General features: G+C 65.9%; 380 protein-coding genes, 2 other RNA genes, 2 pseudogenes and 3 riboswitches (2 of these 387 running past the window's edge). Of the genes and pseudogenes, 235 read left to right on the plus strand and 149 right to left on the minus strand.

Annotated features, from left to right (window positions below; translation table 11 throughout):
• The 3 genes from ICJ04_RS02385 to ICJ04_RS02395 all read left to right on the plus strand — a co-directional run.
• On the plus strand, positions 1 to 580 hold the 3' portion of the coding sequence (locus ICJ04_RS02385; RefSeq protein WP_188325970.1) for a DUF4198 domain-containing protein. Its footprint begins 215 nt before the window's first position; 580 of the gene's 795 nt are visible here — the last part of the coding sequence; the start codon falls outside the window, past its left edge; the stop codon is at positions 578 to 580.
• Between the two features lie 26 nt (positions 581 to 606).
• Positions 607 to 1,434, plus strand: coding sequence for an EF-hand domain-containing protein (locus tag ICJ04_RS02390; protein ID WP_188325971.1), 828 nt, complete (start codon positions 607 to 609; stop codon positions 1,432 to 1,434).
• Positions 1,435 to 1,567: 133 nt separating this feature from the next.
• Positions 1,568 to 3,877, plus strand: coding sequence for a TonB-dependent hemoglobin/transferrin/lactoferrin family receptor (locus tag ICJ04_RS02395; RefSeq protein WP_188325972.1), 2,310 nt, complete (start codon positions 1,568 to 1,570; stop codon positions 3,875 to 3,877).
• A 151-nt stretch (positions 3,878 to 4,028) separates the two neighbouring features.
• On the opposite strand, the gene ICJ04_RS02400 is transcribed toward ICJ04_RS02395, so the two are convergent.
• Positions 4,029 to 5,456 carry a DEAD/DEAH box helicase gene (locus tag ICJ04_RS02400; RefSeq protein ID WP_188325973.1) on the minus strand — a complete coding sequence of 476 codons (1,428 nt, stop codon included), beginning with the start codon at positions 5,454 to 5,456 and terminating at the stop codon, positions 4,029 to 4,031.
• 601 nt (positions 5,457 to 6,057) lie between these two features.
• Between ICJ04_RS02400 and ICJ04_RS02405 the strand changes: the two genes are divergently transcribed.
• The gene (locus tag ICJ04_RS02405; protein ID WP_188325974.1) at positions 6,058 to 7,047 is read left to right on the plus strand and encodes a fumarylacetoacetate hydrolase family protein; all 990 of its coding nucleotides are present in this window, start codon (positions 6,058 to 6,060) and stop codon (positions 7,045 to 7,047) included.
• Positions 7,044 to 7,730: a maleylacetoacetate isomerase gene (gene maiA / locus ICJ04_RS02410; RefSeq protein WP_223202967.1), complete on the plus strand. Its 687-nt coding sequence runs from the start codon at positions 7,044 to 7,046 to the stop codon at positions 7,728 to 7,730. Before ICJ04_RS02405 ends, maiA begins: the two co-directional genes overlap by 4 nt.
• Positions 7,731 to 7,808: 78 nt before the next feature.
• Here maiA and ICJ04_RS02415 read toward each other — a convergent pair whose 3' ends face one another.
• On the minus strand, positions 7,809 to 8,936 hold the full coding sequence (locus ICJ04_RS02415) for a PilT/PilU family type 4a pilus ATPase (protein WP_188325975.1): 1,128 nt from the start codon (positions 8,934 to 8,936) through the stop codon (positions 7,809 to 7,811).
• A 126-nt stretch (positions 8,937 to 9,062) separates the two neighbouring features.
• Between ICJ04_RS02415 and ICJ04_RS02420 the strand changes: the two genes are divergently transcribed.
• From ICJ04_RS02420 to ICJ04_RS02495, 16 genes are all read left to right on the plus strand, one after another.
• Positions 9,063 to 9,431 (plus strand): DUF4398 domain-containing protein, encoded by a 369-nt coding sequence (locus ICJ04_RS02420; protein ID WP_188325976.1) that lies wholly within the window; start codon positions 9,063 to 9,065, stop codon positions 9,429 to 9,431.
• Positions 9,431 to 10,315, plus strand: coding sequence for an OmpA family protein (locus ICJ04_RS02425; RefSeq protein WP_188325977.1), 885 nt, complete (start codon positions 9,431 to 9,433; stop codon positions 10,313 to 10,315). Before ICJ04_RS02420 ends, ICJ04_RS02425 begins: the two co-directional genes overlap by 1 nt.
• 323 nt (positions 10,316 to 10,638) lie before the next feature.
• Positions 10,639 to 10,878, plus strand: coding sequence for a YdcH family protein (locus ICJ04_RS02430; protein ID WP_188325978.1), 240 nt, complete (start codon positions 10,639 to 10,641; stop codon positions 10,876 to 10,878).
• 201 nt (positions 10,879 to 11,079) lie between these two features.
• Positions 11,080 to 12,450 (plus strand): pyridoxal-phosphate dependent enzyme, encoded by a 1,371-nt coding sequence (locus ICJ04_RS02435; protein ID WP_188325979.1) that lies wholly within the window; start codon positions 11,080 to 11,082, stop codon positions 12,448 to 12,450.
• 126 nt (positions 12,451 to 12,576) lie between these two features.
• On the plus strand, positions 12,577 to 13,776 hold the full coding sequence (locus ICJ04_RS02440; RefSeq protein ID WP_188325980.1) for a cystathionine gamma-synthase: 1,200 nt from the start codon (positions 12,577 to 12,579) through the stop codon (positions 13,774 to 13,776).
• 1 nt (position 13,777) lies between these two features.
• Positions 13,778 to 15,181 (plus strand): glycosyltransferase family 4 protein, encoded by a 1,404-nt coding sequence (locus ICJ04_RS02445; RefSeq protein ID WP_188325981.1) that lies wholly within the window; start codon positions 13,778 to 13,780, stop codon positions 15,179 to 15,181.
• Positions 15,182 to 15,186: 5 nt separating this feature from the next.
• Entirely contained in the window at positions 15,187 to 15,975 is a 789-nt protein-coding gene (locus tag ICJ04_RS02450) for an ABC transporter permease (protein ID WP_188325982.1), read from the plus strand.
• A 2-nt stretch (positions 15,976 to 15,977) separates the two neighbouring features.
• The gene (locus ICJ04_RS02455) at positions 15,978 to 16,736 is read left to right on the plus strand and encodes an ABC transporter ATP-binding protein (RefSeq protein ID WP_188325983.1); all 759 of its coding nucleotides are present in this window, start codon (positions 15,978 to 15,980) and stop codon (positions 16,734 to 16,736) included.
• The gene (locus ICJ04_RS02460) at positions 16,717 to 19,266 is read left to right on the plus strand and encodes an FkbM family methyltransferase (protein ID WP_188325984.1); all 2,550 of its coding nucleotides are present in this window, start codon (positions 16,717 to 16,719) and stop codon (positions 19,264 to 19,266) included. Before ICJ04_RS02455 ends, ICJ04_RS02460 begins: the two co-directional genes overlap by 20 nt.
• Complete coding sequence (locus ICJ04_RS02465) at positions 19,263 to 19,895, plus strand: acetyltransferase (protein WP_188325985.1); 633 nt, start codon at positions 19,263 to 19,265, stop codon at positions 19,893 to 19,895. Before ICJ04_RS02460 ends, ICJ04_RS02465 begins: the two co-directional genes overlap by 4 nt.
• Before the next feature lie 4 nt (positions 19,896 to 19,899).
• The gene (locus tag ICJ04_RS02470) at positions 19,900 to 21,024 is read left to right on the plus strand and encodes a DegT/DnrJ/EryC1/StrS family aminotransferase (protein ID WP_188325986.1); all 1,125 of its coding nucleotides are present in this window, start codon (positions 19,900 to 19,902) and stop codon (positions 21,022 to 21,024) included.
• 2 nt (positions 21,025 to 21,026) lie between these two features.
• Complete coding sequence (locus ICJ04_RS02475; RefSeq protein ID WP_188325987.1) at positions 21,027 to 22,067, plus strand: glycosyltransferase family 4 protein; 1,041 nt, start codon at positions 21,027 to 21,029, stop codon at positions 22,065 to 22,067.
• Positions 22,064 to 23,101 carry a glycosyltransferase family 4 protein gene (locus ICJ04_RS02480; RefSeq protein WP_188325988.1) on the plus strand — a complete coding sequence of 346 codons (1,038 nt, stop codon included), beginning with the start codon at positions 22,064 to 22,066 and terminating at the stop codon, positions 23,099 to 23,101. The genes ICJ04_RS02475 and ICJ04_RS02480 overlap by 4 nt, the downstream gene beginning before the upstream one ends.
• Positions 23,098 to 24,393 (plus strand): glycosyltransferase, encoded by a 1,296-nt coding sequence (locus ICJ04_RS02485; RefSeq protein ID WP_188325989.1) that lies wholly within the window; start codon positions 23,098 to 23,100, stop codon positions 24,391 to 24,393. The genes ICJ04_RS02480 and ICJ04_RS02485 overlap by 4 nt, the downstream gene beginning before the upstream one ends.
• Before the next feature lie 50 nt (positions 24,394 to 24,443).
• Complete coding sequence (gene gmd / locus ICJ04_RS02490) at positions 24,444 to 25,478, plus strand: GDP-mannose 4,6-dehydratase (protein ID WP_188325990.1); 1,035 nt, start codon at positions 24,444 to 24,446, stop codon at positions 25,476 to 25,478.
• Positions 25,479 to 25,572: 94 nt separating this feature from the next.
• A complete protein-coding gene (locus ICJ04_RS02495) occupies positions 25,573 to 26,457 on the plus strand; it encodes a GDP-mannose 4,6-dehydratase (protein ID WP_188325991.1) in 885 nt (294 codons plus the stop codon).
• Between the two features lie 88 nt (positions 26,458 to 26,545).
• Here ICJ04_RS02495 and ICJ04_RS02500 read toward each other — a convergent pair whose 3' ends face one another.
• The 9 genes from ICJ04_RS02500 to ICJ04_RS02540 form a co-directional block, all read right to left on the minus strand.
• Complete coding sequence (locus tag ICJ04_RS02500) at positions 26,546 to 27,148, minus strand: hypothetical protein (RefSeq protein WP_188325992.1); 603 nt, start codon at positions 27,146 to 27,148, stop codon at positions 26,546 to 26,548.
• A 38-nt stretch (positions 27,149 to 27,186) separates the two neighbouring features.
• A complete protein-coding gene (locus ICJ04_RS02505) occupies positions 27,187 to 29,379 on the minus strand; it encodes a hypothetical protein (RefSeq protein WP_188325993.1) in 2,193 nt (730 codons plus the stop codon).
• Positions 29,380 to 29,427: 48 nt separating this feature from the next.
• Entirely contained in the window at positions 29,428 to 29,847 is a 420-nt protein-coding gene (locus ICJ04_RS02510; RefSeq protein ID WP_188325994.1) for a GtrA family protein, read from the minus strand.
• On the minus strand, positions 29,840 to 30,793 hold the full coding sequence (locus ICJ04_RS02515) for a glycosyltransferase family 2 protein (protein WP_188325995.1): 954 nt from the start codon (positions 30,791 to 30,793) through the stop codon (positions 29,840 to 29,842). The genes ICJ04_RS02510 and ICJ04_RS02515 overlap by 8 nt, the downstream gene beginning before the upstream one ends.
• The gene (locus ICJ04_RS02520; protein ID WP_223202968.1) at positions 30,786 to 31,484 is read right to left on the minus strand and encodes an NAD-dependent epimerase/dehydratase family protein; all 699 of its coding nucleotides are present in this window, start codon (positions 31,482 to 31,484) and stop codon (positions 30,786 to 30,788) included. Before ICJ04_RS02520 ends, ICJ04_RS02515 begins: the two co-directional genes overlap by 8 nt.
• A 51-nt stretch (positions 31,485 to 31,535) precedes the next feature.
• Positions 31,536 to 32,939 (minus strand): mannose-1-phosphate guanylyltransferase/mannose-6-phosphate isomerase, encoded by a 1,404-nt coding sequence (locus ICJ04_RS02525; protein ID WP_188325997.1) that lies wholly within the window; start codon positions 32,937 to 32,939, stop codon positions 31,536 to 31,538.
• Between the two features lie 16 nt (positions 32,940 to 32,955).
• The gene (locus ICJ04_RS02530) at positions 32,956 to 34,314 is read right to left on the minus strand and encodes a phosphomannomutase (RefSeq protein WP_188325998.1); all 1,359 of its coding nucleotides are present in this window, start codon (positions 34,312 to 34,314) and stop codon (positions 32,956 to 32,958) included.
• A 139-nt stretch (positions 34,315 to 34,453) separates the two neighbouring features.
• Positions 34,454 to 35,395, minus strand: coding sequence for an electron transfer flavoprotein subunit alpha/FixB family protein (locus ICJ04_RS02535; protein ID WP_188325999.1), 942 nt, complete (start codon positions 35,393 to 35,395; stop codon positions 34,454 to 34,456).
• Entirely contained in the window at positions 35,395 to 36,141 is a 747-nt protein-coding gene (locus ICJ04_RS02540; RefSeq protein WP_188326000.1) for an electron transfer flavoprotein subunit beta/FixA family protein, read from the minus strand. Before ICJ04_RS02540 ends, ICJ04_RS02535 begins: the two co-directional genes overlap by 1 nt.
• A gap of 436 nt (positions 36,142 to 36,577) precedes the next feature.
• On the opposite strand from ICJ04_RS02540, the gene rfbB reads away from it, so the two are divergent.
• From rfbB to rfbD, 4 genes are read left to right on the plus strand one after another with little or no spacing between them, the layout of a single operon-like run.
• Positions 36,578 to 37,633 carry a dTDP-glucose 4,6-dehydratase gene (gene rfbB, locus ICJ04_RS02545; protein WP_188326001.1) on the plus strand — a complete coding sequence of 352 codons (1,056 nt, stop codon included), beginning with the start codon at positions 36,578 to 36,580 and terminating at the stop codon, positions 37,631 to 37,633.
• 19 nt (positions 37,634 to 37,652) lie between these two features.
• Positions 37,653 to 38,540: a glucose-1-phosphate thymidylyltransferase RfbA gene (gene rfbA, locus ICJ04_RS02550; protein WP_188326002.1), complete on the plus strand. Its 888-nt coding sequence runs from the start codon at positions 37,653 to 37,655 to the stop codon at positions 38,538 to 38,540.
• Entirely contained in the window at positions 38,537 to 39,094 is a 558-nt protein-coding gene (gene rfbC / locus ICJ04_RS02555) for a dTDP-4-dehydrorhamnose 3,5-epimerase (protein WP_188326003.1), read from the plus strand. Before rfbA ends, rfbC begins: the two co-directional genes overlap by 4 nt.
• Entirely contained in the window at positions 39,091 to 39,987 is an 897-nt protein-coding gene (rfbD, locus tag ICJ04_RS02560) for a dTDP-4-dehydrorhamnose reductase (protein WP_188326004.1), read from the plus strand. The genes rfbC and rfbD overlap by 4 nt, the downstream gene beginning before the upstream one ends.
• Positions 39,988 to 40,032: 45 nt before the next feature.
• On the opposite strand, the gene ICJ04_RS02565 is transcribed toward rfbD, so the two are convergent.
• The 3 genes from ICJ04_RS02565 to ICJ04_RS18220 form a co-directional block, all read right to left on the minus strand.
• Entirely contained in the window at positions 40,033 to 41,379 is a 1,347-nt protein-coding gene (locus tag ICJ04_RS02565; protein WP_188326005.1) for a phosphomannomutase, read from the minus strand.
• A gap of 94 nt (positions 41,380 to 41,473) precedes the next feature.
• On the minus strand, positions 41,474 to 43,906 hold the full coding sequence (locus tag ICJ04_RS02570; RefSeq protein ID WP_223202969.1) for a DEAD/DEAH box helicase: 2,433 nt from the start codon (positions 43,904 to 43,906) through the stop codon (positions 41,474 to 41,476).
• Positions 43,788 to 44,267 (minus strand): SWIM zinc finger family protein, encoded by a 480-nt coding sequence (locus ICJ04_RS18220; RefSeq protein ID WP_223202970.1) that lies wholly within the window; start codon positions 44,265 to 44,267, stop codon positions 43,788 to 43,790. The genes ICJ04_RS02570 and ICJ04_RS18220 overlap by 119 nt, the downstream gene beginning before the upstream one ends.
• A 170-nt stretch (positions 44,268 to 44,437) precedes the next feature.
• Here ICJ04_RS18220 and ICJ04_RS02575 point away from each other — a divergent pair, with 170 nt between their 5' ends.
• Genes ICJ04_RS02575 through ICJ04_RS02585 form a run of 3 tightly spaced genes read left to right on the plus strand, consistent with a single transcriptional unit; the run spans position 44,438 to position 46,399 of the window.
• On the plus strand, positions 44,438 to 45,169 hold the full coding sequence (locus ICJ04_RS02575; protein ID WP_188326006.1) for a CoA transferase subunit A: 732 nt from the start codon (positions 44,438 to 44,440) through the stop codon (positions 45,167 to 45,169).
• A gap of 1 nt (position 45,170) precedes the next feature.
• Positions 45,171 to 45,803 (plus strand): CoA transferase subunit B, encoded by a 633-nt coding sequence (locus ICJ04_RS02580; RefSeq protein WP_188326007.1) that lies wholly within the window; start codon positions 45,171 to 45,173, stop codon positions 45,801 to 45,803.
• A 5-nt stretch (positions 45,804 to 45,808) separates the two neighbouring features.
• Positions 45,809 to 46,399 carry an alpha-ketoglutarate-dependent dioxygenase AlkB gene (locus ICJ04_RS02585; protein WP_188326008.1) on the plus strand — a complete coding sequence of 197 codons (591 nt, stop codon included), beginning with the start codon at positions 45,809 to 45,811 and terminating at the stop codon, positions 46,397 to 46,399.
• Positions 46,400 to 46,429: 30 nt separating this feature from the next.
• On the opposite strand, the gene ICJ04_RS02590 is transcribed toward ICJ04_RS02585, so the two are convergent.
• The 5 genes from ICJ04_RS02590 to ICJ04_RS02610 all read right to left on the minus strand — a co-directional run bounded on the left by ICJ04_RS02590 (position 46,430) and on the right by ICJ04_RS02610 (position 51,002).
• Entirely contained in the window at positions 46,430 to 47,383 is a 954-nt protein-coding gene (locus ICJ04_RS02590; protein ID WP_188326009.1) for a glycosyltransferase family 2 protein, read from the minus strand.
• An 81-nt stretch (positions 47,384 to 47,464) separates the two neighbouring features.
• Entirely contained in the window at positions 47,465 to 48,109 is a 645-nt protein-coding gene (locus tag ICJ04_RS02595; RefSeq protein ID WP_188327174.1) for an ABC-type transport auxiliary lipoprotein family protein, read from the minus strand.
• Positions 48,110 to 48,114: 5 nt separating this feature from the next.
• A complete protein-coding gene (locus ICJ04_RS02600; RefSeq protein ID WP_188326010.1) occupies positions 48,115 to 49,041 on the minus strand; it encodes an MlaD family protein in 927 nt (308 codons plus the stop codon).
• A 3-nt stretch (positions 49,042 to 49,044) separates the two neighbouring features.
• Complete coding sequence (locus tag ICJ04_RS02605) at positions 49,045 to 49,869, minus strand: ABC transporter ATP-binding protein (protein ID WP_188327175.1); 825 nt, start codon at positions 49,867 to 49,869, stop codon at positions 49,045 to 49,047.
• A gap of 11 nt (positions 49,870 to 49,880) precedes the next feature.
• On the minus strand, positions 49,881 to 51,002 hold the full coding sequence (locus tag ICJ04_RS02610; protein WP_188326011.1) for an MlaE family lipid ABC transporter permease subunit: 1,122 nt from the start codon (positions 51,000 to 51,002) through the stop codon (positions 49,881 to 49,883).
• Between the two features lie 94 nt (positions 51,003 to 51,096).
• Here ICJ04_RS02610 and ICJ04_RS02615 point away from each other — a divergent pair, with 94 nt between their 5' ends.
• Positions 51,097 to 52,356: a threonine/serine exporter family protein gene (locus ICJ04_RS02615; RefSeq protein WP_188326012.1), complete on the plus strand. Its 1,260-nt coding sequence runs from the start codon at positions 51,097 to 51,099 to the stop codon at positions 52,354 to 52,356.
• A 275-nt stretch (positions 52,357 to 52,631) separates the two neighbouring features.
• Here the strand turns inward: ICJ04_RS02615 and ICJ04_RS02620 are convergent.
• The 3 genes and pseudogenes from ICJ04_RS02620 to ICJ04_RS02630 form a co-directional block, all read right to left on the minus strand.
• Positions 52,632 to 52,994 (minus strand): annotated as a pseudogene (locus ICJ04_RS02620) (H-NS histone family protein); the annotation flags it as partial.
• Positions 52,995 to 53,142: 148 nt separating this feature from the next.
• Positions 53,143 to 54,834, minus strand: coding sequence for a proline--tRNA ligase (locus ICJ04_RS02625; RefSeq protein WP_188326014.1), 1,692 nt, complete (start codon positions 54,832 to 54,834; stop codon positions 53,143 to 53,145).
• Between the two features lie 71 nt (positions 54,835 to 54,905).
• Positions 54,906 to 55,283, minus strand: a complete 378-nt coding sequence (locus ICJ04_RS02630; protein WP_188326015.1) for a DUF4124 domain-containing protein — start codon at positions 55,281 to 55,283, stop codon at positions 54,906 to 54,908.
• 80 nt (positions 55,284 to 55,363) lie between these two features.
• On the opposite strand from ICJ04_RS02630, the gene pssA reads away from it, so the two are divergent.
• Genes pssA through rimI form a run of 3 tightly spaced genes read left to right on the plus strand, consistent with a single transcriptional unit; the run spans position 55,364 to position 57,164 of the window.
• Positions 55,364 to 56,140 (plus strand): CDP-diacylglycerol--serine O-phosphatidyltransferase, encoded by a 777-nt coding sequence (pssA, locus tag ICJ04_RS02635; protein ID WP_188326016.1) that lies wholly within the window; start codon positions 55,364 to 55,366, stop codon positions 56,138 to 56,140.
• A complete protein-coding gene (locus tag ICJ04_RS02640) occupies positions 56,137 to 56,670 on the plus strand; it encodes a hypothetical protein (RefSeq protein ID WP_223202971.1) in 534 nt (177 codons plus the stop codon). Before pssA ends, ICJ04_RS02640 begins: the two co-directional genes overlap by 4 nt.
• Entirely contained in the window at positions 56,667 to 57,164 is a 498-nt protein-coding gene (gene rimI, locus ICJ04_RS02645) for a ribosomal protein S18-alanine N-acetyltransferase (protein WP_188326017.1), read from the plus strand. The genes ICJ04_RS02640 and rimI overlap by 4 nt, the downstream gene beginning before the upstream one ends.
• Before the next feature lie 294 nt (positions 57,165 to 57,458).
• On the opposite strand, the gene ICJ04_RS02650 is transcribed toward rimI, so the two are convergent.
• From ICJ04_RS02650 to ICJ04_RS02665, 4 genes are all read right to left on the minus strand, one after another.
• Positions 57,459 to 58,283, minus strand: coding sequence for a DMT family transporter (locus ICJ04_RS02650; protein WP_188326018.1), 825 nt, complete (start codon positions 58,281 to 58,283; stop codon positions 57,459 to 57,461).
• 112 nt (positions 58,284 to 58,395) lie between these two features.
• Positions 58,396 to 61,221 carry a valine--tRNA ligase gene (locus tag ICJ04_RS02655; protein WP_188326019.1) on the minus strand — a complete coding sequence of 942 codons (2,826 nt, stop codon included), beginning with the start codon at positions 61,219 to 61,221 and terminating at the stop codon, positions 58,396 to 58,398.
• A gap of 81 nt (positions 61,222 to 61,302) precedes the next feature.
• Entirely contained in the window at positions 61,303 to 61,728 is a 426-nt protein-coding gene (locus tag ICJ04_RS02660) for a DNA polymerase III subunit chi (protein WP_188326020.1), read from the minus strand.
• An 87-nt stretch (positions 61,729 to 61,815) separates the two neighbouring features.
• Entirely contained in the window at positions 61,816 to 63,294 is a 1,479-nt protein-coding gene (locus tag ICJ04_RS02665; RefSeq protein ID WP_188326021.1) for a leucyl aminopeptidase, read from the minus strand.
• Positions 63,295 to 63,397: 103 nt separating this feature from the next.
• Here ICJ04_RS02665 and lptF point away from each other — a divergent pair, with 103 nt between their 5' ends.
• Together lptF and lptG are read left to right on the plus strand one after the other, a co-directional pair.
• Positions 63,398 to 64,480, plus strand: a complete 1,083-nt coding sequence (lptF, locus tag ICJ04_RS02670) for an LPS export ABC transporter permease LptF (RefSeq protein WP_188326022.1) — start codon at positions 63,398 to 63,400, stop codon at positions 64,478 to 64,480.
• Positions 64,477 to 65,583, plus strand: a complete 1,107-nt coding sequence (gene lptG, locus ICJ04_RS02675; protein ID WP_188326023.1) for an LPS export ABC transporter permease LptG — start codon at positions 64,477 to 64,479, stop codon at positions 65,581 to 65,583. The genes lptF and lptG overlap by 4 nt, the downstream gene beginning before the upstream one ends.
• A 575-nt stretch (positions 65,584 to 66,158) precedes the next feature.
• Here lptG and ICJ04_RS02680 read toward each other — a convergent pair.
• Positions 66,159 to 67,283, minus strand: a complete 1,125-nt coding sequence (locus tag ICJ04_RS02680) for an alpha/beta fold hydrolase (RefSeq protein WP_188326024.1) — start codon at positions 67,281 to 67,283, stop codon at positions 66,159 to 66,161.
• A gap of 124 nt (positions 67,284 to 67,407) precedes the next feature.
• Entirely contained in the window at positions 67,408 to 67,896 is a 489-nt protein-coding gene (locus ICJ04_RS02685) for an RDD family protein (protein WP_188326025.1), read from the minus strand.
• A gap of 57 nt (positions 67,897 to 67,953) precedes the next feature.
• On the opposite strand from ICJ04_RS02685, the gene xerD reads away from it, so the two are divergent.
• Complete coding sequence (gene xerD / locus ICJ04_RS02690) at positions 67,954 to 68,931, plus strand: site-specific tyrosine recombinase XerD (protein WP_188326026.1); 978 nt, start codon at positions 67,954 to 67,956, stop codon at positions 68,929 to 68,931.
• Here xerD and ICJ04_RS02695 read toward each other — a convergent pair.
• Positions 68,928 to 70,151 carry a hypothetical protein gene (locus ICJ04_RS02695; protein WP_188326027.1) on the minus strand — a complete coding sequence of 408 codons (1,224 nt, stop codon included), beginning with the start codon at positions 70,149 to 70,151 and terminating at the stop codon, positions 68,928 to 68,930. The genes xerD and ICJ04_RS02695 overlap by 4 nt on opposite strands.
• 176 nt (positions 70,152 to 70,327) lie before the next feature.
• Here ICJ04_RS02695 and ICJ04_RS02700 point away from each other — a divergent pair, with 176 nt between their 5' ends.
• Complete coding sequence (locus ICJ04_RS02700; RefSeq protein WP_188326028.1) at positions 70,328 to 71,101, plus strand: thioredoxin fold domain-containing protein; 774 nt, start codon at positions 70,328 to 70,330, stop codon at positions 71,099 to 71,101.
• Between the two features lie 244 nt (positions 71,102 to 71,345).
• On the opposite strand, the gene ICJ04_RS18225 is transcribed toward ICJ04_RS02700, so the two are convergent.
• The 4 genes from ICJ04_RS18225 to ICJ04_RS02725 all read right to left on the minus strand — a co-directional run bounded on the left by ICJ04_RS18225 (position 71,346) and on the right by ICJ04_RS02725 (position 76,769).
• Complete coding sequence (locus ICJ04_RS18225; protein ID WP_223202972.1) at positions 71,346 to 73,439, minus strand: glycosyl hydrolase family 18 protein; 2,094 nt, start codon at positions 73,437 to 73,439, stop codon at positions 71,346 to 71,348.
• 237 nt (positions 73,440 to 73,676) lie between these two features.
• Positions 73,677 to 74,852, minus strand: coding sequence for a hypothetical protein (locus ICJ04_RS02715; protein ID WP_223202973.1), 1,176 nt, complete (start codon positions 74,850 to 74,852; stop codon positions 73,677 to 73,679).
• A gap of 465 nt (positions 74,853 to 75,317) precedes the next feature.
• A complete protein-coding gene (locus ICJ04_RS02720) occupies positions 75,318 to 75,794 on the minus strand; it encodes a hypothetical protein (RefSeq protein WP_188326030.1) in 477 nt (158 codons plus the stop codon).
• A 228-nt stretch (positions 75,795 to 76,022) separates the two neighbouring features.
• Positions 76,023 to 76,769 (minus strand): hypothetical protein, encoded by a 747-nt coding sequence (locus ICJ04_RS02725; RefSeq protein WP_188326031.1) that lies wholly within the window; start codon positions 76,767 to 76,769, stop codon positions 76,023 to 76,025.
• A gap of 147 nt (positions 76,770 to 76,916) precedes the next feature.
• On the opposite strand from ICJ04_RS02725, the gene purL reads away from it, so the two are divergent.
• From purL to pncB, 17 genes are all read left to right on the plus strand, one after another.
• Complete coding sequence (gene purL, locus ICJ04_RS02730; RefSeq protein ID WP_188326032.1) at positions 76,917 to 80,801, plus strand: phosphoribosylformylglycinamidine synthase; 3,885 nt, start codon at positions 76,917 to 76,919, stop codon at positions 80,799 to 80,801.
• A 449-nt stretch (positions 80,802 to 81,250) separates the two neighbouring features.
• Positions 81,251 to 88,894, plus strand: coding sequence for an ESPR-type extended signal peptide-containing protein (locus ICJ04_RS02735; protein WP_188326033.1), 7,644 nt, complete (start codon positions 81,251 to 81,253; stop codon positions 88,892 to 88,894).
• A gap of 159 nt (positions 88,895 to 89,053) precedes the next feature.
• Entirely contained in the window at positions 89,054 to 90,952 is a 1,899-nt protein-coding gene (locus ICJ04_RS02740) for a S8 family serine peptidase (RefSeq protein ID WP_188326034.1), read from the plus strand.
• A gap of 138 nt (positions 90,953 to 91,090) precedes the next feature.
• A complete protein-coding gene (gene gspE / locus ICJ04_RS02745) occupies positions 91,091 to 92,815 on the plus strand; it encodes a type II secretion system ATPase GspE (protein WP_188327177.1) in 1,725 nt (574 codons plus the stop codon).
• A gap of 2 nt (positions 92,816 to 92,817) precedes the next feature.
• On the plus strand, positions 92,818 to 94,038 hold the full coding sequence (locus tag ICJ04_RS02750) for a type II secretion system F family protein (RefSeq protein ID WP_188326035.1): 1,221 nt from the start codon (positions 92,818 to 92,820) through the stop codon (positions 94,036 to 94,038).
• A 48-nt stretch (positions 94,039 to 94,086) separates the two neighbouring features.
• Positions 94,087 to 94,521, plus strand: a complete 435-nt coding sequence (gene gspG, locus ICJ04_RS02755) for a type II secretion system major pseudopilin GspG (protein WP_188326036.1) — start codon at positions 94,087 to 94,089, stop codon at positions 94,519 to 94,521.
• Between the two features lie 35 nt (positions 94,522 to 94,556).
• Positions 94,557 to 95,036 carry a GspH/FimT family pseudopilin gene (locus ICJ04_RS02760; protein WP_188326037.1) on the plus strand — a complete coding sequence of 160 codons (480 nt, stop codon included), beginning with the start codon at positions 94,557 to 94,559 and terminating at the stop codon, positions 95,034 to 95,036.
• A complete protein-coding gene (locus ICJ04_RS02765) occupies positions 95,033 to 95,476 on the plus strand; it encodes a prepilin-type N-terminal cleavage/methylation domain-containing protein (protein WP_188326038.1) in 444 nt (147 codons plus the stop codon). The genes ICJ04_RS02760 and ICJ04_RS02765 overlap by 4 nt, the downstream gene beginning before the upstream one ends.
• Complete coding sequence (locus tag ICJ04_RS02770) at positions 95,473 to 96,105, plus strand: prepilin-type N-terminal cleavage/methylation domain-containing protein (protein WP_188326039.1); 633 nt, start codon at positions 95,473 to 95,475, stop codon at positions 96,103 to 96,105. Before ICJ04_RS02765 ends, ICJ04_RS02770 begins: the two co-directional genes overlap by 4 nt.
• A complete protein-coding gene (locus tag ICJ04_RS02775) occupies positions 96,102 to 96,965 on the plus strand; it encodes a type II secretion system protein GspK (RefSeq protein ID WP_188326040.1) in 864 nt (287 codons plus the stop codon). The genes ICJ04_RS02770 and ICJ04_RS02775 overlap by 4 nt, the downstream gene beginning before the upstream one ends.
• Positions 96,962 to 98,113: a PilN domain-containing protein gene (locus tag ICJ04_RS02780; RefSeq protein ID WP_188326041.1), complete on the plus strand. Its 1,152-nt coding sequence runs from the start codon at positions 96,962 to 96,964 to the stop codon at positions 98,111 to 98,113. Before ICJ04_RS02775 ends, ICJ04_RS02780 begins: the two co-directional genes overlap by 4 nt.
• Positions 98,088 to 98,858 carry a type II secretion system protein GspM gene (gene gspM, locus ICJ04_RS02785; RefSeq protein WP_188326042.1) on the plus strand — a complete coding sequence of 257 codons (771 nt, stop codon included), beginning with the start codon at positions 98,088 to 98,090 and terminating at the stop codon, positions 98,856 to 98,858. Before ICJ04_RS02780 ends, gspM begins: the two co-directional genes overlap by 26 nt.
• Entirely contained in the window at positions 98,848 to 99,636 is a 789-nt protein-coding gene (locus tag ICJ04_RS02790) for a general secretion pathway protein GspN (protein ID WP_188326043.1), read from the plus strand. Before gspM ends, ICJ04_RS02790 begins: the two co-directional genes overlap by 11 nt.
• A 9-nt stretch (positions 99,637 to 99,645) precedes the next feature.
• Positions 99,646 to 101,844 (plus strand): type II secretion system secretin GspD, encoded by a 2,199-nt coding sequence (gene gspD / locus ICJ04_RS02795; protein WP_188326044.1) that lies wholly within the window; start codon positions 99,646 to 99,648, stop codon positions 101,842 to 101,844.
• A 102-nt stretch (positions 101,845 to 101,946) separates the two neighbouring features.
• Positions 101,947 to 102,804 carry a glycosyltransferase gene (locus ICJ04_RS02800; RefSeq protein ID WP_188326045.1) on the plus strand — a complete coding sequence of 286 codons (858 nt, stop codon included), beginning with the start codon at positions 101,947 to 101,949 and terminating at the stop codon, positions 102,802 to 102,804.
• Positions 102,801 to 103,637, plus strand: coding sequence for a glycosyltransferase family 2 protein (locus ICJ04_RS02805; protein WP_188326046.1), 837 nt, complete (start codon positions 102,801 to 102,803; stop codon positions 103,635 to 103,637). Before ICJ04_RS02800 ends, ICJ04_RS02805 begins: the two co-directional genes overlap by 4 nt.
• 519 nt (positions 103,638 to 104,156) lie before the next feature.
• Positions 104,157 to 105,335 (plus strand): nicotinate phosphoribosyltransferase, encoded by a 1,179-nt coding sequence (pncB, locus tag ICJ04_RS02810; RefSeq protein ID WP_188326047.1) that lies wholly within the window; start codon positions 104,157 to 104,159, stop codon positions 105,333 to 105,335.
• 145 nt (positions 105,336 to 105,480) lie between these two features.
• Here pncB and ICJ04_RS02815 read toward each other — a convergent pair whose 3' ends face one another.
• Both ICJ04_RS02815 and ettA read right to left on the minus strand, forming a co-directional pair.
• Positions 105,481 to 106,797: an NCS2 family permease gene (locus tag ICJ04_RS02815; RefSeq protein WP_188326048.1), complete on the minus strand. Its 1,317-nt coding sequence runs from the start codon at positions 106,795 to 106,797 to the stop codon at positions 105,481 to 105,483.
• 88 nt (positions 106,798 to 106,885) lie between these two features.
• The gene (ettA, locus tag ICJ04_RS02820) at positions 106,886 to 108,550 is read right to left on the minus strand and encodes an energy-dependent translational throttle protein EttA (protein ID WP_188326049.1); all 1,665 of its coding nucleotides are present in this window, start codon (positions 108,548 to 108,550) and stop codon (positions 106,886 to 106,888) included.
• 99 nt (positions 108,551 to 108,649) lie between these two features.
• On the opposite strand from ettA, the gene ICJ04_RS02825 reads away from it, so the two are divergent.
• The 5 genes from ICJ04_RS02825 (at position 108,650) to ribD (ending at position 113,472) form a co-directional block, all read left to right on the plus strand.
• Positions 108,650 to 109,522, plus strand: coding sequence for a hypothetical protein (locus ICJ04_RS02825; protein WP_188326050.1), 873 nt, complete (start codon positions 108,650 to 108,652; stop codon positions 109,520 to 109,522).
• Between the two features lie 124 nt (positions 109,523 to 109,646).
• Complete coding sequence (locus ICJ04_RS02830; RefSeq protein ID WP_188326051.1) at positions 109,647 to 110,180, plus strand: RcnB family protein; 534 nt, start codon at positions 109,647 to 109,649, stop codon at positions 110,178 to 110,180.
• A gap of 270 nt (positions 110,181 to 110,450) precedes the next feature.
• The gene (gene glyA, locus ICJ04_RS02835; protein ID WP_188326052.1) at positions 110,451 to 111,704 is read left to right on the plus strand and encodes a serine hydroxymethyltransferase; all 1,254 of its coding nucleotides are present in this window, start codon (positions 110,451 to 110,453) and stop codon (positions 111,702 to 111,704) included.
• Positions 111,705 to 111,845: 141 nt separating this feature from the next.
• Positions 111,846 to 112,367 carry a transcriptional regulator NrdR gene (nrdR, locus tag ICJ04_RS02840; RefSeq protein WP_188326053.1) on the plus strand — a complete coding sequence of 174 codons (522 nt, stop codon included), beginning with the start codon at positions 111,846 to 111,848 and terminating at the stop codon, positions 112,365 to 112,367.
• A gap of 16 nt (positions 112,368 to 112,383) precedes the next feature.
• The gene (gene ribD, locus ICJ04_RS02845) at positions 112,384 to 113,472 is read left to right on the plus strand and encodes a bifunctional diaminohydroxyphosphoribosylaminopyrimidine deaminase/5-amino-6-(5-phosphoribosylamino)uracil reductase RibD (RefSeq protein ID WP_188326054.1); all 1,089 of its coding nucleotides are present in this window, start codon (positions 112,384 to 112,386) and stop codon (positions 113,470 to 113,472) included.
• Positions 113,473 to 113,569: 97 nt separating this feature from the next.
• Here ribD and ICJ04_RS02850 read toward each other — a convergent pair whose 3' ends face one another.
• The gene (locus ICJ04_RS02850; protein WP_188326055.1) at positions 113,570 to 114,193 is read right to left on the minus strand and encodes a hypothetical protein; all 624 of its coding nucleotides are present in this window, start codon (positions 114,191 to 114,193) and stop codon (positions 113,570 to 113,572) included.
• Between the two features lie 158 nt (positions 114,194 to 114,351).
• A riboswitch (FMN riboswitch) is annotated at positions 114,352 to 114,503 on the plus strand.
• A gap of 74 nt (positions 114,504 to 114,577) precedes the next feature.
• Here ICJ04_RS02850 and ICJ04_RS02855 point away from each other — a divergent pair.
• The 5 genes from ICJ04_RS02855 to thiL all read left to right on the plus strand — a co-directional run bounded on the left by ICJ04_RS02855 (position 114,578) and on the right by thiL (position 118,355).
• On the plus strand, positions 114,578 to 115,180 hold the full coding sequence (locus tag ICJ04_RS02855; RefSeq protein ID WP_188326056.1) for a riboflavin synthase: 603 nt from the start codon (positions 114,578 to 114,580) through the stop codon (positions 115,178 to 115,180).
• Positions 115,177 to 116,277, plus strand: coding sequence for a 3,4-dihydroxy-2-butanone-4-phosphate synthase (gene ribB, locus ICJ04_RS02860; RefSeq protein ID WP_188326057.1), 1,101 nt, complete (start codon positions 115,177 to 115,179; stop codon positions 116,275 to 116,277). The genes ICJ04_RS02855 and ribB overlap by 4 nt, the downstream gene beginning before the upstream one ends.
• Before the next feature lie 80 nt (positions 116,278 to 116,357).
• Positions 116,358 to 116,825, plus strand: coding sequence for a 6,7-dimethyl-8-ribityllumazine synthase (gene ribH, locus ICJ04_RS02865; protein ID WP_188326058.1), 468 nt, complete (start codon positions 116,358 to 116,360; stop codon positions 116,823 to 116,825).
• The gene (nusB, locus tag ICJ04_RS02870; RefSeq protein ID WP_188326059.1) at positions 116,822 to 117,301 is read left to right on the plus strand and encodes a transcription antitermination factor NusB; all 480 of its coding nucleotides are present in this window, start codon (positions 116,822 to 116,824) and stop codon (positions 117,299 to 117,301) included. Before ribH ends, nusB begins: the two co-directional genes overlap by 4 nt.
• Before the next feature lie 91 nt (positions 117,302 to 117,392).
• Positions 117,393 to 118,355 carry a thiamine-phosphate kinase gene (gene thiL, locus ICJ04_RS02875; protein ID WP_188326060.1) on the plus strand — a complete coding sequence of 321 codons (963 nt, stop codon included), beginning with the start codon at positions 117,393 to 117,395 and terminating at the stop codon, positions 118,353 to 118,355.
• Positions 118,356 to 118,380: 25 nt separating this feature from the next.
• Here thiL and ICJ04_RS18230 read toward each other — a convergent pair whose 3' ends face one another.
• Genes ICJ04_RS18230 through ICJ04_RS02890 form a run of 3 tightly spaced genes read right to left on the minus strand, consistent with a single transcriptional unit; the run spans position 118,381 to position 120,778 of the window.
• The gene (locus ICJ04_RS18230) at positions 118,381 to 119,382 is read right to left on the minus strand and encodes a fimbrial protein (protein ID WP_223202974.1); all 1,002 of its coding nucleotides are present in this window, start codon (positions 119,380 to 119,382) and stop codon (positions 118,381 to 118,383) included.
• 43 nt (positions 119,383 to 119,425) lie between these two features.
• On the minus strand, positions 119,426 to 120,190 hold the full coding sequence (locus ICJ04_RS02885; RefSeq protein WP_188326061.1) for a fimbria/pilus periplasmic chaperone: 765 nt from the start codon (positions 120,188 to 120,190) through the stop codon (positions 119,426 to 119,428).
• 36 nt (positions 120,191 to 120,226) lie between these two features.
• Entirely contained in the window at positions 120,227 to 120,778 is a 552-nt protein-coding gene (locus tag ICJ04_RS02890; RefSeq protein WP_188326062.1) for a fimbrial protein, read from the minus strand.
• A 292-nt stretch (positions 120,779 to 121,070) separates the two neighbouring features.
• Between ICJ04_RS02890 and ICJ04_RS02895 the strand changes: the two genes are divergently transcribed.
• Positions 121,071 to 123,560, plus strand: a complete 2,490-nt coding sequence (locus ICJ04_RS02895) for a fimbria/pilus outer membrane usher protein (RefSeq protein WP_188326063.1) — start codon at positions 121,071 to 121,073, stop codon at positions 123,558 to 123,560.
• Positions 123,557 to 124,138, plus strand: a complete 582-nt coding sequence (locus tag ICJ04_RS02900) for a fimbrial protein (protein ID WP_188326064.1) — start codon at positions 123,557 to 123,559, stop codon at positions 124,136 to 124,138. Before ICJ04_RS02895 ends, ICJ04_RS02900 begins: the two co-directional genes overlap by 4 nt.
• A 23-nt stretch (positions 124,139 to 124,161) precedes the next feature.
• Here ICJ04_RS02900 and ICJ04_RS02905 read toward each other — a convergent pair whose 3' ends face one another.
• Genes ICJ04_RS02905 through ICJ04_RS02915 form a run of 3 tightly spaced genes read right to left on the minus strand, consistent with a single transcriptional unit; the run spans position 124,162 to position 127,663 of the window.
• A complete protein-coding gene (locus ICJ04_RS02905) occupies positions 124,162 to 125,550 on the minus strand; it encodes an FAD-linked oxidase C-terminal domain-containing protein (protein WP_188326065.1) in 1,389 nt (462 codons plus the stop codon).
• A gap of 33 nt (positions 125,551 to 125,583) precedes the next feature.
• Entirely contained in the window at positions 125,584 to 125,949 is a 366-nt protein-coding gene (locus ICJ04_RS02910) for a YraN family protein (RefSeq protein ID WP_188326066.1), read from the minus strand.
• A complete protein-coding gene (locus ICJ04_RS02915) occupies positions 125,939 to 127,663 on the minus strand; it encodes a penicillin-binding protein activator (protein ID WP_188326067.1) in 1,725 nt (574 codons plus the stop codon). Before ICJ04_RS02915 ends, ICJ04_RS02910 begins: the two co-directional genes overlap by 11 nt.
• A 150-nt stretch (positions 127,664 to 127,813) precedes the next feature.
• On the opposite strand from ICJ04_RS02915, the gene rnpB reads away from it, so the two are divergent.
• Positions 127,814 to 128,164, plus strand: an RNA gene (rnpB, locus tag ICJ04_RS02920) — RNase P RNA component class A.
• A gap of 6 nt (positions 128,165 to 128,170) precedes the next feature.
• Here rnpB and ICJ04_RS02925 read toward each other — a convergent pair.
• Positions 128,171 to 128,923: an NRDE family protein gene (locus ICJ04_RS02925; protein ID WP_188326068.1), complete on the minus strand. Its 753-nt coding sequence runs from the start codon at positions 128,921 to 128,923 to the stop codon at positions 128,171 to 128,173.
• Positions 128,924 to 129,247: 324 nt separating this feature from the next.
• Between ICJ04_RS02925 and mraZ the strand changes: the two genes are divergently transcribed.
• The 15 genes from mraZ (at position 129,248) to lpxC (ending at position 146,172) form a co-directional block, all read left to right on the plus strand.
• Positions 129,248 to 129,694, plus strand: a complete 447-nt coding sequence (gene mraZ, locus ICJ04_RS02930) for a division/cell wall cluster transcriptional repressor MraZ (protein WP_042613641.1) — start codon at positions 129,248 to 129,250, stop codon at positions 129,692 to 129,694.
• A gap of 14 nt (positions 129,695 to 129,708) precedes the next feature.
• Positions 129,709 to 130,677: a 16S rRNA (cytosine(1402)-N(4))-methyltransferase RsmH gene (gene rsmH / locus ICJ04_RS02935; RefSeq protein ID WP_188327179.1), complete on the plus strand. Its 969-nt coding sequence runs from the start codon at positions 129,709 to 129,711 to the stop codon at positions 130,675 to 130,677.
• Positions 130,674 to 130,937: a cell division protein FtsL gene (gene ftsL / locus ICJ04_RS02940; protein WP_188326069.1), complete on the plus strand. Its 264-nt coding sequence runs from the start codon at positions 130,674 to 130,676 to the stop codon at positions 130,935 to 130,937. The genes rsmH and ftsL overlap by 4 nt, the downstream gene beginning before the upstream one ends.
• Positions 130,934 to 132,787 (plus strand): penicillin-binding protein 2, encoded by a 1,854-nt coding sequence (locus ICJ04_RS02945; RefSeq protein ID WP_188326070.1) that lies wholly within the window; start codon positions 130,934 to 130,936, stop codon positions 132,785 to 132,787. The genes ftsL and ICJ04_RS02945 overlap by 4 nt, the downstream gene beginning before the upstream one ends.
• Positions 132,784 to 134,271 carry a UDP-N-acetylmuramoyl-L-alanyl-D-glutamate--2,6-diaminopimelate ligase gene (locus tag ICJ04_RS02950; protein WP_188326071.1) on the plus strand — a complete coding sequence of 496 codons (1,488 nt, stop codon included), beginning with the start codon at positions 132,784 to 132,786 and terminating at the stop codon, positions 134,269 to 134,271. The genes ICJ04_RS02945 and ICJ04_RS02950 overlap by 4 nt, the downstream gene beginning before the upstream one ends.
• Entirely contained in the window at positions 134,268 to 135,662 is a 1,395-nt protein-coding gene (murF, locus tag ICJ04_RS02955) for a UDP-N-acetylmuramoyl-tripeptide--D-alanyl-D-alanine ligase (protein ID WP_188326072.1), read from the plus strand. Before ICJ04_RS02950 ends, murF begins: the two co-directional genes overlap by 4 nt.
• Positions 135,652 to 136,737, plus strand: a complete 1,086-nt coding sequence (mraY, locus tag ICJ04_RS02960; RefSeq protein WP_188326073.1) for a phospho-N-acetylmuramoyl-pentapeptide-transferase — start codon at positions 135,652 to 135,654, stop codon at positions 136,735 to 136,737. The genes murF and mraY overlap by 11 nt, the downstream gene beginning before the upstream one ends.
• Entirely contained in the window at positions 136,737 to 138,098 is a 1,362-nt protein-coding gene (ftsW, locus tag ICJ04_RS02965; RefSeq protein ID WP_188326074.1) for a putative lipid II flippase FtsW, read from the plus strand. The genes mraY and ftsW overlap by 1 nt, the downstream gene beginning before the upstream one ends.
• Positions 138,095 to 139,186 (plus strand): undecaprenyldiphospho-muramoylpentapeptide beta-N-acetylglucosaminyltransferase, encoded by a 1,092-nt coding sequence (gene murG, locus ICJ04_RS02970; protein ID WP_188326075.1) that lies wholly within the window; start codon positions 138,095 to 138,097, stop codon positions 139,184 to 139,186. The genes ftsW and murG overlap by 4 nt, the downstream gene beginning before the upstream one ends.
• Positions 139,187 to 139,229: 43 nt before the next feature.
• A complete protein-coding gene (gene murC / locus ICJ04_RS02975) occupies positions 139,230 to 140,666 on the plus strand; it encodes a UDP-N-acetylmuramate--L-alanine ligase (protein ID WP_188326076.1) in 1,437 nt (478 codons plus the stop codon).
• Complete coding sequence (locus ICJ04_RS02980) at positions 140,663 to 141,640, plus strand: D-alanine--D-alanine ligase (RefSeq protein WP_188326077.1); 978 nt, start codon at positions 140,663 to 140,665, stop codon at positions 141,638 to 141,640. Before murC ends, ICJ04_RS02980 begins: the two co-directional genes overlap by 4 nt.
• A complete protein-coding gene (locus tag ICJ04_RS02985) occupies positions 141,637 to 142,368 on the plus strand; it encodes a cell division protein FtsQ/DivIB (protein ID WP_188326078.1) in 732 nt (243 codons plus the stop codon). The genes ICJ04_RS02980 and ICJ04_RS02985 overlap by 4 nt, the downstream gene beginning before the upstream one ends.
• Positions 142,365 to 143,600, plus strand: a complete 1,236-nt coding sequence (gene ftsA, locus ICJ04_RS02990) for a cell division protein FtsA (RefSeq protein WP_042613652.1) — start codon at positions 142,365 to 142,367, stop codon at positions 143,598 to 143,600. Before ICJ04_RS02985 ends, ftsA begins: the two co-directional genes overlap by 4 nt.
• Before the next feature lie 174 nt (positions 143,601 to 143,774).
• Positions 143,775 to 145,040, plus strand: a complete 1,266-nt coding sequence (gene ftsZ, locus ICJ04_RS02995; protein ID WP_188326079.1) for a cell division protein FtsZ — start codon at positions 143,775 to 143,777, stop codon at positions 145,038 to 145,040.
• Positions 145,041 to 145,260: 220 nt separating this feature from the next.
• A complete protein-coding gene (lpxC, locus tag ICJ04_RS03000; protein ID WP_188326080.1) occupies positions 145,261 to 146,172 on the plus strand; it encodes a UDP-3-O-acyl-N-acetylglucosamine deacetylase in 912 nt (303 codons plus the stop codon).
• Positions 146,173 to 146,445: 273 nt separating this feature from the next.
• On the opposite strand, the gene ICJ04_RS03005 is transcribed toward lpxC, so the two are convergent.
• Positions 146,446 to 146,886, minus strand: a complete 441-nt coding sequence (locus tag ICJ04_RS03005) for a DUF721 domain-containing protein (protein WP_188326081.1) — start codon at positions 146,884 to 146,886, stop codon at positions 146,446 to 146,448.
• A 12-nt stretch (positions 146,887 to 146,898) separates the two neighbouring features.
• Here ICJ04_RS03005 and ICJ04_RS03010 point away from each other — a divergent pair, with 12 nt between their 5' ends.
• The 4 genes from ICJ04_RS03010 (at position 146,899) to ICJ04_RS03025 (ending at position 156,204) form a co-directional block, all read left to right on the plus strand.
• Positions 146,899 to 147,852 carry a M23 family metallopeptidase gene (locus tag ICJ04_RS03010; RefSeq protein WP_188326082.1) on the plus strand — a complete coding sequence of 318 codons (954 nt, stop codon included), beginning with the start codon at positions 146,899 to 146,901 and terminating at the stop codon, positions 147,850 to 147,852.
• Between the two features lie 264 nt (positions 147,853 to 148,116).
• Positions 148,117 to 150,843 (plus strand): preprotein translocase subunit SecA, encoded by a 2,727-nt coding sequence (gene secA / locus ICJ04_RS03015; RefSeq protein WP_188326083.1) that lies wholly within the window; start codon positions 148,117 to 148,119, stop codon positions 150,841 to 150,843.
• A gap of 612 nt (positions 150,844 to 151,455) precedes the next feature.
• Positions 151,456 to 155,130, plus strand: a complete 3,675-nt coding sequence (locus ICJ04_RS03020) for an autotransporter domain-containing protein (RefSeq protein ID WP_188326084.1) — start codon at positions 151,456 to 151,458, stop codon at positions 155,128 to 155,130.
• A gap of 117 nt (positions 155,131 to 155,247) precedes the next feature.
• A complete protein-coding gene (locus tag ICJ04_RS03025; RefSeq protein WP_188326085.1) occupies positions 155,248 to 156,204 on the plus strand; it encodes a Nudix family hydrolase in 957 nt (318 codons plus the stop codon).
• Between the two features lie 246 nt (positions 156,205 to 156,450).
• Here the strand turns inward: ICJ04_RS03025 and ICJ04_RS03030 are convergent, their stop codons facing one another.
• Together ICJ04_RS03030 and metF are read right to left on the minus strand one after the other, a co-directional pair.
• On the minus strand, positions 156,451 to 157,026 hold the full coding sequence (locus ICJ04_RS03030) for a DUF4124 domain-containing protein (protein WP_188326086.1): 576 nt from the start codon (positions 157,024 to 157,026) through the stop codon (positions 156,451 to 156,453).
• A 46-nt stretch (positions 157,027 to 157,072) separates the two neighbouring features.
• A complete protein-coding gene (gene metF, locus ICJ04_RS03035; protein WP_188326087.1) occupies positions 157,073 to 157,900 on the minus strand; it encodes a methylenetetrahydrofolate reductase [NAD(P)H] in 828 nt (275 codons plus the stop codon).
• A 383-nt stretch (positions 157,901 to 158,283) separates the two neighbouring features.
• Between metF and ICJ04_RS03040 the strand changes: the two genes are divergently transcribed.
• The 3 genes from ICJ04_RS03040 to ybaK all read left to right on the plus strand — a co-directional run bounded on the left by ICJ04_RS03040 (position 158,284) and on the right by ybaK (position 160,332).
• Positions 158,284 to 158,706 (plus strand): hypothetical protein, encoded by a 423-nt coding sequence (locus ICJ04_RS03040; protein ID WP_188326088.1) that lies wholly within the window; start codon positions 158,284 to 158,286, stop codon positions 158,704 to 158,706.
• Between the two features lie 30 nt (positions 158,707 to 158,736).
• Positions 158,737 to 159,294, plus strand: coding sequence for a DUF3228 family protein (locus tag ICJ04_RS03045; RefSeq protein ID WP_188326089.1), 558 nt, complete (start codon positions 158,737 to 158,739; stop codon positions 159,292 to 159,294).
• Between the two features lie 570 nt (positions 159,295 to 159,864).
• Positions 159,865 to 160,332, plus strand: a complete 468-nt coding sequence (ybaK, locus tag ICJ04_RS03050; RefSeq protein ID WP_188326090.1) for a Cys-tRNA(Pro) deacylase — start codon at positions 159,865 to 159,867, stop codon at positions 160,330 to 160,332.
• A 138-nt stretch (positions 160,333 to 160,470) separates the two neighbouring features.
• Here ybaK and ahcY read toward each other — a convergent pair whose 3' ends face one another.
• Positions 160,471 to 161,916, minus strand: a complete 1,446-nt coding sequence (gene ahcY, locus ICJ04_RS03055; protein ID WP_188326091.1) for an adenosylhomocysteinase — start codon at positions 161,914 to 161,916, stop codon at positions 160,471 to 160,473.
• 35 nt (positions 161,917 to 161,951) lie between these two features.
• A riboswitch (S-adenosyl-L-homocysteine riboswitch) is annotated at positions 161,952 to 162,026 on the minus strand.
• Between the two features lie 107 nt (positions 162,027 to 162,133).
• On the opposite strand from ahcY, the gene ICJ04_RS03060 reads away from it, so the two are divergent.
• Positions 162,134 to 164,638, plus strand: coding sequence for a prolyl oligopeptidase family serine peptidase (locus ICJ04_RS03060; RefSeq protein WP_188326092.1), 2,505 nt, complete (start codon positions 162,134 to 162,136; stop codon positions 164,636 to 164,638).
• A gap of 159 nt (positions 164,639 to 164,797) precedes the next feature.
• A complete protein-coding gene (gene ppc / locus ICJ04_RS03065; protein WP_188326093.1) occupies positions 164,798 to 167,509 on the plus strand; it encodes a phosphoenolpyruvate carboxylase in 2,712 nt (903 codons plus the stop codon).
• Positions 167,510 to 167,799: 290 nt separating this feature from the next.
• Here ppc and ICJ04_RS03070 read toward each other — a convergent pair whose 3' ends face one another.
• Together ICJ04_RS03070 and metK are read right to left on the minus strand one after the other, a co-directional pair.
• Positions 167,800 to 168,306, minus strand: coding sequence for an acyl-CoA thioesterase (locus tag ICJ04_RS03070; protein WP_188326094.1), 507 nt, complete (start codon positions 168,304 to 168,306; stop codon positions 167,800 to 167,802).
• A 185-nt stretch (positions 168,307 to 168,491) separates the two neighbouring features.
• The gene (gene metK / locus ICJ04_RS03075; protein ID WP_188326095.1) at positions 168,492 to 169,703 is read right to left on the minus strand and encodes a methionine adenosyltransferase; all 1,212 of its coding nucleotides are present in this window, start codon (positions 169,701 to 169,703) and stop codon (positions 168,492 to 168,494) included.
• 223 nt (positions 169,704 to 169,926) lie between these two features.
• Here metK and ICJ04_RS03080 point away from each other — a divergent pair, with 223 nt between their 5' ends.
• Entirely contained in the window at positions 169,927 to 170,961 is a 1,035-nt protein-coding gene (locus ICJ04_RS03080) for a metal-dependent hydrolase (protein WP_188326096.1), read from the plus strand.
• A gap of 121 nt (positions 170,962 to 171,082) precedes the next feature.
• Here the strand turns inward: ICJ04_RS03080 and ICJ04_RS03085 are convergent, their stop codons facing one another.
• The 4 genes from ICJ04_RS03085 to ICJ04_RS03100 form a co-directional block, all read right to left on the minus strand.
• Positions 171,083 to 171,910: a methyltransferase domain-containing protein gene (locus ICJ04_RS03085; RefSeq protein ID WP_188326097.1), complete on the minus strand. Its 828-nt coding sequence runs from the start codon at positions 171,908 to 171,910 to the stop codon at positions 171,083 to 171,085.
• Positions 171,911 to 171,951: 41 nt separating this feature from the next.
• The gene (dusB, locus tag ICJ04_RS03090; RefSeq protein WP_188326098.1) at positions 171,952 to 172,947 is read right to left on the minus strand and encodes a tRNA dihydrouridine synthase DusB; all 996 of its coding nucleotides are present in this window, start codon (positions 172,945 to 172,947) and stop codon (positions 171,952 to 171,954) included.
• A 278-nt stretch (positions 172,948 to 173,225) separates the two neighbouring features.
• Positions 173,226 to 174,188, minus strand: a complete 963-nt coding sequence (locus ICJ04_RS03095; protein ID WP_188326099.1) for a ribokinase — start codon at positions 174,186 to 174,188, stop codon at positions 173,226 to 173,228.
• A 42-nt stretch (positions 174,189 to 174,230) separates the two neighbouring features.
• Complete coding sequence (locus ICJ04_RS03100; RefSeq protein ID WP_188327180.1) at positions 174,231 to 175,529, minus strand: nucleoside transporter C-terminal domain-containing protein; 1,299 nt, start codon at positions 175,527 to 175,529, stop codon at positions 174,231 to 174,233.
• Positions 175,530 to 175,719: 190 nt separating this feature from the next.
• Here ICJ04_RS03100 and ICJ04_RS03105 point away from each other — a divergent pair, with 190 nt between their 5' ends.
• The 3 genes from ICJ04_RS03105 (at position 175,720) to ICJ04_RS03115 (ending at position 177,889) form a co-directional block, all read left to right on the plus strand.
• The gene (locus ICJ04_RS03105; protein ID WP_188326100.1) at positions 175,720 to 176,694 is read left to right on the plus strand and encodes an aldo/keto reductase; all 975 of its coding nucleotides are present in this window, start codon (positions 175,720 to 175,722) and stop codon (positions 176,692 to 176,694) included.
• Between the two features lie 268 nt (positions 176,695 to 176,962).
• Complete coding sequence (locus ICJ04_RS03110) at positions 176,963 to 177,157, plus strand: hemin uptake protein HemP (protein WP_188326101.1); 195 nt, start codon at positions 176,963 to 176,965, stop codon at positions 177,155 to 177,157.
• 174 nt (positions 177,158 to 177,331) lie between these two features.
• Positions 177,332 to 177,889, plus strand: a complete 558-nt coding sequence (locus tag ICJ04_RS03115; protein WP_223202975.1) for a Hemin transport protein — start codon at positions 177,332 to 177,334, stop codon at positions 177,887 to 177,889.
• Positions 177,890 to 178,030: 141 nt separating this feature from the next.
• Here ICJ04_RS03115 and ICJ04_RS03120 read toward each other — a convergent pair whose 3' ends face one another.
• The 4 genes from ICJ04_RS03120 to ICJ04_RS03135 all read right to left on the minus strand — a co-directional run bounded on the left by ICJ04_RS03120 (position 178,031) and on the right by ICJ04_RS03135 (position 182,949).
• Positions 178,031 to 178,369: a DMT family protein gene (locus ICJ04_RS03120; protein ID WP_188326102.1), complete on the minus strand. Its 339-nt coding sequence runs from the start codon at positions 178,367 to 178,369 to the stop codon at positions 178,031 to 178,033.
• 64 nt (positions 178,370 to 178,433) lie between these two features.
• Positions 178,434 to 179,576, minus strand: a complete 1,143-nt coding sequence (locus ICJ04_RS03125; protein ID WP_188326103.1) for an alginate lyase family protein — start codon at positions 179,574 to 179,576, stop codon at positions 178,434 to 178,436.
• Between the two features lie 212 nt (positions 179,577 to 179,788).
• Positions 179,789 to 182,305 (minus strand): FtsX-like permease family protein, encoded by a 2,517-nt coding sequence (locus ICJ04_RS03130; RefSeq protein WP_188326104.1) that lies wholly within the window; start codon positions 182,303 to 182,305, stop codon positions 179,789 to 179,791.
• Positions 182,302 to 182,949 carry an ATP-binding cassette domain-containing protein gene (locus ICJ04_RS03135; RefSeq protein WP_188326105.1) on the minus strand — a complete coding sequence of 216 codons (648 nt, stop codon included), beginning with the start codon at positions 182,947 to 182,949 and terminating at the stop codon, positions 182,302 to 182,304. Before ICJ04_RS03135 ends, ICJ04_RS03130 begins: the two co-directional genes overlap by 4 nt.
• Before the next feature lie 75 nt (positions 182,950 to 183,024).
• Here ICJ04_RS03135 and ICJ04_RS03140 point away from each other — a divergent pair, with 75 nt between their 5' ends.
• From ICJ04_RS03140 to ICJ04_RS03150, 3 genes are all read left to right on the plus strand, one after another.
• The gene (locus tag ICJ04_RS03140) at positions 183,025 to 183,669 is read left to right on the plus strand and encodes an arylesterase (protein ID WP_188326106.1); all 645 of its coding nucleotides are present in this window, start codon (positions 183,025 to 183,027) and stop codon (positions 183,667 to 183,669) included.
• Positions 183,670 to 183,757: 88 nt separating this feature from the next.
• A complete protein-coding gene (locus ICJ04_RS03145) occupies positions 183,758 to 184,471 on the plus strand; it encodes a response regulator transcription factor (protein ID WP_042613699.1) in 714 nt (237 codons plus the stop codon).
• 104 nt (positions 184,472 to 184,575) lie between these two features.
• The gene (locus ICJ04_RS03150; protein WP_188326107.1) at positions 184,576 to 185,847 is read left to right on the plus strand and encodes a HAMP domain-containing sensor histidine kinase; all 1,272 of its coding nucleotides are present in this window, start codon (positions 184,576 to 184,578) and stop codon (positions 185,845 to 185,847) included.
• Positions 185,848 to 186,047: 200 nt separating this feature from the next.
• Here ICJ04_RS03150 and ICJ04_RS03155 read toward each other — a convergent pair whose 3' ends face one another.
• Complete coding sequence (locus ICJ04_RS03155; RefSeq protein WP_188326108.1) at positions 186,048 to 186,767, minus strand: SGNH/GDSL hydrolase family protein; 720 nt, start codon at positions 186,765 to 186,767, stop codon at positions 186,048 to 186,050.
• Between the two features lie 199 nt (positions 186,768 to 186,966).
• Between ICJ04_RS03155 and ICJ04_RS03160 the strand changes: the two genes are divergently transcribed.
• From ICJ04_RS03160 to ICJ04_RS03195, 8 genes are all read left to right on the plus strand, one after another.
• Positions 186,967 to 187,347, plus strand: a complete 381-nt coding sequence (locus tag ICJ04_RS03160; protein WP_188326109.1) for a diacylglycerol kinase — start codon at positions 186,967 to 186,969, stop codon at positions 187,345 to 187,347.
• Between the two features lie 30 nt (positions 187,348 to 187,377).
• Complete coding sequence (locus ICJ04_RS03165) at positions 187,378 to 188,127, plus strand: TerC family protein (protein WP_188326110.1); 750 nt, start codon at positions 187,378 to 187,380, stop codon at positions 188,125 to 188,127.
• Between the two features lie 491 nt (positions 188,128 to 188,618).
• Positions 188,619 to 189,242: a LemA family protein gene (locus ICJ04_RS03170; protein ID WP_188326111.1), complete on the plus strand. Its 624-nt coding sequence runs from the start codon at positions 188,619 to 188,621 to the stop codon at positions 189,240 to 189,242.
• Between the two features lie 3 nt (positions 189,243 to 189,245).
• Positions 189,246 to 190,136, plus strand: coding sequence for a TPM domain-containing protein (locus ICJ04_RS03175; protein ID WP_188326112.1), 891 nt, complete (start codon positions 189,246 to 189,248; stop codon positions 190,134 to 190,136).
• On the plus strand, positions 190,136 to 190,630 hold the full coding sequence (locus ICJ04_RS03180; protein ID WP_188326113.1) for a TPM domain-containing protein: 495 nt from the start codon (positions 190,136 to 190,138) through the stop codon (positions 190,628 to 190,630). Before ICJ04_RS03175 ends, ICJ04_RS03180 begins: the two co-directional genes overlap by 1 nt.
• Positions 190,631 to 190,672: 42 nt before the next feature.
• On the plus strand, positions 190,673 to 191,563 hold the full coding sequence (gene lgt / locus ICJ04_RS03185) for a prolipoprotein diacylglyceryl transferase (protein WP_188326114.1): 891 nt from the start codon (positions 190,673 to 190,675) through the stop codon (positions 191,561 to 191,563).
• On the plus strand, positions 191,560 to 192,354 hold the full coding sequence (locus ICJ04_RS03190; RefSeq protein ID WP_188326115.1) for a thymidylate synthase: 795 nt from the start codon (positions 191,560 to 191,562) through the stop codon (positions 192,352 to 192,354). Before lgt ends, ICJ04_RS03190 begins: the two co-directional genes overlap by 4 nt.
• Positions 192,351 to 192,851: a dihydrofolate reductase gene (locus ICJ04_RS03195; protein ID WP_188326116.1), complete on the plus strand. Its 501-nt coding sequence runs from the start codon at positions 192,351 to 192,353 to the stop codon at positions 192,849 to 192,851. The genes ICJ04_RS03190 and ICJ04_RS03195 overlap by 4 nt, the downstream gene beginning before the upstream one ends.
• Positions 192,852 to 192,906: 55 nt before the next feature.
• Here the strand turns inward: ICJ04_RS03195 and ICJ04_RS03200 are convergent, their stop codons facing one another.
• On the minus strand, positions 192,907 to 194,115 hold the full coding sequence (locus tag ICJ04_RS03200; RefSeq protein ID WP_188326117.1) for a pyridoxal phosphate-dependent aminotransferase: 1,209 nt from the start codon (positions 194,113 to 194,115) through the stop codon (positions 192,907 to 192,909).
• 114 nt (positions 194,116 to 194,229) lie between these two features.
• Between ICJ04_RS03200 and ICJ04_RS03205 the strand changes: the two genes are divergently transcribed.
• The 16 genes from ICJ04_RS03205 to ICJ04_RS03280 all read left to right on the plus strand — a co-directional run bounded on the left by ICJ04_RS03205 (position 194,230) and on the right by ICJ04_RS03280 (position 210,216).
• Positions 194,230 to 196,341 carry a S9 family peptidase gene (locus tag ICJ04_RS03205; RefSeq protein ID WP_188326118.1) on the plus strand — a complete coding sequence of 704 codons (2,112 nt, stop codon included), beginning with the start codon at positions 194,230 to 194,232 and terminating at the stop codon, positions 196,339 to 196,341.
• A gap of 82 nt (positions 196,342 to 196,423) precedes the next feature.
• Positions 196,424 to 196,849 carry a YbaN family protein gene (locus ICJ04_RS03210; protein ID WP_188326119.1) on the plus strand — a complete coding sequence of 142 codons (426 nt, stop codon included), beginning with the start codon at positions 196,424 to 196,426 and terminating at the stop codon, positions 196,847 to 196,849.
• Between the two features lie 65 nt (positions 196,850 to 196,914).
• Complete coding sequence (locus ICJ04_RS03215) at positions 196,915 to 197,178, plus strand: lipoprotein (RefSeq protein WP_188326120.1); 264 nt, start codon at positions 196,915 to 196,917, stop codon at positions 197,176 to 197,178.
• Entirely contained in the window at positions 197,171 to 198,022 is an 852-nt protein-coding gene (dapF, locus tag ICJ04_RS03220; protein ID WP_188326121.1) for a diaminopimelate epimerase, read from the plus strand. Before ICJ04_RS03215 ends, dapF begins: the two co-directional genes overlap by 8 nt.
• Positions 198,019 to 198,696, plus strand: a complete 678-nt coding sequence (locus tag ICJ04_RS03225; RefSeq protein WP_188326122.1) for a DUF484 family protein — start codon at positions 198,019 to 198,021, stop codon at positions 198,694 to 198,696. Before dapF ends, ICJ04_RS03225 begins: the two co-directional genes overlap by 4 nt.
• Before the next feature lie 8 nt (positions 198,697 to 198,704).
• On the plus strand, positions 198,705 to 199,598 hold the full coding sequence (gene xerC, locus ICJ04_RS03230; protein WP_188326123.1) for a tyrosine recombinase XerC: 894 nt from the start codon (positions 198,705 to 198,707) through the stop codon (positions 199,596 to 199,598).
• Positions 199,599 to 199,776: 178 nt separating this feature from the next.
• Positions 199,777 to 200,313: a fimbrial protein gene (locus ICJ04_RS03235; RefSeq protein ID WP_188326124.1), complete on the plus strand. Its 537-nt coding sequence runs from the start codon at positions 199,777 to 199,779 to the stop codon at positions 200,311 to 200,313.
• A 102-nt stretch (positions 200,314 to 200,415) separates the two neighbouring features.
• Complete coding sequence (gene hslV, locus ICJ04_RS03240; RefSeq protein WP_188326125.1) at positions 200,416 to 200,967, plus strand: ATP-dependent protease subunit HslV; 552 nt, start codon at positions 200,416 to 200,418, stop codon at positions 200,965 to 200,967.
• A gap of 108 nt (positions 200,968 to 201,075) precedes the next feature.
• Entirely contained in the window at positions 201,076 to 202,419 is a 1,344-nt protein-coding gene (hslU, locus tag ICJ04_RS03245) for an ATP-dependent protease ATPase subunit HslU (RefSeq protein WP_188327182.1), read from the plus strand.
• 135 nt (positions 202,420 to 202,554) lie between these two features.
• Positions 202,555 to 203,103: a fimbrial protein gene (locus ICJ04_RS03250; protein ID WP_188326126.1), complete on the plus strand. Its 549-nt coding sequence runs from the start codon at positions 202,555 to 202,557 to the stop codon at positions 203,101 to 203,103.
• Positions 203,104 to 203,495: 392 nt separating this feature from the next.
• Positions 203,496 to 204,035 carry a fimbrial protein gene (locus tag ICJ04_RS03255; RefSeq protein ID WP_188326127.1) on the plus strand — a complete coding sequence of 180 codons (540 nt, stop codon included), beginning with the start codon at positions 203,496 to 203,498 and terminating at the stop codon, positions 204,033 to 204,035.
• Positions 204,036 to 204,207: 172 nt separating this feature from the next.
• On the plus strand, positions 204,208 to 204,756 hold the full coding sequence (locus ICJ04_RS03260; protein WP_188326128.1) for a fimbrial protein: 549 nt from the start codon (positions 204,208 to 204,210) through the stop codon (positions 204,754 to 204,756).
• A gap of 94 nt (positions 204,757 to 204,850) precedes the next feature.
• On the plus strand, positions 204,851 to 205,591 hold the full coding sequence (locus ICJ04_RS03265) for a fimbria/pilus periplasmic chaperone (RefSeq protein WP_188326129.1): 741 nt from the start codon (positions 204,851 to 204,853) through the stop codon (positions 205,589 to 205,591).
• Positions 205,592 to 205,712: 121 nt separating this feature from the next.
• A complete protein-coding gene (locus tag ICJ04_RS03270) occupies positions 205,713 to 208,322 on the plus strand; it encodes a fimbria/pilus outer membrane usher protein (RefSeq protein WP_188326130.1) in 2,610 nt (869 codons plus the stop codon).
• A gap of 89 nt (positions 208,323 to 208,411) precedes the next feature.
• A complete protein-coding gene (locus tag ICJ04_RS03275; protein WP_188326131.1) occupies positions 208,412 to 209,455 on the plus strand; it encodes a fimbrial protein in 1,044 nt (347 codons plus the stop codon).
• A complete protein-coding gene (locus ICJ04_RS03280) occupies positions 209,455 to 210,216 on the plus strand; it encodes a molecular chaperone (protein ID WP_188326132.1) in 762 nt (253 codons plus the stop codon). Before ICJ04_RS03275 ends, ICJ04_RS03280 begins: the two co-directional genes overlap by 1 nt.
• 17 nt (positions 210,217 to 210,233) lie before the next feature.
• Here the strand turns inward: ICJ04_RS03280 and ICJ04_RS03285 are convergent, their stop codons facing one another.
• Positions 210,234 to 210,884: a TetR family transcriptional regulator gene (locus ICJ04_RS03285; RefSeq protein ID WP_188326133.1), complete on the minus strand. Its 651-nt coding sequence runs from the start codon at positions 210,882 to 210,884 to the stop codon at positions 210,234 to 210,236.
• A gap of 178 nt (positions 210,885 to 211,062) precedes the next feature.
• On the opposite strand from ICJ04_RS03285, the gene smeD reads away from it, so the two are divergent.
• The 3 genes from smeD to ICJ04_RS03300 are packed head-to-tail and all read left to right on the plus strand — an operon-like array spanning position 211,063 to position 216,857.
• Entirely contained in the window at positions 211,063 to 212,310 is a 1,248-nt protein-coding gene (smeD, locus tag ICJ04_RS03290) for a multidrug efflux RND transporter periplasmic adaptor subunit SmeD (RefSeq protein ID WP_188326134.1), read from the plus strand.
• 12 nt (positions 212,311 to 212,322) lie between these two features.
• Positions 212,323 to 215,469, plus strand: coding sequence for a multidrug efflux RND transporter permease subunit SmeE (gene smeE / locus ICJ04_RS03295; RefSeq protein WP_188326135.1), 3,147 nt, complete (start codon positions 212,323 to 212,325; stop codon positions 215,467 to 215,469).
• Positions 215,466 to 216,857: an efflux transporter outer membrane subunit gene (locus ICJ04_RS03300; RefSeq protein ID WP_188326136.1), complete on the plus strand. Its 1,392-nt coding sequence runs from the start codon at positions 215,466 to 215,468 to the stop codon at positions 216,855 to 216,857. Before smeE ends, ICJ04_RS03300 begins: the two co-directional genes overlap by 4 nt.
• A gap of 122 nt (positions 216,858 to 216,979) precedes the next feature.
• Here ICJ04_RS03300 and ICJ04_RS03305 read toward each other — a convergent pair whose 3' ends face one another.
• Entirely contained in the window at positions 216,980 to 217,381 is a 402-nt protein-coding gene (locus tag ICJ04_RS03305) for a hypothetical protein (protein WP_223202976.1), read from the minus strand.
• A gap of 69 nt (positions 217,382 to 217,450) precedes the next feature.
• Positions 217,451 to 217,903, minus strand: coding sequence for a nucleoside deaminase (locus tag ICJ04_RS03310; protein ID WP_188326137.1), 453 nt, complete (start codon positions 217,901 to 217,903; stop codon positions 217,451 to 217,453).
• Between the two features lie 77 nt (positions 217,904 to 217,980).
• Here ICJ04_RS03310 and ubiE point away from each other — a divergent pair, with 77 nt between their 5' ends.
• Positions 217,981 to 218,742, plus strand: a complete 762-nt coding sequence (gene ubiE / locus ICJ04_RS03315; protein ID WP_188326138.1) for a bifunctional demethylmenaquinone methyltransferase/2-methoxy-6-polyprenyl-1,4-benzoquinol methylase UbiE — start codon at positions 217,981 to 217,983, stop codon at positions 218,740 to 218,742.
• A gap of 115 nt (positions 218,743 to 218,857) precedes the next feature.
• Positions 218,858 to 220,786, plus strand: coding sequence for a M1 family metallopeptidase (locus ICJ04_RS03320; RefSeq protein ID WP_188326139.1), 1,929 nt, complete (start codon positions 218,858 to 218,860; stop codon positions 220,784 to 220,786).
• 236 nt (positions 220,787 to 221,022) lie between these two features.
• Here ICJ04_RS03320 and ICJ04_RS03325 read toward each other — a convergent pair whose 3' ends face one another.
• Positions 221,023 to 221,667, minus strand: a complete 645-nt coding sequence (locus ICJ04_RS03325; RefSeq protein WP_188326140.1) for a TetR/AcrR family transcriptional regulator — start codon at positions 221,665 to 221,667, stop codon at positions 221,023 to 221,025.
• Between the two features lie 129 nt (positions 221,668 to 221,796).
• Here ICJ04_RS03325 and ICJ04_RS03330 point away from each other — a divergent pair, with 129 nt between their 5' ends.
• From ICJ04_RS03330 to ICJ04_RS03340, 3 genes are all read left to right on the plus strand, one after another.
• The gene (locus tag ICJ04_RS03330) at positions 221,797 to 222,831 is read left to right on the plus strand and encodes an MBL fold metallo-hydrolase (RefSeq protein WP_188326141.1); all 1,035 of its coding nucleotides are present in this window, start codon (positions 221,797 to 221,799) and stop codon (positions 222,829 to 222,831) included.
• A 251-nt stretch (positions 222,832 to 223,082) separates the two neighbouring features.
• Positions 223,083 to 223,811 (plus strand): hypothetical protein, encoded by a 729-nt coding sequence (locus ICJ04_RS03335; protein ID WP_188326142.1) that lies wholly within the window; start codon positions 223,083 to 223,085, stop codon positions 223,809 to 223,811.
• Entirely contained in the window at positions 223,808 to 224,428 is a 621-nt protein-coding gene (locus ICJ04_RS03340; RefSeq protein ID WP_223202977.1) for an HAD family hydrolase, read from the plus strand. The genes ICJ04_RS03335 and ICJ04_RS03340 overlap by 4 nt, the downstream gene beginning before the upstream one ends.
• Before the next feature lie 194 nt (positions 224,429 to 224,622).
• Here ICJ04_RS03340 and ICJ04_RS03345 read toward each other — a convergent pair whose 3' ends face one another.
• Positions 224,623 to 225,561 carry a carbohydrate kinase family protein gene (locus tag ICJ04_RS03345; protein WP_188326143.1) on the minus strand — a complete coding sequence of 313 codons (939 nt, stop codon included), beginning with the start codon at positions 225,559 to 225,561 and terminating at the stop codon, positions 224,623 to 224,625.
• A gap of 348 nt (positions 225,562 to 225,909) precedes the next feature.
• Between ICJ04_RS03345 and ICJ04_RS03350 the strand changes: the two genes are divergently transcribed.
• From ICJ04_RS03350 to ICJ04_RS18475, 12 genes are all read left to right on the plus strand, one after another.
• Entirely contained in the window at positions 225,910 to 226,956 is a 1,047-nt protein-coding gene (locus ICJ04_RS03350; protein WP_188326144.1) for a rod shape-determining protein, read from the plus strand.
• Positions 226,957 to 227,077: 121 nt separating this feature from the next.
• Complete coding sequence (gene mreC / locus ICJ04_RS03355) at positions 227,078 to 228,097, plus strand: rod shape-determining protein MreC (protein ID WP_223202978.1); 1,020 nt, start codon at positions 227,078 to 227,080, stop codon at positions 228,095 to 228,097.
• Positions 228,094 to 228,579 carry a rod shape-determining protein MreD gene (gene mreD, locus ICJ04_RS03360; RefSeq protein ID WP_188326145.1) on the plus strand — a complete coding sequence of 162 codons (486 nt, stop codon included), beginning with the start codon at positions 228,094 to 228,096 and terminating at the stop codon, positions 228,577 to 228,579. The genes mreC and mreD overlap by 4 nt, the downstream gene beginning before the upstream one ends.
• Before the next feature lies 1 nt (position 228,580).
• Complete coding sequence (gene mrdA, locus ICJ04_RS03365) at positions 228,581 to 230,671, plus strand: penicillin-binding protein 2 (RefSeq protein ID WP_188326146.1); 2,091 nt, start codon at positions 228,581 to 228,583, stop codon at positions 230,669 to 230,671.
• Positions 230,668 to 231,780 carry a rod shape-determining protein RodA gene (rodA, locus tag ICJ04_RS03370; protein WP_188326147.1) on the plus strand — a complete coding sequence of 371 codons (1,113 nt, stop codon included), beginning with the start codon at positions 230,668 to 230,670 and terminating at the stop codon, positions 231,778 to 231,780. The genes mrdA and rodA overlap by 4 nt, the downstream gene beginning before the upstream one ends.
• A gap of 530 nt (positions 231,781 to 232,310) precedes the next feature.
• The gene (mltB, locus tag ICJ04_RS03375) at positions 232,311 to 233,459 is read left to right on the plus strand and encodes a lytic murein transglycosylase B (RefSeq protein WP_188326148.1); all 1,149 of its coding nucleotides are present in this window, start codon (positions 232,311 to 232,313) and stop codon (positions 233,457 to 233,459) included.
• A complete protein-coding gene (locus ICJ04_RS03380) occupies positions 233,456 to 234,811 on the plus strand; it encodes a septal ring lytic transglycosylase RlpA family protein (RefSeq protein WP_188326149.1) in 1,356 nt (451 codons plus the stop codon). The genes mltB and ICJ04_RS03380 overlap by 4 nt, the downstream gene beginning before the upstream one ends.
• A gap of 120 nt (positions 234,812 to 234,931) precedes the next feature.
• The gene (locus ICJ04_RS03385; protein ID WP_188326150.1) at positions 234,932 to 236,143 is read left to right on the plus strand and encodes a D-alanyl-D-alanine carboxypeptidase family protein; all 1,212 of its coding nucleotides are present in this window, start codon (positions 234,932 to 234,934) and stop codon (positions 236,141 to 236,143) included.
• A gap of 519 nt (positions 236,144 to 236,662) precedes the next feature.
• Positions 236,663 to 237,085, plus strand: coding sequence for a hypothetical protein (locus ICJ04_RS03390; RefSeq protein ID WP_188326151.1), 423 nt, complete (start codon positions 236,663 to 236,665; stop codon positions 237,083 to 237,085).
• Between the two features lie 240 nt (positions 237,086 to 237,325).
• The gene (locus ICJ04_RS03395) at positions 237,326 to 241,471 is read left to right on the plus strand and encodes an ESPR-type extended signal peptide-containing protein (RefSeq protein WP_188326152.1); all 4,146 of its coding nucleotides are present in this window, start codon (positions 237,326 to 237,328) and stop codon (positions 241,469 to 241,471) included.
• Positions 241,472 to 241,677: 206 nt separating this feature from the next.
• Complete coding sequence (locus tag ICJ04_RS03400) at positions 241,678 to 243,903, plus strand: YadA-like family protein (RefSeq protein WP_188326153.1); 2,226 nt, start codon at positions 241,678 to 241,680, stop codon at positions 243,901 to 243,903.
• 114 nt (positions 243,904 to 244,017) lie between these two features.
• The gene (locus tag ICJ04_RS18475) at positions 244,018 to 244,149 is read left to right on the plus strand and encodes a hypothetical protein (RefSeq protein WP_275138270.1); all 132 of its coding nucleotides are present in this window, start codon (positions 244,018 to 244,020) and stop codon (positions 244,147 to 244,149) included.
• 103 nt (positions 244,150 to 244,252) lie between these two features.
• Here the strand turns inward: ICJ04_RS18475 and ICJ04_RS03405 are convergent, their stop codons facing one another.
• Positions 244,253 to 245,314 (minus strand): lipid A deacylase LpxR family protein, encoded by a 1,062-nt coding sequence (locus ICJ04_RS03405; protein WP_188326154.1) that lies wholly within the window; start codon positions 245,312 to 245,314, stop codon positions 244,253 to 244,255.
• Between the two features lie 269 nt (positions 245,315 to 245,583).
• Between ICJ04_RS03405 and ICJ04_RS03410 the strand changes: the two genes are divergently transcribed.
• From ICJ04_RS03410 to gnd, 8 genes are all read left to right on the plus strand, one after another.
• Positions 245,584 to 246,576 (plus strand): CsgG/HfaB family protein, encoded by a 993-nt coding sequence (locus ICJ04_RS03410; protein WP_188326155.1) that lies wholly within the window; start codon positions 245,584 to 245,586, stop codon positions 246,574 to 246,576.
• A gap of 148 nt (positions 246,577 to 246,724) precedes the next feature.
• Positions 246,725 to 247,003, plus strand: a complete 279-nt coding sequence (locus ICJ04_RS03415) for a DUF493 family protein (protein ID WP_188326156.1) — start codon at positions 246,725 to 246,727, stop codon at positions 247,001 to 247,003.
• Between the two features lie 14 nt (positions 247,004 to 247,017).
• Positions 247,018 to 247,689: a lipoyl(octanoyl) transferase LipB gene (gene lipB / locus ICJ04_RS03420; protein ID WP_188327185.1), complete on the plus strand. Its 672-nt coding sequence runs from the start codon at positions 247,018 to 247,020 to the stop codon at positions 247,687 to 247,689.
• A gap of 42 nt (positions 247,690 to 247,731) precedes the next feature.
• Entirely contained in the window at positions 247,732 to 248,745 is a 1,014-nt protein-coding gene (gene lipA / locus ICJ04_RS03425; protein ID WP_188326157.1) for a lipoyl synthase, read from the plus strand.
• Positions 248,746 to 249,022: 277 nt separating this feature from the next.
• The gene (locus ICJ04_RS03430) at positions 249,023 to 251,200 is read left to right on the plus strand and encodes a carboxy terminal-processing peptidase (protein WP_188326158.1); all 2,178 of its coding nucleotides are present in this window, start codon (positions 249,023 to 249,025) and stop codon (positions 251,198 to 251,200) included.
• Positions 251,201 to 251,314: 114 nt separating this feature from the next.
• On the plus strand, positions 251,315 to 251,890 hold the full coding sequence (locus ICJ04_RS03435) for a DUF2242 domain-containing protein (RefSeq protein WP_188326159.1): 576 nt from the start codon (positions 251,315 to 251,317) through the stop codon (positions 251,888 to 251,890).
• Between the two features lie 2 nt (positions 251,891 to 251,892).
• The gene (locus ICJ04_RS03440) at positions 251,893 to 253,185 is read left to right on the plus strand and encodes a hypothetical protein (protein ID WP_188326160.1); all 1,293 of its coding nucleotides are present in this window, start codon (positions 251,893 to 251,895) and stop codon (positions 253,183 to 253,185) included.
• 5 nt (positions 253,186 to 253,190) lie between these two features.
• Positions 253,191 to 254,096, plus strand: a complete 906-nt coding sequence (gnd, locus tag ICJ04_RS03445) for a phosphogluconate dehydrogenase (NAD(+)-dependent, decarboxylating) (RefSeq protein WP_188326161.1) — start codon at positions 253,191 to 253,193, stop codon at positions 254,094 to 254,096.
• A gap of 74 nt (positions 254,097 to 254,170) precedes the next feature.
• On the opposite strand, the gene ICJ04_RS03450 is transcribed toward gnd, so the two are convergent.
• Complete coding sequence (locus ICJ04_RS03450; RefSeq protein ID WP_188326162.1) at positions 254,171 to 255,220, minus strand: oxidoreductase; 1,050 nt, start codon at positions 255,218 to 255,220, stop codon at positions 254,171 to 254,173.
• Positions 255,221 to 255,389: 169 nt separating this feature from the next.
• Here ICJ04_RS03450 and ICJ04_RS03455 point away from each other — a divergent pair, with 169 nt between their 5' ends.
• The 3 genes from ICJ04_RS03455 to ICJ04_RS03465 all read left to right on the plus strand — a co-directional run bounded on the left by ICJ04_RS03455 (position 255,390) and on the right by ICJ04_RS03465 (position 257,913).
• Positions 255,390 to 255,767 (plus strand): BON domain-containing protein, encoded by a 378-nt coding sequence (locus tag ICJ04_RS03455; protein ID WP_188326163.1) that lies wholly within the window; start codon positions 255,390 to 255,392, stop codon positions 255,765 to 255,767.
• A gap of 130 nt (positions 255,768 to 255,897) precedes the next feature.
• The gene (locus ICJ04_RS03460; RefSeq protein WP_188326164.1) at positions 255,898 to 256,257 is read left to right on the plus strand and encodes a hypothetical protein; all 360 of its coding nucleotides are present in this window, start codon (positions 255,898 to 255,900) and stop codon (positions 256,255 to 256,257) included.
• 138 nt (positions 256,258 to 256,395) lie between these two features.
• Entirely contained in the window at positions 256,396 to 257,913 is a 1,518-nt protein-coding gene (locus tag ICJ04_RS03465; RefSeq protein WP_188326165.1) for an ATP-binding protein, read from the plus strand.
• Positions 257,914 to 257,940: 27 nt separating this feature from the next.
• On the opposite strand, the gene ICJ04_RS03470 is transcribed toward ICJ04_RS03465, so the two are convergent.
• Positions 257,941 to 258,681 (minus strand): 20S proteasome subunit A/B, encoded by a 741-nt coding sequence (locus ICJ04_RS03470; RefSeq protein WP_188326166.1) that lies wholly within the window; start codon positions 258,679 to 258,681, stop codon positions 257,941 to 257,943.
• 86 nt (positions 258,682 to 258,767) lie between these two features.
• Here ICJ04_RS03470 and folK point away from each other — a divergent pair, with 86 nt between their 5' ends.
• The gene (folK, locus tag ICJ04_RS03475) at positions 258,768 to 259,268 is read left to right on the plus strand and encodes a 2-amino-4-hydroxy-6-hydroxymethyldihydropteridine diphosphokinase (RefSeq protein ID WP_188326167.1); all 501 of its coding nucleotides are present in this window, start codon (positions 258,768 to 258,770) and stop codon (positions 259,266 to 259,268) included.
• 373 nt (positions 259,269 to 259,641) lie between these two features.
• On the opposite strand, the gene ICJ04_RS03480 is transcribed toward folK, so the two are convergent.
• Positions 259,642 to 260,379 carry a pteridine reductase gene (locus ICJ04_RS03480; RefSeq protein WP_188326168.1) on the minus strand — a complete coding sequence of 246 codons (738 nt, stop codon included), beginning with the start codon at positions 260,377 to 260,379 and terminating at the stop codon, positions 259,642 to 259,644.
• Between the two features lie 57 nt (positions 260,380 to 260,436).
• Between ICJ04_RS03480 and ICJ04_RS03485 the strand changes: the two genes are divergently transcribed.
• Positions 260,437 to 261,621, plus strand: coding sequence for an SAM-dependent methyltransferase (locus tag ICJ04_RS03485; RefSeq protein ID WP_188326169.1), 1,185 nt, complete (start codon positions 260,437 to 260,439; stop codon positions 261,619 to 261,621).
• The gene (locus tag ICJ04_RS03490) at positions 261,618 to 262,004 is read left to right on the plus strand and encodes a VanZ family protein (RefSeq protein ID WP_188326170.1); all 387 of its coding nucleotides are present in this window, start codon (positions 261,618 to 261,620) and stop codon (positions 262,002 to 262,004) included. Before ICJ04_RS03485 ends, ICJ04_RS03490 begins: the two co-directional genes overlap by 4 nt.
• Positions 262,005 to 262,061: 57 nt before the next feature.
• Here the strand turns inward: ICJ04_RS03490 and ICJ04_RS03495 are convergent, their stop codons facing one another.
• The 4 genes from ICJ04_RS03495 to ICJ04_RS03510 form a co-directional block, all read right to left on the minus strand.
• Positions 262,062 to 262,334 (minus strand): hypothetical protein, encoded by a 273-nt coding sequence (locus ICJ04_RS03495; protein WP_188326171.1) that lies wholly within the window; start codon positions 262,332 to 262,334, stop codon positions 262,062 to 262,064.
• Between the two features lie 155 nt (positions 262,335 to 262,489).
• Entirely contained in the window at positions 262,490 to 264,832 is a 2,343-nt protein-coding gene (locus ICJ04_RS03500) for a family 20 glycosylhydrolase (protein WP_188326172.1), read from the minus strand.
• 108 nt (positions 264,833 to 264,940) lie between these two features.
• On the minus strand, positions 264,941 to 267,562 hold the full coding sequence (locus ICJ04_RS03505; RefSeq protein ID WP_188326173.1) for a TonB-dependent receptor: 2,622 nt from the start codon (positions 267,560 to 267,562) through the stop codon (positions 264,941 to 264,943).
• 165 nt (positions 267,563 to 267,727) lie between these two features.
• Positions 267,728 to 268,747 carry a glucokinase family protein gene (locus tag ICJ04_RS03510; RefSeq protein ID WP_188326174.1) on the minus strand — a complete coding sequence of 340 codons (1,020 nt, stop codon included), beginning with the start codon at positions 268,745 to 268,747 and terminating at the stop codon, positions 267,728 to 267,730.
• A 363-nt stretch (positions 268,748 to 269,110) separates the two neighbouring features.
• Between ICJ04_RS03510 and ICJ04_RS03515 the strand changes: the two genes are divergently transcribed.
• The 7 genes from ICJ04_RS03515 to ICJ04_RS03545 all read left to right on the plus strand — a co-directional run bounded on the left by ICJ04_RS03515 (position 269,111) and on the right by ICJ04_RS03545 (position 278,943).
• On the plus strand, positions 269,111 to 270,400 hold the full coding sequence (locus tag ICJ04_RS03515; protein WP_188326175.1) for a sugar MFS transporter: 1,290 nt from the start codon (positions 269,111 to 269,113) through the stop codon (positions 270,398 to 270,400).
• 42 nt (positions 270,401 to 270,442) lie between these two features.
• On the plus strand, positions 270,443 to 271,510 hold the full coding sequence (locus ICJ04_RS03520) for a LacI family DNA-binding transcriptional regulator (protein ID WP_188326176.1): 1,068 nt from the start codon (positions 270,443 to 270,445) through the stop codon (positions 271,508 to 271,510).
• A gap of 8 nt (positions 271,511 to 271,518) precedes the next feature.
• Positions 271,519 to 272,547 carry an SIS domain-containing protein gene (locus ICJ04_RS03525; RefSeq protein WP_188326177.1) on the plus strand — a complete coding sequence of 343 codons (1,029 nt, stop codon included), beginning with the start codon at positions 271,519 to 271,521 and terminating at the stop codon, positions 272,545 to 272,547.
• Positions 272,547 to 273,695 carry an N-acetylglucosamine-6-phosphate deacetylase gene (nagA, locus tag ICJ04_RS03530; protein WP_188326178.1) on the plus strand — a complete coding sequence of 383 codons (1,149 nt, stop codon included), beginning with the start codon at positions 272,547 to 272,549 and terminating at the stop codon, positions 273,693 to 273,695. The genes ICJ04_RS03525 and nagA overlap by 1 nt, the downstream gene beginning before the upstream one ends.
• Positions 273,692 to 274,759 carry a heparan-alpha-glucosaminide N-acetyltransferase domain-containing protein gene (locus ICJ04_RS03535; RefSeq protein WP_188326179.1) on the plus strand — a complete coding sequence of 356 codons (1,068 nt, stop codon included), beginning with the start codon at positions 273,692 to 273,694 and terminating at the stop codon, positions 274,757 to 274,759. The genes nagA and ICJ04_RS03535 overlap by 4 nt, the downstream gene beginning before the upstream one ends.
• Before the next feature lie 208 nt (positions 274,760 to 274,967).
• A complete protein-coding gene (locus tag ICJ04_RS03540) occupies positions 274,968 to 278,132 on the plus strand; it encodes an autotransporter outer membrane beta-barrel domain-containing protein (protein ID WP_188326180.1) in 3,165 nt (1,054 codons plus the stop codon).
• A 376-nt stretch (positions 278,133 to 278,508) separates the two neighbouring features.
• On the plus strand, positions 278,509 to 278,943 hold the full coding sequence (locus ICJ04_RS03545) for an SseB family protein (RefSeq protein ID WP_188326181.1): 435 nt from the start codon (positions 278,509 to 278,511) through the stop codon (positions 278,941 to 278,943).
• A gap of 1 nt (position 278,944) precedes the next feature.
• Here ICJ04_RS03545 and ICJ04_RS03550 read toward each other — a convergent pair whose 3' ends face one another.
• Positions 278,945 to 280,171: a multifunctional CCA addition/repair protein gene (locus tag ICJ04_RS03550; RefSeq protein ID WP_188326182.1), complete on the minus strand. Its 1,227-nt coding sequence runs from the start codon at positions 280,169 to 280,171 to the stop codon at positions 278,945 to 278,947.
• 130 nt (positions 280,172 to 280,301) lie between these two features.
• Positions 280,302 to 282,281, minus strand: coding sequence for a transglycosylase SLT domain-containing protein (locus ICJ04_RS03555; protein ID WP_188326183.1), 1,980 nt, complete (start codon positions 282,279 to 282,281; stop codon positions 280,302 to 280,304).
• A gap of 221 nt (positions 282,282 to 282,502) precedes the next feature.
• Here ICJ04_RS03555 and ICJ04_RS03560 point away from each other — a divergent pair, with 221 nt between their 5' ends.
• A complete protein-coding gene (locus tag ICJ04_RS03560) occupies positions 282,503 to 285,376 on the plus strand; it encodes a TonB-dependent receptor (protein WP_188326184.1) in 2,874 nt (957 codons plus the stop codon).
• 67 nt (positions 285,377 to 285,443) lie between these two features.
• Here ICJ04_RS03560 and fhuE read toward each other — a convergent pair whose 3' ends face one another.
• From fhuE to ICJ04_RS03585, 5 genes are all read right to left on the minus strand, one after another.
• Positions 285,444 to 287,609: a ferric-rhodotorulic acid/ferric-coprogen receptor FhuE gene (fhuE, locus tag ICJ04_RS03565; protein ID WP_188326185.1), complete on the minus strand. Its 2,166-nt coding sequence runs from the start codon at positions 287,607 to 287,609 to the stop codon at positions 285,444 to 285,446.
• A gap of 236 nt (positions 287,610 to 287,845) precedes the next feature.
• Positions 287,846 to 288,583 (minus strand): endonuclease/exonuclease/phosphatase family protein, encoded by a 738-nt coding sequence (locus tag ICJ04_RS03570; protein WP_188327186.1) that lies wholly within the window; start codon positions 288,581 to 288,583, stop codon positions 287,846 to 287,848.
• Positions 288,584 to 288,635: 52 nt separating this feature from the next.
• The gene (locus ICJ04_RS03575) at positions 288,636 to 289,448 is read right to left on the minus strand and encodes a thiol:disulfide interchange protein DsbA/DsbL (RefSeq protein ID WP_188326186.1); all 813 of its coding nucleotides are present in this window, start codon (positions 289,446 to 289,448) and stop codon (positions 288,636 to 288,638) included.
• Positions 289,449 to 289,548: 100 nt separating this feature from the next.
• Positions 289,549 to 290,205 (minus strand): thiol:disulfide interchange protein DsbA/DsbL, encoded by a 657-nt coding sequence (locus ICJ04_RS03580; RefSeq protein ID WP_188326187.1) that lies wholly within the window; start codon positions 290,203 to 290,205, stop codon positions 289,549 to 289,551.
• A 103-nt stretch (positions 290,206 to 290,308) separates the two neighbouring features.
• A complete protein-coding gene (locus ICJ04_RS03585; RefSeq protein ID WP_188326188.1) occupies positions 290,309 to 291,097 on the minus strand; it encodes a c-type cytochrome in 789 nt (262 codons plus the stop codon).
• Positions 291,098 to 291,220: 123 nt separating this feature from the next.
• On the opposite strand from ICJ04_RS03585, the gene yihA reads away from it, so the two are divergent.
• Positions 291,221 to 291,820: a ribosome biogenesis GTP-binding protein YihA/YsxC gene (yihA, locus tag ICJ04_RS03590; protein WP_188326189.1), complete on the plus strand. Its 600-nt coding sequence runs from the start codon at positions 291,221 to 291,223 to the stop codon at positions 291,818 to 291,820.
• A 129-nt stretch (positions 291,821 to 291,949) separates the two neighbouring features.
• Here yihA and ICJ04_RS03595 read toward each other — a convergent pair whose 3' ends face one another.
• Positions 291,950 to 292,915 (minus strand): MBL fold metallo-hydrolase, encoded by a 966-nt coding sequence (locus ICJ04_RS03595; RefSeq protein WP_188326190.1) that lies wholly within the window; start codon positions 292,913 to 292,915, stop codon positions 291,950 to 291,952.
• 101 nt (positions 292,916 to 293,016) lie between these two features.
• Positions 293,017 to 293,874, minus strand: a complete 858-nt coding sequence (locus ICJ04_RS03600; RefSeq protein WP_188326191.1) for an AraC family transcriptional regulator — start codon at positions 293,872 to 293,874, stop codon at positions 293,017 to 293,019.
• Between the two features lie 153 nt (positions 293,875 to 294,027).
• Between ICJ04_RS03600 and ICJ04_RS03605 the strand changes: the two genes are divergently transcribed.
• Positions 294,028 to 295,392, plus strand: a complete 1,365-nt coding sequence (locus tag ICJ04_RS03605) for a glutamate--cysteine ligase (RefSeq protein WP_188326192.1) — start codon at positions 294,028 to 294,030, stop codon at positions 295,390 to 295,392.
• Positions 295,393 to 295,901: 509 nt separating this feature from the next.
• On the opposite strand, the gene ICJ04_RS03610 is transcribed toward ICJ04_RS03605, so the two are convergent.
• Complete coding sequence (locus tag ICJ04_RS03610) at positions 295,902 to 296,954, minus strand: NAD(P)-dependent alcohol dehydrogenase (RefSeq protein WP_188326193.1); 1,053 nt, start codon at positions 296,952 to 296,954, stop codon at positions 295,902 to 295,904.
• Between the two features lie 104 nt (positions 296,955 to 297,058).
• Here ICJ04_RS03610 and ICJ04_RS03615 point away from each other — a divergent pair, with 104 nt between their 5' ends.
• Both ICJ04_RS03615 and ICJ04_RS03620 read left to right on the plus strand, forming a co-directional pair.
• Complete coding sequence (locus ICJ04_RS03615) at positions 297,059 to 297,943, plus strand: LysR family transcriptional regulator (RefSeq protein WP_188326194.1); 885 nt, start codon at positions 297,059 to 297,061, stop codon at positions 297,941 to 297,943.
• 128 nt (positions 297,944 to 298,071) lie between these two features.
• Positions 298,072 to 299,064: a hypothetical protein gene (locus ICJ04_RS03620; protein WP_188326195.1), complete on the plus strand. Its 993-nt coding sequence runs from the start codon at positions 298,072 to 298,074 to the stop codon at positions 299,062 to 299,064.
• A 30-nt stretch (positions 299,065 to 299,094) separates the two neighbouring features.
• On the opposite strand, the gene ICJ04_RS03625 is transcribed toward ICJ04_RS03620, so the two are convergent.
• The gene (locus ICJ04_RS03625) at positions 299,095 to 307,668 is read right to left on the minus strand and encodes a glucoamylase family protein (protein WP_188326196.1); all 8,574 of its coding nucleotides are present in this window, start codon (positions 307,666 to 307,668) and stop codon (positions 299,095 to 299,097) included.
• Positions 307,669 to 307,969: 301 nt separating this feature from the next.
• Between ICJ04_RS03625 and ICJ04_RS03630 the strand changes: the two genes are divergently transcribed.
• The 3 genes from ICJ04_RS03630 (at position 307,970) to fghA (ending at position 310,313) form a co-directional block, all read left to right on the plus strand.
• Positions 307,970 to 308,245, plus strand: coding sequence for a metal/formaldehyde-sensitive transcriptional repressor (locus ICJ04_RS03630; RefSeq protein ID WP_188326197.1), 276 nt, complete (start codon positions 307,970 to 307,972; stop codon positions 308,243 to 308,245).
• A gap of 88 nt (positions 308,246 to 308,333) precedes the next feature.
• Complete coding sequence (locus tag ICJ04_RS03635) at positions 308,334 to 309,443, plus strand: S-(hydroxymethyl)glutathione dehydrogenase/class III alcohol dehydrogenase (protein WP_188326198.1); 1,110 nt, start codon at positions 308,334 to 308,336, stop codon at positions 309,441 to 309,443.
• Positions 309,444 to 309,494: 51 nt separating this feature from the next.
• Positions 309,495 to 310,313: an S-formylglutathione hydrolase gene (fghA, locus tag ICJ04_RS03640; protein WP_188326199.1), complete on the plus strand. Its 819-nt coding sequence runs from the start codon at positions 309,495 to 309,497 to the stop codon at positions 310,311 to 310,313.
• An 85-nt stretch (positions 310,314 to 310,398) separates the two neighbouring features.
• Here the strand turns inward: fghA and ICJ04_RS03645 are convergent, their stop codons facing one another.
• The 6 genes from ICJ04_RS03645 to ICJ04_RS03670 all read right to left on the minus strand — a co-directional run bounded on the left by ICJ04_RS03645 (position 310,399) and on the right by ICJ04_RS03670 (position 316,190).
• The gene (locus tag ICJ04_RS03645) at positions 310,399 to 311,259 is read right to left on the minus strand and encodes a PA4780 family RIO1-like protein kinase (RefSeq protein WP_188326200.1); all 861 of its coding nucleotides are present in this window, start codon (positions 311,257 to 311,259) and stop codon (positions 310,399 to 310,401) included.
• A gap of 162 nt (positions 311,260 to 311,421) precedes the next feature.
• On the minus strand, positions 311,422 to 311,757 hold the full coding sequence (locus tag ICJ04_RS03650) for a hypothetical protein (protein ID WP_188326201.1): 336 nt from the start codon (positions 311,755 to 311,757) through the stop codon (positions 311,422 to 311,424).
• Positions 311,758 to 311,829: 72 nt separating this feature from the next.
• On the minus strand, positions 311,830 to 312,771 hold the full coding sequence (locus tag ICJ04_RS03655; protein WP_188326202.1) for a DegV family protein: 942 nt from the start codon (positions 312,769 to 312,771) through the stop codon (positions 311,830 to 311,832).
• An 83-nt stretch (positions 312,772 to 312,854) separates the two neighbouring features.
• Positions 312,855 to 313,484 (minus strand): DsbA family protein, encoded by a 630-nt coding sequence (locus ICJ04_RS03660; RefSeq protein ID WP_188326203.1) that lies wholly within the window; start codon positions 313,482 to 313,484, stop codon positions 312,855 to 312,857.
• Positions 313,485 to 313,503: 19 nt separating this feature from the next.
• The gene (locus ICJ04_RS03665) at positions 313,504 to 314,730 is read right to left on the minus strand and encodes an amidohydrolase family protein (protein ID WP_223203033.1); all 1,227 of its coding nucleotides are present in this window, start codon (positions 314,728 to 314,730) and stop codon (positions 313,504 to 313,506) included.
• Between the two features lie 56 nt (positions 314,731 to 314,786).
• Positions 314,787 to 316,190, minus strand: a complete 1,404-nt coding sequence (locus ICJ04_RS03670) for an amidohydrolase (RefSeq protein WP_188326205.1) — start codon at positions 316,188 to 316,190, stop codon at positions 314,787 to 314,789.
• A 186-nt stretch (positions 316,191 to 316,376) separates the two neighbouring features.
• On the opposite strand from ICJ04_RS03670, the gene ICJ04_RS03675 reads away from it, so the two are divergent.
• Positions 316,377 to 316,916, plus strand: coding sequence for a DUF924 family protein (locus ICJ04_RS03675; RefSeq protein ID WP_188327187.1), 540 nt, complete (start codon positions 316,377 to 316,379; stop codon positions 316,914 to 316,916).
• A gap of 99 nt (positions 316,917 to 317,015) precedes the next feature.
• On the opposite strand, the gene grxD is transcribed toward ICJ04_RS03675, so the two are convergent.
• Positions 317,016 to 317,942, minus strand: a complete 927-nt coding sequence (gene grxD / locus ICJ04_RS03680; RefSeq protein ID WP_188326206.1) for a Grx4 family monothiol glutaredoxin — start codon at positions 317,940 to 317,942, stop codon at positions 317,016 to 317,018.
• 59 nt (positions 317,943 to 318,001) lie between these two features.
• Here grxD and ICJ04_RS03685 point away from each other — a divergent pair, with 59 nt between their 5' ends.
• Positions 318,002 to 318,781 (plus strand): polysaccharide deacetylase family protein, encoded by a 780-nt coding sequence (locus tag ICJ04_RS03685; protein WP_188326207.1) that lies wholly within the window; start codon positions 318,002 to 318,004, stop codon positions 318,779 to 318,781.
• Between the two features lie 35 nt (positions 318,782 to 318,816).
• Here ICJ04_RS03685 and ICJ04_RS03690 read toward each other — a convergent pair whose 3' ends face one another.
• From ICJ04_RS03690 to ICJ04_RS03700, 3 genes are all read right to left on the minus strand, one after another.
• Positions 318,817 to 319,476 (minus strand): methyltransferase domain-containing protein, encoded by a 660-nt coding sequence (locus tag ICJ04_RS03690; protein WP_188326208.1) that lies wholly within the window; start codon positions 319,474 to 319,476, stop codon positions 318,817 to 318,819.
• 67 nt (positions 319,477 to 319,543) lie between these two features.
• Positions 319,544 to 320,155, minus strand: coding sequence for an SGNH/GDSL hydrolase family protein (locus tag ICJ04_RS03695; RefSeq protein WP_188326209.1), 612 nt, complete (start codon positions 320,153 to 320,155; stop codon positions 319,544 to 319,546).
• A 5-nt stretch (positions 320,156 to 320,160) separates the two neighbouring features.
• A complete protein-coding gene (locus ICJ04_RS03700) occupies positions 320,161 to 321,438 on the minus strand; it encodes a pyridoxal phosphate-dependent aminotransferase (protein ID WP_188326210.1) in 1,278 nt (425 codons plus the stop codon).
• Positions 321,439 to 321,559: 121 nt separating this feature from the next.
• Between ICJ04_RS03700 and rsgA the strand changes: the two genes are divergently transcribed.
• Positions 321,560 to 322,654, plus strand: coding sequence for a ribosome small subunit-dependent GTPase A (gene rsgA, locus ICJ04_RS03705; RefSeq protein ID WP_188326211.1), 1,095 nt, complete (start codon positions 321,560 to 321,562; stop codon positions 322,652 to 322,654).
• Positions 322,655 to 322,784: 130 nt separating this feature from the next.
• Positions 322,785 to 324,038, plus strand: coding sequence for a flavohemoglobin expression-modulating QEGLA motif protein (locus ICJ04_RS03710; RefSeq protein WP_188326212.1), 1,254 nt, complete (start codon positions 322,785 to 322,787; stop codon positions 324,036 to 324,038).
• A gap of 454 nt (positions 324,039 to 324,492) precedes the next feature.
• Here the strand turns inward: ICJ04_RS03710 and ICJ04_RS03715 are convergent, their stop codons facing one another.
• The 4 genes from ICJ04_RS03715 to ICJ04_RS03730 all read right to left on the minus strand — a co-directional run bounded on the left by ICJ04_RS03715 (position 324,493) and on the right by ICJ04_RS03730 (position 330,314).
• A complete protein-coding gene (locus ICJ04_RS03715; RefSeq protein WP_188326213.1) occupies positions 324,493 to 326,778 on the minus strand; it encodes a TonB-dependent receptor in 2,286 nt (761 codons plus the stop codon).
• 237 nt (positions 326,779 to 327,015) lie between these two features.
• The gene (gene phbB, locus ICJ04_RS03720) at positions 327,016 to 327,756 is read right to left on the minus strand and encodes an acetoacetyl-CoA reductase (protein WP_188326214.1); all 741 of its coding nucleotides are present in this window, start codon (positions 327,754 to 327,756) and stop codon (positions 327,016 to 327,018) included.
• A 32-nt stretch (positions 327,757 to 327,788) separates the two neighbouring features.
• Complete coding sequence (locus ICJ04_RS03725; protein ID WP_188327188.1) at positions 327,789 to 329,117, minus strand: CitMHS family transporter; 1,329 nt, start codon at positions 329,115 to 329,117, stop codon at positions 327,789 to 327,791.
• Between the two features lie 51 nt (positions 329,118 to 329,168).
• Positions 329,169 to 330,314, minus strand: coding sequence for a porin (locus ICJ04_RS03730; protein ID WP_188327189.1), 1,146 nt, complete (start codon positions 330,312 to 330,314; stop codon positions 329,169 to 329,171).
• Between the two features lie 458 nt (positions 330,315 to 330,772).
• On the opposite strand from ICJ04_RS03730, the gene ICJ04_RS03735 reads away from it, so the two are divergent.
• The 4 genes from ICJ04_RS03735 (at position 330,773) to ICJ04_RS03750 (ending at position 334,622) form a co-directional block, all read left to right on the plus strand.
• Complete coding sequence (locus ICJ04_RS03735; RefSeq protein ID WP_188326215.1) at positions 330,773 to 331,471, plus strand: response regulator transcription factor; 699 nt, start codon at positions 330,773 to 330,775, stop codon at positions 331,469 to 331,471.
• Positions 331,458 to 332,852 carry a sensor histidine kinase gene (locus tag ICJ04_RS03740; RefSeq protein ID WP_188326216.1) on the plus strand — a complete coding sequence of 465 codons (1,395 nt, stop codon included), beginning with the start codon at positions 331,458 to 331,460 and terminating at the stop codon, positions 332,850 to 332,852. Before ICJ04_RS03735 ends, ICJ04_RS03740 begins: the two co-directional genes overlap by 14 nt.
• Positions 332,849 to 333,901 carry an ABC transporter substrate-binding protein gene (locus ICJ04_RS03745; protein WP_188326217.1) on the plus strand — a complete coding sequence of 351 codons (1,053 nt, stop codon included), beginning with the start codon at positions 332,849 to 332,851 and terminating at the stop codon, positions 333,899 to 333,901. Before ICJ04_RS03740 ends, ICJ04_RS03745 begins: the two co-directional genes overlap by 4 nt.
• A gap of 73 nt (positions 333,902 to 333,974) precedes the next feature.
• Positions 333,975 to 334,622 (plus strand): response regulator transcription factor, encoded by a 648-nt coding sequence (locus tag ICJ04_RS03750; protein ID WP_188326218.1) that lies wholly within the window; start codon positions 333,975 to 333,977, stop codon positions 334,620 to 334,622.
• Between the two features lie 329 nt (positions 334,623 to 334,951).
• Here ICJ04_RS03750 and ICJ04_RS03755 read toward each other — a convergent pair whose 3' ends face one another.
• Positions 334,952 to 337,600 (minus strand): PAS-domain containing protein, encoded by a 2,649-nt coding sequence (locus ICJ04_RS03755; RefSeq protein WP_188326219.1) that lies wholly within the window; start codon positions 337,598 to 337,600, stop codon positions 334,952 to 334,954.
• A gap of 56 nt (positions 337,601 to 337,656) precedes the next feature.
• Positions 337,657 to 338,817, minus strand: a complete 1,161-nt coding sequence (locus ICJ04_RS03760) for a porin (protein WP_188326220.1) — start codon at positions 338,815 to 338,817, stop codon at positions 337,657 to 337,659.
• 231 nt (positions 338,818 to 339,048) lie between these two features.
• Between ICJ04_RS03760 and ICJ04_RS03765 the strand changes: the two genes are divergently transcribed.
• Together ICJ04_RS03765 and ICJ04_RS03770 are read left to right on the plus strand one after the other, a co-directional pair.
• Positions 339,049 to 340,392, plus strand: coding sequence for a dicarboxylate/amino acid:cation symporter (locus ICJ04_RS03765; protein ID WP_188326221.1), 1,344 nt, complete (start codon positions 339,049 to 339,051; stop codon positions 340,390 to 340,392).
• 215 nt (positions 340,393 to 340,607) lie between these two features.
• The gene (locus ICJ04_RS03770) at positions 340,608 to 342,899 is read left to right on the plus strand and encodes an NADP-dependent malic enzyme (protein ID WP_188326222.1); all 2,292 of its coding nucleotides are present in this window, start codon (positions 340,608 to 340,610) and stop codon (positions 342,897 to 342,899) included.
• Between the two features lie 281 nt (positions 342,900 to 343,180).
• Here ICJ04_RS03770 and ICJ04_RS03775 read toward each other — a convergent pair whose 3' ends face one another.
• Entirely contained in the window at positions 343,181 to 343,885 is a 705-nt protein-coding gene (locus tag ICJ04_RS03775; RefSeq protein WP_188326223.1) for a basic secretory protein-like protein, read from the minus strand.
• Entirely contained in the window at positions 343,882 to 347,229 is a 3,348-nt protein-coding gene (locus ICJ04_RS03780) for a GH92 family glycosyl hydrolase (protein WP_188326224.1), read from the minus strand. The genes ICJ04_RS03775 and ICJ04_RS03780 overlap by 4 nt, the downstream gene beginning before the upstream one ends.
• Before the next feature lie 236 nt (positions 347,230 to 347,465).
• Between ICJ04_RS03780 and ICJ04_RS03785 the strand changes: the two genes are divergently transcribed.
• Genes ICJ04_RS03785 through ICJ04_RS03795 form a run of 3 tightly spaced genes read left to right on the plus strand, consistent with a single transcriptional unit; the run spans position 347,466 to position 350,107 of the window.
• A complete protein-coding gene (locus ICJ04_RS03785) occupies positions 347,466 to 347,663 on the plus strand; it encodes a zinc-finger domain-containing protein (protein WP_042614687.1) in 198 nt (65 codons plus the stop codon).
• 16 nt (positions 347,664 to 347,679) lie between these two features.
• A complete protein-coding gene (locus ICJ04_RS03790; RefSeq protein ID WP_188326225.1) occupies positions 347,680 to 348,795 on the plus strand; it encodes a glycosyltransferase in 1,116 nt (371 codons plus the stop codon).
• Positions 348,776 to 350,107 carry an O-antigen ligase family protein gene (locus ICJ04_RS03795; RefSeq protein ID WP_188326226.1) on the plus strand — a complete coding sequence of 444 codons (1,332 nt, stop codon included), beginning with the start codon at positions 348,776 to 348,778 and terminating at the stop codon, positions 350,105 to 350,107. The genes ICJ04_RS03790 and ICJ04_RS03795 overlap by 20 nt, the downstream gene beginning before the upstream one ends.
• A 78-nt stretch (positions 350,108 to 350,185) precedes the next feature.
• Here the strand turns inward: ICJ04_RS03795 and ICJ04_RS03800 are convergent, their stop codons facing one another.
• On the minus strand, positions 350,186 to 351,106 hold the full coding sequence (locus tag ICJ04_RS03800; RefSeq protein WP_188326227.1) for an LpxL/LpxP family Kdo(2)-lipid IV(A) lauroyl/palmitoleoyl acyltransferase: 921 nt from the start codon (positions 351,104 to 351,106) through the stop codon (positions 350,186 to 350,188).
• 71 nt (positions 351,107 to 351,177) lie between these two features.
• Between ICJ04_RS03800 and waaA the strand changes: the two genes are divergently transcribed.
• Positions 351,178 to 352,479, plus strand: coding sequence for a lipid IV(A) 3-deoxy-D-manno-octulosonic acid transferase (waaA, locus tag ICJ04_RS03805; RefSeq protein ID WP_188326228.1), 1,302 nt, complete (start codon positions 351,178 to 351,180; stop codon positions 352,477 to 352,479).
• A 103-nt stretch (positions 352,480 to 352,582) separates the two neighbouring features.
• Positions 352,583 to 353,539: a hypothetical protein gene (locus ICJ04_RS03810; RefSeq protein WP_188326229.1), complete on the plus strand. Its 957-nt coding sequence runs from the start codon at positions 352,583 to 352,585 to the stop codon at positions 353,537 to 353,539.
• A 52-nt stretch (positions 353,540 to 353,591) separates the two neighbouring features.
• Here the strand turns inward: ICJ04_RS03810 and ICJ04_RS03815 are convergent, their stop codons facing one another.
• From ICJ04_RS03815 to ICJ04_RS18240, 4 genes are all read right to left on the minus strand, one after another.
• Positions 353,592 to 354,320 (minus strand): MgtC/SapB family protein, encoded by a 729-nt coding sequence (locus ICJ04_RS03815; protein ID WP_188326230.1) that lies wholly within the window; start codon positions 354,318 to 354,320, stop codon positions 353,592 to 353,594.
• On the minus strand, positions 354,320 to 355,705 hold the full coding sequence (gene mgtE, locus ICJ04_RS03820; RefSeq protein WP_188326231.1) for a magnesium transporter: 1,386 nt from the start codon (positions 355,703 to 355,705) through the stop codon (positions 354,320 to 354,322). Before mgtE ends, ICJ04_RS03815 begins: the two co-directional genes overlap by 1 nt.
• A gap of 66 nt (positions 355,706 to 355,771) precedes the next feature.
• Positions 355,772 to 356,440, minus strand: coding sequence for a hypothetical protein (locus tag ICJ04_RS03825; protein ID WP_188326232.1), 669 nt, complete (start codon positions 356,438 to 356,440; stop codon positions 355,772 to 355,774).
• 222 nt (positions 356,441 to 356,662) lie between these two features.
• Positions 356,663 to 356,959, minus strand: coding sequence for a hypothetical protein (locus ICJ04_RS18240; protein ID WP_223202980.1), 297 nt, complete (start codon positions 356,957 to 356,959; stop codon positions 356,663 to 356,665).
• Between ICJ04_RS18240 and ICJ04_RS03830 the strand changes: the two genes are divergently transcribed.
• Positions 356,958 to 357,926, plus strand: coding sequence for a hypothetical protein (locus ICJ04_RS03830; RefSeq protein WP_188326233.1), 969 nt, complete (start codon positions 356,958 to 356,960; stop codon positions 357,924 to 357,926). The genes ICJ04_RS18240 and ICJ04_RS03830 overlap by 2 nt on opposite strands.
• An 82-nt stretch (positions 357,927 to 358,008) precedes the next feature.
• Here ICJ04_RS03830 and ICJ04_RS03835 read toward each other — a convergent pair whose 3' ends face one another.
• From ICJ04_RS03835 to ICJ04_RS03845, 3 genes are all read right to left on the minus strand, one after another.
• A complete protein-coding gene (locus ICJ04_RS03835; protein ID WP_188326234.1) occupies positions 358,009 to 359,367 on the minus strand; it encodes a TolC family outer membrane protein in 1,359 nt (452 codons plus the stop codon).
• Positions 359,368 to 359,383: 16 nt separating this feature from the next.
• Positions 359,384 to 360,031 (minus strand): protein-L-isoaspartate O-methyltransferase, encoded by a 648-nt coding sequence (locus ICJ04_RS03840; RefSeq protein WP_188326235.1) that lies wholly within the window; start codon positions 360,029 to 360,031, stop codon positions 359,384 to 359,386.
• 139 nt (positions 360,032 to 360,170) lie between these two features.
• Positions 360,171 to 360,860 carry a TetR/AcrR family transcriptional regulator gene (locus ICJ04_RS03845; protein ID WP_188326236.1) on the minus strand — a complete coding sequence of 230 codons (690 nt, stop codon included), beginning with the start codon at positions 360,858 to 360,860 and terminating at the stop codon, positions 360,171 to 360,173.
• Between the two features lie 120 nt (positions 360,861 to 360,980).
• Between ICJ04_RS03845 and ICJ04_RS03850 the strand changes: the two genes are divergently transcribed.
• Both ICJ04_RS03850 and ICJ04_RS03855 read left to right on the plus strand, forming a co-directional pair.
• On the plus strand, positions 360,981 to 362,123 hold the full coding sequence (locus ICJ04_RS03850) for an efflux RND transporter periplasmic adaptor subunit (protein ID WP_188326237.1): 1,143 nt from the start codon (positions 360,981 to 360,983) through the stop codon (positions 362,121 to 362,123).
• Between the two features lie 4 nt (positions 362,124 to 362,127).
• Positions 362,128 to 365,292, plus strand: coding sequence for an efflux RND transporter permease subunit (locus ICJ04_RS03855; protein WP_188326238.1), 3,165 nt, complete (start codon positions 362,128 to 362,130; stop codon positions 365,290 to 365,292).
• Positions 365,293 to 365,831: 539 nt separating this feature from the next.
• On the opposite strand, the gene leuB is transcribed toward ICJ04_RS03855, so the two are convergent.
• From leuB to ilvC, 9 genes are all read right to left on the minus strand, one after another.
• On the minus strand, positions 365,832 to 366,896 hold the full coding sequence (gene leuB / locus ICJ04_RS03860) for a 3-isopropylmalate dehydrogenase (RefSeq protein WP_188326239.1): 1,065 nt from the start codon (positions 366,894 to 366,896) through the stop codon (positions 365,832 to 365,834).
• Positions 366,886 to 367,464, minus strand: a complete 579-nt coding sequence (gene leuD / locus ICJ04_RS03865) for a 3-isopropylmalate dehydratase small subunit (RefSeq protein ID WP_188326240.1) — start codon at positions 367,462 to 367,464, stop codon at positions 366,886 to 366,888. The genes leuB and leuD overlap by 11 nt, the downstream gene beginning before the upstream one ends.
• Positions 367,464 to 368,882, minus strand: coding sequence for a 3-isopropylmalate dehydratase large subunit (gene leuC / locus ICJ04_RS03870; protein WP_188326241.1), 1,419 nt, complete (start codon positions 368,880 to 368,882; stop codon positions 367,464 to 367,466). The genes leuD and leuC overlap by 1 nt, the downstream gene beginning before the upstream one ends.
• Positions 368,883 to 368,943: 61 nt before the next feature.
• The gene (locus ICJ04_RS03875) at positions 368,944 to 369,723 is read right to left on the minus strand and encodes a class I SAM-dependent methyltransferase (RefSeq protein WP_188326242.1); all 780 of its coding nucleotides are present in this window, start codon (positions 369,721 to 369,723) and stop codon (positions 368,944 to 368,946) included.
• Between the two features lie 10 nt (positions 369,724 to 369,733).
• Complete coding sequence (locus tag ICJ04_RS03880; protein WP_188326243.1) at positions 369,734 to 371,317, minus strand: 2-isopropylmalate synthase; 1,584 nt, start codon at positions 371,315 to 371,317, stop codon at positions 369,734 to 369,736.
• On the minus strand, positions 371,314 to 372,414 hold the full coding sequence (locus tag ICJ04_RS03885) for a threonine dehydratase (protein ID WP_188326244.1): 1,101 nt from the start codon (positions 372,412 to 372,414) through the stop codon (positions 371,314 to 371,316). The genes ICJ04_RS03880 and ICJ04_RS03885 overlap by 4 nt, the downstream gene beginning before the upstream one ends.
• Positions 372,415 to 372,501: 87 nt before the next feature.
• Positions 372,502 to 372,750, minus strand: coding sequence for an ACT domain-containing protein (locus ICJ04_RS03890; protein ID WP_188326245.1), 249 nt, complete (start codon positions 372,748 to 372,750; stop codon positions 372,502 to 372,504).
• The gene (gene ilvG / locus ICJ04_RS03895) at positions 372,734 to 374,470 is read right to left on the minus strand and encodes an acetolactate synthase 2 catalytic subunit (protein ID WP_188326246.1); all 1,737 of its coding nucleotides are present in this window, start codon (positions 374,468 to 374,470) and stop codon (positions 372,734 to 372,736) included. The genes ICJ04_RS03890 and ilvG overlap by 17 nt, the downstream gene beginning before the upstream one ends.
• Positions 374,471 to 374,509: 39 nt before the next feature.
• The gene (gene ilvC / locus ICJ04_RS03900; RefSeq protein ID WP_188326247.1) at positions 374,510 to 375,484 is read right to left on the minus strand and encodes a ketol-acid reductoisomerase; all 975 of its coding nucleotides are present in this window, start codon (positions 375,482 to 375,484) and stop codon (positions 374,510 to 374,512) included.
• Between the two features lie 508 nt (positions 375,485 to 375,992).
• On the opposite strand from ilvC, the gene ggt reads away from it, so the two are divergent.
• Positions 375,993 to 377,714, plus strand: a complete 1,722-nt coding sequence (gene ggt / locus ICJ04_RS03905) for a gamma-glutamyltransferase (protein ID WP_342589184.1) — start codon at positions 375,993 to 375,995, stop codon at positions 377,712 to 377,714.
• A gap of 644 nt (positions 377,715 to 378,358) precedes the next feature.
• Here the strand turns inward: ggt and ICJ04_RS03910 are convergent.
• Complete coding sequence (locus ICJ04_RS03910) at positions 378,359 to 379,936, minus strand: BCCT family transporter (protein ID WP_188327191.1); 1,578 nt, start codon at positions 379,934 to 379,936, stop codon at positions 378,359 to 378,361.
• Positions 379,937 to 380,134: 198 nt separating this feature from the next.
• A riboswitch (TPP riboswitch) is annotated at positions 380,135 to 380,236 on the plus strand.
• 84 nt (positions 380,237 to 380,320) lie between these two features.
• Between ICJ04_RS03910 and thiC the strand changes: the two are divergent.
• The 5 genes and pseudogenes from thiC to ICJ04_RS03935 all read left to right on the plus strand — a co-directional run.
• Positions 380,321 to 382,090 (plus strand): annotated as a pseudogene (gene thiC, locus ICJ04_RS03915) (phosphomethylpyrimidine synthase ThiC); the annotation flags it as partial.
• Positions 382,091 to 382,156: 66 nt separating this feature from the next.
• Positions 382,157 to 382,834: an ion channel gene (locus ICJ04_RS03920; RefSeq protein WP_188326249.1), complete on the plus strand. Its 678-nt coding sequence runs from the start codon at positions 382,157 to 382,159 to the stop codon at positions 382,832 to 382,834.
• Positions 382,835 to 383,082: 248 nt separating this feature from the next.
• Positions 383,083 to 385,419, plus strand: a complete 2,337-nt coding sequence (locus ICJ04_RS03925) for a winged helix-turn-helix domain-containing protein (protein ID WP_188326250.1) — start codon at positions 383,083 to 383,085, stop codon at positions 385,417 to 385,419.
• 126 nt (positions 385,420 to 385,545) lie between these two features.
• Complete coding sequence (locus tag ICJ04_RS03930; protein WP_188326251.1) at positions 385,546 to 386,445, plus strand: AraC family transcriptional regulator; 900 nt, start codon at positions 385,546 to 385,548, stop codon at positions 386,443 to 386,445.
• Positions 386,446 to 386,492: 47 nt separating this feature from the next.
• Positions 386,493 to 389,336, plus strand: a complete 2,844-nt coding sequence (locus ICJ04_RS03935) for a TonB-dependent receptor (RefSeq protein ID WP_188326252.1) — start codon at positions 386,493 to 386,495, stop codon at positions 389,334 to 389,336.
• Positions 389,337 to 389,825: 489 nt separating this feature from the next.
• On the opposite strand, the gene ICJ04_RS03940 is transcribed toward ICJ04_RS03935, so the two are convergent.
• On the minus strand, positions 389,826 to 390,947 hold the full coding sequence (locus ICJ04_RS03940; RefSeq protein ID WP_188326253.1) for an HDOD domain-containing protein: 1,122 nt from the start codon (positions 390,945 to 390,947) through the stop codon (positions 389,826 to 389,828).
• A 153-nt stretch (positions 390,948 to 391,100) separates the two neighbouring features.
• On the minus strand, positions 391,101 to 391,637 hold the full coding sequence (ppa, locus tag ICJ04_RS03945) for an inorganic diphosphatase (RefSeq protein ID WP_042614993.1): 537 nt from the start codon (positions 391,635 to 391,637) through the stop codon (positions 391,101 to 391,103).
• A 177-nt stretch (positions 391,638 to 391,814) separates the two neighbouring features.
• On the opposite strand from ppa, the gene ICJ04_RS03950 reads away from it, so the two are divergent.
• Both ICJ04_RS03950 and ICJ04_RS03955 read left to right on the plus strand, forming a co-directional pair.
• A complete protein-coding gene (locus ICJ04_RS03950) occupies positions 391,815 to 392,330 on the plus strand; it encodes a hypothetical protein (protein ID WP_188326254.1) in 516 nt (171 codons plus the stop codon).
• The gene (locus ICJ04_RS03955; protein WP_188326255.1) at positions 392,327 to 392,776 is read left to right on the plus strand and encodes a hypothetical protein; all 450 of its coding nucleotides are present in this window, start codon (positions 392,327 to 392,329) and stop codon (positions 392,774 to 392,776) included. The genes ICJ04_RS03950 and ICJ04_RS03955 overlap by 4 nt, the downstream gene beginning before the upstream one ends.
• Before the next feature lie 13 nt (positions 392,777 to 392,789).
• On the opposite strand, the gene ICJ04_RS03960 is transcribed toward ICJ04_RS03955, so the two are convergent.
• Entirely contained in the window at positions 392,790 to 393,047 is a 258-nt protein-coding gene (locus ICJ04_RS03960; RefSeq protein WP_188326256.1) for a DUF2789 domain-containing protein, read from the minus strand.
• Positions 393,048 to 393,171: 124 nt separating this feature from the next.
• Entirely contained in the window at positions 393,172 to 395,199 is a 2,028-nt protein-coding gene (locus ICJ04_RS03965) for a sodium-translocating pyrophosphatase (RefSeq protein WP_188326257.1), read from the minus strand.
• A gap of 239 nt (positions 395,200 to 395,438) precedes the next feature.
• Here ICJ04_RS03965 and ICJ04_RS03970 point away from each other — a divergent pair, with 239 nt between their 5' ends.
• Positions 395,439 to 395,942 carry a hypothetical protein gene (locus ICJ04_RS03970; RefSeq protein ID WP_188326258.1) on the plus strand — a complete coding sequence of 168 codons (504 nt, stop codon included), beginning with the start codon at positions 395,439 to 395,441 and terminating at the stop codon, positions 395,940 to 395,942.
• Between the two features lie 47 nt (positions 395,943 to 395,989).
• Here ICJ04_RS03970 and ICJ04_RS03975 read toward each other — a convergent pair whose 3' ends face one another.
• Positions 395,990 to 397,246, minus strand: a complete 1,257-nt coding sequence (locus ICJ04_RS03975; RefSeq protein ID WP_188326259.1) for a 6-phosphofructokinase — start codon at positions 397,244 to 397,246, stop codon at positions 395,990 to 395,992.
• Positions 397,247 to 397,381: 135 nt separating this feature from the next.
• Between ICJ04_RS03975 and ICJ04_RS03980 the strand changes: the two genes are divergently transcribed.
• From ICJ04_RS03980 to ICJ04_RS03990, 3 genes are all read left to right on the plus strand, one after another.
• A complete protein-coding gene (locus ICJ04_RS03980; protein WP_188326260.1) occupies positions 397,382 to 397,948 on the plus strand; it encodes an adenylate kinase in 567 nt (188 codons plus the stop codon).
• Positions 397,949 to 398,521: 573 nt separating this feature from the next.
• Positions 398,522 to 399,895 carry a UDP-N-acetylmuramate:L-alanyl-gamma-D-glutamyl-meso-diaminopimelate ligase gene (gene mpl, locus ICJ04_RS03985; protein ID WP_188326261.1) on the plus strand — a complete coding sequence of 458 codons (1,374 nt, stop codon included), beginning with the start codon at positions 398,522 to 398,524 and terminating at the stop codon, positions 399,893 to 399,895.
• The gene (locus ICJ04_RS03990; protein WP_188326262.1) at positions 399,892 to 400,470 is read left to right on the plus strand and encodes an LON peptidase substrate-binding domain-containing protein; all 579 of its coding nucleotides are present in this window, start codon (positions 399,892 to 399,894) and stop codon (positions 400,468 to 400,470) included. The genes mpl and ICJ04_RS03990 overlap by 4 nt, the downstream gene beginning before the upstream one ends.
• A gap of 104 nt (positions 400,471 to 400,574) precedes the next feature.
• On the opposite strand, the gene ICJ04_RS03995 is transcribed toward ICJ04_RS03990, so the two are convergent.
• Positions 400,575 to 402,566, minus strand: coding sequence for a bifunctional DedA family/phosphatase PAP2 family protein (locus ICJ04_RS03995; protein WP_188326263.1), 1,992 nt, complete (start codon positions 402,564 to 402,566; stop codon positions 400,575 to 400,577).
• An 86-nt stretch (positions 402,567 to 402,652) separates the two neighbouring features.
• Here ICJ04_RS03995 and ICJ04_RS04000 point away from each other — a divergent pair, with 86 nt between their 5' ends.
• A complete protein-coding gene (locus ICJ04_RS04000) occupies positions 402,653 to 403,315 on the plus strand; it encodes a serine/threonine-protein kinase (RefSeq protein ID WP_188326264.1) in 663 nt (220 codons plus the stop codon).
• Positions 403,316 to 403,362: 47 nt separating this feature from the next.
• Here the strand turns inward: ICJ04_RS04000 and ICJ04_RS04005 are convergent, their stop codons facing one another.
• A complete protein-coding gene (locus ICJ04_RS04005) occupies positions 403,363 to 404,043 on the minus strand; it encodes a hypothetical protein (protein ID WP_223202982.1) in 681 nt (226 codons plus the stop codon).
• Positions 404,044 to 404,155: 112 nt separating this feature from the next.
• Here ICJ04_RS04005 and ICJ04_RS04010 point away from each other — a divergent pair, with 112 nt between their 5' ends.
• From ICJ04_RS04010 to ICJ04_RS04020, 3 genes are all read left to right on the plus strand, one after another.
• The gene (locus ICJ04_RS04010) at positions 404,156 to 404,974 is read left to right on the plus strand and encodes an NAD(P)-dependent oxidoreductase (RefSeq protein WP_188326265.1); all 819 of its coding nucleotides are present in this window, start codon (positions 404,156 to 404,158) and stop codon (positions 404,972 to 404,974) included.
• Positions 404,975 to 405,045: 71 nt separating this feature from the next.
• Positions 405,046 to 406,026 carry a YiiG family protein gene (locus ICJ04_RS04015; RefSeq protein ID WP_188326266.1) on the plus strand — a complete coding sequence of 327 codons (981 nt, stop codon included), beginning with the start codon at positions 405,046 to 405,048 and terminating at the stop codon, positions 406,024 to 406,026.
• A gap of 43 nt (positions 406,027 to 406,069) precedes the next feature.
• Positions 406,070 to 407,017, plus strand: coding sequence for a YiiG family protein (locus tag ICJ04_RS04020; RefSeq protein WP_188326267.1), 948 nt, complete (start codon positions 406,070 to 406,072; stop codon positions 407,015 to 407,017).
• A 41-nt stretch (positions 407,018 to 407,058) separates the two neighbouring features.
• On the opposite strand, the gene ICJ04_RS04025 is transcribed toward ICJ04_RS04020, so the two are convergent.
• The gene (locus tag ICJ04_RS04025) at positions 407,059 to 407,931 is read right to left on the minus strand and encodes an ion transporter (RefSeq protein WP_188326268.1); all 873 of its coding nucleotides are present in this window, start codon (positions 407,929 to 407,931) and stop codon (positions 407,059 to 407,061) included.
• 64 nt (positions 407,932 to 407,995) lie between these two features.
• On the opposite strand from ICJ04_RS04025, the gene ICJ04_RS04030 reads away from it, so the two are divergent.
• Entirely contained in the window at positions 407,996 to 409,222 is a 1,227-nt protein-coding gene (locus tag ICJ04_RS04030; protein WP_188326269.1) for an acetylornithine transaminase, read from the plus strand.
• Positions 409,223 to 409,365: 143 nt separating this feature from the next.
• On the opposite strand, the gene ICJ04_RS04035 is transcribed toward ICJ04_RS04030, so the two are convergent.
• Positions 409,366 to 409,980 (minus strand): HAD-IA family hydrolase, encoded by a 615-nt coding sequence (locus tag ICJ04_RS04035; RefSeq protein ID WP_188326270.1) that lies wholly within the window; start codon positions 409,978 to 409,980, stop codon positions 409,366 to 409,368.
• A 104-nt stretch (positions 409,981 to 410,084) separates the two neighbouring features.
• Between ICJ04_RS04035 and azu the strand changes: the two genes are divergently transcribed.
• Positions 410,085 to 410,537, plus strand: a complete 453-nt coding sequence (gene azu / locus ICJ04_RS04040) for an azurin (RefSeq protein ID WP_223202983.1) — start codon at positions 410,085 to 410,087, stop codon at positions 410,535 to 410,537.
• 86 nt (positions 410,538 to 410,623) lie between these two features.
• Here azu and hemL read toward each other — a convergent pair whose 3' ends face one another.
• Positions 410,624 to 411,904 (minus strand): glutamate-1-semialdehyde 2,1-aminomutase, encoded by a 1,281-nt coding sequence (gene hemL / locus ICJ04_RS04045; RefSeq protein ID WP_188326271.1) that lies wholly within the window; start codon positions 411,902 to 411,904, stop codon positions 410,624 to 410,626.
• Positions 411,901 to 412,539 carry a thiamine phosphate synthase gene (gene thiE, locus ICJ04_RS04050; RefSeq protein ID WP_188326272.1) on the minus strand — a complete coding sequence of 213 codons (639 nt, stop codon included), beginning with the start codon at positions 412,537 to 412,539 and terminating at the stop codon, positions 411,901 to 411,903. Before thiE ends, hemL begins: the two co-directional genes overlap by 4 nt.
• Before the next feature lie 101 nt (positions 412,540 to 412,640).
• Here thiE and ICJ04_RS04055 point away from each other — a divergent pair, with 101 nt between their 5' ends.
• Positions 412,641 to 412,832, plus strand: coding sequence for a rubredoxin (locus ICJ04_RS04055; RefSeq protein ID WP_188326273.1), 192 nt, complete (start codon positions 412,641 to 412,643; stop codon positions 412,830 to 412,832).
• Positions 412,833 to 412,874: 42 nt separating this feature from the next.
• On the opposite strand, the gene ICJ04_RS04060 is transcribed toward ICJ04_RS04055, so the two are convergent.
• The 8 genes from ICJ04_RS04060 to ICJ04_RS04095 form a co-directional block, all read right to left on the minus strand.
• Positions 412,875 to 413,720 (minus strand): SirB1 family protein, encoded by an 846-nt coding sequence (locus ICJ04_RS04060; RefSeq protein ID WP_188326274.1) that lies wholly within the window; start codon positions 413,718 to 413,720, stop codon positions 412,875 to 412,877.
• Positions 413,721 to 413,793: 73 nt separating this feature from the next.
• Positions 413,794 to 414,234: a DUF192 domain-containing protein gene (locus ICJ04_RS04065; RefSeq protein WP_188326275.1), complete on the minus strand. Its 441-nt coding sequence runs from the start codon at positions 414,232 to 414,234 to the stop codon at positions 413,794 to 413,796.
• 32 nt (positions 414,235 to 414,266) lie between these two features.
• A complete protein-coding gene (rpiA, locus tag ICJ04_RS04070; RefSeq protein ID WP_188326276.1) occupies positions 414,267 to 414,914 on the minus strand; it encodes a ribose-5-phosphate isomerase RpiA in 648 nt (215 codons plus the stop codon).
• Positions 414,915 to 414,978: 64 nt separating this feature from the next.
• Positions 414,979 to 415,458: an EVE domain-containing protein gene (locus tag ICJ04_RS04075; RefSeq protein ID WP_188326277.1), complete on the minus strand. Its 480-nt coding sequence runs from the start codon at positions 415,456 to 415,458 to the stop codon at positions 414,979 to 414,981.
• A complete protein-coding gene (locus ICJ04_RS04080; protein ID WP_188326278.1) occupies positions 415,455 to 416,042 on the minus strand; it encodes a 5-formyltetrahydrofolate cyclo-ligase in 588 nt (195 codons plus the stop codon). The genes ICJ04_RS04075 and ICJ04_RS04080 overlap by 4 nt, the downstream gene beginning before the upstream one ends.
• Before the next feature lie 96 nt (positions 416,043 to 416,138).
• A non-coding RNA gene (gene ssrS / locus ICJ04_RS04085) (6S RNA) lies at positions 416,139 to 416,324 on the minus strand.
• Between the two features lie 148 nt (positions 416,325 to 416,472).
• Entirely contained in the window at positions 416,473 to 416,766 is a 294-nt protein-coding gene (locus ICJ04_RS04090; RefSeq protein WP_188326279.1) for a cell division protein ZapA, read from the minus strand.
• A complete protein-coding gene (locus tag ICJ04_RS04095; protein WP_188326280.1) occupies positions 416,763 to 416,984 on the minus strand; it encodes a TIGR02449 family protein in 222 nt (73 codons plus the stop codon). Before ICJ04_RS04095 ends, ICJ04_RS04090 begins: the two co-directional genes overlap by 4 nt.
• 143 nt (positions 416,985 to 417,127) lie before the next feature.
• Here ICJ04_RS04095 and ICJ04_RS04100 point away from each other — a divergent pair, with 143 nt between their 5' ends.
• Together ICJ04_RS04100 and ICJ04_RS04105 are read left to right on the plus strand one after the other, a co-directional pair.
• On the plus strand, positions 417,128 to 417,676 hold the full coding sequence (locus tag ICJ04_RS04100; protein ID WP_188326281.1) for a UPF0149 family protein: 549 nt from the start codon (positions 417,128 to 417,130) through the stop codon (positions 417,674 to 417,676).
• Entirely contained in the window at positions 417,676 to 419,019 is a 1,344-nt protein-coding gene (locus tag ICJ04_RS04105) for an aminopeptidase P N-terminal domain-containing protein (protein ID WP_188326282.1), read from the plus strand. The genes ICJ04_RS04100 and ICJ04_RS04105 overlap by 1 nt, the downstream gene beginning before the upstream one ends.
• A 572-nt stretch (positions 419,020 to 419,591) precedes the next feature.
• Here the strand turns inward: ICJ04_RS04105 and pepQ are convergent.
• The 7 genes from pepQ to rph all read right to left on the minus strand — a co-directional run bounded on the left by pepQ (position 419,592) and on the right by rph (position 426,937).
• Positions 419,592 to 420,926 carry a Xaa-Pro dipeptidase gene (gene pepQ / locus ICJ04_RS04110; protein ID WP_188326283.1) on the minus strand — a complete coding sequence of 445 codons (1,335 nt, stop codon included), beginning with the start codon at positions 420,924 to 420,926 and terminating at the stop codon, positions 419,592 to 419,594.
• Between the two features lie 124 nt (positions 420,927 to 421,050).
• On the minus strand, positions 421,051 to 421,407 hold the full coding sequence (locus ICJ04_RS04115) for a PilZ domain-containing protein (protein WP_188326284.1): 357 nt from the start codon (positions 421,405 to 421,407) through the stop codon (positions 421,051 to 421,053).
• Positions 421,404 to 423,887, minus strand: a complete 2,484-nt coding sequence (locus ICJ04_RS04120) for a DUF1631 family protein (RefSeq protein WP_188326285.1) — start codon at positions 423,885 to 423,887, stop codon at positions 421,404 to 421,406. Before ICJ04_RS04120 ends, ICJ04_RS04115 begins: the two co-directional genes overlap by 4 nt.
• 62 nt (positions 423,888 to 423,949) lie before the next feature.
• The gene (gene hemW / locus ICJ04_RS04125; protein ID WP_188327194.1) at positions 423,950 to 425,185 is read right to left on the minus strand and encodes a radical SAM family heme chaperone HemW; all 1,236 of its coding nucleotides are present in this window, start codon (positions 425,183 to 425,185) and stop codon (positions 423,950 to 423,952) included.
• A 26-nt stretch (positions 425,186 to 425,211) separates the two neighbouring features.
• Entirely contained in the window at positions 425,212 to 425,826 is a 615-nt protein-coding gene (gene rdgB, locus ICJ04_RS04130) for an RdgB/HAM1 family non-canonical purine NTP pyrophosphatase (protein WP_188326286.1), read from the minus strand.
• Positions 425,823 to 426,215 carry a VOC family protein gene (locus ICJ04_RS04135; RefSeq protein WP_188326287.1) on the minus strand — a complete coding sequence of 131 codons (393 nt, stop codon included), beginning with the start codon at positions 426,213 to 426,215 and terminating at the stop codon, positions 425,823 to 425,825. Before ICJ04_RS04135 ends, rdgB begins: the two co-directional genes overlap by 4 nt.
• On the minus strand, positions 426,212 to 426,937 hold the full coding sequence (gene rph, locus ICJ04_RS04140) for a ribonuclease PH (protein WP_188326288.1): 726 nt from the start codon (positions 426,935 to 426,937) through the stop codon (positions 426,212 to 426,214). The genes ICJ04_RS04135 and rph overlap by 4 nt, the downstream gene beginning before the upstream one ends.
• 121 nt (positions 426,938 to 427,058) lie before the next feature.
• On the opposite strand from rph, the gene ICJ04_RS04145 reads away from it, so the two are divergent.
• The 9 genes from ICJ04_RS04145 (at position 427,059) to ICJ04_RS04185 (ending at position 437,200) form a co-directional block, all read left to right on the plus strand.
• Positions 427,059 to 427,919, plus strand: a complete 861-nt coding sequence (locus ICJ04_RS04145; RefSeq protein ID WP_188326289.1) for a YicC/YloC family endoribonuclease — start codon at positions 427,059 to 427,061, stop codon at positions 427,917 to 427,919.
• Positions 427,916 to 428,584: a guanylate kinase gene (gmk, locus tag ICJ04_RS04150; RefSeq protein ID WP_188326290.1), complete on the plus strand. Its 669-nt coding sequence runs from the start codon at positions 427,916 to 427,918 to the stop codon at positions 428,582 to 428,584. The genes ICJ04_RS04145 and gmk overlap by 4 nt, the downstream gene beginning before the upstream one ends.
• A gap of 110 nt (positions 428,585 to 428,694) precedes the next feature.
• Complete coding sequence (rpoZ, locus tag ICJ04_RS04155) at positions 428,695 to 428,994, plus strand: DNA-directed RNA polymerase subunit omega (protein WP_188326291.1); 300 nt, start codon at positions 428,695 to 428,697, stop codon at positions 428,992 to 428,994.
• Positions 428,995 to 429,097: 103 nt separating this feature from the next.
• Entirely contained in the window at positions 429,098 to 431,254 is a 2,157-nt protein-coding gene (locus ICJ04_RS04160) for a bifunctional (p)ppGpp synthetase/guanosine-3',5'-bis(diphosphate) 3'-pyrophosphohydrolase (protein WP_188326292.1), read from the plus strand.
• A 128-nt stretch (positions 431,255 to 431,382) separates the two neighbouring features.
• Positions 431,383 to 431,769 carry a RidA family protein gene (locus tag ICJ04_RS04165; protein ID WP_042614411.1) on the plus strand — a complete coding sequence of 129 codons (387 nt, stop codon included), beginning with the start codon at positions 431,383 to 431,385 and terminating at the stop codon, positions 431,767 to 431,769.
• Between the two features lie 7 nt (positions 431,770 to 431,776).
• Entirely contained in the window at positions 431,777 to 433,888 is a 2,112-nt protein-coding gene (recG, locus tag ICJ04_RS04170; RefSeq protein ID WP_188326293.1) for an ATP-dependent DNA helicase RecG, read from the plus strand.
• Positions 433,889 to 434,340: 452 nt separating this feature from the next.
• A complete protein-coding gene (locus ICJ04_RS04175; protein ID WP_188326294.1) occupies positions 434,341 to 435,276 on the plus strand; it encodes a nucleoside hydrolase in 936 nt (311 codons plus the stop codon).
• Between the two features lie 106 nt (positions 435,277 to 435,382).
• Complete coding sequence (locus ICJ04_RS04180; RefSeq protein WP_188326295.1) at positions 435,383 to 435,625, plus strand: type B 50S ribosomal protein L31; 243 nt, start codon at positions 435,383 to 435,385, stop codon at positions 435,623 to 435,625.
• Between the two features lie 297 nt (positions 435,626 to 435,922).
• Positions 435,923 to 437,200: a citrate synthase gene (locus ICJ04_RS04185; protein ID WP_188326296.1), complete on the plus strand. Its 1,278-nt coding sequence runs from the start codon at positions 435,923 to 435,925 to the stop codon at positions 437,198 to 437,200.
• Positions 437,201 to 437,288: 88 nt separating this feature from the next.
• On the opposite strand, the gene ICJ04_RS04190 is transcribed toward ICJ04_RS04185, so the two are convergent.
• Positions 437,289 to 438,620 carry an ATP-binding protein gene (locus ICJ04_RS04190; protein WP_188326297.1) on the minus strand — a complete coding sequence of 444 codons (1,332 nt, stop codon included), beginning with the start codon at positions 438,618 to 438,620 and terminating at the stop codon, positions 437,289 to 437,291.
• Entirely contained in the window at positions 438,617 to 439,312 is a 696-nt protein-coding gene (locus ICJ04_RS04195; RefSeq protein ID WP_188326298.1) for a response regulator, read from the minus strand. Before ICJ04_RS04195 ends, ICJ04_RS04190 begins: the two co-directional genes overlap by 4 nt.
• A 238-nt stretch (positions 439,313 to 439,550) precedes the next feature.
• On the opposite strand from ICJ04_RS04195, the gene ICJ04_RS04200 reads away from it, so the two are divergent.
• The 6 genes from ICJ04_RS04200 to ICJ04_RS04225 all read left to right on the plus strand — a co-directional run bounded on the left by ICJ04_RS04200 (position 439,551) and on the right by ICJ04_RS04225 (position 447,583).
• Positions 439,551 to 440,201, plus strand: coding sequence for a porin family protein (locus ICJ04_RS04200; RefSeq protein WP_188326299.1), 651 nt, complete (start codon positions 439,551 to 439,553; stop codon positions 440,199 to 440,201).
• A 73-nt stretch (positions 440,202 to 440,274) separates the two neighbouring features.
• Positions 440,275 to 442,233, plus strand: a complete 1,959-nt coding sequence (locus tag ICJ04_RS04205; RefSeq protein WP_188326300.1) for an asparagine synthase-related protein — start codon at positions 440,275 to 440,277, stop codon at positions 442,231 to 442,233.
• Positions 442,234 to 442,424: 191 nt separating this feature from the next.
• Complete coding sequence (locus ICJ04_RS04210) at positions 442,425 to 442,973, plus strand: CS1 type fimbrial major subunit (RefSeq protein WP_188326301.1); 549 nt, start codon at positions 442,425 to 442,427, stop codon at positions 442,971 to 442,973.
• Between the two features lie 50 nt (positions 442,974 to 443,023).
• Positions 443,024 to 445,747 carry a CS1-pili formation C-terminal domain-containing protein gene (locus ICJ04_RS04215; protein ID WP_188326302.1) on the plus strand — a complete coding sequence of 908 codons (2,724 nt, stop codon included), beginning with the start codon at positions 443,024 to 443,026 and terminating at the stop codon, positions 445,745 to 445,747.
• Positions 445,748 to 445,881: 134 nt separating this feature from the next.
• Complete coding sequence (locus ICJ04_RS04220; RefSeq protein WP_223202984.1) at positions 445,882 to 446,868, plus strand: CfaE/CblD family pilus tip adhesin; 987 nt, start codon at positions 445,882 to 445,884, stop codon at positions 446,866 to 446,868.
• 19 nt (positions 446,869 to 446,887) lie between these two features.
• Entirely contained in the window at positions 446,888 to 447,583 is a 696-nt protein-coding gene (locus ICJ04_RS04225; protein ID WP_188326303.1) for a pilus assembly protein, read from the plus strand.
• 10 nt (positions 447,584 to 447,593) lie between these two features.
• Here ICJ04_RS04225 and ICJ04_RS04230 read toward each other — a convergent pair whose 3' ends face one another.
• The gene (locus ICJ04_RS04230; RefSeq protein WP_188326304.1) at positions 447,594 to 448,223 is read right to left on the minus strand and encodes a hypothetical protein; all 630 of its coding nucleotides are present in this window, start codon (positions 448,221 to 448,223) and stop codon (positions 447,594 to 447,596) included.
• A gap of 132 nt (positions 448,224 to 448,355) precedes the next feature.
• Complete coding sequence (locus ICJ04_RS04235) at positions 448,356 to 450,776, minus strand: penicillin-binding protein 1A (protein WP_188326305.1); 2,421 nt, start codon at positions 450,774 to 450,776, stop codon at positions 448,356 to 448,358.
• A 218-nt stretch (positions 450,777 to 450,994) separates the two neighbouring features.
• Here ICJ04_RS04235 and ICJ04_RS04240 point away from each other — a divergent pair, with 218 nt between their 5' ends.
• The 11 genes from ICJ04_RS04240 to ICJ04_RS04290 form a co-directional block, all read left to right on the plus strand.
• The gene (locus ICJ04_RS04240) at positions 450,995 to 452,053 is read left to right on the plus strand and encodes a pilus assembly protein PilM (RefSeq protein ID WP_342589185.1); all 1,059 of its coding nucleotides are present in this window, start codon (positions 450,995 to 450,997) and stop codon (positions 452,051 to 452,053) included.
• Entirely contained in the window at positions 452,053 to 452,877 is an 825-nt protein-coding gene (locus tag ICJ04_RS04245; RefSeq protein WP_188326307.1) for a PilN domain-containing protein, read from the plus strand. Before ICJ04_RS04240 ends, ICJ04_RS04245 begins: the two co-directional genes overlap by 1 nt.
• Entirely contained in the window at positions 452,874 to 453,560 is a 687-nt protein-coding gene (gene pilO / locus ICJ04_RS04250) for a type 4a pilus biogenesis protein PilO (protein ID WP_188326308.1), read from the plus strand. Before ICJ04_RS04245 ends, pilO begins: the two co-directional genes overlap by 4 nt.
• Entirely contained in the window at positions 453,557 to 454,090 is a 534-nt protein-coding gene (locus tag ICJ04_RS04255) for a pilus assembly protein PilP (protein WP_188326309.1), read from the plus strand. Before pilO ends, ICJ04_RS04255 begins: the two co-directional genes overlap by 4 nt.
• A 21-nt stretch (positions 454,091 to 454,111) precedes the next feature.
• A complete protein-coding gene (locus tag ICJ04_RS04260; RefSeq protein WP_188326310.1) occupies positions 454,112 to 456,085 on the plus strand; it encodes a type IV pilus secretin PilQ family protein in 1,974 nt (657 codons plus the stop codon).
• A gap of 242 nt (positions 456,086 to 456,327) precedes the next feature.
• On the plus strand, positions 456,328 to 456,612 hold the full coding sequence (locus ICJ04_RS04265; protein WP_188326311.1) for a YkgJ family cysteine cluster protein: 285 nt from the start codon (positions 456,328 to 456,330) through the stop codon (positions 456,610 to 456,612).
• Positions 456,613 to 456,703: 91 nt separating this feature from the next.
• Entirely contained in the window at positions 456,704 to 457,741 is a 1,038-nt protein-coding gene (locus ICJ04_RS04270) for a MoxR family ATPase (protein WP_188326312.1), read from the plus strand.
• 5 nt (positions 457,742 to 457,746) lie between these two features.
• A complete protein-coding gene (locus ICJ04_RS04275) occupies positions 457,747 to 458,667 on the plus strand; it encodes a DUF58 domain-containing protein (protein WP_188326313.1) in 921 nt (306 codons plus the stop codon).
• Positions 458,664 to 459,113 (plus strand): DUF4381 domain-containing protein, encoded by a 450-nt coding sequence (locus ICJ04_RS04280; protein ID WP_188326314.1) that lies wholly within the window; start codon positions 458,664 to 458,666, stop codon positions 459,111 to 459,113. The genes ICJ04_RS04275 and ICJ04_RS04280 overlap by 4 nt, the downstream gene beginning before the upstream one ends.
• Entirely contained in the window at positions 459,110 to 460,111 is a 1,002-nt protein-coding gene (locus tag ICJ04_RS04285; protein WP_188326315.1) for a VWA domain-containing protein, read from the plus strand. Before ICJ04_RS04280 ends, ICJ04_RS04285 begins: the two co-directional genes overlap by 4 nt.
• Positions 460,108 to 461,373: the 5' portion of a VWA domain-containing protein gene (locus ICJ04_RS04290; protein WP_223202985.1), read on the plus strand. It continues 549 nt past the right edge of the window; only the first 1,266 of its 1,815 coding nucleotides appear in the window; it begins with the start codon at positions 460,108 to 460,110; the stop codon falls past the right edge of the window. The genes ICJ04_RS04285 and ICJ04_RS04290 overlap by 4 nt, the downstream gene beginning before the upstream one ends.

The following is a 461,373-nucleotide window of genomic DNA, read 5'->3' on the forward strand; positions in this document are numbered from 1 at the left end:
CGATACCGTGCATCTGTTGAAGACCCGGGCCGTGGTCGAGCAGCGGCTGCCGGGCAAGAAGGGCACCTACCGCTTCAGCACCGGTAATCGCCTTGGCGCGGTGTTCCGTACGTTCGAGGTCAACGGCAAGACCGCAAGCAGCCGTGACCCGTCCACGCCGCTGCCAGCCGGGGCGAAGATCGTGTCGCACTACCAGAGTCTGTCGCGGTCGGAGGTCTATCTGACGGCCGGGGAGCCGACCACCGACGCCCTGAAGCCTTACGGCAAGGGCCTTGAGCTGGTCCCCGTCACCCATCCGAGTGATCTGTACGTCGGCGAGTCCTTCACTTTCGAAGTGCGCTACGACGGCAAGCCGCTGCCGGCGCAGAAGGTGGAGATCAACCGCGCGCTCGGCGATGGCCACAGCCAGCCGGCCGCACTGGAACTCACCACCGATGCCGCGGGCAAAGCCACCTTGCCGTTGCAGCAGGCAGGCAGCTACCTGGCGTTGATCCGCTATCGCGGCGCTGCCCCGGCAGGTGCTGCTGCACCGCAGTACGGCAACAACTACACGCTCAGCTTCCGCGTGCTGGAACCGTAAGCCACTCCCTTGAAGGATTTCCTCGTATGACCAAGATCATGATCGCGCTGGCGCTGCTTGCGGCTACATCGGCCCCCACGGCATCCGCGCAACAGGCCACGGCACCTGCCCTGTCTTCTGCCGCAGCAGATTTCCTGGAGCAGTTCGATCCGCAGGACACCGGCGCGGTCAGCTGGGCACAGTTCGAGACCTTCCGTCGCGCACGCTACGCCGCGACCGACCGCAATGGCGATGGCAGCGTGGACAAGCAGGAGTACATCGACGAGTACCTGCAGCGTTTCGATGAACGCCTGGCCAAGGCCCGCGAAGGGCACCTGCGGCAGACCGACACACGCTTCAAGGCGCTGGACCAGGACAAGGACGGGCGCATCAGCCGCGACGAATTCGACGCAGCGGGCGAGCGCACCTGGGACGGCTACGAGAAGAGCCAGGACGCGACGCAGGAAAGCGCGGCGGCGACCAACCGCGATCCGCTGAAGATGCCGACCTCGCATACCGCCAACGGCATGCTGGACCTGTACGACCGCAACGGTGACGGAGTGGTCGATCGCGCCGAGTTCGATGCTGCACGCGCCGCCACGTTCGCCGCGACCGACACCAATGCCGATGGTCAGTTGGACCTGGCCGAGTACACCGCCGAATTTGCCGGTCGCCTGGATGCGCAGCGCACGAAGGTGCGAGAGGCGGGCGGGCGTCAAGCGGCGGTGCGCTTCGGGGCACTGGACACCGACAAGGACGGTCGGATGACCTTCGCCGAGTACCAGGTGTCGGGCAAGCGCCTGTTTGATCGCGCTGATACCAACGGTGACCGCATCGTCGATGCGCGTGATCCGGAACCGACCGCTACGCCGTGACACATCGGGTGCCTGCATGCCGTCGGCGCCCCATCAACCGATCTCCCACGACCTCCCAGCCCGCACCGCCGCCACGCGCGTCGGCAGCCAGGAATGGCGTTAGCCCAGCCTTTCTCCCTGCGGAGCTTTCCCGATGAACCTGTCCCTCTCCCTGCTTTCACTGGCGGTGCTCGCCAGCCTGTCCGCGATACCCGCCGCGCATGCGGACGCACCGGCCGATGCCGGCACCCTCGATACCGTGCGGGTGGAAGCCGAGCGCGCCAAGAAGAGCACGTCGCGCAACCAGAACGTCACCGTGCTTACCGCTGCCGACCTGGACGCGGACATGGCCAACACCATGGAAGAGGCCATCCGCTACATCCCCGGTGTCAGCGTGGTGGACATGGGCCGCTTCGGTGACAACGGCTTCAACATCCGCGGCCTGGAAAGCGACCGCGTGGCGATCACTGTCGATGGACTCAGCCTCGGCGAGTCCGTGGAAACGGCGCGTTCGTATGAGTTCTTCCGCAGTGGCCGCGGCGACGTGGACATCGACACGCTGAAGAGCCTGCAGGTGATCAAGGGGGCGGATTCCATCACCGCTGGCAGTGGTGCGCTCGGTGGTGCGGTGGTGTTCACCACCAAGGACCCGGCCGACTACCTGAAGGCCGTCGGCAACGACACGCACGTGGGGGTCAAGTTCGGCTACAGCGGCGCCAACGACGAGACCATGGGTACGCTCACTTTCGCCAACCGCACCGGCATCGCCGAATCGATGCTGGTCTATACGCGCCGCGAAGGCCATGAATCAGAGAGCTGGTACGACACGACCGTGGACCGCATCGGCATCGGCCGGCGCACCCCCGATCCGGTGGACAGCACGCGTGACAATCTGTTGGGCAAGCTGGACCTGCAGCTGGATGAACGCAACACACTCGGTTTCATGATCGAGCGTGGCCGTGCGCGCAACGAAGTGGGCAACCTGTCGCGCGTGTACGCGCCCGGCTATCTGGAGCGGCGCGGTGATGACCGCAATGATCGGGATCGCTATGGCGTGCGCTGGCAGTACCGCCCGCAGAATGCGCTGTTCGACAGCGTGGAAGCGCAGCTGGATCGCCAGGTCACCGAGAGCCGGGGCCTGACCACCATCCTCGCCGGTAGCGGCTGCCCGGGGCGCACCGTGCCGTGCCTGCGCAGCGAGAACCGTGCGACCGAACAGACGCTGGATCGCGCGGCACTGGATTTCAGCAAGGTGCTGGAAACGTCCGGCGCACGCCATGACATCGCGTACGGACTGGCCTGGCAGCGCCGCGACGTGGACTTCACCGCCGTGGATACGCGATGGACGGCGGCGGGCACCGTCGCCAGCGTCGACCAGGATCCGCGCCAGGTCCCCAGGACCGACGCGCGCAACTGGAACCTGTATCTGCGCGACAGCGTGTCGTTGCTGGACGACCGACTGATCCTGAGCGGCGGTGCACGCTATGACCGTTATGACTATTCGCCCACGGTGGATGCCACCTTCGTCGACCCGACGGGCAGCGTGCGTGACCTGCAGTTTTCCGCGCCGAGCTGGCAGGCGGGTGCCGAGTTCCGCTTCCTGCCCGACCACGCGCTATGGGCGCAGTTGGGACGCGGGTTCCGTGCACCCAGCGTGGCCGATCTGTACTCGCCGACTGGATCCACTGTCGCCTTTGATGCGCTGACCGGCGCGCAGGTGCAGTTCGATACCTCATCATCGAATCCAGACCTGGATGCCGAAAAGAGCTTGAATGTAGAGCTGGGTTACCGCTGGACGACGGACCGTGGATTGCTGGGCGTCTCGCTGTTCCGCGACCGCTACAGCAACTTCATCGAGACGGTGACCACGGCGCAGGCTTACGCCAACGGCTACCGCACCACCGCGACGTCGCCCGTGTTGTACCGCTACAACGCAACGATGCCGATGAACGCCGGCAAGGTGATCGTCAAGGGTGCCGAGCTGGAAGGTCGCTGGCAGTTCAACGATGCGTGGTCGTCGCGCATCGCGGCCGCCTACAGCGAAGGCGAGAAGGCCAACGGTGATCCGCTCGAGAGCATCGTGCCGGCCAGCGTGGTGGTCGGGCTGCGCTATGCGCCATCGCCCGTGTGGAATGTCACGGCCAACTTGACCCACGCTTGGGGAAAGAACGCCGACGATGCTTACACCACGTTGGCCAACGGCACCCGCGAGACCCCGGATTGGGTCGGCAAGGTCGATGGCTACACGGTGCTGGACCTGGTGGGCAGCTGGAACATCAGCGACCAGTTGCGGTTGAGTGCCGGTGTGTACAACCTGACCAACCGCGAGTACTACCTGTGGCAGCGGGTGCGCGGCGTGTTCGAGGGCTCGACCACGTTGTATGGCTACGTCAACGAGGAGGGCATCGGTCGTTACAGCGAACCGGGCCGCAATGCACGGGTGACCGTGGCGTACACCTTCTGAGGGGCAGATCCGCCAGCGCCGAGCCATGATCGGCGAGCGCGAAGTGCGGCCGCCTCGTGCCATCAACAACGAAAAAGGGACGGAGCTCGCGCTCCGTCCCTTTGTTCTTGCTGCGTTCAAGCTACCGGCCAGAGCCCGGCGCTATCTCGCATCAGACCGCGCGGCTGGTGCCCGCGCTGCGGCCACGACCGGCACCGGCGCCGGCGGCACCACCGCCACCACGACGCTGGCCCTGGCCCTGCGCGGCACGCGCCTGGCCCGCACCGTTGCCGCCGCCTTCGCGACGACCGCCACCCGGCTTCTTCGGACCGGCATGCGCGTGACGCGGCGCATCGCCGTGCGGACGACGGGCATGCGAGGTCTTGCGCACGGCACGGTCACCCATATCGCTGTCAGCCTTGCCCGGTGCACTGTTGCCCCAGCGGATCGGCACCTGCAGCTCGAAGCCCGGTACGTCGCGGATATCCATGTCGCGGCCCAGCAGGCGCACGATCTGGCGCAGCAGCTTCACCTCATCCTGGGCGACCAGCGAAATCGCTTCACCGGTGGCGCCATTACGGCCGGTACGGCCGATGCGGTGCACGTAGTCTTCGGCCACCATCGGCAGATCGAAGTTGATCACCTTCGGCAGCTCGTTGATGTCGATACCGCGTGCCGCGATGTCGGTCGCGACCAGCACGGTGACACGGCCGGCCTTGAAGTCCGCCAGTGCGCGCAGGCGCTGGCCCTGGCTCTTGTTGCCGTGGATCGCGGCGGTCTTGATGCCGGACTTGTCCAGGAACGCGGCCAGCTTGTCGCTGCCGTGCTTGGTGCGGGCGAAGACCAGGGTCTGCTCGCGGCTGTCCTGCGCCAGCAGGTGCAGCAGCAGGTCGCGCTTGCGACTGCCGTCGACCGGGTGGACGCGGTGGGTGATCAGCTCGGCGACGGTGTTCTTCGGCGTGACCTGGATCTGCTCCGGGTTGCGCATGAACTCCATGGCCAGCTGCTTGATGCTCTCTTCGAAGGTCGCCGAGAACAGCAGGGTCTGGCGGTTCTGCTTGGGCAGCTTGGCCAGGATGCGCTTGATCGACGGCAGGAAGCCCATGTCGAGCATGCGGTCGGCTTCGTCCAGCACCAGCACTTCAATGCCGGACAGGTCGATGCTGCGACGCTCGATATGGTCGATCAGGCGGCCCGGGCAGGCCACCAGCAGGTCCACGCCACGGCGCAGGATGTCCAGCTGGTTGCCCATGCCGACGCCGCCGTAGATGCAGGCGCTCGGAATGCGCAGGTACTTGCTGTAGCCGCGCAGGCTGTCGTGCACCTGGGTGGCGAGTTCGCGGGTCGGGGTCAGGATCAGCGCGCGCGGCTTGCGCGGGCCGCCGTTGGACACTTCCTGCGAACTGGTGGCCAGGTGCTGCAGCAGCGGCAGGCCGAAGGCGGCGGTCTTGCCGGTGCCGGTCTGTGCGCCGGCCAGCAGGTCACGGCCGGCCAGGGCGAGCGGGATCGCCTGCTCCTGGATCGGGGTCGGGGTTTCATAGCCCTGCTCGGAAAGCGCACGCAGCAGGAAGGGCGCAAGGCCCAGGGATTCAAAGGACATTCGAGAAAGCTCCAAAAACAGAGAACGCCTGACCGAATGGCCAAGCGGGGGCAGATCGATGAGATCGGCTGACTCGGAGCGTTCCCGTGAACCGCGCTGCGAGAATTGGGGGCAACCGGCGCGAAGCACAGGCTGGAATGCGTGACGTACGGCGTCGGAGTTGGGGCGGGCGAGGGGTCTATGACCTGACTCGCCGGCGGTCCCGGAGGGAAACGGACGGCCGTTGCAGACCGGCGAAGTCTACCCGAAGTTTGAGACTTGGCGCAAAGGGGCGTGTTCAGGTTGGGCTGCACGCCACGCCGGATGCGGGTGGGGCCGGGCGGGGAGGCTGTGCGGGGGCCGGCAGAAGCCGCATCCTGCGGGCCTCGTTTCGCGCCATCCATGGCGCTCAACGCCCCCGCCCAGCCTCCCCGCCCGGCCCTCCGACAGTTTCCGTGCTTCCCGGACAAGGCCGCTAGCGCCGAGCCGTGCTCGGCGGCAGGGACGCCTCCGGTCATCCGCGGGACCGGCCTACACTCGGGGATGCGGCGGCGCAGCTTTCCGTGGTTGCGGGGCTTTGATTACACTTGAAACTTGTTGTCCACCTCTGCCGGATATCCCCATGAAGCTTGGTTCGTTGAAGGAAGGGGGCCGCGACGGCACCTTGATCGTGGTCTCGCGTGATCTTGCGCACGGGGTGCGTGCCACCGGTATCGCGGCGACGCTGCAGGTGGCGTTGGAAGACTGGGCGCGCGTGGCGCCGCGGCTGGATGCGCTCTATCAATCGCTCAATGCCGGCGATGCCGATGGTGTCTTCGACATGGACATGCAGGCGCTGGCAGCCCCGCTGCCGCGCGCTTACGAATTCCTGGACGGCAGCGCGTACCTGCCGCACGTGGCGCGGGTGCGCCGCGCGCGCGGTGCCGAGGTGCCGGAGAGCTTCTATACCGATCCGCTCATGTACCAGGCCACCAGCGCCGGTTTCCATGGTCCGCGCGATCCGGTGAAGGTGGTCAGCGAGGACTACGGCATCGACCTGGAGGCGGAGATCGTGGTGATCACCGACGATGTGCCGATGGCGGTCACCCCCGAGCAGGCAGCAGGCCATATCCAGTTGATCGGGTTGGTCAATGACGTGTCGCTGCGCAACCTGATCCCGGGCGAGCTGGCGAAGGGGTTCGGTTTCCTGCAGTCCAAGCCGCGTTCCGCGCTGTCGCCGGTGTTCGTCACCCCGGACGAACTGGGCGCTGCCTGGCAGGACAGCACGCTGCACCTGCCGCTGCTGACGCATATCAATGGCGCCTGGTTCGGCGCGCCGGAAGCCGGCGTCGACATGCAGTTCAATTTCGCCCAGCTGGTGGCCCATGCGGCCAAGACCCGCCCTCTGGGGGCGGCGACCATCGTCGGCTCGGGCACCATCGCCAACGAAGACACCAGCAAGGGCGCGTCCTGCTTCGCCGAGCAGCGCACCGTGGAAACCCTGCGCGACGGCAAGCCCAGCACGCCGTTCATGTCCTTCGGTGACGTGGTGCGTATTGAAATGCTGGATGCGGCCGGCAACAGCATCTTCGGCGCCATCGAGCAGCGCATTGAACAGGCCTCCGCGCCGTGAATGACGAGGCGGCGCAGGAGCCGGGCGGGCAGGGACGTATCGTCCTGCACACCTATTGGCGCTCCAGTGCAGCCTACCGCGTGCGTATCGGGTTGCACCTGAAAGGTCTGTCGTGGGAGCCGCAGCCGGTCCATCTGGTGCGCGATGGCGGCGAACAGCACCATGACGGCTACCGTGCGCTCAATCCACAGCAACTGGTGCCGACGCTGCTGCACCGCGGGCAGGTGCTGACGCAGTCCATGGCCATCCTGGAATACCTGGATGAGCTGTTCCCGGCCATGCCGCTGCTGCCGGCAGACCCGGTCGGGCGTGCGCGGGTGCGCGGCTTGGCCCAACTGGTGTCCTGCGATATCCACCCGCTGAACAACCTGCGGGTGATGCAGTATCTGGAGCGTCAGCTGCAGGTGCCGGTCGATGCGCGCACGCAGTGGACCCTGCACTGGATGGCCGAAGGCTTGGCTGCGATGGAGTCCCTGCTGGCGGCCAGCACCGCGACCGGCACGTTCTGCCACGGCGACCAGCCCGGCCTGGCCGACGCCTGCCTGATCCCTCAGCTCTACAACGCCCATCGCTTCGGCCTGGAGCTGACCCCTTATCCGACCTTGCGGCGGATCGAGGCGGCGTGCCTGGGCCTGGAGGCGTTCGACGCTGCGCGTCCAGAGAATCAGACCGACGCCGTGTGAACAAAAAAGGGGACGGAGGGGATTAAGTCGTTTTCGGCCTTGGGGCCGAAAACGACTTAATCCCCTCCGTCCCCTTTTTCAGAAGCCGTGGGTGATGCTGGGTTGGCCTTCGGAGAAGTCGGCGTAGGGGTCGTGTTCGCCGTCGCTGCCTTCGGACAGGCGGAACTTCAAGGCCAGGCCGTCGCGGGAGTCGGCGGCGCGCAGTGCTTCCTCGATCTCGATGGTGCCGTCCTTCGCCATGCGGAACAGGCACTGGTCGAAGCTTTCCATGCCTTCTTCCAGCGAGGCTTCCATCGCAGCCTTGATCTCGTGCACCTGGCCGCGGCGCAGCAGGTCTCGGATCATCGGCGTGTTGATCAGGACCTCGGTGGCGGGCAGGCGGCGTCCGTCCTTGCCCTTCACCAGGCGTTGGCTGATGACGCCGCGCAGGTTCAGCGACAGGTTCATCAGCACGTTGCGGTGGGCGCTTTCCGGGAAGAAGTTCAGGATGCGCTCAATCGTCTGGTCGGCATTGTTGGAGTGCAGGGTGGCCAGGCACAGGTGGCCGGTCTCGGCGAAGGCAATGGCCGCCTCCATCGTTTCCGAATCCAGGATTTCGCCGATCAGGATCACGTCGGGTGCTTCACGCATTGCGTTCTTCAAGGCGCTGTTGAAGGCATGCGTGTCCAGCCCAACCTCGCGCTGGTTGACGATCGACATCTTGTGCTTGTGCAGGTACTCGATCGGGTCCTCGATGGTGAGGATGTGCCCGGTGGTCGTGCTGTTGCGGTGGTCGATCATCGAGGCCAGCGAGGTGGACTTGCCCGACCCGGTGGACCCCACCACCAGGACCAGGCCGCGCGGGGTCATGATGACGTCCTTCAGCACCTGCGGCAGGTTCAGCTCTTCGATGCTGGGTATCCGGCTACGGATGGCGCGGATGACCATGCCGACTTCGCCACGCTGCTTGAACACGTTCACGCGGAAGCGCCCGGTGTCCGCCAGGGCAATCGCCATGTTGAGTTCCAGCTCGCGTTCGAACTGAGGCACCTGGCCTTCGTCCATCAGCGAGTAGGCGATTTTCTTGACCATGCCGGGCGGCAGGCCGGTGTTGCCGAGCGGGTACAGCTTGCCCTCGATCTTGATGTAGACCGGCGCACCGGTAGTCAAGAACATGTCCGAAGCATTCTTTTCGGTCATCAGCTTCAGGAAGTAGCCGATATCCATACGCGTTTTTCCCCAAAAACGAGTCGCCGACGGCCTAAGTTGCAAGCATGCCGTCGGCTTGACGACAATGGCCGTGCACAATCATCGGCACGGCCTCCCCAAATGAATCGACGTAGCTTCGCACAAATGCGCCACGCCCTGTATGTGACGGCGTTGGCATTCGCACTCTCTGCCCCGGCCATTGCACTGGCGCAGGACGGCGCGCTGGAACTGGCGCAGGCACGGCAAGCGGTGGAGAAGGCCACCCAGGCTGACGCCGACCAATACGCCCCCGATCTGATCAACCTGGCAAGACAGGGCCTGGAGCAGGCCCAACGTGCGGCAGGCGACCGTCGGGAGCGCAAGAACGCGCCCGCCATGGCCCTGCGTGTGGCCGCGGATGCCGACTTGGCCCGTGTCCGCAGCGAGGAAGCCACCGCCACCGCGCAGCTGCAGCTGCGCCGCAATGAAGTCACCCAGCTGCAACGCCAGCTGGAAAACGGGGATGACCGCTGATGCGCGCACGTTCGATGTACTTGGCTGCGGGGCTGTTGACCCTGCCCCTGTTGGCCGTTGCTGCCGACGATCCGGCGGTACTGCAGCTCAACCAGCGCCTGATGGCGATCTCGGCCAATCCGGATACGGCCAACCTGGGCGCGTTCGAGCGCATGCAGGCGCAACAGGCGATCAGTACCCTCGATAGCGCCAAGCGCCGCGACCAGGAGCTTGCCAGGTACTTGGCCGAGCGGCGGGTAGAGATCGCCGAGACTTCGGTGCGTGCGGCCTTGGCCCAGCGCGAAGTGGATCGGCTGGAACGCACCCGCAGCGACATGCTGATCGAAGCGAGCCGCCGGGAAGCGGCACGTGCGCGGCAGGAAGCCGAGCGTCTGCGTGTGCAGGCGCAGATCCAAGCGGAGGAGGCCGAACGGCTGCGACTCGCTGCGGAGAGTGAGGTGCTGGCCCGGCAGGATGCGGAGAACGCGCTGACCAGCGTGGCCGGCAAGCAGCAGCAGCGCCTCAGCGCGGCGCAGCAGAACGCGGCCAAGCTGGCACGCGAGGAAGCGGAGCTGGTGTCCGGCCAGAAGCTGCCGGGCAGCAAGTTCGACAGCCGGGGTGAGATCTTCACGTTGACCGGCGATGCGTTTGCCAGCGGCCAAGCCAGTCTGTCCAACGGGGCGAAGAACCAGGCCAAGGCACTCGCCGAGTACCTGAACATCGGCAAGAAGGGCCGCGTGCGCATCGAGGCCTACGACAGTGCCAACGGCGTTGGCCAGCGACGTGCCGACGCGGTGCGCGACGCACTGGTTGCTGCAGGCGTCGCCGGCAATCGCATCCAGTCCGTCGGCAAGAAGGCTGCCTCCACGCGAGCGCGTTCCGTCGAGGTGATTGTTTCACCTTAAAGTATTGTTTTCGTTAATAAATGCGAGCGGGTTCACTACATCCTGAACCGCTCGTCGCCCCGACCCGGCTATTTGTCGCGAGGGGCTTGAAGGCCCCCTTCGGCAAGCGTAGGGTCAATTGTCCGGGACGCATTCGGCGGACCGGACAGAAAGGAGGGCCGGGCCGATGCAATCGTGGCACGAACCAGCGCAGGCAGACATCCACGGGCCAGTGTGGAACGCCTTGCAGGACGTGGCCTTGCACGCGCCCGCCTTCCTTCCCTCAATCGACGCCCTGTGCCGAAAGGCCGGGGCGTTCGTGTTCCAGCTGAAGGAGGTACATCATGTTTGAAGATCAGTCCCAGAGCGAGATCGAAGCCCGCCGCGCGCGCGATCCGGAGTTCCGGACCCTGCATGACGAACACCGGAAGTTGAATCGCCAATGCATGGATGCCGAGCTCGGCGTTATGGCAGTCAGTGATATCACCCTGGGCCGGATGAAGCGGGAAAAGCTGCTGGCCAAGCAACGTCTGCAGCGCATGCTGGAGACCCCCGTGCAATCACAGACCTCCCCCGCGCATTGAGTTGACCCACAGCAAGCAGGCAGGCCAAAAGGGCCCGTCCTGTAAGAACATCGCCGTTCCCTGTCGCGGGCGGCCTGGGCCTCCTCGTCGGCTCATGTCGTCCGCGTCACTTGGGGCTTGGTGCATTCCCCCTGACATTCGCGGTCAACCAGCGGATAATCCAGTATCCGGCCCTGCGGGGCGCGAACTGAAGTCCCCCGAATGCCCATCCATGCTTCCGTCCTCGATCTCATCGGCCATACCCCCATCGTCAAGGCCCAGCGCCTGGATACCGGTGTCTGCGAGCTGTTCCTGAAGCTCGAGAGCGCCAACCCGGGCGGCTCGATCAAGGACCGCATCGGCCTGTCGATGATCGAGGCGGCTGAACAGCGCGGTGACCTGAAGCCGGGCGCGACGCTGGTGGAGGGCACGGCGGGCAATACCGGCCTGGGCCTGGCGCTGGTGGCGCAGCAGAAGGGCTACAAGCTGGTGCTGGTGGTGCCGGACAAGATGAGCCGGGAAAAGATCTTCAACCTGAAGGCCATGGGCGCTGAAGTGCGCCTGACCCGTTCGGACGTGGCCAAGGGCCATCCGGAGTACTACCAGGACCTGGCCAAGACCATCGCTGACCAGATTCCGGGCGCTTACTTCATCAATCAGTTCGGCAACCCCGACAACCCGGCGGCCCATGAGTTCGGTACCGGCCCGGAAATCCTCGAGCAGATGGACGGCGACCTGGACGCGATCGTGTTCGGCTGTGGCAGCTCGGGCACCATGACCGGTCTGTCGCGCGCGTTTTCCACGCTGTCGCCGAAGACCGAGCTGGTGCTCGCCGACCCGGTCGGCTCGATCCTGGCGGAATACATCAATGATGGCGTGCTCAACGACAAGTCCGGCAGCTGGCTGGTCGAAGGCATCGGTGAGGACTTCCTGCCGTCGATCGCTGATTTCAGCCGCGTCACCAAGGCCTATGCCATCACCGATGCGGAAAGCTTCCACACCGCACGGGAGCTGCTGGGCAAGGAGGGCATCCTGGGCGGCTCGTCCACCGGCACTCTGCTGGCGGCAGCGCTGAAGTACTGCCAGGAGCAGACCACGCCGAAGCGGGTTCTCGTGCTGGTCTGCGACACCGGCAACAAATATCTGTCGAAGATGTACAACGACTATTGGATGCTGGACAACGGCTTCCTGGAGCGCCCTCAGCATGGCGATCTGCGCGACCTGATCCTGCGCCCGTATGGCCAGCGCGATACCGTAGTGATCGGTCCGAACGATCTGTTGACCACCGCCTATCAGCGCATGAAGCTGTATGACGTCTCGCAGCTGCCGGTCGTCGACGGTGACACGCTGGTGGGCATCGTCGATGAAAGTGATGTCCTGCTGCATGTGTACGGTGACGAAGCGCGCTTCCGCGATACCGTCTCCACCGCGATGGTCAGCAAGCTCGACCGGCTGGATGTGAAGTCGCCGATCGAGGCCCTGCTGCCGGTATTCGACCGCGGCCAAGTTGCGATCATCATGGACGGTGACAGCTTCCTTGGCCTGATCACCCGCATCGACCTGTTGAATTACCTGCGCCGTCGCGTTCAGTAACGCGACGTTTGCTGGAATTGGCCTCTGAATCCGCGTTTATCCGTGTCAATGGGCGTTAAGCCCACGCTGATAGACTCCCGACCCCTTGATGGCGACCGTGTTGGGCGCCCTGCAGGAATCAACTTAATGTCCGATTCGTCCAAGCCCGCCCACGCGCGTGCGTTGTCACTGGCCACGCTGGCCATCCATGGCGGCCAGTCGCCGGACCCCAGCACGGGCGCGGTGATGCCGCCGATCTATGCGACGTCCACCTATGCGCAGAGCAGCCCCGGCGAGCACCAGGGTTTCGAGTACTCGCGCACCCACAACCCGACGCGCTTTGCGTACGAGCGGTGCGTGGCCTCGCTGGAAGGCGGCTCGCGTGGTTTCGCGTTTGCGTCGGGCATGGCGGCCACGTCCACGGTGATGGAACTGCTGGATGCCAACAGCCATGTCGTGGCGATGGATGACATCTATGGAGGCACGTTCCGGCTGTTCGAGCGCGTGCGTCGTCGCACCGCCGGGCTGGATTTCAGCTTCGTCGACCTGACCGACGTGGCGGCCTTCGAGGCAGCGATCACGCCGGCCACGAAGATGGTGTGGATCGAAACCCCCACCAACCCGATGCTGAAGATCGTCGACATCGCGGCGGTTGCCGCCGTGGCGAAAAAGCACGGGCTGATCGTGGTGGTCGACAATACCTTCGCCTCGCCGATGCTGCAGCGCCCGCTGGAACTCGGCGCGGACCTGGTGCTGCACTCGGCCACCAAGTACCTCAATGGCCATTCGGACATGGTGGGCGGCATGGTGGTGGTCGGTGACAACACCGAGCTGGCCGAGCAGATGGCCTTCCTGCAGAACTCCATTGGCGCGGTGCAGGGGCCGTTTGACAGCTTCCTGGCCCTGCGTGGCCTGAAGACACTGCCGCTGCGTATGAAGGCGCATTGCGCCAACGCGATGGCCCTCGCGCAGTGGCTGGAAACCCAGCCAACGGTGGAGAAAGTGATCTATCCGGGGCTGAAGAGTCATCCGCAGCACGAACTGGCTACTGCACAGATGAACGGTTACGGCGGCATCGTGTCGATCGTACTGAAGGGCGGGTTCGACGCGGCGAAGCGGTTCTGCGAGCGCACCGAGCTGTTTACGCTGGCCGAGTCGCTGGGGGGTGTTGAGAGTCTTGTGAACCATCCTGCGGTGATGACGCATGCTTCCATTCCGGTTGAACGGCGGGAGAAGCTGGGAATCAGTGCGGGGCTGGTGCGGTTGAGCGTGGGTGTGGAAGATCTGGGTGATCTGATGGTGGATCTGGAGCGGGCGCTGTCGAGAGCGGCAGAAGAAGGCGTTTAATATGTCGCCGAAAACCATCAATACTCCCTTTCGCCATCGCCTTGTCAGCTGGGTGATCAGCCAGCAGTGGCTGCGGGCCATATACCGATTCGTACCGGCATCCTTCAGGGGGCGCGTTGCCAGCCGCTTGATGGCGACTCCGGAGTTGGTCGATTTCCGGTTCGACCGAGAGGCAGAATGGGACGAAAAGCGTGCTGCGGTCGTGGACGCGCCCGTACGCATGTTCGCTGTTGATGTGCCGTCGTGGCCGGGCCAGGGAGTGAACGTGTTCGCCTACTTGCGCGGCCAGTTCGGTCTCGCCGAGTGCGCGCGGATGTATGCGCGCGCACTTTTAGGAGCGGGCTATCCGACTGCCCTCGTCGACGTCGACATCAACCTTCCACACGGCTGGAATGATCGTAGCCTTGACGCCTACATCGGCGAAGAGTCGCCGCACGATATCCACTTGATTTTCGTCAACCCGGACTTTCTACCCGCGGCCATCGAGCAGATCGGCAAGGCAAAGCTGGAGGGGGGCTATGTCATCGCGTGCTGGTTCTGGGAACTTGAGAATATCCCCGCCAGCTGGTTGCCGGCATTGGAACTTGTTGATGAGATTCTGGTGGCCTCCCGTTATGTTGGCGATGCCTTTTCGAAGGTTACCGACAAGCCGATTCTCTGCGTACCACTTCCCTTGAGCGAAGTGGGCGACAGCGGCTTGCAGCGGGAGGATTTTGGGATTCCTGAAGATGCCTTCGTCTTCCTGACCTCCTTTGATTTCAATTCCTTCGTCCATCGCAAAAATCCTTTCGCTACGATAAGGGCTTTTCAGCAGGCGTTTCCCAAGGATCGCGATGACGTGCAGCTGCTTGTCAAGACGAGCAACGGATTCCGGCGGCCAGATCGCCTTCAGCTGCTCGTTGATGCGGTTGACGATGATTCGCGAATCATCATACGTGACCATGTGCTGGATCGCGCCGATGTTCAGGCATTGCAGCGTTGCTGCGATGTCTATGTGTCGCTGCACCATGCTGAAGGCTTTGGCTTGGGGTTGGCCGAATGCATGGCGCAAGGCAAGCCTGTGATCGGTACAGCGTGGTCCGGCAACATGGAGTTCATGGATACAGAGAACAGCGCGCTGGTTGGTTATTCGCTGGTGCCGGTGGAAGAGGGCGAGTACGCCCACCATGAGGGTCAACGATGGGCCGCCGCCGATGAAGCGGACGCGGCTATCTGGATGCGGCGCCTTGCCGACGATCCGGGGCTGGCGATCACGTTGGGCGAACGGGCGCGGCAGTCGGTGACCCAAACACTTTCTCCCGAGCGTGCAGCCGAGATCCTTATCAAACGTCTTGATCAGATTCACCAGGAGCGTGCATTGGCCACTGGTCCCAATGCTTCATCGCTCCCCCTTGAGGAAAAATAAAACCGATGCACAGCTATTCGTCGACGTTTAAAGATCTGAGCGATGGGTTCAGGGGGGCGAAAGTCTCTCTATACATCGCAATGGGTGACATCCGCGCACGTTACAGGCGCAGCGTCCTCGGTCCCTTCTGGCAGTCGCTCGCCACGGCAATCGGCGTGGTTGGCCTAGGCCTGTTGTGGAGTCAGCTCCTCAACATGGACCGACAGAAGTTCATCCCGACGCTGACTGCTGGTCTCATCATCTGGCAGATGCTTTCGGGCGTGCTGATCGAAAGCTGCGGGCTGTTTGTCCGGCAGGCTCCGATCATCCGTAACGTCGTCATGCCATTATCCGTGCATCCGATGAGCGTCGTAACCCGTTACGTGGTCAACTTTGCCCACAGTCTGGTGGTGTTCGTAATCGTGGCGGTGTTCATGAAGATCGACATCAACTGGAACACGTTGCTGTTCATTCCGAACCTCCTTCTTGTGCTCGTCAACCTGCTTTGGGTGTCCTTCGTTTTTGGAGTGATCGGCGCGAGATATCGAGATCTGGAGTACGGAGTGGCGTCCATCATGCCCATGCTCTTTCTCGTGAGCCCGGTGATGTACCGACTGGAGTTTCTGCCATTCTCGTCGGTCATTCTGGAGTACAACCCGTTCACCTATCTCATTGAGGTTCTGCGCTCACCCATGCTGGGGCACGTCCCGACCCTGCATACCTATGTAGTGCTGGTAGTCATGGCAGTCGTTGGATGGCTGTTGGCGTTCTGGTTACTTCATAAAGCCAAGCTCCGGCTGCCTTTCTGGATCTGATAATGACTGCAAAGCTCACATTCGAGAACGTAACGCTTCGTTACCCCATCTACAATTCCCACAGCCTTTCGCTGCGACGCAATCTGGTTGGCATCGCGACGGGTGGGCGACTGTTGGCAGGTAGTGGCCAAGTCACTCAGGTCACCGCATTGGACAGCGTGTCTTTCAGCCTTAAACAAGGTGATGCGATCGGGATAGTGGGCCACAACGGGGCAGGCAAGAGTACGCTGCTGCGCACGATGGCAGGTATCTACACGCCGCTTCAGGGAAGGATCGAGCGCGTGGGCCGGGTCGCTACCATGCTGGAGGTCGGGGCCGGGATGGATCCCGAGCTCTCCGGTTACGACAACATTCGTCGCATGGGTATGATGCTTGGGCTGTCGCTTGCGGAAATCAATTCACGTATCCCGGAGATCGAGGAATTCACCGACCTGGGTGATTTCCTTCAACTGGCTGTTCGGACCTACTCCGCAGGCATGGCGATGCGTCTGATGTTCGCGGTGGCGACATGTACGACGCCGGATATCCTGCTGGTCGACGAGGTATTCGACGTCGGAGACGAGGCATTCAAGGAGCGCGCGTCTGAGCGCATGCACAAGTTCATCAAGTCGTCGCAGATTTTCTGCTTGGCCTCACATTCAATGGATACGATTGCCGAGTATTGCAATCGTGTTTTCGTGCTGAATCATGGCAAGCTGCGCGAAATCTCGATTTCAGAGCTAACCTCGGAAGGATATGCGATTGAAACTCAGGCTGGGTAACGCAGTTCGTCACGCGGCGGACAAGGCGGCGCAATCACGTTCCACGGATGGCTTGCTTGCCCCCGGGGAAGAGATCGAGATCAACAATACGTCCTTCGATAACATGGGGGCGCTCACGTTGCGTGGGTTTGCTGCACCGGAGGCGGACGGAATCTGGTCAAGCGGTGATGTGTCTCTCATCGAGGTACGCATGCGGGCCGTCAACGCCGATCGGCGCTATCGGCTGATAGTGAGTGCGATACCTTTCCAGGGTCCGGGACATCGGGCACTTGTCGAGATCAGCATCAACGGTGGGCCTGCGCACCAAGTGCTGAGCAAAGGCAGTGGATGGCTTCAGATCGAGGCGGACTGCCAATTGGGGATGGTCGGGCGGACGCCTGGTTTTTCGATCTCACTGCAGGTCGCCAACCCAATGTCGCCGAATGCTTTGAACATGGGCGAAGACTACCGTCTGCTCGGTTTCAAGATCCGGTCTTTGAAGTTCGTTGACATCGGTGCGGCGTCGATACCCTCGCAGGTGGTAGTTGACCAAGAGCAGGGCGCGCCTGCGGTGGCCGCTATCATGACCCCGCCGCCCGCATCCTCTTCAGACCAGGCTCCTGCTCACCCGGAAGACGTCTCGCTGTCGCCGGGTGAGGTAATCCACGCGTTGGCGAACCGTGGTCCGCTCTGGAGAAAGATTCTTCTCGACAAGAATCCCCTCGTGCGTGTCGCCCGCTGGATGCGCCGTGTTACGCGGTCACTTCAAACAGTCGAGCATCAACTGGATCTGATTCGGTTGGATTCGGCTCGACAGATGCGTGAACTGTCAGCGCGGGTGAGCGAGAATGAAGTGAAGGCGCGGGCCCCGGTTGTAGGGCAGGATCCGTCGCGGATGGGTATTGAGGCGATCATGACCCAACTGCAGGCGAACAACGAACGCCTGCTGTTGATAGAGCAGGCGTCGCAAGTCAGCCACGACCTGCACGCCCAGAACCGCAGGGCGCACGCAGATGATCTGGGAGCGATTGTCGGCCATACGTCTGAGCTCGCACGTAACTATGACCAGTTCGTGGAAACTCTACGCAGTAAGCAGCAGGCCCAGCAGGCATTGATTGACGCCTTCGAAGCAGTAGAGGCCCGAATGCGCACATTTGATGAACGCATTGGGCAACTGCGCGCGGACCATGAGCATCGGTTCGCCCTCGATGTCGATGAGATCGGTGCCAGACACGCTGGTTTTCTGGAGCTGATGACTGAAGTGGACCGTCGCTGGAGTGATGCCCATGCTGCACTCCAGCGCGGACTCGATGACGTTGTCAGGGGGGCAGAAGTGCGTCATCAGCCCATGGTGGATGATTCCCGACTTGTCGAAATCGAAAGCGCGCTGCGATCTCTGGGTGAGGGCCAGCAGTCAGTTGCCGAGGGCGTGCAATCTCAGATCGCGGCACTCTCTGCGGGAATGGAGCGATGGAAAAATGATCTCGCGTTGATATCCAACGAGGTTGCCGATAAGTCTTCCCCGCACGCCGTGGACAAGATTGATACGGTGCCTGCAGAAGCCACGCAGGACATCATCCGCTTGCTGGTGGCAGCCCATGAGAAGCTTGATGCCAGTGGTGCGGCGGCGCTCAATGCGGTCGAGATCCTTACCAGCGCACATGAGAAGCTGGACGCTCAAGGCGCTCGACTCGAATCCCTTCCCGGCACACTCGCGGGACTGGCCGATGCCCACAGCCCCATCGGTAGGAGAGTGCTGCGTAGTCAGCACGGCTGGCTGATAGCAACCGGCTTCGGATATTTTTCCTGTGACGAGCATGATGACCTGCTTGCCATGTGCCTGGCCGAATACGGGGACGTCGAACGCGGCTTGCGTCTATTCCTGGATGAGGCGCTCAACGAGGGAGATACCTTTGTCGACGTCGGTGCCAACATCGGACTGCATACTGTCGTTGGCGCCAAGCGTGTCGGTGAGGCCGGCAGGGTTCTCGCAATCGAGGCGATGCCACGGACCATCGACCATCTGCGCGCTTCCCTGCGCCTGAGCGGTGTCGAGGATCGGGTGGAGGTGTGGCCCGTTGCAGCTGGAGCAAGTGATGAGGACGACCACATCTTCCACGTCGCTGCCGTTGCCGGGCACAGCTCGCTTTATCCGCTTCACGAAGAGGTCGTGGAGCAGGTCAAGGTGAATATCCGCTCGCTGGATAATCTTCTCCCATCCGTGCAGGTCAAACTGGTGAAGATCGACGTGGAAGGAGCGGAGCTCGACGTCATTCAGGGGATGCATCGCGTGATTGCCGAGAATCCAAATGTCGGCATAGTTGCAGAGTACGCAAGCTCGCATCTTGAGCGGGTGGGGACCGACTCGGCCGATTGGGAGCGCATGCGCGAGCAGCACGGCTTCGCGCTCTACCTCGTCGATGACATGACCGGGCGACGTCGTCTGCTGAAGGGCTTTGACGAACTGCGCGAGCGTGTGAGTTCCAACGTCCTGTTGTGTCGCCCGGACAGTCCTCTGGTCGCGGCGCCGACTACGGGAGAGCACGAATGAGCCGCGTCGCCGTAGTCGGTGCGGGTGGACACGCAAAAGTCATCATCGATCTGCTTCGCGCTGGCGGCCACGAGGTGATTGCTTGTCTGGATGAAGGGCGTGAAGGGCAACAGGTGAACGGTGTGCCAGTCCTGGGTCGGGAAGACAAGGTGCTGCCGGAATTGATACGGAACGGAGTTGATGCTCTGTTCATCGCACTGGGCGATAACCGGTTGCGGCGCAAGGTCGCCGCAAATCTCGCTGGATTCGGCTTGCCAATGATCAATGCCATTGGCCGTTCAGCCGTGCTATCGCCCAGCGCCGTACTTGGGCAAGGCTGTGCAGTCATGGAAGGCGCAGTCATCAACGCTGACGCAGTCATTGGCGATTTCGCTATAATCAATACAAATGCGTCTGTCGACCACGATTGCGTCATCGGCGCGTATTCACATATCGCTCCCGGTAGCGCGCTGGCGGGAACCGTCGAAGTCGGCTCTGCAGCCTTTCTGGGCGTAGGGGCTCGCGTGACACCTGGCGTTACCATTGCGGCCGATGCCGTTGTTGGCGCTGGTGCGGTAGTGGTCAGAAATATTGACTCGCCCGGGACGTGGGTGGGTGTTCCGGCCCGACAAACTTCTAGAAAGGATTGATCTAATGTTGGCGTCAAAACGAATCCCTGTTGCAGTTCCGAGCCTGAACGGAAACGAAAAAAAGTACGTCAATGAATGTCTCGATTCGACTTGGATCTCGTCTGCAGGTGAGTTCATCGGCAAGTTCGAGAAGAGCTTTGCGGACTTCTGCGGAGTACGCCACGCGGTTGCGATCAACAACGGGACCACGGCGATCCATCTTGCGCTGGTTGCGCTGGGGGTCGGTGAGGGCGACGAAGTCCTGATCCCGACTCTGACCTACATCGCAACGGCAAATGCGGTTGCCTACTGCAATGCCAAGCCGGTACTCGTGGATTCCGAGCCGGGTACCATGAATATCGATCCCTCGAAGGTCGAGGCGTCCATCACGCCGCGAACCAAGGCGATCATTGTTGTACACCTTTACGGTCACCCCACTGACATGGGGCCGATCATGGATATCGCGCGGCGCCATGGCTTGAAGGTCATCGAAGATGCAGCTGAGGCGCACGGTGCCGAATACCTTGGGCAACGCGTCGGCGGTATCGGTGACTGTGCCACCTTCAGCTTCTTCGGAAACAAGATCGTCACCACCGGTGAAGGTGGCATGGTCACGACCAATGACCCTGAGCTCGATGCGAAGCTGCGTCTGTATCGCGGACAAGGTATGGATCCGAAGCGTCGGTACTGGTTCCCGGTAGTGGGTTTCAACTATCGAATGACCAACATCGCCGCAGCGATTGGGCTGGCTCAGATGGAACGGATCGACGAAGCACTCGAGACCCGCCAGCGCGTGGCGAAGTGGTATGACGAGGCACTTGCCGTCCATGCGGATCTGATCGAGCGTCCCGTCATCGCCCCCTATGCCAAGCATGTCTATTGGATGTACACCGTTCTGCTCAATGGTGTGACTGGAGAGCAACGGGATGAAGTAATGCGCCTGATGGATGCCGATGGAGTGGAGACTCGTCCGGTCTTCTATCCTATGCACGTGCTCCCGCCCTACCTGCAGGACGGAGCTGACTTCGGCGTTGCAAATGACCAGGCCGCACGCGGTGTGAATCTTCCCACGCATGCCCAACTGGAAGCGGGCGACATCGACAGGATCGTCGCCTCCCTGGTTGCCGCATTGCGCAGTGTAGGGCGCTGACCTTGCGTATCGCGATCTGTTCTTCCTTCGTGCCCTTCGTAAACGGAGGCGCGCGCTTCATTGTCGAATGGTTGACGACACGCCTGCGGGAGCATGGGCATACGGTCGAGCTGATCTATCTGCCTATGAATGAGACGCGCCCGGAGAGTCTGCTCAGGCAGATGGGCGCGTACCGCATGATGGATCTCAGCCATTCGGTGGATCGCATCATCACCACCCGGCCGCCCTCTCACCTGATCCAGCATCCGAAAAAAGTGGTCTGGTTCATCCATCACTTTCGTTTGTTCTACGATCTTTGGGACACGCCTCATCGCGGCTTCCCGGATGACCCTCGTCACCGTGCGTTGCGCGAGGCCATCGTCAGAGCCGACACAACAGGCCTGTCCGAAGCGCACCGTTTGTTCACCAATTCGCAGGTGGTCGCGGATCGAGTGAAGCGGTTCAATGGCCTGGCGCCGGAAGTACTTTATCCCCCGCTGTTGAAGGTTGACCATTTCCACGACGCAGGGCAGGGAGATGAGATCGTCTACATCTGCAGGACTGAAGGACACAAACGGCAGCACTTGCTGCTGGAGGCGTTCTCGCACGTGAAGACGCCCGTCAAGCTCAGGATCTGCGGTACCGGCTTCAACCCGGTTTACGGCGAGCAGATGCGTGAGTACATCGACAGACACGGCCTTCATGACAAAGTGACCTACATCGACAGGTGGATATCCGAAGAGGAAAAGGCGTCCTGGTTGTCCACTGCGCTCGCAGCGGCCTATCTGCCAGAGGACGAGGATTCCTACGGCTATCCCTCATTGGAGGCGGCACATTCACGCAAGCCGATTTTGACCACTACCGACTCCGGCGGCGTTCTCGAGTTCGTCGAACATGGCCGCAACGGCGCGATTGCTGATCCCGACCCGCGCGCGATCGCCGAGGCGGTAGATCAACTGTGGACGGACAAGGCGCGGACCGCAGCCATGGGCGTGCAGGCCCATGAGCGCGTAAAGGAACTCAAGATCGACTGGAGCCATGTCGTGGAGCGTTTGTTGTCATGAAGATTCTTGTTGTGAACAACATGGTCCCCGGTATGCGTGGTGGCGCGGAAGAGCTGGCCGATCAGCTGGTCGTCCATCTGCGCCGCGCGGGTCATGAGTCGGAGCTCCTGCGTATCCCTTTCACATGGGACCCAGCCGAACGCTTGATCGAAGAAATGTTGATGTGCCGCAGCATGCAGGTGCACAACGTGGATCGCGTGATCGCAATGAAGTTTCCTGCGTACATGCTGCCGTTCGACGACAAAGTGCTTTGGCTCGCACACCAGTATCGTCAAGCCTATGACCTGTGGGATGCGGGTCAAAGCAATATTCCCGACACCGTCGAAGGACGACAGATCCGTTCTGCCATCATTGAGGCGGACAATGCAGCATTCGAGACCGTCAAGGACATCTATGTGGTTGGTCGTACCGTGCAGGAGCGACTCCTCCACTACAACCGCCTACAGTCCAAGATACTTCGGGCGCCGCTGAACGATGAGGAGCTGTATACCGGAGCTCCCCATGGTGATTACATCTTCGCGGGCGGTCGCATCAATTCAAGCAAACGACAGCATCGCCTGGTGGAGGCTATGGCACTGCTGGATGGCAATGAGCGGCTGTTGATCGCTGGTCCTGCGGACTCGCCTGCTGATGAAGAGCGGCTTCGCGCTTTAGTGGAGCGGCACGGACTTTCGGACCGCGTGATGCTTGATGTCGGATTCCTGCCGCGGAAGAAGATTGCGGATTACGCCAACAATGCGCTTGCATGTGCGTATCTGCCTTTTGCTGAGGATTCCTACGGTTACGTCACGATGGAGGCCTGTCAGGCGCGCAAGGCCGTCATCACCGTTACTGATTCGGGCGACCTCACCGAGCTGATTCATGATGGCGTGCAGGGACGCGTGGTGGAGGACGAGACCAGCGAGATTGCATCAGCGATCTCGGGTATGTTCGCCAATCGTGCTCGGACAATTGAGATGGGGCAGGCCGCCCATGACCACTGGACAGGGATGAACATCAATTGGACGGCAACAGTGGAAGCACTCACCCGATGAAGCTGATCTGGGCAACACCGTATTCCGAAAATTCGGCCATCGCCCGCTACAGCCAGGCTGTCGTGACGGAACTGCGCCGCCGTGGGCACCACGTGGCTGTTTACCGCCTCGAGGTAGGCGCGGACGCCGAGCTTACGCCAAGGGAAGATCCCTGCGTGCTCGTGCACGGATCCGAAGCCGAACAGGTGTGGCTGCGCGATGCCGATCTGGTGTTCGCCATGGTGGGTGATCACTACGCATACCATGGCGGACTGTTCGAGCTCGCGCAGAAGCGACCGTATGTCGCCGTCCTCCACGATTGGTGCGTGCTGAATTTTTTCTGGGGCTGGCTGCTGGCGAACCACCGTTCACACGACGCGGCGAGGGTCATCTCAGGGATTTATGGCCCGCAAGCCGGCGAACTGTGCGCAACGGCTTCATGGGACAACCTGCTCGAGCGTGCAACGCAACATTTCCCACTGACGGAGTGGATAGCCAGCGACACGCTTGGCTGCATCATCCACTCTGAGTTCTACGGCGACCGCGTCCGCAGCGCGACGGCAGGGCTTGTACAGAAGCTCTCGCTTGCGTATCCGGTGGATGCGTTCGACCAGGATCTGCGCCGTCCTGTGACGGATACCCGCCAGCTTGCTGTCCGAACGTTCGGCATGGTCAATGCCAACAAACGCATTGATCGGGTCATCCGCGCGCTGGCCAGCGACCCTTCGCTGGCTTCGCGTGCGGACTACAGGATTCTAGGACCAGTAGATGATGGCGAGCGTACCCGTCTTGAGGATGTGTGCGCGGAAGTTGGCTTCACGGGGCTGACCTTCGAGGGACGCGTCAGCAACGAGCGTCTGCATGAAGGAATGGCGGAGGCCGACGTGATCTGCTGCCTGCGGGATCCTGCGCTCGAAGGCGCATCTGCGTCTGCTATCGAGGGCATGCAATCGGGCGCCCCCGTGATCGTCAGCGATGCGGGTTTCTACGCCGAACTCCCGGACCAGTACGTGCTCAAGGTGCGCACCGACGTTGCCGAGCAGGATCTCCTGCGTCACCTCCGTTATGTGGACGTCCATCGGGCGGAGGCGCGCGCCATGGGCGCAGCAGCAGCGGCGTGGGCGGTTCATGAATTCTCGGCCGTGAACTACGTGGATGGCCTGGAGAGGGTGATCCCGGAGTTCATTACGTCGGAGCCTTATCTGAAGCTGGCTCAGGAAACCGGGCGCGAGCTCGGTAAAATGGGCTTGTCCGGAGCCAGCAGCGCTGCCTCCAAAGTCACTCATACCCTGGAACGAATGTTCAACCTGTGACCCCATAGGATGACCGCGCTCCCCCTGTTTTTTTTCGAGGAACGAAAACCATGAAAACCGCAGTAATCACCGGTATCTCCGGCCAGGATGGCGCCTACTTGGCGCAGTTGCTGCTTGAGAAAGGTTACAAGGTCTATGGAACCTATCGCCGCACCAGTTCGGTGAATTTCTGGCGCATCGAGGAACTGGGCATCCAGAACCATCCCAATCTGCACTTGGTCGAGCACGACCTGCAGGATCTGGGGTCGTCCATCCGCCTGCTCCAGGAAAGCGGCGCCAGCGAAGTCTACAATCTGGCGGCGCAGAGCTTCGTTGGCGTGTCCTTCGACCAGCCCACGCTGACCGCGCAGATTACTGCGTTGGGCGCGCTCAATCTGCTGGAAGCGATCCGCGCGGTCAACACCAAGATCCGTTTTTACCAGGCATCGACTTCGGAAATGTTCGGTCTTGTCCAGCAGGTGCCGCAGACGGAGCAGACGCAGTTCTATCCTCGCAGCCCCTATGGTGTGGCGAAGCTGTACGCCCACTGGATGACGATCAACTACCGCGAATCGTATGACATGTTCGCGTCGAGCGGGATCCTCTTCAATCACGAATCGCCGCTGCGCGGTCGCGAGTTCGTGACCCGCAAGATCACCGACTCGGTGGCCAAGATCAAGCTCGGCAAGCTTGATGTCCTGGAGCTCGGCAACCTTGATGCAAAGCGGGACTGGGGCTTTGCAAAAGAATATGTGGAAGGAATGTGGCGGATGCTGCAGGCCGACAAGCCGGATACCTACGTGCTCGCCACCAACCGCACCGAAACGGTGCGCGACTTTGTGACAATGGCCTTCAAGGCGGTGGACGTGGAGCTCGTTTGGGCAGGTGAGGGTGTTGACGAGACCGGGACCTGCAGCAAGAGCGGCAAGACGCTCGTCAAGATCAATCCCAAGTTCCATCGCCCTGCCGAGGTCGACCTGTTGATCGGCAATCCGGAGAAGGCGAAGCGGGAGCTGGGCTGGGAGCCCAAGACCACGCTCGAAGAGCTTTGCGAGATGATGGTGAAGGCTGACCTGGTGCGCAACGAGAACAACGCGTCCTTCTGATCCACGACGAGGCAGGCAGCGTGACTTTACCGGCCACGCTGCCAGCCCAGTTGCATGCATGCCGGTCTGAGCGCACTGAAAGGGTGGCATTTTGATGAGACCAACCGCGTTGGTTACCGGAATCGAAGGGTTCACTGGCCCCTACATGGCAGCAGAACTTGCTCGACTCGGTTACGACGTCCACGGGCTGTCGCGCTCCGGGGCAAGCTGTAGCAACAGAAGCAGTGTGGATCTCCTTGACCGGGACGGATTGGGCGAGGTGATTCAACGTGTTTGCCCCGATGTCGTCGTCCACTTGGCCGGCATCTCCCACGTTGCTCACCGGGATGTGTCGGCGATCTATCAGGCCAACATCGTCGGCACGCGCAATCTTCTCGATGCATTGACCGACCTACCGAAATCCCCTTCCAAGGTCCTGGTTGCCAGCAGTGCCCATGTCTATGGGTCTTCCTCCGAAGTGCCTTTTGACGAAAGGTCACCGATGCATCCGTTCAACGACTACGCGGTCAGCAAGGTCGCCGCGGAGCACGTTGCCAATCTGTACACGGATCGCCTCCCCGTGGTGATAACGCGGCCGTTCAACTACACCGGCGTGGGGCAATCAAGTGCGTTCTTCGTGCCCAAGATCGTCGACCACGCGAAGCGTGGCGAGCGTCGCCTGAGATTGGGAAACCTCGATGTGGAGCGTGATTTCACCGACGTACGCGACCTCGCCCACGCCTACGGAAGCCTTCTGCGAAGCGACGTTGCCTCTGGGGTTTACAACGTATGTAGCGGGCGCAGCAGCAATCTGCGGAGCGTGATAGATACAATCGGCGAACTGGCAGGCGTCGAGTTCGAGATCGAGAGCGATGCGGAATTCATCCGCAGCAACGAGGTCAGCCGACTTGCGGGTAACAATGCACGCCTCCTCGCTGCCACGAGCGGAATGACATTTCGTCCCCTGCGTGAGACGCTCGAGTGGATGTTGGGCGCCTGACGGTAGCTTACCGATGGGCCGGCGCGCAGCAAAAAAAACCCCGGCAGGTCATGCCGGGGTTTTTAATTTGAATCAGGCGCAGTAGCGATTATTTCGCCGCAATTGCCTTGCCGTCTGCATCGCAGAGGGCCTTGCCGTCGGTGCAGCGAGCGAACGGCCCAATCACTGCAGTGGGTTGATCAAGGTCAAAACCAAACCAAACCACATTCTCCTGGAGAGGCTCCAGCTCCAACTTGCTGCCGACCGCCATTTCAGCGGGCACGATTGCGGTGACTTCCGCCGTAGCGCCTGGTGCGATGTCAGCGGCGAAAGATGCGCGCGAGTCTATTCCGCGAGTGTCCGGCAACCCGTTCCCCGACGCCTTCTTCTGAATGATTCCGAGTAGGACGGGGTTCTTGCCGGTAACTGGCAGAACTACCTTCCCGGTGTTCTGAACGCTGACCTTGACCGAGAGCTGATCTGTCGCCTCGTCATAGGTCGGCGCACCGAGTACCTTGACAACGACGCCAACCTGATCTGCCGTCAGATTGGGGTTCGTTTTCTCCGAAGGCGCATCTGCGGCCGGTGCGGCGCTCGCGTCGGTGGCTGCCGATTCGATAGGGGTCTCAGGATTGTCCGACGAGCAGGCAACCAAGCCGCCCGTGAGCAGCACCAGCGCGAAGCCGATTGAGATGGATTTGTAATTCTGCATGTCTATCCGTAAAAGTGGGTGGTGGTGATACAACGGGTTTACTGTTTCCGCTCCGGGTCGAGCGTGAGCCAGTCTAGTGCGAAGCCGAGTCCGTAATATTCCATATCGAGAGGAATGTCAAAGACAAGTTCATTCTTCCCAGCGACAAGCACCCCCGCTGCAACATATGCGTAGAACTCGTGGTCATTCAGCCAAACCAGTTTGCTGGTTTCGCCATTGATCTTCACATTGATTGCACTGCGATCGATGCCGGGTGCGATGGCGATGATACGCCCCTTCAAAACATACGGAGCAAGGACTGGATGGGTTTCGAAAAGGAGAGACGCCTGGGGTAGATTTGCCCAAGATGCTGAAGCATGCTTGATTCGCCCGACCATGGACCATTGAGCATCTTGCCAGCCAATCCCGTGGGCAGGAACCTCAAGGCTCCACCACCGACCGAAGTCCCACCGTACGGAGGCCTCGGCTGACTTTCGTCGGAATTGGTTAAATTTCAGCGGCCAGTTGTCGTCCGCGAGCACTGCCTCGTATCGACGCGACAGAGCATCGGTGCCGGCCGCAATGCGCTTGATCTGCTGGGCAGAAGCCTTACTACTCCCGTTCTCATCAATCCGCAGAACAGAAGTGCTTTGCTTTTCCGCCGTAGCCCGTATCTTTGCCTCGCGGCGTGGATAATCGGCACCGGTGACGGGAGGGCCGTCGGTAAACACCCAAGCGTCTGCCGTCTCAATACAGCGGCCCGGCCGGCCCAGCCGGTCCAACTGCTGCCAGTAGCCGCCCGGCATGGAGCAGATCCGTACGATGTTGATCGGCTCGTCATACAGATAAGTGAGAGCGTGCATCATGTTGTCACGAAGCATCCAGACGCTGCCAAATCTCTGCGAACCATCAAGTAGGACAATACTTCTACCTGATTCCACATCGGGTAGCGCCTTGACAACCGACTGCAGGCCGTGGCGCTGATCATCAGAGATGATTTGATAATGCTGGAACTGATACATCTGCGCAGCGAAGCCAAGTGAGATCAGCATCGTGAGGACGATTGCGCGGAGAGTTTGCTTCGGGGTCGCTCCAAGCAGTGCCAAGACCATGCCGACGCTGGTAAGCGCAGCGCCAAAGGTGGAGAACAGGAAGGTGCGCTGGGAGATCGCAATATGTGCTGCGGATGAAAGGAATGGCAGGTATCCGAACGCAGTCATCACCACGCCGAGAAGAACGATCCGGATGCCATGAGGCGGTCGTTTCTCGCCGGCGAGTGACCCGTGGACGAAATGACGGTCCTGCCGACCACTCAGTCCGAGCAACGTACCTATGCCCAGAGTCGCGCAAATCAGGTAGAGATAGTTTTGGTACTCATCGATAAGAATGGCTGCGGCGTCAATCCATCCGCCCATCAAGGAGCGCCCCAGGCCTGTCGTGATGAGCATCATTGCTCGCTCTCTTGCCAGGCTCAAATCGGTCGCTTGGTCTCCAACGACACTACTCTGGTAGGTAGGGCCGTGAGAAAGAACGCTGTAAATATAGGCAAGGCAGCCAAGGGTTGCGATGGACCAGGTCAGGACAACCGGCCATTGCCTGATCGTGGTCGTGATCGCAGAGCGGAGGCCATCACGGGCCCACAGCAACAGAAGCGGGAAGGGCACAAAAATCAGTGACACTTCGTAGATGAGAACTGCGACTGCCAGACTTGCCGAGGAGGCGATAGCCAGGAGCAGGCCCCCGCGGTAATTCGACTCGCGAAGTGTCAAGGACCTGAGGATGCCGGCGACGCCGACCAATCCGAGTGCAACAGCGCAGTTGATATGGAACGAGCGGAACGAGAGCTGCATGGTGTCGGCAGGAAATACGACCATCAGCAGCCCAAGTGCGACTGCGTATAACCGCGAACGAAACAGCCAGTAACCGATGTAAGCTGCTGCAAAACCCTTGGCAATCAGCGACAGCATCTGAAGCAGATGCATGCCTACGAAAGAATCAGGCGTGAGCAGATAAGCGACTGCGTTGGGAGCCGCAGTTAGTGGTCGCAGCCGGTGGGTTGCCAGTGGACTGTCCTCTCCGGCGAAGAAGAAAACCCCGTGCCTGGTAAACAAACTGAGGATGTCCCACTCCTCGATATGACCCACCATGCCGAAGCCAAAAGGGAGCCACAGGAGGCAAACAACAATCGTCGACGCGAAGGCGAACAACCCTGCTGTTCTCATGGTGTCGCGTCGGTCGTCGGGAGATATCATCAGGTAGATCCTTATTGTCCTGACGCCATGTTCAGGAGTTGGTTGACGTCAAAGCGAGGGCGGAGTCGTCTGGCTGTCAGGGCGTCGAGGAAACACCCAGCGATTCATCAAGACGAAAACGACGACGGGGACGACCACGGCGGAGAACACGATTCCCCAGCGGTAGTCCTTGTGAAACACATCTGTGATGAGTTTCATGCCCAATGTTGAAAGCAGCAGGTTGAAGGCGTGTAGTGCGACAAAGCGACGACCTTCCCGGCTTATATGTCCTCGAGATACGAAGGTGAAATTCCGGTGAGCCAGGAAGTTCGGGGGCACGAGCACGAGGTAACAGAGCACCGTGGCCCACGTAGGCTCCATGTGCAGTTCGCTAACAGCCAACCATGTCAGGAGGCTGAAGGCCAGCGTGCTCAGGCCGCCTACAACGCAGAAGCGGAGAAATTTGAGTGTCAGACTCCGGTCAAGCACTTTGCGCTTCCGTGGTCGAGGATTCGCCATTCAGGACCGTGCCCCTTACGTATTGTGGTTTGTTGCTGACGTTCAACAGCACCCTGCCGATGTACTCGCCCACCACACCCAATGCGAGCAGTTGTATCCCGCCCATGATCAGCACTGCGACGATCAGTGACGTCCAGCCGACTGCGGTCTGCGGCCATACGATCTTCTGTACCACCAGAGCTGCTGCAGCAACGAAACCGAAGCCGGATGCTGCAATCCCCATCAGCGACGCCATGCGGAGTGGCTTTATGGAAAAGCTTGTCGCCATCTGCATCCACAGCGAGATCGACTTGGACAAGCTGTAGCCTGACTTCCCGTCGTCCCGATCATGATGCTCGCCCTGGAGGGTCTGGATGTTGGAAGTGCTCTGGACGATCAGGCCGTCCAGATAAACGAAAGGCCCTTCATAGCGGAGCATCTCGTCACGGATCTCACGAATAAACCCCCGAAATGGGGACAAGTAGAGACCCTTTGGCTTGCGCAACAGCCACGATGCCACTTGGTCGTTGAAACGACTTCCCAAGCGCTTCCACAGCACATGGCGGCGACGCTTGAACTGCACGTAGCAGACATCTGCGCCGTCATCGAGAATCTTGACGATGCGCGCGATGTCATCCGGCGAGTGCTGTAGGTCGTCATCCATCGTCACGATGTAGCGTCCAGTCGCGATTCCTAGACCCGCCATGATTGCATTGTGTTGGCCGGCATTCTTCCGTAAGCGAACGCCCTTCAACCATGGACGGGTTGAGCACAATGAAGCAATGACCTTCCAAGAGTCATCTGGGCTGCAATCGTAGACCAGCACCACTTCGTAGGGGCGACCCAGTGCCTCCAGCGCTTGCTCCAGGCGTTCGGCGAGGCGTGGAAGGATAGGGGCGCTTCCGTAAACCGGAATCACCACCGATAGGTCAATCATTTCCAGCTCCGTAGTACTTTTGCAGCAAGCGACGAGTGTAGCCGGGCGAGACGTCGATGCCCGATAAGCGCGCGTAGGCGCTGAAGGTCCCTGAATCCGGACTTGCGCCGCCGCCGCGGTCTACCAGCGAGTAAGCCGCGCGCTGCCCGAGCGTCTCTTCAATCAGTGGCAGAAGTTGCTGAAGCGTCAGACTCTCGGGTGGGGCAAGGTCCAGCGTACGGTCGTGCTCGAGTCCGTTTTCGAGCAAGTGCATGGTTATGGAGGCAATGTGGTCGACGTCTATAAGGCACCTGACAGCATGTGACCAGATCTGAAGTTGTTGCCCCGTACGGATATGGGTAACCATGTGGTTGATCAACGTATGCGGATTATCGGTGACCCCCACGACCTGGGGCAGGCGCAGGATCAAATGGTTCCCGCGCGCTTGAATAAGCGCCTCCATCTTCAGTTTGTGCACAGCGTAGGGTGTCGCGGTCCGATCATTATCGGAAACGCTGCAGGTACTGAAATACACGAAGCGCCCTGTACATGCTTGCAAGGCTTCGGTCAGCAGCGCGGCTTCGCGCTTGAACTGCTCTGGATCAGTCTCCTGCGAATTCGACACACCGGACGCAAACACCGTCGCGCCGAGCCGACGTATCTGCTCAGCGTCGAAGGAGCGCGCCAGCAGGCCACGACCGATGATCGACACACGACCGCACTGATCGTCAGGGGGCGTGCATGTTTGCACAGGCGCCGTCATTCAGCTGCGCCCGTATTTGTCTTCGAACCGCACGATATCGTCCTCGCCCAGGTAGCTTCCGGACTGCACTTCGATCAGCTCCAGCGGCAGCTTGCCCGGATTCTTCAAGCGATGGGTCACGCCCAGCGGAATGTAGGTGCTCTGATTTTCACTCAGCAGAATGACCTCGTCGCCGCGCGTGACTTCAGCCGTGCCGCTGACCACGATCCAGTGCTCGGCACGGTGGTGATGCATCTGCAGGCTCAGCGTGGCGCCCGGCTTGACCGTAATGCGCTTGACCTGGAAACGCGCGCCGTTATCGATCGAATCATAGGCCCCCCAAGGACGATAGACCTTACGATGGGCTGCTGCTTCACTGCGCCCATCGCGCTTGATCTGGCCGACGATCTCCTTGACGTCCTGTACGCGATCCTTGTGCCCGACGAAGACCGCATCGTCGGTTTCGACGACCACGACGTCCTGCAGGCCGACCATCGTGATCAGACGCGTGCCATAGGCGTAACTGTTCTTGCAGTCCAAGGCGATGACATCGCCATGATGTGCGTTGCCGTCGGCATCCTTGTCGGATACATCCCACAGAGCCGACCACGACCCCACGTCGTTCCAGCCGGCATCCAGCGGCACCACAGCGGCATCACCTGTCTTTTCCATCACGGCGTAGTCGATGGAGTCGTTCGGGCTTGCTGCGAAGGCATCTGCATCGAGCCGGATGAAGTCCGCGTCACGGCCGGCCTTGTCCAGGGCTGTGCGGCATGCTGAGAGGATGGTGGGCTGCAGCGCCTCGAGTTCCTGCAGATAACGCGACGCCTTGAACAGGAACATGCCGCTGTTCCAGTAATACTCGCCGGAAGCAACATAATGCTGCGCCGTCTGAAGATCAGGCTTTTCGACGAAACGCTCTACGCCGCGCACACCGTCGCCGGCCACGGCCTTGATGTAGCCATAGCCCGTCTCAGGGGCAGTCGGCACGATGCCGAAGGTGACCAGCTTCCCGGCATCCGCAGCAACGGCAGCCTGCTTCACAGCAGCGTGGAAGGCCGGCTCATTGCGCACGACGTGATCGGACGGAAGCACCAGCAGCAGCGCATCGTCGCCGCTGGCCAAGGCCTGCAGCGCAGCGATCGCGATGGCGGGTGCGGTGTTGCGTCCGATCGGCTCGAGGATCAGCGCCTGCGGCGTGACATTGCACTCACGGAGCTGCTCGGCGGCCATGAAGCGGTGTTCATGGTTGGCAACGACGATCGGCGCCTTGCCAGCGATGGAGGCCACGCGCTTCCATGTGGCCTGCAGCATCGTGTCGTCGCCCACCAGGGGAAGGAACTGCTTGGGGTAGGCTTCGCGCGAGAGGGGCCAGAGGCGCGTGCCGGAGCCACCGGAAAGGATGACGGGGACAATGGGCAACATAAGGCTTCTTCCTGAATCAGTGATTGGCTGGGCTGCCGCCGATAAGGGCGGTCAGTTCATCGGTTCGTTCCTGCAACAGCGCAGCGTCGCCGCGCGTTTCGACATTCAGCCGCAGCAGCGGTTCGGTATTGGAGCTGCGCAGATTGAAACGCCAGTTGCTGAATTCGGCACTGACGCCGTCGGTACGGTCCATAGCGGGTCTTTGGTCTTCATAGTGGGCCATGACGCGCGCCACAGTCGCCTTCGCATCGTCCACGCGGAAGTTGATCTCACCGCTGCATGGGAAGGCCTGCATGCGGTCTGCCACGAGTTCGCCAAGGCTTTTGCCGGTGCTTGAAACCAGGTTCGCAATGAGCAGCCAGGGGATCATCCCGGAATCGCAATAGGCGAACTCACGGAAATAATGATGGGCACTCATTTCGCCCCCGTACACCGCGTCCTCCGCTCGCATGCGCTCCTTGATGAAGGCGTGGCCGGTCTTGCTCATGATGGGAACGCCGCCTGCTTGCTCGGCCATTTCCACGGTGTTCCAGGTCAAGCGCGGATCGTGAATGATCCTGCCGCCTGCGTCTCGGGCGAGTGCGGACGACGCCAGGAGACCAACCAGATAGTAACCTTCGATGAATCTGCCCTTCTCGTCGAAGAAGAAGCAGCGATCGAAGTCGCCGTCCCATGCGATGCCGAAATCGGCCCCGTGCGCGATCACCGCCTCCTGCGTCGCAGTGCGATTGTCCGGCAGCAGCGGGTTCGGAATGCCATTCGGGAAGCGCCCGTCAGGCTCATGCTGGATGCTGACGAACTCAAACGGAAGATGAGGGGCCAGCGCATCGACGATGAGCCCGGCGCCGCCGTTTCCTGCGTTCGTGACGATCTTCAAGGGCTTCAACCCGGCACGGTCCACGTAGCCGAGGAGATGGCTGATATAGGTTGCCTTGTCGGTGTCGCGGGAAACCTTACCTGCACCGTTGCCCAGCGGCTCGTCGGAGCCGGCGAAGTCCCGGATGTCAAACAGTCCGGTGTCGCCACTGATCGGCTTTGAATCCTCGCGGACGAGCTTCATTCCGTTGTAATCCATCGGATTATGGCTGGCGGTCACCATGATGCCGCCTGCTGCCTTCCGGTGGAATGTCTGGAAATATACCTCTTCGGTACCGCACAGGCCGATATCGATGACGTCGCGGCCCGCCGCGAGGAGGCCTTCGATGGCGGCCTGCATCAGCTCGGGGCTGCTGAGGCGGATATCGTGCCCGACCACTACCGGACCGTCATCCAGCAACGCTGCAGTGCCTGCGCCGATCCGACGCGCGAGGTGCGCATCCAGTTCGTCCGGCACCCGCCCACGGATGTCGTAGGCCTTGAAGCACGGGAGGGTCATCGTTGCAATCCTTACGGGTATGACCGGCAATTATAGCGACAGGTTCCGCAAAGACGCGTAATCCTGCCCGCATCCCTGCAGGCGAATGTGAAAACAGGTCGTGCCGGCAAACTGGGTTGCCGGCACCGACCTTCCGGCGTCAACCCAGCGCTGCTTCCAGCTCCGGCAACAGGGTAAACAGATCCCCGACCAGCCCGATATCGGCAATCTCGAAGATCGGTGAATCCGGATCCTTGTTGATGGCCACGATCGTCCCAGCGTCCTTGATCCCGGTCAGATGCTGGATCGCACCACTGATGCCAATTGCCACGTACAGCTCCGGCGCAATGATCTTGCCCGTCTGGCCAACCTGGAGTTCATTGGGCACATAGCCCGCATCCACGGCGGCGCGCGAGGCACCCACTGCAGCACCCAGCTTGTCAGCCAGCTGGTAGATCACCTTGAAGTTCTCTTCCGAACCGACGCCGCGGCCACCAGACACCACACGCTTGGCGCTCTGCAGGTCAGGGCGGTCGCTGCTGGCGGCGGCCAGGCCCACGAAACGGGTATGGGTCGGCAGGGTCGCCTCGAGAGCCAGCGCTTCCACGCTGGCGCTGCCGCCCTGGGCAGCTTCCGGCCACGATGCACTGCGCACGGTGGCGACCACGATCTGGTCAGCCGGGGCTTCAACGGTGATGATCGCGTTGCCGGCGTAGATCGGGCGCTTGAAAGTATGGCTGCCTTCCACCGACATCAGATCGGAGACCTGGGCAACGCCCAGCAGGGCGGCCACGCAGGGCATGAGGTCCTTGCCGAAGGTGGTGGACGGGCCGAAGACATGGCTGTAACCGTCTGCCGCCTTGGCGATCTGCGGTGCCAGCACCTGCGCGACCGGGTTGGCATTGGCAGGGTTGGCCACGGTCAGGACCTTGGACACGCCGCTGATCCTGGCCGCGTCCGCGGCAACGGCCGCTGGATCGGCAGCCAGCACCAGCACGTGAACCTCGGCACCACTCACGGCCGATGCCGCGCTGACGGTCTTTGCGGTGGCGGCGTTGAGTCGGCCGTCGTGATGCTCGGCGATGACGAGAATCCTGCTCATTACAGCAACCCCTTCTGCTTGAGTGCAGCCACCAGTTCGGCGGCATCCTTGACCATCACGCCCTTGCTGCGCTTACCCGGCGCGGCGTACGTGGTCGTCTTCAGCGTATCGACGGCTTCTACACCAAGCTCGGAGAGCTGAAGTGTTTCCAGCGGCTTGGCCTTCGCCTTCATGATGTCAGGCAGCTTGATGAAGCGCGGTTCATTCAGGCGCAGATCGGTGGTGACCACGGCAGGCAGGTCCACCTCCAAGGTCTCAAGGCCAGCATCGACTTCGCGGGTCACCGTGGCCTTGCCATCGGCGATCTCGAGCTTGCTGGCGAAGGTCGCCTGCGGACGGCCCCAGATCGTGGCCAGCATCTGACCGGTCTGGTTGGCATCGTCATCGATGGCCTGCTTGCCGAGGATGACCAGCTCCGGCTGCTCCTTCTCGATCAGCTTGAGCAGGGCGCGTGCGGCCGTCAGTGGCTGGATCGCTTGGTCGGTGACGATGTGGATGGCGCGATTGGCACCCATGGCCAGTCCATTGCGCAGATGCGGCTGGGCATCGGCCGGGGCAATGGTGGCAACGATGACTTCGCTGGCGATGCCCTTGTCGCGCAGGCGCAGGGCTTCTTCCAATGCGATTTCATCGAAGGGATTCGGGGACAGCTTGACGCCGTCGGTCACCACGCCGGAACCATCCGGCTTGACCTGAATGCGGACGTTGTAGTCCACCACGCGCTTGTATGCGACGAGGATTTTCATCTGGTACGGGGTCCTTGTAGGGCCGGTCATGGGCCGGCTTACGGCTGAGGGGCGTCCGGTCCTCTGGCGGCACCGGCTTGGGGAAAGAGCCCTGATTCTAACTGGCGATGGGCGACCATGCGAATGCGTATGGTGAACCCTCTCGTTGCTGCGCTGCAGCAGTGGAGGCGTTTCCGCGGAGGGGAGCAGAAGCTTTCGATGCGTGAAGATTCCGGATGTGCACGTACATCCGTCGACGTTAGGTCGCAACTCACATTCATGAACCGGCGGCGCCCGGGGCACTCTGCCGGAGTCACGTTTTCGAACGGAGTGAGTGAACGCCACCATCCAAGCGTACGGATCACCGCGAAGGACCCATGTATCCTGTTCTCGGTTTGGCATCATGAACGAAGCCAGGAACGTGCTGGCATTCTTGAATTGGACAGGAGAACAGGTAGTGCCCACATGGCTTGTCACCGGCGGTGCCGGATTCATTGGCGGTAATTTCGTCCTCGAAGCCGCCGCACGCGGCGTCAAGGTGGTCAATCTCGATGCCCTTACCTACGCGGGCAACCTGAAGACTCTGTCCACCCTCGATGGCGATCCCAACCACGTTTTCGTGGAAGGCGATATCGGCGACGGCGCCCTGGTCACCCGCCTGCTTGCAGAACACAAGCCCGATGCCGTACTGAACTTCGCGGCGGAAAGCCACGTGGATCGCTCGATTGATGGCCCGGGTGCTTTCATTCAGACGAACGTGGTCGGCACGCTGGGTCTGTTGGAAGCGGTGCGCGATTACTGGAAGGCGCTGCCGGCCGACAAGGGCGAGGCGTTCCGTTTCCTGCACGTGTCTACCGATGAGGTATACGGCACCCTCGGCGAGACCGGCAAGTTCAGCGAAACGACCCCCTACGCTCCCAACTCGCCGTATTCGGCCTCCAAGGCCGCGTCGGACCACTTGGTACGGGCATTCCACCACACCTACGGGCTGCCGGTGCTGACCACCAATTGTTCGAACAATTACGGCCCGTACCACTTCCCGGAGAAGTTGATCCCGCTGGTGATCGCCAAGGCGCTGGCCGGTGAGCCGCTGCCGGTGTATGGCGATGGCAAGCAGGTGCGTGATTGGTTGTTCGTGTCCGACCATTGCGAGGCGATTCGCACCGTGCTGGCGAAGGGGCGCGTCGGTGAGACCTACAACGTAGGCGGCAACTCCGAGAAACAGAATATTGAAGTGGTGCAGGCCATCTGCGCGCTGCTGGATGAACGCCGTCCGCGCGATGACGGCCAGCCTCGCAGCAGCCAGATCACCTACGTCACCGACCGCCCGGGCCACGACCGTCGCTATGCGATCGATGCCTCCAAGCTGAAGAACGAGCTCGGTTGGGAGCCGGCGTACACATTCGAGCAGGGCATCGGCTTCACCGTCGACTGGTATCTGGATAACCAGGAATGGGTGAACGGTGTACTGGATGGCAGTTATCGGCTGCAGCGCATCGGCACCACCGCCTGACACCTCCAGGACTTCCATCATGACTCAGCGTAAAGGCATCATTCTCGCCGGTGGCTCCGGCACCCGGCTGTATCCGATCACCAAGGGCGTCAGCAAGCAGCTGCTGCCGGTGTACGACAAGCCGATGATCTATTACCCGCTCAGCGTGCTCATGCTGGCGGGCATCCGCGAAGTATTGATCATCAACACCCCGCACGAGCAGGCGCTGTTCCAGAACATGCTTGGCGATGGTTCGCAGTGGGGCATGGATATCCAGTACGCCGTGCAGCCCAGCCCGGATGGCCTGGCGCAGGCCTACTTGATCGGCCGGGAATTCCTGGCCGGCAAGCCGAGCTGCCTTGTATTGGGTGACAACGTATTCCATGGTCATGGATTGACCGACGTACTGAAGCGGGCCGATGCACGCGACACGGGTGCGACGGTGTTCGGTTACTGGGTCAACGATCCGGAGCGATACGGTGTTGCGGAGTTCGACAAGAGCGGCAAGGTGATCGGGCTGGTGGAAAAACCGGCCAAGCCGCGCTCGAATTACGCAGTGACCGGCTTGTATTTTTACGACGGCAAGGCAAGCGATTATGCTGCCGAATTGACGCCTTCGCCTCGTGGCGAGTTGGAAATCACGGATCTCAATCAGCGCTATCTGGATGAGGGAACGCTGCAGCTGGAGCCGCTGGGTCGTGGCTTCGCTTGGCTTGACACCGGAACGCACCAGTCGTTGCTTGAGGCTTCCAACTTCATCGAAACCATCCAGACCCGTCAGGGCCTGCAGGTGTGCTGTCCGGAAGAGATTGCGTTCGGCAATGGCTGGATCGATGCCGAGAAGCTCGAAGCGCTTGCCGCTCCGCTGATCAAGAATGGCTATGGCCAGTATCTGCACGCATTGGCGGTGCGGGGCAGCGTGCCGTGAAGGTGATCGAAACACGCCTGCCGGGATGCGTTGTGCTGGAGCCGCGCGTGTTCGGCGATACGCGTGGATTCTTCTTCGAAGGGTGGAACAAGCAACGTTTCGAGGCCGTAGGGCTGGAGATGAACTTCGTCCAGAGCAATGTCTCCTCGTCATCGCGCGGCGTCCTGCGTGGGTTGCATTACCAATGGCCTCGCCCGCAGGGGAAGCTGGTCAGTGTGCTGGAGGGTGAGGTGTACGATGTGGCCGTGGATATCCGGCGCGGGTCGCCTACCTTTGGCCAGTGGGAGGCGGTGGTCCTGAGCGCCGAGAACCGGCGCCAGTTCTGGATACCCGAGGGCTTTGCGCACGGCTTCGCCGTATTGTCCGAGAGCGCGTTGTTCCACTATCTCTGCACTGACGTGTACGTTGCTGAGCACGATGCCGCAATTCGTTGGAACGATGCAGACGTGGCGGTGGACTGGCCGATCTCCACCCCGACGCTGTCGGCCAAGGATGAAGCCGCGCCGTTCCTCGCGGACATCGCCGAAGAGCGCCTGCCGGTTTTCCAGGCATGACGATCCTGATGTTCGGAGGCAACGGCCAGGTAGGCCAGGAGTTGCTGCGTTCGCTGGCACCGTTGGGCAACGTGGTGGCCACGACGCGTAGTGGCGTGTTGCCGGATGGCAGTGCGTGCGAGGTCGCAGATTTCAACCAGCCTGCTTCGCTGGTCGCGTTGCTTGATCGCCTGCAGCCATCCACCGTGGTCAATGCCGCTGCCTACACGGCCGTGGACGACGCGGAGCAAGATGTCGAGGCAGCGTTACGCATCAACGCGGAAGCCCCAGGGGTCATCGCGCGCTGGTGCGCGATGGCGGGGATACCTTTCGTGCATTACTCCACGGATTACGTCTTCGATGGCGAAGGTTCCGTGCCTTATGCGGAAGAGCACCCAACGGCCCCACTGGGTGTCTACGGCACCAGCAAGCGCGATGGTGAAGAGGCCGTGCGTGCTGCCGGTGGCCGACACCTGATTTTCCGGACTGCGTGGGTGTACGCCTCGCACGGCGCGAATTTCCTGCGCACGATGCTGCGTGTGGGAGCGGAGCGCGATGCGCTGCGTGTCGTGGCAGACCAGGTGGGTACGCCAACATCTGCCGCGTTGATTGCTGATGTCACTGCGCATGCGCTGCAGCATCCCGGCGCGCTGTCGGGGACATGGCACCTCACTGCATCCGGGCAGACCAGTTGGCACGGTTTTGCTGAAGCGATCTTCGCCGAAGCGCTCGCTGTTGGTCTATTGGCCAAAGCCCCTGCGGTCGAAGCGATTCCGAGCGCTGACTATCCGACACCGGCAAAGCGACCTGCCTGGTCCGTTCTGGATACCCGCAAGCTGCAGCATGATTTTGGCGTCGTCCTGCCGCCTTGGCAGGACGATCTCAGGCGCGTCATCACCGCGATGGCACACTGATGGCGGAGCGGGTCATGTGCCCGCCCCGTCTTCGTTCCCGGCTGCTTACTGCTGCAGCAGCGTAGCGATCTCATCGGTGCGGGCCTTGAGCAGCGCCGCATCGCCACGCGTCTCCACGTTCAGACGCAGCAGCGGCTCGGTATTGGAGCTGCGCAGGTTGAAGCGCCATTCGCCGAAATCGGCGCTGATGCCGTCGGTGTGGTCCAGCGCGGGCGCGTGCGAAGCGAAGTGCTCCATCACGCGGCCCACCGCCACCTTGGCGTCAGCGACCTTGAAGTTGATCTCGCCGCTGCAGGGGTAGGCGGCCATGCGGTCCTCGACCCACTCGGCCAGCGACTTGCCGCTTTCCGACACGAGTGCGGCAATCAGCAGCCACGGGATCATGCCGGAATCGGCATAGGCGAACTCGCGGAAATAATGGTGCGCACTCATTTCGCCGCCGTACACCGCATCTTCAGCGCGCATCTTTTCTTTGATGAAGGCATGGCCGCTTTTGCACAAAACCGGAATGCCGCCGGCCTGTTCGACCATCTCTACGGTATTCCAGGTCAGGCGCGGATCGTGCACGACCTTGCCGCCCGGATGGCGCTTCAATGCCGCCTGGGCCAGCAGGCCGACCAGGTAATAGCCTTCGATGAAACGGCCGGTATGGTCGAAGAAGAAGCAGCGGTCGAAATCGCCATCCCACGCGATGCCGAAGTCCGCGCCATGTTCACGCACCGCTTCTGCGGTGGCGGCGCGGTTCTCCGTCAGCAGTGGATTGGGAATGCCGTTGGGGAAGTTGCCATCCGGCTCATGGTTGATGCGGATGAACTCCAGCGGCAGGTGCGGGGCCAGCAGGTCGACGATGGCGCCTGCGCCGCCGTTGCCGGCGTTGACCACCAGCTTCAGTGGTTTCATCGCGGCGACATCCACATACGACAGCAGATGCTGGATGTAAGCGCTCTTGTCGTGCTGCTCGCTCTGCCCGCCGACCGGCGGCTGTGCGCCTGCGGTGTCGGCCGCCACGGCGTCGGAGATGGCAAACAGGCCGGTATCCGAGCTGATCGGACGGGCGTGTTCGCGCACCAGCTTCATGCCGTTGTAGTCCATCGGATTATGGCTGGCGGTGACCATGACGCCACCGGCGGCCTGCAGGTGATCGGTCTGGAAGTACACCTCTTCGGTGCCGCACAGCCCGATATCGATGACCTCGCGACCGGCACCGCGCAGGCCCACCACCAGCGCATCCTGCAGGGCCCCACTGGTCAGGCGCACGTCGTGGCCGACAACCACGGCGCCTGCTTCCAGCTGGTCCGCAAGCGCCACGCCTATGCGGCGGGCGAGGTCTTCGTTGAGTTCGTCCGGCACGCGGCCGCGGATGTCATAGGCTTTGAAAGCGGGAAGGGGCATGGAGTCAGTTCCTTTGGGGGCCAGCTCTGTAGTCTATACGCCGATGTGTAGGCGGACCGTTGTCATGGGCACCCGGCATCGGCTTGGAGGCGGGTCATTCATGAGCCGCCTTCCGCACCCCCTTGCCCTTTTTCGCCGGTGCCCCCGGTAAGGGCTCCAGCAACGCATTCAGGTCACTCTCGCTGAAGCCGGGCCCCGACGCGCTGCCGTTTTCGAGGATCGAATCCGCCAGCGACGCTTTACGCTGCTGCAGTTCGGTGATCCGTTCTTCGATGCTGCCAGCGGCGATCAGCCGGTAGATGAAGACCGGCTTGTCCTGGCCGATCCGATGGGCGCGGTCGCTGGCCTGGTTCTCAGCGGCCGGGTTCCACCAGGGATCGAAGTGGATGACCGTATCGGCCGCGGTCAGGTTCAGGCCGACACCGCCCGCCTTGAGGCTGATCAGGAAGATTGGCACCTCTCCCTGCATGAACCGGCGCACCGGGGTGGCGCGGTCACGGGTGTCGCCGGTCAAGGTCACAAACGCCAAGCCGCTTTTATCCAAGGCCTGCGCGATCAGCTCCAGCATGCGCGTGAACTGCGAGAACACCAGAATGCGTCGGCCTTCCTCCACCATCTCCGGCAGCAGCGTCATCAGCAGGTCGAGTTTGGCTGACCCCTGCGTCCGTGGCGCGGCGTCACCGGGCAACAGGCGTGGATCGCAGCAGACCTGACGCAGCTTCAGCAGTGCGTCGAGCACGACGATGTGGCTCTTCGCCAATCCCTTGCCGGAAACGGCCTCGCGCACCTTCTCCTGCATGGCGGAGCGCACGGTCTCGTACAGGTCACGCTGGCTGCCTTCCAGTGCCACGTGTCGGGTGATTACCGTTTTGGGTGGCAGTTCGGTCGCGACCTGGTCCTTGCGCCGGCGCAGGATGAACGGACGCACCCGCTGCGCCAGCAGCTGGGCGCGCTGGGCGTCAGCGCTGCGCTCGATCGGATGGCGCCAGTGCTGGTTGAACAGTTTCTCGCTACCGAGCAGGCCAGGCAGGACGAAGTCGATGTGGGTCCAGAGTTCGCCCAGGTGGTTTTCCAGGGGCGTACCGGTCAGACACAGCCGGTGCCGGCTCTGCAGCGTGCGCAGGGTGATCGCCGCGCGTGCCTTGGCATTCTTCACCTGCTGGGCTTCGTCGAGTATCAGCAGGTGGTAAGGATGCGCCTGCAGCGCGGCCTCATCCCGCCAGACAAGCGGGTAGGTGGTCAGCACCAGGTCGTGGGCGGGAATCTGTTCGAACAGCGCCTCACGCGCGGGGCCATGCAGGACCAGCACGCGCAGACCGGGTGCAAAGCGTGCGGCCTCTTCCTGCCAGTTGAACAGCAGCGAGGTCGGCATGACCACCAGAGCAGGCCGGTCCAGCCGCCCGCTCTCCTTCTCCAGCAGCACGTGCGCGAGGGTCTGCAGTGTCTTGCCCAAGCCCATGTCATCGGCCAGGATGCCGCCCAGTTCCTGCTGGCGCAGGTACTGCAGCCAGGCCAGGCCGTCCAGCTGATAGGGGCGCAACACGGCTGCCAGTCCGACCGGTGCCGCAACGGCTTTCGGCGTGGGTTCCCGCAGCAGCCGTTGCACCATCGCGCGGGTATCGACGGCACCGCGCAGCTGCAGGCTTCCGGACTGTTGCAGGGCCTGCAGGCGCCCCCTGTCGCGCGCGGAAATCCGCAGCGGTCCCGCCCCTTTGCCGAGCAGGTCGCCGAGCAGGGCAACGACGGGCTTCAACCGCTTGGCCTGGAAGGACAGCGCACCGGCGTCGGTGGACGCAATCAGGATGCGTTCGTCATCGTCGATCGCATCCAGTGGCCCACGCGTCCAGCGCGGATCGCTCTGCAGCAGCTGCGCCAGCATCGGGGCGAGTGCCACCGTCTGGCCATCCACCTCGATGTCCAGTGCGACCGTCATCCAACCCGCTGCCGTTCCGTCGAGCTCTACATCCCAGAGCACGCTGTCCACCACGGTGATCCGATGGCGGAAATCCTCCGGTACGGTGATCACCCACCCCAGCGCCTGCAGCTTGGGCAGCTCGTGCAGCATGAAGCTGCCCCAGTCGTAGGAGCGCAGGTAAAAATGGGGCCCGGCCCCGCTGAGCAGGGCCGGTGAATGGGGATGGCGATGCAGCCCGCTGCGGCGAAGGTCGCTCTCGCGCCTGGCTTCCTCGGCCGTGTCGCGTGGCAGCAGCTCAACGGTTCCGTCCTCACCGCGCACGAAGCGCGAGGGATCCTCCAGGTGCTTGAAGTGGTCGCCATAGGCGAAGGAGACGGTGGCGAACTCGAGGCGTTGCGCCTGCCCTCTGCGCGCACCCCACGCATGTTGCTGTTCTTCGGTATGCAGCATCAGGTGCGGAATCATGCCGTCGACCTGGGCGATGGGTAGCGCATCAGCCGTGGCCGGCGGGAGGGGCAGGGCAGCGTCCAGCTGCTGGAGCATCTGCGCAGTCAGCGAATGTTCGTCGGGCAGCAGGGGCAGCAGATCCCGTGCGCGCGGCGCGTTGGTCATGCCATTCCGACAGGCGGGTGAGCAGCTCGGCGCGCACCGGTTGCGCATCCTGTGGCAACCCCACCTCGCTTTCTTCCTCGGGCCCGTGCAGGGCCCGCATCATGACCGCGGCCACATGCTTGCAGTTATCGCCCACCGGACAGCTGCAGCGACCGTGCAGACGACTGAGTGGGTTACGCAGGCTGGTCCGCAGGTCGATGGCAACGCGATAGGGCCGAACGTCCGTCCCCTCTACTTCGGCGCGCAGCATCTCCCCATCCGTGCGCAGGTCATGCACCCGATCCAGGTAGGCCACCGCCTTGGTGATGGTGCGGTCGTCGAGCCAGCGGTACAGATCAACTTCATTGAACGGGGCGGGCATCAGCAGTGGTCCAGCAGGTCGGCACCTGGCAGCACATCAGAGTGCAGGCCGTGCCCGGGATCATCAGTTTACGAACTGTGCCCATCGCGGCAAATGCTGCGTCGCACCCCAGCCGTGCAGCGGGGTGCCGGTAGAATGCCGTCATCCTTACCGTGCGGAACAGTAATGCCATGGATATTCCCGGTACCGGCAGCAAGCATGACAAACGACATGCCAGCGCGGCGCTCGCGCTGCAGGGCGTGGTCGCAGACGGCCAGACCCTTGCCGTGGGCGGCTTCGGCCTGTGTGGCATCCCCGAGGCCCTGATCGCCGCATTGCGGGACAGTGGCGTCACCGGCCTGACCGTGATCTCCAACAACGCTGGCGTGGACGGATTCGGCCTTGGGCAACTGCTGGCCACCCGGCAGATCCGCAAGATGATTTCGTCCTACGTGGGCGAGAACAAAGAGTTCGAGCGGCAGTTCCTGGCCGGTGAGCTGGAGCTGGAGTTCAACCCGCAGGGCACGCTGGCCGAACGCCTGCGCGCCGGTGGCGCGGGCATCCCGGCGTTCTTCACCGCCACCGGCTACGGCACGGTAGTGGCCGAGGGCAAAGAAACCCGCGAGTTTGATGGCCGCCACTACGTGATGGAAACCGCACTGCGTGCGGACGTGGCGTTGATCAAGGCGTGGAAGGCGGACGAAGCCGGTAACCTGGTGTTCCGCCGCACGGCGCGCAATTTCAATCCGGCGTGCGCGATGGCCGGCAAGGTCTGCATCGCCGAGGTGGAAGAGGTGGTGCCGGTGGGCAGCATCGACCCGGACCAGGTGCACCTACCCGGCATCTACGTGCATCGCATCGTGCACAACGCGCATCCTGAAAAGCGCATCGAACAGCGCACCGTCCGTACGGAGAACACCTGACATGGCCTGGACCCGTGACGAAATGGCGGCCCGCGCCGCGCGCGAACTGACCGACGGTGCGTACGTGAACCTGGGAATCGGCCTGCCGACCCTGGTCGCCAATCATATTCCGGACGGCGTCGATGTCTGGCTGCAGTCCGAGAATGGCCTGCTCGGGATCGGCCCGTTCCCAACAGAAGCCGAGATCGATCCGGACCTGATCAATGCCGGCAAGCAGACAGTGACCGCGCGCGCCGGTGCCAGCTATTTCGGCAGTGACGACAGTTTCGCGATGATCCGCGGCGGGCATGTGAACCTGGCCATCCTGGGCGCCATGCAGGTGACCGATAGTGGCGACCTGGCCAACTGGATGGTGCCCGGCAAGATGGTCAAGGGCATGGGCGGTGCGATGGACCTGGTGGCTGGTGTGCAGCGCGTGGTGGTGCTGATGGAGCACACCGCGAAGAACGGCGAACACAAGATCCTGAAGGACTGCTCGCTGCCGTTGACCGGGGTGGGCGTGGTCGACCGCATCATCACCGACCTGGCAGTCTTCGATGTCACCGACGCCGGACTGGTGTTGGTGGAAACCGCGCCGGGTGTGGAAGAGGCCGAGTTGCTTGAAAAGACCGGCGCGCCGTTCAAGCGCGCCTGACGACCTTGCTGTTCCCACAGGACCTGCCCGATGCCGATGTCCGCCACCTTCCGGGGTGGCTGCCGTCGGCACAGGCGCATGCACTGCTGGTCGCACTGCTGCACGACATACCGTGGGAAGTCCATCGCATCCGCATGTTTGGTCGCTGGGTCGATTCGCCCCGGTTGAGCTGCTGGATGGGCGATCCGGAGGCCCGCTATCGCTATTCGGGCGCTGACTTTCAGCCCCATCCGTGGAGTGCACTGCTGCTGCCGGTGCGCGATCGGCTGCAGGATGCGCTGGGTGCGCGTTTCAACAGCGTGCTGCTGAACCGGTACCGCAACGGCGCAGACAGCATGGGCTGGCACAGCGATGATGAGCCGGAGTTGGGGCATGCACCGGTGATCGCCTCATTGAGCCTGGGGGCATCACGACGCTTCCTGCTGCGGCGACGCGAAGAGCATGCGCGAAAGGCCGAGTACCTGTTGGGCAACGGTGACCTGTTGATCATGTCGGGCGCTACGCAGCGGCACTATCAGCACGCGTTGCCAAAAGCCGCGGGTGAGCAGGCTGAGCGTATGAACCTAACGTTCCGCTGCATTTTGCCGACGAGCTAGATGCGTGCGGATGCGGATCGTTTCTACGCTTCAGCGGATCAGGTCGACTGCAGCTGACAGAACACCTCGACCGAAGCGCTGATAGTTGCCTGCAAACAATTCTTCAAGCACCACAGGGATACGGCGGAAACGGGACAGGGGAAGGTTGGCCCGGTTCGTTATGTGTTGCTGCTTCTGCTTGATCAGTGCCCGGATGGATGCAGGCAAGTGAAGCTGTTGCGCGCGAGTCAGCAGGTCGGCTGAAAGATCCTGTTGCAGATGCTGCTGGCGTCTCTCGGCAGGGCGCAGTGGATCGTTGCCACCCAAGCCAAGCTGATTACTGTCGTGGAGACGATAATCGACCAACGGAGAGTCCAGGGTGTCTACGTCGCCACGCATGGCGGCCAATGTCACGATCCATGCATCGTGCACCCATCCTGACTCAGGAAGCGGCAGCGCGTCGGCCAGCACGATGTGACGAAATGCCATGGTGGCGCCGGTGACCATGTCACGCTTGAAAAGCAGGGTCAGCCCGGCGCCCTGATGCATCTGGCGCACCTCGCGTGTACCCACTTTCAGCGACCGGAACAGGCTCCGTGGCAGCACCTTGCCGTCCCCATCAATCAGCCGCGCATTCGTGTGCAATGCAAGCAGTCCAGGCCGCATCTCGAACTCCGCACAGATGCGCGCCAGCTTGTCCGCATGCCAGACATCATCCTGATCGCACAGGAAGATGACCTCGCCCGTGCACGCGCGCAGCGCGCCATCGAAGTTGCATCGGTAGCCGACATTACGGGCATTGACCTGCAGGTCCACCGAGATCCCCAGCGCTTCTGCCACGGGCACAAATGCGCGCAGGATCTCAACCGTTCGATCGCCCGACACGTCATCGCGGATGACGATCTGGTCCGGCAGTCGCGTCTGTGACAACAGGCTGTCCAGCTGCTCCTGCAGGAAGCGCTCGCCGTTGTAGGTACAGACCGCAATAGACGTCGAAAGAGGCATCAAAAGGACCAGACAGGGCAGGCCCGGATTATGCCATCGCCGGTCCGTGGCTGCCGGCCAGCGGCCGGCACGACCGGATCCTCAACGCAGCAGACTGGCGTCCGTATCCTGCTGCCCCGTCGTCAACGCCCAGCCCACCACCTCCGCCGTCAGCGCGTTCATACCGCGCTCGAATGCGGCCGCGACGGCCGGCACGTCGGTGCTGCCCACCGGCTGTTCCTGGCGGAACGTACGGTCGGCCACCACGCGCTGGTCCACGACGTGAATCAGCTTGGTGTTGATCTCGATCAGCACCGTCGGTGTCGGCTGGCCCCGGTAGTCCGATTCAAACCGGCGGATATCGGTGGCGAGGCGGTAATCGGCACGAATGCCGGCGGCGGATCGGGCCACGCCGGCAATGCGGCCGGAATCCTCAAAGCCGCGCAGCAGCGCGTCTTCCATCATGTCGGTGGCCGGCTGTGCCCACGTGGCACCGCTGTAGATTTCCAGCTCGGCCGGCGTAGGCCGCACGTTGATGCGCGGGCTGTCGACCATGCGCGTCGCGCTTGGCTTGGACAGCACCAGCTGCCAGGCCACGGTCGGCCAGGAAGGATCGACCTTGACCTGCAGGGCAGGCGCATAGATGGTCACGGCGTTGCGATCGCCGCCCGCCAGGATCGAACAACCGGCCAGGCTGGCCAGCAGGGCTGCCGGCAGCAGCAGGCGCATCAGGGACAGGGATGGCATGCGGTTCATTCGGGTTCGAACTCCTTCGGTGCGTCGCGGCCAAGCAGGTAGCGCGCGGGGTTGTTCTCAAGACGGTCGCTGACCCGGCGCAGATCGCGGATCAGCCCGCGCAGTTCGGTCAGGGTCGGGCCCAGCTGGCCCAGGCCATCGCTGGCAAAGCTGTTGATCGCTGCGCGGTTCTCGCCAAGGATCGAATCGGCATTGCCAGCCGCCGAATCCATCTTGGTCATCGTGGCGTCCAGCTTGTCGATGATGCCCGGCAGCTGCTGCACCAGATTCTGATCCAGACGCTTCATGGTGCCGTTGGTGGTCTTCAGGGTTTCATCCAGGCTGCGTGCGGCATTGCGCGCGCTGAGCAGCAGGGCCTGGGTACCCTGGTCGCGGTCGGCGAGGCCGCCGCTGATGGTTTCGATGTTGGCCAGCGTGGCGTTGATCGCGGCCACGTTGCGGTCGCTCAGCACCTGGTCCATGCGCTCGACGATGCGGTTGGCCACGTCGGTGATGTTCTGCAGCGCCGACGGCGTGGTCGGGATGATCGGGTACGGATCCTTGTTCACCGAGGTCAACGCTGGCGACTGCGGGGTGCCGCCACTGAGCTGGATGATCGACGGGCCGGTCAGGCTGGTGATGGCCAGCTTGGCGCGGGTGTCGGTCTTTACCGGGGTGGTGGAGTTCAGGCGGATCTTGGCGACCACCTGGCGCGGGTCATCCGGCACCAGGCTGAGCTCGGTGATCGAGCCCACCGCGATGCCGTTGTACTGCACCGGGCTGCCGACGGTCAGGCCGGTCACCGCTTCACGGAAGACCACGCGGTACTCCTGCCAGGTCCGGTCGGACGAGTATTTGGCTGCCCACAGGCCAAAGGCCAGCAGGGCCAGGCCGGTGATCAGGGTGAACGCGCCGATCAGCACGTAGTTGGCTTTTGTTTCCATGACTCAGGCACTCTCGGTCTGTTCGCCGCGCGCGGCACGCGCACGAGGTCCGTGGAAATATTCCTGGATCCACGGATGGTCCAGTTTCTCGATCTCGGCCAGCGGTGCGTTGGCCACGACCTTGCGGTCCGCCAGCACCGCCACCCGGTCACAGATGGCATACAACGTGTCCAGATCGTGTGTGATCAGGAATACAGTCAGGCCCAGCGCTTCCTGCAGGGTCTTGATCAGGCGGTCGAACGCGGCCGCGCCGATCGGGTCGAGTCCGGCGGTGGGTTCGTCCAGGAACAGCAGCGGCGGGTCCAGTGCCAGCGCACGTGCCAGGCCGGCACGTTTGCGCATGCCACCGGACAACTGCGATGGCAGCTTGTTGATCGCATCCGCCGGCAGGCCGGCCAGTTTCACTTTCAGCAGGGCCAGCTCGTAATGCCAGCGCTCCGGCAACTCGCGATGGTGTTCTTTAAGCGGCACCTGCACGTTCTCGCCCACGGTCAGCGACGAGAACAACGCGCCATCCTGGAACAACACACCGGTGTTGCGCTGGATGTGCAGGCGGCTTTCGGCGTCACCGCCGCGTGCATCCCGCCCCAATACTTCGATCTGCCCTTCGTCCGGGGTACGCAGGCCCAGGATCGAGCGCATCAGCACCGATTTACCGGTGCCCGAGCCGCCGACCACGCCCAGGATCTCGCCGCGACGCACGTCGAGGTCCAGGTCTTCGTGCACAGTCTGCGTGCCGAAGCGATTCACCAGCCCGCGCACGCGGATCGCGAGGTTGCCCTCATCGCCGCTGCGTTCGTCGTCGGCGGGAGCGGGAGTAGCGTTCAATTCGTCCACGGTCACCAGCCCACCTGCATGAACCACAGCGCCGCGAAGGCGTCGAGGATGATCACCAGCGAAATGGCCTGGACCACGCTGGACGTCGTGCGCTCACCGACGGACTGCGCGGTGCCTTCGACTTTCAGGCCTTCCAGGCAGCCGATCAGGCCGATCACCAAGGCGAACACGGGGGCCTTGGACAGGCCGACCAGCATGTTGCGTACTTCCATCGTGTCGTACATGCGCGCGATGTACATCTGCGGCGGGATATCCAGGTCGAAGGCGCCGACGGTGATGCCGCCGGCCAGGCCAGCGATCATCGCGATGAAGGTCAGTAGCGGCAGCGTAATGAGCAGGGCCACGATGCGCGGCAGCACCAGCAGGTCCATCGGGTCCAGGCCGAGCGTGCGCATCGCATCGATTTCCTCGCGTGCCTTCATCGCGCCGATCTGCGCGGTGAACGCGCTGGCGGTGCGGCCGGCGAGGACGATGGCGGTCAGCAGTACCGCGAACTCACGCAGGAAGGCGATGCTGACCAGCTCCACCACGTAGATCTCCGCGCCGAAGTCGCGCAGGATCGTCGAGCCCAGGAAGGCGATCACCGCGCCGACCAGATAGGAGAGCAGGGCCACCAGCGGGACGGCGTCCAAGCCGACCTGTTCCATCTGGTGCACGGTGGCGGTCAGCCGGAATCGACGCGGTTCCTTGACCAGCCGGGCACCCTTGACCAGGCTTTCGCCGAGGAAGCTGGCCAGCGCGACGATGTTCTGTCCGGTAGCGTGCATGCTGCGGCCCAGACGTTCCAGCGCGGCCAGTACGCCGAGATCGCGTTTCTTCTTGGGCCGGTCGTCGGCCACCTCTTCGATGGTGCTGACCAGGGCTTGATGGTCCTCGCGGAACTGCACGGCATCGGGCTGCAGGTCAGCGCGGTGCGCGACCCGCAGCAGTTGCAGCACGCCGGCCGAGTCCAACTGATCGATGCCGGTGGCATCGATACGGGTCAGCGGTTGGGGCAGGTCGCGCAGGACCTCGGCCGACTGCAGCGCCGTATGCAGCGTCCAGCGTCCGGACAAGCGGATGCTGCCGGGCTGGTCGGCGTCGATTTCGATCTGGGGTGCGGTGTCGGTGGTCATGGTGGGCATCAAGGATGCAGCATAGCGTGTGCATGTCGCATGCAGCGTAGGTCCTGTCCGAATGTCCTTCTGCACGGGGCGGGGCTGGGTGATACTACCGCGCATGCCTGTCGACGCCTCTCCCATCACCTCGCCCCCGGCCACCTATGCGCAGCGGGTAGCCTTCGTCTGCGAAATCGCCGGACGCCTGCACAGCTATGGAACGACGGCGCAGCGCCTGGAGGCGGCCGTTGTGGCGTTGGCGCAGCAGCTGGGGCTGGATTGTGAGCCGTGGTCGAACCCGACCGGCATCATCCTCAGTTTCAGCGACCCGGCCAAGGCCATCGGCTCCAGTGACATCACCCGGGTGATCCGCCTGGCACCGGGCGAGAACGACCTGCACAAGCTCAGTGTGGCCGATCGGATCGCCGAGGATGTGGCCAACGGGCGCATGAGCCTGGCGCAAGGGCATACCGCGCTGCGCCAGCTCGATGCCGACCCCGGCATGCGCGGCAAGATCAAGGAAGTGCTGTCCTACAGCCTGGGCGCGGCCGGCGTGGCGGGCCTGTGGAAGCTGCCTTGGCTGGATATCGCGACCGCTGGCGTGATCGGCCTGCTGATCGGCCTGTTGGGGCGCTGGACCAGCCAGCGCGCAGCAACCAAGGAAGCCAGTGAAGCGTTGGCGGCGCTGCTGGCGGGCCTGGTGGCGACGCTTGTGGCGACTTACGTGGGTGCGTTGAACCTCAACACAGTGGTGATCGCGTCGTTGGTGATCCTGTTGCCGGGTATGTCGCTGACCAACGCAGTCAATGAACTGGCCAGCCAACATTGGGTGTCCGGCACGGCGCGGGTGGCCGGTGCGCTGACCACGATCATGAAGCTCACCGTCGGCGCGATGATCGCGGTGACGCTGGCTGACGTGATCGGCCTGGATCCGGTAGTGCGCGCGTCGCGTCCGCAGGGGGCGTGGGTGGAATGGAGTGCGCTGCTCATCGCTGCGATCGCCTTCGCCATGCTGTTCAAGGCCAGTCGTCGGGACTTCCCGTGGGTGCTGGCGGCCTGCGTGGCGGGTTATGCGATCTCCAAGTTCGCCGGCCATGCGTGGGGTGCGCCTGCGGGCATCTTCCTGTCGGCGATGCTGCTCACCGCGGCGGGCAATCTGTTTGGTCGCGTGGTGCAGCGGCCGGGAGCGATCATCCGCCTGCCGGGCATCATCATGATGGTGCCCGGCAGTACCAGTCTGCGCGGGGTGCTGACCTTGGTGCAGCAGCAGGATGTGGGGGCGGGGCAGGGGGTGTTCCTGACGGTGCTCAACGTGGTGATGGCGCTGGTGGCGGGGTTGTTGTTCGGCAATCTGCTGATACCGGCGCGCAAGACGTTGTAACGGGGGCGAACGGGCTGGGTCCCCTCGCGGCTGGCAGCTTGTTTGGTAGATGTCCGGGGCAGGGCCGGGCGGGGAGGCTATGCGGGGCACGCGCAAGTACGTCCATGTAGCTCTTCGCGGCTCCTGCCGCTCAAGGCCCCGCACAGCCTCCCCGCCCGGCCCTCGGACACGATCCGGTGACTGCCAGGCCGCGTATGAAAGAGAGATGGGGCATAAAAAAACGCCGGCTTCGCAGCCGGCGTTTTTCAGATCGATCGGCCTTTTCAGGCTTTCTTGATCAGGTATTCCTCGACCTTCTTGCCCTTGCTCGTCAGCTCGGCCAACCAGCGCGGCTGCTTGCCACGGCCGGTCCAGGTTTCCTTGGTGTTGGCCGGGTTGCGGTACTTCGGTGCCACCTTGCCCAGCTTGCGGCCGGCGGTTTTCGACGGGGCCTTGGTCGCGGCCTTGCGGGCACGCGGGGCGGGGGCGCCACCGAACAGTTCTTCGATGCTGTAGCCCTCAACCTTCGCCAGCTTTTCCAGCTGTGCGCGCACCTTGGTGATCGGGCGGCGCTTGGCGACGATGGTCTGCTGCTTCTTGGCGGTGCGGATCAGTGCGCCAAGTTCGCGTGCCGACAGACCGGTCAGATCAATACTCATGCAGTGCTCCAGATAATAGGGAAGGGTCTGCCAGTCCGTGGCTCGGGCCCAAGAGTAATGCGCATTTCCGGCAAGCACAAACAAAATCGTGAATCGGTGAGGGCGATGGGGAAAATGAAAAGGCCGGGATAATCCCGGCCTTTCATCATTAACCCAGCAGTTTGCGCATCAGGCTGTCGCGATCCAGGCTCTCCGCCTCGGTCGCCCGGCGCGCGCGGTATTCGTAAGTGCCGGCAGCCAGACCGCGTTCGGATACGACGATGCGATGCGGCACGCCGATCAGTTCCATGTCCGCGAACATCGCGCCGGGACGCAGGCCGCGGTCATCCAGCGCCGCGTCCAAGCCGGCCCCGCGCAGGCTTTCCAGCAGTTCGCCTGCCGCCGCCGCGACGGTCTCGTCGCCCTTCGGATTGATCACGCAGACCACTACCTGCCACGGCGCCATCGCGTCGGACCAGATGATGCCGGCGTCGTCGTGATTCTGCTCGATCGCCGCAGCGACGATCCGCGAGATACCAATGCCGTAGCAGCCCATCGTCATCGCCGCGGCCTTGCCATTCTCATCCAGCACCGTGGCATTCAATGCCTGGGCGTACTGGCGACCCAGCTGGAATACATGGCCCACTTCGATGCCGCGGGCGATTTTCAGCTCGCCGCCGTCGCGTGCGCGGTCACCGGCGCGCACATTGCGGATATCGGCGATCTCCGGCTCCGGCAGGTCACGTCCCCAGTTGACGCCGGCAAGGTGGAAGCCGGCCTCGTTGGCCCCGACGACGAAATCGGCCAGTGCAGCGACTTCCGGATCGGCGATGACGCGGATGCCTTTGCTCGGCGCCACCGGCCCCAGGAAACCGGGAATGCTGCCGAGGTAATCGGCGATCTCCGTTTCGCTGGCGAACCGCTGGTCAGCCAGGCCGGCGACCTTGGACAGTTTGATTTCATTGACCTCGTGGTCGCCACGGACCAAGGCCAGCACGAAGCCTTCGGCGGTCATCAACGCCACCGACTTCACCGTGCGCTGCAAAGGGAGACCCAGCAGCGCAGCCACGTCCTCGCAGGTTTTCTGCGTGGGCGTTTCCACTTTGCGCAGAGACTCGCTGGCCGCTGCGCGTGCAGCAGGTTCGGCCGCGATGGCGGCTTCCATGTTGGCGGCGTAGTCCGAGCCGGTAGAGAACACCAGCGCGTCCTCACCGGAATCGGCGATGACGTGGAACTCCTGCGACGCGTCGCCCCCGATGGCGCCGGAGTCGGCCTGCACCATGCGGAAATCCAGGCCGAGGCGGGTGAAGATGCGGGTGTAGGCCGCCTTCATGTTCTCGTATTCGCGCACCAGGTCGGCGTCATGCAGATGGAAGGAATAGGCATCCTTCATCAGAAACTCGCGCGCGCGCATCACGCCGAAACGCGGGCGGATCTCATCGCGGAACTTGGTCTGCACCTGGTAGAAATTGACCGGCAACTGCTTGTAGCTGGCCAGCTCCTGCCGCGCGAAATCGGTGATCGCTTCCTCGGCGGTGGGGCTGTAGCAGAACTCCTGCTCCTTGCGGTCCTTGATCTTCAGCAGCTGCGGGCCGAACTTTTCCCAGCGGCCGGTGGCCTCCCACAGCTCGCGCGGCTGGATGGTGGGGATCTGCAGTTCGACCGCACCGGCACGATCCATTTCCTCGCGCACGATGCGCTCGACCTTGCGCAGCACGCGCAGGCCCAGCGGCGACCAGGTGTACAGGCCGGAGGCGAGCTTGCGGATCATCCCCGCGCGCAGCATCAGCCGGTGGCTGGTCAGCTCGGCGTCGCTGGGGGTTTCCTTGGTGGTGTGCAGGTGGAACTGGGACAGGCGCATCGTCGGCATCATCTAACGGCGGAAGCCGTTATTCTGCCAGCCCGGCGCCTGCCGTGGGGATCGGCCCGTGCTCAGGCCTGCGGACAGTAGGCCTTTGCGGCGGCTTCGGCGAGGGCGCGTTGGTTCTGGCGCTGGGTATCGTCCAGCGGGCTGTCCGCCTTGCCATCGCCGTCGGTGTCCTGCATGACCGCGCCGCTGCCATCGAGCAGGGCCAGGTTCGCGCGCGCCGTGGCGCACTGCGGGGCAACCGGGGTTTCCGCCGGTGCAGCGCTGGCGGGCACACGGCTTCCGGGATCGCCGGTGATCTGACGGGTTTCAAACTTCTTGCCCGGCGGCGGATTCTCCGAATACTGGGTTACCCCGTTGGCATCCTTCCATTTATAGACCTGGCCAGCCAGGGCGGGGGACGTGGCCAGCAGCAGGAAACTCAAGCAGATCAGGGTACGCATGACGACTCCGGGCCGGGCTGGCGGGAAAGCGTGATTGCAGCACTGCCGCCGTCGGCTGGCAAGTCGATTAAACTCGGGGCATGGATCCCATTACCCCCCCGCCCCGCTCGCGCAGCATCTACCTGCTGCCCAATCTGTTCACCACGGCGGGCCTGTTTGCTGGCTTCTACGCCATCATCGCCGCCGCCAACGGTGATTTCGTCTACGCCAGCATCGCGGTGTTCGTCGCGGCGATCATGGATGGGCTGGATGGCCGGGTCGCCCGGCTCACCGGTACCAGCAGCGAGTTCGGCGTCCAATACGATTCGCTGGCCGACCTTGTCAGTTTCGGCATGGCACCGGCGCTGGTGATGTACCACTGGTCGCTGTCGTCGTTGAAGTTCGATGGGGAACTGCTGGGGCGGGTCGGCTGGGCGGTCGCGTTCCTGTACGCCGCGTGCGCCGCGCTGCGTCTGGCACGCTTCAATACCCAGGTGGCCGTGGTCGACAAGCGCTGGTTCGTCGGCCTCGCCAGCCCGGCTGCGGCGGGCCTGATGATGTCGTTTGTCTGGGCATTTGCCGATGGGCAGCTCGGCTGGAGTGGTGATCAACTGCGTTACGTCGCCTTGGGCGTGACGCTGGTCGCGGCCCTGCTGATGGTCAGCCGCATCCGCTTCTGGAGCTTCAAGGGCGGTGGGGCGAAGGGCCCCCGCGCTGACCGTGTGCCGTTCCTGGTGCTTGCGCTGTTGCCGATCGGCATCGCAATCGCGGTGATCGACCTGCCCCGCGTGTTGTTCGCGGTCGGCATCATTTATGCGTTGTCAGGTCCGGTGATGTGGGCCCTGCAGCGCCTGCGCAAGCGTTCGGACGCAGCGTGAGCGGGGGCGCGTCGGCCGTGTGGACGCCTGCCCAGCAAGCCTGGCTGCAGGCGATGGGCTACACCGTGCTGCACGACAGTGCACTGGCCGTGGCATTGGAGGCTGTTGCCGCTACCCATGCCGATGCCAGCGACGGTCCACGGCCGCCGCAGCTGTCCGACGATGCCGTCCGCATCAGCGTGGCGCCCATGGCCGTGCCGCCCCGGCGTGCACCGCCCGCGCCGGTGGACGAATCTGCCGATGGCAAGCCACGCCCACCGCCGCGGCCCCGCCCGGCTGCTCCGGTTGCCCAGGTAGCGCAAGAACCCATAGCGCCCGGGAGCGTGACCGGCACGCCCCGCCAGCCGGCCGTACGCCTGCCTGACCGCCTGCAGATGGCGCTGCTGCGTGCCTCTGGCTGCAATCCCAACGACCCGGCGACGCAGGCCTTGATGGAAAGCTGGCCGCTGGACACCCTGCGCGGCAATGCGGCGGCCAAGCGCGCGCTGTGGCCGCAGTTGCGCGCGCTGCGCCGGAAGCCGGGCGCATGAGTGCGTTGATCAGCCCGGGACGGGCCAGCCTGCGTGCGCTGCGCGAAAGTGATCTCAATGCCGTCATGGTGATCGAGGTGCGGGGTTATCCCTATCCGTGGACGCGCGGCATCTTCCTGGACTGCCTGCGCGCGGGCTATCCGGGGCTGGCGTTGGAGGAAGATGGGTTGCTGATGGGCTATGCGCTGTTGAGCATCGCCGCCGACGAGGCGCACCTGTTGAACATCTGTGTGGATCCATTGAGCCAGACCGGTGGACGGGGGCGACTGCTGCTGCGGGCCATCGTCGGCCTGGCCCGCGACCGCGGCGTGCGCCGCGTGTTTCTGGAAGTGCGCCCGTCCAACGCACCGGCGCTGGCGCTGTACCACAGCGAAGGCTTCAACGAGATCGGTCGTCGCCCTCGTTATTACCCCGCCGCAGAGGGGCGCGAAGACGCGCTGGTGATGGCCATCGAGATAGTGGCCGATGGCATCGACACGATGCCACCGCTGTAACAGGCAGGGTCGGAGGATAGCGCCGACCGGTAGAGCCGACTTCAGTCGGCTGACGTTGACTACCAGCCGACTGAAGTCGGCTCTACCACGGTCAATCGCCGCGCCGAACCCGCCGTCGTCCATCCGACACGGTACCCGCGCCGCACCCAGCCGTTACCCCCCACCCACGGCACGCGCGCGGTCGCCAGTAGCGCCGAGCCATGCTCGGCGAGCGCAGCGGTCCACCGAAGCCCGTGACGGCCAGCGGCGGTCACCCGCCGGATGATGTTCGTCACCCGCTGATCCCGGATTCCTTCAGGACGGGACCCGCAGCAGGATCACGCCGGCGACGATCACCCCACCTGCTATCCATCGTCCGCGCGGTACGCGTTCGCCCAGAAGAAACGCAGAGATCAGCAGCGCGAACAGGATCGAAGTTTCGCGCAACGCCGAGACCATCGCGACCGGCGCCTGGGTCATGGCCCATAGTGCGATGGCATATGACGTCGTCGTGCCGATGCCACCGATCAAGCCCAGCCGCCAATGCGCGCATACATGTGCACGCAACGCGTCACGCCGCTGCATGAGCGCGCGCATGGTCAGTGGCAGGCCTGACAACAGGAACAGCCACAGGGTATAGCTGAGCGCATTGCCGGACAGACGTGCACCGTGGGCGTCGACCAGCGTGTAGGTCGCGATCATGCAGGCAGTCAGCAGCGGCAGTCCCCAATGCGCCCTGTGGGTTCCCAGCGCCATGCCGAGGATGCCGATGCTGACCAGCACGATGCCACTCCACGCCGATAGCGGCAGTTGCTCGCCGTGAACAAGAGCCGCCATGGCCACGAGGATCGGCGCACAGCCGCGCATGAGCGGATAGGCCACACTCATGTCGACCTGCTGGTAGCAGCGGGCAACCAAGGCGTAGTAGGCGACCTGCAGGGCAACCGAAGCTGCGAGCCACGGCCAGCTGCGTGCATCTGGTAGTGGCAGGAAGGGCAACACGACCGCCGACAGCAGCGCGGCGCTGGCGGTGATCACTACGGTGCCGAGCTGTTTGTCGGGCCCGCGTTTGACGATGGCGTTCCAGCTGGCGTGGAGGGCGGCGGCGACCAGTACCAGCAGGAAAGTGGAGAGTGGCATCGTCGGGATGATGCCATGCCATGTCATATCGGTAGCGCCGAGCCATGCTCGGCGAGCGCAGCGGTCCGCCCGAAGAGCGTGACGGCCAGCGGCCGTCACCACCGCCAGCGCCTTACAGCTTGGCGCGCTGCTCCTGCAATCCGGCCAGCTGGGTGGTCCATTCGACCAGGCGCACACGCTCCTGCTCGACCACGGCAGCGGGCACCTTGTCGGTGAACTTCGACAGCTTCACTTCGCTCTTTTCCTTCTCGGCCTGCACGCGCACAAGCTCCTTGTCCAGGCGCGCGCGCTCCGCATCCAGGTCCACCAGACCTTCCAACGGCACCAGCAGCTTCAGCTCGCCGACGATGGCCGCCGCTGCAGGCGGGGCCGATTCATCGGCAGCCAGCCACTGGATGGTCTCCAGTTTCAGCAGGAAGGACAGCGACGCGGCGAAACGTTCGATGCGCACGCGGTCCTGTTCCAGCCCGGCCTGCAGCCGCAGCGGTACCAGCTTCGACGGTGCGACATTGAGCTCGCTGCGCACGCGGCGCACGGCGCTGATCACGGCCTTCAGCCATTCCACGTCGGCCTCGGCCTGGGCGAAATCACCCGCGAACTCATCCGCCGTGGGGTAGGGGCGCAGGGACAACGAATCCCCGGCGATGCCCAGGCGCGGCGCGACCTGCTGCCACAGCTGTTCGGTGATGAACGGCGTCAACGGGTGCAGCAGGCGCAGCAGCGCTTCCAGTACGTACAGCACGGTGTGGCGGGTGCTGTCTGCATCCGCTATGTCGGCACCATTCAATGCCGGCTTGCTCAGCTCCAGGAACCAATCGCAGAATTCATTCCACGCGAACTCGTACAGGCACTGCGCCAGCAGATCGAAACGATAGGCCGCGAAGTGCCCATGCGCTTCTGCGGTGGTGGCGGCCAACCGCGCGAGGATCCAGCGCTCGGCGTCGGTGCGCGGCTTGGGCGCACCGGAGAACGAGGCGCCTTCGGTGTTCATCAGGGCGAAGCGGCTGGCGTTCCACAGCTTGTTGCAGAAGTTCTTGTAGCCCTCGGCACGGTTCATGTCGAACTTGATGTCGCGGCCGTGGGTCGCCAACGCGGCGATGGTGAAGCGCAGTGCATCGGCGCCGTGAGCGGCGATGCCCTCCGGGAATTCCTTGCGCGTGGCCTTGCCGATCTTCTCGATCATCTTCGGCTGCATCAGGCCACCGGTGCGCTTGGCCACCAGGTCGTCGATGGAAATGCCGTCGATGATGTCCAGCGGGTCCAGCACGTTGCCCTTGGACTTGGACATCTTCTGGCCCTGGCCGTCGCGGATCAGGCCGGTGAAGTAGACGTCCTTGAACGGCACTTTGCCGGTCAGGTTGTCGGTGGCCATGATCATGCGGGCCACCCAGAAGAAGATGATGTCGAAGCCGGTGACCAGCACCGACGACGGCAGGTAGCGGTCAAAGCCGCGCTCGGCCATCGCCTGTTCGTTCGGCCAGCCCAGCGTGGAGAATGGCCAAAGCTGCGAGGAGAACCAGGTCTCCAGTACATCGCTTTCCTGGTGCAGCGCCACGTCGGCGCCCAGCCCGTTCGCCGCACGCACTTCGGCTTCATCGCGGCCCACGTAGCAGGCGCCGGCGTCGTCGAACCACGCCGGGATGCGGTGGCCCCACCAGAGCTGGCGGCTGATGCACCAGTCCTGGATGTTGGTCATCCAGTGGCGGTAGGTGTTGATCCAGTTCGGCGGCACGAAGCCGATGGCACCGCTCTCCACAAGCTCCAGACCACGCCGCGCCAGTTCGTCCATCTTCACGAACCACTGGTCGGTCAGGTACGGCTCGATCACCTGGTTGGTGCGGTCGCCACGCGGTACCTGCAGTTTGTGCGCCTTGGTCTCGACCAGGATCGCCAGGTCTTCCAGTTCGCCCAGCACGGCCTTGCGCGCGTCGTAGCGATCCAGACCGCGGAAGCGTTCCGGTGCGTTCTCGTTGATCGCGGCCACCGGGGTGAACAGATTGATCATCGGCAGGTTATGGCGCAGGCCGACCTGGTAATCGTTGAAATCGTGCGCCGGCGTGACCTTGACCACGCCGGTACCGAACGCGCGGTCCACGTAGTCATCGCCGATCACCGGCACGCTGCGGCCGGTCAGCGGCAGGGTGACGCTGCGACCGATCAGGTGCAGGTAGCGCGCATCTTCGGGGTGCACCATCACCGCGGTGTCGCCCAGCAGCGTTTCCGGGCGCGTGGTGGCGACCACCAGGTAATCACGGGTCTCGCGCAGGGTTTCGACGCCATCGGCATCGTGTTCGACGTGCTCGTAGGTCAGCCCGTCGTCGAGCTTGTAGGCGATCGACCAGAGGAAGCCGTCTTCCTCGGCGCTCTCCACTTCGAGATCGGAGATGGCGGTCTTCAGCACCGGATCCCAGTTGACCAGACGCTGTCCGCGGTAGATCAGTCCCTGTTCGTGCCAGCGCACGAAGGCTTCGATCACCGCCTGCGACGGCTGCGGGTCCATGGTGAAGGTGCTGCGCGACCAGTCGGCGGACGTGCCCAGGCGGCGCATCTGCCGTTCGATGGTGTCACCGGACTGCTGCTTCCATTCCCACACCTTGCCGATGAAGCCTTCGCGACCCAGCGAGTCACGTGTTTCCCCCTTGCCTTCCTGCGCCAGGTTGCGGCTGACCACCATTTCGGTGGCGATGCCCGCATGGTCGGTACCCACCTGCCACAGCGTGTCGTAGCCGCGCATGCGGTGGTAGCGCACCAGGGCATCCATCAGGGTCTGCTGGAAGGCGTGGCCCATGTGCAGCGTGCCGGTGACGTTCGGCGGCGGCAACAGGATGGTGTACGGCTCGCCCTTGCCCGACGGCTTGAAGTGGCCAGCCTTTTCCCAGGCATCGTAGGTGTCCTTCTCAAAGGACGTCGGGTCGTAGCTGGAGTCGAGTCGGGTCATGCGGGGCAACCAGAAGATGTTCGGGGGAGGATCAGGGCGAGCGGCCGGCGCATCAAGGGCAGCGCCGGGCCGGTGCCCGGTTTACATATCGTGCTTGGACAGCTCGTAACCGGCGTCCTTGTACTGCCGCCAGCGCTCGCGCAGGGGCTCACGCGCGTCCGGATCGGCCGGAACCACTTCCAGCACCCGGTCGCATTCGCCCATCCACGGCGTATCGCGCAGGTTGATCACCAGCGGGCGCACCGGCTCTTCGCCACCGGGCACGGCGATCAGCACCAGCGCTTCTTCTTCGTCCATGTCTTCGCCGGCGATCTGGTGCGGGATGTAGGCCTCCGCATCGAAGGACCACAGCAGCTCGTCCAGTTCTTCGGCCTGGGCCTGGTCACGCGCCAGTACCAGGGTGAACAGCCCGGCGTCGTTGGCCTTGCGCGCCAGCTCGCAGACCAGGCGCAGGGGCTCGGTCAGGAAGCGGGGCTTGGCGATCAGGTAGAAATCAGCGCGGGGCATGGCGGCATCCGGGTGGCAGGCGAAGGCCCGGCACGGGCCGGGCGATGTCATGGCCGGCACAGGGCCGGCCACAGAGACAACAGTGGATCAGGCGCGGGCCGCCTGGTCCAGCAGCCACTGGCTCAGCAGGCCGACCGGGCGGCCGGTAGCCATGCCGCGCTTGCCTTCATCGCTGGCGACGCCGGCGATGTCCAGGTGGGCCCAGCGCTGGCCTTCGGTAAAGCGTGCCAGGAAGCAACCAGCGGTGATCGCACCGGCCCAGCGACCGCCAATGTTGTAGACGTCGGCAAAGCTGGAATCCAGCATCGGCTGGTATTCATCCCACAACGGCAGGCGCCAGGCGCGGTCGAATACATGCTCACCGGCGGCCAGCAGCTCGTTGGCCAGGTCGTCGTGCTTGGTCATCAGGCCAGCGGTCTGATGGCCCAGGGCGACCAGGCAGGCACCGGTCAGGGTGGCCACATCGACCAGGGCCTGCGGCTCGAAGCGCTGCGCGTAGGTCAGCGCGTCGCACAGGATCAGGCGACCTTCGGCGTCAGTGTTGCCGACTTCGATGGTCTTGCCCGACATCGAGGTGATGACGTCGGACGGGCGGTAGGCGTTGCCGTCGATGGCGTTTTCGACCGCCGGCACCACCACCACCAGGTTCAGCGGCAGCTGCGCCTTCACCGTGGCCACGAAGGTGCCGATGACGTTGGCGCCACCGCACATGTCGAACTTCATTTCTTCGATGCCGCCCTGGGTCTTCAGGTTGACGCCACCGGTATCGAAGGTGATGCCCTTGCCGACCAACACGTAGGGCTTGGCATCGCCGCCGTTGTTCCACTTCAGCACTACCAGCCTGGGCCGGTTGGCCGAGCCGCGTGCCACGGCCAGCAGCGAGCCCATGCCGAGCGCTTCCATCTGCGTCTCGTCCAGGATCTCGGCCTCGGCACCGTCGTGCTCACCCGCGAACTTCACGGCCACGTCAGCCAGATGGGCCGGGTTGCAGAAGTTCGGCGGCAGGTTGCCCAGCTCACGGGCGAACTCCACGCCGCTGGCGATGGCACGGCCCTGCAGCAGGGCGGTTTCGTCGCTGCCGGCGATGGCCAACTGCTGCAGGCCGGCCTCTTCGGCCTTCTTCTTGCCGAAGGTGGCGGTATAGCGGTAGCTGGCGTGATCAGCCGCGATGATGGCCTGGCGGATCGCCCACGCGGCGTCGCGGTCTTTCACCGGCAGATCGACCAGGGTGAACAGCGCACTGCGGCTGGCGCCGGTCTTCAGCGCGCGCACCGCGTCGCCGATGGCCTTCAGGTACTGCGGCACGCCGAAGCGGGCCGCCTCGCCGAGGCCGACCACCAGCACGCGCGGCGCAGTGACGCCCGGCAGGTCGTGCAGCAGGGTGGTGGCGCCGGTCTTGCCGGACAGGTCACCGCGCTGGGCAAGGGCTGCCAGGCGACCGCCACTGGCAGCGTCCAGCGCCTGTGCGGCGGGCGACAGGGTATGGTCGGCATAGGCGCCGATGACCACGCAGTCCACCGCAGCGGAGGTGGGCGAGGAGTGGTTCAGGGTGAATTCGAGGGCCATTGATCAGATTCCGTAGGCAAATCCGTACAATCGCGGACCGTTTACGTCCAGCCGTTAGACTGGGCGGACCCGCGAACGAACCTGAGAGTTTAAACCACGGCCCATGTTGAAGCTCGACCGATACCTATTGGGCGATTTCGTCCAGAGTTTCCTGGCCACCCTGATCGTCCTGCTGGTTGTCAGCGTGGGCGGTGTACTGGTGGATATCCTCGGCAACATCGCCGATGGCCGCCTGCCGGCCCGCCTGCTGTTTTCCCAGCTGGGCCTGCAGTTCATCGTCTACATGCCGCTGATCCTGCCGCTTGCGCTGATGCTGGGCCTGCTGCTGGCGGTGGCCCGGCTGTACCGCGATTCGGAGATGGCTGTCATCACCGCCATCGGCGTCGGCCCGCCGCGGCTGCTGAAGCCCCTGCTGATGCTGGTGCTGCCGGTGGTGGGCATCATCGGCGCCTGTTCGTTGTGGCTGGGCCCCTGGGCCGACCGTACCGGCGAGCAGATGATCGATGACGCCAACCGCAGCGTGCTGATGGCCGGGCTGGAGGCGGGCCGCTTCACCAACCTGTCCAACGGCGGGGTGGTGTACCTGTCCTCGATCTCGCCCGACGGCACCACGCTGGGGCGGGTGTTCATCAACCGCGCCCGTGAGGGCCGGGTTGAAGTCGTGTCGGCCGCGAGTGGTCGGCTGTACTTCGAAGGCAAGGAGCGGCGCTACCTGCAGCTGAACGACGGTCATCAGATCGAGGGGCCCGCCGACGGAGGCAAGGGATACCGGCTGGCTACGTTCGCCCGCAACGACGTGGCCATGCCCGATGGCGCGCAGACCCGCCAGTCGAATGATCCCGAACTGTTGCCGACCAGCCAGCTGATCGGCGATGAGCGGCCGGCCGCCAAGGCCCAGCTGCACTCGCGCATTGCCCCGCCGCTGATCGCGCTGGCGTTCGCGCTGATGACCGTGCCGCTGGCCCGCAGCTCACCGCGGCAGCAGCGCTACGGCCGGATGATGCTGGCGTTCCTGGCCTACATGGTGGGCATGAACCTGATGTTCATCGGCACCGGCTGGATAGCCGATGGCAAGATTCCCAATGGGCTTGGCCTGTGGTGGCTGACCCTGCCGCTGCTGGCGCTGGCGATCTGGATGTACCTGCGTGACGGACGCCTGTCACGCCCGAAGAGAGTGTCCGCATGATCCCGCGCCCGATGCGTTTCGATTATTACCTGGGGCGTGCGGTGTTCGGCACCGTGCTGCTTACCTGGGCGGTGCTGATAGGGCTGGACGTGGTGATGGCGTTCTCCGGCGAGTTCAAGGACGTCGGCAAGAACGGCTACACCCTGGGCCATGCCGCCGCGTGGGTGCTGTATACCGTGCCGCGGCGCGCCTATACGTTCTTCCCGACCGCTGCGGTGATCGGCTCGCTGATGGGGCTGGGCCAGCTGGCCGCCACGTCCGAGTTGACCGCTCTACGGGCGCTCGGCCTGTCGCGTCGTCGTCTCAGCCTGTCGGTCGCGGTGGCCTTGTCGCTGCTCACCGGTGCGATGGTGCTCAGTGGCGAGACGCTGGCACCGTGGGCGCAGGAGCGTGCGGACAACATCCGCCTGAGTACCAAGCGTGGCGGTGACATGTCGGTTGCCCGCTACGCCGGCGTCTGGGCGCGGGAGGGCGACACGTTCCTCAACGCGCAGGGCGGCGAGGAGCAACTGGTCGAGGGCGGTGGCACGCGGTTGGTGCTGCACGACGTCCGTATGTACCGCATCGGTCCGCAAGGCGAGATCGTGTCGCTGACCCATGCGGCCACGGCCGAGCATGATGCCTCCGGTTGGGTACTGACCCAGGTACGCCGCGATGTCTTCGGTGATCGATCATTGCAGCGCGAAGAAGTGCCGCGGGAGAAGTGGGATTCGCAGTTGGATGCCGCCGCACTGGCGACCGGCATTTCGCGTCCGCGCAACCTGCGCGCGGCCGACCTGCGTACCAGCATCGAGTACCGGGAACGCAACGGGCTGGATGCGCGGGATTACGAGGATGTGTACTGGAGCCGCTGGTTCTATCCGGTGAACGTGCTGGCGCTGTGTCTGGCCGCTGTACCGTTTGCGTTCGGTTCGCTGCGCAGCGGTGGCATGGGCAAGCGGTTGTTCCTGGGGATCCTGTTCGCTTTGGGTTTCTGGCTGCTGCAGCTGTTCTTCGGCCGCATGGCCGGCGCGCTGAAGTTTGATTACCGGGTGGCCTACGCGTTGCCACCGATCCTGATGCTGGGTATTTCCGCGATGCTGTTCCGGCGCAAGTCGGGTTGAGGTTGGGTTTTACCGGGCTGCGCCCGGTACCTGCCGAAGCAACTGCAACTGCAACGGCAACAGCAACAGCTGCGCGGCTGCTTGTTGGCGGGGCGGGGTAGGTTGGCGGGGGACGGCAAGGGCTGCATCCATGCGGGCCTCGTTTCGCGCCATCCATGGCGCTCAACGCCCCCGCCAACCCACCCCGCCCCACCTTCGACAGGTCCATGGTGGTCATGGAGTCGTCGCGCATGCGGACATCGGTAGCGCCGACCCACGGTCGGCGAGCGCAGCGGGCCGTTGGCGGGAACATTCCGCCGAGCACGGCTCGGCGCTACAGATGGCGATAACCCGTCGGGTGGAGGGAGCCCCTGAGTCAGGGGCGGCCGCGAAGCGGCGGGGTGTGGGTGCTGGTGAGACGGGGCCCACGGTTTGCGAAGCAAAGTGTGGGAGCGACAGCGCGAATGCGATGGCGTGGACCCGTGCCATGGATGGCGCGAAACGAGGCACGCAGGAGCAGCTTTTGCCGTCCCCCGACCAGCCTCACCGCCCGGCCCCAAGCACGTAGCCTTGAAGCAGCCCACCGCGAGGGGGTCTCACCCGTTCGACCCACTACCGCCCTGCGCCAGCGCCATGAAATTCGCCTCCATCGGCAGACGCGGGGCGGGGCACAGTCCCGCCGGGCCGCCCGCATCGCGGGCCATCCAGTCGTTCACGACGCCACCCAGCAGGTCGATGCGCATCGGCAGGGTGATGTGGTCTTCGCCGCGCATCTCGATGTAATGCGCCCGTGGACTGGCCTGCGCCAAGCGACGGCCCTGGCTGACCGGGATGTGCTGGTCGTCGTCACCGTGCAGCAGCAATACACAGGCTTGGCTGCGGGCTACCGCGCGGCTGACATCCACGCGGTCCAGGTTCACGCCCAATCGGCGGTTGGCGGCAGCGATCACCTCGTCCATGTTCTGGTCGGCATAACGCCAGCGTGCGTAGGCGGCCACCGCCTGTGCCTGCCACCCCGTCGGCTGGCTCGCCAGCAGGTGCGGGATCATGCTGCGGATGGCATCCCCGGCGTTGGCGAAGGACTCCATGGCCACCACGCCCTGCACCTCGGAGCCGAGCTTTTCTGCGGTAAACAGCGCGGTCGCCGCGCCGTAGGACACGCCGAACAGGTACAGCGGGCCCTGCACCTCGCCGCTGGCGCGCAGGGCGTGGATCACATCGACCACTTCGTCTGATTCGACGGTCCCGTAGCCCGCCGGTCCATTGCCCGAGTGACCGTGGTTACGCAGGTCGATGGTCACCACCCGATAGCCGGACTGCGCCAGCTGCAACGACCACGGCAGCATGGCATCGCCGCTCATCATCCAGCCATGCAGCAGCACGACGGTGCCGCGCGGCGGCTGTGCTTGGAAGCGGCCCGTGGGCGCAAGGCGCAGGTCCATGTCCATTGGCTGGCCCCCTTCGTGGCGGGGGCGTGCATACCGGTAGTGCAGGCCGTAATCGCCCGCATCGAAGGCGCGCCAGAAGATCGGCACACCGGCGCGGCTGGTGACCTTGCCGCTGCGGTTGGGCAGGGTGGCGATGGTGGCGGCGATGTGGGCCTGGTCAAGCAGCGGCGAGGCGCCGCCCGGCGATACCAGGCGCTCGCTGAGCGAGGTGGAAGAGGAGGGGGAGCAGGCGGCCAGCCACAGGCACGCGCAGGCCAGCAGCAGCCGCATCATGGTCGGGTTCGTCAGGAAGTTGGCCGCGCAGGCTACCGGCGCAGGGCGCGCTCGATCTACCGTGGTTCGATGACGTGTTGATGACAGTGCGGCATCGGTTCAGACACGCGCCGTCGGAGAGGCGTCAGCGGCGATCGGGGCGGGGCAAGCGGGCAAGACGGGTGCCGCTGGCGCGGTCGTGCCACGCCAGACGGTCACGGTCGACCAGCGCCCACCAGAAGCCCAGGCCGGCGGCCAGCAGAGACAGCGTGCCCACGCTGTAGCGCAGCCAAGCGGCACGCCGGGTGGGGCGACTGCCGTCGGCCATCACCACCGTGAGCCGCCACGGACGCATCCCCAGCGTCTGCCCGCCCCTGCGCCAGCTGCCGCTGGCATACAGACCGGTCAGGACCCAGCAGCACGCCCACAACGCCCACTGCCAACTGCTGAACGGTGCGATGTTATCGCGCGCGGTGTGGCCCATCACGGTGTAGGCGATCACGAACACCGAACCCGCCAGCATCCACAGCGCCAATGCGGGAAACAGGTCGTACAGCAACGACAGCAGGCGCCAACCCAGCAGCGAGGCGGGTCGGGGCGATACGGCGGCGGGTGCATCATGCAGTCCAGGCATGCGCCGAAGCATACGCAATGCTGGTGGCGCATGCTGCGTGCCGCGTATGCTCGCCGCATGTCCGTTGCCACCACGCCCGCAGAACGCCGCCAACTGGTACAGGCACTGCCCGAACTCGATGCCGCCGATGCCGCGGCGATCACCCGCTTCCTGGATGCCGCATGGGCCGAACACGGCTTGGCCCGCGCCAGCGTCGACAGCTACCGGCGTGACCTTGAGGGGCTGGCGCGATGGCGGGTCGGTCGTGCAGGCAGCCTGGCGACCGCCGATCGCGCTGGGCTGTTCGACTATCTAGCTTGGCGTACGCGTCATGGCTGGTCACCGCGCAGCAACGCCCGCCTGCTTTCCGCACTGCGTGCCTTCTTCGCCGATGCGGTGCGCCGGGGGCTGCGCAGTGACGATCCCACCGCGCTGCTGGATCCGCCGAAGCTGCCGCGCCTGTTGCCCAAGGCGCTGGCGGAAAGCCAGATCGAGGCGCTGCTGGCTGCGCCGGACGTGGAGGACACGCGCGGTCTGCGTGACCGCGCCATGCTGGAACTGATGTATGCCGCCGGCCTGCGCGTGAGCGAACTGGTGGGCCTGCCGGCGGTGGCGGTGAACCTGCGACAAGGCGTGCTGCGTGTCACCGGCAAGGGCAGCAAAGAGCGTCTGGTGCCACTGGGCGAAGAGTCACAGCATTGGCTGGAACGTTATCTCAAAGAGGCGCGACCCCAGTTGGCCAACACGCGTGCGGTGCCGGCCGATGACAGCGGCCAGGTCCCGCTGTTCATCGAGCCCAGCCTGCGGCCGCTGAGCCGCCAGGCCTTCTGGCATCTGGTGAAGCGGTACGCGGCGGTGGCCGGTATCGATACGGCACGCATCAGCCCGCATGGCCTGCGCCACAGCTTCGCCACCCATCTGCTCAACCATGGCGCTGATCTGCGCGCTTTGCAGATGCTGCTTGGCCACAGTTCGCTGTCGACCACGCAGATCTACACGCTGGTGGCACGCGAGCACCTGCAGAAGCTGCACGCGAAACACCATCCACGCGGTTAAAGGGAGGCGGGGCGGTCATCGTCATCGCCATCGGACCACTGGTCTGAATCGCCGGTAGCCGGGTTCAACGGCTCTGTGCCCCGACGGAGATGATCGGGGGCCGGCGATCCATATCCGGAATCTTCGGAGCGTAGCAGCTGGGCCTGCGACCCGGCAGCCGCCAGAGCCGCAGGGGCGACGCCGCGCTCGACGAGCACGCTGTCTATCGCTTCGCTTTCCAGGCTGTCCGCGAAGGTGTCCAGCACAGAGGGCGTTGCCTGCCAACCGGAATGGGGTGATTTGTGGGGGTGGGCGCGGATGAACTCGACCAGCTCGAAGGTGCGCAGGCAGCGGGTCTGCGCAGGGGAGGGGTCCGCCGTGCCCGGATCGATCGCCTCGTCCCGCGCGCTGAGGAATGCGGCCCGGAACTCGCCGAAGTTCGGCCATGCTCGCTGCCAGAACGCGGTGGCGATCCACGTCCATGAGGCTGGGACGATGTGGTCACTGCCTTCCCGCTCCCCCATCGACCCATTGATGCTCGGTGTCGGTGTCGGTGTCGGGGCTCTCGCATCACCCGCGGGCGGGGGTCCGAAGCGGCTCAGGATGATGGACAACGCAGCGGTCTGTGCATCGGCCGACGCGGGCTGGCGTCCGGCAATGTACGCGAGGATGTCCTTCGTCGCCTCTCGCGCTTTCTGCTCGCGTATGTCTTGTTCGGCATTCACCTCGCTGGCCTCGTTCCGCGCCTGTGCGTTCACTTGCCTGCGTAGCGCCGTCTCATCGAGATGGCCTGCCCAGAAGGCATTCGCCAACTGTTGGCGCGCCTCTCTGCGCAGATTGGTTGGATCCAGCATGGCGGTCAGCTGTTGTTTGACTGCGGGGTCGACGAATGCATCGGCCTGCAGCGTGCACTGGGTGCGGATCAGTACGCCGCGGAAGGCCGTGACGGTCTCCACCGGTTGGGATGCGATCGACGTGCTGCGATGGTCAACGGGATGGGTTGCCTCATCGAGCATCACTTTGTAGGGAGCCAGCTGCCGGGCTTTGTTCTCGAACTGGTCAAGCGTCATGCGACCCGATCTGACGCGGTCGGCCAAGCGCGTCTCGCGATTATTGATACTGCGCAATGCTGCAGTGAGGCGGGCATCTGAATATTCCTTGCGGACAAGTCGTACTTTCGCACTGAGCTGGTTGAGGACACTTGCCCGGAACATCAGGCCGAGCTGGGAAACGATGTGCATGTCGGGCTCCCCCACGTTGCGCGTTCAACTGGACGTTGCGGTTACGGATGCATGATTGCTTCCATCAATCGCTCAAGGCCAGCAGACTGTCGTTTCCTGCCGCGGCGTTACGGTGATGCGCCTGCTCAGGGCGCCTGTGCGAGAATCGGGATCCTACTTATCCTGCGGGCCTTTCGATGTTCCGAGTCCTTACTGCCGTCCTGCTCGGCACGCTCAGCCTGTCTGCCTGTGCGCAGCCTGCCGCACCTGCCGCCAGCAAGCCCGTTGCGACATCAGCCGCCGCGCCGGCGCGGGGGGGCGCGGAGCAGAACGTGCGCGCTGCCTTGGTCCAGCTGGACCCCAACTTCAAGCCCGATTATGTCGGCGCTGCGCCGTTCCCCGGCTTCCGCGAAGTCGTCGTGTCCGGCCAGGTGATGTATGTGTCCGATGACGGCAAGTATCTGATGCAGTCGCAGCCGTACGACATCCAGGCCAAGGCGTTGGTCAACAGTGAAGGCTTGCTGGCCTATCGCCGTGGCTTGCTGGAGAAGGCCAACCACGGTGACCGGATCGTGTTTGCTGCGCCCAATGCCAAGCACACCATCACCGTGTTTACGGATATCGAGTGCGGTTACTGCCGCAAGCTGCACCAGGATATCGCCGAGCTCAACCGCAACGGCATCACCGTGGAATACCTTGCCTTCCCGCGGATGGGGCTGGGCAGCAAGGATTACACCGACATGATCTCGGTCTGGTGCGCGAGCGATCGCCGCAAGGCGTTGACCGACGCCAAACAGGGCAAGCCGGTGACGGCGAAGAACTGCACCAATCCGGTGGCGATGCAGTACGCGCTGGGTCAGCAACTGGGCGTCAACGGCACGCCGGCGATCTTTGCCGCCGACGGTTCGCAGTTGGGTGGCTACCTGCCCCCGGCACAGCTGAAGGCTGCGCTGGATCGCCGCGCGCGCTGACTTCGCGCGTACGCGGGCGCGCCGCCGGGAATCGATCATCAGTCCAGCCGACTGAAGTCGGCTCTACCGTCGGCTCTACCGGGGATGTGGGTGCAGTGGTAGCGCCGAGCCGTGCTCGGCGGAATGTCTGCGGCGCGCGGTACATAAGGCAGCCGACTGAAGTCGGCTCTACCCCCGAAGCAACCCGAAGCGACGCGACCGACGGGAACGCTCCCCGGCATTGGCCGGGGAGCGCTGATGCTCGTTACTTCAGGCCATCACTGATGCTGCGCGACAAGGTGCCCTGCGCATCGTCGCCGCTGAACTCCCAGAAGAATGCGCCGCCCAGTCCCTGGGCTTTGACATAGGTCATCTTGCGGGTCACGTTGGCCGGGGTGTCATAGCTCCACAACGTGCTGCCGTTGTATGCCCAGGTGGCGCCTGCTGCGGTGTCGGTGTAGGTCGGCCAGCCGAGGTTCTTGAGCACCTTCCAGTCTTCGATGCCGGCCTCGTAGGTGCCCGCCGCTGCCCCGGATGCGGTCTGGTACATGCCGTTGTTGCCGCCACCTACGCCGTTCCAGCCACGACCGTAGAAGCCGATGCCCAGATTGAGCTTGGAGGCGGGCACACCGCGGGCCAGGAACGCTTCGATGGCGTCATTGCTGTTGTACTGCAGCTGGTCGCCGGTGGACGGATCAGCAGCGGCATTGAACAGCGCGGAGTGATGGTTGGTCCGTGGGTCCCACGCGCCGTGGAAGTCGTAGGTCATCACGTTGATGTAGTCCAGGTACGGGTGGTACGCCGCCGGATTGGTGACGCGGATCTTGTCGATACCGGCGCCGACCGCCACCGTCAACAGCAGGCCAGGTCGCACCGCATCCAGCTGGCGGCGGAATTCGGCCAGCAGTGCGGTGAAGTTGGCGTTGTCCTCCGGCGTGCCGCAGGCGATGCCACAGGCCACCGGGTATTCCCAGTCGATGTCGATGCCATCGAACACCCCCAGCGCGGCGCCGGCACCGCCCGCCCCGTCGGTAACGGGAAGGTTGCCGCGGATGTAGGCATCGATGCACGAGGCCACGAAGGCTTGGCGGTTTTCCGGGCGCGCGGCGCTGGAGAAGCCGCGTGACCAGGTCCAGCCGCCGAGCGAGATCAGCGCTTTCAGGCCCGGATGCTTGGCTTTGAGCTGCTTGAGCTGGTTCCAGTTGCCGCGCAGCGGCTGGTCCCACGTGTCGGCGCTGCCACTGACACTCTCACCAGCCGCGAAGGCCTTGCTGTAATCGGCAAAGGCGTCACCCCCGGCGCCCGTGTTGGCATCGGACGGCTGGGTGACACCCACTTCGCAGCGGTTGTTGCGCACATTGCCGAACGCATAGTTGATGTGGGTCAGGCCCGCGGCCGATCCACTGGCGTCGATGTTCTTGACCCGGTAATTGCGGCCATAGATACCCCACTGGGTGAAGTAGCCGATGACCCGCTTGCCTGCACCGCCGCCGCTGCCGGCAAGGGTGGTGGCACTGACGGTACTGCCCTGGGCCGACGCATTGCCGGCGTTGTCACGCGCCCGCACGCGGTAGCTGTAGGCGGTGGAAGGCAGCAGTCCGCCGTCGACATAGGACGGGCTGGAGGGCGAGCCCACCAGGGCGCCATTGCGATACACGTCGTAGCCCGCCACGCCACTGCCGCCGCTGTTGTCGCTGGCGGCGGTCCAGCTCAGGGCCACGCTGTTGGCGGTGCGGGTGCCTACCGACAGCCCGCCGGGCACGCTGGGTGCGGTGGTGTCACCACTGGCGGCGTTGACGGTGATGGTGATCGTGGCGGTGCTGGCCGTGGCGTTGCCGCTGTCGGTGGCCACCGCGCGCAGGGTGTGGCTGCCGGCGCTGGCGTTGGTCCAACTGGCGCTGTAGGGCGCGCTGGTGTCGATGCCCAGCGAGGTACCGCCGCGGAAGAACTCGACCTTGCTGATGCTGCCGTCGGCATCGCTGGCATTGGCGGTGACCGACACCGTGCTGCCAGCGCTGAAGAGGGCGCCGTTGGACGGCGAGGTCAGGCTGACCACGGGGGGCTGGTTGCTGCCACTGCCGGTACAGGCGCCCAGGTTGGTGTAATACGGCGCCCCGGCCGGATGATCGGGCGGTGCGTTCCAGATGTCCTGTCTGGCCTGATACAGCACGCCGTTCTTCTGCAGGGTGTCACCGGTGCGGTAGATCTTCGCCTGGTCCCATTGGCCGACGCCGGTGCAGTTGGCGGCCTGTGCCAAGGCGGGCAGGCTGCCGCCGATGGCCAACGCCAGCAGCCAGGCAGGACGGTGGTGGAACGGGCGGGCGGGACGAGCGGCACTGCGTGCAATCGGGTCATGCATGATGGGTCTCCGATCGAATCAGGGTGTCGCGCGGGCCCCGATGGCGCCGCGCGTGACGCAGGTCCGGGCGCCACCGGACAGGCAGCGGAGGGGCGGACACACCGCGACGCAGTCAGTTGGCGTGCGGTGGAGACAACGTTGTCATCGATCGCGGCGATAAACTGTGAGCCAGTGCGCTATTTGCGTCAGCTATGTGACTAGTGCTGAACCGGTCACATAGCAGCGCCTGGTCGTGTCTCAGGCGCGGGGAATGGCGCTCCCTGCCTCGGGTGCGCGCTCGGATTTCACCGCCCGGGGAATGACGCTGTCGGTCCAGTACGCTTCGATCTCAGCGCGGATTGCCGCCAGATGCCCCTTACGCAGTTCCTGGGCGCGGACCGTTTCCACGATCGCAGTGTGGAACTCTTTCTCGACCGCAGAGCGTATCCGCGCTTGTGCGGCAGGCAGGCTTTCGCCTTTCTTTGGCGTTTCCAGTGCCTCGTCAATCTGTGCGATGTAGGTCGTAATGGTCGTTTCATGTAGTGCGTTGATGTTCTCTTGCCGCGCCTTCAGAGCGTTTGTGTTCGTCGCCTGATAGCCAGCGAACGCGGTGTCGAGCTCCTGCCGCACTTTTTCCGCCCGCGCAGACCCAGGCCACAGACCGTCCGGCCCAAGGCGCAGGTTGGATAGGATCTGGGCGCTGTGATGGTGATGCCGCTCCTCAAGGACAGCAGGCCGGTAGACGTCTTCGCTGACCAGCCGGTCCATGGCGTCGCGATAGGCATCCAGCGCGGAGGAAGTGCACGCCGCGGTGAATTCCGGGGAGGGATCAACCGGCAGCACGTTCGCAGACAGGGTGGACTCGGTCGACGCCGAGGATGCTTCACGGGGCGGTGGCGGGATGTCTGAGACCTGGGGATCGCGCGGTGGCCCTGTGTCTGGCAACCTGCCTTCCTGTGCACCTGCAACCTGCAGCAGCTCGGGCGTGTTCCATATGTGGTCGGCCAGGGCCAGGCGCATCCCATGGTTGGATCCGGCTACGTCGCTGGCCTTCAGCGCTCGTGATATGCAGCTGAAGAAGCAGTCGCCATCATCCGCCACCTGCTCGATGGCCTGTTCCTGGTCACGCCGGATCAGGCTGAAGTGACGTTCGTGCCGCAGCAGGATGATTTCGTCTTCGGCCGGCGCGGGCAACTCGGCGCCGCCGTTGCGGTGGCACAGCTCAGGCTCGCCCGGGCGGTACAGGTGGATGGCATCGTGGTCTGAATCCACGATGCGCAGCGCGCGCCCAGCGGGCCAGCTCCGCACATTGACGATCAACGGCAGCAGATCCCCAATGCCCTCGTTCCACACGCCCGATTGCTCAAGCAGGTGCAGCGTCAGGCCCGCTGCCAGGCAGGACTGGTCGCTCTCGCTGAGCACCTGCCCCTGCAACGTGCCGGTCCATGCTTCATCCCGCAATGCCCTCAATACATCGCTGGATGTGTCGGTCAGGCTGAGCTCGAACTGGTCCAGCAGATGCTGGAAGCGCGCTTGTCCGGACACCGGCACCGTCGACGGCAGCATCTGCGGTAGCGTCGGGAGGAGACCATGCGCGTGACGGTGCGGCACCGTGTTGCCGACGCCCTTGAGCGACAGGCTCTGCGGTCGGCCCGGCGGATCCACCCAGTTAACCCGCTTGCTGGCGGCTCGTGTGGCGTGCCCGATTTGGGAAAGAGAGGCGGCAGTGGCATGCATGAGAGTTCCAGCAGGGAAGGAGGGCGAGGGTGGGATGCGGGCGTGGGCGCTCAGCTGCGGCCGCGCAGACCGTCAAGGGCGCGCTTGATCGCGTACAGATGCAGTTCTGCCCTCTGCGGCCGGGTGGGATGGAAGCGGGCCGGGCAGGCGTCGATCGCCCGATCAGAGCGTGCGGCTGACCGCTCTGGAAGCGTAGGGAACGTCATGGAAACCGCTCTGCCACTGCTGGCGGATCAACGCGATGCGGGTCAGCGCGGCCTCCCCTTCGGGTAGCGTGGACAGTGAAGGTGATGGCAGCGGTGCCGTGGCCGGGGCGGGATCCTGCTTGGGCGGGTCGGGTGCGGCAACGGCCGCGGTAGCCGCAACCGCAACCGAAACCACGCTGCGACTGAAGTTGGCGGCCGGTGGCGGTGTGGCGGTCGTGCGCACGGTGCGCGAGAAGTTGCAGAACGATGCCCGTGCGGCGGCAGCGCTGAACTGCCCGTTGCGCAGCGCCAGTCCGGTGAAGGCACAGCGCGTTGCGCTCACGCTGGCGGGCGGGCGCATCCATGCACCTGCCAGCGCACGGGTCGCGGCATGGGATGCCACGGCAAAAGCGGGCTTCGGCAAGCGGTCTGCCGCGCGGGACAGGCGGTTCATCACGGCCTGCGTAAGCGGTTGGTAGCCCGATCTGCCGGTGGCGGCATTTCGTACCTGGGAGGGCGTCAGGTGGGTCGACCGCTGCACGGCTTGCGCAGCGAGTGAGACGGAGCGTGCGGTGAAGGACGGGGAGGGATGGATCAGCATCGAGGTGTCTCACGGGAAGGATGAGGGGGTGCAGCGTGCCTGCTGCGTCTGACGTCGGCCGCCATGAATGGCGCAGCCGTCCTATCCGCGCAGGCGATCCAGTGCGCGCTTGATACCGAACGGATGGAACTCACTGCGTTGCGGCAACGTCGGATACTTATGCGGGGGATGGGGAATCATCTCGGACGGCTTGGGGATGCGGCCGCGCAGAAGATCCTCCAGGCGTGCCGGATCGGGCGACCTGCTGCGGTGGAGCGCCATCGTCTGCAGCAATACCGCGGACGGTTGCGGCATCGACACCGTTGGCCGTTGCTGGCTGGACGGCGAGGCCGCCGTCAGTTGCTCCGCCTCGCGCCCGTGCCAGAGCTTGCGCACGGCGCGCACTCTGTCCGCCGCCTGCAGCGTCTCCAGCGCCTCGGTGCTGCCTTGACGCGCTGCACCGTTGTCCTTCGCGGCCAGCCCCCGCTGCGTGGGATGCTGGCCTGTGTCGCGCAGCAACCAGTCGGCACGTACCGCCTGGATGCGATCCCATACCTGCTGGCACGCAGCCGCGTTGTGCGGGGCCGTTTTCGAGGGAGCTGGCGCCTGCGCAGCGGCCATCTGCGCCAGGCCCATCCGCAGCGGGGGGAGCACGGTCAGCGCGCCCGTCAGGGTGCCGTGGGGAAAAACCAGCGCTTCGGCGGGGAAGGGACGAGCGCCGTTGACGACAAGGGCGGGCAGCAGCGGTGACGTGAGCTGGGGGACGAGGCGTTTCTGCTGGGCGGCAACGACGACGGAGACGAGGTTGGCCAGTGAGAGGGCAGGCGCACTGACGTGGTTGGGTGGCATGGAGACGGCCTGGGACAGGAGACAGGCCGCAGGGTCGCCGGGTCTGCGACGGGCGACCGCCAGTTTTCGCGCATACCTTGCGAGTCCGGGCCGGCGGCCTGCTTCCGGTACACTATCGGGCCCGTTTCCAACCACGGTTCCCCGGACATGATGGTCCTCGAGGGCGCGCCCGCCCTGTCGGCGTTCCGCCGCGAACGTCTCGAATCCCGCCTGCAGTCCATTGCCGCCGATCTGCGCATCAGCGGTGCCTGGCATGTGTATTTCGTGCAGCCCGAAGGCCAGCAGCACGCCGATGCCGCCATCCTGCGGCGGATCCTGGAGGCTGGCGAACACGCTGAGCCGTTGGCCGCCGGTGCGACGCAGCGCTTCGTGGTGCCGCGCCTGGGCACGCTGTCGCCGTGGTCGAGCAAGGCGACCGAACTGGTGCGCGGTGCGGGCCAGCCGGTCAGCCGGGTCGAACGTGGCCTGCGCCTGGACCTGCTGGGCTGGCCTGCCGACCCGCAGGTCCAGCAGGCGCTGGTGAAGGCGCTGCACGATCCGATGACCCAGTCGGTGCTTGAGACCGTGGAGCAGGGGCAGGCACTGTTCAACGCGCTGCCGCGTGGCGAGCTGGAGCGGATCGCGCTGGAGGATCTGGACGGTGCCAACCAGCGCCTCGGCCTGGCGATGGCGCAGGACGAAATCGACTACCTGCGGGAGCGCTTCGCCCAGCTGGGACGCAAGCCCTCGGACGTGGAACTGATGATGTTCGCGCAGGCGAACTCCGAGCATTGTCGGCACAAGATCTTCAATGCCAGCTGGACCATCGATGGGCAGGACCAGGACCGGTCGTTGTTCAAGATGATCAAGAACACCCACCAGCAGACCCCGCAGCACACGCTCAGCGCCTACAGCGACAATGCGGCGGTGATCGAAGGGCACCCGGCGGCACGCTATCGCCCGGACCCGTCCACGGGCGAGTACCGCAGCGAAGCGGTGCTGCCGAGTGCGTTCCAGATCAAGGTGGAAACCCACAACCATCCCACCGCCATCGCGCCGTTCCCCGGTGCGGCAACCGGTGCCGGCGGCGAGATCCGCGACGAGGGGGCAACCGGACGCGGTGGCAAGCCCAAGGCAGGCCTGACCGGTTTCTCGGTCTCGCACCTGCGCATCCCGACGCTGCCGCAGCCCTGGGAAGCGCCGCGCGCGCTGAATCCGCGCATGTCGCCGGCACTGGACATCATGCTGGACGGCCCACTGGGCGGTGCGGCCTTCAACAACGAGTTCGGCCGTCCGAACCTGCTGGGCTACTTCCGCAGCTTCGAGCTTCCCGAAGGTGGCGCGCTGACCCGCGCGTATGACAAGCCGATCATGCTGGCCGGTGGTCTCGGTGCCATCGACCGCGTACAGGTGGACAAGCTGCCGCTGCAGGCCGGTGACGTGGTGATCGTGCTCGGCGGCCCGGCGATGCTGATCGGCCTGGGCGGTGGTGCCGCTTCGTCGGTGGCATCGGGCGAAAGCGCGGAAGACCTGGATTTCGCCAGCGTGCAGCGCGAGAACCCGGAGATGGAGCGCCGTTGCCAGGAAGTGATCGACCGCTGCGTCGGCATGGGGCTGGACAACCCGATCAAGTTCTTCCACGACGTCGGTGCGGGCGGCCTGTCCAACGCGATTCCGGAACTGCTGCACGATTCCGGCGTGGGCGGGGTGATCGATCTCGGCAAGGTGCCGACCGACGACCCGTCGCTGTCGCCGATGCAGTTGTGGTGCAACGAGTCCCAGGAGCGTTACGTGCTGGGTGTCGCACCGGAGCGTCTGGATGCGTTCGCCGCGCTGTGCGCGCGTGAGCGCTGCCCGTTCGCCGCGGTGGGCATTGCGACGACGGAAGAGCACCTGGTGGTGGCGTACGGCGCCGTGCCGGGCCACATCCCCGCCGATGCCCCGATCGACCTGCCGATGGACGTGCTGTTCGGCAAGCCGCCGAAGATGCACCGTGACGCGAGCCACCCGCCTGCCCCGCGCTGGCCTGCGCTGAAGACCGGCGGGCTGGACCTGCACGAAGCCGGCCTTCGCGTACTGGCCCACCCGACCGTCGCCTCGAAGAACTTCCTGATCACCATCGGTGACCGCAGCGTCGGTGGCCTCACCGCGCGCGAGCAGATGATCGGCCCGTGGCAGGTGCCGGTTGCGGACGTGGCCATCACCCTGGGCGATTTCGACGGCGTGGTCGGCGAGGCGATGTCGCTGGGCGAGCGCACGCCGCTGGCCCTGCTTGATGCGGCCGCTTCGGCGCGCATGGCGGTCGGCGAGGCGATCACCAACCTGTGCGCCGCGCCGGTGGATGCGCTGGACGAAGTGAAGCTGTCGGCGAACTGGATGGCGGCTGCCGGCCACGCCGGTGAAGACGCCCTGCTGTACGACGCGGTCAAGGCCGTGGGCATGGAACTGTGCCCGCAGCTGGATATCAGCATCCCGGTGGGCAAGGATTCGCTGTCGATGCAGGCGCAGTGGCACGATGGCGGCCAGGCACACAAGAGCGTATCGCCGGTTTCGCTGGTGATCACCGCGTTTGCCCCGGTGGCAGACGTGCGCCAGCAGCTCACTCCGCTGCTGCAGCGCGACGTGGACAGCGAGCTGTGGTTGATCGGCCTGGGGGCCGGTAAGCAGCGCATGGGCGGTTCGATCCTGGCCCAGGTGCATGCCGACCACAGTGGCCTGCCTGCCTTCGGTGGCACCGCGCCGGATCTGGATGATCCGCAGCGCCTGCGCGCGTTCTTCGAACTGATCCGCGATGCACGCCAGGCCGGCGTGCTGCTGGCGTACCACGATCGCAGCGATGGCGGCGCATTTGCCGCACTGTGCGAGATGGCGTTCGCTTCGCGCCTGGGGCTGGACATCCTGCTCGATGCCTGGGGCGATGATCCGTTCCGCAGCCTGTTCAACGAAGAATTGGGCGCGGTGGTGCAGGTGGCACGCGAGGACCGCGCCGCCTTCGCTGACCTGGTCGAGCGCCATGCGCTGACCGAATGCGCGCAGCGCATCGCCCGCCCGACCACGGCACCGGTGGTGCGGGTGACCCTGCACGGTGAAAGCCTGGTCGAGTGGCGCTGGGAAGCGCTGTTCGATGCCTGGTGGTCGGTGACCCATGCCATGCAGAAGCTGCGTGACAACCCGGAAAATGCCGATCAGGAACACCAGGTGGCGCGGGCCTTCAGCGCCCCGGGCCTGAAGCCGAAACTGTCGTTCGACCTCAACGAGGATATCGGTGCCCCGTACGTGCAGACCGGTGCCCGGCCGACCGTGGCGATCCTGCGCGAGCAGGGCGTCAACGGCCAGATTGAAATGGCGAACGCGTTCGAACGGGCCGGTTTCCGCGCGTTCGATGTGCACATGAGCGACCTGATTGAGGGTCGGGTCGCGCTGCAGGACTTCCGTGGCCTGGTGGCATGCGGTGGTTTCAGTTACGGCGACGTGCTGGGTGCGGGCCGTGGCTGGGCGACCTCGATCCTGGAGCGTGATGCGCTGCGCGATGCGTTCGCCGCCTTCTTCGCGCGCGAGGACAGCTTCTCGCTGGGTGTGTGCAATGGCTGCCAGATGATCAGCCAGCTGAAGGCGATCATCCCCGGTGCCGAGCACTGGCCGCAGTTCCGCCGCAATGCCAGCGAGCAGTTCGAGGCACGGACGTCGCTGCTGGAGGTCGTGGAGTCGCCGTCCATCCTGCTGCGCGACATGGCCGGTTCACGCCTGCCGGTGGCGGTGGCGCATGGCGAAGGACGCGCAGTGTTCGACAATGCCGTGGATCAGGCGGCGGCGCGGGTGGCGCTGCGGTTCATCGACGGCGATGGCAAGGTGGCCAGCCAGTATCCGCTCAATCCCAACGGCTCGCCGGACGGCATGACCGGGCTGACGACCACCGACGGCCGGGTCACTATCATGATGCCGCACCCGGAGCGCACCGCGCGCGCACTCAACCTGAGCTGGGCCCCGCCCGAGTGGCAGGGGGACTCGCCGTGGATGCGGATGTTCCGCAACGCACGCGCATGGTGCGGATGAACGCAATTCAGTGATGCGTAGCGCCAATCCGCCGCCGTATTGAGAGCCCGCCGGGAAACCGGCGGGTTTTTTCTTGCCCACGTGAATCGCAGACGATACGCGCACATTTGCGGGTGAATACGCGTCGACCACGTGCGTTACATGGTCGTTACATCCTGACGCAATCGGCTCATGAATGGCCGTATTCGGGACCGGCATCACGTCATTTCCTTTTTGTGCGTCAAGCTATTGACGTCAGGAAACGTTCACGTTAAACCTCTATCTCGTTCTGGAAACATTCAGTCAACCCCCTCCGCCTGACCGCAGGCAGCGCACCACGTTTCACTGACAGCGGCCCGGCAACTGCAGTAAATCACGCGAATCAAGCGCCCCCAGGGGACGTTGGGTCATTGCACCCGGCGCTGGCGTTGCTTTGCCCGAAAACCAGTCCAACCAGGAGTCGTACTCAGATGAATCGGATTTATCGCAAGGTCTGGAACAAAGCACTCGGACAGCTGGTCGTGGCCTCTGAACTGGCCTCGTCCGATCAGCCCGGCAACGTCATCGACAAACGCCGCCGAGGCACCGGACCGGTCCTGGTTGGGGCATCACTGGCCATGGCGTTGGGATGGGGGGCGCTCACACCGCAAGCCCACGCCCAGTCGTTGGCCGTCGGCGGTACCGAAGAATGCCGGCTGGAGGACGGAACGCTGGCGCAATGCGTGGTGACCGGCAGCGCTGTTGTTTCCGGTCCGAATGCGGTGGCAGTGGGTGACAACAGCGCAGCCAAGGGCCTCTACGCGGTGGCCATCGGCGCCGACACCGTCGCCAGCAAATCACTTTCCTCCGCCTTCGGTGGCGGCGCGCAGGCCACATCCACCAGCAGCACCGCGCTCGGGGCGGGTAGCGTCGCATCGGCCAGTAACAGCGTGGCGCTGGGCGCGGATTCGATCGCGACCCGGGCAGACAGCGTGTCGGTCGGCAGTGTCGGCAGCGAGCGCCAGATCACCAACGTCAAGGCCGGCGAGACAGATACCGATGCGGTGAATGTCGCCCAGCTCGACGCGGTCGCTGACATCGCCGAAAACACCGCGAACTATTTCCAGGCCAGCGGTACCGGTACTGCTACCGCCTCGGGTGCCTCGGCTACGGCCGCGGGCGCCGGCAGCGTGGCCTCCGGCAACAACGCCGTGGCACTGGGTGATGCGGCTTTGGCCACCGCCGAAGGCACAGTCGCCGTCGGCGGTACCTTGGACGGTCAGTACGCGACCGAAGCAGCAGGCCGTTATTCCACTGCCGTCGGCAGTGGCTCGTTTTCGGTGGGTAGCGGAAGCACGGCGCTGGGCGCCGGTGCAGTGGCCGAAAGCGCGGGCAGCGTGGCGCTGGGCGCAGGTTCGTATGCCGACCGCGTGGACAGCGTGTCCGTTGGCTCGGCCGGGCTGGAACGCCAGGTCACCAACGTGGCGGCCGGTACCGAAGGCACCGATGCGGTAAACCTGGACCAACTGGACGAAGTGGCTGCGGTCGCCGACACCACGGCCAACTATTTCCAGGCCACCGGCAGCGCGGACAGCGACGCCGGTGCGTTTGCCGCAGGCGCCAATGCGACCGCCATCGGTGAGGCATCCAACGCGTTGGCCGATGGCAGCACGGCGCTCGGCAGTGGCGCTACAGCGGTAGCCAGCAATGCAACCGCTGTCGGCTTCAATGCACTGGCCAGTGGCCAGAACAGCGCGGCCTTCGGCAACAACGCGCAGGCCAGTGGCCCGGGCAGCGTGGCAGTAGGCGGTGTGGCCGTGGACGAAGACGGCAACCCGCTGATCACCAATGGCGGGGTGCCGGTGGATACCGGCGCAACCAGTGCCGGCGTAGGTGGCACGGCCGTCGGTGCCAGCGCCGAGGCCAGTGGATTCGCTGCCTCGTCATATGGCCTCGGCGCGTATGCCGGCGGCGCGCAGTCGTCCGCCTTCGGTGCGGTATCCAATGCCATCGGGGATTACTCCACGGCCATCGGTACCCAGTCGGTCGCCACCGGCACCAGCAGCACCGCCATCGGCGGACCGGCCGACCTGATTCCGGGCCTGGGAATCTTCGTGCAGACCCAGGCCAGCGGCGAATCGGCCACGGCCGTCGGTGCCGGCGCCATCGCCAGTGGTGATCTCAGCCTGGCCAGCGGCACGCTGACCGAAGCGTCCGGTGAACAGGCTACTGCAGTGGGTTACTTCGCCTATGCACCCGGGGACCGCGCCAGCGCGCTTGGCGCGCATAGCTGGGCCAGTGGTGAAGACAGCACCGCCGTCGGTTACTACAGCACCGCACGGGGCGCCAACAGCGTGGCCCTCGGCGCCAATTCCGAAGCCGTGCGGGCCAACTCGGTCGCCGTCGGCAGCGTCGGCAACGAGCGCCAGATCACCGATGTCGCGGCAGGTACCGAGGGCACCGATGCGGTGAACCTGGGCCAGCTGGACGCGGTTGCCAGCGTGGCTGACACCACGGCGAAGTACTTCCAGGCCACCGGCAGCGCGGACAGCGACGCCGGTGCACTTGCCGCCGGCGCCAATGCAACGGCCATCGGTGAGGCGTCCAACGCGCTGGCCGATGGCAGCACGGCCCTTGGCAGCGGCGCTACGGCGGTCGCCAGCAACGCCACTGCCGTTGGCTTCAATGCACTGGCCAGCGGCCAGAACAGCGCCGCTTTCGGCAACAACGCCCAGGCCAGTGGCCCGGGCAGCGTGGCAGTGGGCGGTGCGGCGGTGGACGAAGACGGCAACCCCTTGATCACCAACGGTGGGGTCCCGGTAGACACCGGCGCCACCAGCGCCAGCGTGGGCGGCACGGCCGTCGGTGCCAGCGCCGATGCAAGCGGTTTTGCGGCGTCCTCGTTCGGGCTGGGCGCGTATGCCAGCGGCGCGCAGGCGTCCGCCTTCGGCGCGGTGGCCAACGCCACCGGTGACTATTCGACGGCGGTGGGTACCAACAGTGCCTCCACCGGTGACAACTCGGTGGCGCTGGGCGCGGACTCGGTGGCCAGCGGTGGCTACAGCACGGCGACCGGCCAGGCGAGCATCGCCAGCGGCACCAACAGCGTCGCAGTAGGTGGCGCACTGTTCGGCATCCTGGCCACTGAAGCATCAGGCAACTATTCCACTGCCGTCGGCGGTGGTGCGTGGTCGCCCGGGGTGAACAGCACCGCGCTGGGCAATGCAGCAACCTCGCAGGGCGCCAACAGCGTGGCGCTGGGTGCGGATTCGATCGCCGACCGCGACGACAGCGTGTCGGTGGGCAGTGCCGATGCGCAGCGCCAGATCACCAACGTGGCGGCCGGCACCGAAGGCACCGATGCGGTGAACCTGGACCAGCTGAACACCGTCGCGGCGGGTGCGGAAAACACCAGCAAGTATTTCCAGGCGCAGCCGGAAACCGGCACCGACACCGGTGCGTGGGCCGAAGGCGAAGGCGCTGTTGCGGTTGGATCCGCCAGCAATGCGATCGGTGACGGCGCGGTAGCGCAGGGCGCAGGTGCGTCCGCAGTCGGCAACGACAGCGTTGCGCTGGGGCGCAATACCAGTGCCGGCGGTGAAGGGGCCGTGGCCATCGGTGGCCTCGGCCAGGCGTATGACCAGTACAACTCGCCGCTCACCAACCCGGACGGCACCGCCGTGCTGACCGGCACCAGTGCCAGCGCCGGATCGACGGCGGTAGGCAATGCAGCACAGGCCACCGGGCTGGTCAGCAATGCGTTCGGCTCGGGCGCGCAGGCGACCGGTGACAACAGCTTTGCGGGCGGCAACAAGGCGCGCGCGGTCGGCAGCTACAGCGTGGCACTGGGTGACAGCGCCTGGGCCAGCAGCGATGAAACCACGGCCGTAGGCGGCTACAGCTTCGCCACCGCGAACGGCGCCACCGCGTTCGGTTCCAGCGCATGGGCGACGGCCACCAATGCGTCGGCCTTCGGTCTGGCGTCGTGGGCCAGCGGCAGTGGCTCCACATCCATCGGCTACAACAGCTGGGCCGATGGCCTCAGCTCCACCGCAGTGGGTCGCGGGGCCTTCGGTTATGGCGATTACAGCATCGCGATGGGTTTCCAGGCCTTGGGCAACACCGTCAACAGCATTTCCATCGGCACCAATTCCGAGGCCTTGGGCGAAAGCGCCATCGCCCTGGGGGCGGGCAGCAGTGCGGCCGGTGACAACAGTGTCGCGCTGGGTGCCGGTTCGGTGGCAGCGCGTGATCGTAGCGTCGCCATCGGCAGCGCCGGCAACGAACGCCAGCTCACGAACGTAGCGGCAGGTACCGAAGGCACCGACGCGGTGAACCTGGACCAGTTGGACGCAGTCGCGGCCGCAGGCGAGGCCACCAGCAAGTACTTCCAGGCCACCGGCAGCGCAGACAGCGACGCCGGCGCACTGGCGTCCGGTGCCAACGCAACGGCCATCGGCGAGGCGTCCAACGCATTGGCAGACGGTGCGTCGGCACTCGGCAGCGGCGCAACCGCTGCAGGCCAGAACGCGACAGCGGTCGGCTTCAACGCGCTGGCAGCCGGGCAGAACAGTGCCGCCTTCGGCAACAACGCACAGGCCACCGGTCCGGGCAGCGTCGCGGTCGGCGGCGTGGCGGTCGATGAAGACGGCAATCCGTTGATCACCAACGGCGGAGTGCCGGTGGATACCGGCGCCACCAGCGCCGGGCTCGGTGGAACCGCCGTCGGTGCCAGCGCCGTCGCCAGCGGCTTCGGTGCGGCGTCCTACGGCCTGGGAGCGTATGCCTCCGGCGCACAGTCCGCGGCCTTCGGTGCGGTATCCAACGCCATCGGCGATTACTCCACCGCTATCGGCACGCAGACGGTCGCCACCGGCACCAGCAGCACCGCGATCGGTGGCCCGGTCGATCTGCTGCCCGGCCTGGGCTTGTTCATCTCCACCGAAGCCAGCGGCGAAGCCGCCACGGCGGTAGGCGCAGGTGCGCAGGCCAGTGGTGACAATTCCACTGCGGCGGGCACCCTGGCCTTTGCCACCGGTGACCAGAGCACGGCGATCGGCTACTTCTCCAGCGCATCGGCGATCAACTCGGTCGCGTTGGGTGCCGACTCGGTGGCCAGCCGTGACAACACCGTATCGGTGGGCAGTGCCGGCAACGAGCGACAGGTGACCAACGTGGCCGCCGGTACACAGGGCACCGATGCGGTGAACCTGGACCAGCTCAATGCGGTGGCCTCGGTGGGTGAAACCACCAGCAAGTACTTCCAGGCCAGCGGCAGCGACGACAGCGATGCCGGCGCACTGGTCAGCGGCGACAACGCACTTGCCGCTGGTGAGGCCAGCAACGCGATTGGCGATGGCGCCATCGCGTTGGGCAGCGGTGCAACCTCCAACGGGTCCAACGCGGCAGCCGTCGGCTTCAATGCTTTGGCAGAAGGTGAGAACGCGCTCGCCAGCGGCTTCAATGCACAGGCCCTCGCGGCCAACGCCAGCGCCAGCGGTGCCAACGCGGTCGCATCGGCCGAGTACGCCACTGCAAGCGGCGCAGAAAGCCTGGCCTCGGGTGAACAGAGCGCCGCCTACGGTGCCGCCAGCGTTGCCAGCGGCGACGGCAGCACCGCCGCTGGCGTGCTCTCTGAAGCCAGCGGCGAAGAAGCGGTTGCGGTGGGTTACTTCACCACGGCTGATGGTAGCGGTGCGACGGCGGTGGGCTCCGAAGCGGTGGCCATCGGCACCACGGCCGCCAGCTTCGGCTTCGCAGCAGAAGCCACGGCGGGTTACACCACGGCGGTGGGCGGCTACGCGCAGGCCACGGCGTTCAACGCCACGGCACTGGGCAGCTTCGCCAACGCTTCCGGTTCCAATTCGGTCGCCCTGGGTGGCGATTCGGTGGCCAGCGGTGCGTACAGCACGGCCGCCGGCCAGGCCAGCATCGCCAGCGGTACCAACAGCGTGGCCGTCGGTGGCGCATTGGGTGGACTGTTCGCTACCGAGGCATCCGGCAACTACTCCACCGCCGTCGGCGGTGGTGCCTGGTCGCCGGGGGTCAACAGCACGGCGCTGGGCAATGCAGCGGAATCGCGAGGCCTGAACAGCGTGGCGCTGGGTGCGGACTCCATCGCCGACCGCGACAACAGCGTGTCGGTCGGCTCCAGCGGCGCGACGCGGCAGATCACCAACGTGGCGGCAGGCAGTGAAGCCACCGACGCGGTGAATCTGGCGCAGCTGCAGGCCGTCGCCGACGCCAGCGGGACCGGCAGCAAATACTTCGCCGTCAGCGGCAGTGAAGACAGCGACGCCGGTGCCCTGGTGACAGGTGACAACGCGCTGGCGGCAGGTGAAGCCGCCAATGCATTGGGTGACGGTACCGTTGCCCTGGGCAGCGGCGCCACGGCGGCCGGCAACAATGCCACGGCGGTCGGCTTCAACGCACTGGCAAACGGCGAAAACGCAACGGCCAGCGGCTTCAATGCACAGGCGGTGGGCGCCAATGCCAGCGCCAGTGGCGGCAACGCGCTGGCGTCGGCGGAGTACGCGACGGCCAACGGCGCCGAGAGCGTGGCGTCCGGGGAAAACAGTGCCGCCTTCGGTGCGGCCAGCGTGGCCAGCGCCGACGGCAGCACGGCAACCGGCGCGTCCTCGGCCGCCTCCGGTGTGCAGTCGGTGGCCGTGGGTTACGTCAGTACGGCGGCAGGCGCTGCGGCGACCGCCGTGGGTTCGGCGAGCACGGCCAGTGGCAACGTTGCGACCGCACTGGGCTTCCGTGCCGATGCCAGCGGCGACTTCAGCACGGCCATCGGTGGTCTTTCGGAGGCGACGGCGTTCAACGCCACCGCGATCGGTAGCTCGGCAGTCGCTTCCGGGTCGGCTTCGCTGGCACTTGGCGGTGATGCAATCGCCAGCGGCGCGCGCAGTGTCGCCCTGGGTGCGGGGTCCAAGGCACTGGAAGCCAACGTGGTTTCGGTCGGTGGCGGCAGCGGAGCCAGTGCACCGGCCACCCGCCGCATCGTCAACGTGACCGAAGGTCGACTGACCGCCGACAGCAGCGATGCCGTCACCGGTTCGCAGCTCAACCGCACGAACCAGCGCGTCGGCGCGGTGGAGACCCAGGTCAACGATATCGATAGCCGCATCGGCAGTATCCAGACCACCCAGGCCAATTCGCTGGCCTACGACGATTCGCAGCGCGGCAAGATCACCTTCAACGGTGAGCGGGGCACGGTGGTGGACAACGTCGCCGCGGGCAACATCAGCGGTGACAGCCGCCAGGCCGTCAACGGGGGCCAGTTGTTCCAGTCGCTCAGCAACGCGGCCAGCATGCTTGGCGGCGGCGCCAGCGTGGGCCTGCAGGGTGTGTTCGTCGCGCCGAACTACGTCATCCAGGGCAACACCTACAACAACGTGGGTGACGCGTTGACTGCGCTGGATTCGCGCGTTTCTTCGATGGGCCAGGGCCTGGCATCGGGGGCTCCGCGCAGTGCATCGCCTGCACCGGCAGCCGGTGGAACCGGACCGGCAACGGCAGCGGGTGGCTCGCGTCTGGTAGCTGCACCGACCGCCGACGTCAGTGCGCAGGCCGTTGTCGGCCAGGGTGCCGTCGCCAGCGGCGCCGGGGCGACCGCGCTCGGCCTGGGTGCGACGGCATCGGCCGACAACTCGGTCGCGCTGGGCCAGGGCTCGGTCGCGGATCGTGCGAACTCGGTGTCCGTCGGCAGCGTCGGCGGTGAGCGCCAGGTCACCAACGTGGCGGCCGGCACGCAGGCGACCGACGCGGTCAACAAAGGCCAGCTGGACAGCGGTGTGGCGTCGGCCAACAGCTACACCGACACCCGCTTCAAAACGGTCGCCGACAGCGTCGATGTGTTCAAGGGCGAAGTGGACGGCAAGCTGCGCAACATGGACCGCCGCATCGACCAGCAGGGCGCGATGAGCGCCGCGATGTTGAACATGGCAACCAGTGCCGCCGGCGTGCGCACCCAGAACCGGGTCGGCGTCGGCGTCGGCTTCCAGGGCGGCGAATCGGCCCTGTCGCTGGGTTACCAGCGTGCGGTCAGTGATCGCGCCACGGTGACGTTCGGCGGCGCGTTCAGCAGTGATGACAGTTCCGTAGGCGTCGGTGCCGGCTTCGGCTGGTAAGGGCGCGGCAACAAAAACGGCGGCGGCCGCCGGTCGCCGCCCGCCAGTGAAGCCTGAGGGGGCGGGTCACGGCAACCCGGGCGTGGCCCGCCCGGGGTAGTCGCAAGGAAGTAAGGCCGCAGGTTTGGTACCACCAACGACCCAGAAGAGGATTTCGACGTGATCAAGAAGCACAACCTCCGCACCAACGTTCTCGCCGCTGCTGTGCTGTCCCTGACGGCGGGTGCGGGCATGGCACAGGCCGCCGACCTCAAGGTCAGCGCGCCCCTGCATTCCCCCGCCGCGCAGCAGCAGGCCGTGAACGGCATCATCGTGAAGTACAAGGCCGGCAGCGTCGCTGCGGGCAGCAGCGCAGCCAAGGTCGGCGTCGTCAACGGTGCGCTGTCGCGTGCCACGCTGTCCGGCAACAAGGCGACCGCTACCGCGCGCGCTGCTGCGTTCAGCCCGCAGGTCGTGCGCAGGCTCGGCGTCGGCGCGGACCTGATCCGCCTGAAGACCCGCCTTGGCACTGCTGACCTGGACAAGGTGCTGGCTGAACTGCGCGCCGACCCGGCCGTGCAGTACGCCGTGCCGGATGCACGCATGTACGCCATCGATGCCGGTACGCCGGCACGCGCCCGCGCCGTGGTGCAGGCAGATGCAACGCCGTCCCTGGTGCCGAACGATCCGCTGTACGCGCAGTACCAGTGGCACCTGAGCAGCGCCACCGGCGGTGTCAACGCACCGGCGGCGTGGGATATCGCCGCAGGCGAAGGCGTGGTGGTAGCGGTGCTCGACACCGGCATCCTGCCGCAGCATCCCGACTTCGTCAGCGGTGCGCTGCTGCCGGGCTACGACTTCATCAGCGATGCGGAGACCTCGCGGCGTCCGACCGATGAGCGCGTACCGGGTGCACTGGACATGGGTGACTGGGTCGAGAACGACAACGAGTGCTATGCCGGCTCGCTGGCCGAAGACAGCTCGTGGCACGGTACGCACGTAGCGGGCACCATCGCCGAAGCCACCAACAACGGCGTCGGCATGGCCGGCGTGGCCCACAAGGCCAGCGTGCTGCCCGTCCGTGTGCTCGGCAAGTGTGGTGGCTACCTGTCCGACATCGCCGATGCGATCACCTGGGCGTCCGGCGGCACGGTCACCGGCGTGCCGGCCAACACCACCCCGGCTGACATCATCAACATGAGCCTGGGCGGCAGTGCGGCCTGCGACGCGGTGTACCAGGACGCGATCAATGGGGCGGTGTCGCGCGGCACCATCGTGGTGGTCGCGGCGGGCAACTCGGCGTCCAACGCGGCCAACTTCCGCCCGGCCAGCTGCAACAACGTGATCGCCGTCGGCGCCAACCGGATCACCGGTGGCATTGCGTCGTACTCCAACTTCGGCACGCTCGTGGATGTGTCCGGACCGGGCGGCGGCGGCGGTGTCGATGGCAATCCGGGTGGCTATGTGTGGCAGGCCGGTTACAACGGTGCCACCACGCCCACCTCCGGCACGTTCACCTACATGGGCATGGCCGGCACCTCGATGGCCTCGCCGCATGTCGCCGGTGTGGCGGCGCTGGTGCAGGGCGCACTGGCCGATGCCGACCGTGACCCGTTGACCCCGGCAGAGATGGAAACGCTGCTCAAGCAGACCGCGCGTGCGTTCCCGGTGACCATCCCGGCCGGCACGCCGATCGGCACCGGCATCGTCGATGCCAAGGCCGCGCTGGATGAGGCGCTGAAGGAGCCATGCACCGAGAACTGCGCACCGCCTGCCACCCCGCTGACCAACAAGGTCGCCGTGGCCGGCATCAGCGGTGCCAGCGGCAGCGAGAAGCTGTACAGCTTCGTGGCGACAGCCGGCAAGCCGGTCAGCTTCGTCACCTACGGCGGCACTGGCAACATCTCGCTGCACGTGGGCGCGGACAACGGTACCTCCACCGTGGCATGGACCGCCAAGTCCTCGCGCACCGGCAATGCGGAAACCGTACGCATCACGGCGCCGGTCGCCGGCACGTACTACGTGAAGGTGGTGGGTGACGCAGCGTTCTCCGGCGTGACCCTGCTTGCCACGCAGTAAGTTGCGTCTCTGACGCACCTGGCCCGCCAGTGAACCTGGCGGGCCTTTTTATTGATGCAGTCGTGCTTTTTTCCGATCTGAACGGTAGCAGCCGACGGCATGCTGCTACAGTCTGGACGATTGCACGTGAGGCTTTCTGTGAACGCGGTTGTCGACCCTGCCAACGTGAATACTGCTGAAGCGCCGTTGATCGATGCGCTGATCGCGCGCGGTCGGTTGAAGGAAGCCGATCTCGCCCGCGCGCGCACCCTGCATGCCGAATCGGGCGGCAGCCTGCTGTCGCTGCTGGTCCGCCTGGGCCTGGTGTCCGAACGGGACCAGGCACAGACCACCGCCGACGTGCTCGGGATTGAACTGCTGGATGCACGGCAGATGCCGGATGCACCGCCGCCCTCGCTGGCCGATGCCCTGCCGGTGACGCTGCGCTTCCTGAAGCAGTTCCACGTCTGCCCGATTTCGCTGGACGAAAGCGGCCTGCTGCTGTGGCAGGCCGATGCCCACGATCCCTATCCGTGCCAGGCGATCTCGCTGGCGATGGGCGTGCCGGTGCATCCGCGTATCGGCCAACGTGCCGAGATCGACGACCAGATCGAGCGCTGGTATGGGCAGGGTCGCAGCGCCATGGGGGCGATCGTGGAAACCGCCGATGGCGAGGGCGCCGCGGTCGACGACATCGAGCACCTGCGTGACCTTGCCTCTGAAGCACCGGTGATCCGACTGGTGAACCTGGTGATCCAGCGTGCGGTTGAACTGCGTGCCTCGGACATCCACGTCGAGCCGTTCGAGACGCGGCTGAAGGTGCGCTATCGCGTGGATGGCGTGCTGATCGAAGGCGAGAGCCCTCCGTCCAACCTGACCGCTGCGGTGATCAGCCGCATCAAGATCATGGCGCGGCTCAACATCGCCGAACGTCGCCTGCCGCAGGATGGCCGCATCATGCTGCGTGTGCAGGGCAAGGAACTGGACCTGCGCGTCAGCACCGTGCCGACCGCGCATGGCGAAAGCGTGGTCATGCGTCTGCTGGATCGTGAAACCGTCGTGTTCGATTTCCAACGACTGGGCTTCACCGAGGAGTTCCTGCCGGCGTTCCGCAAGGTGCTGGAGCAACCGCACGGCATCCTGCTGGTGACCGGCCCCACCGGATCGGGCAAGACCACCACGCTGTACACCGCGCTGAGCCAGCTCAACACCGCCGACGTGAAAATCATCACCGTCGAAGACCCGGTGGAGTATCAGATCGAAGGCATCAACCAGATCCAGGCCAAGCCGCAGATCGGCCTGGACTTCGCCAATGCGCTGCGCAGCATCGTGCGCCAGGATCCGGACATCATCATGATCGGCGAGATGCGCGACCTGGAAACCGCGCGCATCGCGATCCAGTCCGCGCTGACCGGCCACCTGGTGCTGTCCACGCTGCATACCAACAATGCCGCAGGCGGCATCACCCGCCTGCTCGACATGGGCGTGGAGGATTATCTGCTGACCTCCACCATCAACGGGATCCTGGCCCAGCGCCTGGTGCGCCGCCTGGAGCCGACCCATGCCGAGCGGTATGAGGCATCGCCTGAAGAGATCGAGCGCTTCGACCTGCGCCGTCTGCAGCCGCACGGCACGATCCACCTGTTCCGCCCGCGACCCTCGGCGATCGCGCCCACCGGTTACCTCGGGCGCACCACCATCGTCGAGTTCCTGGTGATGAACGACGAGCTGCGCCGCGCGGTGATGCGTCGCGAAGGCATGGGTGAGATCGAGCGCATTGCACGCAATGGCGGCATGCGCACGATGTACGAAGACGGCCTGCTGAAGGCGCTGGCCGGGCAGACGACGCTGGAAGAAGTCCTGCGTACCACCGAGGAAAGCTGAGCATGCCGCTGTACCGCTACAAGGCGCTGGATGCACAGGGCGACATGGTGGATGGCCAGATGGAGGCGGTCAGCCAGGCCGAGCTGGTCGTGCGCCTGCAGGAGCAGGGCCACTTGCCGATGGAAACCCGGTTGGCCAGCGAAGGCGGCATGGACGGTGGCCAGTTGCGTTCCCTGTTCAAGAGCCGGCCGATGCAGGGCGCTGCGCTGCTGCAGTTCACCCAGCAATTGTCGACGCTGCTGGGCGCGGGCCAACCGCTCGATCGCGCGCTGACCATCCTGCTCAGCCTGCCCGAAGACGAGCGCTCGCGTCGGGTCATCAGCGAAATCCGCGACACCGTGCGGGGCGGGGCGTCGCTGTCCAGCGCGCTGGAACGCCAGCACGGGTTGTTCTCGCGGCTGTACATCAACATGGTGCGCGCCGGTGAGGCCGGTGGCAGCCTGCACGACACGCTGCAGCGGCTGGCCGACTACCTGGAACGCAGCCGCGCGCTGCAGGGCAGGGTCGTCAATGCGCTGATCTATCCCGCCATCCTGCTGGTGGTGGTGGGCGGTGCGCTGCTGTTCCTGCTGGGCTACGTGGTGCCGCAGTTCGCGCAGATGTATGAAAGCCTCGACGTGGAGCTGCCGTGGTTCACCCAATTGGTGCTGCAGGTGGGTCTGGTGGTGCGTGATGGCTGGATCTGGATCATCGTCATTCCCGCCGCGATCGCCTGGCTGCTGGAGCGCAAGGCACGGCAGCCGGCGTTCCGCCTGGCACTGGATGGCTGGCTGCTGCGACGCAAGGGTATCGGCGCACTGCTGGGCAAGCTGGAAACCGCGCGGCTGGCGCGCACGCTGGGCACCTTGCTGCGCAACGGGGTGCCGCTGCTGGCCGCACTGGGCATTGCGCGCAACGTGCTGGGCAACCGCGCGTTGGCTGCCGACATCGACATCGCCAGCGACGAAGTGAAAAGTGGCAACGGCCTGTCTGCGGCACTGGCACGCGGCAAGCGCTTTCCCCGGTTGGCCCTGCAGATGATCCAGGTCGGTGAGGAATCCGGCGCGCTGGATGCGATGCTGCTGAAGACGGCCGACACCTTCGAACAGGAAACCGCACGCAGCATCGACCGCCTGCTGTCGGCGATGGTGCCGGCGATCACCCTCGTACTGGCCTCGGTGGTGGGGCTTGTCATCATGGCCGTGCTGGTACCGATGTATGACCTCACCAACGCGATTGGCTGAATCCGTCCCACTGCAATGACGTGCACTCCCGCAACAAGGAACCTGCTGATGAAACGACGTGCCACTCCCCGCTTTTCCTCGCCGCGCAACCAGTCGGGCATGAGCCTGCTGGAGATCATCATCGTCATCGTGCTGATCGGCGCGGTGCTCACCCTGGTCGCCAGCCGTGTGCTCGGCGGTGCCGATCGTGGCAAGGCCAACATCGCCAAGGCGCAGGTGCAGACCGTCGCCAGCAAGATCGACAACTACCGCCTGGATACCAACCGCCTGCCGGCCAAACTGGACGAGCTGGTCACCCAGCCGGCCGGTGTGAATGGCTGGATGGGACCCTATGCGAAGGCATCGGATCTGGACGATCCGTGGGGCCGCCCGCTGGATTACCGCGCACCCGGTGAAAGCCAGGATTACGACCTGATCAGCCTGGGCAAGGATGGCAAGCCCGGCGGCAGCAGCTTCGATGCGGACATCCGCTACGAGCAGTGACATTGAAAACAGGGGCCGTCCGCTCCGGCGTGGCCATGCCGCGCCGTTCTTGCCGCAGTAGCACCGGTGCGCAGGCACAGGGCATGTCGCTGCTGGAGATGCTGCTGGTGATCGCCCTGATCGCGATGGTCGGGCTGGTCACTGCGGGCATGTTCTCGCGTGGCATGGCCGGCATGCAGCTGCGCAGTGCCGGCAAAGAAATCGCCAACCAACTGCGCGCCACGCGTGCCGAAGCGATTGCCCGTGGCAGCGTGCAGCGCTTCCTGATCGAGCCCCGTCAACGGCGCTGGGAAGCGGCGGCCGGTCGTCGTGGCACATGGCCAGAGCAGGTGCAGGTCGACTTCGAGGGCGCAGCACAGCTGCAACCTGCCGCAGGGCAGGGGGTCATCGAGTTCCATCCAGATGGGGGCGCCAGCGGCGGCCGTATCGTATTGCGTCGCGGGGACGCACGTTGGCGGATCAACGTGGGCTGGCTGACCGGTGAAGTCACCTCCGGCCCGGAGCGGGCTCAATGAGGTCACGCAGCGCCCTTGCCGGTAAACGCGCGGTACGCGGCTTCACCTTGCTGGAAGTGCTGGTGGCCTTCGCGTTGCTGGCCATGGCGCTGACCCTGCTGCTGGGCACGTTGTCCGGTGCCGCACGACAGGTCGGCCAGGCCGACGTGCGCTCGCGCGCGGTGCTGCACGCACAGTCGCTGCTGGCTGTCGCAGGCGTTGAAGCGCCGTTGCGGGAAGGCCAGCAGCAGGGCCAATGGGAACAGGGCCGTTACCGGTGGACCCTGCAGGTGCGCCCGTTCGTGGAACCGCGCGCATCCGGCAGCGCCGTCGCGACCGGACCTGCGGCGCCACGGCTGCTCGAACTGGACCTGCATGTGCGCTGGGACCAGCCGCGAGCAGGACAGTTGGCCTGGCGCAGCCTGCGCCTGGTGCCGCCCGCGCTGGAGGCGACGCCGTGAGCATCCGTGTGCGCGGATTCACCCTGATCGAAGTGCTGCTGGCCACCGCGCTGCTCGCTGCCGGGCTGGCGCTCGCCTTTGTGACCGTGCGTTCGGCGATGACCATCAGCCAGCGGGGTGAAGCCATCGCGGCCGACAACGAGCGCATGCGCGCGGTGCAGGGGCTGCTTCGGCGCCAGCTCACCCAAGCGCTGCGCAGCCCGATCGAGCCGCTCGACCCGGCACGCGAGCCGCAGTTCTTCATCGGCCAAGCCCAGCGGTTGCGCTTTGTCGCCGACGTGCCTGCGTATCTGGGACGGGGAGGATCCTACGTGCATGATCTGCAGGCAGTGCGCAGCGGCCAGGGCGTGCGCCTGCAGCTCGGCCTGGTGATGGTGCAGGGCGGCGTGCAGATCCCCGAGCGTCCGCCGCGTGCGCCGGAGGTGCTGGTGGATGAGCTGAAGCGGGTCACCCTTCGTTACCGCGGCATCGATGCGGCCAGTGGACAGATGGGTGACTGGATGACGGAATGGCCGGATACCCGTCGCCCGCCGCTGCTGGTGTCGATCCAGGTGCAGCCTCTGCGAGGACCGGCGTGGCCGGATCTGCAGGTGGTGCTGGAGAATGCGGCGCAGGCGGGTGCGCGATGAGGGCCCCACGCGGTGCTGCGCTGGTGCTGGTGCTGTGGCTGATCGCCCTGCTGACTGCGCTGGTCGGCGCGTTTGCCATGTCGGCCAGGATTGAACACCTGCAGCAGCGCGTGCAGGATGACAGCGGGCGCGCACAGGAAATCGGCCGTGCCGGTGTAGCCTACGCCATGTCGCGGCTGCGTGCGGACCCGCAGCGGCCTGCGTGGCAGCCGGATGGTCGCCTCTATCGCTGGCGCTTCGACGGTGCGCAGGTCGATATCCGCATTGAAGACGAGAGCGGCAAGATCAATCTCAACCTGGCCGACATCCCCTTGTTGCAGGGCTTCCTGCAAGCCCTGCAGGTCGAACCCGCCGCTGCCACGCGCCTGGCCGGCGCGATCGTGGATTGGCGCGACGCCGACGACCTGAGTCCTGTCGGGGGCGGCGCAGAGGGTCCCGACTATGTCGCCGCAGGCCTGCCTTACGGTCCGCGCAACGCACGTTTCGAGACGTTGGGTGAGCTGCAGCGGGTGCTGGGCATGACCCCGTCGCTGTACGCACGCATGCGCCCGATGCTGACCCTGCACAGCCGTCTGGCACGGCCGGATGCGCGCTTCGCGCAGGGCCCGGTGCTGACGGCGCTGGGCATGGATGCCGCGCTGGTGCAGGCACAGCGCGAGCAGGAGTGGGCAGGCAGCAACGACACGATGTCGGCGCCCGCTGTTGCCAGCGGCAGTGGCACCTATAGTATCGAGTGCAGCGTGGTGGATGAGCGCGGCCGTGCCGCCGTCAGCCGCGCGGTAGTGCGCAACACCCCGAGCACGGCGATGGGCCGGGCTTATACAGTGCTTGGATGGGAACAGGGAATGGCCTCGCAATGACCGCATGGCAGCATGGATTCAGGCAGGTGGGGGCGCAACTGATGCCGCGTGCCAGCGCGTTCCTGCGCTGGTGGCGGGATGCGCTGCTGGCCTGGCTGCCGGCACGCTGGCAATGGGCGCTGGGCTGGGCGCCGGCCCGCCTGCTGCTGCGCCAGTGCGGCGACACCCTGCGCATGGAGCGCGACATCGGAGGCGAAACCACGCTGGTCGGCACGCTGCCCTGGCCGTGCCAACCCACCGCCCTGGCTGCGGCGCTGGAGCCGCGGCTGCAACGCTTGCCCCGTTACTGGGTGCTCGATGCGGGTGAGGTCCTGCGGCGGACCCTGCGGGTTCCCGCCGCGGCGACCGGTCGGCTGCGCGATGTGATGGGGTACGAGATCGACCGGCAGACGCCGTTCGCTGTCGATCAGGTCACCTACGACGTGAGGGTGCTGGGCCCGCCGAGCGGGGACCACCTCCAGGCCGAGCTGGTGTTGCTGCCGCGGCAGCGCCTGGAGCAGTGGCAGCAGGCCGTCGGAAACTGGGCCGACGCGGTCAGTGGCATCGACGTGGTCGACGCCGCGGGCGCTCCGTTGCACGTGAACCTGCTGCCGCCCGGGCAGCGCCAGCGCATCCGCAACCCGCAGCTGCGGCTTGAGTTGCTGCTGGCCGGGGCCGCTGCGGTGATGCTGACGCTGGCGGGCAGCCAGCTGCTGCACAACCGCGAACGAGCCGTGGACGAGCTGCGCACCGACGTGGAGCGTAGCGCGCGCAATGCGCGTGGCGTGGCCAACGAGCGAGCCCGCCTGCAGACCCTGGTCGACGGCGCCGCGTTCCTGGACAGTGAGCACGTCAAGCGACCGACCATGCTGGCGCTGTGGAATGAATTGAGCAGCTTGCTGCCCGATGGCACCTACCTGGAAAAGATCGGCGTGGAAAACCAACAGGTGCAGCTGATCGGGCTGAGCCGCGAAGCCAACCAGCTGGTGCCCCTGCTGCAGGCATCCCCGTTGTGGCAGCGGGTGAACCTGACCGGCGTGCTGCAGGCCGATGGCACGGCAGGCGGGCGTGATCGTTTCACCCTCACTGCGGAACTGCGGCCGCTGGCGACGCCGCTGCCGGCAGCAAAAAAGGAGCCGGCCCATGCCGTCCGCACCGACACGCCGTGACCGCTGGCTGGCGCTTGGACTGCTGCTGGCGGTGCTGGCGCTGGTCTACCTGTTGCTCGTGCATCCCCTGTTTACGGTGCCTTGGCGTGCGATGGACCAGGAGATCGTGGCATTGCAGGAACGCCAACAGCGCGTGCAGGTCCAGCTGGACCAGCGTCCCCAGGTGGCCGAGCGGCTGCAGCAGGTGCAGGAGGCCCTGCGCCAGCGCCCCGGCTTCCTGACCGAGGCGACGGCTGAAGGGGCCGCGGCCGCGCTTTCGGCGCGCGTGCAGGAGGTCGTCGCATCCGCCAGCCCGGGAAACCGCGCCTGCGTGGTCAGCAACCGCACCCCGATGCCGGACAGCCGCGGCGACGCCACGTACACGCGCGTGGCCATGCAGGTCCGGCTGCGCTGCGGCGTGGACGAAATGGCCACCGTGCTGCAGTCGTTGGAAACCGGCACGCCGCGCCTGTTCGTGGAAAACCTCAACATGCTGGCCCAGCGTTTCCAGCAGTCGCCCGTGGAGTCGGGAACCGGACTGGATGTGTCGTTCGAACTGGTCGGCTACCTGCAGCCGGGGGGCCTGGACACCCTGCAGGCCACGCCGCCAACGGGTGTTGCGATGCCTGCCGACAGTGGCCTGTCAGCCAACGCGGCGCCCGCGTCCGATGTCGAGGCTGCGCCTGCAGATGCACATAGCCCCGATGCCGCCAGCCCGCCCGTTGACGACGTCGTGGATGTCGTGGAGGCGCCGGATGCGGATTGATCGTTTCAACCTGCGCACGTCGATCCTGCTCGGCATCGCAGTGCTGGCCGGCACCGCGTGGCTGGCCACACGCCTGGGCGTCGGCGGCGGCATCGACGCTGCAGACGCCACCAGCGTACCGGTACCGGTGTTGCCGAACCTGCCTGCGCAACGGGCCGAGCCTCTGGTTACATCTGCCAGCTTCACCGCCGTCGTCGAGCGGCCGGTCTTCGCTGAAGATCGCCGCCCGCACCCGTTCCGCCTCGGCGGCCCGGAAGCGGCTGCCAGCGGCGGTGCGCTGCGTTTGACCGGCGTGCTGCTCAGCGGAAATTTCGGCATGGCGACGCTGTCGGGAGAGCAGGGCCGCTCGCTGCGCCTGCGCCTGAACAGCGACGCGGTGGAAGGCTGGCAACTGCTCGCACTGGAGCCGCGGCGGGCCACCGTCCTCGGTCCCGACGGCGCGCAGGTACTGGAACTTGCGGTGTTCGACGGTCAGGGAGGCGAGCCCCCCACGGTGCTGCGCGACACCGCCGCGGCAGGCACGACGGGCACGGCGCGACAGGCCGTACCCCCAGCACCGCCGCCGCAGCCGTCACGCAGTTCGCCCGCCGCACCTGCGGCATCGCCCGCTGCATCGCCCGCGACGGCTCCGGCACCCGCAGACGCTGCCAATCAAGGGCCAAGTGAAGAACAGATGCGGGCGATCCGCGAGCGCATCCGCGCCCGACGTGAGCAACTGCAGCAACAGCAACAACAACGCCAGTCAACGTCGCCTACCGGCGGCGCTGCCAACCGATAGAGTGCAAGCATGAACCTGCGTTTCCTTTCCTGCTCTTTCGCCCTGGCCTTGCTGGTCGGCTGCACGACAGCGCCGATCCCGGACGTGCAGCGCAATGCCCGGTTCGACACCGGCGTGGCCGTACCTGCCACTGACGCCGATGGCGATGACGTGCAGGGTGCGCCGAAGGCCGTCATCCGGCGGGGCACCGGCACGATGATCAACCGCAGTGCCGCGTCGTCAGCGTCGCCGGCGTTGGGACAGGCCAGCAGCGGCGATGCCACCTTCAACTTCGAGGGCGAATCGCTTCACGCCGTGGTCAAGGCGATCCTCGGCGACCTGCTGGGGCAGAACTACGTCATCGCGCCCGGCGTGCAGGGCACGGTCACCCTGGCAACGCCCAGGCCGGTGTCCGGCGCGCAGGCACTGAACCTGCTGGAGATGGTGCTGGGGTGGAACAACGCGCGCATGGTGTACAGCGGCGGACGCTACAACATCGTTGCCGCCGACCAGGCGCTCGCCGGAACCGTGGCGCCGAGCACCGCGCCCGCCGCCAGCGCCCGTGGGTTCGAGGTGCGGGTGGTGCCCCTGCAGTTCATCTCGGCTGCGGAAATGAAGAAGGTGCTTGAGCCTTACGCGCGGCCGAATGCCATCGTGAATGTCGACAGTGGACGCAACGTCATCACGCTGGGCGGAACGCGCGCCGAGCTGGAGAACTACCTGCACACGGTGCAGATATTCGACGTCGACTGGTTGGCTGGCATGTCGGTGGGCGTGTTCCCGATCACGTCCGGCAAGGCCGAGCAGGTTGCTGCGGATCTGGAAAAGATATTCGGCGAGGACAGCAAGACGCCCAGCGCCGGCATGCTGCGTTTCCTGCCGCTGGAGAATGCCAACGCGGTGTTGGTGATCACCCCGCAGGTGCGCTACCTCGACCAGATCCAGGAGTGGCTGGACCGCATCGATACCGCGGGCGGCGCGCCCCGGCTGTTTTCCCATGAGTTGCGCTACATCAAGGCACGTGACCTGGCCGAGCGCCTGGCGGAAACCTTCGGCAGCAGCGGCAGCCGTGGCGGCGACAGCGGTGCATCGCTGGCACCGGGCGCCAGCAGTTCGCGCATCGACGGCGGCGGTGGCCGTGGCCAGGATGGCGGGACGGACACCCCCTCGCTCGGCAGCGACAGCAGCGGTACGGGCGCCAGCGGAGGCACCGGCAACAGCGGCATGAGCCTGCCGCAGCGACAGGCCGGCAACGCCAGCGTGACGCTGGAAATCGGCGCCGACCGTGTCGGCGTGTCGGCGGTGGAAGAAACCAATACCTTGCTGGTGCGCGCCACGCCGCAGGCATGGCGCTCCATCCGCGAAGTGATCGAAAAGCTGGACGTGATGCCCATGCAGGTCCACATCGAAGCGCAGGTGGCCGAGGTCAGCCTGACCGGCGATCTCAGCTACGGGGTCAACTGGTACTTCGAAAATGCCGTGCAGGGCGCCAGCTTCACCGGTGCCGTGGGCGGGGCGACGCTGCCCAATGCCGCAGGGCGCGACATATGGGGAAGCTATGCCGGTGCGATCACCGGCAGCAGCGGACTGGGCTGGACGTTCCTTGGCCGCAATGCCGCCGCAGTGGTCAGCGCGCTGGACAAGGTGACCGACCTGCGCCTGCTGCAGACGCCCTCCATCTTCGTGCGTAACAACGCCGAGGCCACGCTCAATGTCGGTGACCGTATCCCGATCGTGACTACCACGGTCAATACCGGGATCGGGGCCAGTACCGTCGGCCAGGTGCAGTACATCGACACCGGCGTGATCTTGAAGGTGCGCCCGCGGATCACCCGCGACGGCACCGTGTTCATGGACATCGTGCAGGAAGTCAGCAGCGCCGAACTGATTCCCAGCACCTGCAACCCGCAGGAAAGCAACTGCAATCCGCGCATTTCTACCCGCAAGATGGCCACCGAGGCGGCCATCCAGAGCGGTGACACCATCATGCTGGCCGGTCTGATCACAGATAGCGGGAACGACGGCCACAACGGCATTCCCGGCCTCAGCCGGATCCCGGTCGTGGGCGCCCTGTTCGGGCAGAAAACCCGCAGCAGCCGTCGCTCGGAAGTGATCGTGCTGCTCACCCCGACGATCGTCCGCAATGGTCAGGAAGCGCGCATTCTCACTGATGAGTACAGCCGTCGCTTCCGTGCGATGGAGCCGATCAGCGCGCCGCGCGGCAAGTAGCACTCTGCGTCATCGACAGTCGCCATGCGACCGTGTTGCTTGCTACGCTGGCAGCACACGGCCAGGGCAACCGCCCGCCGTGCATCCACCAGCGGAGGCGGGATGGGGGCGATCGTGTTGTTGCCGTTGGGCGTGGACGACGCGGCGCTGGACCATTGCCTGGCCGCGCTGGACGCGGGCACCGCTGCGGGCACTGCGATCTGGCTGGCCGACGACGCGCAGGCCGGACCGCGTGCGCAGGCAGTCATCGCGCATTGGTTGGCGCATACCCCATTGCAGGCCGAGTACACCCGGCGCGCACGGCCGCTGGGCGAAGTCGCCCACCTGGATGAAATGCTGCGCGCGTGCGCCGGTATGGATGTTGCGGTACTGGCACCGGACAGTGTCCCGGTGTCAGGGTGGCTGGACCAGTTGCAGGCCTGCTTCGCCCGTGATGCTTCGATCGCGACTGCAACGCCCTGGTGCAACGCGGGCGGCACGGTGGCCTGGCCACGGCTGGGCGAGATCAATCCGCTGCCGGCCTTCCCGCCGGCGTTGTCGGTGGCCTCCGCGGCGATGCCGCCGCAGCATCCGGAGCTGCCCTCGGCGGTGACCCACGCGGTGCTGGTGCGCGGCAGCGCACGCCAGCGTGCCGGCGGACTGGATACCGACAGCTACGGTGGCTGGAGTGCGGCGCTGATCGATCTGGGCCTGCGCATGGCCGGCCTGGGCTGGCGCAATGTGCTGTGCGAGACCGCGTTCGTCGCACGCGGCAGCGAGGGCAGCAACCACCCCGGTGATCTGGACGCGTTATCGAGCAGCTGGCCGGCGTGGACGCCACGGCTGGCGGACTTCCTGATGCACGATCCGCTGCGTGACGCACGTGATGACCTGCAGGCCCGCTACCAGCGCGCGATAATGCCCGAGGCGCAGGGCGATCTGTTCGGTGCCGCATCGTCCCCGCCGGAGTCAGCCGCTTGAACCAGGCCATTGTTGCCGTCGTCGTCACTTACCAGAGCAGCAGCACCATCGATGCCTGCGTGCAGCGCCTGCGCGACGCGCACGGCATCGCCGAGATCCGTGTGATCGACAACGCGTCGCAGGACGATACCGTCGAGATCCTGCAGCGCCACGCCAGCGTCGACGCCCGTGTGCGCTTCATCGCCAACCCGGACAACCCCGGCTTTGCCGCAGCCAACAACCAAGGGGTGGCCGATTCGTGTAGCCCGTGGCTGGCCTTCATCAACCCGGACGTGCTGGTCGAGCCGGATACGCTGGCCCGGCTGTGTGAGCGCGGCAGCGCGCTGGGTGACTGCCTGCTTGGCGTGGAGCAGGTGGACGAGCAGGGTCAACCGGATGAAGCCGTGCGTCGTCGCGACCCTGATTTCCTGATGATGCTGCGGTCCCCCGGGCGTGGCTCGAAGCTGGCCATCGCGCGCGACGCGTCGCTGGCGATGCAAGCGGTGCCGGCCCTGTCCGGTGCTGTGATGCTGATGCCACGCGCCTTGTTCGACCGGATCGGTGGCTGGGATGCCGGCTACCGCCTGCATGCCGAAGACCTGGACCTGTGCCGTCGCGTGCGCGATGCGGGCGGGGTCGTGGCCATCGCCAACGACCTGCAGGTCGTGCATGTGCGGGGCGTCTCCAGCCGCTCGCGTCCGTTCTTCGTGGAGTGGCACAAACATCGCGGGTTGTGGCGCTACTTCAAGCGCTTTGAAGCGCACCAGCGCAGCGTGCCGGTGCGGGTGGCCGTGTGGGGGGCGATATGGGCGCACGCGGTGCTGCAGGTGCCGAGGTTGCTGCGAGCGGCGTAGCCCCTCGTGGCTGGCTTTCACACTTGAGCTGCGCTTGGGCCGGGCGGTAGGGCTGGGCGGGGGACGGCAAGAGCCGCTCCTGCGGGCCTCGTTTCGTGCCATCCATGGCACTCAACGCCCCCGCCCAGCCCCACCGGCCGGCCCTCTGACAGGTTCCGTGGCCGCCAGCCGCGTATGAAAAAAGAGAAAAGCGGTAGCGCCGACCCATGGTCGGCGGAAAGCATCATCCCCCCTCGCGCCAACATCCGCCGATCACAGGTCGGCAAAGGTTCCATGGCCCCCATGGACCTGTCGAAGGTGGGGCGGGGTGGGTTGGCGGGGGCGTTGAGCGCCATGGATGGCGCGAAACGAGGCCCGCATGGACGCAGTTTTTGCCGTCCCCCGCCAACCCATCCCGCCCCACCAACGCATCAGCCCTGCAGCGCTTGCCCTTGCCGTTGCCGTTGCGCTTGACGTTGCCTCCGCAGGCGCCGGGCCGCGGGCCCGGCAACAAGCCCGCACGCGGCGCATAATGGCGGCATGATCATCCACTCCCTGCTCGACACCGACCTGTACAAATTCACCATGATGCAGGCGGTGCTGCACCAGCATCCCGGCGCCATCGTGCAGTACCGGTTCAAGTGCCGTACGCCGGGCATCGACCTGGCGCAGTTCCTCGATCAGATCAGCGAGGAGATCGACCACCTCTGCACGTTGCGCTTCACCAGCGCCGAGCTGGACTACATGCGCGGCCTGCGCTTCGTGAAGCCTGATTTCGCCGATTTCCTTGGCCTGTTCCACCTGGATCGCAAGTACATCACCCTGCGTGCCTCGGACAGCGTGCCGGGCGAGATCGAGCTGGACATCACCGGCCCCTGGCTGCACACCATCATGTTCGAGGTGCCGCTGCTGGCGATCATCAACGAGGTGTGGTTCCGCAACACCACGACCGCGGATTTCGTCGAAGGCGAGCGCCGCCTGCAGGCCAAGGCCGCGTTGCTGCGCGATACGCCGGGGTTCGAACAGTGCCGCATCGCCGATTACGGCAGCCGCCGCCGCTACTCACGTGACTGGCATGCACGGTTGTTGCCGTTGCTGCGCGATGCGCTGGGCCCGCAGCTCGTTGGCACCAGCAATGTGCACTTCGCCCGCGTGTATGGCATGACACCGCACGGCACGATGGCGCATGAGTACCTGCAGGCGTTCCAGGCCATCGGTCCGCGCCTGCGCGATTCGCAGGTGGCTGCGCTGGAATCGTGGGCACGCGAGTATCGCGGCGACCTGGGCATCGCGCTGTCCGACGTGGTCGGACTGGATGCCTTCCTGCGCGATTTCGACATGTATTTCTGCAAGCTGTTCGACGGGGTGCGCCACGATTCCGGCGACCCGTTCGACTGGGGCGACCGCATGCTGGCCCATTTCCAGCACCGTCGCGTGGATCCACGCAGCAAGGTCCTGGTGTTCAGCGATGGCCTGGATATCGAGAAGGTCATGCGTCTGTTCGACTACTTCCGTGGTCGTTGCCAGGTCGCCTTCGGTGTGGGAACGCACCTGACCAACGATCTCGGTCCCACACCACTGAACATCGTCATCAAGATGGTCCGCTGCAACGGGCAGCCGGTGGCGAAGTTGAGTGATTCGCCGGGCAAGAGCATGTGCGATGACCCGGGCTACCTGGCCTACCTGCGCCAGGTATTCGAACTGCCGCCGGGCGTCTGACCCGCGCCCCGGATCCCAGGGCTCCGGAAGCGCCGAGCCACGCTCGGCGAGCGAAGCGGCACTTGTCAGCAGCGCGCAGAACCAGAGCGGCCGCTGCGCTCGCCGAGCACGGCTCGGCGCTACCTGCTCCTGGCCGGGACGTGTTTCATTCCAGCGCGTAGCGCAGCACGAACAATCCGGCGACCAACCACACGGCGGCGTGCACTTCGCGCCAGCGTCCTGTGCCGGCCTTCAGCGCGGCGTAGGCAATGAAGCCAAAGGCCAGGCCATTGGCGATGGAGTAAGTGAACGGCATCGCCAGCGCACACAGCGCGGCCGGGACCGATTCGGTCAGGTCACTCCAGTCCACCTCCACCAGTTCGCGCAGCATCAAGCCGGCCACGAACAGCAGGGCCGGCGCGGTGGCATACCCGGGCACCATCGCCGCCAGCGGCGAGAACAGCAGTGCCGCCAGGAACAGCGCCGCCACCACCAGCGCGGTCAGCCCGGTGCGGCCGCCGGCCTGCACGCCGGATGCGCTCTCGGCAAAGGCGGTGGTGCTGCTGGTGCCCAGCAGTGACCCCGCCACGATCGCCGTGCTGTCGGCGAACAAGGCCCGCCCGAACCGCTTCTGCGCGCCCGGCAGTTTCAGCAGGCCCGCGCGCCCGACGACGCCGTACAGCGTGCCGGTGGCATCGAAGACTTCCACCAGCACGAACACCAGCACCACCTGCAGTAGCACCGCCAGCGGCGCGCCGCCGTCGTGGTGCAGCAGGCCGGGCAGGTCCAGTTGCAGGAAGGTCGGGGCCAGGCTCGGCGGCAGCGACATCAGGCCGTGGTACTGCACGTTGCCCAGCAGCCAACCCGCTGCCGTGACCGCAAGGATGCCGATCAGGATCGCGCCACGCACCCGGCGCGCTTCCAGGATGGCGATCAACAGGAACCCGGCCAGCGCCAGCAGCGGCGGTGCCGTGTTGAGCGGGCCCAGTGCGACCAGCGTGTCTTCGTTGCCGATGATCACGCCGGATTTCTGCAGTGCGATGATGGCCAGGAACAACCCGATGCCGGCCACGATGGCCGAACGCAGGGACGACGGAATGCCGGATACCAGCCACGCGCGCACGCCGGTAAGTGACAGCACCAGGAACACGAGCCCGGAAATGAACACCGCCGCGAGTGCCTGCTGCCAGGGCAGGCCAGAGGCACCGACCACGGTGAAGGCGAAGAAAGCGTTCAGGCCCATGCCCGGCGCCATGCCGACGGGGAAGTTCGCGGCCAGTGCCATCACCAGCGAGCCGAGTGCTGCGGCCAGGCAGGTCGCGACGAACACCGCGCCCGCATCCATGCCCGTGGTGGAGAGGATGTCCGGATTGACGAAGACGATGTAGGACATCGTCAGGAAGGTCGTCAGGCCAGCCAGCAGTTCGGTGCGCACGGTGGTGCCGTGCTGCTGCAGTTGGAACAGGCGCTCAAGCAGGCGCATGGTGGATCTCGCAGGATCGGGACGGAAACGACACGTCGACAGTACAAAAAAGAGGACGGCCGCACTGGGCGGCCGTCCTCGGGGCTTCTTACTTCAGCGCCTTGAAACGCAGGCGCTTGGGTGCGGCATCGTCGCCCATGCGGCGGCGCTTGTCGGCTTCGTACTCGCGGTAGTTGCCCTGGAAGAACTCCACGTGCGAATCACCTTCGAACGCCAGGATGTGGGTCGCGATGCGATCCAGGAACCAGCGGTCATGCGAAATGACGAAGGTGTTGCCCGGGAACTCCAGCAGCGCATCTTCCAGCGAACGCAGGGTTTCGATATCCAGATCGTTGGACGGTTCATCGAGCAGCAGCACATTGCCACCCTGCAGCAGGGTCTTGGCCATGTGCAGGCGGCCACGCTCACCACCGGACAGCGAACCGACCAGCTTCTGCTGATCCTGGCCCTTGAAGTTGAAGCGGCCGATGTAGGCGCGCGACTGGATCTCCACGCCATTGATGTTCAGGATGTCCAACCCGCCGGCGATTTCCTGGAAGACGTTGTGGTTGCCTTCCAGCGCATCGCGGCTCTGGTCCACGTAGGACAGCTGCACCGTCGGGCCGACTACGATCTCGCCAGTGTCGGGCTTTTCCTGGCCGGTGATCATCTTGAACAGGGTCGACTTGCCGGCGCCGTTGGGGCCGATGATGCCGACGATGGCGCCACCGGGCACCAGGAAGTTCAGGTTGTCGAACAGCAGGCGGTCGCCGAACTTCTTGGAGACGTTCTTGAACTCCATCACCGCATTGCCCAGGCGCTCACCCGGCGGGATGAACAGCTCGTTGGTCTCGTTGCGCTTCTGGTAATCAACCGACTGCAGCTCTTCCAGGCGGGCCAGACGGGCCTTGCCCTTGGTGCGGCCACCCTTGGCGTTCTGGCGCGACCACTCCAGCTCCTTCTGGATGGCTTTCTGGCGGGACTTTTCCTGGTTGTCTTCCTGCTTCAGGCGCTCATCCTTCTGGGTCAGCCAGTCGGTGTAGTTGCCCTTCCACGGAATACCGCGGCCACGATCCAGTTCCAGGATCCACTCGGCGGCGTTGTCGAGGAAGTAGCGGTCATGGGTGACCGCCACGACGGTGCCGGTGTAGCGCGCCAGGAACTGCTCCAGCCATTCCACCGACTCGGCGTCGAGATGGTTGGTCGGCTCATCGAGCAGCAGCATGTCCGGCTTCTGCAGCAGCAGGCGGCACAACGCAACGCGGCGCTTCTCACCACCGGAGAGCTTGCCCACGATGGCTTCCCACGGTGGCAGGCGCAGGGCATCGGCCGCCACGTCCAGCTGGTTTTCCAGGGTATGCGCGTCACCAGCGGCCAGGATCGCCTCCAGGCGCTCCTGTTCCTTGGCCAGTTTGTCGAAATCAGCGCCTTCCTCGGCATAAGCCAGGTAGACCGCATCGAGCTGGGCCTGGGCCTGCAGTACTTCGCCGACGCCTTCTTCAACCGCTTCACGCACGGTCTTGGTCGGATCCAGCTCGGGTTCCTGCGCCAGGTAGCCGACCTTGATGCCGGCCTGCGGACGCGCTTCGCCCTCGAAATCGGTGTCCACGCCGGCCATGATCTTCAGCACGGTGGACTTGCCGGACCCGTTCAGGCCCAGCAGGCCGATCTTCGCGCCCGGGAAGAACGACAGCGAGATGTCCTTGATGATCTGCCGCTTGGGCGGGACCACCTTGGACACGCGGTTCATGGTGTAGATGTATTGCGAGGACATGGAGTCTCCCAAAGGGTCGATCCACCGGGCCGAGAGGCAGGGCCGGCGGAAAACGGAATATTTGACTGGTCATTATCGCTGATCGCCGGTTTCACTGCCATGGCGGCCGTGCGGGGACCCAAGGTGGGACAGGTGCGGGTCACAGACGGGTTGCGGCACGTTTTCCCCACAGGTGCGCGGGGCGCGGGCGGATGGTCCGGGATGGGCGGGCGGACCACGATGGTCACGCACCACTCAATCGGAGACGCGTTGATGAACCGCTCATTGTTGCCTGCCCTGCTGTGCCTTCTGCTTGCTCCTGCCGTGCCCTCATCGGCCATGGCCGCCGATGTTGCGCCCTTGCTGCCGTCGCCGCTGTCGGTCAGCGATCTCACCGTACCCGCCGGAACGCAGCGTGTATTCAACGTCGCGGTGGCGTCCACCGATAAAGGGATCGGCTTTGGAATATCGTCCGCTGATGCGGGTATGAAGCTGTCCGGGAGCATCGAATTTGCATGGGTCGACGGCCTAGTGCTGCGCAGGTTCGAACTTGACGGTCTGGACACCGTTGGCGGCTACGTCGACCTGTCGGGCTCGGCCGGTGCGCGCGTGCTGCAGCTTCGGCTGCTGGGAGGAGCGCAGGACATGCGGATCAACCTGACCCTGCCCGGACCGGCAGCGGACCTGAAGCAGGGGCAGGCGACGGGTGTGTTTTCTCAGCTCGCCGGTGGCACGACGTACGAGGCGGCGCGCCGCGTGCGACTGGCCAAGCCATCGAATATGCAGGTGTTCACTTGGGGAGGCGATGCGGAAGTGGCGCTCAAAGTGTATGGGCCTGTAGGCACCGGGTTCCCGCCGTTGATCTGCGATGACCAGGGTGATGCGTGGCGGCAATGCAATCTGGACGGGCTTGCGCCCGGCCTGTACTCGATCACCGTCGCCGGGGAAGGCAATCCGGTGCAGTTGATGGGGCGCTGGAAAGCGTTGCCATAGTGACGTCTCTGGCCCATAGCTGAACAGGCATTGGTCGCGATAAAGGGGAACCGTTTCCAGCGGGAAACGGTTCATATGCGATGCGCATTATGGGAAACATCACCCAACAGCTAGGAGTCCACGCATGCGCATCAATCGACTTGTGGCCGGTGCCGTGGCCTCCCTGCTGGCCTTGGGGGCTGTCGCGCCCGCGTTCGCCGACAATGACCGCCACCGCAGCCATGATCGCGATCGCCGTGAATGGCGGGACGATCGTCGCGATGACCGCCGTGACCACCACAACGACCGCCGTGAAACGCGCCGGGACTGGCGCGATGATCGTCGCCATGATCGCCGTGAGTGGCGGGATGATCGACGTCACGCGGGTTACTACCGTCCGGCGCCCCCGCCGCGCGTGGTGTATCGCCCGGCATACCGCCCCGCTTACGGCCCTGCGTACCGCCCCGCTTATGGGCACGGTCCGGGTTACGGTTGGCAGGTCGGCCACCGGTATCGGGATTACTACCGTGGCCCGATCTACGTGGTGAATGACTACAACAGCTACCACGTACGTCGCCCGCCCCGTGGACACCACTGGGTGCGCGATGACCGCGGCAACCTGCTGCTGGTCGCCATCGCAACGGGGATCCTGGCGGACTTCGTGATCAACAACCGCTGAGCTGATGGCCTGACGGGCTGAGGGCTGCAGCCTGCAGAACGGCGCCTCTAGGGGGCGCCGTTCTGCGTACAGCGCCATGCGACGAGTGGGCGGGCACGAGCAGGCTCGCGCTGCGGCTCCAACGCCTCGCCACGCTTGAGACGCGCATTCCGCGATGTCCCTGGATCAGGAACGGCGTCGTGCGCATCCGTGGTCCGTTTTGAGACCCGCAGCGCACGGACTACAATTGCGGTCTTGCCGTTCCTTTCCTGCCTGCCCCCGGAGAAACCGATGTTCCCGCGCGACGCCCGAATCGAAAGCTACGATCCCGAGTTGGCCAAGGCCATCGCCGACGAGGCCCAGCGCCAGGAAGATCACGTCGAGCTGATCGCCAGCGAGAACTACGCCAGCCCCCTGGTGATGGAAGCCCAGGGCAGCCAGCTGACCAACAAGTACGCCGAAGGGTATCCGGGCAAGCGCTACTACGGTGGCTGCGAGTATGTGGACATCGCCGAACAGCTGGCCATCGACCGCCTGAAGCAGCTGTACGGCGCCGATTACGCCAACGTGCAGCCGCACAGTGGCTCGCAGGCCAACCAGGCGGTCTACTTCGCGCTGCTGCAGCCGGGCGACACCATCCTGGGCATGAGCCTGGCCCACGGCGGTCACCTGACCCACGGTGCCAAGGTGAATGCCTCCGGCAAGCTGTTCAATGCGGTGCAGTACGGTGTGAACGATCAGGGCCTGATCGATTACGACGAAGTCGAGCGACTGGCCGTCGAACACAAGCCGAAGATGGTGGTCGCCGGGTTCTCTGCCTATTCGCAGATCGTGGACTGGGCGCGTTTCCGCGCCATCGCCGACAAGGTGGGCGCCTACCTCTTCGTGGACATGGCCCATGTGGCCGGTCTGGTCGCGGCGGGCGTCTATCCCAGCCCGCTGGCGCACGCGCATGTGGTCACCTCCACCACCCACAAGACGCTGCGTGGGCCGCGTGGCGGCATCATCATCGCCAAGGGTGCCAGCGAGGAACTGGTCAAGAAGCTGCAGTCGATCGTCTTCCCGGGCATTCAGGGTGGCCCACTGATGCACGTGATCGCGGCCAAGGCCGTCGCGTTCAAGGAAGCGCTTGAGCCCTCGTTCACCACCTATCAGCAGCAGGTAGTGAAGAACGCCCAGGCGATGGCCGATACGCTGATCGCCCGTGGCTACAAGATCGTGTCCGGCGGTACCCAGAACCACCTGATGCTGGTGGACATGATCGGCAAAGAGGTGTCCGGCAAGGACGCCGAGGCGGCGCTGGGCAAGGCGCATATCACGGTGAACAAGAACTCGGTGCCGAACGATCCGCGTTCACCGTTCGTGACCTCGGGCCTGCGCCTGGGTACGCCGGCGGTGACCACCCGGGGGTACGTCGAACAGGATTGCGTCGACCTGGCCAACTGGATCGCCGACGTGCTCGACGCACCGGCCGACGATGCGGTGATCGCGCGGGTGCGCGATGCGGTGAGTGCGCAGTGCCGCAGGTACCCGGTCTACGGCTGAGCCCGTGCATCGGTGACAGCATGCCCTGCCGCGCCAATCCCGGCGTTGCAGGGCTCGCGGTTTGCCGCGCATGGCCATCTCCAGTACCGTGGCGACGCTGCCATGACCACGGCATGACGTTTCCACTACGCAAGGCGCTCCATGCATTGTCCGTTCTGCCAACATGCCGATACCCGGGTGATTGATTCGCGCGTCTCTGAAGACGGTGCGACGATCCGCCGCCGGCGTGAGTGCGAGGCCTGCAACGAGCGCTTCAGCACCCTGGAAACCATCGAGCTCAAGCTGCCGACCATCATCAAGGGTGACGGCAGCCGCGAGGCATTCGAGGCGCGCAAGGTCCGCGCCGGCTTTGACCGCGCGCTGCAGAAGCGACCGGTGCCGGAAGAAAAGATCGAATCAGCGGTACGTGCGGTGGTGCACCAGCTGCGGATCTGCGGCGAGCGTGAAGTGCCCTCCATCCGCGTCGGCGAGTTCGTGATGAACGAGCTGCGCAAGCTGGACCATGTCGGCTATGTCCGTTTCGCGTCGGTGTATCGCAGCTTCGGCGATGTGGCTGATTTCCGCGAGGAAATCGAAAAGCTGGAGCGTGAACTGCCCGCCAGCACCGAGCAGTTGCAGTTGCTGGGCGATGTGATCGCCCTGACCAAGAAAAAGAAGAGCTGAGCGGGACCGGCGCTGCATGTCCGGTTTTTCCGCCCTCGATCATCTGCACATGGCGACCGCCTTGCGGTTGGCGGAGCGCGCGGCCTATACCGCACGACCCAACCCGATGGTGGGCTGCGTGATCGCCCATGGCGAGCGGGTGGTCGGGCAGGGCTGGCACCAGCGCGCTGGCGGACCGCATGCCGAGGTATTCGCCCTGCGCGAAGCGGGCGAACAGGCACGCGGCGCCACGGCCTACGTCACCTTGGAACCCTGCGCCCACTATGGCCGCACGCCACCTTGTGCGCTCGCGCTGATCGAGTCCGGCGTTACGCGTGTCGTGGCGGCCATGCGTGACCCCTTCCCGCAGGTCGATGGCGGTGGATTCGACCTGCTGCGTGCGGCGGGCATCGAGGTCAGCGAGGGGCTGATGGCCGCGCAGTCACGTGAATTGAACCGTGGCTTCCTGTCGCGTGTGGAACGCGGCCGGCCGTGGGTGCGGGTCAAACTTGCGGCCAGCCTGGATGGTCGCACGGCGATGGCGGACGGCACGTCCAAATGGATAACCGGCGCTGCCGCACGTGAAGACGTGCAGCATTGGCGTGCACGGGCTGGCGCGATCCTGACCGGCGCCTCCACTGTGCTCGCCGACGACCCGCAGCTGACGGTGCGTCTGGCCGACACCGAGGTGCTGCCGCCGTTGCGCGTGGTGTTGGATGCGCAACTCCGCTCGCTGGAATGCGCGCGCGTGCGCGAAGGCCCGGCGCCGACGCTGTACCTGCATGACCCCGCCATCAGCGCACCCGATGCGGCCGATGCGCAGTTTGCCAGCGTGCCGTGCGTCGGCGGCCGCCTGGACCTGGCGGCGGTGCTGGCGCTGCTCGGCGCGCGTGGCATCAACGAACTGCATACGGAAGCCGGCGCGACCCTGTCAGGTGCCTTGATGGCAGGCGGCTGGGTGGACGAATTGCTGCTGTACCAGGCGCCGACCCTGCTTGGCGAGCATGGCCTGCCGTTGTTTGCAGGCCTTGGCGTGCACGCCATGCAACAGCAGCACCGCCTGCAGCTGATCGATCAATGCCAGGTGGGCACCGATCTGCGGCTGCGGTTGCGCCCCGCGGGCTGAGGCACCACAGCACACGCAACGCAGGTCCTGCGCGCGCGACAGAAACAAGAACGGCTTCCCGAAGGAAGCCGTCAGAAACGCCTGTTGATCGCGCGGATCAGAAGCTGGCGCGGATACCGGCCGAGTACTGGGTCACGTCTTCGATGACCTGCACTTCACCCACCACGCCCCACATCGGGGTGAGGTTGATCTGGCCGCCGACGTTGCCGACCCAGGTGCCGTCCATGTCGCTGCCATCCATGTAGCCACCCTTCAGCCACGCTTCGGTGCGTGCCGACGGCTTGCCGCGCACACCGAACATGCCGCGGGCTGCATTGGTGTGGTCCTTGTCGCTGACGGTGGCGAAGCCGGTCTGCTTCAGCGTCACCTTGGCGTTCTGGCGGACCCACGCGATGTCCGCGGTGAAGTCGACGCGGTCGCTCATGCCCATGTTGTAGCCGATGCCCAGTTCCGGCTGGTCCAGCTCCAGCTTGATGCTGCCGCCGGTGAAGCCATAGGACTTGGATACCTGTGACCAGGCACCGAACAGATAGACCTGCGGTGCAATGGCAAAGGAGCCGCGGAGGTAGCCACCGTCCACCTTGGGATCGTCCAGCAGGTCGTCGTTGACCTTGAACTGGGTCCAGCCGGCTTCGGCGTAGGTGTAGCTCAGGCCATCGGCGGCGAGGGCCGACAACGGCGACAGGGCGAGCAGGGAGGCGGCCAGCAGCATCTTGCGCATGCGTGTGAATCCTTGAGTCAGCGTTCCATTGCAGGCAGCCGGTACAGCTACCCGGGGCGACGTCGTTGTCGCGCTCGGCGGCATTTTAATGAATCTTTTACAAAAAGCGAGCCTTCAGGCAGGCCTGTTAGAATGCGTGCGCCGGTTCGCCGGTATACAAACGTCTTCAGGGCGGGGTGCGATTCCCCACCGGCGGTAGGTGCCTTCGGGCATGAGCCCGCGAGCGCTCCGGTCCACCTTGGGCGGGAGGTCAGCAGATCCGGTTCGATGCCGGAGCCGACGGTGATAGTCCGGATGAAAGAAGACGGTGCCACGGGGCGTGATGCTCCGTGCGTACCTGTTTGCCTTGCGGCGTTTTTCGCTCACTACCCGCGGAGAACGTTCTTGTTTACTGGAATCATTGAAGGCGTCGGCCGTCTGGCCGCGCGCGAAACCCTCGGCGGCGATGTCCGCTTCACCTTCCACGTCGGCAGCCTGCCCTTCGACAGCGTGCAGCTGGGCGAGAGCATCGCCATCAACGGGGTCTGCCTGACGGTCATCGCATTCGACGCGCAGACCTTCCAGGCCGATGCGTCGACTGAAACCCTTGGGCTGACGACGCTGGGCAGCCTGGTGGAAGGGGCGGTCATCAATCTGGAGCGCGCGATGCGTCCGACCGATCGCCTCGGCGGGCATCTGGTCAGCGGCCACGTTGACGGGCTGGGGCAGGTGCTGTCCATCCATGACGATGCGCGCGCCCAGCGCTGGCGCTTTGCCGCACCGAAGGCGCTGCGGCGGTATATCGCCAAGAAGGGATCGATCTGCGTCGACGGCGTGAGTCTGACGGTGAACGAGGTGGATGACGAGGGCTTCGAGGTCGCGTTGATCCCGCACACCGTTTCGCACACCGCCTTCGCCGCCAGCACCGTCGGCAGCGCGGTCAACCTGGAAATCGACCTGGTCGCGCGCTATGTCGAGCGTCTGCTGGGTGAAGGAGCACGCGCATGAACTTCGCCCCCATTCCCGAGATCCTGGAAGACATCCGTCTGGGCCGCATGGTGGTCATCGTGGATGACGAAGACCGCGAAAACGAAGGCGACCTGATCATGGCCGCTGAGCTGGTCAAGCCAAGCGACATCAATTTCATGGTCACCCATGGACGTGGCCTGGTGTGCTTGCCGCTCACCCGTGAGCGTGCCGCTGATCTGGGCCTGGCGCCGATGGTGCAGGCGAACACCGCCCAGTTCCAGACCAATTTCACGGTCAGCATCGAGGCGGCGGAGGGGGTTACCACCGGTATCTCCGCCTATGACCGTGCGCATACCATCCGCACGGCGGTGAAGCCCGATGCCAAAGCATCGGACCTGCATCAGCCGGGCCATATCTTCCCGTTGATTGCCCAGCCCGGCGGCGTGCTCACCCGCGCCGGTCATACCGAAGCGGGCGTGGACCTGGCGATGCTGGCAGGGCTGGAGCCGGCCGGCGTGCTGGTGGAAATCCTCAACCCCGATGGCAGCATGGCGCGTCGCCCTGAACTGGAAGTCTTCGCCCGCGAACATGGCTTGAAGATGGGCTCCATCGCCGACCTGATCGCCTATCGCCTGGCGACGGAGAAGACGGTAGAGCGCGTTGACGAGCGTGAGATCGAGACCGAGTTCGGCGGCTTCACGCTGGTGACGTACCGCGACCGGATCGCCCACGACCTGCATTTCGCACTCGTACGGGGCACCCCCGACGCGCAGACGCCGACGCTGGTGCGGGTGCAGGTGGAAAACCCACTGGCCGACCTGCTGCACTGGCGACGCGATGATTTCGGTGTCGCCGCCACCGACGCGCTGCGCGCGATCGCGGCTGCCGACAGCGGGGTGATGGTGGTGCTGTCGGCCCCGCGTGACAGCGAGACGCTGCTGTATCGCCTGCGCCAGCAGCCGCAGCCGGTCACGCCGGGAAAGGACAAGGATGTAAGCCAGTGGCGGCGTAACGGCGCTGGCGCGCAGATCCTGTCCGACCTCGGGTTGGGCAAGCTGCGGGTGCTGGGCACGCCGCGCCGGCAGATCGGTCTGGCGGGTTATGGGCTGGAGGTAGTGGAAACCGTCGGCTGTTGAGGTAACCCGCGGCTGCCGCCACGCACGGCGGCAGCCCGTACACGGTAAACTTACCCCCCACTCAGGTCCCCCAACTCCCCATGAGCCATTTCGAAGGCGATCTTCGCTCTCCCGGATCGGCGCGCTTCGCCATCGTGGCCAGCCGCTGGAATGCCCGCATCACCGATGCGCTGGTCACCGGTGCCCGTCAGGCATTGGCCGGCAACGGCGTCGCAGAAAGCGAAGTGGATGTGATCCGCGTTCCGGGCGCCTGGGAAATCCCCTTGGTCGCCGCACGTCTGGCCGCTGCACATCAGCACGCGGCCATCCTGACCCTGGGCTGTGTGATCCGCGGTGACACGCGTCATTACGAACACGTGGCCGACCGTTGTGCTGAAGGCTTGATGCGCGTGCAGCTGGATTTCGGCGTGCCGGTGCTCAATGGCGTGCTGGCGGTGGAGCGTGCCGAGGATGCCGAAGCGCGTGCCGGGGGCAGCCACGGCAACAAGGGCGAGGAAGCCGCCTTGGCGGCATTGGAAATGATCAATCTTCTGGAGCAACTGCCATGAACAAGACCACCCAGGGCAGGCCGTCCGGCAGACCCGTTCGCCGTGATGGCGTGGATCCGGTACTGCGCTCGCGCGCGCGCCGCCGTGCGGTACAGGCCATCTATGCGTGGCAGATTTCAGGCGGCAACGGCCAGTCGTTGGTCGCCCAGTTCGCCCACGAACAGGCGCGCGAGGTGGCCGATCTGGCCTACTTCGAGGCGCTGGTGCATGGCGTGCTGGACAACCGTCGGGATCTGGATGAGGCGTTGTCCCTGTTCCTGGATAGAAGTGTCGAGGAAGTGGATGCGATCGAACGCGCGGTACTGCGCCTGTCGGCGTACGAGCTGCGTTTTCGCGCCGACATTCCGTATCGCGTGGTGATCAACGAAGCCATCGAGTCGGCCAAGCGCTTCGGTTCCGAACACGGCCACACCTTCGTCAACGGTGTGCTGGATCGCGCCGCGATCGAGTGGCGCAAGACCGAAAGCGGTCACTGACCGATGTGGTAGCGCCGAGTCACGCTCGGCGGCAATCCTTCAGCGCGGCTCGCCAGCTCAGCCGGTCATGGGCCCGCACCCTCGGAGCCCCATGTCACTCGCCGAATTCGCCCTGATCGAACGTATCCGCGCCCGCAGCAAGGGGCGCGATGACATCGTGCTCGGCATCGGCGACGATGCGGCGCTGCTGCAGCCGCTGGCGGGTCACTGGCTGGCGGTAACCGCCGATACGCTCAACAGTGGCGTGCACTTTCCCGCCGAAACGCGGCCGGCCGATATCGGTTGGAAGACGCTGGCGGTCAATCTTTCCGATCTGGCCGCCATGGGCGCCACACCGGCATGGGGCACGCTGGCGTTGTCGCTGCCAAGCGCGGAAGCGGAGTGGATCGACGCGTTCGCCGACGGCTTCTTCGCGCTGGCGGACGCGCACGATTGGCGCCTGATCGGTGGGGATACCACGCGCGGCCCGCTGTCGCTCTCGGTCACCGCGTTCGGTCAGGTGCCGCACAGCCAAGCACTGCGCCGCGATGGTGCGCAGGTTGGCGATGATATCTGGGTCAGCGGCACACTGGGCGACGCGGCGGGTGCGTTGCAGCTATGGAAACGCGGCGAGCTCGATGTCACCCGTATCGCAACCGATCCGACCATCGAGTTCCTGCGCCAGCGTCTGTTGCGGCCGACGCCGCGGATAGCGCTGGGACTGGCGCTGCGGGGGTTAGCGAGCGCTGCCGTGGATGTTTCCGACGGTCTGCTGGCCGACCTCGGGCATATTGCGGTCAGCAGCGACGTAGCGGTGAGGGTGGATGCTGCACAAATCCCGGTGTCTGTGCCCTTGCGTGGTGCCTTGGGAGATGACGGCGCGCTGCGCTGCGCCTTGCACGGTGGCGACGACTATGAGCTCTGCTTTACGGCACCGCGCTCGCTACGAACCACCCTCGGCAGCCTTTCCCGGGTGGTGTCACCCACCCTGACCCTTATTGGCGCGGTATCCACCGGGACAGGTGTGCACTGCGAGGGTTACTCGGGTCCGCGTGGGTATGAACATTTCTCATAGGCGGGCCGTCCGGCGACGCACGCGATCACTGATAGTCGGCTCTCAGTATCGCCTTTCCCTCCAAGGTGCCCGCTGACAGGTCATCTCCGGTCCGCAGATAGCGAGCGGCGAAGGGTATGGCGTTGTCACCCGCACGAACATTCGAATGTTTCCACGTTTCGCCGAAAATCACCGGCTTGCCGTCACGAAGCAACTGCACGGCGACGCCCTTGGAAGTAGATCCTGCGCCTGGCGTCAGCTCGCTACCGGTATTGGTGGGGGCACCTGCATCGTTCAGGGTCAGCTGGACAGGAATGCGGTCCGACGGGCAGTCCATCTTTACCTGGAATTGTCGTGTCCCGGCGTCGCTGTGAACGACGGGGAGTTCGCTGGCACGCACGTCTGGCAGCGCGACCGTGACATTGTCCAGGCGACAGGTCAATCGAGGTATGGATATCGCGAGTGATAGTGTGTGTTCGATGTTCCCGTCATTGATATGTCCCTGCAGATAGGTATACGCCTTGAGTATGTTGGACTCGACCCCGTTCATTGGGCCGCCGCGCGAGAACAGTCTGTAGTGCATCCTGATCCTTACATATTCGCCGCCACCGACACTGGTCTCGCTGGTTCTAGCGGTGTAACGGTTGGTGTCATTGGCCGTAAGCGGCGTGGGTGTGTTCTCGGATGGGGCGGCGCTCTTGTGGGCTCGGAATATGATCAGTGGACTTGCAGAATTCCAGCCGTAGGCCGGGTATCGCTGACCATCCACCTCGATATGACGCACGAAAGACAGCTGTCTCATCTTCGTAACCGTAATCAATCCCAGGTCGGTGCGCGGGCAGGGGCTCGCCTCTGGTCCCGGTCCCACGAGGCCCCGCCACTCGGTCAGTGCAACATCGCGGGCAAGTTCATTCTGGACTGTGATGGAACTGTCGAAGGTGTCGTCGCCGTGAACGCTGCAGGCGAGCGCGCTCGTGGAGGCCAACATGCTGACGGACGCCAGGGCCAGAAAAAATCGGGGTTTCGACGCTGTTTCGAGGCGGGACATAGGCGTAATCATTTAGTGGTCGGGGCGGCGGAGGGGGCATTCGTTACCGTGAATGTTCAGCAGACACGCGCTGCACCTGCACCGGAGATTGTTGATCCCGCAGTGCGCCGTAGTCGTCCAGCCAGGAGAAGCTCACCCGGTCAGAGGCCGCCGATCCGGGGGGGAGCGCCGTGCGGTGCTGGCCGTGCGGTGGAATCATGCTGGCCTCTAGCTCAGTGGTGTCGTTCACGGAGATCTTTGTCACTGTCACGTGGAAAGGCCCCGGGTTGGTAGCGGTAAGCCAGCGGGTGCCTCCCTCGTTCTGAATCTGCCAGCGCAGGGAAGCCGCAGCGGCGGCAGCGGTGCCTGGCAGGCCTGGGGGCCGGTAGAACAGCTTGATGCGCGAGCGGACAGCGAACCGCAAGAGGTTCTGCTCAGCGGTGTCTTCCTGTTCGGGAGGAATATCCAGGAGATTGAAGTAAAGCACCGATTCGCGATCTGTCGGCAGTGCTTCGGAGGGGCGCGGTGCGTAAGTGATGCGAAACATGTGCGACGCGCTGGGCTGTATCACACGAGGCCCTGCGGGCGTGATGCGGAAAGGCACTTTCAATCGTTCAGGAACGGCGCTGCTGTCGCCGGTGTCGATCCAGGCCTGGGTCATTGCGGGCGCGCTGCCATCGTTGCTGATCCTTACCGTCGTATCGCGATGAAGACTGCCGTCAACGACGATGCGGGTGCCCTCGATGGTGACCGCGGCCGATGCGGGAGGCGCAGCAGTTGCCAGCATCAACAGGGGGGCTGCCAACGCGGAGCGGGAGAGGTAGTGCATGGAGAGATTCTCCAGAAACAGGGAAGGGGATGGGTTTCAGCGATAGATCAGCGTGAGCTCAGCGCGAGCGCGCACTGAGCCTGCGGTGGCGCCGTCCCCTAGGGGAACGAGCGCGGCGAAGAAATCCAGCCGCCGCTGACCGCCGGCGGGCACGTTCACCAGAGTGATCGGCTGCTCGTCCATGCGCAGCTTTTCACCCTGGCCGGTGAGGATGGCGACCCCAATCCGGGTCGCCGATGAAGGGCCATCCAGCGCGATGGCCCCCGTTACCGGGTCGGCAGGGCCCGTCAGCTGCAGACCGATCTGCTGCGCGCCTGTCGAACCCGGGCAACTGACCGTTATGGCGAACGCCGTGTCGTCGCGCCGGGTGAGGGAGTTGATTCTGGAGAGTGAGGTGCGCCCGAGATCGATGTGGATGGGGCCGTTGGAGTCGTTGACGAGGCAGGTGCTTGCGGTCACTTCGCCGGTGATCTCAAGAGGTGTTGCCGCGCACGGAAAGGCGAGCCCCGTGCATAGCAGGGCTGGCAGCGTGAGAGACGCTCGGATTTTCATCGGCTTCAGGGTGTCCTGCGGGGAAGGGGCGATCACGAAATGCCAGTTTCATTTATGCCCGTCTGTGCCGAGTATCAGGAGATATGTGTATTTACATAGGAAGACTTTATTGAACGCCACACGATGTTCGTGACAGTGGATTGAAAGTGTCCCAGTCGTAGTGCGGCAGGCGACTGCCTATGTAGATGTAATCAGTGATAGGTAATGCCGCTGATTTTGTGCAGATTTCCCCATGTATGACGGATTCGCAGCCACGCAACATGTCGCCTCGTCGAAGCGTTCATTGTCGCCATGGTGCGTACACCTTCGCCTTCCTCCTGCGGACGTCATGCGCGATATGGTTTCAATTTCCCATTTGCTGCCAAAGGGCAGACCTCACTGGCGTCACATCGTGGCTGCTGTTTATCTATCATCAAATGCAGTCTGCATGGCGGCGGCAACGGCCGCATCTCCGCGCTTCAGTCCCGGATTTCTCGTCGGCGATGCAGCGGATGCTCTGGGCCATTTCGAAAGCAGTGCCGTCAAACCCGGAATCTATGTGCTGGATGTGGTGGTCAATGGCCAGTTACTGCGCCAGGAAAGCGTCACCTTTGTTGCGGATTCTCCAGACAGCGCGGCCATGCCCTGCGTGAGCGCAGCGCTGGTCCGCGGGATGGGGGTGAAAGCCAAGTTCCTGCAGGATCTGCCCGAAGATGTGCAGTGCGTGGATCTTCCCCGGTGGATCGATGGCGCCTCCGTACAGTACGACGAAGCCGAACTGCGGCTGGTCATCAGCATTCCGCAGGCGGCCATGGCATCGTCGCCTGGCGGCCATGTTCCCCTGGCATCGCGGGAGCAGGGCATCACGGCGGGCTTCATCGATTACCAGCTACAGCACAGGGGGGTGCAAAGAGAGTCCGTGCTGTCCATAGGCACGCGAATGGGCTTCAACATAGGGGCGTGGCGCTTGCGCCACGATGGCTGGTTCACCCATGCGGCCGGCGGTTCACGCTGGCGGGACGGCCGGACGTCGCTGCAGCGCGACCTGCCAAACAGCGGCACTCGCCTCCAGGTCGGGCAGGAGTTCACGCCCGGGTACCTCTTCGACAGCGTTGCGTACACGGGTATCCGGGTCGCCAGTGACAGAAGGATGCTGGCAGATTCGCTGGAGGGCTATGCGCCCGTGGTCAAAGGCGTAGCGCAAGGCTCTGCCACGGTCAGCATCCGTCAGAACGGCAGGTTGATCCGTGAGTTGGTGGTGCCCCCTGGCCCTTTCATCATTGAGGATCTGGTTGCGGGAGGCGGTGCCGGTGATCTTGATGTCAGTGTCACCGAGGCGGGCGGGCAGACCCACAGCTTCCGGGTGCCATTTTCGGCGATTCCACAGGCACTGCGTCCTGGCGTACAGGAATTCAGCGTCGTTGCGGGACGGCTCGATCCCTATTCCAGCATCGGCACTCTGCCTACGGAATTCATCGAGGCCACCTTCGGCCGTGGCCTGGATAACCGGTTGACGATGTTGTCTGGAGTCCAGCTCTCATCCCGGCAGAAGACGTTTCTGGTTGGCACCGCGTTCAACACCGCACTGGGCGCTATCGGCCTGGACGCCCGGGATACACTCGTGCGGCGTCGTGGTGGCGTAGAACGGGGGCAAAGCTACCGGATCAACTACCAGCGCCTGTTTCCCGGTCCCGGGACGGGCGTGGGCGTGACCGCGTGGCATTCCAGTGGGGTGGCCTCGCGTGGCTTGATCGATCTCTGGCCGGGCCCGCTGTCGCCGTCCACCGCGCGGCCTGCACCGGAACGGCATGAGGCGGCATTGCAGCGGCTTCAGGTGAACCTGTCGCAACGCCTTGCAGATCACAGCTCGCTGTTTGTCAGCTATGGACGGGAGGCCGCCCTTACCGATCTGCAGGCAGGTTTCAGCGGGCGCATCGGAAGCGTGAACTACTCGCTCACCGCGCTGCGCTACCACCATGGCGAAGGTGAGGTGGACACGCGCTGTTCGTTTTTCATCAGCATGCCGCTGGGGACCCCGGCCAGCAGACATCACGTGTCCGGACATTTCAGTCCCGGCCCAAATGCGCGTTCGCAGATACGCCTGTCAGGCGCATCCGGGGCGCGTAACGAGCTGAACTACGACGCCTCGGCGGGCAGTATCGGATCGTCCCGGTTACTGGATACCCATGCGAGCTATCAGGGCGGCCGAGGTGCCCTGTCGGCGGGGTATGGTCGGGAAGGCCGCCGCGAGACGTGGCAGGTATCGGCTGCGGGCAGCATCGTGTTGCATGCCGATGGCCTGACGTTTGGCCAGAGTCTGGGCGATACCGTCGTCCTGGTTCAGGCAGTGGGTGCCACAGGTGCACACGTTCGCAGCGGTCATGAGCTGCGGATTGGGCGCAACGGTTATGCGGTGATGCCCTCAGCCAGCCCCTATCGGTGGAACCAGATAGAGCTGGATCCTGCCGGTCTGCCGCTGGATGTGCAGCTGCTGCAGACTTCGCAGCGTGTCGCCCCGACGGCCGGCAGCATCGTGCGTGTGCCGTTCCATGTCCGCAGGCAGCGAACCCTCTTCATCGATGCAGTTGATGCGCAAGGTCAGCCACTGCCATTCGCCGCATCGGTGCAGGACGAGAGCGGCCGCTCGATTGGGGTCGTCGGCCAAGGCAGTGTCATCCGACTACAGGGCGCTGCTGAAAGCGGTGCCCTGATAGTCGATGCGCAAGGGGCGCGGCGCTGCCGCCTTGAGTACCAGCTTCCCCAGGCTGCAGATGTCTATGGCCTGTCCTGGAGCCAAGGCACCTGTGTTCCGGAGCTGCCTGATACGGCGACGCGGTGAACGCCTTCCATCATCACCGCCTGTTCCATCCCGATCGTTCAACCCAACCCGAAGAGATACCTATGATTTACTCACGTACTTCCATCAAGTGGACTGCTTGTCTGTCCGTGCTGGCCGCGATAATCGCCAATCCCGTGCCTGCACGGGCTGATACAGCCACACTTACCGTCACGGGCAAGATCCTTCCGGGCACGTGCAAGCTCACCATCGCACCAGTGACCCTGAAACCCCTCAAGGCCGGGGACGTTAAAGGCGGCGACCTGGGCATGGCCGACGGCGCGTTGAAATTCGACGATTGCGTCGGCGTCACCAAGGCGAAGCTGATCTTCACCGGTGCCGCAGAGGATGCGGACTACTGGAAGAATGAGGCCCCCACGGGCGCGACCGGTATCTCACTGGTTCTGAAGGATGGTCAAAAGTTCGACACCCTTCTGAAGCCCAACGATGCGCGTACCTTGGACGTCGCCACTGCCACGGCAAGTCACCCGTTCAGAGTGGGCTATCACCACGTTGACAAGGCACCCTTCACCGCGGGCGATGTCAACGCGAACATCACCGTAACTGCCACCTACGAGTGATTCCCTGCTTGCCGTCGAACCATTCATTGGGGAGACGGCAACACCTTGCCGGGATTCAGTATGCCGTCCGGATCCAATGCGGCCTTGATCGCGTGCATCGCGGTCAAGGTTTCCGCAGTGAAGGCCTGCGTCATGAAGTCACGCTTCGCCAAGCCAATCCCGTGTTCGCCGGAGAGCGTGCCCTCCAATGCCAGCGTCAAGGCGAAGATACGCGGCAGGGCAGCGTGCGCACGGGCGTTTTCGTCGGCGTCGTCCGGGTGATACAGGATGTTGACGTGCAGGTTGCCATTGCCCGCATGGCCGAACGTCACGATGGTCAGGTCGAACTCGCGTGCCAAGGCCTGCACGCCGGCGACCAGGGCCGGGATGCGTGACACGGGCACCACCACGTCCTCGTTGATCTTGCCCGGTGCGATGCTGCGCAACGCAGGTGACAGCGCCTTGCGTGCAGCCCACAGCTTTTCGCGCGCGGCTCCTTCCATTGCAACGTCCAGCGACAGCATGCCATCGCCTTCTGCTGCGCTGGCCAGCGCCTGCAGCAGATAGGGCAGGGTGTCGTGGTCGCCGTCCGCCTCGATCAGCAGCATGGCACCGGCCTCGGACACGTCCGCGCCATTGCCCCGCAGCAATTGCAGGCTGCGCGCATCCATGAACTCCAGGCGCGTGGGCGTGACCGGTTGTGTCATCACCCGCGACACCGCCTGCGCTGCCGCGTCGGCATCGCGGTACAGCACACGCAACCCGGCCTGCGCTACCGGCAGTGGCGTGAGTTTCAGTGTGGCTTCGACGATCAAGGCCAGCGTGCCCTCGCTGCCGATCAGCAGATGGGTCAGGTCGTAGCCCGTGGCGTCCTTGGTGTAGGCACCGCCGCAGCGGATGAGATCGCCGGTGCCGGTCACCGCGACCACACCCAGCACGTTGTCGCGGCTGCTGCCGTACTTCACCGCGCGCGGTCCGCCCGCATTGCAGGCCAGGTTGCCGCCGATGCTGCAGATGTCCGCGCTGGACGGGTCCGGTGCCCAGAACAGTCCATGGGGTGCCAGTGCGTGCTGAAGATCGCCGTTGAGTACGCCCGGCTGCACGATGGCGCAGCGGTCGCCAGGGCGCACCGCCAGGATCTGCGCCATGCGCGCGAACGACAGCACGATGCTGCCCTGCAGCGGGACGGCGGCACCGGTTGTGCCGGTGCCCGCACCGCGCGCCACCACCGCCACCCGATGCGCGCGGCAGGCCCTGACGATGGCCTGCACCTGCTCTGGGGTGGACGGCAGCGCGACCGCCAAGGGCAACTGGCGACGCCAGGAATTGTCCTGCGCGTTCGCATCCAGCGCGGCCGTGTCGGTACGCCAGCCGTCGGCGCCGAGCAGCAGGGACATTTGGGCAACCAGGGTGGCGGGCAGTTCGGTGTTCATCGCGATTCCAGCAGAGGCAAAGGAATGATGTGCTCAGCCGTCCAGCCGGAACGCATCGCGCAGCCAGTGCAGTCGCGGTGGTTCGCCGCTTGCCTGCACGACATCGAAGCGGCACGGTCGCTCGCAGAGCGTCGGGTGGGACTGCAGGTAGAGCTGTGCGGCGAGGATCAAGCGCTGCTGCTTGCGGCCATCGACCGACCCCCCTGCGCCGCCGAAATCCGAGCGCGCGCGGTAGCGGACTTCGACGAACACCACCGTGCCGTCGTGGTCCATCACCCGATCCAGCTCGCCGCCGCGGTAGCCCACATTGCGGTCCAACACCTGCAAGCCCGCGTCACACAGCAGGCGCTCGGCGGCCGCCTCGACCGCGGCCCCGCGACGGGCTCTGTCAGTTGGCATTGGCGATCGGCATGGGCCGCCCGCCATTGAACGTGGACCAGGCAGGAACGCGCAGGATGTTGCCACCGCCGTCCAGGTACAGCGTGCCTGTTGCGCCGGCCAGGCCGCCCTGGGCTGCCAGCGATTCCATGTAGGCGCTGATCTTCCAGGCGTCAAAGCCGAAGGCGAACAGACGCCCGGCGGCACCGCGCGCGCTGGGCAACAGCTGACCGGCACTGCTGGCGCTGGGCAGTCCTGCCACGCCTCGCACGTTCCACGCCTCGTTGGGATAGATGATGCCGTCCAGGGCAACATCCTCTTCCGGCTTGCCACTGCCGACGGTCAGCTGCGAAGTGCCCACGCGCGTGCCGCCGCCCACACCGGCCAGTGCCAGTTGCGGAGCCAGCTGCCGCGCCTGCGGTGCACGCACCGCCAGCAGCACGCCATCGGCCGGTTCTGCCGTACGCAGGCGCGCGCTGATGTCGCCCACCGTATCGGCCACTGCGACCGTCGCCAGTACCTGTCCGCCGCGCTGGGTGAAGCGCTCGGCGAAGGCGGCGGCGGTGCGGCGACCGGTGTCGTCACTGCTGTGCACGACGATCACTTTGGAGCGCTCGCGACCGCGCAGGTACTCGGCGGCCATGACGCCGTCGTCTTCCGGTGCCAGCGAGAAACCCGCGCTGCCGGCCGGCGGTGCACCCTTGCCGCGATTCAACGCGAGCACCGGCACCGGCAGCTGCGCGCGGCCGTACACGGCGTCCACTTCGTCGCGCCCCAGCGGGCCGACGATGAAATCAGCGCCGCTACTGACCGCCTTGTCGTAGGCAGACAGCGCTCCGGCGGGCGTGCCTGCGGTGTCGATGAAATCTATTTCCGGCTTGCGTCGGCTCTCACCGTAGTAACCCGTCAGCAGGCCATCACGCACGGGTTGTGCGGCAGTGGCCAAGCGCCCGGTCAACGGCAGCAGCACCGCCAGTTTCACCGGCGGCCGGTAGCCATCGCTCATCGCTGGCGGCCGCTTGCTGGTATCGAACTGCACCGCGGCCGCATCCCGATCGAACGGGCGTGGCAACGGCAGGCCACGTGCCAGCAGGGCGCGACCGGCGAAGTTGTACAGCGGCTCATTGGCCGGCAGCGCGCCGGCACGTGAGCGCAGCGTAGCGTCGTCCAGGCTGCCCAGCAGCGCGGTAATGGCGGCCTGGTTGTCACTGCGGGGCTGCCCGGTCAAGCCTGCGTTCGCACGTGCACGTTCCTGTGCGGCACCAAAGCTGTCGCCGCTGGCCTGCAGTGCGGCGGCGCGTGCCAACTGCCAGCGCGCTGCCAGGGCAGGCAGTACCTCCGTGCCGGGCTCGGACAGCGCAGCGAGGGCGGCGGCCGGTTGCTTGTCGGCCAAGGCCAGTTCCGCGGTCACCAGCAGGTAGCGCTGGCGGCTGGGCGCGGCCAGCTGGCGCGGCTGCACCTGTGCCAGCAGGCTGCGTGCGCGCGTCGCATCGCCTGCTTCGTGCCAGGCGAACGCGGCGTCCGCCAGTGCATTGCTGCGCGCGGTGCCGCGCAGCGTGCCGGCCAGGCTTTCCAGCTGCAGGGCGGCATCACGCGGGCGACCTTGCTCGATCAGCAGCAGTGCCTGGCTCTGGGCGGGCGACTCCGGCGCACTGGTCAGGCTGGTGGTGGCGCAACCGGCCAGCAGCAGCAAAGACAGTGACAGGGCGGAGATCCGGACGACAGGCTTGTTCATGATCGAGTCCATGCAGGGAGGTCGGCGGCCGTGGCCAAGTACACCGGTGGATTCTACCCTTGAGCTCGCAGCGCCGCTGAACTGGTCGTTGACCTCTCGCCGGCCACGCCCGCGCTACCCATGTCGCATCTGTGGGACAATGCGCGCGGCGGAGTCGGCCAGACAGTCGCGTCATCCCTTGCGGATGCCGAGGAAAGTCCGGGCTCCATAGGGCAAGGTGCCAGGTAACCCCTGGGCGGCGCGAGCCGACGGAAAGTGCAACAGAAAGATACCGCCTACGTCTTCTTCGGAAGGCCGGTAAGGGTGAAATGGTGCGGTAAGAGCGCACCGCGAGTCTGGCAACAGACCGGTACGGCAAACCCCACCTGGAGCAAGACCAAATAGGGACCTCATGGCGCGGCCCGCGTCGGGTCCGGGTAGGTTGCTTGAGCGCCGTGGTGACGCGGCGCCTAGAGGAATGACTGTCCACGACAAAACCCGGCTTATCGGCCGGCTCCGCCACTTCCTTCAAAAGTCCATGCGGCCTTCGCCGGTGGCGATGCCTTGTGGCCCGAAGCGGCGTTCGTGGATATGCCCGTGCCCTTCCGCGTCGATCAGGATGATGGTGCTGGCACGTGTCCCGTAATCGTCGCCGCGGATGAAGGCGGGGCTGAGCCAGCGCTCGCGCTCCAGGCCGATGCCGGTATCGGGCAGGTCGGTGTCGTCCGCGCGCTGCGGGTCGGCCAATGCCAGCCAGAGCGGCTGCAGATCCTCGCTGTGTGTGGCGGTCCATGCCGCGACCGCCTGCATCAGTCGCCGCGTCTTCGGCCAGCCCGCATCCAAGGCGCCGTTGGACATGCCATGCACGCCAGGGGCGAGCCGCTGCCGACCGGCCGGATGGTTGCCGACGTATTCCACGCTGTCCGCATCGGCCAACAGCAGGTTGAACGGCGGGTAGGCGCTGGCACTTCTTTCCAATTCATCAGCGCGTGCGTGGGCCGGCACCGTGCCACGCAGGTAGTCGGCCACCAGCGCGCCGCGGGATTCCCCTGCCTGCGCAGCGTGCGGATCCCGCACATTGGTCACCGCCGCCATCCGTCCATCGGCGGCGACACCGGCCCAGGCGCCGCCGGAGCGCAGGTCGCGCCCGCCGATCACACGGGGTGCGTCGTTCCAGCGGGACAGCGGAGCCGTTGGGCGGGCGTGGAACTCGTCGCGATTGCCAGCCATGACCAGCCGCCAGCGCGGGTGGTGGAGCCAAGCCAGAGCAAGTAGGCACATGCGTCGCATTGTGCTGTTTTGCGCAACACCTCGCTACGGGATCGGCACAGTCAATGAATGCGCATCACATGTTTCACGCCCTCTACACACCCCTGAACTTCGCCCCAATCTCAAAATTTGAGACGAAACAGCAACTTGTGGATAAGCCTTGAACAAGTCTCTAAAGATTGCTGCAAGCCATTGATGGCACAGGTGATTTCCCCCTGCAAAAGTTGTTGACAACCCTTTGACCGCTGATAAGGTGGGCATCAGAGGGAAAACCGGGTCTTTTGTGGTTTTTCGTGGTTCAATGTTTTATCCATCTGAAGGAAAGGTGCACGCGTCGTGTTTCAGGGCGAGACGGCCATCACGGTTGACGATAAAGGGCGCATGGCGGTTCCAACCGTTCATCGCGACCTCGTTGCGCGTGTGAGCAACAACCGGCTGGTCCTGACCTACAACCCCTTTGAATCCGGCTGCCTCTGGCTGTACGCGGAATCGGAGTGGGAGCGCGTGCGGGACGACGTGATGGCCAAGCCGAACACCCAGCGGGTCGTTCGGCTGCTGCAGCAGAAGCTGGTCGGTTCGGCCGCACACCTGGAACTGGACGGCAACGGCCGCATCAGCATCCCCGCCAGCCACCGCGGCGCGGTGGGCATCGAAAAAAAGGCGGTATTGCTCGGCATGGGTGACAAATTCGAACTTTGGAGCGAGCAGGCGCACCGCGCATTGATCCAGCAGACATTGTCTGACGAGGATCTGGGCGATGGGCTTCTCGATCTGAAATTGTGAGCCGGGGTGCCCGGGTGCGCGGAACAGCGCAGGCCGGTCACCTCCCGGTGTCGCAGTCGCCGGCGGGTCATCTGCCGGTCCTGTACACCCAGGTCCTTGAAGGCCTGAGGGTGATCGAAAACGGTGTGTACCTCGACGGCACGTTCGGCCGTGGCGGGCATGCGCGTGGCGTACTGGCCCAGCTTGGTGGCGCAGGCCGCCTGCTGTTGATGGACAAGGATCCGGAAGCCATCGCGGCCGCCGAGCGCGACTTCGCGCCCGACCCGCGCGTGTCGATCTTCCGTGGCAGCTTTGCCCAGTTGCTGCAGTGGGAGCAGACGGCCGACGGCCTGGATGGCGTGCTGTTCGACCTCGGTGTTTCCTCGCCGCAGCTGGACGTGGCCGAGCGTGGCTTCAGCTTCGGCAAGGACGGCCCGCTGGACATGCGCATGGACCCGGACAGCGGCGAGAGTGCGGCGCAGTGGCTGGCACGCGCCAACGACACCGAGATCGCCGACGTGCTGTGGACCTACGGTGAGGAGCGCATGAGCCGCCGCATCGCGCGGGCCATCGTGGCGCAGCGGCAGAAGCAGGCGTTCACCCGCACGGCGGAACTGGCTGACCTGATCGCGTCGGCAATGCCGCGTGGCAAGGACAAGATTCACCCGGCCACCCGCAGCTTCCAGGCGATCCGCATCCACATCAATCGTGAACTGGCCGACCTCGAAGCCGGCCTGGTCGCCGCCGTGGAACGGCTGAAGCCGGGTGGCCGATTGGCCGTCATCAGCTTCCACTCGCTGGAAGACCGCATCGTCAAGCAGTACTTCAACCGGCTGGCCAAGGCGCCTCCGAGTAATCGCCGTCTGCCGGAGCAGCAGGCCTTCGTGCCAACGCTGGACCTGATCGGCGGTGCGATCAAGGCCAATGACGACGAGCTGGCCGTCAATCCGCGCGCCCGCAGCGCGGTATTGCGCGTGGCCCAGAAGCGTGAGGTGGCCGGGTGAGCCGGCTCATCCTGATCGTGCTGCTGGCCTGCACGATCGCCTCGGCGATCGGGGTGGTCTTCGTGCGCCACCGCCACCGCCAGACCTTCATCGAACTGGCGCGCGCCGAGCGCGTGCGCGATGAGCTGAACATTGAATTCGGCCGGCTGCAGCTGGAGCAGGCCACGTTGGCAGAAGCCAATCGCGTGGACCAGGTGGCCCGCGAGAAACTGGGCATGAAGTTTCCCGAAGCCGCCGACGTGGTGGTGATCCGCCCATGAGCCGGACCGGCCGCAACCGCCCCCGCAACGCCTTCAACCTGCGCCAACGGCTGCGCTGGGTCGCGCTGGCGCTTGGCCTGTGTTCGGTATCGCTGGTGGGCCGTGCCGCGTATGTGCAGCTGATCAACAGCGACTTCTATCAACGCCAGGGCGAAGCACGCTACCTGCGCGAACTGCCGATCAAGACCTCGCGCGGCATGATCACCGACCGCAATGGCGAGCCGGTGGCGGTGTCCACCCCGGTGGCCTCGATCTGGGTGAACCCGCAGGAGCTGTTGCGCTCGCCGGACCGCATTCCTGAGCTGGCCAGCGCGCTGGGGCTGGCGGTGGACGACCTGAGCAGCCGGCTGAGCCAGAAATCGGACAAGGAATTCATGTACCTGCGTCGCCGGATCAACCCGGACGACGCAGAGAAAGTGGTCGCCCTGAAGATTCCAGGCGTGGCTGCACAGCGCGAGTTCCGCCGCTTCTACCCGCAGGGTGAGGCGATGGCCCACGTGCTGGGTTTCACCAACATCGATGATCGCGGCCAGGAAGGGCTGGAGCTTGCCTTCGACGAGTGGCTGCGCGGTGAGCCCGGTGCCAAGCGGATCATCCGCAACCGCAAGGGCGAGACGGTGGAAAGTGACCTGCTGCGTGCCGCCACGCCGGGCAAAGACCTGACCCTGAGCATCGATCGGCGCATCCAGTACCTGGCGTACAAAGAGCTGCGCAACGCGCTGGTCGCCAACAAGGCCGCCGGCGGTTCGATGGTGATCATGGACGTAGCCACCGGTGAAGTGCTGGCGATGGTCAACCTGCCGACCTACAACCCGAACTCGCTTCAGGGCGCGATCCCGGACACCCGCCGCAACCGTGCGGTGACCGACCTGGTCGAGCCCGGTTCGACGATGAAGCCGATCACCATCGCGTCTGCACTGCAGGCCGGCGTGGTGACCAAGGACACCATCATCGACACCAACCCCGGTTACATGTCGCTGGGGCGCTACACCATCCGCGACGTGCCGCGGAACAACGGCGTACTCAACGTGACCGGCGTGATCACCCGCAGCTCGAACGTGGGCGCAGCCAAGATCGCGGCCAAACTGCCCGATCAGGTGTTCTACGATTCGATCCACAGTTTCGGCTATGGCTCGCGTCCGGGCAGCGGTTTCCCCGGCGAATCCGCCGGCGTGCTGCCGCGCCCCGCGCGCTGGAGTGGTCCCTCCAAGACCACCATGTCGTATGGCTACGGACTGTCGGTCACACCCCTGCAGATCGCCACGGCATACTCGGCGCTGGGCAACGGCGGCAAATTGATTCCGCCGACCTTCGTCAAAGGCCAGCACAACGAAGCGCGTCAGATCCTGGACCCGCAGATCGCCAAGGAAGTGGTGGCGATGATGGAAACCGTGGTGACCCAGGGCGGCGCCAAGCAGGCGGCCGTGCTGGGGTATCACGTGGCCGGCAAGACCGGTACGGCGCGCAAGGCAGGCCCGGGCGGTTACGAGCGCGGGCATTACAACGCGCTGTTCGCCGGCGTGGTGCCGGCCAGCAACCCGCGCTTTGCCACGGTGATCGTGATCAATGATCCGCAGGCCGGCAAGTACTACGGCGGCCTGGTGGCGGCACCGGTCTTCCACAATGTGATGGACGGTGCGCTGCGCCTGATGGACGTGCCGCCGGACGATATCCAGTCGTGGCTGGCCGCGCAGCAGTCCGGCAAGACCGGGCATTCCGCCTCGGTGTTGCCGACGCCCCCGGCCGACGCCGTGCTGCCTCCCGATGCCGCCGCCGAATTCGATGCCGCCCTGCCGACCGCGCAGGCACCTGCGACGCCGGTGTCCGCACCGACCGGGGGCACACGATGAGCCGCACGATGGCGCTTTCCCGTCTGCTGCCTGACGTGGCCCTGGCCGGTCGGGATGTGGATATCCGCGGCCTGGTGATGGACAGCCGCGCCGTGCAACCGGGTGATGCCTTCGTGGCGATCGCCGGGTTCGGCGCACATGGCCTGGGCTTCGTCGAGCAGGCGCGTGCCAATGGTGCAGTCGCCATCCTGTTTGAAGCGCCGGCCCCTGCGGAGCTGCCTGCACCGTCGGATGCCATTGCCGTGCCGGGCCTGCGCGCGCGCATGGGCGCGATGGCCGACCAGTTCCACGGCGCGCCGTCGCGCGCGATGACCATGGTGGGTGTCACCGGTACCAACGGCAAGACGTCCACCGTGCAACTGCTGGCCCAGGCCTGGCAACTGCTGGGCACCCGCAGCGGCAGCATCGGTACCTTGGGCGCCGGCCTGTTCGGCGACGTGCAGCCGACGGGGTTCACCACGCCGCTGGTGCTGCAGATGCATGCGCTGCTGGCCGACCTGCGCGACGCCGGTGCGCAGGCCATCGCGATGGAAGTCAGCTCGCATGCGCTGGACCAGGGCCGTGTGGACGCCGTGCATTACGACGTGGCCGTGTTCACCAACCTCACCCGTGACCATCTCGACTACCACGGCGACATGGAGACCTACGGTGCAGCCAAAGAGCGGCTGTTCCATCGCGCCGGCCTGCGTGCGTCGGTCGTCAATCTCGATGACGCATTCGGTGCCACGTTGCATGTGCGCGTGCCGGCCAGCCAGAAGGCGGTGGGCGTCAGCTCGCGCGGTGCGCCGCAGGCCAGCGTGCGGGCGAGCGGGATCGTGCTGGACGGCCTGGGTGTGGCGTTCACGCTGACACTCGACGGGCAGTCGCGCGGTGTGCGCTCGCCGCTGCTTGGCCGCTTCAATGTAGACAATCTGCTGACGGTGGCCGGTGTGCTGCATGCGCTGGGGCAGCCGCTGGATGTCATCGTCGAGGTGCTGGCGCAGCTGCAACCGATCCGCGGGCGGATGAACCGCCTCGGCGGCGAAGCGGGGCAGCCGACGGTCGTGATCGATTACGCGCATACGCCGGATGCCCTGGAACAGGCACTGGACAGCCTGCGTGGGCATGTCGACGGCCGCTTGGTCTGCGTGTTCGGCTGTGGCGGCGAACGGGATACCGGCAAGCGGCCCCAGATGGCGGCCATTGCCGAACGGCTGGCTGACCAGGTGATCGTCACCGACGACAATCCGCGCAGCGAAGACGGTGACCGCATCGTGGCCGATATCCTTGCCGGCTTCGACAGTGCCGGCAAGGTGGTGGTCCAGCGTGACCGCGCGCGTGCCATCGCCTTGGCGATCGGCGGGGCGGGACCGGGTGACATCGTGCTGATCGCCGGCAAGGGCCACGAGCCCTACCAGGAAGTCGCCGGAGTACGCCATGCCTTCGATGACACCGACGTCGCCGCTGCCGCGCTGGTCGGCGCGGTGCAGGAGGTGTCGCCATGAGGCGCACCCTGCTGTCGTTGATCGCCCATTGGGCCGGTGGAGAGATCCACGGTGACGATGCGGCCATCGACGCGATCAGCAACGATACCCGTCAGATGGCGGCCGGCAGCCTGTACGTGGCGCTGCGTGGCGAGCGCTTCGATGGACATGATTTCGGTGCCGATGCGCTTGCGCGCGGCGCCAGTGCACTGCTGGTCGAACGCCTGCTGCCCTTGCCCCTGCCGCAGGTGCTGGTGGCCGACAGCGAGCTGGCTCTGGCGCGCATCGCCGCCGGCATGCAGCGCGACCGCGCCACCGGTGTGTTCGCCATCACCGGCAGCAACGGCAAGACCAGCGTCAAGGCGCTGCTGCTGGGCATCCTGCAGCAGCACGCGCAGATCGCCGGCAAGTTGGTCTATGCCAATCCGGGCAACCGCAACAATGAGATCGGCCTGCCATTGGCCGTGATCGACGCGCCGGAAGACGCGGATTTCGCCGTGTACGAGATGGGTGCCGGCAAGCCGGGTGACATCGCGTACCTGACCGACATCGTCCGTCCGCGCTGGTCGCTGGTGAACAACATCGCGGCCGCCCATCTGGAGCGGATGGGCAGCCTGCAGGGTGTGGCCAACACCAAGGGCGCGATCTACGCGGCCCTGCCGGCGGACGGCGTGGCGGTGATCAATGCCGATGACGCCTTTGCGCCTTGGTTCGAGCAGCATTTCATCGGCACCCCGTTGCGCTGCGCAGTGTTGCGTTTCGGCCTGGAGCACAGTGCCGACGTGTTCGCCTCGGCGATCCGCTTCGATGCGGCGGGCAGTCATTTCGAGCTGCACACGCCGGTAGGACAGGCTGCGGTGTCGCTGCCGTTGCCGGGTCGCCACAACATCGGCAACGCGCTTGCGGCCACCGCACTCGCACTGGCCGCCGGCATCCCGTTGGCGCATGTCGTGGCGGCGCTGGCCGTCACCGAACCGGTGCCGGGACGCCAGATCGCCCATCGGTTGCACAGCGGGGCCGTTCTGGTGGACGACAGCTACAACGCCAATCCGGGTTCGCTGGTGGCCGCCATCGAGGCGCTGGCCGGCAGCGGTGACGACGGCTGGCTGGTACTGGGTGACATGCGCGAACTCGGTCCCGATGCAGCCGCGCTGCACGCGCAGGCAGGTCTGCGTGCACGTCAGGCCGGGCTCAAGCGGCTGTACACGCTGGGGCCGCTCAGCGCCTCGGCTTCTGCTGCCTTCGGTGAAGGCGGTCGTTCTTTTGAAACCCATGACGCGCTTGCGCAGGCCCTGCAGCAGGAACTGCATGCGGGCGTGCGCTGCCTGGTCAAGGGCTCCCGTGGCAGCGCCATGGACAAGATTGTGAAAGCGCTGCTCGCGCAAGGAGAGGAATCGCCTCATGTTGTATGAACTGGCCCGCTGGCTGCAGCAGTTCGAGAGCTCGTTTGCGCTCTTCAACTACCAGACGTTCCGCGCCATCCTGGCGGCACTGACGGCGCTGTTCCTGTCGCTGTGGATGGGCCCGGCCGTGATCCGCAGGCTCGCCCAGTTCAAGGGCGGGCAGCCGATCCGCAAGGATGGCCCGCAGACCCATTTCGCCAAGGCCGGCACGCCGACCATGGGCGGTTCGTTGATCCTGCTGACGGTCACCCTCGCGGTGCTGGCCTGGGCCGACCTGAGCAACCGCTACGTTTGGCTGGTGCTGGCGGTGATGATCTGCTTCGGTGCGATCGGCTGGTACGACGACTGGATCAAGATCGTCCGCCGAGACCCGAATGGCCTGAAGTCGCGCTGGAAGTACCTGCTGCAGTCGATCTTCGGCCTGGCCGCTGGCCTGTTCCTTTACTTCACCGCCGACGTGCCCTCCGCGTTGACGTTCTACATTCCGATGTTCAAGTCGGTGGCGCTGCCGCTGGCAGGCATCAGCTTCGTGGCCATCGCGTATTTCTGGATCGTGGGCTTTTCGAATGCGGTCAACCTGACCGACGGCCTGGACGGCCTGGCGATCATGCCGACCGTGCTGGTCGCCTGCGCGCTTGGCGTGTTCGCCTACGCGTCCGGCAACGTGGTGTTCTCCAACTACCTGCAGATTCCGCAGATCCCCGGAGCGGGTGAGCTGGTCATCATCTGCGCCGCCATCGCCGGCGCTGGTCTGGGCTTCCTGTGGTTCAACACCTACCCGGCCATGGTCTTCATGGGCGACATCGGTGCGCTGGCGCTGGGCGCCGTGCTGGGGACCATCGCGGTGATCGTACGCCAGGAGCTGGTGCTGGTGATCATGGGCGGCGTCTTCGTGGTTGAGACCTTGTCGGTGATGATCCAGGTCGCCTCGTTCAAGCTGACCGGCAAGCGCGTGTTCCGCATGGCGCCGATCCATCACCACTTCGAGCTGAAAGGCTGGCCGGAGCCGCGCGTGATCGTGCGCTTCTGGATCATTTCGGTGGTGCTGGTACTGGTTGGCCTGGCCACGTTGAAGGTGCGCTGATGAATGATCTCTCGCGCCAGGCAACACGCCTTGAAGCCATCGGAGGCCACTTCGACAAGTGGCTGCTCGGCGCGATCATCGCGCTGACCGGGCTGGGCGTGGTGATGGTCGCGTCGAGCTCGATCGCGCTGATGAGCAGCCCGTTCTATTACCTCAATCGCCATCTGATCTTCCTGGCGGTGGGCATCGTGCTGGCCGGGCTGGCCATGCGTACCGAACTGAAGACCATCGAGCAGTACAACCAGCTGCTGCTGCTGGGCTGCTTCGCCCTGCTGGTGGTGGTATTCGTGCCGGGCCTCGGCAGCAGCGTCAACGGGGCGCGGCGCTGGATCAATCTCGGCGTGTCCAAATTCCAGACGGTCGAAGCGGTCAAGGTGCTCTACATCGTGTGGCTGTCCAGCTACCTGGTGCGCTTCCGGGACGAGGTCAACGCGACGTGGCCGGCCATGCTGAAGCCGCTGGGCGTGGCCGGGGCGCTGGTGGTGCTGATGCTGCTGCAGCCCGACTTCGGCTCGTCGACGCTGCTGCTGGCGATCACCGCCGGCATGCTGGTGTTGGGCGGGGTCAACATGCCGCGCATGTCGATGCCGGTGATCATCGGCATGGTCGGCATGAGCGCGCTGGCGATCATCGAACCGTACCGCATGCGCCGCATCACCTCCTTCCTGGACCCGTGGGCCGACCAGCAGGGCGACGGCTACCAGCTGTCCAACGCGCTGATGGCCGTCGGCCGCGGCGAGTGGACCGGCGTGGGCCTGGGCAACTCGGTGCAGAAGCTCTATTACCTGCCCGAGGCACATACCGACTTCATCTTCTCGGTCACGGCCGAAGAGCTGGGTTTCCTCGGCACCTGCCTGGTGATCGCGCTGTACGCGCTGCTGGTGGGTCGCACGCTGTGGCTGGGCATGCGCTGCGTGGAGATGAAGCGCCACTTCTCCGGCTACGTGGCCTTCGGCATCGGGCTGTGGATCAGCATGCAGAGCTTCGTCTCGATCGGGGTCAACCTGGGCATCCTGCCGACCAAGGGGCTGACTCTGCCGTTGATCTCGTCGGGCGGTTCCAGCGTGCTGATGACCTGCGTGGCGATGGGATTGCTGCTGCGCGTGTCGTACGAGCTGGATCGCGCCGAGCGCCGCCATGCCGTTCGCATGGGCGGGGGCGATGAGGTGGCCGACGAGATCGTGACCGCTCCGCCAGCCGGGCCGGCCGCGACGCCAAAGCCGTCCCGCGTCGCCAATGCGGGCGCACCGGCCACTGCCAGTACGAGCGCGACGCCAACCACCTCGGCGCCGGGCAGCACCACGCGTGGCACCAGCCGCCTGCAGACGCGCGTCGAGCCGACCTTCGGGAGGCTGTCATGAGCGCCATGCGTGACGCGGCCACGCGCCCCGTGATGATTCTTGCCGGTGGTACCGGCGGGCACATCTTCCCCGGTCTGGCAGTCGCCAGGGTGCTGCGCGCGCGCGGGATCCCGGTCACGTGGCTGGGCGCCGTCGGACAGATGGAAACCCGCCTGGTGCCACAGCATGACGTGCCGATCGATACGCTGGATATCGCCGGGCTGCGCGGCAAGGGCAAGCTGGCCCTGCTCGGCGCGCCGTGGCGTCTGCTGCGTGCGATCCGCCAGGCAGGCTTCATCCTGCGCGACCGTCATCCGCGTGCGGTGATCGCGTTCGGCGGTTACGCCTCCGGACCGGGCGGGCTGGCTGCGCGTCTGCATGGGCTGCCCCTGCTGGTGCATGAGCAGAACCGCGCACCCGGCATGACCAACCGCTTCCTCTCCCGCTTTGCGCAGCGCGTGCTGACCGGTTTTCCCGGCAGCTTCGCCGCACGCGAAGAAGCCGTCGGCAACCCGGTACGCGCCGAGATCGCTGCGATTGCACCGCCCGAGCAGCGCTTCGCCGGTCGCAGTGGTCCATTGCGTGTGCTGGTGGTGGGCGGAAGCCAGGGCGCGCGCGCCTTGAACATGGGCGTGCCGCAGGCGATCGCCGCATTGGGTGCTTCCCATCCGGTGCAGGTGCGCCACCAGAGCGGCGAGAAAATGCACGCCGAGGCTGTGGAGGCTTATGCCAAGGCCGGTGTCACCGCCGAGATCACGCCGTTCATCGCCGACATGGCCGATGCCTTCGCGTGGGCTGACATCGTGGTGTGCCGGTCCGGCGCGTCCACTCTCGCCGAACTGTGTGCCGTGGGTGTCGGCAGTGTGCTGGTGCCGTTCCCGGCCGCGGTCGATGATCACCAGACGCGTAATGCGGAATACCTGGTCGAGCGCGATGCCGCCGTGCTGCTGAAGCAGGGCGATGCGCTGGTCACCGGCATCACGTCGCTGTTGCGTGAACTATCCGAAAATCCCGCTCGCCGCATGCAGATGGCGAAAGCCGCACGTGCGCTGGCCAAGGTCGATGCCGCAGAGCGCATCGCCGATATCATCCTCGAGGAAGCTGTATGAACACTGTGCCGCGCCAGCGCGCCGACACGACGCGGAGCTGCGCATGATCCGCCGCCTGCACGACACCAACGACCTGGTGCGCGCCTTCCCGCGCGTGCATTTCGTTGGCATCGGTGGCACCGGCATGAGCGGTATCGCGGAAGTGATGTTGACGCTGGGCTATGAAGTGTCCGGCTCGGACAACGCGGACAACACCGCGACGCGTCGCCTCGGCAGCCTGGGCGCACGCATCATGCGGGGACATTCCGCCGCCAACGTGCTCGGCACCGATTGCGTGGTCGTCTCCAGCGCGATCCGTGAAGACAATCCGGAACTGATGGAAGCGCGCAGCCAGCGCATACCGATCATGCCGCGCGCCGCGATGCTCGCCGAGCTGATGCGTTTCCGCCGCGGCATCGCGGTGGCCGGCACGCACGGCAAGACGACCACCACCAGCCTGACGGCGGCGGTACTGAGCGAGGGCGGACTGGATCCGACCTTCGTGATCGGGGGCCAACTGCTGGCTGCCGGTGCCAACGCCAAGCTGGGCGGCGGTCAGTGGCTGGTCGCCGAGGCCGATGAAAGCGATGGCAGCTTCCTGCGCCTGAATCCGTTGATGTCGATCATCACCAATATTGATGCCGATCATCTGGAAAATTACGGCAACGACTTCGCCCGCGTGCAGGCGGCCTTCGCCGAATTCCTGCAGCGCCTGCCTTTCTATGGCTTGGCCGTGCTGTGCATCGACGATCCCGAAGTCGCTGCGCTGGCGGCGAAGACCCCGCGCCATGTGATGAGCTACGGCCTGAGCGACAACGCCGACGTGCGCGCCGAAAACGTGGTGCAGGAAGGAGCGCGTATGCGCTTCACCCTGCGCCTGCCGCAGGGCACCAGCCAGGAAGTGGTCTTGGCACTGCCGGGCAAGCACAACGTCCTCAACGCGCTGGCCGCTGCGGCCGTGGGTTGGCAGCTGGGTGTTGCGCCGGATGCGATCGCACGTGCCCTGGAAAGCTTCGCCGGCGTCGGCCGTCGCTTCAATGACCTCGGCGAGGTCACCACCGCCAGCGGTGCGCGGGTGCAGGTGATCGATGATTACGGCCACCATCCCAGCGAGCTGGAGGCGGTATTCGCTGCTGCACGCGGTGGGTGGTCCGACAAGCGCCTGGTCGTCGCGTTCCAGCCGCACCGCTACAGCCGGACCCGCGACCAGTTCGACAAGTTTGCCGCCGTGCTGTCCAGCGTGGACGCGCTGGTGCTGAGCGAGGTCTACCCGGCCGGCGAAGAGCCGATCGCCGGCGCGGATTCGGAAGCGCTGGCACGCGCCATCCGTGCGCGCGGGCGCAGTGAGCCGGTGGTGGTCGGCAAGGCGGCCGAACTCGCGCACGTGCTGCCTGACGTGCTGCAGGACGGCGATCTTCTGTTGATGATGGGGGCCGGCGACATCGGCGCCGTGGCCCAGCAGATCGCAACCGAAGGCTTCAGCGTGGAGGCCCAGGCATGACCGCTTTCAACTTCCCCGCACCCCGCACGACCGACCCGGCCGTGTTCGGTCGTGTCGGTGTGTTGCTGGGTGGCACGTCCAGCGAACGCGAGGTGTCGCTGGATTCCGGTCGCAACGTGCTCGAAGCGCTGCAGGCGCGCGGCATCAACGCATTCGCCATCGATGGCATCCCGGCACTGGCCAACGCGCTGGCCGCGGGCGAAGTGGACCGCGTGTTCAACATCCTCCACGGCCACAATGGCGGCGGTGAGGACGGCATCGTGCAGGGCCTGATGGAAGCGTTCGGCGTGCCGTACACCGGCTCGGACGTGTTGGGCTCGGCGCTGAGCATGGACAAGATCCGGACCAAGCAGGTGTGGCTGTCGGTCGGCCTGCCCACGCCGCAGTACCGCAAGGTCACCGCGGAAAACGTGCACGCGCAGGCCGCCGAGCTCGGCTTGCCGGTGGTGGTGAAGCCGGCCAATGAAGGGTCCAGCGTAGGCATCAGCCGGGTCTTCGACGATGCCGGCCTGGACGAGGCGGTGGCCCTTGCCACGCGCTACGACGGCCAGCTGCTGATGGAGCAGATGGTGGTCGGCGACGAGCTGACCGTCGGCATCCTCGGCGATGTTGCGCTGCCGTCGATCCGTATCGTGCCCAAGGGCCAGTGGTACGACTACGACGCCAAGTACAAGGCCGATGACACCGAATATCTGTGCCCAGGCCTGCGCGATGCCGACGAAGAGGAGATCCGTCGCCTCGCCCTGGCTGCGTTCCGCGCTGCAGGCTGCCGTGGATGGGGCCGGGTGGATGTGATGCGCGACCGCACCAGCGGCCGCCTGTACCTGCTGGAAGTGAACACCGCGCCGGGCATGACCAGCCATTCGCTGGTGCCCAAAGCCGCAGGCCAGGCCGGGATCGGCTTTGAAGACCTGGTCTGGCGTGTGCTCGAACAGACCCTCGCCACTACAGTGCAGGAGAACGGTCACGCATGAACGCGGTGCTGCGCATCTTCGTCTGGCTGTTGGCCCTGTCGGTGGTGGCCCTGCCCGTCGTGGCCGTGCTCAACGGCTGGGTCGGCGCCGAGCGCTGGCCGTTGGCGAAGCTGCGCGTGCACGGTGAGTTCAAGCGCGTGCCGGCGGAGCAGTTGCAGAAGGTGCTGTTGCCTTACGCGCACGCCGGCTTCTTCGCGGTGAAGCTGCAGGATGCACAGGACAGCATCGAGCGCCTGCCGTGGGTGGAAAGCGCACGCGTGCGCAAGCAGTGGCCGGATGTGCTGGAAGTCACCCTGGTCGAGCACAAGCCGTTCGCGCGATGGGGCGGCGATCGCCTGCTTTCCGAGCAGGGCAAGCTGTTCCCCACGCCGAAAAAACTGGCCGACCTGCAGCTGCCGCAGCTGGACGGTCCGGACAGCCAGACCGAAGAAGTGGTGTCGCTGTACAACGATGCGCGGGCGTTGTTCGCGCCATCCGGGCTGGACGTCAGCCGCCTGACGATGGATGCACGCGGCAGCTGGTCGCTGCTGCTCAGCAACGGCACCGAAGTCGTGGTGGGCCGCGACGATGCGCGCTCACGCCTGCAGCGCTACGTACGCGTGCTGCCCCAGCTCGCCAGCCAGGCCGCGCCGATCGAGCGCGCCGACCTCCGATACACCAATGGCTTCACCCTCAGTTGGGGTGAAGCACCGGCGCCAGAGCCGAAAAAAACGCAGGACAGGACATGAATCGCAAGGGTGATAAATCGTTGATCGTCGGGCTCGACATCGGCACCTCCAAGGTGGTGGCGCTGGTGGGTGAGTACTCGCCGGGCAACCCCATCGAGGTGATCGGCATCGGTTCGCACGAATCGCGCGGGCTCAAGCGCGGCGTGGTGGTGGACATCGAGTCCACGGTGCAGTCGATTCAGCGTGCGGTGGAAGAGGCCGAGCTGATGGCTGGTTGCGAGATCCGCTCGGTGTACGCGTCGATCTCCGGCAACCACGTGCAGTGCAAGAACTCGCCCGGGATCGTCCCGATCCGCGACGGCGAAGTGACGTGGGGCGACCTGGACCGCGTGCTCGACGCAGCCAAGGCCGTGGCGATTCCGGCTGACCAGAAGATCCTGCATGCGATCCCGCGCGAGTATGTGCTGGACGATTCGCAGGAAGGCATCCGCAACCCCGTCGGCATGACCGGCGTACGCCTGGAAGTGCATGCCCACCTGGTGGTGTGCGCGCAGTCGGCTGCCGCCAACATCAGCAAGTGCGTGCAGCGCTGCGGCCTGCAGGTGGACGATCTGGTGCTGTCCTCGCTGGCCTCCAGCGTCGCCGTGCTGACCGCCGACGAGCGCGAGCTCGGCGTGGTGCTGGTCGACATGGGCGCCGGCACCACCGACATCGCCGTGTTCGTGCAGGGCGCGATCTGCCACACCGCGTCGTTGCCGATCGCCGGTGACCATGTCACCAATGACATTGCCCACATGCTGCGCACGCCGACCCCGGAAGCGGAGCAGATCAAAGTGCGTTACGCCTGCGCGCTGGCGCAGCTGGCGACGGCCGAAGAAAGCATCCAGGTGCCGAGCGTCGGCGATCGGCCGCCACGTCGCATGCCGCGCCACGCGCTGGCGCAGGCGGTGCAGGGACGTTACGAGGAAATCTTCGAGATGGTGCAGGCCGAACTGCGTCGCTCCGGTTTCGAAGAGCTGGTCCGCGCCGGCATGGTGCTGACCGGCGGTGCATCGAAGATGGAAGGTGTGGTCGAACTGGCCGAAGAGATGCTGCAGATGCCGGTACGTGTGGGCATCCCGCAGCATGTCACCGGCCTGGGCGAAGTGGTGGGCAACCCCGTGCATGCAACCGGCGTCGGCCTGTTGCTGATGGGAAGCCAGATCGAACACCCGCGTCGGCCGTCGCTGCCGGCAGGCCGTGCGGGCAGCATGTTCAAGAAACTGAAAACCTGGTTCCGCGGCGAATTCTGAAAGAGCGGTAGCGCCGAGCCATGCTCGGCGACATGAAAACGCAACACCGCAACACCGCAACACGCAACACACGGATACACAAACCACTACAGCCGCAACGGCGGCATGCAGCGGAAGGCAGGATGCCTCTCCCGCAACATGCCAAAGGAAGCGGATACAACCGAGGACACGGACATGGCGCATTTTGAATTGATCGAAAAGATGGCACCCAATGCGGTGATCAAGGTCGTTGGCGTGGGCGGTGGCGGCGGAAACGCTGTAGCGCACATGGTCAACTCAGCGGTGGATGGCGTGGAGTTCATCACCGCCAACACCGACTCGCAGGCCATCAAGAATTGCGGTGCGAAGCTGCAGCTGCAGCTGGGCACCAACGTCACCAAGGGCCTGGGCGCCGGTGCGAACCCGGAAGTGGGTCGCCAGGCTGCGCTGGAAGATCGCGAGCGCATCATCGACGCGCTGCAGGGCGCGGACATGGTCTTCATCACCGCCGGCATGGGCGGTGGCACCGGCACGGGCGCTGCACCGGTGGTGGCGCAGTTGGCCAAGGAGATGGGCATCCTGACCGTTGCCGTGGTCACCAAGCCGTTCCCGTTCGAAGGCCGTCGCCGCATGCAGGTTGCGCTGAAGGGCATCGAAGAACTGAGCCAGCACTGCGATTCGCTGATCACCATCCCCAACGAAAAGCTGATCACCGTCCTGGGCCGCAACGCCACCATGATCCAGGCGTTCCGTGCCGCCAACGACGTGCTGCAGGGCGCCGTGCAGGGCATCGCCGATCTGATCGTGCGTCCGGGCCTGATCAACGTCGACTTCGCCGACGTGCGCACCGTGATGTCCGAAATGGGCCTGGCGATGATGGGTACCGGTACCGCCCGCGGTGATGACCGTGCGCAGGCCGCTGCCGAGTCGGCCATCCAGAACCCGCTGCTGGACGATGTGAACCTGGCCGGTGCCAACGGCATCCTGGTCAACATCACCGCCGGTGCCGACTTCACCATGGCCGAATTCGACGAGATCGGCCGCACCATCGACGGCTTCGCTTCGGAAGACGCCACCGTGGTGGTCGGCACCGTGCTCGATCCGGACATGCAGGACGAAGTGCGCGTCACCGTGGTCGCGACCGGCCTCAACCGCGTGGCCGCCGGCAAGAGCCAGCGTCCGGGCGAGCGTGCGCCGATCAAGCTGGTCCGCAACGCCACCACCGGCCAGCCGGAGTTCTCCGACTTCGACAACGGCGGTGACGCGGTGTCCAAGGCGGTTGGCGGTGTCGGTCTGGGCCTGCGTCGCGCGAGCAGCGACAGCGTAGCGGCGTCCTCTTCGTCCAGCGCGTCGTCTTCGTCGTCCAGCAGCTCGAGCGCCAGCGCGGGCAGCACGCCGACCGCCGAACTGCCCAACGATTACCTGGACATCCCGGCGTTCCTGCGCCGCCAGGCCGACTGATCCATGCTGCCGGGGTTGTCCTCCCCGGCATCACGCACCATGTCCTGCATTGCAGGCGCCGGGCCAGGATGGGCCCGGCCGCCTTGTAATCGCACCCGCCGCACCTGCGTGGCGCCACCACCTGCCTGGCTTCAGCCGGAGTAGGGGCGACCGCGTGTTAATCTGTTGCACCCCCTGGGGCAGGCCATCGCGGCCCGCCGCACGCTTCTGGTCACCCCCCATGATTCCGCAACGCACCCTCAAGAACACGATCCGCGCCACCGGCGTTGGCCTGCACAGCGGCGACAAGGTCTACATGACCCTGCGCCCGGCACCGGTCAACCATGGCATCGTGTTCCGCCGCGTGGACCTGGACCCGGTCGTCGATGTTCCGGCCAAGGCCGAGCTGGTGACCGAAGTGACCCTGTGCACCGGGCTGACCTGCAACGACGCCAAGATCCAGACCGTCGAACACCTGATGTCAGCGTTGGCCGGCCTGGGTGTGGACAACATCATTGTCGAACTGTCCTCGGCCGAGCTGCCGATCATGGACGGTTCGTCCGGCCCGTTCGTGTTCCTGCTGCAGTCGGCGGGCATCATCGAACAGGACGCCGCCAAGCGCTTCATCCGCGTACTGAAGACCGTGGAAGTCACTGAAGGTGACAAGGTCGCGCGCTTTGATCCCTACGAGGGCTACAAGCTCGGTTTCACCATCCAGTTCGATCACCCGATGATCCCCGCCAAGCAGTCGCGGCAGGAAATCGAGTTCTCCACGATGGCCTATACCAAGGAAATCTCCCGCGCCCGGACCTTCGGTTTCATGCGTGACCTGGAGTACATGCGCGAGCGCAACCTGGGCCTGGGCGGTTCGATGGACAACGCCATCGTGCTGGACGAGTTCCGGGTGCTGAACGAAGACGGCCTGCGCTATGCCGACGAATTCGTGCGGCACAAGATCCTGGACGCCATCGGCGATCTGTACCTTGCCGGCGGCCAGGTGCTGGGGGCCTATGAAGGGTTCAAGTCCGGTCATGCGCTGAACAACAAGCTGGTGCGGGCCTTGATGGCCGATGCCAGCGCGTGGGAGTGGGTGAGCTACGAATCCCCCGCCGCTGCCGAGCCCGTTGCCTACGGTGCTCAGGCCTACGCCTGAAAAACACTGCGATATCAGCCAGTTGACGCCGCCCTCGGGCGGCGTTTCGCGTTCAGGGCCGCGGCCTTCACGGCCAGCATGCAGTGACCAGTACGGCGTCACAGTTTGTGAACCTGTTCCGTCAGAAGCCTGAACTTAACGTTTAAATAACAAAACTCTAACGACTCGACGACCCGACGCCGTTAGGATGCCCCACGGTCCTCGCAAAAGCTTCACGCCATTTCCACGGCATGTTGGCAGAGCGGGGAAGCGGAGCCGGATGCTTCGCGGTCATCAGGAGCTGGACGGTTTCGTGTCCTGGAGGCTGGCCAAGGCGTCGCGTAGTCCTTTGTGCGTGGCGGCTGAAACTGCGTGGGGTCCATTCCGGTTGTCGATCGCTGGGGAGCGTGGTGGAGCGGGGGACGCAGTCTTGATGGTCACTTTGGTGGCCTTCAGCCCGATGGACCGGGCCGCGTCGATCAACTGTGCTTCGGCAAGCCGCAATTTGGCATGCCAGACAGGGGATTCGACGAGAAAAACGAGGTGTTCGTCGTTCACGTTCGCCAGCCTGCAATGGTTGCGCAGGGTGAGCGGCAAGTGGGGGCGTAATTGTTGGTCCAACGCATCGAGCCATAAGGCACGACGCAGCGGGTTCCCGGTTTTGTCACCCATGACCGCATCCAGCGCCGGCTTCGGCGTAGACGCGGGACGACCACTGGATTTCGGCTCAGACATGAAAACTCACTGATGGCATTCAAAAAGATCGTAATCAAAACGCGTGATGGAAAGGCAAAAACGCCCCTTGCGCGTCTTCGCTTCTACTTCGAGGATCGTCCCCGCGCCCTGCTGGGCAGCGTGCTGGGCATGGGCTGCATTATCGGCTTCGCCGGTGGAATGGGGGCCAACCTGCTGGGCGATTCCCGCCTGCAGGCCAAGGTAGACCGCCAGGAGCGTGAACTCGCCCAGGTCCGCCTGCAGTCGCAGACCGAGGTGAACGCCCTTGCGGCGCGCCTTGGGGAGCTCCAGGCACAAGCCACCCGCCTCAATGCGCTGGGTGAGCGCCTGACCCAGATGGGCAAGCTGGAAGACGGCGAGTTCGACTTCCAGGAAACCCCCGGCCTGGGTGAAGGCGACGCCGGCGGTCCGACCGTGGATATCCCGGTCAAGGACATCAACGCCGACTTACAGGTGCTGGAGCAGCGATTCGCTGCTTCAGGCAGCCAGCTCTCGGTGATGGAATCGCTGATGTTCGACCATCAGCTGCAGCAGAACGCCGTGCCCTCGCGCATGCCGATCCGCAACAGCTATGTCACGTCCAGCTTCGGCACCCGTGCTGATCCGTTCGGTCGCGGTGCACGCAGTCACAAAGGCATTGATTTCCATGCCAAGGTCGGTGATCCGGTGATGTCCGTCGCCGAAGGCGTGGTCAGCTTCTCCGGTGTGAAGGGCGGCTACGGCAACGTCGTCGATGTGGATCACGGCAACGGTTACGTGACCCGCTACGCGCACAATTCGCGCCTGGTGGTGAAGGTGGGTGACCTGGTCCGTGCCGGTCAGGAAGTGGCCAAGGCCGGTTCCACCGGTCGTTCCACCGGTGCCCATGTGCACTTCGAAGTCTGGGAGAGCGGGCGTGTGGTCAATCCGCGCAAGTTCCTGGGTGACGGCGGCAACACCCCGGTCGGTCGCGTTTCGCGCGGCTGACGGGTTCCGGTACCGCCGAGCCATGCTCGGCGAGCGCAGCGGCAGCCCCACCCGGGGTGTGCCGAATGTGGCGGGCATGCCGCCGAGCATCGCTCGGCGCTATGGTCCGGCCAGCGAACCGCCAAAGCGCTTGAATCCTCCCACGTCCATCCCAAGTTACAATGGGTGATGCCATAGACGGGGCGCAGGGCGCCTCGTTTCGTTTGCGGCGGACGGATTCCCGATGGAGCCGTGCCGGCGTTCACCTGACAACCGGTTCCCTCAATGATCAACAGCCTGCTTACCCGCGTATTCGGCAGTCGTAATGAACGACAGCTGCGCCAGCTCAATCGCATCGTCGCCAAGGTCAATGCGCTGGAGCCGGAGATGGAAGCGCTCAGCGATGAGCAGCTCCAGGCCAAGACGCCGGAATTCAAGCAGCGCATCGCCGATGGCGAGGCGTTGGACAAGGTGCTGCCGGAAGCGTTCGCTGTCTGCCGCGAAGCCAGCCGCCGTGTTCTCGGCATGCGTCATTACGACGTGCAGCTTATCGGTGGCATGGTGCTGCACCTGGGCAAGATCGCCGAGATGCGCACCGGTGAAGGCAAGACCCTGGTCGCTACGCTGCCGGTCTATCTGAACTCGCTCGAAGGCAAGGGCGTGCACGTGGTCACCGTGAACGACTACCTGGCGCGCCGCGACTCCGCGCAGATGGGCAAGCTGTACAACTGGCTGGGCCTGAGCGTGGGCGTCGTGTATCCGGGCATGCCGCACGGTGACAAGCGCGAGGCCTATGGCAGCGACATCACGTACGGCACCAATAACGAATTCGGTTTCGATTACCTGCGCGACAACATGGCGCTGTCCAAGGCCGACCGCTACCAGCGCGGCCTGCACTACGCCATTGTCGATGAAGTCGACTCCATCCTGATCGACGAAGCGCGTACCCCGCTGATCATTTCCGGTCCGGCCGATGATTCCCCGGAGCTGTACATCCGCGTAAACCGCATCGTGCCGAACCTGGTGAAGCAGGAAAACGAAGAAGCCGAGGGCGACTTCTGGATCGACGAGAAGGGCAAGCAGGTGCACCTGTCCGAAGCGGGCATGGAGCACGCCGAGCGTCTGCTGGTCGAAGCCGGCATCCTCGACGCGGAGACCGAAGGCCTGTACGCGGCACAGAACCTGACCGTCGTGCATCACCTGAATGCCGCGCTGCGCGCGCACGCCATCTACCAGCGTGACGTGGACTACATCGTGCGCGATGGCGAAGTCGTCATCGTCGATGAGTTCACTGGCCGCACCTTGGCCGGTCGTCGCTGGTCGGACGGTCTGCACCAGGCGGTGGAAGCGAAGGAAGGCGTGCCGGTACAGCGCGAGAACCAGACGCTGGCCAGCATCACGTTCCAGAATCTCTTCCGCATGTACAAGAAGCTGTCCGGCATGACCGGTACGGCCGATACCGAAGCCTTCGAGTTCCAGAGCATCTACAACCTGGAAGTGGTCGTCATCCCGACCAACCGCCCGACCATCCGCAAGGACTCGCCGGACCAGGTGTTCCTCAACCGCCAAGGCAAGTTCAACGCGGTGCTGGCCGACATCCAGGAATGCAACAAGCGGGGCCAGCCGGTGCTGGTGGGTACGACCTCGATTGAAACCTCGGAGATGCTGTCCGAACACCTGGCCAAGGCCGGTGTGCAGCATGAAGTGCTGAACGCCAAGCAGCATGACCGCGAAGCGACCATCGTCGCCAACGCCGGTCGTCCGGGTGCGGTGACCATCGCTACCAACATGGCCGGTCGCGGTACCGATATCGTGCTGGGCGGCTCGCTGGAAACCGAACTGCATGAGATGGGCGAGGAGGCCAGCGATGCCCAGCGCGCCGCGGCCAAGGCCGAGTGGCAGGTCCGGCATGACGCCGTCAAGGCCGCCGGTGGCCTGCACATCGTCGGTACCGAGCGCCACGAATCGCGTCGTATCGACAACCAGTTGCGAGGTCGTTCCGGCCGTCAGGGTGATCCGGGTTCGTCCCGTTTCTACCTGTCGCTGGAAGACAACCTGATGCGCATCTTCGCCTCCGACTGGGTGCAGAAGGCCATGCGCATGATGGGCATGAAGGAAGACGACGTCATCGAAGACCGCCTGGTCAGCCGGCAGATCGAAAAGGCCCAGCGCAAGGTCGAAGCGCACAACTTCGATATCCGCAAGAACCTGCTGGATTTCGACGACGTCAACAACGACCAGCGCAAGGTGATCTACTCGCAGCGCGATGAACTGCTGGATGCCGATTCGGTCAAGGACAACGTCGATGGCATCCGCGACGACGTGGTGTTCGACATCGTCGCCCGCTTCGTGCCGCCGAACTCGATCGATGAACAGTGGGACCTGCCGGGCCTGGAAGCCACGCTGCAGTCCGAGTTCGGCCTCGACATGTCGGTCACCGACCTGGTCAAGAGCCACGAAGAGCTTGACGCCGAAGGCATCGCGCAGAAGGTGCAGGAGCGCGTCAACGCGCATTTCGATGCAAAGGAAAGTGGCGTCGGTGCAGACACCATGCGCGCGCTGGAGAAGCACGTGATGCTGACCGTGCTCGACCAGAGCTGGAAGGAGCATCTGGCTCGCATGGATTACCTGCGCCAGGGCATTTACCTGCGCGGCTATGCGCAGAAGCAGCCGAAGCAGGAGTACAAGAAGGAAGCGTTCGAGCTGTTCTCCAACATGTTGGAAGACGTGAAGCGCGAAGTGGTGACGATGTTGTCGCGCGTGCGCATCCGCAGCGACGAGGAAGTGGCGGCCCTGGAAGCCGCGGAGCGTCAGCAGGTACAGGCGCGCCTCAGCCAGTCGCAGTTCCAGCATCAGGATGCCGGCGGCTACAGCGCCGACGAAGAAGCCGCGCAGGTGGAAGCCGCGCAGGTCGCGCAGGGCCAGGGCGGCGAGCCGAAGATCGGCCGCAATGACCCCTGCCCTTGTGGCAGCGGCAAGAAGTACAAGCACTGCCACGGTCAGCTGAGCTGACTCTAGAAAAAACCCCGCGCAAGCGGGGTTTTTTTTATCTCGCGCAACCCGCCGGTAAACCCGCCGGTAAACCCGCCGGTAAACCCGACTTCAGTCGGCTGCTTTTTCCGCACACAGCCAGCCGACGGTAGAGCCGACTTCAGTCGGCTGCTTTTTCCGCACACAGCCAGCCGACGGTAGAGCCGACTTCAGTCGGCTGCCTTTTCCGCACACAGCCAGCCGACTGAAGTCGGCTCTACCAAGCCGCAGGACGATCGCACGAGTGGTCGCAGAACCAGCGCGAACGATGACGTTTCCTGCACTAAATCCAACGCATCGGTGTCATCTGCGTCTCCACAACGTGCACGCCGATCGCAAAACACGCGACTACAAATGCATCACGCTCGCTATGCATCGGGTGATGCGTGTCACCAATCAGCGTAGATCAGAAAACCCTTACGGACATATTGGTCAGATCCCCACACGGAAGTCGGATCAGGCCCTCGGTATTTTCTGACATCACACGTAGGGTCACAGGCCCCGCGCGTTCTTCAACTCGCAGGGTTCACTGCACATCCCCCGTGTGCGGGACGCGGTCCCCTCCGCGTCCAGACCGCTATCCCAAGGAGCTTCATGAACAGGATTTACCGCTTGGTCTTCAACCGGGCTACCGGCGTCATGCAGGTGGCCTCTGAACTGGCCTCCACACTTTCCGCACCGGCCCGCGCTGTCGTTGCGACGCGCCGTCGTTCGCCGCTGGGCGTGGCGGTGCTGGCGGCGCTTGGCCTCAGCGCCGCCTCCGTGCCGTCGGCCTTCGCCGTACCCTACGACTTTACGTCCGACGAAGTGGTGGGCGATTCCCGCGTCTACGCCGACGGTTTCTTCATCGGCAACACTGGCGCCGTGGCGATCGATCTGGTCGGCAGCGGCAACCTGACCGCCAACGGCCTGGTGTCGCTGGGCACGGTCGCCGGCGCCAACGGCACGCTGCGCGTGATCGGGCCCACGGCCTACCTGCAGATGACCGGCGCTGCATTGCGCGTGGGTGAAGCAGGAACCGGCAGCCTGCAGCTGCTGGATGGTGGCAAGGCCACCTCCAACAACACGGTGACGCTGGGCTACGGCGCGGGCAGCACGGGCAACGCCATCGTCCGCGGGGCCGACTCCAGCCTCACCGCGCGCCAGCTGTTGGTCGGTCGCCAGGGCACTGGCACGCTGGACATCGATGGCGGGCGTGTCGCCACCACGATGGCCTACAGCGTGGTCAACAACTTCGGCCTCAGCGTCGGCTCTGACACTGCAGGCAGCGGTGCGATCAACGTAAGCAACGGCGGCGAACTGCTTGTCACTGACAACAACCTGCTGGTGGGACAGGTCGGACAGGGCACCCTGACGATCAATGGCGGCCGGGTCACGGCGGATCGCGGCATCTATGTCGGCGCGGGCACACAGTCCGGTGCCACCCAGGGCGGCCGCGGTGAGATCACCGTCAGTGGCGGTGGCCAGCTGGTGTCACAGGATCTCGTGCTTGGCACGTCCAACAACGCCACCGGCACGCTGACCGTCAGCGGCGCCGGTTCGGTGGTTGATGCCACTACGGTGCGCGTCGGACAGAACGGCGACGGCACACTGCGCGTGGAGGACGGCGGGGTGGTCACCGCCGATGAGGTAAATGCCGAAAAGTACGACGCCCTGGGCAGTGGTGATTTCGGCCAGACCGGCAGCATCGTGGTCACCGGCGCAGGCTCGGCGATCCGCGCCGCACGCGTGGATGTCACCAACCACCTGCTGCTGGAAGCCGGTGGCGCCATCGAATCCGACCGTGCGGCGATCAAGGACAGCTTCGGCCCGGCTGCCGGCACGGCGCTCATCACCGGCGCGGATACGACGTGGACCAACACCGGGGTGATGGACATCAGCACCAACCTCGATGTGCTGGATGGGGCGGTCATCCGCAGTGATGCGGTGAACATCAGTGGCGGTCTCAACGACGCCAGCATGGCGCCCGTGGCGGTGGACGAACAGACCCGTGTCAGCGGTGCCGGCTCGGCCATCGAAGCGGCGAACGGGCTGACCGTGGGCGCGGTGCTGCTGAAAGGGCCGTACGGCATGCTGAGCGTGAGCAACGGCGGGCGGGTCGCCGGTGGCAGCGGCATCCTGCTGGGTCAGAGCGGTTATCTGGTGCTGGGCGGCGGCATGGCGACGTGGTCCGTTGCCGACGGCGGTCCGCAGTGGCTGGCCGCGGAAGAAGCCGGAACACTGGACGGCGCGGCGATCTCGATGAACGGCAGCGCGGGCGGGCTGGTGTTCAACCACACCGGCGACATCGCACTGGGCAACACCATCCAGACCGTCTCGTCGGGAACGTCCAACGCCCACCTGCACGGCGGCGCGCTCACCCAGGTGGCGGGCACCACCACGCTCAATGGCGACCTGAGTGCCTTCGGCGGCGATGTCACCGTCACCGGCGGCACGCTCGTCATCAACTCGGACATGTACGCCGGCGCGGGCTATGTGGGCCCCAGCCAGGCCCTGCAGCAGCAGATCAATGTGCAGGGCGGCACGCTGGTGCTGAACGGTGCATCCGGCTTCCAGCAGGACATCGACTTCGGTGCCGGCCTGGGCAGCGAAGTGCGCCGCAGTTCGCTGGCCGAAGTAAGCGGATCCGGCGTGCTGGCAGGCAATGCGACGCTGGGCAGCACCTACGTGTTCAATGGCGGCACGCTGTCGCCAGGCAACGCCGGTGTCGGCACGATGACCATCGATGGTGATCTGTTCTTCAACACCAGCGGAGCCTTCCCCGAACAGGTCGCCAACAAGGCGTTCTTTGACGTGGACGTGCTGGGCAACGGGCAGGCCGACCTGCTGACGGTGACCGGCAAGGCGAACATCGGCCGCGGCGCGAACATCCTCAACTCCGGCGACACCGGCGTGCGCGTCACCGCACTGGATCCTGCGACCAGCTACCAGGACGGACAGACCTACACCATCCTGACCGCAGCAGGCGGGGTCGTCGGCACCTTCGACGACGTGATCTCCCGCTCGGCCTTCCTGGATACATCGCTGAGCTATACCGCCAACGACGTGCGGCTGAACATCGCGGTGAAAGACACCGGCCCGGTGGATCCCCCTGTTGATCCGCCGGTGGACCCGCCCGTCGATCCGCCGGTGGACCCGATCACCCCGCCGGTGGATCCGGTTACCCCGCCGCCACCGCCGCGCGTGTTCGTCACCGTCGCCGCCACCGGCAACCAGCTCGCCACGGCCGCTGCGCTGGATACGCTGCAGCAGTCCGGTGACGCCCTGGCGCTGTACAACCGCCTGCTGATGCTGGATGCGGACAGCGCACGCCTGGCGTTCGATGACCTGTCCGGCGAAATTCACGCCAGCAGTCGTGCCTTGTTGCTGGAAGACCGTTTCCTGCGCGATGGCATCGGCCAGCGCCTGCGTAGCGGCATGCCGGCCAGTGAGGGTGGCCCATCCGCCTGGATCGGGGGCAGTGGCGCGTCCAGCCGCCGCGATGGCGATGGAACGGCAGCCCGCACCCGCGACCACCGTGAAGGCCTGATGGCCGGTGCGGACTGGAGCATCGGCGAGCGCTGGACGGTCGGTGTGGCCGGTGGCCCCGAGTCGCTGCGTCAGCAGGTCGATGCGCGCAACGCAACGACGGAAGTCGATGCCGTGCACGGCGGCCTGTATGGCGGATTCCGTGGGGATGCGCTGTACGTCAACGGGGGCGCCAGCTATGCGGACTACACGCTGGATACGCGTCGCACCGTGGGCGCGGGCACGGCATGGGGACAGTCGCTGTCCAGCCGCCGTGACGCGCACGCGATATCGGGCTTCGTGGAAGGCGGTTGGGATTTCCAGGTCGACGATGCGTTGACGCTGACCCCGTACGTGGCACTGGCTTACACGCGCCTGTCCACCGAGGGCGGCGTCGAATCCGGTGGCAATGCCGCCTTGGCGATCGCCTCCAGCAAAGACGAGGTGTGGACGACCACCGCCGGCGTGCGGGCCGCCTGGGACATCAGCGGCGGTCAGCAGGACGGCGCACGGCTGGAAGCTGGGCTGGCGTGGCAGAACGCCGCCGGCGAACTGCGCGCGGATTCCCGCCACCAGTTCGTGGCCGGCAGCAGCCCGTTCACCGTTGTTGGCCTGCCGCTGGCCCGCAACGTGGGCATCGCCGAGCTGGGCGTGTCGGTCAACACCTCCAGCCGCAGCCGCCTGTCGCTGGCCGCCCAGGGCCGTGCAGGTGAAGGTCAGCGGGAAGTGGGTGCGCAGCTGAACTGGAACGTCGCATTCTGAGTCACGGCTGAGCATGTGGACACGGCAACGGGCTCCTTCGGGGGCCCGTTGTCGTCTGGTCGCTTACGGCGTACAGGCATCTTGCGTCACCTCACTCGTTTTGGGCATGCTGCTTCCATGTCCTCCCCCAAACGATCGATACACGTGGTGGCCGGCGTCATCACCGACGCCCGCGGCCGCGTGCTGCTCAACCGGCGTACTGAACACAGCGATCTGGCCGGTCTGTGGGAGTTCCCCGGCGGCAAGCGCGAGCCAGGCGAAACCTCCGAACAGGCGCTTGCCCGCGAACTGCACGAAGAGCTGGGCATCGAAGCGGACATCGGTGAGTGGCTGATGGACGTACCCCAGTGCTACCCGGACAAAGACCTGGTGCTGGAAGTGCGCCATGTACGCAGCTGGAAGGGCACACCGCGCGGTCGTGAAGGCCAGGCCATCACCTGGGTCGCGCCGGACAAACTGGGCCGCTACTCCATGCCGCCGGCCGACCTGCCGGTAGTGGCTGCGCTGCGCGAGCCGGATCGCTATCTGATCACGCCTGCGCCCCTGGAGGATGACATCGACAACGAGCGCTGGCACGAACAACTGTGGCGCGCTGTCGACGCAGGTCATCAGCGCATCCAGTTGCGGTTTCCAGCCGATCATCCACAGCGTGCGCAGCTGTGCGAGTCCGCCGTGCGTCGTCACCGGGGCGTCAGCCAATGGCTGGTCAACCGGGACATTGAATTGGCCCGTCATCTTGGGACCGGGGTGCACCTTGGCGCAGAGCAGTTGACGGCATTACGCGAGCGCCCCCTGCCTGCCGAACAACCCGTCGCGGCATCCTGCCATGACCTGCAGCAGCTGCAGGCAGCGCAGTCCCTGGGGTGCGACTTCGTGGTGCTGGGGCCGGTGCAGCGTACCGCCAGCCACCCCGACGCGGCACCGATGGGCTGGGAGCGCTTCGCCGCGCTGCGCGCACAGGTCGCCCTGCCGATCTACGCGCTGGGTGGCCTGGGCGTGCAGGACATCACCACCGCGCGCCGACATGGCGCACAGGGCATCGCCGCGATCCGCGGCCTCTGGCCGACCGACTGAGCGTACCGTGGTAGCGCCGAAGGCAGCGGCAGGAGCCGCTGCCAACGTCGCTTGCGACGGCCCGTAGGGTGCCGGTCAGGACGACCGGCATAGCCACGCTCGGCGAGCGCAGCGGCGCATCCGGATCCTTCACAGCGTGATCCTCAGCCGCTGTTCTACCGACTGCCGATGCCGTGGTAGCGCCGAGCCACGCTCGGCGAGCGCAGCGGCGCATCCGGCCCCCGCCGAGCCCGGCGCCGCGTTACCTCACAGCGTGATCCAGAAACACCCGTACTGCCGCCGCAGGCCCAGTACGGTGCTCGAGGGCGTTGCCGTACCCGGCAATACCTGGTGCAAACGCAGGCCGATCGGGTTCGCGCGCGGCAGCGCTACATCGCCGGTCGACTCGGCCAGCGGCGTGCCCGGATCGGGTTCGTCCGTCGGATACACCGGCACGATATCGACCAGCGGGCGCCGCGCAATGGATTCCAGCTGGCCGAGGATGCGTTGTGCACCGACATCGGACACCGCGCTCCACAAGTACAGCGTCGAGAGTCGATTGACGTCGTTGGCAGCGACTGCACCGCGCAACGCACCAACCAGCTCGCTCAGCCGACGCGGACAGCTTGCGCCCAGCGTATTGCGCTCCTGCGTGTTCCCTGCTGCCGGCGCGGTGGCCTCGGGTAAGCGTGCACGGGCACCCACGGCCTCACACGGCCGGTCGGTGTAAACGCTCTGCCCGCCTGCGTCGGTGCAGCGGTTGAGGCGCTGCGGTTGCGCATGGGCCGACGGCACGGCGGAAAGCAACAGCAGCAGGGGCAGGCAGGCGGCGAAGATATTCATTGCCCGCAGAGTAGCGGGTCACAGCCTGCCGTGGTGGTGTGCCGCCTCAGCTGCGCAGCAGCTTCAACACCGACGTTGTGGGCTTGGCCAGGTTCAACGTGTAGAAATGCAGGCCCGGCGCGCCGCCGTCCAGCAGGCGCTGGCACAACTGGGCCACCACCTCCGACCCGAACGCCCGGATGGCCGTGCTGTCGTCACCGTAAGCCTGCATCTTGCGGCTGATCCAGCGCGGGATCTCCGCACCGCACTGCTCAGAGAAGCGGCGGAGCTGGCTGAAGTTGGAGATCGGCATGATGCCGGGCACGATCGGTACCGTGACGCCAAGACGGTGTACGGCATCGACGAAGTGGAAGTAGGCGTCGGCGTTGTAGAAGTACTGGGTGATGGCCGCATCGGCGCCCGCATCCACCTTCGCCTTGAAGTGCTTCAGGTCGGTCAGCGCGTCGGCTGCCTGTGGATGCGTTTCCGGATAGGCGCCCACTTCGATGCGGAAAGCGTCGCCGTGCTCGGCGCGGATGAAATCGATCAGCTCGGCCGCATAGCGCAGGTCGCCGGGATGGCCCATGCCGGAGGGGAGGTCGCCGCGCAGGGCGACGATGCGGGTGCAGCCGATGGCGCGGTACAGCTTGAGCAGCTCGCGTATTTCCTGGCGGCTGCCGCCCACGCAGGACAGATGCGGTGCAGACTCGAAACGGTGGTGCTGCTTGAGGTGGCGTACGGTCTCGGAGGTATAGCTCAAGGTGGACCCGCCTGCACCGAACGTACACGACACGTACTCGGGCGCGAAGCTGCGCAGTTTGGCCGCCGTACGGTCCAGCTGGCCGCGCTGTTCGTCGGTCTTGGGAGGATAGAACTCGAAGCTGAGAGAAGTCATGGCGATAGCGGCAGCGGGTTTGCGCTCATTATATCTCTCCATCGCGATGGATATGCAAGTCGTCAAGGTCGGGGCAGCGCGTGGCAGCCGTCTCGTGGCATTGCACGTTTCCTGATGGACTGGCTCGGGGCGTACTGGGCAGGATGTGCAGGTCGGTGACGTGGAAGCACCGGCCGGGATTGGAGTCCTGTTACCTTTCGAAATTGGCTCTGTTTTGCCCCCTGGGCACGGCGGAGAATGCATCACCGCGCCAGCTCTCTGGCGGGCGATGCGTGGGGATACTATCCGCCGGTTTTTTTCGTTAGGTCCGGTACTCCAACCCGCATCGTCCGCCGCCTCGCGCCCTGGCGCAGGCGGCCTCCACGTTAGCGAGGCTCAACCCCATGACGGATCCCGCTCTCCCTGTTGCGCGCCTGCGTTCGCTGATCGGTGATGACGTGCGCGAACTTGCCACCGAGGTGGCCCAGCACCTTGAACGCCTTCTGGAACGCAACGGCATGCGCGATCCCACGGGCCTGCGCGCCGCTGTAGAGCAGGAAAGGCCGCGCACCCCCTTGGACATCGCCAATCATCTGGATGCCTGCATCTTTGAAAGCGGCGGTGATCCCGGAACCTTGGCCGAGGCGTTGCGGGATGTGACCGATCCCGGCGACCTGCGCCGCATCGCACAGGCCTGTGGGCTCTCCTTCGATGTGCTGCAGCGGCAGCTGTCCGGCCGCCGCACGCTGACCTTCAGCACGGTGCTGGGCGCCCTGCGCGCGCTGGGTGTGGAGCTGCGCGTCAGCGTCGGCACGCCTGTACCCTAGGCCTACGTTTCCCGCCCCGCCGTGCCTGCCATGTCCATCGTCCTGACCGAGTTCGCCCGTCCCCGCCTGTTCCCGCGCAAGCCCCGCGCCAACACCATTCAGGACTGCACGGCCGAGCAGTTCGTGCAGCACCTCAACGGCCACGCACCCTTGACGGTGCTCGAGGGCTACGCGCCGTTCTGCAGACTCTTCGTGTATGAAAACTGGACAAGCACCCGCTGCCTGACCGTGCCCATCACCGAGCAGAACCAGCACCTGCTGCGCAGCGGATACGAAGCGCGCAATCGCGACGAGTTGCCGGTGCTGGTCCGCTGGTTCGAGGGCGTGGAGTCGCCGGTGGCGAACTATCTGGTGGTGATTCTGTACAGCGCCGAGCAGCTGGCAAAGGAAGGCTCACCGATCGATGCGGAGTGGGGCATCGTCGGCTGCATCTACACCGCCGAGCCGGAAGAAGTGCCGATGGCACCGATCACCATGATGCGCAACGCGCTGGGCGTGGAGGAGGGCGGATCCGGCGTGCCGCTGGACCGCGATGCCTACGCGCGAGCGGTCACGTTCTGGGACAGCAACGCCAACTGGCGCCCATGACCCGCCGTCCCCTTGATACCGGAACGCCCTGGTAGCGCCGAAGGCGGCGGCAGGAGCCGCCGCCAACGTCGCTTGCGACGGCCCGCAGGGTGCCGGTCAGGACGACCGGCATAGCCACGCTCGGCGAGCGCCCCGCGCGGCGCCCTGCGCCCTGCCGGCTGGACGTGTAGAAGCTGCCGCTGCGCTCGCCGAGCACGGCTCGGCGCTACCCACGATGCGCGCAGGCGGGATGCGTGCGTGCCGATCAGCGGCGCCACCAACGATGCGCGCAGGCGGGAAGCGTGTGGGCCGATCAGCGGCCCTGGTAGCGCCGAGCCACGCTCGGCGAGCGCCCCGCGCGGCGCTCTGCGCCCTGCCGGCGGGACGTGTAGAAGCCGCCGCTGCGCTCGCCGAGCACGGCTCGGCGCTACCCACGATGCGCAGGCGGGATGCGTGCGTGCCGATCAGCGGCTCTGGTAGCGCCGAGCCACGCTCGGCGAGCGCCCCGCGCGGCGCTCTGCGCCCGGCCGGCTGGACGTGTAGAGGCCGCCGCTGCGCTCGCCGAGCACGGCTCGGCGCTACCATGGCGCGATGACGCCCGCCATCAACCTGCTCAAGCGCGAAAAGATCGATCACACCGTGCGCAGCTACGTCCATGACACGCACGCGGATTCTTTCGGTCACGAGGCGGTGGAAAAGCTGGGACTGATGCCGGAACAGGTGTTCAAGACGTTGGTGGTCAGTACCGAGGGCCACGAACTGCTGGTCGCCCTCGTGCCCGTGTCCGGGCAGCTTGATCTGAAAGCATTGGCGCACAGCGCAGGTTGCCGTAAGTGCGAGCTCGCCCATGTCGACGCCGCGCAGCGCGCGACAGGGTATCTGGTCGGTGGCATCAGTCCGCTGGCGCAGAAGAAGCGGCTGCGTACGTTCATCGATATCAGCGCCGATTCGCTGGCAACACTGAATGTCAGTGCGGGACGGCGCGGCCTGGAAGTGGAGCTGGCGCCGGGTGATCTGGCGCGGCTCACCCGTGCGGTGTTCTGCGCGATCGGACGGTAATGCCGAGCGGCGCACGGTGGCAGCGGCTCCCGCCGATGCCTTCGGCGCTCGCGTGTTCGACAGGCACAACGGCAGTCCTCAAACAGAAACGGGCGCCCGAAGGCGCCCGTCCGTGGATCATCGCGGTGAACCGCTGGATCAGTAGCGGTAGTGATCCGGCTTGAACGGACCTTCCACCGGCACGCCGATGTAATCGGCCTGTTCCTTGCTCAGCGTGGTCAGCTTCACGCCGATCTTTTCCAGATGCAGACGCGCCACTTCCTCGTCCAGCTTCTTCGGCAGCAGGTACACCTTCTTCTCGTAGCTGTCCTTGTTCGCCCACAGGTCGATCTGCGCGAGCGTCTGGTTGGCGAACGAGTTGGACATCACGAAGCTCGGGTGGCCGGTGGCGCAGCCCAGGTTCACCAGGCGGCCGTCGGCCAGCAGGAAGATCGCGTTGCCGTTGTCGAACACGTACTTGTCGACCTGCGGCTTGATGTTGATCTTCTGCACGCCGGCAAGGGCGTTCAGGGCATCGACCTGGATCTCGTTGTCGAAGTGGCCGATGTTGCAGACGATGGCCTGGTCCTTCATCTTGCTCAGGTGCTCGATGCGGATGATGTCCTTGTTGCCGGTGGTGGTGACATAGATGTCGCCACGGCCCAAGGTGGACTCAAGGGTGTTGACCTCGAAGCCTTCCATCGCCGCCTGCAGGGCGCAGATCGGGTCGATCTCGGTGACCACCACGCGCGCACCGTAGGCACGCAGCGAGGCGGCGCAGCCCTTGCCCACGTCACCGTAGCCGCAGACCACGGCGACCTTGCCGGCCAGCATCACGTCCATCGCGCGCTTCAGGCCGTCGGCCAGCGACTCGCGGCAGCCGTACAGGTTGTCGAACTTGCTCTTGGTGACCGAGTCGTTGACGTTGATGGCCGGGATCAGCAGCGTGCCGGCCTGGGCCAGCTGGTACAGGCGGTGCACGCCGGTGGTGGTCTCTTCAGAGACACCCTTCCAATCCTGGACGACGCGCCCCCAGTAACCCGGGCGCTCGGTGGCCACGCGCTTGAGCAGGTTCTTGATGACCTGTTCTTCGTGCGATGCCGCCGGCTCGTTCACCCACGTGCTGCCGTTTTCCAGCTCGTAACCCTTGTGGATCAGCAGGGTCACGTCGCCGCCGTCATCGACCACCAGTTCCGGACCGGTCAGCGTGCCATCGGCCAGGGTGAAGGTCAGCGCGTCCAGGGTGCAGTCCCAATACTCTTCCAGCGTCTCGCCCTTCCAGGCGAACACCGGGGTGCCGGTCGCGGCGATCGCAGCGGCCGCATGGTCCTGGGTGGAGAAGATATTGCACGACGCCCAACGCACGTCCGCGCCGATGTCCTTCAGCGTTTCGATCAGCACGGCGGTCTGGATGGTCATATGCAGCGAGCCGGTCACGCGCACGCCCTTCAGCGGCAGGTCGGCCTGGTGCTTGCGGCGGATCGACATCAGGCCCGGCATCTCGTGCTCGGCGATGTCCAGTTCCTTGCGGCCCCAGTCGGCCAGCGAGATATCGGCAATCTTGTAATCACCTTCGGTGGAGAAGGTCTTGGCAACAGCGTTCATTCATTGCTCCGGTTGTGGACGAGCGGTTGCTCGTATCTAGCCGGGCGCCGTTTTACATTGCCATCCTCCGAGCCTGGCCGGGTTGTCCGGTCGCAGCGCCCCTCGGCAGGGGAAGATGCCCATTATATCGCGGCCCGGGGGGCCCCAACCATCGGCAGGGTGTGAACGGCGCGGCGGCTGTTAAGGTCGGGGTTCAACAAGCAACGAAGGGGTAGTCATGAGCAAGCGTGTGCGGCGTACGGGCCGATGGAAGGGGGCGGTGCTGTCGATGGCGTTGCTGGCGGTCATGCCGACCACGTGGGCCGCGACCCCGCAGGTGACAACGGCCAGTGCCGAGGTCGCCGGCTACCAGCTTCCCTCCGCCGCGTTGCAGGCGGTCGTCGACCAGCCGCGCGCACCCGGCTTGTTCCTGTCGCCGCAGCGCGACCTGGCCGCCATGCTGCAGATGCCGCCGCTGCCGTCCATTGGCGTGGTGGCGCAGCCCGAGCTGAAGCTCGCCGGCCGCCGCATCAACCCGCGCACGTTCTCCGACAGCCGCTTCAGTTACGGTGCGAAGCTGTGGCTGATGGGCATCGGGGACGGCAAGGACCGGCAGATCAGCGGGCTGCCGCCCGTGCTGTCTGTTGCCAGCTTGGCGTGGTCACCGGATCAGAAGTGGCTGGCCTTCAACCAGGTCGATCCGGCGAGTGGCGCCAATGAGCTGTGGCTGGTGGACGTGGCCAACGCCAGCGCACGGCGCCTGCGCGGTGACCTGAATACCGTGCTCGGCGATGGCTACCAATGGCTGCCGGACAGTCGCGGCCTGCTGGTGATGAGCCGCCTTGCCAACGCAGGGGCGCCACCGTCCAGCGATGTCGCCCCCACCGGCCCGGCCGTGCAGCAGACCAGTGCGGGCGCCGGTGTGGTGTCCATCCGCACCTATCAAGACCTGCTGAAGAACGAAGCCGACGCCCGGTTGTTCGATTACTACGCCACCAGCCAACCGACCGAGATCGGTCTGGACGGACAGGCCAAGGCGGTGGGCATGGCCGGTGTCTACCTCGGCCTGAGCCTGTCGCCTGATGGCGGCTACCTGCTCAGCCAACGTGCGCAGCGGCCCTATTCCTACGTGGTGCCGGTGAGCAGCTTCCCACGCCGCATCGAGGTGCTCGACCGCGGCGGCAAACTGGTCCACACCGTCGCCGTGCGGCCGCTGGTGGAAGGCCTGCCGACCGGCAACGACGCCGAGGTGACCGGCGTGCGGGACATCAGCTGGCGCGCAGATGTGCCGGCAACCCTGGTATGGGCCGAGGCGCAGGACGGCGGCGACCCGAACCGCGAGGCGGCGATCCGCGATGCGGTGCTGATGCAGGCCGCACCGTTCGACAAACCGCCGGTGACGCTGGCGCAACTGGGTAGCCGCTATGCCGGCATCACCTGGGCGCGCGGTGACCTGGCCCTGCTCAATGAAGCGTGGTGGAAGACGCGCCGCAGCAAGACCTGGCTGATCGCCCCGGATGAGGCAGCGACCGATCCGAAGTTGCTGTTCGACCGCGATGCACAGGACCGATACAGCGATCCGGGCAAGCCGGGCACACTGCGCGATGACAACGGCCGCGCGCTGCTGCAGACCAGCGCCGATGGCAACAGTATTTACTTCTATGGAGCCGGTGCATCGCCGGAAGGCGACCGGCCGTTCCTTGACCGCTATGAGCTGGCCAGCGGCAAGACCACGCGGCTCTTCCATTCGCAGGCGCCGACGTACTCGGTACCCATCGCCCTGCTGGGTGCTGATGCATCGTCGCTGTTGTTCACCCGCGAGAGCCCGGAGCAGCCCGCGAATTTCTACGTGCAGCCGCTGGGTGACGCTGCCGTTGGCGTGGCACCGCGCGCGCTGACCACCTTCGCCCATCCCTTGCCGGCACTGCGGGCTGTCAGCAAGGAACAGATCCGCTACAAGCGGAAGGATGGCGTTGACCTCACTGCAACGCTGCTGCTGCCACCGGGGTATGACCCCAAGCGCGATAGCCCGCGGCCGCTGCTGATGTGGGCCTACCCGGGCGAGTACAAGAGTGCGGCAGCCGCAAGTCAGGTCACCGGCTCGCCCTATCTGTTCAACGCCATCAGCTACTGGGGTCCGCAGGCGTTCCTTGCGAAGGGCTATGTGGTGCTGGCCAGCCCGACCATGCCGATCATCGGCGAGGGCGACAAGGAGCCCAACGATACGTATCTGGAGCAGCTGGTTTCCAACGCACAGGCCGCGGTGGATGAAGTGGTACGGCGCGGCGTAACCGACCGCGACCACATCGCCATCGGCGGGCACTCCTATGGTGCCTTCATGACGGCCAACCTGTTGGCCCACAGCCGCCTGTTCAAAGCCGGCATCGCCCGTAGCGGTGCCTACAACCGTACGTTGACACCTTTCGGTTTCCAGGCCGAGGAGCGCAATTACTGGCAGGCGCAGGACACCTATCTGAAGATGTCGCCCTTCAACTACGCGGGCAACATCAAGGACCCGATCCTCTTCATCCACGGCGTGGACGACAACAACTCCGGCACCTTCCCGATGCAGAGCGAGCGCATGTTCGCGGCAGTGAAGGGGCTGGGAGGGACCTCGCGGCTGGTGATGCTGCCCAACGAATCGCACGCGTACCGCGCACGCGAGTCGATCATGACCATGCTGGCCGAGAGTGAGCGCTGGCTGGAACAGACCATCGGCAAGGGCGAGCGCATCGGCCGGTGACCGGAGCGTGATGCATCTGACGGCCAGCGGCCGTCACTACCGACGCGGCGGCCGTCTGTATCGAGGCCGCGGCCGTCACCGTTGAAACCAACCGTCGGCACGCAATTGAACTGCGCTACGCTTGGTACAGGCTCCTGGCTTGAGGTTCGTGCGTCGCCGATGAACGAGTTCCGCAGCAGCATCATGTTCGCTACCCCTGATATCCCGCTTCGCGACGATGTGCGCCGGCTTGGCGCCCTTGTGGGCGACCTGCTGGTGGAGCAGGTATCAGAGGCATTCTTCGACGACGTGGAAAGTGTGCGCACGCGGGCCATTGCCCGCCGCGAGAACGCGTCACCGCTGTCCGACCTGGCCGACGGCCTGGCGGGCCGCTCGCCGCAGCAGGCCGAGGCGATGGTCCGGGCCTTCAGCACGTACTTCCAGGTGGTCAACATCGCCGAGCGTGTGCATCGCATCCGCCGACGCCGTGATTACCAGCGCGCTGGCACGCAGACCCCGCAGCCCGATGGCCTGCAGGATGCGCTGCAGCACCTGAAATCGCAGGGCGTGACGTTGGACGAGCTGGAACGCTGGCTGCCGCGCATCGACATCGAACCGGTGTTTACCGCGCATCCCACTGAGGCGGTGCGACGCGCGTTGCTGGAGAAAGAGCAGCTGATGGTCGCCAGCCTGGTGGACAACCTGGACGGCCAGCGAACGCCCGGTGAAGCGGCTGCCGACGATGCACGCTTCCGCATGGCGTTGACGGCGTCCTGGCAGACGACCGATTCCTCACCGGTGCGGCCGACCGTGGATGATGAGCGCGAACATGTCGGCTTCTATCTGGTGCAGGTGCTGTACCGCGTGATTCCCGTGCTGTACGAGTCGCTGCAGCAGGCCCTGCGCGACACCTACGGCGAGAATCTGCCGCTGCCACGCCTGCTGCGCTTCGGCACGTGGGTGGGCGGCGACATGGATGGCAACCCCAACGTGGATGCCGGCACCATCCGCAGCACACTGGATGCGCAGCGCCGCGCGGTGCTGGGCCAGTACCAGAAGGAACTACTGCAGCTGGCCAGCCTGCTCAGCCAGTCCACCGAGCGGGTGGCGGTGAGTCCTGCATTGAAGGCAAGGCTGGACGACTATCTGCAGCGCCTGCCCGACGTGCAGTCGCGCCCGCGCCATGCCGACATGCCGTACCGCCTGTTGAACGACCGCATGCGCGCTCGCCTGCAGGCGACGCTGGATGATGGCGACGGCGCCTATGCGGGTCCGGGTGAGCTGATCGAGGACCTGCAGCTGATCCTGGACAGCCTGGTCGCCAATCGCGGCGAACACGCCGGCGGCTTTGCAGTACAGCGGCTGCTGTGGCGGGTAAAGACGTTCGGCTTCCATCTGGCACGGCTGGATGTACGCCAGGAATCCAGCGTGCATGCACGTGCGCTGGCGTTGGCGCTGGACGGCGAAGACGCCTGGCAGGCCCGCGACGCCGCCGCGCGTGCCGCGCTGCTGGGGCCGTATGCCAGTGGTGACGAGGCGCTGCCGGTCACCGATGAAGAGGGTAACCAACGCCTGGATGCGGTGTTCGCCGCACTCGCTGACGCACGCCAACGCCACGGTGCCGATGCGCTGGGCAGCTACATCATTTCGATGGCGCATGATCGCGGTGACGTGCTGGCAGTACTGGCGCTGGCCCGCCGCGGCGGCTTGGTCGATGAGGAGGGCGCTGTACCCTTGGACATCGCCCCACTGTTCGAAACGGTGGACGATCTGCGTCATGGCACCGCGACCCTGCGCGACCTGTTGGCCGATCCGGTCTATCGCGCTCATCTGGCATCGCGTAATGACGTGCAGATGGTGATGCTGGGTTACTCCGACAGCAGCAAGGATGGCGGCATCGCGGCATCGCGCTGGGGCCTGCAGCGCGCCCAGGTGGAACTGCTGGATGTGGCCGCTGAGAACGGCATCGCCCTGACCTTCTTCCATGGCCGCGGTGGTTCGATCAGCCGTGGCGGTGGCAAGGCCACCCACGCGGTGGACGCATCGCCGCGTGGCAGCATCGACGGTCGTCTGCGGGTCACCGAGCAGGGCGAAGTAATCCACCGCAAGTACGGCATCCGCGCGCTGGCGGTGCGCTCGCTGGAGCAGGCCACCGGCGCGGTGCTGCGTTCCAGCCTGCGTCCTCGCGCGCCTGAGCCGCGCGAGGAGGCATGGCGGCCGGTGATGGACGTGGTGGCCGATGCGAGCAGCACCGCCTACCGTGCGTTCGTCGGCCAACCGCGCTTCATGGATTACTTCCGCACCGCGACGCCGATCGATGTGATCGAGCGGATGACACTGGGTTCGCGTCCCTCGCGCCGGTTGGGCCAGGACGCAGCGCTGACCAACCTGCGCGCCATTCCCTGGGTGTTCGCCTGGAGCCAGGCGCGTGCGGTGATCCCGGGCTGGTACGGTGTGGGCACGGGCCTGCAGGCCGCGGTGGATGCCGGCCACGAAGACACGCTGCGGCAGATGGCGCAGGACTGGCCGTTCTTCCGCACCTTCCTGGATGACATCGCCATGGTGCTCTCGAAGGGCGACATCACCATCGCCGAACAGTTCTCACGGCTGTCCGGCGAACTGCACGGCAGCTTCTTCCCGAAGGTGCAGGACGAGTGGGCCCTGACCGAGCGCTGGTTGTTGGCGCTGACCGGCCAACCGTCACTGCTGGAGCACGACCAGCGGCTGGCGCTGTCGATCCGCCTGCGCAACCCCTACGTGGATCCCATCAGCGTGCTGCAGGTAGATCTGCTGCAGCGCTGGCGGGCCAGCGGCGGCGAAGACGACGACCTGCTGCGCGCGCTGGTGGCGTGCGTCAATGGCGTGTCGCAGGGCGTGCAGAATACCGGCTGACGCTTGGGTGCGCCGAGCCAGCTGAGGTCTGAAACACACCGCGCTGCGCGCTCGCCGAGCACGGCTCGGCGCTACCAGGTGGGCCGCTTCCGTGCGCCCGTAGCGCCGAGCCACGCTCGGCGGAATCTGTCCGGCACGGTGGTGGCACACGCCGCGCTGCGCGCTCGCCGAGCATGGCTCGGCGCTACCGGGTGGGCCGCGTTCGTGGGTCTGTAGCGCCGAGCCACGCTCGGCGGAATCTGTCCGGCACGGCGGTGTGTGGCACACGCCGCGCACGGGTCGGCGTAACCTCATCCTTCCGGCGCAGGCGGGTTCGATGCAAGCAGTTCCAGATGCCGCTGTTCCATCTCCTGCCGCAACTGGCGGCGCAGCAGTGCGGCAGCGTGGCGGCGCTTTTCGTCGGAGGAGGTCGGCTGCAACGCAGGCACGGCCGTGGGGCGGCCTTCCTCATCCACTGCCACCATGGTGAAGAAGCAGCTGTTGGCGTGGCGCACGCTCCGCTTGAGGATGTCCTCGGCCACGACCTTGACGCCGATCTCCATCGAAGAGGTGCCGGTGTAGTTCACCGACGCCAGGAACGTGACCAGCTCGCCCACGGCGATAGGCTGGCGGAACATCACCTGATCCACCGACAGAGTGACCACGTAATGACCGGCGAAGCGGCTCGCGCAGGCATAGGCCACCTGGTCGAGCAGGCGCAGCACGGCACCGCCGTGGACCTTGCCGGAGAAATTGGCCATGTCCGGTGTCATCAACACCGTCATGGTGAGCTGGTGGGATTTGAGTTCGGTCGACATGTGGCCATCTTCGCATGGGGCGGCAAGCCAGTGCCCTGGTAGAGCCGACTTCAGTCGGCTGCGGGGCCTTGATGGAAAATGCCAGCCGACTCAAGTCGGCTCTACCCGCAACCCACGCGGGCGTTCGATTGGCGAAAAAAAGGGCCGCTTGCGCGGCCCTTCGGATGGTGCGTGGTGCTTACCGCTTACTTCAGCTTCGCATCCGCGCGCAGGGCGGCGGCGCGGTCGGTCTTCTCCCAGGAGAAGGCCGTGGCATTGACGGTGTCGCCGGTGCCATTGATGTAGCTGAACTCCTTCGGCTTGCGGCCGAAGTGGCCGTAGGCCGCGGTCTGCTGGTACATCGGGTGGATCAGGTCGAGCATCTTGATGATGCCGTACGGGCGCAGGTCGAAATGCTTGCGGATCAGCTTTTCGATCTGCTCGTCCGGAATCTTGCCGGTGCCGAAGGTGGTGACCGAGATCGAAGTCGGCTCGGCCACGCCGATGGCGTAGGAGACCTGCACTTCGCAACGGTCGGCCAGACCGGCCGCTACGACGTTCTTGGCGACGTAGCGGGCAGCATAAGCAGCCGAACGGTCGACCTTGGACGGATCCTTGCCCGAGAACGCGCCACCGCCGTGACGGGCCCAGCCGCCGTAGGTGTCGACGATGATCTTGCGGCCGGTCAGGCCGCAGTCGCCCACCGGGCCGCCGATCTCGAACTTGCCGGTCGGGTTGATGTGGAACTTGGTGCCCTTGTGCAGCCACTTGGCCGGCAGCACCGGCTTGATGATCTCTTCGCGGACGGCCTCGATCAGGTCCTTCTGCTTGATGCCCGGGGCATGCTGGGTGGACAGCACGATGGCATCGATGGCCGAAACCTGGCCGTCTTCGTAGCGCAGGGTGACCTGGCTCTTGGCGTCCGGACGCAGCCACGACAGCGGCGAATTCTTCTTCTTGCGGATCTTCGCCTGCTGCTCGACCAGACGGTGCGACAGGTGGATCGCCGCCGGCATGTAGCTGTCGGTTTCGTTGGTCGCGTAGCCGAACATCAGGCCCTGATCGCCCGCACCCATCTCTTCGGGCTTCTTGCGGTCAACGCCCTGCGCGATGTGCGGGGACTGCTTGCCGATCAGGTTCAGCACGCCACAGGTGGCGCCGTCGAAGCCGACGTCGGAGCTGTTGTAGCCGATATCCAGGATGACCTGGCGGGTCAGGGCTTCGAGGTCGATCCACGCGCTGGTGGTGATCTCGCCGGCCACGATGGCCACGCCGGTCTTGACCATGGTCTCGCAGGCCACGCGGGCGCGCTGGTCTTTGGCCAGGATCGCATCCAGAACCGCATCGGAGATCTGGTCGGCGATCTTGTCCGGATGGCCTTCGGAGACCGATTCGGATGTGAACAGGTAGCTGGACATCAGGCGTTATATCCCTTGATTCGGATGGAAAGATGGGCGCGAATGATACACGGCGCGCGTCGCACGTGCATTGTGGACTGCAACGGGTTGCCCGTGGTTAAGGTGTTGTGCCCGGATGTGAGGGTAGCGGGGAACGATGACTCGCGCGTGGTAGCGCCGAGCCACGCTCGGCGAGCGCAGCGACAACAGTCCACACGCAGCGCGCGGCTGCTAGCATCGGCCGATGGACTCCCTTACCCAGATCGTACTTGGCGGCGCCGTAGCCGCTGTCATCGCCCCGGCCGGCCACCGTCGCGCTGCGTTGCTGGCCGGCGCCGCGCTGGGCACGCTGCCGGATCTCGACGCCTTGTGGCTGGGCTTCATGGCGGCCGACCCGGTGGCGGTGATGACCGAGCACCGCAGCTTCAGCCACTCGCTGCTGGTGCTGCCGTGGGTCGCCGCCGCGCTGTGGTGGTTGTTCAAACGGTTCGGCAACGGACGCGTGGCGCAGGCGCCGGTGCGCTGGTTCTGGGCGATGCAGCTGGCGCTGGTCACCCATCCGCTGCTGGACGCGATGACGGTCTATGGCACGCAGCTGTGGTGGCCGCTGCAGCCCTCGCCGGCCATGGGCTCGAACATCTTCATCATCGATCCGCTGTACACGGTGTGGTTGCTGCTGGGTTGTGTGCTGGCGTGGTTCGGCCGAAGCCGCCCGTGGGCGGGCAGGGCACTGGCGGTCGCGCTGGTGGTCAGCAGCGGCTATCTGGGCTGGAGCCTGTTGGCCAAGGCACAGGTCGACCGCGCTGCGCAGCAGAGCTTGGCGGCGATGGGGCTGGGGGACGCCCCGCGGTTCTCGGTGCCGATGCCGTTCAACACGCTGCTGTGGCGGGTGGTGGCGATGACGCCGAGCGGGTATGTGGTGGCGGACCGTTCGCTGGTGGCCGACAAGGGGCCGATGCACTTTGAAGGTTTCGCCTCCAACGTCCAGGCGCTGCGGCAAGCCGGTGATATCCCGTCGGTGAAGCGCCTGACCTGGTTCAATCGTGGCTTCATGCGTGCGCAGGTGGTCGACGGGCGTCTGGTGTTGAGTGACCTGCGGATGGGCCTGGAGCCGGATTACACGTTCAACTTCGCAGTGGCCGAACAGCGCGACGGGCAATGGCGCGGCATCGTGCCGGAGCAGCTGCGCAGTGATTACAGCAGCCCCGAAGCGCGCGCCGACGTCAGTCGCCGGTTGGGCGAGATGTGGGACCGCATCTGGCAGGAACCCAAACGGTAGCGCCGAGCCATGCTCGGCGGGATCTGTCCGGCGTGATGGTGTCTGACGCAGGCCGCGCTGCGCGCTCGCCGAGCACGGCTCGGCGCTACCAGGGCAGATCGCGTGCGTATCGGGGCGATGGTCAATAGACCGTGGCGCGGGCCTGTACGAACGAGAAGAAGAACACGGCATTCGGATCGTTCTGCACCTGGCGGAACTCGCGGCGCATGCCGTCCACGGTCTCTTCGTCCACGGTGCCGGCCTGCAGCAGCTGCTCTGCCGCCGACAGCAGCACCTGTTCCCAGAACGCGATCATCGTCTTGCGGCGGGCGGGTTCGCGGTTGTCCAGATGGATCGTCTTGATCTCGGTGTGTACATCGCGATAGCCCCCGGCCAGCAGCAGGTTGCCCAGTTTCGCCCCGACAAACGGGTCACCGCCGTTGTCATGCTGGAAATCGTTGAACGCCATCCAGTAACGCCAGATGTGCGGCGAGTACGGATCGAGCAGGAAAGAGGCGTTCATCACTTCGGTGATGTACACCGGCGAGCCCGGAGACAGCACCCTGCGCACTTCGCTGAGCACCCGCGCCGGCGACGGCACATGTTCCAGCACCCAGCACAGGAACGCGCCGTCGAACGAGCGCGCACCGAACGGCAGTTCGCCGGCATCGGCGTGATGCAGCACGTAGCGGTCGCTGCACCACGGCGTCTTCTCCAGGTTGCCCCGTGCGGTCGCCAGCTGGGCTTCGCTCAGGTCGACGCCGGTGACATGCAGTTCCGGGAAACGGCGCAGCAGGATCTCGGTCTGTGCGCCCACGCCGCTGCCGACTTCAAGCAACCGGCTGACGCCGGTGTAGTCGATCTGCCCGAAGATGGTGGGTTCGAGCAGGCGCGCCTGGGTCATCAGGCGCTCCTGTTCAGTGCTGGAAAAGCCATGCAGGTAGGTGGGCGAAGAAATCGGCGGCGTCATGGGGGTATCCGGGTAGCGCCGAGTGGTGCTCGGCGAAAGGGTCAATCGACGAGCGCTGTCTCGCGCGCATCGGCGATCAACCGATCAAAGTACTCAGTGGTCAAGGCGATCTGGCTGTTCGGGTCTTCAGCGCGGTTGACCACTGCGCGGAACGCGGCATTCTCGGGCCGATCCTTGGCGTACCAGCCCAGATGCTTGCGCGCGATGCGCACGCCCTGAGGCTCGCCGTAAAACGCGTGCAGTGCGGACAGGTGGCCGAGCAGGATGTCGCGGACCTCCGCCAGCGAGGGCGGCGGCAGGGTCTGACCGGTCGCCAGATAGTGGGCGACTTCGCGGAAGATCCAGGGTCGGCCCTGCGCGGCGCGGCCGATCATCACCGCATCCACGCCGGTCTTTGCCAGCACCTGCGCGGCCTTGAGCGGCGAGTCGATATCGCCGTTGGCGATCACCGGGATGCGCAGTGCGGCCTTGATCGCGCCGATCGTCTCGTACTCGGCGTGGCCAGTGTAGTGCTGGTCGCGGGTGCGGCCGTGCACCGCCAGTGCGGCGATGCCGCTGTCTTCGGCGATGTGGGCAATGCGCGGCCCATTGCGGTGGTCGCAGTCCCAACCGGTGCGGATCTTCAAGGTGACCGGCACGTCGACCGCACCGACCACGGCGCTGAGGATGCGCGCGACCAGGTCCTCATCCCGCATCAGGGCCGATCCGGCCCAGGCGTTGCACACCTTCTTGGCCGGACAGCCCATGTTGATGTCGATGATCTGCGCGCCATGGTCGACGTTGTAGCGCGCGGCCTCGGCCAGCTGCTGTGGCTCGGTGCCGGCGATCTGTACGCTGATCGGATCCGGCTCGCCCGCGTGGTCCATGCGATGCAGCGACTTGCGCGTGGTCCAGAAGCGCGGGTCGCTGATGGTCATTTCCGAGGCAGCCAGCCCTGCGCCCAGCCGCTTGCACAGCAGGCGGAACGGTTTGTCGGTGACCCCGGCCATGGGCGCGAGCACGACGTTGGGGGCAATGGAATAAGGGCCGATCTGCATGGCGGCCATTGTAGTGCCGGTGTGCGGGCCGAAGGCGCCCGGCTGCGGCCCGGTTCAGGCCGATCTGGAAGGGGCTCATGCCGCACCGGCATCAGCAGATGCTTGACGGTTGCTTCCGCTGGTCGCAGCGCGGGCCCATGGTGGGCGGCTGGGTCTGTCGAACGAACCCCGCCGAGCAGGGCTCGGCGCTACCAGGGCAACCACGCGGTAGCGCCGAGCCACGCTCGGCGAGCGCAGCGGCGGCACCGTGACGGCCAGCGGCCGTCACCATGCGTTGATCAGGCGTGCTGGTCGTCCGGGGTGAAGTGCGGCATGGCGGCGGCCGCGCCTTCCTTTTCCGTGGAACGCCCGGCGAACTGGTTGGCGAAACGCACGTGGCGCGCGAACGGAGCATCCGGCGCGTGCGCGATGGACGCCACCAACGCACCGTTGAAGGCATCGCCGGCCCCGGTGGTGTCGATCGCGTGGACCTGCTCGGCACCCACGCGGTAGTAAGGCTGGCTGTCACCGCGCAGGGTATCTTCGTCGTGCGACACGAACACGCCCACGGCGCCCAGCGTCACCACGACCGTGCCACTGCCCACCAGCTTGCGGCACAGCGCATGCAGGCTGGCACCGTCCAAGGCGGCGACATCGTTCGGGTCGATCCGCTCGCCTACGTGGCGGCTGAGCAGTGCGGCGAACTCGGTTTCGTTCGGGGTGATCACATCGGCCAGCTTGAGCAGGCCGATGCTGGACGGCGCGTCGGCCGGTGCCGCATTGAGCACGGTGGTGACACCGGCCTCGCGGGCCAGCGCCAGCGCCGCTTCGATGGTCTCCACGGGCGATTCCAGCTGCACCAGCACGACCTTGGCAGCCGCCAGCAGCGCTTGCTGCTGCTGGACGAAGCCAATGCTCAGGGCGGCGTTGGCGCCGGGGCCGATGACGATCGTGTTGCGGCCACGGGCATCGACGTAGATGCCGCCCGTGCCGGTCGGCTCGCTGCTCGCCTCGGCGGTCAGGGTGAAGCCGTCCTGTGCCGCCAGGCCACGGGCCATGGCGCCACCCGCGTCGTCGCCCAGGGCGCAGACAAAGGTGGTGTCTGCACCGGCGCGGCGTGCCGCGACGGCCTGGTTGAAGCCCTTTCCGCCCGGGCCGGTGCTGTAGCGCCCGGCGATGGTCGCCCCGGGTGCCGGCAGCGCTTCGCAGCGCCACACATGATCGACATTGAAGGAACCGACGACAACGACGTTGCTGCTCATAGGAAAACTGTTCTCAGTGAAGCGCGGTTGATCCGAAGCGTATCAACCAAAGTGGGTCAGGACGCCGGCGATCGTGGCGGTCATGAAGGTGGCAATGGTACCGCCCAACACCGCGCGAAGGCCGAAACGGGCCAGATCGTGGCGGCGTTCCGGCGCAAGCCCGCCGATGCCGCCGATCTGGATCGCGATGGAGCTGAAGTTGGCGAAGCCGCACAGTGCGTAGGTGGCGATCAGGCGGCCTTCGTCGGACAAGGTAACCCCTGCGACCTGGCCGTTGATGATGCGCGACAGCTCGGAATACGCGACGAATTCGTTGATCACCACCTTCTGGCCGATCAGCGAACCGACCGTGCTGGCATCGGCCCACGGGGTGCCGATGACCCACGCGATCGGCGCGAGCAGATAGCCGAAGATGGTCGACAGGTTGGTCGGGCGGCCAATGGCTGCCGCCAGGCCGGTCACATCACCGATCCAGGTCAGCGGTGCGTTGATCAGCGCGATGAGGGCGATGAAGGCCAGCAGCATGGCGCCGATGTTCAGGGCCAGCTTGAGGCCATCGGCGGCGCCACCGGCGGCCGCATCGATGATGTTGCTGGACGTCTTCTCCACTTCCATCTTTACGGTGCCGCGTGTCAGCGGCGTGCCGGTTTCCGGAATCAGCAGCTTGGCGACGACCAGCGTGGCCGGCGCGGCCATGATGCTGGCGGCCAGCAGGTGCTTGGCGTAGAACGCCTGCGCCTCCGGATCGCCACCGCCCAGCATGCCCACATACGCCGCCAGGACACCGCCGGCAATGTGCGCCATGCCGCCGATCATCATCGTCAGCAGCTCGGACTCGGTCATCTTGGAGATGTACGGACGCACCGTCAGCGGGGCTTCGGTCTGACCAATGAACACGCTGGCGCAGACGCTGGTGGTTTCCGCGCCGGATACCCGCATGACCTTGGTGATCGCCAGCGCCATCACGCGCACGATCGCCTGCATCACGTTCAGGTGATACAGCACGCCCATCAGCGCAGAGAAGAAGATGATGGTCGGCAGCACCTGGAAGGCGAAGATGAAGCCGTAGCTGTCCACGTTCATCAGCGAGCCGAAGATGAAGCCGGAGCCCTCGTTGACGAAGCTCAGCACGCGCACGAAACCGTGGCCGAGCGCATCGAACACATCGCGACCACCCGGCACCAGCAGCACCACCGCGGCGAAGGCGATCTGCAGGACGAGGCCGGTGATGACCAGTTTCCAGTCCACCGCACGCTTGTTGTTGGAGAACAGCCAAGTGATGCCGATGAGCACCGCCAGACCAAACAGGCCGAAGCCGATCCTGCCCAAACCTTCGACCATGATGAATCCCCTGAGGGCACCGCGAAAAACGGGAAGCCTAGTGCAGGGCAGGGGCGGGGGCAAGGAAAAGCGGCGAGCAAGATGCGATCAGCGGCGAAACGGCCTGCGGGTGGCAGGCAGGGCAAGGCATCCCTGCAGGTAGAATATGGACCTTGAAGCCCGGTCTGCGGGCCTGCAGCAGGAGATTCGCATGCTCTACCGCCGTCTCGGGTCCTCCGGGCTGAAGCTTTCCGCGCTGTCCTTCGGCGCCTGGGTCACCTTTGGCGAGCAGATCGCCCGGGACCAAGCGCGCAATCTGGTAGCTGCGGCGTGGGATAACGGCATCAACTTCTTCGACAATGCCGAGGCCTATGCCAACGGTCGCGCCGAACAGGTGATGGGGGATGTGATCGCCGACCTGCGCCTGCCGCGCGATGGTTTCTGCGTGTCCAGCAAAGTCTTCTTCGGCAGTGCAGCCGACCCAGGGCCGACCCAGCGCGGGCTGTCGCGCAAGCACGTCACCGATGCCTGCCATGCGGCGTTGAAGCGCCTGCGGGTGGACTATCTGGATCTTTATTACTGCCACCGGCCAGACCCGGATACGCCCATCGGGGAGACCGTGCGCGCGATGGATACGTTGGTGCGGCAGGGCAAAGTGCTGTACTGGGGCACCTCTGAATGGTCGGCACTGCAGGTCCAGGAGGCGGTGGATTTCGCGCAGCACCACAACCTGCACGGTCCGACCATGGAGCAGCCGCAGTACAACCTGCTGCATCGCGACCGGGTGGAACGCGAGTACGCCGCGCTGTATGCGGATCCGGGCCTGGGCATCACCACCTTCTCGCCGCTGGCGTCCGGGTTGCTGACCGGCAAGTACAACGATGGATTCCCCGCCGGCTCCCGACTGGGGCGGGACGGGATGGAATGGCTGCAGGACCTGGTGTTGGGGGCGGACGGTCCGGCGCGGATGACACAGTTGCGTCGCTACGCACGACTGGCAGCCGATCTGGGACAGTCGCCGGCCACGCTGGCCATTGCCTGGTGCCTGCGCAATCCGAACGTGTCCAGCGTGATCCTCGGTGCCAGCCGGGTGGAGCAGTTGCTGCAGAACCTGCAGGCACTGGAGCTGCTGACCGCAATGGATGACGACGTATGGGCCCAGGTCGAAGCCGTGTTCGCCGACTGAGTTCCGGGGGCGGACGTGTCCGCATCCTGCCTGTAGCGCCGAGCCGTGCTCGGCGGGCACCTGAAGCGCCGTGCTGCGCGCTGCGCGCTGCGCGCTCGCCGAGCTTGGCTCGGCGCTACCGATCTCCCGAAATACGTTAATTTGATAGATAGGGGCTATCGATATTGATTGAGTGATCATCAATCCCATCGATCAAATTGAGAATGGGTGTTGATTGCGAACTGAGAATCGTTATCATTTGACTCGCCCCTCGCAACGAGTCCAGACGATGAATGCTCAAGCTGTGCTGCTGCGCCCCGAAGTTCTGACCCTCCGTGATCGCCCGGTTCGTGCCGTGCCTGCCGAGGAAGTGATCGACAGCGAAGCCCTGCTGAAAGGGCGCCGCGAGATCCTCATCCAGCACGGTGACCGGTTCTACCGGTTGCGCCATACCAGCAACGACAAGCTGATCCTGACCAAGTAACCGGGTCGGCCGCCTCCCTCCCTCCCGGTGTCAGCGCACCCGGTGCGCTGGCACTGTCACAGGCGGTCGCCCCACCTGTCTCTCTCCCCCTCGTCTTCCGCCCATTGCCCTCGTGGCAATGGCGGCGGCCGGGGGCTCCTCTTCCGCTCCTTGCGATCTCCATGAGGTGATTCCATGAGCAGAGCCTTGCCTGCAGTGCGCGCGTCCTTGCCGCGCAGCCTGCCGCTGCAGCCCATCCACCGCCCGAGCGCCTCCGAGCTCGCGGCGCTCGGCACCGTACTGTGCCTCTATCGCGCCGACAGCAATGAACTGGCCGGCTGGCAACAGGCAGTGGCCGCCCACGCCTGCCAAGGCCTGGACAGCGAAGGCGTGCGCGAAAGCCTGTGCTTCACCGATGCGCGAGGCCGCTGTTGCTGGCGCCTGTACCTGCTGCCTGATAGTGACTTCCTGGCATGGGACCGGCTTGTCAGCGGTCTCGCTGTACGCCCGGTAGGCAGCGAGGATGCCAGCGTGGGCGAGCGACTATGGCGCCGTCTCGCCGGCAGCCTCGGTGGTCAGCGGTGGCGCATGTGTGTTGTGCAGTTGCACGCGGTGGAGCAGGGCAGTGGCCTCGCGGCAAGCCTGGCGCCGTTGTCGTCGCTGGGAAGCGCGGCAGCTCGACGCATCGCGCGGCTGGAAAGTGCCGACGGCGCCGTTGACGCGCCGCCCCGGCCGGCGCTGCATCTGCTGTAGCACGCACAGCGAAGCATTGCCCGGTGACAGGCGCACGGCCTGTCCGGTGCCAGTCGGAAAAGCTGACGGCCAGCGGCCGTCACTACCGAAGGCGAGGCCGTCACTACCGCGTCCGGCGGCCGTCGCTACCGGGGCGCTCACTCACTCCTTGAACATGAGCAACGCGGCGACCACGATCAGCGCGAACGCGGCGTAGTGGTTCCATTTCAGCGGCTGGTCGAGGTAGAACGCAGAGAACACCGCGAACACCACCAGGGTGATGACTTCCTGCATGCCCTTGAGCTGCGGTGCCGAATACACCGCACTGCCCAGTCGGTTGCCCGGTACCTGCAGGCAGTACTCGAAGAACGCGATTCCCCAGCTGATCAGGATCACCGTCATCAGCGGCGCGGTCTTGAACTTCAGGTGCCCATACCAGGCGAAGGTCATGAAGATGTTGCTGCCCAGGAGCAGCAGCACGGGATAAAGGTACTGGGCCATGTCGATCACGCCGGTGGAGTGGGCGGATTATGCGCCTGCGGCGTGGGCGACAGGTCAACGGCCTTCAGTCCTTGAGTGCGGAGCCGTGCGTCAGGGTCTCCCACAGGAAATGGAAGTCACCCTGGCTGGGACGGTGCGCGGCCAACCATCCGGCGGTGTGCGGAAGTGCCTGTCCCAGGCGGCCGGCGAAATGGGAATAGCCGATCTCCAGCGTGCCGCGCACATCCGATACCAGTTTCCCCTTGCACAACCATGTCGGGATGTCCGGGCGGCCCAGCATGTCGGTGTGGAACTCCATCGCTGCCACGAGCCGTTCGCCCTGCGCCTGGTACAGGCTGCCCCCCTGCAGGCGATTGGTCTCCGCTGCATTGAGGTAGGCGGCCAGGCCGTAGGCCGTGTGCTCCAGGTCGCGGCAGGTCTCCTCTGCCAGTCCGGCCGCCATGACCGTCTGGCCGAACCACAAGGTTTCGATGGGCGTCGCGCAGCCAGGACGCGGTAGCGGGGTGGCGCCATCCACCGGCATGTACACATAGGTAGGCAAGCGGGTGTTCCAATCATTCACCGCGCTGTCGTAGAGATCGCGTCGATCGGTGTAGATGCCCATGTTCATGCGTGCCTCGATACCGCTGGCATGCCAGTTTCCTCCCGGACAGGGCCCCATCCGGTTGATGTCGGGCAGGTACTGCGCGATCAGCCAATCACCGAAGCGCCGCGCATCCGCTGCCGGCCACACCGTGCTGGTATGGCGGATGATCTCCGCCGAACGCGTCCACAGCTGCGCCGTCCACGATGCCTGCAGCGGCGCGTTGCTGTTTTCGTGGCCGCCGGAAAGCGTGGTCGCCCAGGCGTCCATGATCTCCGCGGCCTTGCGTGCATGCGCCTCATCGCCCAGGTACGCCCACAGCAACGCGTGGGTGTACGCGGCCTTGGCATCATCACGTTCGGGTTTGCAGCCGATGCTGGGCTTGTCGAACGACCCGCATTCCACCTTCGCGAACGGGGTGGCGACATGCTCCAGCGACGCCAAGGGGCTCTTGCGCAGGGTGGCCATGGCGGCGGTCTTGAGCGGATCGCCGGCGCGCAGCGCTTCGCGTGTTGCCTGCAGCGCCGGCGCATCGAGCAGGATGCCGGGATGGATGAAGGCCTGCGCGTGGGCGATGGCGGGGGACAGCAGGGTGAACGAGAGCAGCAACGCAGGTGTGCGCATTGGAGCGACCTCCTTGAAGGAGCCTCCACGCTAATCGCGTCGGATTCTGGAGGTCATCGGCCAAGCACTGACGTGCGCGTCGGTACACGCCTGCGATGCGCGGCGGCGCCTTGCCGATGGGGTCGGACACGTTCCGCCGAGCATGGCTCGGCGCTACCGTTTTTCAGCTTCCGGAGCCGGTCAGAGGGTCAGGCGGGTGGCGACCCGTTCCCCTATACCTCGCGCAGCGCCAAGGCTGGCGGGGTATGCAGGATGCGCCGCGTGCCCCACCAGCCGGCGACCACGCTGAGCGCCACACCGCCTGCGCCACCCAGCAACAGCCCGGTCCACGGCGGCGACAAGGCCAGTTCGAACACCTGCCGCGACACCACCACGCCGATGATCGCGGCCGCACCCACGGCGAGGATCGCCGCAAGCAGGCCCAGCGCACCGAACTCCACCAGCACCGCGCCACGCAGTTGCCGGCGCGTGGCGCCCAGCGTGCGCAGCACCGCACTGTCATAGCGACGCTCACCGGCGGTGGATTGCAATGCAGCCAGCAGCACCAGCACGCCGGCCAACAGGCTGAACCCCATGACCACCTGGATCGCCTGCGCAACGCGGTCCATCACCTGCCGTACTTCGCTGATCAGCCCATCGATATCCAGCAGCGACAGGTTGGGCTGCTCGCGCACCAGCTTGCCCAGGCCGGCCGCCTTCGCGCGCGGCAGGTGGAAGGCCGAGATCAGGTTGTAGGGCGCATCGCCCACCGCATTGGCATTCACCAGCAGGAAGAAGTTCACCCGGAAGCTGTTCCATTCGGCCTTGCGGATGCTGGTGACGGTGTAGTCGCGCTGCTGCTCGCCCACTTGAAGGGTGATGCGGTCTCCCAGCTTGGCGCCGTAGCGCGTGGCCCAGCCTTCTTCCACGGAGGCCTCCGCCGCGGTGCTGTCGGCTGCCCAGAACCGACCCTGCAGCAGCTGGTTCGCAGGCGGGAAGGTCGTGCGCCAGCTGAAGTTCAGTGGCCGGTCGCGATCGTTGTCGGCCCCGGCAGGCTGCTGCGGGCCATTATCCTGCTCGGCTTGCTGATCATCACCACGTCGGCGCGGGGCTTCACCATTCAACGCCAGCAGGCGACCGGTCGCGAACGGTTCCACGCTCGCATCCACGGCACCCTGCGCCTGCAATGCGTCCAGCACACGTTGGCGCTGGTCCGGCTGGATGTTCATCAGGAAATAGTTCGGGGTGTCGGCCGGCAGGCGGTCACGCCACTGCTGCAGCAGGCCGGGACCCACGACGGCCAGCATCAGCAGCGAGCACAGCGACAGCGATAGACCCACCAGTTGCATCACCGCCAGGCCTCGGCGGCGGGTCAGCGCGGCCAGGCCCAGTCGCCAGTTGCCATGCAGCCGGTGCTGCACCCCGCGCACCAGCGTCAGCAGCGCGAAGCCACCGATCCCGGCCAGCAGTGCCAGCGCGGCCAGCCCGCCCAGTACCCAGAGGGCAAGTTTCAGGTCGCCGGTGACCTGCACGGTCAGCGCCAGGCTGGCCAGCAACGCGCCGGCGTACACCAGCACCGAGGTGGGCGGCAGGGTGGCGAAGCTGCGGTTGAGCACGCGCATCGGCGCGACGTTGCGCAGGCGCAGCAGGGGCGGCAGGCCGAAGCCCATCAGCAGCAGCAAGCCGATACCTGCGCCCGTCAGGGCCGGCATCGCCTGCGGTAACGGCAATCGCTGCGGGACCAGTCCGCCGAGAATCTGCACCAGCCCTTCCTGCGCGGCCATGCCGATCAGCACCCCGACCAGGCAGGCAGGGATGGCCATCAGCAGCAACTGCAGGGCCAGGCCGGCCAGGATGTCGCGCTGGCGGGCGCCCAGACAGCGCAGCACGGCGACCTGATCGATGCGCTGCAGTGCGAACCGGTTCGCCGCCAGCGCGGTGGCCACGCCGGACAGCAGTACGGCCAGCAGCGCGCTCAGGCCGAGGAAGCGTCCGGCCAGCTGGAACGACTCGCGCACGCCGCGCTGGGTATCGCCGAGCCCGACCAGCCGCAGCCCTTGCACGCGCGGTTGCAGCCACGCGCGGAAGCTGGCGATGGCCTCCGGTTCGCCGGCGAACATGGTGCGATAACTGATGCGGCTGCCTGGATCGAGCAGGCCGGTGCCTTCCACGTCTGCACGATTGACCAGCAACGTCGGTGACAGGGTCAGCAGTTCGCTTGAGGTGTCCGGCTCGGCTTCGATGCTGCCTGCAATGCGCAGGGTGCCCGCGCCGAACTCCAGGTCATCGCCGATGCGCAGGTCCAGGGCCTGCAGCAGGCGCGGGTCGGCCCAGGCCTGGCCCGGTGCAGGCGCGGCGGCGGCATCGTCCAGCCGCGCATCGCTGCCCGTGCGTACGCGCAACTGGCCGCGTAGCGGATAGCCTGCTTCCACGGCCTTGATGGTGGCCATCTGGCTGGCCTCGCCATGGAACAACACGCTGCCGAACGCGGCGATGCGGGTACTGCGCAGACCGCGCTGCGTGGCCTCGGCGGCGAATTCCGCAGGCGGCTCGGCGCGTCCACTGACGCCCAGGTCGCCACCGATCATTTCAGCCGTGCTGTTGGCAAGTGCCAGGTTGACCCGGTCCACCAACGTGCCCACCGCGGTCATCACCGCCACGCCGAGCACCAGCGCGGCAAACACCGTCAGCAGGTCGCCGGCCAGCGCTTCCCGTCGCAGCGAACGCAGGGCGTGGCGCAGCAGGTTCATGCGACGGCCTCGTGGTGCACCTGCTGCAGGCGTCCATTGTCGATGCGGTGGATGTACTGGCAGCGTTGTGCCAGCCGCAGGTCATGGGTGACCAGCACCAGCGTGGTGGCAGTGTCGGCATTCAGCGCGAACAGCAGGTCGCTGATCTGCTGGCCGGTGGACTGGTCCAGCGAGCCGGTGGGCTCGTCGGCGAACAGGATGCGCGGGCGGGCCACGAAGGCACGCGCCAGCGCGACGCGCTGCTGTTCCCCGCCGGACAGCTGGCGCGGATAATGTCGTGCACGGTGCGAAAGGCCCACTGCCGCCAGCACCTCGTCCACCCGCTTGCGGTCTTCGCGGCCAGCAAGCTCCAGCGGCAGCGCGATGTTCTCCGCAGCGGTGAGGGCAGGCAGCAGGTGGAAGCTCTGGAACACGAAGCCGACTTCACGCGCGCGCAGTTGCGCCCGCGCTTCCTCGTCCAGCGTGCCGAGCTCGCTGCCGGCCAGCGTGATGCGGCCGCGGCTGGGCAGGTCCAGCCCGGCCAGCAGCCCGAGCAGGGTGGTCTTGCCGGAACCGGACGCGCCGACGATGGCAACCGAGGTCCCTTCATGTACGGTCATGCTGATGTTGTCCAGTATGTGGACTTCACCCTCCGGGCCATGCACGGATTTGCCGACCTGGTCGACGGCGATGGCGACGGGCGCGCTGCGGGGGGACAGGCTGTCGATAAGGAGACTCCAATGCGCATTACAGGACAGAACCGGCCGTGGGGCCGGATGGGGATGCTGCTGGCATGGTTGCTGCTGTTGCCGGTGCTGGCGTGTGCCAAAGGTCAAGCCGGGCCGGTGCTGGTGCTCGGCGACAGCCTCAGTGCTGCCCACAATATCCCGGCCGGCAGCGGCTGGGTGGACCTGCTGGGCAAGCGGCTCAGCACCCGTTCGGGTCCGACATCCCGCGTGGTCAATGCCAGCATGAGCGGTGAGACCACCGCCGGCGCGGCAACCCGGCTGCCGGGATTGCTGGCGCGCGAGAAACCCGGGGTGGTGGTGCTTGCCCTGGGCGGCAACGATGCCCTGCGCGGCCTGACCCCGGCCCAGATCCGCGGCAACCTGGAGAAGATGATCCAGGCCAGCCAGAAAAGCGGGGCCAAGGTGCTGATACTGGGCATCGACGTGCCGCCCAACTATGGGCCGGCCTACCGCCAGCGCTTGGCCGCGGTGTATCGCGCGCTGGCCGACCAGTACAAGGTGCCGCTGCTCCCGTTCCTGCTGGAAGGCGTGGCCCTGCAGCCCGGAATGATGCAATCTGACGGCCTGCATCCCACCGCGCAGGCGCAACCCAAGGTGCTGGCCAACGTCTGGCCGCTGTTGCAGCCGCTGCTCTGAAACAGGTCGCCTGCACCGTGCAGGCACTTCACATCCCGTGCACCCTCGATCCGGCATGTTTCACAAAGCTGAAGTTAGAGGGAAGACCATGCGTCAGACGAAGGAAACCTCCGGCCTTGTTCTGGTCGTGGAGGACAACCGTAATATTTCCGAGATGATCGGTGAGTATCTGGAAGGCCGCGGTTTCGAGGTCGACTATGCCCAGGACGGCTTGGACGGTTATCGTCTGGCGGCTGAGAACAGTTACGACGTCGTCGTGCTGGACCTGATGCTGCCGCGCCTGGATGGCATCGAAGTCTGCCGCCGCCTGCGCAACGACGCCCGCAAGTCCACGCCGGTGTTGATGCTGACCGCGCGCGACACGCTGGACGACAAGCTCACTGGCCTGGGTTTCGGTGCGGATGACTACCTGACCAAGCCGTTCGCCATCCAGGAGCTGGAGGCGCGTCTGCGTGCCCTGATCCGTCGCGAGCGTCGTCAGGTGGGTTCGGAAGTGCTGAAGGTCGCGGATCTGGTGCTGGATCCGGTGAGCATGCGTGCGACGCGTGCCGGCACCGAGCTGCAGCTTTCGCCGATCGGCCTGCGTCTGCTGACCATCCTGATGCGCGAATCGCCGCGCGTGGTGACACGTCAGGAAATCGAGCGCGAGATCTGGGGCAATGGGTTGCCGGATTCGGACACCCTGCGCAGTCATCTGTACAACCTGCGCAAGATCATCGACAAGCCCTTCGATCGCCCGCTGCTGCACACCGTGCAGAGCGCCGGTTACCGCATCGCGGACATCGCCCAGCCGATGGGCTGAAGCCGCAGTCATGCCCCCTGTGCAGGCCTTCCACGCCTGCACAGGGGGCTGACGTACCCGCTGCCTATACTCGGCGCGGCCATCTTCTGTAGTGATCCCGTCCGATGCCGCACGGCCTGCCGCGCAAGATACGTATCGCCTTCATCCTGCAGGCCGTGCTGGCCAGCCTTGGCATCCTGCTCGGTGCCTGGCTGGTCTCGCTGGTGATCAAGCACAGTCTGGTCAGTGCGGCGTTGCGCGAGGAGGCCGCCTATTACTGGACGCTGCACGACGCATCCCCGTCGCAGCCACCTCCCAATACCCAGAACATCCGTGGCTATCTGGTGGAAACCGGGCGTTCCAGCCTGAACCTGCCAGCGAACCTGCGTGACCTGCCGGCCGGCTTCCATGAGCTGCGCCGGGATGATCAGCTGGTCTGGGTGGATGTGCAGCCGCAGGGGCGGCTGTATCTGGTGTTCCTGCGCTCCCGCGCGGAGTTGTTGGCATTCTGGTTCGGCATCGTGCCGGTTCTGTTGACCCTGCTCGCCGTGTACGGCGCCAGCTGGGTGACCTACCGGGCCTCCAAGCGTCTGGTGTCGCCGGTGAACTGGTTGGCCCGTCGCGTATCGCGTTGGGATCCGGGCAAGCCCCAGGCCAGCGATCTGGATCCGCAGAAACTGCCCGCCGATATGCAGGGCGAGACCCGCCAGCTGGCGGCTGCACTGCATTCGTTGGCCAGCAGGGTGACCGAAAACGTGGCGCGCGAGCGTAACTTCACCCGCGATGCCAGCCACGAACTGCGGACGCCGCTGACCGTCATCCGGGTCGCCAGCGACATGGCGCTCGCCGATGAAACCGCCTCGCCGCGCCAACTGCGCAGCCTGCAGCGGATCCAGCGCGCTGGACGCGAAATGGAGGCGGTGATCGATGCCTTCCTCATCCTGGCGCGCGAAGCCGACGTCGATCCGCAGTTGGAGATGTTCGACGTCAGCGAGGTGGTGCGCCATGAAGTAGATACGGCCACCGAGCTGATGGTTGATCGGCCGGTGCATGTGGAGTTGCATACGCCCGGCGTGGTCGAGCTGCATGGTCCACCGCGCGTGCTGCAGGTGGTCATCAGCAACCTGGTGCGCAACGCCTGCAACTACACCGACGAAGGCCGCGTGGACGTGTTTGTCGAACAGGACCGCGTGCGGGTACGCGACACGGGCATCGGCATGTCACCCGAAGCGCTGGCGAAGGCCTTCGAGCCTTTCTATCGCGCCGAGCCTGATCGCCCGCAAGGTACCGGCCTGGGCCTGTCGATCGTGCGCCGCCTGTGCGACCGCTTCGGCTGGAAAGTGATACTGACCAGCGAGCCCGGCAAGGGCACCGAAGGCACCATTATTTTCCGCTGAGTCGGCCGCGGGCGTTGGGTGTGCCGCGGCCTGCTGGATTCCGCCGAGCACGGCTCGGCGCTACCAGACTCCGTGGGCCTCTCGAACTGTCAGCGCACGATCACGGTAGCGCCGAGCCACGCTCGGCGAGCGCGCAGCGCGGCGGTTTTGGTGTGCTGCGGCCTGCTGGATTCCGCCGAGCACGGCTCGGCGCTACCGGATCAACCGGACACGCCATCGCACTGTACCTTCGGTGCGATCGCCTTCGTCCAGATCGCGTAGCCAGCCGGCGTCATGTGCAACATGTCCTCACGGAACAGCGCCGGATCCGGCTTTCCATCAGCGCCCAGCATGGGCGTGTAGATGTCCGTGTAGCCCGTGTTGGGCAGTGCAGACAGTGCCTCGCGGATCAGTGTGTTGGCCTGGTTGATGCCCGGCAGCAGGTGCGCGCGTGACGGACTGGGCTTGATCGACAGGTACTCCACCGTGGTCTTCGGCAGGACCTCGTGCACACGCTGCACAAAGGCCACCACGTCATCGCGCACCTGCACGGGGGGGCGGCCACTGTTCAGATCATTGTCGCCGGCATACAGGAACACTTTGCACGGCGCATACGGAATGACAATGCGATCGGCGTACCAGGTGCTGTCCCGCACTTCGGACCCGCCGAAGCCGCGATTGAACACCGGTTTACCGGGAAAGTCCGCGGCCAGCGATTCCCACATGCGGATCGACGAGCTGCCGATGAACTCGATGCCGCCGCGCGGTGGCGGCGACGTGGCGTCGTTCTTGCTGAACTCGGTCATGTCGGTGGCCCAGGCCACGTTGGACACCTGCTCGGGCACCTGCGGCGGTGCAGGGGGAGACAAGGCATGGGCCAGGCCGGTGGTGGACAGGCCGAGGGCCAGGGCAAGCAGCAGTGGGCGGCGACGGGTTTTCATCAGGGGCTCCAACGGGTTGCAGCCTTGCATGATAACGGGACCGCCGTCGCGCACGCTCCGCCGCGCCCGTGCCCCACGCGGCCTTATGGCAAAATAGTGCCCTGCTGCCTACCTTGGTTTTCCATGATCGTCCGCTTCCTGCCCCTGCGGTTGCCGCGTTGCGACCTGATTGCCTGTGCATCTGCACGGGGTGCGTTGCATGGCTGACCAGTTCGGACACATGCCGCGCGGGCCGCGGCGCATGCTGCAGGCGGCACGCTGGTCGTGGCAGGGGCTACGCGCCGCCTGGCTGCACGAGTCCTCGTTCCGGCTGGAGGCTTGCCTGCTGTTGGTGCTGGCCCCCCTGGCCCTGTGGCTGGGCGACAGCCCGGTGGAACGCGTGCTGATGATTGGCTCGCTGCTGCTGGTGCTGGCCATGGAGCTGCTGAACTCCGCCATTGAAGCGGTGATCGAACGCTATGGTCCCGAAATCCACGAACTGGCCGGTCGTGCCAAGGACATGGGCTCGGCGGCGGTGTTCGTGCTGCTGGTGAATGTACTGCTGTGCTGGGGGATGATCCTGGTCCCCCGGCTGTTCTGACCCTTTCCTGCCTTCTCGAAGACTCCCCCCATGTATCTTGAACTGCTCTCCGATCCGAACGTCTGGTTGACCCTGCTCACCTTGAGTGCGCTGGAAATCGTGCTGGGTATCGACAACCTGGTGTTCATCTCGATTGCCGTCAGCAAGCTGCCGGAAGAGCGCCGTCCCTTCGCGCGCAAGCTCGGCATCGCGGTGGCCTGCATCACCCGCATCCTGCTCCTGGTGTCCCTGGCGTATCTGGCGCACATGGAAGCCAACCTGTTCACGGTGGCCGGCATGGGCATCTCCATCCGCGATCTCGTGCTGATCCTGGGTGGCCTGTTCCTGATCATCAAGGGCGGCATGGAGATCCGCGAGCTGATCACCGGCGGGGAAGACGAAGATCCCACCACGACCAAGGCCTCGGCCGTGTTCGGCATGGTGATCCTGCAGATCGCGATCATCGATATCGTGTTCTCGCTGGATTCGGTCATCACCGCCGTCGGCATTGCCGACCATGTACCGGTGATGGTGGCGGCGATCCTGCTGTCGGTGGCCGTCATGTTGCTGGCCGCCAACCCGCTGGGTCGTTTCATCGATGCCAACCCGACGGTGAAGATGCTGGCGTTGGCCTTCATCCTGCTGATCGGTGCGGTGTTGATCCTGGATGGCATGGATGTGCACGTACCCAAGCCCTACATCTACGCGGCGATGGGGTTCTCGGTGCTGGTGGAGTGGCTGAACCTGCTGATGCGCCGCCGTGCGGTGGAACACAACGTGCCGGGTGCCGGCAACTGGTAAAGGGATTGCCGGGGCTGGGTCCCGGCACCTGCTTTTGAAGCAGGGTCAACGCAACAGGTGCGGGTCGGCGGGGCGGGGGACGGCAAAGGCCGACCCTGACTGAGGGGCTCCCTCCACCCGGCGGATCATCGCCATCTGTAGCGCCGACCCATGGTCGGCGGAATGTTGCCGCCAACGGCCCGCTGCGCTCGCCGACCATGGGTCGGCGCTACCGCTTTTCCTTTTTCTTTATTACGCGGCTGGCGGCCACGGAACCTGTCAGGGGCCGGGCGGTGGGGCTGGGCGGGGGCGTTGAGCGCCATGGATGGCGCGAAACGAGGCACGCAGGACGCAGTCTTTGCCGTCCCCCGCGCCGTCCCACCGCCCGGCCCAGCCGCAGCCTGCTGTCAGCGCCAGCCGCGAGGGGGTCTCCCCCGTTCGACCATCGCAGCACGGCATTAACTTCCGTCGTGGCATGCTCCCGCTTCCCGCAACCTCCGTGGAGCCCGGCCATGCGCCTGTTGACCCGCCTCATCCCGCTGCTCCTGCTGACCGCCCTGTTGTCCGGCTGTGGCTACAACGCCATCCAGCAGAAGGATGAGTCGGTGAAGGCCAGCTGGTCCGAAGTGCTCAACCAGTACAAGCGTCGCGCCGACCTGGTGCCCAATCTGGTCAACACGGTCCAAGGCTTCGCCGACCAGGAACGCACGGTGCTCACCGAGGTCACCAATGCCCGCGCGCGGGTGGGCCAGGTCAACGTGAACGCAGATGACGAGGCCTCGTTGCGCCAGTTCCAGCAGGCGCAGGGCGAGCTCGGCAGCGCGTTGTCCCGACTGCTGGTGGTGACGGAAAACTATCCCGTGCTGAAGTCCGATGCGAACTTCCGCGACCTGCAGGCGCAGCTGGAAGGCACCGAGAACCGGATCACCGTCGCGCGCGGCCGCTACATCCAGCAGGTACAGGATTACAACACCTATATCCGTTCGTTCCCGCAGGTGATCACGGCGAAGATCTTCGGCTACAAGACCAAGCCCAACTTCACCGTGGAGAATGAAGCGCAGATTTCCAACGCGCCGGAAGTGAAGTTCGGTAATCGCCAGCCGGCCGCACAGCCTGCTCCGCAGCCGGGCAGCTGATCGATGCGCCTGACCACGCTGCTGCTGGTGCTGCTGTGTTGGCTGCCGCTGGGCAGCGTGCACGCTCAGGCGCTGGCGCCGATTCCCGCGCTGGACTCGCCGGTGGTCGATACCACCGGCACACTCGACGCGGCCCGCACCCAGCAACTGGTGCAGCAGGCCACGGCGCTGCAGCAGCGCAAGGGCAGCCAGTTGCAGGTGCTGATCGTGCCGACCACGCAGCCGGAAGACATCGCCCAGTACACCACCCGGGTCTTCGACCAGTGGCAGGTGGGTCGCAAGGGCGTGGACGATGGGGTGCTGCTGGTCGTGGCAAAGGATGACAAGCGCGTGCGTATCGAGCCAGGTTACGGGCTCGAGGGCGCGATTCCCGATGCCGTCGCCAACCGGGTGATCCAGGAATATCTGGTGCCTGCGTTCCGCACGGGGGATTACGCAGGTGGCATCACCGAGGCTTCCGGAGTGCTGGCGCGGCTCATTGAAGGAGAACCGCTTCCGGCACCCGTCAGTGGCCATCGTGCGCAGCAGAGTGGGAACGGGGGCGATGGCTGGATCGTCGCGGTGGTGATTGGTTTCTTCGTCGGCTCGTTCCTGCGCGCCGTGCTGGGTCGGCTGCCGCGTCCCGTGCGCGGGCTGATTGCCGGAGGCGGCGCGGCGTTGGCCGCGTTCCTGTTCACCTCATTGCTGCTGGCCAGTGGCATCGCCGGTCTGGTCGGCCTGCTGATGGCCGTCACTTCCGGCCACCCCGGGCGCTTCGCTGGCGGGGGCGGTTGGGGCGGCGGCAGTTGGGGCGGCGGCGGTGGATTTGGTGGCGGCGGTGGGTTCGGCGGTGGTGGTGGCTGGGGTGGCGGTGGTGGCCGCTCTGGCGGCGGCGGCGCTTCGGGAGGATGGTGATGATCGCGCGTGTCTTGCGCCATGTGGCGTCTCCCTCGGTGCGACGCACCTTTCCTGCCGCGACGTTGCAGGCGATCACTGACGCGATCGCAGCAGGCGAGCGGCGCCATGGCGGTCAGGTGATGTTCGCCGTGGAGGCGGATCTGCCCCTCGCCGCGCTGTGGCGCCAGGTGACGCCACGGCAGGCGGCCGAGTGTGCGTTCTCGCACCTGCGCACCTGGGATACCGCCGCCAACAACGGCGTGCTGATCTATCTGCTGCTCGCCGACCACGCCATCGAGATCGTCGCCGACCGTGGCCTGCAGGGGCGCGTGGCCGAGACGCAGTGGCAAGCGATCTGCGCTCACCTGCGTGCGGGGCTGCAGGGCGGTGATCCGGAAGCCGCACTGGTGCTGGCGATCAACGAGGTATCGGACCTGCTGGCCGGGCACTTTCCGCCGTCCACGCGGTCACACGAAGATGCGCTGCCCGACACGCCGCAGATTCTTGGCTGAGCACAGGCGCTAAAATACCCCGATCTCTGCAAGGCGCTGCCCATGATCTATTTCCACGACATCGACCCCATCGCCATCTCGCTGGGGCCGATCCAGGTGCACTGGTACGGCATCATGTACCTGCTTGGCTTCGCGTCGGCCTGGTGGCTGGGCAAACGCCGCATCGCCGCCGGCCGCCTGCCGGGGGTCAACACCGATGGGTTCTCCGACCTGCTGTTCTACGGGATGCTCGGCGTAGTGGTGGGCGGGCGCGTGGGCTACATGCTGTTCTATGCGCTGAGTGACTTCCTGGCCAATCCCCTGCTGCTGCTCAAGGTATGGGATGGCGGCATGAGCTTCCACGGGGGCCTGCTGGGCGTGCTGGGCGCCAGCTGGTGGTGGTCGCGCCGGCACCGCCTGCACTTCTTCGACACCATGGATTTCGTCGCGCCGCTTGTCCCGCTGGGTCTCGGATTCGGTCGCATCGGCAACTTCATCGGCGATGAGCTGTGGGGCAAGTTCACCGATGGCAGCTGGGGCGTGGTCTTCCCGACCGGCCTGCCCGCACCGCTGGCACAGCTGGACACGGCCGCGCTGAAGGCAGAGTTCGCCGCCGGTGCGTTGAACCAGTACGCACGCCATCCCTCGCAGCTGTACGAAGCCTTCCTGGAAGGACTGGTGATGTTCGTCGTGCTGTGGATGGTGTCGGCCAAGCCGCGCCACCGCTATCTGATTTCCGGACTGTTCGCGCTGATGTACGGCCTGTTCCGCTTCGCCGTGGAGTTCGTCCGCATGCCTGACAACGGCGTCTACGTGGCCTTTGACTGGCTTACCCGCGGGCAGATCCTCAGCCTGCCCCTGGTAGCGCTGGGCCTGGTGCTGCTGTGGTTGTCGCGGCGTGCGCCGGTGCTGCAGCCGGTGCTGCCTGCTGTCTCTGCCGGGGCCAAGGCATGAAAGCCTACCTGGAGCTGTTGTCGCATGTGCTGGAGCACGGCACGGAAAAGAGTGACCGCACCGGTACCGGTACGCGCAGCGTGTTCGGCTGGCAGATGCGCTTTGATCTGAACCAGGGGTTCCCGCTGGTCACCACCAAGAAACTGCACCTGCGTTCGATCATCCATGAGCTGCTGTGGTTCCTGCAGGGCGACACCAATATCGGCTACCTGAAAGACAACCAGGTACGGATCTGGGACGAGTGGGCCGACGAGAACGGCGACCTCGGGCCGATCTACGGCAAGCAGTGGCGCAGTTGGGCGACGGCCGATGGCAGCAGCATCGACCAGATGCAGTGGCTGGTGGACGAGATCAAGCGCAACCCGGATTCACGGCGGTTGGTGGTGAGCGCATGGAATGTGGGCGAGCTCTCGCAGATGGCGCTGATGCCGTGCCACAACCTGTTCCAGTTCTACGTGGTGGACGGGAAGCTCAGCTGCCAGCTGTACCAGCGCAGCGGTGACATCTTCCTTGGCGTGCCCTTCAATATCGCCAGCTATGCGCTGCTGACCCACATGGTGGCGCAGGCCACCGGCCTGGGGGTGGGCGACTTCGTGCACACGCTGGGCGATGCGCATCTGTACTCCAATCACTACGATCAGGCCCGCGAGCAGCTTGCCCGCGCGCCCCGTCCGCTGCCCACGTTGTGGCTCAATCCCGAGGTGACCGACCTGTTCGGCTTCCGCTTCGATGACATCCGCATCGACGGGTACAATCCGCACCCGGCGATCAAGGCGCCGGTCGCGGTATGACGACGGTACGGCTTTCGCTGATTGCTGCACTGGACCGCAATCGCGGTATCGGGCAGGGCAATGCGCTGCCGTGGCACCTGCCGGACGACCTGAAGCACTTCAAGGCGCTGACCGTGGGCAAGCCGGTGCTGATGGGGCGCAAGACCGCCGAATCGCTCGGCCGTGCACTGCCCGGCCGGACCAATCTGGTGCTCACGCGTCGTGGCGAGGTCCCGTTCGAGGGCATGCGCGCGGTCGCATCGTTGGATGAGGCGTTGGCCGTGGCCGGTGACGAAGCGGCTGCCGAACTGTGTGTGATCGGCGGCGGTGAGATTTACCGGCTGCTGATCGGTCAGGCCGACACGCTGTACCTGACCTGGGTAGAAGCCGGGGTGCCTGCGGATACGCATTTTCCGGAGGTTGATCCGGCGGTGTGGCAGGAAGCAGGAAGTGAATTGCACGCAGCGGATGCGCGCCACCCGTATGCGTTTCGTTTCGTGCGCTACACGCGACGGTAGCGCCGAGCCGTGCTCGGCGGATTCTGTCGGAGCTCCCGCGGGCATCGGGCATGTGTCAGCCCGTGAACGTCTTCAGCCCGCGTGCGATCCGTTCCACTGCTTCCTGCAGCCGGGGAATTTCCTGGGTATAGGCCAGGCGTACGTGCTGCGTGGCGCGATGCGAGCCGAAATCCAAGCCGGGAGTGAACGCCAGGTGCTCGGTCTCCAGGAAGTGCGCGCAGAACGCCTGCGCGTCGTCGGTGAACGCGCTGACGTCGGCGTAGAGATAAAACGCCCCCTGTGGCTCAACGTCGATGCGGAAACCCAGCGAGCGCAAGGCCGGCAGCAGGAAGTCGCGGCGCTCCCGGAATGCCTCGCGGCGTTGTTCGAAGATCGCCGTCGCTTCATCGGTGAAGCAGGCGAGGGCAGCGTGCTGGGCGATGCTGGATGCGCTGATGTAGAGATTCTGGGCCAGCTTCTCCAGTTCCGGCACGGCGGCCGGCGGGGCGACCAGCCAGCCCAGTCGCCACCCGGTCATGCCGTAGTACTTGGAAAAACTGTTCAGCACGAAGGCCGAGTCATCAACCTGCAACACGCTGGGCGCATCGAGTCCGTACGTCAGGCCGTGGTAGATCTCGTCAACCACCAGGTGGCCACCGCGTGTGTGCAGCGAGTGCGACAACGCCGCCAGTTCTTCGGCTGACAGCACGGTGCCCGTCGGATTCGCGGGCGAGGCGACCAGGGCGCCGACGCTGTCGGTCGTCCAGTGCTGCGCCACCAGGTCCGGTGTGAGCTGGTACGCCGTGCCCGATCCGACCGGCACCAGATGCGCGGCCCCTTCCACCAGGCGCAGGAAATGGCGGTTGCAGGGATAGCCCGGATCGGCCAGCAGCCAGTGCCGGCCCGGATCCACCAGCAGGCTGCTGGCCAGCAGCAGCGCGCCGGATCCACCCGGTGTTATCAGGATCCGTTCCGGATCGATGTCCAGCGCGTACCGGCTGCGGTAATGCCCTGCGATGGCGTGGCGCAGTGCCGGCAGGCCGCGTGCTGCGGTGTAGCGGGTGTGGCCGGCGGCCAGCGCGGCCTGGCCTGCCTGCACCACCGGCGCGGCCGTGGTGAAGTCCGGCTCGCCGATTTCCAGGTGGATCACATCGTGGCCCGCCTGTTCCAGCGCCTGTGCACGGGCCAGCAGGGACATCACGTGGAAGGGCGCGATTTCATGACTGCGCCGGCTGTAAGCCGGACCCGCAGCGGGGGAAGAGGGCAGGGTGCTCATGCCCCGCATGGTACGCCGGTGACCAACGGCAGGCTTGTCCTGCGCGCCGATCTGCGGTCATATCGCTGCAACGGGGGGAGACGGATCTGGCCCCCTTGCATCTTCCGTACGGAGCCACACCTCTTGAAGACTACTCTCTGCCTGTTGCTTGCGAGCCTGATGACCACGACCGCCACCGCTGCCACCCCGCCTGTCCCGCCGGATGCCGAAAAGCGACCGCACGTGGTCAAGGCCCCGTTCGGTGCGACCCGCAACGACGACTATTACTGGATGCGCGACGACAAGCGCGAAGACAAGGCGATGCTGGCCTATCTGCAGGCTGAGAATACCTACACCGATCAGGTCGTGGCACCGCTCAAGCCGCTGCAGGACACGCTGTACAAGGAAATCGTCGCCCGCATCAAACAGGATGATTCCAGCGTACCGGCACGCGAGCGCGGCTATTGGTACTACAGCCGCTTCGAGACCGGCCAGGACTATCCGATCCATGCGCGGCGCAAGGGCGACATGCAGGCCGCCGAGGAAGTCCTGCTGGACGTGAACCAGATGGCGGCCGGCAAGGGCTATTTCAGCGTCGGCACGATGGAAGTCAGTCAGGACAACCAGCTGCTGGCCTGGGCCGACGATGACGTGGGCCGTCGGCAGTACGTCATCCGCTTCAAGGATCTGCGCACCGGCAAGGTGCTCGACGACGTCATCACCGGTTCGTCGGGCAACGTGGTGTGGGCCGATGACAACCGCACGGTGCTGTACGTGGAGAACGATCCGGAAACGCTGCTCACCGTGCGGGTGAGAAAGCACGTGCTGGGTACGCCGGCCAGCGCCGACGTGGTGTTGTACGAAGAGAAGGACGACAGCTTCTACATGGGCATCGGTCGCACCCGCGACGACCGCTTCATCACCATCGGGCTGCACAGCACGGTGACCTCCGAAGAGCGCTACGCGCCGGCCAGCGATCCGACCACGTTCACCGTGCTCGCGCCGCGCCATCGCGAGGTGGAATACGACGCGGACCACTTCGACGGCCGCTGGGTGATCCGCACCAATGACGGGGCGAAAAACTTCAAGCTGGTCACCGCGCCCACCGACGCGACCTCGCGCGCGCAGTGGAAGGACTGGATCGCGCATGATCCGGCGGTCTACATCGAAGGCTTCGAGCTGTTCGATGGCTTCAGCGCCATCGCCGAGCGTTCCGAGGGCCTGGAGCGCATCCGCCTGCTGTTCAAGGATGGCCGCACGGATTACGTAAAGGCCGATGAGCCGGCGTACTCCATGGGGTTGGATGACAACACCGAGGCCGACACGCCGTGGCTGCGCTATGCGTATACCTCGATGACCACGCCGACCACGGTGTTCGAGATCAACACGCAGACCGGCGAGCGTCGCCAGCTCAAGCAGCAGCCGGTGATCGGCTACGACGCGTCGAAGTATGAGACCGAGCGCGTGTGGATCACTGCCCGCGACGGGGTGAAGGTGCCGGTGTCGCTGGTGTACCGCAAGGGCTTCAAGAAAGACGGCACGGCGGCGTTGTTCCAGTACGCCTACGGCAGCTATGGCATGTCGATGGACCCGTACTTCAACCAGACCGCTGTCAGCTTGCTCGACCGTGGCGTGGTGTATGCCATCGCGCACATCCGTGGCGGCCAGGAAATGGGCCGTGACTGGTATGAGGACGGCAAGCTGCTTAAGAAGCAGAACACCTTCAACGACTTCATCGATGTCACCCGTGGGCTGGTGCAGCAGGGCTGGGCCGCCAAGGATCGCGTCGCGGCGTCCGGCGGCAGTGCCGGTGGCCTGCTGATGGGCGCGGTGGCCAACCAGGCGCCGCAGGACTATCGGGTGATGGTGGCGCAGGTGCCGTTCGTCGATGTGGTGACGACCATGCTCGACCCGACCATTCCGCTCACCACCAACGAGTACGACGAGTGGGGCAACCCGGAGAAGAAGCCGTTCTACGACTACATGCTGAAGTACTCGCCGTACGACAACGTGGTGAAGCAGGCGTACCCGGCATTGTTCGTGGGCACGGGACTGTGGGATTCGCAGGTGCAGTACTGGGAGCCGGCCAAGTGGGTGGCCAAGCTGCGCGACGACAACACCGGTTCTTACCCGATCGTGTTCCGCACCAACATGGAAGCCGGCCACGGCGGCAAGTCCGGTCGATTCCAGCGCTACAAGGAGCTGGCTGAATCGTATGCGTTCGTGCTGGACCAGCTGGATGTGTCCAGTCCCTGACCGGGCCGCCGGTCGTGACGGCCGCTGGCCGTCAGCAGGTCAGTGACGGCCGCCGGCCGTCACTACCGGTATCCTTGTCGGCATGAACCCGCCTGATCGTCCTGCCGTCGTCGCAGACCCGGTACCTGTACGCCGGGTGCGCTTCAAGTGGGCGTGGTGGCTGCTGGCCTACGCCAGCCTGGGCACCGGCATCGTCGGCATCTTCGTGCCGGGCCTGCCGACCACCGTGTTCATCCTGATCTCGGCGTGGGCCGCCTCGCGCGGTTCGGACCGGCTGCACCGCTGGCTTCTGCAGCACCCCCGTTTCGGTCCGGCCATCGGTAACTGGCAGGCACACGGGGCGGTCAGCCGGTACGGCAAATGGATGGCGACGATCACCATGGCTGTGTGTGCCGGGATCATGCTCTGGTGCGTGCCGATCGCCTGGGTCAAGTGGTTTTCCATCGGCAGCATGACCGTGGTGTGCCTCTGGCTGTGGAGCCGCCCGCTGCCCCCTGCCGGACCATGAATCCGCCACGCGCCGCATGAGCCGGATGGGCGACGCCGGGCATGGCTCGGCGCTACACTCGGCGCATGAAGAATTCCCGCCGACACCTCATCGTGATTCCGCTGGCAGCGTGCGCGCTGCTGTTCCTCAGCGCCTGCGGCAACAAGGGCCCATTGGTGCTGCCGCAGAAGCCGGTACCGGTGGAAGAAGTGGTCGAGCCGGTCGATGCCCCGGCCACCGACGACGCCACGCCGCCGGCCACCCAGCCCACCGATGCGGGCAACCCCAGCACCGTGCCCGACCCGATCGCATCGCCCATCGATGACACCACCGGCGGCAGCAATGACTGAGGCAGCAGGCAACCGCCTGCGTTTCAGCAAGATGCACGGCGCAGGCAACGACTTCGTGATGCTGGACCTGCGCAATGGCGCGTCGCCGCCGTCACCGCAGCTGGCCGCGCAGATGGCTGACCGGCACACCGGCGTGGGCTGCGACCAGATCATCACGATCGAGGCGCCGCGCGCGGCGGGCTCGGTGGCGTCGTACCGTATCTGGAACGCCGATGGATCCACCTCGCAGCAATGTGGCAACGGCGCACGCTGCGTGGCGGCGTGGCTGGTCCGCAACGGTGACACCGGCGAGGACGCGTTCACCATCGACAGTCCCCTGGCGACGCACCCGGTGCGCAGGCTGGCCGATGGCGATTATTCAGTGGAGATGGGCGTGCCGGTGTTCGAGCCGGCGCAGATTCCGCTGATCGGTTTTGCACATCCGCGCGGCGAGTACCTGCTGCCCCTGCAGGGAGAGACCGTCCGCTTCGGTGCGGTGTCGATGGGCAACCCGCACGCGGTCATCGAAGTCGGCCTGGTCGATGCGGCCCCGGTGGAGCGGCTGGGCCACTCGCTGCAACACCATGCGTCGTTCCCGGAATCGGTCAACGTCAGCTTCGCCCAGGTGCTTGAGCCGGACCACGCGCGCTTGCGCGTGTACGAGCGCGGTGTGGGCGAGACCCTGGCGTGTGGCAGTGGCGCCTGCGCGGCGGCGGTTTCACTGATGCAACGCGGACGGCTCACGTCCAGTGCCCGCATCAGCCTGCCCGGCGGCGACCTGCGCATCCAGTGGGCCGGCGAGGGCCAGCCGGTCTTCATGTCCGGTCCGGCCGCATTCGTTTTCGAAGGGGAGTGGCGTGCATGACCGGAACCACCGAAAAGATCGCTGCGCATGAGGTCGCCTCCTGGCTGCGGCGCCATCCGGGTTTCCTCAAGCAGTTCCCGGACCTGGCGCTGACCCTGGTGGTGCCGCGTGACGACGGTCCCACTGCTTCACTGGCCAGCTACCAGCTGGACGTGCTGCGCGACAAGAACCGCGAACTGTCGCGCCGCCTGGCCGATCTCGGCCACACCGCACAGGTCAACGAACGGCTTGCCGTGCGTACCCAGCAGTTGACGCTCGCGCTGATGAAACAATCCACGGTGGCCGATACGCTGCGGGCGATGGCGGCATCGCTGGAAGAGGATTTCGACGGCGATCTGGTGCGTCTGGTGATGCATACGCCCGTGGCAGGACTGGAGCAGGCGCCGTGGCTGCAGATCATTCCCGCCGACAGTCCGCTGCTCGGCCCGTTCCGCGACTGCCTGAAGGACGGCGAGCCGCTATGTGGGCGCCTGCAGCCGGAAAAGAACGCGGTGCTGTACGGCGCACGCGCTGAAGAAATACAGACCACCGCCTTGCTGCCCTTGCCGGGCGTTGGACTCATCGCCGTGGGCAGCCATGATGGCAATCGCTTCTATCCGGGCATGGGCACCTTGTTCCTGCGCATGATGGGCGAGGCGTTGGTCGTGGCACTGCAGCGGTTCAAACCGGCCTGACCGCCGCAATGGACGCCGTCCAGCCGTTCCTGCAGTACATGACGGTGGAGCGCCGCATGTCGGCCCACACGCTGGACGCCTATCGGCGTGACCTGGCCGCGCTGCAGCAGTGGGCGCACGCACGTGATGTGTCCGTGGATGCACTGGATGGCGAGCAGATGCGCGGCTTCATCGCCGATGAACATCGACGTGGATTGTCCGCCACCAGCCTGCAGCGCCGTCTGTCAGCCTGCCGTGGCTATTATGCGTGGCAGATGAAGCATGGCCGCCTGACGGTGGATCCGACCATCGGGTTGAAGGCACCGCGCGCGCCGCGCCGCCTGCCGCAGGTACTCGATGCCGACGAGGCGGTGCAACTGGTGGAGCTGCCGACCGACGGCGAGCTCGGCCGTCGTGATCGCGCGCTGCTCGAACTGTTCTATTCCTCCGGGTTGCGGTTGAGCGAACTGTGCGGACTCACCTGGCGCGATCTTGATTTCGCCAGTGGGCTGGTCACCGTGCTGGGCAAGGGCAACCGCCAACGCCGGGTGCCCTTTGGTCGCCCCGCGCGCGACGCACTGCAGGCGTGGCGGATGGAAACGCCCGATGCCCCTGCCGCGCCGGTGTTTCCCGGACGCAACGGGCCGATCAGCCAGCGTGCCGTACAGGTGCGGATCAAGCAGCTGGCGCAGCGCCAAGGGCTGTTCAAGCATGTGCACCCGCACATGCTGCGCCACAGTTTCGCCAGCCATATCCTGGAATCGTCCGGTGACCTGCGCGGCGTGCAGGAACTGCTCGGCCACGCTGACATTGCCACCACGCAGATCTATACGCACCTGGATTTCCAGCATCTTGCCAAGGTGTACGACGCAGCGCATCCGCGGGCGAAACGCCAGAAGAAAGAGCCGCCCGCCGAGGCCTGAGCGGCGTCGTATCCGGATACCTCGCCAGGCCACGCCAGCGGCCTGCGTCGCCGTGAACGAACTGGAACCGACCCACGCCGACGCGGCGCGCTGCGATTGCGCCGCTGTCGCGCCTTTCTTTCGATGCAGCTGCCACCGTGTATGCATTCACGGACGGCCGTACAAAGAGAGCCCGCAGATGAGCAGAACGTACATCGCGATCATGCCGATCCTGCTGGTCGGGCTCAGCCAGCAGGCGCATGCCCAGAACGGCACGCTGACCTTCCAGGGCCAGATCGAGGCGGTGACCTGCGTGGTCGAGCCGCGGGGCGGGCTGGTCGACGGGGCCGACATGGTGGTTGCGCTGCCGTCCATCGCGCAGACGCACCTGGATGCGGCCGGCCAGCGCGGCACGCCCATTCCATTCCACTTGATCGTTGGTTCCGGTGCGCAGCCATGCGAGCAGGCCAGCGTGCGTGCGCTGTTCAGCAACGCCGGGGATACCAATGCGGCGGGGCGGCTGAGCAATCGGGGCAGTGCGCGCAATGTGGATATCGTCATCACCAATCCGCAGGCGCAGGACATCGACCTGGGCAGCAACGAAAACTCGCAGGTGGTGCCGATCGACGATAAAGGGATCGGCGTGATGTCCTGGTTCGCCACCTATTACGCGACCGCGCGGGCGGAGCCTGGCAGTGTCACAGCGCAGGTGCAGTACACACTGACCTACCCCTGATGGGGCGAGACCACGGCTGAGGGATGAACGGCGACCCACTATCGGCGCTTGATGGCGGCCCCAGCTGTCCCCATGTTGCTCGGACAGCATTCCGGAGGCCGCATGGACCCCAGCCAGAACCCCACCGTTTTCCACGCCACTACCATCGTCTGCGTCCGTCGCGGCGAGCATGTGGCCATCGCTGGCGATGGCCAGGTCACCCTCGGCCATACCGTGATGAAGGGCAATGCACGCAAAGTGCGCCGGCTCGGCCGCGATGGCCAGGTACTGGCTGGCTTCGCCGGCGCCGCCGCCGATGCCTTCACTTTGTTCGAGCTGTTCGAGGCCAAGCTGGAAAAGCATGGCCAGCTGACCCGCGCTGCCGTGGAGCTGGCCAAGGATTGGCGGACCGAACGGCGCTTGGGCAAGCTCGAAGCGCTGCTTGCCGTCGCCGACCGGGAGACGTCGTTGATCATCAGCGGCACCGGCGATGTGATCGAGCCGGAAGACGGCATCATCGCGATCGGCTCCGGCGGCTCGTATGCCTTGTCCGCCGCACGCGCCCTGATGGCGCACACCGAACTGGATGCACGCACCATCGCCAGCGAATCCATCGGCATCGCCGGGGACATCTGCATCTACACCAACCGCAACGTGGTGGTGGAAGAGCTCTGACGCCTGGCGTCAACGGCGTTCCCCATCCGCCGGGCCGAATCCGGCGCCACTGATCCCCCCTTCGTGAGCACTCCCATGTCGCAGAAGTTCGAGAACATTTCGGCCACCATGACGCCGCGCGAGATCGTGCAGGAACTGGACCGTCACATCGTTGGCCAGCATGACGCCAAGCGCGCGGTGGCCATCGCCCTGCGCAACCGCTGGCGCCGCATGCAGCTGCCGGCGGAGCTGCGCGACGAAGTCATGCCCAAGAACATCCTGATGATCGGGCCGACCGGCGTGGGCAAGACCGAGATCGCGCGTCGCCTGGCCACCCTGGCCAACGCACCGTTCGTCAAAGTGGAGGCGACGCGCTTCACCGAGGTCGGCTACGTCGGCAAGGACGTCGAGCAGATCATCCGCGACCTCGCCGATACAGCGGTGAAGCTGTATCGGGAACAGGCCAAGACGCGCGTGCGCAACCAGGCCGAAGAGCGTGCCGAAGACCGCATCCTGGATGCCTTGCTGCCCAAGCGCAGCGGCGGCATCGGCTTTGATCCGGAGGCCGCGCGCAACGAGCCATCCGCGCAGGACAATGAAACCCGCATCAAGTTCCGCCGCATGCTGCGCAACGGTGAACTGGATGATCGCGAGATCGAGCTGGATATCGCTGCCAACGTCAGCATGGACATCATGACCCCACCGGGCATGGAGGAAATGGGACAGCAGCTGAAGTCGATGTTCGCCAACCTGGGTGGCAGCAAATCGAACAAGCGTACGGTCACCATCAAGGCGGCGCGCCCGCTGCTGCAGGAAGAGGAAGCCGGCAAGCTGGTGAACGAAGAAGATGTCCGCAGCGCCGCCATCGAAGCCTGCGAGCAGAACGGCATCGTCTTCATCGATGAGATCGACAAGGTTGCCAAGCGGGGCGACGCCGGCTCGTCCGGTGGCGATGTATCGCGTGAGGGCGTACAGCGCGATCTGCTGCCGCTGGTGGAGGGCTCCAATGTGTCGACCAAATACGGCACGGTGAAGACCGACCACATCCTGTTCGTCGCTTCCGGTGCGTTCCACCTGGCCAAGCCCAGCGACCTGATCCCCGAGCTGCAGGGTCGTTTCCCGATCCGCGTGGAACTGAGTGCGCTGAGCAAGCAGGATTTCATCCGCATCCTCACCGAGCCCAAGGCGGCGTTGACCAAGCAGTACGAAGCACTGCTGTTGACCGAAGGGGTGACCATCACGTTCACCGAAGACGCCGTTGACCGCTTGGCCGAGATTGCTTTTCAGGTCAATGAGCGGCAGGAAAACATCGGTGCGCGTCGCCTGCATACGGTGCTGGAGCGGCTGCTGGATACGCTCAGCTACGAGGCGCCGGACCGCGGTGGCGAAGCGATTGAAATCGACAGTGCCTACGTGGACAAGTACCTGGGCGAGCTGGTCAAGGATCCAGACCTGAGCCGCTACATCCTTTAACGCCGCATAGGGGTGAACCACGGTGATTGGGCGGCGTCCTATGTGCGTGGGCGCCGCACAGACCTAGGCTGGGGGTATCCTCTCACCTGCCGTGCCAAGCTTGTTGCCGGTACGGTGCCACTGGACCCCATGACCATGAATCTACGCTTGGCCGCGCTGGTTTCCGCGCTGTTGCTGCCTCTTGCAGCCCACGCACAGGATGGCACCATCACCTTCAGCGGACGGCTGGTCAACACCACGTGCGTGGTGACCGCACAAGGCAACGGCGGCAACAGCGGCACCGACACCACGGTGGTCCTGCCGACGGTACCGGATACCGCGCTCGCGACCGCAGGCACGCGCACGGGGCTGCGGATCTGGTACATCCAGGTGGGGAATGCCGCCGAACACTGTCTGGAACCCAACATCCGCGCCGAGTTCCAGAACGGTGGCAATGTCACGCCGGCAGGACGCCTGGCCAATACTGGCGGGGCGGGCAATGTGGAGATCGTGGTGTCCAACCGTGAGCCGATGAGCGGTAATCCGGACATCAACCTGGCCACCAATGTGAACTCACCGCTCAAGCAGATCGATCCGGCCACCGGCTGGGCGCGACTCAGCTTCGGTGCCGAGTACTACGCCACGGGTCGGGCGACCGGTGGCAGCGTTACCACGTCCGTGCAGTACATCATGACCTACCCCTGAGTCACGCCAGTCATGCACCGCACGAAGCAGAACGCGCCCCATGGGCGCGTTTTTCATTTGCCTGACCGGTGGAGCCGACCGGTAAAGCCGACCGGTAGAGCCGACTTCAGTCGGCTGGCCAACCGCCAACCGTATCGTCATCGCCCTCCCGCCCCGATATAGCCCCATAACCCAGGCACAGCAGCTCGCGTCATCGCGGGGGAGTGCCGACGTCAGCCGACCGAATGCGCACTGCAACGCGGGTCAGGAATGTGACCGGATCCAGCAGAGCGCGCATCGCTTCGCAAGCTCAGCCTCGTCCGATGGGGGCGCCAAAAGGGGAGGGGGAAGGTAGTGCGGTCGCCGGTGGTGTACCTGACCGGCGGCAACCCTGCACTCACTGGAGGAATGCATTGGCTATCCATCAACCCGCGTGGTCCGTTCTGCTGATGGCCGCTATCGCCGCACCTGCCTGCGCGCAGAGTGGTGATATCACCTTCAACGGCGAAGTGACCGCCACCACCTGCGATGTATCGTTCAACGGAAAGGTCGGTGAAAACCCGGTCATCGTCCTGCCCACGGTCGCCGACAGCAGCCTGCGGATGGGCAACAGTGCCGGGCGTACACCGGTCCACGTGCATATCGGCGGTACGGCCCCTGGCTGTGCCAGCGGAGGCGTGGCGATGCGGTTCGATCCGCGACGCCAGGCCAGTCTGCGCGACGGACGGCTGGTCAACATGGCAGCGACCGACGCCGCGGCGAACGTGTTGATCAGTCTGCGGGATGACCGTGACCAGCTGATCGATCTGGGCTCAGGCTGGATATCGCCGGTGGTCGGTCTGATCCCGGGCGGCACGGACATCCTGTTCCACGCCGAGTACTACGCCGATGGAGGCGATGCCCAGCCCGGCGTGGTGCAGGCGCCCTTGCAGTACACGTTGAACTATCAGTAGCACCTCCCCCGCCGCCCTGTGGCGGTTTAAGCCCGGTCCGATACGTTGGCCGAGCCCGGCTGGATACAGTTGATGTCGAGGGAAGCCAGTCGTCCTTCGCCGCAACGCTCCTCTTGCCGAGCCGGTCCGCGTTGGCCTGGCGCGAAACTTTCATCCTCAATCCGGAATACCCATGAACAAGCTCGTCCTTTCGATTTCTTCTGTTCTTGCCCTCGGCGCTGCGACCTCGGCCCAGGCGCAGACCGGCCTCATCACCTTCAACGGTGAAGTGACTGCCGTCACCTGCGAAGTCACCTTCCCGAGTGCCACCGGCACCCCGGGCAACCCGACCATCACCCTGCCCAAGGTCGCTACGACCAGCCTGGCCACTGCAGGCCAGACCGCAGGCAAGACCCCCATCACTCTGCAGGTCGGCACCATCGGGACCCCGTGCACGGTCGCCTCGGTCGCACTGGAGCTGAACAACAACCGCAGTGCGCAGGTGAACGCGGCGGGTCGCTTGGAGAACACCCTCACCGTCGACGATGCGAAATTCGTTTCCATCGGCCTGCGTGATGGCGACGACAAGGCGATCAACCTGCGTACGCCCTGGAGCTCGGCCCGTTTCACCCCGGTCGGCGGCGTCGTGTCGATCCCGTTCGCCGCCGAGTACAACGCCGAAGGCATTGCGGGGGCCGGGAAGGTGAGCTCGAACGTGCAGTACACGATCGATTACAACTGATAGAACCCGACGGTTCGTCCAGCCCGGAGCGTGCTGCTCCGGGCTGTCTACAGGATTCAGAACTATCGAGGGAAAGAACGTGCAGACGAACACGATGATCCGAACCGCTTTCGCGTGCCTTCTCAGTGCGTGTGCGCTGCTGGCGACGGCGCCAGCCCAGTCGCAGGTCATCGTCCATGGCACGCGTCAGATATTCCCGGGTGACCAGCGCGAGATCACCGTCCGCGTTGAAAACGTGGGCCAGCGCGCGTCATTGATCCAGGCATGGACCGATGACGGCGACAAGCAAGTGAGTCCTGAAGAGGCCAGCACCCCGTTCGTGCTGCGGCCGCCCGTGTTCCGTCTCGACCCCGGCAAGAGCCAGGCCATGCGGGTGATGTTCACCGGCGCAGACCTGCCGCAGGATCGCGAGAGCATCTACTGGCTGAACGTGCTGGATATTCCGCCGACGCCAGAAGCCGATGCGAGCTCCACCGGCAATTTTCTGGAGTTCAGCCTGCGCACGCGGATCAAGCTGATCTACCGGCCCAAGGGCCTGAAAGATGTCGCGCAGGCAGCACGCGCCCTGACATGGTCGCTGCAGCACGACGCGCAGGGATGGTTCCTGCAGGCCACCAATCCCACACCGTACTACGTCCATATGTCCACTCTCGCGCTGCGCGTGCAGGGCAAGGACTTTCCTTCCGCAGAACCGCCGATGATCGCGCCGCTGTCAAGCCAGCGCTATCCCATCAGCGGGCTGACAGCGGCACCCACAGGCGGCAACGTTCAGTTCAGCAGCATCAATGACGCCGGCGGCGTGACGGCTCAATCGGTCAGCCTCCCCGTGCGCTGACCTGTCCGGCTGCGGTGCAGCCCGTCGGGTCTGCGCTTTCTCTCTCTCTCTCTCTGTTTCAACGTGCTGTGCGGCTGCCTACCAGATGGCGGGCGCCGGCTGCCTGCTGGAGGCTCTCGTCATGACCTGTGCTCGACGCCCGTCGCGATTCCCGCGCGCTTGTCGGCTGGCGTCGGCCATCGTCGCCGGTACGCTGCCGATGTCGGCGCTGGCCGCACCCAATGTGGAGTTCAATCCGCAGTTTCTGCAGGGCGGTGCGGGATCGAGCCTCGATCTGTCCCGCTTCGAGCGCGGTGACGATCTGCCAGGTACCTACAGTGCCGACATCAAGATCAACGGCGCGCTCGTGGCACGGCGCGATGTCGAACTGCGGGCCCTCGACAACGGCAGCGTGCAGTTGTGTCTGACACCGGACATCGTGTCCACGTTCGGCGTGGATCCGGCGCGGCTTCCGCGGCCCGGCGAGAAGGCCGATGACGGTGCGACCGATGGGCCGATCATCAAGGCACTGCCGGAAGGGCCGTTCTGTGAGGACATCGGGGAATTCATCCCGCAGGCGAGTGCACGTTTCGATGCGGGCGAGCAGGTGCTGGATGTCAGCATCCCGCAGGCGTACCTCGCCACAGATCCGCGCGGCTGGGTCAGCCGCGAGCTCTGGGATGAGGGCATCAATGCGGCCCGCATCGGCTACAACGTCAGCCACCAGCGGCTGCAGGGCAATGGATTCAGCACCCGCAGCACCAGTGCAACGGTAAACGTGGGGGGCAACCTCGGCGCGTGGCGTTTCCGCCATGACGGGTACATGTCCCAGCGCGCCGGTGAGCCGGTGCGCTACAGCGCCTCACGCAGCTACGCACAACGCGATATCGGTGCCTGGGGCATGCAGCTGACGCTCGGCGAAGCGGCGACCCGCGGTGATCTGTTCGACAGCGTCAACTTCCGCGGCGTCGACATCAGCACCGACCCCCGCATGCTGCCCGATTCACAGCGCGACTATGCCCCGGTCATCCGCGGCGTGGCCCAGACCAATGCGCGCGTCGTGGTGCGCCAGCACGGCCAGGTGGTTTACCAGGCCAGCGTTGCCCCGGGCCCGTTCGAAATCAGCGACCTCTATGGCACCTCATACGGTGGCGACCTGGAAGTGGAAGTGACCGAAGGCGATGGACGCGTGCAGCGCTTCGTCGTGCCGTTCGCTGCGGTGCCGCAGCTGCTGCGCGCCGGCCAGCAGCGGGTCAGTGCGACCTTGGGTACGCTCAACGATGCCTGGCTGGCGCAGCAACCGCGCTTCGCCGAAGCGACATGGCGTCGCGGCTTGAGCACCCGATTCACCGGTTATGCCGGCGGCACCGCCGCGCAGGGTTACCAGGCGGTGCTGGTCGGCAGTGCGGTCAACACGCGGGTGGGGGCGTTCTCTGGCGATATCACCTTTGCACGCACGAAGCTGCCGGCGGCTGTGGCGGGGTTCGGTGGCAGCATGCAGGGTCAGTCGATGCGGCTGACCTACAGCAAGGACATCAACCGTACCGGAACCACCGTGTCCGTTGCGGCCTACCGCTATTCCACCGATGGCTATCTTCCGCTGGGCGACGCCGTGCGCCTGCGGCAGGATCTGTCGCGCGGGTTGGACGGACAGGGTGTGGCGCGTCAGCGCAGTCGCCTTGACCTCACCATCAACCAGCGCCTGGCCGAGCGGTGGGGCACGCTGTACGCCAGTGGCAGCAGCACCGAATACTGGAACCTGCAGCAGCGGCGCACCAGTTTCGGCGTCGGCTACAGCAACAGCATCGGCGTCGCCGCCTATTCATTCTCGGCGCAGCGCAGCCTGGAAAGCGATCTGTTCGGAGGGACGGCACGCCAGACCAACAGTGTGAACGCTACGCTGACCCTGCCACTCGGCCGCGCGCCGACTGCTCCTCGCTTCAACGGCGCCCTCACCCACGACAGCACCGGCCGCCAGGATCTGCGCGTGGGTGCCACCGGGGTGTTCGGTGAGCACAGCGAAGGCTCATACAGCGGCTCGGCCACGCGCTCGGCAGGTGAGCGCAGTGCCTACGATGCCAATGTCGGCTATCAGGCCTCCCTGGCCTCGCTCAGCGCGGGCGTGGGCCATTCTGCGAGCGGCAACAATCTTTCGCTCGGTGCAAGTGGCGGCATTGTCCTGCATCGCGGTGGCGTGGCATTCTCCCAGCAACTGGGCGACACCATCGGTCTGGTGCATGTGCCCGGTGCGAAGGGTGCCTTCATCGACAGCAGCACTGGTTTGAAAACCGATGCCCGCGGCTATGCGGTCGTTCCGTTTCTGACCCCGTATCGACGCAACGAGATCAGCGTCGATCCCAAGGGCCTGCCGATGGACATTGAGCTGAAATCGTCGTCGGCGACGACGGTGCCGACGGCGGGGGCGGTGGTGAAAATGGTGATCGAAACCAGCAGCGGCCGCAGCGCGTTGATCGATGCGCGGCGCGAGGATGGCAGTCCACTGCCCTTCGGCCTGGACGTACGCAACGAAGCGGGCGACATTGTTGGCGTGGTCGGCCAGGCCAGTCGGCTGTGGGTACGCGGTCTGGCCGAGCGTGGTCAGTTGCGGGTGTGGCTGGACGGAGCAGGCAGGCAGCAGTGTGTGATTGATTACGACCTGGCCAACGCAGATGCGAATCAGATGTTGAAGAGCACCTGTCGTTCCACCATCGAGTCGGCTGAAGCCAGCGACGACGGAGCAGCGCAGAAATGAGCAGGCACACGAAAAAGTTGATCCCTGTCCGTCGGTGGCTGGCAGCGTCCATAGGATCGGGCGCGCGCCGCGCCTGGCACTGGCAACGGATGTCCCTCCTTGTGCCCGCGCTGCTTGCCAGTGCGGCCGCATCGGCTGCCATTACCTGCACCGGTGGAGGCGGCACGACCACGTTGGGCCTGCCCACATTGGTAGTGATTCCGCGCGACACCACCATGCCTGTGGGGACGTTGCTGACGCCGTGGGTCGCCGGGCCGGAACGTCCCTACACGTTCACGTGCAACGCGCCTGGCGGCTCGGGTTACGTGCGGGGTGTTTCCCGGAATGCGTCCGGCCTCGTCAGCGCGGGAATCCTCGTACCGGCACCGCCAGGCTATGCGCTGGATGTCACCGTCGCGCAGAGCGGTGTGCCGGGTGTGGGTATCGCGGTCTATTACCGGCCCTACCTGCGGGGCTGGCAGACCGGGTTTCGGTCGGGGCTGCCCGATTGGGGACGGACGAGCATCGATTACACCGGCACTGGTGCCGGCAACCAGCTGGGTGGGCAGATCTTTACCGCGCTGGTCAAGACAGCGGGGGTGGTCAGTGCTGGCAACATAGTGCCAATGGAAGTCGCCACGATTCTAGCTACCTCATCGGGCACGGCCGTGGGGGGCGGGGCAACACCTGATCGGTACCGTATTCCGGCAATCCGCATACAAGCAGGGGCGTGCGTGATCCCGTCCGATACCCGGGTAGCACTGGGCGACCAGAAGCGTACGGCGTTCACGGCGCATGGCGCCACGGGCCCATGGGTGGATTTCCGCATTCCGGTGACCGGATGCCCAGCGGCGTTGACGTCCATCGAATACGGGCTGCGATCGGTCAATGGGTTTCCTCCCGATCCGGCGGATTCAGCGAAAGGCGTGATCGCGATCGCACCCGGCGGTGCGAAGGGAATCGGTATCCAGTTGTGGGACAACGCCACGGGCGCGGCCGTGCCGCCGTATCCAACCCGTATGGGGCTGCGCGGTTTTGTGCCGGGCACGGCCGCCTACACCTTGGACCTGCGCGCACGCATGTACCAGACACTTCCTGCCACCGAGCCCGGACCGGTGGATGCGCAGGTCGAAATCACGATGATGTACCGCTGATGCGCCGGGCCCGAACGCGCGGTGTGGTGGCAAGGCTGGGGCGTTCCGCAGCAGCCCTCGCGCTGCTGTGCGGCCCTGTTGCAGGTGCGTGGGCGGCGACGGCGCTGCAGGCGACACGGTTGGTCGTTGCCGCTGAGCACGGTGAAGCGAGCATTGTGGTGCGCAACGATGACCCGCGTCCGGCATTGATGCAGGTGTGGATCGACGACGGACGCGCAGCGGCGGCCCTGGAGGAACTGGATGTGCCGCTACAGGTGCTGCAGCCGCTGCTGCGGATCGAGCCGCACACCGACCAGGCCATCCGTGTGCGTGCGCTGCGCGATGACAGGCTGCCCATTGATCGTGAGCGCCTGTACTGGTTGAACGTGATGGAAATCCCGCGACGTGCGCCCGCACAGGACACTGCCGCCACAGCGCAGGCCGATGCCATCGAAGTTGCCGTACGCAGCCGCATCAAGCTCATCTACCGCCCTGCCGGACTGAGGGGCACGCTGCAGGAAGCCGGCGCCGGACTGCGGTGGCAGGTACTGGCCGGCGATGCGGGCGTGCGCGTCCGCAACGATTCACCGCGGGTGGTGAATCTGGCCAGTGCGCGTAGTGGCGATGGTCGAATCGCGGCGCTGGAGGATGGCAGCGTGCCGCCGTTCGGCGAACGCACGTTCCAGTGGGAAGGAGCTGCTGCAGCGGTGGGGAAGGCTGGCATCACCTATGAATGGATCGATGACCTGGGGCAGGTGCATTCGCAGCAGACGCCGCCGTAACGGCGGCCGCTGACCGGCTACAGGCGGTCAGGATCGCTGCCCGGCACGAACACGCCGTCCTTCACATAGGCGGCCAAGGTCATGTCCAGTGCCAGCATGCCGTCGCGGCGGATGTCCATGAGCTCGGGCTCGACCATCGCCCCATGCAGCACGCCCAGCACCGTAGCGTGCAGCATCCGCGCCACGACCTCTGCGTTGGCGCCGGGCTTGAGCTGTCCGAGCTGATCGGCACGCCGTAGGGCGCGCGCCATGCGTTCCAGACCGTCGCGGAAGCCGGCCTGCTGCAGGTCGGCCAGCACCTTGCTGTCGGCCGAGGTATCGCTGCGCAGCATGATTTCCATGGTGTTGCGCAGGCGCTCGTCCTGCGACAGATCGATCAACGAAGTCAGGATCACCGAGCGCAGGTCCAGCACCGGCGTGTCGCGGGACTCGGTGGCGGCACGATCCAGTTCCTGCATGAAGGGCAGGCGGACCCGTTCGATCACGGCTGCCAGCACGTCGATCTTGTTCTTGAAGTGCCAGTAGACCGCGCCGCGGGTATAGCCGGCGCGGGCGCCGATCATCTCCAGCGTGGTGCGTGCCACCCCGTGCTCATGAAAACAGGCTTCGGCGGCGTCGAGGATGCCTTCGCGGGTTGCCTGGGTTTCCTCTTTGGTCTTTCGGGCCATTGCTCAGAGTGGATGCAGAACGTCAAGCAAGTGTAGCCGTTTGCAAACAAACAGTCATGTATGTATATTTCCTGCCCATGATCGCCGTCGCTTTTGGCTCGCTTTTGAGGGGGCCGGAGGGACGGCCGCCGAGCGTGGCTCGGCGCTACAGAACCCATGACATCGAGACCCCTCCCCCATGTTCTTGAACCGTGCCCGTCCTTTCGTTCTTTCGCTGGCCATCGCCGCGGCCGTAGCCGCCTGCGGTGGCGGTGATGACCAACCGCCGCAGCAAGGACCCGGCCAAGTGACCGTGGTCACCCTGAAAGCCGAATCGGTATCGCTGACCCGGGAGTTGCCGGGACGCACCAATGCGTTCCTGGTTGCTGAAGTGCGGCCGCAGGTCAATGGCCTGGTCGGCAAGCGATTGTTCACCGAAGGCAGCATGGTGACCGAAGGCCAGCCGCTGTATCAGATCGACGATGCCAGCTACCGCGCGCAGGCCAACAATGCCCGCGCCCAGCTGGCACGTGCGGAGGCGACCGCCAACGCCTCGCGCTTGAGCGCCGCTCGCATCAGTGAGCTGGCCAAGGTGGATGCGGTCAGCAAGCAGGATCTGGAGAACGCGGTCGCCGCGCAGAAGCAGGCCGAGGCCGATGTCGGCGCGGCAAAAGCATCGCTGGATGCGGCCAACGTGACACTGGGCTATGCGCGGATCACCGCGCCGATCAGCGGCCGCATCGGCAAGTCCAGTGTCACCCAGGGTGCATTGGTGAGTGCCGCTCAGCCCGAGGCACTGGCGACGGTGCAGCAGCTGGATCCCATCTATGTCGATCTGACCCAGTCTGCCGCCGAGCTGCTGCAGTTGCGGCGCGAGCTGGCGGCCGGGCGCCTGCAGGACAACCAGAGCCTGCCCGTCAGCATCCTGCTCGATGATGGCACGCCGTTCGAGCACAAGGGCACGCTGGAATTCTCCGAAGTCAGCGTAGACCCGACCACCGGCAGCTACGGCCTGCGGGTAAAGGTGGAAAACCCGGATGGCGTACTGATGCCGGGCATGTACGTGCGCGCGGTGATCGGCGGCGGCGTGCGTAATGGCGCACTGCTGGTCCCGATGCAGGGTATCGCCCGCGACGCCAAGGGCGATACCAGTGCCATGGTGGTCAACAAGGACAACAAGGTGGAAGTGCGTCCGGTGAAGGTCAGCCGCGCGCTGGGTGACAAGTGGCTGGTCGAGGATGGCCTGCAGGCAGGCGACAAGGTCATCGTGGAGGGCTTGCAGAAGATCGGCCCGGACATGCCGGTGCAGGCCACCGAAAAGGGCAGCGGGCCGGTGAAGCCGGCAGATGGCAAGCCCGCGGCTGCACCGGCCGCCGCAGATCCGGCCGCCGCGTCCACCGACGCCGCTGCACCCGCCCAGGCTCCGGCCGGCACCGACGCGCAGTAAGCGGAGAACTCCATGGCACGTTTCTTCATTGATCGACCCATCTTCGCGTGGGTGATCGCGATCATCATCATGCTTGCCGGTGCGCTGGCGGTAACCACTTTGCCGGTGTCCATGTATCCGGAAGTGGCCCCGCCCGCCGTCGAGATCTCCGCCACGTATCCCGGTGCGTCGGCGAAGGTGGTGGAAGACTCGGTGACGCAGATCATCGAGCAGAACATGAAAGGCCTCGACGGGCTGATCTATTTCTCGTCCAACAGCTCGGCCAACGGCCAGGCCACCATCACCCTCACCTTCGAATCCGGGACCAATCCGGACATCGCCCAGGTGCAGGTGCAGAACAAGCTGCAGTTGGCGATGCCCTTGCTGCCGCAGGAAGTGCAGCGGCAGGGCATCAACGTGGCCAAGTCCAGCAGCGGCTTCCTGCAGGTGCTGGGCTTTGTGTCCAATGACAACAGCATGGACGCCAACGACATCTCCGATTTCGTGGGCTCCAACGTGGTTGACCCGCTCAGCCGCGTGCCGGGCGTGGGCAACATCCAGGTGTTCGGCGGCAAGTACGCCATGCGCATCTGGCTGGATCCCAACAAGCTGCACACCTACAAGCTGTCGGTGGATGAAGTCACCGCAGCGATCACCGCTCAGAACGCCCAGGTGGCGATCGGCCAGCTCGGCGGTGCGCCGTCGGTGAAGGGCCAGCAGCTCAACGCCACCATCAACGCGCAGGATCGCCTGCAGACGCCGGAGCAGTTCCGCAACATCCTGGTGCGTGGCGGCACCGATGGCAGCGAGCTGCGCCTGGGCGACGTGGCCCGTGTCGAACTGGGCGCGGAAAGCTACGATTTCGTCACCCGGTACAACGGCAAGCCGTCCACCGGCATCGCCATCACCCTGGCCACCGGCGCCAACGCGCTGGATACCGCCAATGGCGTGCGCGCGGCACTGGAGGACATGAAGGCGACCTTCCCGGCCGGCCTGGAATCGGTGGTGCCGTATGACACCACCCCGTTCGTGCAGGTGTCGATCAAGGGCGTGATCAAGACGCTGATCGAAGCGATCGTGCTGGTGTTCGTGGTGATGTACCTGTTCCTGCAGAACTTCCGCGCCACGCTGATCCCGACCATCGCCGTACCGGTCGTGCTGCTCGGCACGTTCGGCGTGCTGTCGGTGTTGGGGTTCTCGGTCAACATGCTGACGATGTTCGCGATGGTGCTGGCGATCGGCCTGCTGGTCGATGATGCCATCGTGGTGGTGGAGAACGTCGAGCGCATCATGGCCGAAGAGGGCTTGTCGCCGCTGGAGGCCACGCGCAAATCAATGACCCAGATCACCGGCGCGCTGGTGGGTATCGGCCTGGTGCTGTCGGCGGTGTTCGTGCCGATGGCCTTCATGGGCGGTGCCACCGGTGTGATCTACCGGCAGTTCTCGGCCACGATTGTTTCGTCGATGGCGCTGTCGGTGCTGGTCGCGATCGTGCTCACGCCGGCGCTGTGCGCCACCATGCTCAAGCCGCTGAAAAAGGGCGAGCATCACGTCGCCCACAAGGGCTGGTCGGGTCGCTTCTTCGGTGGCTTCAACCGCGGTTTCGACAAATCCAGCGAAAAGTACCAGCGTGGCGTCAAGGGCATCATTTCCCGACCGTGGCGTTTCATGGGCGTGTTCGCGGCGCTGTCGCTGGTGATGGTGCTGTTGTTCATGCGCCTGCCCAGCTCGTTCCTGCCCAACGAAGACCAGGGCATCATGATGGCGCTGGTGCAGACGCCGGTGGGTTCCACCCAGGAGCGCACGCTGGAGGCGATGGCCAAGCTGGAAAACCACTTCCTGGAGAACGAAGGCGAAGCGATCGAATCGATCTTCGCCATCCAGGGCTTCAGCTTCGCCGGCATGGGCCAGAACGCGGGCATGGCCTTCGTCAAGCTGAAGGACTGGAAGGATCGCGATTCGGAGCAGAGCGTGGAAGCCGTTACCGGCCGCGCGATGGGCGCACTGAGCGGTATCAAGGACGCTTTCATCTTCGCGTTCCCGCCGCCGGCGATGCCGGAACTGGGTATCGGCTCGGGTTACACCTTCTTCCTGAAGGACAACAGTGGCCAGGGACATGAGGCCCTGCTCAACGCGCGCAACCAGCTGCTGGGTGCCGCCGGGCAGAGCAAGCTGCTGGCCAACGTGCGACCGAACGGCCAGGAAGACACCCCGCAGCTGCGCATCGACGTGGACGTGGAAAAGGCCAATGCGCTGGGCCTGAACATGACGTCCATCAACAACACGTTGGCCACCGCGTGGGGCAGCAGCTACATCGATGACTTCATCGATCGTGGCCGGGTCAAGCGCGTGTACGTGCAGTCCGATGCGGACTTCCGCATGAATCCGGACGACTTCAACGTGTGGTCGGTGAAGAATGCGGCCGGCGAGATGGTGCCGTTCAGTGCCTTCGCCTCCAAGCGCTGGGACTTCGGTTCGCCGCGTCTGGAGCGCTACAACGGCGTGTCGGCCATGGAAATCCAGGGTGAACCGGCCACGGGCGTGGCATCGGGCGATGCCATGAACGAGATCGAGCGCATCGCCAAGGATCTGCCGCCGGGCTACGAGATCGAGTGGACCGCGCTGTCCTATCAGGAGCGTCAGGCCGGCTCGCAGACCCCGCTGCTGTACTCGCTGTCGCTGCTGATCGTGTTCCTGTGCCTCGCCGCGTTGTACGAAAGCTGGAGCGTGCCGACCTCGGTGCTGATGGTCGCGCCGCTGGGCATCCTCGGTGCCGTGCTGGCCAACACGCTGCTCGGGCTGGAGCGTGACATCTACTTCCAGGTGGCGATGCTGACCACGGTGGGCCTGACATCGAAGAACGCCATCCTGATCGTGGAGTTCGCCAAGGACAACCTGGAGAAGGGCGCCGGACTGATCGAGGCCACCATGCACGCCGTGCGCGATCGCTTGCGCCCGATCATCATGACCTCGCTGGCATTCGGCCTGGGCGTGCTGCCGCTGGCCATCGCCTCCGGCGCCGGCTCGGGTGCGCAGCGCGCGATCGGCACCGGTGTGCTGGGCGGCATGCTCGCCGGCACATTGCTGGGCGTGTTCTTCATCCCGCTGTTCTTCGTCGTCGTGCAGCGCGTGTTCAACCGCAAGCTGCGCACCGCGCCGCAATCGAGTGAGACCCCATGAAGCAGATCCCCTTGCTGCTGGCCCTGGTGGCCAGCCTCGGCCTGACCAGCTGTGCCACGTTGGTGCCTGAGCGCACCGACGTGGCGCCCGCCATACCTGCGCAGTGGCCGATTGAAGCGGGCCAGGGCCGGGCCACCGACGTCGCCGCGCTGGGCTGGCGTGACTTCTTTACCGATGCGCGTCTGCAGGACGTCATCACCCAGGCGCTGGACAACAACCGCGATCTGCGTGTGGCCGTGCTGAATGTCGAACGTGCCCGCGGCCAGTACCGCATCCAGCGCGCCGACCGCGTCCCCGGGCTCGCGGTGCAGGGGCAGATGGAGCGCATCGGCGGTGACATGCCGGTCAGTGAGCAGTTCACGGCCGGGCTGGGCATCACCGAGTTCGAGCTCGATCTGTTCGGACGTGTGCGCAACCTCAGCGAGGCGGCACTGCAGCAGTACTTTGCGGTGGCCGCCAACCGGCGCAATGCGCAGTTGAGCCTGGTCGCGGAAACCGCCACGGCCTGGCTGACCTTCGGTGCCGACAGCGAACAGCTGCGCATCTCCGAAGCCACGCTGGCCAGCCACGAAGATTCGCTGCGGCTGGCGCAGGCGCGTTTCGAGCGCGGCGGCAGCTCGGCGCTGGAGCTGGCCCAGACCCGTACGCTGGTGGAAACCGCCCGCACCGATGCCGCGCGCCTGCGCGGTCAGGTCGAGCAGGACCGCAATGCCTTGTCACTGCTGATCGGCGGGCCGGTGGACGCCGCGTTGCTGCCGTCCGGCAACAACGAACTGCAGCTCCTGGCCCTGGCGCCGCCGCCGGCGGACCTGCCCAGTGATGTGCTGCTGCGCCGGCCGGACATCATGGCGGCCGAGCACACCTTGCTGGCGGGTAACGCCAACATCGGTGCGGCACGTGCGGCGTTCTTTCCCAGCATCCGCCTGACCGGCACGCTGGGGAGCCGGTCCGACGAACTGTCGGGGTTGTTCGACAGCGGCACGCGGATGTGGAGCTTCCTGCCGACGATCAGCCTGCCGATCTTCCAGGGCGGCCGGCTGCGTGCCGGGCTGGCCGTGGCCGAAGCGGATCGTGACATCGCCTTGGCCGAGTATGAGAAGGCGATCCAGGTCGGCTTCCGCGAAACCGCCGATGCCTTGGCGCTGAGCACCAGCCTGGATGCCCAGGCCGATTCGCAGCGTGGACTGGTGGAGGCCGCGACGCAGGCCGAACGCCTGTCGCAGGCGCGCTACGACGCCGGGCTGGACAGCTTCGTCACGCTGCTGGACGCGCGGCGTACCGCCTACAGCGCACAGCAGAGCCAGCTGCAGACCGCGTTGGCACAGCAGGCAAACCGGATCACGTTGTACAAAGTGCTGGGTGGCGGCTGGCGCGAATCAGGAAGGTAGAGCCGACTTCAGTCGGCTGCCCCCTTAACCCGGCTACGCGCTGATCCCTCGTCCGGATGAACGGCCATCGCCCCCTCGGTGGCCGTTTCAGATGACCGCCGGCCGCCGCGTGAGCCCGCTGATCAGGCGATCAGGCGCGGACGATCGTCCGTGCGGACCATGCTGGCCACATAGACGTGGTCCCATACCTGTTCAATGAAGGCGCGGGCCTGGGCTTCGGTCAGCCGCGGCATGATCTGCAGGGCGTACTGGGTCTGGAACGCATCCTCGCGCTGCTCGTTGGTGGCGCGGGGGTGGGTGATCAGCGAGTCACAGGCAAACTTTATCCACGGGACAAAATGGCCGAAAGAGCCCGGGCCCATGGCGCCTTCGGCGTGTCGCTGGCGCCAGTGGTTCAGCTCTGCCTCCACGTCGATGACCGGAGGGACATTGGGTACATCTGCGCGCATGGCTGTTACTTCTTCTGATGATGTGGGGGTGGGGGAGACCCGATCATCGCTATCGGCCAGTGCACGCAGCGTCATTGCTGCGTGCAATCGGCGTTCCAAGGTCGTTGTTGCCATACCAAGGCTGAAATATTCAGCGAGTCCCGCTCACTCGCCGATGTCTTCGTCCCAGATTTCCGGATGACGTTCAATGAATGCGCCCAGCAGATCGACACACTCCTGGCTGTCCAGGTCGATCACGTTGACGCCGCTCTCGCGCAGCCAGTCGATGCCGCCCTGGAAAGTGCGCGACTCGCCCACTACGACGGTGCCGATGTTGAACTGGCGGACCAGCCCGCTGCAGTACCAGCAGGGGGCCAGGGTGGTGACCATGATCGTGTTCTTGTAGCCGCGCTGGCGGCCGGCCTTGCGGAACGCATCGGTCTCGCCGTGCACGGAGGGGTCGCCTTCCTGCACCCGGCGGTTGTGGCCACAGCCCAGCAGCCGACCGTCGTTGTGATAAAGCGCCGCGCCGATCGGCACGCCACCTTCGGCCATGCCCTGGCGGGCTTCGGCGAGGGCGGTCTGCAGCAGGGCGTGGTAGTCGGGCGTGGTGATCATGGGGGTCTCCGTGAATTCAGAGGGTCATGATACGGGCAGGGGGTGCCGCCGGCTCCGCGCGGTGCGATAATCCATCCATGAGCGAATCCCCCTACAAGTCCGGAACCACCCATTTCGGCTTCCGCGATGTCGATGCAAAAGACAAGCAGAAGCTGGTCGGCCAGGTCTTCACCTCGGTCGCGCGCAACTACGACCTGATGAACGACCTGATGAGCCTGGGTGTGCATCGGGTCTGGAAGCGCTACTACGTGGCCACCGCGCAGGTGAAGCCGGGTGACCGCGTGCTGGATCTGGCCGGCGGTACCGGTGACATTGCCGCGCTGCTGAAGGAGCGGGTCGGCACCGACGGTGCGGTCGTGGTGGGCGACATCAATGCCGGCATGCTGTCGGTGGGCCGTGATCGCTTGACCAACCGCGGCCTGGTGGCCGGGTTGGACTACGTGCAGTGCAATGCAGAAGCGCTGCCGTTCCCGGATGCCAGCTTCGACCTGGTGACCATCGCGTTCGGGCTGCGCAACGTGACCGATAAAGATGCGGCGCTGCGCGAGATGCATCGCGTGCTGAAAGTGGGCGGGCAGGCACGCGTGCTGGAATTTTCCGAGGTCACACTGGACTGGTTCAAGCCGATCTACGACTTCCACTCGTTCAAGGTGCTGCCGAAGCTGGGCCGTCTGTTCGCGCGCGATTCGGACAGCTATCAGTACCTGGCCGAAAGTATCCGCAAGCACCCGCCGCAGGATGCGCTGAAGGCGATGATGAGTGAAGCCGGATTCGAGCGCTGCCACTACAAGAACCTGTCGGCGGGCATCGTCTCGATCCATTCCGGTTACAAGCTGTAACCCGGTAGTGACGGCCGCTGGCCGTCAAACGGTGGACACTGACGGCCAGCGGCCGTCACTACCGCGGGTCCAACAGGGGTAAAATCAGCCTTTACCCCTGAAACGGTCTCGATGCATGCGTACCCCGTTCCTGCTCCTTCCGCTGGCCGTGGCCCTCGCCGCCGGCTGCTCCCAGGAGACCGCCGCGCCGGTCGCCACTCCCCCCGCGCAGAGCGCGCCGGCTGCCCCCGTGAACGCTGAAAACCGCAGCCACGACGAAAGCTCCTATGCCGAGCCGGACAAGGTCGTCATCAAGGACATCGCCCTCGACCTGAAGCTGGATTTCGACAGCAAGCAGATCGGTGGCACCGCGACCTACACGCTGGAGTGGAAGAACAAGGACGCCAAGCAGCTGGTGCTGGACACGCGTGAGCTGGCCGTCGCCAAGGTCGAGGCCATCGCGGCCGATGGCGCGCGCAGCCCGCTGCCGTTCGTGTTGGCGCCCGTGGACAAGGTGTTCGGCAGCAAGCTGACCATCGAAACCCCCACGCAGCCGACCAAGGTCGAAATCAGCTACCACACCGCACCGACTGCTTCGGGCCTGCAGTGGCTGGCGCCGTCGATGACCGAAGGCAAGAAGCTGCCTTTCATGTTCAGCCAGTCGCAGGCGATCCACGCGCGTTCGTGGGTGCCGCTGCAGGACACGCCGAGCGTTCGCTTCACCTACAGCGCGCACGTGGTCTCGCGCCCGGACGTGATGGTGCTGATGAGCGCCGACAACGACCCCAAGGCCGCGCGTGACGGTGATTACACCTTCAAGATGCCGCAGCCGATTCCGTCCTACCTGCTGGCGATCGCTGCGGGTGACCTGGTGTTCGAGCCGATTTCCGGCCGCTCCGGCGTGTGGGCCGAACCGACCATGGTCGGCAAGGCAGCGAAGGAGTTCGAGGACACCGAGAAAATGATCGGCGCCGCCGAAAAGCTGTACGGCGAGTACCGCTGGGGCCGCTACGACATGCTGGTGCTGCCGCCGTCGTTCCCGTTCGGCGGCATGGAAAACCCGCGCCTGACCTTCGCTACCCCGACCGTGATCGTGGGCGACAAGTCGCTGGTCTCGCTGGTCGCCCACGAACTGGCACACAGCTGGTCGGGCAACCTGGTGACCAACGCCAGCTGGAAGGACATCTGGCTCAACGAAGGCTTTACCACCTACGTGCAGGGTCGCATCACCGAAGCGCTGTATGGCAAGGAAATGGCCGAGATGGAGCGGCAGATCGACCAGACCGACCTGTTGGCCGAGGTGAAGGACATGAGCCCGGCCGACCAGGCGCTGGCCCTGCCGCCGCTGAACGAACGTGACCCGGACGAGGCGCTGAGCCAGGTTGCCTATGTAAAGGGGTCCTGGTTCCTGGAGTTCCTGGAACAGCGCTTCGGCCGTGAGGTGTTCGATCCCTTCCTGCGTGGCTGGTTCAACGACCATGCCTTCCAGAGCGCGAACACCGATCAGTTCGTCGACTATCTGAAGAAGAACCTGCTCGACAAGAAGCCCGGCGCCGTGACGGATGCCGAACTGAAGGCATGGCTCGACGAGCCGGGCATCCCGGCATTCGCGGCCAAGGCGCAGTCGCGCAACTTCAGCAATGTCGATACCGCGCGCATTGCGTGGGAAGGTACCGGCAAGCTGCCCACCAACCAGCTGACCGCTGAATGGAGCACGCAGGAGTGGGTGCGTTTCATCGACGGGCTGGGCGCGAAGCAGCCGCTGGACAAGCTCACCGCGCTGGACCGTGCCTTCAAGTTCACCGGTACGCCGAACGGTGAAATCGCCATGCGCTGGTACCCGCTGGCGATCCGCAGTGGCTACGCCGAGGCGACCCCGGCCGCCGCCGAGTTCATCGAGCGGGTGGGCCGTCGCAAGCTGATCATGCCGATCTACGCCGAACTGGTGAAGACGCCGGAAGGTCTGGAGATTGCCAAGGCTGCCTTTGAAAAGGCCAAGCCGGGCTACCACCCGATCACCACCGGCTCGGTGCAGGACATGCTGTCCAAGGCCGAGGCCCAGTAACACCGAAAGCGGGTGCCGACGTCGGTCGGCACCCGCTCTTGCTGGGGCGGGCGCGGTTGATGTTGCCATCGCGGCTGCCGCTGCCTTCGCCTTCTTGATTGCCGTTGCGGTCGCTGCTGCCGTTGCTGTCGCTGTCGCTGTTGCTGCTTGGTAGAGCCGACTTCAGTCGGCTTCCCGCCGCCAGCCGACTGAAGTCGGCTCTACCAATGCCAACCAACCTCCTGCGCCGCTCGGGGCTAGACCGGCGTATGTTCCCGTGCGTTCAGCGCCAGGAACATGTCCACGCACTCTTCCATCAATCGCTGCTGCGCTTCCGGTGCCAGCGGCGCCTGCCCCATTGCCACCTGCGGCCAGAACGCAAACGCCTTCAGCATGCCTTGCAGCTGATGCGCGGCTTCAGCCGGCGAGGGCAGTGTGCGCAGCCGACCATCTGCTTGTGCCGCCCGCATCCAGGCGGTCAGCCCTTCTTCCTTCTCCGCCAGCCGCTCCATCATCGCCCGCGCGCGCTCCGGCGCATGCACCAGTTCGGCGATCGCCACCCGCGACAGGTCGATGAAACTCTCATCGGCCATCAGCCGCATCTTCCTTGCGGCGAATCCCAGCAGTTGCGGACGAAGCGGCTGGGCCGGCGCGTAGTCCGGCGCATCCAGATCTTGGCTGGCCTCCCACAGCTGCAACAGGATGGCCGTGAACAGCTCGTCCTTGCTGGCGAAGTGGTTGTAGACCGTTCGCTTGGACACCTCTGCCGTGGCAGCGATCCGGTCCATGCTGGTGGCCGCGAACCCGAAGCTGCGGAACTCTGTCACCGCTGCCGCGAGGATGGCGGCGCGCTTGCGGTCGGTCAGGCGGGTAGGGCGGGTAGGGCGGGTATCGGCACTCATACCGATATTTTACACCGTTCAGTTTACTTCCAACGAAATAGAAGTAGACTCTTCGGTGTACTTTTCAGGGCAAGCCCGAATGACCCGCGCCTGCCGCGCTTCCTCCTCCTTTCTACGGTACTGATCGCCATGACACTTGGCCTGCTGACCTGCGGCGCGCGTCCTGCCGCTTCCTACGAAGAATCTCCCCAGTACCAGGATGGACGCTTCCACAATCCTGCGGGCAAGTCGTCGCTGGGATTTGTCGGCACCTTGGGGGTGCTCTGGCGCTTCATGGTGGACAAGCCCAAGGATGCCACCCCGCCCGCGCCGATTCCGGTGCATGCGTTGACCCGCCAGGACCTGCTGGACGCGCCGGACGACAGTCTGTGGAGGCTGGGACACTCCACCGTGCTGATGAAGCTGGATGGTCATTTCTGGCTGACCGACCCGGTTTTTTCAGAGCGCGCCTCGCCGATGTCGTTCATGGGGCCCAAGCGCTTCCATGCGCCACCGCTTGATATTGAAGCGCTGCCGCCGCTGACCGGCGTGATCATTTCCCATGACCACTACGACCACCTGGACCACGATGCCATCCGTGCGCTGGCGCCGAAGGTCGACCACTTCATCACCGCGCTGGGTGTGGGGGATCGATTGCGGGCGTGGGGCGTGCCCGCCGACAAGATCCAGCAGCTGGACTGGTGGCAGGAGACGCAGGTGCACGGTCTGAAGATCGCTGCCACGCCGGCACAGCATTTCTCCGGTCGTGGCGTGTCCGATGGCAACCGCACGTTGTGGGCGTCGTGGGTGATCGACAGTGGACGCAAGCGCATTTTCTTCAGTGGTGACAGCGGCTACTTCGACGGCTTCGCCCAGATCGGCGAGCGGTACGGTCCGTTCGACCTGACGCTCGTCGAGACCGGCGCTTACGACGCCGACTGGGCCGACGTGCACATGCAGCCCGAACAGAGCCTGCAGGCGCATCTGGATGTCCGCGGCAAGGTGATGATGCCGATCCACAACGGCACCTTCGACCTGGCGCTGCATCCGTGGACGGAACCCTTCGAGCGCATCACCGCGTTGGCGCAGGAACAGGGCGTGGTGCTGACGGCACCGCAGATGGGCGAGCGGTTGGATATCGGTGCACCGGCGCCATCCACCCAGTGGTGGCGACAAGTGCGGTAACGCGGCAGGGAACGGGTAGGTGGCCAGGGGGATCGTTGGACCGGTGGATCGCTCGACGGGTGGATCGGCGGATCGCTCGACGGGTGGATCGGCGGATCGTTCGACGGTGGATCGGTGGATCGTTCGACCGGTAGAGCCGACTTCAGTCGGCTTGCCTGCAGCCGACTGAAGTCGGCTCTACCACGGCAGGAGATGCAGCCGACTGAAGTCGGCTCTACAGTAGGGGTTCAACGACCACACGCGGAGCCTGCATGAAACACCTGATTCTCGTTGCCACCTGCGCGCTGGCGCTGGTCGCCTGTAGCGACCCGGAGGCCGAGCGCCAGGCGCAGCAGGCGGCGGCCGCCGCCGCCCAGGCGCAGAAGGAAACCAAGGCCGACGAGGTCGCCAAGCAGTACGACACCGCCGTGGCAGCGCAGGAATGGGAGCGGGCACGCATCCACGGCGGGTCATTGCTGGATGTCTACAAAGGAACGGCCGCGGCTGCTCGCATCGAAGCGGGATTCGCTGACGTGAAGGCCAAGGCCGACGAAGCGCGCGACCTGCGCCGGATGCAGGCGCTGTGGCAGTACAACCAGATTCCCGTTGGCACCAAGGGAACGCAGCGGTCCGCATCGATCTACGGCAAGGAGCGCGTCGACGTCGACGGAAGTGGCCCCAAGCCGGTGCAGTTGGTCTTCCGCGATCATCCGGAGTGGAAGCGGCACGCGTACCTGGTGCTGCAGGCCGGTGATTTCCGTTGCCCCGGCGGCTGCAAGGTGCAGGTCAGCGTGGACGGTGGAACCCCGCGCGCGATGGCCGCATGGCGTCCGGACACCGATGAGGCAATCGCCATGTTCATCACCGACAACGCCGCGCTGTGGAAGCTGGCGCGTCAGGCCAAGGCAATCAGCATCGAGTTCCCGGTGAAGGCCGGTGGTACGCGCACGGCCGTCTTTGAAACCGGCGGCCTGGATGCGAGCCAGATGCCGTGGAAATGATGCAGCCGATGCCGCCGGCCAGCTATGCCGTTCTTTCGGGCGTGCGTCATTGGATATTCGACCTGGACGGCACGCTGACCGTGGCCGTGCACGATTTCGCCGCCATCAAGCGCGCGCTGGACATAGCCGCGCATGAAGACATCATCGAGCATCTGGTTGCACTGCCCGACGAGGATGAGCGGGCCAAGCGCGCCTGGCTTTTCGATCATGAGCGTGAGCTGGCGCTGGGCGCGCAGGCGGCCATCGGCGCGGTGGCGTTACTGCGCGCGCTGCATGGGCGTGGCTGCGAGCTTGGCATCCTGACCCGGAATGATCATGCGGTGGCCAAGCTGACATTGGAAGCGATCGGGGTGGCCGATCTGTTCGCCGATGATCACATCATCGGTCGCGATGAGGCCGACCCCAAGCCGTCGCCGGCCGGCATCGTGTATCACCTGCAGCGCTGGGGTGTCGAAGCGGCACAGGTGGCGATGGTGGGGGATCACCGCATGGACCTGGCGGCGGGACGTGCTGCGGGCACGCAGACGGTGCTGGTCAATACACCGGGTGACCCATGGCCTGGGATGGCAGACTGGCGTTTCGCGGACTGCGCGGCGCTGCAGTCGGCGTGGCGGTGAGGTAGAGCCGACTTCAGTCGGCTGCGGTTCGCGATTGCTGTCAGCCGACTGAAGTCGGCTCTACCTTGGGGGTTCGTGATTGCTGGTAGCCGACTGAAGTCGGCTCTACCTGGGGAACGGTGGTGGGGCTGCCGCTGCGCTCGCCGAGCATGGCTCGGCGCTACCCGGCGAATGCGGCGCAGCGCCCCTCGGCGTCAGACGTTCAGTGCGTAACCGAACTGCTGCTTGAACTGCTCGTTGAACTCGTCGAAGGTGAAACGCTGGTTCTGCGTGCCCGGGTGCTCCACCTTCAGCGCGCCCATCAGGTTGCCCATGCGGCCGATGGTCAGCCAGTCGAAACCCTTCTGGATGCCGTAGATCAGGCCGGCACGGAAGGCGTCGCCGCAACCGGTCGGGTCCACTACGCGGCGCTCGTGCGCAGGCGGGATGTCGTAGCTCTTTTCAGGGGTGTGGATGACCGCACCCTTGGGGCCGCGCGTGGTGATGTAGGCCTGTACGCGGCTGACGATTTCCTTCTCGTCCCAGCCGGTGCGTTCCTGCAGCAGGTTCGACTCGTAATCGTTGACCACCACGTAATCCGCCTGCTCGATGAACGTGCGCAGCTCCGGACCGTTGAACAGCGGCATGGCCTGGCCGGGATCGAAGATGAAGGGCACGCCGTCTTCGTGGAACTCCAGCGCGTTCTGGATCATGCCTTCGCGGCCATCCGGGCCGACCAGGCCCAGGCTGACGCCCGGCACGTCGCGCACATGGTTTTCATACGAACGCATCATCGCGCCGGGATGGAAGGCGGTGATCTGGTTGTTGTCGTGGTCGGTGGTGATGAAAGCCTGCGGGGTGAACAGCTCGTCGATCACGCGTACCCGGGACAGGTCGATGCCCAGTGCATCGAAATGTTCACGATAGGGGCCGAAATCGGTGCCCACCGTGCCCATCGGGATCGGCTCGCCGCCCAGCAGGTGCAGGTTGTAGGCGATGTTGCCGGCGCAGCCGCCGAACTCGCGGCGCATGCGCGGCACCAGGAACGACACATTCAGGATGTGCACCTTGTCCGGCAGGATGTGATTCTTGAACTGGTCCGGGAACACCATGATGGTGTCGAAGGCAAGAGAACCACAGATCAAAGCGGACATCGATGTAAGCCTATGCGGGAATGGGTGGAGTGCGTGCCGCAGGGCGGGCAGGCAAACGGCGCCCGTGGGCGCCCGACGGCGCAAAGGTTACCGGCTGGAGCGGCGTAAGGGTAGCGCCGGACGGTGCGGGGCGCGCTGTCGTCCGCTGTGGCACCACGCGGCGGCGGCGAGGAGTACGATGGTTGCCAAACCTGTACCAATCCAGCCGAAAGCCTCTGAATACGCGGGTTCAGCTGGATATGTCCTTGCTCGCAGGGGGGCGGGTTGCTAGGCTTGCACGTCTCGATTTCTGCCCATATTCCGCCACTCCAGGCAGAGGCAGCGCACCTCCTCAGGATCACTTCCTCGATGTTCAAGAAACTCCGCGGCATGTTCTCCAATGACCTGTCCATCGATCTGGGCACGGCCAATACCCTCATCTACGTGCGCGGGCAGGGAATCGTGCTGAACGAGCCGTCCGTGGTCGCCGTGCGCCAGGACCGTGCCATCGGAGGCACCCGATCGGTGGCCGCAGTGGGCACCGAGGCCAAGCAGATGCTGGGCCGTACGCCGGGCCACATCACCACCATCCGCCCGATGAAGGACGGCGTCATCGCCGATTTCACCTACACCGAGGCGATGCTCAAACACTTCATCAAGAAGGTGCACAAGTCGCGCTTCCTGCGCCCGAGCCCGCGCGTGCTGGTGTGCGTGCCGGCCGGCTCCACCCAGGTGGAGCGTCGCGCCATCAAGGAATCGGCCGAAGAGGCCGGTGCGCGTGATGTGTTCCTGATCGAAGAGCCGATGGCGGCCGCGATCGGCGCCGGCATGCCGGTGACCGAAGCGCGGGGTTCGATGGTCATCGACATCGGCGGCGGCACCACCGAAGTCGCCGTGATCTCGCTGAACGGCATCGTCTACTCGGCCTCGGTCCGTATCGGCGGCGACCGCTTCGATGAGTCCATCACCAATTACGTGCGCCGTAACCACGGCATGCTGATCGGTGAAGCCACCGCCGAGCGCATCAAGGTGGAGCTGGGCTGCGCCTACCCGCAGGCGGAAGTGATCGAGATGGAAATCTCCGGCCGCAACCTCGCCGAGGGCGTGCCGAAGATGATCAAGATCACCTCCAACGAGGTGCTTGAAGCGCTGCACGAGCCGCTGTCGGGCATCGTCAGCGCGGTCAAGCTGGCGCTGGAGCAGACGCCGCCGGAGCTGTGCGCCGACGTCGCCGAGCGCGGCATCGTGCTCACCGGTGGTGGCGCGTTGCTGCGCGACATGGATCGCCTGATCTCCGAAGAAACCGGCCTGCACGTGCAGGTGGCCGATGATCCGCTGACCTGCGTGGCCCGCGGTGGCGGCCGCGCGCTGGAGCTGGTGGACATGCACGGCAACGAGTTCTTTGCGCCGGAGTAAGCCCGGCCGGCTTGTCGTGAGCGCCGCGCCCTTCCGGCGTGCGGCCTGCCTGCATGGCAGACCGGCACCGGCGGGGCGCCGTCGTGTTTCCTTCCCGATTCTTTTCTGCTGAAGCTGCATCGTGCCGCCCTACGCCGGACCCCCCATTGCTTCCCGCTCCGGCGATGCCGCGAGCCCGCTGCGGCTGCTCACCTACCTCGTGCTGGCGATCACCCTGATCGTGCTGGACGACCAGGCGGGCTGGCTGGCGCGCCTGCGCGAGCAGGCCAATGTGCTGGTGCAGCCGGCGTGGAACCTGGCGGGCCTGCCCGGGCGGCTGGGCAACCAGGTGCGCGACAATGCGGCCAGCCATGGTCAGCTGGTGGCGGAGAACCGGCAGCTGCGCAACAGCCTGCTGGTGGCGAATGCGCGGCTCACCCGGCTGCAGACCGCTGCCCTGGACAACGCGCAGTTGCGCGAACTGTTGAACGTCGCCGAGCGCAGCGGGCTGGATGTGCAGCTGGCGCCGATCCTGGATATCGACCTGGACCCGGTGAAACAGCGCCTGGTACTGGCGGCTGGCACCCGTGAGGGCGTGCACGTAGGTCAGGCGGTGATCGATGCCGGCGGCCTGATGGGGCAGGTGATCAGCGTGACCGGCAGCACCTCCACCGTGCTGCTGCTGACCGACCCGGACCACGCGGTGCCGGTGACGGTGGCGCGCAACGGCGTGCGGCTGATCGTCTATGGCCGTGGCGACACGCTGGAGCTGCGTGACATTCCGCTGAGTGCCGGGGTGGAAGTGGGCGATGAGATCGTCACTTCTGGACTGGGCGGACGGTTCCCGGTGGGATTCCCGGTCGGCACCATCGCGGCGCTGCGCCCGGACGACACCCACGCCTTCCTGGTGGGTGAACTGAAGCCGGCCGCCGCGCTGGATCGCGGCCGCGACGTGCTGCTGCTGCGGCCCGGTTCGCCGATCCGCATCCCGCCAACGCCGACGCCGACGCCCCCGGTCAACGCGGACGCGGCTTCGGTAGCGCCGAGCCATGCTCGGCGGGCACCCCCCGACGCAGCCACGACGGCTGACGGCCAGCGGCCGTCACTACCAGGCAACGCATCGCCACCGCCGACCGCCCCCACGACGGAGACACGCCCGTGAGCCGCCTGCGCGACAACCGCTGGGTGCTGCCGGTCAGCGTGATCGCCGCCCTGATGCTGGGGTTGCTGCCGTTGCCACCGTTCCTGCAGCCATTGCGCCCTTATTGGCTGGCCCTGGTGCTGGCTTACTGGGTCATTGAAGCCCCTGAACGGGTCGGGCTGGGCGTAGCCTTCGCCAGCGGCGTCGTCGCCGATTTCCTCTATGGCGGCGTGCTGGGCGAGCAGGCGCTGCGCCTGGTGATCCTGGCTTTCATCCTGCAACGCTTCCGTGCGCGCATCCGGTTCTTCCCGATGTCGCAGCAGATCCTCGCCATCGGCGGCCTGCTGTTCAACGACCGCATCGTCAGCGCCGTGGTGCACATCGTGGTCGGCGAGCCGACCCTGCCGTGGGCCTATTGGTGGGCCCCGTTGCTGGGCATGGCGTTGTGGCCGCTGGTGTTCGTGCTGCTGGACGCCGTGCGATTCGGACGGCGCGGGCGCTGACATGAGCACCCGCCGCCCGGTCAAGAATCTGCACGCCGAGGCCGAGCAGTTCCGCCGTCGCGCGGTGCTCGGTTTCCTGGCCGTGGTGCTGTGCCTGGGCGGGCTGGGCGCGTGGTATTTCAAGCTGCAGGTGCTGGACCACGAGATCTACACCACGCGCTCGGATGCCAATCGCATCAAGCCCCGTCCGGTGGTGCCCGGTCGCGGCATGATCTACGACCGCAACGGCCGCCTGCTGGCCGAGAACGTGCCGGCCTTCCGTCTGGACGTCACCCCGGACAAGGTCAAGGACATGGACGCCACCCTGGCCGGGCTGGCGAAAATCTTCCCGCTGAGCGAGGAGGAAATCGAGGCCTTCAACCGTTCGCGCAGGGCGCGTCGCAGCTTCCTGCCGGTGACCCTGAAGCTGCGCGTCAGCGAAGAAGAAATGGCGCGCTTCGCGGTGGACCGCTGGCGCTTCCCCGGGGTCGAGCTGGAGCCCTACCTGACCCGCCGCTATCCCTTTGGCGACCTGTTCGCGCATGTGATCGGCTATGTGGGGCGGGTGGATGACAAAGACCTGGAAATGCTCGGCGAGGGCAATGCCGCGCTGACCCATATCGGCAAGTCCGGGCTGGAGCGTTATTACGAACAGCAGCTGCGCGGCAAGGTCGGCTACGAACAGGTGGAAACCAATGTGCAGGGGCGGGCGATCCGTACGGTCGGCCGCGTGGCCGCCCAGTCGGGCACCGACCTGCGGCTGTCCATCGATGCCGACCTGCAGCGGGCCATGGTGGCTGCCTTCGGCGTGCAGGAAGGCGCGGCGGTGGCGATGGACCCGCGTACCGGCGAAGTGCTGGCGATGGTCAGCCTGCCTTCGTATGACGCCAATCTGTTCGTCAACGGGATATCGCACGCCGACTTCCGCGCGCTCAACGACAACCCCTCACGCCCGCAGTTCAACCGGCTGGTGCTGGGCGGTGTGGCACCGGGCTCCACGCTGAAGCCGTTGATCGCACTGGCCGGGCTGGATGCCGGCGTGCGCCGGCCGGAAGACAAAGTGCTGTCGACCGGCATGTTCTACCTGCCCGGCACCAGTCGCGGCTGGGGCGACGCCAACCGCGGTGGCCATGGCTGGACCGATCTGCGCAAGTCCATCGCACAGTCGGTCAACACGTACTACTACCGCTTGGCGCTGGACCTCGGTATCGAGCGCTTCGACCACTACATGGGCTATTACGGCTTCGGGGCACCGACCGGCATCGACCTGACCGGCGAGATCGGGGGCATCCTGCCGTCGCCGGCGTACAAGATGAAATCGCGCAAAGAGCGCTGGTACCCCGGCGACACGGTGAACGTCAGCATCGGCCAGGGCGACTGGAAGGTGACGCCGCTGCAACTGGCGCACGGGGTAAGCGGCATCGCCAGCGGCCAGCTGCGCACGCCGCACCTGGTGATGCAGCAGCGCGATGGATTCGATAGTGACTGGACCATCACGCCGCCCAGCGAAACCAAACCGATCAGCCCGAATCCGAACAACGTGCAGGCCGTGCGCGAAGGCATGATGGCCACCATGCAGCCGGGTGGCAGTGGCGCGCGCATGGCGGCCGGCGCGTCGTATGTGATGGCGGGCAAGACCGGCACCGCGCAGGTGATCAGCCGCAAGGGCACCGCCGCCGTGGATCCGCGCAGCCTGCCACTGCACCTGCGCCACCGCTCCTTGTTCGTCGGCTTCGCGCCGGCCGACAATCCGGTGATCGCCATCGCCGTGGCGGTGGAGGGCGGCGGCTACGGCGGCTCGGCGGCGGCCCCGATCGCGCGCAAGGTCTTTGATGCGTGGCTGCTGGGCAAGATGCCGGAGGGCGTGCTGCCGCTGGATGTAGAGCGTGGCAGCGTGGCATTCGGCGGCACCGTGTTCGATAACGAAGACAACGCCGCGCGCGCGAACGGAGAAGCCGCAGCGCTGGCGGCCGGTGATTTGCCGGTGCAGGTCGGTCTGCCGTCCCCGCAGGCAGTGCCCGCCGAGCATGGCGCGGCGCTACCGACTGAACCCGCCACCCCGGTAGCGCCGAGCCATGCTCGGCGGATCCCCCCCTCGGAGCCCGCCCGATGAAGGATTTCCTGCGCTGGGCCGGCGACATGCTGGTGCGCTTCTTCAGCACGCTGGACTGGATGCTGTGTGCCGCCTTGGGCGCCCTGATGCTGATCGGTCTCGCCACGCTGAAAAGCGCGGGTGGCGACGGGCTGGTCTTCGCCCAGGGCGCACGCTTCGCCGTTGGCCTGGCGGCCATGTGGGGCATATCACGCGTGCCGATACTGCGCATCCGCTCGGTGACGCCGATGATCTACGCCATTTCGATGATCCCGCTGCTGGCGGTGTTCGCGATCGGTACCGGCAAGTACGGCCGGCAATGGCTGGACCTCAAGCTCTTCTACCTTCAGCCGGCCGAACTGCTGAAGGTCAGCCTGCCGATGATGGTGGCCTGGTACCTGCACCGCATGCCGTTGCCGCCCCGTTTCACGACGGTGCTGGTCAGCCTGCTGATCATCGGCGCCCCGACGGCGGCGGTGATGCTGCAGCCGGACTTCGGCACCGCCGTGCTGATCGCCGCCAGCGGCGTGTTCGTGCTGCTGCTGGCCGGCCTGCCGTGGTGGTGGGTCGGGCTGGGCGTGGGCGGCATCGCCGCGGTCGCACCGGTCGCCTGGTTCTGGCTGCTGATGCCGTACCAGAAGGACCGCATCATGATGTTCCTCGACCCTGAGATGGATGCGCTGGGCGCGGGCTGGAACATCATCCAGTCGAAGATCGCCATTGGATCGGGCGGCCTGGAGGGCAAGGGCTGGGGCCAGGGCTCGCAGTCGCACCTGAACTTCATCCCGGAGCAGACGACGGACTTCGCATTTTCGGTGCTGAGCGAAGAGTTCGGCTGGATGGGCGTCGCGCTGGTGCTGGCGCTGTATCTGGTGGTGATCGGGCGTTGCCTGTGGATCGCCGGGCAGTCGCGGGATTCGTACTCGCGCCTGCTGGCCGGCGCCACCGGCCTGGCCTTCTTCGTCTACGTGCTGGTCAACGGCGGCATGATTTCCGGCCTGTTGCCCGTGGTGGGCGTCCCGATGCCCCTGATCAGCTACGGCGGCACCTCGGCGGTATCCCTGCTGGCAGGCTTCGGTCTGGTGATGGCCGTACGCAGCCACAACCCGGTCCACGGCGGCTACCGGTAGAGCCGACTTCAGTCGGCTTGCCTCACCACGCGCGTGAAGCGCAGCCGACTGAAGTCGGCTCTACCAGGCCGGGCGCGTGAAGTGCAGCCGACTGAAGTCGGCTCTACCAGGCCGAGCGCCTTAAGCGCAGCCGACTGAAGTCGGCTCTACCCCAGAAAGACGTCGTGAAGATTTCACACATCAAATGTGCTCTAGATCACACTTCTTAACGATTTTTTGATTTTGATCAATGGTTTTGTCGCAAACCCGCTGCACAATGGCGGCCTGTCATGCAGGGCGCGTTCATCTACCGCCGACCTGCGGACAGGAGCAGCAAGACCGCACGTTAGCCACCTGCTCTGGGGAGATGCAGGCGGCCCAATCGCATGGTCCGGCAGGCCGGTTGCGCCCGTAGGGGGATGGGGGCGCAACCGGTTTGTTGTCACTGCTTTTTTCACGCAGGATTTACAAAGGTTGACTCACTTAATCAATCCTTTGCTATTCATGGTCTTAGGGGTTTTATTTCATCCATGACCTGCTAACCTGCGGCGATGATCCGACGTACTCTGGCCTGCATGCTCACCCTCGGCCTGGTCGCTTGCGCGACTCAGCCGTCGAGTCCTCCATCGCCTTCGCAGGCCACCGTTGCGCCGCATAAACCGGCCAGCGGACACACCAAGGGACCGGCAGAAGCCGCGCCCGAGGCCGCTGCGGCTACCGCACCGCCGGTTGACCTGACGCCCGTCCCGTTCGACGTCGCGCGCGCCAATTTCATCCGCGATACCGCTGCCGCGCACAAACTTGATCCTGCCTATATCGCCAGCGTGCTCGACCAGGCGCAGGTGCGTCCGCCGATCATCGCGGCGATGTCGCGTCCGGCAGAACGGGTCAAGCCGTGGAACGAGTACCGGCCGATCTTCATCAGCCAGGCACGCATCGACGGCGGAAAAAAATTCCTGGCCGAACATCGGGATGAGCTGATGCGCGTGCAGCAGCGCACGGGCGTGCCGGCCGAGGTGATCGTGGCCATCATCGGCGTGGAAACCAGCTATGGCGGCAACGCCGGCAACCACCGGGTTCTGGATGCGCTCTACACACTGGCTTTCTATTACCCGCGCAGCGGCGATCCCGCCAAGCTCGAACGCGAGGTGCGGCGCGAACTGTTCTTCCGCGACGAATTGGCCAAGGCGTTCGTTCTCGCACGTGATGAAAAGCTCGACATCACCACGCTGAAAGGCAGTTATGCCGGTGCCATGGGCATGGGCCAGTTCATGCCGTCCAGCTATCTGGATTACGCAGTGGACGGCAACGGCGATGGTCGCCGTGACCTGTTCAACAGCTACGACGACGTGTTCTCGTCCATCGCCAATTACTTCGTCAAGAAGGGCGGCTGGGTGCGCGGCGGGCAGGTAGCGGTGCCGGCTACGCTGGCCACCGGCCGCGAAGAGTTCAATCCGACCGAGTGGAAGCCCACCTGGTCGCTGCAGGATCTGGCCGCGCGCGGTTATCAGCCGGTCGGCGCGGTGCAGCCGGGCGCGACCGCCACGCCGATCACGCTTGAAGGCAGCACCGGCAAGCAGTACTGGCTGGGCTTCCAGAACTATTACGCCATCACCCGTTACAACATCTCCAAAATGTACGCGATGGCGGTATTCCAGCTGTCGCAGGCCATCGCAGGAAAGGAGTTGCCGCCGGCATGAACATCAGATGGTGGGTCCCCGGAGCGTTGATCCTTGCGCTGGCCGCATGCAGCAGCGCGCCCAAGAAACCCGGCGGAACCGCCATTGGTCCGGGCAAGCCACCCGGCACCGTCGTGCAGGGCAAGGGCAGCACCCGACCGGCCCACTGCCCTGATGGCTCGCCATATGCAGCGGCAGCGGAAGACCTGGCCACGCGCGGAAACTACACCGCCGGCGGTCTGTACAAGCCGGGGGTGAAAGACACCACCCCGACGTACATTCCCAACGTAGCCTGCATCCCTGAGCCGGAAGTGCAGGATCTGGCGCGCTCGCCGATCGGCAACAAGACGCCGTATGAAGTGCTGGGCAAGCAGTACAAGGTGATGGACAGCACCAAGGGCTATGCGGAAAAAGGCACGGCTTCTTACTACGGTGCCAAGTTCCATGGCCGCCTGACCTCCAACCGGGAGGTCTACGACATGTACCAGTTCACCGCTGCCCACAAGACGTTGCCGCTGCCCAGCTTCGCGCGCGTGACGAACCTGGACAACGGCGAGTCGGTGATCGTGCGGGTGAACGACCGCGGCCCGTTCCACGACGGCCGGGTCATCGACCTGAGCTATGCCGCAGCCGTGCGATTGGGCATCACCCAGCGCGGCACGGGCAATGTGGAGGTCAGTGCGCTGCAGCCGGGTGAGGGCAACCTGTTGGCCAGCGCCAAGCCCACCCGTGCCGAGCGTCGCGCCACCACGATGGTTGCTGCCGCTGATGCAGCACCGTCGGCCATCGACAGCCTGGTCAACCGTCTGCCACCGGCGTCGGCCCCTGTTGCCGCCGCCATCGCGGCGCCCGCACCGCGCACCGCGGCCGTCGCCGGCAAGCCGCCGACCGGCCCGGAGGCCTACCGCTACCGCGTTGCCGACAGTGCGAAACCCGGATCGGCCGACAATTTCGACCGCTGGATGCGCGACAACAACGTGCGCGTCGCTACCGGCAAACCGACTACCCCGGTCGCGACGGTCGCCAGCCGTCAACCCGACAGAGCCCCCTCAGCGGCAGTCACGGCCGCCGCCCGTCAACCTGACCCATCCGCCGGAACCAAGCCGACCAGCGCAACCGCCACGCTGTCCCAGCAGGTGCTGGGCAACGTTCTGCTGCAGGTCGCCAGTTTCGCCAGCCGTGACAACGCCACCCGCGCCCAGGGCCAGCTCACCGCCGCCGGCATCGTCGGCGCGACCATCAGCGACATTGCCGCCGGGGGCCGCACGCTCTGGCGCCTGCGCGTACCCGCCAACGATCACGCCAATGCCACGGAACTCGCTGGCCGCATCGCCGGTCTGGGTTTCGGCGCACCGCAGATCGTCAAGGAATGATCGGCAGCGGCAGGCGACCGCCGCCTGCCGCGCCCATGCCGTGACCGCCTACAATGGCGTTCGCGTTCACCATCTCGCCTATCCAGCCGTATTCCGGCCGCTCCAGGAGTCTGCAGTCCCATGAAATTCCGTTTCGCTGCCACCGCGCTGGCCGCCACCCTGGTGGTCGGTCTGGCCCATGCCCAGACCGCGCTGCCGACGCCGGCTGCTCCGGCAGCGGCCACTGCGCCGACTACCGTCGCCACGCCGCCCGCACCGGTGCCCAGCGTGTCCAAGGCCTGGATCCTGATGGATTACGCCTCCGGCCAGATCCTCGCCGGTGAGAACGTCGACGCGCAGTTGGCGCCGGCCAGCATCACCAAGGTGATGACCAGCTATGTCGTCGCGGCCGAAGTGAAGAACGGCAAGGTCAAGCCGGACGATCAGGTGATGATGAGCGAGCGCGCCTGGCGCGAGGGCGGCGCGGGCACCGATGGCAGCTACAGCGGTTTCCCGGTCAACCAGACGGCGCGTCTGGAAGACATGGAAAAGGGCATGGCCATCCAGTCCGGCAACGATGCCGCGATCGCCCTGGCCGAACACGTGGCCGGCAGCGAAGAAGCCTTCGCCTCGCTGATGAACAGCTATGCCGCCAAGATCGGCATGAAGAACTCGCACTTCGTCAATGCGCACGGTCTGACCGCCGAAGGTCATCACAGCACCGCTCACGATCTGGCCCTGCTGGGCCGCGCTTTCGTGCGCGACTACCCGGAAACGTATGCCTACAACAAGGTGAAGGAATTCACCGTGGGCAACATCAAGCAGCCCAACCGCAACCTGCTGCTGTGGCGCGACGGCACGGTGGATGGCATCAAGACCGGCCACACCTCGGCGGCCGGTTACTGCTTGATGAGTTCAGCGCAGCGCGGTGACCAGCGCCTGATCGCGGTGGTGCTGGGCGGCGCGTCGGAAAAGCAGCGTGCCGATGACAGCCTGGCCCTGCTCAACTGGGGCTTCCGCTTCTTCGAGACCCACCGCCTGTATGAACCCGGCAAGGTCGTGGCCGAGCACAAGGTGTGGAAGGGCAAGGTCGACAACGTGCAGCTGGGTGTTGCGCAGCCGATGCTGGTGAGCCTGCCGCGTGGTCGCTACAACGACCTGAAGCCGAGCATCGACGTGCCCAAGAGCCTGACGGCGCCGTTCACTGCCGGCCAGCAGATCGGCACGCTGAAGGTGACCCTGGATGGCAAGGTCGTCGCGCAGGCGCCGCTGGTGGCGATCGCTGCTGTTGAAGAAGCTGGCTTCTTCAAGCGCCTGTGGGACAGCTTCTGGATGTGGTGGGAATCCGAATAATTCGGTAGTGACGGCCGCTGGCCGTCAAGCCGCGGCGTCGACCATGGCGCTAACCCGGGGTAGAGCCGACTTCAGTCGGCTGCTTCCCCCCAGCCGACTGAAGTCGGCTCTACCAAGCCACGGCGCCCGGTAACCGGTAGCGCCGACCCATGGTCGGCGAGCGCAGCGGGCCGTTGGCGGATGAATTCCGCCGAGCACGCCTCGGCGCTACCGCACTCTTTACAGGTTGCCTGATAGACGCTTTCGTCCAAGCGCCCGCACGCTGTGCAGGCTGGTTGCAACCGCACCAGCCGGGATTGGCATCCCGATAGAGTCGTTTGATGTAAAGGGCCCAGTGCATGCAAAGCATTGGGGAAAATGCACTGACTTCCGCGTCTGCGGCGGGCGGTGCGTGGGGGATCCCGGGATCCCGCCGGTCTGTTCTTGCCTTTACATCAACGCTCACCGGTATGCCAACCCGCACCGTCCGCCACCTTGCACTCCGGCAGGTGGCCCGCACGCACTGCGAGGTATCCCTGCATGCTCGAGCGCCAGTCCGCCAATGCACGCCTGCACGCCCTGATCGGCGACGCCGCCAACACGTTATCGCCGGCCCACATCCAGCGCATCGCCGACAAGCTTGCCGAGGCCGCAGCACCAGCCGCCCAGCCGGCGCTGCTGGCCCATCTGCGGGAAATGAAGCCGGACCGCTGCGCCAATGGATCACCCTGGGGGGAGCGTCGGTTGAACGCGGGCCGTTGCGACGATCTGGCCAGCGTCAGCCGCTGCCTGTACGGCTTGACCAGCGTGCTGCGCCTGCTGCACGCCGCCCAGCTGACCGCCAGCGAAGCCGAGCGTGATCAGCAGCTGGGTGCGTGTGAGATCGATGGTCTGCTGCACGCTGCGCGCTGTTTGGCGGATTCGGCTGCCAGCGCGCTACACGCCCCCGCTATTGGCGTATGAGTCCCAGCGCCCGCTGCTGCTGGCTGACAGGACGGCTGGACACGCCCTGATCATCTGTCTTAACGAAACCCATACGAATCCGTAGGGAACGGGAGCGTGGCGGCGTTTTAGGACCGGACCGATGGGGTCAAAACCCCCGAAAGACAACGATAGCGTCATTCCGGAAACCCGGAACTGATGTAACGCCATCGAAGTCACCAGCACGACGGTCCCCGTCGCGCACCCATCGGGAAAACCCTCATGAATGCTGTTTACAAATTGATCTTCAATGTTTCTACCGGGACGTGGGCCGTGGCCTCCGAGCTGACCGCATCGCGCGGCAAGAAGAGCCGCACCCGCCTTGCCGCCGCCATGGCCGTCGCCCTGGTGATGCCGGCCGGCGCCGCGCTGGCTGCTGACTCGCCGACTGCGCTGCAGTGCGCGGTGAACGAAGCGGTCTCGGCCGACGGCCTGCGTTGCGAAGCAGCGTCTTCGATGACAACGATGTCAGGCGCTATCGGCGTCAAGGCGGCGCTTACCGATGACTTTGTCAAGGTGAATGGGGCCGCTGCTGGCGCTAATCCCGCAACTGCGGCTGGTGGTGGAGCCGTCGCTATTGGCGATAGTGCGAAAGGCAACACCAGCTCGTCGGTCGCGATCGGCTACGGTGCGGTCACCGGTGTGGCTGGGGATCCAACCAACACCTCCCAAATCGCGATCGGCGCCACTGCTTCGGCACTGGGCCTGTCCTCGGTCGCTATCGGCAGCGGTGCCGCGACGAATGCGCAATACGCCACCGCCTTCGGCCGCTTGTCCAACGCAACTGGCGTCGGTGCAGTCGCTTTGGGTAACACATCAAAGGCGCTGGCAGTGAACGCTGCGGCGCTCGGCAACGGCGCGAGAGTTGACGCCACGGGCACCCATTCCACGGCGCTGGGTGCAAACTCGTCGGCCACGGCCGTTTCCTCTGTGGCGCTGGGCGCAAGCTCGGTTGCTGACCAGGAAAACACCATCTCTGTCGGCAGGACCGGGGTAGGCCTCCAGCGCCGGGTCGTCAACATGGCTGCCGGCACCGCCGCCACCGATGCCGTCAACGTCAGCCAGCTGACCCCGGTCATCGCCGGTCTCGGCGGTGGTGCGAAGATCGACGCCGCCGGCGTTGTCACCGGCCCGACCTACAACTTCGGCACGAACGGCAGCTACAACGACGTCGGCAGTGCGCTGGGCAATCTGGATGGGCGCGTCGCAGGCAACACGACCAACCTGGGTGATCTGACCACCCGCGTGGACGGCATCGCCGCCGGCGCAGGCTTGGTTACCCGTGATACCCCCACCGGCGATATCCACGTGGGCAATGGTGTCCTCGGTGGCGCCGTCAGCCTGCGTGATAGCAACGGCGATTCGCGCTTCCTGACCGGTGTCAAGGCTGGCATCGGCAACAACGATGCAGTCAACGTGGGCCAACTGAAGCCTGTCGTGGAAAGCCTGGGCGGCGGCGCGAAGATCGACCCGGCCTCGGGCATTGTCACCGGCCCGACCTACACCGTTGGCGGCAACACGGTGCACACCGTCGGCGACGCCCTCACCGACATTGATGGCCGCACCACGACCAATACGACCAATATTGCCGGCAACACGACCGCCATCGAAAACCTCACCAACGGCACAACCGGTCTGGTGCAGCAGGCTTCGAGCACTGCCGATCTGACCGTCGGCAAGGACACCGGCGGCACGGCGGTGGACTTCGCCGGCACAAACGGTGATCGCACCCTGAGCGGCGTCAAGGCCGGCACGGTGAATGCCGCCAGCAACGAAGCCATCAACGGTTCGCAGCTGCACGGCACCGCCAAGAGCGTCGCTGACAGCCTGGGTGGCAATTCTGTCGTCAACCCCGACGGCACCATCACCAGCCCGGTCTACAACATCGGTGGCACTGACTACACCGGCGTGGGTGACGGGTTCAAGGCCGTGGATGCGCGCATGGACGGCCTGATCGGCGGCACCGAAGGTCTGGTGACCTACAACGATTCCACCGGCACGGTGAGCGTCGCTGCAGGCAAGGCCGGCGACACGGTCGACTTCAGCAACAATGCGACCGATGCCCGCACGCTGACCGGCGTTGCCGCCGGCACGGTGAATGCCGCCAGCAAGGAAGCGATCAATGGGTCGCAGCTGTACGGCACCGCCACGAGCGTGGCCAATGGCCTGGGCGGCGGTTCGGCCGTCAATCCGGACGGCACCATCCAGGCGCCGACCTACAAGATTGGCGCTGGGGCCACTGAGTACAACAACGTCGGCGATGCCCTTACCGACATCGACGGGCGCGTCATCACCAACACCGATGACATTTCCGGCCTGAAGGATGGCCTGGCAGCTGGCACGGTGGGTCTGGTGCAGCAGGCGGGTCCTGGTGCGAATCTGACCGTGGGCAAGGACACCGACGGCGATGCCGTTGACTTCACCAACAAAGCTAGGGCCAGCCGCAAGCTGATCGGCGTTGCCGCCGGCGAAGTGAGCGCAACCAGCAACGAAGCGATCAATGGTTCGCAGCTGTACGGCACCGCCAAGAGCGTCGCTGACAGCCTGGGTGGCAATTCTGTCGTCAACCCCGACGGCACCATCACCAGCCCGGTCTACAACATCGGTGGCACTGACTACACCGGCGTGGGTGACGGGTTCAAGGCCGTGGATGCGCGCATGGACGGCCTGATCGGCGGCACCGAAGGTCTGGTGACCTACAACGATTCCACCGGCACGGTGAGCGTCGCTGCAGGCAAGGCCGGCGACACGGTCAACGTCGCTGGCATGGCTGGCGATCGCAAGCTGAGCGGCGTGGACCGCGGCATGGCCGAGAACGATGCGGCCAACATCGCCCAGCTGAAGGATGTGACCGCTGGCCTGGGTGGCGGTGCAACCGTCAACCCGGACGGCACCATCACCGGCCCGACCTACAAGATTGGCGCTGCTGGCACTGAGTACAACAACGTCGGTGACGCCCTCACCAACATCGATGGCCGCACCACGACCAACGAAGGCAACATCACCCACATCAACACCCGTCTGGACGGGCTGGCCGATGGCACCGTGGGTCTGGTGCAGCAGGCCGGTGCGGATGCAGACCTGACCGTGGGCAAGGCCACCGGTGGTGCTGCCGTCAACTTCGCCGGCAGCAGCGGTGACCGCAAGCTGACCGGCGTGGCCGCTGGCGACCTGACCGACACCAGCACCGATGCGGTGAACGGTTCGCAGCTGAAGGCGACCAATGACCGTGTGGCCATCAACGAGAACGACATCACCAATCTGGATGGTCGCGTTACCCTCAACGAAGGCGACATCACCAACCTCAACACCGTCGTGCAGGACCTGTCCAACGGCACCGCGGGCCTGGTGAAGCAGGATTCGCTCACCGGCGATGTCAGCATCGCAGCGGCCACCGGCGGCACGGTGGTCAACGTGGGTGGCAGTGCAGGTGCTCGCCGTCTGGCCGGTGTGGCCAACGGTGTGGCCGATGATGAAGCGGCCACCATTGCGCAGCTGAAGGCCTCCGGCCTGGTCGATCCGAACGATGGCCGCGCCCTGGGTGCGGTGGTCTACGACGACATCAGCCTGGGTCGTGCCACCTTGGGCGGCACCGGCGGTACGGTGCTGGGCAATGTCGGCAATGGTCTGATCGGCGCCGGCAGCATGGAAGCCATCAACGGTGGCCAGCTGTTCCAGATGAATGCCGATTGGGAATCGAAGTGGTCGGCACTGGATGGCCGCGTGGGCAGCATCGAACGTGGCGTAGGCGACGGTTCGATCGGTGGTCCGGGCCAGGGTGCGGGCCCGGATCCGGTCCCGGGTGAGGGCATGATCGGTGCCGGTGACGGTGCAGGTTCGATCGTGATCGGCGACGGTACCGCGGGTGGTGCAGGTGCAGCGGGCGGCGACGGCGCAGTCGCCATCGGCGGCGGTTCCTCGGCGGCTGGCAAGGACTCGGTGGCCATCGGCAGCGGCTCCATCGCTGACCGTGACCGCGAAGTGTCTGTCGGTGCCCCGGGTGCTGAGCGCGTCATCGGTAACGTGGCCGCTGGTACGCGTCCGACCGATGCGGTCAACCTGAAGCAGATGGATGACCGCTTCGCTGCCGAGCGTGACTGGAGCAACAGCCGCTTCCAGGCCGTTGACAAGCGTATCGACCGCATGGGCGCCATCAGCGCTGCATACGCCGGTATGGCCATCAACACCGCAGGCCTGAACGGTGACAACCGCGTCGGTGCCGGTATCGGCTCGCAGAATGGCCGCAGTGCACTGGCCGTGGGTTACCAGCGCATCCTGGGCGAGAAGAAGAACGTCTCGGTCTCGCTGGGTGGTGCCTTCAGTGGCAGCGACCAGAGCGTGTCGGCCGGTGCCGGTTTCAGCTGGTAAGCAAGTGCGATGACCGCACGGCAGGCTTGATGCTGCCGTGACGTGATGGCCCGCGATCCTTGGATCGCGGGCCATTTTTTTTTTCTAGAACAGTGTGGGACCCGTCCGATGGGGTCCGGAAAATCACCACCCGATACTCATTCCTCCCCATTTTTTCCTCAGCGCGCCGTCCATGGTCGGTGCGCTGGCGCCCAGAGGCTGCCCCCTTGATCGAACATTCCCCCTCCCGCGGCGCCCGTGTTGCATCGCGCGCACACCGACAGCTGTCCCGTGTCCAGCGTCGGCTGGCCATCAGTGTGGTGTTGGCGCTGTCGCCATTGGCGGCTCTTGTTCCCGGTGCTGCATCGGCGCAGGTGGTCCCCACGGGTGGCACGCTGTCGATATGTCCCAACGGCGCCCTGGGTGGCAGCGGCCGGCTATGGACGCATGCCGGCACCAACAGCGCCTCGGCCTGTGGTGGCTACTTTTCCTTCGCCCTGGCCAACGGCTCTGGTGCCATCGGGTCCAACGGCTCCTTCCAGTCCAGTTCTCTCGTACAGGGATTTACTGACGGGCGGTTGCTGCTGCGCGGCAACGCGGGCGTTGCTATCGAAGGGCCGGCCACGTTCAATTCAGCGGCCAATTTCACCAACCACCGGATCAGCGGACTGGCGGACGGCGCTGCCGCCACCGATGCGGTGAACCTGCGGCAGCTCAACGCCGCAGTGAGCACCGCAACCGGTTCTGAATACATTGCCTTCGGTGCGCCGATCAACGGCGTGGCGCCGGTGGGCGCACACACGGCGTTCGCCGCCGGCGGCGTGGCGATCGGCGACGGCGCCAACGCCGGTACCGCGTTCAACGCCAGAGGCGCGGTGGCCATCGGCGCCAACAGCCTGGTGACCTATGCCGGTGGCATCGCGATCGGCGAGGGCGCACGGGCCGGCTTCGGCAGGATTACCCCCAATGGCGCGGTCGCTATCGGTCGCGACAGCTATGTCACGGCGGATGGATCGCTCGCACTGGGCACCGGCGCCACGGTGTCTATCCAGTTGGCCACCAACAGTGTGGCACTGGGCGCATCCAGCCTGGCCGATCAGGCCAACACCGTATCGGTGGGCAACGCCGGGACCGGTCTTCAGCGCCGCATCGTCAACATGGCTGCCGGTGCGCTGTCATCGGGCAGCACCGATGCAGTGAATGGTTCGCAGCTGTTCGCCACCAACGAGCGGGTGGGCAAACTGGAGAACGGTGATTTCGGTCTGGTGTCCTTCGACGCCGCGCGCGGCAGCGTGGATGTGGCCACGGCCAAGGGCGGTGACCGGGTCAACATTGCCGGCACGGCAGGCAGGCGCCGGCTTGGCGGGCTGGCCAATGGACTGCAGGACGATGAGGCGGTCACCATCGCCCAGTTGAAGGCAGCCGGTGCGCTGGATCCCACCAGCGGCACCCTGCTGACTGTGCTCACCTACGATGACACCAGCCTGGCTACCGCCAAGCTGGCTGGCGTGCACGGCACGGTGATCAGCAATCTCGCCGATGGCCAGGTGGCGTCCGGCAGCATGCAGGCGATCAACGGTGGGCAGTTGTTCCAGGCACTGACCAATACCGCCAGCCTGCTCGGCGGGGGTGCCAGCGTGGGCCTGCAGGGTGCGTTCGTCGCACCGACCTATTCGATCCAGAACAGCGCCTATCACAACGTGGGTGACGCACTCGGTGCGCTGGACCGCAAGGTCAGCGAGATCGATCAGCGCGTGGCGGGTGCCGGATCGGCGCGTGTCGGTACGCTGGATGCGGGGTCGTCAGCGGGATCATCAGCAGCACGCACACCCTCCGCGTCGGCAGCGGAAGTGGCAGCGTCTGCTTCTGCCTCTGCCACGCCGACGCCCTCTGCAGTGATCGGCACCGGGGCAGTGGCCAGTGGTGCGGGCGCGGTCGCGCTGGGCGATGGCGCCGCTGCCAGCGCGGACAACTCCGTGGCGCTGGGCAATGGCTCGGTGGCCGACCGGGCCAACTCCGTGTCGGTAGGCAGTGTTGGAAACGAACGTCAGATCACCAACGTGGCCGATGCGACGGCCGACACCGATGCGGTCAACAAGCGTCAGCTGGACCAGGGCGTGGCGTCGGCCAACAGCTACACCGATGGGAAAATGGGGGCGCTCAACGACAGCTTTGAAGGGCTGCGAGGTGAGGTGGATGGCCGTCTGCGCAACATGGACCGTCGCATTGACCGTCAGGGTGCGATGAGTGCGGCCATGCTCAACATGGCCACCAGCGCCGCCGGCGTGCGCACCGACAATCGGGTCGGCGTGGGTGTGGGCTTCCAGGGCGGCGAATCGGCGCTGTCCGTGGGTTACCAGCGTGCGCTGAGTGATCGTGCGACGGTGACGCTGGGCGGTGCATTGAGCGGAGACGATGCGTCGGTCGGCTTCGGTGCGGGTTTTGGCTGGTAAGACCGCAGCATGCCGGCTCACCTGCGATCAAGAGATTGCAGGTGAGTGCGGCGCCGCCAAGCAAATACGACCGGTCTGATGGGCGCTTGCTAGGCTGATTGCGACGATCAGGGCATGAACAGGATCACACCCCTCCTTCAGTTCGTCTGCCGCTTCACCTTGGTGTTTGCTGAGGAGTTCACGGCACGACATCGTCGTCGCTCGCTGCGGCGCAAGCTGTTGCGTCGGCTGTCACGCCGCGACTGAGTGCAACCGCGCTGCTGCGTTCGCCGAGCATGGCTCGGCGCTACCCATGCGGCGGCACGTAGCGCCGAGCCGTGGTCGGCGGATCGGCGTGGATCGGCGCAGGTTACAGACTGCGGCTGATGGTGAAGCTGCCGAAGATCGGCGACTGCCGCTGGCCGTCGAATTCCTTGGTGCTGTGGTAACGCGCCACGGCGAATTTCCAGCGGCCCCGCATCACGGCCACGCCGTAGCCGCCCTGTGCGACCACGTGCTTCTTGTCCACGCTGTGGCTGTTGCGGAAGGTGTTGCCGTCCAAGGTGATATCGCGGATCACCCACGCCGCGTCGGTGGTGGCGAACAGATGCCATGACCAGCCACTCGGCCGGCCGCCACGCGACGGTGAGGTGTTTTCACCGGCCGGGCGTAGCGGGGTGCTGCCGAAGTCATCGGGCAGCTTCCAGCCGAAGCGCACTTCGCCGCCCGCGTTCAGGTGGGTGGCCAGGTTGCCGACGGCGCCGCCGTAATGGCTGATCGCGTCCCAGCCCCAGCCGCTGGCATTGTCCGTGGCATCGCGCGGCCAGCGGTTCATCCGCTCGTGGGTGAGCATCAGCACGGGTTCGTTGTGCAGCTGGTTGTCCCAGCCCTGGAACTTGTCGTCGTCCAGCAGGTCATGCACGGCATCCTGTACTTCCTTGCCCTGCGCCCAGGGACCGACCACGCCGAAGGTCAACTGGGTGGTCTGCAGGTAGTTCCCGCTGCGGGCGTTGTAGCCGAAGCTGCCGACCAACACGCCGGCATACGGGCGGTCATCTTCGATCACGTCGCGGCGGGTGAAGTCGGTCGGGGTGAAAATGCCCTGGGCGACGCTGAAGATCATGTTCTGCTGTTCGAACTCGCCCGGGTGCAGGGCCTCCAGATGGCGGTTCACCCAGCGCGCCATGCGCGGCAGGCACGGGTCGTTGGTGAAGTCGACCAGGTTCGGCGAGACAAAGGTGATCTGCGCCCCGTTGGTATATCCCTGATCCTGGTCGGCGCCGCCGAGCAGGTCGTTGTCCACGCGGAAGTTGATCTGCGGGGGATGGTCAGCCAACGCGCTCTGGCTGCACTGTTCGGCGGCGTGGAGGGGGAGGGCCACGGCCAGCAGGCCGGTCAGTCCGATAGCTGCTGCAATGCGCGTTGGGTGCATGGGATTCCAAGATGGATTTTTGTCGTTTCTCGCGCATTCACGGTATCGCCTATGTGAAGGCAGGTCGATGACGTCACATGCATTGCTCTGTTCCGTGCCCTGAGCCCCTCGCGCCGGCGTTCAGCTGAGGTTGCCGTTGGGCAGGCGGTGGCTTATCCTCTGCGCCGGCGCCCCGGCGCTTTCAAGGATCCTGGCCTGCCGCCACCGGCCTCTCTCAACCCAATGGATTGCGCTTTGCCCGCAACGGGCCAGAGCGCTGGACAACAGAAATGACCCAACAGAATTCGTTCGCCACCCTCGTGGTCACCGCCGTGCTGGGCGTCGGCCTGATGGCTGTCAGTGCCCCGGCGTCTGCCGGTCTGCGGGACAGCTTCGCGTCCAGCCGCACCTCCGCCCAGGAACAGGGCAAGCAGGGACAGGCGCAGATTCCGGTCTGCAGCAAGCCGCTCGGCTCGATCTCGGTGATTGAACCGGAGGACACGGTGAACTGGTGGACAGGCCAGCAGCTGCCGGCGCCGTCCAAGCTGATCAAAGTATTCGTCAACAAGTCCAAGTGCTTCACCCTGGTGGACCGCGGCGTGGGCATGGCCGCCGCACAGGCCGAACGCGCGCTGGCGTCGGAAGGCGAGCTGCGTGGCCGCTCGAACATCGGCAAGGGCCAGATCCGCGCTGCCGATTATGTGCTGGTGCCGGACCTGATCTCGCAGAACAACAATGCCAGCGGCAACGCCATCGGCGGCCTGCTGGGTGGGCTGATCGGCGGCAAGGCGGGCGCCGTGGTGGGTGGGCTGAACTTCCGCAGCAAGACGGCCGACGTCACCCTGACCCTGACCGATGTGCGTTCTTCCGAGCAGGTCGCCATCGTCGAGGGCAATTCCAAGAAGACCGACCTCGGCTGGGGCGCCAGTGGCGGCCTGTTCGGCGGCGGCGGTATCGGCGCGATGGGCGTAGGCGGTTATGCCAACACGGAGCTCGGCCAGGTGATCACCTTGGCCTACCTGCAGGCGTACACCAACATGGTGGCCGAGCTGGGTGGCCTGCCGGAGAACGCGTCCGCCGCCAACAGCAGCCAGGCGGTGACCATGCTGAAAGCCGGTCGCCTGCTGGCCAATGCGAAGGGCACCGGCGCGTCGGTACGCGACCTGGAGCCGGGCATGCTGCTGTACCCGACCGGCGTCAAGGAAGGCACCATGTGGGAAGTGGAAGATGAAATGGGCAACAAGGGCTGGGTCAATTCGACCTTGATGCAGTTGGCCAAGTAAGGGCAGTCACCTGCCGAACGCCCGCTGCGCTCGCCGACCATGGGTCGGCGCTACCCAGGATATCGGTAGCGCCGAGCCTCGCGCGGCGAGCGCAGCGGGGTTCATCGCCCCCCTTGGGTTTGATCTTCACCAGCCCGATAATGGGCGGATGGAAATCAAATCCGACAATCCCGAACACGGCTTCCAGTTTCCCGGCACGTTCGAGCTCAGCGCCATGGGCCCGGCCAACTCCGGTCTGGAAGTGGAACTCCCCAGGCTGTTGCTTGCGGCCGGCATCGAGGTGCTGACCGAACAGATCAGCTGGAAACACTCGTCCAACGGCAAGTACGTGTCCGTGCGCATGGCGTTCGCCGCCCGTGACCGCTCCCAGTACGACCTGGCCCACGAGGTGCTGCGCGAGCACCCGGAAGTAAAGTGGACGATCTAGCGCCAACGGCGGTAGTGACGGCCGCTGGCCGTCAGCCGCAGCCTGCCATCGTCCGTGATCTCGGCCGCCAAGCGTACGAGCCGGTCTGGCGCGCAATGCAGCGTTTCACCGACGAACGAAGCGACGACACCCTGGATGAATTGTGGGTGGTCGAGCACGATCCGGTGTTCACCCTCGGCCAGGCCGGAAAACCCGAACATGTGCTGGCCCCCGGTGACATCCCGGTAGTGCAGGTGGACCGCGGCGGGCAGGTGACCTATCACGGCCCCGGCCAGATCGTGGTCTACCCGCTGTTGCGACTGCCGCGGCTGGGCATCGGCGTGCGCGACTATGTGTGCCGGATCGAACAGGCCATCATCGATACGCTGGGCGAGTGGAACATCGGCGCCGAACGCCGGGATGGCGCCCCCGGTGTGTACGTTGGCGGGGCGAAGGTCGCTGCGCTGGGTATCCGCGTGCGGCGTGGCTGCACGTTCCATGGCCTGGCCTTCAATGTCGCCATGGATCTGGAGCCGTTCCACCGCATCAACCCCTGTGGCTACGAAGGGCTGCGGGTGACCACGATGGTAGACTTGGGCGGTCCGTCCGGCCTCGCCGCCGTCACGCCGGTGCTGCTGGACCAGCTGGCTCGCCAGTTCGGCCTGCTGCTGCAGCCGACGCCGGACCTGCCCGATTTGTCCGCTTGACTTGAACTGACACCATGCGGCCGCGTTGCCGCCGGGAACATCATGACCGAACAGACTGCCCGCTCCATTCCCCTGCAGATGCTGCAGGGCGAACCCGCTCCCGCCGCCGCGCCCCTGCAGGCAGGCGTCAAACAGCTGGGCGGCGACAAGATCAACCGATCGCCCGTGCAGTTCGCCGATGCCCCGGTGCTGCGCAAGCCATCGTGGATCCGTGTGCGCATTCCTTCGGGCAATGCCGTGCAGAACCTGAAGGCCAAGCTGCGTGAGAACCGTCTGGTGACGGTCTGCGAAGAAGCCAGCTGCCCGAACATCCACGAGTGCTTCAGCCATGGCACGGCCACGTTCATGATCCTGGGCGAGGTCTGCACCCGACGCTGCTCGTTCTGCGACGTGGCGCATGGCCGGCCGAAGCCGCCCGATGCCAGTGAACCGGCGACCCTGGGCCAGACCGTGGCCGACATGGGGTTGAAGTATGTGGTGGTTACCAGCGTCGATCGCGATGACCTGCGCGACGGTGGTGCCCAGCACTTTGTGGATTGCATCACCGCCATCCGTGCGAAATCGCCGGGCACCCGTATCGAAGTGCTGACCCCGGACTTCCGCGGCAAGGGCCGCATGGAGCGCGCGCTGGAGATCCTGGCGCAGAACCCGCCGGATGTGTTCAACCACAACATCGAGACGGTGCCGGACCTGTACCGCAACGTGCGGCCGGGTGCGGACTACCAGTGGTCGCTGACCCTGCTGAAGAACTTCAAGGCGCAGCATCCGGGCGTGCCGACCAAGAGCGGCATCATGCTGGGGCTGGGCGAAGAGTTCGAGCAGATCAAGGCCACAATGCGCGACCTGCGTGCGCATGACGTGGACATGATCACCATCGGCCAGTACCTGCAGCCGACCGCCCACCACCATCCGGTGCTGAAGTACTGGACGCCGGAAGACTACAAGGCGTTGGAAGACTACGGCTACGCGCTGGGGTTCAGCCACGTGGCGTCCGGCCCGATGGTGCGCTCGTCGTACCACGCCGACGTGCAGGCCAAAGGCGCCGGCGTCGCCTGACGCTCTTCGCCGCTGCGCTCGCCGACCATGGGTCGGCGCTACCAGGGATTGCTCGCCGACCATGGGTCGGCGTTACCGTAGCTCAGCGGCCCCTGGTCGGCGTGCGCAGCGGGCCGTTCGCGGAAAAGCCGCTCGTTCACAATTTGCTACAGGCGCCGGTCTACGCTGGAAATCCGCGTTGCATGAACGCGGGTGACAAAGCGCGCAACTTTCGGCACTGTCGTGGTGTCTGAAATGCACGCAGTCTTCCTTTCGGCAAGGTGCCCTGAGCAACTCCATGAAATTCAAAGCCCCCGTATTCCTGATTGCCCTGGCACTGACTGCCCCGTTGTCGCTGGCCGCGCAGGCGGATGCCCCCGCGCTCCCGGCGGCGGCCACGGCCGATCAGGCGACCACCTCCAAGCTTGTCTATGGGCTGCTCTCCGACAGCCGGTACGCCTATCGGCCGCGTGCGCTCGACGAAGCCACGTCCAAGGACGTATTCAAGCGCTACCTGGAGTCGCTGGATGGCGGCAAGCAGTTCTTCACCCAGGCGGACGTGGCGAAATTCGCCCCGTTCGAGGCGGGCATCGCCACGGCCATCCGGGGCGGCGAGCTGGAGCCGGCCTTCCAGGTGTTCGCGGTGTACAAGCAGCGCGTTGCGCAGCGCGTGGGCTATGCCCGCAGCCTGCTCAAGCGCGAGCCTGATTTCAGCACCGACGAACGGTTCGAGTACGACCGCAAGGACGTGCCGTGGGCGGCCAGTGACGCCGAGCTGGACCAGCTGTGGCGCAAGTCGGTCAAGAATGACTGGCTGCGACTGAAGCTGGCCGGCAAGAAGCCGGATGAGATCCGCACCACGCTGGACAAGCGTTACGCCACGCTGGAAAAGTCGGTGGGCGAGCTGAAGGGCGAGGACGTGTTCCAGTTCTTCCTCAACGCCTACACCAGTGCCGTCGACCCGCATACCGATTACTTCACCCCGCGCACGGCCGAGAACTTCAACCAGGCGATGTCGCTGTCGCTGGAAGGCATCGGCGCGCAGCTGCAGCGCCAGGACGACATGGTGGTGATCCGCGAGATCATTGCCGGCGGCCCGGCTGCGGTGAATGGCAAGCTCAAGCCCGGTGACCGCATCGTCGGCGTCGGCCAGGGCACCTCGGGTCCGATCGAAGATGTGATCGGCTGGCGTATCGACGACGTGGTCGCCAAGATCCGCGGCAGCAAGGACACCCAGGTGCGGTTGGAGTTCATCCCGGCCGAAGAGGGCGTGGACGGCAAGCACCACACGCTGGTGCTGACGCGCCAGAAGGTGCGCCTGGCCGAACAGGCTGCCAAGGGCGAAACCCTGACGATCCCGGGCAAGGACGGCGAGCCCGCGCGCAAGGTCGGCGTCATCAAGCTGCCCACGTTCTATCAGGACTTCGAAGGACGCCGTCGCAACGCGACCGACTACGCCTCCGCCACCCGCGACGTCGCCAAGCTGCTGGCCGGCTTCAAGACCGACAAGCTGGACGGTGTGGTGCTGGACCTGCGCAACAACGGCGGTGGTTCGCTGGACGAAGCGATCGAGCTCACCGGTCTGTTCATTGAACAGGGCCCGGTAGTGCAGGTGCGTGAGTCGGGTGGCCGCGTCACCGTCAACAGCGACCGCAGTGAAGTGGTGGCGTGGGACGGCCCGCTGGCGGTGCTGATCAACCGCGGCTCGGCCTCGGCGTCGGAGATCTTCGCCGGCGCCATCCAGGATTACGGCCGCGGGCTGGTGATCGGTGAAACAACCTTCGGCAAGGGCACGGTGCAGAACATCGTCGACCTGGATCGTTGGCCGAGTGGCGACAGCCAGCGCTTCGGCCAGGTGAAACTGACCATCGCCCAGTTCTTCCGCGTCAGCGGCAGCAGCACGCAGCACAAGGGTGTGGTGCCGGACCTGGCCTTCCCGGCCAGCGTGGATGCCAGCGAGTACGGCGAAAGCACCTACGACAACGCGTTGCCGTGGACCCGCATCGCCGCCGTGCCGCATACCCAATATGGCAATTTTGGTCCGTTGCTGCCGAAGCTGGAAACCCGCCATGACACGCGCATCGCGGCCGACAAGGAGTTCCAGTGGTGGAACGAAGATGTCGAGCAGTTCCGCGCGGAGAAGGCGAAGAAGTACATCTCGCTGAACGAAGCGGAGCGTCGCACCGAGCGTGAACGCCAGGACAAGCAGCGCACGGACCGCCAGGCGGTACGCAAGGAGCTCGGGCTGGATCTGGATCCGCTGGCCGATGACAGCAACGATGACGGCCTGACCGGCAACGAGCGCGACATCGTCAAGGATGCCGCACGCGAAAAGGCCGCCGAGAAGCGCCCGGACCCGCTGCTGCGCGAGTCTGCTTCGATCCTGGCCGATGCCGTGAATCTGCTGGAAGTGGACCGCCCGCTGTCGGCCCAGGTGCTGCCGCAGTCCACCGGTGCTGGCCGCTGGGCAGACTGAGTAGTGAGCCAAGGCCCTTTCGCCACCGCGAAAGGGCCTTTCCCCCGGCATCCCTGACCCCACGCCTACAGGCACCCGGCTAACCTCATGCCGATGGATCTGCCCGGAGTTCCCATGCGCCCCTGCCTTCCGTTCCTCGCCGCCCTCACTACGCTGACGCTCAGCGCCTGCGGTGGCGGTCGTGCGGCTGACAGCATGCTGCTGCGCGAGTCGTTCGATTCCGGCGACATGTATTCCCGTACCGTCGATGGATCCCCCGGTGAAGCCTGCGAAGCGGCGCGCCGCACGTTGCTCAGCCAGGGGTATGCGATCGCGCGTGCCGACAACACTGCCGTGGAAGGCAGCAAGAACTTCCAGCCGCGCGATGATGACCACGAGCAACTGGTGCTGCGGATATCCTGCGCGCCGCGTGCCGACCAGGCACTGGTCTTCGTCAGCGCGGTGCAGGATCGCTATGCACTCAAGAAAAGCCCGACCTCGGCCAGTGTGGGCGTGGGTGCCCTGGGCTCGGTGTCGCTGCCGTTCGGCAGCAATGATGATTCGCTGGTCAAAGTAGCCAGCAGCACGGTGCAGGATGGCGATTTCTACGGTCGCTTCTTCCAGCGCCTGCAGCAGTACCTGCCGGTGAGCGCACCTGCGGCCGCCACGCCGTCGCCGCCGGCCGACACGGTGGACGACGGACTGCGCTGAGCATGCGCGCAGTAGCGAGCCTGCTGGGCGTGCTGCTGGCCATGCCGGCGATCGCTGCGCCCGTGCCTGCGGACTGCATGCAGGGGCTGCTGGAGCGGCTGGGATGGCGCTTCACGGATGCGTCGATCAGCACCCCTGTGGTGCAGGGCGGGCCGGTCTGCACACGTGCTGACCTGCAGGACGCACGCGCCCACGGTGACCTCCAGGTGGTCCTGCCCCTGCAGTTGGACCCGCCCTCGCGGATGGCCCTCATGCAACAGCTTCTGGAAGATCCCGCCACGCTGTGCGCCTATGCGATGCGCGTGGGTGACGCCGCGCGGCAGGCGGCCCACGCGCTTGAAGGCAATGAAGGCTACCGGTTCTCTGGCCTGCAACTGGGCTGGATCGGCTTCGGTCTGCGGGGGGCGGCTGACCAGGGGTGGGAGCGCACGCGCAGCTTCGGCCGTGGCTACCAGCCTGTTGCCCGCAACAGCGCGGCAATGGACGCCTTCTACCACGGTGCGGTACGCAGCGAATGCGGGGTTGGCCGCCAGGTGGCCCAGCTGGCGACGCAGCGCGAACTGCATGGTGATGCAGGCTTCGATCAGGCGTTCACTGCGGGCGAGGTGAGCATCGGCACCTTCGTTGGCCTGCACGACACCGACAGCATCCTGCTCGGCCGCCAGGCCACTGAACCGTTCGCGGATGGCAAAGCGGTGCGGACCTCGGCTATGGGGCGACAGGCGTTCATGGGCGCGCCCGGCTACATCACCCATGCCTTCGGCCGCGACACGCTGGATGACCTCAACAACCAGGCCGAGAACTTCATCGTGGTGGACGTGGGTGCCGAGGCCGCCGAGGCGCTGCGTGTGCACGGCGGACTGGGCTGGTATGACGAGCGCAACCAGGCGCTGTGGGCGCTGTCCCGGCAGATACCCCGACGCGGCGTGCGCTTCTTCGAGCGCCTGCTGGCGGAGCGCGATCCGTCGCTGCGCGCGTCGCTGACCGTGGACGAAGCCGCGCTGGTAGCGCGCATGGACGCCCTGCTGGACGATCCGTTCTACCGGCAGTTCCTGATCTTCGTTCACCCGCGCGGTATAAAGCCCATCGGCTTCCATATCGCGCGCCTGCTGGACCGTAATCCGCGGACGCCGTTCACCGTGGAGCTGACGATGCACACACTGCACACCTCGCTGTATCGGCGCTGGCAGCAGGCGCAGTTGCGCCACTGCGCGGTGACCGGCATGCCAGGCAGCCTGACTTCTGATTCCGGATCGCAGGGCGCACCCCGCCCCGGTCCCCCAACGCAAAGGTGAAACAGATGGATATTGCAATGATCGGCCTGGGCCGGATGGGGGCGAACATGGCCCAGCGTCTGCAGCAGGGTGGCCACCGCGTCGTCGGCCACGATCCGATGGAAGCGGCACGTGCGCGCGCAGCGGAAACGGGCATGGCGGTGTTCGATTCGCTGGCCGCGGCCGTGGCGGCGTTGCCGGTACCCCGCGTGGTGTGGCTGATGGTGCCGGCCGGCGATACCGTGGACCAGACGTTGGCGCAGTTGGTGCCGCACCTTGCCGAGGGCGACGTGGTGATCGACGGGGGCAATTCCAACTATCAGGATTCCATCCGCCGTGCCCGTTCGTTGGCCGACGACGACATCTTCTATCTGGACTGCGGCACCAGCGGCGGCGTGTGGGGATTGCAGGAAGGCTACAGCCTGATGATCGGCGGCGATGCCGCAACAGCAGAAACGTTGGCGCCGATCTTCCAGACGTTGGCGCCCGCCGCCGACAAGGGCTGGGCACGCGTGGGGCCCAGCGGGGCGGGGCATTACACCAAGATGATCCACAACGGCATCGAGTACGGAATGATGCAGGCCTATGCGGAGGGCTTCGCCTTGATGGAGCGCAAGGAAGCGTTGGAGCTGGACCTGGCCCAGGTGGCCGAGGTGTGGCGCCATGGCAGCGTGGTGCGCTCGTGGCTGCTGGATCTGAGCGCGAAAGCCCTGCAGGCAAATCCGTCGTTGGACGGTATCGCTCCCTATGTCGAAGACTCCGGCGAAGGACGCTGGACGGTCGCCGAGGCCATCGCGCTGGACGTGCCCGCGCCGGTCATCACCCTGGCCCTGCTTGAGCGCCTGCGTTCGCGGCAGTCGAACAGTTTCAGTGACCGTCTGTTGTCGGCGATGCGCAACGAGTTCGGCGGGCACGCCATCAAGAAAAGCTGATCCGCGAGGTAGCGCCGCGCCCTGCGCGGCGGATCCTCGGCGCACCCCGAAACGCCGCCGAGCGTGGCTCGGCGCTACCCTGCAGGTTCCAGCCCGATGGTGCGGCCCTCGGCGGCGCTGCGCCTGCCCGCATCCAATAGTTGCATCAGTTGCAGCGCCTGCCGTGGGGTGACGTCGGCCGTTGCTTCGCCGCGGATCGCTGCCGCAAAGGCGGCGTAGATCCGGCGGTAGTCACCGGGCAGGTTGTCCACGGTGCGGTGCTGCAGCTTGCCTTCGCCATCCACCCAGCTGTGCTCGCCATGATGGGGGTCCAGCCCCCAGCCCGGCGCCCCGGGCGCCTTTCCCTCAGCCAATTGCGCTTCCTGCACGTCCAGTCCGTGCTTGATCCAGCTACCCGCGCTGCCATGCACGGTGAAGCGCGGCGCGGGGACGCTGACCAGCGAACCGGCATGCACGATGGCGCGCATGCGTGGGTAGTGCAGCACGGCATGCAGGTAGTCGATGCTGCCAGCCGCGCGCTGGCAGTCCAGGTCCGCGGTAATGGCCTGTGGCCAGCCGAAAAGCTGCACTATCTGATCCAACAGGTGTGGACCCAGGTCATACCATAGGCCGCCGCCAGGGAGATCGCGCTCGCGCCAGCGGTCACGTACCTGCGGCCGGAAGCGATCGAAATGCGAATGACATTCGGCGATGTCGCCCAGCAGGCCACGGTCCAGCACCGCCTTAAGCGTCAGGAAGTCCGCGTCGAAGCGACGGTTCTGGAACACCGTGACACAGCGCTCCGCCTCCTCTGCGGCGCGCAATACGGCCTCGGCCTGCGCCACATCCAGCGCGAAGGGCTTGTCCACCAGAACGTGCTTGCCCGCGCGCAGGGCGGCGATGGCCAGCGGGGCATGCTGGTCATTGGGCGTGGCGATCACCACCGCATCCACGGCGGGGTCGTCGAACACATCGGACGGTTGCGCACGCACGTGGACGTCGGTGAAATGTCGCCGCAGCTCATCGCGTCGCGAGCTGACCACGCTGTGCAGCGCCAACCCCGGTGTGTGCTGGATCAACGGGGCATGGAAAACCCGTCCGGCGAGGCCGTAGCCGATCAGAGCAAGCTGGAGGTCGATCGCCATGGCGGTTCCTTCATGGGGGGGATGCCCAGCGTAACGGCCCCCGCGCCGAGGATGAAACATGAACGGTTGTCGCTGGCAGCGCGGTGGTTCACCCCGGCATGACGGCGCCCGCACACGGGCTGGACGCGCACTACGGGACACTTCACCCACCAACGAGGAGGACCGCACCATGAAGACGAACTCGAAACTGCTCACCGCGACCATCGGCCTGGGCATGCTGCTGGCAGCGCCGCTGGCGATGGCCAATGATCAGGACAAGAAGGACATGCATGCCGGCCACGACAAGACCCATGCAGATCGCCATGACTCCAACGAGCCGGTAACCGATACCTGGATCACCACCAAGGTGAAGGGTGACCTGGCGGTCAGCAGCAACGTCCCGGCTACCGATATCAGCGTCACCACCGTCAATGGTGTGGTGAGCCTGAGCGGCAACGTGGCCAACAAGGCCGAGCACGACAAGGCCGTGGCCACCGCCAAGAACATCAAGGGCGTGACCCGCGTGGATGCGGCGCAGCTGAAAGTTGCTGCAACCCCGATGAAGTAAGCCGTCTCCCGAGTGGCTGAACATGCTTCATGACAAAGGCGCCTTCAAGGCGCCTTTGTCGTTGTTGACGCTGGCCGGGCCAGCAGACGCTTGGTCAAATGATCGGCTGTTTCGCTGATTGGACGTCGTGATGAAGCTTTTCGTTTCCACAGGGTCGGCAGTTGGCTCGGCGGACATTGCGCCGCCGTCGGTGCCGCGCATTCAACCGACAGAGCATCGGCTGCTGCTGGTGGATGCCGGCAACGCGCCGCTGGCGATGCTCGGCCCCCCGGCCTCGGTGAACGGACCCAGCCGCGTCAACTGGCGACGGGCACTCGTCGCGGTGACCACGCTGGCCGCACTGGGTTCGATGGCCTATTGGACCTTCGGCCGGCCCATTTTCAACATGTCCGGACCGCAGGCTGCAGGCAGCCCACAAGCCGCGCCCGCATCGCGCGCCGCACTGAGCTGGCAGCAAGCTGATCTGACCCTGCGCAAGTCGCACGGTTGACCCCGGCAGGTCTTGCACGGATGCCGTCACCCTGGACTATAGTGGCTTCACGCGAACCGCCTTATGGGGCGGCGGGCACGCGAGGGGCGGCGACGTGGAGTGGGACAGGGGATCGGCCTAGGGAGGCCAGGTGACACCATGGCAGTAAAAGCGGCTGAAACAGGCGATCTGCGCATCCTGCTGGTCGAAGACATGCCTGAGGATGCGGAGCGCGTCATTGCACAGATCCTCGCCGCCGGCATGCGGGCCAGCTTCCAGCGGGTGGAGGAAGAAGCGCAGTTGCTGGGCGCGCTGCAGGACTTCCAGCCCGATGTCGTGCTCGCGGAGCTGACCATGGCCGGTTTTTCAGGCTTCCGTGCCTTGGACGTGGTGCGACAGGTCCAGCCCGCCTTGCCGTTCCTGTTCCTGACCAGCACCACCGGCGAAGAGGCGGCGGTGGCTGCACTGCAACGGGGTGCCAACGACTACATTCTCAAGCACCAGCCTGCGCGCTTGCCGGCGGCAGTGTCGCGCGCCGTGCGCGATGCGCGTACCGAAAGTGACCGGGTGCGGGTGGAAGGCGAGTTGATGCGCGCGCAGCGCCTGGAGAGTCTTTCGCTGCTGGCGGCAGGGCTCAGCCACGACCTGCGCAACATCCTGCAGCCCCTGCTGATCATGCCGGAGCTGCTGAAGGCCCGCACCGACGACCCGCAACTGCGACACATGGCCGATGTCATCGCCGAGTGCGGGCGCCGTGGCCACGAAATGGCCGAATCGATGCTGTCGTTCGTGCGGGGGTCACGCAAGCCCAGCGAGCGGATACCGGTGGGTCACTTGTTCGAGGCGGTGCAACTGCTGCTGCGAGGCAGCCTGCCTGCGGCCGTATCCCTGGAGGTGCGGCAGGACGACCTCGACCTGACCGTGGAGGGCAATTTCACCGAACTGCAGCAGGTGCTGCTCAACCTCACGTTGAATGCGCTGCAGGCCATGCCGCACGGGGGACGGCTGGGGCTTCGCGCCGAGCGCACGGGGCGCCATGAGGGCCGCTTCTGGTTGTGCATTACGGTCACCGACGAAGGCATCGGCATGGATGCCGGGACGCTCGCCCAGTTGTTCAGTCCTTTCTTCACCACCAAGCCGGACGGTACCGGCCTCGGGCTAACGTCGTGCAAGCGGATCATCGAAAGCTGCGGAGGGCGTATCGAGGTCACCAGCGTGGCGGGGCAGGGCACTCGCTTTGACCTGCATTTGCCGGTCAGTGATTCTTCCGAAGCGGATCAGGTGCTACCTGCGCCCCCTGCGGGCGGGAGTGGCCCGGCCGTCCTGGTGGTGGATGGCGAAGCGACGCGCTTGTCCTTGTTGGGGAATGCGTTGTCCAGCCAAGGCTATCTGTTGCACCTCGCTTCCGATGGCGCCGCTGCGCTGCGGATGCTGCAGGCCAATGCGATGCCCGCGCTGGCCATCCTGGATGGGGGCGCTGCGTTGCTGCCTGCCCATGCACTGCTGGCCGAACTCGCCGCGCAGGGATTCCAGGGCACAGCGCTGCTGATGCTTGATGAAAGCGATGACGCCGCATTGCCCGTTGCCGAGGGCGTCGACGTGCACGTGCTGCGCAAGCCGCTGGACATGCAGCAGGTCTTCCACTCCGTGGCGAGGGCATTGACGAAGCAGCGCTGAGTACGTTCAGCGCGCACCGCTGCGTCGCTACATCTGCTGTTCCCAGGGGAACCGCGGCAAGGCGGCGACCGCCTGCTCCAGTCGATGCGCCCAGTTGTGATGGATGTCCGCATACAGGGGCGAGTCCCCGCTCAGCCGCAGCTGCCCGCCGATGTGAAGTTCATCGCGGCGGATCAGTGCCAGGTCCAGGGGCAGGCCGACCGACAGATTGGAACGGATGGTCGAATCCAGGGAAACCACGGCTGTCCGCGCTGCGTCATCCAAGCGGGTATGAGGCCGGATGATGCGGTCCAGGATCGGTTTACCGTACTTGGATTCGCCGATCTGCAGGTAGGGCGTTTCAGGCGAGGCCGATATCGCATTTCCCAGGGGATACACCATGTACAGGCCTGGCCCCTCGCCGGCGATCTGCCCGCCAAGGATCAGCGTCGCCTGGGTATTGACCCCATCGTGCCCATGTTCGACGTCGCGACACTTCACCTGGCTGTCCACCAGCAGGGAACCGACGTACTCGGCGACTTCGAACAGGTGGCGCAGGCTGCGCAGGTTGGGCTCGCGCTGTTCCTCCACATCCCGTTGCAGGCGCGACACCAGCAACTGCGTGGTGGCGAGGTTGCCGGCAGCCATCAGTACGAAAACCGCTTGGCCCGGATAGTCGAAGGCATGCAGCTTGCGATGTATGCGGACATCGTCAACCGATGCGTTGGTACGCGTGTCGGCGGCGAAGACCAGGCCTTCGTCCACCTCGATTCCGACGCAATAAGTCATTGGCATCGCCCCATCAAGTGCGGTCCAATGGTAAGGGTACTGCCGTTACGAAGGCATTATCTCCTCCCCTCCCTCTGATGGATCGCATGACCACCGTGCTACTGAGCCTGGGCAGCAACATCCAGCCCCGCCGCCACCTGCATGCCGCTGTCGCGGCCCTGGCCGCACGTTTCGGCAAGATTACCGTGTCGCCCGCCTACCGGATGGCGGCCGTGGGCTTTGATGGGCCTGCTTTCATCAACAATGCGGTGGCGATCAATACCGACCTGGACCTGGATGCGCTGGATGCATGGGCCCATGCGCTGGAAGACGAACACGGGCGTGATCGCAGCGGACCGCGGTTTTCCGACCGGACGCTGGACATCGACGTGGTGTTCTACGGCGACCTGATCGTCGAGGGCCCGGGCCATCTGCGCATTCCGCGGCCCGAGCTCAAGCATGCCTTCGTGATGAAGCCGCTGGCCGATATCGCGCCGACCTTCGTTGACCCGGTCAGTGGCCTGACCCTGGCCGCCCTGTGGCGTGCCCACCGGCAATACGACGAAGCGTTTGATGTCGTGGAACTGGGTTCCGACGACGGAGCGTAATGCTGCGCTCGGCGGACTCCGTCCGTCACCGCGGGGGCGGACCCAGACCGCGCTGCGCGTGTGCTGTAGCGCCGAGCCACGCTCGGCGGATGCCGTCCGTCACCGCGATGCCTGACGCAGGCCGCGCTGCGCGCTCGCCGAGCACGGCTCGGCGCTACCGGGAACTGGGGGCTCGGCGGATGCCGTCCGCCAGCGCGATGCCTGGCCCAGGCCGCGCTGCGCGCTCGCCGAGCATGGCTCGGCGCTACCGACAGCGGTGCGTGTGCTGTAGCGCCGAGCCACGCTCGGCGGATGCCGTCCGCCAGCGCGATGCCTGACCCAGGCCGCGCTGTGCGCTCGCCGAGCACGGCTCGGCGCTACCGACAGCGGTGCCTCAGGACAGCGTGCGCCCACCATCCAGCCGCAGCGTGTGCCCGGTAACGAAGCCCGCATCGGCGATCAGCCAGCGAACGGCCTCGGCGATTTCTTCAACGGTGCCGATCCGGGCCAGGGGCGTGCGCGCCAGCAGGGCTTCACGGGCAAAATCATCCTTGCCGCTCTCCGGCCACAGGATCGCGCCAGGCGCCACGGCATTGACCCGCACCTTCGGCGCCAGCTCCAGCGCCAGCGAGCGCGTGGCCATCTCCAGCGCGGCCTTGGCCATGCTGTAGGCCGGATGGTCGCGCATCGGATCGGTGGCGTGCAGGTCGGTCAAATTGACGATGCAGCCCAGGCTGCGGCGCAGGTGTGGCGCAGCCGCCTGGCCGAGCAGCAGCGGTGCCCGTGCGTTCACTGCGTACAGTTCGTCGATGGCCTCCGCTGTGATCTGCCCCAGCGGGGTCGGGAAGAACGTGGAGGCATTGTTGACCAGCGCGTCGAGCCGTCCGAAATGGGCCACGGCCTGCTCCACCAGATCCGGCAACGCCTCGGCATCGCGCAGGTCGGCCTGCAGCGCCAGCACGCTGCCCGGACGCGCCAGTTCGAACGCGAACGCCAGCTGCTGCAGTTCGTCACTGGAACGATGCGCATGCAGGACCACCCGATAACCCGACTGGTGCAGGTGACTGGCAATGGCCGCACCAATGCGGCGTGCGCTGCCGGTGATCAGGGCAACGGGGGCGGTGTCGGTCATCGGGTACTCCACGGCTCGGCTATCCTGTGCACCATTGTCACCGCAATTGAAGACGCCATGCAGTCCACGATCCCCCTGCCCGAAGCCGATGCCCTGGCCCACAGCGAACAACTGGCCGCCGCGCTGCGCGAAGAGATCCGCGCGCAGGGCGGGGCGATGCCCTTCTCGCGTTTCATGGAGCTGTGCCTGTATGCACCGGGCTGGGGGTACTACAGCGCCGGTGCCAGCAAATTCGGCGCCAGTGGCGACTTCACCACGGCCGCCGAAATGGGCGGGCTGTTCGCCGCCACGGTCGCCAATGCGCTGGCCCCGGTGTTGGGTCAACTGGGCCCACAGGCACGCCTGCTCGAACTCGGCGGCGGCAGCGGCGTGTTTGCCGAAGCGGTGCTGCTGCGACTGGCGGAGCTGCAGGCATTACCGGCGCGCTACGCGATCCTGGAACCCAGTGCAGACCTGCGTCAGCGTCAGCGTGAGCGCCTGCAACAGAATCTCCCAGCGGACATCGGTAGCCGGGTGGAATGGCTGGACCGCCCCTTCGATGACGACTGGGAAGGCGTGGTGTTCGCCAACGAAGTCATCGATGCGCTGCCCACACCGCGCTTCCTGATCCGCGATGGCGAGGTGCATGAGGAAACGGTGCAGCTGGATGCGGACGGGCAGTTCATACGCGGCGCACAACCGGCCGACATGCTGCTCAGCGGTGCCGTGCGGCACCTGGAACGCTACTTGGATGCCCCTTTCGCCGAGGGCTACCGGTCCGAACTGTTGCCGCAGCTGCCCTACTGGTTGCAGGCGGTGGCCGGCGGTTTGCAACGCGGCGCGATGTTGTTCGTGGATTATGGTTACACCCGGCGCGAGTATTACCTGCCCGAGCGGGACGATGGAACGGTGCGCGCCTTCTACCGCCACCATGTGCACAACGATGTCTACCTGTGGCCCGGGCTGCAGGACATCACCGCGTCGGTGGACTTCACCGCCATGGCCGAGGCGGGCCTGCATGCGGGTTTCGATCTCGCCGGTTACTGCAGCCAGGCCAGTTTTCTGCTCGGCAATGGGTTGGATCAGGTGCTGACCCTGGCCGACGAGCGTACCGACGAAGTGGGGCGTGTGCAGCTGCGCGAGGAAGTGAAAAAACTCACCTTGCCGAGCGGGATGGGCGAACGTTTCCAGGTCATCGGCCTGCAACGGGACATCGACTTCGAACCCGCCTTTGAACTGGGTGACCTGAGCTGGCGGCTGTGAGCAAGACGTGGCTCAAGCCGCTGCGCCATCCTCGTTTCTGGCTGGCTGCCTGGTCGGTCGCCGTGCTGACGGTGATCGTGGTCTGCCTGATTCCGCCGCCCCCGCTGGCGCTGCCGCAGGGCAGTGACAAGGTGGAGCACTTCCTGGCGTACTTCCTGTTGGCAGCCAGTGCCGTGCAGCTGTTCAAGCGGGGACGTGCATTGACGTGGGTAGGCGCGGCCCTGGTGCTGATGGGCGTGGCGATCGAGATTGCCCAAGGCGCGCTGACCCAGACCCGTATGGCCGATCCGGCCGATGCGCTGGCCAACACGATCGGCGTACTGGCCGGCATGACCACGGTGTTGACGCCGTGGCGCGACCTGCTGCTGCGCCTGCGCGGCTGAGGCGGACGCTGGCAGCGCGATCCTGCCTGGCAGCGTGCGCCCCCTCCAGTTGCTGGCTCAGATCACGCAGCCTTGGGAAATGGTGATGGTGACATTCTCGCCATCGCGGACGGCGTCTTCGATCGTGAAGAAGTCGGTCGTTGTGCCGGACAAGGAATCGCATTCTGCCCAGGCCTGCAGCTTGGCCTGGTTGACGACGTCGTAGTAATGGAGATACGGACCGTAGGCGGTTCCGTACAGCATTCTGGTTTCTGCTGCCTCAGCGCTGCCCACCGCACTGAACGTGGATACACAGGCAAGCAGCAGCGTGCCGAGGATGGTCTTGTTCATTGTTTTTTCCAGCGTGTTGGAGCGGCGGAAATACCGCTCCAACAGCCTGGATGAAGGGGGCTGCCACATCTGTCAGCGCTTGCCGCGAATGCGCGGGCCGAAAGTGCCTTTCTGGCGTAGCGATCAAACTACGCCGCAGCGCTACTGGCTTGCCGTCATTCGGCCAGAGTTACTTCGTCCAGCACCCACATCGCCGGACGGGTGTCGCCGGTGAAGTTGATGCACAGATCGCCCTTGCCGGTGAGCCGCTTGGGCAACGTGGCGTCCAGGGTGACGAATCCATCGGCGCCCAGGCTGGCGGGCAACGGGACTTCGGCAAGCGCCGGCCCGCTGCAATCGCCGCGACGGATTTTCATCTCGCCGTGTGGGCGCGTGGCCGCCTCGAACTTTCGCTGTGGTTCGTCATGGGCCAGTTGGAAGTAGTACGGGATGCGGCCGGCGCGGACCTTCAGCGTGCGGATGCCGGTGAGGTCTGCATCGGCCCAGCGCCAGCATGGAGTGAAGATGTTGACGTTGAACACGGCGCGCGGGCCATCGGCCGGACCATCATCTTCCAGCCGCAGCAGCAGCTGTCCGGGGCCGGGGCAGGTCAGCAGTTCATCATCGCGGCGGGTCAGCAGCGATCGGGCGGTGTAGGCCGTTTGGGTCGGTGCAGCCGCGAGCGGCTGGCCGTTGAAGAAGGCAGCCGCCTGCACGGTGACCGGTACGGTGGCCTGCAGCGGCGATGTGTACAGCGTCGCGTCGGCATTGACCGGCTGGCCATCGGTGCGATAACGCACCTCGTAGCCCAGTGGATTTGCCAAGTGGACCTGCACGCTGCCGCTACGGCGGTCGTCCTGATGGTCCACCGTCACCTCGAAGGGCGTCTGCGCATAGGCCAGCCCCCACGCGCGGTAGCGTTCCAGCTGTGCGGGCAGACGGGCCAGGAAATCGCGGAAATCACGTTGCTGCACTGGGCTCCAGCCGGTTTCGGCAACGGCGGCCAGGCGCGGGAACAGGTTGTGCTGCAGGCGCGCAGGGGTGCGCGTGTGCTCGGTGAACATGTTGGCCTGCAGTCCCAGGATATGGTGCTGCTTGTCCGCCGCCAGCGTGGCCGGGACCGGTTCGAAAGCGTAAGTGCGTGCCAGCGTGGTCAGCAGGGGCCGACCCGGTGGTTCGTTGGGCGATGCCGTCTGCAGGTAGTCCATGTACATGTCGGTGACCGGCGACATCACCACATCGTGGCCTTCGCTGGCCGCCTTCAATCCCCCTTCGGTGCCACGCCAGGACATCACCGTGGCCTGCGGCGGCAGCCCGCCTTCGAGAATCTCATCCCAGCCGATCAATCGGCGGTCGTGCTGTTCCAGGAAGGTCTCCAGGCGCTTGATCAGATGGCTCTGCATCTGCATTTCATCGGTCGCCCCCAGTTCCTTCATGCGCTGCTGGACACGTGCCGAAGCGATCCATTGGTCCTTTACGGCCTCATCGCCGCCGACGTGCACATAGGCCGCCGGGAAGAGGTCGATCACTTCCTCCAGCACGTTTTCCAGGAAGATGAAGGTGCTCTCCTCGGTGTTGAACAGATTCGGGAACACGCCCCATTCGCTCAACGGCTGCAGCGGGGTGTCCAGTACGCCCAGTCCCGGATACGCGGCGATGGCGGCTGTCGCATGCCCCGGCACGTCGATCTCCGGGATCACCTGGATGTGCAGCGCCGCGGCGTAGGCGATGACCTCGCGGATCTGCTGCTGGGTATAGAAGCCGCAGTATGGACGGGGGGCGCCGGTGACCGCATCGTGTCCGCCGTCGCCGGCCGGGATCCGGCAGCTGCCGACTTCGGTCAGCTTCGGGTAGCGCTTGATCTCCATGCGCCAGCCCTGGTCATCGGTGAGATGCCAGTGGAAGGTGTTGAGCTTGTGCGCGGCCATTGCATCAAGCACCTGCTTGATCTCGTCCAGGCTCTGGAAATGGCGTGCCGAATCGAGCATCAGTCCACGCCAGGTGAAACGGGGGGCATCCTCGATACGCACCGCGGGCACCAACCCGTTGCTGCCACCGGTGGCGAGCTGCGCGAGCGTAGTGGCGCCATAGAACAGGCCGGCTTCGCTGGTCGCCCGCACGGTGATGCCGCGGGCTGTGGATTCCAGTACATAGCGCTCATCCGGTGTCGCCGGCAGACGCGTGGCCGGGGCGCTGCGGTCCAGCACAAAGCGCACGCCGCCTTGGGCGGTGACCTTGCCCGGCACCAGCGTGGGGCCACCACTGCGTGCAAGCAGATCAGCGAACTGCGCGGCCACGCGCCGTGCGGCGGTTCCCTCGGCCTGCAGGGACGTCGCGGCGGTGATCGTAAAGCCCTCGCCGGTGGTGCGATGCACCTGCGCCGGGGCGGGGATGACCATCACGCTGCCGCTGCGCAGTTGCGGGCCGGGTGCGTTGTCGATCGCGGGTGGGTCGTTGGCCAGTGCCATCGGCGCGAACGCCATGCTCAGCAGCAGCGGTGCCAGGGATACCAGACGCATCAGAACAGACTCCTGTGAAGGGCGACCTGCGGGGCGTCGCCGTTTTTCCAAACCCCCTCATGCAACGGGCCCGGATGACCGGGCCCGTTGCGAGGGAACAACGTCAGCTTAGAACTTGAAGTGCACGGTCGCCATGTAGCGGCGGCCGCTCTTGTACTTGCCCGCCAGGTGCTCCTTGTCGCCGAGATACTGGAAGTAGGTCTCGTCCAGCAGGTTCTGCGCGTCCACGTTGAGCGACCAGTTGTCGTTGAACGTATAGCCGATGCTGGCGCCCAGTTCGGCGTAGTCGTCCACGCTTGCCGGTGCCGCACCCGCGACGTAGCCACCGGCCAGGTAGCTGTCACGCCAGTTGTAGGTCAGGCGTGCGTTGAGCGGGCCCTTCTCGAAGTACGGGCTGAAGGCAATCGAGTTGCGCGACTGGTAGGGCAGCGGATCGCCGCTGTTGTTCTCGCCGTTGGCATAGGTGTAGTTGGCGGTCAGGCCGAAGCCGCTGTCGCCGAACGGCTGCTGCAGGCTGAGGTTGAAGCCCTTGACGTGGCCGCTGCCGGCATTGCGCGGACGCTGGATGCTGTAATCGCAGTAGCCATCCACGGCGCAGCCGTTGGTGCCGACCACACTGGCCCAGGTGGTGGGCGAGGTATCGCGGATCGAGTTGTACTGACGCTCGATGGTGGCGGAGGTGTCGATGTAGTTGTCGATCTTCTTGTAGAACACCGACCACGCAGCGACCGCCTGCGGCGCGTAGTAATACTCCGCCGATACGTTGAAGTTCCAGGATTCATACGGCGACAGTGCAGCGTTGCCGCCGGAGCCGGTCAGCTGGGTGTCGTTGAGGAAGGTGTTGTTGACCATCTGGTTGTACGGCGCCCAGGCGATCACCTTCGCGGCGGAGAAGCGGAACACCCAATCGCTGTCGGTATCCCAGGCCACGCTCAGCGAGGGCAGGACGAAGTCTTCCTTCTTCGTCTGCGTCTGCCACTTGCTGTCCAGGTCGGTCAGGGTAGGGGTGCCGCCGTAGACGAAGCCGCTGCCCTGGGTCTTGGAGTCGACGTAGCGCACGCCGACGTTGCCGCGCATCGGACCGTTGGAGAAGTTCAGCTGTGCGTAGGCCGCGTTGTTGGTCTGCTCCAGCGCCCAGCTGTTGTTGAGGTAGCTGGACGGATCGGGGTTGGCGAAGTCCAGCGGGCTGCCCTTGACCCAGGCGAGCACGTTGTCACGGCCGACCTGGATGTGGCGAGCCTGGTCATCACCGAAGCCCTGGATGTCGGTCAGGCCGATCGTGCCGACATCGACCAGGTTGCCGGTACGCACACCGCCGTACACGTTGAGCTCGAAGTTCTCTTCATGCTTGCCGTGGCGCACGCCGAACTGCAGCTGGTTGAAGATGCTGTCGAACTGCACATTGAAGTCCAGCTGCGCGTAGGTGTCCTTGCTTTCGGTGGCGAACACACCGTTGTTGCCGAGCCAGCCGCCCGGTGCGCCCCAGTTGGCCGGGTCGCGTGCAGCGGCCGGATCATCAAAGCTCAGCCCCTTGTCCAGGCTCCAGCCGTAGGCCCCGTTGTAGACGGGCTCGATGAAGTACTGCGCCAGGTTCTTGTTCTCGGACTTGCTCTGGCCCGCTTGACCGCTGACGCCCCAGGTCTCGCCTTTCCAGGCACCGCGCAGGTCCAGGCCCTTGGTGGTGACTTCGGATTCGCGCACGTTGTTGTCATAGATGACCGTGCCGCTGGTGAGATCGCTGTTGGCCCCGGAATGGCCCGTGGTGGCGACCCCGTTGCGCACGCCGCCCAGCGTATCGACCGCGTTGCGCGTGCCATCGTTCCAGGTCAGGAAGGAGTACATCGACTGGTTGTAGTTGTCGAAGTTCTCCTTGATGTACAGGCCGCTGAGGTTGAACTCCAGGTCTTCGTTCGGCTTGAACTGCAGGTTCACCACGGCACTGTCGCGCTTGCGTTCCTGCTGGAACCACGCCGCGTTGATGGAGTTGGGCACGTCCACGTCCGGCGCCACACCGGTGGCGTTGGGGAAGCTGCTGGCCTTGGCGTAGCCGAACACTTCGGTGCCCTGGCGGTCGACGGATTCTTCATAGTGCTGCGCGGATACCGCGATGCCGAAGGTCTCGTCATCGGTCTTCCAGCTGTAGAGTGCTGCCGCGTTCGGCTTGCCCTCGCTGGCCTGCTGGCTGTAGCTGTAGCCCACCGAGGCGGCGACTTCATTCTTCTTCAGGTCCAGCGGCTGGCGCGTGTGCATCAACACGGTGCCGCCCAGGCTGCCTTCGGTCAGGCGTGCTTCGGAGGATTTGATGATCTCCGCACGGCCGAGGATCTGCGGCGACAACAGGGTGTAATCGAAGCCGCGATTGGGCTGCTCGCCGTACAGCCAGATTGCCTGCGCGACGGGGTGGCCATCCAGGAAGGACAGGTTGAGGCTGGGATCGGTGCCATCGATGCTGACCCGCTCGCCCTGGCCGAAGCGGCGGTCCAGGGTCACGCCCGGGATCTGCGACAGCGCTTCAGCGACGTTCGTGCTGGGGAACTTGCCGATGTCCTCGGCGGTGATCGCTTCGGAGATGCCTACGTTGTTGCGCTTGGTGTCGAGCGATTTCTCCAGGCTGGCACGGATGCCGACCACGGTGATCGTGTCGAGGTCCTGCGGGGTCTGCTGGGCATGGGCGGCGAAGGCCAGGCAACTGACGACGGCGGCCGAAAGTACGGACTTGCGGGTATTCATGATGTCTCTCCTCATCACTCGATGTTCGCCTCGTCGGCGCGTGGTTGCTGCTGTCGTGCGATCGCGCCGCGGCCGGCGTGATCGGGTAGTCCGGGTGGTGCGTACGGCGTGTTCCGGTGCTGCATGTTCGGTGCTGCCTGCACGCGCCTGCGCGCGCTGCAGCGGTCAGCGGGATTGCTGGCCCAGGTACCAGCTCGCGGCGCCGATCACGCCCAGCTGGCCGTGCTCGACCACCTTCACCGGGATCCGTTGCAGCGCTTCGCTCATCGGACCCTTGTTGAGATAGCGCGCGACGAAGGTGCTGGCGCGCAGGAAATCGCGGATCTGCGGCAGGATGCCGCCGGCGAGGTACACCCCGCCGTGGGCGCCATACAGCAGGGCCATGTCACCGATGGTGCTGCCGAGCAGTCCACAGAAGACTTCGAGCGCCCTGCGTGCCTGCGCATCGGTGCCCGCCACCGCAGCGGCCGTGACGGCGTCGGGCGTGCGCAGTGTGGCGGGCTGGCCTTCCACGGCGCACACCGCGGTATAGAGGTTGATCAGTCCGGGACCTGACAGGGCGTGTTCCACCGACACATGCGACCGTGCGCGCAGCATGTGGCGCAGGATCGCCATTTCCAGTTCATCGCTGGTGGCAAGGCTGGCCTGTCCGGCCTCAGTGGCCAGGACCACCGGACCATGGGCCGTGGGGATCCAGAGCGCCGCACCCAGCCCGGTGCCGGGCCCGACCACCAGGGTCGGTCCGCGCGGCGCGCTTTCGGGTCCACACAGGTGAAGCACGCCACTGGCATCCACCTGAGCGGCGGCATGGGCGACGGCTTCGAAATCGTTGACGATATGTACGTGCTGCACGCCGGTATCGGTCTCGAGCTGGCGCGCCGACAGCGGCCACGGCACATTGGCGGTGATCACCGTGCCGTCTTCGCGGGCGTAACCCGCAGTGGCCACAACGCAATGAGCGGGGCGGGTACTGTCGCCGAGGAAATCCGAAAGAATGGCAGCCAGTCCCGGATGGTCGACGTTGCGGTACTTGCGGTAATCCAGCAGACGGACCGGATGGGCGTCGTCGCCGCTGGCCTGCACGCGGGCCACCCGTACATGGGTTCCGCCGACATCTGCGGCCAGGAAGCTCGGCGCAGCGCTGGACAGCACGTGGGCGGGGGCGGGATGGCTGGCAGCGGTCACGCGGGCTCCTGCAGGGTGCGGATCGAGAATGACCCGCGGTTGAAGCGGAATATGGCGCTCTGTTGACAACGATGTCAACGAGCCTGTGAATATTTCGTTGCTGCGCTGCAAGAGATTGTTTTGACCGGAAACGATTACATTGCTGGCAGGCAGCGGCGGGGGAAGCGCCTTCCACATCAGTGGCACAGGGCCTTCTACGTATTCAGATCGAAATCATGTGTCGCATGTGGCGCTGCAGCATCCGGGGGGCAGCAGCGCGAGCAAGTTGACAAATCCCCCGCGCTCGTCGAAAGAATGTGACAACGTTGTTCCCAGCCATTCGTCGACGACGCTGACCGCGGCGTCGCAGCAGGAGCCTTGCCGATGTCCGCCGTCCCCGCTGCACCTGCACGTACCAGCGTCACGACCTCCATCGCCATCGTCGGCGTCCTGTTCTTCCTGATCGGTTTCTTCACCTGGCTCAACGGACCGCTGATCACCTTCGTCAAGCTGGCCTTCGAGCTGGACGAAGTCGGCGCGTTCCTGGTGCTGATGGTGTTCTATCTGTCGTACTTCTTCCTCGCCCTGCCGTCGTCGTGGATCCTGCGCCGCACCGGCATGAAGAAGGGACTGAGCCTGAGCCTGCTGGTGATGGCGGCCGGCGCCGCCTTGTTCGGCGAGTTCGCCACGCAGCGCTGGTATCCCGGTGCGCTGGGCGGCCTGTTCGTGATCGGCAGTGGGCTGGCGCTGCTGCAGACTGCGATCAATCCGTACATCAGCATCCTCGGGCCGATCGAGACGGCCGCCCGACGCATCGCGATGATGGGCATCTGCAACAAGATCGCGGGCATGCTGGCCCCGCTGCTGATCGGCACTTTGGTGCTGCATGGGATAGGGGATCTGTCCACTGCGGTGGAACAGGCGGACGCGGCGACCCGCGCGACCTTGCTGAACGAGTTCGCTGCGAAGATCCATGCGCCTTACCTCGGCATGGCGGCGCTGCTGGTGGTGCTGGCGGTGGCCGTGCTGTTCTCGCCGCTGCCCGAGCTGAAGACCGCTGAAGCCAATGCCAGTCCCGCCGGCAAGGGCGGCGTGGAGCGCAGCAGCATTTTCCAGTTCCCGCACCTGTGGCTGGGCGTGCTGTGCCTGTTCGTCTACGTGGGCGTGGAGGTGATGGCCGGCGATGCCATCGGCACCTACGGCCATAGCTTCGACCTGCCGCTGGACCAGACCAAGATGTTCACCTCGCTCACCCTGGGCGCGATGCTGGTGGGCTATGTGGTTGGCCTGCTGCTGATTCCCAAGGTGGTCTCGCAGTCGCGTTACCTGAGCATCTCCGCCTGCCTGGGCGTGCTGTTCTGCCTGGGGGCCTACTTCACCCACGGCTATGCCTCGGTGGCCTTCGTGGCCCTGCTCGGGTTCGCCAACGCCATGATGTGGCCGGCCATCTTCCCGCTCGCCATCCGTGGGCTGGGACGCTTCACGGAAACCGGATCGGCGCTGCTGGTGATGGGTATCGCCGGCGGCGCGATCATCCCGCAGGCCTTCGCGGTGCTGAAGCAGCATGCGGACTTCCAGCTGGTGTTCCTGCTGCTGATGGTGCCGTGCTACCTGTACATCCTGTTCTACTCGGTGATCGGCCATCGCGCCGGCCTGCCGCGCGATGCGGCCTGATCGGCGATCATGGACGCACCAGACCAACCGCGGGGAACGGCAATGCGCAGAGCGACCATCAAGGACGTCGCCGAAAAGGCGAAGGTTTCGCTGAAGACCGTATCGCGTGTCATCAACAACGAACCATCGGTGATGCAGGCCACCCGTGCGCGCGTGCTGCGCGCCGTGGCGGAACTGGACTACGAGCCCGATCCGTCGGCGCGCAACCTGCGCAGCGGCACGACCTTCGTGGTCGGGCTGGTCTACGACAACCCCAATCCGTACCACATCATCGGCGTACAGAACGGCGTGCTGGCGGCGTGCCGGGAAACCGGCTTTGGCCTGCAGATCCATCCCTGCGACTCCAGCTCGCCGATGCTTGCCGAGGAGCTGGCGGACTGGGTGGCGCGTTCGCGGCTGGCCGGACTGGTGCTGACTGCCCCGATGTCCGAGCGCCGCGACCTGGTGCAGGCACTGACCGCGCGTGGCATCAAGCTGGTGCGCATCATCGCGGCCACCGAAGACCCGGCCGATGGCGCATGCGTGTTCGTCGACGACCGCGAAGCGGCCTATGAGGTGACCGAGCACCTCATCCAGCTGGGCCACCAGCGCATCGGTTTCCTTTGGGGTGGCAGTTCGCACCGGTCCTCGGTGGAGCGGCACGCCGGCTACGAAGCCGCACTGAAGGACTACGGCATGACCGTGGACAAGCATCTGGTGGTGCAGGGCGATTACACCTTCGACGACGGATTCCGCGGTGCTCGGCGGCTGCTGGCGCTGCGTGAACCGCCGACGGCGATCTTCGGCTCCAACGACGAAATCGCGGCCGGCGTGCTTGCCGCTGCAAAGTCGGCTGGCATGAACGTGCCTTACGATCTGTCGATCGCCGGATTCGAAGACAGTCCGTTCTCGCGGCAGTCGTGGCCGCCGCTGACCACGGCCAAACAGGCCACCGAGGACATCGCCCGCCACGCCGCGCGCCTGTTGATCGCGCAGCTGCGCAGCGACGCCTACGACGACACGCCGTCACCGCTGCACAACCAGGGCTTCGTGCCGCAGCTGGTGGTACGCGGATCCACTGCGCCGATGCGTCCGTCGGCAACACGCACCCTTCCTTCCGATCCTCCCTGAGTACCGTCATGACGCTGCCCGCACCTGCCGACACCCTGATGTTCCGTGAAGCCGCTGAAGCGGCGGAAGTCATCGCCGCCCAGTTCGCGCGCAACCATGGCGTGATGGAGTCGCTGGCTGCCAGCCTGCGCCAGTCGCCGCCGCCATTCGTGGTGACCTGCGCGCGCGGAAGCTCGGATCATGCGGCTACCTACGGCAAGTACCTGCTGGAAACCCAGCTGGGGGTGGTGGTGGCCTCTGCCTCGCCGTCGGTCGGGTCGGTGTACGCTGCGCCGTTGCAGCTGCGTGGCGCACTGTTCATCGTGATCTCGCAGTCCGGCAAGAGTCCGGACCTGCTGCGCAACGCGGAAGCGGCCAAGGCCGCAGGCGCGCGGGTGGTGGCGCTGGTCAACGTGGAGGATTCACCGCTGGCGCAGCTGGCCGATACGGTGATCCCGCTGCATGCCGGCGCCGAGCGCAGTGTTGCGGCCACCAAGAGCTATCTGGCCTCGCTGGCCGCGCTGCTGCAGCTGGCGGCGTACTGGAAGCAGGACAGCGCGCTGCGGGCAGCACTGCAGGCATTGCCGGATGCACTGCGCAGCGCCTGGCAGGCGGACTGGAGTGCGGTGACCGATGGCCTGGTGGAAGCCAGCAATCTGTTCGTGCTGGGGCGCGGCCTGGGCCTGGGCGCGGCGCAGGAAGCGGCGTTGAAGTTCAAGGAGACGTGCGGGCTGCATGCAGAAGCCTACAGCTCGGCCGAGGTCAAGCATGGCCCGATGGCGTTGGTCGGCCCTGGCTTCCCGGTGTTGGCCTTTGCCCAGCCTGACGAGACCGGCGCCGGTACGCGTGCGGTGGCCGATGAATTCGCCGCGCGTGGCGCGCAGGTCTGGTTGGCCGGTGCCGGCGGCGAGTTGCCGGTCGCGGCAGCACCGCATCCCCTGTGCGCCCCGCTGCTCACGGTGCAGAGTTTCTACCGCGCGATCAACGCACTGGCGCTGCGCCGCGGGCACAACCCGGACCTGCCGCCGCATCTGAACAAGGTCACGGAGACCGTCTGATGAAACAGGTGCTGCGCAATGCCCGCATGCTGGTGGGCGATGAGTTCCGCGATGACCTTGCCGTGGTGCTGGAAGCGGGCCGCATCACCGCCGTGTTGCCCGACGCGGCACCGTCGCTTGGCCATGCCGGCGAGCAGGTGGACCTGCAAGGGGGCTGGCTGCTGCCCGGTTTCATCGACGTGCAGGTCAACGGCGGCGGCGGCGCGTTGTTCAACAACACGCCGGACGTGGCGACACTGCGCACCATCGCTTCAGCTCACCGGCGTTTCGGCACCACTGCGTTACTGCCCACGCTGATCAGTGATGATCTGGAGGTGATGCGTGCAGCGATCGCGGCTACGCATGACGCCATTGCGCAGGCAGTGCCAGGCGTACTCGGCATCCACCTGGAAGGGCCGTACATCGCACCAGCACGCAAGGGCACCCATGACGCCAGCAAATTCCGCGTGCCCGATGCCGATGAAATCGCCTTGGCCGCCTCGCTGGACAATGGCGTCACCCTGCTGACGCTGGCCCCGGAGAGGGTGCCGCTGGAGACCATCCGCGCGCTGGTGGAGCGTGGGGTGATCGTCGCGGCCGGGCATACCGCCGCCAGCTACGAAGAAGTGCGTGCCGGGCTGGATGCCGGCATCCGCGGCTTCACCCATCTGTACAACGCGATGTCACCGCTGCAGGGGCGCGAACCCGGTGCGGTCGGGGCGGCACTGGAAGACCGCGACAGTTGGGTCGGCATCATCGTCGACGGGGTGCACGTGCACCCGGGCAGCCTGCGTGTGGCGCTGGCTGCGAAGCCGCGTGGGCGCCTGCTGCTGGTCACCGATGCCATGCCGCCGGTGGGTGCGGCCGAGCCCAGCTACGTCCTGTACGGCGAAACCATCACCGCCATCGAGGGGGTCGTCCGCAATGCAGCGGGCTCGCTTGCGGGGTCTGCGCTGGACATGGCGACGGCCGTTCGCAATACGGTGCAGCTGCTGGGCCAGCCATTGGCCGAAGCGGCCCGCATGGCATCCACCTATCCGGCGCAGTTCCTCAACGTGGATGATCGGATGGGGCATATCGCGGAAGGATTCCAGGCCGACCTGGTGGTGCTGGATGATGCGCTGCAGGTGCGTGGGACCTGGATCGCCGGGCAGTACGAGGCCGCATGAGCACTGGCGCGGGCCCGCGCCTTGCGTCGATCGACGCGCTGCGGGGCCTCACCGTGGCGGCGATGCTGGTGGTCAACAATCCCGGCAGCTGGGACCACGTCTATGCGCCGCTGCTGCATGCGCAGTGGGACGGGTGCACGCCCACCGATCTGATCTTCCCGTTCTTCCTTTTCCTCGTCGGCGTGTCGATGGCCTTCAGCGTGGTGCCCCGTGCGGCGCTGCCGGCGGCGCGTCCCGCGTTGGTGCGCGGCGTGCTGCAACGTGCAGCGCGCATCCTGCTTGCCGGTGCCTTGCTGCATGCGCTGGCGTGGTGGCTGCTGGACCTGCCGCATTACCGCCTGTGGGGCGTGCTGCAGCGGATCGCCCTGTGCTCCGCGCTGGTGGGGGTGCTGGTGGTGTTCGCGCGGCCGGCCGTGCAGTGGATCGCGCTGGTGCTGCTGCTGGCGGTGTATGCGGCGCTGCTGCTTGCCGCGGATACGCTGCAGCCCCTGCTGGATCCGGCCAGCCGACTCGATACTGCGCTGTTCGCCCCGTGGGTGTACCAGTGGCATCCCGACAGCGGGCGGGGCCACGATCCGGAGGGGCTGCTGAGCAGCATGGGTGCGTTGGCGACTACCTTGCTGGGCGTGATCGCCGGTGGTCTGTTGCGATCGGGTCGCCGCAGTGCCTTGCTGGCAGTGGGGTTGGCCAGCGCGGTGCTGGGCGTCGCCGGAGCGGGCGCACTGCCCTTCAACAAAGCGTTGTGGACGCCGACCTACGTTCTGTGGAGCGGTGGGCTCGCAACGCTGCTGTTGCTGGTCGCCCACATACTGGTGGACCGGCGGGGATGGCCGGCCGTGGGACGGCGGTTCGGCGTGAACGCGATCACGGTGTATCTGGGGGCATCCGTGCTGTCGGTCGTATTGGGCGCGACGGGTGCGTGGGCACGTGCATGGCAACTGATGCGTGATGCGTTGCCCACGCAGCCCGCGTTGGCCTCGCTGCTCGTCGCGTGTGGTTTCGTGGGGGCGTGGTGGGTCGTGGCGTGGTGGCTGGATCGTCGACGCATCTACGTCAAGATATGAAGTGATTCACGCGTGTGCGCGGCGCGTGAGCGTTGATGGTTTTCACAGTGTCCATGCATAACAGGTCCCAGTTTAAGGTCCGTAAAGGTACTGAGCGGTCATCGACGGCCGCAGGGCCCTGACACGTAGGGTCCACGCATGTGAACTCAGGTTCATCGGCACTGCCACGTTCCTCGTAGCTCGTTCATTCCCCCGTTGGAGACGTCCTATGCAACGTTCCGCGCGATCGCCCCTCTTCCTGTGCATTGCTTCTCTGCTGACACGGCGCGCGTTCGCCGGTACGGCGTTGCTGGTGGCGGCGCTTCCTGCAGGTGCCAACTGTGTGACGACGGGTACCACCACGGTCTGCGATGCCACTGTGCCGAATCCGTGGACCTCGACGGTGGGCAGCGGCGATGGTGGGCCCGACGACAGCCGCACGGTGGAGGTGCAATCGGGTGCAGGCGTTGTGGTCGGCAATGCCAACGCGGTCAGCTTCGCCGGGGTGGGTAATGTGCTGAGCAACAGCGGCTCCCTCGCCGCCACCAACGCGGTGGCGATCGGGTTCAACAACAGCACCGGGCGCAACCGTGTAGTCAACACCGGCACCGGCGTCATCCAGGCCGACGGCACCGCCATAGCGGCCGCCGGCGGGGGCGCGCTGGACTTCATCAATGCAGGTCTGGTGACCGGCAATGTCGTGCTCGGTGCCGGCGATGACCTGCTGGATCTGTCCGGGCGCATCGACGGCAGCGTGGACCAGGGCGCAGGCAACGATACGGCGATTCTGCGTGCCGGCGGGACCCTCACCGGGGCCCTTGCACAGGGCGCCGGCAACGATCGGCTGGAGGTGCAAGGTGGCGTGGTCAATGGTGCCACTACGCAGGGCGCGGGCGACGACACCGCCGTGCTGAGCGCAGGCACGCTGGCCTCGCTGGACCAGGGCGACGGTGTGGACAGCCTGCAGATCAGCGGTGGCAGCGTCACCGGGACGGTGCAGCAGGGCAACGGCACCGACAACTTCCTGATGACCGACGGCACCCTCGGCGCCTTGCTGCAGGGTGACAACTACGACTCCTTCCGCATGACCGGTGGCCGCATCATCGGTGCGTTCGAGGACGGCGACTACGCCGAGATGACCGGTGGGCGCATCGGCCGGGTCAACATGAAGCTCGACAACAACGTCTTCGACATGTCCGGCGGCACCATCGACGGCAACCTGGTGGCCGGCTTTGGACGCGACACGATCATCCTGTCCGACGGTTATATCGGCGGCAACATCAGCGTCAGTGGCGGCGATGACAGCGTGACCCTCACCGGTGGCACCGTGCGCGGCGAGATCCGCATGAGCGTGGGCAACGATACGCTGGACTGGAGCGGTGGCGGGGTGGTGCATGACCTGATCGACATGGGGGTTGGCGACGACACGGCAACCCTCACGAACCTCAACGAATCCCATCTCGGTGCGGTCCCGCGTCTTGACGGCGGCGTCGGCGTGGATGCGCTGGTGATGGACAACGTCAAGAGCACCGCCGTGGCGCGCTACGCCGGTTGGGAGAGCTTCGCGCTGCGCAACGACAGCCAGCTGACCTTCGATGGCACGCTGGTGCTGGGGGACATCGGAACGACAACCGGTACGCTGGATATCGATCCGACCAGTGCGTTGTTCAGTAGCGGTGCGAACGGCATTTCCGCCTTTACGGCGGGAGCACTGGCGACGCTGATAAACGCCGGTCGCATCGACATGAGCAGCAATGACGTCGCCGGTGATGTGTTCACCGTCAACGGTAATTACACCGGCAACGGCGGCGGCCTGTATCTCAATACGGTGCTGGGCGATGACAGTTCGGCCAGCGATCGCCTGGTGGTGTCTGGTGGCACCGCCAGCGGCACGACCGGCATCGGTGTATTCAATGCCGGTGGTGGCGGCGCGGCGACTGTGGCCGATGGCATCCTGCTGGTGCAGGCAAGCAATGGTGCAACGACCACGGCCGATGCCTTCGCCCTGTTCAACCCGTTGTCTGTCGGCGCGTACGAGTACTTCCTGTTCAAGGGCGGGGTGAATGCCGGGACAGGTGAGAACTGGTATCTGCGGTCCACCATCGTGGCGAGTGCAGATCCCGCACCTGCGCCGCCGCCGGTGACGCCGCCGCTGCCCGAGCCGCCGCCGCCGGAACCGATCGGTGCGCCGCCACCGGTGTTGCCGCCCGCACCGCCACCGCCGCCGGATGTCCCGGTGGATCCGGGCACGCCGGATCCGGATCCGGTCGCGCCGGAACCTGCGCCGCCACCGCCGCCTGCTGAGCCGGCGCCGGTAGCGCCTCCGGTCCTGGAGACGCCGCCCGCGGTGCCGGATGAGGTGGCCGTGGTACCCGGCCCGCTCGCTTTGCCGCCTACGCCCGGCGCGCGCCCTTCGCAGGCTGCCGTCACGCCCATCTACCGGCTTGAGACACCGGCCTACGCGGTGGTGCCGTCGTTGCTGCGTACCGTCTCGCAGGCCTCGCTGGGCACCTTCCACGAGCGGCAGGGTGAGCAGCGGTTGCTGGTGGGTCAGGGTGCGGCGCGTGGCGCGTGGGGCCGGTTGATCGGCAGCAGCGAGCAGCAGCACTGGAACGGTGACGCGCTGACCGGCTTTGACGGTGACCTGCAGGGCCTGCAGGCGGGTATCGATCTGTATGCCAGTGGCGACGAAACCTTCCGCAGCCAGTGGGGCGTGTTCGTCGGGCGCACCCGCGCCACGGGCCGCATCACCGGACTCGCACTCGGGTGGGAGAACGTCCAGGTTGGCCAGACGCGGTTGGACGACAAGCACGTTGGGCTGAGCTGGACCGGTGTGGGATCTGCCGGCGGCTATCTGGACGCGGTGGTGATGCAGAGCCGCTACCGCGGTGAGGCGTGGTCCACGCGCGGGCTGGGTATCGACGTACGCGGCGACGGCACCAGTGCCTCGCTTGAGGCAGGCAAGCCGCTGCTGCGGTTCGGTCAATCAGCCTGGTGGCTGGAGCCGCAACTGCAGGTGATCTGGCAGCGGCAATCGCTGGACGACGCAGCGGATGCGGTGGCGGCGATCGGTTTCGGTGCGGACACCGCATGGACCGGGCGCATCGGCCTGCGTATTGCCGGCGATTACGGACTGGCGGACAACGGCTGGCAGCCGTACTTCAAGCTCAATTACTGGAAGACCCTGGACGGCGCTGACCGCGTGGACTTCGGCAGCAACCGCATCGTGGCCGGGCAGGAGACCAGCGCATGGGAAGTCGGTGTGGGCGTGGTCGGGCGCTTCAACCGCAACGTGAGCGCGTATGCGGTCGCGGACTACACCCGCGACCTGGAAGACCGCAATCGCGAAAGGAAGAGCGTAGAGGGCAACATCGGCCTGCGGTTTGACTGGTAGGGCGGGTTCCTGCCCACGCAATCTCCGGTAGAGCGCCTATCCGGTAGAGCCGACTTCAGTCGGCTGGGGCCTGCGCGCATTGCAACAGCAGCCGACTGAAGTCGGCTCTGCCAGGTCCCCACGGCCAGATCCCCGCGACCGGATCCCCGCGACCGGATCCCCGCGACCAGACCCCCACGGCCAGATCGCCACGACCAGATCGCCACGACCAGATCGCCACGACCAGATCCCCGCGACCAGATCGCCGCGACCAGATACCCACGACCAGGTCCCCGCGCCTGGGGCGGTGGCTGCGTCGTTCCACAGGATGACAACGTCACGGCCTGCTAAAGTTGCGGCAACGATCACGCGTGACCGCACGCAAGCAGGAGTAACCGTGGAAGCCGAAGCCCCCTTTGAACCACTGAACGAGCTGGAAGTGCGACTGCTGCAGGCCCAGGACGGGACGCTGCAGGCCCCGGAATTCCTGGACAGCCTGCTGGCGGACCAGGTCTTCGTGCTGCTGGACAAGCCGGTCGGCCCGGACGCCGACTGGGATGAGTCGATCAACCCGCTGGTGCTGACCAGTGAAGGCGATGAGCCGATGTTCGCGATCTTCTCCGCCGTCGAACGTGCCAGCGCCTGGAGTGAGCAGTTGCCGCAGTTCGAGAATGCGCTGCAGGTGGAAATGCGCTGGTTGCTGAGCGCTATCTCCGACGGTGTGGGCATCGTGCTGAACCCGGGCTACGACATCGGCATGGAGATGATCCCCGATGCGGTCACCCAGTTGAAGCAGCGCGCCGACGCGTTCACCCGCGGCGAAGCGCGCTGAGTCAGCCTCGGCGCGCGCCCGCGATCGCGGCGATGCGTGCCCTGGAAAGGGCCTGGCCGATGGCGGGGCCCTGCAGGTCGGTGGTGTCGAGGTCACGCGCCTGCACCGACAGCGCCGCCCGGTGAAGCCGGTTCAGCGTCTCCCCTTGGGGATAATCGCTGTCCTCGAAGCCCAGTCGCCCGCGTTTGTCCGCTTCGCAGCACAACGCGATGCGGGCGATGCGTTCGGGCCGCCGCAGCGTATCGCAGCGACCCAGCAGCTCCAGCACCGTGGCATCGCGCAGCTCGTCGATGCGGTGCACGTTGAGGTGCTCGCGGCACACCGCTTCGGCCAGTTGCTGGTGCTCGGCGGGGATCTTCAGGCGTGCACACAGGGCCTTCAGCGGCTTGACGCCGCGCTGTTCGTGCATGATGTGGCGCGGCCATTCTTCCGGCGGCGTCAGGCCTTTTCCCAGGTCATGGGTCAGGGCCGCGAAACCGACCAGATCATCGCCGGGTGCCAGCCGGGCGGCCATGTCGCTGACCATTTCCTGATGCACGCCGGTGTCTACTTCAGGATGGTATTCCGCGCGCTGCGGGACACCGTACAGGGCCTCCAGCTCGGGCAGGATCGGGCCCAGCGCATGCGCATCGTGCAGGGTGCGCAGGAACGCGGAAGGGCGTTCGCACGCCAGCGCACGACGTAGTTCCTGCCATACGCGTTCCGGCACGAGGGCATCCAGTTCCCCACTGGCCGCGACCTCGCGCATCAGCGCCATCGTCTCTTCCGCCACGCTGAAGCCCAGGGGGGCGAAGCGCGCCATGAAGCGCGCGGCACGCAGCACGCGCAGCGGATCTTCGACGAAGGCCGGGCCAACGTGGCGGAGCACGCGCTGCTCGATGTCACGCACACCGCCATAGGGGTCGACCAGCGTGCCGCTGTCTTCATCGCAGGCAATTGCGTTGATGGTGAAATCGCGGCGTAGCAGGTCTTCTTCCAGCGTCACCGATGGATCGGCGTCGACCACGAAGCCGCGATAGCCGCGTCCGGATTTGCGCTCGGTCCGGGCGAGCGCGTACTCCTCCGCACTGTCAGGGTGCAGGAATACGGGGAAGTCGCGGCCCACGGCACGGAAGCCCTGGGCCTGCATGTCGGCCGGCGTGGCACCGACGACCACCCAGTCCCGGTCACCGGCGGGACGCTGCAGCAGGCGGTCGCGCACCGCGCCGCCGACGAGATAGATCTTCATGACCCCATGATACGGTGGGTTCGGCGCAGGTAGTAACCGCTGCTGGCCGCCACGCTTCCGTTGTGGGTGCTTCCCGCTGCGCTCGCCGAGCATGGCTCGGCGCTACCGGTCATCGCGGCGTGCGGCGCGATCAATCCGCCTTGGCACCCGCTGCAGCGGTGCAGGTGAACTTCTTGCGGGTGTCCACCAGCTTGCCCATCAATCGATCACTGAGCGGCAGCGCATCGCCATTGAGACGCCAGTCGTAGATCACGCTGAAGGCCAGCACGCGGGCGACGTACTCGCGGGTTTCCTTGTAGCTGATGGTCTCGATCCACAGGTCAGGATCGAAGCCGGGCCGCTGGCCCTGCCAACGCGCGGTGGGCGTGGGGCCTGCGTTGTAGGCGGCGATCGTGACGTAGGGCAGGCCGTCGTACTTGTTCATCAGCTGGCGCAGGTACGCAGTGCCGATGGCGATGTTGGTGTCCGGGTCGTACAGGCTCGACGCGCCGCCGTAATTGGTCAGGCCGATGCTCTTGGCGACCGCTGCGCCGGTGGCGGGCAGCACCTGCATCAGGCCCATCGCATTGGCGGGAGAGCGTGCGTTCGGGCTGAAGATGCTCTCGGCGCGGATCTCGGCAGCCACCCAGGCGGGATCGATGGCGTTGCGCGATGCCTCGCGGCGGATGCTGCCATCGTGGTGCAGCGGGAAGCGCAGGTGATACAGGCGCTGCTCGTCGGGCTGCTTGCCCAGCGAGAACACGGCCCGGTCGAACCACCCGTTTTCCTGTGCCACTTCCACCGCCAGTCGGCGCTGGGTGTCATCGAACTTGGCCAGCGCACTGTTCCATTCGGCCGTTGCCCAACTGGCGCGGTCGATGCGGTACAGCTCCATGGCCCGCACGATGGCCGGGTCGCGCGACACGGCGGCACGTGCCGAGGCACTGTCGTTGGGCTTCCAGGGGCACAGCATGTAGGGCTGCTGCAGCTTGTCGGCGGCCAGGAAGCCATGGAAGGTCGGCGAGCTGGCGGCACGCGCGAACACGGCCTTGGCCTGCGCGGCCTGTCCCGTTTTCTCCAGCATGCGTGCTTCGAAATAGGTCCAGCGCGAATCCGCACGCTGGGTCGGGCCCATCTTGCGGATGGCCGCCAACGTCGCCGGCCAGTCACCGCGCGACATCGCTTCACGTACGCGCCATTCGTGCAGGCGTTCGTCATAGGCCGAATCGGGCACCGCATTGAGGCGACGCGCCGAATCGGGCAGGTACGACGCCACCGTCCACAGGGCGATCTGGTACCGCACCTGCGCCTGCTGCTCCGCACTCAGCCCCAGCGCCTGCGCATACTGCGGCAACTGTTGCTCGGTGGCGTCCGGGTTGGCTTTCGCCAGCTTTTCCAGGCCATCGGTGGCGATGCGTTTGCTGCGCTCGTTGCGTGGCCAGTTCAGTGCCTTTGCATTGGGCGAATCGACGAACGCGGCGTAGTCGGTCGCCAGCGCCAGATCGGCCGCGGGCAGACCGCGGGCCGCACTGCGCATCACCGCCGGCTGCTGGGCATCGGCCGCCGCATCGATCCGTTCCCAGCGCAGTGCATCGCTCAGCCCGCCCTGTGCCTGCAGCGCGGTGAACACGGCATCGCAGCCATCGGGCAGCGCCTTGCCGTTCTTGCGCCACAGTTCCTGCGCTTCACTGGTCCACTGTGCGTCGATCTTGCCGGTGGCCTGGCGGGCGCTCAGCTGCGCGCAGCGCAGCCCGGTGTTCTCGGTGGGCGCCCAGTTGGCGAGCAGGGTCGCCCAGTCCTGGCGGCGCGCTACAGCGGGCAGCCATACGCTGCGGAAGGTCGTGGCCACGGCTTGGCCGTCATAGCGTTTGAGGAACGACTGCGCCTGGTCGTTGCTGACCGTTTCGATGTTGCGCCGCAGGTTCGCGTACTCCAGCCACCCATACGCCGGGTTGCGGCTGAGCGTGCCGGCCTGGGCCGCGTTGAACTGGCCGCGCTCGGCATCGGTGATGGCCGCCTTCAGTTGGGCGCGCTGGGCGTCGCTGGATTGGGCGGAAGCGCTCGGTACAACGGCACACAGCAAGGTGGCCACGGCGAGCAGGGACAGGGCAGGGGAAGGATGTCGAGTCATGGTCCCAGCATAGCGGTGGAAGGCTGAATTCAGTTTCGCACACGCTGCATGCAGGCACTTCAACGGGCGTTTGCAGCGACCGTTCATGCGCATTCGGCTTTGTGCAATCCAAGTGAAAGCGAGGCGTGGATCACTTCAGCCGCTTTACAACTTGTTTACAACTAGGACGCTGTGTGATCCCAGCAGTTGATTTGCCCGCCCATCTGGAGAGAGAGAAGCGAATGAACAATCTGCATTGCCGCCCCTTGGCGGTCGCTGTATCGCTGTGCGTAGGATTGATGTCATCGGCCATGGTCATGGCACAGGAGACGCCGCGGGTCGCCACCGACCTGGACCGTGTCGAGGTCACCGGCTCGCGTATCAAGCGGGCCGAGGTGGAGGGCCACCTGCCCATCCAGACCCTCACGCGCACTGAAATTGAACGCACCGGCCTGACCTCCATCGGCGAGGTGCTGCAGCAGTTGACCGGTTCCGGGTCGGCGCTCAACGCGAAGTTCAATTCGTCCGGCAACTTCGGTTTCCCGCCGGATGGCAGCGGGGTGGGGGCGGGCTCGGCGCAGGTGGATCTGCGTCATCTGGGCGCCAAGCGCGTGCTGGTGCTGGTCGATGGCATCCGCTGGGTCAACGAATCGTCGGCCTCCGGCGTGGGGTCTGCGACCGACCTCAACACCATTCCACTGGCCATCGTGGAACGCATCGAGGTGCTGGAAGACGGTGCCTCGTCGTTGTACGGATCCGACGCCATTGCCGGCGTGGTCAACATCATCACCCGCCGCAATTTCGATGGCGCGCAGGTGACGATGAACTACGGTGAGTACAGCAAAGGCGATGGCGCGCAGAAGGGCGTGGACCTGGCCTGGGGTACGCAGGGAGATCGCTACAGCCTGTTCCTGGGGGCGAGTTATACGAAGCAGGATCCGGTGTATGCCAATACGCGGGAGCAGTCGCGCTTGCCCATCCCGGGTACAGGCCTGACCTTCGGCAGTGGTGGCATTCCACAGGGTCGCTTCCGCTTCATCGATCCGAACACCGGTGCCGTGCAGGACCTGGTGCCGAACACCGGCGCCAGCACCCCCAGCTATGACGGCAGCGCCGGGTGCAGCCGCGCCGATGACTATCACTGCTTCACCACCGCAGACCGTTTCAACTTCGCCGAGTACAACCTGCTGTTGACCCCATCAGAGCGTAAGGGTGTGTTCGGTCAATTCCGGTTCGACATCAGCGACAACGTGCAGTGGTACGTCAAGGCACTGGGCAATCGCCGCGAGTCCACCAACCAGGCTGGGCCTGAGCCTCTGTTCTTCGGGCCCGATGGCGCTACCGGCAACCCGCTGGCGGACAACATCACGATCTCGGCGTTGAACCCGTTCAACCCGTTCGGCTTCGATCTTGTTTCCTCGGGCAACATGCAGTTCATCGGCCGGCGCCCCGTTGAGGGCGGTCCGCGTGTGTTCGAACAGGAGGTCAACACGACGTATGTGGCAACCGGCCTCGTGGGCGATTTCCAGGCAGCCGATCGCAGCTGGTTCTGGGACGTCAACGGCATGTACAGCAAAAACAAGGCCGAGCAGACAAACTACGGCAGCTACAACATCTTCAACATTGCCACCGCGCTGGGGGATCCTGCGGCATGTGCGGCAACGCCGGGCTGTGTGCCGCTCAACATCTTCGGCGGCGAAGGAAGCATCACCCCGCAGATGCTGCAGTGGATTCAGCCGGTTGTCCGTGACCGCAGCCAGAATGAGCTGAGCCTGTTCACCGCCAACCTGTCCAGCGAGCTCTTCACCTTGCCCGCCGGTCCGGTGGCCTTCGCGACAGGCTACGAGTACCGCAAGTACGAGGGCTCCTACCAGCCTGATCCGCTGACCGTGATCGGCCATTACAACGGTGTTCCGTCTCTGCCGACATCCGGTTCCTACGACGTCAATGAAGCCTACCTGGAGCTGAGCATCCCGATCTTCGCCAAGAGCGCGCTGGGCGAGAAGCTGGATCTGAGCCTGGCCGGACGTTACTCGGACTACTCCACCTTCGGCGGCGAGTTCACGCCTAAATACGGCCTGCGCTGGCAGGTGACCGATGACTTCGTGCTGCGCACCAGTTATGCCGAAGGCTTCCGTGCACCGTCCATCGGCGAGCTTTACGGTTCGGCCGCGCGCGCCGACCTGCAGATCTTCGATCCATGCTCCATCGGGCTGGGCGGCGATGCACCGCGCGGCAGTGCTGCCAACTGCGCGGCGTTGGGCGTGCCGACCGGCTTCCAGTCGGCGAACTCGCAGATTTCGGTCACCACCGGCGGCAACATCGAGCTGGACCCGGAGCATTCGCGCAGCTTCAGCGCCGGCTTCGTGTGGAGCCCCTGGTTCGCCAACAACACCGAGTGGTCGGAGCGTTTTGACGTGGAGGTGACGTTCTATCGCCACACGATCGAAGGCGCGATTCAAGCCATCAACGCGCAGACCCAGCTGGACCTGTGCGTGGATTCGCTGGACCCGCTGTACTGCAGTGGCATCACGCGTGCCAATACCGGTGCGATCAGCAGCTTCAACAACCGGCTGACCAACCTCGGTTCGATCAAGACCGATGGCTGGGATGTGGACCTGTTCTACACCCTGCCGCAGACTGACATGGGGCAGTTCAAGCTGGGCTGGCAGAACACCTTCGTCGGACGCTACGAGGCACTGGGTGCAGCCGGGCAGCGGCAGCCGCAGGAACCGGGCGTGGAAGTCGCCGATAGTTCGATTCCGGAATGGACCAGCAACGCCAGCGTGTCGTGGGCGCTGGACAACTGGAACGCCTCATGGACGGTGCGCCATATCAGCAAGCTGACCGAACAGTGTGGCGATGCCGTGGCGTTCCCCATCTGCGGCAACCAGGCCGAGGGCACGAATGAGCTGTCGGCGACCACCTTCCATGACATGCAGGTGGGCTACAAGGTCGACTGGATGAAGGGCCTGCAGCTGAGCCTGGGATTGAACAACGTGTTCGACAAGGATCCACCGATCTGCCTGTCGTGCTCGTTGAACGGGTACGACGCGTCTACGTATGACATTCCGCGTGGCCGCTTCTGGTATGCGAGGGCGGATCTGCGGTTCTGATGCAGAAAGGGGTCAGAGTCCGTTCGCTTTGCGAAAGCACTCTGACCCCGATTTCAGTCAACGAAACTCAGAAGTTGTAGGTAAACGTCAGCGAGCCATTGCGACCGTCACCGAACGCACCGTAGCCGTTGATCTGCGACAGGTACTTCTTGTCCAGCAGGTTGTTGAGGTTGGCCTGCACGCTGAACTCCGGCGAGATGCGGTAGCGCACGAACGCGCTGACCAGTGCATAGCCTTCCTGCTCGATACGCCCGTAGGCCGGCACCGGGTAGTAGATGCGGTTCTGCCAGTTGGCACCGCCGCCGACAGTCAGTGCGGTCAGCGACTGCGGGGTGTAGCTGGTGAACAGCTTGATCGTGGTCTGCGGCAGGTTGGTGTTGATGTCGGCGTCGTTGATGTCCTTGGCCACGTAGCGCGACGCACCGAAGGTGGCATTCCAGCCGGGGGCCAGTTCACCGTTGAGCTCGAACTCGAAACCGCGGCTCACCGTGCCGCGCGCGGCGATGTAGGCGAACTCATTGGGGCTGCCCTGGACAGGCTCGGTGGTGGCCTGGCCGACGTTGTCCTGCTCCATGCGGAACACTGCCAGCGACGCGTTCAGGCGGTTGTCGAACCACGCGCCCTTGACGCCCACCTCGTAGCTCTTGCCGTCCACCGGATCCAGGTAGCTGCCTGCGCGGTTCTTCAGCGTCTGGGGCTGGAAGATCTCCGTGTAGCTGGCGTACGTGGAGTAGGTATCGTTGAGGTCGAACACCAGACCCGCGTACGGGGTGGTGACCTTGTGCGAGCGGTCGGCCCCTTCGCCCGTGCTCTCCCAGTCGGTGTAGCGCGCGCCGAGGATCAGCTTCAGCGGATCAGCAAGCGACAGGCGGGTAGCCGCGTAGCCGGCCTTCTGCGTAATGGTGCCTTCGCTCTGCAACGGCAGGGTGGCAGCCCAGTTCGGTTCCGGGAAATTGCCCACGCCGGCCAGGTAGTTGTCCAGTGGCGCCCAGCCGACCTGGTAGTCGCCGTAGTTGGCGAACTCGCGCTTGTTGTAGCTCAGGCCGGCCATGAACTGGTGCTCGCGACCGAACAGCTGGAACGGACCTTCCACGAAGCCGTCCACCGCGTTGACCTTGCGCTCGGTGTTGTAGAAACCGGCCGAGGGCGTGACGCCGGCACCGGTAGTCTTGTCCAGCAGCGAGGCGCCCGTGGTCCAGTCGTTGTAGGCGGGGTAGAACAGCTTGTCGTCGGCCTTGGTGGTGTCATGCGTAGCGCCGAGCTTGACCTTCCAGTCGTTGGCGAACGCATGTTCCAGGGTCGCGAACAGCCGCTTGCTGGTGGTGTCCCAGTAGGTCCAGCCCGGGTTGGCGCTGAACGATTCGTCGAACGGCGTCGGGCTGCCGTCGGAGAACAGCATCGGGAAGCCACCCCAGGTCGCGCCGTTGGCACGCTTCTGCTGGTAGTCGTAGCCCACGCTGAGCAGGGTGTCCGGGGTCAGGTCGGCATCGATGACGGCGTAGCCCAGCGTCTTGTGCTGGTTGTAGCGGTCCATCTGCGATTCGGTATCCAGGTAGCTGCCGATCACACGACCGCGCACCGTGCCGCTGGCATTCAACGCACTGCCCACGTCCACCGTGGTGCGGGTGCGGCCCCAGCTGCCGACGTTGACCGACACGCTGCCGGCCAGCTCGGCGCTGTCGGCATGCTTGCGGATCAGGTTCACCGAGGCCGACGGATTGCCGGCGCCGGTCAGCAGGCCGGTCGCGCCGCGCACCACTTCCACACGGTCGTACAGGGCCAGATCCAGGCCGGAATCGCCATAGCTCCAGTTCTGCACCATCTGCGTGGGCAGGCCGTCGAACTGGTAGCTGTCGATGTAGAAGCCGCGCGCGTAGAACTCGGTGCGCTCGGTATCGGACTGGGTGCTGCTGACGCCGGTGGTGTTGGCCAGCACGTCGAGGATGTCATCCAGGTTGTGATCTTCGATGCGCTGGTGGCTGATGATGCTGATCGACTGCGGAATCTCGCGCGGCGCCAGCGAGAAGCGGGTGCCGGCCGACGTGCGGCGCACCGAGTAACCTTCGGCCCGCTCGCCCTTGACCACCACGCCGTCGAGGGTGGTCGCCGAGGGGCTGGCGCCGTCGGGTGCGACACCCTGCTGGGCAAACGCAGGTGCGGCAGCGAGGGTGCACAGGGCGACCAGCAGCGCCTGCGGCAGGCGATGCAGGGTGAGGGGGGCAGAACGGGTCATCGGCTTCAACCAGGCAGGTCGCTACAAGCGCCTGGCCGGGAATCCCTGGTGGCCGGGCGGAGCGGAGAGTGGGGGGCGAGCTGTCGCAGTCCCGCACGGTCCTGCGCGGTCACGATGCGCCATGATAATGGGAGTGATTCGCATCATCAATAGATAAAAAAGGGGACGGAGGGGATTAAGTCGTTTTTGGCCTGCCTGCATGCCAAAAACGACTTAATCCCCTCCGTCCCCTTTTTTCAGCGGAGAGCGCTGGCGGGGACTTCGATCTCCATGGCCAGGGCCAGGTGATCGGAGAACGCGGCGGGTACCGCTTCGATACTGCGCTGTTGCAGGTTGCTGCTGACCAGGATGTGGTCGATGGCGCGGTCGGGGCGCCAGCTGGGGAAGGTCGGCACCACGCAGCCGGGGGGCTGCAGGGTGGTCTTCTGGTACAGCACCTGCATTTCCGGCCGCTCGGCCAGGCAATTGAAGTCGCCCATCAGCACGGCGTTGGGGTGGTCGGACAGCATGTCGGCGATGAACGAGAGTTGCGCCAGACGCGAGCCGGCACCCAGCGACAGGTGTGCCACTGCCACGGCCAGCCCCTCGGCTCCGTCACCGAACTTCGCCAACAGCACGCCGCGCCCGCCTATCCGGCCGGGCAGGGCGTGGTCCTGCACTTCTACCGGCTCCAGCCTGCTGAGGAGCCCGTTGGCCGACGACGCCACCCCGCCCATGCGCCGGTTCGGCTGGTGGCTCCAGTAATTGAAGCCGGCCTGCTGGGCGAGGTAATGCGTCTGGTTGGTGAAGCCCGAGCGCAGGCTGCCCGGGTCCGCTTCCTGCAGGCCGACGATGTCGTGCCCACGCGCCAGCGTGGCGATGGCATCCAGGCTGCTCCGCTTGCGCCCGGCCGGCAGCGCATGCGACCAGCTGCGGGTCACATAGTCACTGTAGCGGCGGGTGCTGGAGCCGGCCTGGATGTTGGCCGTCAACAGACGCAGGGTACGTGCGTGGGGGGAGTTCACGTCGGGATGCGCTGTGCCGGGATCAGTTGCCAGCCTTGGCCGCACGCTCGCGCGCGATCAGGTGGTCGGCGATGCGCAGGTAATCCTGGAAGGAGTTGCCCTTCACCAGATACTTGCCGTTGATGATGAGCGACGGGGTGCCGGAGATCTTGCTGCGCTGGGCAAACTGCTTGGCGGCATTGGTCTTGGCATTGACCGCGAAGCTGCTCATGGCGGCGGTGAACTGCTTGGCATCAACACCGTGCTTGGCGTAGAAACCGGCAATGTCCTCGACCGAATCGCGGCCGCGCTCACCCTTCAGGGTCTGCCCGGCGTGGATGGCGGAATACAGGGCGTCATGGGTCTTCTCTTCCACGCCCAGCGTCTGCGCTGCATAGAACGCACGCGCGTAGTCGTCCCAGGTGCCACCGAACATCGCCGGCACGTAGAGGAAGTTCACATCACCCGGCAGACCGGCTTTCCACGGTCCGACCAGCGGCTGGAACGCAGCGCACGCGGGGCAGACGAAGCCGAAGATCTCTACCACTTCGACCTTCCCTGCGACCGGCTGGAAGGGCTGGCCATTCTCGATCACGATGTAATCAGTGCCTGCGACCGGCTCCGGGCCGGTCAGGCGCATGGGCGCATCGGCCGCCACAGGGGCTGCCTCGCTGCCAGCGGCCTGTTCGGTGCCTGCAGCCTGTTCGCTGTTGGCTGCTGCGGCGGTATCGGCAGCCGGTGTGGCGGTGGCGGCGGTCTCGGTCGGCGCGGTCACGTTGGCCGAGCCATCGTCCGCCTTGCAGGCGGCAAGGAGGGGCAGCAGGGCCAGCAGGGTCAGGGCGAAACGGGTCTTCATCAAAGCTTCTCCAGCCATGGTTGAAGCCGACGGCGTGCGTCGGCCAGGAACGAATGATGACACGCAGGGGCATTGCCTCCGCGTGTGGGTGGCGTGTGGTTCAGCGGGCCTTGCCGTTGCGTGCCCGGGCGATCAGTGCCGAGGCGATGCGCAGCTGGTCGGCGGCGCTGGTGCCCTTGACCAGATACTGGCCGTTGATGATCAGCGTCGGCGTACCGGGGGTCTTGGTGCGCAGGGCGAACTCGCGCGCTGCCTTTACCTTCGCCTGCACCGCATCGCTTTTCAGCGCCGCCACGTAGGCGGCTTCTTTCACGCCGTACTGCGCGTAGAAGGTGGCCAGCTCTTCCGGCGATACGTTCTGCATCGGCAGGCTGCGGTCTTCGTGCAGCGCCTTGAACACGGCACTGTGGCTTCGCTTGGCGACGCCCAGCTGGTCAGCGGCGTAGTAGGCAGCCGCCCAGGTGTCCCACGGGCCACCGAACGCAGCCGGGACCGGGGTGAATCGGACGTCCTTGGGCAGTTTGGCGACCCAGGCGACCAGTTGCGGTTCGAAATGCGCGCAATGCGAACAGGTATAGCCGAACACTTCGGCCACTTCGATCTTGCCGGCCAGCGGCTGGAAGGGGCCGGGCTGGGCGATGAGCTCGTAATCGCGACCTTCCTGCAGGTCGGTCGCAGCGGTGGCGGCGGGCGCGGCGGACAGGGCCAGCGGCGCCAGCGCCAGCAGGGACAGCAACAGACGGGGAATCAACCTCATCGACACACATCTCCAAAGGAACGATCGCCAGCGGTGTGCCAGCGCGGAGATGAACATACCTCAGGCGGCCGCCGCGGGGGATACCGCAGCGGCCAGGCGGTCATCAGGGAGCGGCGAGCGGTGCACCCTGCGCGGCCACATCGTCGGCCCGGTCATGCAGGCCCTGCAGGTAGCTGCCCAAGGCCTGGATCTCCTGCTCGGTCAGCTTGGCAGCGATGGTTGCCATGATCTGGAAGTGGGCCTTGTCGGTCTCGCCGGTGCGCCCGGCCTGGTATTCCTGCAGGCGACGCGCGACATAGCTGGCGTGCTGGCCGCCGATATGCGGATAGGCCGGGCCGGGATTGCCCGCGCCGGTCGGGCCGTGGCAGGCCATGCACGCCGGCAGTCCGCGCGCGACATCGCCGCCGCGATACAGCTGCTGGCCGATCTCATAGAACTTCAGCCCCTTGTAGGGGCCCTCGGCGACCGCGCCGTCGTCGGCGATGCCGGCACCCGCCTTCTGCGTAGCGAAGTAGGCGCCGATATCGCGCATGTCCTGCGCGGTCAGGTCCTTGACGAAGGGCACCATCGCCACCGAGGCACCGGAGGTGCGCTGGCCGGTGGCGATCAGGGCCATCTGCTGGGCGCTGTAGCGCTCGCTCTGGCCCGCGATGCTGGGATACATCTCGATGCTGGCGTTGCCGTCAACGCCATGGCAGGCCGCGCAGGCAGCCGCTTTTCCCTGTCCCGCTTTGGCGTCGCCCCACGTGGTCTTGCTGAAGTCGATTTCCAGCGATGCGGTCTGAATCGGCCCGTTGTCGGGCAGCGGTGTGATGCTGGTCTGCGCCCAAGCGGCGGCGGCCAGAACGGAGACAGCAAGTACGGAAACGGCAAGAACGCGAGCGTGGCGCATGCTAAAGCTCCGTTTTGGTCCGGCCAGGCCCTCCGCCCGGATACACCTGATTATCAGCGCCGCTTCACGCTACGGTCAATCGCTCCCCGGGCGCGCGGCGTCGCAACATGCGATCCTATAGGCATGTCTCTTCTCATCGAACGCGCGCATTACTTCGTTTCGGCCCACAACATGCGGCAATTGCCGCCTGACGAGGGGGCCGAAGTGGCCTTTGCCGGCCGCTCAAACGCCGGTAAATCCAGCGCCCTGAACGCCCTTACCCGCCAGAACGCGCTGGCCCGGGTGTCCAAAACCCCTGGGCGGACCCAGCAGCTGGTGTTCTTCCAGGTCACCCCTGCCGCCCATCTGGTCGATCTTCCCGGTTATGGCTATGCCAAGGTGCCGCTGGACCTTCAGGCGCACTGGCAGGCCTTCATCGACCAGTACTTCCGCACCCGCCAAGCGCTGCGTGGGCTGGTGGTGGTGATGGACATCCGTCACCCGCTGAAGGAATACGACCGGCAGATGCTGACCTATGCCGTACAGCGTGGCCTGCCGGCGCACGCGCTGCTGACCAAGGCGGACAAGCTCAGCCGCAGCCAGCAGATGATCTCGCTGAACAAGGTCAAGAAAGAGCTGCACGAGGCCTTCGGCGATACCGTCGGCGTGCAGGTGTTCTCCGGCGAAAGCCGGCTGGGCGTGGATGAAGCGCGCGGCATCATCGGCGGCTGGCTGGGCCTGTAAGCCGACGGCAATGACGGGGTAGAGCCGACTTCAGTCGGCTGTGGAAACCCGGTGCCGACTGAAGTCGGCACTACCGCGCGATTCCCACCTACCGCGCGGTTCCCACCGGGCCAGCGGCCCTCACCCCGGTCAGAGCGGCGAGAACTCCGCGGGCACCCACGCGTATGCCCCGCGCTCGCTGCGAACGTGACCCACTCCCGGGAAGGGCAGGTGGGCGCCCGCGACCCACCATTTTCCGTCCGCCGCCTGTTGCAACATGGTGCGTCTGCTGTCGATGGCTGCCTGGCGGTCGCTGTCTGCTTCGAAAGACGCCTGCGGATAGGCGAACTGCACGGCGTGGTAGTGCAGCACATCGCCCCACACCAGCAGGGACTCGCCCTCGCTGTCGAACCGGTAGGACACGTGGCCCGGCGTATGGCCGTGCGTATCCAGCGCGACGGCGTGCCCCGGCAGTGGCTGTCCCGGCACGAAGGTGCGCAGGTGCTTGCTGGCCTGGTAGGGTGCCGCTGCCTTGCGTGCCAGCGCGAAGGCGAAGCGCACGCCTTGGGGTGCGGTGGCTTCGCTGGCGGGGTCCAACCAGTAATCCGCATCAGCCTGTGACAGCCACACCGTCGCGTTCGGATAGGCGACCTTGCCCTGTGCATCGAGAATCCCGCACAGGTGGTCAGGGTGGGCGTGGGTGAGCAGTACGTCGTCCACATCGGACGGATCCACACCGGCCGCGCGGAGGTTGCCGAGCACCTGTCCCAGGCCGGCCCCGAAGCAGTCGGCAGTACCCGCGTCCACCAGCGTCAGGCGGCCACCGTCGCGGATCAGGAACGCGTTGACCGCGGTCTGCAGGCCCTTCTTGCTTTCAGGTACGAAGCGCCCCTCCAGTGCCCGGGTCACCGTGGCGGGATCAATGCCGGTGAGTTCCTGGCGGCCCAGGGCCACCACACCGTCGAACAGGGCCGTGACCTGCAACTGGCCGATGCGTTGGTGGTAGACGCCGGCGACCTGTTCGGTCGGGGCAGGGGAGTGGGGGGCGGCCAGCCCGCTGAACGGCAGCGAGGCCAGCGCGAGCAGGACGGCACGGGGCAAGGGGAAGACGGGCATGGGGCGTTCTCGATGGCGCGGCGAAGGCCGCATGGCGTCATCGTGGCGTGCGTCGTGTGCGCGATGCGCTCAAGCTGGTGCGTGCAACGCTCGCGGCAACGTCAAGCGCGGCCGATGTCTGCCGGCTGCAGGCCATAGCGCTCGACGAAGCGTTTGCTGAAGCTGGGCAGCGAGCGGTAGCCGACGCGCGCTGCCACCGACTTCAGCGGCAAGCGGGTCGTGTACAGCAGCCCCATGGCGTGGGCCAGGCGGGCCTCGATCAGCAGCTGGCGCAGGCTGGTGCCATCGGCCGCCAACCGTCGGCGCAGGGTGGCGCCGCTCAGGCCGAGGGCTGCTTCCACCTCATGCGATGGCCAGTCACGCGCGGGCTCGGCGGCGATGCGGTCGCGCACCTGTTCGGCCAGCGACGGTTGCGGGGGCAGCAGCAGACTGCCGTGGCCCTGCCGCGTGAGCGCCATCGCGAACGTCGCCAAGGCCAGCCGCGCATCGCTGTAGTGGCCATCCTGCAGCGACTGACGCCAGCGTCGCAGCAGCGTGCGGTGTTCCCGCAACGGCAAGCGGACCAGTACCTCGCCTGCGGCAGGCAGCGGCTCATTCCACAGCGTGCGTGCAGCCGTCAGGGCCTCATCGCAGAACGGCACGATCGCACTGACATAGCGGCCGCTGCGCGCATCGGGCACGTTGACCACATCGATCCGGCAACGACGGGTGATCAGGAAGATGTCGCCCGGCACGAAGCGCAGTGACTGGCTGGCGGTGCGGACGCGCTTTTCGCCCTCCAGCAGGATCGCGAACTGCGGCGCGGGGATCTCCACCGACCGTGCACCGTGTTCGCGCAGGGCGGTGACGCAGGCGTAGCCCTCGGCGCGGGCGCAGTCGGCCAGGCTGGCCATGTCGGCCAGCACGTCGCTGCTGTCGCAATCGGCAAGGTCGGCAAGGTCGGCAAGCGCGGGTGTCATTGGCCCAGTGTACGAGGGTCAAGCCCCCGCGGGTGGGATGCTGAAGTCCGTCACGGAGGCGTGACGCGGGCAGGCCGCACGCTATAGTGCGCCCTTGTGATGAAGGGGCGGCAGCCCCATTCCATCGGCCACCCCACCAGCGAGTCCTGTCCCTTGTCGAGCCCCAGCCACGTCGCGCAGACGCCCATTACCGATCGTTCGCAGCTGGTGGAAGTGATTGCCTCGGGAGAAAAGCCGCGCAGCGCCTGGCGCATCGGCACCGAGCATGAAAAGTTCGGCTTCCGCCTGGACGACCTGCGTGCACCGACCTTCGATGGCGAGCGCGGCATCGAAGCGCTGCTGCAGGGCCTGCAGCGATTCGGCTGGGAAGCCGTGCAGGAACAGGGCCGCACCATCGCCCTGCTGCGCGATGGCGCATCGGTGACGCTGGAGCCCGCTGGCCAGCTGGAACTGTCCGGCGCTGCGGTGGAAACCATCCACCACACCTGCGTGGAAACCGGTACCCATCTGAACGAGGTGGCCCAGGTCGCCGGTGAACTGCAGCTGGGTTTCCTCGGCATGGGATTCCAGCCGAAGTGGGCACGCGACGAAATGCCGTGGATGCCCAAAGGCCGCTACCAGATCATGAAGAACTACATGCCCAAGGTCGGTTCGCTCGGCCTGGACATGATGACGCGCACCTGCACGGTGCAGGTCAACCTGGATTACGCCACTGAAGCGGACATGGTGAAAAAGTTCCGTGTGTCGCTGGCCCTGCAGCCGATCGCCACCGCGCTGTTTGCCGATTCGCCGTTCACCGAGGGCAAGCCCAACGGCTTCCTCAGCTACCGCTCGCAGATCTGGACCGATACCGATGCGGACCGCACCGGCATGCTGGATTTCGTGTTCGACGACGGGTTCGGTTACGAGCGCTACGTCGATTACCTGCTTGATGTGCCGATGTACTTCTCTTACCGCGATGGCGTGTACCACGATGCCAGCGGACAGAGCTTCCGCGACTTCATGGCCGGCAAGCTGCCGGTGCTGCCGGGCCAGCTGCCGACGCTGACCGACTGGGCGGACCACATGACCACCGCGTTCCCGGAAGTGCGGTTGAAGAAGTATCTGGAGATGCGCGGCGCGGACGGTGGTCCTTGGAGCCGCCTGTGTGCGCTGCCTGCGTTCTGGGTAGGCCTGCTGTATGACGATGAAGCGCTGGATGCCGCGTGGGATCTGGTGCGTGACTTCACGCTGGTGGAGCGCCATGCACTGCGCGACGGCGTGCCGCGGCATGCGATGAACCTGCCGTTCCGCAACGGCACCGTGCGCGACCTGTCGCGCGAAGCGGTCAAGATCGCGGTGGGTGGCCTGAAGCGTCGTGCGGCGTTGAACGCCGACGGCATGGACGAAAGCCATTACCTGGATGTGCTGCAGGAAATCGTCGAGTCCGGCTTGACGCCGGCCGAGCGCAAGCTGGCGCTGTTCCACGGCCGCTGGAACGGGGATGTGGACCACGTGTTCCGCGAGTTCGCGTACTGATTGCTGCGAACGGTGAAGCCCCTCGTGGTGGGTCGCTGGAAGCGGATTGCTGGGATCGGGCCGGGCGGGAGGGCTTGGTGGGGGACGGCAAAAACCGCATCCATGCGGGCCTCGTTTCGCGCCATCCATGGCGCTCAACGCCCCCACCAATCCCTCCCGCCCGGCCCTGACAGACTGTCTGCGTCCCGCCACGTAAGAAGAAGAAGGAAAAGCGGTAGCGCCGACCCATGGTCGGCGAGCGCGGCGGGCCGTTGGCTGAAACATTCCGCCGACCATGGGTCGGCGCTACCGATCTGCTTTTTCTTTTTCTTTTCCGTGGTGGGCCGCCGCAGAATTCCGGCAGGGCCGGGCGGTGGGGCTGGGCGGGGGCGTTGAGCGCCAAGGATGGCGCGAAACGAGCGCTACATGGATGTACTTGTGCGCGTCCCCCGACCAGTCCCACCGTCCGGCCCGAATCGTAGAAGGCTCTACGAGGCCACCACGAGGGGCTCAGCCGTTCGCTGCGACGATCAGCCCTTGATCGAGGCCATGTCGATCACGAAGCGGTAGCGCACATCGTTCTTCGCCATCCGCTCCCATGCTTCGTTGACGTCCTGGATGTTGATCACTTCGACATCGCTGACGATGCCGTGCTCGGCGCAGAAATCCATCATCTCCTGCGTTTCGGCCATGCCGCCGATCGCCGAACCGGTCAGGTGCTTGCGGCCGAAGATCACGCTCACGCCGGTCAGCGGCGGGTCCAGTTCGGTCAGTACGCCAACCAGGCACATGGTGGCATCGCGCTTGAGCAGGCCCATGTACGGGTTGGTGTCATGGCCGACCGGAATGGTGTTGAGCAGGAAATCGAAGCTGCCGGCATGCGCCTTCATCTGCTCCGGATCACGCGACACCAGTACCTCATCAGCGCCCAGGCGCGTGGCATCAGCGCCCTTTTCCGGGGTGGTGGTGATCATCACCACGCGTGCGCCCAGTGCCTTGGCGAACTTCACGCCCATGTGGCCGAGGCCACCCAGACCGATCACGCCGACCTTCTGGCCCGGGCCCACCTTGAAATGGCGCAGCGGCGAATAGGTGGTGATACCGGCGCACAGCAGGGGGGCAGCGGCCTTCAGGTCCAGCTTCTCCGATACCTTCACCACGAAGCGCTGTTCGACCACGATGTGGTCGGAGTAGCCGCCCTGGGTGGCTTCGCCGGTCTTACGGTCGGTACCGTTGTAGGTGAAGGTCGCTCCCTCGGCGCAGTACTGCTCCAGATCGTGGTTGCAGGCGTCGCAGTGGCGGCAGGAATCGACCATGCAGCCGACGCCGGCGAAGTCGCCGACCTTCAGCGTGGTGACGTCGGCACCGACTTCCACCACCTTGCCGATGATTTCGTGGCCGGGGACCATCGGGTACTTGGCACCGCCCCAGTCGTCGCGGGCCTGGTGGAGGTCGGAATGGCAGATGCCGCTGTACAGGATCTCGATGCGCACATCACCGGCGGCGACGGCGCGGCGCTCGAAGGAGAACGGCACCAGCGGCGCGGTGTTGGAATGCACGGCGTAGGATTTGGCGAGGGACATGGGGGATCCTTGGCAGGGTTTATGGAAAGGCGCTTTACAATACGCCGGCTCGGGCGGGCGACATAGGCCGTTGATCGGGATGATTCATCAAGGCGCACTGCACAATGGCAACCGATAACCTGACCCACCTCGCGGCCTTCGCCGCCGTGGCCCGGCACTGCAACTTCCGCCGTGCCGGCGCCGAACTGGCGCTGTCCACGTCGGCAGTCAGCTATGCCATCCGCGCGCTGGAGGAGCGGCTGGGCGTAGGCCTGTTCCACCGCACCACCCGCAGCGTATCGCTCACCGAAGCCGGGCAGCGGTTGATGGAGCGCCTGCAACCCGCCTTGGGGCAGGTGAGTGACGCGCTGGAGGAAATGAACCAGTTCCGCGCCACCCCGGCCGGCCTGCTGCGCATCAATGCCGCACGGGCCGCCGTGCCGACACAGCTCAGTCCACGCCTCAGCCGTTTCCTGCAGGCGCATCCGGACGTGCGCATCGAGGTGACCGAAAACGACGGTCTGGTGGATATCGTGGCGCAGGGCTTCGACGCGGGCGTCCGCCTGCACGAGTTCGTGCCGGAAGACATGGTGGCCGTGCCCCTGGGGCCGCCGCTGCGCGGCATGATCGTCGCGTCGCCCGCCTATCTGGCCGTGCACGGCGCGCCCCTGCACCCGCGCGATCTGCTGCAGCACCAGTGCGTGCGATTCCGCTTCGCCAGTGGGCATCTCTACAAGTGGCAGTTCGAACAGGGCGAAGAGACCTTCGAGATCGACGTGCAGGGCCGACTGACCTTGAGTGAGCAGACCACCATCGTGCGCGCGGTGCTGGATGGGCTGGGGATCGCCTACGTGCTGGAAGACGCTGCGCGGCCATGGCTGGACTCGGGCCAGCTGGTGAGCATGCTCGAAGACTGGAGTCCGCCCTTTCCGGGGTTCGTGCTGTATTACCCGCGGCAGCGGCAAATGACCTCGGCGCTGCGCGCGTTCGTGGATATCGTGCGCGGCTAGCGGAGTAGGGAGGGTGTGCCGGCGATGCCACATTCCTGGCAGGCAGGCTGCGTGGGCGCCGCTAAGGTGCGGCGTAGTTGCGGCGCACGCCGCGGCGGCACCCTGTCATTTGCCTCAGGAGCACGCGCATGTACGCATCAAACAACGGTTCTGCGACTGCGGGTAACGCCCGCAGATTACCCCTGCGCGATGAGCCGGTACCCGGTATTCGCAGTATCTCTGATGATATTCGTACCCAGCCGGAGCGACGCTACGGCCTGTTGAAATCGACGAACGGCAACGTCAAGATTGCCAACCGCGCGGTCGTCGACAGCGTGGTCTCGACCAATGGGAATGTCCACATCAACGGCGATGCCGAAGTGGGATCTGTCCACAGCACCAACGGCAACGTGGTGGTCGGCAATGGAGTACGGTTACGGAGTGTGAATACGGCGTGCGGTGATATCACGCTTGGCTTCAACGTGAACGTTGAAGCACAGGTGGAGTCCACCACAGGCGACATCCGTGCAGAACATGGATGCCGGATCAAGGGGCGTGTGGCGTCGGTCGGCGGCAACATCGTTCTGAATGGCACCGATGTCAAAAGCGGACTCGCTTTCGTGGGCGGCAATGTGACTGTGACAGGGGGATCCCATGTCCATGGTGGCCTCCACCTGCAGCCGCCAGTCAATGAAATGCAGCACCTGCCGTGTGTAGTCATCGGGGCCAATTCGCGCGTCGACGGGCAACTGGTGTTCGAGGCACCGGTGACCCTGTATGTGCACTCGACTGCGCGGACGGGGGGGATCGTAGGGGCTTCCCGCATCGTCTACAGCACGCTGCACCCACCGCACCCACTGCGTCCACCGCACCCGCTGCAGGCGAGGCTGCAACCTGGCCCACAGCCACCTCCAGCATCCCCGCTGGAGACGATCATGCAGGCCCTTGCGCAGCGTGTGCAGGTACGCGTCAGCAACACGTCCAGAAACACCGTCGTGATGGGTAACACGTCCGGTGAAAGGACCGTGATCACAAGCACATCCGCCAATGGCAGCACCACCATTACCGGCAGCGTCACGGGCAACGTCACCCACTACAGTGCCGGTCCCTGTCAGATCATCACGATGGGCCAGCCGTGGTGATATGCAATCCGCTCCGCTGCAGTTGCGGGCTCACCCAACATCCGAAGCGGGGCGCCACCAATGCAGCGTGGCGTCATGCACAGCGCCATCATCAAGCAGCCCGATGCGCAGGTCGGACTGCATGATGCCGTCAAGCACGAGCTGCGTGGTCGCATCTTCGCTTTGTTCAATCTGAATCACATACAGGCTGCCGCCAAAGCGATAGCGCAGGGTGTAGTGCGTCCATGCCGCAGGCAGGCAGGGCGCCAGTAGCAACTGATTTCCTTCGCGCTGCAGTCCCAGCAAGGACTCGGTCAGCAGCCGGTACATCCAGCCGGCCGAGCCGGTGTACCAGGTCCAGCCGCCGCGGCCCGTATGCGGGGCAACCGCGTAGACATCGGCCGCCAGGACGTAGGGCTCCACTTTGTAGATCGCCAGCGCCTCGGCATCCGCGGCATGGTGGATGGGATTGATCATGTCGGCCAACGACCAGGCCATCCGTGCGTTGCCCTGCTGCGCGAAGGCCATGGCCGCCCACACTGCGGCATGGGTGTACTGGCCGCCATTCTCGCGCACGCCGGGCACGTAGCCGCGGATGTAGCCCGGATCGGTGGATGTCCTGTCGAAGGGGGGATCCAGCAGCTTCACCAGGGCGGCATCGCGATCCACCAGATGTTCCGCCAAGGAGGCCATCGCGGTGTCGGCACGCTGCGGATCCGCTGCACCGGACAGCACCGACCAGCTCTGCGAAATGGAATCGATCCGACATTCATCGCTCTGTGTGGAGCCCAGTGGCGTGCCATCGTCAAACCACGCGCGTCGGTACCACTGGCCATCCCATGCATGGGCCTGCAGGGCATCGTGCAGGCGCTGTGCCTGCGTGCTGCAGTAGTCCGCGAAGGCTTGATCACCGCGGGCATGGGCGAGGCCGACGAAGCGCTGCAGGGTGTCGAACAGGAAGAAGCCCAGCCACACGCTTTCGCCGCGCCCTGAATCGCCTACGCGGTTCATGCCATCGTTCCAGTCACCCGTTCCCATCAGCGGCAGTCCGCGTTCGCCAACGAGCTCGCAACCGCGGCGCAGGGCGAGCACGCAGTGCTGGTAGAACGGCTGCCGAAGCGGCGAAATCAGCGGCGTATCGTAATAAGACTCTTCGTCTGCATTGACCGGACGGCCTTCGATGAAGCCGACGACCTCATCAAGCACGCTCTGATCGCCGGTGACCTGCACGTAGCGGCAGGCGGCAAACGGCAGCCACAGGTAGTCATCGGAGCAGCGCGTGCGCACACCACGGTTCTGCGGTGGATGCCACCAGTGCAGCACGTCCCCCTGCGGGAACTGCTGGGCAGCGCACAGCAGCAGATGGGCGCGGCTCAATGCAGGATCGGCATGCACGGTGGCCATGGTGTCCTGCAGCTGGTCACGGAAGCCGAATGCACCACCGGACTGGTAGTAGCCGCTGCGTGCTACATAGCGGCAGCCCAGCGTCTGGTACATCAGCCAGCCATTCACCAGCACGTCCACGCTGGGGTCGGGCGTTTCGACCTGCACCGCACCCAGCAATTCCTCCCAGTGGGTGTGCAGCGCTTCCAGTGCATCGTGGGCGCTGCGGCTGCCCTGCACCGCGCGTGCAAGCTGCAGCGCTTCCTCGCGGTCCTTGCCCATGCCCAGGCGGAAGATGACTTCCTGTTCCTGGCCATCGTCCAGCACCACCGGTGCCTGCAGCGCCGCGCACGGATCCAGTCCAACGCCCAGGCGATCGGACAGGCGCTCGCGCCGCAACGCGGCAGGGTAGGCCACGCTGCCATTGCGGCCGAGGAACTCGGTGCGGCTGGCCGTGTGGCTGCCGTCGCGGGCATCGGTGTCGAAGAACGCGACACGACCGCTGAAGTCGGTGTTGTAGGGATTGCGTGCAGTCAGTGCGCCGGTCTCGGCGTCCTGCTCGCACACGATGTGCATCTGTGATTTCCCGCGGAGGTCTGCCAGCACCCACTCCACGTACCCCGTTGCGGACAGACGGCGTGCACGACCGGATACGTTGCGCAGCTTCAGCACCGAATACTTGACCGCGTCGCTCACGGCGACATAGATCCACAGGGCCGAGGCGATACCGTCTTCGGTGTGCTCGTACACGCTGTAGCCGAACCCGTGGCGCACACGGTAGTCACCGCGACCACGGCAGGGCAGCGGCATGGGCGACCAGACGTGTCCGGTCTCTTCGTCGCGCAGATAGAACGCCTCACCGCCGCTGTCCGACACGGGATCGTTGTGCCATGGCGTCAGGCGGAACTCGTGCGCGTTCTCGTACCAGGTGTACCCCGGCGCGCTTTCGCTGACCACGGTGCCCAGCTTCTCGTTGGCCAGGACATTGGACCAGGGGGCCGGCGTCGGCGCTCCTTCGCGAAGGGTGATGATGTATTCGCGGCCGTCGGCCGAGAAGGCACCGATGCCGTTGTCCTGCAGCCGCCCCTCAGCGACGTCGCGGAAGGGGCTCGGCGCCGTGCCGATGACCGTCTCAGGATAGGAGGCGGTGTTGCCCGGATCCACCCATCCGGTCACCTCGTCGGCCGTCTTTGCCGGCGCGTCGATGACGAGATCAGGCGGCAGTCGGTCAGCGGGCTCGTGACGGCCGACCTGGGTGGCCAGCGTGCCACGCTGATCACTGATGATTACCCGCGCCACCGATTGCAGCAGCACGCGATCCTCCGCCGACATCTGGTGACCCGGCCGCACGAAGATGCCGCCGGGACGATCCAGCACATTGGCTTCTGGATCCGCCGAAATCATGCCCAGGATCTGGTCCTGCAGCAGCTGGCGATAGCCCGGCTGGCTCTCGTTCCAGATCACCAGATCCGCACGCAGTCCTTTCAGGCGCCAATACGCATGCGCCTGCACCATCTGCCGCACCAGTTCGATGTTGTCGGCGTCCGCGATCTGCAGCAGGGCGATCGGCAGGTCGCCGGATATCCCGTGCCCCCACAGCCCCGACTGACCACGCTGGTTCTGTAGCAGGACGGCGGGGTCGGCACGCAGCAACGGGTTGGCATGCACGATCAGCCCCGCCAGCCGCTCGTACAACTGGGCATCCGTCTGCGAGGCATTGATCTGGCGGCGGACCACTTGGCTGTGGGTCCAGGCGAGATCGAAGACGCGGTCAGCCAAGCGCCGATCCCGGTACTTGTCGACCAGCGCGATGCACGCATCACGATCTGAACCAACGCCCTGCACCATGTCGACCATCACCGTCTGCCCAGGGGCCAGCTCGATCCGGCAGCGGATCGCCACGATGGGATCCAGCACCGAGCCTTCGCTGTCCGACAGCGCGTCAACGGCCAGCAGCGCGTGCGGAGCACGCGGCGTGTTGCCCCGTCCCAGGAAGCGCGCACGGTCGGTCTCGTACGAGATCGCGCCGATGTCGGCATCGTGCACTGCCACGAGGTGGAACATCCACGGTGGGATTTCATCATGCGAGCGCGGTCGCCGCGTGCACAGCAGCGCCTGCTTGTCGCGCACGATCTCGGTCTGCACGAACAGATTGCTGAAGGCAGGATGCTGCTCGTCCGCCGCTGCCGGTGCCAGCACGACTTCGGCATAGGTGGTGATCTCGATGGTGCGGGTGTTCCGGCTGCGGTTGCTCAGGCGCAGTCGGCGCAGCTCGATGTCGTCCTCTGCCGAAATGGCGATCTCGAGATGGCTTTCGTAGCGCTGCCGGCGTCCACGGAACTCCACCTTCGCGTCGGAGAAGATGGCTTCGTACTGGTCTACCGGCGCGCAGGTGGGTTGCAGCGAGGTCGACCAGAAATCGCCGGTCTGTACATCGCGCAGATAGCAGAAGGTGCCCCAATGATCGCGGGTGCCATCTTCGCGCCAGCGCGTGATGGACAGGTCGCGCTGCCGGCTGTAGCCGCCACCGGCACTGGTTACCAGGCTGTGGAAACGGCCATTGGACAGCAATTGCACGGCCGGCCTGGACGTGCCGGGGTTGTGGAAGATGCGCAGGTGCGTTTCGGTTTCCGCGTTCATGGCTGGCTCGCCGACACCCTCCGCCTGGTGTGGGTGGAAGATGCCGCTGCGTGGTACGCGCTCCTGCAGCAGCAGCAGCGAGGCCTGGAACTCCGCGTCGGCAACGAAGCGCTGCTGCATGGGTTGCTGTCTCAGCAGATACACCAGCGACAGCAGCCCCATGCCCTGGTGGTGTGCCATGAACGCACGGATCACGGCATGGTCCTGCCCGTGCGGTACGCGTGCCGGGGTGTAATCAATGGCCTCGTAGAAACCGAAATCGCTGCTGAAGCCCAGCGCGGCCATCTGCTGCAGGTTGAGGCAGGCAGCCTCCGGAGCGACCATCAGGGCCATCATGCTTGCGTACGGGGCAATCACCAGGTCCTTGCCAAGCCCACGCTTCAGTCCCAGGCCGGGTACGCCGAAGGCCCGGTACTGGTAGTTCATCCGTGTATCGACGGTGTTGTAGCCGGACTCGGAAATACCCCAGGGCACGTTGTGCTGTGCGCCGTAGGCGATCTGCGCCTGGACGGCATGCAGTGCCGTCTGGTCCAGCAGCGTATCCGGGTAGCTCGGCATGACCAGCTGCGGCATCAGGTACTCGAACATCGAGCCGCTCCACGACAGCAGCGTGGCGTTGCCATTGACCTCGGTCAACAGGCGGCCGAGCGCGAACCAGTTTTCCTGGGGGACCTGCCCCTGCGAGATGGCCACGAAACTGCACAGGCGTGCTTCAGAGGCGAGCAGGTCGTAGCAGCCACTGTCCAGGCGGCGTTCGTCGACGTTGTAGCCGATCGACAGCAGGTGCCGTGACCGGTCGTACAGGAAGGCCTGTTCCATCAGGGAGAACTGGCCCGCGACATGCGCCAGTCGTTCCATCTCGCGGATGGTCTCGCGCGCACGTGTGGCGGCGGCCGGGTCGAGCACCTGCGCGGCAAGGTCGCGCAGGCTGGGCAGTGCCGCGTCTGCGGGCATCGCCGTGCCGACAAAGTACTGGAGTTCCGCCAGCGCGTCGGTGCAGGCGTTGGCCAGCGCCGTGGGCCAATGCGGAACCGGGACGTCGGCGGGAGCCGCAGCAGGCCACGCCTGCGCAATCGCCTCGGCGTGCCGCGCCAACGACGCCAGGCTGTCGGCTGCCGTGCCCAGTGTGCCGGGAGGCTGCTGCTGGACCTGCGTGAGCAGCGCACGGAACGTGCCGACCGCGGTGGACAGGGCGGCATTGTCCGCGTGGCCGGAAAGCCGGTCTTCCTCCAGCACGCCGAGCGTATCGGCCAGACCCGCGAAGGTCGCAGGGGCGAGCACCGGCGCATCCGCCAGCGCCAGCAGGCCCTGGCGCAGGGTCAGCAGGTGGCCGGCAAGGTTGCCGCTGTCGACGGTGGAGATGTACGCGGGAGGAAGCGGCTGCAGGGTGTCGGTGGTGTACCAGTTGTAGAAATGCCCGCGATGGCGTGGCAACGCGTCCAGCGTGGAGAACACCCGCTGGGTCCGCTCCAGCACCGTCCTGGCCTGCACATAGCCGAAGTCGTGCGCCGACAGGTTGGCCAGCAACGAGAGGCCGATGTTGGTCGGTGACGTACGTCGGGCCACCACGTGGGTGGGGTGCTCACGCACATTGTCAGGCGGCAACCAGTTGTCTTCTGCACGGACGTAGGTTTCGAAGAACGCCCACGTACGCCGTGCGAGCCTGCCCAGGAACGCGACCTGCAGCGTGGACAGGTTCGCGTCGCGGTGCAACGCCGGTCGACCGAGCCGCGCCATGATCAGCGGCGCACCGGCCCACAGGATCAGGAAGGGCAGGGCGACCCACAGCGCGGCAGGCTGCCGTGCGGCGATCACTGCGGCCAGGCCCAGCGATGCCAAGGCAACCGGTCCCATGCTGCGCAGCTCGGCCTGCATGCCATTGCCCAGGCTTCGCTCCACCTCGCTTGAGGGATTCCACTGCAGCAGATGGCGATGGCTGACCAGGCTTCGCCACAGCGTGCGGCCGATGGCCGTCAGGCTGAAAAGCGCTTCGTAAGGCAGGCAGGCCAGGTTGACCGCCGCGCGCAGCAGTTGCTGCGACGTGGCCTGGCCGAGGCGGACCAGATGGGCCTCCATGGGCATGTCCACGGGCATCAGGAACAGGTCACGCAGTGCAGGAATCAGCACCGGCAGCAGCCACAGGCTGATCAGCCATGCCGTCCATGCCAGCGGCGCCGGTGCGATGAACCAGCCCAGTACCAGCAGGACCGTCATGGCGATCGGCACAAGGCTGCGGCGCAGGTTGTCCAGCAGCTTTCCCCGTGACAACCACGACAGCGGATTGCGTTCGTAGCTGCCGTCCTTGCGCGGTACCCACGGCAGCAACCACGGCAACAGCTGCCAATCACCGCGGATCCAGCGGTGCCGACGCTTGACGTCGGCGGCGTAACGGGTCGGGTAGTCCTCGTACAAGCGCACGTCGCTGATCAACCCTGCCCGTGCGTAGCAGCCTTCCAGCAGATCGTGGCTGAGGATGCGGTTGTCCGGGAACCGGTCTGCCAGAGCGAGCTCGAACGCATCGACATCGTAGATGCCCTTGCCGACGAACGAGCCCTCGCCGAAGAGATCCTGGTAGACGTCCGACACGGTGCGCGTGTACGGATCAATGCCGCCCTCGCTGCCGAACATGCGGGCATAGCGCGAGCTGCGCCGACCGCCCAGGCTGGTGCCCACGCTCGGTTGCAGGATGCCGTAGCCCCGCACCACGCGGCGCCGGGTCGGGTCGAACTGGGCCTGGTTGAGCGGATGCGCCAGGGTGGCGATCAGTTCCCGCGCGGCATCGCGTGGCAGGCGGGTGTCGGTATCCAGCGTGATCACATAGCGCACGTCGGCCAGCACCGCGATCCTGCCGGTGACCTGCAGGAAGTCCTCCGTGGCGCCCTCGCGAAGCAGCCGGTTCAGTGCGGCCAGTTTGCCGCGCTTGCGCTCGTAGCCCATCCAGCGCTGTTCGCCGGCATTCCACTGGCGGGGGCGGTGCAGCAGGAAAAACAGGTCGTCTTCATCGCCATGGGCGTGTGTTGCCACGTAGCGCTGGTTGAGTTGGTGTATCAGGTGCGCGGCGCGTTCAAGCAGCGCCGCGTCCGACGGCAGGCTGGCCTGATCGGCGTCGAGGAAGTCGGTCAACAGTGCGAAATGCAGGTAGCGATCACGATTGGCGAGGAAGCGGACTTCCAGTGCTTCGACGAGGCTGTCCACCTCCTGGAGGCTCCCCAGCATGCTCGGCACCACGACGAGCGTGCGCGCCTGCGGCGATATTCCCGTCGAGTAGTCCATGCGGGGCAGCCGCTGTGGAGACGCCAGTACGGTGGCGGCCCAGTTGACCAGCACGATACCGAGCTCACTGAAGGCGAGCACGGCGAGCGTGGCCACCAACGCCAGCAACGCGCCGTGCAACGGCAGCGCGGTGGCCAGCAGGCCCCAGGTCAGCAGGCCGACGATGGTGGCGATCGGCAGCAGGTAGACGGCCAGCGGGATCCGCTGCGGTCGCAGGCGAAGGCGCTTGGACCCGGACAGGGTCTGCGAGAGGCGCGCTTTGAGTTGCGGCATTCCATCGTCAACAAGATAGAAGCCGACGTGGGAGCGGAAGTCACCTGGCGTCGTCTGCGCCGCGGCACGGGCCAGTTCCACCGCGCAGTCGGCGACGATGCGCTCGTCGATGCGCCCCAGCCGCGCGATCCGTTCGACGACGTGGCGATAGCTGTCGCGCGTGCTGAAGTCCATCAGCGGGTAAGTGCCTGCGGGATCCTGGCGCAGGCCGTGTTCGACCACGCTCATGCTTTCCACGAAGTCGCGCCAGTCCATCGTGGCCAGGAAGCGAAGGCTGCCGATGCTGTTGCTGATGGACACCTGGTCCGCCGCCTGCTGCTGGCTCTCCAAGTGGACCAGCTCTTCAGTACGATGGCCCTCGGCGGCGGCCCACTGCTCCAGCCAGGTGATGGGCATGGCGAAGACGCCGCCGCGGCCCTGCAGCCCCCGTGAAAGCTCGGACACGAACGCGCCAGAGAGCGGCGGACGCGAGCGCGCCAGATCGGCGATCACCAGCACCACGTCCTTCGGGCTGGTCGCGGCGACCTGGTTCAGCCGTGCGGCCCAGGAATTGGCCAGCCTGCGGTCCGTACCGTCGTGCACCACGCGCACGGCCATCCGTCGCAGGTTGTCGATCAGTGCCAGGCGCAGCATGATCGGAATCGCCCACAGCTCGCCCAGCTTCAACGGCGCGATCGTCTGGTACGCCGCGATGAAGCGGCTGAGGGTTTCACCATCGATGCGCCCATCACCGTGCGCGATGGCTTCCAGGGACAGCGCGTATACGCGCGGCAATCCTGCCGACGGGCCTTGGGTGAGCGACGGCAGCTGGCGGCTGTAGCCGGTGGGAAGGTGTCGGCGCGCCGTGTGGATCTGCTCTTCGACCAAGTAGTAGTTGTCCAGCAACCACTCGCCCGCAGGCGTGATGCGCATCTCCTCCTGCACCATGGCCGTGAGCAGGTTGAAGGCATCGGACAGCAGGCTCTCGTTCTCTGCAAGCCGGCCCAGCAGGCGTTCCTGGCTGGGGCGCGAGTGCACATCGTGCGAGCGGGCCAGTGCATGGCCGTGGCGTTCCATCTGCTCAACGTTGAACAACGACGCGCGGAGGGGCTCTTCTACTTGAATCGGCGTTCTGACGGTGGCTTGGCGCAAGCGGCGCCAGAGACGTCGGCGCTGGCGTGACCAGCGAGCGAGAACGCGCAGGACCTGAAGCATGGAAGATCCTGATAGCGGCGACGATAACCGCGGAATGTATTCATTTGTTGCATGCGCAGGGGGATAGGGGTGTGACGAAGCGGCGCGCCGGGAGTGCCTTTGCGCTGAATCCGCGTCGCTGTGTATACTATCCCCCAGTATAGTTCATCAGTCTGGATCCGCGATGCCGCATTCTGTCGAAGAGAAGAAAAAAGTGCTGGCTCGCGTGCGCCGGATCCGCGGCCAGTGCGATGCCCTGGATCGCGCACTGGAGGCCGGCGCCGAGTGCGCGCCCGTGCTGCAGCAGATCGCCGCCATCCGTGGCGCGGTCAACGGGCTGATGTCGGAAGTGATGGAAGCGCATCTGCGCGAAGAGTTCGGTCAGCCGGCAGCGTCCGATGCACAGCGCGCCGAGCGCGTGCGCGACATGAGCGCGCTGATCCGTTCCTATCTGAAATGAACCTGGCCCGCCGCGCGGGCCCTCGTAAACAAGCGCGAAACGCGCACCTGCCTACCCTTGTCCTTGCCTGTCCTCTGGAGAATCCACCATGAAGTCCCGCGCCGCTGTTGCATTTGGTCCCGGCCAGCCGCTGAAGATCGTCGAGATCGACGTTGCCCCGCCGAAGAAGGGCGAGGTGCTGGTCAAGATCACCCATACCGGTGTCTGCCATACCGATGCCTTCACGCTGTCCGGGGATGATCCGGAAGGCCTGTTCCCCGCCGTGCTGGGCCACGAAGGCGCCGGCATCGTGGTGGAAGTCGGCGAGGGCGTGACCAGCGTGCAGCCGGGCGATCACGTGATTCCGCTGTACACCGCCGAGTGCGGCGAGTGCCTGTTCTGCAAAAGCGGCAAGACCAATCTCTGCGTCGCCGTGCGTGCCACCCAGGGCAAGGGCGTGATGCCCGATGGCACCACCCGCTTCAGCTACAACGGTGAACCGATCTACCACTACATGGGCTGCTCGACCTTCAGCGAGTACACCGTGGTGGCCGAGGTATCGCTGGCCAAGATCAACCCGGACGCCAACCCGGAGCAGGTCTGCCTGCTGGGCTGCGGCGTCACCACCGGCATCGGTGCCGTCCACAACACCGCGAAGGTGCAGGAAGGCGACAGCGTGGCGGTGTTCGGCCTGGGCGGCATCGGGCTGGCCGTGATCCAGGGCGCGCGCCAGGCCAAGGCCGGCCGGATCATCGCCATCGACACCAACCCGTCCAAGTTCGAGTTGGCACGCGAGTTCGGTGCCACCGATTGTGTGAACCCGAATGATCATGAAGCGCCGATCCAGCAGGTAGTGGTGGAAATGACCGGTTGGGGCGTTGATCACAGCTTCGAGTGCATCGGCAACGTCAACGTGATGCGCGCGGCCCTGGAATGCGCACACCGCGGCTGGGGACAGTCGGTGGTGATCGGTGTCGCCGGTGCCGGCAAGGAGATCTCCACGCGTCCGTTCCAGCTGGTGACGGGCCGCAGCTGGAAGGGCAGTGCCTTCGGTGGCGTCAAGGGCCGCAGCCAGCTGCCGGGCATGGTCGAAGATGCGATGAAGGGCGACATCGAGCTGGCACCGTTCGTTACCCACACCATGGATCTTGAGCAGATCAACGACGCCTTCGAGCTGATGCATGAAGGCAAATCGATCCGCTCGGTCGTGCATTTCTGAAGCGCGCGCCGGCCTGGCGCCGGCGCCTCCTGGACAATTGGAGACACCCTGATGGAACGCATTGAACACCGCGCCTGCGCGGGCGGTTGGCAGGACGTATACCAGCATCGATCCGAGGTGCTGGGCTGCGACATGAAGTTCGCGGTGTACCTGCCCCCGCAGGCGGCGACGCGCAAGCTGCCGGTGCTGTATTGGCTGAGCGGACTGACCTGCAACGAGCAGAACTTCATCACCAAGGCCGGCGCGCAGCGCTACGCGGCCGAGCACGGCATCATCCTGGTCGCGCCGGACACCAGTCCACGCGGCGATGACGTGGCCGATGCGGAAAGCTACGACCTTGGCAAGGGCGCGGGTTTCTACCTCAATGCCACCGAGGATCCGTGGGCGGCGCACTACCGGATGCACGATTACATCGTGGAGGAACTGCCGGCGCTGATCGAAGCCCATTTCCCCGCAACCGACCAACGGGGCATCAGCGGCCATTCGATGGGCGGACATGGCGCGCTGGTGCTGGCACTGCGCAACCCGGGCCGCTACCGCAGCGTGTCTGCGTTTTCTCCCATCGTCGCGCCCAGCCAGGTGCCGTGGGGCGAGAAGGCGTTCACTGCCTACCTCGGCGAAGACCGCAGCAGCTGGGCACAGTGGGATGCCAGTGAACTGGTCGCGACCGCCAGCGAGCGGCTGCCGTTGCTGATCGACCAAGGCGACGCAGACGAGTTCCTGGGTGCACAACTGCAACCGCAGCGCCTGCAGGCCGCCTGCGAAGCCGCGGGCCACCCGCTGCAGCTGCGCATGCAGCCCGGCTACGACCACAGCTACTACTTCATCGCCACCTTCATCGGCGAGCACATCGCCCACCACGCCCGCTGAAAAAAAGGGGACGGAGGGGATTAAGTCGTTTCCGGCCTGACGGCCAGAAACGACTTAATCCCCTCCGTCCCCTTTTTTGCATTCTTCAGTCGTCGTCTTCTTCGGCGGCTTCGCGGCCCTGCTGGCGGATCAGGGCTTCTTCGCGGGCATCGTTGATGGCGTGGCGCACGCTGTCGAGGTCGATGGTGGATTCGTCATGGACGAAGATGCCGGTCAGCGGGCTGTCCGGCAGCAGATCGCCGGCCTCGAACAGGGCCCACATCTCTTCGCCATACCAGCTGTCCAGCAGCTCCGGGGCGAAGCGGCCAAGGTAGGCGGTGAGGTTGTTCACATCGCGCAGCAGCATCGTCCGGGCTGCATTGTTGCCGCCAGCGCTGACCACCTGCGGGAAGTCGATCACCACCGGTCCATCGGGGCCGACCAGTACGTTGTAGGGCGACAGATCGCCGTGGATCAGGCCGCAGCAGAGCATGCGCACGACCTGGCGGACCAGTACCTGATGGAACTCACGGGCCTGGTCCGGTTCCAGCTCGACTTCGCCCAACCGGGGCGCCGAGAAGCCGTCCGCATCGGTTACCAGCTCCATCACCAGCACGCCATGGAAGTAACCGTGGGGTTCGGGCACACGTACGCCGGCGTCGCGCAACTGGTACAGCGCGTCCACTTCGGTGTTCTTCCACGCGGTTTCCTGCTGCTTGCGGCCGTATTTGCTGGCCTTGCCCACCGCGCGGGATTCGCGGCTGCCACGGACCTTGCGGCCTTCCTGATACTGCACGCGCTGCTGGAAACTGCGCTGGGCCATGTCCTTGTAGACCTTGGCGCAGCGCACATCGTCGCCGCTGCGTACCACGTACACAGCCGCTTCCTTGCCACTTTTCAGCGGACGCAGCACTTCATCGATAACGCCGTCGTCGATCAGCGACTGCAAGCCTGGGGGGGTCTTCACGGAACCTCGGTGGGGCGGCCGACGCCAATGGCTGGCCAGAAAGAGGGGGATTTTCGCACCTTCCCGCCGCTGCGGCCACCCGCCGCGAAAAGGGGACGGAGGGGATCAAGGCGCAGGCGGCATGGCCGAAAACGACTTAATCCCCTCCGTCCCCTTTTTTCTTCAGCGGACTTCGCGCAGTTCCCAGTGGTGGCCGGCGAGCAGGCCCATGCGCTGGCGGAATACGTCGCCGTTGATGCTGGTGGTCACCTGCAGGTTGATCCGCAGGTCATCCTGGGTGCCGCTCACGGTGGCGCCCGGATCGGTCACGCCCCACTGTGCGGGGACGGCATCGGGGTCGTTCTGCTTTGCCTTCCATTTGTCGAACAGTGCCGTGGAAGTCAATGCGGCCTGCAGTTCTTCAGCAAATCCCTGCGCGCCCTGCGAATGGAAGGACAGGGCGGTGTCATTGCCGCGGGCTTTGGCCGGGTCAGGCAGGCTGATGTAGTACGTGGTCATCGGGATCTCCGTTCAATGTGCCAAGCGTTGCAGGGGCGAAGTGCAAACCGTGTGCAGAGTGCTCTGGCCTCATCATTCGAAACGATGCGGACCATCCGCGAAGCCGACGGTCAGCGCCCCCTTGCCGACGTTGACCATGCCGGTCAGGCTCATCACCGTTTCATACACTTCTACGCCATGGTCCCCACAGACCTGGCGCAGCGACGCGTAGCCAGGCAGGGCACGCAGTTCGTCCAGTTCGCCGCCATAGCTCAGGCACACGGTCGGGGTCATCAGCCCGGCACGTACGCGCTGGCCGACCACATCGAACAGCTTGGTCACGGCGTTGTCGAAGCCCTTGATCTTGGCCACCGGGCCGGTTTCGCCCCGATACCCGTGCAGTACCGGCTTGATGTCCAGCGCGCTACCCAGCGCCGCACTGAGCAATCCGACGCTGCGATCGCCCTTGTGCCGGGCCCGCGCGCGCATGTAATACAGGTCGCGGGTGATCATGTAGCCATGCACGTTGCCGGCCAGTTCTTCCAGCCGCTCGCGGATCTGCTGCACGCTGGCGCCGCTTTCACGCAGGCGCACGGCCTCGATCGCGGTCACCGCCTGGGCGGCGAACAGGTTCTGCGTGTCGATCACCCGCAGGGCGAAGGGCGAGTTGAAGCCCGCCGCCTGCCGGACGGGTTTGTAATCGTTGAGGATGGCGAAGCTGGCCTGCATCGCGTTGTCGTGGATCGGACTGCGCGTCTTGGTGATGGTCATGCAGAACACGTGGTCGTAATCGATGACCAGGCGCTGCAGGAACAGGTCGCGGATCTGCTGCACGCTGAAGGGGATGGTCTCCGCTTCGGCGCCATGCTCGGCAACGTGGGCATGCAGGAAACTCAGGGTGGCCTGCTCGTCACGGTGGTCGGCCAGGATGGCTTCACCGATCCGCACGGTGATGGGCAGCAGGACGATCCTGTGCTGGGTGATGAAGTCCTGCGGCAGGTCGCAGGCCGAGTCGACGACGATTCCTATACGCATTCGCAGGCCCCCTCCAGGCGCGTTTGCTGGCTTGAAAGCGTGAACGCTATCGCAAAATGGAGGGCCGCGCGCGTGCCGGACGTTCAGCGATTCCGGTGCACGGCGGTGGGCAGGTCCAGCACGGCCTGCCAGTCCGGCTGCATCAGCAGGCCCGGATCGTCCAGCACGGCTGCCATCAACCGATGCGCATCGTTGCCCCAGAACAGTTCGCCATCGACCGACAGCGTCGGCACGCCGAACACCCCGGCCGCGATCGCGGCATCGGTATTCCGGCGCAAGGCCTCCTTCACCTCCACCGCGGCGATGGCGCTGGCGACATCCTCCACGTCCAGCACCTCCGCCAGCTGGGCAAGCGCAGCCGCCTCATCGGCAGCGCGGCCCTGAGCCCAGATCCAGTCGAACAGCGCATCAACGGCTGCCGTGGTGCAGCCGGCAGCGATGCACAGGCGCAGGGCGGGCAGCGGATTGAACGGATGGGCCGGTGGAAAGCGCAGGGCCACCCCTTCCTGCTGCGCCGTCCACAGCAGTTGCCGATAGGCGAAGCGCCGCTTTGCCGGGATCTCTGCCGGCCCCAGGTTGCCCAGGTGATGCAGTACGGCCCCGAGGGCGATAGGGACCGGCTGGATGCGCGGGAACTGCGGCAGGGTCTTCAGTTTCTGCCAGTGCAGATAGGCGTACGGGGAGACGAAATCGAAGTACCAGCGCAGCGCCATTGCATCGTCTCCGTCGGGGTCAGGGCTGTGCGGTGCGCTGCAGGTAGCGGTCGCGCAGCTCGGTCTGGCGCGAACGCATGGGCATCGCCCGCCCGCCCAGCCACACCTGTTCGGCATAGTGGGCCACGTCCAGCGGATCGCCTTCCCACAACACCAGGTCCGCCAGCTTGCCCACTTCGATGCTGCCGATGCGATCGCCGACACCGAGTGCCTGGGCCGGTACGCGGGTCAGACCGGCCAGGCCGTCCGCCCACGGCAGTCCATGCGCTACGGCGTTGCCGGCCAACTGGCGGATCTTGCGCGCGTTGTGCGAGGCATCGCCACTCTGCGCGAAGCTGACCTCCACGCCGGCCTTGCGCAGGCGGGCGGCATTTTCCAGCGTGGCGCCGATCTGGTCGAAGGTCGTGGGCAGGTTGCCCAGGCCGTCGACGAACACGGGCACGCGTGCCTGCGCGAGTTCTGCAGCCAATTGCCAGGCTTCGGCGCCTCCCACGATCGCGATCTTGACCTTCTCGCGTGCGGACCAGCGCAGCAACTGGCGGATGTCCGATGCGCGGTCCACCTCGATGACGATGCGGCCCTTGCCCGCCAGGTAATCGGCCAGCGTGCGGCGTCCCGCGGCGGTGAGCAGGGCATGCGGTGAATCGGTGCCGACCCGGCCACGCGCTTCGTCGATCATCTGCTGCAGCAGCATCCACTGCGCGGCGCGCGACTTGCCGGTCAGCTCGGCGGCAGCCGACCCCAGGCGCAGGTACAGCGCACGCGGGCCGATCGGATCGGCGCTGCCGTCCAGTCGCACCACGCCGCCCTGGCCGGCGACGAAGCCGCCACCGGTATGGGCACCCAGTGCAGTGAAACCGATGCCCTCCACGCGGGCGACCGGCACCAGGATCGAAGCGGGGTTGTAGGCCAGGGTGACGTCGAACTCAGGCCGCAGCGGCTGCGAATCGAGGGTCAGCGTGCTGTCCACGGTGCTCTCTTCGCCCGACACCTCTTCGATGCCGATCTCGGTGATGCCACCAAACAGGGCCGGCGTCAGGGGGCGGCCGTTGGCTTCCACCACCGGTACCCCGGCCGGTGCGGCCAGGCCCGTGCCAATGGACTGGATCAGCCCTGCACGGACCAGCACATCGGCGTTGTCCAGGCTGCCGCGCGCACCCACCGTATGCACGGTTGCATTGCGGATCAGCAGATCCTGCGCTGTGACCGTCATCGGCAGCACGCAGGCCACGGCGAGGAACGCCATCGCCGGGGCAAGCCACGCCCGCTGGCGCTTGATCTTCATGGTCGAACGACTACCCATCACCGCACCTCCTGGCCAAGACGGAAATCAGACACCGGCTTGCTGCCCGGATCGGCGCGGTCGAAGTAGCGGTGGCCGTCGATGAACACCTCGTCGGCCAATGCATACGAACTGAAAGGATTGCCGTTCCATACCACCACGTCGGCGTTCTTGCCGGCCTCCAGCGTGCCGGTGTGCTGCTCGATACCCAGCGCCTTGGCCGCGTTGTAGGTCATCCAGGTGATGGCCCGTTCCGGCGCGATGACCGGCATGTTGGCCCGGCGGGCCGACGCGATCACCTTCGCCGCTTCCTGGTTCAGGCGCTGGATGCCTTCGGGCGAATCCGAGTGCACGATGGCGCAGCTGTTGGCGGGCCGATCCACCAGCGCGATGTTCTCCTGGATGCCGTCGAAGGCCTCCATCTTGAAGCCCCACCAGTCTGCCCACAGCGCGCCGCAGACGCCCTCTGCGGCGAGCCGGTCTGCCAGCTTGTAGGCTTCCACGCCATGATGGAAGGCAGCGATCTTGAAGCCGAACTCGTCGGCCAGATCAAGCATCGTCGCCATTTCATCGGCGCGATAGCAGTGGATGTGCACGCGGATGTCGCCCTGGATGGCGCCCGCCAGCGTATCCAGCTTGAGGTCGCGCTTGCCGCCGCTGTCGCCGCTGCTGTCTTCCTTGTCACCACCGAACCAGCGCTTGGGCTTGGCCGGCTTGCTGGTGTTCTTGGCGATGTAGTCGCTGGCATCGATGAACGCGGCGCGGTAACCGGCGACATTGCCCATGCGCGTACCGGGCGCGGTGCCCTTGCCGCCGTAGACGCGCTTGGGGTTTTCGCCGCAGGCCATCTTCAGTCCCCAGGGGGCGCCGGGGAATTTCATGGCCTGGTAGGTGGTGGTCGGTACGTTCTTCAGCACCACGCCACGCCCGCCCACCAGATTGGCCGAACCGGGCAGGACCTGCATGCTGGTCACGCCGCCGGCGAGTGCCTCGGCAAAACCGGGGTCCTGCGGCCACACGGAATGTTCGGCCCACACATTGGCGGTGACGGGGGCGGTCATCTCGTTGCCATCGCTGTGCGCGCTGACGCCGGGGCTGGGGTAGACGCCCAGGTGCGAATGCACGTCGATCAGGCCCGGCGTCACCCAGCGGCCGCGCGCGTCGATGCGGCGGACGTCGGTGCCGGCCTGCAGGCCGCGGCCGACCTCCGCCACTTTTCCATCACGCAGCAGCACGTCCGCATCGTCCAGGCGCTGCCCGGTACCGGTAAGGACGGTGGCGTTGTGGATCAGTACGGCTTCGCTGCTGCGCGGCTGGTACGTGCTCGGATACGGATCCTGGATGAAGCGCGAAGCGCCGATGGCCGGCGCAGCGGCCAGCGACAGCAGCGCCAGGCCGATGCCGGCGCGCAGCAGGTTGTGCATGATGTCCCCGTAAGCGTGGTGGTGCAGGTCGCTGAAGCTAGCGGAGTGGACCGCTGCTTGCCAAGTGACCTTCGGCCTGGCGCCACCAGCGCGGTGCTGCGGGCCGGGTCACGCACAGCCCGTTGTGTCTCGTAGAATCGCCCCATGAAGAGCACGCAGTTCCCCCTCCAACCGGTGGAGCAGGACATGGACATGGCAGCACAGGTCGTGGCGTTCTGGACCGAAGCCGGTCCGGCGAAGTGGTTCGCGCGCGATGATGCGTTCGATGCCCATTTCCGGCGTCTTTTCCTTGAGGAGCATCATGCCGCCGCATCACGGGCACGCGAGTACTGGCTGTCCACGGCGGAGGGCGCGCTGGCGCTGATGCTCCTGCTGGACCAGTTCCCGCGCAACTGCTTCCGCGGCACCGCCCACTCGTATGCCACCGATGGACTGGCAAGGCATTACGCCATGCGGGCCGTGGAGGAAGGACTGGACCTGCAGCTGGTGCCGAAACTGCGCGCTTTCATCTATTTGCCGTTCGAGCACTCCGAAGACCCGCAGGACCAGGAACGGTCGGTGTCGATGTTCGACGTGCTGGGTGACAAGGAGTACCTGCAGTTCGCCGAACTGCATCGTGAGCTGATCCAGCGCTTCGGGCGCTTCCCGCACCGCAATGCAGTGCTCGGACGGATGCCGACGCTGGACGAGCTGGACTATCTGGCAGAGGGCGGTTTCAGCGGGTAGTGCAGGTGCGTGACCCGCCACGCTGTTGCCCGGTTCGCCGAGCATGGCTCGGCGCTACCTTGAAAAGGCGGGCACAGCGGCCCGCCATCCGGGGAGGGCTCAGTACTTCGGCACGCCGTTGTCGACGTCATCGGACCACGCATCGATGCCGCCGGTCACGTTGTGCACTTTGCTGAAACCCAATGCGCGGAACTGTTCGGCGGCCTGCGCGCTGCGTCCACCGTGGTGGCACAGGAAGGCCAGCGCGGTGTCCTTCGGCAACGCTTCCAGCTCGGCACGACCGTTGCCATCGAACACCTTGAACGGCACGCCGACGGCAGCGATCGCACGCTCTTCGGCCGGGCGCACGTCGACCAGCACGACCGTACCGGCACGCACCAGGTCATCGGCATCGCGCACCGACAGCTCGGTGATCGCCTTGGGGGCGTTCGGGTTGTCGATCGCAAGGCCCTTGCCGCGGATGTCGTCCACCCAGTCGATGGTGACGCCGTCGGCGCGGCGCGCGCTGGCCAGGTCGAACTGCACGCGCAGGCCGTTGGATTCGGCAGCGATGGCATTGGCATCGAACGGGGCCAGCTGGAAGTTCGGTTGGAAACGGGCATCGATGCCCAGCTGCAGCGACGCGCCGGGCGAATCGGCCAGTGCGCCCTTCAGCATCTCCACGGCGGCCGGGGTGACGGTGATCGACGGCGGGGTGCGATCCGGCGCGGCCAGGCCGAGCACGCTGCTCAACTCGCCGCTGGAGGCCATCTGCAGGATGATGTCGCTGCCGCCGACCAGTTCGCCATCGATGTACAGCTGCGGGATGGTCGGCCAGTCGCCGTACTGCTTGATGCCTTCGCGGATGTCCTGGTCGGCGAGCACGTTGACGTGGCCGAACTCCACGCCCAGATCCTGCAGCGCGCCCACGGCCTTGGCCGAGAACCCGCACTGCGGCATGGCCGGCTGTCCCTTCATGAACAGCACGACGCGGTCGTTGGCGAGAATGGTGTCGATGCGCGAGCGCAGGGCGGGATCGAGGGACATGGCGGTTGAAATCCGGTGATATCGAACCGCTGATTCTACCCCCCGTGGCATCATGGGGCATGACCGCTGTGGAAACGCTGCATTGCCCCCCGCGCTGGCCATGGCATGCCCTGGCCGCGTTCGCCGTGTCCCAGGTGCTGGCGCTGGGAGTGTGGCTGTGGGCTGGCTGGGCCTGGGGCCTGTGCCTGCTGCTGGCCAGCCATGCGCTGTTCCTGCTGCCGGTATTCCTGCCGAACAGCCGCTTCTACGCCCCGGTCGTCAGCCGGCTGCCGGCCGCGGTCGACGCGGTCTGGCTGACCATCGACGATGGCCCGGGGCCGGATACGCGCCGCGTGCTGGATCTGCTGGACCGGCACCAGGCACGGGCGACCTTCTTCCTGGTCGGTGAGCGCGCACTGGCCCAGCCGGAGCTGGTGCGCGAGATCGTGGCGCGCGGGCACGACCTGGGCAACCACAGCCATACGCACCCGGAGCGGCGCTTCTGGCGTCTGGGGGCGACGGCCATGGCAGCCGAACTGGGTCGGTGCCAGTACGCCCTGCAGGCGCTGACGGGGCAGCCGCCGCGCTGGTACCGCTCGGTGGTCGGCATGACCAATCCGTTCGTCGCCCCGTTGCTGCGACAGCACGGCCTGACCCGCGTCGGCTGGAGTGCGCGCGGTTTCGACGGCGTGTCCTGCACGCCGGCGCAGGTGCTGGCGCGGCTGGCGCCTGATCTGCGGGCAGGGGCGATCGTGCTGCTGCACGAGGGCAGTGCGCATGGGCACAACCTGACGATCATCGAAGGCGTGCTGCAGGCGCTGGACGCGCGTGGACTGAAGGCCCGTCTGCCTGCGGAATGATGGGCCCGCCCGCCGGCCACAGCGCCTTCCGGCCATCAGCCGGGGGCGAGGTGGGCCACCAGCAGCCAGCTGTTGAACGGTGTTCGCCCATGCAGGGCGCGCGGACGCTCGACCTCAAGACCCGCCTCGACCAGTATCTCGGTCAACGCCTCCGGTCGGGGATAGTGGCGCGGCCGGGTGCGCATCCAGCCTGACAGCCATCCGAGCCGGTCGGTGAGCCGGGTGGTGCGGTCACGGCCATCGCCTGTGTCCAGCGGCGTGCGCAGCAGCAGGCGTCCGCCTGCGGCCACCCGCGCGGCGGCCGCACGCAGCAGGAGGGTCTGCGACGGCGCGTCCAGGTAGTGCAGCACATCCAGCACGGCGACGTGCCCGCAGTGCGCTGGCAAGGGGCGTCGCAGGTCCAGCGGATCGACACGGGCGTCGACCAGCCCGGCACGCTGCAGCGCATGGTGGGCGTGGTGGATCTTGCCCGCATCGAGATCCACGCCGACATACCCCTGCGCACGACCCTGCAGGCGCATCACGTGGCCCAGCAGGCCCAGTCCGCAGCCCAGGTCGAGTACGGGCAACGCATCGGTCGGCAAGGCCTGCAGTACGCCGTGATACAGCGGGTCGCTGCGCAGCTTGGCCTGCACGTAGTAGTAGCGGCTGCGGTTGCCCCAGGGGCTGTCGGGCAGAAAGGCGGTGGCGATCATGCGTGCCTGCGACGGCGGCAGCGGCGAGGGCAAGTGCGCTGCGGAGGACGGCGCGCCGGTCACCCGATCAGGCGTCGCGGGCGAGCAGGCGCTCGGCCAGCGGCAGGGCGCGCTGCGCCCACAGCGCATACAGCGCGGCGGAAGGATGCAGCCCATCGTCGACCAGCATGGCCGGTTCGGCCCCGTGCTGGCGGGACAGGTCGGTGATATCCACGAAAACCACGCCGTGCGCGTTGCAGATATCCTCGGCCGCACGATTGTAGTCATCCAGCGCCCGTGCGATCGCCGCGCGGTCGCGACCCTCGGCAAACGGGGTGACGCCCCAGTCCGGGATCGACAGCACCAGCACCCGTCCGGCGTTGCCGCCGGCGAAGGCAAGCGCGCGCTGCAGCAGCGCGGTGAACTCCACCGCGTACGCATCCACGGCGCGCGCGCGGTACTGGTTGTTGACGCCGATCAGCAGGCTGACGAAGTCGAAGGGACCACGGGGCGCAGCGTCATCGATGCCGGCATCCAGTTCGTCGGTCGTCCAGCCGGTGGTGGCGATGGTATGCGGATCGGTCAGCGCAATCCCGCGGGCACGCAGCAGCGCCGCCAGTTGCTGCGGCCACCGACCGGCCACCGGTACGCCTTCACCGATGGTGTAGGAATCACCCAGGGCCAGCCAGCGCATCGTCATGCCGGTCAGGCGACCGCCGAACGGCGTGGCTTCAGCGGCACGACCTTGCGGTTGGCCTCTGCACGGCGCGCCAAGGCGCGATCAATGCGCGCGAATACATCGCGCATCACGGCCGCTTCCGGCAGCAGGGTGACCCGGAAATGATGGCGGTACGGCACGTTGAAGCTGGAGCCCGGTACCACCAGCACCCCTTCGTTGTTCATCAGGTCGAGCGCGAACTCATGGTCATCCACGCCCTTCGCGGCATCACCGACGATGGCGGGGAAGGCATACAGCGCGCCGGCGGGAGCGACCAGCGAAAGATGCTCGCTGGCGGCACAGGCGTCGATCACTGCGCGACGGGTTTCGTACAGGCGGCCGCCCGGCGTACACAGCGGGCTGATCGTATCGGGCCCGTTCACGGCCGCGTCGATCGCGTACTGGCCCGGCACGTTCGCGCACAGGCGCAACGCGCTCAGCAGGTCCATCGCCGCACGGAAGTCGCCCAGCCGTTCCGCCTCGCCGGACAGCATCGCCCAGCCCACCCGCCAGCCGCAGGCGCGATGCACCTTGCTCAGGCCGCTGAAGGTGAGGCAGGGCAGGTCGCCGGCGAGCGGGGCCACCGGCTGGAAGACCGCGTCGTCGTACAGGATCTGGTCGTAGATTTCATCAACCATCAGCAGCAGGTTGTGCTTGCGCGCGATGGCGACGATGCGCTCCAGCAGCTCACGCGGATAGCTCGCGCCGCTGGGGTTGTTCGGGTTGATCAGCACGATGGCGCGGGTGCGCGAAGACACCAGGGCTTCGATCTCGTCCGGATCGGGCTGGAAGCCGTTTTCCGGCGCGCAGCGGTAATACACCGGGCGACCGTCGTTGAGGATGGTGGCGGCCGACCACAGCGGATAGTCCGGCGAGGGCACCAGCACTTCATCGCCCGGGTTGAGCAGGGCGCGCAGGGACAGGTCGATCAGTTCGCTGACGCCGTTGCCGACGAATACGCGGTCCGGATGGGCATCGGGTGCACCACGGCGGGCGTAGGCCGCGGCGATCGCCTCGCGGGCCACAGGCAGCCCCTGCTGGTGGGTATACGGGTCGGTACGGCCCATGTCATCGGCAATCGCGCGCTGCAGGTGCTGCGGTGCACGGAAACCGAAATTGCCCGGGTTGCCGATGTTCAACTTGATCAGCGTGCGGCCCTGCGCTTCCAGTTCCCGCGCTCGTCGCGCCAGCTCTCCTCGGATCTCGTAGCGCACTTCGGAAAGGCGTTCACGGATGGCCAGGGGCTTGGGCGTGGGGGTGGACATGGCAGACGGGCCGTCAATGGGCATGGAAAGCCCATACTAGCTGAATTGCTGCAGCGCATGGCAAGGGGGCGTGGGGCCTGACGCCGCGCCCGCATGCCCCGCTGCCGGTAGAATGCGCAGGATGACCGAGACCCCTGATTACAACGCCCTGCAGACGATTGGCTGGCCCTGGCCGGGAGCACCCACGGCGGACGACCAGGCCGACTGGTACACCGCGATGGAGGCGCATCCGCAGGCGCGGCCGGCGCGGGTGATCGAGCAGCACCGGACGCACTATGTGGTGGCAGACGGTCCCGATGCGTCAATCAAGGCCGAATCGCTTCCCGAATGGCAGCGCCCGCGCTTTCCCAGCCATGAGCGGCCCGCCGTCGGCGACTGGGTCCTGCTGGAGGGGGTGCGCATCGTCGCGCTGCTTCCGCGTCGTACCGCGATCAAGCGCGGCGCGGCGGGCGAGCATTATCACCAGCAGGTCATCGCCGCCAACGTCGATACGGTGTTCATCGTCTGCGGACTGGATTCGGATTTCAATCCACGCCGTATCGAACGGTATCTGCTGCTGGTCGGTGGCGGCGGGGCCGTGCCGGTGGTGGTGCTGACCAAGGCCGACCAGACCGAGTACAGCGAAGATGCGCTGGCGGTACTGGATGAACTGAAAGCGCAGGGCATCGCCCTGCGTGCGGTGAACGGACTGGATGCGGACAGTGTCGCCACGCTGCATCCGTGGTTAGGCCCGGGCCACACGGTGGTGCTGGTCGGGTCCTCCGGGGCCGGCAAGTCGACGTTGACCAACACGCTGCTGGGCGAGCAGCGGATGAAGACGAACAGCGTGCGTTCCAATGACTCGCGCGGCCGCCATACCACCACGCACCGTGCGTTGATGCCGCTGCCGATGGGCGCCTGCCTGATCGATACGCCTGGCATGCGCGAGCTCAAGCCGACCGGCGAAGAGACGCTGGCCGAAGGGGGCTTTGCCGATATCGAGGCGCTGGCCGAGCAGTGCCGGTTCCGCAACTGCCTGCACCAGCAGGAGCCCGGGTGCGCGGTACGCGCGGCGATCGAGGACGGCACGATCGAAGAGACCCGCGTGTTGAACTACTTCAAGCTGAAGGACGAAGTGGCTGCCGCCGCCGCCAAGCTGGCGGTACGCCAAGCGGAGACGGCGCAGGAGCGACGTACGGCCGCACGCCGCGGCGCCGGCAAACCACGCCGGCGCTGACGCCGGTTGGGGCGGGTAGTGACGGCCGCTGGCCTTCAGCCGTTGATGTTGATGGCCAGCGGCCATCACTACCGGGCCGTCAGCCCTTCCTGTTGATGGCCAGCGGCCATCACTGCCGTATAGTCTGCTCATGGACCAGAGCACGACGCTGGATCGCGAAGTGGCCCACCACGCTGCGCTTGATGCGCGGCTGGTCGAGGCCGTCGGTGGCATCCGGCTGCTGAGCCTCACCAGCTGGCCCGCCGCCCTGCAGTCCCCGTTCCTGGCGAGCATGGCCAGTGGCCAGCCGCGGTTGCCGCACGTGGAGTATCCCCAGCTGGATTTCAGCGATGCGCGACGTACGCTGGCCGCGCTGACCGCCGAGTGCGATGCCGATCATCCGCTGGGTCGCTATGTCGCCGAGTCGGCGCAGAGCTGGGATGTTGCCGCGCAGCTGCTGGAAGGGTTGGGCACGGCCGCGGTCGATGCCTGCTCGGTGCAGCTGTTCGGATCGCCCGAGCAGCCGCTGCCGGGAAACGGACCGAGCACCCGCGACGCGGCCCGGCATTTCATCCAGATTGCCACTGAACTGGATCACGAACTGCTGGCGCCGGAAGAGCAGGTGCCGGTCTCGGCGACGGCGCTGCAGTTGCAGCTGCAGGGCGATCTGGATGCCTTCTTCGAGTCGCGCATCATCCAGGTGCAACTGGATCCGCAGCTGGTTTCCAAGGCCGCTGCCGGTGCTACCCGCCTCCGCCTGCGGACCAGTGCGCGCTTCAGTGCCTATGACCGCGCGCAGTTGTTCCACCATGAAGCGCTGGTGCATTCACTGACCGCGCTCAACGGGCGTGAGCAATCTGTGCTGCCCAGCCTGGCGCTGTCCTCGCCGCGCGTCACCGCCACCCAGGAAGGCCTGGCGACCTTTGCCGAGCAGATCACCGGCAGCATCGACATCCAGCGCCTGAAGCGCATCAGCCTGCGGACAGAGGCCATTGCGATGGCACGGGAGGGCGCGGACTTCATCGAGGTCTACCGTTACTTCTGCGCGGCGGGGCAGAACGCGGAAGAGAGCTTTGCCTCTGCGCAGCGGGTGTTCCGCGGTGTACCGCCCAGCGGTGGCATGGCCTTCACCAAGGACACGGTGTACCTGCGCGGGCTGGTGTCGGTGCACACGTTTTTCCGCCACATGCTGGCCGAGGATCGCCTGCAGGTCTGCCGGTGGTTGTTCGCTGGCAAGATGACGCTGACCGATGCGATCACCTTCGCCCCGTTGTTCGAGGCGGGCATCCTGCAGCCACCGCGCTGGTTGCCACAGTGGGTGAGCCGCGCCAATGGGCTGGCCGGGATGCTGGCGTTTTCCCTGTTCGCCAATCGGATACGGATGGATCAGCTGTTGCCGGAGTGAGTGCGGCGAACGGGTGAGACCCCCTCGCGGGTGGCTGGTTCAGAGCTGCAGCCGTGGGGCAGGGCGGGGAGGCTATGCGGGGCACGCGCAAGTACGTCCATGTAGCTCTTCGCGGCTCCTGCCGCTCAAGGCCCCGCACAGCCTCCCCGCCCGGCCCTCTGACAGGTTCCGGTGGCCGCCACCCACGTAATAAAAGAAAGAAAAGCGGTAGCGCCGAGCCATGCTCGGCGGCTTTTGCTTTTGCTTTTGCTTTTGCTTTTGCTTTTGCTCTTGCTCTTCTCTCTCCCCCAACCCGGCGGGGGCGGCCCACTGTCCGGAGGCGGGGCGAGGGAGCCATGCAGGACCCTTGAGCCCCCGGACGGGGCGAAAGGAGCCTACATGGACGTACTTGCGGCGTGTCCTGCATGGTTCCCTCGCCCCGCCTCAACCCATGAAACCAAACGCCCGCCGAAGGTTAAAAATCCACACCCACTGTCATGAACACCTGGCGCGGTGCGCTGGCGTGGATCGCGTAGCGGGTGCCGGTCGGATCGGTCGGGGCGAACGAGCTCAACTGCCCGGCATAGCGCTTGTTGGTCAGGTTGGTCGCGTTGAGCGATACCTTGATGTCGCGCAGGCCCATGCCCGGTCCGAAGGAATAGCCCAGTCCGGCATCGAAGGTGGTCACGCCCGGCACTGACTGGTCGTTGGTGTAGGTGTAGTAGCGCTTACCGGTGTACTTGGCACGCACGCTGGCGAAGAAGCCGTCGCGGTTCCAGCTCAGTTCGCTGGAGGCCATGCGCTGCGGGGTGTCGACGGTGATCTTGCCGGCCACCGGCACGACAGCGCCGCCGGACGTGTAGTCGTCTTCGTAGGTGGTCTTGTTCCAGGACAGCGCGTTGTACCACTGCAGGCCGTCGATCGGCTTGAAGATAAAGGTCAACTCGGCGCCCTGGCTCTTGACCGAGCCGACGTTGATGAAGCGCGTGATGCATTCCGGCCGCGTGCCGACTTCGATGCTGGTGCACGGGTTGAGCGACAGCAGGCGGTTGTCGAACATCACGTGGTAAGCCGCCAGGGACGCTTGGTACTTCTCGCCGAAGCGACGGAACCCTGCCTCGAACGTGCGTGACTTCTCCGGCTCCAGGTCATCCACGCTGGCAGCGAAGGACTCCGGGGATACCTGCAGGGGGCCGCCACTGCCGCCGCCGACGAAGGCCGCGATGTTCTCTGCATACGAGGCGAACACTTCCTGCTGGGGACTCAGCTTGAAGCTGATGCCGGCCTGCGGCAGCACCGATTCCTTTGCGGTCAACGTGCCGGATGCATAGAGCGATTCGTTGCCCGGCTTGGCGCGTGCGGTCATCCGGGTGTTCGGACTCTTGATGCCGACATCGACGGTCATGCGATCGTCCATGAAGCGCATGCGGTCCTGTACGTAGAACTGCCGCGTGCGGATGTCGAAGTCCTGGTCGAACAGGCGGCGATCCGGATGGTTGAGGTACGTGTCGTCCAGGAACGGGCCATCGATGTAGTAGAAATTGCGTTCGACGTTGTGGTCGTTCTTCTCGTACCACAGGCCGGCCTCCAGCTCATGCAGACCCACGCGCCATGTCAGCGCCGCCGTGAGACCCTGGCGGTTGATGGTGTAATTGGTACTGCGGATCGAGATCGGCAGCGCGCGATCTGTGCCGGGGTGGGAGGGCTGGCCCGGTGCCCACCAATGGCCTTGGCCGCGGTTCTCGTGGTGGTAGGCCAGCAGCTTCAGTCCGGCTGCGTCGCCCAGTTTGACGTCGGCATCCAGCGCGTACAGGTTGTCGTCGCGCAGCGCACGGCTCTGGTAGTACGCATCATCGATGCTGTTGACGCCGCCGCTGAAGGCGCAGCGTGCCGGATCGCGTGTGGCCGGTGCGCAGTACGCGGCGGCAACGGCGCGGTCCCAGTCCGGTGCGTAGATGTTCCAGTCATAGCCCAAGCCGCGTTCCAGCATGCTCTTGGACAGGTACGCATAGTTCGCCTGGCTGGCGCGCGAGGTCGCCGCGAAGGCGCCGAAACGGTTGTCACCGACCTGCCATACGGCTTTCGCATTGAACTGGCGCGTGGTCTGGTTCTGATACGGCGCGGCCCACATGTCGGCGTCCTGGTGCACACCGGACACATAGGCGGAAAAACCGTTGAGGTCGCCGGTGTCCACGCGCAGATAGCCGCGACGCTGGTTGTCATCGCCGGCAGTGATGCTGGCACGACCACCGAACTCGGTGGAGGGGTCCATCGAGAAGTATTGGATGGCGCCGCCCAGGTTGCTGGTGGACGCGACCCCCAGCGAGCCGATGCCCTGCGAGAGCTCGGCGCCGGCGAGATTCTCGGCGATCAGTGCGCGGGCGATGCTCAGGCCGTTGTAGTTGCCGTAGCTGTTGTCGCCCAGCGGGATGCCGTCCAGCGTGTAACCGAGGCGGCTCTTGTCGAACCCGCGCAGGCTGATGGTCTGTGATTCCTCATTGGCCCCGAACGCATCGTTGGATTGCACCGACACGCCGGGCAGGCGATCCAGGATCTTCTGTCCGCTTGTGCCGGGCGGCAGTACCTGCTTGTCCACGGCCGTGATGCGCTGCACCTGGCGGGTTTCGCCTTGACCGATCACCGAAACGGCGTCCAGGGTCTGCGCCGTGACGGCGGTATCGGCGAGGGTTTCGCCGGCGGCGTGGGCATTGGCGGCGCAAAGCGCGATCGCCACGGCAATCGTCAGGTGTCGGGTCTGCATGTCGGTCCGTTGCATGGGGGAAGGCCTGCGTGCTGCAGGTCACCAACCACTATGCAAAGCGGAAATGACGGCTTTTTGACGGTAAAGCGAACGTTCGTTGTAACTGCGACGCTGTTCGCTTTATGCAACGGGAACGCACGCTGGCACCCAGGGTAGCGCCGCGCCATGCCCGGCGAGCGCAGCGGAAAGGGGGTGACGACCACCCGTCGTCACCCCCCCGCGTGCCACCGCATCGCATCACCCCATGTACAGACCGCCGTTGACCGGATAGTCCGCCCCGGTCACGTACGCGGCGTCGTCCGAGGCCAGCCAGCCGCACAACGCGGCCACTTCCTCCGGTTTGCCCAGGCGGCGGATCGGCACCGAGGCCGCCAGCCGGTCCAGCACATCGGGCGGGAAACTGCTGATCGCCTGGCTGGCGATATAACCGGGCGAGATGGTGTTGACCGTGACCCCGCGCGCTGCGGTCTCTGCAGCGAGTGCACGGCTGAAACCGTGCATGGCGGCCTTGGCGGTGGCGAAGTTGACCTGGCCGATCTGCCCCTTGTGCGCGCTGACTGAGCCGATGTTGATGATGCGCCCCCAGCCACGCGTGGTCATGCCGTCGACGACCTGCTTGGTGATGTTGAACAGTGAGTTGAGGTTGGACGCGATGACCGCGTTCCAGTCATCGGCACTCATCTGCCGGAACAGCACATCGCGGCTGCCGCCCGAGTTGTTGACCAGCACGTCCACCGCCCCAACATCGGCTCGCACCTTGTCAAACGCCGTAGCGGTGGAGGCCCAGTCGGTCGCATTGCCTTCCGATGCGATGAAATCGAAGCCGAGGTCGCGCTGTTCACGCAACCAACCGGCCTTGCGCGGCGAGTTCGGCGCGCAGCCTGCGACCACCGTGTGGCCCGAGCGTGCCAAGGTCTGGCAGATCGCGGTGCCGACACTGCCCATGCCGCTGGTGACGTATGCGATGCGAAGCGTCATTGGTTTCTCCAGGTTGCGGAATACGGGCCGCCTCAGGCGGACAGCGGATACAGCGAGAACAACAGGCCACCCGCCATCAGCAGCAGGGAAATCAACACCGCCCACTTCAGGGTGAACTTCTGATGGTCGGCGAACTCCACCTTGGCCAGGCCCACCAGCAGGTAGGTCGAGGGCACGAGCGGGCTGAGCAGATGTACGGGTTGGCCGGCCAGCGAAGCGCGGGCCATTTCGACCGGCGTGATGCCGTAGTTGCCGGCGGCCTCGGACAGGATCGGCAGCACGCCGAAGTAGAAGGCATCGTTGGACATGAAGAACGTGAACGGCATCGAGGCCAGCGCGGTGATCACCGCCAGGTACGGCCCCCAGCTCTCCGGAATGATCGCCAGGAAGCTGTGTGACATCGCTTCCACCATGCCGGTGTTGTTGAGGATGCCGGTAAAGATGCCGGCCGCGAAGATCAGCGACACCACCGACAGCACGTTGCCTGCGTGGTTGACCACCCGGCGGCGCTGCTCGGCCAGGTTCGGGTAGTTGATCACCAGGGCGATGGCGAAGCCCACCATGAACAGGATCGGCATCGGCAGCAGGCCCATGATCAGGGCGGCCATCAGCGCGGCGGTCAGACCGAAGTTCACCCACAACAGCTTCGGCCGCTTGATGTCTTCGGCGTCTTCAACCGTGGGCAGCGCATCGCCATCATCGGACACGCTGGAATCCATCCATGAGCCGCCCTGCGGCAGCGACACCACGCCCAGGCGGCGGCGCTCCTTCATGCCCAGGTACCAGGCCAGCACCAGGATGCCGGCGCAGGCGATGACCATCGAAGGAATCAGCGGGACGAACACATCGGCCGGGTCGACATGCAGCGCAGTGGCGGCGCGCGCGGTCGGGCCGCCCCACGGGGTGAGGTTCATGACGCCGCCCGCCAGGATCGTCACGCAGGTCATGTTCAATGCGTTCATGCCCAACCGCCGATACAGCGGCAGCATCGCCGAGACGGTGATCATGTAGGTGGTCGAGCCATCACCATCGAGCGAGATCAGCATCGCCAGAACGGCCGTGCCCATGACGATCTTCAGCGGATCACCCTTCACCACGTTGAGGATGATGCGGACCAGCGGATCGAACAGGCCGGCGTCGATCATCACCCCGAAGTACAGGATGGCGAACATCAGCATGACGCCGGTGGGCGCGATTTTCTTGATACCGTCGAGCATCATTTCATCGATGCCGGCACCGAAGCCACCGAGCAACGCGAAGATGATCGGGACGGTGATCAGGGCGACCAGCGGCGACAGTCGTTTGCTCATGATCAAATACATGAACGTAATGACCATGCCAAAGCCGAGGATGCTGAGCATCATCTGCGGACTCCTTGCGGAAAAGGGCGGGAGGGGAAGGGGAGGGGGGGGTCAGAAGTCGAACTGCAGGCGCCCGGTGACCGCGCGCGTACGGTCGACGGTGACGTCGGCCAGGCGATCGCGGTTGCGGCTCTCGATCAGGTTGAGCATGAAGCGCAGGTTGTCGCGCAGGTACCAGTTGCCGCCCAGCGTCCATGCCTCGGTGCTGCCATCGCGCAGGTCGGGCAAGCCGATGAGATGCTGGTCACCCCGCATCTGGTCATAGCGCAGTGCCAGCTCGAACGCGCCGGCCTTGTGCCGGATATCCTGGATGCGCGCGAAGCGCCCGGTCTTGCGGTCGTAGCCGCGCGACTCACCGGTGACGAACCAGCTCACCATCCCGTAGCCGGCCAGCACCTTGCCGTGCTGCAGGCCGTCGTCGAACGTGGCCCCGCTGAACTCGCCCTGCCACGACCACGGACCGCGTACCTGCGCATACTCCAGCGACCACTTGTCCACATCGGTATCGCGCCCGGCGGAGAAGTCGACCAGGGTCAACCGGCTTTCATCGGACAGGTGGCCTGCCGGACGTGGGCGGATGCGCAGCGCCGGGGCGCCGCTGGCACCGGGGTTGTCGTACAGCTCGCGCGCCAGCGAAATACCCAGGTGCAGCACGTCGCCGGCTGCGGGACTCGGCGCCCACGTGGCACGGCCGCCGGCGGCGCGACCCTTGACCTGCCACGCGTCGATGCTCTCCAGGCTGTACAGGCTGGCCGCCCAGGTGAAGTCACCCGGATTGGCCTGCCAGGACGCGCCCAGGCGATACAACGGCGCCAGCGAGGTGCCCGCGTTGCCGCGCTCCAGAAAGCTGCCGTAGTTGGAGCCGGTGCGGTCATCGAGCGAGAAGTACTGCTTGAACTGACCGACGGTGAGCCGGCCGGCATCGCCGAAGCCGCGGCTCAGGTAGACATCCTTGGCTTCGACACGGTCGCCGGAGAAGTCGGCTTCCATCTTGTAATCGACGACGAAGAACTTGCCGGACACGTCAATCCACGCGCGCCGCACTTCGGTGTCGTCCTTGTTCGGCGTGCCGCGCCCATCGTTGTCGAACGTGGCGAAATCCAGGTGCAGACGGCCACCGATTGCAGCGGTGACTGGGCGCTGATCATCCGCAGCAAACACCGGTGCAGCAGCAGACAACCACACCGCCCCGACCAGCGCACGACGACCGAAGCCCGCCCAACGAACAGAAAACTCTTCCACAAACCCTCCCAGGTGCGCGCCCGGCGCGCGGCCAACGTGGGCACCCGAAACAGGTGCGAGGCCGCAGTCTCTTCCCCGCAAGCTGTCATGCGCCTGTCAGCGGTTTGTGCAGTGCAGCGAACTCCCCACATTCCGCCCGCCGAGCACGGCTCGGCGCTACCGCTTTTCATCTCCCTTCATACGCGGCAGGCAGCAACCGGGAAACCGTCAGGGCGACGGGCGGGGTGGGTATGCGGGGCCTTGAGCGGCAGGAGCCGCGAAGAGCTACATGGACGTACTTGCGCGTGCCCCGCATACCCACCCCGCCCGTCGCCAACCGGTAGTCCAGCTTCAGGGCAGCCGCGAGGGGGTCTCACCCGTTCGACCCACTCCCCGTGCGTTAGCATCTCAACTCCCCCGCACCCGACAACCGCATGCGCCTGCTGCTGGTCGAAGACAACCCGGACCTCGCCGATGCCATCATCCGCCGCATGCGCCGCAACGGGCACGCCGTGGATTGGCAGGCTGACGGCCTGGCCGCGGCCAGCGTCCTGCGCTACCAGGCCTTCGACCTGGTGGTGCTGGATATCGGCCTGCCCAAGCTGGACGGACTGCGCGTGCTGGCGGGCATGCGTGAACGCGGCGACAGCACGCCCGTGCTCATGTTGACCGCACGCGATGGCATCGAAGACCGCGTGCAGGCACTGGATGTGGGTGCCGATGACTACCTCGGCAAACCGTTCGATTTCCGCGAGTTCGAGGCCCGCTGCCGCGTCCTGCTGCGACGGGGCCGCGGCCAGGCCAGCGAACTGGTGCAGATCGGCGGCTTCCAGTTCGACAACGCCGCGCACCGGGTGAGTCTGGACGGCGAGCTCATCGAACTGCCGAATCGTGAGTTCCGCCTGCTGGAGATCCTGGTCGGGCGCAGGGGACAAGTGGTGGGCAAGGACGAAATCGGCAACGGCTTGTTCGGTTTCGACGACGAAGCCGGACCCAACGCCATCGAACTGTACATCGGACGACTGCGCCGCAAACTGGCGGCCGCGCCGCTGCGGATCGTCACCGTGCGCGGCGTGGGCTACATGCTCGAGGCGGCCCAGTCCGCCACCGGAGACATCGATGCAGCGCCGTGAGCGGACGGCGCCGCCTTCGCTGCGCCGCACGCTGACGCTGTACCTGGGCGTGTTGCTGGGGGTGTTCGCCGTGGCCCTGTTGTTCGCTGCACGTGACTACGGCCAACGCGCCGCAAATCGATCCTACGATCACCTGCTGGTGTCCTCGGCGCTGTCCATTGCCGATTCGGTGGCGCTGGTGGACGGCCAGTGGCAGGTCGACCTGCCCTATGCCGCGCTGGACCTGCTGGCCATGGCACCGGAAGACCGGGTGTTCTATCGGGTGGCCGACAGCCGCGGCAGCCTGATCACCGGCTACGGCGACCTGCCACCGGCGCCACGCGCTGCCACGGGCGAAGGTCCTGCGCCGCAGCTGTTCGATGCCCCCTACAGTGGCGAGACCGTGCGCTTCGCCGTGGTGGCACGCACCCTGTCTTCGCCGTCCGCGCAGGGAGAAGTGCGCGTGCAGGTAGGGCAGACGCGGCGTGCGCGCGAAGCGCTGGCACAGGAAATGGTCAACCGCGCCCTGCTGGCCATCAGTGTGCTGTCGCTGCTGTCCCTGGCCCTGGTCGGCGTAGGCGTACACCGTGCATTCCGTCCGCTGGTGCGCGTGGAGCGCGAACTGTCGCGCCGGGAGCCCTCCGACCTGAGACCGTTGGATGCGCACGTGCCGCGCGAGATGGACCAGATGGTCGCGGCGCTGAATCGCTTCATGGAACGCCTGTCCAGCAGCAACGAAACGCTGCGGTCGTTCATGGCCGAGGCCGCCCACCAGATGCGCACCCCGCTGGCCGCCTTGCGCGCGCAGGCGCAGTTGGCGCTGGACGATGACGACCCGGAAGACATGCGTCGGAGTCTGCAGGCCATCGAGCGCAACGCCAGCCACATGAGCCGCCTGCTCAACCAGCTGCTGAGTGACGCCAGCGTCATCCACCGGTCGAACCTGCAGCGTTACGCGCCGGTTGATCTCGCCGAGACCGTGCACCAGGCCTTGCATGAGGCAGTGCCACAGGTGGATCCGATTCCGCGGGTGCAGTTGCTGGTCACCGCGGGACCGGTGTGGGTGCAGGGCGATGCGCTGCTGCTGCGCGAGGCGATCAAGAACCTGATCGACAACGCCATCAAGTACAGTGCGGCCGCGCCATTGCAGGTGGCGCTGACGACCGAGGGCGACAGTGCTGTGCTGACGATCGCCGACCATGGCCCCGGCATCGCCGCTGCCGATGCAGAGCGGGTGTTCGAGCGCTTCGCCCGCGGGGAGGGCGCCGCCGCGGGGGGTGCCGGGCTGGGGCTGGCCATCGTCAAGCGGGTAGTCGATGCCCATGGCGGCCACATCGACCTGGCCAACCGCCGCGAAGGCGGGCTGGTCGCCACCATCACCCTGCCCCGGAGTCATGCATGAGCCGTCTGTTGGCCGCCCTGTTGCTGCTGCTCAGCGCCCTTGCCGCGCACGCCGAGCCGGGGGACGTGCAGCGCTTCCCGGCGACCGGGCCTGCCACGGCGGCCCTGCGCATCCATGGCAGCACGGACATCGAGGTGTTCGCCGTGGTGATCGCGGATTACCAGCGCCTGCATCCGGGCACGGAGGTGATCTACGAAGACATCATCACCCAGGACCTGCACGCGCGTTACCTGGGTGAGCGCACGCGCGTGCCGTCCGCCGATCTGCTGATCTCCAGTGGCATGGACCTGCAGGCCAAGCTGGTGAACGACGGCCACGCGCTGGTGCATCGTTCGGCGCAGGCCGACACCCTTCCCGCGTGGTCGAAATGGCGCAACGAAGCCTTCGGCATCAGCTACGAGCCGGTGGCGATCGTCTACAACACCCGCACGCTGCCTGCTTCGCGCGTGCCGCGCACGCGGCGGCAGTTGCTGGACCTGCTGCGCGCGCCGGATGCGCCACTGCGCGGGCGGGTAGGCACCTATGACATCAACCGCAGCAGCGTGGGCTATCTGCTGGCCACGCAGGATGCCCAGCGCGGCAGCATCGCCGGTGCGCTGCTGGGTGCGCTGGGTGACAACCGCGTCGTGCTGGAAGAACGCACCGGTGTGTTGCTGGACAAGGTGAGCAGCGGCGAACTGTCGCTGGTCTACAACGTGCTGGGGTCCTACGCGCAAGCGCGCATCGACGATGGCCAGCCGCTGGGCATCGTCGAGCCGGAGGACTACACCCTGGTGATGTTGCGCACCGCGCTGATCCCGCGCACCGCACGCAACAGCGCCGAGGCCGGCCGCTTCCTGGACTATCTGCTGTCGCCGCGCGGCCAGCAGGTGCTTTCCCGCGAGGCGCGGCTGATGCCCATCGTGCGCGGCGGCGGCATCGGCAATGGCAGCCCGGAGCGCAGCCTGCGGCCAATCCAGCTCGGCCCCGGGCTGTTGGTGTACCTGGATGCGCTCAAGCGTCGGCAGTTCCTTGATGCATGGAACAGCAGCGTGCGTCCGGCGCGGTAGACGATGCGCTGGGGGCAGTCATTGACTGCAGCCTGTGGAGGCAGCCGACTGAAGTCGGCTCTACAATGGCGGCATGAGCGAACTGAACCTGCTGGTGGCCGATGACCACCCCCTGCTGCGTGCCGCTGTGGTGCATTCGCTGCGGCAGGGGATGCCGCACGTCAACGTGCGCGAGGTGGCCAGTGCCGAGGCGCTGGAACAGGCGCTGGATCAGCAGCCGGACGTTGACCTGGTGCTGCTGGACCTGACCATGCCGGGGGCGCACGGTTTCTCGGCGCTGCTGCATGTGCGCGGTTCGCACCCCGACATCCCGGTGGTCATCCTGTCGTCCAACGACCATCCGCGGGTGATCCGGCGGGCGCAGCAGTTCGGTGCCGCCGGCTTCATTCCCAAGTCGGCGCCGCCGGAAACGATCAGCGAAGCGGTGGTGGCCGTCCTGGATGGCGGCTTGTGGTTTCCGGCAATGGCCGCTGAGCGCTCCGATGCCGATGCGTTGCTGGCCAGCCGGTTGGCCCAGCTGACGCCGCAGCAGTTCAGGGTGCTGCTGTGCTTGGCCGATGGCCTGTTGAACAAGCAGATCGCCTACACCCTGGGGCTGGCCGAGAACACCGTGAAGGTACACGTCACCGCGATCCTGAGAAAGCTGGAGTGCCACAGCCGCACGCAGGCTGCCGTGCTGGTGAAGGCGCTGGAGCCGGAAGGCGACGCCAGCCTGGTGTAGAGGCGTGCTGGGTGCAGGTACACGCCGCGCTGCGCGCTCGCCGAGCGTGGCTCGGCGCTACCGTGGAGCTGATGCCTGATGCCGCGCTGTGCGCTCGCCGAGCGTGGCTCGGCGCTACCGGGGAAGCTGATGCCTGATGCCGCGCTGCGCGCTCGCCGAGCGTGGCTCGGCGCTACCGGGAAGCTGATGCCTGATGCCGCGCTGCGCGCTCGCCGAGCGTGGCTCGACGCTACCGTGGAGCTGATGCCTGATGCCCTGGTAGCGCCGAGCCATGCTCGGCGGAAACCGTCCGTTCCCGAGGCAGACATCCGCCGACCATGGTGCGGCGTTTACCGTTGGTGACGCAGCAGCAGTTGGGTCATCAGGGCGCGCAGCGCAGGGGGGCGCACCGGCTTGGACAGGAACCCCCAGCCATTCGCCGACGCCAGCGCCTTCAGCGCATCATCGCGCTCGGCGGTGACCAGTACCACGGGGGGGCGGCTGCCCCACTGCCCACACAGCGCTTCGTACAGGTGCGGCCCATGAAACTCGCCCATGCGCACGTCCAGCAGCAGCAGTTCCGGCGCGTGCCCCGCGCGTGCAGCCTCCAGCGCCGCCTGCGGTCCGTCGGACTGTTCCACCTCACAGCCCCACTTCTCCAGCAGCGCGCGGGTGGCGGCGCTCACATGTGCATCGTCGTCGATGGCCCACACACGGCGTGCGCGCAGAGGGCTGTCCGCGGTGGTTTCCAGCACCACCGGCGCGCGGGTCACCGCCGATTCCACGACATCGCCTGAGTGGCCCAACGGCACCGCGACTTCGAACATCGTGCCGCTGCCGAGTGCCGAACGCAGCCGGATCGGATGCCCCAGCAGGCGGCCGATACGCTCCACGATGGCCAGGCCCAGCCCGGTGCCGCGCTCCTGTCCATCATGCAGCCGTCGAAACTCCTCGAAGATCTCCTTGTGCAGGCTCTCCGGAATACCCGGGCCCTGGTCATGCACCTGTATCCACAGCCGCGCGCCGTCGCGGCGGCATCCCAGCAGCACGCGGCCGCGCGGTGTATAGCGCAGAGCGTTGGACAGGAAATTCTGCAGGATGCGCCGCAGCAGATCTTCATCACTGACCACCACGGCGCGGGTGGGCACCCAGTGCAGCTGCAGCCCGCGGCCTTCGGCGGCGATGCCGAACTCGCGTGCCATGGTCTCCAGCAGGGGATTGAGCGCAAAGGAGCGTACCCGCGTCTGCAGGCTTCCCGATTCCAGCCGGGAGATGTCCAGCAGGCTGACCAGGATCGCATCCTGTGCCGACAACGCGGCTTCAATGTGATCAACGGTCTGGTGTTGCTCGGCGTCCGCCAGCTTCCCGCGCAGCACCGACACGAACATGCGCGCGGCGTTCAGCGGTTGCAGCAGGTCATGCACGGCAGAGGCCACGAAGCGGGTCTTGTAGCGGTTGGCCTGTTCCGCCTCGCGGCGCGCCTCGTCCAGGTCGTGCGTGCGCTCGACGATGCGATGCTCCAGGGCGTCGGCCAGCGACCGCAGCTCGCGTGCGGCGTTCTTGTAGCTGGTGATGTCGGCGTAACTGGTGACAAAGCCGCCGTCGGGCAGCGGGTTGCCGCGGATCTCCAGCACGGTGCCGTCATCCTTTTCACTCTCGCGCATATGCGGCCGTCCACTGCGCAGGTGGTTGAGCCGGCGTTCGATGGCTTCGTCGATCGGGCCTGGTCCCAGCAGGCCGCGACGCGCGTTGAAGCGGAATATTTCTTCGATGGGGCGACCCACCTGGATCAGCCCGGAAGGAAATCGGAACAGCTCCAGATAGCGCGAGTTCCAGGCGACCAGACGCTGCTCACGGTCGATGATCACCACACCCTGCGGCAAGTGCTCCAGGCTGCGGCTCAAGCCGCGGTCGGCATCCTGCGCCGCTTGCAGCAGCCCGTCCTGCGCGCTGCGCAGCTCCTGCGCATGCTGCTTGAGCAGGGTCTCCAGTTCGCGGCGGCTGCGTTGGCGGTGCGCGGACAGCCGTCGTCGTTGCTGGATGAACAGCGCCAGGAAGCCCAGCGCCATCCAGGCCGCGCCGCCGCCGATCGCGGCACTGCGGGCCACGGCGCTGGCCGCACTGGCGTCATGCAGCAGGTGCAGGTGCCACTCTTCTTCCGGCAGGTCGACGGTCTGCCATAGCAGCGAGCGCGGCATGGCCGGGTCGGCCATGCGCACGATGCGGCCGCCGTCGTCCAGCACGCGTTCGGTACGCGCGCGCAACGGCTGCAGCGCACGGTCGGCATATTGTCGGCTGGCCAGCATTTCGCTGCGCTCACCGCGCCCCAGCTCACGCAGCAGGCGATACCGCCAGGCGTCCTGGTTGGCGAGGAACACCACATCATGGTTGTCGCTGGCGAGCACGATATCGGAGGTGGTCAGCCACTCCTGTTCCAGCGCGGACAGTTCGATCTTGATCACCACCACGCCCAGCCGGATGCCGTCCGCATCGTCGATGGCGTGGGACAGGAAGTAGCCAGGCACCCCGGTGGTCATGCCGATGCCGTAGAACCGGCCGTGTCCGGTGGCCATGGCCTGCCGGTAATACGGCCGGTAGCTGTAGTCTTCGCCGACATTGCTGGACGGCTGGTCCCAGTTGCTCGCTGCAACCGCCACGCCGTCACGGCCGACCAAGGTCAACGTCGACGCGCGGGTGACCTGGTTGGCCTGCGAGAGCTTGAGGTTCAGCCGTTGGCGGTCTGCATCGTCGGGCGCGTGGCGCAGCGCGTCCAGCAGATCCGGGTCCAGCGCCATCACCTGCGGCAGGGTGCCGAAGCGATCGATCCGCTGCTGCAGGCCTTGGGCGTACAACTGCAGCTGACGCTGTACCTGCGCGCTTTCGCCCGCGAGCGCGCGCTGGCCTGCGAAATGGCCGGCGGAGACCGCACACAGCACGGTCCCACCGATCAGCACCAGCAGGGTCATGGCCAGCTTGCGGTAGCGGGTGAGCCGGTACATGCGCCGAGTCTACGGGCAGGGCAGGTCGTTGACCCGACCTGCCCGCCGGCATCGGATCAGAAATGCATCTGCGCGCGGACTTCGAAGATCTCCGGGGTGGTGTGCACGCCACGGCGGCTGGCATCGGCCTTCACGTAGTTGGCCTGGAACTTGAAGTGGCTGGTGAGGTACCAGTTCGCACCGATGGTCCAGTTGTGTTCACGGCCACCCAGCACGTCGGCATCGTCCAGGTCCAGCCGGCTGTAACGCGCCAGCAGTTCCACCGCGCCGTACTCGCGCGCCGGCTTGATGTTGGACACGCTGCCGGCACTGTACGGGCGCGACTCGCCGGTCAGCACCCAGCTGCCCATCACGTACTGGCCGTTGCCGGTGTAATCCGGCTTGCCCTCGCGGGTGATCGTGGCCTGCAGCGCCTCGGCCTGCACCGAGAACGGTCCGCGGATCCAGATGCCTTCCAGGCCTGCACGATTGACCTTGTCCGCGGTGACAAGCGCACCGGAATCCACCAGGCGCAGATCGGTCAGGCCCGCCTCGGGACGCGCGCGGAAACGGGCGGTGGCCTCATGGTGCACATCACGGCCATCACGCCAGCCGCGCGGGTTTTCCTGCGACAGCGCCAGGCCGAGGTGCAACACGTTGGCTTCGGCCTTCACCGGCGTCCACACCGCACGCACGGCCTGCATCGTGCCGGGGTTGTCGCCCTGCAGATCCTTGCCACCGTACACGCCTGCCTGCAGCAGGTAGGCCGGACGTTCCAGCACCCAGTCGAGACCGGTACGACGGCCGGCGTAGAACGCCTGCACCGGCATCGCGTACTCCATGAAGCTGCCGGCACGCGAGCTGGTCACCGCATCCAGGCCGACCGGGGTCTTCATGTAACCGACCCGGAACTTGCCGATATCCTGGCCAGCGAAGGCCTTGCTCTCCACGCGCAGGAACACGTCCAGCCAGGTGTCGGACTGGAAGTCGTAGTACACCATGGCGTCGTACACGCCCTTCTTCTTCAGCGTGGCGCCGAATTCCTTGCGGCGCACGGCGTCGGCGTTTTCGATGTCGCCGGAAAAGTTGTTCCAGTCGTAAGCGATGTTGCCGGTGGCGGCCAACTCGGTGCCGTCAGCGAACGCCACCTTGGTCGGCCAGTTGTCAAAGCCGGCCGCGTTGGCCAGCAGGGGGCTCGCGGCCAGGGACAGGGCAAGCAGGGTAGGGGTCATTCGCATGGGACGGCGGATCTCTATTCGGGAAGTGGAACAACACGTCATCCGCGTGGGCGGGTACGTCGCGACCGGCGCAGTGTAGGGGCAGAACCGGCAGGGAATCTTCCTGAACCGGGGGGTAGTACCAATAGGCTATCTGCTACCGGGCCCCGGGCGCGTACAAAGAGCGCCATCAGATGCCGCGCCACGCACGCAACGTGCCGGGAGCGCCATTTTCACCTACCGGAGCTCGTCATGCACGTTCCCACCGCCACACCGGTGCCCACCAAGCCGCTGCCGTTCTATCGCCAGCTGTATTTCCAGGTGGTGGTCGCCATCGTCCTGGGCGCCGTTCTTGGCCATTACGAGCCGCTGGTCGGCGAAAAGATGAAGCCGCTCGGTGATGCGTTCATCAACCTGGTGAAGATGATCATCGCGCCGGTCATCTTCCTGACCATCGTGACCGGCATCGCCGGCATGACCCACCTGCGCACCGTGGGCCGGGTCTTCGCCAAGGCGATGGCGTACTTCATGTTCTTCTCCACCCTGGCCTTGGTGGTGGGCATGATCGTGGCGCACGTGGTGCAGCCCGGTGCCGGCATGAACATCAATCCGGCCGACCTGGACCAGAGCGCGGTCAACAGCTATGTGGAAAAGTCGCACGACCTGACCCTGGTCGGCTTTGCGATGGACATCATCCCGAAGACGCTGGTCAGCGCGTTCGTGGATGGCAACATCCTGCAGGTGCTGTTCGTGGCGGTGCTGTTCGGTATCGCACTGGCCCTGGTCGGTGAGAAGGGCAAGCCGGTGCTGTCCTTCCTGGAAGCGCTGGTCGCCCCGGTGTTCAAGCTGGTGCACATCCTCATGCGGGCCGCCCCGATCGGTGCGTTTGGCGCCATCGCGTTCACCATCGGCAAGTACGGCGTCGGCTCGCTGATCAACCTTGCCTGGCTGGTCGGTTCGTTCTACCTGACCGCGTTCCTGTTCGTAGCGGTGATCCTGGGCGCGGTGGCGCGCCTGTGCGGCTTCTCCGTATTCAAGCTGGCCCGTTACCTGAAGGCCGAGCTGCTGCTGGTGCTGGGCACGTCTTCTTCCGAGTCGGCGCTGCCGTCGCTGATGGAAAAGATGGAACGTGCAGGCTGCAGCAAGTCGGTGGTCGGCCTGGTGGTCCCCACGGGCTACTCGTTCAACCTGGACGGCACCAACATCTACATGACCCTGGCGGCGCTGTTCATCGCGCAGGCCACCAATACCGAACTGACCCTGGGCCACCAGATCGCCCTGCTGCTGGTGGCGATGCTCAGCTCCAAGGGCGCCGCAGGTGTTACCGGCGCCGGCTTCATCACATTGGCGGCCACGCTGGCCGTGGTGCCGGAAGTGCCAGTGGCCGGCATGGCCCTGATCTTGGGGGTGGACCGCTTCATGAGCGAGTGTCGCTCGCTGACCAATTTCATCGGCAATGCCGTGGCGACGGTAGTGGTCTCGCGCTGGGAAGGCGCCTTGGACCGCGACCGCCTGAAGCTGGCGCTGGACGGCCGCGAAAGCGAGCTGCCGCCGCCGGTGGATGCGCCCCTGCCCGCCGTGACCGCGAACATCTGACCCCTTCCACGTCAGGAGGCGGGGCCCGTCAGTGATGACGTGGCCCCGTCGTTTTTTCAGAGCTGACCCGCCGCGCCGGACCACGCGCGGCATGCGGGCAGAATCCCTCGGGTGGTGCGCTGCAGCATCCGCAGCGACAGCCCAGCGACAGGTCCCCAACGTACAACGGGGGTATGATCCCCTGTCCCTCTTGCCCATTCATGTGCCCAACGTCGATGTCCAACGAAGATTTCAAGCAGGCCGCCCTCGATTACCACCGCATGTCGCCGCCGGGCAAGATCAAGGTCACGGCGACCAAGCCGATGCTGACCCAGCGTGATCTGTCGTTGGCTTACTCGCCCGGCGTCGCGTATGCGTGCGAAGCCATCAAGGCCGATCCGGCGATGGCCAGCGAGTACACCGCGCGCGGCAACCTCGTCGCTGTGATTTCCAACGGCACCGCCGTGCTCGGCCTGGGCAACATCGGCCCGTTGGCCGGCAAGCCGGTGATGGAAGGAAAGGGCGTGCTGTTCCAGAAGTTCGCCGGCATCGATGTGTTCGACATCGAAGTGGACGAGATGGATCCGGACAAGCTGGTCGACATCATCGCCTCGCTTGAGCCGACTTTTGGCGGCATCAACCTGGAAGACATCAAGGCGCCGGAGTGCTTCATCGTCGAGCGCAAGCTGCGCGAGCGGATGAAGATCCCGGTGTTCCACGATGACCAGCACGGCACCGCGATCATTGTCGGTGCAGCGGTGTTGAATGCCATGGCGATCACCGGCAAGAAGATCGAAGAAGTGAAGCTGGCGACCACGGGCATGGGCGCGGCTGGCATCTCTTGCGTCAACATGCTGGTGCAGCTCGGCCTGAAGCCGGACAACATCCTGGCCTTCGACCGTGAGGGCGTGATCCATACCGGTCGTACCGACCTGGATCCGGAAAAGCTGCGTTATGCGCGCGACACGGACAAGCGCACGCTGGCTGAAATCGTCGACGGCGCGGATATCTTCCTGGGCCTGTCGGCGCCGGGCATCCTCACCGCCGACATGGTCAAGACGATGGCGCCGGATCCGGTGATCTTCGCGCTGGCCAACCCGACGCCTGAAATCATGCCGGAAGACGTGCGCGCGGTACGTGCCGACGCGATCATCGGCACCGGCCGTTCGGATTACCCGAACCAGGTCAACAACGTTCTCTGCTTCCCGTATCTGTTCCGCGGTGCGCTGGACGTGGGCGCCACCGCGATCAACGAAGAAATGAAGATCGCCTGCGTCCGCGCCATCGCCGCATTGGCGCGCCGCGCCGCCACCGACATGGGCTCGGCGTACGGCGGTGAGACGCCGAGTTTTGGCCGTGAGTACCTGATCCCGCGTCCGTTCGACCGCCGCCTGCTGGTGGAGTTGTCCGCCGCGGTGGCCCAGGCCGCGATGGATTCCGGCGTAGCGTCGCGGCCGATCGCCGACATGTCCGCCTACCGGCAGAAGCTGTCGGAGTTCGTGTACCGCACCAGCCTGATGATGAAGCCGGTGTACGACCGCGCGCGCACCGACAAGCAGCGCGTGGTGTATGCCGAAGGCGAAGAAGAAGTCGTGCTGCAGGCCGTGCAGAACGTGGTGGACGAAGACCTGGCGCACCCGATCCTGATCGGCCGCCCGGACGTCATCGAGGCGCGTATCCAGCGCTTGGGCCTGCGCCTGAAGATCGGCGAGAACATCCAGGTCACCAATATCAATGACGACCCGCGCTTCAACGAGTACTGGCAGTATTACCACGGGCTGACGGGTCGCCGTGGCGTGACCGTAGCGGCGGCGAAGAACCTGATGCGCTCGCGGCCAACGCTGATCGCTGCGGTGATGGTGGCGCGCGGTGAAGCCGATGCGCTGCTGACCGGCGTGGTCGGCCGCTTCCACAAGAAGCTGGGCTATGTGCGCAGCGTGCTGCCGCTGGAAACGAAGGTCACCTCGACCTCGGCGATGACCGGTGTGATCAACCAGCAGGGCGTGTTCTTCTTCGTGGACACCCACGTGCAGGAAGATCCGACGGCCGAGCAGCTGACCGAAGCCACGCTGCAGGCGGCCTACCGCATGAAGCTGTTCGGCATCGAGCCGAATGTCGCACTGCTGTCGCACTCCAATTTCGGCAGCCACGATTCGAAGGACGCGCTGAAGATGCGCCAGGTCCGCGAGATGCTGCTTAAGCGCAACCCGCGTCTGAACGTGGATGGCGAGATGCAGGGCGACACCGCGTGGGACGAAGCGCTGCGCCAGAAGCTGCTGCCGGGCTCCACCCTGACCGGTCGTGCGAACCTGTTCGTGCTGCCGAACCTGGAAGCGGCGAACATTGCCTACAACCTGGTTCGCGTATTCACCGACGGCGTAGCGATCGGCCCGATCCTGATGGGCGTGGCCAAGCCGGCCCACATCCTGACCAGCAGCGCGACCTCGCGCCGCATCCTCAACATGACCGCGATCGCGGCGGTGGATGCACAGATACGCAAGCAGCTGGAAGCCGAGAAAAAGGCCTGACGGCCTTTTTCGCAGCGGAACCGGTAGAGCCGACTTCAGTCGGCTGGCTGCAGGTATTCGATCCGCTGGGCGCAGCCGACTGAAGTCGGCTCTACCAGTCGGCTGGCTTCAGGTATTTGATTTGCTGGACGCAGCCGACTGAAGTCGGCTCTACCGGTCGGCTGGTTTCAGGTATTCGATCCGCTGGGTGCAGCCGACTGAAGTCGGCTCTACCGGTCGGCTGGTTTCAGGTATTCGATCCGCCGGACGCAGCCGACTGAAGTCGGCTCTACCGGTCGGCTCTACCGCGTGGCCGCCTTGGCGTACGCAGTCCACAGGTCCGGCAGGGTGTGGCCGGTGTGCGTCTGCCACAGGGCGGGGGTGTAGCGCCCGCTGCGCAGGGCGCCGTCCAGGGCCTTCACCAGTCCGGGGTGGGCGGCTTCGCTCCACTTCAGGAAAGCGCCCGTCACCCGGTAACCGGTCTCGGCGGTCTGTCCTTCCTTCACCGTCAGCGGTAGTGCCCATCCGGCGGCGGCGTTGTCGACCCCGTAGCGGTCACGCGCGTAGTCGGCGATGCCTTCCACCAGCCAGCCCGGCACGCGTGCGTTGGCGTATTCCGGGTAGCCTTGCACGATGTGCATGGCTTCATGGGTGACCAGATCAGTGTCACCCGTATGCTTGGCCAGCCAGGCCGGGTTGATAGTGATTGTTGACGCCTTGGCCTTCTCGCCGACGTAGGCGATGCCGTCGTAAGCCGGATCGATGACGATTGCCACCTCGGAGGCGGCGTGCGGATGGAAGTCCGCGCGCTGCGGCAGATATGCCTTGAAGAACGTATCGATGATCCGCGTGCGGATGGCCTCCGGAACGGCGTCGCTGGCATCCCGATAGTGCAGGGTCACACCGTCTTGGCGCTGGGTCGCCTCGAACGCGCACGCAGTCCCAGGGGTAAACAGGGCCAACGTAGCCAGACTGAGCGGTAGCGCAGCATGCGCGACGCGGATCACGGCGTGGCTCCCGGTGCCAGCAGCTCCACCTCGGCCAGTTGCAGGCGACCGGGTGCGTTGATGCGCAGCCGGTACTCGGCGTACTGACCGGGTTTGGCGATGCGGAATGGCCGCGTCTGCCGAGCCCAGGCGAAATCTTCCGCCTTGCGCGCGTCCAGCGTGGTCCAGCGACCGTTCGTGGTACGCGCTTCCAGTGTCCACTCACCACCGCGGATCGCGCCGTCACCGCTGGTCAGCGTATACATCGACGGCACACCCGCGGCCGCACCGGTGAAGACCACGGACGCCTTCGCACCCAGCGGAACAGCGGTGCCGGCATCATCATCCAGCAGGGCGTCCAGCGCGCGTCCGTCTTCCAGCGCGGCCTTCGCACCACGTGCCAGCAGGTCGTGCAGCAGGGCAGGGCGGGCACCACGCGGGGTCAGCGAGGGCAGCGCATCGCCCGCGCCGGTTCCCCAGCGTGAGGGCTGCGGGCCCATCTGGAAGTCCAGCGTTGCGCCGGCAGCGATGACATCATGCGGCAGCCAGGTCTTCGTCCACGGTTTGCCGTTGACCTTCAGCGACTGCACGTACACGTTCTCCGGCGAGTTGTCGGCGGCATTCACCGTCAACACCGCGCCATCCTGCAGCGTCACCTTCGCATGGCGGAACAGCGGCGAGCCGATCGCATACTCCGGCGCGCCCATGCGCAGCGGATACAGGCCGAGCGAGGCGAACAGGTACCACGCGGAGGTTTCGCCGTTATCTTCATCGCCCGGATAGCCCTGGCCGATCTCGCTACCCACGTACAAGCGTGCAAGGATCTCGCGCACATGCTTCTGCGTCTTCCACGGCTGCCCGGTGTACAGGTACATCCAGGGGATATGGTGCGAAGGCTGGTTGCTGTGCGCATACATGCCCATGCGTACATCGCGGGCCTCGGTCATCTCGTGGATGACGCCGCCGTACGAGCCGACCAGGGCCGGATCCGCGGTCTCCGGGGTAGCGAAGAACGCATCCAGCTTCGCTGCAAGAGCTTCGCGCCCACCGTACAACGCAGCCAGTCCTTCGCCATCGTGCGCGGCGGTGAACGCGAACGTCCAGCCGTTGGATTCGGTGTAATCGTGGCCCCAGACGCGGGCATCGTAGTCCTTCGATGGCACGCGCCAGCTGCCATCCTCACGGCGGCCCTGGAAGAAACCTGCGGTGGCATCGAACATCGTCGCGTAGCCTGCCGCGCGGTGGCGGAAATAGTCCGCTTCGGTGGTGAGGCGTTCGCGCTGCGCTGGCGTGCTGGCAGACGTCGCCAGTGCGCTCGCCATGTTGGCGATGCCGAAATCGTTGAGCGCGCCTTCCATGGTCCATGACATGCCTTCGTGCACATCGCTGCTGGCAAAACCGCGGAACGTGGAGCGGTCCATGCCCTTGCGTCCGACATGGCGGTCCGGCGGAACGACGGTCGCGTTCTTCAGCGCCGCCCTATAGGCCTGATCGACGTCGAAACCGCGTACGCCCTTCAGCCAGGCGTCGGCGAAGGCCACGTCGGAACTGGTGCCGACCATCAGGTCGGCATAGCCCGGAGAAGACCAGCGGGCCACCCAGCCGCCAGCGGCATACTGTTCGAGGAACCCCTGCACCAGGTCGCCGGCGTCGTCGGCGCGGAACAGGGCGTAGGCCGGCCACGTGGTGCGGAAGGTATCCCAGAAGCCGTTGTTGACGTACACCCGGCCATCGCGGATGGGCGCGAAGCTGCGCACCGCGCTGCCATCGGTGTTGTCTTCCGCAGCGCTGGCCTGGCTGGCGTAACGCCATTCCGGCGACTGCGCACTGCCCACGTTCTCGTGGCCCGAGTTCGGGTACAGGTACAGCCGGTAGATGTTGGAGTACAGCGTGGTCTTCTGGTCCGCACTGGCATCGCCGATGTCGAAGGCGCCCAGCCGTGCATCCCACAGATCCTGCGCGCGCCCGGCCACGCGCTCGATGTCATCGTCACTGGCCAGTTCCAGGGCGAGGTTGTGCCGCGCCTGCTCCACCGAGATCAACGACGTGGCGATGCGCATGTGCACGCGCCGCTCGCCGCCCGGATCGAACTTGATGTAGCCGGTGGGACGCCCGGTTTCAATCGCCCCACTGCTGCGCCATGGCCGATCGAAGCTGGCCACCACGTACATCCGCGTGGCGCCGTTGGACAGTCCGCTGCGCACGTCGGTGTAGCCGGTAAGCGTCTGCGTGGCTGGATCCAGCGTCAACCCGCCGCGCGCATCCACATTGTCGAACAACAGATTGGCATCCCCCTCTGCAGGGAACTCGAAGCGGAACAGGGCCGCGTGGTCGGTCGGCGCGATGGACGCGCCGATGCCATTGTCGAAGCGCACGTCATAGCGATGCGGGCGCGCCGCTTCATGGTCATGGCTGAAGGCCAGCGCGCGCTTGCGGCGATCTGCCTCCGGCACACCGCGGCTGGCGGACGGCATCACCTGGAACGTCTGGCGGTCACCCATCCACGGGCTGGGCTGATGGCTCAGCGACAGGGCCTGCAGGCGGGGCCGGTTGTCGGTGTCGTTGTGCTCGTTCCAGCGGTACAGCCAGTTGATCACGCCGGCATCGGTGGCCGGCGTCCAGAAGTTGAAGCCGTGCGGTACCGCCGTCGCGGGGATGTTGTTGCCGCGCGAGAACCGGCCGTTCGATTGGGTGCCGCGCGTGGTCAGGACCCAGTCCGACGGGCGCTGCGGGGCCCGCATGGGCTGCGGCGCCAGCTGCACGTCGTCGATCCAGCCCGACACCGGCGCACCTGCGGCGCTGGCTACTTCCAGCTCCACGGCGACCACGCGGCGCCCCTGCAGGCCGGCCACATCGCCCAACCGCACCGCCTTGCGCGCCCACTGCTGCGGATACAACGTCCTGGAGTCGCCCTGTGCACGCGCGCCCAGCGCCACCCCATGCTGGTCCCGCGCTGCGCTTGCCGATACACGCTGGCCATCGTCCAACAGCAGGTCCAGCGACGCGTAGGTGGAAGACACCGTATCGCCGTCGACGATCTCCGGCAGCACCAGCCAACTCAGCGTGGTGTCCGCCTCGATCACCTGGTCGGTCTGCAGCAGTACCTGCCGCGCCGCGCCGCCGGGGCTGGCGTAGTGCACTGCGTGCAGCCCGGTGTAGCCCATTCCGGCCTTGGCCGCGTACGGGTCGCGGGGACCCGCACCGACACGCAGTTGCAGCGGACCGGCTTGGCCGGACACCAGCGATGGCTGGCCGGGCTCGAACGAGGTCAGCATCGGGGCAGCGTGGGCAACGGGAACCAGCACGAGGGCCAGTGCAACGAACAGGGGCGCACGGCGCGCACGGTGGGGCACAGACAGGGGCATTGCGTTCTCCTCCCAGAGCAACGCGGACCATCCTGCTACAGGCAAGTTGGCGCTGACAAGTGCATTTGGTTCGATCCAAATCGCTGCGTTGCTGTTTCAAGGCGATGCTGCGGCGCGCCATATGGATCGATCCATGTGTCGATTCGGGGTTGCGCACCGCATGGCAAGCGGGACGGCCTCGCGCCGACGCGGATGCTAGAATCATCGTCCTCGTACTTCCCTTCACGATGCCCGCCATGAGCCATACCGCCACTGCTCCCGCCAACGCTGAAAAGCGTTACACCGTGCACCGCGGCGACCTGCCGCTGAGCTGCCCGACCCCGGAGATGGCGCTGTGGAACTCACATCCGCGCGTCTACCTGCCGATCGAAGACGAACCCAACGGCGAGGCCAAGTGCGCTTACTGCGGCGCCGTCTTCGTGCTGGCCGACTGAGCGGAAGCGCGCACCGATGCGTCGATTGACCGTGGTGCAGTTGCTGCCGGCGCTGCACTCCGGCGGGGTAGAGCGTTCTACGCTGGAAATCGCCGCCGCGCTGGTCGCCGCCGGCCACCGCGCCGTGGTGGTGTCGGCGGGAGGACGCCTGGTGCAACCGCTGCTGGACAGCGGCGCCGAACATCTCACCCTGGATATCGGCCGCAAGTCGCTGTTGACGCTGCGGCACATGCCGACCCTGCGGCGGTTGTTCGCCGAAACCGGAGCGGACATCGTCCATGCGCGCTCCAGACTGCCGGCGTGGCTGGGGCTGCATGCGGTGCGCGGCCTGCCCGTGGACCGTCGCCCGCACTGGGTAACGACGGTGCATGGGCTCAACACGCCGGGACGCTACAGCGCAGTGATGACCACCGGCGAGCGGGTGATCTGTGTATCGGACACCGTACGCCGCTTCGTCCAGCAGCATTACCCCGCGGTGCCCGCCGAACGCCTGCAGGTGATACCGCGCGGTGTGGATACCGCCCAGTTTCCGCGCGTGGCGCGCAACGACCTGCGGCCCCGCCAGGCGCTGGCGAAGGACGTCCCGTGGCTGCTTGAAGAACAGGGTCCCCTGCTGCTGCTGCCGGGACGGGGTACCCGCCTGAAGGGCCACATCCATGCACTGGCGTTGCTGGCGCGGATCCGCGCGGCCGGCGTGCCTGCACGGTTGTGGATGCTGGGGACCGATGAACCCGGGCGCGAATCGTATCTGAGCGAACTGCGTGCACAGGCCCAGCAGCTGGGCGTGGACGCCGCGCTGCACATCAGCCCGCCCACCTCGCGCATCGCCCAGGCCTACGCCGCCTGCGACCTGGTCCTGCAGCTGTCGGACAAGCCAGAAGCGTTCGGTCGCACCGTGGTGGAAGCCCTGTCAGTGGGCAGGCCCGTGCTGGGCTGGGATCACGGCGGGGTGGGCGAACTCCTGCGTCAGCTCCAGCCCTCGGGCGCGGTCGCGCTGGGTGACGCGCAGGCATTGGGTGAACGCGCGCTTGCGTTGCTTGCACAGCCCCCGTCGCTGCCGAGCCGCATCCCGTTTACGCTGCAGGCCATGCAACGCGACACGCTCCGACTGTATGCCGACCTCGCCGGTTGACTCCCGCTCTGCCCTGATCGACGACCGCGCCGGTCGCTGGGCCCCGTGGGTGGTGCTGGCGTTCGTGGCCCTGTGGCCGCTGCCTGGCATCGCCGAAGGCGTACTGGCGCTGGGGGCGATCTACGCCGCTACGCGGATGGTGATGCGGCGCCTGCGCGGGCAATCGCACCTGCTCAGTACAGCGGCATGGGCCCTGACCAGCATCCTGTTCCTGGGGTACTGGCTGCCGCAGGCGATCTCCGCACCGGATGCCGTGGACCCCGCCGCCGCCTGGACCAAGGCGGCCGCCGGGCTGCGCTATCTCCCCTTCATGTGGCTGGTGGCGATTGCCGTGGCCAGTCCGCAACGACGCGCGCTGACCCTCGGTGGCCTCGCCGTGATCACCGCGGCGTGGACGCTGGATGCGTTGGTGCAGGCAATGGCCGGTACCAGCCCGTGGTTCTGGTCGCTGGATCAGGTGAAGCAGCTGGTCAGCGGGCACGGCTTGTGCAGCCCAGCGGAAGCGGCCTTGGCCGACCGCCTCAGCGGTGCACTGGGTCCCTGCAATCTGAAGTTCGGCCAGGTGCTGGCCAGTCTGTCCGCCTTCCTGCTGTTGCCGGTCGCTGCGCGTTTCGGGCGTCCTGGCTGGTTGTTGGCCACAGGCGCGGTGGGCATCGTGCTGCTGCTGGCCGGGTCGCGCGCGTCATGGATCACCTTCGGCCTCGTGGCTGTGTACAGCGGCTGGCGCGTGCTGGGCGGACGACAGCTGTTGTTGCTGGGTGCGCTGGGGGCGGTGTTGGCCGCGGGGCTGGCGTACAGCGTGCCGCAGCTGCGCGACCGCGTGGTGCGCACCGCGCAGGCCTGGGAAGGCAACGACGATGGCGTGGAGCAGGCGCTGTCCGGGCGCGGACGGATATGGTCCGCGGCGGGCTGCATGATCCGGGCACATCCGATCAACGGCGTCGGCGCGCGGGGGTTCCGCGATGCCTATCCCGCCTGCGATCCGCAGGCCGGGACGCAGGGTGTCTGGGGTGAAGGTCCGGCCCTGCACGCCCATCAGATCGTCCTGGAAATCCTTGCCGAAACCGGTGTGATCGGCCTGCTGCTGTGGCTGGCCGCCTTCGCGCAGGCGTGGCGCGCGTGGCGATTCGCCCCACCGCAGGCGCGCGAACGGGCGCGTCCGGCCATGCTGGCCTTGGCGGTTACCGTGTTTCCCTTGAACACCCACCTGGCCTTCCACTCCACGTTCTGGGGCGGCCTGACGGTGCTGCTCGCGGCCCTGTATGCCGGCAGCCTGCTGGCACGGGACGAAGAGGCGCCGAGCGCCCGGTAGATGCGGCGGGCGGGCGGGGGGTAGAGCCGACTTCAGTCGGCTGCATTGGCTAAGGCAGCCGACTGACGTCGGCTCTACCTATGAGCGGTAGTAATCGCTGCGGCCGCCCGGCTGGCGCTTGAAGCGCCGGTGGATCCACAGGTACTGGTCAGGTGCTTCGCGCACCATCTGTTCGATGGCCTGGTTGACCCGCGCGGTGTCGGCCTCGACGTCCTGGGTCGGGAAATCTTCCAGCGGCGCGCCCACCTTCAGGTAGTAATCGCCGCCTTCGCGACGGTGGAAGTACGGCACCACGGCGCAGCCGGTCATCCGCGCCAACTGGTGCGTGGCCGTGATGGTGGAGGCGGTATGGCCGAAGAACGGCACGAATACGGTGTCCTTGCCCCGCATGTCCTGGTCCGGTGCGTACCAGAGGAAGCCACCCTTCTTCAGGTGGCGCACGCTCGCACGGATGTCTTCGTTGGCGAACATCGCGCTGGCGTAGCGCAGGCGGCCGAACTTCACCGCCCACTCGTACACCGGATTGCGGTGCTTGCGGTACATGCCGGCCAGCTCGACGTGGTCGCACAGCAGGCGCCCGCACATCTCCAGGGTCATGAAGTGTCCCGACACCAGCAGCACGCCGCGGCCTTCGGCCTTCAGCCGATGCAGGTGTTCAACCCCTTCCACGTGCACGCGCGGGCGGATCGCATCGATGCTGCCCCACCAGGCGCGGGCGAACTCAAAGATGCCCACGCCCAGCGCATCGAAGCTGTCGCGCAGCAAGCGCTGGCGCCACGCCGCATCTTTTTCGGGAAAGCACAGGGCGAGGTTCACTTCGGCCGCGCGCCGACGGCTGCCGGCCAGCCGCCAGGCCACCCAGCCGACGCCGCGGCCCAGCGCACGCTGCAGCAACCACGGCAGCCGCGCGATCGCGAAGGCACCGAACATGGCGGCGAACATGGGCCAGTTGCGCGGTTCGCGCAGCGACGGACGGGGGGCGGTGGTGGCATCAGACATGACCCGCATTCTAGCAAGGCGCTGCGGGCACGCTGCGTGTCTTTCCGGTAGGGCTCCCGTATCCTTTGGCGATGCGCAAAGACCCCGTCGAATGGATCCTGCGCGGCCTGTACTCGGCCGTGCTCTACCTGCTGCTGCCGATCACCGTGTACCACCTGGTCTGGCGCGGCTTCCGGGTCCGCGAGTACTTCCGGCGCTGGGACGAGCGGTATGCCTCCTATCCCCACTCCAGCTGCCAGCCCCGTGTGTGGCTGCACGCGGTATCGGTCGGGGAAGTCAACGCGGCGGCGCCGCTGGTCAATGCGCTGCGGGCGCTGCGCCCGGACATCCGCTGGGTGATCACCACTATCACGCCGACCGGGTCGGAGCGGGTGCGCTCGCTGTGGGGCGAGGCGGTGGACCACGTCTATCTGCCTTACGACGTGCCGGGCAGCGTGGGCCGCTTCCTCAATCATTTCCAGCCGAGCCTGGCGCTGATCCTGGAGACCGAGCTGTGGCCGAACATGTTGTTCGGCTGCCGCAGCCGCGACATTCCGGTCTACATCCTCAACGCCCGGCTGTCGGCGCGTTCGCTGCGCGGGTATCGGGTACTGGCGGCGTTGATCCGCCGCGCGCTGCGCACGGTCACCTGCGTTGCAGCCCAGTCCGATGACGATGCCGAGCGTTTCATCCAGCTGGGCGCGTCGCCGGCGCAGGTGCAGGCGCTGGGCAACCTGAAGTTCGATATCGCCACGCCCAACGTGCAGGCATTCGTCGAACGCTTCCAGCAGTCCGTTGCCGGTGATCGGCCGGTGTGGATCGCGGCAAGCACGCACGAGGGCGAAGAGCAGGCCGTGATCGAACTGCACAGACAGTTGCGCCTGCAGCATCCCGGGCTGTTGCTGCTTTGGGCCCCGCGCCATCCAGAGCGTTTCGCCCGGGTGGAGGCGCTGGCCCGCGATCAGGGCTGGCAGGTGACCACCCGCCGCGTGCAGCAGTGGCCCGGCGGAGGTGACGACGTCTTCGTCATCGACACGCTCGGTGAGCTGATGTCGTTCTATGCGTGCGCGCAGGTGGCCTTCGTCGGCGGCAGCCTGCAGGCCATCGGCGGCCACAATCTGCTGGAGCCGGCCGCGATGGGCACAGCGGCGGTAACCGGGCCGCACCTGCACAATTTCGCCGAGATATCGCGGCGCATGCTTGAGGCGGGCGCGCTGCTTGTCGGCAATGACCCGAAGTCGGTGGGTGATCACCTGCATCACCTGTTGGCTGACGCGGCGGCACGTGAGGACATGGCACAGGCCGGTTGTGCGTTGGTAAGCAATGGACGCGGTGCGTTGAAGCGGACGATCGCGTTGGTGGAACCCCACCTGCCGCCAGCACTTGAGTCGTAAGTGGCTCGATTACCGCGTTTTTAGGCTTTTTCCGATTTTCTGGTCCACGCGTCCTGCCTAGCTTCGGGAGAGCAGCCACTGGCTGCGTCTCCCGGAGAAGCCGATGTTCCTCTCACCCGTGTCGCACGTCCGTATCGGCGTGCTGTCTGCCCTGCTGCTGCCCGCCTCACTGCTGGCGCAGGATCGCAACGACGACGCACACCCCCGATTCCTCGGTCCCTTGGCCAGTGGCGGCCAGCCGGTGCCGAAAGGGATGGTCAACATCGAACCCTATCTGATCAACAGCACATCGACGTCCCGCTTCGATGCGGACGGGCATCGGCTCGACAGTGATGCGCCCGCGCAGTGGGACCTGGTCGTGCCGATCAACGTGGGCGTCACCGATCGACTGACCATCGGCACCACCCTCGCTGGCCAGTACGATCAGGGCGTTGATGGAGGGCGTGACCTGGTCATCGGCGATACGTCAGTCAAAGCGCAGTACGCGGTGTATGCCAGTGCAGGGGTCCACCACACCGCGTGGGCGGTCACCGCGCAGCGCGGCCTGCCCACCGGGCGCCATGATCGCCTGCAGTACACCGACCGCGCAGGCAGTGGCAGCGGTGCGCAGACCACGGCACTTTCCGTGCAGGGCCAGGCCTACTTCCTGGACGGCATGCTGCGCGCACGCGCCGTGGCAGGCTGGCGCCTTCCTGGCAGCCGCGCCGGCATCCGCGGGCAGAGCGTTTACGGTACTGCCGCCGGATTCAGCGGTTCGGCGCGGCTGGGCAGCACCTTCAGCTCCAGCGTCGCAGCCGAATACAGCGTGCACCCGCACTGGACCCTGGTGGCCGAGGCCCTGTACGAACAGGATCGTGGCGCGCATGTAAGCGGAAGGATGGCCGAGGGTGAGGCGCTGGACAGGCGGGATCCCGCCTCATGGCGGCTGTCTGTACTGCCTGCGGTGGAGTACCACTTCAGCGACCAGGTCGGCGTCATCGGGGGCGTCCAAGTGGGCGTTGCCGGGCGCAACACCAGTGCCATCGTGGCGCCGCAGGTTGCGTTGAACGTCGCGTTCTGACTCCGGCCAGACCGGCCGCGCCGCTGCCATGAGGGTAGCGACGCGGCGCCCATCAGCCACTCGTGCTTGGACTCCAGAATGCCTGGCGCACGCCAGGCAGCGACTGCAACGCATGCACCATGCCGTCCATGGCATCGGCATCCACGGACGTTGCGGTGAGGACGGCTTCGATCTCCACGTCCTCTTCGCCGAACGCGGTCACCTGCAGATCGGTGACCGGATAGGCGTGCCGCTCAAGCGCGCTTTCCAGCGCCGCCATCAGTTCGCGCTGGCGGTGGCGTCCCACGATCACATGCACGATGTTGGTCACTTCCACCGTGTCCGAATCCAGTGGACGGCGGTTGATCGCGTTGACGATCGGCCGCAGCAGGGTGTTCGCGGCGAGCACGAACACCGTTCCCAGCACGGCTTCTGCCAGCATGCCGGTGCCTGCGGCGACGCCGATCGCGGCCGACCCCCATAACGTGGCGGCGGTGTTGATGCCGCGGATGTTGCCCTCTTCGCGCATGATCACGCCGGCCCCCAGGAAGCCCACGCCCGATACGACATAGGCCACCACCTGCAGCGGATTCGGCGTACCACCGTAATGCGCGTGGAAACGCATCGCGATGTCGACGAACAGCGCCGCACCGACAGCAACCAGCACGTTGGTGCGCAGGCCGGCAGTCCGTTGCCGATACTGCCGCTCCAGTCCCACCAGGCCCCCCAGCAGGAAGGCCAGGGACAAGCTGGTGAGGGTATCCAGCGTGGCGGCGATGTCCAGGTGCTGCAACAGGCGCATCAGGCCGCCGCCCCGGTCAGCTGATCACCGAGGAACGCCCACGCAAAGCCGAAGTAGACGAACACGCCGATCAGGTCCATGACCGAGGTGATCAGCGGCGAGGACAGCGTCGCCGGATCGGTGCCCAAGCGCCGCGCGAGGAACGGCAGCAGTGCACCGATGACACCGCCGAGTGCGGTGCAGACCAGCATGCTCAGGCCCACCACCAGCAATACGTCCGTGCCCACGCCCTTGCTGAAGTACGCCAGCACGGCTTCCAGCAGGGCGATGGTGATGCCGAGCATGGCCGCCACCGGCAGTTCACGGCGGATCACGAACCCCACGTGGCGCCAGTTCAATCCCAGCTCACCCAGCGCCATGCCGCGGATCACCAGCGTGGCGGATTGGCTGCCGGTATTGCCGCCCATGTCGACAATGGGGGCGATGAAGGCGGCCAGCACGATGGCCTGGCTCAGCAGTTCCTCCTGGGCGGCGACGAAGGTGCTGGTGATGATGCCGAAGAAGGTCAGCACGGCCAGCCAGAACACGCGCACGCTGAACATCCTGCGCAGGGGGGTGGTCATCACATCCAGATCGCCCCCCTTGCCGCTTGACGTGCCACCAAAGCGTGCGAGCTGATTGGCATCCTGTTGCTTGTCGATGTCCATCGCATCGTCCACGGTCACGATGCCGATCATGCGGTCCTTGTCATCCAGCACGGGTACCGCGAGCAGGTCATAACGGCGGATCAGGTCAGCGGCCTGCACGCGTGGCCACGCCGCACGCACGAACACCGCATCCGGCCGCAGCAGCTCGGCTACGCGAGTGTCGGGCTTCGCCACCACCAGGTCGCGCAGGGACACCGTCCCCTGCAGGTGCCGCTGGGCATCGAGCACGTACAGCACATACACCGTTTCGCTGTCCGGCGCCGTCGCGCGGATATGGTCCAGCGCTGCGCTCACGGTCACGCTGCTGCCGATGGCCACGAAGTCCGATGTCGTCGCGGAGCCGACGGCGGATTCCGGGTACGCGGACAGTGCCAGGACGTAATCGCGCTCGATGTCATCCAGGCCGTCCAACAGCCCGGATTTTCCCGGGGCATCCAGCCGGTTGAACAGGTCGGCGCGGTCGTCGGCTGGCATCTGCGCGAACAGCTCCGACAGCTCCTTGGCCGGCAGCACGGCAACCAGCGCATCCTGCCGTTCGGCGTCGAAGTGCGAGAACAGCATCGCGCGCTGTGGCGTCTCCAGAAGCTGCAGCAACGTCGAGGCAGGGCGGACGCCGATCGCCTGCAGGGCATCGGCAAGATCGGACGGGTGGCAGGTGCGGACCAGCTCGGCGAAGCCCGCGCGATCGGGGGCGTGGGCGAAACGGCGGACGGCGAACATCATCTCTTCGCGGTTCATGGGAAGTCTCCTGTACAGGGTGCGATAGGCAGATAGCCGCGAACAGCGGCGGTGACGGGAAGGGGGTTATCGGGTCAGTGGCAGGTTCAGACCCACCGTGAGCCACGAATCAGAGGTCGCGCCGTGCTGGTAGCCGACGAGCAGATCCAGCGAGGCGTCGTTGCGTAGCAGGCGGCGCACGCCGAGCTGGCTGCTGCGTTGGCGAGCGGCATCGCGGTACTGCTCGGCCAGCACGGACCAGCGCGGTGCGATCCGGATTTCAGTGCCGGCGCCGAAGGTCAGCCCGCGCTCGGTGCGTGATCGCACCCAGCCCGTGTTGGCATGGATCAACACGTCGCCTTGCCGATCCACCGCGATACTCAACGGGACGTTGACTGCCCAGCCGCGGGCCCCACCGTGGCGGAGGTCACCCCCGGTCTGGAGGGCACCGGCCAACTGGATGCGGTCGGCGTGCCAACCGCGCAGCGTGCGCTTGGCACCAACGGCCCACGGGGTGTCACCGCTACCGTGCAGATGGCTCAGTCCGAAGGACCACTCCGTGCCTGCCACGGTGCACGCCGGCACGGCGGTGCGTTCGCTATGGCCGGTGGTGTTGCGGATCCAGCTTTCCAACTGGCAGCTGGATTCGGGCGTGGTGCCGGCGTCGTCCACCAGCAGGCTGGCCGCAGCGTGCGAGGGGCCGCTGACGGTGAGGGTCGCCCACAGCGGGGCAAGGCGTAGAGAGGTGAAGCGCATGGTCGTACTCCGGAAAACAAAACGGATACGCCAGCGGCTCCCACTTGGGCCGAAGGTAAAGAATGCGATGTTCGAAGATCAGGCCGTCGGCAAGGGACGGCGCAGGGCCTCGTCCTGGCGGACGCGACCTGCCTGGCAGTGTCGGATCCGCTCAGTAAAAGCAGAATCTACTGTGACTGTCCAAGCAGGGGCCCCCGGGGCGATGAAGTGCGCGCATGGTGGTCAATTGGACCAGCGCAGGTCAAGCAGAATCCCTGCAAAGCGCGCATATCCGTGCGCTGCGGCACGAATCTGCGTAATGGCAGGCCACTGCCACCTGTCGCGAGGCGTCATATACGACATGGCAGCGCGATGCCGTCTGCGCTGTGGGATGCCGTCGATAGCGGTGACGTTCGGTTTAGTACCTTTCGATAGAGTTCGTATTTTCATATTCCAACTTTCCCCATGTCCGCCCGGCGCCTTGCGCTCTAGCGTCGTCAGCGCAGGCAAAGACGCCTGACTTGGAGAGAGGAACACCATGCACGAACCAACCACCCGGCAGCACGTGTCACGCGCCCGCCTGCTGCTGCTGTTGGGCAGCGTCATGACCACGCCTGCCGCTTTCGCCGAATCGTCGCCCCGTTTCGCCGGCCCTCTGCTGAGTCCTGCGCCCCCACTGCCGGTGGGCATGCTCAACATCGAGCCGTACCTGATCAACAGCCAGCTGCGCGGTGTGTATGACGGGCAGGGCGATCGACACGATGCGAGTGGCCCCGACGGGTGGTACCTGGCCGTGCCGGTGCAGTACGGCCTGCATGAGCGGGTCACCGTCGCCGCGAGTTTCAACGCGTCGTACAACCGCGATGGCGATCAGACGCGTGCGTTCGACATCGGCGATACGACCTTGTCGGCGTTGATCGGGCTGTACAAGGGCGACGGCCCGAACCGCCCGACGTTGACCCTCGCCGTGCGCCAGAGCATCGCCACCGGCCATCACGACCGCCTGGAAGAGCGCCCCATTTCGGTGGCCAGCGGTACCGGCGTGGGTGCCACCAGTTTCGGTCTGCACGGCCAGGCGTATTTCGTCGATGGCCATCTGCGCCTGCGCGCCAGCACGTTGTGGCGCACGCCAGGTGCCAACGCCGGTGTGCGAGGGCAGAGCGCCTTCGGTACCCCGAGCGGTTTCGATGGGCGGGTGCGGATGGGTGCGGCGATGACCAGCCTGCTGGCCGCCGAGTACAGCCTGTCGCGCACCTGGGTGCTGGCGGGCGAACTGCTGCACGAGCGTGAGAGTGAGAGCAGTCTGCATGGCACGCAGCCGGCAGCGGCCGGACGCGACGAATTCCATCGGCGTGACCCGTCGAGCTGGCGCTTCTCGGTCGTGCCGGCGGTGCAGTACCACTGGAACGACAATGTCGCCCTGGTGGCCGGCGCGCAGGTGTCGCTTGCCGGCCGCAACAGCAGTGCGGTGTTCGTGCCGCAGGTCGCGGTGAACATGGTGTGGTGATCGGCTGACGGCCCGCGGCCGTCATGACGAAAAAAGCCACCCGCATGCGGGTGGCTTTTCTGTGTTCACACCGCAGCGGTGATCAGTTGCCGACGGTCGTGCTCGGGTTGCCGGCATCGACGGTCAGCAGGCGATTGATCTCCTGCAGTTCGGCAATGTCCAGGCCACCCACGGCCTGGCTCAACAGCAGGCGGTTCTGCAGGAACGTGTAACGCGCGTTCGCGTAGTCCAGCTGCGCGGAGAACAGGATGCGCTGGTTCTGGATGACGTCCAGCACGGTGCGCGTACCCACTTCCAGGCCGACCTGCGAGGCGTCGTACGCGCTCTGCGCGGACACCACGGCAAGACGCCGCGCTTCGACTTCGCTGATGCCGGCCACCAGGGTCTGGTAGGCATTGCGCGTGTTGCGGTCCAACGCGCGCTTCTGCTGCTCGTAGCCGTCCTGGGCGATGTCACGCTGGGCCAGCGCCTGGCGCACCGCGGACTGCGTGGCGCCGCCGGAGAAGATCGGTACGTTCAAGGTCAGGCCGACACTGTTGGTGCGCGTGTCCGGGCTCAGGCCACCCGAACCGACGCTGTCACCCCACGTTGCGCCCTTGCCCACGCTGGCGCCCAGCGCGAGCGTCGGCAGGTGGCCGGCACGTGCGGACTGCACGCTGGCTTCGGAGGCGCTGACCTGCAGTTCCTGCGCCTTCAGCGCCGGATTCTGCGCGACGGCGCTCTGTACCAGCTGGTCGACGTTGCCGCGGTTGGCCGGCACTTCCGGACGGAAGTCTTCCGGCAGGCCGCGCAGGTTGGTCACCGGCTGGCCGGTCAGTTCGGTCAACGCCTGGTAGGCATCCGCCAGGGTGTTCTGCGAGACGATGGTGTTGGCACGTGCCTGGTCGTACTGGGCGCGCGCTTCATGCACGTCGGTGATCGGCGCCAGGCCGACTTCCAGACGCTTGTCGGCGAAGTCGAACTGCTTCTTGGCCGCTTCTTCGTTGGTCTTGGCCGCGTTCAGCGATTCGATCGCCACCAGCACGTTGAAGTAGGCGGCCGAGGTGCGGACGATCAGGTTGTCGTTGGCCGAATCCAGGGTGAAATCAGCCGCCTTGCTCAGCTCGCGCTGCGCACGCAGCGTGCTGAACTGGCTCCAGTTGAACAGGGTCTGGCTGCCATCGATGGTGTAGGTGCGGCGACGGCTTTCGAAGGTGCCGGTATTGTTGCCCCGGTCTTCGGTACGCGAGCGGTTCAACGAGGCGACGCCGTTGATCTGCGGCAGCAGGGCGGCGCGTGCCTGCACGGCGCCTTCCTTGTCGAACAACCGGGTGGACTCGGCAGCCGAGAGCTGCGGATCGCCATTGCGGGCCATTTCGTAGACCTGCAGCAGGTCGGCGGCATGGGCGGACAACGGCAGCAGGACGGTGGCCAGCGCAATAGCGAGGGTTCGGCGGATCATTGCGGCTTCCTTGGACTCAGAGGTGGAACTGGGGGGCCGGCGCGGCACCGCGCAGGTAATCGATATCGGTTTCGTACAGCGATTCGGTGCTGCCATCGGCGTTGACCAGGATCGCTTCCATCACCGGCGAACGGCCGTGGATGATGTACAGGCGACCACCGGGACGCAGCCACGAGGCGAACTGTGACGGCACCTTGTCCACCGCGCCAGTGACACAGATCACATCAAAGCGGCGCTCGGTCTGCCACGCCAGGGCGTCGGCCACTTCCACGCGCACATTGGTGCCCAGCCCGGTGCTGTCCAGTCGCGCACGCGCGGTGGCGGCCAGCTCCGGGTCGATCTCCAGGCTCAGTACGTCGCGCGCGAGCGCGCCGAGGCAGGCCGAGAGGTAGCCGCTGCCGGTGCCGATTTCCAGCACTTCGTCGCCCGGCTGCAGATCCAGCGCCTGCAACGTGCGGCCTTCCACCACCGGCTTCATCATCTTCTGCCCGCCGTCGAGCGGCAGCTCGATGTCCGCATAAGCCAGCGCGCGGTGCGCTTCAGCCACGAAGGCTTCGCGCGGCAGGCGGGCCAGGACGTCGAGCACCTTGATGTCCAGCACGTCCCAGGGACGGATCTGCTGTTCCACCATCAGTTCACGGGCGTGTGCGTAGTCAATCGTCATGAGGTTCCAATCCAGCGCAGTGGGCCGGCCATTTTACCGGTGCCGGAGGCCGTCGGCGCGCCCAGAGCATGTATTCAGGGCGGCCGGGGACGCAGTGCCGGAAGTCATCGCGACCTCCGGCTTGTTCAGGTTGTACGGATCAGCCACCGCCGGGTGCCGCGGCCACGGGGCGCGGCGCGTAGGCACGCAGGAAGAAGTCCACGCTGGCCGCAACATGGGTGCGGGCATCGCAGGCCGCCAGCGCCGGCCTCAGGCCGCACATCAGGTGCGTATGCAGCTCACCTTTTACCAGCGTCATCAACTGCAGCGCGGCCGTCGGGAAGTCGTCGATCTCCAGCTCACCGCCCGTCGCGCGGGCACGCAGGAACTCGGCCAGCGCGTCAGTGGTGCGCTTCGGGCCCGCCTGCCAGAACATTTCGCGCAGCCGGTCGTCGGTCTCCGGTGCCATCATCACCCGTTGCACGGACACCGCCGCATCGGAGGTGACCATGTCGAAGAAGGCGTGGGCGATCCCCAGCAACTGATCGCGCAGGGGGCCTTCGGCCTCTGCCACGAACAGGGTATCGGGCAACATCTCGATGCACTTGGACTTCACCGCTTCGGTGAAAAGGGCTTCTTTGTCGCCGAAATGGCTGTAGACGGTGAGCTTGGAGACACCGGCCTGGGCGGCGATCGTATCCATGCTGACACCGGTGTAGCCCTGCTCGACGAACAGCGCCTTGGCGGCATCAAGGATCGCGGCGCGCTTGCCCAGGTCCTTGGGACGACCGGGACCGGCCGTCTTGCCAGCAGGTTTCGCGGCACGCTTGGGGGAGAAGGGACACATCATCACGCTAATACTAGACCAATCGGTTCGATATTTATACTATACCGCCGGGTTTACTAATCGCCCGGCGCCCCGCACCGCGTGGCCGCCACCACTTTGAACGCGTTATCAGGACGACTACCGATGAAGATCGTGCGCTGGATGGGACTTGTCTTGGGTGTGGCTGTGCTCGCTGCCTGCTCGGGCAACAAGGAGGAGGCGGTGGCTGCCGTCCCGGTGCTCGTCGTGCATCCTGGCGTGGTGACCGGTCAGGGCGGCACCGTGTTCCCCGGTGAAGTCCGCGCGCGGCAGGAAAGCGCGCTGTCGTTCCGGGTGGGCGGCAACCTGGTCAAACGCGACGTCGATGCCGGCCAACGCGTCAGCAAAGGCCAGGTCCTGGCCGAGCTCGATGTGGCCGACTTCGCCCTGCAGGCGCGTGCGTCGCAGGCCCAGCTGGCCGCCGCCCAGGCCGACCTGGTGCGCGCACGCGACGACCACCGGCGCTATGAGGCACTGGCCGCGCAGCAGCTGGTCAGCCGCTCCGAACTGGATCAGCAGTCCGCTGCGTTGAAAGCGGCGCAGGGCCAGGCGGATGCGGCGCGGGCCAATCTGGATGTGCTGCGCAACCAGGCCGGCTATGCGCAGTTGCGCGCGCCGACGGACGGGGTGATTGCCAGCCGCGAGGCCGAAGCCGGGCAGGTCGTGACGGCCGGGCAGACCATCTTCAACCTGGCCGCCGATGGTGGGCGCGAGGTATTGATCGATCTGCCGGAAGCCACGCTGCGTGACTTTGCCGTGGGCCAGGCCGTGCAGGTGGACCTGTGGAACCGTGCCGGGGCGATGTTGCCGGGCACCATCCGCGAGATCGCCGCCGCCGCTGATCCGCAGTCGCGCACCTATGCCACGCGCGTCAGCCTGGCGGCGGATGCGCTGGCCGATGTGAGCCTGGGGCAGAGCGCGCGCGTGCATGTGGCGCCTTCGGGCTCCGGTGCCGGCGCCCTGCAGCTGCCGCTGGCCGCGCTGCAGCGCGGTGCCGACGGTCGTGCCAGCGTGTGGGTGGTGGATCCCGACACCGCCACCTTGAAGGCGGTGAGCGTGACCACCGGTGCCTACGGTAGCGACAGCGTGCCGGTGTCGAGCGGTATCACCGCGCAGGACTGGGTAGTTGCCGCCGGTGGCCATCTGCTGCGCGCCGGACAACCGGTGGTGGCCGTGGACCGGCAGAACCAGCCGGTCCTGAAGCCGGCCGTCCGCGGTCCTGCCCCTGCGCCGAAGGGCAAGGAGTAAGCCCGTGCGCCGTTTCAATCTTTCCGAATGGGCCTTGGCCAACCGCCCGCTCGTGCTGTTCGCCATGCTGGCCTTCGCCCTGATCGGGGTGTGGTCCTACAAGCATCTGGGTCAGTCCGAAGATCCGCCCTTCACCTTCAAGGCGATGGTGGTGCGCACGCTGTGGCCCGGTGCCACGGCCGAGCAGGTGTCGCGGCAGGTGACCGAGCCGATCGAAAAAGCGCTGATGAACACCGGCGAGTTCGAGTTCATCCGCTCGTATTCGCGCCCCGGCGAATCGCAGGTGATCTTCATGGCCCGCGACGACCTGCGCTCCAAGCAGATTCCAGACCTGTGGTACCAGGTACGCAAGCGCGTGGGCGACATCCAGGCCACGCTGCCACGGGAGATCGTCGGTCCGTTCTTCAATGATGAGTTCGGCGATACCTTCGGCAACATCTACGCACTGACGGGCCAAGGCTTCGATTACGCGGTGATGCGCGACTACGCCGACCGCATCCAGCTGGAGCTGCAGCGCGTGCCCGACGTGGGCAAGGTCGACCTGGTTGGGCTGCAGGATGAAAAGGTCTGGATCGAACTGTCCAATGCCAAGCTGGCCACGCTGGGTGTGTCGATGCAGCAGGTGCAGCAGGCGCTGGCCGACCAGAACGCGATCACCGGCACCAGCTTCTTCGAAACCGCCACCGACCGCGTGCAGCTGCGGGTGAGCGGGCAGTTCGACAGCATCGAGGCGATACGCGCGTTCCCGATCCGTGCCGGTGAACGTACCGTGCGCCTGGGCGACCTCGCCGAGGTGAAGCGGGGCTTCGCCGATCCGGCATCGCCGAAGATGCGCTTCATGGGTGCCGATGCGATCGGTCTGGCGGTGGCGATGAAGGACGGCGGTGACATCCTCGCCCTCGGTGCGCATCTGGATGCGGAGTTCGAACGACTGCAGAAGACCCTGCCGGCGGGCATGCAGCTGCGCAAGGTGTCCGACCAGCCCAAGGCAGTGGAAGAGTCGGTGGGTGAGTTCGTGCAGGTGCTGACCGAAGCAGTGGTGATCGTGCTGCTGGTCAGTTTCTTCTCGCTGGGCCTGCGCACCGGGCTGGTGGTGGGCGTGACCATTCCACTGGTGCTGGCGATGACCTTTTTCGTCATGCATTACTTCGGCATCGGCCTGCACAAGATTTCGCTGGGTGCGCTGGTGCTGGCGCTCGGCCTGCTGGTGGACGATGCGATCATCGCGGTGGAGATGATGGCCACCAAGATGGAGCAGGGCTACGATCGCCTGCGTGCGGCCAGCTTTGCGTGGGAGTCCACCGCCTTCCCGATGCTGACCGGGACGCTGATTACCGCGGCCGGCTTCCTGCCGATCGCGACGGCGGCCTCCAGCACCGGCGAGTACACCCGTTCGCTGTTCCAGGTGGTGACCATCGCGCTGGTGGTGTCGTGGATCGCAGCGGTGCTGTTCATTCCCTACCTCGGCGACAAGATGCTGCCGGACCTGTTCAACCGCCAGCCGCCGAAACCGGGCAGTTTCACCGCGCGCTGGCATGCACGCCGGCAGGCGTGGGCGGACCGCTGGCCGGCCGTGTCGAACCTGGTCGCGCCGCCGCAGCACGGCCACGACCACGATCCCTACCAGCGGCCGTTCTATGTGCGCTTCCGTGGCTTCCTCGACGCTTGCCTGCGCCACCGCTGGTGGGTCATCGCCGCCACCGCGCTGCTGTTCGTCGGCTCGCTGGTGCTGTTCCGCTTCGTGCCGCAGCAGTTCTTCCCGGATTCCACCCGGCCGGAGCTGATGGTGGACATCGAGCTGGCCGAAGGCGCGTCGTTGAACGCTACCCGCGACCAGGCCATCAAGCTGGAGAAACTGCTGGCGGGTCGCGAGGGCATCCGCAACTACGTGGCCTATGTCGGCACCGGTTCACCGCGCTTCTACCTGCCGCTGGACCAGCAACTGCCGGCCACCAACTTCGCCCAGTTCGTCGTGCTGGCCAACGACACCAACGCGCGCGAAAGCACCCGGGACTGGTTGATGGACGAGGTGATCCCGCAGTTCCCGGACGTGCAGATGCGGGTGACGCGGCTGGAGAACGGTCCGCCGGTCGGGTACCCGGTGCAGTTCCGTGTGTCGGGCGAACATGTGGCCCAGGTACAAGCGCTGGCCCGTCAGGTCGAGGCAAAGGTGCGCGCCAATCCGCATACGATCAACGTCAACCTGGACTGGAGCGAGCCGAGCAAGGTGGTGCGGCTGGTGATCGATCAGGACCGCGCCCGCGCGTTGGGGGTGAACAGTGCGCAGGTCAGCCAGTTCTTGGCCAGTTCACTGGCCGGGCAGAGCGTGAGCGTGTACCGCGAGGGCAACCGGCAGATCGAAATGCTGGTACGCGGCCCGGCCGACGAGCGTGCCCATCTGGCGCTGCTGGCCAGCCTGTCGATGCCGACCGCCAGTGGTGGCAGCATCAGCCTGTCGCAGGTGGCCACGCTGGAGCAGGGTTTTGAGGACGGCATCATCTGGCACCGCGATCGCCTGCCGACCGTGACGGTGCGCGCCGACATCGGCGATGGCATGCAACCGCTGGACGTGGTGCAGCAGATCCTGCCGAGCCTGGATGACGTGCGCAGCGAGCTGCCCAGTGGGTATCTGCTGGAAACCGGCGGTACGGTGGAAGATTCGGCACGCGGCCAGGACTCGATCAAGGCCGGCATGCCGTTGTTCCTGGTGGTGGTGGCGACGTTGCTGATGCTGCAGTTGCGGAGCTTTTCCCGCGCGGCGATGGTGCTGGTCACCGCACCGCTGGGCATCATCGGCGCGACGTTGTTCCTGCTGATCTTCCGGGTGCCGTTCGGGTTCGTCGCGCTGCTCGGCACGATCGCGCTGGCGGGCATGATCATGCGCAACTCGGTGATCCTGATCGACCAGATCCAGCAGGACATCGACGCTGGGCATGACCGCTGGGATGCGATCCTGGATGCGACGGTACGCCGTTTCCGGCCGATCGTATTGACCGCGCTGGCGGCGGTGCTGGCGATGATTCCGCTGTCACGCAGCGCGTTCTACGGATCGATGGCGATTTCGATCATGGGCGGGTTGATCGTCGGCACGGTGCTGACGCTGGTGTTCCTGCCGGCGTTGTACGCGGCGTGGTTCCGGGTGCGGAAGGAAGACGGTCGAACGGGCTGAGCCCCCTCGCGGCTGGCTTTCGAGCTGGAGCCTCGGCTGGGCCGGGCGGTGAGGCTGGTCGGGGGACGCGCACAAGTACGTCCATGTAGCGCTCGTTTCGCGCCATCCATGGCGCTCAACGCCCCCGCCCAGCCCCACCGCCCGACCCCTGACAGGTTCCGTGGCCGCCCGCCGCGTAATAAAGAAAAAGAAAAAGCGGTAGCGCCGACCCATGGTCGGCGAGCGAAGCGGGCCGTTGGCGGGAATATTCCGCCGACCATGGGTCGGCGCTACCGCGGACCTCGTTGACCCGTCTGGTGGAGGGAGCCCCTGAGTCAGGGGCGGCCGCGAAGCGGCGGGGTGTGGGTGCTGGTGAGACGGGGCCCGCGGTTTGCGAAGCAAAGCGTGGGAGCGGCAGCGCGAATGCGATGACGTGGACCCGTGCCGCGAAGCGGCGGGGTGTGGGTGCTGATGAGACGGGGCCCATGGTTTGCGAAGCAAAGCGTGGGAGCGGCAGCGCGAATGCGATGACGTGGACCCCGGGCGCAGCCCGGCAACCCTTACCCCTGCAGTCGTGCGACCACCGCTGCCGTAGCCTGCTGCGTCGACACCGCCGCACCGGCCGCAGCCAGGTCTGCCGTGAACACACCAGCATCCAGCGCCGCGTGCACCGCCGCTTCCACCGCAGCGGCCTCCGCGTCCAGCCCCAACGAGTGGCGCAGCAGCATCGCCGTGCTGAAGATCGTCGCGTAGGGATTGGCGATGCCCTTGCCGGCAATGTCCGGTGCCGAGCCGTGGATCGGCTCGTAGATGCCGACCGCGCCGGGTTCACCCAGCGATGCGGACGGCAGCAGGCCCAGTGAGCCGGCCAGCATCGACGCTTCGTCCGTCAGGATGTCGCCGAACATGTTCTCGGTCACGATCACGTCGTACTCGCGCGGCTTGGCCAGCAGGTGCATGGCCATCGAATCGACCAGCTGGTGCTCCAGCGACACGTCGGCGAATTCGTCGCGGCCCAGACGGGTGGCGACGTCGCGCCACAGGCGGGAGGTTTCCAGCACGTTGGCCTTGTCCACCGACGTGACCTTGCCGCGACGCTGGCGTGCCAGCTGGAACGCGCTGCGCAGCACGCGCTCGATCTCCACCACGCTGTAGCTGCACAGGTCGCTGGCCGCATCCGCGGTGCGGGTCTTTTCACCGAAATAGATGCCGCCGGTCAGCTCGCGTACCACCACGAAGTCGACGCCGCGCAGCAGCTCGGGCTTGATCGGCGAAGCGTGCAGCGCGGCTTCGTGCGTGCGAACCGGGCGCAGGTTCGCATACAGCCCCAGCGCCCTGCGGATTGCCAACAGGCCCTGCTCGGGTCGCACGGTGGCGTTGGGATCGGACCACTTCGGGCCGCCGACGGCGCCCAGCAGGATCGCGTCGGCCGCACGGCAGGCATCCAGGGTGCTGGCCGGCAGCGGCGCGCCATGGCGATCAATGGCGATGCCGCCGATGTCGTGTTCCTTGAAGCTGAAGCTGTGATGGAAACGGGTGGCAATGGCTTCCAGCACGGCGACACCGGCAGCAGCTACTTCCGGGCCGATGCCATCACCGGGCAATACGACGATCTCAGCGTGCATGTTCACTCTCGTAACGTTCAATGTCGGGGACACGGCCCAGCAGGTAGCCCAACTGGTCGACACCTTCCAGCAGACAGGTCTGCGAGAAGCCGTCCAGCGGGAACGTGTAGACGCGACCATCGGGGGTGCGGACCTCGCGCGCGGCGATGTCCAGGGTCAGGATATCGTCCGGGCGCTGCATCAGCGCCTGCACGTCGGCCTCGTCCAACACCACCGGCAGCAGGCCGTTCTTCAGCGCGTTGCCCCGGAAGATATCCGCGATCTCGCTGCTGATGATCGCGCGCAGGCCGAGATCGGTGAGGGCCCACGGCGCATGCTCGCGCGAGGAGCCGCAGCCGAAGTTGCGGCCGGCCAGCAGGATGCTGCGGCCTGCATTCTCTGGCTGGTTGAAGGCGAAATCCGGATTGGGCGTGCCGTCGGCGGCCCAGCGCCAGTCATTGAAGGCATTGCGGCCCAGGCCGGCACGCTCGGTCGTGGACAGGAAGCGCGCCGGGATGATCTGGTCGGTATCGATGTTGGTCTGGCGCAGCACCACGCTGGCCGAGCTCAGGGTACGGAAGCCGGGCATCACGCCACCTCCTGGGTGAACAGGTCACGGACGTCGGCAACGTGGCCGTTCACCGCCGCCCACGCGGCGGTCATCGGCGAAGCCAGCAGGGTGCGCGAGCCGGGCCCTTGGCGCCCCTCGAAATTGCGGTTGCTGGTACTCACCGCCAGTTGGCCCGGCGCGACCAGATCGCCGTTCATGGCGATGCACATCGAACAGCCCGGTTCGCGCCACTCGGCCCCGGCCGCACGCACGATCGCGTCGATGCCTTCGGCTTCGGCCTGGCGCTTGACGATCTCCGAACCGGGGACCACCAGCATGCGCACGCGGTCGGCCACGCGACGGCCCTGCAGCACGTGCGCGACTTCGCGCATGTCGCTCAGGCGGCCATTGGTGCAGGAGCCGACGAAGACCACGTCCACCGGCGTGTCTTCGAGGGTGTCTCCGGCATGAAACTGCATGTAGTCCAGACCCTTCTGCGCGGCGGCATCGTGGGCGGCGGGAATCGGTGCATCCACGGCGATGGCCGTGCCGGGATGCGTGCCCCAGGTCAATGTGGGGCGGATGTCCGCCGCATCGATCGACACCTCGGCATCGAAACGTGCGCCGTCATCGCTGCGTAACTGCGACCAGCGCGCCACGGCGGCATCGAAATCAGCCCCCTTGGGCCCGCGCGGGGTGGCGGCGACCCAGTCGAAGGTGATCTGGTCCGGGGCCACCATGCCGGCGCGTGCACCGGCTTCGATGGACATGTTGCACAGGGTCATGCGCTGTTCCATGTCCATGGCGGCGATGGTGCTGCCGCGGAACTCCAGCACGTGGCCGGTGCCACCGTTGACGCCGATCACGCCGATGATGTGCAGGACCACGTCCTTGGCACCTACGCCGGGGGGGAGGGCGCCCTCGACGGTGATCGCCATCGTTTTGGCCTTGCGCTGCAGCAGGCACTGCGTAGCGAGCACGTGGCCGACTTCGCTGGTGCCGATGCCGAAGGCCAGCGCACCGAAGGCGCCGTGCGTGGAGGTATGGCTGTCGCCGCAGACGATGGTCATGCCGGGCTGGGTGAAGCCCTGCTCCGGCGCGATGACATGCACGATGCCGCGGCTGGCCGAGGCCATGTCGAACAGTTCAACCCCGTACTCGGCGCAGTTGCGCGCCAGCATCGCCACCTGGGCTTCGGAGGCGGCGCTGGCGTAGGGCAGGGAGCCATCGGCGCGCGCGGGCAGCGTCGGCGTGGAGTGGTCCATGGTGCCCTTGGTGAGGTCGGGCCGGCGCGGCGACAGACCGCGTTCGCGCAGCTCGGTGAACGCCTGCGGCGAGGTGACCTCGTGGATCAGGTGCAGGTCGATGTACAGCACGGCAGGTGCGCTGTCGGATTCGGGTACGACCACGTGGGTGTCCCACAGTTTGTCGTACAGGGTGCGGGGTGCGGGGGTCATGCGATGGCCTGGCAGGTTGATACGGTGGTGAACATCAAGGCAGAACGGGAAACGGTCAAGGTCAGCGGCGACGCGCGAGCACCCGCAGGCGCACATAGTCGGCCAACGGCTGTCCGGACGCATCCCGGGGCAGTTCGCTGAGCAGTGCGGCGGCGCCCTCGCGCACGCGCGCGGCTGCGCCAGGCGGCAGGTCATCCAGGAAGGGGCTGGCGAACACGCGCAGCCAGCCTTCGATGCCGGTGGGCAGGGGCGTGGGGCGCTCGATCAGTTCGGCGAACTGCACATGGAATCCATGCTGGCGCAGGCGGTCGCTGTAGGTGTCAGCGGTAGGGAAGTACCAGGCGAACGGGCTTTCGCCATGACCATGGGCCACGCGTGCGGCCTGGATGGCACCGACGATGGTGGCCACGTTGCCCTGTCCCCCGAATTCGGCGACGAAGCGTCCGCCGGGCTTCAACGCGCGGCGCACGCCGGCCAGAACGCGGTCCGGCTCGCGCATCCAGTGCAGTGCTGCATTGCTGAACACCGCATCGAACTCTCCGTCGAATGTCAGGGCATGGCCGTCCATCACCTGCGCGTCCAGGCCACGTGCACGGGAGGCGATCACCAGTTCGGGTGATGCGTCGACGCCGGTGATCCGGGCGCCGGTCAGCGCCAGTTCGGTACTGAGCACGCCGTCCCCGCAGCCCAGGTCGAGCACGCGTTCGCCGCTGCGCGCGTCGAGCAGGCGTGCCACGGCACCGCCGAGCACCGGAACGAACCCGGCATCGATGGCGTAGTCCTGCGCGTTCCAGCGCTGGCCGGCATCCACAGGTGGCGCGGCGGTGTCGAAAGCGTTCATCGAAGTGTCCTCAGGCCGTGGCGGGGTGGGGGGCTTCGTTGCTGGCCGCAACGGCATCGCGCTGGCGCAGCAGTCGATTGGCGACGTCCAGCCACGCCAGGGCGGAGGCTTCGATGATGTCGCGGCTGGTGCCGGTCCCCTCGAAGACCTCATCGCCGTTGCGCACACTCAGGTTGGCCTCGCCGCGCGCATCGGCACCGATGCCCACGCTGTGTACCTGGTAGCTGTCCAGCTGCAGGCTGACGCCGGTGGCCGAGGACAGCGCGCCGAACAGCGCATCCACCGGTCCGTCGCCCTGGGCGGTCTCGGCCACGCGGTTGCCATCGGCGTCGGACAGTTCGACCAGCGCATTGGCACGGCTGCCGACATCGCTGATGGTCATCGAGGCCAGGCGATAGCCGGGGGCGCTGGCACCGCCCTGCATCAGCGTCTGCAGGTCCGGGTCGGTGACCACGCGCTGCTGCTCGCACAACGCCTTGAACTGCTCGAACACCAGCTTCAGCTCGTCTTCTTCCAGCCAGAAGCCCAGTGCGCGCAGACGCTGCTCGACGGCCGCGCGGCCGCTGTGGCGACCCAGCACCATCTGCGAATCCTCCCAGCCCACGTCTTCGGGCCGCATGATTTCGTACGTGCCGCGATGACGCAGCATGCCGTGCTGGTGGATGCCCGATTCATGCGCGAACGCGTTGGCGCCGACGATGGCCTTGTTGCGCTGCACCGGCATGCCGACCAGCCGCTGCAGCAGCTGCGAGGTGGATACGATGCGCTGGGTGTTGATCGCGGTGTCCTGCTCGTAGAAGGCCTGTCGCACCTTCAGCGCCATGGCGATTTCTTCCACGGCACAATTGCCGGCGCGCTCGCCGATGCCGTTCACCGTGCACTCCACCTGGCGTGCGCCGCCTTCGATGGCGGCCAGCGAGTTGGCCACGGCCAGTCCCAGGTCGTTGTGACAGTGGGTGCTGAACACCACGCGGTCGGCGCCGGCGACGTCGGCTACACCGGCGATGACCTGCTGGAACATCGCGCGGATCTCTTCCGGGGTGGTGAAGCCCACGGTGTCGGGCAGGTTGATGGTGGTGGCCCCGGCGGCGATGGCGACGCGTGATACCTCGATCAGGTAATCCAGTTCGGTGCGGGTTGCATCCTCAGCGGAGAACTCGACATCGTCGATGTACGAGCGCGCCAGCGCCACGTGCTTGCGCACCGACTCCAGCACCTGTTCGCGGGTCATGCGCAGCTTGTGCTCACGGTGCAGCGGGCTGGTGGACAGGAACACGTGCAGGCGCGGATGCGCCGCCGAGTCCAGCGAGCGTACCGAGGTTTCGATGTCAGCGGCCAGGCAGCGCGACAGCACGGCCAGGATGGGGCGTTGCACATCACGGCCGATCATCGTCATTGCTTCGCGGTCGGACTGCGAACTGGCCGGGAAACCGGTTTCGATCACATCCACGCCCAGCTCGTCCAGCGCGCGCGCCATCACCAGCTTCTGCTGCGGGCTCATGCTGCAGCCCGGGGACTGTTCACCGTCGCGCAGGGTGGTGTCGAAGATGCGGATGCGCGGCGGGGTAATTCGTTCGATGGTCGGCGTGTTCATGGGGAGGTCTCCTCGACAACGGGCAGTGCGGCGTTCAAATGGGAAGGGGAAGCAGCAGGTTTCAAAGGGGGAAGGGCGACCGCCATGGCGGGCGCTCGCAGGGTTTCAGGGCGACGGCGGCGCGGCTTGCGCGGCGCGCGCGGGCGCACGTCGGTCAGCAGGCCGGCCAGCACGGAGGCATCGATGTTGCCGCCGGAGACGACGGCAAATTTCCGGCGGCCGGCGACGCGGCGGCCAGCAGCCAGCGCGAGCGCACCGGCGCCTTCGGCGATCAGGTTCTCTTCCAGGGCCAGCCGCACCAAGGTCTCGCGCAGTTCGGCTTCGCGCACGATCACCACGTCGTCCAGCAGGGAGGCACACAGGCGACGGGTCAGGAAGCCGGGGATCTTCACCCGCACGCCGTCAGCCAGTGACGCAACGGGTGCGATGGGGCGGATGTCACCGCGCATGGCGCGGGCCATCGAATCGACGCCCTCGACCTGTGCGCCGACGATGCGAACGCCCTGCGACTTCAGCGCCAGTGCGACGCCGGAGGCCAGGCCGCCGCCGCCAATGGGGACGATCACCACGTCCGGTGCATAGGGGGCCAGTTCAATGCCGACCGTGCCCTGGCCGGCGATGACATCGGCGTCGTCGAACGCAGACAGGAAGCGATAGTCGTGCTGCTTGGCCAGCTCCACGGCGAATGCCCACGCATCGTCGTAGCTGTCGCCGTGCTGGCGGACGGTGGCGCCCCAATGGGCCACGCCCGCGATCTTGTTGGCCGGTGCGCCATGGGGCATCACGGTGATCGCCTTTACGCCCAGCCGGTGTGCGGCCCACGCCACGCCCTGGGCATGGTTGCCCGCCGAAGCGCAGATCACCGGCCGCGCGTCGCCGCGCTCGCGCCCGGCCAGCAGCGCGTTCAGTGCGCCGCGCACCTTGTAGGAGCCGGTGCGCTGCAGGTTCTCCAGCTTCAGCCAGGTGCCGAAGCGCTCTGCATGGTGCAGCGGCGTCGGCGGCAGGAAGCGGCGCAGGCGGGCCTGCGCGGCCAGCACGTCGGCGACGGTTACATCGCCTACGTCGGGCTCGCTGGCAGCGCGGTCAGGGGCGGGCATGACGATCCACGCGCGGCGCGAACGGTGACGGCGGCGGGCGGCGAAGAAGACGCCCCCGTGCCAGCACCCCATTGGAGGTGCGGGCGTTCATGCGGCGACTCCCAGTGCGGTGACCTGCACCGAGACGCAGTCGTAGATCTTTTCGATCTGGCGGCACAGCGTCTCCGGCGGGCGCGTACCGTCCACCACCAACTGCAGGTGCCAGCGGCCCTGGTCCTGCGCATCGGGGGCGCCATGGATGGCGCGCGGTGCGAAGCCACGGCGCTCGGCCATGCCGATCACCCGCAGCAGGGCACCTTCGGCCGGGTGCAGCACCAGATCAAGCCGGTATTGCATTGGGGGTCTCCTGGCTGACATGGGCGGGGTTGGATTCCAGCATCGTGCTGTTGGCGGTGTTCGGTGGCACCAGTGGCCAGACATTCGCCCGCGCATCAATGCCGACATGCAGCAGCGCCGGGCCCGGCTCGGCGAGCAGCGCGGCCAGGCCGCCTTCGACATCGTCACGCGCATCGATGCGTGTGGCGGCAATGCCGAACACCTTGGCCAAGGCGACGAAATCGGGATTGTCGGACAGGTCGATCTCGCTGTAGCGCTCGGCGAAGAACAGCTCCTGCCACTGCCGGACCATGCCCAGCGAGCTGTTGTCCAGCAGCACGATCTTCACCGGCAGGCGGCAGCGGGCGATGGTGGTCAGCTCCTGGACGTTCATCATGAAGCTGCCATCGCCGGACACCAGCACCACGGTGCGGTCGGGGCAGGCGAACTGCGCGCCCATCGCCGCCGGCAGGCCGAAGCCCATCGTGCCCAGGGCGCCGCTGGTCAGGTGGTTGCGCGGATGGTTGAAGCGGCAATGCTGGGCGACCCACATCTGGTGCTGGCCGACATCGCAGGCGATCACGGCATCGGCCGGCGCCAGTTCACTCAGCCGCTTCAGCAGCGCCGGAGCGTAGATGTGCTTGCCAGGGGCGTCGTAGCGCGCAATGAATTTCTCGCGGTTCTGCGCGCAGCGCGCACGCCATGCGGCGTGGTTGGCCAGCGGCGCCGGGAAGGCCGCGTGCAGGGCACGGATGGCATGGGCCACGTTGCCGGGCACGGCGATGTCAGCCGTGCGCAGCTTCGAGATTTCATAGGCGTCCGCGTCGATGTGCACGACCCGGGCGAACGGTGCGAACTCCGCCAGCTTGCCGGTGGCGCGGTCATCGAAACGTGCGCCCAGCACCAGCAGCAGATCGGCTTCCTGGGTGGCCATGTTGGCCGCCCGGGTGCCGTGCATGCCCAGCATGCCCAGCGACTGCGGATGGCCGGCGGGCAGGGCGCCCAGGCCGCGCAGGGTCAGCACGGCAGGGATGCCGCTGGCCTCGGCGAAATCGCGCAGCGCCTGCACCGCATCACCCAGGGCGATGCCGCCGCCGGCATAGATCACCGGCTTTTCCGCCGCGGCGATCGCGGCGATGGCGTCGGCGATGGCCTGCTCGGCGGGAGCCGGCGGCGGCTCCACGGCGGCCGGCACGTGCGCCGGCAGATGGCTGGCGTCGGCGACCTGCACATCCTTGGGCAGGTCGATCAGCACCGGCCCGGGGCGACCCTCACGGGCGATGCGGAAGGCATCGGCGACCACGCGCGGCAGATCATCGACGCTGCGGACCAGCCAGCTGTGCTTGACGATCGGCAGGGTCAGCCCGAACACGTCCAGTTCCTGGAACGCGTCGGTGCCCAGCAGCGGCGTGGCGACCTGGCCGGTGATGCAGACCATCGGGACCGAATCCAGCATCGCATCGGCGATGCCGGTAATCAGGTTGGAGGCACCCGGTCCGGAGGTGGCGATGCACACCCCGACGCGGCCGCTGGCACGGGCGAAGCCATTGGCAGCCAGCGCAGCGCCCTGTTCGTGGCGGACCAGCACGTGTTTCAGCTGCGAATCCACCAGTGCATCGTAGAACGGCATGATGGTGCCACCGGGGTAGCCGAACAGCGTCTGCACGCCTTCGGCCTCCAGGGCCTGGGTCAGCCAGCGCGCGCCGTTGGGCGGCGCGCTGCGTGGTGCGGGGTTGTTCATGGGAAACCTTGCAGAGCGGGTGGGGGAGGGCCGCGCGGGTTACGCGGCCTGACCTTGCAACCAGACCATCTTGGCGCGCAGTTCCTTGCCTACCTTCTCGATGGGGTGATCCAGGTCGGCCTGCTTGAACTTGTTGTAGTTCGGCAGGCCCGCTTCGTACTCGGCCACCCAGTTCTTGGTGAAGGTGCCATCCTGGATGTCCTTCAGGACTTCCTTCATGCGCTCCTTGGTGCCGGCATCGATCACCCGCGGGCCACTGACGTAGTCGCCGTACTGCGCCGTCTCGGAGATGAACTCGAGCATCCGCGAGATACCGCCTTCGTAGAACAGGTCGACGATCAGCTTCAGCTCGTGCAGCACCTCGTAGTAGGCGATCTCCGGCTGGTAGCCGGCTTCGACCAGCGTCTCGAATCCTGCCTGCACCAACGCCGAGGCACCGCCGCACAGCACGGCCTGCTCGCCGAACAGATCCGTCTCGGTCTCTTCCTTGAACGTGGTCTGGATCAGGTTGGCGCGCGCGCCACCCAGGCCGGTGGCATAGGCCAACGCATGCGTGGCGGCGTTACCGCTGCGGTCCTGGTGGACGGCCCAGATGCACGGTACGCCGCGGCCGATCTCGTATTCGCGACGGACCAGCGCACCCGGTCCCTTGGGCGCGACCAGCACCACGTCCAGGTCATCGCGTGGGGTGATCATGTCGAAATGCACGTTCAGGCCATGCGCGAACAGCAGTACCGCGCCCTGTTTCATGTTCGGCGCCAGCACGTCCTCGTAGAGCTTCTTCTGCACCATGTCCGGGGTCAGCACGGCGACCAGGTCCGCGTCCTTGACGGCCTCCGCCGGTGCCTTGACGGTGAAACCATCGGCCTGTGCCTTTACTTCGGTCGGACCGCCGGGGCGCAGGCCCACCACCACGTCGAAGCCGGATTCGCGCAGGTTCAGCGCATGCGCGCGGCCCTGGCTGCCGTAGCCGACGACAGCGATCTTGGTCTGGGGCAGGTCGTTGGTGCTCATCGTGGTGGTTCCTTGCAGAGGTGTTGGGTGAGGAGGGAGGGTGTTGCCATGTTCTGAAACGAAAAAACCCGCGCCGGGACCGGTGCGGGTTCTGATCGAGTACCTGTGTGTCTGTTGCTTACACGCTGGCTCGTCCCGCTCCGGTGGGCTGGCTAATAAGTACGAGTACGAGGAGCGAACGCAGCGAGGCGGCGCCGGTGATGGCGGGCTCGGAGTTCGTCGGCGGTGGCGTGTGGCGCTGCAACATGGGTTCGAGGAAAACATGCGCAACGGGGTCTGTCAACCCTTCGCGGAACATGCGGATTGGTTACCCGTGCATCCATGCGAAACCCTTGTCTGGCCTGCATTGTTGCGCCTGAAACGACCTGCCGGCCATGGTCGCGCAGGCGTCGATCGCCTCATCCGCGCGATATCCCCAGCACCCACCTTCCCAGGGTGACCTATGCCGCATAGGCAGCAGCACGCAGACGCGCGACTATCGATCATCTTCCTCATGGATGCCCTCGACGTGACCCGACGAATTGCCCGCGGCCTGCTCGCCGCCGCCCTGCTTGCTGCCTTGCCGACACTGTCCTTGGCGGCTGATCGCATTACCGGCCAGGGGTTTGCCACCCGCTCGGAGGTGATCGCCCCGCACGCGATGGCCGCCACCTCGCAGCCGCTTGCGACGCAGATTGCGTTGGATGTGATGAAGAACGGCGGCAGCGCCGTTGATGCGGCCATTGCGGCCAATGCCGCGCTGGGCCTGATGGAGCCCACCGGCAATGGGGTAGGCGGTGATCTGTTTGCGATCGTGTGGGATCCGAAAACGCAGAAACTGCATGGTTATAACGGCTCGGGGCGTTCACCCCGTTCGCTTACCCTGGCGGAGTTCAAGCGCCGTGGACTGAAGGAAATTCCGGCCACGGGTCCGTTGCCGGTGTCGGTCCCGGGTGCGGTGGATGGCTGGTTCGCGCTGCACGAACGGTTCGGCCGCAAGCCGATGGCGGACAACCTGGCGCCGGCGATCCGCTACGCGCGCGAAGGCCATCCAGTCGCTGAAGTGATCGCCTACTACTGGGATCGCTCCGTGCCGCGCCTGTCCGTGTATCCGGGATTCAAGGAGCAGTTCACGGTGGACGGCCATGCCCCGCGCAAGGGCGACATGTGGAAGAACCCCAACCTGGCCGACACGCTGCAGAAGATCGCCGACGGCGGGCGTGATGCGTTCTACAAGGGCGACATCGCGCGCACCATCGATACCTATTTCAAGGCCAACGGCGGCTACCTGAGCTTCGATGACATGGCCGCGCACCACGGGGAATGGATCGAGCCGGTCAGCAGCAACTATCGCGGCTTCGATGTCTGGGAGCTGCCGCCCAACAGCCAGGGCATCGCCGCGCTGCAGATCCTCAACGTGCTGGAAGGGTACGATTTCTCGAAGATTCCGTTTGGCTCGCCCGAGCATGTGCACCTGTTCGTCGAGGCGAAGAAACTGGCGTTCGCCGATCGCGCGCGCTTCTATGCCGACATGGCATTCCAGCCCGCCGCACCGGTGGCCAGGCTGATTTCCAAGGAGTACGCGGCCCACCGACGCGCGCTGATTTCGATGGACAAGGCATTGAAGGAAGTACAGCCGGGCACGCCGAAGCAACTGGAGGAAGGCGATACGATCTATCTGACCGTCGCCGATGCGGACGGGATGATGGTCTCGCTGATCCAGTCGAATTACCGCGGAATGGGCAGCGGCATGGCCCCGCCGGGGCTGGGGTTCATCCTGCAGGACCGTGGCGAAATGTTCGTGCTGCAGAAGGATCATCCCAACGGGTATGCGCCGGGCAAGCGGCCCTTCCAGACGATCATCCCGGGCTTCATCACCAAGGACGGCAAGCCGTATGCCAGTTTCGGGGTGATGGGCGGTGCGATGCAGCCGCAAGGCCATGCGCAGATCGTGATGAACCTGGTGGACTTCGGCATGAACCTGCAGGAAGCCGGCGATGCGCCGCGGATCCAGCACGAAGGGTCAACCGAGCCGACGGGCCAGGCGACGGCGATGATCGACGGGGGCGAGGTGAACCTGGAGACCGGATTCGCGTATGACACGATCCGGGCGTTGATGCGCAAGGGCCATCGGGTCGTGTTCGCGGACGGTCCGTACGGTGGCTACCAGGCGATCATGCGCGACCCCGATACCGGCGTGTATTACGGCGCGTCGGAGAGCCGCAAGGACGGGCAGGCGGCGGGCTACTGACGTCGAACGGTCGGGCGGTCGAACGGGTGAGACCCCCCTCGCGGTGGGCGCTGACAGCGGGCTGCTTGCTTGGGGCCGGGCGGTGAGGCTGGGCGGTGAGGCTGGGCGGGGTCCGGCAAAAGCCGCTCCTGCGTGCCTCGTTTCGCGCCATCCATGGCGCTCAACGCCCCCGCCCAGCCCCACCGCCCGGCCCCCTGACAGGTTCCGTGGCCGCCCGCCGCGTATGAAAAAAGAGAAAAGCGGTAGCGCTGACCCATGGTCGGCGAGCGCAGCGGGCCGTTGGCGGAAACATTCCGCCGAGCACGGCTCGGCGCTACCGCGATGACGGTATACCGTCGGGTGGAGGGAGCCCCTGAGTCAGGGGCGGCCGCGAAGCGGCGGGGTGTGGGTGCTGGTGAGACGGGGCCCACGGTTTGCGAAGCAAAGCGTGGGAGCGGCAGCGCGAATGCGATGACGTGGACCCGCGCCATGGATGGCGCGAAACGAGGCACGCATGGATGCAGCTCTTGCCGTCCCCCGCCAATCCACCCCGCCCCACCAGCACGCAGCACTGCAGCCGTTGCAGTTGAAGTTGCACTTGCACTTGCAGTTGAAGTGGCTTCAAGCGGGCCGCCGGGCTGCAAGCCCGGCCACCCATCCACAGGTCAGTCGCGCGCTGCGGCCCGTGCCGACTCCTCGCGGGTCTCTTCCTGTGCCGCCATCTCGCGTTCGATCCAGGACTCGATCATGTGCCGCGCGCGCTGCGCCTTGCGCCGCTCACGTGTCCATTCCTCGTCCAGTACGCGGTACAGCGACACCATCACCAGCACCATCAGGAAGGCAAATGGCAATGCGGTGATGGTGATCATTCCCTGCAAGGCTGACAGGCCACCCGCGAGCAGCAGCGCAGCGGCGATGAGCGCCACGGCAACACCCCAGGCAAGCTTGCGCTTCTGCGGTGGGTCGCCGGGCTCGTCCGTGGACATGCTGGCCAGGACCAGCACCGCCGAATCCGCCGAGGTCACGAAGAAGATCATCAGCAGCACCAATGCGACGCTGGAAAGGACCAGTGGCATCGGCAAGCTGTCGAACATGGTGAACAAAACCGTCTCGTACCCGTTGCCCAGTGCTGCCACCAGATCGACATGGCCGAACAGCTGTGACCACAACGCCGTGCCGCCGAATACGGAGAACCAGACAAAGCCGAGCACGGTCGGCGCGATCACTACGCCGATGACGAACTCGCGCACGCTGCGGCCGCGCGAAATGCGTGCGATGAAGGAGCCGACAAAGGGGGCCCAGGCGATCCACCACGCCCAGTAGAAGATGGTCCAGTCCGCCACCCAGGTGCTGCCCGAGAACGGCGACATGCGCAGGCTCATCGTCACCAATTGGTTGAGGTAAGAACCCAACGTGGTGGTGAAGGTGTCGAAGATGAAGCCGGTCGGCCCAAGCACAAGCACCATCGCCAACAACAGCGCGGCCAGGCACAGGTTGAAATTGGACAGCCATTTCACCCCACGGCCCACGCCGCTGAGGGTAGAGGCCATGTACAACACGAACGCCACGGCGATGATGACCATCTGCGTGGGAATGCTGGCGGGGATCCCGAACACCCGCTCCAACCCTGCCGCGATCTGTACGGTGCCGAAGCCCAACGTGGTGGCAACGCCGATGGCGGTGGCGACCACGGCGGCGATGTTGACGACATGACCTATCCAGCCACGATGGTGCCGGCCGATGATGGGCTGCAGCATGTCGCTGACCAGCCCACGTCCATTCCGGTTGAACTGGAACCACGCCATCGCCAGGCCGATCAGCGCGTAGATCGCCCAGGGGTGCAGGCCCCAATGGAAGAAGGCATAGCGCATGGATGCGCGCGCGGCCTCCATCCCCATCGGCTCCAGTCCCTCCGGGGGCTTGGCGAAATGCGAGATGGGTTCTGCAGCGCCCCAGAACACCAGGCCGATACCCATGCCGGCGGCAAACAGCATCGACAACCAGCTGGCCCGGGAAAAATCCGGTTCAGCGTCTTCTCCGCCGATGCGCAGGCTGGCGAAGCGGCCGAATGCGAGATACATGAGAAACGTCAGAGACAGGAACACGACCAGCAGATACAGCCAGCCAACACCGCGGACGACCTCGGCCAGCATGACCTGGACCACTGAATTGAAAGGGCCCGGCATCAAGCCGGCGAGCAGCACCAGTACGGCGACCAGTGCGATGGAAATTCGAAACACCATGAAGGGGCTTCTCCGTTCAGGATATGAGGGAGCGAGCAGAAGCTTGCAGCGCATTGCCAGCGAAAAGCCAGCAATGCAGACGGATTGCCAGCGGTTGGAACCAGAGGGCAGGCGCAGGAACGCGCGGCCGCAGTGTACGTGCTGCATCGTCACGGCGCTGTCAGTGTCGTCGGCGACAACGCTTGTGTGCTGTAATGCGCGCCGAAGCGGGGGTACCGCGGCCATAGGGCTGCGGTTGAGATAGTCCCTTGGAACCTGATCCGGCTGATACCGGCGTAGGGAAGCTTCGCAATGCCGACCGTGCGTGGAGTCCGCCCCTGGCGTGTCCGTGCGCGTGCGCCAGTGCGCCGCCGCTTCGTCCCTGACCTTACTGGACGATGCCCGATGAACGCACCGCGTGACAGCCTGCAGCAGCAGGCACAGCAGCTCTCCGCCGCCGTAACCCGGCCCATTCCCGGATCCCGCAAGGTGCACGTCACGGGGTCCCGCGACGATGTGCAGGTGCCCATGCGCGAAATAACGCTGGCACCCAGCCCGGCGATGTTCGGCGGCGCGGACAATGCGCCGCTGACGGTCTATGACACGTCCGGTCCCTATACCGATCCCGATGTGCGCATCGACCTGTCCCAGGGCCTGCCGGCGCTGCGGGCGGGCTGGGTGGAAGAACGCGGCGATACAGAAGCGCTGCGCCGCGTCACCTCCGCCTTCGGTCGTTCGCGCGAGCTCGACGCGCGCCTGGATGCCGTTCGCTTCGGCTCCCGCAACCCACCGCGCCGTGCGGTCGTCGGCGCCAACGTCACCCAGATGCACTACGCACGGCGCGGCATCATCACCCCGGAGATGGAGTTCGTGGCGATCCGCGAGAACCAGCGGCTGCAGGAGGTGCGGGATGCCGGATTGCTGCAGCAGCATCGCGGGCAGGCCTTTGGTGCCTCGATTCCGCAGACCATCACCCCGGCGTTCGTCCGCGACGAGATCGCACGCGGGCGGGCGGTGCTGCCGAACAACATCAACCATCCGGAAAGTGAGCCGATGATCATCGGCCGTAATTTCCTGACCAAGATCAACGCCAACATCGGCAACAGTGCGGTGTCTTCAGGCATTGCCGAAGAGGTGGAGAAGCTGGTCTGGGCGATCCGCTGGGGCGGCGATACGGTGATGGACCTGTCGACCGGCAAGCACATCCACGAGACACGCGAGTGGATCATCCGCAACTCGCCGGTAGCCATCGGCACTGTGCCGATCTACCAGGCACTGGAAAAGGTCGACGGACAGGCGGAAGCACTCAGCTGGGAAATCTTCCGCGACACGCTGATCGAACAGGCAGAGCAGGGTGTGGACTACTTCACCGTGCACGCGGGCGTACTGCAGCGCCATGTGCCGTTGACCGCCAACCGGGTGACCGGGATCGTCTCGCGCGGTGGCAGCATCCTCGCCAAGTGGTGCCTGGCGCATGGCAAAGAGAACTTCCTCTACACGCACTTCGAAGAGATCTGCGAGATCATGAAGGCCTACGACGTGACGTTCTCGTTGGGTGACGGCCTGCGCCCGGGCTGTATCGCCGACGCCAACGATGCGGCGCAGTTCGCTGAACTGGACACGCTGGGCGAACTGACAAAGATCGCCTGGAAACATGATGTGCAGACGATGATCGAGGGGCCGGGCCACGTGCCGATGCACCTGATCAAGGAGAACATGGACAGGCAGTTGCAGGTGTGCGGCGAAGCACCGTTCTACACCCTGGGGCCGCTGACCACCGATATCGCTCCGGGCTATGACCACATCACCAGTGCGATCGGCGCGGCCATGATCGGCTGGTACGGCACGGCAATGCTCTGCTATGTCACGCCCAAGGAGCACCTGGGGCTGCCGAACCGCGAGGACGTGCGTGACGGCATCATGGCGTACCGCATCGCCGCGCATGCCGCCGACCTGGCCAAGGGCCACCCCGGTGCCCAGGTGCGCGACAACGCCTTGAGCAAGGCGCGGTTCGAATTCCGCTGGCAGGACCAGTTCAATCTCGGCCTGGATCCAGAGAAGGCGAAGTCCTTCCATGACGAGACCCTGCCGAAGGACGCGCACAAGAGTGCCCATTTCTGTTCGATGTGCGGGCCGCACTTCTGCTCCATGAAGATCAGCCAGGAGGTGCGTGACCAGGCTGGATGACCCCATCACGCCCTTCATGGGTATGCTGCCGCGATCGCTCCGAGAGGCCCGCCCATGCCCATTCCGCCCACCCTTCGCTGGCTGGCCATTGCCCGTCGCCACCCCTCTGCGTGGCTGCTCGGCGTGCAACTGCTCGGCGTGCTGATGTATCCGGCGATGGACGAGACAGCCGCAGGGCGTGCGGCGGTGGGCACCTTCGGCATCGCGGTGCTTGGCCTTGCCCTGTGGGTGGTGCAGCGCAGCCCGCTGGGAACCTGGCTGGCGCTGTTGCTGGCGGTGCCGTCGGTGGTGTTTTCCATCGCCGCGGTGCTGCTGGGCAATACAGGCCTGGGCACGGCGGCGCAGTTGCTGGAGAGCCTGCTGTATTTCTATACGGCAGGCGCCTTGATCGCCTACATGCTGCAGGACCATAAAGTCACGCGCGATGAACTGTTCGCCGCAGGCGCCACGTTCACTCTGTTGGCGTGGGCGTTCGCGTTTGCATTTTCCGTGTGCCAGCAGTGGTACCCCGGCAGTTTCCTGGCGGCGAGCAGCACGGATTTCCGCACGTGGATGGAGCTGCTTTATCTCAGCTTCAGTTTATTGTCCGGGGTCGGACTGAGTGACGTGGTTCCCGTGCACCCGCAGGCGCGCGCATTGGTAATGCTGGCGCAGTTTTCCGGGGTGATGTACGTGGCATTGGTGGTATCCCGGCTGGTGGGATTGACCATGCTGCAGCACCCTCGAAAATGAATGCCAGATAAAAAAATCGCGCCCCGGAGAGCGCGAATGATGAAACTTATTATCTGAATACGTAGGCGAGAGAGTGCCGGATGTTTGACGCTGCATGTGCGGTCAACCTGCATAGGCTAGTATTCGCGCGCTCCAGTTTTTTTGCGGTTTGCGTCCATGGTGTGTGCAGAGTCTGGCCGTTCGGTTTCCACGTCCTGGAATGACTGCACGGCTGTACCGCGACCCGTGCGCCCCTACGTTCGAGATACATGAACATCAGCAACAGCTCCCTGCGTGACGCGGACATCCTGCGCATAGGCGAATGCACCGTGACCTTCTCGTCGCGTGAAGTGCAGGTCCCGGGCGTGCGTCGTCTGCGCAGGCTCACGCCGAAGGCAGCAGGGGTGTTGCGTGTGCTGGTGACCAGCGGTGGCCGCGTGGTCACCCGCGATGAGCTGTTTGCCGAAGTGTGGCCCGATACGCTGCCGACCAACGATGTGCTGACGCAGGCGGTGACCCAGCTGCGCAAGGCCTTCAGTGGTGATGAGGACGGCGCCACCACCTATATCGAGACCATCGCCAAAAGCGGGTATCGCCTGCTGGCCGCCGTGAGCGTGGTCGAGGCCGAAGAACCCGCCGCGATCATCGATGACGCGTCATCCGAATTACGCGCCGTCGGCTTGGAAGGTGCCGCGGTAGGCGAGCCCGTCGCTGCAACGCGCCCGAATGCCGATCTGCCGCCGCGGGTCCCCGCTTCACGGCGTGGTACCTGGCGGCGCGTGCGCCGGTGGGTGCTGCTGGCGATCGGGGTAGCGATGCTGGTGGCTCTGTGTGTGATGGCGTGGCTGCTGCAGCGCACTTCGCAGCAGTCACCCGTCGATGCGGCCGTGGAGAACGGGACGCGTGTCATCGGCAGCCCGCAGCGGCCCTATCGACTGATCACCGCTACGGCCGGGTTTGAGACCTATCCGACCTTGTCGCCGGACGGATCGCAGGTGGCCTACGAGGCCAGCGATGAGGAGGAGGGCGGCCAGATCAAGGTGCAGACCTCGGGCAATGCCCCGGCGCGTGACCTGGTCGAGCGTCCGCCAGGGGCAACGGACCGGTTCCCGAGCTGGTCGCCGGACGGTCGCGAGATCGCCTTCGCCCGCTTCTTCGACGACGGCCGCTGCGAAGTCCTGATTTCCAGCGCAACCGGTGGCAACCTGCGCCAGGCCACGCGCTGCGATGGCACCGAGTTGCTCAGCTTCGACTGGGCACCGGATGGCCGTTCGCTGGTCTTCGGCAGCATGATCGGCGCCTACGCGCATCGCGGCATCCGCCTGTTGGACCTTGCCACCGGTGCGTGGAAGCCGCTGGCGTACGCCGCCCGGGACGATGACTTCGACTATGCGCCACGGATTTCGCCGGATGGTCGTTGGCTGGTGTTCGTGCGCAATCCGCAGGTCGGTGATTTGTGGCGGATGCCGGCCGGCGGAGGACCACTGGAGCAGTTGACCGATGATTCCGCCGAGATCCGCGGCTGGGCCTGGCTCAGCGACAGCCGGGAGATCGTGTTCGGACGGCGCGTGGACAGTGAAGTCCGCTTGTACCGCCTGGATACTGAAAGCCGCCTGCTGCGCGATGTCGGCCTGGACGATGCACAGTGGCCCGCCGTGGCGCGTAACGGCAACATGCTGGCTTTCGTCCATCGCAAGGCCCAGTTCGCCCTTTACAAAGTGCCTTTGCAGGATGTGAGCAAGGCCGAGCGGATCTTCGCCTCCAATGGCCGTGACAGCCAGCCGATGCTGGCGCCGGACGGCAGGCATCTGGTGTTCGCCTCCGATCGCTCCGGCAGTTATGCGTTGTGGTGGGCAGACAAAGAGCACCCACAGTCGCTGCGCCCGATCGAAGGCCTGCGGCCGGAGGCGCGCCAGCCACCGGACTGGTCGCCGGACAGCCGCCACCTGTTGGCCTTGGGGCGTGACGACCACGGCGAACCGCATGTGTACGAAATCACCCCGCGGGACGAGCAGGTCACCCAACTGCCTGTTCCCGCGTCGCGCCCCCTGCAGGCGTTGTATACGGCCGATCCTAGCCGGGTACTGGTGATCGAGCGCGATGACGAGCAGCGCACGCGACTCATCCTGTACGACCGGCGCAGTACGCCGTGGCAGCGGCTGGCCACTCTGGATGGGGTGTCGCAGGCGCGGTTCGACGCGGCACGTCGACGTGTGCTGTTCACCCGCTTCGGGGCGGGCGGTTTGTGGTCGGTGGACGATGCTCTGACGGCCGCCAGCGTGCAGCAGATCAGTGCCGACAGGCCATCGCGTTGGCGCTACCGCACGTGGAGCGTGGCCGGCAATGGCAGCATCGATTATGTGGACGCATGGGCGGGATGCAGTACCGGCCTGCAGCGCCTCACCGCGGGCGCCGAGCCGCTTACCCGCTGCCTGGATGCCCGCCGCCTGAGTTCAGGCACCGGATTCAGTACCAGCGATGACGGACGTGACCTGTACGTGGCGCTGGCGATATCTGACGGCGCGGATGTCGGCGTGATGCAGCTGCCCGAATCGACTGGCGAGGTGTTCCCGGCGTTCATCAAGCCATTGATTCTGAAAGACTAGTTTCTTTCGTAAGTTTTTCGTCGGCCCCTCGTGTCGATTTCGTGGCGAAGTCGTCGCAACGTCCTGACCGCTGGCAGCTCATTTGGCAAAACGGATGCCCTGTATTGGCAAACCCGTGGTGCCCCTATGCGTCAGCTCGCCCTCGCCGATCGCGGCCAGTCCCTCTCCCTCGACAAGTCGCTCGACGACGCCACGCCGATCTGCCTGAGCGTCGCCCGATTGGGCAGCCTGCAGACGGCCGGCAGCTGCTTCACGGTCTGGATCCAGGTGCGGGGCAGTGCATGGGTGGAGGCCAAGGAAGGGCGTTTCCGCCTGCGGCGCGGCGAGTGGATCGCCTTCGAGAAGGAATCGCGGCCGTTGGTCCAGGCCGGACGCGATGGCCTGTGCGTCGGCCTTGCGCTCAATACCGATGCCCTGCGCATGCTGATGGAACTGGCCGATTGCGGGCTGTATGCCGGACGTGGGCAGATGAACCGCTCGGAGCTGCGGGTCGCCTTGCGCTTGTGGCGCGACGCACTGGACAGCGGCCTGCCAGCGCAGGCCCTGCGCCCGATGCTGCTGCATCTGGCTTCACTGCAGCGCACGATGGCCGGTACCGTACAGCGCTGCCCTGGCCGTTCGCGCAGTCGCAAACGCCAGGTATTCGGCCGCATGCAGCGCGCGCGCCTGTACCTGGAAGGCAACAGCCACCGCGTGGTGCGGATCGGTGAACTGGCCGAGCTGACCAACTTCTCCAGCTGGTACCTCTCCAAGACCTTCCAGAGTCTGTACGAAGAAAGCCCGCAGTCGCTTTCCGCACGCCTGCGGCTGGAACGCGCGGCTGACCTGCTGCGTGATACCGACATGATGATCGGCGAAGTGGCTGCAGCCAGCGGTTTTGACAACTGTTGCAGCTTTGCGCGGGCCTTTCGTGCCCGTTTTGGTACGTCAGCGTCCCACTTCCGTGTGAACGCAGACAAGCTGTCGCCACAGTCGGCAAAGTCTCTCGCTGCCTCACGCAAACCAAGGACCGCAACACAATCGTAACGTTTGGGGGCGCTTTAACACGCCACTAACGTACCTTGGAGAGAGACATGAATTTTCGTAACCCCGCCGTGCGGCTGGGCATGCTGCCTGCCGGCATTGCGCTGGCGCTGAGCCCGAGCTTTGCCTCGGCGCAGGAAGCCGCAGCAGGCACCACCGACCTGGACCGCATCTCGGTTACCGGCTCGCGCATCCGCGCAGCCAACGTCGAAACGCAGCAGCCGGTGCTGACCCTGAGCCGCGAAAGCCTGGAAAAGCAGGGCTTCTCCTCGGTCGCCGAAGTGCTGAACAACCTGACATCGGCCGGCTCGCCGGCGATCTCGCGTTCGGACACCTTGTCTTCGGGCGAGAACGTCGGCGGCTACTACGTCGATATCCGTAACCTGGGCGCCGAGCGCACCCTGGTGCTGATGAACGGCAAGCGCCTGGGTGCCAGCACCTCGGGTCTGCAGGATCTGAGCCAGATTCCGATCGGCGCCGTGGAGCGCATCGAAGTCCTGAAGGATGGCGCTTCGGCCATCTACGGTTCGGACGCGATTGCCGCCGTGGTCAACGTGATCACCCGCAAGAATGTTGAAGGTGGCGAAGCCACCGCGTACTTCGGCCAGTACGGCGAAGGCGACGGCGACACCAGCCAGTACTCCATGACCCTGGGCTCCACCGGCGAGCGCGGCAGCGTGACCCTGGCGGCTGAGTATTCCAAGGCCGATCCGGTGTGGGCGAAGAACCGCTGGTACAGCCGTGACGGCAACCGTGGTCCGAACTCGACCCCGGCTTCCTGGAGCGCACTGAGCCAGAACGGCAGCTTCTGCAACCCGCTGGTCTATGACTGCTCGCCGACCTCCACCACCTCGGTGTGGCAGACCCTCAATGCGGGCGGCGATCCGAGGAACCCGGCGGATTACCACGTCATCACGCCGAGCGAGTTCGCCAACTCCAACGAGCAGATGACCGTACTGACCGGTGTCGAACGTAAGTCCGTCTACATCAACGGCACCTACGACTTCACCGATTCGATCAGCCTGAACACCGATTTCCTGTACAACGAGCGCAACACCTTCGGTCAGCTGGCCGGTTATCCGTACCAGTCGCAGGCCTTCGACACCCCACTGTCGGCTGACAGTGCGTTCAACCCGGTCGGCCAGAACGTCGAGTTCCGTCGCCGCCTGTGGGAAGTGCCGCGCACCACCGACAGCCAGCTGAAGACCACGCGCTTTGCGCCGACCGTCAGCGGCTTCTTCGACTTCGCCGGCAAGACCTTCGATTGGGACGTCGGTGCGCTGTACAACCGCAACGAAACCATCGTCACCAGCCGTGGCGATGCCAGCCTGATCTCCACCGCACAGGCCCTGGGCCCGTCGTACATCAACGGCGCCGGCGTGGCGACCTGTGGTGTTGCCGGCGGCCCGGTGATCGCCGACTGCGTGCCGTGGAACCCGCTGCTGCCGTTCGGCGTGGCGGGTCAGGGTTCGCTGTCTGACCCGGCGCTGCAGGAATACCTGTTCCCGACCTTCACCACCCGTGGTGAGACCAAGACCACCAGCTTCACCGCCAACCTGGCCGGCTCCATCGTGACCCTGCCGGCCGGTGACCTCGGCTTCGCCGTGGGCGTGGAGCACCGCGAGGAAGAAGGCAGCTACGTGCCGGACGCGTTCGCACAGTCGGGTCAGTCGACCGGCCTGGGCCAGAAGCCGACCCGCGGTGAGTACGATCTGGACGAGGTCTACCTCGAACTGAACGTGCCGATCCTGTCGGACATGCCGTTCGCCAAGGAACTGAGCCTGAACCTGGCCAGCCGTTACTCGGACTACAGCAACTTCGGCGACACGGTCAACAGCAAGTTCGGCATCACCTGGCGTCCGCTGGATGAACTGCTGGTCCGTGGTACGTACGCCGAAGGCTTCCGTGCCCCGACCATCAGCGATCTGTACGGTGGCCTGAGCTCCAGCTTCGAAAGCTACACCGATCCGTGCGGCGTCGGCGCTCCGGGCAGCGTTGCAGGCAACGCCGCCTGCCTCGCCGCTGGCGTGCCGGCCAACTACGCGCAGCTCGGCCAGGGCAACCAGCCCTGCCTGACCCTGCCGTGCGCCACCAACGACCAGTTCATCTCCGGCGCCAACCCGGAACTGAACCCGGAAACGTCGAAGAGCACGACCGCCGGCCTGGTCTGGAGCCCGCGTTGGGTGCAGGGCCTGGACGTGTCGCTGGATTGGTACAAGTACGAAATCAGCGACATGATCATCGCTGACAGCGTCGACCGCATCCTGCGTGACTGCTACGTGCTGGGTGATTCCGCACGTTGCGCCAGCGTCGTCCGCGGTCCGGCCGGCAACATCACCGCACTGACCTACGGCACTGCCAATCTCGGCAAGCTGGAAACGCAGGGCTGGGATCTGGGCGTGAAGTACCGTCTGCCGGAATTCGCGGTCGGCAACTTCGCCATCGACTGGCAGACCAGCTACCTGTCGTCGTATGACGAAGAAGGCCAGAACAGCGCCGGTGACACCATCACCATCGGTCGCGTGGGCGAAGCGGGCCTGTTCCGCGTGCGTTCCAACGCCACCCTGAGCTGGACCAAGGGTGACCTGGGCGTCAACTGGACTGCGCGTTACTACTCGGGCATCCAGGAAGACTGCATCGCGATCGGTTGCACCAACCCGGATCGTTTCCAGAATGGTGAGACCGCGCCGATCCGCAAGACCGGCTCGAACACCTTCCACGACCTGCAGGTGAGCTACAACGCGCCGTGGAATGCCACGATCGCCGTTGGCGCCAACAACGTGTTCGACCACCGCGGTGCGCTGCAGTACACCGCACCGAACAGCAGCTTCGCTTACTACGGCGGCTTCGACGTGGGTCGTTTCATGTACATGAAGTACACCCAGCGCTTCTGATCCATCGAAGCAGTGGTGCATGAATGAGAAGGGCGGGCCGCAAGGCCCGCCCTTTTTTTGTTCGTTTGCAGCGGGCCGTCTGTGGATACCTTCCGCCGAGCGTGGCTCGGCGCTACAGAAGCGTCCGGAAACGGTGGCGCCGACCCATGGTCGGCGAGCGCAGCGGGCCGTCTGGGGATACCTTCCGCCGAGCGCGGCTCGGCGCTACAGGAGCGCCCGGAACCGGTAGCGCCGACCCATGGTCGGCGAGCGCAGCGGGCTGTCCGCGGATACCTTCCGCCGAGAGTGGCTCGGCGCTACAGGAGCGCCCGGAACCGGTAGCGCCGACCCATGGTCGGCCAGCGCAGCGGGCCGTCCGCGGATACCTTCCGCCGAGCGTGGCTCGGCGCTACAGGAGCGCCCGGAACCGGTAGCGCCGACCCATGGTCGGCGAGCGCAGCGGGCCGTACGCGGTTACACCGCGCCGCGCCCTTGGCCCGCTTCAGCCGATCACGCCTCGGCCGTGCTCAACCCCATCAGGGCGTTCGCCTGCTCGCGCCACTCCGGCAGCTTATGCAGGACGTTGGCGCGCTGCAGATAGTCTTCATCCACCGCTTCACCGTTCACCAGCGCCAGTGCGACATGCACCGCGCCGGTTACCCAGAAGCTGCGTGTGCTGGAGCGCTGCGGTTGCAGGTGGAAACCCACGGCTTCCACGATCGGCATCGGCAGGCCCCACAGGCCCAGCAGGTAGGCACCGGCCTCGGCGTGGCCGGGCCGCGCATCCTCGTCGCCGGCGGGCTCGGTGCGCTCATTGCGCACACCCGGCAGCAGCAGGCCGATGTCGGCCAGCAGCGCAGCGGTGGCACCCAGTTCGGCACTGGAGGCCGGCAGCAGGCGCGCGGTGAGTCGGGAGGCCATCAGCGCGCGCTGCTGCAGCGCATTGCGCTCCGACACCGGCAGCGTGGGCGTGGAAAACACTTCGCTGGCCAGCACCAGATCGCGCAGAGTGGCCAGGCCCAACCGGGTCACGGCGGAGCGCAGGTCGGAAATCGTACGGCCGCTGCTGAAGAACGCCGAATTGGACAACTGCAGGACCTTGGCCGCGATGGCGGGGTCGGCGGCGACCAGCTTGGCGACTTCGGCGGTGTCGGCGTCGTCGTCATGCTCCAGCGCGCGGGTCAGGCTCATGTACAGGTGCGGCGGCGAGGGCAGTTTCTCGATGCGGCCGATGGCATCGCGCAGGCGCGGGCTGTCCAGCAGTTCGCGCAGCTCTTCCAGGCTGCTGAGCGCTTCGAGCAGGACCTCAGGGGCCAGCGGAAGCGGCAGGAAACGATGGGCCACACCGATCAATCGCGCCGGCGGCGGACGGGTGCCCTGCTGTGCATCGATCAGTGCCACACGGATGGTCTGCGGCCGCAGGGTACGGATCTGCCCCAGCAGCATGGTCGCGTCCATGTCGGGCAGGTACGGGCTGACAATCACCGCATCCAGCGCGGTAGCCGACACCGCGGCCATCGCCGCATGCCCATCGGTCACCGTAGTGGTATGCCAGTCTTCCCCAAGATCGGCAATGAATTCGCTCAGCTCAGCCGGCAGGCTGGCTTCGTCCCCAACAAACAGAATGCGCACGACACGTTCCCCTGGCGGACCATGGCAACGGCCATGGTCGATGTGAAGTGTCGCAATTTAACCGATCCTGCGTGACGGGGGATGTGCCACAAGGCCGAAACGTGCGCTGCATCGCTCTGGCGGGGTCCGCCAGAGCGCCTGCAGGCCGTTTGATCAGGCCTTTCCGTCCAGGTAACGCTGGTGGGCTTCGACCAGGATGGCCTTGGCTTCTGCCGCGCCTGCCCAGCCGTCCAGCTTGACCCACTTGCCCTTTTCCAGGTCCTTGTAATGCTCGAAGAAGTGGCCGATGCGCTCCAGCCAGTGGCTCGACACCTGGGCGATGTCTTCCACGTGGGCGTAGCCGCTGAACACCTTGGAGATCGGCACGGCCAGGATCTTTTCGTCGCTGCCGGCTTCATCGCTCATCTTCAGCACGCCGACCGGACGGCAGCGGACCACCGAGCCGGGGATCAGCGGCAGCGGCAGCACCACCAGCACGTCGGCCGGATCGCCATCGCCACACAGGGTGCTCGGCACATAGCCGTAGTTGCACGGGTAGCGCATCGGGGTGGACAGGATGCGGTCAACGAAGATCGCGCCGGTGTCCTTGTCCACTTCGTACTTGACCGGCTCGGAATCCTTTGGGATCTCGATGATGACGTTGATTTCTTCCGGCGGGTTCTTGCCGGGGGATACGAGTTCCAGACCCATTGCTGTGCTCCGATTGCGGGGGCGAAAGAGCTCCATTTTATGCCTTTGCCGGGCCAGGTGTCGTGGCAACGTCCGACAGCGCCGGGTGCGCGGCACCCACGGCGCGCAGGGCCCTGTGCCGATCGTGCTGCGGCTCTGCAGGCGGGATGCTGACAGTCACTGCAGAGGGGCTATTTCATGTTTTCGTTCAAAGGCTTGCAGCGGATGGGCGGCGTGGCGTTGCTGGCCGCCATCGCCCCTTCGCCGCCGATCGTGCCTGCGGCCGGTTCCAGCGTCGCGTTCGTCGACCTCATCGACTACCCGACCCAGGAGGCCAACTGGGACCGCTTCCATTCGCTGGAAGATCGCCTGGCCGGCGCTTTCCATGACGCCTGTGCCGATGGCGGTTGTGCACCGCGCCGTTTCCTCTGGCCGATGCAGCTGCGCTGTTCGGTGCAGACGCCGCAGGCCACGGTGGCCGCCTGCGCCTGGGTCATTGCAGGAAGCCATCTGACGGTAAGCGCGGCGGGCCGCATCAAGCCCGACGTCATCGTCTGGCGGTGCCTGCTGCCGCTGCCGACGTCCATTGCGGTGGAGCCGTTCCATGCGGCATTGGAGGTGCAGGACCCGCTGTCGGTACGCCTGCCGGGGGCATCCGCCACGTTGCGGCAGGGCGTGCAGGACTGTCTGGCGGCGCCGGGGAGCCGCACATGACGCCCCTGCTGATGCTGGTCATCGCCGCGATGTCGCCGTCACCGGCGTATGTGGACGCGCGCGATTATCCTCTGCCTGGCCAGGGCGCCGCGGCCTTTGCGGGCATGGAGCAGGCCCTGGTGCGCGGGTTCGATGACATCTGTGGCGACACGTTCTGCGAAGGCGACTACGGCAACCTGCGCGCGCTGCAACTGCGCTGTGCAGTCACCGCCCGGGGCGGCATCGTAGCGGAGTGCGCGTGGAGCTTCGCGGGCAGCCATGCCACCGTCACCGGCAACGATCCGCTGCCGGTGGTGGAGGCCAGAACGTGGATCTGCCGTGTGCCGCTTGCACCGGGAACGCCGTTGCCGGTGCTGCTCAGCACGCTCAGCGGACGCGATGCGCTGGACACGCGACTGCCCGGTCGCGATATCAGCGCCTACGACGCGTTGACGGATTGCCTGTGATCGCCAGCGGCGTTCAGTGCCCGGATGACGCCTTGTCTGCATCGGAATGCAGCGCTTCGTTCAATTCGTCCACGACGATGGCCCACGCCGCGTCGGACTTCAGCGACTCGGAAAGAAACTGACGCTGGCTCTCGCTCCAGATCGATGCCTGGGTGACTTTCACGTCCGAGGGCAGCTGATTGCCGACGATGAACGCCGCAATGGCTTCTTCGCTTTCATCCAGTCCAAGCTGCAGGAACAGGTTGGTCATGTTCGGTTCGGTGGTGATCATCGTGGCGTGAGTCCCATTTTCAGTATCGACCCGCATTATGCAGGGCGGCCGCGACGCCGTGATGTGACGGATGTGCGCAGTGCCGGGCGGCGGACAGCCATCCGTCGCCCGGCATCTGACGGGGTTACAGCAGCGGAACCAGCAGCAACGCCACGATGTTGATGATCTTGATCAACGGATTGATCGCCGGGCCCGCGGTGTCCTTGTAGGGATCACCGACGGTGTCGCCGGTCACCGCTGCCTTGTGTGCCTCGCTGCCCTTGCCGCCGAAGTGACCGTCTTCGATGTACTTCTTGGCGTTGTCCCAGGCACCGCCCCCGGTGGTCATCGAAATGGCGACGAACAGGCCGGTGACGATGGTGCCGATCAGCAGCCCGCCCAGCGCACGCGGCCCCAGCAGCAGGCCGACGACCACCGGCACCACCACGGGCAGCAACGACGGCAGGATCATCTCGCGGATCGCCGAGCGGGTCAGCAGGTCCACCGCACGGTCGTACTGGGGCTTGCCGGTGCCCTGCATGATGCCGGGGATTTCGCGGAACTGGCGACGCACTTCCTCCACCACGGCGCCGGCTGCGCGTCCCACGGCTTCCATCGCCATCGCGCCGAACAGGTAGGGAATCAGCCCGCCGATCAACAGGCCGATGATCACCGTGTGGTCGGACAGATCGAAACGGAATTCCTGGCCGGGATTCGCCGCCTGCAGGTTGTGGGTGTAATCGGCGAACAGCACCAGCGCCGCCAGTGCGGCAGAGCCGATCGCATAGCCCTTGGTCACCGCCTTGGTGGTGTTGCCCACGGCATCCAGCGGATCGGTGATGGCGCGGATCTCGGGCGGGAGTTCGGCCATCTCGGCAATGCCGCCCGCGTTGTCGGTGATCGGTCCGTAGGCATCCAGTGCCACGATCATGCCCGCCATCGACAGCATCGCTGTGGCCGCGATGGCGATGCCGTACAGCCCGCCCAGCGCATGCGCGCCCCAGATCGCGGCGCATACCGCGATCACCGGCAAGGCGGTCGACTTCATCGAAATCCCCAGGCCGGCGATGATGTTGGTGCCGTGCCCGGTGGTCGATGCCTGCGCAACATGCTGCACCGGCTTGTACTGGGTGCCGGTGTAGTACTCGGTGATCCAGACGATCAGACCTGTCAGCACCAGGCCGATCAGCGCGCACCCGTACAGCGCGTAGGGTCCATGCACGTTGTCACCCATCAACGCGGTCGTGACCGGGTAGAACGCGATGGCCGCCAGCACCGCAGACACGATCACGCCCTTGTACAACGCGCCCATGATCGAGCCGCCGTCCTTCACCTTGACGAACATCGCGCCGATGATCGATGCGAGGATCGATACCGCGCCTAGCACGAGCGGGTACAGCACGGCATTGCGCCCAGCTTCGCTGATCATCAGGCTGCCCAGCAGCATCGTCGCGATCACCGTGACGGCATAGGTCTCGAACAGGTCGGCCGCCATGCCTGCGCAGTCGCCGACGTTGTCGCCGACGTTGTCAGCGATCACCGCCGGGTTGCGCGGATCGTCTTCGGGGATGCCCGCTTCCACCTTGCCCACCAGGTCAGCACCGACATCGGCCCCCTTGGTGAAGATGCCGCCGCCGAGGCGGGCGAAGATCGATATCAACGACGAGCCGAACGCCAGGCCCACCAGTGCATGCAGGGCCTGGGCGACATCCAGCCCCAGGCGCAGCAGCAGTGCGTAGTAGCCGGCCACGCCGAGCAGGCCCAGCCCGACCACCAGCATGCCGGTGATGGCACCGCCGCGGAACGCGACATCCATCGCGGCGCTGATCCCGTGGCGCGCCGCTTCGGCGGTACGCACATTGGCGCGGACCGACACGTTCATGCCGATGTAGCCCGCTGCACCGGAGAGCACCGCGCCAAGGGCGAAGCCGATTGCCGTGTACCAGCTCAGAAAGAAGCCGACGAGGACGAACAGCACGGCACCGACGATGCCGATGGTCAGGTATTGGCGATTGAGGTAAGCGCGCGCGCCTTCCTGGATGGCTTCGGCGATCTCGGCCATGCGCGCGTTGCCGCTGAGCTGGCGCAGGATCCAGCGCGCCGAAATGATGCCGTAAAGAATGGCGATGACGGCGCAGACCAGCGCCAATGACAGTCCATGACGTTCGAGCATGACCCCTCCGAGGTGGATGATAGGCATCCAGCGGTGGTGAACTTCACCACGAGGGGGACGACGGGCTGCAACGTTGGAACCGACCCGTGCCGACCTTGGCGGTCGTCCGACGTATGGCGGTGTTCAGCATTCCCTGGTGGCCGCAGTATGCGGGCCGCCGTGCGGGGGCGCCAGCGTCTTTGCGCGCGGTTAAGCCGGAGGCTGCGACTGTTCGGCCATTCCTGCCGTGGAGAACGCCAATGCGCCTGCCTTTGTTGATGATGTCCCTGTTGTTGCCGTCACTGCAGGTACTGGCCGCTGAAACGCCCGAGCTGCAGCGTGCGGTGGGTGCGGCGCAGGCGGTGGGTGCGGTGCATACACTGCGGCAGATCCCCGAAGCCTGTGCACGGCTGGAAGGCACCTTCACCGGTGACGCGGCGCAGCCCTATCGATTTGCCCCGGTGCGTACCAGTGAGCAGTGCCAGCCACGTGCCCGGTTCGTCGACTACGCCAAGGCGCAGCCCACCAGCGACAAGGGCTGGAAGCTGAATGACGTGATCCGTGTGCCGGCGGCGGCCTGTCCTTCGCAGCAGGCGGTGGTCCGCGTGTGGCGCCTGCCGGTGACGCCGACTGCAGAGCGCGACGGCCAGGGCCAGTCGCGCATCTATCTGGAAGACGCCAAGAAGCTGGCCGCAAGCGGGAAGGTGCCGCCGGTGACGATGTTCGCCGCGCAGCTGAGCATGGAAGGCAAGGCCTGCAACTGATGCACGGGTAGCGCCGCGCCATGCTCGGCGGCGACGCCCCCGCATGCTTACCCGGCGAACGCGTCCAGTTTCTTCTTCACCGCGAGGTTCTTCAGGGTGACGTACTTCGGCAGTCCATCCGGGCCGTAGGGAAGCGGCGCTTCGCCCTTGATCAGCGGTTGCAGGTACGCGCGTGCTTTTTCGGTGATGCCGAAGCCATCACGACGGATGAAGCCGGCCGGCATTTTCTTTTCATGGTTGGCGATCTTCGCCAGCGGCGCGGCTTCGATTTTCCAGCGGTACGGCTTGTCGCTGGTGCGCACGATCACCGGCATCACCCCGTTCTGGCCTGAAAGCGCCAAGCGCACGGCCGCCTTGCCTACGGCCTGGGCCTGGTCCCAGTCGGTCTTCGAAGCGAGATGACGGGCCGAGCGCTGCAGGTAGTCAGGCAGGGTCCAGTGCACTTTGTAACCGAGTCCGGCCTTGACGCGTGCGGCCAGGTGCGCCGCGACCCCGCCCAGCTGTGTGTGGCCGAACGAATCCTTGCCGCCGCCGGCATCGGCGACGAAGGTGCCGTCTGCCGTGGCGATGCCTTCGGATGCGACCACGACGCAGTAGCCGACGCGTTTGACCACGGCATCGACCTTGGCCAGGAACGCCTTCTCGTCATACGCGCGCTCGGGCAGCAGGATCAGGTGCGGCGCGTCGTCTTCACCCGTGCCCGCCAGCCCGGCGGAGGCGGCAAGCCAGCCCGCGTGGCGGCCCATCGCTTCGTAGATGAAGACACGCGTGGACGTCTCGGCCATCGCCGCCACATCCAGTGCGGCCTCGCGCACCGAGACCGCGGTGTACTTGGCGGCCGAGCCGAAGCCCGGGCAGGTATCGGTGACCGCCAGGTCGTTGTCGATCGTCTTGGGCACGCCCACGCAGGTCAGTTCGATGCCGCGCGAACGGGCAAGCTCCGACACTTTCAGCGCGGTATCGGCCGAGTCGTTGCCCCCGTTGTAGAGGAACCAGCGCACGTCGTGGGCCTGCAGGACCTGCAGCAGGCGGTCGTAGCGGTCGCCATCATCCTGCAGTGACTTCAACTTGTAGCGGCACGACCCGAAGGCGCCGCCGGGGGTGTGGGCGAGGGCGCGGATGGCGGCAATCGACTCGCGCGACGTATCGATCAAGTCCTCCCGCAGCGCGCCGAGGATGCCGTTGCGGGCAGCGAGCACCTTGATGCCGCGGGCGCGCGCTTCCTGGATGACGGCCGATGCGGTGGCATTGATGACGGCAGTAACGCCGCCGGACTGGGCGTACAGCAGAGTGCCTTGGCGCATGGAAACTCCATATCGGGGGAGGGACATTGCAGGGACATTACCCGGATGCGGTAAAGTGCGGGTATTGCAGTGCAGCGATACCGGCCCGTCCGGTCCTCGCACTTTCATGAATTTCAACACGTTGGAGTCAGCTCGATGCGATTGGTATTGTTGGGGCCGCCCGGTTCGGGCAAGGGTACGCAGGCCACCCGCCTGAAGGAAAAGCTCGGCATCGCCCACATCTCCACCGGCGATCTGCTGCGCGCTGAAGTCGCTGCCGGCACCGATCTGGGCAAACAGGCCAAGGCAGTGATGGATGCAGGCAACCTGGTGTCCGACGACATCCTGCTGGGCATGCTGCGTTCGCGACTGGCGCAGGACGACGTGGCCAAGGGCTTCATCCTGGATGGCTATCCGCGCAACGTGGCGCAGGCGCAGGCCCTTGACGGGGTGCTGGCCGACATCAAGCAGCCGCTGGACGCGGTGGTGCAACTGGACGTGGACGCTGATCAGCTGATCGAGCGCCTCGCCGGGCGTGCCAAGGAGCAGGGCCGCGCCGATGACAATCCGGATTCGGTACGCCAGCGCCTGCAGGTCTACACCGAGCAGACCGCGCCGGTGGTGGATTTCTATGCGGCACGCGGCACGCTGTCGCGGCTGAACGGCATCGGCGAACTGGATGAAGTGGAAGCACGCATCCACGCTGCGCTGCCAAAGGCCTGACGCACGAGGGCAGGGCCAACGGCAGAGCCGACGGTAGAGCCGACTTCAGTCGGCTGCCGTGCGGTGGAGCAGCCGACTAAAGTCGGCTCTACCGGCGGATCGATCGATGGCAGATCGACCGCCCGCGGAGCGACCACCAGCAGATCGATCGATGGCAGATCGACCGCCCGCGGAGCGACCACCAGCAGATCGACCGATGGCAGATAGCCCGTCCGCGGAGCGACCGCCAGCGGATCGCCCGTCAGCAGATCGACCTTCAGCGTTTCCGTCGTTCATGCCGCGCCCGATCCAAAAAACACAGGCCTGGTCCGTTCGGACCAGGCCTGTGTCGTTTGAGGTGCCAGCAGGTGGGCTTGCTCAGGGCCCCGCAGCGTGAGCTCCCATGGGGATGGTCACTTGGGGAGTAGGACCGGTTGGGAACTGCGGCTGGCGAGATGAATTGTGTCCGTGTTCATACTTTGCCGCTATCGGGAATTCCCTGACATGTGCTTGGCTTTTCCTCACCGAAAGGTCAGATTTTTCTTACCTATGACCGCCTGACCCCCTGCACGCTGCGCCAGATGATCGGTGACAATGTCATGCATGAGCAACCTACATATCCTCGGAATTGCCGGTACCTTCATGGGCGGCGTGGCAGCGCTGGCGCGGGAACTCGGCCACGCAGTGAGTGGTAGCGACCAGGCGATCTATCCGCCCATGTCCACGCAGCTGGAAACGCTGGGCATCCAGCTGGACCAAGGTTATCGCGCCGACAGCGTGCCGCCGCGCACCGATGAGGTGGTGGTGGGCAATGCGCTTTCGCGCGGCAACCCGGCTGTCGAGGCGGTACTCGATGCGGGACAGCGCTATATCTCCGGCGCGCAGTGGCTCAGCGAACAGGTGCTGCCCGGCCGCGATACGCTGGCGGTCGCCGGTACGCACGGCAAGACCACCACCACCACCATCCTGACCTGGCTGCTGGAATCGGCGGGCCGTTCGCCGGGTTTCCTGATCGGCGGTGTCGCTGAAGACTTCGGGGTATCGGCCCGCGTTGGTCAGGGCCGCGAGTTCGTTGTCGAAGCTGACGAGTACGACACGGCGTTCTTCGACAAACGCAGCAAGTTCGTGCACTACCGCCCGCTGGTCGCCGTACTCAACAACCTCGAGTACGACCATGCCGACATCTTCCCGGACGTGGCCGCGATCCAGCGGCAGTTCCACCATCTGGTGCGCACGGTGCCGGCGCGTGGCCGCCTGATCGTCAACGGTGAAGACGCCCACCTGGCGGAAGTACTCGCGATGGGCTGCTGGACCCCGGTGGAGCGCTTTGGCTTCGATCCGGCACTGGAGTGGCACGCCGAGCTGATCCGCGCCGATGGCAGTGCATTCACCGTGCATCATCATGGCGACCTCGTCGGCGAGGTGCACTGGCCGCTGCTGGGGCGGCACAACGTGTTGAATGGATTGGCTGCCCTGGCTGCCGCCCATGCCGTCGGCGTTGAGCTGGCGACGGTGCTGCCGGCGCTGTCGGGCTTCCGCAGTGTGAAGCGCCGGTTGGAGGTCATCGGACAGGCCAGCGGCATCACCGTGTACGACGACTTCGCCCATCATCCGACGGCGATCGCGACCACGCTTGAGGGTCTGCGCGCCAAGGTAGGCGATGCACGGATCGTCGTGGCGATGGAGCCGCGCAGCAATTCGATGCGACTGGGGGCGCACGCGGATGCACTGGCACCGTCGCTGGCGCTGGCAGATGAAGTGGTGTTCCTGCACCGGCCGGAGCTGGCCTGGGATGCGGCAAGCGTGGTGAAAGCGGTGCGCGGCACGGCGCATGCCGTGGTTGACATCGATGCCCTGCTCGCACGTCTGCAGGCGGCGTCCCGGCCCGGCGACCATGTGGTGTTCATGTCCAACGGCGGCTTTGACGCCGCGCCGCGTCGTTTCCTTGCGCAGTTGCAGGCACGATGAGCGGGCGCGTTGCACTACCGCTGTTCCCGCTGCACGCGGTGTTGCTGCCGGGCGCGAGCATCGGCCTGCGGGTGTTCGAGCGACGCTACCTCGACATGCTGCGTGACTGCAGCCGCGAAGGCAGCAGTTTTGGTTCGTGCCTCATCCTGCAGGGCGAGGAAGTGGGTGCAGCGGCGCTGCCTGCCGCGTTCGGCGTGGAAGCGCGCGTCGAGGATTTCGACATGGGCCGCGACGGCGTACTGCAGCTGCGACTGCGCGGCGCCCGGCGTTTCCATGTGGAGCAGACACGCGTGCGTGACAACGGTCTGGTGGTCGGTGAGGTCCGCTGGTGCCCTGCAGATGACGATGACGAACTGAGGCCGGAGCACGCGCTGTTGTCCACGCTGCTGCAGCACATCATCGAGCAGGCCGGCAGCGACTACGCGCCGACCTCGCCGGCGCAGCTGGACCAGGCCGCGTGGGTCGGCTGGCGGCTGGCGCAGCTGTTGCCGCTGGAAGAACCCCAGCGATTGCAGCTGCTGCAGCTGGACGACGTGCACGAGCGACTGGACCGGATGCTCGGCTGGTTGCCTTGATCCATCCGGTGCGCCGCGCCGGGCACGGCCCCCAGCTGATGCAATCAGCGAAGACCCGGTAACGCCGAGCCATGCCCGGCGTCTGCCCTGCGGACGCTGTCAGCTCATTCGCTGCGCAGGCGCAGCACGGGCAGGCCGCTCTCCGGATGCACGTCTTCCTGCATCGGCATGCCGTCGACTGACGTCTTGACCGCCGCCAGCGCGGGGTCCACGCCCCGCAGCGGATGCCACATGCCGATCCATTCGAAGTGACGGGTGAAACGCAGGGTCTGCGCGCTGCCCAGCCACAACGGCACATTGCCCGGCTGCAACACCTTCGCGGCAGGCCACAGGCGCAGTACGTGGCGTTCGTCGGCACGCTCGCCGTCGCGCACCATCAGCAGGCTCTCCACCTGCGTGTCGAGCGTGGCCGGCAGCACCGGCAGCTGGTCCGGACCGGTGTCCTGGTCCAGCATCAGCAGCGCTTCTTCCCAGCCAGCCTGGGCCTGCACCTTCCAGCCCTGCGCTTCCAGGCGGGCCTGCAGCGGCGCCAGCGGGCCGGCTACCTGCACGTCCAGCGGCCAGCGCTGGTCATCATCGAACTCGTTGCGGCGCGACGGCAGCGCCTTCCAGTCGTGCTGCCACCACTGCGTGTACGGCAAGGCGACCGGTGCCGCCTGATGCGGTTCGAACCGCTGCAGCTTGACCGGGATGTTGCGTGGCGCGTACCAGCAGGCGGCGATGGTGAAGACACCATAGAACAGCCATGCGGCCGGTTTGACCCAGAACGAGCGGTTGAAGCGGCGACGGTAGGCGATGCCGAGCACCAGCAGCCAGAACATGCCGAACAGCATTCCGCCGATGACATCGCTCAGCCAGTGGGCGCCCAGGTAGATGCGCGCGAAGCCGATCAGGCTGACCACGAAACCGGACACCAGGTACGGCCATACCCGCGTGCGGCCGGGCAGCTCACGGGCAATCAACACCGCGAAGAAACCGAAGGTGATGGTGGCCATGGTGACCGACACCGACGGGAAGCCGAAGCCGCTGCTGGCATCCGGCGGGCGTACGACATCCACGGTGGCGCCCAGCAGCAGGGTCAGCGCCAGGCCGAAGGCCAGGGCGGCCAGCCAGTGCGCGGCGGCCATCCAGCGCCGCCGCCAGAGCAGATAGCCCATGCCGGCGGCAGTGGCCGGCAGCAGCACCTGCCATGCGCCCAACGAGGCCAAGGCGGCCATCGGGTAGTCGGCCAATGGATTGCGCAGCGCCAGCATGGCCTGGTGCACGGCCAGATCGATACGCAGCGGCTCACCATGGGCGACCACCACCGTCAGCAGCACGAACCAGCCCCAGCCCAGCATCAGCAGCATCAGCGCCAGCATGGCGAGCGGCACGGATTCGCGGCGTTGTGGATCGAACACGGACACGGAGTACCGACCGAGCGTGGGATGGCGCTGCGACCAGGCCAGCAGGCGCGCCAACCAGCTGTCCATGCGCGCGGCCGACCAGCGGTAGCCGTACAGCACGATGGCCCACACCAGCCCCAGGATCACTGCCAGCAGACCCACCACCACGACCAGTCGACCGGCAACCGCCGCGACCGCATCGTAGGCGCCGCCCAGGACCCAGCCCGGCAGCAGGAACAGCACCGCCCAGGAGATGCTGGCGATGCCGCTGGCCTGCAGGTAGCGGTTCACCGGCATCTTCATCATGCCGGCGATGGCCGGCACGAAGGGACGGATGGCACCGACGTAGCGGGCGACGAGGATGCTCTTGAAGGCATTGCGGCGGAACATGGTCTCGCCGCGATCAAGCAGCTGCGGATAGCGGCTGAAGGGGAAGACGCCGCGCAGGCGGTCACCCCAGCGGCGCCCGATCCAGTAACTGATGCCGTCGCCGGCCAGTGCACCCACTGCCGCGCAGGCCACGGCGTACGGTCCGGAGATCTGGCCCAAGCCGATGAACACACCCACCGCAAACAACAGCGGCAGGGCGGGCACGATCGCACCGAGAATGATGACCGCATCGCAGAAGGCGATGAGGAAGATGGCCGCGCCGGCAAGTACCGGATGGGCGGCAATCCACGCAAGCGTGGCGTCGATCCATGAAGAGTCCATCCGCCCGATTATAGAGGGCCGTGGGTGACTGGGTGCCTGCCCGTGGTCCCCCCAGTGATGAACCGATCTATCAAATAGAATGGGCCATGGCCGATCATCCCCACTCTGCGCAGCATGCGCTCAAGTCCGACAGCTTCGGCCGCATCCTGCTGGTAGAGGAGGGCGGGCGTCGCTTCGTGCGGCGTGACCTGGGGGCCACCCCCTGGTGGCTGCGGGTGCCCGCCTGGTGGCTGGCGCGACGCGAAGCCCGCGCGCTGCAGCACATCGAGGGCATGCACGACGTGCCACGGCTGCTGGCGTGGGATGGGCGGTGGCTGGATCGCAGCTTCATGGCCGGCGATGCGATGTACCAGCGGCCACCACGCGGCGATCTGGCCTGGTTCCGCGCCGCGCGCCGGCTGCTGCAGACGCTGCACCGCCGTGGTGTCGCGCACAACGACCTGGCCAAGGAAGCGAACTGGCTGGTGACGGAAGACGGCCGTCCGGCGCTGATCGACTTCCAGCTGGCGGTGATCGGCGCGCCGCGCTCCCGCTGGATGCGTCTGCTGGCGCGGGAAGACCTGCGTCATCTGCTGAAACACAAACGGATGTACTGCCGTGAGGCGCTGACGCCGGTAGAAAAACGCCTGCTCAAGCGGACGTCGTGGGTACGCGAGGTCTGGTTCGCCACGGGCAAACCGGTCTATCGCTTCGTTACACGGCGCATCCTGCACTGGGAAGACAACGAAGGGCAGGGGCCAAAGCCCTGAGCGCGCACCCGCGCAGATCAGGTCTGTTGGCGGTCACGCCCAACCGCTCATTCCACCAGCGCCTTGCCCACGAAGCGCCGCTGCGCGTCGAAGTCATACCCCACCTTGAGCATCGCCACATCCGCACACGCATGACAGTCGCGTAGCGGCGTCTGGTAGATCAGGCGAATGCCGCCGCCGTCGAGCGGTGCACTGCCCACGGACTGTGCCGGAGCGAACAGGGTTGCAGCCGGATGCGACGCCAGCAGCGAGCGCACTGCGGGGACCGCCGCGAGCTCGCCCGTTGTGGGATCGGCATCGACATCGATCCGCTTGCCGGCTGCATCGACCAGGCGCGTGCTCTGGTTGGTGTTGGCGCGGAATGGATACTCGACCGTCGCCACGCCGATGCCCTCGTGCGGGTGCCAGGCCGACACATGGCCGAGCTCGCCGCCACTGGAGACCTGCTCGGCGGCGCTGATCGCCGCCGCACTGGCACCGGCGGTGCGCATGGCCTGCAACAGGCAGTCGCGGGTCGCGGCTGCGTCGCCCTGCCGGCAGGCATTGAGATCGCCGTTCCAGACGCTGTGGCTGCTCCATGGAGTCGCTGCGGCCGGCTGGGCGCCGCCTGCCGTGGCGTCCGCAGCGGGGGGAGGCGCGGACGGCGGCGACGGGGGCGTGCGGTCCTGACACGCCGCCAGCAGCAGTACGCAGGCAGGCAGGAGAAGCCATTGATACCGAATCTGCATGGCGCGCTGCCTTTGCACGGGACAGCGGGAGTATCGGCGACCGCGGTTAAGCGCGCGTCGAGGCGGGGCATAATGTCCCATCAGGCTACGGCCGGTTCGCGGGTAAAAGACGATGGCCACGCTGCAGGGCAAGACCCTTTTCATCACCGGTGCCTCGCGCGGCATCGGTCTGGCCATCGCGCTGCGTGCCGCGCGTGACGGTGCCAACGTGGCAATCGCGGCGAAGTCATCGGTGGCCAACCCGAAGCTGCCCGGCACCATCCACAGTGCCGCCGAGGCAGTCACCGCCGCTGGCGGCCAGGCGCTTGCCCTGAAGTGCGATATCCGCGAGGAGGACCAGGTGCGCGCGGCCGTGGCGGCCACCGTGGATACCTTCGGCGGCATCGACATCCTGGTCAACAATGCCAGCGCGATCTGGCTGCGCGGCACCCTGGAGACGCCGATGAAGCGTTTCGACCTGATGCAGCAGGTCAATGCGCGCGGCAGCTTCCTGTGCGCGCAGGCGTGCCTGCCCCATCTGCTGGAAGCGCCCAACCCGCATATCCTCAGCCTGGCGCCGCCGCCGAACCTGGACCCGAAGTGGTGGTCGCCGCACACCGGCTACACCCTCGCCAAAATGGGCATGAGCTTCGTCACCTTGGGGTTGGCTGCGGAGTTCGGTCCGCGGGGCGTGGCGGTCAATGCGTTGTGGCCGCGCAGCGTGATCGCCACCGATGCGATCAACATGATTCCCGGCGTGGACGTGGCCGGCTGCCGCACGCCGCAGATTGTGGCCGATGCCGCACATGCGGTGCTGGTACGTGAGGCCGCGGGGTTCCATGGCCACTTCCTGCTGGACGACGACGTGCTGGCCGATGCCGGCATCACTGATCTTTCCGGCTATGCGGTGGATCCCGCGCAGCCGTTGCTGCCGGATCTGTTCCTCGACTGACTACACGGGGCGTCGACAACGATTTTTGCTATGGTGCGCGGCTGAAATCGTTTTCAACAAGGATGTTTCCGATGCTCCCGACCCTTCGCATTGCCGTGCTGGCTGCTGCCGTATCGACGCTGCTGGCTGCCTGCAGCGGTGATGCCGGTACCGCACCTGCCGCGTCCACGGCCGATGTCGCCGCGCCGCAAGCCGATGCAGACCAGGCGCTGACCGCCAAGCTCAATGCCTACATCGCGTGTTTCAACCAGGTGGATGCGCGGGTGCACACCGGCGCAGGGCATTACACGGGCTGGATGGATGACCCGACGAAGGGACCATCCGGCAAGGAGGCCACCGTCTATGCGCCGTATGACATCAGCGACCATGACATGAAGCTCTGCGATGCCCCGCTGTCGGGTGCGATCGCCGCGACACCGGCGTTGCCCGCGCTTGACGCGGCCGCCGGACGCTATCGCGACGCGCTGATGACCCTGCAGCCGCTCAGCCACCAGGTGCACGATTACTACGAGCGGCAGGACCACGAAGACGACCAGTTCGCCAAAGGCAAGCAGCTGCATGACCCGCTGATGCGCGCGCTGTCGTCGTTCGTCGAGGCCAGTGAAGCCTTCAGTGCGGAGCTGGATGCACAGAACGACGCGGCGCAGCGTGCGCAGTTGAAGGTACTCGAGCAGGCGGAGGGGCGTACCCGCGAGTATTACCGTCTGGCGATGATGCTAGACGCCAAGGTGATCGTGGGGCTGCTGCAGGAGGACGCCTTCGATGTCGCGCGCGCCACGGCGCTGCTGGAAGGATTCAACCAACTGTCTGACGAAGCGCACGCCAAGGTGGCTGACGCCGAGCCGGGCAAGCTGGACTGGAACAGCTTCGAAACCGCCGCAGAGAAATTCCGTCGCGAAGGCAAGGCGCGGGTCAAGCGCGTGAGCGAAAAGACCGCCTACACGCAGATGGAGAAGGGATGGCTGGACAGTCCCACGCTGGCGCCGGAAGGGTCTCCCGGTCGGTTGCTGCGCACCTATAACGACCTTGTCTTCCAGAGCAATCGCCAGTAAGTCGGCGCCTGTCGTTCATTTTTCATACCGTAGGGAATACTCCATGACTGCTTCGACCCGCCTGCTGCCGCTTGCTGCAGCCATCGCCTTCGCCACGCTGTTTGCCGGTTGCCAGAAGCACGGCACCGATGCCGCTGCGGTCGACGGCGCCGAGAAGATCAACGCCTACATCGCCTGTTTCAATGGCGTGCAACAGCCCATCCAGGAAAGCTACGAGACCTACGTCAGCTGGATCGCCAATCCGGAAACGGGGCCGACCGGCAAGGAAAGCACCATCCGTGCGCCGGGCACCGTGCTGTCGCACCGTGTCGAGATGTGCGGCGCGCCGATGACCGCCGCACTGGCGCAGACACCGGCCAACCCCCTCCTGGATCCGGTGGCGAAGACCTACCAGGAACGCTTCGCCACGCTCAACGAGCGCATCGAGGACGCGGGGCGCTATTACACCCGTGAGGACTACAAGCGCGACGGCGGCGAAGGGCTGAAGCAGCGCCATGCGCCCTTGATGCAGGCGTACGCGGCCTTCTTCGAAGCCAGCGATGCGATGGACGCAGCGCTGGAGCAGAACGAAGACACGCGCCGCCTGGCGCAGATTGAAGCCATCGAGAAGGGAGAGGGCCGCAACGCCTCGTACTACCACCTGAAGATCATCGGCGATGGCAAGCAGCTGGTGAAGCTGCTCAATGCTGAAACACCGGACGTCGCTGCGGCGACCGCGCAGCTGTCGCGCTACCAAGCCACGCTGGAAGAGGCGCAGAAGGCCAAGGTGGGCCAGGGCGATGCGATGTGGGGCCACATGGAGCGCGCGGCCGACAAACTGGCCAGCGAGGGCGGCCGTCGGATCGAGCGGCTGAAGTCCGGGCAGCCGTTGAACCGCAGCGAGCAGATGCTGCTGGAAAGCGGCTCGTCGCTGGCACCGGGTGGCACCCCCCAGGCCGTGCTGGCCAGCTACAACGATCTGGTCGACATGAGCAACCGCATGGCGCGTTGATCGCGCTGCGTATCGGGTGACGACGGTATGTCGTCACCCGGTCATTGGTTGAAGATCTCCGGCAGGGGCTCTGCGCACTGCCGGCAGTAGCGTGCATCGGGTTCGTGTCCCTCCACGCCGCAGCGTGGGCAGCCGCGCGCATCGCGCTTCTGCTCGTGTCCGGCATCGCGCAGCGTGCTGGCCAGCTCGGCGGTATAGATGCCCGTGGGCACCGCGATGATGCTGTAGCCGATCAGGATCAGGATCGACGTGACGAAACGTCCGAGCACCGTCTGCGGCACGATATCGCCGAACCCGACCGTGGCCATCGTCACCACGGCCCAGTACATGCTGCTGGGAATGCTGGTGAAGCCGTGGTTGGGGCCTTCGATGAGATACATCAAGGCACCGGCGATGATGGTGATGGTGATGACGGTGAACAGGAACAGCAGCACCTTGCGCCGGCTTCGCCACAGCGCCAGCATCAGCACGCCGCTTTCCTCGACATAGCGCGTGAGCTTGAGGATGCGGAACACCCGCAGGATGCGCAGCGCACGCACGACCAGCAGGGTCTGCGCGCCGGGGATGAAGAGGGACAGGTAGGCCGGCAGGATCGACAGCAGATCGATGATCCCCCAGATGCTGACCGCATAGCGCAGCGGGCGCTTCACCACGATCAGGCGCAGCACGTACTCGATCGAGAACAGGATCGTGAACGCCCATTCCAGCGCGTACAGCGCGGTCGCCCAGCGCAGGTGGAGGTGCTGCACGCTGTCGATCATCACCACGATCACGCTGCCGATGATGGCCAGTACCAGCAACAGGTCGAAGTTGCGCGACGGTGGCGTATCGTGCCGGTAGATGATGTCGAACCAGTAGCGACGCCAGCCGGACGCGGCGGCAGGATTGAGCTGGGGGGCAGAGAAGGGGCGCATGGTCCATTGTGCAGCACGGGTCGCGGGGCGAGAATGGGCACCTTCCGAAGCTCTCCGGACTGCCATGACCGCTGCCACCGATCCGCTGATTTCTCTTTCGCACTATTACCTGCCGGTCTACAAGCCGCGCCAGGTCGTGCTCGAGCGCGGCCAGGGCGCGCGCGTATGGGATTCGCAGGGGCGCGAGTACATCGATCTGGCCGCTGGCATCGCGGTATGTGGCCTGGGCCATAACGATCCGGACCTGGTGGCGGCATTGACCGAACAGGCCGGCAAGCTGTGGCACACCAGCAACGTGTTCTACAGCGCGCCGCCGCTGCATCTTGCCGAGGAACTGGTGAAGGCCAGCCGCTTCGCCGAGCGCGTGTTCCTGTGCAACTCGGGTGCAGAAGCCAACGAAGTGGCCATCAAGATGGTGCGCAAGTGGGCGTCGTCGCAGGGCCGTCCGGTCGACAAGCGGGTCATCGTCACGTTCCGCGGCAGTTTCCACGGCCGCACGCTGGCAGCCGTGACGGCGACGGCGCAGCCGAAGTATCAGGAAGGGTACGAGCCGCTGCCGCAGGGCTTCCGCTACGTGGACTTCAACGATGAAGTGCAGCTGGAGACCGCAATGGCCGCCGGCGACGTGGCGGCGGTGATGCTCGAGCCGGTGCAGGGCGAGGGCGGTGTGATGCCGGCCAAACCCGGGTTCCTGAAGCGGGTGCGCGACCTGTGCGACCAGCATGACGCGCTGCTGGTGCTGGATGAGATCCAGGTCGGCATGGGCCGCACCGGTACGCTGTTCGCGCATTGGCAGGATGGCGTGGTGCCGGACATGGTGACCCTGGCCAAGGCGCTGGGTGGCGGTTTCCCGATCGGCGCGATGCTGGCCGGTCCCAAGGTGGCCGACACCATGCAGTTCGGCGCGCACGGCACGACCTTTGGTGGCAATCCGTTGGCGGCCGCAGTGGCCCGCGTGGCACTGCGCAAGCTGGCGTCGCCTGAAATCGCGAGCAACGTCAGCCGCCAGTCGCACGCACTGCGCGAAGGATTCGAGCGGATCAATGCCGAGTTCGGCGTGTTCGGCCAGGTGCGCGGGCGTGGGCTGATGCTGGGCGCCGTGTTGTCCAAAGCGCATGCAGGCCAGGCCGGGGTGATCCTGGATCACGCCGCCGAGCACGGCCTGCTGACCCTGCAGGCGGGCCCGGACGTGCTGCGCTTCGTGCCCGCGCTGAACATCACCGACGAAGAAATCGCCGAAGGCCTGAAGCGCCTGCACGCGGCGGTAGCGAGCTACATCGCCGCCCGCTGACGCGAGGTAGAGCCGACCGGTAGAGCCGACTTCAGTCGGCTGCTTCAACATCGGAAAACAGCCGACTAAAGTCGGCTCTACCCCCCGGCCCCGTCCGCCCGCGCAGCCCCGCCCCGCGCGGTGCCCCCCCCGCATGTCCAGCGCTACGCCAGACCGTAGCGCTTGAACACACGCCCCAGGCTGCGGCCATCGTCCGCCGTCTCCGCATGCAGGCCCGCCAAACGTGCGCCGCGCACATTGCGGAACAAATCATCGATGAACAACGTCCGCCGCGGCGTCGCTTTCACCCAATCCAAGGCACGCAGGTACACCGCCGGATCCGGCTTGCGGCCACCGAGCATCGCGCTGCACAGAATGTGACCACGCGCCCGCACACACAGCGTCGGCAGCAACTGCGCGAGCACCTCGGTCATCATCGGTCCGTTGTTGGTCAGCAGGCCGATCCGCAGCGTGGGAGGAAGGGCCAGCACGCGCTGTATCACCGCATCACAGGGTCGGCTGGCCACGACGCGGGCAGCGACCCAGGTCGGGGCGTCGACGTCCGCATCCAGCGCCGTGCTCAGCCGTTGCAGGTAGCCGACGGTATCCACGTCGCCACTATCGTAAGCAGCGTCCAGCCCACCCGCCTGCAGCGCGTGCGAAACACGGAGGGCAGGCACACACAGGGCCTCGGCAAGATGGCGTATTCGCCGCGCACCGTCGTAGTCCAGCAGCACGCCGTCCACATCCAGCAGCAGCACGTCGATAAGCGGATTCATCACAGCAGCATGCCTGACTCCAGCGCGCCGGTGCGACCCCCTGTCGCAGCCACCGTCATGCCGGAGTTCCTACAATGCAGGCTGGGTAGAACGGGAGTAGACGGATGCGCAGTGCGTGGGTGTGGATCGCAGGAATGGGGGCGCTGCTGATGGCGCCGGCCGCCATGGCGCGGGTATGTGCCGTGAGCATCGACAGTACCGACCAGATGACCTTCAGCAGCCGGGAGATCAAGCTGGCGGCCGATTGCAGCGAGGTCAACCTGACCCTGCGCCACACCGGCAAGCTGGCTGCGACGGCGATGGGGCACAACTGGGTGTTGACCCGTACAGCGGATTACCAGGCAGTGGCGATGGTCGGCATGCGCGGCACCCTGGCCGACAGCTACGTGCCAAAGGCCGACGCGCGCGTTCTCGCTCATACCAAGGTGATCGGCGGCGGTCAGAGCACCACCCTCCGCTTCCCCACCACGCTCCTGCGCAAGGGCGGCGACTACACCTTCTTCTGCTCCTTCCCCGGCCACTTCGCCATGATGAAAGGCAAGCTGACGTTCGGCTGATAAAAAAAGGGGACGGAGGGGATTAAGTCGTATCTGGCCCAACTGCAGGCCAGATACGACTTAATCCCCTCCGTCCCCTTTTCTGCTCAGGCGTTGAAGGCGATGCGGGCGGCGGCGAGGGTCGCGTCGATCACGTCGTCGTCGTGCGCGCTGGACAGGAAGCCAGCCTCATAGGCAGACGGGGCGAGGAAGACGCCCTGCTCCAACATCGCATGGAAGAAGCGGTTGAACGCGGGGATGTCGCAGGCGATCGCCTGGGCGTAGGTCTCCACCTTCTGATCGGTGAAGAACAGGCCGAACATTCCGCCGACCTGCGTGGTGGTGACGCGTACGCCAGAATCGGCTGCGGCCTGCTCCAGACCGGCACACAGGCGTGCGGCACGGGCGGACAGGTCGGCATGGAAGCCCGGTTGCTGCACCAGTTCCAGCATCGCCAGGCCGGCGGCCATCGCCACCGGGTTGCCGCTCAGCGTGCCCGCCTGATAGATCGGGCCCGACGGGGAAATCTGCTGCATCAGTTCGCGTTTGCCGCCGTAAGCGCCCACCGGCATGCCGCCGCCGATGATCTTGCCAAAGGTGGTCAGGTCGGGCGTGATGCCGTAATGCGCCTGCGCGCCGCCCAGCGCCACGCGGAAGCCGGTCATCACTTCATCGAAGATCAGCACGGTGCCAAAGCGCGTGCACAGCGCACGCAGATGCTGCAGGTAGCCCTCGCGCGGCAGGATGCAGTTGGCGTTGCCGACCACTGGCTCGATGATCAGGCCGGCAATGTGCTCGCCCTGCGTTTCAAACAACGCCGTGGCGGCATCGAAGTCGTTGTAAGGCAGGGTCAGGGTGAGCTCGCTCAGGCCGGCGGGGACGCCCGGTGAGGTCGGTACGCCCAGGGTCAGCATGCCGCTGCCGGCCTTCACCAGGAACGAATCGCCGTGGCCGTGGTAGCAGCCTTCGAACTTGACGATGCGGCTGCGGCCGGTCGCACCGCGGGCCAGCCGGATCGCGGACAGGGTGGCTTCGGTACCGGAGTTGACCATGCGCACCATCTCGCACGACGGCACCAGCCGGGTCAGGGTCTCGGCCATGGTGACTTCGGCCGCACAGGGTGCGCCGAACGACAGGCCGCTGTCGGCTGCCTTCTTCACCGCCTGGCGTACTGCCGGGTGGTTGTGGCCGACGATCATCGGGCCCCACGAGCCGACGTAGTCTATGTAGCGATTGCCATCGACGTCGTACAGATAAGCGCCATCAGCGCGCTCGACGAAGAACGGCTCGCCACCGACCGACTTGAACGCGCGCACCGGCGAATTGACGCCGCCGGGCAGCAGCGCCTGGGCGCGGGTAAACAGGGCGTGGGACTGATCGTGGTTCATGCGCGGGAATCCTGGAAACATGCGAGGTAGGCGTGCAGGCTGGCGACCGGATCGTCGGCCTCGAACACGCTGCTGATCACGGCCACCAGCTCGGCGCCGGCGGTGATGACGGGACCGACATTGTCCGGCGTCAGCCCGCCGATCGCCACCCGCGGTACACCCAGTGCGGCGCTTTGCCGCAGCAGGTCAGGGTGTGCGCGACGGGTGGTGTGCTTGCTTCTGCTGGGATGGAAGGCGCCGAAGGCAATGTAGCTGGCGCCCGCTGCCACGGCACGTTCGGCCAGGCCCAGGTCGTCATAGCAGGAGGCGCCGATGATGGCCCGGGGGCCCAGCAGGGCGCGCGCGGCGGCAATGTCGCCGTCGTCCTCGCCGATATGCACGCCTGCAGCGCCGATGCGCTGGGCCAGCACCGCGTCATCGTTGATGATCAGCGGCACGCCATGCGCATCGCACAGGGCCTGCAGGGCGGCGGCCTGTTCGTGGCGGAGCACCGCATCGGCGGACTTGTTACGGTACTGCAGCCAGCACGCACCCGCCGCCAGCAACGGGGCGACGCGAACCAGCAGGCGCGCTGTGTCGGCTTCGTCGGGGGTGATCAGATAGACGCCGCGAGGCGCCACAGGGGCTCGGGTCATGGATGGCTACCGGTTGTGCGGCCGCAGTGGGACAATGGCCGCAGGATGCAGAGGCAAGGCCATATCTTGAAGGGTAATGTGATCTTTAAGGATAACGTGCGATGAGCGAGAGTCGCCCGAACGCGGCACGCACGTGGATGTGCGTGGTCTGCGGCTTCCTGTACCACGAAGTGGATGGCCTGCCCGAAGAGGGCATCGCCCCGGGAACGGCGTGGGACGACGTGCCGGAGGACTGGACCTGCCCGGACTGCGGCGTCGGCAAGGATGACTTCGAGATGGTCGAGATCGACTGAGCCCCGACGAGACGCTGCGCCGAACGCCCAGCCTGGCGGCGGTCAATGCAGCCGCGTGCGCGGCCCGCCCAGGTCGACCAGTTTCTCCCGCAAGGCCTGGGCGTCGCCCGCGTCCGGGTTGCGCTGGACGTAGCGGCCGAGGTCGCGACGCGCACCGGCCAGGTAATCCAGTTTCAGGTACGCCAAACCGCGGTCACGCAGGGCGTCACCGCTGTCCGGCGCGAGCTTGAGCAGGCGATCCGCACTGCGGGCGGCGCGATCCCACTGATGGTTCTCGGCATAGACGCCATGCAGGTTGCGCAGCATGCGCATCAGGATCGCGCGGCTGGGGGCGGGATCCAGTATCTGCGCCAGCACCTGGTCATCGGGCAGCTGGCCGCCCAGATGCGAACTGGCGCGCTCGCGGAGCTCCTCCACGCTGAGGGGCCGGCCACCGTTGAAGGGGTCCATGACCAGCACCCCCTCGTCCATCGGCAGGCGGACCAGGAAGTGTCCTGGGAACGAAATCCCATCCAGGGTAATGCCCAGCCGGCGGGCGACTTCCATCTGCACCAGGGCGAGCGAAATGGGATTGCCCAGACGACGTTCGAACACTTCGTTGAGGTAACTGTTGCGCGGGTCGTAGTACTCGTCGTGGTCGCCGCTGAAGCCGAGCTCGTCGAACAGATGGCGGTTGATGGCGGCCATCTTCAGCGGCGCGGCGGTAATCGTGTCCACCTCCGCCTGCAGGTGCTCGACATAGCCCTGCAGGGTGGCGTCGTAGCGTGCGGGATCCAGCCCAGGATACTCATCGCGGGCGATCAGCAGGGCGGTCGGCAACAGGGGCAACGACTCGTCATCGAGTTCGGCCAGCGAATCCCAGTCGGGCAATGTCATCCAGTCCTGCATGCAGACAGACTGGAGGCATCGCCCTCGGTATTCAAGCTGCGCGGCGTGAAATCAGGCCGCGCAGCAACCGCGGTTACGGGATGCCGGGACCGAACTTCAGTTCCGAGCCATCCTTGAGTTTCATCTTTTCGGCCTGCCCCGCATTGAGCTCCAGCACGTAACGTGCGGGCCCGGTGCTCGGGTACGGCGGGCACATGTCGCCCGCCGAGCAGGGCGGCACATCGCGCTGCTGACTGACCAGCCTGCGCGCGCTGTCGAAGTACAGGATGTCCAGGCCCAGCTTGGTGTTCTTCATCCAGTACGCCTGCTGTTCCTCGCGATCATGGATGAACAGCATGCCGTGGTCCTCGGGCATGCTGTCGCGGAACATCAGGCCGCGCGCACGCGTCTCGTCGTTCTGCGCAAGCTCCACCTGGTAACGGGCACCTTCCAGTTCCACCCAGTGCTGGGGCGCGCCGGTGGCGCAGCCGGCCAAGGCAAGAAGGGGCAGCAGGAGCAGGGTACGGATTGACATCGTGTTTACCTTTTCGGGGGAGCGGGCAGGATTCACAGCACCACGGGCGGTTCGCCGCCAATGATCACCACGTCGGCGCGGCGCCGTGCGAACAGGCCGACGCACACCACGCCCGGCAACTGGTTGAGCTCGCGCTCAAGCTTCTCCGGATCGGTGATCTGCAGATGGTGGATATCCAGGATCTGGTTGCCGTTGTCGGTCACCACGCCTTCGCGCCACGTCGGCTGCCCGCCGGTCATGTCGCGGATCTGCCGGGCGACCAGGCTGCGCGCCATCGGGATGACTTCCACCGGCAGCGGGAACCGGCCCAGCACGGGCACCTGCTTGCTCGGGTCGACGATGCAGATGAAGCGCTCGCTGGCCTCGGCGATGATCTTTTCGCGGGTCAGTGCGGCACCACCGCCCTTGATCAGGCACTTGCCCGGATCGCACTCGTCGGCACCATCCACATACAGCGACAGCGTGCCGGTGTGGTTGAGTTCCATCACCTCGATGCCATGCTTCCGCAACTGCGCGGTGCTCTGCTCGGAACTGGACACGGCGCCCTTGATACGGTGCTGGATACGGCCCAGTGCGTCGATGAAATAGGCCACGGTGGACCCGGTGCCGACGCCGACGATCATGCCGTCTTCAACGTACTCGATGGCTTTTTCGGCGGCCAGGCGCTTGGCTTCGGACATGCGGAGAATCTCAGGAGGGGAATGGCGGGAGGGAGGCGGACAGGTCGCAGCAGGCGGGGCGGCGTCAGGCTTTCTTTTCCAGCGACAACAGCAGCTTCCACTGCGCGGCCGTCACCGGGAACACAGACAGGCGATTGCCTTTGGCGGTAAGCGGGAAGCCCTCGCCGAGTTCATCGGTGTGCTGCTTTATCTCGTCCAGCGCGATCACCCGGGCCAGCTTCCGTTCGAAGGCCACGTCCACCAGCATCCAGCGCGGTTCTTCGCGGGTGCTCTTCGGGTCGTGGTAGTCCGATGTCGGATCGAACTGGGTGTCGTCGGGATAGGCGGCACTTGCCACGGTGGCCACCCCGACGATGCCGGGCACCTTGGTATTGGAGTGGTAGAACAGGATGCCGTCGCCGACGTGCATGCCGTCGCGCATGAAGTTGCGCGCCTGGTAGTTGCGTACACCATTCCACGGCTCGGTGCCGACGCGCTGCAGGTCGTCGATGGAAAAGGCGTCCGGTTCGGACTTCATCAGCCAGTAGCGCTTGCGGGCAGTCATGCGTTCACGGGGGAAGTGAAAAGGGTGGTCGCCTCGGTGCAGATGGCATCGACCTGGACGTCCCACGACGCCACCGGCAATGCATCGACCTGCTGCACGGCGAAGGCCGCGCCGACCAACCACGGCGGAGTGGGGCGATCGTGCCGGAAGGCGAAGCTGCGATCATACCAGCCGCCTCCCATGCCCAGGCGCCCACCGCCGGCATCGAAGCCCACCAAGGGCGTGACCACCAGGTCCATGTCAGCGGCTTGCAGGGTGTCGGCCGCGGCAAGGTCCGGTTCGGGTATGCCGAAGCGGTTCTGCCGCAGCGGCTGACCCGGACGCCACGGCGCGAAGCGCAGCACGTCACCCTGCAGCACGGGCAGGCAATAGGTCACTGCTTCGGGCAGTCCCACCTGCCAGCGATGCAGGGCGATCTCGCCATCCATCGCCCAGTAACCGGCGACATGGCCGTGTCGGGGCGCAAAAGGCAGGGCGAACAGGCGCTCGGCCAAGCGATCCGCCGCGTCGATGCGGACGGCAGCAGGCAGGTCGCGACGGCGCTGCCGCAGAAGGGCACGCAGGTCCTGGCGCGGATCGGTCATCGTCGGCTCGGCGGTGAGGGAATCGCCCCATTGTGCCGCGTGCCGCGCTGGAAAAAACAAAGGCGACATCCGAAGACGCCGCCTTTGTCGAATCTTGCATTCTCCGCAATGACGATGCATGCGAAACGACCTTGAACCCAGGGGCTCAAGTGGGAACGCTGGGGGGCCATCGGGCTTCCCGCTACAAGGCGGACCTGCACTCCCGGCTCCGTCGCGCTCCCGGTGTCGTTCTTAAGGGACAAGGCGAATGTTTGCACATGCCGTCGTGTACCGCAGAGAACGCACCAACAGTATAGCGAGCCCACTGCGGAGGGGTAGTCCGTTCGTCGGCAACAGTGCGTACCAATTCAGAAACGGGAAAAGGGGGACGCAGGCGATCAAGGCGCGATACGCAGTGTCAAAAACGCCTTGATCCCCTCCGTCCCCTTTTTTACTGGTCGATCGCGCGGTCGAGGCGGCGGTTGAGGTCGGACAGGGTCTGCTGCAGGGCAACGGCCTGGCGGGCATTCTCGTCGCGCAGCTGCTGCAGTTCGTGGGCCAGGTTGAGGGCTGCCAGTACGGCCACGCGATCTACGCCGACCATCCGGTTGCTGCCCCGGATTTCGCGCATCTTCGCATCCAGAAGGCGCGAGGCGGCCATCAGGCTGTCGCGCTCTTCTGCGCCGACCCCCACGGTGTAATCACGGTCCAGGATGCGGACGTTGACCGGTTCTGCGCCGCTCATGTGTGCTGCTCCAGGGATTTGAGCCGGGTGATCATCGCTTCCACGCGCGAGCGGGCCTGTTCGTTCTTGGCCAGCAGGGTGGAGCGCTCGGTGGCCAGCTGTTCCTGCTGGTGGCGCAGGCTGCGGTTCTCCTCGGCAAGGCGCTGGTTGCGCTCAAGCAGCGCCTCCACCCGGGCGGCGAAGGCCTGCAACTGGTCGAAGGGGCTGGGATGGTCCATGGGCGCAAGAGTCTCAGGGGGTTTGACCACGGTCAAGCGTCGGCGCAGATAGGCTGCGAGGTGACGCGTCCCGTTCTAAACTAGCCCATCGGCGACACGAGCGGTAACGCGCAGGTCGCCCCCTTACCGAGATGAGCTTGCAGATGACCGAACTTCCTTCCGTCGACGACGTCTTCCGTGCCAGTGCCACGCTGGGCCTTGGCGCGACCCCCGCCGAACTGCATGGCGGCCTGTGTGGCTGGCTGGCTGCCGGCGGTGCGCCGGGAAATGACTGGCCGGCCCGCGTGCTGGCGGACGATGCGCTGCCTTCCGTGGCCGAAGGGAGTGCGCTGGCGCAATTGCTGGAGGCGTCGGTGAAGCAGCTGGAAGACCGCGATTTCGGCTTCGAGCTGCTGCTGACCGACAGCACGGCGACCAACGACCAGGTCGATGCCCTGTTTGGATGGGCGCGCGCCTTCCTTGGCGGATTCGGGCTGGGCTCGGGCCATAGCCGGCCGCCGTTGTCCGAAGAAGGCGAAGAAGCGCTCAACGATCTGGCCAAGCTGGCCCAGGCGTCGAGCGAGGATTTTGATAGTGACGCCGAGGACGACGAGGAAGCCCTCGCGGAAATCGAGGAGTTCATCCGCATCGCGGTGCTGCTGCTGCACGGGGACTGCGTGATGGCTGCACGCCATCGCCAGCGCCTGAACTGATGGGCGGGGCGCGCGCGGACCTCCGTCAGCGCACCGGCATCGGTGCCGCCGAATACAGGCGCCGCCGTCGCCAGTTGATGGAGATGGCGGGCGACGATGCGATCCTGGTACTGCCGGCAGCGTCGGAGAAAGTCCGCAGCCTGGATACGCATTACCCGTACCGGCAGGACTCGGATTTCTGGTACCTCAGTGGCTTCCCGGAGCCGGATGCCGTGCTGGTCCTGGTGCCCGGCCGCCGCCATGGGGAAGTGATCCTGTTCTGCCGCGAGCGCGATGCCGAACGGGAGGCATGGGACGGCGCGCGGGCCGGCCAGGAGGGCGCCGTGGCGGATTTCGGCATGGACGATGCGTTCCCGATCGACGATCTGGACGACATCCTGCCCGGCCTGCTGGAAGGGCGTTCGCGCGTCTACTACCACTTTGGCCGCGATGCGGAGTTCGACCTCAAGCTGATCGGCTGGGTCAACCGCGTGCGATCGCAGGTGCGGCACGGTGCGCAACCGCCGCACGAGTTCCTCGAACTGGGCCATCTGCTGCACGAACAGCGCCTGTTCAAATCGGCGGCGGAAGTGGCGGTGATGGACGAAGCAGCGCGGATCAGCGTGCAGGCGCACCAGGCTGCGATGCGTGTCGCGCGGCCTGGTATCCATGAGTACGAACTGCAGGCCGAGGTGGAGCGCGTGTTCCGCGCCCACGATGCCTGCCCCGCGTATTCCAGTATCGTCGGGGCCGGTCACAATGCCTGCATCCTGCATTACCGCGACAACAACGCGCGCTCACGCGATGGCGATCTGGTCCTGATCGATGCAGGTGCGGAGTATCGCAACTACGCCAGCGACATCACCCGTACGTTTCCGGTCAATGGACGCTTCAGTGCCGAGCAGCGGGCGCTGCATGACCTGGTCGGTGCGGCCCAGGCTGCGGCGTTGGCGCAGGCACGGCCGGGTGTGGCGTATGAGGCGGGCCATCTGGCAGCGGTCACCGTGCTGACCGAGGGCCTGCTGCGGCTCGGGCTGTTGAAGGGAACGCTGGAGGCCAACATCGCCGAGGCGCATTACAAGCGCTTCTATCGGCACAAGACCGGTCATTGGATCGGCCTGGACGTGCACGATGTCGGCGATTACCGCTTGGCTGGCGAGTCCCGCCTGTTGGAGCCGGGCATGGTGTTCACCATCGAGCCGGGGCTGTATGTGAGCGCGGACGATACGAGCGTGGACGCGCGCTGGCGCGGCATTGGCATCCGGACCGAGGATGATGTGTTGATCACGGACAACGGGCACCGGGTGCTGACCGAGGGTCTGGCACGCAGCGCGGACGAGATCGAAGCGTTCATGCAGGGATGAGGGGGTTGCCGGGGTTGCGCCCGGCGCTCGCTTTGAAGCCACAGCCACAGCAAAGGCAACGTCAAAGGCTGCTGGGCTGCGTGTAGGCGGGGCGAGGTGGGGTGGCGGGGGACGGCAAAAGCTGCATCCATGCGTGCCTCGTTTCGTGCCATCCATGGCACTCAACGCCCCCGCCAACCCACCCCGCCCCACCTTCGACAGGTCCGTGGCGGCCATGGACACGTCGGGCATGCCGACATCGGTAGCGCCGACCCATGGTCGGCGGAACGTTTCCGCCAACGGCCCGCTGCGCTCGCCGACCACGGGTCGGCGCTACCGCGGACCTCGTTGACCCGTCTGGTGGAGGGAGCCCCTGAGTCAGGGGCGGCCGCGAAGCGGCGGGGTGTGGGTGCTGGTGAGACGGGGCCCACGGTTTGCGCAGCAAAGCGTGGGAGCGGCAGCGCGAATGCGATGACGTGGACCCCGCCATGGATGGCGCGAAACGAGGCACGCAGGAGCGGCTTTTGCCGTCCCCCGCCCAGCCCCACCGCCCGGCCCCACCCCAGATGCACCCCAGCCCGCCGCGAGGGGGTCTACCCGTTCGCTGCCGCCGCGAACTCCGGACGGGTCAGGTTATCGGCTTCGCCGGTCGTGCACAGCACTTCGTCTTCGATGCGGATGCCGCCGTACGGACGGAAGAAATCCACCCGGTTCCAGTCGATGCTGGCGCCATGACCGGCCTGCTTCACTTCGTCCAGCAGCATGTCGATGAAGTACAGGCCCGGCTCGATGGTGACGACCATGTCCGGCTCCAGTACGCGTGTCATGCGCAGGTAGGGATGGCCGGCGGGGCGTTCGATGCGGCCACCGTCTTCGCCCGCCGCGAAGCCCGCGACGTCGTGCACCTGCAGCCCGATCAGGTGGCCCAAGCCATGCGGGAAGAACGCGGCGCTGACGCCGGTCTCCACGGCCGTCTGCGGCGACACGGTGATGACGCCGAAATCCTTGAGGACGCCCATCAAGGAAAGATGCGCGTCCACGTGCAACTGCTTGTAGTCCACACCTGCGCGCACCGACGCGCACATCTGCTGCTGCGCTGCGTCCACGGCGGCGATCATCGCGGCGAACTCATCGTGGCCGTGCATGGCGTAGGTGCGGGTGATGTCACTGGCGTAACCGTGCGCGCTCGCGCCTGCATCGATCAGGAAGCTGCGCAGCGGCTGCGGCGCCTGCCGGCCCAGTTCGGTGTAGTGCAGGACCGCGGCGTGTTCGTTCAGCGCCACGATGTTGCCGTAGGGCAACTCGTTGGCATCCTGGCCGACGGCGGCGCAGTACGCCATGTGGATGGAGAACTCGTCGGCCCCCCCGCGGAAAGCCGCTTCTGCCGCACGATGGCCGCGCACGCCCGATACCTGCGCCTGACGCATCAGGGCGATCTCATACGGCGTCTTGTACGCGCGGTGGTAGTCCAGATAGTTGACGACGCCCGCCGGATTGTTCGGCGCCCAGTCACCCAGCGCACTCTGCGGTTCGCCCAGCACGGCGCAGCGCGCACGGTCCTTGGGCAGCAGCGCCAGCGCCTCTTCCGGCGTACGGATGATGTGGATGTCGAAGTGGCCTGCCCACCAGCCGCTCGGTGCATCCGGCACCACATGCCAGTAGTCGAAAGGCTGGTGGAAAATCACCTTGGGACGCTCGCCCGGCGTGAACACCAACCAGCTGTTCGGCACGCGTGTCAGCGGCAACCACGCCTTGAACTGTGGATTGACGGCATACGGGTAATCGCGATCGTCGAACACCTGGTAGTGCAGGGTGCCACTGGGAATCACCAGATGATCGAAACCGCCGCGGGCCAAGGCGGTCTCTGCACGTTGGCAGAGCACAGCCAGGTGGTCGGGATAGAGGACGCCGGGGTCATGCTGGATCATCGCGGTAACTCGTTGGAAAACAATCCACGATTGTGCCGCAAGCGCTGCCTGGCTGCTGTGCCGGAACCGGCGCTGGGCGTGATGGGGAATGCCCGGCACCGCGCAAACCCCGGGCAGGACGGCGTCAGTCGGGCTGTTGACCGATCCAGCTGCGCAGCAGGTCGCGGTGTTCACGCCCCAGGGTGATGAAGCGGAAGCCCGCCCACGTCTGGCCAGCCACGTGCGCGGGATCGGCCCAGAGCAGATGAACACCCACATCGATCGGCGCACGATGTCCGTCACTGAGCGGCAGGGTGAACTGCAACTGGTAGAGGGCATCCTCGCGCAGCGGCACCGAGGCCAGCATCAGCATGCCGGTTTCCGAGACGTTGCCCAGGCGGCCGATCACCCGCTCGGTCATGCTGTCGGTCACCGGCACCAGGTCGGCGACATTGCGCCGGGGCGCGCGGCGGGTGTCCGGAGTGTCTTCGACGCCGTTCATGCGGGGTCTCCCAAGCGGTTGCCTGCAAGCGTGCGCAGCGTACGCAGCGTGGCCTGCCAGGCACGGTCGATCAGGCGGCCGTTGTCTTCCGTCACGATCCGCGCCTGCTCCAGCGCCATCAGCCGCGCCAGGGTATCCAGGGTGTACTCGGCGACCTTCTGGCCGCGTGGATTGACGAACAGCGCATGCTCGGTCACCAGGCTGTACCAGGACAGGCGCTGCCGGTGCAGGTCGCCTTGCTGGTTGATCACGAACTCGAACCACGTGCCGAAGGGCAGGGTGCGCAGTTGGCGGTAGCAGTCTTCTTCCAGAGCGCTGCGCGCAAGCGGCGCCAGACGCCGTGTGTCGTGGCCATTGGCCTGCTCGCCCAGCCGGGTGCGCGCCTTCAGGCGCGCTGTCAGTTCGGTGCGCGAGCTGCTGTCATCTTCGCCGCCCGGCGTGGACAGTCGCCGGGCGATCGCATGCGCCTCGTCCTGATGGCAGCCGATCTGCAGCACTGCGGCTTCCAGCTCCGCACACAGCAGGTCATCGGCGGCGTGTTCGCCCCCCGGTGCCTGGGACGTGATGTCCGCGATGCGCGTGGTCTGCTGCAACCGCTGCTCCCACAGTGCGGAGTCTTCGCCATGACGCAGTTGGGTCAAGGTGAGCACATCGGCCCATGCCTGGCGCAGCAGCGTCTGCACGAAGCGCGGCGGCTGGTGCTGCGCGCAGCAGTGCTCGATCAATGCGGTGGCCTGTTGGCGTGCGACCTCAAGCCGCTCCTTGCCGCGCGCCGCTTCCACATGGCGCCGCTCGGCCAGCTCGGCCTTGTGCGCGGCCGCGCGCAGGTGCTGCTGCACTTCGTCGTTGGCCGCAGCGAACACCTCCGGGTCGTCGTGGTACTGCTCGACCACCGTCTCCACGGTGCGTTCGATCTTCTGCACCAGCTGCGGATCGAGATCGTCGGCCTGCAGTCCACTCGCGCTCAGTTCGGCGATGGTGTTCAGCAGCTCGCGCGCGGGATGCTCGTCGCGCACGAAGAAGCCAGGATCGGCCAGTGCCGCGCGCGCCAACGGGACCTGCAGGCGACCCACCAGGTCATTGGTGGTCGACTGTGGCCGTTGCTCGTGGCGGATCTGCTGGAACAGCAGGCCCAGCAGGTCCAGGGTGTCACCATCCTTCACGGTCAGCGCGGCGTCGTCCCCGTGTTCGGCGCGCAGCTGCGACAGCAGGGCGGCCTGCAGGTCGGCCATGCTGTGCGAGGCCGCACCATGGGCGATGCGGGTCTGCAGCTGCATCAGGACGGCATCGACGGTCGCGCTGGGCACGGCCGTGGCCACCGGGCGCGCCTGCGTGGGCGCGCTTGCCGCGCTCCCGGGTGCCGCCGCCTGTGTTGCGAGACCCGCGCTGCCCACGTCGGCTGCGTGACCGGGGTGACCGGCGTTGCCGGCATCACCCGGCGGCGCAATCGCGCCGCGTGCGCCGGCAAGCAGTTGATGCAGGGCGCTCATCGCGGGCGAGGCCAGATCCACCGACGGCGAAGGCAAGGGGGGGGGAGTCGCCGCACTGGCGGCGGACGCCGAGGGCACCCCGGAAGCGGGTGCGGGCACAAGCGGCTCGGGGCCGGCCATGCCACCCAGCGTGTCGTGCATCATGGCCGACCATGAGCGGGTGGCACTGCTGTTGGCGCCGTTCCATGAGGTCACCGGCGTGGCGCGCGGTCGTGCCGCTGCTGCCGCGCCGGCAGTGCGGCCCGGCTGGGTCACGATGCGCCGGGTCGCCGCGGAGCGGGCCAGGTAGGGCGTGTACACCAGGCCAGGCAGCACGCCTTCGTGGCCGAGCAGCACGTTGGCGCGTTCCAGGAGTTCGCCCAGACGCTCCAGTACCTGACGTTCGAAACTGCGGTACAGGGCCAGCTGCGCATCCAGCTCCAGCCCGCCTTCGTCGCCCAGTCTGCGCACGATGGCGCACAGCGTCGACGGTCCCAGCGGCACGTGCTCGGCGTCCACTGCGGGCGCGGCTGCCAGCACCGCCATGCGCTGGCCCAGCAGCTGCAGGGCATTGGCCGAGCGCTGCAGTTCGCGGCGCATGATGTCCACCAGCACGATGTCGCGATCGATATCGACGTCATTGACCAAGGTCAGCGTGGGCACGGCCGCACGCACGGGTTCGACCCGTGCGGGTGCTTCGCCCGGCGGCGCGAAGAGGGCGGCGAATGCTTGGGCCAGCTGCTCCAGGAAACGCTGGCTGAAGCCCTCGGAGAAAGGGTGGATCTGCCGTGCCTGGGCGAGCAGGTCGGCCTGCACCTGGCCATTGCGGGCGCGTTCTGCATCCCGCAGCAGTTCACGCTCCAGCTCCACCACGGTCAGGGTCAGCGGTGCGGTCAGGGACTGCCGGGCAAGACCCAACAACGCGCCGAGCAGCCGACGCACGCGTGGAGGTGCGTCGACCGCGGCAAAGCGCGCGGCGTCCCCGGGCATCGGCGGCGGCGAGGCTGACATGATGGTGGACGTCCGTTTTCCCCTGGTCGGGCTCGGAATCTACCCTGTCGGCCGGTGCGGCGCTACTCGCCCAGGAACAGCTCCACCACGTCATTGGTGAAGCGGCGGCCCAGTTCGGTCGGGCGCAGCAGGGCGTCGGCAGGGCGGTGATCGTGGTGATCGGCGCAGGCGTCGTCCGCGCAGGTGCCCCCGTCCTCGCCCGCTGCCGGGTCCACGGTCTCCAGCCAGCCGCGCTGCACGGCCTGCTGCAGCGGACCGTCGAGCGCGCTGCGCGACAGCCCGGTGCGCGATTCGAAATCACGCAGGGTGAATCCCTCATGCAGACGCAGCAGGTTCAACATGTACTCGAACGGCAGGCGGGCGGCGGCGATGACATCGTCGCCGCCGATCCCCGCTGCGCTGCCGGCGGTCTCCATGAAGGTCTGCGGATGCTTGGGTTTCCAGCGACGCAGCACCTGCTGTTCCGCGCCGGAGCTGATCTTGCCGTGCGCGCCGGCACCGATGCCCAGGTAATCGCCAAACCGCCAGTAGTTCAGGTTGTGTGCGCTCTGTCGGCCAGGTCGCGCATACGCACTCACTTCGTACTGCTCGAAGCCGGCCTGTGCCAGCAGGGACTGGCAGTGCTCCTGCATGTCCCAGGCGCTGTCTTCGTCCGGGATGCCCTGCGGCGGGCGGGCGAAGAACACGGTGTTCGGTTCCAGCGTCAGCTGGTAGTGCGACATGTGCGCCGGCTGCAGGGCGAAGGCACGGTGCAGATCATGCTCCGCGCCGGCCAGGGTCTGACCGGGCAGCGCGTACATCAGGTCGATGTTGAGGTTGTCGAAGCCGGCGTCCTGCGCCATCTTCACCGCGCGCTCGGCCTCGGCACTGTCGTGGATACGCCCGAGCCGCTTCAGCGCGTCATCGTCGAAGGTCTGGATGCCGAAGCTGAGGCGGTTCACGCCGGCCGCGCGGTAACCATCGAAACGCCCGTGCTCGGCGGTGCCGGGATTGGTTTCCAGGGTGATTTCGGCGTTGGGGGCAAAGCGCAGGCGCGCCGAGGCCTGCTGCAGGAACCGGTCGATCGCTTCGGCGGGGAACAGGCTGGGCGTGCCGCCGCCGAAGAAAACGCTGTGCACCACGCGGCCCCACACCAGCGGCAGGTCCTGGTCGAGGTCGCGGATCAATGCATCGATATAGGCATCGAAGGGCAGCGCGCCTTTGGCCTGGTGCGAGTTGAAATCGCAGTACGGGCATTTGCGCACACACCAGGGCAGGTGCACATACAGCGACAGCGGCGGCGGAATCAGGGCAGGCAGCATCGGGGCAGGCATGGGCGCTTCGCTTACAGGACGATCGAAGACAGTCGCTGCTTCAGTTGCTGCAGCGCCAGCGCGCGGTGGCTGAGGGTGTTCTTCAGCGCCGGCTCCATTTCCGCTGCGGTCAGGCCGTGGCGGGGGTCCAGGAACACCGGGTTGTAACCGAAGCCGTTGCTGCCGCGCGGCGCGTCCAGGATCAGCCCTTCCCAGCGGCCTTCGCAGATCAGCGGCTGCGGGTCGGTGGCATGGCGCAGCAGCACGATCACCGCGAAGAACCGCGCGGTGCGCTGGCTGGCCGGCACGTCACGCAGGTCGGCCAGCAGCTTGGCGTTGTTGGCAGCATCGTCAGTCGGGCTACCGGCGTAGCGTGCGCTGTACAGGCCAGGGGCACCGCCCAAGGCATCAACGATCAGGCCCGAATCATCGGCCAGCGCCGGCATGCCACTGGCCTGGCAGGCGGCGCGCGCCTTGATCAGCGCGTTCTCGACGAACGTCAGGCCGGTTTCCGGCACATCGCCTACGCCCGCTGCGGCTGCCGAGACGATCTGCAGTGGCAGGTCGGCCAGCATCGCCTGCATTTCCTTCAACTTGCCGGCATTGTGGCTGGCCAGTACCAGGCGCCCGTTCACGGCGTCCTTCATGCGCGCAGCTCCAGCAGATCCCAGGTGTTGCCGTACAGGTCGCGGAATACGGCGACCGTGGCGTAGGACTCCTGCCGCGGCGCTTCAAGGAACTCGACGCCCGCCGCACGCATCGCGGCATGGTCGCGTGCGAAATCATCGGTTTCCAGGAAGAAGGCAACGCGGCCACCGGCCTGGTCGCCGATGCGCGAGGCCTGCACGTCACTGCTGGCGCGGGCCAGCAGCAGGCCGGCCCCGCCGTCGGCGGCTGGCGCCACCACCACCCAGCGCTTGCCGGCGCCCTGGTCGATGTCCTGCTGCAGCTGGAAGCCCAGCGCGCTGGTGAACCAGGCGATGGCGCGGTCGTAGTCATCGACCAGGTAGGTGGTCAGGGCCAGCCGACGCTTCATGCCGACAGCGCCGCCTGCTGGGCGGCGAGCAGTTCGCCCACGCCCTTGTCGGCCAGCGCCAGCAGCGCGTCCAGCTCGTCGCGGCGGAAGGCGTGGCCTTCGGCCGTGCCCTGCAGCTCGATGAAGCCGCCGCCATCGTTCATCACCACGTTCATGTCGGTGTCGCAATCGCTGTCTTCGGCGTAGTCCAGGTCCAGCACCGGGGTGCCGCGGTAGACGCCGACCGACACCGCTGCGACGGCACCGATGATCGGGTTGCGCTTGATGTCGCCGCGCTTCATCAGCAGGTTCACCGCGTCGGCCAGGGCGACGTAAGCGCCGGTGATGGCCGCGGTGCGGGTGCCGCCGTCGGCCTGCAGCACGTCGCAATCCAGGGTGATGGTGCGTTCCCCCAGTGCATTGCGGTCCACGCAGGCGCGCAGGCTGCGGCCGATCAGGCGCTGGATTTCCAGCGTGCGGCCGCCCTGCTTGCCACGCGCCGCTTCACGGTCGCTGCGGGTGTGGGTGGCGCGCGGCAGCATGCCGTATTCGGCGGTGACCCAGCCTTCGCCCTTTCCGCGCAGGAAGCCCGGTACGCGGTTCTCCACCGTGGCGGTGCACAGCACGCGGGTTTCGCCGAAGCACACCAGCACCGAACCTTCGGCATGGCGGGTGAAGCCGCGCTGCAGGGTGACAGTGCGCATCTGGTCGGGCTGGCGGCCACTGGGGCGGGTATTGGACATGGCGGGGTACCGTTGGAGCGGGAAGAACGCGTCCACGCCCGCACCCTGATCGGGGCAGGCAGGGAGGCTCGAAAGAAGCCGCTAGGGTACCATTCCCTCTTTGCAAGCATCTGGAAATCCCATGATCCGAAGCATGACCGCCTACGCTGGCGGCGAGCGCGCCACCGAGTGGGGCACGCTGGGCTGCGAGCTGCGTTCGGTGAACCACCGCTTCCTTGAAGTCGGTACCCGCCTGCCGGAAGAGCTGCGCGCGCTGGAACCGCAGCTGCGCGAGCGGATTGCCGCCCGCCTGAGCCGTGGCAAGCTGGACCTGGTCATGCGGCTGCGCACGCCGGAGGCGTCCGCCAGCCTGCAGGTCAACGATGTGCTGCTGGGCCAGCTGGGCCAGCTCGCGCACCGGCTTACCTCGGATTTCCCGAACCTGCAGGTCAACTTCACCGAGCTGCTGCAGCTGCCAGGCGTGCTGCAGGGCGAAGCCGCCGATGCCGCCGTGTTGCAAGCCGAGGCGCTGTCCCTGCTGGATCACGTGCTGGATGGCTTCGTCGCTGCCCGCGAACGCGAGGGTGACACGCTGTCCACCGCGATCAGCGAGCGCGTGGACGCCATCGACCGCATCGCCGCCGAGGTCCGCACCCTGATCCCGGCCATCCGTGAAGGGCAGCGTGCCAAGCTGGCCGCGCGCCTGGCCGACCTGCCGCATCCGGTCGATCCCGGCCGTGCCGAGCAGGAGCTGGTGATGTGGTTGCAGAAGCTGGACGTGGACGAGGAACTGGACCGCCTGTCCAGCCATATCGTGGAGATCCGCCGCGTGCTGAAGCAGCGCGAGCCGGTGGGCCGTCGCCTCGACTTCCTGTTGCAGGAGTTCAACCGTGAAGCCAATACGCTCGGCTCCAAGTCCGTCGACAGCCGCACCAGCAACGCGGCGGTGGAACTGAAAGTGCTGATCGACCAGATCCGCGAACAGGTGCAGAACATCGAATGAGTAGCCCGTCGATCCTTCCGTCGGCCACGCCTGCGCGCGGCACGCTGTACATCGTGGCGGCGCCTTCCGGTGCCGGCAAGAGCAGCATCGTCAACGCCACCCTGGCACGTGATCCGCAGATCGCGCTGTCCATTTCCTTCACTTCTCGCGCTGCACGGCCGGGCGAGATCAATGGCGAGCACTACCATTTCGTCAGTGCAGAGCGGTTCGAAGAGATGATCGCCGATGGCGATTTCTTCGAACATGCCTGGGTGCATGGGGACTGGAAGGGCACGGCCCGGCAGTCGGTGGAGCCGCAGCTGGCGGCTGGCCAGGATGTGCTGCTGGAGATCGACTGGCAGGGTGCACAGCAGGTGCGCCAGCTGGTGCCGGGCACGGTCACCGTGTTCATCCTGCCGCCGTCGAAGCAGGCACTGCAGGACCGCATGCGCAAGCGGGGGCAGGACAGCGAGGCGGTGATCACCCAGCGGCTGTCAGCGGCGCGCGAGGAAATGCTGCACTTCAACGACTTCGACTACGTCATCGTCAACGAGGTGTTCGATACCGCGGTCAATGAGTTGTGTGCCATTTTCACCGCCAGCCGCCTGCGCCGGGAGGCACAGAAGGTGCGTCATGGCGGCCTGATCCAGGCGCTGTTGACCGCGGATGCGGGCGCAACTGACTGATTGCAAAAGGATCATCCAGGGGCTGGCTTGATTTCGCCCAGTCGCTGCGGTTACACTCCGTCCCCTTTCCCTCATTCGACTGAGCGGCCTGACGGTCGCCGGGAGCCCGTATGGCCCGCATTACCGTAGAAGATTGCCTGGAAGTCGTGAACAACCGTTTCGAGTTGGTCATGATGGCGTCCAAGCGCGCTCGCCAGCTCGCCAATGGCGTGCCGGCCACGCTGGACAACAGCGAAACCGAAGACAAGCCGACCGTGTTGGCGCTGCGCGAGATCGCAGCCCGCAAGATCGACAACGCGCTGATCGACGAAGTCGAGAAGTCCGAGCGTGAGCGTGCTGAGCGTGAAGCGCTGGAATGGGCTGCCGCTGAAGTGGTTGCCGACGAAGACATGTCCAAGAACGACGACTGAGCGGCATCCGCCGCTTCAGGTCAGACACGAAACAGCCCGCCGCAAGCGGGCTGTTTCGCATTCAGGATTTGCTGAAAACGCGACGCTGGCATAGGCTTCGGCCATGAACCCAGGCCCCACTGCCAAGGTAGCCGCGCCCCCGCGCGCGGACGTACCCGACTATGTCCTTCAGCTTGAGCGCGCTGCGCGTTACCTGCCGCCGGAGCAGCTGCCGTTGCTGCGTCGCGCCTGGGAGGTCGGCGCCGCTGCGCATGCGGGGCAGACCCGCAAGTCCGGCGAACCCTACATCACCCATCCGGTGGCGGTGGCGCAGGTGCTGGCCGAGCTGGGCCTGGACATGGAAGCGCTGATCGCGGCGATCCTGCACGACACCATTGAAGATACGCCGCTGACCCGGGAAGAGCTGGCCGCAGAGTTTGGCGAGCCCGTCGCCGAGCTGGTGGACGGGGTCACCAAGCTGGACAAGCTGAAGTTCCGCGACCGCCAGGAAGCGGCGGCCGAAAGCTTCCGCAAGATGCTGCTGGCGATGTCGCGCGATCTGCGCGTGATCATGATCAAGCTGGCCGACCGCCTGCACAACATGCGTACCCTGGGTGCGCAGAGCAGCGAGGCGCGTGGCCGCATCGCCCGCGAGACGCTGGAGATCTACGCGCCCATCGCTCAGCGGCTGGGCATGAGCCTGGTCAAGAGCGAACTGCAGAACCTGGGTTTCAAGGCGTTGTACCCCTGGCGCCACGCGATCCTGGAGAAACACATCCGCAGCCAGCCAGTGGTGCGCCGCGAGGCGATGGCGCAGGTGGAAGTGCAGCTCAGCCAGCGGCTGGCGAAGGAAGGGCTCGAGCATCGGCTGGTCAGCCGGATCAAGACCCCGTGGAGCATCTACAACAAGATGCACGACGAGAACAAATCCTTCGATCAGGTCATGGACGTCTTCGGCTTCCGCCTGGTGGTGCGCAGCGTGCCGAATGCGTACCACGCGCTGGGCGCCGTGCACGCTGCCTTCAAGCCCCTCGACGGGCGCTTCCGCGATTTCATCGCGATCCCCAAGGCGAACGGCTACCAGTCGCTGCATACGGTGCTGTTCGGGCCGTACGGGTCGCCGATCGAGGTGCAGATCCGCACCGAGGAAATGGACCTGATCGCCGAGCGCGGCGTGGCGGCGCACTGGACCTACAAGTTCGGCGGCGACACGCCCAACAGTGCACAGAGCCGTGCGCATGCGTGGATCGTCGAGCTGATCGACTCGCAGCGCGCCGCGGGCAGTTCGCTGGAATTCCTCGACAACGTGAAAGTCGACCTGTTCCCTGACGAGGTCTATCTGTTCACGCCGAAGGGCAAGATCATGGCGCTGCCGCGCAACGCCACCGCGCTGGATTTCGCCTACGGCGTGCATACCGACGTCGGCAATACGGCCGTCGCCTCGCGGGTGGACAAGAAACTGGTGCCGCTGCGGACCAAGCTGGTCAGTGGCCAGACAGTGGAAATTATCACCGCCCGCTCGGCCACGCCGAAACCGCAGTGGCTGGAGTTCGTGGTGACCAGCAAGGCGCGGACTGCCATCCGCCACCAGCTGAAACAGCTGGAGCACGAAGATGCCGTGCAGCTGGGCCATCGCATGCTGGATCGCGCGCTGGAAGCCATGGACTCTTCGTTGGAGCGGTTGCCGAAGGGGCGCCTCGATGCGTTCCTCGCCGAGCACCGGTTCCCGCGTCTGGAAGCCTTGCTGGCCGAAGTCGCACTGGGCAACTGGATGCCGAACCAGGCGGCGCAGGCGCTGATGGCCTATGCCGAGCTGCGCGGTGGTGCCCGCCATCATTCGCAGGAAAAGATCCTGATCAATGGCAGCGAGCGCGGCGTGGTGACGTTCGCCAACTGCTGCCAGCCGATTCCCGGCGATGAGATCATGGGGTACCACACCGCCGGCAAGGGCATCGTGGTGCACCGCATGGACTGCCCGAACCTGGCCGAGCTGCGCAAGTCGCCGGAGCGCTGGGTGCCGATCGGCTGGGATTCGTCGGTGTCCGGCGACTACGACACCTCGCTGGTGGTCGAGGTCGAAAACGGAACCGGCGTGCTGGCACAGCTGGCAGCCGCGATCGCACAGAGCCAGTCCAACATCGAGCGCGTCGACTACCTGGATCGCGATTTCAATGCTGCGGTGTTGGCCTTCAACGTGCAGGTCCGTGACCGCAACCACCTGGCCGAAGTGATGCGCCGCCTGCGCCGGCTGTCGGTGGTGCAATCGGTCCGCCGCCAATAGGTCGCGGGCTGCAGCGTAGCGCCGGGCCATGCCCGGCAAGCGCGCAGCGCGGCCTGTTCCGGCCATCGATATCCGAGCCGTGCCCGGTACAATGAGCGCTCTGTTTTTCCTGTTACCGGAGTACTCGCATGACCCGCCAGATCATCAACACTGAAAAGGCCCCGGCCGCCATCGGTCCTTACTCGCAGGCCGTGCGCGCAGGCAACACCGTGTACTTCTCCGGCCAGATCCCGCTGGATCCCGCCACCGGCGACATCGTCGGCGTGGGTGACGTGGAAGCGCAGGCGCGTCGCGCATTCGACAACCTCAAGGCCGTCGCCGAAGAGGCCGGTGGCTCGCTGGACCAGATCGTCCGTCTGGGTCTGTACCTGACCGACCTGGCCGAGTTCGCCAAGGTCAATGCCGTGATGCAGGACTATTTCAAGGCGCCGTTCCCGGCGCGTTCGACCATCGAAGTGTCCGGACTGCCGAAGGGCGCCAACTTCGAAGTCGATGCGGTGATGGTCATCGGCTGAAACCGGCGTGGCACGCAAGGCCGTCGCCACCCCGGCACTGGCGCCCGCCGGTGAGGCTTCGCTGGCGATGCTTGCCGGTGTCGGTCCAGCCGTGGCCGGCAAGCTGCAGGCGCGCGGACTGGGCACGCTGCAGGACCTGTGGCTGCACTTGCCGCTGCGCTACGAGGACCGTACCCGGCTGACCCTGATCGAAGACCTGCGTGCCGGTGTGCCGGCTCAGGTAGAAGGCCGGGTCGCTGCGGTGGAGCGGGGCATGCGCTATCGGCCGATGCTGAAGGTCGCCATCGAAGACGAAGGGCGCGGCACGTTGGTGCTGCGCTTTTTTCATTTCCGCCAGCAGCAGGTCGCGCAGTTCGCGGTCGGCAACCGGCTGCGCTGCTTTGGTACGCCCAAGCCGGGTCAGGTGGGGCTGGAGATCGTGCATCCCAGCTACCAGGTGTTGGGCCGCAACGAAGATCCGGCGCTGGGTGATCGGCTGGATCCGGTGTATCCCACGGTGGAAGGGGTCGGGCCGGCGACGATGCGCAAGCTGATCAGCCAGGCGCTCGATCGCCTGCCCGAAGAGTCCACGCTGGAACTGCTGCCCCTTGGCTGGTTGGAGGGGCTGGGGTTGCCGTCACTGCGCAGTGCACTGCTGACCGTGCATCGCCCACCGCAGGATGCGGACCTGTCCGCGCTCGCCAGCGGCATCCACCCGGCGCAGCGGCGCTTGGCGATGGAAGAGCTGCTGGCGCACCACCTCAGCCTGCGTCGCCAGCGCATCGCACTGCAGGCGCATCACGCCCCCCCGCTGGCCGGCCCCGGCCGGTTGGCCAAGGCGCTGTTGAAGCAGCTGCCGTTTGCTCTTACCGGCGCTCAGCAGCGGGTTTTCACCCAGATCCGCGAAGACTTGGCGCGGCCCAGCCCCATGCTGCGGCTGGTGCAGGGCGATGTGGGGTCGGGCAAGACCGTAGTGGCGGCGCTGGCGGCGATGCTGGCGGTGGAGCAGGGCAAACAGGTGGCGCTGGCTGCGCCGACCGAACTGCTGGCCGAGCAGCATCTCAACAACCTGCGGGGTTGGCTGGAGCCGCTGGGCGTGCAGGTCGCCTGGCTGGCCGGCAAAGTGACCGGCAAGGCGCGGGCCAAGGTGCTGGAGCAGGTGGCCAACGGGCAGGCACAGGTGGTGGTGGGAACGCATGCGTTGATGCAGGACGCCGTGGTGTTCCAGGACCTGGCGCTGGCCATTGTCGATGAGCAGCACCGCTTCGGCGTGCATCAACGGCTGGCGCTGCGTGACAAGGGGGCGGGCGGCAACAGCGTGCCGCATCAGCTGGTGATGACGGCCACGCCGATTCCGCGCACCCTGGCGATGTCCGAGTACGCCGATCTGGATGTGTCGGCCATCGACGAACTGCCCCCCGGGCGCACGCCGGTGCAGACCGTGGCGCTCAACGCCGACCGCCGTCCGGAGCTGATCGAGCGCATCGCGCTGGCCTGCAGTGAAGGGCGGCAGGTGTATTGGGTGTGCACGCTGATCGAAGAAAGCGAAGAGCTGGACGCCACGCCGGCGCAGGCCACGTTCGAATCGCTGCAGGCGCTGCTGCCGGGCGTGCGCGTGGGACTGGTGCACGGGCGGCTGAAGCCGGCGGAGAAGCTGGCCACGATGGTGGCGTTCAAGGCGGGTGAGATCGACCTGTTGGTGGCGACCACCGTGATCGAGGTAGGGGTGGACGTGCCCAATGCGTCGTTGATGGTGATCGAAAATGCCGAGCGTCTTGGTCTGGCGCAGTTGCATCAGCTGCGTGGCCGGGTGGGCCGGGGCTCTGCCGTATCGCGCTGCATGCTGCTGTACCAGATGCCGTTGTCCGCCATGGCACGTGAGCGCCTGCAGACCATGCGCGAGACCAACGATGGCTTCGTGATCGCCGAGAAGGATCTGGAGCTGCGCGGCCCCGGGGAGCTGCTGGGAACGCGGCAGACCGGACTGGCGGGGTTCCGTATCGCCGACCTGGCGCGCGATGCCGGGTTGCTGCCGGTCGTGCACGAACTGGCCGAACGGCTGCTGCAGGAGCAGCCCGGCTTGGCCGACCGCGTGGTGGACCGCTGGATCGGCACCGCCGTGCGCTACGCCTCCGCGTGATCCGGTGCAGGCGAGCCAAGGGAGGGGCCGGGCGGGAGGGGATTGCAGGGGACGGCAACAGCCGCATCCTGCGGGCCTCGTTTCGCGCCATCCATGGCGCTCAACGCCCCTGCAAGCCCCTCCCGCCCGGCCCTGACACTCTGCGCGCGCGTCCGGCAAGGAAGAAAGCAGAAAGGTGGTAGCGCCGAGCCGTGCTCGGCGAGCGCGAAGCGCGGCCTGCATGAGGCGGTGCGATGGCGGGTAGCATCCGCGTGCTCTGGTAGCGCCGAGCCACGCTCGGCGGATGCCGGACGCAGGCCGCGCTGCGCGCTCGCCGACCATGGGTCGGCGCTACCGGAATGCGGCAGCCTCCCGCCCGGCCCCTCCCCGGAGAAACCGCATCACCCGATGCTGCGGTTGTATTTGCAGGTGATCGGGTGCGACACTCCGTTGCCGCTCAGAAGACGGCACCGATGACCCACAAGATCCCGCTGTTGATCGACACCGACCCCGGTGTGGATGACGCCCTGGCCCTGCTGATGGCGTTCGCCGATGAGCGCCACGAGGTGGTCGCACTGACCATCGCTGCCGGCAACGTCGGCTTGGACTACACCGTCCGCAACGCCCTCAAGCTGTGTGAAGTCGTCGGCCGGGATGATGTGCCCGTCTTCGCCGGCAGTCCGGATCCGCTGCTGCATCCTTCGGTGGATGCCGCCCATGTCCACGGGCGGGATGGCTACGGGGACGTCGACCTGCCACCCCCGGTCCGCACGGCCGAAGCCGAGCACGCCGCATTGGCCATCCTGCGTCTTTCGCACCACCACCAGGGCGAGCTGATGCTGGTCATGCTGGGGCCGCTGACCAACCTGGCGCTGGCGCTGAAGCTGGACCCGACGCTGCCGACCCGCATCAAGCGCATCGTGGTGATGGGCGGGGCAGTGACCTGCCAGGGCAACATCACCCCGGCCGCCGAGTTCAACATCGCCTTTGATCCAGAGGCGGCGCACGTGGTGTTTGCCGCCTTCCCGCACCTGCTGGTGTCGGATTGGGAAGCGACCGTGGCCCACGGCCTGCCGCTGCCGCAGGCAGAAACCTGGCTGGCCGCGGACTCGGACCGTGCGCGCTTCTACGAGTTGATCTCCCGAAAGACCCGCGCGCTGTCGGAGGACAGCAAGGGCGATCGCTGGTTCACCGCCGACGCGTTGGCGATGGCGTGGGCGCTCAACCCGGAGGGCGAACAGCGGGTCGAGTCGCGTCCGGTGAACATCGAACTGAACGGCGTGTTCAGCCGCGGTGCCACGATCGTCGACTGGAACCGCCAGACGGGCCAGCCGGACAACTGCGACCTGCTGATGGCGTACGACCAGAACCGCTTCGAAGCGTTGGTGCGCCACGCGCTCGGAGCCTGACCGGGCTGCCTGTGGCCCCCCGCCACCAGGCAGGTTGCCCCCAGGGGCGGCGGGGCTTATAATGCCGCTCTTGCGTTTCCCTTACCCATATTTACGGTGTGAGCCCATGAAGGCCGATATCCATCCCGAGTACCGCGACGTCGTCTTTCATGACGTCACCTCCGATTTCAAGATCCTGACCCGCTCCACCATGGGCGCCAAGGAAACCACCAAGTGGGAAGACGGCAACGAGTACCCGCTCGTGAAGGTCGAAATCTCTTCTGCTTCGCATCCGTTCTACACGGGCAAGCACAAGGTGATCGACACCTCCGGCCGTATCGACAAGTTCCAGAAGCGTTACGCGCGCTGATACGTCGAGTTCCATGCTTGGGCCAGCGGCCGCGCATTGCGCGGCCGTTTGCTTTCCGGCGTATGGCCCGCCTCACCGTATGGTGCTGGAACGCTGCGTCCGTACAGCCGTGATGCGGTGATATGCCCGTAGGCAGGGGCTACGCCGCGACGATTACTTCATCTACGACTTCCGTCTAACCCCGTGAAAATGCTGCTGTGCGATAATGGCGCGATCCGCGGCAGAGGTCGTGGACGTCATTCACGTGCCTGACCAATGCGCTTGGGCAGGCGCCTTCCCCTTGAAGGAGCGCACACAGTGTCCGATCTTGATCAGGTCACGCTCAACGCCGGCGATAAGTCGGTCGTTCTGCCGGTCATCAAACCCACTCTCGGCAACGACTGCGTCGACATTTCGAAGCTGACCAAGGAAACGGGGTATTTCACCTACGATTCCGGCTTCACTGCCACCGCAAGCTGCAAGTCGGCCATCACGTACATCGATGGCGACAAGGGCGTTCTGCTGTATCGCGGCTATCCGATCGAGCAGCTCTCGGAAAAGTCGAGCTACGTCGAAGTTGCCTACCTGCTGATCAACGGCGAGCGTCCCGACGCCGCCCAGTTGAAGGCATTCAACGAAGAACTGGCTGCTGAAGCCACCGTCGACGCGTCGATCAACACGCTGATCGGCAGCTTCGCCAAGGATGCCCATCCGATGGCGATCCTGACCGCCGCCATCGCGCAGCTGTCGGGTATCTACCACGCGTCGCTGGACCTGGCCGACGCCGAACAGCGCCGCCAGGCCGCTGTGCGCCTGATCGCCAAGGTGCCGACCCTGTCGGCCCTGATCTACCGCCATGGCAAGGGCCTGCCGGCGAACACGCCGGATACCTCGCTGGATTACGTCAGCCGCTTCCTGAAGCAGACCTTCGAAGCCGCCGACGGCAGCTACGACCTGAACCAGGACGTCGTCAAGGCGCTGGACCTGCTGTTCATCCTGCACGCCGACCACGAACAGAACGCGTCGACGTCGACGGTTCGCCTGGTCGGTTCGACCGGTGCCAACCCGTACGCGTCGGTCGCCGCGGGCGTCACCGCTCTGTGGGGTCCGGCCCACGGCGGTGCCAACGAAGCCGTGCTGAAGATGCTGGAAGAGATCGGTTCGGCCGACAACGTCGAGTCCGCCGTGCTCAAGGCCAAGGACAAGACCTCCGGCTTCCGCCTGATGGGCTTCGGCCACCGCGTGTACAAGAACTTCGACCCGCGCGCCAAGGTCATCGGCGAGATGACCGGCAAGGTGCTGAAGCAGCTGGGCGTGCAGGATCCGCTGCTCGACGTGGCGGTGAAGCTGGAACAGGCGGCGCTGCAGGACGAGTACTTCGTTGCCCGCAAGCTGTACCCGAACGTCGATTTCTACAGCGGCATCATCTACAAGGCGCTGCAGATTCCGACCGAGATGTTCACCGTCATGTTCGCGCTGGGCCGTACCTCCGGCTGGGTCGCGCATTGGCTGGAGCAGCAGGTCGATCCGGAAATGAAGATCGGTCGTCCGCGCCAGGTCTATACCGGTAGCGACGTGCGCGACTACGAAGGCTGATCGCGCAGCTGCTTCGTAGTGAAGAACGCCCCGCACTGCGGGGCTTCTTTTTTTCTGGCGCACGGTGGGTGACACGCGGGTGGCCGCCTCATCGGCGGTCGTGACGGGGCAGGAAAAGCGTCAGGCAGGCACCGCCCAAGGCCGAGTCGTCGATATCGACGCGACCGCCGTGGCGCTCGGCGATGGTGCGCACCATCGCCAGGCCGAGTCCGAATCCACCTGCCGTTTCGCTCAGGCGGACGTAGGGCGTGAACACGTCCTGGCGATGTGCGGGCGGAATGCCCGGGCCGTCGTCTTCCACACGCAGGTGCAGCCCATCCCGGCGCATCTCCGCGCTGATCCTGACCTCGGCCCGTGCGTGACGGACTGCGTTGCCCAGCAGGTTGCGCACAGCCAGTTCCAGCGCGACGGCATTGGCATGTACACCGGTGCCGGGCGCGCATGCCAATCGCAGGCGCGGCCCCTTTTGGTTCATGAAGTTGGCGGCGGCTGAGTGCAGCAGGTCGGGCATGTCCACCCAGTTCAGCTCCACCAGCGGCATCCGGCCAAAGCGGACATATTCCACCCCCGCCGACGTCAGGTCTTCCAGCCATTGCAGGTCGGCCTGCATCTCGCGCAGCAGATCGTGCGCGCCACTGTCGGCCGCTGCACAGGCCTCTTCCACCAGGCTGGCCGTGAAACGCAGTCGTGTGATAGGCGTGCGCAGCTCATGTGCCATGGCCTGTCCCATCAAACGCTGGCCGTCCAGCAGCGTGCGCATCTGCTGCGCCATATCCTGCAGCACCCGACCCAGCGAACGAAGCAGGTGGGTGCGCAGCGTGGGTATGGGATGGTCGAACGCGTTGGCCCGCAGGTGATGCACGGTGTCGTGCAGCACATGCACGTCATGCCACAGTCGGTGGATCAGGAAGTACAAGGGCAGAGCGATGGCGGCCACCACGGTGGACAACAGGCCCAACAGGTAGAGCACCTCGCTGGCGTGCAGCTCGGACAGGTCCGGCAGCGTGTCGACGACGCGGACCAGGGTGACGGCCTGGTCGGTAGTGCCCAGGCGCTGGTTGCTGTAGGCGCCGTGCGAGGTCATGATGATTTCGCCCTTCGACAGCGCGCTCCGCTCGCTTTCAGGGACGAGTGCCTGCACCTGGTCCAGTGGTCGCAGGTAGATGGGGTAGCCGAATACCGCCTGCAACGCCTCCATCTCTTTCCTGCGGTCGCCCGCGCCGCGGCTCAACAGCCGTTGGGCAATCAGGGCGTGGGTCCCCTCCACCTCGTAACGCATCGACTGGTCATACGTGTCATCGCTCCAACGCTCCCACATCATCGTGCCGGTGAACAGCAGGACCAATTGTGCAGTCACGAAGGCGGCGCAGTAGCGGATATAGAGGGGCAGGCGTCCGCGCAGGCGCGTGGGCGGGGTCATTCCCATGCCGCCGGGCTGAACAGATAGCCTTGGCCGCGTACGGTCTTGATGCGGGTCGGGTCAGGTTCGGTATCCCCAAGACGGCGGCGCAAGCGCGAGATGCGCGCATCCATCGAGCGGTCCATGCCGTCAAAGCCAATGCCGCGCAGTCCTTGGAAAAGCGTCTCGCGATCGATGATCCGGCCGGGGTTGCGGGCCAGAAGCACCAGCAGATCGAAGTCGGCCGTGGTCAGGCCCACCGGTTCACCACTCAGATGCACATCGCGGCTATCCGGCTCGATACGCAGCTGTCCAAATACCAGCGCAACGCCGTCCTGTGCTGCCGGCACCGGTGTCTGCCGACGCAGATGGGCACGCAGGCGCGCCAACAGCACGCGAGGCTCGATCGGCTTGGTGATGTAGTCATCGGCACCAAGTTCCAGCCCCAGCACCTGCTGGATGTCATCGGCCTGCGCGCTGAAGATGCACAGCACGCCGTTGTAATTCGCCCTCACGCGGCGGCATACATCCAGCCCATCCATGTCCGGAAGGCCCAGGTCGAGAAGCACCACATCCGGCGGCGCGCACTGAATGCTTGCGATGGCCTGCTCACCGCAGTCCACGCGTTGTACATCGAATCCATGGCCCAGCAGATAGCGCGTTACAAGCGCGGCGAGGCGGTCGTCATCTTCAACCAGAAGCAAGCGTGACATCGGAATGCTCGTCATCATCAAAGCCCCATGCTGCGGAGCTCTCTGACGATATGGCATGGGCAATAGCGACAGGGCGCCTGCCGCCGCACCGATGGTTCAGGTGCCATTTTCCTGCCGGTTGCACGCGGTCACACACAGTCGCAGTTGCGTACACAACCACCACAGTCGCGCTGAGGAAACCGCGAAGCTGTGTCTCCATCATGACGGCTCCAACCAACGCATCAATCAGGAGTCGCAGATGAAGAAGATTCTCTCCCCGATCGCCACCGTCGTTGCACTTTCACTGGCACCCGCCGCCGCGTGGGCGGATGTGCAGGACCGCTCCGGTGGTTATGCCGTCGGTGGCCTGGGCAAGACCAAGACCGAGGTGCATGGCAAGAAGATCGACCTCAATCAGGGCAAGCAGAAAGTGGGCACCGGAAAGTTCAACTACACCGTCGGTGGCGGGTACCGCTTGAATGACCACCTTGCAGTTGAGACCAATGTCCACGGTCAGGTCGGCAACAGCAAGAAAAAGTCCTCCCGCGATGGCGGCAAGGACGCCAAGTCGAACGGGGACGTCGGGTCGCTCAACAGCCGCGCTTACACCGTTTCCGGCCTGGTGATCATGCCGGTGGGCGAGCGCGTGGAATTGTTTGGTCGTGCTGGCGTGGGCCGCATGAACACCAGTTTTACCCCGACGGCCGGTAGCGCCATCAGCAAGGCGCGCAGCAGCGGCATGGCCACGCAGTTCGGTGCCGGTGCCAACTTCTATGTGGGTGAGAACAGCTTCGTGCGCACTGAATGGACCACGCTTCGGGGTAAAGGCAACGACGCTGTGGCCAAGGCACTGGGCCGCAACAAGCTGGTCTCCTCGGGTGTGATGGTTTCCTACGGCCACAACTTCTGAGCCTGCGGGGCTGCGCCGATGGCGTGGCCCCGCTTTTTCGGCACCTGCCGGTACGGCCCGCACGGAATGGATCATGATGCCCACGCACACACAAGCAGGCCCGGTGCTTCAACCTTCGACGGGCGCTGCCATTGCCGGCGCTTGGGTACTGGATGAGCGCTCGGTGCCGCTGCACGCGCAGGTGGCGCGCATGGCGGCACACCACCGGAGCAACGACCACGATGCGGCGTCGTCTGATGGCGCGGGATGCTGGGAGGATGCGTTGCGCGGCATTGCCCTGTCCGGGCAGGTGTGTGCGGGCGCCCGTGGATTACGAATCTCACCGTCCGGCCGCTACGTAAGCGTCCTGGATGGCGTGCTGGTCAGTTCCTGCGCGCCAGCGAGCGGAGGCAGCAGGGAGGAGGCGCAGCAAGGCTGCATGGACGTGTGGGACGCATGGCTGAACGTCCTTGATGCGCGGGGCGTACAGCGTGCCGTGAACGAGCTGGAGGGGGCATTCGCGATGGCCGTGTATGACCGCGAGCGGCACCACGTGACCCTGCTCCGCGATCGCGCAGGCCAGCGTCAGCTGTACTACGCGTTGACCAATGGAATGCTGCTGTTCGCAAGCCAGCCAGGGATGTTGTCCCGCCATCCCGCGTTCGAGCGCCGGGTGGACCGCAACGTGCTTGCGCTGTATCTCCGGCATGGCTACGTGCCTGCGCCCCACTGCATGTTCGCCGGGGTGCTCCAGCTTCGTGCCGGTTGCATGCTGCAATTGGACGCAACCCGCATTCGGCTGGGCGCACGCGGCCACCTGCACGGCGTGGACCAGCGTGCCTACTGGAATGCCGGGCAGGTCTACGAGGCCTCGGCAGCGCGTCGCGACGTGATCGATCCGGCCCATGCTGTCGATGCATTGGATCGTCGGATCCATGCGTCGGTGGCACGCGTCGGCGGAACTCCCGGCTGCGCCGCGTTCCTGTCCGGGGGCGTGGATTCTTCGATGGTGGCTGCGGTCCTGCAGGCGCAGAGCCACACGCCGGTTACCACGGTGTGCATCGGATTCGATGACGAAGGACACGATGAGCGCCGTTGGGCCGATGCGGTTGCGCGCGTGCTGGGGGTGAACCACAGCTCGGCCCTGCTGGATGGACGGCGTGCGCGCGATCTGGTGCAGCAGCTGCCGCAGGTGTGGTGTGAACCTTTCGCCGATGCGTCGCAGCTGCCCACGCTGGAGGCGTGCCTGCAGCTGGAGCGGGGGCAGACCGTATTGACCGGTGATGGGGGCGATGAGCTGTGGTTTGGTCACGGGGCGCACGCGCGGGCCGTGCGCAACGCACGGCTGGCCCAGGCACTGCCCGCCTGCGTGCGGGCAGTGGCTCGGCGCAGGCTGCGTGGTGACCCCGAGCAGCCCCGGCTGGGTGGCGCGGCGGCCTTGCTGGCCAACGTGGCCAGCGATGACGTGCGGCATCATTTCCTGCTGCGGACCGTGCGCTGGCGCGACCCGGCGGCGATGGTGAAGGGCGCCGTGCTGCCACGCACGCTGTACGACGATACCGGCTGCACACTGCGTAATGTGCAGCCTGCCGATCAGGTGCAGTACCTGGACTTCGCCATGGAGCTGAGCAATGGCATCCTGGTCAAGACCCAGCGCGCAGCGGCCAGTGCCGGGCTGCAGGTCTATTCGCCGCTGCTCGATCAGCAAACAGTGGAACATGCATGGGCACTACCGCATGAGCTCAAATTTCGTCATGGCGAACACAAGTGGGTGCTCAAACAGGCGCTGTGCCGCTACCTGCCCACCGAACTTGTGCATCGCCCAAAACGGGGGTTCGGCCCCCCCATCGCCACGTGGCTGGCGGGTCCGCTGAGGCCCTGGGCGGAAGCGCTGCTGTCCCTGCCAGCGTTGCAGGCGCACGGTCTGTTGGATGAGGCACGGGTGAGACGGATCTGGGGCGCGTTCCTGGCCGGCGAACGTCGATGGCATCCGCTGCTGTGGACGGTGCTGATGTTCCAGGCCTGGTACGAGCATCATCTGCGGTCGCATTGATTCCCGGCAGGTAGGGCGTGTCTGCTGGCTTGGCGATACGGGTTGGAAGGGGCGACCAGAGCCGTCCTCTGCACGGTTCTGATATACGAGCCATGCAACTTTTCTGAAATCGATAAATTTCCCTGATGACTATGATCGTGCCGCCACTGCAGCTTCGGTGGCGCATTGACACTCACAGGAGAGACGTTCAGATGAAGGCTCAAGGAAGGAAGGCACTGCTCGCGCTGGTGTTGGCGGCGGCTTCCGCATCGGCGCACGCTGCGTCTGGGGACAGCCGCGCGGACATCCACGTGTGGGCGAATGTTGATACCACGCTGGCAATGTTGAAGCCGGACGGCAGCCCGCTTTACGACGATGCAGAGCTGAGCTTCAATCCAGGCACGGGGTTGCTGATGCCTTGGGAAGAGCCGGTAAAAGTGTTTTCCAACGACACCGGTAAGGATGTCGCCATCAAGCTGGCGAACAAACCACAGTTGCTGCCGGTGGTCGCTGCGCCAGGCGCACAGCCCGTGCCGCTGATCGTCATGTTGAATGGTACGGAGCTGCGCGAGGTAGATTCAATCTTCGAGGCGCGCAACCTGTTCGATGGTGTCGCGCCGGGCGCATCGATCACCATGCCTCTGCACATCGGGCATGGCACTTTCAAAACCCCGGGCACCCCACCTGATCCCATCAGTGCGGCGGGCCTGTACGAGGGTCACGTCAACATCATCCTCTCCCAACGGGTCGCTGCGCCGTAATGTTTCCTGGTCCGGCCCGCACACCGGGCCGGCCGCCTCAGGTAAATCGCTTGAACGTCACTGCACCTGCTCTCGCACGGCTGGCGGTTTCGCTTGCGCTGGCGTCGGCCAGCCCGATGGTGATGGCCGGCAGCGTGCCGCCCGGTTTCGAGGATCTAGCCAACGGTCAGACCGAGCATCTCGACATCCGAGTGTTCAACCGCTCGGCAGGTCTGTCGCCGGTGCATGTCACCCTGGAACACATCCGATTGGAGGCGCCGCAAGAGGTGATGGCCGCGCTGGGACTACCCGAAGACGCACAACGCGCGCTGCTCCCTGCGCTCAGCCGGCCGTTGTCGCGCAACAGCCACCTGGCCTGTCGCCATGCCGGGCAGGGCAGGGGATGTGGCTATCTCGATCCGCCGCTGGAGGCCGATGCGGTTTCAGCGCTCTACGACGAAGGCGAGGGCGTGGTGTATCTCTTCCTCGCCCGCCAATGGATCGCCAGCGAAACAGCGCCGTCGCGTTTCCATCGCGTCAGCGAGCAGAGTGAGAACGCGTTCCTGCACCAGCAGATGGTCAACATGAGTGGCGGACGCGGCTACCAAGCCTTGAGTGCACAGGGCGACGGCGTGGTCGGCATCGGTTCGCGCAGCCACGTGTCCACCAACTGGAACCTCAGCTACCAGCGTTACTACGGCCGCGTGGTGCATGCGCTGCAGTTCGACAACGCATTCTTCCGGCGCGACCTTGACCAGCGGCATTACGTTCAGCTCGGGCGCATGGACCGTCGCAACCTCTCCAGCCCGGCAGGAGGGACATTCAGCTTCAGCATGCTGCCGCTGGATCGTTTCCAGGGCGCCCGCGTGGGCACGACCCACGCCTACGTCGATTCCGATGCCACGGCTCAAGCGGACCCCCTCACGGTGTTGCTGGCCCGCGACGCACGCGTGGATGCGTTCGTTGGCGACCGGCTGCTGCAGACGTTCTATCTGCCGGGCGGGATCAACCTGTTGGACACCCGTGCATTTCCGTTCGGTACGTACTCCGTCACCCTGCGCGTCTACGAGGACGGTGTGCTGGTACGCAGTGAAGAGGCGCCGTTCGACAAAGGGGCGGACTGGGGCGAGCAGGGGGTGCAATGGTTCCTGCAGACCGGCCAGCGGGACGAGCGCAGGCGGGAGCGCGATGCAGGCGCGCTGGCCACCATGGTGGGGTTGCGGCTGCCGGTGGGCCGCAGGGCATCATTGGCGGCGGGTGCATTGGATGTGGCGGGCGTGCGCTATGCCGAACTGCGCCTGGATCTACGCACACCTCTGGCAGCGCAGGAGATGCGTGCCTCTTTTACTGCGCTGCGCGGCAGTGATGGCATCCGGGGGCAGCAGCAGCAGATTTCCTATCGCCGCCGCGCTTCGTGGAACCTCCATCGACAGCGCATGCGAGGTATGGCCTGCCATGCCGTTGGGGACACGCTGGACAGCCTGGGCTGCGCTGATTCGCTGAGTGCGTCGGTGGCCGTGCCCGTGGCCGGAGGCAGTGCCCATCTGGCCTATACACGTCGGCAGACGTGGCAGAGCGGCAACGACCCTGTCAGCCGCCTTGACGATCCGTTGGGCATTCCCGCCTTGGGTCTGCCACCGTCGCTGCTGATGCCGGCAGGTCGATCTGCCCAGCGGGACGCCACCTGGCAGGCCAGCTATGGGCGCTCGCACCGCTGGAATGCGTTCGGCGTGTCCAGCCGTTTCGGTGTCTGGCGCAAGCAGACACTCGGCACGGTGCTGGGCCGGCGCGATCGCGGCGTCTACTTCAGCGTCAGCTTTACGCGCTTGCAACGCGGTGAGCGCCTCCATGCACAGCGACGCCATGGCCTGGACGTGCGCCAGCCCAGCCACCAGCGTCCGGACATCAGTTACAGCACCAGTCAAAGCGTGCGCCAGGACCACCACGGTGGTTACCGCGAGGCGAGCGCTGAGCTGCGCGGCGGCAAAGATACACGTGTGAGCGGGCTGCTCAGTGCCCGGGTGCAGAACAGGTCTGGATACAGCGGTATCTCGTTCTCACACAGTCGGCGGGATGGGCGCAGCGAGCCTGCGTACGCACTGAACCACAGCTCCGGGCTGGCGGTAGGCGCGCACGGCCTGTACTGGGGCGGCGCCTATGGTGCGCAGGCGGGCGTCGCTGCCGAGGTCGGCGGCACCGACGATCTGGACCTGGGGGGACTGGCCGCCGAGGTGAGCGTGGGGGGGATGCAGGCGCAGCGACTGCGTGTGGGCGAACGCCGTCTGCTGCCTCTGTCGGCCTACCAGGCGTATCAGGCTGAAGTGCAGGACGTCAGCGCCCAGGACAACGGCGCCAGCGTGCGCGTGAAGGGGGGCGAGGGTGCGCGGCCCCTGTTCCTGGCCCCGGGCCGGTTGCTGCCGCTGCCGATCCCCATTGAAGTCACTTACACCTTCATCGGCAACGCGCAGGATATCGCTGGCGGGCCCGTTGCGGATGCCCGCATCCTCAACGCCGCCGTGCCGGGTACGAGTACCAGCGGCGGCTTCGCCATCGAGTTCGCGCGTCGCGAAACCACGCTTTACGTGCTGCACGGCGCCCGGTTGCTGCACTGCCCGCTACGCGTGCGTGAACGGCGCAATGTGCTGTTGCTGGTCGGCGCCGTACAGTGCACCCCCCTGGCAGTGGCACAGCTGCCAGCGGACATACGCCAACAGCCGCGCGTAACCCGTCTGTTGCAGGAGCAGGCGCTTATCGCGAACACCACGCAGACCGATCCGTTGGCGGACAGGCGATGAACCGCATGGCGGCGACAGCGCTCTTGCTTGCCGTCGCCTCAGCGGGCCTGTCCAATGCAAACGCGCAGCATCCTCCTGACACCGTTCCCACCTCCAGCGAGCAGCATGTTGTGCTCCGGTGGGACCGGGCCGCTTTGCCTGGAGACATCGAGCTGTGGCCGCGCAAGACGCTGCTGGCCTATGACGAGGCAGGCACGCTCGGCCATGGCGGGGCGTTCCTTACCTGTCGTTCGAGTACAGACGCAGGCACCGGGCGATGCCCCACCACCGACACCCAGGACAGCGCCAGCGGCCTGGTCAGCGTGATCCCGGTCCGCTTCACCGAGCAACGCAGCGGCGTGCAGGTGGAGCTGGACGTGGAGGGAGAGCTGAGACGGGTCGATTCCCATGGCACCTGCGGTGCCGACCGCTGGTCCCCTGTCGTGCAGCCCCTGTGGACATCCGTTCGTTTTCCGTGCATCGGCGCAGTGGGCACCGGTGCCGGTCTGTGGCTGCGCACGGGCCAACTGCAGCGCTTGGTGGCCGGCCGCTGGACGGCCACACTGGCGCTTGAACTGGGATCTCCTTCCCAGCCGCACCTGGCCAGCTATCGCTTCACGTTCGATCTCACGATCACCGACCGAGATGCGGCAGGCGTCTATTTCCCGGCCTTCGACTCCGTCACCCCACAGGTGGGGCTGAACCTGCGATACGACCCAGGCGGACAGAGAATTGCAGGGCACACTGAGCTGGACATGTGCCTGTATGACGGGCTGGGGTCGCATAGCGCGTACGTTGGGATTACCGTGCGCGACAGTGAGGGCGACACGTCGCAGGGCGACCTGTTCCCGGTCTGGCACCAGGATGGCGAGCGGGACGAGAGCCGGCGCGTGGACTATGCCGTGTCGCTCACCCACGGCGGTGCGCGTAAGCGGCTGCGCAATGGTGAGGAACTTCTGCTTACCGGTCTGGACAGTGTCCGCCTGCGGTTGGTGAAGCTGCCTGGCAGCATCGATCCGGTGTTCTGCGTGCCCACCCCGCTGACGCTGGAAACCCCTTCTTTTCCCTCCTCCAGCAAGCGCGCTGGTTACTACAGTGGCGGTCTCAAAGTAGAGATGCGCCTGCCCACGTCGATCCCCTGATGCCACGGAGTACACGCCAATGAACAACCGCCTGCGACCCTTGCTGCCGGTGTTTCTGCTGCTCGCGCTGCCCGCTCATGCCAACCTCACCGTGCACCCGATGCGGACCACGGTGGACGGCACGCGGGGCACGCAGATCCGGGTTTATTCGCAATCCGCACAGCCTCAGTATGTCCAGGCTTCGCTCCGGCAGATCGTCGACCCGGCCGACGAGGGCGAGCATGAAATAGAGGTGTCGCCGGACCAGGCCGCCATTGCGATCACGCCGGGAAAATTCGCGCTGTCCGGCGGGGGCAATCGACTGATACGGGTCATCCCACTACAACCGGTCACCCACGAGACGGCTTACCGCGTCTACTTCGAAGGCGTGCGTGGAAACGAGGAAAGCGCGACCGAAGTGATAGAGGGAGCACAGGCGAAGGTGGGGCTGAGCCTGATATGGGGCGCGCTGGTCAATGTGCTGCCGGCCGACGGCGTGGTCGAGGTGCAGCTGCAGGCTGACCACCTGCGCAACACGGGCACGCTGCGTCTGGGCATCACCAGCATCGCCGACTGCCAGGACACGCGGTGCACTGCCCATGATGTGTCGCGCAGCCTGTATCCGGGCAGCCACCTGAACCTCCCGTTCCCACGGGTGGCAGGCCACACGGTACAGCTGCGCTACCGGCTCAGTCGCGACGGGTATCGTGAGCATTTGACGACGCTGTCGCCCTGACGTCGCGCGGCTACGATGCTTCTGGTTCTGCCAGCAACTGGCGCAGCTGCGCCAGCGATGCACGCCGCATCGGCTTGTCATCCAGTGGGGAAAGCGCGGCTTGGCGCATCGCATCGTAGGGCAGCACGACCAACTCGAAGGTCAGCGCTTCGGCCTCGAACAGCCAGGCCGGTGCGTCCAGGCTGCGGTGGCGATCAAGCCGCAGTCGTCGCACCCGGACGTCGGCCGGAATGCCGTGGTCGTCAAGGAAGCGCTGCACCGCGTCGGCATCATCGTCGAACAACTGCAGCTGCACAGGACTGTTGCCATCGGCCGTGCCCTCCAGCACCGGCCCGACCAGCCGCGGTGAGAACGCCTGCAGGAATTCCATCGCGCGCAGCGCAGCGTGCCGACGCAGCTGCAGCTGGCGGCCATGGTCGGGGCCGGCAAACAATCGCTGATGTTCCCGCAGGGCCGCTTCGATCTCGATGTTGCGCGGCAGGCTGGCATCATCGTGGATGCCCAGCTGGTGGGCGGCTTTCATCTTGGCCTGGTGGTAATCGCCGATCCCGCTCTCTGCCATCAGGCGGGCGGCTTCGTGGGCGAGCCGATGACGTCGCTCGCGACTTTGCGTGGCGGTATGCGGGCGTGCGCGGTGCATCGCTGTTCCCCTGTGGGACCTGGGGCCAGCGTACACCGGCAACGTGACCGGCGCGTAGAGCGCTCACCCGCTCGGTAGTGCCGAGCGACGCTCGGCGGATTCCATCACCGCGCGTTGCGTGACGTCAGGCCATCAGAAGATATCGAACGCGGCGGCGTCGGCCTGCGGGGCATTGAGATTCAGGTCGTAGTCCTGCAGGCGATCCATGTCTTCGACCTTCACCCACTCGGTCGCCCCGTTGAGGCTGGCCTGGACCATCCCCGTCGGCGGTTCGTTCTGGGCGATGGGCGTGTCTTTCAATGCCGTGCGCATGTATTCGATCCAGATCGGCAGCGCCGCGCGTCCGCCGTATTCGCGGTAACCGAGTGAACGGAAGTCATCGCGACCCACCCACACCGTCGTGGCATACGGGCCACCGAAGCCGGAGAACCAGGCGTCGCGATGGTCGTTGGTCGAGCCCGTCTTGCCGCCTACGTCTTCGCGACCGAGAACCTTCGCCGCGGTGCCGGTACCGCGCTGGACCACGTCGCGCATCATCGATACCAACTGGTACGCCGTGCGGGCGTCGATCGCGCGCGGCGCCGTGCGTGCGTCCGGATTGACCGGGGCCGGCGCTTCCGCGGCAGCCGGCGCTGTATCGGTACCGGCTGCCACCGGTGCCGCAGGGGCGCCGAAGTTGAACCCGTCCACGACCTGGCTGGCAGGCTGGCCGTTGCTGGTGCCCGCACACTCGCGGCAGGCCATCGCCGGGTTTTCCTTGAACACCTCCACGCCATCGCGGTCGGTGACGCGGTCGATCAGCCAGGTGTCCACGCGCGAGCCGCCGTTGGCGAACACCGCATAACCGCGGGCAACCGACAGCGGGGTCAACGATGCAGTACCGAGCGACATCGACAGATTGGGCGGCAGCTCTGCCTCGGCAAAGCCGAACTGGCTGATGTATTTGCGGGCATAGTCCACGCCCATGCCGTCCAGCAGGCGCACCGAGACCAGGTTGCGCGACTGCACCAGCGCTTCGCGCAGGCGCATCGGGCCGCGGAAGCCGCCACCGTCGTTCTGCGGCGACCAGGTCTTGCCGCGGCGGTCGCGGAACACCACCGGGGCATCGAGCACGATCGACGCCGGGTTGTAGCCCTTGTCGAAGGCCGCCGCGTAGATGAAGGGCTTGAAGCTGGAGCCCGGCTGGCGGCGTGCCTGGGTGGCACGGTTGAACTTGTTGCCAGAGAAGCTGAAGCCGCCGACCAGGGCTTTCAGGGCCCCGCTGTTGGCATCCACCGACACCAGTGCGGACTGGCCGCGCGGGATCTGGTCAAGCAGCCACTGGCCTTCTTTCTCGCCCACGCGCACGCGCACGATGTCGCCGCGCTTCACCAGCTTTGCGGGGGTCTTGTTGGTCCAGCGCGCCGCACCGGCGGGCAGGGTGACCTCGGTGCGGTTGGCCAGCAGCGCCGTGGCACTGCCATCGGCGGCCGTTGCGGTGATGAGCGCCGGCAGCAGCCCGGCCTGGGCGCTGATGCCGGACAGATGCGCTGCCAGGCTGGCGGCATCGTCAGCGGCGCCCAGCTCCACCTGCTTTTCCACGCCGTGCCAGCCGTGGCGGTGGTCATAAGCCAGCAGGCCATCGCGCACCGACAGGTTGGCAGCGGTCTGCAGTTCGGCGTTGATGGTGGTGGTCACGTGGTAGCCCTTGTTGACCACATCTCCGCCGAAGCGGGCGATCATCTCCTGGCGTACCAGCTCGGCCACGTAAGGCGCATCGACCTGCACCGGCGGCTCATGTGCCGTGGCATGCATCGGCACGGCCTTGGCCGCATCGGCCTCGGCCTGGGTGATGAAGCGCAGGTCGGCCATGCGCTGCAGCACATAGTTGTCGCGGCGCTGCTGCGCGCGCTCCGGGTTGGAGAGCGGGTTGCCCGACGAGGGGAACTTCGGGATGCCGGCCAGTGACGCCATCTCGTCCAGGTCCAGCTGGTCCAGCGACTTGCCGTAGTAGAACTGGCCTGCCGCCGCCACGCCGTAGGCCCGGTTGCCGAAGAAACTCTTGTTCAGGTACAGCTCGAAAATCTCGTCCTTGCTGAGCTCGGACTCGATCTTACGCGCCAGCAGGATCTCGGCCAGCTTGCGCGTGTAGCTGTATTCGGAGCTCAGGAAGAACTGCCGCGCGACCTGCTGGGTGATCGTCGAGCCGCCCGGGACGCGGCGATCGCTGGTGGTGGCCAACAGCCAGACCGCGCGCGCGATGCCCTTGTAGTCCACGCCGCCATGCTCGTAGAAGCGGGCATCTTCGGTCGCCAGGAACGCCTGCTTCAGGCGCTCGGGCACGTCCTTCATGGTGATCGGCGTGCGCCGGGTCTCCCCGAACACGGCCATCAGCTTGCCGTCGGCGGCGTACACATACATGGGCTCCTGCATTTCCACGTCGCGCAGGGTCTGCACGTCCGGAAGCTTGGAGGAAACAACGTAATAGAGGCCGCCAGCAGCGGCCGCCCCGATCAGCGCCAGGATCAGCGAAACGACCAGGATCCAGCGCAGCCAGCGGCGAAGGCGTGTCATCGGTGACAGATTCCGATTGCAGAATTCATGGCCGCAGAGTATAGATTACACAAGGGGCTGGCTGGGGTCGGTCCTGGGGAGTGCAAGGGGAAGCCGCGACGTTGTGTGACGTTCTGTGAAGACGACTTCACGGCACGTGGTTGCCATTTGCAAAAAAAACGTTATTAATGCGCGGGCGCAGCTGATGCGTCCAAGTGCCCGTCGGCAGGGGAGAAACCGTGGGGCTCATCCCAAAAAGCCAGTCGCCGCTCATAGGCGTCGACATCAGTTCAACGGCAGTGAAACTGTTGCAGCTCTCTCGTAGCGGCAATCGTTTCCGCGTGGAACACTATGCTGTGGAACCACTTCCGCCGAATGCGGTGGTGGAAAAGAACATCGTGGAAGTCGAAGCGGTAGGCGAGGCGATCCGTCGCGCCGTCAACCGTTCGGGCAGCAAGGCCAAGTTCGCAGCGGCCGCCGTGGCGGGCTCTGCGGTGATCACGAAGGTGATCCCGATGCCGGCCGATCTGGACGAGAGCGAGATGGAGGCCCAGATCGAACTGGAAGCCGTCAACTACATCCCGTACCCGATCGAAGAAGTGAACCTGGACTTCGAGGTGCTCGGGACGATCCCGAACAACCCGGAGATGGTCCAGGTGCTGCTGGCTGCCTCGCGTTCGGAGAACGTGGAACTGCGCCAGTCGGCGCTGGAACTGGGCGGACTGATCGCCAAGGTGATGGACGTGGAGGCCTTCGCGGTCGAAAACGCCTTTGCGCTGGTCGCCAGCGAGCTGCCGGTATCCAGTGACGGCGTGGTCGCGCTGGTCGATATCGGCGCCACCATGACCACGCTGAACGTGTTGCGTGGGGGACGCAGCCTGTACAGCCGTGAGCAGGTATTCGGTGGCAAGCAGCTGACGGACGAGATCATGCGCCGTTTCGGCCTGAGCTATGAGGAAGCCGGACTGGCCAAGCGTCAGGGTGGGCTGCCGGAAAGCTACGAAATGGAAGTGCTGGAACCGTTCAAGGAAGCCACTGTCCAGCAGATCAGCCGTCTGCTGCAGTTCTTCTACGCGGGCAGCGAGTTCAATCGCGTCGATCACATCGTGCTGGCCGGCGGCTGTGCCGCGCTGACCGGCCTGCCTGACCTGGTGGAAGAGCAGCTGGGCGTGCCGACCGTGGTGGCCAATCCCTTGGCGCAGATGACGCTGGGCCCGAAGGTGCAGGCGCATGCGCTTGCCCTGGATGCGCCGGCGCTGATGATCGCCACCGGCCTGGCGATGAGGAGCTTCGACTGATGGCACGGATCAATCTGCTGCCGTGGCGCGCCGAGCGGCGCAAGCAACGCCAGCGTGAGTTCTACGCAATGTTGGGCATGGCCGCGATCGGCGGCCTGCTGTTGTCGCTGATGGTGTGGTTCTACTACGACCGTCAGGTCAGCGGCCAGGAAGAACGCAATACCTTCCTGCAGGCTGAGATCGACAAGGTGAAGCTGCAGAACACCGAGATCGATCGCCTTGATTCGCAGAAGGAACGCCTGCTGGCGCGCAAGACGGTCATCGAGGAACTGCAGTCCAAGCGGTCGCAGATGGTCCATCTGTTCGACGCGCTGGTACGTACCATCCCCGATGGCGTCGTGCTGACCGCGTTGAAGCAGGAAGGCGACGTGCTGACCCTGGAGGGGCGGACACAGTCCAATGCCCGCGTGTCGGCGTACATGCGCAACCTGGAAACGTCCGGCTGGATGACCAATCCGGAGCTGGCGATCATCGAAGCGCGTGATCCCGAGAAGGAAAAGGAGGGCAACAAGGCCCTCGCGCTTGCCGACATCAGCGCGCTTCCTTATGTGTTCGTGGTGAAGGTGAAGCTGCCGGCACAGAGCGAAGAAACCACGCTCAATCCGGATGGCTCGGTGGCGGATCCGACGGCGCCCGCGCCGGTCGATCCGGCTGCGTTGGCACCCTTGGCACCGGCTGATGCAGCCGCTCCGGCCGCTCCGGCCGCCGGCCCTGCACCCGCTGCAGCACCTGCATCGACCGCACCGCCGGCGCCTGCAGGCAGCCGCCTGACCCCGGCCGCCCCGCAGACACCGCCGGCCAGCGGCCAGGAGCGCTCGCAATGAGCCAGAAGAAAATCAACCTCAACGAGTTGGACTTCAATGACATCGGCAACTGGCCGCAGCAGGCGAAAATCGTCTTCTGCGTGCTGATCGCGCTGGTGATCATGGCCGTGTCCTGGTTCGCCCTGATCAGCGGCAAGCGCGATGAGCTGGCCTCGCTGGAAGTGCGCGAGACCGAGCTGCGTACCGAGTTCGAAAAGGAGCAGGGGCGCGCGGTCAACCTGGAGCCGCTGAAGCAGCAGCTCGGTCAGATGGAGCAGGTGCTGCAGCAGATGCTGCGCCAGTTGCCCAGCAAGACCGAAATGCCGGACCTCATCATCGACGTTTCGCAGACCGCGCTGTCCAGTGGCCTGGTCAACGAGCTGTTCGAGCCGGAGTCCGAAGAGGTGCGTGAGTTCTACGCCGAGAAGCCGATCAAGCTGCGCATGGTGGGCAGTTACCACCAGTTCGGTGCGTTCGTCAGTGGCGTGGCCTCGCTGCCGCGCGTGGTCATCCTGACCATGCACGACATCAACCTCAAGCCGAAGGATCCGAAGACCGGCATCAACCCGGCCTCGATCCGCGCCGGCGCGCTGGAGCTGTCCGGTACGGTCAAGACCTATCGTTACCTCGACGAGGCGGAGATGGAGCAGCAGGAGAAGGAGGCCGCCGCCAAGACAGCCGCCGCCAACGGGGGTGCGCAATGACCCGTTCCTGGATGCTGCGTGGAATCGGCTTGATGATGCTGGTGCTGTTGGCCGGTTGCGGTCGCGGCATCAGCAGCACGCCGGGTGATGCGCCGAACCTGGAGAAGTGGGTGGCGGACGTGCGTGCGCGTCCGGCGCCGCCCCTCGAGCCGTTGCCGGTGATGCAGCAGTTCGAAACGTTTGAATACTCGGCACAGGGCATGCGGGATCCGTTCACCGATGCCTGGGCCAACCCGCAGGGGGGCAGTGGCCTGCGTCCGGACCCGAACCGTCGGAAAGAGCCGCTCGAGGCCTTCCCGCTGGACAGTCTGGACATGGTCGGCACCCTCGGCACCGGTCCGGGCACCGTCGCGGTGGTGATGGCGCCGGACAAGGTCAGCTACCGGGTGCGGCCGGGCGTGTACATGGGGCAGAGCGATGGCCGGGTAACCGGGGTCTTCGAGGACCGCATCGAACTGATTGAGCTGGTGCCGGATGGCGCGGGCGGGTGGCTGGAACGGCCGGCCGCGCTCTCGCTTGAAGATCAATGATCGTTTACTGGGGATAGCACGATGACCTTTCACAATGCCAAGGGGCTGCGTCCGATCCGGCGCCCAACCTTGAACCGCATCGGCGCGCTGGGAGTCGCGTTGATGCTGGCCTGCGGCCACGCGACCGCGGCTGCGCCCAACGGCGCGCCCGCCGCCAGCGCCGCAACGCCCGTTGCCGCGCCGGCTTCGCTGTCGGTCGCCAAGATCGACTTCAAGCGTGGCGCTGACGGCGCAGGCCGGCTGATCCTGCAGTTCGATGGCCAGGGCGCCAACCCGGACCTGCGCAGCCAAGGCAACAGCGTGGTCATCGACGTCGGCAATGCCAGCCTGCCCGCGCAGCTGCAGAAGCCGCTTGATGTCACCGACTTCGCCACGCCGGTGCAGCGCATCGACGCCAAGCCGTATGGCGGTGGTACGCAGCTCGTGCTCAGCACGAACACCGCGTTCGAGTCGCTGGCCTACCAGAGCGGCAACGAATACGTGGTGGAGATCACCCCGAAGCAGGGTCTTGCGGCCACCGGTGCGGTCACGACCAGCAGCATCAACCAGGCGGCGGCAGCCGTTGCGCAGCGCGGTTACAGCGGGCGCCCGGTGACGTTCAATTTCCAGGACGTGCCGGTCCGCACGGTGCTGCAGCTGATCGCTGAAGAGTCCAACCTGAACGTCGTGGCATCCGACAGCGTGCAGGGCAATGTGACCTTGCGCCTTGTCAACGTGCCGTGGGACCAGGCGCTGGACATCGTGTTGCGGGCCAAGGGCCTGGACAAGCGTCGCGATGGCAGCGTGATCTGGGTCGGCCCGCAGCAGGAGCTGGCGAAGTTCGAGCAGGAAAAAGAAGACGCCCGCATCGCGATCGAGAACCGTGAGGACCTGATCACCGATTACGTGCAGATCAATTACCACAGCGCCTCGGCGATCTTCAAAGCGCTGACCGAAGCCCGTGGCATCGGCGGCTCGTCCGGTGGCGGTGGCGGTGGTGGTGGTGGCGGCGCGCAGCAGGAAGACAGTGGCTTCCTGACCTCGCGTGGCCGCATCGTGGCTGACGAACGCACGAACATGCTGATGATCAGCGACATTCCGAAGAAGGTCGCGCGCATGCGTGAACTGATCGGCGTGATTGATCGTCCGGTCGACCAGGTGCTGATCGAAAGCCGCATCGTGATCGCTACCGACACCTTCGCCCGCGAGCTGGGTGCGAAGTTCGGTGTCAGTGGTAACCGCGACAACGTGTACTTCGGTGGCAACATCGATGACAACTACGACAACATCACGGACCGCTCGGCGCAGAATACGGCCTATCAGCGGGCAGTGAACGAGTGGATCGCGGGCGGTCAGACAGGAGCGGCTCCGGTTCGCGAAGGGCCTTCGCTCACCCGGCGGCCGATGTTCAACCTGCCGGTAGCGGCGGCGAGCAACCCGGGTACGCTGGCGCTGTCGATCCTCAATGCGGGTTATCTGCTGGACGTCGAGCTGTCGGCGATGCAGGCAGAATCGCGCGGCGAGGTGATCTCCAACCCGCGCGTGGTGACCACCAACCAGCGCGAAGCGCTGATCAAGCAGGGTAAGGAAATCGGCTACGTCACCATCAGCGGTGGCGGTGCCGGCGGTGCAGCCCAGGCCAACGTGCAGTTCAAGGAAGTGGTGCTGGAACTGCGGGTCACCCCGACCATCACCAACGACAACCGTGTGTTCCTGAACATGGTGGTCAAGAAGGACGAAGTCGACCGCTTCATTGAATTGACGGGCTATGGCACGGTGCCGTCGATCAACCGTCGCGAAGTCAACACGGCGGTGCTGGTGGATGATGGCCAGACCGTGGTCATCGGTGGTGTGTACGAGTTCACCGACCGCAGCAGCATCAGCAAGGTGCCGTTCCTGGGCGACGTGCCGTTCCTCGGCAACCTGTTCAAGCAGCGTGGCCGCAACAAGGACAAGGCCGAACTGCTGGTCTTCGTCACCCCGAAGGTGCTGCGCGTGGCCAAGAAAGCCGACTGACGCATCGTCGCACTGCTGTATGAAGAAGGGCCGCCCTGTGCGGCCCTTTTTCATGGGCCCGACCCGCAGCCTGTGCGAAGCCGCTCGCAGTCGATCAATGCCTCGCATGAACATGAAGCCCAGCCACATGCCTTCCGCAAATTCATTGCCGTGGCACGGTGCGGGGCGTACCGTCCCCGCTTTGTCGGCCTGGGAGCTGCGCCCGTGATGGAGCGCGCCGCGGCTGACCGAGGTGGTCTCCAATGACAGTAGCGGATTGTTCCAGATGTGATGCAGTGTGCTGCAGGTTGACCGCCATTCTCGAGGCGGACGACGCCGTTCCGCTGCACCTGACGACCGAACACACCAGCGGCAAGCGGGCGATGGCGCGGGGCGAGGACGGCTGGTGTGTGGCGATGGACCGTACGCAGATGCGCTGCGGTATCTATGACATCCGGCCGGCCGTCTGCCACCGATTCACCATGGCGGGACCCTACTGCGAGGCGATCCGCGAGGATTACTACGAACACGGTTCTGCGCAGGGCTGATGCCGCTGACCGGGTTTGACGCAGACCCGATGCAGATCCTGCCATCATGGGCATGGAACCTATCGCGCGTTGCGGAGGTCATATGGATGCCATGAATACACCTCCCTCCATACCCGACACCTTTCCGACCCCCGGCCTGATCGCGGCCACGCCCGAGCATGCGCGACTGCATGACGACTTCCAGACGCTGCGCGCCGCGCTGAGTACGGAGATCGTCGGCCAGGCCGAGCTGGTCGAGCGGCTGCTGATCGCGCTTCTCGCTGACGGCCACCTGTTGGTGGAAGGCGCGCCCGGGCTGGCCAAGACCACGGCGATCCGCGCGCTGGCCAGCCGACTGGACGCGGATTTTTCCCGCGTGCAGTTCACCCCGGACCTGCTGCCGGCCGATCTGACCGGTACCGAAATCTGGCGCCCGCAGGAAGGCCGCTTCGAGTTTGTGCCCGGCCCGATCTTCCACCCGATCCTGTTGGCCGACGAGATCAACCGCGCCCCGGCCAAGGTGCAGTCCGCACTGCTGGAAGCGATGGGCGAGCGCCAGGTCACGGTGGGTCGACACACGTATCCGCTGCCGCCGCTGTTCCTGGTGATGGCCACGCAGAACCCGATCGAGCAGGAAGGTACCTTCCCGCTGCCGGAAGCGCAGCTGGACCGCTTCCTGATGTATGTGCGCATCGGTTACCCCGACGAGGGCGCGGAAACGGAGATCCTGCGCCTGGCACGTGAGCGCGCGCGGGGTGCGCTGGACGCGCCCGCGACCGCGCCCCCGCGCATGCCGATGGCCGATGTCTACGCGGCGCGTCGCGCTGTGCTGGACCTGCATTTTTCGCCGGCCCTGGAGCGTTATCTGGTCGAACTGGTCCTCGCCTCGCGTCAGCCCGCACGCTACGACGCGGCCCTCGCACGACGCATTGCCTGGGGCGCAAGTCCGCGTGGTTCGATCGCGCTGGAGCGCTGCGCGCGTGCCCGTGCCTGGCTGGCCGGGCGTGATTTCGTCACCCCGGACGACGTACGCGCGATCGCCGGCGACGTGCTGCGTCACCGCGTGCTGCCCAGCTACGAAGCCGTCGCCGAGGGCTGGGATGGCGAGCGGCTGGTGCAGGAACTGCTGGCCCGCGTGCCGGCACCCTGATCCCCATGCCGGTGAACGACAGTCATGACATCGCCGCAGGCGATGGCCTGGTGCCCACGCTGGCCGAGCTGGTCGCGCTGCGCGGTTCCGCCGTGCGCCCGCCGGCGCCGCGGCGAGGCCGGGTAGGGCAGGCCGGGCAGGCACCTTCGGCGATGCGCGGGCGCGGCATGGAGTATGCAGAATCGCGCGAGTACGTCGCCGGTGATGACGCGCGGCATATCGATTGGCGGGTGACCGCACGCAGCGGCCGCACCCATACCAAGCTCTTCCAGGCTGAGCGCGAACGCGTCAGCCTGATCGTCGCCGACACCGACCCGGCGCTCTATTTCGGCACCCGTACGCGGTTCAAATCCGTGCAGGCCGCTCGGGTCGGTGCGGTCGCGGCATGGTCGGCACAGCGTCGCGGTGATCGGCTGGCCGCCCTGCGCGGCAGCTTGACCGAGGCCCCGATTCCACCTGCCGGCGGCACGCGTGGTGTGCTGCGGGTGCTTGATGCGCTGAGCCGCTGGTATGCCGCTCCGCCGCCAGATGATGCAGGCCTGGAGCATGCGCTGCACCAGGCGCGGCGCGTGCTGCGTCCCGGTGCACGGATGCTGGTGCTGGCCGATCCCTTGCGCGCCGCCGCGATCCCGCTGGCGCAATGGGCGGGACTTGCCCAGCATCATGAAATCGATGTGCTGTTGATGGTGGATCCCCTGGAGCTGGAGCCGCCGCGTGATGCCTTGGCGTTCCTGGCCGAATCGCGACGCGTGCGCGTGGACCTGCGCAGCAGCGCCGTGCGCAGTCACTGGCAGGCCCACTTCGCCGATCCGCTGCAGCAACTGCAAGAGACGCTTGCCGCGCGACGAATCGCGGTGCATGTCGTGGCCACCAACGCAGACAGCGCGAGCTGGCTGTCACCGGCCGTACGCGAGGTCGTGGCATGAGCACGAACCTGCCACTGCGCGACGTGCACCTGCCCCCTGCGCCGAGTCTGTGGCCGCCCGCGCCGGGGTGGTGGGCAGTGACCGCCGTTGTCCTGCTTCTGCTGGCGATCCCGCTGCTGTTGCGTGCGCGGCGCCTTCGCCGCGAACGGGCCTGGCAACGGCAGTTCGATGCCGAGCTCGCCGCCGCCGGCACGGGCGCTGCACGGGTGGCGGCGCTGTTGGTCCTGCTGCGTCGTGCAGCACGCCAGCAACGGCCCGGCGCTGAGGTGCTGCAGGGCGATGCGTGGTTGCAGGTGGTGGACCCGACGGGTTCGCTGTCCCCGCCGCAGAAAGCGCTCCTGCTGCAGGGGGCCTACCAGCCCCACGTGGACCCGCAGCAGCTTGCCGCGCTGGAACCTTGGGCACGTACACGCTACGTGTCGCTGTTGAAGGAGGGCGCGCGATGACGTTGCCCGCTTGGCCGTGGCCGGATCTTCTGCTTGCCTGGCCTTGGGCGCTGCTCGCCTTGCCGCTGCCCTGGCTGATGCGCTGGTGGCCGCGGCGGGCGGCCCAGCAAGGGGCTGCCCTGCGCGTGCCGTGGTCGGCGCAGCATCTGCAGGAGATCGCCGGCGAGGCCCGCCATGACGGCGCCCGCCTTCATCGCGCGATGCTGTGGCTGGGCTGGTGTTGCCTGTGCATCGCCTTTGCGCGGCCGCAGCTGCTTGGCGAGGCGGTGAGCCCGCCGGTGCAGGCCCGTCAGCTGATGCTGGCCATGGACGTGTCCGGCAGCATGGGCGAGCCGGACATGGTGCTGGGCAGCCAGGTGGTCGAGCGCCTGACGGCGGCCAAGGCCGTGCTTGCGGACTTCCTGGACCGGCGTGCAGGGGATCGCGTCGGCCTGCTGGTGTTCGGTGACCGCGCCTACGCGTTGACGCCGATCACCGCGGACCTGGCCAGCGTGCGTGAACAGCTGGGCGATGCGGTGGTGGGGTTGGCCGGGCGCGAGACGGCGATCGGCGATGCGATCACCCTGGCCGTGAAACGCCTGCGCAGCCAGCCTGAGGGGCAGCGCGTGCTGATCCTGCTGACCGACGGCGTCAACAATGCCGGGGTGCTGGCTCCGCTGCGGGCGGCCGAACTGGCGGCCACCGAGCACGTCCGCGTGTACACCGTCGCCTTCGGCGGCGATGGCGGCATGAAACTGTTCGGCATGGACATCGGGCAAGCGCAGGATCCGGTGGATGAAGCCACCCTGCGCAGGATCGCCGACGTCACCGGTGGACGTTTTTTCCGTGCGCGTGACACCGCGCAACTGGCTGGCATCTATGCCGAGCTGGACCGGTTGGAGCCGGTGACAGCGCTCGGGCCGGCACTGCGGCCACGCAACGAAGTGTATTTCTGGGCATTGGCGTTGGCGATGCTGCTGGGCGCGCTGGCATGGCTGTGGCCGGGGCGGCAACGATGATGTCCGACGTTCTGACGATGGTGCACTGGACGCGCCCGCACCTGCTGTGGGGGCTGCTGGTCCTTCCCGTGATCGCACTGTGGGCATGGCGCCGCAGTCGCGTCGCGGGTCGCTGGGAACAGGCCGTGGATGCTCACCTGTTGCCGCATCTGCTGCAGGGCGGAAGTGCCAGCGCGCGGCGCTGGCCGTGGGCCGTACTGCTGGGCTGGTTGCTCGCGGTGGTGGCGGTGGCTGGACCGGGGTGGCGACAACAGACGCAGACCCTGCTGCAGCCGCAGTCGCCGCTGGTGGTGGTGCTGGACCTGTCCACGCGGGTCAGCGCTACCGATCTGCCGCCATCGCGGTTGCTGCAGGTACGCGCGAAGCTGGCCTCGCTGTTGCAGCAGCGCGAGGGAGGCCAGATCGCGCTGGTGGTCTATGCCGATGACGCCTACACCGTGGCCCCGCTCACTGACGACGTCGCCAATGTGGCCCTTTACCTTGATTCCCTGTCGCCGCAGGTGATGCCGGCCGACGGCCAGCGCGCCGACCGCGCACTGGATTGGGCCACGCTGTTGCTGCAGCGAAGCGGCATGCGCGGTGGCCAGATCCTGCTGCTGACCGATCAGGCTGACGACGGCGCGGTAGCGGCGGCTGCGCAGGCGCACGCGCAGGGGATGCGGGTGTCGGTGCTCGGCGTGGGTACGCCGGCAGGCGCGGCGTATCGCGATGGGCGCGGCCAGATCAGCAACGCCGCACTTGATGAAAAGAGCCTGTCACGGTTGGCAGCAGCCGGCGGTGGCCGCTACCAGCGGCTGGCTCGCGATGGTACGGACCTGCAGGCACTGGACGTGCTGCAGGCGGACCAGGTGTCCGGTGAACAGGAGCGCGGCAGTGCACGGCAATGGCTGGACCAGGGCTACTGGCTGCTGCCGCCGGTGATGCTGCTCGCACTGCTGGCGTTTCGCCGTCGTGCGGCGGTGCTGTCGGTGCTGGTGCTGCTGGGCGCATCGACGATGTTGCCTCTGCCGCTGCAGGCACAGGAAAAGGCGGCAGCTGCGCTGGCGGCGCAGGCCGACAAGGCCACCCCGTGGCTGCGCCTGGACCAACGCCGGCAACAGCGTCTGGAACAAGGCGTGCGTGCCTACCAGCAGGGCGATTTCGGCACCGCCGCGCGGCAGTTCGAAGCGGTGGACAACGCCGAGGGCTGGTACAACCTCGGCAATGCGCGCGCGCGACAGGGTGATCTGGACGGGGCCATACAGGCCTACGACCGTGCATTG

The organism is Stenotrophomonas sp. 169, assembly GCF_014621775.1.
In the GTDB taxonomy this organism is placed as follows: Bacteria; Pseudomonadota; Gammaproteobacteria; order Xanthomonadales; family Xanthomonadaceae; genus Stenotrophomonas.

Coding starts and splice junctions, on each gene's coding strand:
- xerD (WP_188326026.1), top strand. CDS start 67,954: ATGTCCGTTGCCACCACGCCCGCAGAACGCCGCCAACTGGTACAGGCA.
- ICJ04_RS02830 (WP_188326051.1), top strand. CDS start 109,647: ATGCGCATCAATCGACTTGTGGCCGGTGCCGTGGCCTCCCTGCTGGCC.
- ICJ04_RS03930 (WP_188326251.1), top strand. CDS start 385,546: ATGCGTCAGCTCGCCCTCGCCGATCGCGGCCAGTCCCTCTCCCTCGAC.
- ilvG (WP_188326246.1), bottom strand. CDS start 374,470: ATGAACAACCCCGCACCACGCAGCGCGCCGCCCAACGGCGCGCGCTGG.
- ICJ04_RS04190 (WP_188326297.1), bottom strand. CDS start 438,620: ATGACCCCGCCCACGCGCCTGCGCGGACGCCTGCCCCTCTATATCCGC.
- ICJ04_RS04270 (WP_188326312.1), top strand. CDS start 456,704: ATGAATACACCTCCCTCCATACCCGACACCTTTCCGACCCCCGGCCTG.
- ICJ04_RS03060 (WP_188326092.1), top strand. CDS start 162,134: ATGAGCAAGCGTGTGCGGCGTACGGGCCGATGGAAGGGGGCGGTGCTG.
- ICJ04_RS03610 (WP_188326193.1), bottom strand. CDS start 296,954: ATGTCCCTCGCCAAATCCTACGCCGTGCATTCCAACACCGCGCCGCTG.
- hemL (WP_188326271.1), bottom strand. CDS start 411,904: ATGAACCACGATCAGTCCCACGCCCTGTTTACCCGCGCCCAGGCGCTG.
- ICJ04_RS02515 (WP_188325995.1), bottom strand. CDS start 30,793: ATGATTGACCTATCGGTGGTGATTCCGGTTTACGGAAGCGCCCCTATC.
- ICJ04_RS03760 (WP_188326220.1), bottom strand. CDS start 338,817: ATGCGAATGACCCCTACCCTGCTTGCCCTGTCCCTGGCCGCGAGCCCC.
- ICJ04_RS03935 (WP_188326252.1), top strand. CDS start 386,493: ATGAATTTTCGTAACCCCGCCGTGCGGCTGGGCATGCTGCCTGCCGGC.
- ICJ04_RS04090 (WP_188326279.1), bottom strand. CDS start 416,766: ATGAGCGGCGCAGAACCGGTCAACGTCCGCATCCTGGACCGTGATTAC.
- ICJ04_RS04005 (WP_223202982.1), bottom strand. CDS start 404,043: ATGCAGATTCGGTATCAATGGCTTCTCCTGCCTGCCTGCGTACTGCTG.
- fghA (WP_188326199.1), top strand. CDS start 309,495: ATGGAACGCATTGAACACCGCGCCTGCGCGGGCGGTTGGCAGGACGTA.
- ICJ04_RS03260 (WP_188326128.1), top strand. CDS start 204,208: ATGAACAAGCTCGTCCTTTCGATTTCTTCTGTTCTTGCCCTCGGCGCT.
- gspD (WP_188326044.1), top strand. CDS start 99,646: ATGAACCTGCGTTTCCTTTCCTGCTCTTTCGCCCTGGCCTTGCTGGTC.
- ppa (WP_042614993.1), bottom strand. CDS start 391,637: ATGGGTCTGGAACTCGTATCCCCCGGCAAGAACCCGCCGGAAGAAATC.
- ICJ04_RS02725 (WP_188326031.1), bottom strand. CDS start 76,769: ATGCCACCCAACCACGTCAGTGCGCCTGCCCTCTCACTGGCCAACCTC.
- murG (WP_188326075.1), top strand. CDS start 138,095: ATGAGCGCCATGCGTGACGCGGCCACGCGCCCCGTGATGATTCTTGCC.
- ICJ04_RS02910 (WP_188326066.1), bottom strand. CDS start 125,949: ATGCCAACTGACAGAGCCCGTCGCGGGGCCGCGGTCGAGGCGGCCGCC.
- ICJ04_RS02985 (WP_188326078.1), top strand. CDS start 141,637: ATGAACGCGGTGCTGCGCATCTTCGTCTGGCTGTTGGCCCTGTCGGTG.
- ICJ04_RS02850 (WP_188326055.1), bottom strand. CDS start 114,193: ATGCGCAAGATGCTGCTGGCCGCCTCCCTGCTCGCCCTGTCGCCGTTG.
- ICJ04_RS04000 (WP_188326264.1), top strand. CDS start 402,653: ATGGCCGATCATCCCCACTCTGCGCAGCATGCGCTCAAGTCCGACAGC.
- gmd (WP_188325990.1), top strand. CDS start 24,444: ATGAAAACCGCAGTAATCACCGGTATCTCCGGCCAGGATGGCGCCTAC.
- metF (WP_188326087.1), bottom strand. CDS start 157,900: ATGACTTCTCTCAGCTTCGAGTTCTATCCTCCCAAGACCGACGAACAG.
- ICJ04_RS02565 (WP_188326005.1), bottom strand. CDS start 41,379: ATGCCCCTTCCCGCTTTCAAAGCCTATGACATCCGCGGCCGCGTGCCG.
- ICJ04_RS03615 (WP_188326194.1), top strand. CDS start 297,059: ATGGCAACCGATAACCTGACCCACCTCGCGGCCTTCGCCGCCGTGGCC.
- ybaK (WP_188326090.1), top strand. CDS start 159,865: ATGACGCCCGCCATCAACCTGCTCAAGCGCGAAAAGATCGATCACACC.
- ICJ04_RS03625 (WP_188326196.1), bottom strand. CDS start 307,668: ATGGAACGCCACGGCCATGCACTGGCCCGCTCGCACGATGTGCACTCG.
- ICJ04_RS03620 (WP_188326195.1), top strand. CDS start 298,072: ATGTACGCATCAAACAACGGTTCTGCGACTGCGGGTAACGCCCGCAGA.
- ICJ04_RS03910 (WP_188327191.1), bottom strand. CDS start 379,936: ATGGTGTTTCGAATTTCCATCGCACTGGTCGCCGTACTGGTGCTGCTC.
- ICJ04_RS02680 (WP_188326024.1), bottom strand. CDS start 67,283: ATGATGCGGCTGCTGCTGGCCTGCGCGTGCCTGTGGCTGGCCGCCTGC.
- ICJ04_RS03100 (WP_188327180.1), bottom strand. CDS start 175,529: ATGGTCGAAGGTTTGGGCAGGATCGGCTTCGGCCTGTTTGGTCTGGCG.
- ICJ04_RS02665 (WP_188326021.1), bottom strand. CDS start 63,294: ATGGCCCTCGAATTCACCCTGAACCACTCCTCGCCCACCTCCGCTGCG.
- gspM (WP_188326042.1), top strand. CDS start 98,088: ATGCCGTCCGCACCGACACGCCGTGACCGCTGGCTGGCGCTTGGACTG.
- ICJ04_RS02450 (WP_188325982.1), top strand. CDS start 15,187: ATGCACAGCTATTCGTCGACGTTTAAAGATCTGAGCGATGGGTTCAGG.
- ICJ04_RS02815 (WP_188326048.1), bottom strand. CDS start 106,797: ATGCGCCTGCTTGAGCGCCTGTTCCAACTGCAGCAGCACGGCACCACC.
- ahcY (WP_188326091.1), bottom strand. CDS start 161,916: ATGAACGCTGTTGCCAAGACCTTCTCCACCGAAGGTGATTACAAGATT.
- ICJ04_RS03160 (WP_188326109.1), top strand. CDS start 186,967: ATGGCTGACCAGTTCGGACACATGCCGCGCGGGCCGCGGCGCATGCTG.
- thiE (WP_188326272.1), bottom strand. CDS start 412,539: ATGACCCGAGCCCCTGTGGCGCCTCGCGGCGTCTATCTGATCACCCCC.
- ICJ04_RS03405 (WP_188326154.1), bottom strand. CDS start 245,314: ATGCACCCAACGCGCATTGCAGCAGCTATCGGACTGACCGGCCTGCTG.
- ICJ04_RS03595 (WP_188326190.1), bottom strand. CDS start 292,915: ATGCCCGTCTTCCCCTTGCCCCGTGCCGTCCTGCTCGCGCTGGCCTCG.
- pssA (WP_188326016.1), top strand. CDS start 55,364: ATGGATCCCATTACCCCCCCGCCCCGCTCGCGCAGCATCTACCTGCTG.
- ICJ04_RS02480 (WP_188325988.1), top strand. CDS start 22,064: ATGAAGATTCTTGTTGTGAACAACATGGTCCCCGGTATGCGTGGTGGC.
- ICJ04_RS03850 (WP_188326237.1), top strand. CDS start 360,981: ATGAAGATCGTGCGCTGGATGGGACTTGTCTTGGGTGTGGCTGTGCTC.
- ribH (WP_188326058.1), top strand. CDS start 116,358: ATGAGCCATTTCGAAGGCGATCTTCGCTCTCCCGGATCGGCGCGCTTC.
- ICJ04_RS04020 (WP_188326267.1), top strand. CDS start 406,070: ATGACTGCTTCGACCCGCCTGCTGCCGCTTGCTGCAGCCATCGCCTTC.
- ICJ04_RS03835 (WP_188326234.1), bottom strand. CDS start 359,367: ATGATCCGCCGAACCCTCGCTATTGCGCTGGCCACCGTCCTGCTGCCG.
- ICJ04_RS04210 (WP_188326301.1), top strand. CDS start 442,425: ATGAAGGCTCAAGGAAGGAAGGCACTGCTCGCGCTGGTGTTGGCGGCG.
- ICJ04_RS03580 (WP_188326187.1), bottom strand. CDS start 290,205: ATGAGGTTGATTCCCCGTCTGTTGCTGTCCCTGCTGGCGCTGGCGCCG.
- ICJ04_RS04285 (WP_188326315.1), top strand. CDS start 459,110: ATGACGTTGCCCGCTTGGCCGTGGCCGGATCTTCTGCTTGCCTGGCCT.
- ICJ04_RS04010 (WP_188326265.1), top strand. CDS start 404,156: ATGGCCACGCTGCAGGGCAAGACCCTTTTCATCACCGGTGCCTCGCGC.
- ICJ04_RS02790 (WP_188326043.1), top strand. CDS start 98,848: ATGCGGATTGATCGTTTCAACCTGCGCACGTCGATCCTGCTCGGCATC.
- ICJ04_RS03980 (WP_188326260.1), top strand. CDS start 397,382: ATGCGATTGGTATTGTTGGGGCCGCCCGGTTCGGGCAAGGGTACGCAG.
- rpoZ (WP_188326291.1), top strand. CDS start 428,695: ATGGCCCGCATTACCGTAGAAGATTGCCTGGAAGTCGTGAACAACCGT.
- ettA (WP_188326049.1), bottom strand. CDS start 108,550: ATGTCCTCGCAATACATCTACACCATGAACCGCGTGTCCAAGGTGGTC.
- ICJ04_RS02925 (WP_188326068.1), bottom strand. CDS start 128,923: ATGTGCCTACTTGCTCTGGCTTGGCTCCACCACCCGCGCTGGCGGCTG.
- ICJ04_RS02440 (WP_188325980.1), top strand. CDS start 12,577: ATGTCCGATTCGTCCAAGCCCGCCCACGCGCGTGCGTTGTCACTGGCC.
- ICJ04_RS04265 (WP_188326311.1), top strand. CDS start 456,328: ATGACAGTAGCGGATTGTTCCAGATGTGATGCAGTGTGCTGCAGGTTG.
- ICJ04_RS03345 (WP_188326143.1), bottom strand. CDS start 225,561: ATGTCCGCTTTGATCTGTGGTTCTCTTGCCTTCGACACCATCATGGTG.
- dapF (WP_188326121.1), top strand. CDS start 197,171: ATGACTGAGGCAGCAGGCAACCGCCTGCGTTTCAGCAAGATGCACGGC.
- ICJ04_RS03300 (WP_188326136.1), top strand. CDS start 215,466: ATGAAGCAGATCCCCTTGCTGCTGGCCCTGGTGGCCAGCCTCGGCCTG.
- mraY (WP_188326073.1), top strand. CDS start 135,652: ATGTTGTATGAACTGGCCCGCTGGCTGCAGCAGTTCGAGAGCTCGTTT.
- ICJ04_RS02600 (WP_188326010.1), bottom strand. CDS start 49,041: ATGGAAACAAAAGCCAACTACGTGCTGATCGGCGCGTTCACCCTGATC.
- ICJ04_RS03815 (WP_188326230.1), bottom strand. CDS start 354,320: ATGCGCCTGTTGCAGCACCTGGACATCGCCGCCACGCTGGATACCCTC.
- ICJ04_RS03025 (WP_188326085.1), top strand. CDS start 155,248: ATGTCCTCCCCCAAACGATCGATACACGTGGTGGCCGGCGTCATCACC.
- phbB (WP_188326214.1), bottom strand. CDS start 327,756: ATGACGCTTCGCATCGCATACGTCACCAGCGGCATGGGCAGTGTCGGC.
- ICJ04_RS03670 (WP_188326205.1), bottom strand. CDS start 316,190: ATGCACAACCTGCTGCGCGCCGGCATCGGCCTGGCGCTGCTGTCGCTG.
- ICJ04_RS03975 (WP_188326259.1), bottom strand. CDS start 397,246: ATGCGCCAAGGCACTCTGCTGTACGCCCAGTCCGGCGGCGTTACTGCC.
- ICJ04_RS03790 (WP_188326225.1), top strand. CDS start 347,680: ATGCGTCGATTGACCGTGGTGCAGTTGCTGCCGGCGCTGCACTCCGGC.
- hslU (WP_188327182.1), top strand. CDS start 201,076: ATGACGCCGCGCGAGATCGTGCAGGAACTGGACCGTCACATCGTTGGC.
- ICJ04_RS03215 (WP_188326120.1), top strand. CDS start 196,915: ATGAAGAATTCCCGCCGACACCTCATCGTGATTCCGCTGGCAGCGTGC.
- ICJ04_RS03830 (WP_188326233.1), top strand. CDS start 356,958: ATGCACGAACCAACCACCCGGCAGCACGTGTCACGCGCCCGCCTGCTG.
- ICJ04_RS03675 (WP_188327187.1), top strand. CDS start 316,377: ATGGACATGGCAGCACAGGTCGTGGCGTTCTGGACCGAAGCCGGTCCG.
- ICJ04_RS03320 (WP_188326139.1), top strand. CDS start 218,858: ATGCGTACCCCGTTCCTGCTCCTTCCGCTGGCCGTGGCCCTCGCCGCC.
- ICJ04_RS02980 (WP_188326077.1), top strand. CDS start 140,663: ATGACCGCTTTCAACTTCCCCGCACCCCGCACGACCGACCCGGCCGTG.
- ICJ04_RS03960 (WP_188326256.1), bottom strand. CDS start 393,047: ATGATCACCACCGAACCGAACATGACCAACCTGTTCCTGCAGCTTGGA.
- ICJ04_RS03710 (WP_188326212.1), top strand. CDS start 322,785: ATGGACCAGAGCACGACGCTGGATCGCGAAGTGGCCCACCACGCTGCG.
- ICJ04_RS03085 (WP_188326097.1), bottom strand. CDS start 171,910: ATGACGCCGCCGATTTCTTCGCCCACCTACCTGCATGGCTTTTCCAGC.
- ICJ04_RS03950 (WP_188326254.1), top strand. CDS start 391,815: ATGTTTTCGTTCAAAGGCTTGCAGCGGATGGGCGGCGTGGCGTTGCTG.
- ICJ04_RS03695 (WP_188326209.1), bottom strand. CDS start 320,155: ATGACGATGCGCTGGCTGGCCCTGGGTGATTCCTACACCATCGGTGAA.
- ICJ04_RS03435 (WP_188326159.1), top strand. CDS start 251,315: ATGCGCCCCTGCCTTCCGTTCCTCGCCGCCCTCACTACGCTGACGCTC.
- ICJ04_RS03660 (WP_188326203.1), bottom strand. CDS start 313,484: ATGGCGCTGCGCTGGTACTTCGATTTCGTCTCCCCGTACGCCTATCTG.
- ICJ04_RS03190 (WP_188326115.1), top strand. CDS start 191,560: ATGAAAGCCTACCTGGAGCTGTTGTCGCATGTGCTGGAGCACGGCACG.
- ICJ04_RS03845 (WP_188326236.1), bottom strand. CDS start 360,860: ATGATGTGTCCCTTCTCCCCCAAGCGTGCCGCGAAACCTGCTGGCAAG.
- ICJ04_RS03440 (WP_188326160.1), top strand. CDS start 251,893: ATGCGCGCAGTAGCGAGCCTGCTGGGCGTGCTGCTGGCCATGCCGGCG.
- smeE (WP_188326135.1), top strand. CDS start 212,323: ATGGCACGTTTCTTCATTGATCGACCCATCTTCGCGTGGGTGATCGCG.
- ICJ04_RS04120 (WP_188326285.1), bottom strand. CDS start 423,887: ATGTCAGCCTCGCCGCCGCCGATGCCCGGGGACGCCGCGCGCTTTGCC.
- ICJ04_RS02525 (WP_188325997.1), bottom strand. CDS start 32,939: ATGTTGCCCATTGTCCCCGTCATCCTTTCCGGTGGCTCCGGCACGCGC.
- ICJ04_RS03110 (WP_188326101.1), top strand. CDS start 176,963: ATGAATGCTCAAGCTGTGCTGCTGCGCCCCGAAGTTCTGACCCTCCGT.
- ICJ04_RS03310 (WP_188326137.1), bottom strand. CDS start 217,903: ATGATCACCACGCCCGACTACCACGCCCTGCTGCAGACCGCCCTCGCC.
- ICJ04_RS03725 (WP_188327188.1), bottom strand. CDS start 329,117: ATGCTCAGCATCCTCGGCTTTGGCATGGTCATTACGTTCATGTATTTG.
- ICJ04_RS03485 (WP_188326169.1), top strand. CDS start 260,437: ATGCAGTCCACGATCCCCCTGCCCGAAGCCGATGCCCTGGCCCACAGC.
- ICJ04_RS03155 (WP_188326108.1), bottom strand. CDS start 186,767: ATGAAAACCCGTCGCCGCCCACTGCTGCTTGCCCTGGCCCTCGGCCTG.
- ICJ04_RS03650 (WP_188326201.1), bottom strand. CDS start 311,757: ATGACCACGTACTACATCAGCCTGCCTGACCCGGCCAAAGCCCGCGGC.
- ICJ04_RS02495 (WP_188325991.1), top strand. CDS start 25,573: ATGAGACCAACCGCGTTGGTTACCGGAATCGAAGGGTTCACTGGCCCC.
- ICJ04_RS03325 (WP_188326140.1), bottom strand. CDS start 221,667: ATGAGTGCCGATACCCGCCCTACCCGCCCTACCCGCCTGACCGACCGC.
- ICJ04_RS03970 (WP_188326258.1), top strand. CDS start 395,439: ATGCGCCTGCCTTTGTTGATGATGTCCCTGTTGTTGCCGTCACTGCAG.
- ICJ04_RS03125 (WP_188326103.1), bottom strand. CDS start 179,576: ATGCGCACACCTGCGTTGCTGCTCTCGTTCACCCTGCTGTCCCCCGCC.
- ICJ04_RS02700 (WP_188326028.1), top strand. CDS start 70,328: ATGTTCCGAGTCCTTACTGCCGTCCTGCTCGGCACGCTCAGCCTGTCT.
- ICJ04_RS04030 (WP_188326269.1), top strand. CDS start 407,996: ATGACCGCTGCCACCGATCCGCTGATTTCTCTTTCGCACTATTACCTG.
- purL (WP_188326032.1), top strand. CDS start 76,917: ATGATGGTCCTCGAGGGCGCGCCCGCCCTGTCGGCGTTCCGCCGCGAA.
- ICJ04_RS02540 (WP_188326000.1), bottom strand. CDS start 36,141: ATGAAAATCCTCGTCGCATACAAGCGCGTGGTGGACTACAACGTCCGC.
- ICJ04_RS03810 (WP_188326229.1), top strand. CDS start 352,583: ATGTTCCTCTCACCCGTGTCGCACGTCCGTATCGGCGTGCTGTCTGCC.
- ICJ04_RS03690 (WP_188326208.1), bottom strand. CDS start 319,476: ATGATCGCCACCGCCTTTCTGCCCGACAGCCCCTGGGGCAACCGCAGC.
- ICJ04_RS02760 (WP_188326037.1), top strand. CDS start 94,557: ATGCCGCGCCGTTCTTGCCGCAGTAGCACCGGTGCGCAGGCACAGGGC.
- ICJ04_RS02530 (WP_188325998.1), bottom strand. CDS start 34,314: ATGACCCTCCCGTGCTTCAAGGCCTACGACATCCGTGGGCGGGTGCCG.
- ribB (WP_188326057.1), top strand. CDS start 115,177: ATGAACTTCGCCCCCATTCCCGAGATCCTGGAAGACATCCGTCTGGGC.
- ICJ04_RS03385 (WP_188326150.1), top strand. CDS start 234,932: ATGAAATTCCGTTTCGCTGCCACCGCGCTGGCCGCCACCCTGGTGGTC.
- yihA (WP_188326189.1), top strand. CDS start 291,221: ATGTCTCTTCTCATCGAACGCGCGCATTACTTCGTTTCGGCCCACAAC.
- ICJ04_RS03145 (WP_042613699.1), top strand. CDS start 183,758: ATGCGTCAGACGAAGGAAACCTCCGGCCTTGTTCTGGTCGTGGAGGAC.
- ICJ04_RS04105 (WP_188326282.1), top strand. CDS start 417,676: ATGGGCGGGGCGCGCGCGGACCTCCGTCAGCGCACCGGCATCGGTGCC.
- ICJ04_RS02655 (WP_188326019.1), bottom strand. CDS start 61,221: ATGACCCGACTCGACTCCAGCTACGACCCGACGTCCTTTGAGAAGGAC.
- ICJ04_RS04230 (WP_188326304.1), bottom strand. CDS start 448,223: ATGCACCGCGCACGCCCGCATACCGCCACGCAAAGTCGCGAGCGACGT.
- ICJ04_RS02885 (WP_188326061.1), bottom strand. CDS start 120,190: ATGCACTACCTCTCCCGCTCCGCGTTGGCAGCCCCCCTGTTGATGCTG.
- ICJ04_RS04145 (WP_188326289.1), top strand. CDS start 427,059: ATGATCCGAAGCATGACCGCCTACGCTGGCGGCGAGCGCGCCACCGAG.
- ICJ04_RS03350 (WP_188326144.1), top strand. CDS start 225,910: ATGTTCAAGAAACTCCGCGGCATGTTCTCCAATGACCTGTCCATCGAT.
- ICJ04_RS03515 (WP_188326175.1), top strand. CDS start 269,111: ATGTCCGCCGTCCCCGCTGCACCTGCACGTACCAGCGTCACGACCTCC.
- lpxC (WP_188326080.1), top strand. CDS start 145,261: ATGATTCCGCAACGCACCCTCAAGAACACGATCCGCGCCACCGGCGTT.
- ICJ04_RS03080 (WP_188326096.1), top strand. CDS start 169,927: ATGGACTCCCTTACCCAGATCGTACTTGGCGGCGCCGTAGCCGCTGTC.
- ICJ04_RS04280 (WP_188326314.1), top strand. CDS start 458,664: ATGAGCACGAACCTGCCACTGCGCGACGTGCACCTGCCCCCTGCGCCG.
- ICJ04_RS03010 (WP_188326082.1), top strand. CDS start 146,899: ATGGCATTCAAAAAGATCGTAATCAAAACGCGTGATGGAAAGGCAAAA.
- ICJ04_RS02765 (WP_188326038.1), top strand. CDS start 95,033: ATGAGGTCACGCAGCGCCCTTGCCGGTAAACGCGCGGTACGCGGCTTC.
- ICJ04_RS03715 (WP_188326213.1), bottom strand. CDS start 326,778: ATGCAGACCCGACACCTGACGATTGCCGTGGCGATCGCGCTTTGCGCC.
- ICJ04_RS03340 (WP_223202977.1), top strand. CDS start 223,808: ATGATGCAGCCGATGCCGCCGGCCAGCTATGCCGTTCTTTCGGGCGTG.
- ICJ04_RS03885 (WP_188326244.1), bottom strand. CDS start 372,414: ATGCCCGCCCCTGACCGCGCTGCCAGCGAGCCCGACGTAGGCGATGTA.
- ICJ04_RS03880 (WP_188326243.1), bottom strand. CDS start 371,317: ATGAACACGCCGACCATCGAACGAATTACCCCGCCGCGCATCCGCATC.
- metK (WP_188326095.1), bottom strand. CDS start 169,703: ATGTCCAGCTACCTGTTCACATCCGAATCGGTCTCCGAAGGCCATCCG.
- ICJ04_RS03500 (WP_188326172.1), bottom strand. CDS start 264,832: ATGCGTCTGGTATCCCTGGCACCGCTGCTGCTGAGCATGGCGTTCGCG.
- ICJ04_RS02430 (WP_188325978.1), top strand. CDS start 10,639: ATGTTTGAAGATCAGTCCCAGAGCGAGATCGAAGCCCGCCGCGCGCGC.
- ICJ04_RS02780 (WP_188326041.1), top strand. CDS start 96,962: ATGACCGCATGGCAGCATGGATTCAGGCAGGTGGGGGCGCAACTGATG.
- ICJ04_RS03795 (WP_188326226.1), top strand. CDS start 348,776: ATGCCGACCTCGCCGGTTGACTCCCGCTCTGCCCTGATCGACGACCGC.
- rph (WP_188326288.1), bottom strand. CDS start 426,937: ATGTCCAATACCCGCCCCAGTGGCCGCCAGCCCGACCAGATGCGCACT.
- ICJ04_RS18220 (WP_223202970.1), bottom strand. CDS start 44,267: ATGCCCGCCCCGTTCAATGAAGTTGATCTGTACCGCTGGCTCGACGAC.
- ICJ04_RS03655 (WP_188326202.1), bottom strand. CDS start 312,771: ATGCGTATAGGAATCGTCGTCGACTCGGCCTGCGACCTGCCGCAGGAC.
- thiL (WP_188326060.1), top strand. CDS start 117,393: ATGTCACTCGCCGAATTCGCCCTGATCGAACGTATCCGCGCCCGCAGC.
- ICJ04_RS02750 (WP_188326035.1), top strand. CDS start 92,818: ATGCCGCTGTACCGCTACAAGGCGCTGGATGCACAGGGCGACATGGTG.
- mgtE (WP_188326231.1), bottom strand. CDS start 355,705: ATGAACCGCGAAGAGATGATGTTCGCCGTCCGCCGTTTCGCCCACGCC.
- ICJ04_RS04035 (WP_188326270.1), bottom strand. CDS start 409,980: ATGAATCCGCTTATCGACGTGCTGCTGCTGGATGTGGACGGCGTGCTG.
- ICJ04_RS03170 (WP_188326111.1), top strand. CDS start 188,619: ATGCGCCTGTTGACCCGCCTCATCCCGCTGCTCCTGCTGACCGCCCTG.
- ICJ04_RS03600 (WP_188326191.1), bottom strand. CDS start 293,874: ATGACACCCGCGCTTGCCGACCTTGCCGACCTTGCCGATTGCGACAGC.
- ilvC (WP_188326247.1), bottom strand. CDS start 375,484: ATGAGCACCAACGACCTGCCCCAGACCAAGATCGCTGTCGTCGGCTAC.
- ICJ04_RS03450 (WP_188326162.1), bottom strand. CDS start 255,220: ATGGCGATCGACCTCCAGCTTGCTCTGATCGGCTACGGCCTCGCCGGA.
- ICJ04_RS18240 (WP_223202980.1), bottom strand. CDS start 356,959: ATGGTGTTCCTCTCTCCAAGTCAGGCGTCTTTGCCTGCGCTGACGACG.
- ICJ04_RS03150 (WP_188326107.1), top strand. CDS start 184,576: ATGCCGCACGGCCTGCCGCGCAAGATACGTATCGCCTTCATCCTGCAG.
- ICJ04_RS04095 (WP_188326280.1), bottom strand. CDS start 416,984: ATGGACCATCCCAGCCCCTTCGACCAGTTGCAGGCCTTCGCCGCCCGG.
- ICJ04_RS03390 (WP_188326151.1), top strand. CDS start 236,663: ATGCTCGAGCGCCAGTCCGCCAATGCACGCCTGCACGCCCTGATCGGC.
- rpiA (WP_188326276.1), bottom strand. CDS start 414,914: ATGTCCGAAGCCAAGCGCCTGGCCGCCGAAAAAGCCATCGAGTACGTT.
- ICJ04_RS04205 (WP_188326300.1), top strand. CDS start 440,275: ATGATGCCCACGCACACACAAGCAGGCCCGGTGCTTCAACCTTCGACG.
- nrdR (WP_188326053.1), top strand. CDS start 111,846: ATGCATTGTCCGTTCTGCCAACATGCCGATACCCGGGTGATTGATTCG.
- ICJ04_RS04245 (WP_188326307.1), top strand. CDS start 452,053: ATGGCACGGATCAATCTGCTGCCGTGGCGCGCCGAGCGGCGCAAGCAA.
- ICJ04_RS04225 (WP_188326303.1), top strand. CDS start 446,888: ATGAACAACCGCCTGCGACCCTTGCTGCCGGTGTTTCTGCTGCTCGCG.
- ICJ04_RS03395 (WP_188326152.1), top strand. CDS start 237,326: ATGAATGCTGTTTACAAATTGATCTTCAATGTTTCTACCGGGACGTGG.
- fhuE (WP_188326185.1), bottom strand. CDS start 287,609: ATGACCCGTTCTGCCCCCCTCACCCTGCATCGCCTGCCGCAGGCGCTG.
- ICJ04_RS02535 (WP_188325999.1), bottom strand. CDS start 35,395: ATGAGCAGGATTCTCGTCATCGCCGAGCATCACGACGGCCGACTCAAC.
- ICJ04_RS03070 (WP_188326094.1), bottom strand. CDS start 168,306: ATGTCGACCGAACTCAAATCCCACCAGCTCACCATGACGGTGTTGATG.
- ICJ04_RS04235 (WP_188326305.1), bottom strand. CDS start 450,776: ATGACACGCCTTCGCCGCTGGCTGCGCTGGATCCTGGTCGTTTCGCTG.
- ICJ04_RS03195 (WP_188326116.1), top strand. CDS start 192,351: ATGACGACGGTACGGCTTTCGCTGATTGCTGCACTGGACCGCAATCGC.
- gnd (WP_188326161.1), top strand. CDS start 253,191: ATGGATATTGCAATGATCGGCCTGGGCCGGATGGGGGCGAACATGGCC.
- ICJ04_RS02435 (WP_188325979.1), top strand. CDS start 11,080: ATGCCCATCCATGCTTCCGTCCTCGATCTCATCGGCCATACCCCCATC.
- ICJ04_RS02395 (WP_188325972.1), top strand. CDS start 1,568: ATGAACCTGTCCCTCTCCCTGCTTTCACTGGCGGTGCTCGCCAGCCTG.
- ICJ04_RS04175 (WP_188326294.1), top strand. CDS start 434,341: ATGACCCACAAGATCCCGCTGTTGATCGACACCGACCCCGGTGTGGAT.
- ICJ04_RS03495 (WP_188326171.1), bottom strand. CDS start 262,334: ATGAACAAGACCATCCTCGGCACGCTGCTGCTTGCCTGTGTATCCACG.
- ICJ04_RS03030 (WP_188326086.1), bottom strand. CDS start 157,026: ATGAATATCTTCGCCGCCTGCCTGCCCCTGCTGCTGTTGCTTTCCGCC.
- ICJ04_RS02470 (WP_188325986.1), top strand. CDS start 19,900: ATGTTGGCGTCAAAACGAATCCCTGTTGCAGTTCCGAGCCTGAACGGA.
- ICJ04_RS03555 (WP_188326183.1), bottom strand. CDS start 282,281: ATGACTCGACATCCTTCCCCTGCCCTGTCCCTGCTCGCCGTGGCCACC.
- ICJ04_RS02400 (WP_188325973.1), bottom strand. CDS start 5,456: ATGTCCTTTGAATCCCTGGGCCTTGCGCCCTTCCTGCTGCGTGCGCTT.
- ICJ04_RS02915 (WP_188326067.1), bottom strand. CDS start 127,663: ATGAACAAGCCTGTCGTCCGGATCTCCGCCCTGTCACTGTCTTTGCTG.
- ICJ04_RS03505 (WP_188326173.1), bottom strand. CDS start 267,562: ATGAATACCCGCAAGTCCGTACTTTCGGCCGCCGTCGTCAGTTGCCTG.
- ICJ04_RS03540 (WP_188326180.1), top strand. CDS start 274,968: ATGCAACGTTCCGCGCGATCGCCCCTCTTCCTGTGCATTGCTTCTCTG.
- lptG (WP_188326023.1), top strand. CDS start 64,477: ATGATCCCGCGCCCGATGCGTTTCGATTATTACCTGGGGCGTGCGGTG.
- ICJ04_RS03995 (WP_188326263.1), bottom strand. CDS start 402,566: ATGGACTCTTCATGGATCGACGCCACGCTTGCGTGGATTGCCGCCCAT.
- glyA (WP_188326052.1), top strand. CDS start 110,451: ATGTTCCCGCGCGACGCCCGAATCGAAAGCTACGATCCCGAGTTGGCC.
- ICJ04_RS02500 (WP_188325992.1), bottom strand. CDS start 27,148: ATGCAGAATTACAAATCCATCTCAATCGGCTTCGCGCTGGTGCTGCTC.
- smeD (WP_188326134.1), top strand. CDS start 211,063: ATGTTCTTGAACCGTGCCCGTCCTTTCGTTCTTTCGCTGGCCATCGCC.
- ICJ04_RS03305 (WP_223202976.1), bottom strand. CDS start 217,381: ATGACGCTGCGTGCACTGGCCGATAGCGATGATCGGGTCTCCCCCACC.
- ICJ04_RS02950 (WP_188326071.1), top strand. CDS start 132,784: ATGAGCCGCACGATGGCGCTTTCCCGTCTGCTGCCTGACGTGGCCCTG.
- ICJ04_RS04195 (WP_188326298.1), bottom strand. CDS start 439,312: ATGTCACGCTTGCTTCTGGTTGAAGATGACGACCGCCTCGCCGCGCTT.
- ICJ04_RS03665 (WP_223203033.1), bottom strand. CDS start 314,730: ATGGCGTTCCTCGCCGTGGCCTGCGTGCTGCCGATGACGGTCACAGCG.
- ICJ04_RS03380 (WP_188326149.1), top strand. CDS start 233,456: ATGAACATCAGATGGTGGGTCCCCGGAGCGTTGATCCTTGCGCTGGCC.
- mrdA (WP_188326146.1), top strand. CDS start 228,581: ATGAGCACCCGCCGCCCGGTCAAGAATCTGCACGCCGAGGCCGAGCAG.
- ICJ04_RS02625 (WP_188326014.1), bottom strand. CDS start 54,834: ATGCGCCTGTCCCAGTTCCACCTGCACACCACCAAGGAAACCCCCAGC.
- ICJ04_RS03235 (WP_188326124.1), top strand. CDS start 199,777: ATGAGCAGAACGTACATCGCGATCATGCCGATCCTGCTGGTCGGGCTC.
- ICJ04_RS04255 (WP_188326309.1), top strand. CDS start 453,557: ATGACCCGTTCCTGGATGCTGCGTGGAATCGGCTTGATGATGCTGGTG.
- ICJ04_RS02455 (WP_188325983.1), top strand. CDS start 15,978: ATGACTGCAAAGCTCACATTCGAGAACGTAACGCTTCGTTACCCCATC.
- ICJ04_RS02685 (WP_188326025.1), bottom strand. CDS start 67,896: ATGCCTGGACTGCATGATGCACCCGCCGCCGTATCGCCCCGACCCGCC.
- ICJ04_RS02485 (WP_188325989.1), top strand. CDS start 23,098: ATGAAGCTGATCTGGGCAACACCGTATTCCGAAAATTCGGCCATCGCC.
- ICJ04_RS03410 (WP_188326155.1), top strand. CDS start 245,584: ATGACCCAACAGAATTCGTTCGCCACCCTCGTGGTCACCGCCGTGCTG.
- ICJ04_RS02595 (WP_188327174.1), bottom strand. CDS start 48,109: ATGCCATCCCTGTCCCTGATGCGCCTGCTGCTGCCGGCAGCCCTGCTG.
- ICJ04_RS04065 (WP_188326275.1), bottom strand. CDS start 414,234: ATGTCAATCCGTACCCTGCTCCTGCTGCCCCTTCTTGCCTTGGCCGGC.
- ICJ04_RS03585 (WP_188326188.1), bottom strand. CDS start 291,097: ATGCGCCACGCTCGCGTTCTTGCCGTTTCCGTACTTGCTGTCTCCGTT.
- ICJ04_RS03140 (WP_188326106.1), top strand. CDS start 183,025: ATGCGCATTACAGGACAGAACCGGCCGTGGGGCCGGATGGGGATGCTG.
- ICJ04_RS03225 (WP_188326122.1), top strand. CDS start 198,019: ATGACCGGAACCACCGAAAAGATCGCTGCGCATGAGGTCGCCTCCTGG.
- gspG (WP_188326036.1), top strand. CDS start 94,087: ATGAAACGACGTGCCACTCCCCGCTTTTCCTCGCCGCGCAACCAGTCG.
- ICJ04_RS02615 (WP_188326012.1), top strand. CDS start 51,097: ATGCCTGTCGACGCCTCTCCCATCACCTCGCCCCCGGCCACCTATGCG.
- ICJ04_RS03270 (WP_188326130.1), top strand. CDS start 205,713: ATGACCTGTGCTCGACGCCCGTCGCGATTCCCGCGCGCTTGTCGGCTG.
- secA (WP_188326083.1), top strand. CDS start 148,117: ATGATCAACAGCCTGCTTACCCGCGTATTCGGCAGTCGTAATGAACGA.
- ICJ04_RS03770 (WP_188326222.1), top strand. CDS start 340,608: ATGTCCAACGAAGATTTCAAGCAGGCCGCCCTCGATTACCACCGCATG.
- ICJ04_RS03685 (WP_188326207.1), top strand. CDS start 318,002: ATGACCGCTGTGGAAACGCTGCATTGCCCCCCGCGCTGGCCATGGCAT.
- ICJ04_RS04165 (WP_042614411.1), top strand. CDS start 431,383: ATGACCCGCCAGATCATCAACACTGAAAAGGCCCCGGCCGCCATCGGT.
- ftsW (WP_188326074.1), top strand. CDS start 136,737: ATGAATGATCTCTCGCGCCAGGCAACACGCCTTGAAGCCATCGGAGGC.
- ICJ04_RS03120 (WP_188326102.1), bottom strand. CDS start 178,369: ATGGCCCAGTACCTTTATCCCGTGCTGCTGCTCCTGGGCAGCAACATC.
- ICJ04_RS03175 (WP_188326112.1), top strand. CDS start 189,246: ATGCGCCTGACCACGCTGCTGCTGGTGCTGCTGTGTTGGCTGCCGCTG.
- ICJ04_RS03105 (WP_188326100.1), top strand. CDS start 175,720: ATGCTCTACCGCCGTCTCGGGTCCTCCGGGCTGAAGCTTTCCGCGCTG.
- rodA (WP_188326147.1), top strand. CDS start 230,668: ATGAAGGATTTCCTGCGCTGGGCCGGCGACATGCTGGTGCGCTTCTTC.
- ribD (WP_188326054.1), top strand. CDS start 112,384: ATGTCCGGTTTTTCCGCCCTCGATCATCTGCACATGGCGACCGCCTTG.
- ICJ04_RS04055 (WP_188326273.1), top strand. CDS start 412,641: ATGAGCGAGAGTCGCCCGAACGCGGCACGCACGTGGATGTGCGTGGTC.
- lgt (WP_188326114.1), top strand. CDS start 190,673: ATGATCTATTTCCACGACATCGACCCCATCGCCATCTCGCTGGGGCCG.
- rimI (WP_188326017.1), top strand. CDS start 56,667: ATGAGTGCGTTGATCAGCCCGGGACGGGCCAGCCTGCGTGCGCTGCGC.
- ICJ04_RS02590 (WP_188326009.1), bottom strand. CDS start 47,383: ATGCCTCTTTCGACGTCTATTGCGGTCTGTACCTACAACGGCGAGCGC.
- mltB (WP_188326148.1), top strand. CDS start 232,311: ATGATCCGACGTACTCTGGCCTGCATGCTCACCCTCGGCCTGGTCGCT.
- ICJ04_RS02420 (WP_188325976.1), top strand. CDS start 9,063: ATGCGCCACGCCCTGTATGTGACGGCGTTGGCATTCGCACTCTCTGCC.
- ICJ04_RS18475 (WP_275138270.1), top strand. CDS start 244,018: ATGAACAGGATCACACCCCTCCTTCAGTTCGTCTGCCGCTTCACCTTG.
- ftsA (WP_042613652.1), top strand. CDS start 142,365: ATGAATCGCAAGGGTGATAAATCGTTGATCGTCGGGCTCGACATCGGC.
- ICJ04_RS02445 (WP_188325981.1), top strand. CDS start 13,778: ATGTCGCCGAAAACCATCAATACTCCCTTTCGCCATCGCCTTGTCAGC.
- ICJ04_RS03480 (WP_188326168.1), bottom strand. CDS start 260,379: ATGACCGACACCGCCCCCGTTGCCCTGATCACCGGCAGCGCACGCCGC.
- ICJ04_RS03755 (WP_188326219.1), bottom strand. CDS start 337,600: ATGTACCGGCTCACCCGCTACCGCAAGCTGGCCATGACCCTGCTGGTG.
- ICJ04_RS03095 (WP_188326099.1), bottom strand. CDS start 174,188: ATGAGCAGCAACGTCGTTGTCGTCGGTTCCTTCAATGTCGATCATGTG.
- ICJ04_RS03465 (WP_188326165.1), top strand. CDS start 256,396: ATGGCAGTAAAAGCGGCTGAAACAGGCGATCTGCGCATCCTGCTGGTC.
- ICJ04_RS03740 (WP_188326216.1), top strand. CDS start 331,458: ATGCAGCGCCGTGAGCGGACGGCGCCGCCTTCGCTGCGCCGCACGCTG.
- ICJ04_RS04160 (WP_188326292.1), top strand. CDS start 429,098: ATGAACCCAGGCCCCACTGCCAAGGTAGCCGCGCCCCCGCGCGCGGAC.
- ICJ04_RS03630 (WP_188326197.1), top strand. CDS start 307,970: ATGCCGCATTCTGTCGAAGAGAAGAAAAAAGTGCTGGCTCGCGTGCGC.
- ICJ04_RS04115 (WP_188326284.1), bottom strand. CDS start 421,407: ATGAACGGCGTCGAAGACACTCCGGACACCCGCCGCGCGCCCCGGCGC.
- ICJ04_RS02720 (WP_188326030.1), bottom strand. CDS start 75,794: ATGAACCGCCTGTCCCGCGCGGCAGACCGCTTGCCGAAGCCCGCTTTT.
- ICJ04_RS02570 (WP_223202969.1), bottom strand. CDS start 43,906: ATGACCAACGCGCCGCGCGCACGGGATCTGCTGCCCCTGCTGCCCGAC.
- ICJ04_RS03330 (WP_188326141.1), top strand. CDS start 221,797: ATGACACTTGGCCTGCTGACCTGCGGCGCGCGTCCTGCCGCTTCCTAC.
- ICJ04_RS03635 (WP_188326198.1), top strand. CDS start 308,334: ATGAAGTCCCGCGCCGCTGTTGCATTTGGTCCCGGCCAGCCGCTGAAG.
- ICJ04_RS03285 (WP_188326133.1), bottom strand. CDS start 210,884: ATGGCCCGAAAGACCAAAGAGGAAACCCAGGCAACCCGCGAAGGCATC.
- dusB (WP_188326098.1), bottom strand. CDS start 172,947: ATGCAGATCGGCCCTTATTCCATTGCCCCCAACGTCGTGCTCGCGCCC.
- ICJ04_RS03430 (WP_188326158.1), top strand. CDS start 249,023: ATGAAATTCAAAGCCCCCGTATTCCTGATTGCCCTGGCACTGACTGCC.
- ftsZ (WP_188326079.1), top strand. CDS start 143,775: ATGGCGCATTTTGAATTGATCGAAAAGATGGCACCCAATGCGGTGATC.
- ICJ04_RS03265 (WP_188326129.1), top strand. CDS start 204,851: ATGATCCGAACCGCTTTCGCGTGCCTTCTCAGTGCGTGTGCGCTGCTG.
- rsgA (WP_188326211.1), top strand. CDS start 321,560: ATGACCGAGACCCCTGATTACAACGCCCTGCAGACGATTGGCTGGCCC.
- folK (WP_188326167.1), top strand. CDS start 258,768: ATGACCACCGTGCTACTGAGCCTGGGCAGCAACATCCAGCCCCGCCGC.
- ICJ04_RS03130 (WP_188326104.1), bottom strand. CDS start 182,305: ATGAACCTGCTGCGCCACGCCCTGCGTTCGCTGCGACGGGAAGCGCTG.
- ICJ04_RS03765 (WP_188326221.1), top strand. CDS start 339,049: ATGCACGTTCCCACCGCCACACCGGTGCCCACCAAGCCGCTGCCGTTC.
- ICJ04_RS03005 (WP_188326081.1), bottom strand. CDS start 146,886: ATGTCTGAGCCGAAATCCAGTGGTCGTCCCGCGTCTACGCCGAAGCCG.
- ICJ04_RS03200 (WP_188326117.1), bottom strand. CDS start 194,115: ATGCGGGGCATGAGCACCCTGCCCTCTTCCCCCGCTGCGGGTCCGGCT.
- ICJ04_RS02405 (WP_188325974.1), top strand. CDS start 6,058: ATGAAGCTTGGTTCGTTGAAGGAAGGGGGCCGCGACGGCACCTTGATC.
- ICJ04_RS04015 (WP_188326266.1), top strand. CDS start 405,046: ATGCTCCCGACCCTTCGCATTGCCGTGCTGGCTGCTGCCGTATCGACG.
- pilO (WP_188326308.1), top strand. CDS start 452,874: ATGAGCCAGAAGAAAATCAACCTCAACGAGTTGGACTTCAATGACATC.
- ICJ04_RS02775 (WP_188326040.1), top strand. CDS start 96,102: ATGAGGGCCCCACGCGGTGCTGCGCTGGTGCTGGTGCTGTGGCTGATC.
- pncB (WP_188326047.1), top strand. CDS start 104,157: ATGATCATCCACTCCCTGCTCGACACCGACCTGTACAAATTCACCATG.
- ICJ04_RS02575 (WP_188326006.1), top strand. CDS start 44,438: ATGGATATTCCCGGTACCGGCAGCAAGCATGACAAACGACATGCCAGC.
- ICJ04_RS03455 (WP_188326163.1), top strand. CDS start 255,390: ATGAAGACGAACTCGAAACTGCTCACCGCGACCATCGGCCTGGGCATG.
- ICJ04_RS02630 (WP_188326015.1), bottom strand. CDS start 55,283: ATGCGTACCCTGATCTGCTTGAGTTTCCTGCTGCTGGCCACGTCCCCC.
- ICJ04_RS03700 (WP_188326210.1), bottom strand. CDS start 321,438: ATGTCCACCCCCACGCCCAAGCCCCTGGCCATCCGTGAACGCCTTTCC.
- ICJ04_RS03275 (WP_188326131.1), top strand. CDS start 208,412: ATGTCCCTCCTTGTGCCCGCGCTGCTTGCCAGTGCGGCCGCATCGGCT.
- rfbD (WP_188326004.1), top strand. CDS start 39,091: ATGACGATCCTGATGTTCGGAGGCAACGGCCAGGTAGGCCAGGAGTTG.
- ICJ04_RS03415 (WP_188326156.1), top strand. CDS start 246,725: ATGGAAATCAAATCCGACAATCCCGAACACGGCTTCCAGTTTCCCGGC.
- lptF (WP_188326022.1), top strand. CDS start 63,398: ATGTTGAAGCTCGACCGATACCTATTGGGCGATTTCGTCCAGAGTTTC.
- ICJ04_RS03535 (WP_188326179.1), top strand. CDS start 273,692: ATGAGCACTGGCGCGGGCCCGCGCCTTGCGTCGATCGACGCGCTGCGG.
- ICJ04_RS03920 (WP_188326249.1), top strand. CDS start 382,157: ATGCCCATTCCGCCCACCCTTCGCTGGCTGGCCATTGCCCGTCGCCAC.
- ICJ04_RS03165 (WP_188326110.1), top strand. CDS start 187,378: ATGTATCTTGAACTGCTCTCCGATCCGAACGTCTGGTTGACCCTGCTC.
- ICJ04_RS03750 (WP_188326218.1), top strand. CDS start 333,975: ATGAGCGAACTGAACCTGCTGGTGGCCGATGACCACCCCCTGCTGCGT.
- ICJ04_RS02610 (WP_188326011.1), bottom strand. CDS start 51,002: ATGCCCACCATGACCACCGACACCGCACCCCAGATCGAAATCGACGCC.
- ICJ04_RS02895 (WP_188326063.1), top strand. CDS start 121,071: ATGCGCGATATGGTTTCAATTTCCCATTTGCTGCCAAAGGGCAGACCT.
- ICJ04_RS03745 (WP_188326217.1), top strand. CDS start 332,849: ATGAGCCGTCTGTTGGCCGCCCTGTTGCTGCTGCTCAGCGCCCTTGCC.
- ppc (WP_188326093.1), top strand. CDS start 164,798: ATGAACGAGTTCCGCAGCAGCATCATGTTCGCTACCCCTGATATCCCG.
- ICJ04_RS03560 (WP_188326184.1), top strand. CDS start 282,503: ATGAACAATCTGCATTGCCGCCCCTTGGCGGTCGCTGTATCGCTGTGC.
- ICJ04_RS02695 (WP_188326027.1), bottom strand. CDS start 70,151: ATGCACATCGTTTCCCAGCTCGGCCTGATGTTCCGGGCAAGTGTCCTC.
- ICJ04_RS18230 (WP_223202974.1), bottom strand. CDS start 119,382: ATGTCCCGCCTCGAAACAGCGTCGAAACCCCGATTTTTTCTGGCCCTG.
- ICJ04_RS02660 (WP_188326020.1), bottom strand. CDS start 61,728: ATGCCCCGCGCTGATTTCTACCTGATCGCCAAGCCCCGCTTCCTGACC.
- ICJ04_RS02425 (WP_188325977.1), top strand. CDS start 9,431: ATGCGCGCACGTTCGATGTACTTGGCTGCGGGGCTGTTGACCCTGCCC.
- ICJ04_RS04075 (WP_188326277.1), bottom strand. CDS start 415,458: ATGACTGCCCGCAAGCGCTACTGGCTGATGAAGTCCGAACCGGACGCC.
- ICJ04_RS03890 (WP_188326245.1), bottom strand. CDS start 372,750: ATGCAATACCGGCTTGATCTGGTGCTGCACCCGGCCGAAGGTGCCCTG.
- xerC (WP_188326123.1), top strand. CDS start 198,705: ATGGACGCCGTCCAGCCGTTCCTGCAGTACATGACGGTGGAGCGCCGC.
- ICJ04_RS03575 (WP_188326186.1), bottom strand. CDS start 289,448: ATGAAGACCCGTTTCGCCCTGACCCTGCTGGCCCTGCTGCCCCTCCTT.
- ICJ04_RS03785 (WP_042614687.1), top strand. CDS start 347,466: ATGAGCCATACCGCCACTGCTCCCGCCAACGCTGAAAAGCGTTACACC.
- rdgB (WP_188326286.1), bottom strand. CDS start 425,826: ATGAAGGACGCCGTGAACGGGCGCCTGGTACTGGCCAGCCACAATGCC.
- ICJ04_RS02800 (WP_188326045.1), top strand. CDS start 101,947: ATGGGGGCGATCGTGTTGTTGCCGTTGGGCGTGGACGACGCGGCGCTG.
- ICJ04_RS04200 (WP_188326299.1), top strand. CDS start 439,551: ATGAAGAAGATTCTCTCCCCGATCGCCACCGTCGTTGCACTTTCACTG.
- murF (WP_188326072.1), top strand. CDS start 134,268: ATGAGGCGCACCCTGCTGTCGTTGATCGCCCATTGGGCCGGTGGAGAG.
- leuB (WP_188326239.1), bottom strand. CDS start 366,896: ATGCACGCTGAGATCGTCGTATTGCCCGGTGATGGCATCGGCCCGGAA.
- ICJ04_RS04275 (WP_188326313.1), top strand. CDS start 457,747: ATGCCGGTGAACGACAGTCATGACATCGCCGCAGGCGATGGCCTGGTG.
- ICJ04_RS03020 (WP_188326084.1), top strand. CDS start 151,456: ATGAACAGGATTTACCGCTTGGTCTTCAACCGGGCTACCGGCGTCATG.
- ICJ04_RS03045 (WP_188326089.1), top strand. CDS start 158,737: ATGTCCATCGTCCTGACCGAGTTCGCCCGTCCCCGCCTGTTCCCGCGC.
- ICJ04_RS03840 (WP_188326235.1), bottom strand. CDS start 360,031: ATGACGATTGACTACGCACACGCCCGTGAACTGATGGTGGAACAGCAG.
- ICJ04_RS02505 (WP_188325993.1), bottom strand. CDS start 29,379: ATGATATCTCCCGACGACCGACGCGACACCATGAGAACAGCAGGGTTG.
- ICJ04_RS03990 (WP_188326262.1), top strand. CDS start 399,892: ATGAGCGGGCGCGTTGCACTACCGCTGTTCCCGCTGCACGCGGTGTTG.
- ICJ04_RS03550 (WP_188326182.1), bottom strand. CDS start 280,171: ATGAAGATCTATCTCGTCGGCGGCGCGGTGCGCGACCGCCTGCTGCAG.
- ICJ04_RS02390 (WP_188325971.1), top strand. CDS start 607: ATGACCAAGATCATGATCGCGCTGGCGCTGCTTGCGGCTACATCGGCC.
- hslV (WP_188326125.1), top strand. CDS start 200,416: ATGGACCCCAGCCAGAACCCCACCGTTTTCCACGCCACTACCATCGTC.
- ICJ04_RS03115 (WP_223202975.1), top strand. CDS start 177,332: ATGAGCAGAGCCTTGCCTGCAGTGCGCGCGTCCTTGCCGCGCAGCCTG.
- leuC (WP_188326241.1), bottom strand. CDS start 368,882: ATGACCCCCGCACCCCGCACCCTGTACGACAAACTGTGGGACACCCAC.
- ICJ04_RS03525 (WP_188326177.1), top strand. CDS start 271,519: ATGACGCTGCCCGCACCTGCCGACACCCTGATGTTCCGTGAAGCCGCT.
- ICJ04_RS04080 (WP_188326278.1), bottom strand. CDS start 416,042: ATGACCGATCCGCGCCAGGACCTGCGTGCCCTTCTGCGGCAGCGCCGT.
- ICJ04_RS03520 (WP_188326176.1), top strand. CDS start 270,443: ATGCGCAGAGCGACCATCAAGGACGTCGCCGAAAAGGCGAAGGTTTCG.
- ICJ04_RS03335 (WP_188326142.1), top strand. CDS start 223,083: ATGAAACACCTGATTCTCGTTGCCACCTGCGCGCTGGCGCTGGTCGCC.
- ICJ04_RS02825 (WP_188326050.1), top strand. CDS start 108,650: ATGGCGGCCGTGCGGGGACCCAAGGTGGGACAGGTGCGGGTCACAGAC.
- ICJ04_RS03735 (WP_188326215.1), top strand. CDS start 330,773: ATGCGCCTGCTGCTGGTCGAAGACAACCCGGACCTCGCCGATGCCATC.
- ICJ04_RS03825 (WP_188326232.1), bottom strand. CDS start 356,440: ATGCGCTTCACCTCTCTACGCCTTGCCCCGCTGTGGGCGACCCTCACC.
- murC (WP_188326076.1), top strand. CDS start 139,230: ATGATCCGCCGCCTGCACGACACCAACGACCTGGTGCGCGCCTTCCCG.
- ICJ04_RS04135 (WP_188326287.1), bottom strand. CDS start 426,215: ATGAAGCGTCGGCTGGCCCTGACCACCTACCTGGTCGATGACTACGAC.
- ICJ04_RS03280 (WP_188326132.1), top strand. CDS start 209,455: ATGCGCCGGGCCCGAACGCGCGGTGTGGTGGCAAGGCTGGGGCGTTCC.
- ICJ04_RS03250 (WP_188326126.1), top strand. CDS start 202,555: ATGAATCTACGCTTGGCCGCGCTGGTTTCCGCGCTGTTGCTGCCTCTT.
- nusB (WP_188326059.1), top strand. CDS start 116,822: ATGAACAAGACCACCCAGGGCAGGCCGTCCGGCAGACCCGTTCGCCGT.
- ICJ04_RS04180 (WP_188326295.1), top strand. CDS start 435,383: ATGAAGGCCGATATCCATCCCGAGTACCGCGACGTCGTCTTTCATGAC.
- ICJ04_RS03780 (WP_188326224.1), bottom strand. CDS start 347,229: ATGCCCCTGTCTGTGCCCCACCGTGCGCGCCGTGCGCCCCTGTTCGTT.
- grxD (WP_188326206.1), bottom strand. CDS start 317,942: ATGTCCCTCGATCCCGCCCTGCGCTCGCGCATCGACACCATTCTCGCC.
- ICJ04_RS02650 (WP_188326018.1), bottom strand. CDS start 58,283: ATGCCACTCTCCACTTTCCTGCTGGTACTGGTCGCCGCCGCCCTCCAC.
- ICJ04_RS04025 (WP_188326268.1), bottom strand. CDS start 407,931: ATGCGCCCCTTCTCTGCCCCCCAGCTCAATCCTGCCGCCGCGTCCGGC.
- ICJ04_RS02465 (WP_188325985.1), top strand. CDS start 19,263: ATGAGCCGCGTCGCCGTAGTCGGTGCGGGTGGACACGCAAAAGTCATC.
- pepQ (WP_188326283.1), bottom strand. CDS start 420,926: ATGATCCAGCATGACCCCGGCGTCCTCTATCCCGACCACCTGGCTGTG.
- lipA (WP_188326157.1), top strand. CDS start 247,732: ATGACCGAACAGACTGCCCGCTCCATTCCCCTGCAGATGCTGCAGGGC.
- ICJ04_RS02735 (WP_188326033.1), top strand. CDS start 81,251: ATGAATCGGATTTATCGCAAGGTCTGGAACAAAGCACTCGGACAGCTG.
- ICJ04_RS04060 (WP_188326274.1), bottom strand. CDS start 413,720: ATGCAGGACTGGATGACATTGCCCGACTGGGATTCGCTGGCCGAACTC.
- rfbA (WP_188326002.1), top strand. CDS start 37,653: ATGACTCAGCGTAAAGGCATCATTCTCGCCGGTGGCTCCGGCACCCGG.
- ICJ04_RS02580 (WP_188326007.1), top strand. CDS start 45,171: ATGGCCTGGACCCGTGACGAAATGGCGGCCCGCGCCGCGCGCGAACTG.
- nagA (WP_188326178.1), top strand. CDS start 272,547: ATGAAACAGGTGCTGCGCAATGCCCGCATGCTGGTGGGCGATGAGTTC.
- waaA (WP_188326228.1), top strand. CDS start 351,178: ATGCGCAAAGACCCCGTCGAATGGATCCTGCGCGGCCTGTACTCGGCC.
- ICJ04_RS03040 (WP_188326088.1), top strand. CDS start 158,284: ATGACGGATCCCGCTCTCCCTGTTGCGCGCCTGCGTTCGCTGATCGGT.
- ICJ04_RS03875 (WP_188326242.1), bottom strand. CDS start 369,723: ATGAACGCTTTCGACACCGCCGCGCCACCTGTGGATGCCGGCCAGCGC.
- ICJ04_RS03470 (WP_188326166.1), bottom strand. CDS start 258,681: ATGACTTATTGCGTCGGAATCGAGGTGGACGAAGGCCTGGTCTTCGCC.
- gmk (WP_188326290.1), top strand. CDS start 427,916: ATGAGTAGCCCGTCGATCCTTCCGTCGGCCACGCCTGCGCGCGGCACG.
- ICJ04_RS02905 (WP_188326065.1), bottom strand. CDS start 125,550: ATGAACACCGAACTGCCCGCCACCCTGGTTGCCCAAATGTCCCTGCTG.
- ICJ04_RS04100 (WP_188326281.1), top strand. CDS start 417,128: ATGACCGAACTTCCTTCCGTCGACGACGTCTTCCGTGCCAGTGCCACG.
- ICJ04_RS03925 (WP_188326250.1), top strand. CDS start 383,083: ATGAACATCAGCAACAGCTCCCTGCGTGACGCGGACATCCTGCGCATA.
- ICJ04_RS03800 (WP_188326227.1), bottom strand. CDS start 351,106: ATGTCTGATGCCACCACCGCCCCCCGTCCGTCGCTGCGCGAACCGCGC.
- ICJ04_RS04260 (WP_188326310.1), top strand. CDS start 454,112: ATGACCTTTCACAATGCCAAGGGGCTGCGTCCGATCCGGCGCCCAACC.
- azu (WP_223202983.1), top strand. CDS start 410,085: ATGCGCAGTGCGTGGGTGTGGATCGCAGGAATGGGGGCGCTGCTGATG.
- ICJ04_RS03180 (WP_188326113.1), top strand. CDS start 190,136: ATGATCGCGCGTGTCTTGCGCCATGTGGCGTCTCCCTCGGTGCGACGC.
- ubiE (WP_188326138.1), top strand. CDS start 217,981: ATGAGCGAATCCCCCTACAAGTCCGGAACCACCCATTTCGGCTTCCGC.
- ICJ04_RS03955 (WP_188326255.1), top strand. CDS start 392,327: ATGACGCCCCTGCTGATGCTGGTCATCGCCGCGATGTCGCCGTCACCG.
- ICJ04_RS02415 (WP_188325975.1), bottom strand. CDS start 8,936: ATGGATATCGGCTACTTCCTGAAGCTGATGACCGAAAAGAATGCTTCG.
- ICJ04_RS18225 (WP_223202972.1), bottom strand. CDS start 73,439: ATGCATGACCCGATTGCACGCAGTGCCGCTCGTCCCGCCCGCCCGTTC.
- leuD (WP_188326240.1), bottom strand. CDS start 367,464: ATGCCCGGCTTCCGTACCCTGAGCTCGGCCAGCGTGGTGCTGCGCCAG.
- ICJ04_RS03210 (WP_188326119.1), top strand. CDS start 196,424: ATGAACCCGCCTGATCGTCCTGCCGTCGTCGCAGACCCGGTACCTGTA.
- mpl (WP_188326261.1), top strand. CDS start 398,522: ATGTCATGCATGAGCAACCTACATATCCTCGGAATTGCCGGTACCTTC.
- ICJ04_RS03965 (WP_188326257.1), bottom strand. CDS start 395,199: ATGCTCGAACGTCATGGACTGTCATTGGCGCTGGTCTGCGCCGTCATC.
- ICJ04_RS03460 (WP_188326164.1), top strand. CDS start 255,898: ATGAAGCTTTTCGTTTCCACAGGGTCGGCAGTTGGCTCGGCGGACATT.
- ICJ04_RS02945 (WP_188326070.1), top strand. CDS start 130,934: ATGAGCCGGACCGGCCGCAACCGCCCCCGCAACGCCTTCAACCTGCGC.